This is a genomic window from Microbacterium gilvum (genome assembly GCF_039543865.1).
GTDB classification, from domain to species: domain Bacteria; phylum Actinomycetota; class Actinomycetes; order Actinomycetales; family Microbacteriaceae; genus Microbacterium; species Microbacterium gilvum.
The window spans coordinates 340,460-687,306 of the sequence record NZ_BAABKO010000002.1; the positions used below are offsets into that span (position 1 = coordinate 340,460).

333 protein-coding genes, 3 tRNA genes and 1 riboswitch (1 of these 337 cut by a window edge) are annotated in these 346,847 nt (G+C 72.1%); of the genes, 164 read left to right on the forward strand and 172 right to left on the reverse strand.

Annotated elements, in window-relative coordinates; genetic code table 11:
• The 4 genes in view from ABD998_RS07405 to ABD998_RS07420 are tightly spaced (at most 41 nt apart) and all read left to right on the forward strand, a layout consistent with a single transcriptional unit that may run on beyond the window.
• Nucleotides 1-21, forward strand: the 3' end of a protein-coding gene (locus ABD998_RS07405; protein ID WP_345437579.1) for a hypothetical protein. Its footprint begins 336 nt before the window's first position; only the last 21 of its 357 coding nucleotides appear in the window; the start codon falls outside the window, past its left edge; it ends in the stop codon at nucleotides 19-21.
• Nucleotides 22-62: 41 nt separating this feature from the next.
• Nucleotides 63-716: a ThuA domain-containing protein gene (locus tag ABD998_RS07410; RefSeq protein WP_345437581.1), complete on the forward strand. Its 654-nt coding sequence runs from the start codon at nucleotides 63-65 to the stop codon at nucleotides 714-716.
• A 40-nt stretch (nucleotides 717-756) separates the two neighbouring features.
• On the forward strand, nucleotides 757-1,290 hold the full coding sequence (locus ABD998_RS07415; RefSeq protein ID WP_345437583.1) for an RNA polymerase sigma factor: 534 nt from the start codon (nucleotides 757-759) through the stop codon (nucleotides 1,288-1,290).
• A gap of 10 nt (nucleotides 1,291-1,300) precedes the next feature.
• Nucleotides 1,301-1,843: a hypothetical protein gene (locus ABD998_RS07420; protein ID WP_345437585.1), complete on the forward strand. Its 543-nt coding sequence runs from the start codon at nucleotides 1,301-1,303 to the stop codon at nucleotides 1,841-1,843.
• 12 nt (nucleotides 1,844-1,855) lie between these two features.
• Here the strand turns inward: ABD998_RS07420 and add are convergent, their stop codons facing one another.
• Entirely contained in the window at nucleotides 1,856-2,908 is a 1,053-nt protein-coding gene (gene add / locus ABD998_RS07425; protein WP_345437588.1) for an adenosine deaminase, read from the reverse strand.
• 91 nt (nucleotides 2,909-2,999) lie between these two features.
• Between add and ABD998_RS07430 the strand changes: the two genes are divergently transcribed.
• Together ABD998_RS07430 and ABD998_RS07435 are read left to right on the forward strand one after the other, a co-directional pair.
• Nucleotides 3,000-3,485 carry a nucleoside deaminase gene (locus ABD998_RS07430; protein ID WP_345437590.1) on the forward strand — a complete coding sequence of 162 codons (486 nt, stop codon included), beginning with the start codon at nucleotides 3,000-3,002 and terminating at the stop codon, nucleotides 3,483-3,485.
• A gap of 35 nt (nucleotides 3,486-3,520) precedes the next feature.
• Nucleotides 3,521-5,215, forward strand: a complete 1,695-nt coding sequence (locus ABD998_RS07435) for a long-chain-fatty-acid--CoA ligase (RefSeq protein ID WP_345437592.1) — start codon at nucleotides 3,521-3,523, stop codon at nucleotides 5,213-5,215.
• A 176-nt stretch (nucleotides 5,216-5,391) separates the two neighbouring features.
• Here ABD998_RS07435 and ABD998_RS07440 read toward each other — a convergent pair whose 3' ends face one another.
• The 5 genes from ABD998_RS07440 to ABD998_RS07460 all read right to left on the reverse strand — a co-directional run bounded on the left by ABD998_RS07440 (nucleotide 5,392) and on the right by ABD998_RS07460 (nucleotide 14,536).
• Nucleotides 5,392-7,359, reverse strand: a complete 1,968-nt coding sequence (locus ABD998_RS07440; protein ID WP_345437594.1) for a BCCT family transporter — start codon at nucleotides 7,357-7,359, stop codon at nucleotides 5,392-5,394.
• A gap of 72 nt (nucleotides 7,360-7,431) precedes the next feature.
• Nucleotides 7,432-10,239: a hypothetical protein gene (locus ABD998_RS07445; protein ID WP_345437596.1), complete on the reverse strand. Its 2,808-nt coding sequence runs from the start codon at nucleotides 10,237-10,239 to the stop codon at nucleotides 7,432-7,434.
• Nucleotides 10,236-12,095: an HSP90 family protein gene (locus tag ABD998_RS07450; RefSeq protein WP_345437598.1), complete on the reverse strand. Its 1,860-nt coding sequence runs from the start codon at nucleotides 12,093-12,095 to the stop codon at nucleotides 10,236-10,238. The genes ABD998_RS07445 and ABD998_RS07450 overlap by 4 nt, the downstream gene beginning before the upstream one ends.
• 23 nt (nucleotides 12,096-12,118) lie before the next feature.
• Nucleotides 12,119-14,086 carry a M13 family metallopeptidase gene (locus ABD998_RS07455; RefSeq protein WP_345437600.1) on the reverse strand — a complete coding sequence of 656 codons (1,968 nt, stop codon included), beginning with the start codon at nucleotides 14,084-14,086 and terminating at the stop codon, nucleotides 12,119-12,121.
• A 48-nt stretch (nucleotides 14,087-14,134) separates the two neighbouring features.
• On the reverse strand, nucleotides 14,135-14,536 hold the full coding sequence (locus ABD998_RS07460; RefSeq protein ID WP_345437602.1) for a DUF4190 domain-containing protein: 402 nt from the start codon (nucleotides 14,534-14,536) through the stop codon (nucleotides 14,135-14,137).
• 154 nt (nucleotides 14,537-14,690) lie between these two features.
• Here ABD998_RS07460 and ABD998_RS07465 point away from each other — a divergent pair, with 154 nt between their 5' ends.
• Nucleotides 14,691-16,013: an MATE family efflux transporter gene (locus ABD998_RS07465; protein WP_345437605.1), complete on the forward strand. Its 1,323-nt coding sequence runs from the start codon at nucleotides 14,691-14,693 to the stop codon at nucleotides 16,011-16,013.
• 17 nt (nucleotides 16,014-16,030) lie between these two features.
• On the opposite strand, the gene ABD998_RS07470 is transcribed toward ABD998_RS07465, so the two are convergent.
• Together ABD998_RS07470 and ABD998_RS07475 are read right to left on the reverse strand one after the other, a co-directional pair.
• The gene (locus ABD998_RS07470; protein WP_345437607.1) at nucleotides 16,031-16,504 is read right to left on the reverse strand and encodes a VOC family protein; all 474 of its coding nucleotides are present in this window, start codon (nucleotides 16,502-16,504) and stop codon (nucleotides 16,031-16,033) included.
• Between the two features lie 32 nt (nucleotides 16,505-16,536).
• On the reverse strand, nucleotides 16,537-17,175 hold the full coding sequence (locus tag ABD998_RS07475) for a TrmH family RNA methyltransferase (protein ID WP_345437609.1): 639 nt from the start codon (nucleotides 17,173-17,175) through the stop codon (nucleotides 16,537-16,539).
• 130 nt (nucleotides 17,176-17,305) lie between these two features.
• Here ABD998_RS07475 and ABD998_RS07480 point away from each other — a divergent pair, with 130 nt between their 5' ends.
• From ABD998_RS07480 to ABD998_RS07500, 5 genes are read left to right on the forward strand one after another with little or no spacing between them, the layout of a single operon-like run.
• Complete coding sequence (locus tag ABD998_RS07480) at nucleotides 17,306-18,193, forward strand: transketolase (protein WP_345437611.1); 888 nt, start codon at nucleotides 17,306-17,308, stop codon at nucleotides 18,191-18,193.
• Nucleotides 18,190-19,122: a transketolase family protein gene (locus tag ABD998_RS07485; RefSeq protein ID WP_345437613.1), complete on the forward strand. Its 933-nt coding sequence runs from the start codon at nucleotides 18,190-18,192 to the stop codon at nucleotides 19,120-19,122. The genes ABD998_RS07480 and ABD998_RS07485 overlap by 4 nt, the downstream gene beginning before the upstream one ends.
• Nucleotides 19,123-19,125: 3 nt before the next feature.
• The gene (locus ABD998_RS07490; protein WP_345437615.1) at nucleotides 19,126-20,148 is read left to right on the forward strand and encodes a 1-phosphofructokinase family hexose kinase; all 1,023 of its coding nucleotides are present in this window, start codon (nucleotides 19,126-19,128) and stop codon (nucleotides 20,146-20,148) included.
• 58 nt (nucleotides 20,149-20,206) lie between these two features.
• Entirely contained in the window at nucleotides 20,207-20,959 is a 753-nt protein-coding gene (locus ABD998_RS07495; RefSeq protein WP_345437617.1) for an IclR family transcriptional regulator, read from the forward strand.
• Complete coding sequence (locus tag ABD998_RS07500; RefSeq protein ID WP_345437619.1) at nucleotides 20,956-21,711, forward strand: IclR family transcriptional regulator; 756 nt, start codon at nucleotides 20,956-20,958, stop codon at nucleotides 21,709-21,711. The genes ABD998_RS07495 and ABD998_RS07500 overlap by 4 nt, the downstream gene beginning before the upstream one ends.
• Nucleotides 21,712-21,777: 66 nt before the next feature.
• On the opposite strand, the gene ABD998_RS07505 is transcribed toward ABD998_RS07500, so the two are convergent.
• Both ABD998_RS07505 and ABD998_RS07510 read right to left on the reverse strand, forming a co-directional pair.
• Nucleotides 21,778-23,106 (reverse strand): MFS transporter, encoded by a 1,329-nt coding sequence (locus ABD998_RS07505; RefSeq protein ID WP_345437621.1) that lies wholly within the window; start codon nucleotides 23,104-23,106, stop codon nucleotides 21,778-21,780.
• A gap of 61 nt (nucleotides 23,107-23,167) precedes the next feature.
• Nucleotides 23,168-23,965, reverse strand: a complete 798-nt coding sequence (locus tag ABD998_RS07510; protein WP_345437623.1) for an SDR family oxidoreductase — start codon at nucleotides 23,963-23,965, stop codon at nucleotides 23,168-23,170.
• A 161-nt stretch (nucleotides 23,966-24,126) separates the two neighbouring features.
• Here ABD998_RS07510 and ABD998_RS07515 point away from each other — a divergent pair, with 161 nt between their 5' ends.
• Nucleotides 24,127-25,260 (forward strand): mandelate racemase/muconate lactonizing enzyme family protein, encoded by a 1,134-nt coding sequence (locus ABD998_RS07515; RefSeq protein WP_345437625.1) that lies wholly within the window; start codon nucleotides 24,127-24,129, stop codon nucleotides 25,258-25,260.
• Nucleotides 25,257-25,571, forward strand: coding sequence for a putative quinol monooxygenase (locus tag ABD998_RS07520; RefSeq protein ID WP_345437627.1), 315 nt, complete (start codon nucleotides 25,257-25,259; stop codon nucleotides 25,569-25,571). Before ABD998_RS07515 ends, ABD998_RS07520 begins: the two co-directional genes overlap by 4 nt.
• A 47-nt stretch (nucleotides 25,572-25,618) precedes the next feature.
• Here ABD998_RS07520 and ABD998_RS07525 read toward each other — a convergent pair whose 3' ends face one another.
• The 3 genes from ABD998_RS07525 to ABD998_RS07535 all read right to left on the reverse strand — a co-directional run bounded on the left by ABD998_RS07525 (nucleotide 25,619) and on the right by ABD998_RS07535 (nucleotide 28,739).
• On the reverse strand, nucleotides 25,619-26,383 hold the full coding sequence (locus ABD998_RS07525) for an SDR family NAD(P)-dependent oxidoreductase (RefSeq protein WP_345437629.1): 765 nt from the start codon (nucleotides 26,381-26,383) through the stop codon (nucleotides 25,619-25,621).
• Between the two features lie 77 nt (nucleotides 26,384-26,460).
• Nucleotides 26,461-27,654 (reverse strand): Gfo/Idh/MocA family protein, encoded by a 1,194-nt coding sequence (locus tag ABD998_RS07530; protein ID WP_345437631.1) that lies wholly within the window; start codon nucleotides 27,652-27,654, stop codon nucleotides 26,461-26,463.
• Between the two features lie 83 nt (nucleotides 27,655-27,737).
• Nucleotides 27,738-28,739 carry a LacI family DNA-binding transcriptional regulator gene (locus tag ABD998_RS07535; protein WP_345437633.1) on the reverse strand — a complete coding sequence of 334 codons (1,002 nt, stop codon included), beginning with the start codon at nucleotides 28,737-28,739 and terminating at the stop codon, nucleotides 27,738-27,740.
• A gap of 53 nt (nucleotides 28,740-28,792) precedes the next feature.
• Here ABD998_RS07535 and ABD998_RS07540 point away from each other — a divergent pair, with 53 nt between their 5' ends.
• From ABD998_RS07540 to ABD998_RS07560, 5 genes are all read left to right on the forward strand, one after another.
• Nucleotides 28,793-29,425 (forward strand): metal-dependent transcriptional regulator, encoded by a 633-nt coding sequence (locus ABD998_RS07540; RefSeq protein WP_345437636.1) that lies wholly within the window; start codon nucleotides 28,793-28,795, stop codon nucleotides 29,423-29,425.
• Between the two features lie 81 nt (nucleotides 29,426-29,506).
• On the forward strand, nucleotides 29,507-30,427 hold the full coding sequence (locus ABD998_RS07545) for an ABC transporter ATP-binding protein (protein WP_345437638.1): 921 nt from the start codon (nucleotides 29,507-29,509) through the stop codon (nucleotides 30,425-30,427).
• An 11-nt stretch (nucleotides 30,428-30,438) separates the two neighbouring features.
• Nucleotides 30,439-31,263, forward strand: coding sequence for a hypothetical protein (locus ABD998_RS07550; RefSeq protein WP_345437641.1), 825 nt, complete (start codon nucleotides 30,439-30,441; stop codon nucleotides 31,261-31,263).
• A gap of 202 nt (nucleotides 31,264-31,465) precedes the next feature.
• Nucleotides 31,466-32,710, forward strand: a complete 1,245-nt coding sequence (locus tag ABD998_RS07555) for a sensor histidine kinase (RefSeq protein WP_345437643.1) — start codon at nucleotides 31,466-31,468, stop codon at nucleotides 32,708-32,710.
• Nucleotides 32,707-33,360, forward strand: coding sequence for a response regulator transcription factor (locus ABD998_RS07560; RefSeq protein ID WP_345437645.1), 654 nt, complete (start codon nucleotides 32,707-32,709; stop codon nucleotides 33,358-33,360). The genes ABD998_RS07555 and ABD998_RS07560 overlap by 4 nt, the downstream gene beginning before the upstream one ends.
• A 3-nt stretch (nucleotides 33,361-33,363) precedes the next feature.
• On the opposite strand, the gene ABD998_RS07565 is transcribed toward ABD998_RS07560, so the two are convergent.
• The gene (locus ABD998_RS07565; protein ID WP_345437647.1) at nucleotides 33,364-34,104 is read right to left on the reverse strand and encodes an SRPBCC domain-containing protein; all 741 of its coding nucleotides are present in this window, start codon (nucleotides 34,102-34,104) and stop codon (nucleotides 33,364-33,366) included.
• Nucleotides 34,101-34,412, reverse strand: coding sequence for an ArsR/SmtB family transcription factor (locus tag ABD998_RS07570; RefSeq protein WP_345437649.1), 312 nt, complete (start codon nucleotides 34,410-34,412; stop codon nucleotides 34,101-34,103). Before ABD998_RS07570 ends, ABD998_RS07565 begins: the two co-directional genes overlap by 4 nt.
• Before the next feature lie 95 nt (nucleotides 34,413-34,507).
• On the opposite strand from ABD998_RS07570, the gene ABD998_RS07575 reads away from it, so the two are divergent.
• Nucleotides 34,508-34,666 carry a hypothetical protein gene (locus tag ABD998_RS07575; RefSeq protein ID WP_345437651.1) on the forward strand — a complete coding sequence of 53 codons (159 nt, stop codon included), beginning with the start codon at nucleotides 34,508-34,510 and terminating at the stop codon, nucleotides 34,664-34,666.
• Here the strand turns inward: ABD998_RS07575 and ABD998_RS07580 are convergent, their stop codons facing one another.
• The gene (locus ABD998_RS07580) at nucleotides 34,667-35,656 is read right to left on the reverse strand and encodes an SDR family NAD(P)-dependent oxidoreductase (RefSeq protein ID WP_345437653.1); all 990 of its coding nucleotides are present in this window, start codon (nucleotides 35,654-35,656) and stop codon (nucleotides 34,667-34,669) included.
• Nucleotides 35,657-35,740: 84 nt separating this feature from the next.
• On the opposite strand from ABD998_RS07580, the gene ABD998_RS07585 reads away from it, so the two are divergent.
• The gene (locus ABD998_RS07585) at nucleotides 35,741-36,559 is read left to right on the forward strand and encodes an HAD-IIA family hydrolase (RefSeq protein WP_345437655.1); all 819 of its coding nucleotides are present in this window, start codon (nucleotides 35,741-35,743) and stop codon (nucleotides 36,557-36,559) included.
• 169 nt (nucleotides 36,560-36,728) lie between these two features.
• Here ABD998_RS07585 and ABD998_RS07590 read toward each other — a convergent pair whose 3' ends face one another.
• The 6 genes from ABD998_RS07590 to ABD998_RS07615 form a co-directional block, all read right to left on the reverse strand.
• Nucleotides 36,729-38,324 carry an ABC transporter ATP-binding protein gene (locus ABD998_RS07590; RefSeq protein WP_345437657.1) on the reverse strand — a complete coding sequence of 532 codons (1,596 nt, stop codon included), beginning with the start codon at nucleotides 38,322-38,324 and terminating at the stop codon, nucleotides 36,729-36,731.
• Nucleotides 38,321-39,133 carry an ABC transporter permease gene (locus tag ABD998_RS07595; protein WP_345437659.1) on the reverse strand — a complete coding sequence of 271 codons (813 nt, stop codon included), beginning with the start codon at nucleotides 39,131-39,133 and terminating at the stop codon, nucleotides 38,321-38,323. Before ABD998_RS07595 ends, ABD998_RS07590 begins: the two co-directional genes overlap by 4 nt.
• Nucleotides 39,130-40,194: an ABC transporter permease gene (locus ABD998_RS07600; RefSeq protein ID WP_345437661.1), complete on the reverse strand. Its 1,065-nt coding sequence runs from the start codon at nucleotides 40,192-40,194 to the stop codon at nucleotides 39,130-39,132. The genes ABD998_RS07595 and ABD998_RS07600 overlap by 4 nt, the downstream gene beginning before the upstream one ends.
• Before the next feature lies 1 nt (nucleotide 40,195).
• Nucleotides 40,196-41,791 (reverse strand): ABC transporter substrate-binding protein, encoded by a 1,596-nt coding sequence (locus tag ABD998_RS07605; protein ID WP_345437663.1) that lies wholly within the window; start codon nucleotides 41,789-41,791, stop codon nucleotides 40,196-40,198.
• 53 nt (nucleotides 41,792-41,844) lie between these two features.
• On the reverse strand, nucleotides 41,845-43,047 hold the full coding sequence (locus tag ABD998_RS07610) for a metal-dependent hydrolase family protein (protein WP_345437665.1): 1,203 nt from the start codon (nucleotides 43,045-43,047) through the stop codon (nucleotides 41,845-41,847).
• Nucleotides 43,048-43,171: 124 nt separating this feature from the next.
• Nucleotides 43,172-43,777, reverse strand: coding sequence for a helix-turn-helix domain-containing protein (locus ABD998_RS07615; RefSeq protein ID WP_345437667.1), 606 nt, complete (start codon nucleotides 43,775-43,777; stop codon nucleotides 43,172-43,174).
• An 86-nt stretch (nucleotides 43,778-43,863) separates the two neighbouring features.
• Between ABD998_RS07615 and ABD998_RS07620 the strand changes: the two genes are divergently transcribed.
• Nucleotides 43,864-44,343 carry a hypothetical protein gene (locus ABD998_RS07620; RefSeq protein WP_345437669.1) on the forward strand — a complete coding sequence of 160 codons (480 nt, stop codon included), beginning with the start codon at nucleotides 43,864-43,866 and terminating at the stop codon, nucleotides 44,341-44,343.
• An 18-nt stretch (nucleotides 44,344-44,361) separates the two neighbouring features.
• On the opposite strand, the gene ABD998_RS07625 is transcribed toward ABD998_RS07620, so the two are convergent.
• The 3 genes from ABD998_RS07625 to ABD998_RS07635 form a co-directional block, all read right to left on the reverse strand.
• Nucleotides 44,362-45,267 (reverse strand): ROK family protein, encoded by a 906-nt coding sequence (locus ABD998_RS07625; RefSeq protein WP_345437670.1) that lies wholly within the window; start codon nucleotides 45,265-45,267, stop codon nucleotides 44,362-44,364.
• A 374-nt stretch (nucleotides 45,268-45,641) separates the two neighbouring features.
• Nucleotides 45,642-46,220, reverse strand: a complete 579-nt coding sequence (gene pyrE, locus ABD998_RS07630) for an orotate phosphoribosyltransferase (RefSeq protein WP_345437672.1) — start codon at nucleotides 46,218-46,220, stop codon at nucleotides 45,642-45,644.
• 10 nt (nucleotides 46,221-46,230) lie between these two features.
• Complete coding sequence (locus ABD998_RS07635) at nucleotides 46,231-47,709, reverse strand: carboxylesterase/lipase family protein (RefSeq protein ID WP_345437674.1); 1,479 nt, start codon at nucleotides 47,707-47,709, stop codon at nucleotides 46,231-46,233.
• A gap of 55 nt (nucleotides 47,710-47,764) precedes the next feature.
• Here ABD998_RS07635 and ABD998_RS07640 point away from each other — a divergent pair, with 55 nt between their 5' ends.
• The gene (locus tag ABD998_RS07640; protein ID WP_345437676.1) at nucleotides 47,765-48,610 is read left to right on the forward strand and encodes an exodeoxyribonuclease III; all 846 of its coding nucleotides are present in this window, start codon (nucleotides 47,765-47,767) and stop codon (nucleotides 48,608-48,610) included.
• Nucleotides 48,611-48,619: 9 nt separating this feature from the next.
• Here ABD998_RS07640 and ABD998_RS07645 read toward each other — a convergent pair whose 3' ends face one another.
• Genes ABD998_RS07645 through ABD998_RS07655 form a run of 3 tightly spaced genes read right to left on the reverse strand, consistent with a single transcriptional unit; the run spans nucleotide 48,620 to nucleotide 50,421 of the window.
• Nucleotides 48,620-49,261, reverse strand: coding sequence for a dihydrofolate reductase family protein (locus ABD998_RS07645; RefSeq protein ID WP_345437678.1), 642 nt, complete (start codon nucleotides 49,259-49,261; stop codon nucleotides 48,620-48,622).
• A 16-nt stretch (nucleotides 49,262-49,277) separates the two neighbouring features.
• Nucleotides 49,278-49,979: a winged helix-turn-helix transcriptional regulator gene (locus tag ABD998_RS07650; protein ID WP_345437680.1), complete on the reverse strand. Its 702-nt coding sequence runs from the start codon at nucleotides 49,977-49,979 to the stop codon at nucleotides 49,278-49,280.
• A 4-nt stretch (nucleotides 49,980-49,983) separates the two neighbouring features.
• Nucleotides 49,984-50,421, reverse strand: a complete 438-nt coding sequence (locus tag ABD998_RS07655; protein WP_345437682.1) for a VOC family protein — start codon at nucleotides 50,419-50,421, stop codon at nucleotides 49,984-49,986.
• Between the two features lie 140 nt (nucleotides 50,422-50,561).
• Between ABD998_RS07655 and ABD998_RS07660 the strand changes: the two genes are divergently transcribed.
• Entirely contained in the window at nucleotides 50,562-51,875 is a 1,314-nt protein-coding gene (locus ABD998_RS07660; protein ID WP_345437685.1) for a sensor histidine kinase, read from the forward strand.
• A complete protein-coding gene (locus ABD998_RS07665; RefSeq protein ID WP_345437687.1) occupies nucleotides 51,872-52,525 on the forward strand; it encodes a response regulator transcription factor in 654 nt (217 codons plus the stop codon). The genes ABD998_RS07660 and ABD998_RS07665 overlap by 4 nt, the downstream gene beginning before the upstream one ends.
• A gap of 15 nt (nucleotides 52,526-52,540) precedes the next feature.
• On the opposite strand, the gene ABD998_RS07670 is transcribed toward ABD998_RS07665, so the two are convergent.
• On the reverse strand, nucleotides 52,541-53,098 hold the full coding sequence (locus ABD998_RS07670) for an NADPH-dependent FMN reductase (protein WP_345437689.1): 558 nt from the start codon (nucleotides 53,096-53,098) through the stop codon (nucleotides 52,541-52,543).
• Between the two features lie 250 nt (nucleotides 53,099-53,348).
• Here ABD998_RS07670 and ABD998_RS07675 point away from each other — a divergent pair, with 250 nt between their 5' ends.
• The 5 genes from ABD998_RS07675 (at nucleotide 53,349) to ABD998_RS07695 (ending at nucleotide 57,527) form a co-directional block, all read left to right on the forward strand.
• Nucleotides 53,349-54,233, forward strand: a complete 885-nt coding sequence (locus ABD998_RS07675) for an ABC transporter ATP-binding protein (protein WP_345437691.1) — start codon at nucleotides 53,349-53,351, stop codon at nucleotides 54,231-54,233.
• A complete protein-coding gene (locus tag ABD998_RS07680) occupies nucleotides 54,230-55,327 on the forward strand; it encodes an ABC transporter permease (protein ID WP_345437693.1) in 1,098 nt (365 codons plus the stop codon). The genes ABD998_RS07675 and ABD998_RS07680 overlap by 4 nt, the downstream gene beginning before the upstream one ends.
• Before the next feature lie 132 nt (nucleotides 55,328-55,459).
• Nucleotides 55,460-56,110 carry a GntR family transcriptional regulator gene (locus ABD998_RS07685; protein WP_345437695.1) on the forward strand — a complete coding sequence of 217 codons (651 nt, stop codon included), beginning with the start codon at nucleotides 55,460-55,462 and terminating at the stop codon, nucleotides 56,108-56,110.
• Between the two features lie 157 nt (nucleotides 56,111-56,267).
• Nucleotides 56,268-56,855 carry a nitroreductase family protein gene (locus tag ABD998_RS07690; protein ID WP_345437697.1) on the forward strand — a complete coding sequence of 196 codons (588 nt, stop codon included), beginning with the start codon at nucleotides 56,268-56,270 and terminating at the stop codon, nucleotides 56,853-56,855.
• Between the two features lie 105 nt (nucleotides 56,856-56,960).
• Nucleotides 56,961-57,527: a hypothetical protein gene (locus ABD998_RS07695; RefSeq protein ID WP_345437699.1), complete on the forward strand. Its 567-nt coding sequence runs from the start codon at nucleotides 56,961-56,963 to the stop codon at nucleotides 57,525-57,527.
• A 153-nt stretch (nucleotides 57,528-57,680) separates the two neighbouring features.
• Here the strand turns inward: ABD998_RS07695 and ABD998_RS07700 are convergent, their stop codons facing one another.
• The 6 genes from ABD998_RS07700 to ABD998_RS07725 all read right to left on the reverse strand — a co-directional run bounded on the left by ABD998_RS07700 (nucleotide 57,681) and on the right by ABD998_RS07725 (nucleotide 65,045).
• On the reverse strand, nucleotides 57,681-59,615 hold the full coding sequence (locus ABD998_RS07700; protein WP_345437701.1) for an HNH endonuclease signature motif containing protein: 1,935 nt from the start codon (nucleotides 59,613-59,615) through the stop codon (nucleotides 57,681-57,683).
• Between the two features lie 114 nt (nucleotides 59,616-59,729).
• Nucleotides 59,730-60,692 carry a bile acid:sodium symporter gene (locus tag ABD998_RS07705; protein WP_345437703.1) on the reverse strand — a complete coding sequence of 321 codons (963 nt, stop codon included), beginning with the start codon at nucleotides 60,690-60,692 and terminating at the stop codon, nucleotides 59,730-59,732.
• 43 nt (nucleotides 60,693-60,735) lie between these two features.
• Nucleotides 60,736-60,993, reverse strand: a complete 258-nt coding sequence (locus tag ABD998_RS07710; RefSeq protein WP_345437705.1) for a helix-turn-helix domain-containing protein — start codon at nucleotides 60,991-60,993, stop codon at nucleotides 60,736-60,738.
• A 68-nt stretch (nucleotides 60,994-61,061) separates the two neighbouring features.
• Nucleotides 61,062-63,209 (reverse strand): ATP-dependent Clp protease ATP-binding subunit, encoded by a 2,148-nt coding sequence (locus tag ABD998_RS07715; protein WP_345437707.1) that lies wholly within the window; start codon nucleotides 63,207-63,209, stop codon nucleotides 61,062-61,064.
• 67 nt (nucleotides 63,210-63,276) lie between these two features.
• Nucleotides 63,277-63,879, reverse strand: coding sequence for a response regulator transcription factor (locus tag ABD998_RS07720; protein WP_345437709.1), 603 nt, complete (start codon nucleotides 63,877-63,879; stop codon nucleotides 63,277-63,279).
• Nucleotides 63,876-65,045 carry a sensor histidine kinase gene (locus tag ABD998_RS07725; protein ID WP_345437711.1) on the reverse strand — a complete coding sequence of 390 codons (1,170 nt, stop codon included), beginning with the start codon at nucleotides 65,043-65,045 and terminating at the stop codon, nucleotides 63,876-63,878. Before ABD998_RS07725 ends, ABD998_RS07720 begins: the two co-directional genes overlap by 4 nt.
• Before the next feature lie 155 nt (nucleotides 65,046-65,200).
• Here ABD998_RS07725 and ABD998_RS07730 point away from each other — a divergent pair, with 155 nt between their 5' ends.
• Nucleotides 65,201-65,716 carry a small multidrug efflux protein gene (locus tag ABD998_RS07730; protein WP_345437713.1) on the forward strand — a complete coding sequence of 172 codons (516 nt, stop codon included), beginning with the start codon at nucleotides 65,201-65,203 and terminating at the stop codon, nucleotides 65,714-65,716.
• 17 nt (nucleotides 65,717-65,733) lie between these two features.
• Here the strand turns inward: ABD998_RS07730 and ABD998_RS07735 are convergent, their stop codons facing one another.
• The 6 genes from ABD998_RS07735 to ABD998_RS07760 all read right to left on the reverse strand — a co-directional run bounded on the left by ABD998_RS07735 (nucleotide 65,734) and on the right by ABD998_RS07760 (nucleotide 74,357).
• Nucleotides 65,734-67,941 carry a zinc-dependent metalloprotease gene (locus ABD998_RS07735; protein WP_345437715.1) on the reverse strand — a complete coding sequence of 736 codons (2,208 nt, stop codon included), beginning with the start codon at nucleotides 67,939-67,941 and terminating at the stop codon, nucleotides 65,734-65,736.
• Nucleotides 67,938-69,638, reverse strand: coding sequence for an ABC transporter ATP-binding protein (locus ABD998_RS07740; protein ID WP_345437717.1), 1,701 nt, complete (start codon nucleotides 69,636-69,638; stop codon nucleotides 67,938-67,940). The genes ABD998_RS07735 and ABD998_RS07740 overlap by 4 nt, the downstream gene beginning before the upstream one ends.
• Nucleotides 69,635-70,489, reverse strand: coding sequence for an ABC transporter permease (locus ABD998_RS07745; RefSeq protein ID WP_345437719.1), 855 nt, complete (start codon nucleotides 70,487-70,489; stop codon nucleotides 69,635-69,637). The genes ABD998_RS07740 and ABD998_RS07745 overlap by 4 nt, the downstream gene beginning before the upstream one ends.
• Nucleotides 70,486-71,511, reverse strand: coding sequence for an ABC transporter permease (locus ABD998_RS07750; RefSeq protein ID WP_345437721.1), 1,026 nt, complete (start codon nucleotides 71,509-71,511; stop codon nucleotides 70,486-70,488). The genes ABD998_RS07745 and ABD998_RS07750 overlap by 4 nt, the downstream gene beginning before the upstream one ends.
• 67 nt (nucleotides 71,512-71,578) lie before the next feature.
• Nucleotides 71,579-73,225: an ABC transporter substrate-binding protein gene (locus ABD998_RS07755; RefSeq protein ID WP_345437723.1), complete on the reverse strand. Its 1,647-nt coding sequence runs from the start codon at nucleotides 73,223-73,225 to the stop codon at nucleotides 71,579-71,581.
• Nucleotides 73,226-73,382: 157 nt separating this feature from the next.
• Nucleotides 73,383-74,357: a GlxA family transcriptional regulator gene (locus ABD998_RS07760; RefSeq protein ID WP_345437725.1), complete on the reverse strand. Its 975-nt coding sequence runs from the start codon at nucleotides 74,355-74,357 to the stop codon at nucleotides 73,383-73,385.
• A gap of 86 nt (nucleotides 74,358-74,443) precedes the next feature.
• Between ABD998_RS07760 and ABD998_RS07765 the strand changes: the two genes are divergently transcribed.
• Nucleotides 74,444-74,623 carry a hypothetical protein gene (locus tag ABD998_RS07765; protein WP_345437727.1) on the forward strand — a complete coding sequence of 60 codons (180 nt, stop codon included), beginning with the start codon at nucleotides 74,444-74,446 and terminating at the stop codon, nucleotides 74,621-74,623.
• 11 nt (nucleotides 74,624-74,634) lie between these two features.
• On the opposite strand, the gene ABD998_RS07770 is transcribed toward ABD998_RS07765, so the two are convergent.
• The 7 genes from ABD998_RS07770 to galT form a co-directional block, all read right to left on the reverse strand.
• Entirely contained in the window at nucleotides 74,635-75,852 is a 1,218-nt protein-coding gene (locus tag ABD998_RS07770; RefSeq protein ID WP_345437729.1) for a glycosyltransferase, read from the reverse strand.
• A 4-nt stretch (nucleotides 75,853-75,856) separates the two neighbouring features.
• Nucleotides 75,857-77,044, reverse strand: a complete 1,188-nt coding sequence (locus tag ABD998_RS07775; protein WP_345437731.1) for a glycosyltransferase — start codon at nucleotides 77,042-77,044, stop codon at nucleotides 75,857-75,859.
• A gap of 83 nt (nucleotides 77,045-77,127) precedes the next feature.
• Complete coding sequence (locus ABD998_RS07780) at nucleotides 77,128-78,573, reverse strand: CCA tRNA nucleotidyltransferase (RefSeq protein WP_345437733.1); 1,446 nt, start codon at nucleotides 78,571-78,573, stop codon at nucleotides 77,128-77,130.
• 53 nt (nucleotides 78,574-78,626) lie between these two features.
• The gene (locus ABD998_RS07785) at nucleotides 78,627-79,673 is read right to left on the reverse strand and encodes an NAD(P)-dependent alcohol dehydrogenase (protein ID WP_345437735.1); all 1,047 of its coding nucleotides are present in this window, start codon (nucleotides 79,671-79,673) and stop codon (nucleotides 78,627-78,629) included.
• 68 nt (nucleotides 79,674-79,741) lie between these two features.
• Nucleotides 79,742-81,262 (reverse strand): class I SAM-dependent methyltransferase, encoded by a 1,521-nt coding sequence (locus tag ABD998_RS07790; protein ID WP_345438254.1) that lies wholly within the window; start codon nucleotides 81,260-81,262, stop codon nucleotides 79,742-79,744.
• A gap of 228 nt (nucleotides 81,263-81,490) precedes the next feature.
• Nucleotides 81,491-82,693 carry a galactokinase gene (galK, locus tag ABD998_RS07795; RefSeq protein ID WP_345437737.1) on the reverse strand — a complete coding sequence of 401 codons (1,203 nt, stop codon included), beginning with the start codon at nucleotides 82,691-82,693 and terminating at the stop codon, nucleotides 81,491-81,493.
• Nucleotides 82,690-83,838: a galactose-1-phosphate uridylyltransferase gene (gene galT / locus ABD998_RS07800; protein ID WP_345437739.1), complete on the reverse strand. Its 1,149-nt coding sequence runs from the start codon at nucleotides 83,836-83,838 to the stop codon at nucleotides 82,690-82,692. The genes galK and galT overlap by 4 nt, the downstream gene beginning before the upstream one ends.
• An 87-nt stretch (nucleotides 83,839-83,925) precedes the next feature.
• On the opposite strand from galT, the gene ABD998_RS07805 reads away from it, so the two are divergent.
• The 3 genes from ABD998_RS07805 to murJ all read left to right on the forward strand — a co-directional run bounded on the left by ABD998_RS07805 (nucleotide 83,926) and on the right by murJ (nucleotide 88,809).
• Nucleotides 83,926-84,900, forward strand: coding sequence for a LacI family DNA-binding transcriptional regulator (locus ABD998_RS07805; protein ID WP_345437741.1), 975 nt, complete (start codon nucleotides 83,926-83,928; stop codon nucleotides 84,898-84,900).
• A gap of 92 nt (nucleotides 84,901-84,992) precedes the next feature.
• Nucleotides 84,993-87,185 (forward strand): DUF6049 family protein, encoded by a 2,193-nt coding sequence (locus tag ABD998_RS07810; RefSeq protein WP_345437743.1) that lies wholly within the window; start codon nucleotides 84,993-84,995, stop codon nucleotides 87,183-87,185.
• Entirely contained in the window at nucleotides 87,178-88,809 is a 1,632-nt protein-coding gene (gene murJ, locus ABD998_RS07815; protein WP_345437745.1) for a murein biosynthesis integral membrane protein MurJ, read from the forward strand. Before ABD998_RS07810 ends, murJ begins: the two co-directional genes overlap by 8 nt.
• 224 nt (nucleotides 88,810-89,033) lie before the next feature.
• On the opposite strand, the gene ABD998_RS07820 is transcribed toward murJ, so the two are convergent.
• The 4 genes from ABD998_RS07820 to ABD998_RS07835 are packed head-to-tail and all read right to left on the reverse strand — an operon-like array spanning nucleotide 89,034 to nucleotide 94,544.
• Nucleotides 89,034-91,349: an FAD-dependent oxidoreductase gene (locus ABD998_RS07820; RefSeq protein ID WP_345437747.1), complete on the reverse strand. Its 2,316-nt coding sequence runs from the start codon at nucleotides 91,347-91,349 to the stop codon at nucleotides 89,034-89,036.
• Between the two features lie 37 nt (nucleotides 91,350-91,386).
• Nucleotides 91,387-92,685: a sugar ABC transporter substrate-binding protein gene (locus tag ABD998_RS07825; RefSeq protein WP_345437749.1), complete on the reverse strand. Its 1,299-nt coding sequence runs from the start codon at nucleotides 92,683-92,685 to the stop codon at nucleotides 91,387-91,389.
• A 27-nt stretch (nucleotides 92,686-92,712) separates the two neighbouring features.
• Entirely contained in the window at nucleotides 92,713-93,618 is a 906-nt protein-coding gene (locus ABD998_RS07830; protein ID WP_345437751.1) for a carbohydrate ABC transporter permease, read from the reverse strand.
• Nucleotides 93,615-94,544 carry a carbohydrate ABC transporter permease gene (locus tag ABD998_RS07835; protein ID WP_345437753.1) on the reverse strand — a complete coding sequence of 310 codons (930 nt, stop codon included), beginning with the start codon at nucleotides 94,542-94,544 and terminating at the stop codon, nucleotides 93,615-93,617. Before ABD998_RS07835 ends, ABD998_RS07830 begins: the two co-directional genes overlap by 4 nt.
• Before the next feature lie 161 nt (nucleotides 94,545-94,705).
• On the opposite strand from ABD998_RS07835, the gene ABD998_RS07840 reads away from it, so the two are divergent.
• Nucleotides 94,706-95,482, forward strand: coding sequence for an IclR family transcriptional regulator (locus ABD998_RS07840; protein ID WP_345437755.1), 777 nt, complete (start codon nucleotides 94,706-94,708; stop codon nucleotides 95,480-95,482).
• A gap of 18 nt (nucleotides 95,483-95,500) precedes the next feature.
• Here ABD998_RS07840 and ABD998_RS07845 read toward each other — a convergent pair whose 3' ends face one another.
• The 4 genes from ABD998_RS07845 to ABD998_RS07860 all read right to left on the reverse strand — a co-directional run bounded on the left by ABD998_RS07845 (nucleotide 95,501) and on the right by ABD998_RS07860 (nucleotide 100,800).
• Nucleotides 95,501-97,507: a beta-galactosidase gene (locus ABD998_RS07845; protein WP_345437757.1), complete on the reverse strand. Its 2,007-nt coding sequence runs from the start codon at nucleotides 97,505-97,507 to the stop codon at nucleotides 95,501-95,503.
• A 92-nt stretch (nucleotides 97,508-97,599) separates the two neighbouring features.
• Nucleotides 97,600-98,922 carry an ABC transporter substrate-binding protein gene (locus ABD998_RS07850; RefSeq protein ID WP_345437759.1) on the reverse strand — a complete coding sequence of 441 codons (1,323 nt, stop codon included), beginning with the start codon at nucleotides 98,920-98,922 and terminating at the stop codon, nucleotides 97,600-97,602.
• A 32-nt stretch (nucleotides 98,923-98,954) separates the two neighbouring features.
• Nucleotides 98,955-99,866: a carbohydrate ABC transporter permease gene (locus ABD998_RS07855; RefSeq protein WP_345437761.1), complete on the reverse strand. Its 912-nt coding sequence runs from the start codon at nucleotides 99,864-99,866 to the stop codon at nucleotides 98,955-98,957.
• A gap of 1 nt (nucleotide 99,867) precedes the next feature.
• Nucleotides 99,868-100,800, reverse strand: a complete 933-nt coding sequence (locus ABD998_RS07860) for a carbohydrate ABC transporter permease (RefSeq protein WP_345437763.1) — start codon at nucleotides 100,798-100,800, stop codon at nucleotides 99,868-99,870.
• Nucleotides 100,801-100,916: 116 nt separating this feature from the next.
• Between ABD998_RS07860 and ABD998_RS07865 the strand changes: the two genes are divergently transcribed.
• Nucleotides 100,917-101,975 carry a LacI family DNA-binding transcriptional regulator gene (locus ABD998_RS07865; protein ID WP_345437765.1) on the forward strand — a complete coding sequence of 353 codons (1,059 nt, stop codon included), beginning with the start codon at nucleotides 100,917-100,919 and terminating at the stop codon, nucleotides 101,973-101,975.
• A gap of 53 nt (nucleotides 101,976-102,028) precedes the next feature.
• Here ABD998_RS07865 and ABD998_RS07870 read toward each other — a convergent pair whose 3' ends face one another.
• Entirely contained in the window at nucleotides 102,029-103,009 is a 981-nt protein-coding gene (locus tag ABD998_RS07870; RefSeq protein WP_345437767.1) for an Lrp/AsnC family transcriptional regulator, read from the reverse strand.
• Between the two features lie 115 nt (nucleotides 103,010-103,124).
• Between ABD998_RS07870 and ABD998_RS07875 the strand changes: the two genes are divergently transcribed.
• The 4 genes from ABD998_RS07875 (at nucleotide 103,125) to trxA (ending at nucleotide 107,242) form a co-directional block, all read left to right on the forward strand.
• Nucleotides 103,125-104,363: an amidohydrolase gene (locus tag ABD998_RS07875; protein ID WP_345437769.1), complete on the forward strand. Its 1,239-nt coding sequence runs from the start codon at nucleotides 103,125-103,127 to the stop codon at nucleotides 104,361-104,363.
• Nucleotides 104,364-104,416: 53 nt separating this feature from the next.
• Nucleotides 104,417-105,766, forward strand: coding sequence for a DUF3100 domain-containing protein (locus ABD998_RS07880; protein WP_345437772.1), 1,350 nt, complete (start codon nucleotides 104,417-104,419; stop codon nucleotides 105,764-105,766).
• A 118-nt stretch (nucleotides 105,767-105,884) separates the two neighbouring features.
• Entirely contained in the window at nucleotides 105,885-106,853 is a 969-nt protein-coding gene (gene trxB, locus ABD998_RS07885) for a thioredoxin-disulfide reductase (RefSeq protein WP_345437774.1), read from the forward strand.
• A gap of 62 nt (nucleotides 106,854-106,915) precedes the next feature.
• Nucleotides 106,916-107,242, forward strand: a complete 327-nt coding sequence (gene trxA / locus ABD998_RS07890) for a thioredoxin (protein ID WP_345437776.1) — start codon at nucleotides 106,916-106,918, stop codon at nucleotides 107,240-107,242.
• Nucleotides 107,243-107,299: 57 nt separating this feature from the next.
• Here the strand turns inward: trxA and ABD998_RS07895 are convergent, their stop codons facing one another.
• The 6 genes from ABD998_RS07895 to ABD998_RS07920 form a co-directional block, all read right to left on the reverse strand.
• Nucleotides 107,300-107,653: a tryptophan synthase subunit alpha gene (locus tag ABD998_RS07895; RefSeq protein WP_345437778.1), complete on the reverse strand. Its 354-nt coding sequence runs from the start codon at nucleotides 107,651-107,653 to the stop codon at nucleotides 107,300-107,302.
• A 61-nt stretch (nucleotides 107,654-107,714) separates the two neighbouring features.
• The gene (locus ABD998_RS07900; RefSeq protein ID WP_345437780.1) at nucleotides 107,715-107,972 is read right to left on the reverse strand and encodes a Rho termination factor N-terminal domain-containing protein; all 258 of its coding nucleotides are present in this window, start codon (nucleotides 107,970-107,972) and stop codon (nucleotides 107,715-107,717) included.
• A gap of 11 nt (nucleotides 107,973-107,983) precedes the next feature.
• Nucleotides 107,984-108,910: an SDR family oxidoreductase gene (locus tag ABD998_RS07905; protein WP_345437782.1), complete on the reverse strand. Its 927-nt coding sequence runs from the start codon at nucleotides 108,908-108,910 to the stop codon at nucleotides 107,984-107,986.
• A gap of 163 nt (nucleotides 108,911-109,073) precedes the next feature.
• A complete protein-coding gene (locus tag ABD998_RS07910) occupies nucleotides 109,074-109,472 on the reverse strand; it encodes a VOC family protein (protein WP_345437784.1) in 399 nt (132 codons plus the stop codon).
• Nucleotides 109,473-109,497: 25 nt separating this feature from the next.
• On the reverse strand, nucleotides 109,498-110,478 hold the full coding sequence (locus ABD998_RS07915) for a ParB/RepB/Spo0J family partition protein (RefSeq protein ID WP_345437786.1): 981 nt from the start codon (nucleotides 110,476-110,478) through the stop codon (nucleotides 109,498-109,500).
• A complete protein-coding gene (locus ABD998_RS07920) occupies nucleotides 110,478-111,395 on the reverse strand; it encodes a ParA family protein (RefSeq protein WP_425562954.1) in 918 nt (305 codons plus the stop codon). Before ABD998_RS07920 ends, ABD998_RS07915 begins: the two co-directional genes overlap by 1 nt.
• Before the next feature lie 3,225 nt (nucleotides 111,396-114,620).
• Here ABD998_RS07920 and ABD998_RS07925 point away from each other — a divergent pair.
• Nucleotides 114,621-115,070, forward strand: a complete 450-nt coding sequence (locus ABD998_RS07925; RefSeq protein ID WP_345437790.1) for a GNAT family N-acetyltransferase — start codon at nucleotides 114,621-114,623, stop codon at nucleotides 115,068-115,070.
• 22 nt (nucleotides 115,071-115,092) lie between these two features.
• On the opposite strand, the gene rsmG is transcribed toward ABD998_RS07925, so the two are convergent.
• Genes rsmG through rpmH form a run of 6 tightly spaced genes read right to left on the reverse strand, consistent with a single transcriptional unit; the run spans nucleotide 115,093 to nucleotide 118,135 of the window.
• Complete coding sequence (rsmG, locus tag ABD998_RS07930) at nucleotides 115,093-115,731, reverse strand: 16S rRNA (guanine(527)-N(7))-methyltransferase RsmG (protein WP_345437792.1); 639 nt, start codon at nucleotides 115,729-115,731, stop codon at nucleotides 115,093-115,095.
• A complete protein-coding gene (locus ABD998_RS07935) occupies nucleotides 115,731-116,219 on the reverse strand; it encodes a Jag family protein (RefSeq protein ID WP_345437794.1) in 489 nt (162 codons plus the stop codon). Before ABD998_RS07935 ends, rsmG begins: the two co-directional genes overlap by 1 nt.
• Before the next feature lie 32 nt (nucleotides 116,220-116,251).
• On the reverse strand, nucleotides 116,252-117,289 hold the full coding sequence (gene yidC, locus ABD998_RS07940) for a membrane protein insertase YidC (RefSeq protein ID WP_345437796.1): 1,038 nt from the start codon (nucleotides 117,287-117,289) through the stop codon (nucleotides 116,252-116,254).
• A 5-nt stretch (nucleotides 117,290-117,294) separates the two neighbouring features.
• Nucleotides 117,295-117,645: a membrane protein insertion efficiency factor YidD gene (yidD, locus tag ABD998_RS07945; RefSeq protein ID WP_345437798.1), complete on the reverse strand. Its 351-nt coding sequence runs from the start codon at nucleotides 117,643-117,645 to the stop codon at nucleotides 117,295-117,297.
• Nucleotides 117,642-117,980 carry a ribonuclease P protein component gene (rnpA, locus tag ABD998_RS07950; protein WP_345437800.1) on the reverse strand — a complete coding sequence of 113 codons (339 nt, stop codon included), beginning with the start codon at nucleotides 117,978-117,980 and terminating at the stop codon, nucleotides 117,642-117,644. The genes yidD and rnpA overlap by 4 nt, the downstream gene beginning before the upstream one ends.
• Nucleotides 117,981-117,997: 17 nt before the next feature.
• Nucleotides 117,998-118,135: a 50S ribosomal protein L34 gene (gene rpmH, locus ABD998_RS07955; protein ID WP_043595303.1), complete on the reverse strand. Its 138-nt coding sequence runs from the start codon at nucleotides 118,133-118,135 to the stop codon at nucleotides 117,998-118,000.
• Between the two features lie 258 nt (nucleotides 118,136-118,393).
• On the opposite strand from rpmH, the gene dnaA reads away from it, so the two are divergent.
• From dnaA to ABD998_RS07990, 7 genes are all read left to right on the forward strand, one after another.
• The gene (gene dnaA, locus ABD998_RS07960) at nucleotides 118,394-119,785 is read left to right on the forward strand and encodes a chromosomal replication initiator protein DnaA (RefSeq protein ID WP_345437802.1); all 1,392 of its coding nucleotides are present in this window, start codon (nucleotides 118,394-118,396) and stop codon (nucleotides 119,783-119,785) included.
• A 472-nt stretch (nucleotides 119,786-120,257) separates the two neighbouring features.
• Nucleotides 120,258-121,403: a DNA polymerase III subunit beta gene (gene dnaN / locus ABD998_RS07965; RefSeq protein WP_345437804.1), complete on the forward strand. Its 1,146-nt coding sequence runs from the start codon at nucleotides 120,258-120,260 to the stop codon at nucleotides 121,401-121,403.
• Nucleotides 121,404-121,460: 57 nt separating this feature from the next.
• Entirely contained in the window at nucleotides 121,461-122,639 is a 1,179-nt protein-coding gene (gene recF, locus ABD998_RS07970; protein WP_345437806.1) for a DNA replication/repair protein RecF, read from the forward strand.
• Complete coding sequence (locus ABD998_RS07975; RefSeq protein WP_345437808.1) at nucleotides 122,632-123,117, forward strand: DciA family protein; 486 nt, start codon at nucleotides 122,632-122,634, stop codon at nucleotides 123,115-123,117. Before recF ends, ABD998_RS07975 begins: the two co-directional genes overlap by 8 nt.
• Nucleotides 123,118-123,237: 120 nt before the next feature.
• On the forward strand, nucleotides 123,238-125,310 hold the full coding sequence (gyrB, locus tag ABD998_RS07980) for a DNA topoisomerase (ATP-hydrolyzing) subunit B (protein ID WP_345437810.1): 2,073 nt from the start codon (nucleotides 123,238-123,240) through the stop codon (nucleotides 125,308-125,310).
• 94 nt (nucleotides 125,311-125,404) lie between these two features.
• On the forward strand, nucleotides 125,405-127,948 hold the full coding sequence (gene gyrA, locus ABD998_RS07985; protein WP_345437812.1) for a DNA gyrase subunit A: 2,544 nt from the start codon (nucleotides 125,405-125,407) through the stop codon (nucleotides 127,946-127,948).
• Nucleotides 127,945-128,349 carry a DUF3566 domain-containing protein gene (locus ABD998_RS07990; RefSeq protein ID WP_345437814.1) on the forward strand — a complete coding sequence of 135 codons (405 nt, stop codon included), beginning with the start codon at nucleotides 127,945-127,947 and terminating at the stop codon, nucleotides 128,347-128,349. Before gyrA ends, ABD998_RS07990 begins: the two co-directional genes overlap by 4 nt.
• 63 nt (nucleotides 128,350-128,412) lie before the next feature.
• On the opposite strand, the gene aztA is transcribed toward ABD998_RS07990, so the two are convergent.
• Nucleotides 128,413-129,036: a zinc ABC transporter ATP-binding protein AztA gene (aztA, locus tag ABD998_RS07995; protein WP_345437817.1), complete on the reverse strand. Its 624-nt coding sequence runs from the start codon at nucleotides 129,034-129,036 to the stop codon at nucleotides 128,413-128,415.
• 55 nt (nucleotides 129,037-129,091) lie between these two features.
• On the opposite strand from aztA, the gene aztB reads away from it, so the two are divergent.
• The 9 genes from aztB (at nucleotide 129,092) to ABD998_RS08040 (ending at nucleotide 136,429) form a co-directional block, all read left to right on the forward strand.
• On the forward strand, nucleotides 129,092-130,018 hold the full coding sequence (gene aztB / locus ABD998_RS08000) for a zinc ABC transporter permease AztB (RefSeq protein WP_345437819.1): 927 nt from the start codon (nucleotides 129,092-129,094) through the stop codon (nucleotides 130,016-130,018).
• A gap of 14 nt (nucleotides 130,019-130,032) precedes the next feature.
• Nucleotides 130,033-131,238, forward strand: coding sequence for an ABC transporter (locus tag ABD998_RS08005; RefSeq protein WP_345437821.1), 1,206 nt, complete (start codon nucleotides 130,033-130,035; stop codon nucleotides 131,236-131,238).
• Entirely contained in the window at nucleotides 131,235-132,155 is a 921-nt protein-coding gene (gene aztC, locus ABD998_RS08010) for a zinc ABC transporter substrate-binding protein AztC (protein WP_345437824.1), read from the forward strand. The genes ABD998_RS08005 and aztC overlap by 4 nt, the downstream gene beginning before the upstream one ends.
• A 24-nt stretch (nucleotides 132,156-132,179) precedes the next feature.
• Entirely contained in the window at nucleotides 132,180-133,397 is a 1,218-nt protein-coding gene (gene aztD, locus ABD998_RS08015; RefSeq protein ID WP_345437826.1) for a zinc metallochaperone AztD, read from the forward strand.
• A gap of 96 nt (nucleotides 133,398-133,493) precedes the next feature.
• A tRNA-Ile gene (locus tag ABD998_RS08020) sits at nucleotides 133,494-133,567 on the forward strand.
• Nucleotides 133,568-133,580: 13 nt separating this feature from the next.
• Nucleotides 133,581-133,653: transfer RNA gene (locus ABD998_RS08025), tRNA-Ala, on the forward strand.
• A 624-nt stretch (nucleotides 133,654-134,277) separates the two neighbouring features.
• Complete coding sequence (locus ABD998_RS08030) at nucleotides 134,278-135,117, forward strand: hypothetical protein (RefSeq protein WP_345437828.1); 840 nt, start codon at nucleotides 134,278-134,280, stop codon at nucleotides 135,115-135,117.
• Nucleotides 135,118-135,226: 109 nt separating this feature from the next.
• Nucleotides 135,227-135,688 carry a hypothetical protein gene (locus ABD998_RS08035; protein ID WP_345437830.1) on the forward strand — a complete coding sequence of 154 codons (462 nt, stop codon included), beginning with the start codon at nucleotides 135,227-135,229 and terminating at the stop codon, nucleotides 135,686-135,688.
• A gap of 267 nt (nucleotides 135,689-135,955) precedes the next feature.
• Nucleotides 135,956-136,429: a hypothetical protein gene (locus ABD998_RS08040; protein WP_345437832.1), complete on the forward strand. Its 474-nt coding sequence runs from the start codon at nucleotides 135,956-135,958 to the stop codon at nucleotides 136,427-136,429.
• An 86-nt stretch (nucleotides 136,430-136,515) separates the two neighbouring features.
• Here the strand turns inward: ABD998_RS08040 and ABD998_RS08045 are convergent, their stop codons facing one another.
• The 3 genes from ABD998_RS08045 to ABD998_RS08055 all read right to left on the reverse strand — a co-directional run bounded on the left by ABD998_RS08045 (nucleotide 136,516) and on the right by ABD998_RS08055 (nucleotide 138,190).
• Entirely contained in the window at nucleotides 136,516-136,773 is a 258-nt protein-coding gene (locus ABD998_RS08045) for a hypothetical protein (RefSeq protein WP_345437834.1), read from the reverse strand.
• 117 nt (nucleotides 136,774-136,890) lie between these two features.
• Nucleotides 136,891-137,184 (reverse strand): hypothetical protein, encoded by a 294-nt coding sequence (locus ABD998_RS08050; protein WP_345437836.1) that lies wholly within the window; start codon nucleotides 137,182-137,184, stop codon nucleotides 136,891-136,893.
• Between the two features lie 34 nt (nucleotides 137,185-137,218).
• On the reverse strand, nucleotides 137,219-138,190 hold the full coding sequence (locus ABD998_RS08055; protein ID WP_345437838.1) for a LacI family DNA-binding transcriptional regulator: 972 nt from the start codon (nucleotides 138,188-138,190) through the stop codon (nucleotides 137,219-137,221).
• 109 nt (nucleotides 138,191-138,299) lie between these two features.
• Here ABD998_RS08055 and ABD998_RS08060 point away from each other — a divergent pair, with 109 nt between their 5' ends.
• Together ABD998_RS08060 and ABD998_RS08065 are read left to right on the forward strand one after the other, a co-directional pair.
• On the forward strand, nucleotides 138,300-139,499 hold the full coding sequence (locus ABD998_RS08060; RefSeq protein WP_345437840.1) for a Gfo/Idh/MocA family protein: 1,200 nt from the start codon (nucleotides 138,300-138,302) through the stop codon (nucleotides 139,497-139,499).
• Nucleotides 139,496-140,509: a sugar phosphate isomerase/epimerase family protein gene (locus tag ABD998_RS08065; protein ID WP_345437842.1), complete on the forward strand. Its 1,014-nt coding sequence runs from the start codon at nucleotides 139,496-139,498 to the stop codon at nucleotides 140,507-140,509. The genes ABD998_RS08060 and ABD998_RS08065 overlap by 4 nt, the downstream gene beginning before the upstream one ends.
• Before the next feature lie 49 nt (nucleotides 140,510-140,558).
• Here the strand turns inward: ABD998_RS08065 and ABD998_RS08070 are convergent, their stop codons facing one another.
• Entirely contained in the window at nucleotides 140,559-141,116 is a 558-nt protein-coding gene (locus ABD998_RS08070; RefSeq protein ID WP_345437844.1) for an NUDIX hydrolase, read from the reverse strand.
• Between the two features lie 186 nt (nucleotides 141,117-141,302).
• Between ABD998_RS08070 and ABD998_RS08075 the strand changes: the two genes are divergently transcribed.
• The 15 genes from ABD998_RS08075 (at nucleotide 141,303) to aroQ (ending at nucleotide 154,900) form a co-directional block, all read left to right on the forward strand.
• On the forward strand, nucleotides 141,303-142,052 hold the full coding sequence (locus ABD998_RS08075; RefSeq protein WP_345437846.1) for a Rossmann-like and DUF2520 domain-containing protein: 750 nt from the start codon (nucleotides 141,303-141,305) through the stop codon (nucleotides 142,050-142,052).
• Complete coding sequence (gene panC, locus ABD998_RS08080) at nucleotides 142,049-142,900, forward strand: pantoate--beta-alanine ligase (protein ID WP_345437848.1); 852 nt, start codon at nucleotides 142,049-142,051, stop codon at nucleotides 142,898-142,900. The genes ABD998_RS08075 and panC overlap by 4 nt, the downstream gene beginning before the upstream one ends.
• Nucleotides 142,900-143,289 (forward strand): aspartate 1-decarboxylase, encoded by a 390-nt coding sequence (gene panD, locus ABD998_RS08085; RefSeq protein ID WP_345438256.1) that lies wholly within the window; start codon nucleotides 142,900-142,902, stop codon nucleotides 143,287-143,289. The genes panC and panD overlap by 1 nt, the downstream gene beginning before the upstream one ends.
• A complete protein-coding gene (panB, locus tag ABD998_RS08090; protein ID WP_425562955.1) occupies nucleotides 143,286-144,158 on the forward strand; it encodes a 3-methyl-2-oxobutanoate hydroxymethyltransferase in 873 nt (290 codons plus the stop codon). Before panD ends, panB begins: the two co-directional genes overlap by 4 nt.
• Before the next feature lie 49 nt (nucleotides 144,159-144,207).
• Nucleotides 144,208-144,315, forward strand: a riboswitch (TPP riboswitch).
• A complete protein-coding gene (thiC, locus tag ABD998_RS08095; protein WP_345437850.1) occupies nucleotides 144,314-146,044 on the forward strand; it encodes a phosphomethylpyrimidine synthase ThiC in 1,731 nt (576 codons plus the stop codon). It overlaps the preceding riboswitch by 2 nt.
• A 4-nt stretch (nucleotides 146,045-146,048) precedes the next feature.
• Nucleotides 146,049-147,314 carry a glycine oxidase ThiO gene (gene thiO, locus ABD998_RS08100; RefSeq protein ID WP_345437852.1) on the forward strand — a complete coding sequence of 422 codons (1,266 nt, stop codon included), beginning with the start codon at nucleotides 146,049-146,051 and terminating at the stop codon, nucleotides 147,312-147,314.
• Nucleotides 147,311-147,550 carry a sulfur carrier protein ThiS gene (gene thiS, locus ABD998_RS08105; RefSeq protein WP_345437854.1) on the forward strand — a complete coding sequence of 80 codons (240 nt, stop codon included), beginning with the start codon at nucleotides 147,311-147,313 and terminating at the stop codon, nucleotides 147,548-147,550. Before thiO ends, thiS begins: the two co-directional genes overlap by 4 nt.
• A 1-nt stretch (nucleotide 147,551) precedes the next feature.
• Nucleotides 147,552-148,343 (forward strand): thiazole synthase, encoded by a 792-nt coding sequence (locus ABD998_RS08110; protein ID WP_345437856.1) that lies wholly within the window; start codon nucleotides 147,552-147,554, stop codon nucleotides 148,341-148,343.
• A gap of 148 nt (nucleotides 148,344-148,491) precedes the next feature.
• The gene (locus tag ABD998_RS08115; RefSeq protein ID WP_345437858.1) at nucleotides 148,492-149,601 is read left to right on the forward strand and encodes a ThiF family adenylyltransferase; all 1,110 of its coding nucleotides are present in this window, start codon (nucleotides 148,492-148,494) and stop codon (nucleotides 149,599-149,601) included.
• Nucleotides 149,602-149,664: 63 nt separating this feature from the next.
• Nucleotides 149,665-150,927, forward strand: a complete 1,263-nt coding sequence (locus tag ABD998_RS08120) for a sensor histidine kinase (protein WP_345437860.1) — start codon at nucleotides 149,665-149,667, stop codon at nucleotides 150,925-150,927.
• Nucleotides 150,915-151,592 (forward strand): response regulator transcription factor, encoded by a 678-nt coding sequence (locus ABD998_RS08125; protein WP_345437862.1) that lies wholly within the window; start codon nucleotides 150,915-150,917, stop codon nucleotides 151,590-151,592. The genes ABD998_RS08120 and ABD998_RS08125 overlap by 13 nt, the downstream gene beginning before the upstream one ends.
• Nucleotides 151,589-152,476: a hypothetical protein gene (locus ABD998_RS08130; RefSeq protein WP_345437864.1), complete on the forward strand. Its 888-nt coding sequence runs from the start codon at nucleotides 151,589-151,591 to the stop codon at nucleotides 152,474-152,476. The genes ABD998_RS08125 and ABD998_RS08130 overlap by 4 nt, the downstream gene beginning before the upstream one ends.
• 70 nt (nucleotides 152,477-152,546) lie before the next feature.
• Nucleotides 152,547-154,016, forward strand: a complete 1,470-nt coding sequence (locus ABD998_RS08135) for a threonine/serine exporter family protein (RefSeq protein ID WP_345437866.1) — start codon at nucleotides 152,547-152,549, stop codon at nucleotides 154,014-154,016.
• Nucleotides 154,017-154,025: 9 nt separating this feature from the next.
• The gene (locus tag ABD998_RS08140) at nucleotides 154,026-154,445 is read left to right on the forward strand and encodes an NUDIX hydrolase (protein ID WP_345437868.1); all 420 of its coding nucleotides are present in this window, start codon (nucleotides 154,026-154,028) and stop codon (nucleotides 154,443-154,445) included.
• Nucleotides 154,442-154,900 carry a type II 3-dehydroquinate dehydratase gene (gene aroQ, locus ABD998_RS08145; protein WP_345437870.1) on the forward strand — a complete coding sequence of 153 codons (459 nt, stop codon included), beginning with the start codon at nucleotides 154,442-154,444 and terminating at the stop codon, nucleotides 154,898-154,900. The genes ABD998_RS08140 and aroQ overlap by 4 nt, the downstream gene beginning before the upstream one ends.
• Nucleotides 154,901-154,952: 52 nt before the next feature.
• Here aroQ and ABD998_RS08150 read toward each other — a convergent pair whose 3' ends face one another.
• Nucleotides 154,953-155,456, reverse strand: coding sequence for an aminoacyl-tRNA deacylase (locus tag ABD998_RS08150; protein ID WP_345437872.1), 504 nt, complete (start codon nucleotides 155,454-155,456; stop codon nucleotides 154,953-154,955).
• Nucleotides 155,457-155,582: 126 nt separating this feature from the next.
• Nucleotides 155,583-156,113: a DNA helicase gene (locus tag ABD998_RS08155; protein WP_345437874.1), complete on the reverse strand. Its 531-nt coding sequence runs from the start codon at nucleotides 156,111-156,113 to the stop codon at nucleotides 155,583-155,585.
• Nucleotides 156,114-156,210: 97 nt separating this feature from the next.
• Between ABD998_RS08155 and ABD998_RS08160 the strand changes: the two genes are divergently transcribed.
• From ABD998_RS08160 to ABD998_RS08170, 3 genes are all read left to right on the forward strand, one after another.
• Nucleotides 156,211-156,768 (forward strand): peptidylprolyl isomerase, encoded by a 558-nt coding sequence (locus tag ABD998_RS08160; protein ID WP_345437876.1) that lies wholly within the window; start codon nucleotides 156,211-156,213, stop codon nucleotides 156,766-156,768.
• A 13-nt stretch (nucleotides 156,769-156,781) separates the two neighbouring features.
• Nucleotides 156,782-157,678 carry a rhomboid family intramembrane serine protease gene (locus ABD998_RS08165; RefSeq protein WP_345437878.1) on the forward strand — a complete coding sequence of 299 codons (897 nt, stop codon included), beginning with the start codon at nucleotides 156,782-156,784 and terminating at the stop codon, nucleotides 157,676-157,678.
• 336 nt (nucleotides 157,679-158,014) lie between these two features.
• Entirely contained in the window at nucleotides 158,015-158,656 is a 642-nt protein-coding gene (locus ABD998_RS08170; RefSeq protein WP_345437880.1) for a hypothetical protein, read from the forward strand.
• A 63-nt stretch (nucleotides 158,657-158,719) separates the two neighbouring features.
• Here the strand turns inward: ABD998_RS08170 and ABD998_RS08175 are convergent, their stop codons facing one another.
• From ABD998_RS08175 to ABD998_RS08210, 8 genes are read right to left on the reverse strand one after another with little or no spacing between them, the layout of a single operon-like run.
• Nucleotides 158,720-158,956: a cell division protein CrgA gene (locus ABD998_RS08175; protein WP_345437882.1), complete on the reverse strand. Its 237-nt coding sequence runs from the start codon at nucleotides 158,954-158,956 to the stop codon at nucleotides 158,720-158,722.
• Nucleotides 158,957-158,998: 42 nt separating this feature from the next.
• Nucleotides 158,999-160,774, reverse strand: coding sequence for a Stk1 family PASTA domain-containing Ser/Thr kinase (gene pknB, locus ABD998_RS08180; protein ID WP_345437884.1), 1,776 nt, complete (start codon nucleotides 160,772-160,774; stop codon nucleotides 158,999-159,001).
• 51 nt (nucleotides 160,775-160,825) lie between these two features.
• Complete coding sequence (locus ABD998_RS08185) at nucleotides 160,826-162,661, reverse strand: serine/threonine protein kinase (protein WP_345437886.1); 1,836 nt, start codon at nucleotides 162,659-162,661, stop codon at nucleotides 160,826-160,828.
• Nucleotides 162,658-164,124: a peptidoglycan D,D-transpeptidase FtsI family protein gene (locus ABD998_RS08190; RefSeq protein WP_345437888.1), complete on the reverse strand. Its 1,467-nt coding sequence runs from the start codon at nucleotides 164,122-164,124 to the stop codon at nucleotides 162,658-162,660. Before ABD998_RS08190 ends, ABD998_RS08185 begins: the two co-directional genes overlap by 4 nt.
• Nucleotides 164,121-165,494, reverse strand: coding sequence for an FtsW/RodA/SpoVE family cell cycle protein (locus ABD998_RS08195; RefSeq protein WP_345437890.1), 1,374 nt, complete (start codon nucleotides 165,492-165,494; stop codon nucleotides 164,121-164,123). Before ABD998_RS08195 ends, ABD998_RS08190 begins: the two co-directional genes overlap by 4 nt.
• Nucleotides 165,491-166,840: a PP2C family protein-serine/threonine phosphatase gene (locus ABD998_RS08200; RefSeq protein ID WP_345437892.1), complete on the reverse strand. Its 1,350-nt coding sequence runs from the start codon at nucleotides 166,838-166,840 to the stop codon at nucleotides 165,491-165,493. Before ABD998_RS08200 ends, ABD998_RS08195 begins: the two co-directional genes overlap by 4 nt.
• 10 nt (nucleotides 166,841-166,850) lie before the next feature.
• A complete protein-coding gene (locus tag ABD998_RS08205) occupies nucleotides 166,851-167,351 on the reverse strand; it encodes an FHA domain-containing protein FhaB/FipA (protein ID WP_345437894.1) in 501 nt (166 codons plus the stop codon).
• Complete coding sequence (locus tag ABD998_RS08210) at nucleotides 167,348-168,082, reverse strand: DUF3662 and FHA domain-containing protein (protein WP_345437896.1); 735 nt, start codon at nucleotides 168,080-168,082, stop codon at nucleotides 167,348-167,350. The genes ABD998_RS08205 and ABD998_RS08210 overlap by 4 nt, the downstream gene beginning before the upstream one ends.
• Before the next feature lie 213 nt (nucleotides 168,083-168,295).
• Between ABD998_RS08210 and ABD998_RS08215 the strand changes: the two genes are divergently transcribed.
• From ABD998_RS08215 to ABD998_RS08225, 3 genes are all read left to right on the forward strand, one after another.
• Nucleotides 168,296-168,379, forward strand: a tRNA-Leu gene (locus ABD998_RS08215).
• Between the two features lie 93 nt (nucleotides 168,380-168,472).
• Nucleotides 168,473-168,805, forward strand: coding sequence for a DUF6804 family protein (locus ABD998_RS08220; RefSeq protein ID WP_345437898.1), 333 nt, complete (start codon nucleotides 168,473-168,475; stop codon nucleotides 168,803-168,805).
• A gap of 55 nt (nucleotides 168,806-168,860) precedes the next feature.
• Nucleotides 168,861-169,151, forward strand: coding sequence for a DUF4287 domain-containing protein (locus ABD998_RS08225; RefSeq protein ID WP_345437900.1), 291 nt, complete (start codon nucleotides 168,861-168,863; stop codon nucleotides 169,149-169,151).
• A 51-nt stretch (nucleotides 169,152-169,202) separates the two neighbouring features.
• Here ABD998_RS08225 and ABD998_RS08230 read toward each other — a convergent pair whose 3' ends face one another.
• The gene (locus ABD998_RS08230) at nucleotides 169,203-170,552 is read right to left on the reverse strand and encodes a protealysin inhibitor emfourin (protein ID WP_345437902.1); all 1,350 of its coding nucleotides are present in this window, start codon (nucleotides 170,550-170,552) and stop codon (nucleotides 169,203-169,205) included.
• Between the two features lie 430 nt (nucleotides 170,553-170,982).
• Between ABD998_RS08230 and ABD998_RS08235 the strand changes: the two genes are divergently transcribed.
• The 5 genes from ABD998_RS08235 to ABD998_RS08255 all read left to right on the forward strand — a co-directional run bounded on the left by ABD998_RS08235 (nucleotide 170,983) and on the right by ABD998_RS08255 (nucleotide 176,609).
• Nucleotides 170,983-171,975, forward strand: a complete 993-nt coding sequence (locus ABD998_RS08235; protein ID WP_345437904.1) for a LacI family DNA-binding transcriptional regulator — start codon at nucleotides 170,983-170,985, stop codon at nucleotides 171,973-171,975.
• Nucleotides 171,976-172,247: 272 nt separating this feature from the next.
• Complete coding sequence (locus ABD998_RS08240; RefSeq protein ID WP_345437906.1) at nucleotides 172,248-173,846, forward strand: xylulokinase; 1,599 nt, start codon at nucleotides 172,248-172,250, stop codon at nucleotides 173,844-173,846.
• A gap of 7 nt (nucleotides 173,847-173,853) precedes the next feature.
• Entirely contained in the window at nucleotides 173,854-174,567 is a 714-nt protein-coding gene (locus tag ABD998_RS08245; RefSeq protein WP_345437908.1) for an L-ribulose-5-phosphate 4-epimerase, read from the forward strand.
• Nucleotides 174,564-176,084, forward strand: a complete 1,521-nt coding sequence (araA, locus tag ABD998_RS08250; protein WP_345437910.1) for an L-arabinose isomerase — start codon at nucleotides 174,564-174,566, stop codon at nucleotides 176,082-176,084. The genes ABD998_RS08245 and araA overlap by 4 nt, the downstream gene beginning before the upstream one ends.
• A 318-nt stretch (nucleotides 176,085-176,402) precedes the next feature.
• On the forward strand, nucleotides 176,403-176,609 hold the full coding sequence (locus tag ABD998_RS08255; RefSeq protein ID WP_156242614.1) for a cold-shock protein: 207 nt from the start codon (nucleotides 176,403-176,405) through the stop codon (nucleotides 176,607-176,609).
• Between the two features lie 65 nt (nucleotides 176,610-176,674).
• Here ABD998_RS08255 and ABD998_RS08260 read toward each other — a convergent pair whose 3' ends face one another.
• From ABD998_RS08260 to ABD998_RS08270, 3 genes are read right to left on the reverse strand one after another with little or no spacing between them, the layout of a single operon-like run.
• Nucleotides 176,675-177,943, reverse strand: coding sequence for a hypothetical protein (locus ABD998_RS08260; protein ID WP_345437913.1), 1,269 nt, complete (start codon nucleotides 177,941-177,943; stop codon nucleotides 176,675-176,677).
• Nucleotides 177,940-178,626: an HAD hydrolase-like protein gene (locus tag ABD998_RS08265; protein WP_345437915.1), complete on the reverse strand. Its 687-nt coding sequence runs from the start codon at nucleotides 178,624-178,626 to the stop codon at nucleotides 177,940-177,942. Before ABD998_RS08265 ends, ABD998_RS08260 begins: the two co-directional genes overlap by 4 nt.
• Before the next feature lie 44 nt (nucleotides 178,627-178,670).
• Nucleotides 178,671-179,903: an ROK family transcriptional regulator gene (locus tag ABD998_RS08270; RefSeq protein ID WP_345437917.1), complete on the reverse strand. Its 1,233-nt coding sequence runs from the start codon at nucleotides 179,901-179,903 to the stop codon at nucleotides 178,671-178,673.
• Between the two features lie 120 nt (nucleotides 179,904-180,023).
• On the opposite strand from ABD998_RS08270, the gene ABD998_RS08275 reads away from it, so the two are divergent.
• Genes ABD998_RS08275 through ABD998_RS08290 form a run of 4 tightly spaced genes read left to right on the forward strand, consistent with a single transcriptional unit; the run spans nucleotide 180,024 to nucleotide 186,261 of the window.
• Nucleotides 180,024-181,370: an extracellular solute-binding protein gene (locus ABD998_RS08275; protein WP_345438260.1), complete on the forward strand. Its 1,347-nt coding sequence runs from the start codon at nucleotides 180,024-180,026 to the stop codon at nucleotides 181,368-181,370.
• A complete protein-coding gene (locus tag ABD998_RS08280) occupies nucleotides 181,363-182,319 on the forward strand; it encodes a carbohydrate ABC transporter permease (RefSeq protein ID WP_345437919.1) in 957 nt (318 codons plus the stop codon). Before ABD998_RS08275 ends, ABD998_RS08280 begins: the two co-directional genes overlap by 8 nt.
• Nucleotides 182,316-183,158 (forward strand): carbohydrate ABC transporter permease, encoded by an 843-nt coding sequence (locus ABD998_RS08285; RefSeq protein ID WP_345437922.1) that lies wholly within the window; start codon nucleotides 182,316-182,318, stop codon nucleotides 183,156-183,158. Before ABD998_RS08280 ends, ABD998_RS08285 begins: the two co-directional genes overlap by 4 nt.
• A 25-nt stretch (nucleotides 183,159-183,183) precedes the next feature.
• On the forward strand, nucleotides 183,184-186,261 hold the full coding sequence (locus tag ABD998_RS08290) for an alpha-mannosidase (RefSeq protein WP_345437924.1): 3,078 nt from the start codon (nucleotides 183,184-183,186) through the stop codon (nucleotides 186,259-186,261).
• Nucleotides 186,262-186,665: 404 nt separating this feature from the next.
• On the opposite strand, the gene nucS is transcribed toward ABD998_RS08290, so the two are convergent.
• The gene (gene nucS, locus ABD998_RS08295) at nucleotides 186,666-187,361 is read right to left on the reverse strand and encodes an endonuclease NucS (protein ID WP_345437926.1); all 696 of its coding nucleotides are present in this window, start codon (nucleotides 187,359-187,361) and stop codon (nucleotides 186,666-186,668) included.
• A gap of 148 nt (nucleotides 187,362-187,509) precedes the next feature.
• On the opposite strand from nucS, the gene ABD998_RS08300 reads away from it, so the two are divergent.
• Genes ABD998_RS08300 through mnhG form a run of 6 tightly spaced genes read left to right on the forward strand, consistent with a single transcriptional unit; the run spans nucleotide 187,510 to nucleotide 193,726 of the window.
• Nucleotides 187,510-190,440, forward strand: coding sequence for a Na+/H+ antiporter subunit A (locus ABD998_RS08300; protein WP_345437928.1), 2,931 nt, complete (start codon nucleotides 187,510-187,512; stop codon nucleotides 190,438-190,440).
• Nucleotides 190,437-190,979, forward strand: a complete 543-nt coding sequence (locus tag ABD998_RS08305; RefSeq protein WP_345437930.1) for a Na(+)/H(+) antiporter subunit C — start codon at nucleotides 190,437-190,439, stop codon at nucleotides 190,977-190,979. The genes ABD998_RS08300 and ABD998_RS08305 overlap by 4 nt, the downstream gene beginning before the upstream one ends.
• Nucleotides 190,976-192,532: a Na+/H+ antiporter subunit D gene (locus tag ABD998_RS08310; protein WP_345437932.1), complete on the forward strand. Its 1,557-nt coding sequence runs from the start codon at nucleotides 190,976-190,978 to the stop codon at nucleotides 192,530-192,532. Before ABD998_RS08305 ends, ABD998_RS08310 begins: the two co-directional genes overlap by 4 nt.
• Nucleotides 192,529-193,122, forward strand: a complete 594-nt coding sequence (locus ABD998_RS08315; RefSeq protein WP_345437934.1) for a Na+/H+ antiporter subunit E — start codon at nucleotides 192,529-192,531, stop codon at nucleotides 193,120-193,122. Before ABD998_RS08310 ends, ABD998_RS08315 begins: the two co-directional genes overlap by 4 nt.
• Nucleotides 193,119-193,385, forward strand: coding sequence for a monovalent cation/H+ antiporter complex subunit F (locus ABD998_RS08320; RefSeq protein ID WP_345437936.1), 267 nt, complete (start codon nucleotides 193,119-193,121; stop codon nucleotides 193,383-193,385). The genes ABD998_RS08315 and ABD998_RS08320 overlap by 4 nt, the downstream gene beginning before the upstream one ends.
• A complete protein-coding gene (mnhG, locus tag ABD998_RS08325) occupies nucleotides 193,382-193,726 on the forward strand; it encodes a monovalent cation/H(+) antiporter subunit G (RefSeq protein WP_345437938.1) in 345 nt (114 codons plus the stop codon). The genes ABD998_RS08320 and mnhG overlap by 4 nt, the downstream gene beginning before the upstream one ends.
• 12 nt (nucleotides 193,727-193,738) lie before the next feature.
• On the opposite strand, the gene ABD998_RS08330 is transcribed toward mnhG, so the two are convergent.
• Genes ABD998_RS08330 through ABD998_RS08340 form a run of 3 tightly spaced genes read right to left on the reverse strand, consistent with a single transcriptional unit; the run spans nucleotide 193,739 to nucleotide 197,790 of the window.
• Nucleotides 193,739-194,260 (reverse strand): hypothetical protein, encoded by a 522-nt coding sequence (locus ABD998_RS08330; RefSeq protein ID WP_345437940.1) that lies wholly within the window; start codon nucleotides 194,258-194,260, stop codon nucleotides 193,739-193,741.
• A gap of 4 nt (nucleotides 194,261-194,264) precedes the next feature.
• Nucleotides 194,265-196,286: a primary-amine oxidase gene (locus tag ABD998_RS08335; RefSeq protein ID WP_345437941.1), complete on the reverse strand. Its 2,022-nt coding sequence runs from the start codon at nucleotides 196,284-196,286 to the stop codon at nucleotides 194,265-194,267.
• Nucleotides 196,287-196,308: 22 nt separating this feature from the next.
• The gene (locus ABD998_RS08340) at nucleotides 196,309-197,790 is read right to left on the reverse strand and encodes an APC family permease (protein ID WP_345437943.1); all 1,482 of its coding nucleotides are present in this window, start codon (nucleotides 197,788-197,790) and stop codon (nucleotides 196,309-196,311) included.
• A gap of 178 nt (nucleotides 197,791-197,968) precedes the next feature.
• Between ABD998_RS08340 and ABD998_RS08345 the strand changes: the two genes are divergently transcribed.
• Nucleotides 197,969-199,450: an APC family permease gene (locus tag ABD998_RS08345; protein WP_345437945.1), complete on the forward strand. Its 1,482-nt coding sequence runs from the start codon at nucleotides 197,969-197,971 to the stop codon at nucleotides 199,448-199,450.
• A 23-nt stretch (nucleotides 199,451-199,473) separates the two neighbouring features.
• The gene (locus tag ABD998_RS08350) at nucleotides 199,474-200,139 is read left to right on the forward strand and encodes a helix-turn-helix domain-containing protein (protein WP_345437947.1); all 666 of its coding nucleotides are present in this window, start codon (nucleotides 199,474-199,476) and stop codon (nucleotides 200,137-200,139) included.
• A gap of 15 nt (nucleotides 200,140-200,154) precedes the next feature.
• Here ABD998_RS08350 and ald read toward each other — a convergent pair whose 3' ends face one another.
• Nucleotides 200,155-201,252, reverse strand: coding sequence for an alanine dehydrogenase (ald, locus tag ABD998_RS08355; protein ID WP_345437949.1), 1,098 nt, complete (start codon nucleotides 201,250-201,252; stop codon nucleotides 200,155-200,157).
• 128 nt (nucleotides 201,253-201,380) lie between these two features.
• On the opposite strand from ald, the gene ABD998_RS08360 reads away from it, so the two are divergent.
• Nucleotides 201,381-201,890 (forward strand): Lrp/AsnC family transcriptional regulator, encoded by a 510-nt coding sequence (locus ABD998_RS08360; protein ID WP_345437951.1) that lies wholly within the window; start codon nucleotides 201,381-201,383, stop codon nucleotides 201,888-201,890.
• Nucleotides 201,891-202,037: 147 nt separating this feature from the next.
• Here ABD998_RS08360 and ABD998_RS08365 read toward each other — a convergent pair whose 3' ends face one another.
• Entirely contained in the window at nucleotides 202,038-203,519 is a 1,482-nt protein-coding gene (locus ABD998_RS08365) for an HNH endonuclease (RefSeq protein ID WP_345437954.1), read from the reverse strand.
• Between the two features lie 408 nt (nucleotides 203,520-203,927).
• Between ABD998_RS08365 and ABD998_RS08370 the strand changes: the two genes are divergently transcribed.
• The 5 genes from ABD998_RS08370 to codB all read left to right on the forward strand — a co-directional run bounded on the left by ABD998_RS08370 (nucleotide 203,928) and on the right by codB (nucleotide 208,380).
• Nucleotides 203,928-204,818 (forward strand): MetQ/NlpA family ABC transporter substrate-binding protein, encoded by an 891-nt coding sequence (locus ABD998_RS08370; protein WP_345437956.1) that lies wholly within the window; start codon nucleotides 203,928-203,930, stop codon nucleotides 204,816-204,818.
• 83 nt (nucleotides 204,819-204,901) lie between these two features.
• A complete protein-coding gene (locus ABD998_RS08375; protein ID WP_345437958.1) occupies nucleotides 204,902-205,933 on the forward strand; it encodes a methionine ABC transporter ATP-binding protein in 1,032 nt (343 codons plus the stop codon).
• Nucleotides 205,930-206,601 carry a methionine ABC transporter permease gene (locus ABD998_RS08380; RefSeq protein WP_345437960.1) on the forward strand — a complete coding sequence of 224 codons (672 nt, stop codon included), beginning with the start codon at nucleotides 205,930-205,932 and terminating at the stop codon, nucleotides 206,599-206,601. The genes ABD998_RS08375 and ABD998_RS08380 overlap by 4 nt, the downstream gene beginning before the upstream one ends.
• Before the next feature lie 58 nt (nucleotides 206,602-206,659).
• Nucleotides 206,660-207,121, forward strand: a complete 462-nt coding sequence (locus tag ABD998_RS08385) for a nucleoside deaminase (protein WP_345437963.1) — start codon at nucleotides 206,660-206,662, stop codon at nucleotides 207,119-207,121.
• Nucleotides 207,118-208,380 carry a cytosine permease gene (gene codB, locus ABD998_RS08390; protein ID WP_345437965.1) on the forward strand — a complete coding sequence of 421 codons (1,263 nt, stop codon included), beginning with the start codon at nucleotides 207,118-207,120 and terminating at the stop codon, nucleotides 208,378-208,380. Before ABD998_RS08385 ends, codB begins: the two co-directional genes overlap by 4 nt.
• Nucleotides 208,381-208,416: 36 nt before the next feature.
• Here codB and ABD998_RS08395 read toward each other — a convergent pair whose 3' ends face one another.
• The 4 genes from ABD998_RS08395 to ABD998_RS08410 all read right to left on the reverse strand — a co-directional run bounded on the left by ABD998_RS08395 (nucleotide 208,417) and on the right by ABD998_RS08410 (nucleotide 212,627).
• Nucleotides 208,417-208,830 carry a VOC family protein gene (locus ABD998_RS08395; RefSeq protein ID WP_345437967.1) on the reverse strand — a complete coding sequence of 138 codons (414 nt, stop codon included), beginning with the start codon at nucleotides 208,828-208,830 and terminating at the stop codon, nucleotides 208,417-208,419.
• Between the two features lie 141 nt (nucleotides 208,831-208,971).
• Entirely contained in the window at nucleotides 208,972-210,390 is a 1,419-nt protein-coding gene (gene argG, locus ABD998_RS08400; protein ID WP_345437969.1) for an argininosuccinate synthase, read from the reverse strand.
• Between the two features lie 61 nt (nucleotides 210,391-210,451).
• Nucleotides 210,452-211,171 (reverse strand): Pr6Pr family membrane protein, encoded by a 720-nt coding sequence (locus ABD998_RS08405; RefSeq protein ID WP_345437971.1) that lies wholly within the window; start codon nucleotides 211,169-211,171, stop codon nucleotides 210,452-210,454.
• A gap of 46 nt (nucleotides 211,172-211,217) precedes the next feature.
• Complete coding sequence (locus tag ABD998_RS08410) at nucleotides 211,218-212,627, reverse strand: MFS transporter (protein ID WP_345437973.1); 1,410 nt, start codon at nucleotides 212,625-212,627, stop codon at nucleotides 211,218-211,220.
• Nucleotides 212,628-212,795: 168 nt separating this feature from the next.
• Here ABD998_RS08410 and ABD998_RS08415 point away from each other — a divergent pair, with 168 nt between their 5' ends.
• Nucleotides 212,796-214,112 carry a M20/M25/M40 family metallo-hydrolase gene (locus ABD998_RS08415; RefSeq protein ID WP_345437975.1) on the forward strand — a complete coding sequence of 439 codons (1,317 nt, stop codon included), beginning with the start codon at nucleotides 212,796-212,798 and terminating at the stop codon, nucleotides 214,110-214,112.
• A gap of 24 nt (nucleotides 214,113-214,136) precedes the next feature.
• Here the strand turns inward: ABD998_RS08415 and ABD998_RS08420 are convergent, their stop codons facing one another.
• The 3 genes from ABD998_RS08420 to ABD998_RS08430 all read right to left on the reverse strand — a co-directional run bounded on the left by ABD998_RS08420 (nucleotide 214,137) and on the right by ABD998_RS08430 (nucleotide 216,823).
• On the reverse strand, nucleotides 214,137-215,162 hold the full coding sequence (locus tag ABD998_RS08420) for a PLP-dependent cysteine synthase family protein (protein ID WP_345437977.1): 1,026 nt from the start codon (nucleotides 215,160-215,162) through the stop codon (nucleotides 214,137-214,139).
• Nucleotides 215,163-215,232: 70 nt separating this feature from the next.
• The gene (locus tag ABD998_RS08425; protein ID WP_345437979.1) at nucleotides 215,233-216,288 is read right to left on the reverse strand and encodes a D-cysteine desulfhydrase family protein; all 1,056 of its coding nucleotides are present in this window, start codon (nucleotides 216,286-216,288) and stop codon (nucleotides 215,233-215,235) included.
• Between the two features lie 4 nt (nucleotides 216,289-216,292).
• Nucleotides 216,293-216,823, reverse strand: coding sequence for a GNAT family N-acetyltransferase (locus tag ABD998_RS08430; protein ID WP_345437981.1), 531 nt, complete (start codon nucleotides 216,821-216,823; stop codon nucleotides 216,293-216,295).
• Nucleotides 216,824-216,976: 153 nt separating this feature from the next.
• Here ABD998_RS08430 and ABD998_RS08435 point away from each other — a divergent pair, with 153 nt between their 5' ends.
• Together ABD998_RS08435 and ABD998_RS08440 are read left to right on the forward strand one after the other, a co-directional pair.
• Nucleotides 216,977-218,059, forward strand: a complete 1,083-nt coding sequence (locus tag ABD998_RS08435; protein WP_345437983.1) for an LLM class flavin-dependent oxidoreductase — start codon at nucleotides 216,977-216,979, stop codon at nucleotides 218,057-218,059.
• On the forward strand, nucleotides 218,056-219,366 hold the full coding sequence (locus ABD998_RS08440) for an LLM class flavin-dependent oxidoreductase (RefSeq protein ID WP_345437985.1): 1,311 nt from the start codon (nucleotides 218,056-218,058) through the stop codon (nucleotides 219,364-219,366). The genes ABD998_RS08435 and ABD998_RS08440 overlap by 4 nt, the downstream gene beginning before the upstream one ends.
• Before the next feature lie 790 nt (nucleotides 219,367-220,156).
• Here ABD998_RS08440 and ABD998_RS08445 read toward each other — a convergent pair.
• The gene (locus tag ABD998_RS08445) at nucleotides 220,157-221,203 is read right to left on the reverse strand and encodes an aldo/keto reductase (RefSeq protein ID WP_345437987.1); all 1,047 of its coding nucleotides are present in this window, start codon (nucleotides 221,201-221,203) and stop codon (nucleotides 220,157-220,159) included.
• 154 nt (nucleotides 221,204-221,357) lie between these two features.
• On the opposite strand from ABD998_RS08445, the gene ABD998_RS08450 reads away from it, so the two are divergent.
• The 5 genes from ABD998_RS08450 to ABD998_RS08470 all read left to right on the forward strand — a co-directional run bounded on the left by ABD998_RS08450 (nucleotide 221,358) and on the right by ABD998_RS08470 (nucleotide 226,513).
• The gene (locus ABD998_RS08450) at nucleotides 221,358-222,431 is read left to right on the forward strand and encodes an amino acid ABC transporter permease (protein WP_345437988.1); all 1,074 of its coding nucleotides are present in this window, start codon (nucleotides 221,358-221,360) and stop codon (nucleotides 222,429-222,431) included.
• On the forward strand, nucleotides 222,428-223,213 hold the full coding sequence (locus ABD998_RS08455) for an amino acid ABC transporter ATP-binding protein (RefSeq protein WP_345437989.1): 786 nt from the start codon (nucleotides 222,428-222,430) through the stop codon (nucleotides 223,211-223,213). Before ABD998_RS08450 ends, ABD998_RS08455 begins: the two co-directional genes overlap by 4 nt.
• A gap of 44 nt (nucleotides 223,214-223,257) precedes the next feature.
• The gene (locus ABD998_RS08460) at nucleotides 223,258-224,256 is read left to right on the forward strand and encodes a transporter substrate-binding domain-containing protein (protein ID WP_345437990.1); all 999 of its coding nucleotides are present in this window, start codon (nucleotides 223,258-223,260) and stop codon (nucleotides 224,254-224,256) included.
• Between the two features lie 65 nt (nucleotides 224,257-224,321).
• Nucleotides 224,322-225,461: an LLM class flavin-dependent oxidoreductase gene (locus tag ABD998_RS08465; RefSeq protein ID WP_345437991.1), complete on the forward strand. Its 1,140-nt coding sequence runs from the start codon at nucleotides 224,322-224,324 to the stop codon at nucleotides 225,459-225,461.
• Complete coding sequence (locus tag ABD998_RS08470; RefSeq protein ID WP_345437993.1) at nucleotides 225,458-226,513, forward strand: GNAT family N-acetyltransferase; 1,056 nt, start codon at nucleotides 225,458-225,460, stop codon at nucleotides 226,511-226,513. Before ABD998_RS08465 ends, ABD998_RS08470 begins: the two co-directional genes overlap by 4 nt.
• A 211-nt stretch (nucleotides 226,514-226,724) precedes the next feature.
• On the opposite strand, the gene ABD998_RS08475 is transcribed toward ABD998_RS08470, so the two are convergent.
• The 18 genes from ABD998_RS08475 to ABD998_RS08560 all read right to left on the reverse strand — a co-directional run bounded on the left by ABD998_RS08475 (nucleotide 226,725) and on the right by ABD998_RS08560 (nucleotide 249,009).
• A complete protein-coding gene (locus tag ABD998_RS08475; protein WP_345437995.1) occupies nucleotides 226,725-227,813 on the reverse strand; it encodes an LLM class flavin-dependent oxidoreductase in 1,089 nt (362 codons plus the stop codon).
• Nucleotides 227,810-228,673, reverse strand: a complete 864-nt coding sequence (locus ABD998_RS08480) for a DUF1684 domain-containing protein (RefSeq protein WP_345437997.1) — start codon at nucleotides 228,671-228,673, stop codon at nucleotides 227,810-227,812. Before ABD998_RS08480 ends, ABD998_RS08475 begins: the two co-directional genes overlap by 4 nt.
• 12 nt (nucleotides 228,674-228,685) lie before the next feature.
• Nucleotides 228,686-230,047: an NtaA/DmoA family FMN-dependent monooxygenase gene (locus ABD998_RS08485; protein ID WP_345437999.1), complete on the reverse strand. Its 1,362-nt coding sequence runs from the start codon at nucleotides 230,045-230,047 to the stop codon at nucleotides 228,686-228,688.
• Between the two features lie 13 nt (nucleotides 230,048-230,060).
• Complete coding sequence (locus ABD998_RS08490) at nucleotides 230,061-231,254, reverse strand: LLM class flavin-dependent oxidoreductase (protein ID WP_345438001.1); 1,194 nt, start codon at nucleotides 231,252-231,254, stop codon at nucleotides 230,061-230,063.
• 136 nt (nucleotides 231,255-231,390) lie between these two features.
• Entirely contained in the window at nucleotides 231,391-232,119 is a 729-nt protein-coding gene (locus ABD998_RS08495; protein WP_345438003.1) for an amino acid ABC transporter ATP-binding protein, read from the reverse strand.
• Complete coding sequence (locus ABD998_RS08500; protein WP_345438005.1) at nucleotides 232,116-233,582, reverse strand: amino acid ABC transporter substrate-binding protein/permease; 1,467 nt, start codon at nucleotides 233,580-233,582, stop codon at nucleotides 232,116-232,118. Before ABD998_RS08500 ends, ABD998_RS08495 begins: the two co-directional genes overlap by 4 nt.
• Nucleotides 233,583-233,678: 96 nt before the next feature.
• Nucleotides 233,679-234,008, reverse strand: a complete 330-nt coding sequence (locus ABD998_RS08505) for a hypothetical protein (protein WP_345438007.1) — start codon at nucleotides 234,006-234,008, stop codon at nucleotides 233,679-233,681.
• 135 nt (nucleotides 234,009-234,143) lie between these two features.
• Nucleotides 234,144-235,526, reverse strand: coding sequence for a M20/M25/M40 family metallo-hydrolase (locus tag ABD998_RS08510; RefSeq protein ID WP_345438009.1), 1,383 nt, complete (start codon nucleotides 235,524-235,526; stop codon nucleotides 234,144-234,146).
• A 71-nt stretch (nucleotides 235,527-235,597) separates the two neighbouring features.
• Nucleotides 235,598-236,605, reverse strand: coding sequence for an LLM class flavin-dependent oxidoreductase (locus ABD998_RS08515; protein ID WP_345438011.1), 1,008 nt, complete (start codon nucleotides 236,603-236,605; stop codon nucleotides 235,598-235,600).
• Nucleotides 236,602-238,221: an ABC transporter substrate-binding protein gene (locus tag ABD998_RS08520; RefSeq protein ID WP_345438014.1), complete on the reverse strand. Its 1,620-nt coding sequence runs from the start codon at nucleotides 238,219-238,221 to the stop codon at nucleotides 236,602-236,604. Before ABD998_RS08520 ends, ABD998_RS08515 begins: the two co-directional genes overlap by 4 nt.
• A gap of 10 nt (nucleotides 238,222-238,231) precedes the next feature.
• Nucleotides 238,232-239,875 carry an ABC transporter ATP-binding protein gene (locus ABD998_RS08525; RefSeq protein WP_345438016.1) on the reverse strand — a complete coding sequence of 548 codons (1,644 nt, stop codon included), beginning with the start codon at nucleotides 239,873-239,875 and terminating at the stop codon, nucleotides 238,232-238,234.
• Nucleotides 239,872-240,807 carry an ABC transporter permease gene (locus tag ABD998_RS08530; RefSeq protein WP_345438018.1) on the reverse strand — a complete coding sequence of 312 codons (936 nt, stop codon included), beginning with the start codon at nucleotides 240,805-240,807 and terminating at the stop codon, nucleotides 239,872-239,874. Before ABD998_RS08530 ends, ABD998_RS08525 begins: the two co-directional genes overlap by 4 nt.
• A complete protein-coding gene (locus ABD998_RS08535; RefSeq protein ID WP_345438020.1) occupies nucleotides 240,804-241,808 on the reverse strand; it encodes an ABC transporter permease in 1,005 nt (334 codons plus the stop codon). The genes ABD998_RS08530 and ABD998_RS08535 overlap by 4 nt, the downstream gene beginning before the upstream one ends.
• 130 nt (nucleotides 241,809-241,938) lie before the next feature.
• Nucleotides 241,939-243,324, reverse strand: coding sequence for an NtaA/DmoA family FMN-dependent monooxygenase (locus ABD998_RS08540; protein ID WP_345438022.1), 1,386 nt, complete (start codon nucleotides 243,322-243,324; stop codon nucleotides 241,939-241,941).
• Nucleotides 243,321-244,460 carry an LLM class oxidoreductase gene (locus ABD998_RS08545; RefSeq protein WP_345438024.1) on the reverse strand — a complete coding sequence of 380 codons (1,140 nt, stop codon included), beginning with the start codon at nucleotides 244,458-244,460 and terminating at the stop codon, nucleotides 243,321-243,323. The genes ABD998_RS08540 and ABD998_RS08545 overlap by 4 nt, the downstream gene beginning before the upstream one ends.
• Nucleotides 244,461-244,577: 117 nt before the next feature.
• Nucleotides 244,578-246,476 carry an FAD/NAD(P)-binding protein gene (locus ABD998_RS08550; RefSeq protein WP_345438026.1) on the reverse strand — a complete coding sequence of 633 codons (1,899 nt, stop codon included), beginning with the start codon at nucleotides 246,474-246,476 and terminating at the stop codon, nucleotides 244,578-244,580.
• Nucleotides 246,473-247,828, reverse strand: a complete 1,356-nt coding sequence (locus ABD998_RS08555) for an NtaA/DmoA family FMN-dependent monooxygenase (RefSeq protein WP_345438028.1) — start codon at nucleotides 247,826-247,828, stop codon at nucleotides 246,473-246,475. The genes ABD998_RS08550 and ABD998_RS08555 overlap by 4 nt, the downstream gene beginning before the upstream one ends.
• On the reverse strand, nucleotides 247,825-249,009 hold the full coding sequence (locus ABD998_RS08560) for an LLM class flavin-dependent oxidoreductase (protein ID WP_345438030.1): 1,185 nt from the start codon (nucleotides 249,007-249,009) through the stop codon (nucleotides 247,825-247,827). The genes ABD998_RS08555 and ABD998_RS08560 overlap by 4 nt, the downstream gene beginning before the upstream one ends.
• Nucleotides 249,010-249,162: 153 nt before the next feature.
• Here ABD998_RS08560 and ABD998_RS08565 point away from each other — a divergent pair, with 153 nt between their 5' ends.
• From ABD998_RS08565 to ABD998_RS08575, 3 genes are all read left to right on the forward strand, one after another.
• Nucleotides 249,163-250,017 carry a sulfurtransferase gene (locus ABD998_RS08565; RefSeq protein WP_345438033.1) on the forward strand — a complete coding sequence of 285 codons (855 nt, stop codon included), beginning with the start codon at nucleotides 249,163-249,165 and terminating at the stop codon, nucleotides 250,015-250,017.
• Between the two features lie 105 nt (nucleotides 250,018-250,122).
• On the forward strand, nucleotides 250,123-251,406 hold the full coding sequence (locus ABD998_RS08570; RefSeq protein WP_345438037.1) for an adenylosuccinate synthase: 1,284 nt from the start codon (nucleotides 250,123-250,125) through the stop codon (nucleotides 251,404-251,406).
• A 304-nt stretch (nucleotides 251,407-251,710) separates the two neighbouring features.
• The gene (locus ABD998_RS08575; protein WP_345438039.1) at nucleotides 251,711-252,550 is read left to right on the forward strand and encodes an SMP-30/gluconolactonase/LRE family protein; all 840 of its coding nucleotides are present in this window, start codon (nucleotides 251,711-251,713) and stop codon (nucleotides 252,548-252,550) included.
• Between the two features lie 147 nt (nucleotides 252,551-252,697).
• Here ABD998_RS08575 and ABD998_RS08580 read toward each other — a convergent pair whose 3' ends face one another.
• The 6 genes from ABD998_RS08580 to ABD998_RS08605 all read right to left on the reverse strand — a co-directional run bounded on the left by ABD998_RS08580 (nucleotide 252,698) and on the right by ABD998_RS08605 (nucleotide 258,346).
• Nucleotides 252,698-253,456, reverse strand: a complete 759-nt coding sequence (locus ABD998_RS08580; RefSeq protein ID WP_425562959.1) for an ABC transporter ATP-binding protein — start codon at nucleotides 253,454-253,456, stop codon at nucleotides 252,698-252,700.
• Nucleotides 253,450-254,241: an ABC transporter ATP-binding protein gene (locus tag ABD998_RS08585; protein ID WP_345438043.1), complete on the reverse strand. Its 792-nt coding sequence runs from the start codon at nucleotides 254,239-254,241 to the stop codon at nucleotides 253,450-253,452. The genes ABD998_RS08580 and ABD998_RS08585 overlap by 7 nt, the downstream gene beginning before the upstream one ends.
• Nucleotides 254,238-255,098 (reverse strand): ABC transporter permease, encoded by an 861-nt coding sequence (locus tag ABD998_RS08590; RefSeq protein ID WP_345438045.1) that lies wholly within the window; start codon nucleotides 255,096-255,098, stop codon nucleotides 254,238-254,240. The genes ABD998_RS08585 and ABD998_RS08590 overlap by 4 nt, the downstream gene beginning before the upstream one ends.
• Entirely contained in the window at nucleotides 255,095-256,057 is a 963-nt protein-coding gene (locus ABD998_RS08595; RefSeq protein WP_345438047.1) for an ABC transporter permease, read from the reverse strand. Before ABD998_RS08595 ends, ABD998_RS08590 begins: the two co-directional genes overlap by 4 nt.
• Before the next feature lie 68 nt (nucleotides 256,058-256,125).
• Complete coding sequence (locus ABD998_RS08600; RefSeq protein WP_345438049.1) at nucleotides 256,126-257,622, reverse strand: ABC transporter substrate-binding protein; 1,497 nt, start codon at nucleotides 257,620-257,622, stop codon at nucleotides 256,126-256,128.
• Nucleotides 257,623-257,650: 28 nt separating this feature from the next.
• Nucleotides 257,651-258,346 carry a DUF1684 domain-containing protein gene (locus ABD998_RS08605; protein WP_345438051.1) on the reverse strand — a complete coding sequence of 232 codons (696 nt, stop codon included), beginning with the start codon at nucleotides 258,344-258,346 and terminating at the stop codon, nucleotides 257,651-257,653.
• 177 nt (nucleotides 258,347-258,523) lie between these two features.
• Between ABD998_RS08605 and ABD998_RS08610 the strand changes: the two genes are divergently transcribed.
• The gene (locus ABD998_RS08610) at nucleotides 258,524-259,897 is read left to right on the forward strand and encodes a lactonase family protein (protein WP_345438053.1); all 1,374 of its coding nucleotides are present in this window, start codon (nucleotides 258,524-258,526) and stop codon (nucleotides 259,895-259,897) included.
• An 87-nt stretch (nucleotides 259,898-259,984) separates the two neighbouring features.
• Here ABD998_RS08610 and ABD998_RS08615 read toward each other — a convergent pair whose 3' ends face one another.
• Nucleotides 259,985-260,335, reverse strand: coding sequence for a heavy-metal-associated domain-containing protein (locus ABD998_RS08615; RefSeq protein WP_345438055.1), 351 nt, complete (start codon nucleotides 260,333-260,335; stop codon nucleotides 259,985-259,987).
• 28 nt (nucleotides 260,336-260,363) lie between these two features.
• On the reverse strand, nucleotides 260,364-261,695 hold the full coding sequence (locus tag ABD998_RS08620; protein WP_345438057.1) for an amidohydrolase family protein: 1,332 nt from the start codon (nucleotides 261,693-261,695) through the stop codon (nucleotides 260,364-260,366).
• A gap of 181 nt (nucleotides 261,696-261,876) precedes the next feature.
• Between ABD998_RS08620 and ABD998_RS08625 the strand changes: the two genes are divergently transcribed.
• Together ABD998_RS08625 and ABD998_RS08630 are read left to right on the forward strand one after the other, a co-directional pair.
• The gene (locus ABD998_RS08625) at nucleotides 261,877-262,878 is read left to right on the forward strand and encodes an isopenicillin N synthase family dioxygenase (protein WP_345438059.1); all 1,002 of its coding nucleotides are present in this window, start codon (nucleotides 261,877-261,879) and stop codon (nucleotides 262,876-262,878) included.
• 79 nt (nucleotides 262,879-262,957) lie between these two features.
• A complete protein-coding gene (locus ABD998_RS08630) occupies nucleotides 262,958-263,611 on the forward strand; it encodes a GntR family transcriptional regulator (protein WP_345438061.1) in 654 nt (217 codons plus the stop codon).
• Here ABD998_RS08630 and ABD998_RS08635 read toward each other — a convergent pair.
• From ABD998_RS08635 to ABD998_RS08645, 3 genes are all read right to left on the reverse strand, one after another.
• Nucleotides 263,608-265,224: an MFS transporter gene (locus ABD998_RS08635; RefSeq protein WP_345438063.1), complete on the reverse strand. Its 1,617-nt coding sequence runs from the start codon at nucleotides 265,222-265,224 to the stop codon at nucleotides 263,608-263,610. The genes ABD998_RS08630 and ABD998_RS08635 overlap by 4 nt on opposite strands.
• On the reverse strand, nucleotides 265,221-266,240 hold the full coding sequence (gene glsA, locus ABD998_RS08640; RefSeq protein WP_345438065.1) for a glutaminase A: 1,020 nt from the start codon (nucleotides 266,238-266,240) through the stop codon (nucleotides 265,221-265,223). The genes ABD998_RS08635 and glsA overlap by 4 nt, the downstream gene beginning before the upstream one ends.
• A gap of 67 nt (nucleotides 266,241-266,307) precedes the next feature.
• The gene (locus ABD998_RS08645) at nucleotides 266,308-267,405 is read right to left on the reverse strand and encodes an AI-2E family transporter (RefSeq protein WP_345438067.1); all 1,098 of its coding nucleotides are present in this window, start codon (nucleotides 267,403-267,405) and stop codon (nucleotides 266,308-266,310) included.
• A gap of 55 nt (nucleotides 267,406-267,460) precedes the next feature.
• Between ABD998_RS08645 and ABD998_RS08650 the strand changes: the two genes are divergently transcribed.
• Entirely contained in the window at nucleotides 267,461-267,763 is a 303-nt protein-coding gene (locus ABD998_RS08650; RefSeq protein WP_345438262.1) for a chorismate mutase, read from the forward strand.
• Between the two features lie 46 nt (nucleotides 267,764-267,809).
• Here ABD998_RS08650 and ABD998_RS08655 read toward each other — a convergent pair whose 3' ends face one another.
• The 4 genes from ABD998_RS08655 to ABD998_RS08670 form a co-directional block, all read right to left on the reverse strand.
• Nucleotides 267,810-268,544, reverse strand: coding sequence for a hypothetical protein (locus tag ABD998_RS08655; RefSeq protein WP_345438069.1), 735 nt, complete (start codon nucleotides 268,542-268,544; stop codon nucleotides 267,810-267,812).
• Nucleotides 268,541-269,452, reverse strand: a complete 912-nt coding sequence (locus tag ABD998_RS08660) for an ABC transporter ATP-binding protein (RefSeq protein ID WP_345438072.1) — start codon at nucleotides 269,450-269,452, stop codon at nucleotides 268,541-268,543. The genes ABD998_RS08655 and ABD998_RS08660 overlap by 4 nt, the downstream gene beginning before the upstream one ends.
• Nucleotides 269,453-269,468: 16 nt before the next feature.
• On the reverse strand, nucleotides 269,469-269,834 hold the full coding sequence (locus tag ABD998_RS08665; protein ID WP_345438074.1) for a GntR family transcriptional regulator: 366 nt from the start codon (nucleotides 269,832-269,834) through the stop codon (nucleotides 269,469-269,471).
• 271 nt (nucleotides 269,835-270,105) lie between these two features.
• Nucleotides 270,106-271,365 carry an MFS transporter gene (locus tag ABD998_RS08670; protein ID WP_345438076.1) on the reverse strand — a complete coding sequence of 420 codons (1,260 nt, stop codon included), beginning with the start codon at nucleotides 271,363-271,365 and terminating at the stop codon, nucleotides 270,106-270,108.
• An 80-nt stretch (nucleotides 271,366-271,445) separates the two neighbouring features.
• Between ABD998_RS08670 and ABD998_RS08675 the strand changes: the two genes are divergently transcribed.
• On the forward strand, nucleotides 271,446-272,027 hold the full coding sequence (locus ABD998_RS08675) for a winged helix-turn-helix domain-containing protein (RefSeq protein WP_345438078.1): 582 nt from the start codon (nucleotides 271,446-271,448) through the stop codon (nucleotides 272,025-272,027).
• Nucleotides 272,028-272,224: 197 nt separating this feature from the next.
• On the opposite strand, the gene ABD998_RS08680 is transcribed toward ABD998_RS08675, so the two are convergent.
• Nucleotides 272,225-273,238, reverse strand: a complete 1,014-nt coding sequence (locus tag ABD998_RS08680; RefSeq protein ID WP_345438080.1) for a LacI family DNA-binding transcriptional regulator — start codon at nucleotides 273,236-273,238, stop codon at nucleotides 272,225-272,227.
• A gap of 77 nt (nucleotides 273,239-273,315) precedes the next feature.
• Here ABD998_RS08680 and ABD998_RS08685 point away from each other — a divergent pair, with 77 nt between their 5' ends.
• Nucleotides 273,316-274,092: a ThuA domain-containing protein gene (locus ABD998_RS08685; protein WP_345438082.1), complete on the forward strand. Its 777-nt coding sequence runs from the start codon at nucleotides 273,316-273,318 to the stop codon at nucleotides 274,090-274,092.
• Nucleotides 274,089-275,144 carry a Gfo/Idh/MocA family protein gene (locus tag ABD998_RS08690; RefSeq protein WP_345438084.1) on the forward strand — a complete coding sequence of 352 codons (1,056 nt, stop codon included), beginning with the start codon at nucleotides 274,089-274,091 and terminating at the stop codon, nucleotides 275,142-275,144. The genes ABD998_RS08685 and ABD998_RS08690 overlap by 4 nt, the downstream gene beginning before the upstream one ends.
• A gap of 14 nt (nucleotides 275,145-275,158) precedes the next feature.
• On the opposite strand, the gene ABD998_RS08695 is transcribed toward ABD998_RS08690, so the two are convergent.
• The 3 genes from ABD998_RS08695 to ABD998_RS08705 form a co-directional block, all read right to left on the reverse strand.
• Complete coding sequence (locus ABD998_RS08695; protein ID WP_345438086.1) at nucleotides 275,159-275,944, reverse strand: hypothetical protein; 786 nt, start codon at nucleotides 275,942-275,944, stop codon at nucleotides 275,159-275,161.
• A 70-nt stretch (nucleotides 275,945-276,014) separates the two neighbouring features.
• Nucleotides 276,015-276,803, reverse strand: a complete 789-nt coding sequence (locus tag ABD998_RS08700; protein ID WP_345438088.1) for an ABC transporter permease subunit — start codon at nucleotides 276,801-276,803, stop codon at nucleotides 276,015-276,017.
• The gene (locus ABD998_RS08705; protein ID WP_345438090.1) at nucleotides 276,800-278,539 is read right to left on the reverse strand and encodes an ABC transporter ATP-binding protein; all 1,740 of its coding nucleotides are present in this window, start codon (nucleotides 278,537-278,539) and stop codon (nucleotides 276,800-276,802) included. Before ABD998_RS08705 ends, ABD998_RS08700 begins: the two co-directional genes overlap by 4 nt.
• 138 nt (nucleotides 278,540-278,677) lie before the next feature.
• On the opposite strand from ABD998_RS08705, the gene ABD998_RS08710 reads away from it, so the two are divergent.
• On the forward strand, nucleotides 278,678-279,151 hold the full coding sequence (locus ABD998_RS08710) for a hypothetical protein (protein WP_345438092.1): 474 nt from the start codon (nucleotides 278,678-278,680) through the stop codon (nucleotides 279,149-279,151).
• A 24-nt stretch (nucleotides 279,152-279,175) separates the two neighbouring features.
• Here ABD998_RS08710 and ABD998_RS08715 read toward each other — a convergent pair whose 3' ends face one another.
• From ABD998_RS08715 to ABD998_RS08745, 7 genes are all read right to left on the reverse strand, one after another.
• Nucleotides 279,176-279,940, reverse strand: coding sequence for a hypothetical protein (locus ABD998_RS08715; RefSeq protein WP_345438094.1), 765 nt, complete (start codon nucleotides 279,938-279,940; stop codon nucleotides 279,176-279,178).
• 63 nt (nucleotides 279,941-280,003) lie between these two features.
• A complete protein-coding gene (locus ABD998_RS08720) occupies nucleotides 280,004-280,177 on the reverse strand; it encodes a CsbD family protein (RefSeq protein WP_345438096.1) in 174 nt (57 codons plus the stop codon).
• Between the two features lie 32 nt (nucleotides 280,178-280,209).
• Nucleotides 280,210-280,824: a hypothetical protein gene (locus ABD998_RS08725; protein WP_345438098.1), complete on the reverse strand. Its 615-nt coding sequence runs from the start codon at nucleotides 280,822-280,824 to the stop codon at nucleotides 280,210-280,212.
• Complete coding sequence (locus tag ABD998_RS08730) at nucleotides 280,821-281,402, reverse strand: DUF6286 domain-containing protein (protein ID WP_345438100.1); 582 nt, start codon at nucleotides 281,400-281,402, stop codon at nucleotides 280,821-280,823. Before ABD998_RS08730 ends, ABD998_RS08725 begins: the two co-directional genes overlap by 4 nt.
• Nucleotides 281,399-281,779 carry a hypothetical protein gene (locus ABD998_RS08735; RefSeq protein WP_345438102.1) on the reverse strand — a complete coding sequence of 127 codons (381 nt, stop codon included), beginning with the start codon at nucleotides 281,777-281,779 and terminating at the stop codon, nucleotides 281,399-281,401. Before ABD998_RS08735 ends, ABD998_RS08730 begins: the two co-directional genes overlap by 4 nt.
• A complete protein-coding gene (locus ABD998_RS08740; RefSeq protein WP_345438104.1) occupies nucleotides 281,779-281,967 on the reverse strand; it encodes a DUF2273 domain-containing protein in 189 nt (62 codons plus the stop codon). The genes ABD998_RS08735 and ABD998_RS08740 overlap by 1 nt, the downstream gene beginning before the upstream one ends.
• Nucleotides 281,964-282,440: an Asp23/Gls24 family envelope stress response protein gene (locus ABD998_RS08745; RefSeq protein WP_345438106.1), complete on the reverse strand. Its 477-nt coding sequence runs from the start codon at nucleotides 282,438-282,440 to the stop codon at nucleotides 281,964-281,966. Before ABD998_RS08745 ends, ABD998_RS08740 begins: the two co-directional genes overlap by 4 nt.
• A 139-nt stretch (nucleotides 282,441-282,579) precedes the next feature.
• On the opposite strand from ABD998_RS08745, the gene ABD998_RS08750 reads away from it, so the two are divergent.
• From ABD998_RS08750 to ABD998_RS08760, 3 genes are read left to right on the forward strand one after another with little or no spacing between them, the layout of a single operon-like run.
• Nucleotides 282,580-283,143 (forward strand): RNA polymerase sigma factor, encoded by a 564-nt coding sequence (locus tag ABD998_RS08750; protein WP_345438108.1) that lies wholly within the window; start codon nucleotides 282,580-282,582, stop codon nucleotides 283,141-283,143.
• Nucleotides 283,140-283,721, forward strand: a complete 582-nt coding sequence (locus ABD998_RS08755; protein ID WP_345438110.1) for an Asp23/Gls24 family envelope stress response protein — start codon at nucleotides 283,140-283,142, stop codon at nucleotides 283,719-283,721. The genes ABD998_RS08750 and ABD998_RS08755 overlap by 4 nt, the downstream gene beginning before the upstream one ends.
• Nucleotides 283,718-284,002 carry a hypothetical protein gene (locus tag ABD998_RS08760; RefSeq protein WP_345438111.1) on the forward strand — a complete coding sequence of 95 codons (285 nt, stop codon included), beginning with the start codon at nucleotides 283,718-283,720 and terminating at the stop codon, nucleotides 284,000-284,002. The genes ABD998_RS08755 and ABD998_RS08760 overlap by 4 nt, the downstream gene beginning before the upstream one ends.
• A 9-nt stretch (nucleotides 284,003-284,011) precedes the next feature.
• Here ABD998_RS08760 and ABD998_RS08765 read toward each other — a convergent pair whose 3' ends face one another.
• The 3 genes from ABD998_RS08765 to ABD998_RS08775 all read right to left on the reverse strand — a co-directional run bounded on the left by ABD998_RS08765 (nucleotide 284,012) and on the right by ABD998_RS08775 (nucleotide 286,927).
• Nucleotides 284,012-284,878, reverse strand: coding sequence for a serine hydrolase domain-containing protein (locus ABD998_RS08765; RefSeq protein WP_345438112.1), 867 nt, complete (start codon nucleotides 284,876-284,878; stop codon nucleotides 284,012-284,014).
• A 28-nt stretch (nucleotides 284,879-284,906) separates the two neighbouring features.
• On the reverse strand, nucleotides 284,907-285,767 hold the full coding sequence (locus ABD998_RS08770) for a serine hydrolase domain-containing protein (protein ID WP_345438113.1): 861 nt from the start codon (nucleotides 285,765-285,767) through the stop codon (nucleotides 284,907-284,909).
• A gap of 314 nt (nucleotides 285,768-286,081) precedes the next feature.
• Complete coding sequence (locus ABD998_RS08775; protein WP_345438114.1) at nucleotides 286,082-286,927, reverse strand: helix-turn-helix transcriptional regulator; 846 nt, start codon at nucleotides 286,925-286,927, stop codon at nucleotides 286,082-286,084.
• A 115-nt stretch (nucleotides 286,928-287,042) separates the two neighbouring features.
• Between ABD998_RS08775 and ABD998_RS08780 the strand changes: the two genes are divergently transcribed.
• Nucleotides 287,043-287,969, forward strand: a complete 927-nt coding sequence (locus ABD998_RS08780; RefSeq protein ID WP_345438116.1) for an SDR family oxidoreductase — start codon at nucleotides 287,043-287,045, stop codon at nucleotides 287,967-287,969.
• A gap of 383 nt (nucleotides 287,970-288,352) precedes the next feature.
• Here ABD998_RS08780 and ABD998_RS08785 read toward each other — a convergent pair whose 3' ends face one another.
• The 4 genes from ABD998_RS08785 to purL all read right to left on the reverse strand — a co-directional run bounded on the left by ABD998_RS08785 (nucleotide 288,353) and on the right by purL (nucleotide 292,277).
• A complete protein-coding gene (locus ABD998_RS08785; protein ID WP_345438117.1) occupies nucleotides 288,353-289,171 on the reverse strand; it encodes a cation-transporting ATPase in 819 nt (272 codons plus the stop codon).
• A 212-nt stretch (nucleotides 289,172-289,383) separates the two neighbouring features.
• The gene (locus ABD998_RS08790; RefSeq protein ID WP_345438119.1) at nucleotides 289,384-289,665 is read right to left on the reverse strand and encodes a hypothetical protein; all 282 of its coding nucleotides are present in this window, start codon (nucleotides 289,663-289,665) and stop codon (nucleotides 289,384-289,386) included.
• A gap of 138 nt (nucleotides 289,666-289,803) precedes the next feature.
• Entirely contained in the window at nucleotides 289,804-289,944 is a 141-nt protein-coding gene (locus tag ABD998_RS08795; protein ID WP_345438121.1) for a hypothetical protein, read from the reverse strand.
• Complete coding sequence (gene purL / locus ABD998_RS08800) at nucleotides 289,944-292,277, reverse strand: phosphoribosylformylglycinamidine synthase subunit PurL (protein WP_345438123.1); 2,334 nt, start codon at nucleotides 292,275-292,277, stop codon at nucleotides 289,944-289,946. Before purL ends, ABD998_RS08795 begins: the two co-directional genes overlap by 1 nt.
• 116 nt (nucleotides 292,278-292,393) lie before the next feature.
• On the opposite strand from purL, the gene ABD998_RS08805 reads away from it, so the two are divergent.
• Both ABD998_RS08805 and ABD998_RS08810 read left to right on the forward strand, forming a co-directional pair.
• The gene (locus ABD998_RS08805) at nucleotides 292,394-292,714 is read left to right on the forward strand and encodes a nucleotide pyrophosphohydrolase (protein WP_345438125.1); all 321 of its coding nucleotides are present in this window, start codon (nucleotides 292,394-292,396) and stop codon (nucleotides 292,712-292,714) included.
• Complete coding sequence (locus tag ABD998_RS08810; RefSeq protein WP_345438127.1) at nucleotides 292,701-294,449, forward strand: DNA/RNA helicase domain-containing protein; 1,749 nt, start codon at nucleotides 292,701-292,703, stop codon at nucleotides 294,447-294,449. The genes ABD998_RS08805 and ABD998_RS08810 overlap by 14 nt, the downstream gene beginning before the upstream one ends.
• Before the next feature lie 14 nt (nucleotides 294,450-294,463).
• Here the strand turns inward: ABD998_RS08810 and ABD998_RS08815 are convergent, their stop codons facing one another.
• Nucleotides 294,464-294,685, reverse strand: a complete 222-nt coding sequence (locus ABD998_RS08815) for an ImmA/IrrE family metallo-endopeptidase (RefSeq protein ID WP_345438129.1) — start codon at nucleotides 294,683-294,685, stop codon at nucleotides 294,464-294,466.
• A gap of 373 nt (nucleotides 294,686-295,058) precedes the next feature.
• Between ABD998_RS08815 and ABD998_RS08820 the strand changes: the two genes are divergently transcribed.
• Together ABD998_RS08820 and ABD998_RS08825 are read left to right on the forward strand one after the other, a co-directional pair.
• Nucleotides 295,059-295,553, forward strand: a complete 495-nt coding sequence (locus ABD998_RS08820) for a hypothetical protein (RefSeq protein ID WP_345438131.1) — start codon at nucleotides 295,059-295,061, stop codon at nucleotides 295,551-295,553.
• 41 nt (nucleotides 295,554-295,594) lie between these two features.
• Entirely contained in the window at nucleotides 295,595-296,896 is a 1,302-nt protein-coding gene (locus ABD998_RS08825) for a hypothetical protein (protein ID WP_345438133.1), read from the forward strand.
• A gap of 90 nt (nucleotides 296,897-296,986) precedes the next feature.
• Here the strand turns inward: ABD998_RS08825 and ABD998_RS08830 are convergent, their stop codons facing one another.
• The 4 genes from ABD998_RS08830 to ABD998_RS08845 form a co-directional block, all read right to left on the reverse strand.
• A complete protein-coding gene (locus ABD998_RS08830) occupies nucleotides 296,987-298,432 on the reverse strand; it encodes an FAD-dependent monooxygenase (RefSeq protein ID WP_345438135.1) in 1,446 nt (481 codons plus the stop codon).
• A gap of 70 nt (nucleotides 298,433-298,502) precedes the next feature.
• Nucleotides 298,503-299,330, reverse strand: coding sequence for a G5 domain-containing protein (locus tag ABD998_RS08835; RefSeq protein ID WP_345438137.1), 828 nt, complete (start codon nucleotides 299,328-299,330; stop codon nucleotides 298,503-298,505).
• A 72-nt stretch (nucleotides 299,331-299,402) separates the two neighbouring features.
• Nucleotides 299,403-300,746, reverse strand: a complete 1,344-nt coding sequence (locus ABD998_RS08840; protein WP_345438139.1) for an APC family permease — start codon at nucleotides 300,744-300,746, stop codon at nucleotides 299,403-299,405.
• Nucleotides 300,747-300,808: 62 nt separating this feature from the next.
• Complete coding sequence (locus ABD998_RS08845; protein ID WP_345438141.1) at nucleotides 300,809-301,072, reverse strand: cytochrome c-type biogenesis protein; 264 nt, start codon at nucleotides 301,070-301,072, stop codon at nucleotides 300,809-300,811.
• 198 nt (nucleotides 301,073-301,270) lie between these two features.
• Between ABD998_RS08845 and ABD998_RS08850 the strand changes: the two genes are divergently transcribed.
• The gene (locus ABD998_RS08850; protein ID WP_345438143.1) at nucleotides 301,271-303,094 is read left to right on the forward strand and encodes a phosphatase PAP2 family protein; all 1,824 of its coding nucleotides are present in this window, start codon (nucleotides 301,271-301,273) and stop codon (nucleotides 303,092-303,094) included.
• 386 nt (nucleotides 303,095-303,480) lie between these two features.
• Here the strand turns inward: ABD998_RS08850 and ABD998_RS08855 are convergent, their stop codons facing one another.
• The gene (locus ABD998_RS08855; RefSeq protein WP_345438145.1) at nucleotides 303,481-304,158 is read right to left on the reverse strand and encodes a lysoplasmalogenase family protein; all 678 of its coding nucleotides are present in this window, start codon (nucleotides 304,156-304,158) and stop codon (nucleotides 303,481-303,483) included.
• A gap of 27 nt (nucleotides 304,159-304,185) precedes the next feature.
• A complete protein-coding gene (locus ABD998_RS08860; protein ID WP_345438147.1) occupies nucleotides 304,186-305,547 on the reverse strand; it encodes a plasmid pRiA4b ORF-3 family protein in 1,362 nt (453 codons plus the stop codon).
• Between the two features lie 63 nt (nucleotides 305,548-305,610).
• Here ABD998_RS08860 and ABD998_RS08865 point away from each other — a divergent pair, with 63 nt between their 5' ends.
• Complete coding sequence (locus ABD998_RS08865; protein WP_345438149.1) at nucleotides 305,611-306,150, forward strand: RBBP9/YdeN family alpha/beta hydrolase; 540 nt, start codon at nucleotides 305,611-305,613, stop codon at nucleotides 306,148-306,150.
• A gap of 32 nt (nucleotides 306,151-306,182) precedes the next feature.
• Here the strand turns inward: ABD998_RS08865 and ABD998_RS08870 are convergent, their stop codons facing one another.
• Nucleotides 306,183-306,692 (reverse strand): ATP-dependent endonuclease, encoded by a 510-nt coding sequence (locus tag ABD998_RS08870; protein WP_345438151.1) that lies wholly within the window; start codon nucleotides 306,690-306,692, stop codon nucleotides 306,183-306,185.
• A gap of 138 nt (nucleotides 306,693-306,830) precedes the next feature.
• On the opposite strand from ABD998_RS08870, the gene ABD998_RS08875 reads away from it, so the two are divergent.
• The 4 genes from ABD998_RS08875 (at nucleotide 306,831) to ABD998_RS08890 (ending at nucleotide 310,921) form a co-directional block, all read left to right on the forward strand.
• Nucleotides 306,831-307,535 (forward strand): GNAT family N-acetyltransferase, encoded by a 705-nt coding sequence (locus ABD998_RS08875; protein WP_345438153.1) that lies wholly within the window; start codon nucleotides 306,831-306,833, stop codon nucleotides 307,533-307,535.
• Between the two features lie 49 nt (nucleotides 307,536-307,584).
• The gene (locus tag ABD998_RS08880; RefSeq protein WP_345438155.1) at nucleotides 307,585-308,889 is read left to right on the forward strand and encodes a GAF domain-containing protein; all 1,305 of its coding nucleotides are present in this window, start codon (nucleotides 307,585-307,587) and stop codon (nucleotides 308,887-308,889) included.
• Between the two features lie 95 nt (nucleotides 308,890-308,984).
• Complete coding sequence (gene exaC / locus ABD998_RS08885; RefSeq protein WP_345438157.1) at nucleotides 308,985-310,532, forward strand: acetaldehyde dehydrogenase ExaC; 1,548 nt, start codon at nucleotides 308,985-308,987, stop codon at nucleotides 310,530-310,532.
• Nucleotides 310,532-310,921: a DUF779 domain-containing protein gene (locus tag ABD998_RS08890; RefSeq protein ID WP_345438159.1), complete on the forward strand. Its 390-nt coding sequence runs from the start codon at nucleotides 310,532-310,534 to the stop codon at nucleotides 310,919-310,921. Before exaC ends, ABD998_RS08890 begins: the two co-directional genes overlap by 1 nt.
• Nucleotides 310,922-310,960: 39 nt before the next feature.
• Here ABD998_RS08890 and ABD998_RS08895 read toward each other — a convergent pair whose 3' ends face one another.
• From ABD998_RS08895 to ABD998_RS08905, 3 genes are all read right to left on the reverse strand, one after another.
• Nucleotides 310,961-311,380 carry an Hsp20/alpha crystallin family protein gene (locus tag ABD998_RS08895; protein ID WP_345438161.1) on the reverse strand — a complete coding sequence of 140 codons (420 nt, stop codon included), beginning with the start codon at nucleotides 311,378-311,380 and terminating at the stop codon, nucleotides 310,961-310,963.
• A gap of 218 nt (nucleotides 311,381-311,598) precedes the next feature.
• Nucleotides 311,599-312,717: a hypothetical protein gene (locus ABD998_RS08900; RefSeq protein ID WP_345438164.1), complete on the reverse strand. Its 1,119-nt coding sequence runs from the start codon at nucleotides 312,715-312,717 to the stop codon at nucleotides 311,599-311,601.
• A gap of 9 nt (nucleotides 312,718-312,726) precedes the next feature.
• The gene (locus tag ABD998_RS08905) at nucleotides 312,727-313,452 is read right to left on the reverse strand and encodes a hypothetical protein (RefSeq protein ID WP_345438166.1); all 726 of its coding nucleotides are present in this window, start codon (nucleotides 313,450-313,452) and stop codon (nucleotides 312,727-312,729) included.
• A 166-nt stretch (nucleotides 313,453-313,618) separates the two neighbouring features.
• Between ABD998_RS08905 and phnD the strand changes: the two genes are divergently transcribed.
• From phnD to dnaB, 11 genes are all read left to right on the forward strand, one after another.
• Nucleotides 313,619-314,533, forward strand: a complete 915-nt coding sequence (phnD, locus tag ABD998_RS08910) for a phosphate/phosphite/phosphonate ABC transporter substrate-binding protein (RefSeq protein ID WP_345438168.1) — start codon at nucleotides 313,619-313,621, stop codon at nucleotides 314,531-314,533.
• Nucleotides 314,533-315,363 (forward strand): phosphonate ABC transporter ATP-binding protein, encoded by an 831-nt coding sequence (locus ABD998_RS08915; protein ID WP_345438170.1) that lies wholly within the window; start codon nucleotides 314,533-314,535, stop codon nucleotides 315,361-315,363. Before phnD ends, ABD998_RS08915 begins: the two co-directional genes overlap by 1 nt.
• The gene (phnE, locus tag ABD998_RS08920) at nucleotides 315,344-316,210 is read left to right on the forward strand and encodes a phosphonate ABC transporter, permease protein PhnE (protein ID WP_345438172.1); all 867 of its coding nucleotides are present in this window, start codon (nucleotides 315,344-315,346) and stop codon (nucleotides 316,208-316,210) included. Before ABD998_RS08915 ends, phnE begins: the two co-directional genes overlap by 20 nt.
• A complete protein-coding gene (locus ABD998_RS08925) occupies nucleotides 316,207-316,965 on the forward strand; it encodes a tyrosine-protein phosphatase (protein WP_345438174.1) in 759 nt (252 codons plus the stop codon). Before phnE ends, ABD998_RS08925 begins: the two co-directional genes overlap by 4 nt.
• Entirely contained in the window at nucleotides 316,962-317,630 is a 669-nt protein-coding gene (locus ABD998_RS08930) for a TetR/AcrR family transcriptional regulator (protein ID WP_345438176.1), read from the forward strand. The genes ABD998_RS08925 and ABD998_RS08930 overlap by 4 nt, the downstream gene beginning before the upstream one ends.
• Nucleotides 317,627-318,352 carry a tyrosine-protein phosphatase gene (locus tag ABD998_RS08935; protein WP_345438178.1) on the forward strand — a complete coding sequence of 242 codons (726 nt, stop codon included), beginning with the start codon at nucleotides 317,627-317,629 and terminating at the stop codon, nucleotides 318,350-318,352. Before ABD998_RS08930 ends, ABD998_RS08935 begins: the two co-directional genes overlap by 4 nt.
• A 164-nt stretch (nucleotides 318,353-318,516) precedes the next feature.
• Nucleotides 318,517-318,879 carry a 30S ribosomal protein S6 gene (gene rpsF, locus ABD998_RS08940; RefSeq protein ID WP_345438180.1) on the forward strand — a complete coding sequence of 121 codons (363 nt, stop codon included), beginning with the start codon at nucleotides 318,517-318,519 and terminating at the stop codon, nucleotides 318,877-318,879.
• 5 nt (nucleotides 318,880-318,884) lie between these two features.
• Nucleotides 318,885-319,427, forward strand: a complete 543-nt coding sequence (locus ABD998_RS08945) for a single-stranded DNA-binding protein (RefSeq protein ID WP_345438182.1) — start codon at nucleotides 318,885-318,887, stop codon at nucleotides 319,425-319,427.
• Nucleotides 319,428-319,454: 27 nt separating this feature from the next.
• Nucleotides 319,455-319,709 carry a 30S ribosomal protein S18 gene (gene rpsR, locus ABD998_RS08950; protein WP_029146075.1) on the forward strand — a complete coding sequence of 85 codons (255 nt, stop codon included), beginning with the start codon at nucleotides 319,455-319,457 and terminating at the stop codon, nucleotides 319,707-319,709.
• Between the two features lie 9 nt (nucleotides 319,710-319,718).
• Nucleotides 319,719-320,174, forward strand: coding sequence for a 50S ribosomal protein L9 (gene rplI, locus ABD998_RS08955; RefSeq protein WP_345438185.1), 456 nt, complete (start codon nucleotides 319,719-319,721; stop codon nucleotides 320,172-320,174).
• Nucleotides 320,175-320,599: 425 nt separating this feature from the next.
• Nucleotides 320,600-321,982 carry a replicative DNA helicase gene (gene dnaB, locus ABD998_RS08960; protein ID WP_345438187.1) on the forward strand — a complete coding sequence of 461 codons (1,383 nt, stop codon included), beginning with the start codon at nucleotides 320,600-320,602 and terminating at the stop codon, nucleotides 321,980-321,982.
• 241 nt (nucleotides 321,983-322,223) lie between these two features.
• Here dnaB and ABD998_RS08965 read toward each other — a convergent pair whose 3' ends face one another.
• The 3 genes from ABD998_RS08965 to ABD998_RS08975 all read right to left on the reverse strand — a co-directional run bounded on the left by ABD998_RS08965 (nucleotide 322,224) and on the right by ABD998_RS08975 (nucleotide 324,950).
• Nucleotides 322,224-323,117 (reverse strand): J domain-containing protein, encoded by an 894-nt coding sequence (locus ABD998_RS08965; protein ID WP_345438189.1) that lies wholly within the window; start codon nucleotides 323,115-323,117, stop codon nucleotides 322,224-322,226.
• Between the two features lie 246 nt (nucleotides 323,118-323,363).
• Nucleotides 323,364-323,891, reverse strand: coding sequence for a hypothetical protein (locus ABD998_RS08970; RefSeq protein ID WP_345438191.1), 528 nt, complete (start codon nucleotides 323,889-323,891; stop codon nucleotides 323,364-323,366).
• A gap of 141 nt (nucleotides 323,892-324,032) precedes the next feature.
• Nucleotides 324,033-324,950, reverse strand: a complete 918-nt coding sequence (locus ABD998_RS08975) for a DUF808 domain-containing protein (protein ID WP_345438193.1) — start codon at nucleotides 324,948-324,950, stop codon at nucleotides 324,033-324,035.
• A gap of 151 nt (nucleotides 324,951-325,101) precedes the next feature.
• Here ABD998_RS08975 and ABD998_RS08980 point away from each other — a divergent pair, with 151 nt between their 5' ends.
• Nucleotides 325,102-325,233, forward strand: coding sequence for a hypothetical protein (locus tag ABD998_RS08980; RefSeq protein WP_345438195.1), 132 nt, complete (start codon nucleotides 325,102-325,104; stop codon nucleotides 325,231-325,233).
• Between the two features lie 38 nt (nucleotides 325,234-325,271).
• Here the strand turns inward: ABD998_RS08980 and ABD998_RS08985 are convergent, their stop codons facing one another.
• Complete coding sequence (locus ABD998_RS08985) at nucleotides 325,272-325,721, reverse strand: SRPBCC family protein (RefSeq protein WP_345438197.1); 450 nt, start codon at nucleotides 325,719-325,721, stop codon at nucleotides 325,272-325,274.
• A 206-nt stretch (nucleotides 325,722-325,927) separates the two neighbouring features.
• Between ABD998_RS08985 and ABD998_RS08990 the strand changes: the two genes are divergently transcribed.
• From ABD998_RS08990 to ABD998_RS09020, 7 genes are all read left to right on the forward strand, one after another.
• Nucleotides 325,928-327,037: a Gfo/Idh/MocA family protein gene (locus ABD998_RS08990; RefSeq protein ID WP_345438199.1), complete on the forward strand. Its 1,110-nt coding sequence runs from the start codon at nucleotides 325,928-325,930 to the stop codon at nucleotides 327,035-327,037.
• Nucleotides 327,034-327,765, forward strand: coding sequence for a ThuA domain-containing protein (locus tag ABD998_RS08995; RefSeq protein ID WP_345438202.1), 732 nt, complete (start codon nucleotides 327,034-327,036; stop codon nucleotides 327,763-327,765). Before ABD998_RS08990 ends, ABD998_RS08995 begins: the two co-directional genes overlap by 4 nt.
• A 76-nt stretch (nucleotides 327,766-327,841) precedes the next feature.
• Nucleotides 327,842-329,029 (forward strand): glycosyltransferase family protein, encoded by a 1,188-nt coding sequence (locus ABD998_RS09000; RefSeq protein ID WP_345438204.1) that lies wholly within the window; start codon nucleotides 327,842-327,844, stop codon nucleotides 329,027-329,029.
• A complete protein-coding gene (locus ABD998_RS09005) occupies nucleotides 329,019-330,227 on the forward strand; it encodes a glycosyltransferase (RefSeq protein WP_345438206.1) in 1,209 nt (402 codons plus the stop codon). Before ABD998_RS09000 ends, ABD998_RS09005 begins: the two co-directional genes overlap by 11 nt.
• The gene (locus ABD998_RS09010) at nucleotides 330,227-331,411 is read left to right on the forward strand and encodes a glycosyltransferase family 4 protein (protein WP_345438264.1); all 1,185 of its coding nucleotides are present in this window, start codon (nucleotides 330,227-330,229) and stop codon (nucleotides 331,409-331,411) included. The genes ABD998_RS09005 and ABD998_RS09010 overlap by 1 nt, the downstream gene beginning before the upstream one ends.
• A complete protein-coding gene (locus tag ABD998_RS09015) occupies nucleotides 331,408-333,183 on the forward strand; it encodes an ABC transporter ATP-binding protein (protein WP_345438208.1) in 1,776 nt (591 codons plus the stop codon). Before ABD998_RS09010 ends, ABD998_RS09015 begins: the two co-directional genes overlap by 4 nt.
• A complete protein-coding gene (locus tag ABD998_RS09020; protein WP_345438210.1) occupies nucleotides 333,176-335,170 on the forward strand; it encodes a phosphotransferase in 1,995 nt (664 codons plus the stop codon). The genes ABD998_RS09015 and ABD998_RS09020 overlap by 8 nt, the downstream gene beginning before the upstream one ends.
• A 6-nt stretch (nucleotides 335,171-335,176) precedes the next feature.
• On the opposite strand, the gene ABD998_RS09025 is transcribed toward ABD998_RS09020, so the two are convergent.
• On the reverse strand, nucleotides 335,177-335,557 hold the full coding sequence (locus ABD998_RS09025; RefSeq protein ID WP_345438212.1) for a hypothetical protein: 381 nt from the start codon (nucleotides 335,555-335,557) through the stop codon (nucleotides 335,177-335,179).
• A 123-nt stretch (nucleotides 335,558-335,680) separates the two neighbouring features.
• On the opposite strand from ABD998_RS09025, the gene ABD998_RS09030 reads away from it, so the two are divergent.
• The 3 genes from ABD998_RS09030 to ABD998_RS09040 all read left to right on the forward strand — a co-directional run bounded on the left by ABD998_RS09030 (nucleotide 335,681) and on the right by ABD998_RS09040 (nucleotide 338,605).
• Entirely contained in the window at nucleotides 335,681-337,177 is a 1,497-nt protein-coding gene (locus tag ABD998_RS09030; RefSeq protein ID WP_345438214.1) for a sensor histidine kinase, read from the forward strand.
• Entirely contained in the window at nucleotides 337,152-337,817 is a 666-nt protein-coding gene (locus ABD998_RS09035; protein ID WP_345438216.1) for a response regulator transcription factor, read from the forward strand. The genes ABD998_RS09030 and ABD998_RS09035 overlap by 26 nt, the downstream gene beginning before the upstream one ends.
• Before the next feature lie 86 nt (nucleotides 337,818-337,903).
• Complete coding sequence (locus ABD998_RS09040; RefSeq protein ID WP_345438218.1) at nucleotides 337,904-338,605, forward strand: hypothetical protein; 702 nt, start codon at nucleotides 337,904-337,906, stop codon at nucleotides 338,603-338,605.
• 34 nt (nucleotides 338,606-338,639) lie between these two features.
• On the opposite strand, the gene ABD998_RS09045 is transcribed toward ABD998_RS09040, so the two are convergent.
• Nucleotides 338,640-339,659, reverse strand: coding sequence for a YeiH family protein (locus tag ABD998_RS09045; RefSeq protein WP_345438220.1), 1,020 nt, complete (start codon nucleotides 339,657-339,659; stop codon nucleotides 338,640-338,642).
• Nucleotides 339,660-339,738: 79 nt separating this feature from the next.
• On the opposite strand from ABD998_RS09045, the gene ABD998_RS09050 reads away from it, so the two are divergent.
• Entirely contained in the window at nucleotides 339,739-340,650 is a 912-nt protein-coding gene (locus ABD998_RS09050) for a LysR family transcriptional regulator (RefSeq protein ID WP_345438222.1), read from the forward strand.
• Nucleotides 340,651-340,691: 41 nt separating this feature from the next.
• On the opposite strand, the gene ABD998_RS09055 is transcribed toward ABD998_RS09050, so the two are convergent.
• Nucleotides 340,692-341,564, reverse strand: coding sequence for a helix-turn-helix transcriptional regulator (locus ABD998_RS09055; RefSeq protein WP_345438224.1), 873 nt, complete (start codon nucleotides 341,562-341,564; stop codon nucleotides 340,692-340,694).
• Nucleotides 341,565-341,683: 119 nt separating this feature from the next.
• On the opposite strand from ABD998_RS09055, the gene ABD998_RS09060 reads away from it, so the two are divergent.
• Together ABD998_RS09060 and ABD998_RS09065 are read left to right on the forward strand one after the other, a co-directional pair.
• On the forward strand, nucleotides 341,684-342,706 hold the full coding sequence (locus tag ABD998_RS09060) for a zinc-dependent alcohol dehydrogenase family protein (protein ID WP_345438226.1): 1,023 nt from the start codon (nucleotides 341,684-341,686) through the stop codon (nucleotides 342,704-342,706).
• 145 nt (nucleotides 342,707-342,851) lie between these two features.
• On the forward strand, nucleotides 342,852-344,138 hold the full coding sequence (locus tag ABD998_RS09065; RefSeq protein ID WP_345438228.1) for a hemolysin family protein: 1,287 nt from the start codon (nucleotides 342,852-342,854) through the stop codon (nucleotides 344,136-344,138).
• A 191-nt stretch (nucleotides 344,139-344,329) separates the two neighbouring features.
• Here the strand turns inward: ABD998_RS09065 and ABD998_RS09070 are convergent, their stop codons facing one another.
• Complete coding sequence (locus ABD998_RS09070; protein ID WP_345438230.1) at nucleotides 344,330-344,944, reverse strand: HD domain-containing protein; 615 nt, start codon at nucleotides 344,942-344,944, stop codon at nucleotides 344,330-344,332.
• Nucleotides 344,945-345,073: 129 nt separating this feature from the next.
• Between ABD998_RS09070 and ABD998_RS09075 the strand changes: the two genes are divergently transcribed.
• Both ABD998_RS09075 and ABD998_RS09080 read left to right on the forward strand, forming a co-directional pair.
• A complete protein-coding gene (locus tag ABD998_RS09075) occupies nucleotides 345,074-346,027 on the forward strand; it encodes a hypothetical protein (protein WP_345438232.1) in 954 nt (317 codons plus the stop codon).
• 35 nt (nucleotides 346,028-346,062) lie between these two features.
• Nucleotides 346,063-346,392, forward strand: coding sequence for a GntR family transcriptional regulator (locus ABD998_RS09080; RefSeq protein WP_345438234.1), 330 nt, complete (start codon nucleotides 346,063-346,065; stop codon nucleotides 346,390-346,392).
• Nucleotides 346,393-346,847: the final 455 nt, after the last annotated feature.

The following is a 346,847-nucleotide window of genomic DNA, read 5'->3' on the forward strand; positions in this document are numbered from 1 at the left end:
GCCGGCGAAGCCTGCTCCTGAGCCCCCGCACGGCGCGGCCATCCGTCGGTAGCATCGGACCCATGCGCGCGCTCATCGCAACCGGGACCGGCCGGTACGCCGATCCCTGGCACCCGTACTCGACGACCAGCCCGCTGATCGCGGATCTGCTCCGGGAGGACGGGTACGACGTCGAGATCGACGAGGACGTCGACCACGCGATGGCCTCGCTCGATGGGATCGACCTGCTCGTCGTCAACGCGGGCGACTCCTGGCGGTCGGAGACGACGCGGCCGGTCCCTGTCCTGGCGCTCGACGGGCTCCACGATGCGCTCGCCCGGGGGATCGGCGTGATCGGCGTTCACGCGGCGCTCTCGTCGCTGCGCGACTACCCCGACTGGCCCGTCGCGCTCGGCGGCATGTGGGTTCCGGGGCTGTCGTGGCACCCGCCGCTCGACACGATCTCGGTCGAGGGCGGCAGCCTGCCCGACGGTACGGTGGTGGCCGACTTCACCGTCGACGACGAGCGGTACACGCGCCTGCAGGCCTTCGGCGAGCGCACGGTCGTCGCCCGGCACGAGGCGGACGGCGAGATCGTTCCGACGGCGTGGGTGCGCGAGCACGGTCCGTCGCGCATCGCGCTCGACGCGCTCGGTCACGATGAGCGGTCATGGGCATCGGATGGCCACCGCGCCCTGTTCGCACAGCTCGCCCGCTGGGTCACCGCCGCCCGCTGACAGTCGCGAACGCTTTCGCGTCGAGCGGACATGACAGAGTGTGGGCAACTCCGAGCAGGACAACTGGGCGCGAGCGCTCGACGGCGATCCGTCCGCACTGGGCAGGATCTTCGACGCCCATCACGATCAGCTGTTCCGCGCGGCGTACCGCCTCCTGAGCGATAGGGAGGACGCGGGTGATGCCGTCACCGTCGCCCTATGGGAGCTATGGCGCAAGCGGCACGTGGTCCGTCTCGTCGACGGCTCCCCGTTGCCCTGGCTGCTCACGACCGTCCAGCACTCGGCACGGAATATCGAGCGGAGCAGACGCCGCTACCGTGCCCTGCTCCGACGGCTCCCCGTCGAGGAGAGCGTCGGCCCCTCCCCGCTCCCCGATGAGTCCGGCGTCATCGACGCGATGACTCGACTCCCCGACGGGGAGCGTGCCGTCATGCAGCTTTCGGTGATCGACGGGCACTCGACGAGCGAGGTGTCCGACATGCTGGCGATCCCGGTGGGCACTGTGCGGTCTCGTCTGTTCCGAGCGAAGGCGCGGCTGCGGGCCGTATACGAAAGTGAGGCGCGTGATGGATGAGCCCGTGTCGATGTCAGTGACCGAACGGGCGGCGGTGCGAGCCAGGGTGCTACGGGGGACCGCCATCCTCGATCACGCAGCCCGGACGCGCCGTCGTCTCGTCACCGCGTCGGCGACCGTCGTCGTCGCCGGGATTGTCTGCCTGACCGCGTTGCTCGGGACCACGGCCACGTCGAATGAGGCCGCCGATGAGAACGGTCCGCACGCGGTTCAGCGCGCGGGCCACTCGGTGCTGTGGGCGGCTCCCCGGGCGGCCACTGCAGACACGTTCCACGGCTCGGCCGTCGTGTCGGGGACCCTGACGCGGACGGCATCGGGATGTCTCGGACTGGAGAATGCGGGCGAGGTCGAGGTGCTCCGGTTCCCGTACGGCAGCGTGCTCGCCGACGACGGGGAGTCGGTCGAGATCCCGGGGCACGGAGTCTTCTCCCTCGGCGACACGGTGCACGGAGGCGGCGTACATCTCGCGGACGAGGGTGCGGATGCTCTCGACGCTCCCGCCGAATGCACGGGGTACCGCGTGGCCTCGCTCAACGACGCGGGTACGGGATAGACGCGCTCCTCTTCACTCCCCCGCGAGGCCCTCCAGCGCGAGGCCCTCCAGCGCGAGCGCCGCGGCGCGGAGGTCGGCGAGCAGCCGGTCGCGCTGGGCGCCGTCGCACCACGCGGCCTCGAATCCGGTCCGGGCGATGCCGACGGCATCCGCGAAGCCGAACCCCATCGCCGGGAGCGCCTCCGCGTACTCCCGGCCGATGTCGGTCCGGAAGAACACCGCGTCGTCCGTGGCGAGCGCGACGGGGAGCCCCGCCCTGACCATCCGCGCGATCCGGTGACCCGGCTCGAACTCCCACCCCGACAGCATCCGCGTCGAGACGGGGGTGCACACGAACGGCACCCCGCTCTCCGCCGCGGTCGCGAGCGCCGCGGGATCGTCGACGACCCGGTAGCCGTGGTCGACGCGATCCACGCCCAGCTCCGCGATCGCATCGACGACGTTCCGCGGCGAGGCCGCCGTCGTCTCGCCCACGTGCGCGGTGCGGCGCAGCCCGTGGCGCGCCGCGAGCGCGTACGCCTCTCGGAACCGCAGCGGATCCTCCGTGCCCTCGGGGGTGAGGTCATCCATCCCGATGCCGACGACCACGTCGCGCGGATGGCCGGCGACCGTCTCGACGAGGTCGACGGCCGCCTCCGCGGGCAGCGCCCTGTTGACCGCGGCGACGATGCGGAACCCGACACCGAAGTCGCGCTCTGCCTGCACGAGGCCATCCGTCATCGCGTCGACGAGACTCGTGTACCCGATGCCGACGCCGCGGAAGTTGTCGGGGTTGACGAAGTACTCGCGATACCGCAGGTTGCCCGCGCGCACCGCGTCCTCGACGCCCTCGTACGCGACGCGGGCGATCTCGTCTCCCGTCGTGAGCACGGCGTGCGCCGCGTTGAACACGTCGAGGAAGTCGGGGAGTCCCTCGTAGGCGAACAGCGCGTCGAGGTCGTCGGTGCGCAGCCCCACCCCGTGCCGTCGCGCGAGCTCGACGAGCGTCGACGCCCGCATGGTCGAGACGAAGTGGCAGTGCAGCTCGGCCTTCGGGAGGAGGCGGAGCGCGTCGTGCAGGGTCATGCCGCGACCCTACGGAGCCCGCGTTAAGACCTCGTTTCGTGCGGCGAGTCGGCTCGTCGCACGCCCGGCGCGCGCCGCAGACTGGGCTCCCGTGACCGATCTCTCCCCCGACGACCTCGCGCATCTGCGCGCCTCCATCGCCCTCGCGTCGCGCACGCGCGAGGAGGGCGCCCATCCGTTCGCGGCCCTCGTCGTCGACGCGTCGGGAGACGTCGTCGCGGCGTTCGGCAACAACTCGCTGCCGCCCGACGGCGACCCCACCCAGCACGCCGAGCTGCGTGCGGTCGCCGCCGCCGCCCGCGCGCTCGGACCCGACGGGATGGCCGGCTCCACCCTCTTCACGAGCGCCGAGCCGTGCGCCATGTGCGCGGGCGCGGCGTACTGGACGGGCATCGACCGCGTCGTCTACGCCCTCTCGGAGCACCGGCTGCTGGAGCTGACGGGCGACCATCCCGAGAACCCCACGTTCTCGCTGCCGTGCCGCGAGGTGTTCGCGCGCGGCCAGCGCGCGATCGAGGTCGTCGGCCCCCTTCTCGAGGACGAGGCAGCCGCGCCCCACATCGGCTTCTGGACCTGAGAGACGCCCATAGCCGTCGCCGGTAGCGTGTCGGCATGACGTCGCCGTACGCCGACCGCCCCTGGCTCGCCGCCTACCCCGACGGGGTTCCCGCCGACATCGACGAGGTCGACGAGACGCTCGTCGACATGCTCGATGCGAGCGTGCGCCGCTTCGGACGCCGCCCTGCGCTCGAGTTCTTCGGCGCGACGACGACCTACCGCGAGCTCGGCGAGCAGGTCGCCCGCGCCGCGAACGGTCTCCGCCGGATGGGCGTGCGCAGCGGCGACCGCGTCGCGCTGGTGCTGCCGAACTGCCCACAGCACGTCGTGGCGTTCTACGCGGCGCTCCGTCTCGGTGCGATCGTCGTGGAGCACAACCCGCTCTACACGCCGCGCGAGCTGCGCCACCAGTTCGAGGACCACGGTGCGCAGTTCGCCGTCGTGTGGGACGCCGTCCACGACACGGTGGCGGGGCTCCCTTCCGACGTCCGCCCCGAGGGCATCGTGAGCGTAGACCTCACGCGCGCCATGCCCTTCGCTCAGCGGATGGCCCTGCGCCTGCCGATCGCGAAGGCCCGCGACGCGCGCGCCAAGCTCACGCGTCGGCCATCCGCCCGCCGGGTGACGACGTTCGAGAAGCTCTGCGGCACGCGCCCGCTCAGCAGGCGCACCGCACGGCCGACGCTCGACGACACGGCGCTGCTGCAGTACACGAGCGGCACGACGGGCTCTCCGAAGGGCGCGATGCTCACGCATCGCAACCTGCGGGCCAACGCCATGCAGGGCCGCGCCTGGGTCGCGGGGCTGCGCGAGGGCGACGAGGTCTTCTACGGGGTGCTGCCGCTGTTCCACGCCTACGGTCTGACGCTGTGCCTCACGACGGCGCTCAGCATCGGCGCCCAGGTCGTGCTCTTCCCGACGTTCGACGTCACGCTCGTGACGAAGGCCGCGAAGCGCACACCGCCCACCTTCCTGCCCGCGGTGCCACCGATCTACGACCAGCTCGCACGCGCCGCCAAGCAGGGCTCGATCGATCTCGGCACGGTGCGATTCGCCATCTCGGGCGCCATGAGCCTGCCCGTCCCCACCGTCACGCGCTGGGAGGAGGCGAGCGGGGGCCTCCTCGTCGAGGGCTACGGGATGACCGAGGCGTCGCCGATCGCCCTCGGCAACCCGATGGGCCCGACGCGCCGCCCCGGGACGGTCGGCGTGCCGTTCCCGAGCACGGCCATCCGCGTCGTCGACCCGGATGACCCGACCTCGGATCTCGGCGCCGGCGAATCGGGCGAACTCCTCGTCCGCGGACCGCAGGTGTTCTCCGGCTACTGGAACCGGCCGCAGGAGACGGCGGACACGCTGCTCCCCGGGGGATGGCTCCGCACCGGCGACATCGCGACGGTGTCGCCCGACGGATTCGTCACGATCGTCGACCGGCTGAAGGAGCTCATCATCACGGGCGGCTTCAACGTGTCGCCGACCGAGGTCGAGGAGGTGCTCGTCACGCACCCCGACGTCGACCAGGCCGCCGTGGTGGCGCTGCCACGCGGCCAGGGAGGCGAGCAGGTGGCCGCGGCCGTCGTGCTGAGAGAAGGGGCCGCGGTCTCGCCCGACGCCCTCCGCGACTACTGCGGCGCGCACCTCGCGTCGTACAAGGTTCCGCGCCGCATCGTCGTCGTGGACGAGCTGCCGCGCTCGCTCGTCGGCAAGGTGCTGCGCCGCGAGGTGAGAGAGCGGCTCATCGGGGGCTGAGACGGGCCACCGCGCGGCTTCGCCAGTGCGGATGTCGGTGCCCCGACCGTTCACCGGTGCGGATGTCGGCGCCCGGGGGCCAAAAGGCCTACATCCGCACTGGCGAAGGCGAGGCACACGCCTCAGCGCACGGCGCACACGCCTCAGCACGGCGCACACCCCTCAGCGCGCGGCGCTCACGTCACCGGGGGCTTCGCCCCCGCGCCGTCGGTGAAGCGGTCCTCGTCGGGGATGCGGTCGCCGCCGGGAGCGGCCGAGCCGCCGAGATCGGGATCGGTGTCCGGCGCGATCTGCTGGATGGGGATCTGCTCGGTCTTCGCGTAGAGCTCCGTGAACTCCTCGTCGACGACCGGCTCGACCCACGCCAGGTCGTCGGACGAGTGGTCGTAGGGCGCCGGCACGAGCGCGAAGTCGTCGCCGTACTCCTCGAGTCCGGTGCGCACGCTGTGCCGCACGGCGCGCTCGGCATACTCGTCGCGGAGGATGAGCGGATCGCGTCGCAGATCCTTCATGAACGACACCATCATGAGCGCCATGATGACGGCGAACGGCAGCGCGGCGATGATCGTGACGTTCTGCAACGCCGTGAGACCGCTGCCCTCGTCGCCGCCCGCGACGAGCAGCACGGCGGCGATCACGCCCACGAGCGTTCCCCACACCACCGTGACCCAGCGCGTCGGCTCCGGGTTGCCGCGCTGCGACAGCGTGCCCATGACGAGCGAGGCCGAGTCGGCACCCGTCACGAAGAAGATCGCCACGAGCACGGCGAGGATGACCGTCGTCACGGCGGGGAGCGGGAGGTTGTCGAGCACGCCGAAGAGCACGCTCTCCGGCGGGTCGACCTCGAGCCCCGCGCCGTTCATCTGCTGGTCGATGGCGGTCGTGCCGAAGATCGCGAACCACAGGAACGAGATGACCGACGGCACGAGCACGACGACCGACACGAACTCGCGGAGCGTGCGGCCGCGCGAGATCTTCGCGATGAACATGCCCACGAAGGGCGACCACGAGATCCACCACGCCCAGTAGAAGATCGTCCAGCTCGACAGGAACGCCTGCACGTCGGGGCCCTGTGATCCCGAGCGCGCGGCCATCGTGAGGAACTCCGACAGGAACTGCGCCGCGACCGACGGCACGACGTTGACGATGAGCATCGTCGGCCCGACGAAGAAGACGAAGAAGGCGAGGAGCAGGGCGACGACGGCGTTGATGTTCGACAGAGCCCGGATGCCCCGCGAGACCCCCGACACGGCCGACGCGATGAACGCGGCCGTCAGCACGGCGATGACGCCGATGAGAAGGCCGTTGCCGACGCTTCCGAGGCCCGTGATGATCTCGACGCCGTGCCCGATCTGCAGGGCGCCGAGGCCGAGCGACGCCGCCGTGCCGAACAGCGTGACGATGATGGCGAAGATGTCGATCGTGCGCCCGATCGCCCCCTGCGTGCGCTTCTCGCCGAGGAGCGGCGCGAAGATCGAGGAGATGAGCGGCGTGCGTCCGCGCCGGTACGCGCCGTAGGCGATGGCGCCGCCCACGAGCGCGTAGAACGCCCACGCCTGCGGGCCCCAGTGGTAGAGCACCTGGGTGAGCGCCGTGTGCATGGCCTCGACGGTGTCGGCCTCGACCGTGTTCGGCGGCGGCGACTCGAAGAACGTGAGCGGCTCGGCCGCGCCCCAGAAGACGAGGCCGATGCCCATTCCTGCCGCGAACAGCATGGAGATCCAGCTGAACACCGAGAACTCGGGCGTCTCGTCGTCGCGGCCGAGGCGGATGCGCCCGAACCGGCTGAACCCGACGTAGAGCATGAAACCCAGCACGACCGTCGCGATGACGGTGAAGAAGACCCCGAGGTACTCGATCACCCACGCCAGCACGTCTCCCGCGGTGCCCGCGAGGTTGTCGCCCGCGAACACGCCCCAGGCGATGAACGCGACGACGAACACGGCGGCCACGCCGAAGACGAGCCGGTCGGTGCGGAAATCACGCCCCGTCTGCTCGACGCCGATGCCCGGGATGAGCGCGGGATGCACGCCATGCGGGGCGGGGTCGGCGATGTCACGGACGATTCTCTTCGCCGCGTCGGCGGCCCCCGATGGCTTCGAGGGCTCGCTCTGCCTGCGGCGGTCCTTCTCAGTTCCGCTCATTCGTGCCATCCTGCGCCGATTCGCATGGCCCGTCAAACCTCGCAAGCGACTTGACGGGCCGCGCGGGATGTGTCAGGCGACGGCGTCGCGCAGCGCGGCGGCGTCGCCCTGGCGACCCAGTCCGTCGAGCAAATCGGCGAGCTCGAGCGTGATCCCGGTGTGCGGAGAGGTCCCGACGGGCACCCGGTCGCGGGCGCTCTGGAGGATGGCGACGGCCTCCTCCGCGCGCCCCGCGGCGGCGAGGCCCCTGGCCGCGTAGACCTCGCCGCTCACCGCCGTCATGACGTCGCCCTCCGCGGCGAGCGCGTCGGCCGCGCCGAGCAGCGTTCCCACGCCCTCGTCGATCCGGCCGAGGTCGACGAGGAAGCGGCCCTTCGTGTCGAGCACGTTCGCCGCGTACCACGTCGCCTCCTGCGCGGTCGCGAGCTCGCGCGCCCGGTCGAGGTCGGCCATCCCCGCGTCGTCCCCGCCCATGAGCCGCGCCCGCCCGATGCCGTGGAGCAGCACCGGCACGGACGCGTAGCCGTCCGCGCGCCCGGCGTGGTCGAGCGCGCGCTGCAGCACCTCGAGCGCGTCGGAGTCGCCGAACTGCAGCAGCAGCTCGCCGAGCTGCGAGCCGGCGTCGGCCGCGAGTGCGAACGCCTCCCCCTGTTCCGCGAGCTCCACGGCCTCGCTCCATGCCCGGTAGGCCATGCCCGCCTCGTCGGCCGCCCTGGCGGCGTGGCCGAGGTGCAGCGCCGTCTCGGCGAGCGAGGACGGCGCCGTGCCCGCGGCCTTCTCGTCGAGGTAGACCGTCTCGAAGTTCTCCAGCGCGGCCGTCGCATGGCCGGCATCGAGCTGCAGGCGCGCGAGCGAGAACCGCAGCCCGACCGTGGGCTGCTCGGCGCGCTCGGCGTGCCGCAGCGCGAACTCGAGGCGGGCCGCCGCCTCGTCGTGCCGCCCGAGGTCGGCGAGGATCATGGCGGTGAGCTGCGCCGACTGCGCGATGACGAGCGAGACGTCGATCGCGACCGACTCGGCGAGCAGGCGCTCGGCGACGGCGAGCGCCTCGTCGAACGCCTCGGCCTGCGCGAGGAGCTGCGCGCGCAGGCGCAGCTCGGTGAACAGCGGCCATCCGGCGTTGCGCGGGTCGTCGGTCGCGACGGCGGCGAGCTCCGCCGCTTCCTCGAGGCGGCCGACGCGGGCGAGTGCCTGCAGCCGCAGCGCCGTGAGCGAGAAGCGCAGCAGCTGCGGGTCGTCGTCCGGCAGAATGGCCGACGCCTCGTCGAGGAGCGGCATCGCGTCGTCCGGCCGGTCGGCGTCGAGGTGCAGCGCCGCGATCGTCACGAGCAGATCGGCGACGACGCCCGGCTCGGCGCCGGCGACGCGAGCCGCCTCGAGCGCCTCGGAGAGGGCGGGGATGTCGTCGGACGAGCCGTGGCCGAGGAGCGCGAGGCCCACGCGCTCCTCGAGGCCGGCCTGCGCGTGCGCGCCGACCCGGCGGAGCGCCTCGATGCGGGCGGCGGCGTGGACGCCGGCCTCCGCAGGGTCGCCGTTCTGCAGGCTCAGCCAGACGAGGGTCTTGTGCAGCTCGGGGTCGACGGCGGCATCCGAGAGCGCGAGCCCGCGGGCGACGGCGTCGCGCACGCCCTCCGCGTCGGCCGCGAACAGCCGCATGCGGGCGCGCGCGACCCAGCCGAGGGCGTCAGCGGGCTCGGCGGGGGCGGCGACGGCCGGAGCGAAGGTCTCGCCTCCGAACGGCACGTCGTACCGCACCGACGCGAGGGCGCGCCGCGCGGCGAGCCGCCGCGCGAACCAGCCGTTGCCGTTGCGCGCGTCGAACCGGCGGGCGATCTCCTCGGCCGCCGCCCAGGCGGCGTCGCGCAGCTGCGTCGCGGTGCGCGGGGAGTCGGCGGCTCCCAGGAGCGGCTCGAGCGTGGGATGGTCGGAGCCGCGCACGGGCGTCCCGCCCTCCCCCGCCTCGACGACGGCGTCGAGCAGCACGCCCACCGCCGCGAGCCCGGAGAAGTGGCTGGCCTCGTGGTACGGGTCGTGCGCGAGCTGGGGGATGTGCCGTTCGAGCAGCTGCAGTCCGCGCGCGAGGTTGCCGGTGACGGCGCAGAAGACGAGGTGGTTCTCGATGATGGGGAAGCCGTCGGGGTTGGTGCGCGCGAAGCGGTAGCTGCGCGCGTGCGCGGCGAGCGCGTCGTCGAACCGGCCAGCGCGCAGCAGGGGGAGCAGGATCTCCGACTCCGCGGCCTCCGGCTCCTCGCCGCACGACAGGTTCTGCTCGAGGATCTCCTCCCACAGCCGGATGGCCTCGGCGTCGTCCCCCTGCAGCTGCGCGAAGCTCGCGTCGCTCGAGCGCACGCACGCCTCGCAGTGGGAGTACTCGTCGCGCTCGAGCGTGTCGCGCTCTGCGACGAAGCGGCCGGCGGCCTCCACGTCTCCGAGGAGCAGGGCGACGTCGTGCTTCGACTGCAGCACGCCCGTCTGCCCGACGCCCGACTCGCGGTAGCGCCGCTCCATGTCGTCGTGGATGGCCGCGACCCGCTCCCTCGGGAAGCGGCTGTTGCTCGCGAGACGCGAGGCCATCCACTTGTACTGGAAGAGGAGGTCGACGTGCACGCCGGGGTCGACGGGGAAGCGCACGGGGTCGGCGTCGTGCTTGCCGACGCACCATCCGAACGAGGCGAGCATGGCGTCGGTGTCTCCGGCCATGTGGGCCGACGGCGTGAGCAGCATGCGGGCCCGGTAGGCGAGCTCCTCCTCGCCCGCCTCGTCGGCGAGGCGCACGGCCTCGTCGAGGAGCGCGCGCTCCTCGGGGCCGACGGGCAGCCCCTCCGCCTCGTCGAGCAGCTGCTCGATCCTCCGCCCCTTCCGGCTCGCGAACTGGCTCACCGCTCCTCCTCCGTGATCCCGACGCTCAGCGTCACCATGTCTGTCATGGCGGATGTCAGCATCCGCCGGTCGGCCGCCGCCAGCGGGCGATGCGAGGCGAGCAGGGCCTGCACGTACAGCAGCTTCGCCGTGCGGTCGAAGACGAGGTCGTCCGCGAGACCCGCGAGCCGCTGGACGAGCGGGCTCGCCCAGTTCACGCACAGCCGCACGGATGCGGCCTCCCGCCCCTCGTCGCGACGACGCGCCTCGATGAGCGCGCTCACGTCGCCCAGCACGTCGCCCCAGATGCCCTCGGACGCCTGCTCTCGCGCGACGTCGCGCTCGATGCGGCGCACGACCTCGGGGTCGACGACGCAGAGCGCCGGGAGCTCGGCGGGAGAGAACCCCCTCGCCGACACGGTGCAGCCGACCTCGGCGAGAGCCGCGGTCGCGCGCTCCTCGAGAGCCACGGCCCGCGCCCTGTCGGCGAGCGGAGGCGGCGTCAGCTCGTCGAGGAGCTCCGACACCGTCACGCGCGCGACGGGGACGTCGAGCAGATCGGGCAGGCGCCGCAGGAGCGCAGCGTCGTACGAGTACCCGGCGTTCACGACGGGGGCGTCTGCCGGCACGACCGCGGCGATCTGGCGGAACTCGTCGACGGTCTCGGCGTAGCGCACGGCGTCGTAGCGGCGCGTCAGCTCGGAGACGCGCAGGTCGCCCGCCGACGTCTCGACCGTCAGCCAGGGGATCACGATGCGGGCGAGCTCGTCGTCGTGCACGGCCATCGCCTTGAGGGCGAGCTGGTGCACCGAGAGGAACTCCTGGAACCGCCACGGGCGCGTGGTCGCCTGCGTGAGGATCCACGAGCGGATGGCCGCGCCGAGCTGCTCGCGAGTGTGCTCGAGCGCGGAGTCCTCGACGAACCCCTCGCGCGATGCGGTGGGCGACAGGCCCGTCGTGTCGATGACGCAGCGCACGAAGAACGCCCAGTCCGGGAGCATCCCATCGAGGTGCTCCCCGACGAGCATGCGCCCGAGATGCACCGTGCTCGCCTGCCGGGCGCCGGGCGGGGGCGCGAACGGGAGCACGAAGGCCACGCCCTCCGTGCCCGTGCCGGGGACCGACAGCGGGATGACGTCGAGGGGCCGCCGGCCGAGCAGCCCCGTGCCGAGCGCGACGACGGAGTCGGAGGGGTCGGCGGCGTCGACGCCGAGGAAGGCGGGCGCCTCGGTCAGGGTGTCGCGCGTGCCGTCGGCGTTCACGACGGCGACCGCGACCGGCAGGTAGCGCCCGAAGCGCGTCGCGAGGGCGCGGACGCGGTCGGCCGAGAGCAGGGCGGCGTCGTCGGGGCGCGGCTCCAGCGCGATCTCCGTGCCCACGGCCATCCGGTTCGTCTCGTCGGCGTCGAGCTCGCGGATCGCGAACGACCCCGACGCGTCGCCGACCCATTCGATGGCGGGCGCGGCCGTCGCCGAGCGGCTGCGCACGACGATGCGGTCGGACACCATGAAGCAGCTGAGCAGTCCGATGCCGAACTGGCCCAGGTAGTCGGAGCGCCGCGTCTGCAGGAGGTCGTCGCGCTTCGACGAGCGCCCCACGGTGGAGAGCAGCTCGGCCGCCTGCACGGCCGTGAGGCCGATGCCGTCGTCGCGGAAGCGGAAGGGGCGGCCGGGCGCCGCCGGCTCGATCTCGAGGAGCCCCGCCGGCGCCAAGGGATCGGCCGCCCGGCGGGCGCGGATGGCGTCGCGTCCGTTCTGCAGCAGCTCGCGCAGGAACACCTGCGGGCTGGAGTAGATGTGGCGGCTGAGCAGGTCGACGACGCCCCGCAGATCCACCTGGAACGGCCGCACGTCGGGGATGTCCGATTCGAACCTCACCCGTCCAGCCTACGGATCCCCGCTCACCAGATCGTGACGCGCTCCTCCTCCGGCAGCCACAGGCGGTCTCCCGGCTGCACGCCGAACGCGGTGTAGAACGCGTCGACGTTGCGGACGATCTGGTTGCAGCGGAACTCGTTCGGCGAGTGCGGGTCGATCGTGAGCAGGCGGATGGTCTCGGCCTCGCGCGACTTCTGCTGCCACACCTGGCCCCACGAGAGCAGCAGGCGCTGCACGCCCGTGAGGCCGTCGACGACGGGCGCCTCCGCGCCGCCCAGCGACAGCTCGTACGCCTTCAGCGCGATGCCGAGGCCGCCGAGGTCGCCGATGTTCTCGCCGATCGTGAGGGCCCCGTTGACGGTGTGCGATCCGTCGAGCCCCTCGGGGACGAGCGCGTCGTACTGCGCGATGAGCGACGCCGTGCGCTGCTCGAACGCGGCCCGGTCGTCCTCCGTCCACCAGTCGTTGAGGGCGCCCGTGCCGTCGTAGCGGCTGCCCTGGTCGTCGAAGCCATGGCCGATCTCGTGGCCGATGACGGCCCCGATGCCGCCGTAGTTGGCTGCGGGGTCGCGGTCGGCGTCGAAGAACGGGTACTGCAGGATGGCCGCAGGGAACACGATCTCGTTCATGAGCGGGTTGTAGTACGCGTTGACCGTCATGGGCGACATGAACCACTCGTCGCGGTCGATCGGCTTCCCCACCTTGCCGAGCTGGCGGTCGTGCTCGGCGATGCTGGTGCGGCGCACGTTGCCGACGAGGTCGGCCGCGTCGATCTCGATGGCGGAGTAGTCCTTCCACGTGACCGGGTATCCGATCTTGGGCGTGAAGGCGTCGAGCTTCGCGAGCGCCTTCTCGCGCGTCTCGGCGCTCATCCACGGCAGCGACGAGATGCTCTGCCGGTACGCCTCGACGAGGTTCGCGACGAGCTCGTCCATCGCGGTCTTCGCCGCCGGCGGGAAGTGGCGCTCGACGTAGACGCGTCCGATGGCGTCGCCGAGCGCCCCCTCGGCGAGCGAGACGCCGCGCTTCCAGCGGTCGCGGATGGTCGGAACACCCGTCAACTCGGTGCCGTAGAACGCGAAGTTCTCGTCGACGAAGGCGTCGGACAGGTAGGGGGCGAGCGCGTGCACGACCTGGAAGCGCAGCCAGGCGCGCCAGTCGTCGATCCGCTCGGCGGCGAGCAGCGAGCCGAGGCCCTCCAGGGCGGACGGCTGGTAGACGACGGCCTCGGCGAACGTCTCGGGCCGGCCGGGGGCGACGGCGTCGCGCCAGGGCGCGAGGTCGACGCCGGCGAGGGCGACGATCTCGTCCCACGTCTTGAGGTTGTAGGTCGCGACGGCGTCGCGGCTGCGCACGTTGTCCCAGTGGTGCGCGGCGATGTCGCGCTGCAGCGCGTACACCCGCTCGGCCTGGTCGGCGGGGTCCGCGACGCCCGCGAGGTCGAGGAGGCGCTCGATGTGGCCGCGGAACGCCGCGCGCGTCGCCTCGAAGTTCTCGAGGCGGAAGTAGCTCTCGTCGGGCAGGGAGATGCCCGACTGGACGAGGAAGGGGACGTAGCGGGCGGGGTCGCCCGGGTCGGGCTCGACGAAGACGCCGATGGGCGACCCCAGCCCCTCGCGGTCGAACTCGCCCGCTGTGCGAAGCAGCGACGGCACGTCGGAGACCGCGTCGACGCGGGCGAGCAGCGGGGCGAGCGGCGCCGCGCCGAGCGCGTCGATGCGCGCCGTGTCCATGAAGCTCGCGAAGACGTCGCCGACCTTGCGCGTCTCGGTTCCCGGCTCGGCGGCCTGGGATTCCTCGACGATGACGCGGACGTCCTTCTCCGCCTGCTCGGCGAGCTGGTGGAACGAGCCCCAGCGCGCCTTGTCGCCGGGGATCTCGGTCCTGTCGATCCATGCTCCGTTGACATGGCGGTAGAGGTCGTCCTGCGGACGGATCCCCTCGCTCAGCTCGTCGATCGCGATTCCGGAGGTCAGGGGCTCAGCCGTCATGGTGACCATCGTAGGGTCGGGTGCCGACCCCGGCGCCGGATCCGGGCGTCAGTCGGAGGGGAACGTCGTCTCGTAGATGCTCGGGTCGATCGTGCCGAGGTACGCGAGCGAGCCGAAGAAGAAGATCGCCCCGAGGATGCCGCCGATGATCGTCAGGCCCAGCAGGATGTAGCCCGCGACGACGGCCGTGAGGGCGATGCCGCGCCCGCCCTCGCCCGTCCTCTTGATCTGCGACAGGGCGATGTGGCCGAGGATGATGCCGAGGAGCGACACGAACCACACGACGATGATCGAGACGATCGCCATCGTGTTGGTCTGCGCGGGCGCCGGCGAGCCGTAGCCCGCGGCAGGATAGGCGGGCGGCTCGCCCGGAGTGCCGTACGAGGAGGGGCTCCCGTATCCGGAGGGCTGCTGCGGGTCGGGGCCAGGCGGGTAGTTCGGCGTGGACATGGCTTCCTCTCGACGGATGCGGCTGCCCGGCAGGGCCCTCCCGCGCAGTCACCGGCGATGGTACAGACGGCGGCGCGCCCAGTCCAGCCGCAGGCGAACCGCAGTCCAGCCGCCTGCTCGCGCCGCCGTCGGCGGCCCGCTCTAGGCTCGGAGGGTGACCGACCGCCGCACGCTCAACCGCGACATCCTGCGGCTCGCGCTGCCGGCCCTCGGCGCCCTCGTGGCGGAGCCGCTATTCCTCGCGGTCGACGCGGCGATGATCGGCCACCTCGGCGTGTCCGAGCTCGCGGGCCTCGGCATCGCCTCGGCCGTGCTGACGACGATCGTCGGCCTGATGGTGTTCCTCGCGTACTCGACGACGCCGGCCGTCGCCCGCCGGTTCGGAGCGGGAGACGTGCAGGGCGGCGTCTCGGTCGGCATCGACGGCATGTGGCTCGCGCTCGCCATCGGGGCGGTGCTCGCCGTGGCGGGGTCGTTCGCGACGCCCGCCGTGGTGGGCGCGTTCTCGCCCGCGCCCGACGTGGCCGCGGCGGCCGAGGCGTACCTCGGCATCTCGATGTGGGGCCTGCCGGCGATGCTCATCGTGTTCGCGGCGACGGGCCTCCTGCGGGGCCTCCAGAACACGGTCGTCCCGCTGTGGATCGCGGGGGCCGGCTTCACGGTGAACGCCCTCGTGAACTGGCTCTTCATCTACGGGTTCGGATGGGGCGTCGCGGGGTCGGCGGCGGGCACCGTGCTCGTGCAGTGGGGGATGGTCGCGGCCTACGTCGTCGTCGTGGGGCGTCTCGCGCGCCTCCACCGGGCATCCGTGCGTCCGCAGCGCGAGGGCGTGCGCGGCTCCGCCCGATCGGGCGGGTGGATGTTCCTGCGCACCGTGAGCCTGCGCATCGCGACGCTCGCGACGGTGGCGGTGGCGACGGCCCTCGGCACCGAGGAGCTCGCGGGCTGGCAGGTCGTCTTCACGATCTTCTCGACGACGGCGTTCGCGCTCGACGCCCTCGCGATCGCGGCGCAGGCGCTCGTCGGCAAGGCGCTCGGCGAGCGCGACCCGCATCAGGTGCGTGCCGTGCTCGGCCGCACGGTGTCATGGGGTGTCTGGGCGGGCGTGGCCTTCGGCGTCGTCATCGCCGCGTTGTCGGGCGTCATCGGCCTCGTGTTCACGGGCGACCCCGCGGTCGCCGCGTTCATCCAGCCGGCGCTCCTCGTGCTCGCTCTCTCGCAGCCCGTCGCCGCCTTCGTCTTCGTGCTCGACGGCGTGCTCATGGGCGCGGACGACGCCCGCTATCTCGCCGCCGCCGGCGGCGTGAATCTCGTGCCCTACCTGCCGGCGCTCGCCCTGCTGGCGTGGCTCGCGCCATCCGGGCCTGCCGCGCTCGCGTGGCTCGCCGCCGCCTACTACGGCGTGTACCTGCTCGTGCGCGGCGTCACGCTCGGCGCCCGCATCCGCGGGACCGCCTGGATGCACCACGACGCCTGAGGCGACGCCCAGAGGCGCTACCGGCCGGCGGCCTCGAGCTCCGCGATGATGATCTTCTTCTGCCGCATCATGACCTGGATCACGGCGGGCCCGCTCAGGAGCTCCGCCATGCGGCGCGGCACGATCTGCCAGCTGAGTCCGAACCGGTCCTTGCACCAGCCGCACTGCTCCGCCTCCGGCACGTGCGAGAGCGCCGCCCAGTAGCGATCGATCTCGTCCTGGTCGCCGCACGTGACGACGAACGAGATCGCCTCGGTGAACCGGAACAGCGGGCCGCCGTCGAGGCAGACGAAGTCGACGCCGTCGAGGGTGAACGACCCGTTCAGCACCTTGCCGCGCATCCCGGCGAAATGCGGGTCGATGGCCTCGTCGGGGTACTCCTCGATCGATCTGATGGCGGAGTCCGGGAAGACGCCGACGTAGTACTCCATCGCCTCGCGCGCATCGCCGTCGAACCACAGGCAGGGCTGGATGGGTGCGAGATGGGCCATGACTCCTCCTCGAATCGTCCCCCGCGGTCAGGCTACGCCGAGGGCGCCCAGCGGCGCACCCACTCGTACATGACGACGGCGCCCGCGGCCGAGGCGTTGATCGAGCGCGTCGACCCGTACTGCGTGATCTCGATGTGCGCCGAGGCAGCGGCGAGGGCCTCGGCGCTGAGCCCCGGGCCCTCCTGGCCGAAGAGCAGGATGCAGCGCTCCGGCAGCTCGGCCCTGTCGACGGGCACGGCGTCGCCGACGTTGTCGACGGCGACGATCGGCAGGCCTTCCCCCGCCGCCCAGGCTGCGAACGACGCCACGTCGGGGTGGTGCACGACGTGCTGGTAGCGGTCGGTCACCATGGCGCCGCGCTTGTTCCAGCGCCGCCGCCCGATGATGTGCACGGTGTCGGCGAGGAAGGCGTTGGCGCTGCGCACGATCGAGCCGATGTTCATGTCGTGCTGCCAGTTCTCGATCGCCACATGGAACGCGTGCCGCCGCGCGTCCAGGTCCGCGACGATCGCCTCCATCCGCCAGTAGCGATACCGGTCGACGACGTTGCGGGAGTCGCCGTGCGCGAGCAGCTCGGGGTCGTACTCGTCGCCGTCCGGCCATTCGCCCGGCCACGGCCCGACGCCGTGCGTCGACAGCTCGCGGCTGGGCTCGGGCTGCGGGTCGGTCACCCGTCGAGGGTAGCCGGAGTCATCGCACCTAGCGGCGTGCGTTGACGAACAACAACGCAATCTCGTTTAATGGACACTGCGTTCGTTGTACGATAAGAATGAGGGATCACGTCGTTCCAAGGGAGGAACCATGACCACTGCCGCCCCGCGGGCCTCCACCGAGGAGCTCGCCGCCATCGCTCGACAGGCGCGTTGGAAGATCATCGAGACGGTCGCCTCGAGCCGAGCGGGCCACATCGGCGGGCCGCTCTCGGCGACCGACCTCCTCGTCGCGCTCTATTTCGCCCAGCTCGACGTCGACCCCTCCGATCCCCGCGCGGCGGGCCGCGACCGCTTCATCCTGTCGAAGGGCCACTCGGCGATCGGTCTCTACGCGGTGCTCGCACTGCGAGGCTTCTTCCCCGTGGATGAGCTGGCCACGTTCGACCACGGCGACTCGCGACTCCAGGGCCACCCCGACATGCTCCTCACTCCCGGCGTGGACGCGTCGACGGGCTCGCTGGGGCAGGGGCTCTCGGCGGGCGCCGGCATGGCTCTCGGGGCCAAGAGGCTCGGGCACGGCTTCCACACCTGGGTCATGGTCGGCGACGGCGAGCTCGAGGAGGGGATGATCTGGGAGACGGTGCTGTCGGCGCCTCGGTTCGGCCTGGACAACCTCACGCTCATCATCGATCTCAACGGACTCCAGCAGTACGGATGGCCGGCAGAGGACTCGGATCGCTTCGACCGCAGCGAGCCTGTCGGACACGTGGATCTGGAACGCGTCTTCACGGGCTTCGGCTGGAACGCCCTCACGATCGACGGCCACGACTTCGACGAGATCCTCGGCGCCTTCGACCGGGTGGTCTCCTCCAGGGAGCGGGCGGGACGGCCGACGGTCATCATCGCCCGCACGGCGAAGGGACGCGGCGTCTCGTTCACGGAGGGCACCTACAGATGGCACAACGGCGTGGCCACGGAGGAACAGCTCGAGACAGCCCGCGCGGAGCTGCTCGGAACGACGGGAGCGGGGCGATGAGGGCGCAGCGGGTGGTGTGGGGAGAGACGATCGCGGACCTCGCCGCGGAGGATGCGCGGGTCGTCGTCCTCGACGGGGACCTCGCGACATCCACGCGAGCGGACATCGTCGCGGAGAGGACGCCGGACGCGTTCATCCAGGTCGGCATCGCCGAGCAGAACATGGTCGGGATGGCCTTCGGGCTCTCGACGCTCGGGTACCGGCCCTGGCTCTCGACGTTCGGCGTGTTCCTCACCCATCGCGCCATCGACCAGATCCGCATGCTCGTGTCCCAGACGAAGGCGCCGGTGCGCATCGCGGCCGCCTACAGCGGCCTGCTGAACGGCTCGAGCGGGAAGACACACCAGGACATCGAGGACCTGGCCATCATGCGCGCGATGCCGCACATGACCGTCGTCGCCCCCGCCGACGAGCACGAGGCCGAGGCCGTGTTCCGCTGGGCGGCCGACTTCGACGGGCCGCTCTACGTGCGCGTGGCACGCGACGCCGTCGCCCCCGTCTTCGACGCGGGCGACACGTTCCAGCTCGGGAGGCCGCGTCTCCTGGTCGAGGGCGACGACGTGGTCGTGGTCTCCACGGGCGTGCAGACGTCCCGCACGCGCGACGCCGTCGACCTCCTCGCCGCGAGCGGCGTCCGCGCGCGGCTCATCCACGTGCCGACGATCAAGCCCCTCGATGCGGCCGCCTTGAGCGAGCTCATCGGCGACGCCCCCCTCGTCGTGACGGTGGAGGAGCACAGCCGCATCGGCGGCCTCGGCGGTCTCGTCAGCGAGCTCCTCGCCGAGCAGGGCGCCGCACGGGTCGTGCGCATCGGCCTCGAGGACCGCTGGTCGGAGTCGGCGCCGAACGACTTCCTGCTCGACAAGTACGGTCTCTCACCCGAACGCGTCGCCGAGAGCATCCTGCCGCTCGTCGCCGCGCGGGTCTGAGCGATGACGACGACGATGACGACGTCGGGCCTTCCTGCGGCAGAGCGCAGCGGCTCCCTGCGGGCGAGCGTCGTCACGATGACGCCTTCCCCCGCTGTGGACCGCGTGTACCTCGTCGACACGATGCGCTCCGGTGAGGTCAACCGCGCGTCCCGCGTCCACTCGTTCCTCTCCGGCAAGGGCATCAACGTCGCGAAGAACCTGCGGAACGCAGGGGGGACGGCTGTCGCCGTGACCATGCTGGCCGACGGCGACCGACACCTCGTGGGCGATGACGACCTCTTCCGCGTCGTCCCGGCGCCGACCCCCGCGCGCGTCAACACCGTCGTCGTCTCCTGCGACGGCGCCACGACGAACGTCAACGAGCGCCCCCGCCCGCTCTCCGAAGAAAGCTGGGCGGTCCTCTGCGCGGCGACAGCCGCGGCGATCCGCGAGCGGAGCGCGGACTGGCTCGTCGTCGCGGGGAGCATCCCGTCGGCGATGGGTCGTCCCGGCGCCCTCCGCCCCGCGCAGCTCGCGCGGGACGCGGCGGACAACGGGACGCGCCTGTGCCTCGACTCCGGCGGAGCGGTCCTGCGGGAATGGCTGTCGCAGGGGTTCGTGCCGGACCTCGTGAAGCCCAACCTCGCGGAGCTCGGCGCCGCCGTCGGCCGCGAGCTGCACACCATGGCCGACGCCGTCGCGGCCTCGCGGTCGCTGATCGACCGCGGGACCGGAGCCGTGCTCGCGAGCCTGGGTGGCGACGGCGCCCTGCTCGTGACGCCCGCGCACGAGCTGTGGGCTCGCCCGCCGCGGGTCGACGTCGTCAACACGACGGGTGCCGGCGACGCGGCGCTCGCGGGCTTCGTCGCCGATCTCGTCGGCGGCGGGAGCGACGACCGCCTCGAGGCGTCGCTCCGACGAGCGGTCGCGTGGGGCTCCCATGCGGTGCGCGAGATCGAAGCCGTCCCGCGTTCTCATCCTGACCTGCTCGGAATCGACGTGGACGAGCCTCCGCTCGCGCTGCGCCTCGACATCCGGAGCTGATCCCTTCCACGATCGCCCACGCTGAGGCGTCGTGTCCGGCTCATGAGAAGATCGGGCCATGGCTGCCGATGCGACCGGACTCGAGATGCTCGAGAAGGCGTCCGCCGTCGTGCGCGCGCTCGATCGTGCGGGCGAGCTCACGGCGGCGCAGATCGCCGATGAGACGGGCGAGCCGGTGAGCTCGACGTATCGTCTGCTTGCGAACCTCACCCTCATCGGATGGGTCGACAACGCTCCCCGGCGCGGGCGCTTCCGCCTCGGCGTCGGCCTCGTGCGCATCGCCGGCATGATCGAGGACCGCCTCGACGTGCGCGAGGCCAGCATGCCCGGGCTGAGGGCGCTGCGTGCGAGCCTCGGCCTCACGAGCTACCTGTGCGTCAGACGGGGCGACGTCGCCGTCTGCATCGAGCGACTCGACGGCCGGGACGTGCGCTCGCTCGCCATGCGCGTCGGCGACTTCCTGCCGCTCACGACAGGAGCAGCGCCCCGTGCGCTGCTCGCCTACCTCCCGGAGGGAGAGCGCGAGCTCGTTCTCCAGTCGATCCCCGACCCGCACGCGCGCCGCGCCGCCGCAGCGGATGTCGCGGAGACGCGAGCCCGCGGATACAGCATCTCGGACAACGACGTGACGACCGGGATCGCATCCATCGGCGCACCGGTCTTCAATCACAGGGGCGAGCTGGAGGGAGCCGTCTCCGCCGGCGGGGTCCGCGCCCTCGTGCTCGATCGCGAGGCGGCCGTGGCCTCCGCCGTCGTCGGTGCGGCTGAGGCCGCCAGCCGCGCTCTGGGCCACGAGAAGGGCGACGCATGAGCGCGCGCAGGCCGATCAGGGTGCTCCAGAACGCCGCAGCGGTGGTCGAGCTCCTCGCCGAGGAGGGCGCGCTCGGTCCGGCAGAGTTGGCCGAGCAGCTGGGAATCCCCCGCCCCAGCGTCTACCGGCTGCTCGACGGCCTGGCGGCCATCGGCTTCACGGAGCCCACCGCAGACGCGGGCGCGAGGCTGGATCGCTCGCTGATGCGACTCGCCGACAGCGCCCGCGCCGCCATGACGGAGTGGAGGGGCGGCCATGAGGTGCTCGTCGACGTCGTGGGGCGCACCCGCCAGACCGCCTACCTCACGGTACGGCGTGGCGACGACGCGGTGTGCATCGACTGGGAGCAGGGCAGGGGCGTCGGCGTGCTGATGCTGAAGCCCGGCCGGGCGCTCCCGCTCAACGCGGGCGCCGCTGGCCGTGCGTTCCTCGCGTTCGAGCCGGATGGCGATGCCTGGGCGGGCCGAGCAGGGCACGTCTCCTACACGCCGCAGACGCTGACCGATCCCGCCGATCTCCGCGCCGACGCCGCGGCGACGCGGGAGCGCGGGTACGCGCTCTCCGACGAGGACGTCACGATCGGAATCGGAGCGATCGCCGCCCCGATCTTCGGCGCAGGGGGGCAGCTGGTCGGCTGCCTGTCGCTCGCCGGAGTCGCCGAGGAGTTCCGCACGAGGCGGCATGAACTCGCGGACGAGGTGCGCGCGGCGGCCGCGGCGCTCGGGGAGCGCCACCGGAGCGCAGCAGGCTGAATCCGATCGGCCGGATGCGGCCGGGGCGGAGCGAGCGGAGAGCCGCTCGCTCCGCCCCGCCGGGTGTCAGATCGCGTCTTCGTCGACGGTGAGGTTGCGGCCCCGCACCTCGGGGCTGATGATCGCCGCCACGAGGCCGATCCCCGCGAGCACCGCGATGTACGCCCCGATGACCCACCAGTGACCGACCGCCGCGAGCACGGCGGCGATCACGAGCGGGGCGATGCCGGCGCCTGCCAGGCCGCCGAGCTCCTTCGACGCCGTCACGCCCGTGAGCCGGTGCCGGAGCCCGAACATCTCGACCATGTAGGCCGACTCCGTCGCATACAGACCCTGCACGCAGATGCCGGAGGCGATCAGGAAGGCGACGATGATGGCGGCGGGGTTGCCCGTGGAGATCAGCATGACGCCCGGGAACGCGAACAGGAGCTGGATCGTCGCGAGGATGATGAACACGCGCCGTCGACCGACCTTGTCGGACAGGATCCCGATCAGCGGGATGGTGACGAGGCCGAAGACCGAGGCGATCAGGAGCGCCGTCGGGCCCATCGAGCCGGACTGCCCCGGAAGCGTGGCGATGTAGCCGACGAGGAAGACCTGGTAGAGCGCGCTCGTGCCGCCCTCGCCGATGCGCAGGCCGAAGCAGATGAGGAACGCGCGCCATCCCGAGGTGAAGAAGTTCCGGTAGACCTGGCTCATCTTCACCGAGCGCTGGCGCTCGGCCACCGATTCGAAGACGTGGCTCTCCCTGACCCCGCGCCGGATCCACAGGCCAAGGAAGGTGAGGACGATCGATCCGACGAACGGCAGACGCCATCCCCAGCTGAGCAGCTGCTCCTCCGGCAGCATGGAGATCAGCAACCAGACGCACGTGGCGAGCAGATTGCCGGTGTTCGTGCCGAACGAGACGAACGAGCCGACGAACCCCCGGTGCGCACGCGGCGCCGACTCGACCATGAGCGACGAAGAGCTCGCGAGCTCCGCCCCCGTCGCGAAGCCCTGCAGCAGGCGGCAGACGATCAGCAGGATCGGCGCGAGCACACCGACCTGCTCGTACGTCGGCAGCAGCCCGATCGCGAACGTCGCGATGCCCATCAGGACGATCGTGAGCACCATGATGATCTTGCGCCCGATCCGGTCGCCGATCGCCCCGAGGATGATGCCGCCGATCGGACGGACGATGAACCCGACCGCGTAGGTCGCGAATCCGGCGATGAACCCCATCGCCGGAGGCAGGTTCGAGAAGAACAGCTGGTTGAAGATCAGGGCGGTCGCGAGACCGTAGATGACGTAGTCGTAGTACTCGAGCGTCGTGCCGAGCGTTCCCGCGATCGTCGTGCGCATGATCTGCGGCCGTGTCGGCGCCGTGATGTTCTCGGTGGAAGTGTCGACCATGAGACCTCTCCTTTGAGGCGGTGGGTGCGCCCCCGTCCGAGGGGGCGCGGTGGAAGGTGTGTCAGACGAGGCCGTCGGGGAGGACGGGGGTGGCCTGCTGGGTGTTGCCGATCGACTGCAGGCGGGTCGCCGTCAGCGTGATCTCCGACACCGTCGTGCGCCCGGGGATCGTGATCGCCGCGAGGGTGGCCTGCGCGACGTCGTCCGGCTGGATGAACCATCGGCGCATCTCCGCGGGCGGCGGAACGGGGCGCTTGTCCAGGATGGGCGTGTTCACGACGCCGGGGAGGATGCTCGTGATCCGCACCCCCGCGGCGTGCTCATCGCGGGCGGCGCCGCGTGCGAGGCCGATCATGCCGGCCTTCGACGCCTGATAGGCCGCACCGGAGTGATCGGGCCACAGGGCCGCGACGCTCGAGATGAGCACGGCGTCGCCCGCGTTCGCCCGCAGCTGGGGCAGGGCTCCGCGGAGGAAGTAGAACGCGCCGTTGAGGTTGACGTCGATCAGATCGTCCCATGCGTCGAGGGACACGTCGCCGAAGGTCCGCGGGTTGATGTTGCGGCCCGCGGCGATCACAAGCGTGTCGATCGGGTCGCTGTCGGCGAGCCGATCGAGGAGATCCTGCACGGCGTCGCGATCGGAGACGTCGAGCGTGTGCGGCACGAAGCGGCCGGAGGCGACGTGCTCCCCGCCGACGGAGCGGAGCTCCTCCTCGCGGCGCGCGACGGCATGGACACGAGCCCCCTTGCTCACGAGCATCTGCGCGATGGCGGCTCCCATGCCGCTCGACGCGCCCGTCACGAGCGCCGTGCGGCCCTCGACGTTCCCGAGTTCGCGGTGATGCGAATCCAACTTCATATCCACGTCCTTTGATTGAGCGACCGTCGCTGCCTGCCTCTCGAGACCGTCGCGAGAGGCGAGTCAGTCCCGAGACAGGAGAGATATTTGCACACAATGGACGTCTTGTGCAATAGGTGATAATTTCTGCTCACGTTCGCAAACACACGAGGGAGTGCCGGATGGCGACGATCGCCGAGATGACGACATGGTGGAGCCGCGTGCCGCTCGACCACCCGATCCGCTTCAAGTGGAACACCATCACGCACCGTGACTGCGTCGTCGTGCGGCTGACGACCGACGACGGCATCAGCGGCAGCGCGATCGGTCTCAGCAGGGGCGCCCCGCTCGACGTCGTGGCGCAGGAGATGCTCGGCCCGAGCATCCTCGGCTTCGACGCGATGGATGTCGCGGGCTTCCAGACCCGCTCGCGCGGCGCGCACGCCTTCGCCGACCAGACCGGCATGCTCGCGCAGGCCCGCTCGCTCGTCGACCTCGCCCTGTGGGACATCAGGGGGAGGCGACTCGGTGCGCCGCTGTGGCAGCTGCTCGGCGGGGGGCCGGAGACGGCCCCCGTCCTCCTTGTCGAGGGCTACGAGCTCCCGGGCGAGAGCGATCGCGGGTTCGCCGATCGCCTCCTCGCCCGCGCCGAGGAGGGATACACCGCGATCAAGCTCGAGGCGGCGGGCTACGCCGATCCCCGGCAGCTGTTCGAACGGCTGAGGCTCATCCGAGAGGGACAGCGCGGTCCTCTCGAGCTCGTGGTCGACGTCAACGGCTCGTGGCACGAGCTGCGCAGCGCCCAGCGGATGGCGAGACACCTCGCGGAGTTCGACCTCGCCTGGCTCGAGGATCCCTTCCCCCACGACAGGCTCGATCTCCTCGGTCCGCTCACGGAGTCATCCCCCGTTCCGATCGGATCAGGCGACGACGTGACGGACCCGCAGGCGCTGCTCGCCCTCATTCGAGAGCGCGCCGTGGACGTCCTGCGCATCGACGCGACGACGCTCGGCGGCCTCCAGCCCGCGTTGGACGTCATCGGAGCCGCGCGCCAGGCCGGCATCCCCGTCTCCGGCCACGCGCACCCGTATGTGCATCAGCACCTCAGCTACGCCTCCGACGCTGTCCCCTACGTCGAGGCGTTCCCCGAGGATCGTCCGTTCGAGACCTCGTTCAAGCTGACCACCGGCTCGGTCTTCCGAGACGTCGAGGACGGCGTGCTCGCGCGCCCCACCGCGCCAGGGCTCGCGTTCGAGCTCGACCTGGAGCGCGTCGACGGCTGGGCGGCGCGGACGCAGACGAGGCGCGCCCAGTGACGGTGACGACCCTCGCCTCCTACGACTGCGCCCCGGGCGATCGCGACGCCGTACTCGAGATCCTCGAGCCCGCCCGCGTGGCGACGATCGCGGAGGAGGGCTGCGAGTACTTCATCGTGCTCGCACCCCAGGACGCCCCCGACCGCGTCGTGCTCATCGAGGGCTGGCGCTCTCCCGGGCACCTGGCCGCCCACCGCGAGACGGCGCACTTCGCCGGGATCATCCTCGAGCGCCTCGTTCCGCGGCTCGCCCGTCGCGCCGTCGCCGTGTGCGACGAGATCGCCAGGTCGGTGGCCCGACCCGCCGCATGACCCACGAGGGGCGCGGCCTTCGGGCCGCGCCCCTCGTGGGCCCACACCTACTTCGGAAGCGGGAACTGGATGGTCATCCCGCCGTCCACCGCGATCGACTGGCCCGTGATGTAGGACGCGGCGGGCGAGAGCAGGAACGCGATCACGCGTCCGATCTCATCGGGCTCGGCGAAGCGGGCCATCGGCGTGCGCGCCTCGACGGGTGCGGGATCGAGGAAGCCCGAGTCGATCAGCCCGGCGATCGCGGGCGTGCGCACCCAGGCGGGCGCGACGGCGTTGACCCGGATGCCCGCGCCCGCCCACTCCACGGCCAGCGTGCGCACCATGCCCTCGACGCCGGTCTTCGCGACGTTGTAGCCGAGGCGCTCCGCGACCCCGAGGCGCGCCCCCATCGACGACAGGCAGACGATCGCACCGCGCTCGGACTCCACCAGAGCGGGGTGAGCCGCCCGCGCCATCCGGATCGCGCCCATCAGGTGGATGTCGATGAGGCGCTGCAGGCTCTCGTCGCTCGCCGTCGCGGAGGGGGCGGGATCGACGATCCCCGCTGCGGCGACGACGCCGTCGAGCCGCCCCGCGCGCTCGCCGATCGCGGCGAACGCGGCCTCGACGGACGGGGTGGAGGTGACGTCCGTCCCGATGCCGATATGGCCGCGGCCCGGCAGGGCCGCCGCCGCGGCCGCGCTCTTGTCTCCGTCGAGGTCCAGCACCGCGACGCGATCGCCCTGCGCGGCGAGGAGTCTCGCCGTGGCCAGGCCGATCCCGCTCGCTCCGCCGGAGATGGCGATCACGGGGGCAGTGGAGTCGGACATGGATCATCCTCGATTCTCGTCTCGTTTCACACAACAGACACTGTGTCTACTACATGATACGGAGAATCGGCCCCGCGTCATCGCACGTGGGCGGTGTGCCCTTCCACGACGGGCGTCGCCACCCAAAGGCCCGATGCCGCGGACTCCTCGGCGGCCGTGAGCACCTGCGCCGATGCGAGCGCGTCGTGGATGGTCGAGGTACCGGAGGCGGATCCCGTCGCGGCGAGCAGGAATCCGCGCGCCTCGATGACCTTGAGATCGTCGTAGCCCATCGAGGTGCCGGGGCCGGGCTGGAAGCGCGAGAACTCCGGGAACGACGCGTCGGCCATGAGCCGCGCGTAGCCGACGCTCTCGCCGGGACGGCGGATCGCCACCTCCAGCTCGTTGAGGCGCTCGAAGTCCCAGCGCAGCGAGCCCTCGGTGCCGAAGATCTCGATGGCGTACTCGGCCTGCGGGCCGACGGCGATCCACGACGCGTCGAGGGTGCCGAGTGCACCGGCGGCGAACGCCGAGTCGTCGAAGCGCAGCAGCATGTTGGCGTAGTCGTCGTTCTCGACGGGCAGCATCCGGCCGGCGTCGGGAGACCCCGGCAGCCCCGGCCGCTCGGTGATGAACGTGCCCGTCGTCGCGGTGACCGAGCCGATGGGGCCGAGCAGGAAGTGCACGAGGTCGACGAGGTGGCCCATGAGGTCGCCCAGCACGCCCGACCCGCTCGTCTCGCGGACGAAGCGCCAGGCCCTCGGCGACTGCGGGTCGGAGCTGAAGCCGCCGAAGAAGCGCCCGCGCACGTTGGTGATGCGCCCCAGAGCGCCCTCGGCGATGAGCTGCCGCGCCTTGCGGATGGCCGGCGGCTGGCGGTAGTTGAAGCCGATCGTCGTCGCGACCCCCGCGGCGATCGCCGCGTCCCGGATGGCCGCGGTCTCGTGGGCTCCACGGCCGACCGGCTTCTCGATCCAGAAGTGCTTGCCCGCGCGGGCGGCGGCGATGCCGACCTCGGCGTGCAGGAAGTTGGGGGCGCAGATCGAGACGACGTCCACGTCGGGGTCGGCGAGCACCTCGCGGTAGTCGGCCGTCGCCCCCTCGTAGCCGAGCACGTCGGTCGCGTACGCACGACCCGCCTCCGCGGTGTCGGCGGCGCGCACGAGGCGGGGCCGCAGCCCGAGCTCGGGATAGACGTGCGGGAGCCGCGTGTAGGCGCGGCTGTGCAGCTGGCCCATCCAGCCGACGCTGACGAGGCCGACGCCGATCTCTCGGGCGGGGGAAGCGGTCATGACGGACCTCCGTGGTCTCCGGATCCTTCTCTGGACCGGTCCAGACTAGGAGCGCTCTCCCCCTTTGTCAAGACATGGCTCCCTCACGCCGGCGGCGTCGTGCTCCTCACGACGAGCCGGGGCGCCACGAGCGTCTCGGCGGGCGGCTCCGTGCCGGCCTCCACCGCGAGGATCCGCTCCGCGGCCGCCGCGCCGATCTCGGCGTTGCGCGGGTCGACGCTCGTGAGCGATACCTGCGGCAGCCGTGCGATCCGCGAGTCGTCGTACCCCGTGACGGCGAGGGCGGCGCCCGTCGCAGTCGCCGCGGCGAGCGCCCCCACGGCGGCGAGGTCATTGGCCGCGACGACGGCTGTCGGCGCCTGCCGACCCTCGGCCAGGAGCGACCGTGCGGCGGCGTGCCCGCCCTCCTCCGTGAAGTCGGACGGCGCGACCTGCGCCTCCAGGCCGTGCGCGGAGAGGGCGGCGGCGAAGGCCTCCGCCCGCCGCGTCGCGACCGCGCCGCCGCGGCCCCCGATGTGGGCGATGCGGCGATGCCCGCGCGAGACGAGGTGGTCCACGGCCATCCGGATGCCCGCGACGTCGTCGGAGCGGACTGTCGCCGCGACGTCGGCCCCCTCCGAGGCCGCGCTCGCCACGACGATCGGCGTGCCGGAAACGAGCCCGGCGAGGGCCGCGAGGTCGGGGATCGAGCCGACGACGAGCACGCTCCGCGGCCGCAGGTCGCCGAAGATCGCGAGCGCGCGCTCGTCGAGACGGGGCACGCCGTCGGCGTCGGGCAGCATCGCCGAGGTGAGCAGCGCCGCGCGTCCGGAGCGGGCGAGGGCGGCGCGGGCGGCGTCGACGACCTCCGCGAAGACGGAGTGCCCGAGGTCTGCGACGAGCACTCCCGTGAATCCGCCGTCGGAGGCGGACAGCGCGCGCGCCGTGAGGTTCGGGCGGAAGCCGAGCCGCTCCGCCGCCTCGACGATGCGCGCCCTGCGCTCCTCGCTCACCCCTCCCCCGGAGTAATGCAGCGAGACGAGCGACTTCGACACGCCGGCGGCCGCCGCGACGTCGCGGATCGTGGGGCGTCTCGCCTCTGCCATCCGCCCATTGTGCCCCGGACCGGTCCAGCCACGCCGCCGCGTAGGGTGGGGGCGTGGCCTCCCCCGCAGCCGACGACTACCTGAAGACGGTCTACTCGCACACCGAGTGGCAGGACGACCCGATCACGCCGTCGGTGCTCGCCGGCAAGCTCGGCGTCGCGCCGTCGAGTGTGACCGAGATGGTCAAGAAGCTCGCCGCGGCAGGACTCGTCTCGCACGTGCCGTACGGCGCCGTGCGGCTCACCGACGAGGGGCGCCGCCGCGCTGTGGGCATCGTCCGCCGCCACCGGCTCATCGAGACGTGGCTCGTGCGCGAGATGGGCTACGGATGGCACGAGGTGCACGACGAGGCGGAGGTGCTCGAGCACGCCCTGAGCGACCGGCTGCTCGAGCGCATCGACGACCACCTGGGCCGGCCGTCGCACGACCCGCACGGCGACCGGATCCCCGACGCCGACGGCCGTGCGGAGCGCGAGCCGTTCGTGTTGCTCGCCGACGCGCCCGCGGGGCACGCGGGCCGAGTGCTGCGCGTGCGCGACCGCGACCCCGACCTCCTGTGCGCCATCGAGGAGGCCGGTGTCGACGTGGGCCGCACGCTCGCCGTCACGGCCGACGGCATCCTGCTCGACGGCGCGCCCGTCGTCCTCCCCGATGGCGCGGACGAGGTCATCTGGCTGACGGCGTAGTACCGCGGCACGACATCCACCCCCGAGGATCAGCCTCGACGCCGACGCGGGCACGGCCGTCCGCTCGGTAGCGTCGGAGACATGATCACGGCAGAGAACCTCACGAAGCGCTTCGGCGCCAAGACGGCGGTCGACGGCATCACCTTCGAGGTGCGCCCCGGCCGCGTCACGGGCTTCCTCGGCCCCAACGGCGCCGGAAAGTCCACCACGATGCGGATGGTCGTCGGCCTCGACCGGCCGGACGCGGGCACGGTCACGGTGAACGGCCGTCCGTTCGCGGAGCACTCCGCGCCGCTCACGGAGGTCGGGGCGCTCCTGGATGCGAAGGCCGTCCATCCCGGCCGCACCGCCGAGGCGCATCTGCGCCTGCTCGCCGCGACGCACGGCATCGGCCGAGCGCGCGTCGACGAGGTCATGGAGCTCACGGGCATCACGGGCGTCGCCCGCAAGCGCGTCGGCGGCTTCTCGCTCGGCATGCACCAGAGGCTCGGCATCGCCGCGACGATGCTCGGCGACCCGCACACGCTCATCCTCGACGAACCCGTCAACGGCCTCGACCCCGAGGGGGTGCACTGGGTGCGCGGATTCGTGCGCTCTCTCGCCGCCGAAGGGCGTGCTGTGTTCCTCTCCTCGCATCTCATGAGCGAGATGGCGCAGACCGCCGACCACATCATCGTGCTCGGCAAGGGGCGCATCCTCGCCGACGCCCCCGTCGGCGACTTCCTGCAGGGCTCGGGTCGCGAGCGCACGCGCGTGCGGGCATCGGACGCCCGGCACCTCGGCTCCCTGCTCGCCGGCGACGGCGTGACGCTCACGCAGACGTCGTCGGACACCCTCGAGGTCGAGGGGCTCCCGGCCGCGCGCATCACGCGCGTCGCGGTCGGCGCCGACATCGACGTGCACGAGCTCGTCCCCCTCCGCGGCTCGCTCGAGGACGCCTACCTCGCCCTCACGGGCGACGCCGTCGAGTACCGCAGCGACCCGGCCGCCGTCGCGGCCTGAACGGAGAACCCATGTCCACCGCCACCGCGGCCCCGCGCCGCCTCGCGCCCTCCGTGGGCGCTCCCCGCCTCACCTTCGCGCACCTCGTCCGCGCCGAGTGGATCGCCCTTTCGAGCCTCCGCGGCAGCATCGTCACCCTCATCGTCGGCTCGGCGCTCGTCGTCCTCGCCTCCGTCGGGCTCACCGCGATGATGCTCGCGCTCACCGATGCGGCGGAGGGGATGGCGCCTCCCGCCCTCACGATGACTCTCAACGGCGCGGCCGTCGCCCAGATCGTCGCCGTGCTGGTCGGGGTGAGCGTGTTCGCCAAGGAGCACGCGACCGGATCGCTGCGCACCCAGCTCGCCGCCGCGCCGCGGCGCGCCGCCACCATCGGCGCGAAGGCCGTCGTCGTGGGCGTCGCGTCGTTCGCCTGGTCGCTCGCGGCACTCGCGGTCTCGTTCGCGGGCGTCGTCGCGGTCTCGGCCGCCGCGGGCGCCGAGGTGCCCTTCGACGATGCGCTGACGCAGATCGCGCTGCCGATCGCGGGCGCCGCCTTCTTCGTGGCCCTCGTCGGGGTGTTCTCGCTCGGAATGGCCGTGCTGCTGAGGTCGGAGACCTGGTCGGTGACGCTCGTGCTCGTCTTCCTCCTCATGATCCCGACGGTGCTCCTCACCCTCCCCTTCGAGTGGGCGCCGACCGTGGCGGAGTACCTGCTGGGCTCGGCCGGCGAGGTGTTCTCCACCGCCCACGCCGAGATCACGGGCGAGGTCGTGCGCGATGCGGTCGTCGCGATCGCCTGGCCGGCCGCGGCGCTCGTCGCGGGCATGGCCGTGCTCAGCCGTCGCGACGCGTGACGCGGCCCTCATCCGCCTGCCCCCGACCCCGGAGACGTCTCTCGGGGGTCGGGGGCCTCCCGCGTAGGCTCGCACCCATGCCCCGAGCACATCGCAGGAGATCCTCGCCGGATCGGGCCCTGAACCCGCTTCCGCTCCGGGTGGGCCGCGTGATCTCCTGCGCTGTGCACAGCCTCCGAGCCGAGCACATCGGGAGCGGAGGATGAGCGACCCCGATCTCGCGCTTCCCCGCGCGCCGGGCATCGTGCGGCGATGGCTCGAGGGGCACCCGCGCCTCGTCGACGCCGCGGTCGTCTTCGCCTGCCAGATCGCGCCGGCCGCACTCATCCTGCTGCTCGCGGCGGCCATCCCCGAGGACTACGCGCTCGAGCCGTGGACCGTCGCGGGGACGGCGGGATGCCTCGCCGTCGGCACCGTCATGCTGCTCCTGAGGAGGCGCCGGCCGCTCCTCGCCGCCGTCGTCTGCGGTGCGCTCGCCGTGCTGCCGATGCCCTTCGCGATGGGCGGCGGCGTCGCGGTCTTCGTCGCGCTGTACGCGCTCGGCGTGCACAGCACGACCCGGCGCACGTGGCTCGGCTTCGCGGCCGCGACGGCCGCCACGGTGGTCGCCTCCGGCGTCGCGACGGTCGTGTCGCTCGTCGAGGGCACGATCGCGAGCGAGCTGTGGGGCGACGCATCCGCGCCGCTGCCGAACGCCGTCATGTACCTCGTCCCGACGCTGCTCGGCCTCTCGGTCGGCAACCGCCGACGGTACATCGACGCCCTCGTCGCGCGTGCGGCCGACCTCGCCCGCGAACGCGACCAGCGCGCGCAGCTCGCCGTGGCCGACGAGCGGGCACGGATCGCGCGCGAGATGCACGACATCGTCTCGCACAGCCTCACGGTCATGATCACCCTGTCGGAGGGTGCCGCGGCGCAGGCCGAGGCGGGGCGGCCGTCGCCGGACGCCATGCGCACGGTGGCCGAGACCGGCCGCTCGTCGCTCGCCGAGATGCGGCGGCTGCTCGCCGTGCTGCGCTCGCCCGACGACGGGGCGGAGCTCGCGCCGCAGCCGGGCGACGCCGACCTGGATGTGCTCGCCGAGCGGTTCCGCGAGGCGGGGCTGCCCGTGCGCCTCACCCGATCCGGACCCGCGATCGCGGACGGGGCGCTCGCCCTCACGGTCTTCCGCATCATGCAGGAGGGGCTCACGAACGTGCTCCGGCACGCGCCCGGTGCGCGGCGCGTCGAGACCTCGGTGTTCCGCGGGGGAGGTCGCGTCGTCGTGGAGGTGGCCAACAGCGCGGGCGGGCGCCCCACGGCGGCACCCGCCGGGCGCGGCACGGGCATCGTCGGCCTGCGGGAGCGGGCGGCGCTGTACGCGGGCGCCGTCGAGGCGGGAGCGACAGCGGAGGGCGGATGGCTGCTGCGGGCCGAGCTCGCGGACATGGGAGAGGACGGCGCATGACCGACAGGATCAGGGTCGGCATCGCCGACGACCAGCAGCTCGTGCGGCTGGGGCTGCGGATGGTCCTGGATGCGCAGGACGACGTCGAGGTGGTCGGGGAGGCCGACGACGGGGCGGGGGCGATCGCGCTCGTCGCGCGCGGCGACGTCGACGTGCTGCTCATGGACGTGCGGATGCCGAACATCGACGGCATCGCGGCCACCGAGCGCATCGCCGCGGTCGGCGAGCGGCCGCGCGTGCTCGTGCTGACGACGTTCGACCTCGACGAGTACGCGCTCGCGGCCATCCGGGCGGGGGCGAGCGGGTTCCTGCTGAAGGACGCCCTCCCCGCCGACCTGCTCGCGGCCATCCGCGCCGTGCACGCGGGCGACGCGGCGCTCGCCCCGAGCACGACGCGGCGCATGCTCGAGCGGTTCGCGGCCGCATCCGAGCCGCGGCCATCCGGCGACGCCCTCGACGCGCTCACCCCGCGCGAGCGCGAGGTCTTCGTCGCGATCGCCGAGGGGCTGACGAACGACGAGCTCGCCGAGCGCTTCTTCCTCGCCCCGTCGACGGTGAAGACGCACGTCGGGCGGCTGCTGCAGAAGCTCGGCGCACGCGACCGCGTGCAGCTCGTCATCCTCGCCTACGAGACGGGCGTCGTGCGCTGAGACTCAGGCGCCCGTCATCGCGACGCGCCACGGCCGGACGCGCACGTCGAGGAGGCCCGCCCGCACCGCGCCGTCATCGACCTGCGCGGCCCGCGCGACGCGCGCCGCCTGTGCGATGTCCATCGCCCGGACGACGGTCATTCCCGATCCGGGATCGTCGGGGAGCGGACCGCCCGCCACGAGCGCGCGGTCCGCGGCGAGCGCACGCAGGAAGTCGAGGTGCTTCGGGAAATCGGGCGACGCGAACACGCCGCCGGCGGGAGCAGCCGGCCCCGCCGTGTGCTCCAGCACGAGCCAGACGGGCCCTGTGCCCGCAGCCTCCCCCGCCGCCTCCGCGTAGTGGCCGAGCACGGCCATCCAGCCGACGGCGTACTCGGCGCGCGCGGCGACGGGATCGGCATGCGCCTCCCACCCGGTGTGCACGAGGGTCACGAGGGTGCCGTCGCCGCACGACGTGAACTCCACGAGGACGGCCGACGCCTTCTCGGGGCCGCGGCCCGGATGCCAGGTGAACGCGATGCGCTCGGGTCGGCGCTCCTCCGTGATGGTGCCCCACACGGCCCGCTCGCCGGTCGGCGAGGTCTCGACGAGCTGCCCGCCCGCGCGCGCGAGTGAGGCGTCCGCTCCGAAGCAGCCGTGCGAGGCGAGCGGCCACCAGCGGCCGATGTCGTCGACGAAGAGACGCCAGGCGTCGTCGGGCGGAGCGGCCACGACGATCTGGCGACGCAGCGGAGGGATGCTCATGAGGACGGACGCTCCTTCTCGACGTGCGCGGCGAAGGCGCCGAGCACGTCGTCCCACTGATCGACGAGCCACCGCTGCGCGAGGGCGAGCCCCTCGGGCGCGACGGCATAGAGGTTCCGCGTGCCGACGGAGCGATGGGTCACGAGGCCCGCTCCCTCCAGCACGCGGAGGTGCTTGCTGACGGCGGGCCGGCCGACCGGCAGGGCATCGGAGAGGGCGCCGACGGGGAGCGCGCCGGCACGCAGGACCTCGAGGATCCGGCGTCGCGTGGCATCGCCCAGCGCGTCGAAGACGGGATCGGCATCCATGATGGTCACGCTATAGCAACCGTTGCCCGTCAGCAACGGCGAGTACCGGAAACACGGCGGCGCTACACTCTGCGCACCGATGCAGGGAGGTCGACATGAGCCAGCCCGAGGCCCACAAGCACGCCGAACGCGCGGAGACGCTCGCCCGCATGGCGAAGAACCAGGCGCAGGATCCCGCGCTGCGGGATCTCGCCCATGCCGTGCAGGAGCTGTCCGCCGCCCTCAAGGAGCTGACGGCGCGGCCGATCCGCTGATCAGCGGCCGGCCATCCGGGCGGCGCGCTGCAGCGGCCACTCCATGCCCGAGAGGATCTCGCAGGTCTCCCAGATGCGGCGGCGCACGGCGGGGTCGGACGATGTGCGCGACGGCTGCTGCCGGACGGGCAGGCCGCGCGTGAGGTGACGCGGGCCCCAGTACTCGCCTCCCGAGATCTCCGGATCGATGAGCGCGCGCACGAGGGATGCGGCACCGCGCTCCTTCGACTGCGCGACGGGCGCCTGCAGGCCGCCCTTGAGGCGTTTCCACGCGCTCGGCTCGTTCACGCCCGAGACGCGCGGCGTGCGGCCGCCGATCGAGTAGCCGGGGTGCGCGACGACGCTCTCCACGGGGACGCCCGCGTCGCGCAGCCGCAGGTCCGCCTCGATGCCGAGCGCCTGCACGACGACCTTCGACTGCACGTAGGCCTTCCAGGCCGCGTAGCCGCGCTCGAGCTGGATGTCGACGGGGTCGTAGGCGCCCATGCGCGTCGACATGCTCCCGAGCCAGACCATCCGCGGCGTCCAGGTGCGGCTCGCCGACTTCGACATCGTCGTGAGCAGCTCGGCCGCGAGCACGAAGTGGCCGAGCGCGTTCGTCACGAGCACGAGCTCGCGGCCGTCGCGGGTCGTCTCGCGCTGACGGGGCGTGTGGACGATGCCCGCGTTGAGGAGGACGCCGTCGAGCCGCTGACGCTTGAAGAGCCCTCCGCGCACGCTCGCCGCGGCGGCACGGATCGACCCGACGTTGCTGACGTCGAGGAGCAGCGTCTGCACGGACGCGTCCGGCACGCGCGCCTCGAGGGCGTCGTGCGCGGCGGCGAGCTTGTTCGGATTGCGGCCCGACAGGATGACGTGGGCACCCGCGCGGGCGAGCTGCTCGCTCGCGAAGTAGCCGAGACCCGCGTTGGCGCCCGTGATGAGGAACGTGCGTCCCGTCTGATCGGGCAGACGGTCGGGGTCCCAGACGGCGGGCGCGGGATCGGTCACGAGACGAAGATACGCCTGCGGACATGCCTCGCGCCGCATCGACTCCCGCCGCGGGCGGATGCGCCGGCGATCTAGGCTGAGAGCATGGCGCGACGCGATGAGATCGAGTGCTGGTTGACCGACATGGACGGCGTCCTCGTGCACGAGGAGCGGCCCATCCCCGGTGCCAGCGAGCTGCTGGCGCAGTGGCGCGACACGGGCACGCCGTTCCTCGTGCTGACGAACAACTCGATCTTCACGCCGCGCGACCTCTCGGCGCGGCTGCGGGCATCCGGCATCGAGGTGCCGGAGGAGAACATCTGGACGAGCGCGCTCGCGACGGCGGCGTTCCTCAAGCAGCAGAGCCCGGGCGGGTCCGCGTTCGTCATCGGAGAGGCGGGCATCCTCACGGCCATGCACGAGGCCGGCTTCATCATGACCGAGACCGACCCCGACTACGTCGTCATCGGCGAGACGCGCAACTACTCGTTCGAGGCGCTCACGAAGGCCGTGCGGCTCATCAACAACGGCGCGCGGTTCATCTCGACGAACCCCGACGCGACGGGCCCGAGCGCGCAGGGCGTGCTGCCGGCCACGGGCGCCATCAACGCGCTCATCACGAAGGCCACCGGCAAGGAGCCGTACATCGTCGGCAAGCCGAACCCCATGATGTTCCGCTCGGCGCTCAACCGCATCGGCGCGCACAGCGAGAACACGGGCATGATCGGCGACCGCATGGACACCGACATCGTCGCCGGCATCGAGGCGGGTCTGCACACCGTGCTCGTCATGACGGGCATCTCGTCGCGCGCGTCGATCGAGCAGTACCCGTTCCGGCCCGACGAGATCGTGTCGTCGGTCGCCGAGCTGCTGAGTCCCGCGGTCGAGGGCGAGGGCGGCGGGGAGCTCGCCGCCGGGGTCTGACATGAGCGAGCGCGACCTGCTGATGGCCGTGAGCATCCTCGTGACGGCGGGAACCCTCGTCGCGGTGGTGTGGGGCGGGCTGCGGCGCCGCAAGGACGACGACCGGGACGCGTAGGCCGGGACGAGGCGAGCGCCGACGCGACGGTCCCGGTCCCGGTCCCGGTCCCGCCTACAGCGTTCCCGGCACCGCCTCGAGCAGCTCGCGGGCGTAGTCCGACCCGGGGGCCGTGAGCATGCGCGATGCGGGGCCTTGCTCGACCACCCTCCCCGACCGCATCACGACGACGTGGTCGGCGATCTGCCGGACGACGCCGAAGTCGTGCGTGATGAAGAGGTACCCGAGGCCGAGCTGCGCCTGCAGGTCGACGAGCACCTGCAGGATCTGTGTCTGCACCGACACGTCGAGGGCCGACACCGGCTCGTCGAGCACGAGCAGCGTGGGCTGCAGCGCGAGCGCGCGGGCGATCGCGACGCGCTGCCGCTGGCCGCCGGAGAGCTCGGCGGGCAGCCGCTCGGAGACGGCGGCCGGCAGCCGCACCGACTCGAGCAGGTCGCGCACGCGCCTGGCCTGCTCCGCGCGGCCGCCGATGCCGAAGGCGCGCAGCGGCTCGGAGACGATCCGCTCGATGCTCATGCGCGGGTCGAGGCTGCCGAACGGGTTCTGGTAGACGACCTGCACCTGGCGGCGCCACTCGCGCAGCCCCGCCCCGCGCAGCGCCGTGACGTCGTCGCCGCGGAAGAGGATGCGCCCGCCGTCGGCGTCGACGATGCGCGCGGCCATCCGCGCCGTCGTCGTCTTGCCCGAGCCCGACTCGCCGACGAGCGCGACCGTCTGCCCCGCGGGCACGGCGAACGAGACGCCGTCGGCCGCGACGACGTCGCCGAACGCCTTCTGCAGTCCCTCCACCTCGAGGAGCGGCGGCCCGTCGGGAGCGGGCAGCGAGTCGCCCTCGATCGTCGGCTCCAGACGCCGGCTCGTGAGACCCGGTGCCGCCGAGACGAGCTCGCGTGTGTAGTCCGTGCGCGGGGCGCCGAGCACCTCGCGTGTCGTCCCCTCGTCGACGACGAGCCCCTGCTGCATGACGACGACGCGGCTCGCGCGGTCCTTCGCCACTCCGAGGTCGTGCGTGACGAGCAGCACGGCGGTGCCGCGCGACGCCGCGAGCTCCTCGATCTGGTCGAGCACGCGCCGCTGCACGGTGACGTCGAGGGCGCTCGTCGGCTCGTCGGCGATGACGAGCTGCGGGTCGCAGCTCCACGCCATGCCGATGAGCACGCGCTGCTTCATTCCGCCCGACAGCTCGTGCGGGTACTGGCGCGCCCGCAGCTCGGGGCGCGAGAGCCCCACCTCGCCGAGGATCTCGACGGCGCGCGCGGCGGCATCCGCCCGCGACATGCGCGCGTGCAGGCGCAGCCCCTCGGCGATCTGCTCGCCGATGCGCAGGACGGGGTTGAGCGACGCGTTCGGGTCCTGCGGCACGAAGCCGACGCGCCCTCCGCGGATGCGCCGCAGCTCGCGCTCGCGCACCCTGGCGAGGTCGAGTCCGTCGAAGCGCACCGAGCCGCCCGCGATCCGGCCGTTCTCGGGCAGGCGGCGCACGAGCGCCTGCGAGACGCTGCTCTTACCCGAGCCCGATTCGCCCACGAGCGCGACGATGCCTCCGCGCGGCACGCGCAGGTCGACGCCGCGCACGGCCTCCACCTCGCGCCGTCCGGTGCGGTACGCGACCTGGAGCCCTTCGACCGCGAGGATGTCGTCGCTCATCGTTCCACTCCGATCACGCGCGCGATGCGGGTGACGGCGAGCACCACGCAGACGATGACGGCGCCGGGGAGCACCGTGAGCCACCATGCGGTGGCGATGTAGTCGCGGCCGTCGCTGACGAGCGCGCCCCACTCGGGGGAGGGCGGCTGCGCCCCGAATCCGAGGAAGCTGATGGTCGACACCGAGAGGATGGCCGTGCCGAGCTCGAGCGCGGCCATCGCGAGCACGGGGCGCATCGCGTTCGGCAGGATGTGCCGGCCGAGCACGGCGAGCGGGCGCACGCCCAGCGTCGCGGCCGCCTCGACGTACTCCTCGCCGCGCACGCGCAGCACCTGCGCGCGCATGACGCGGGCGAAGCTGCCAGCGGCGCCGAGGCCGACGCCGAGCGCGATGCTCCACGGCCCGAATCCGAGCGTCGCGACGACGATGAGGGCGAGGAGGATCCCGGGCACCGCGATCAGCACGTCGACGAATCGCATGACGACGAAGTCGACGATGCGCCCGGCGCGTCCGCGCAGCGCGCCGCAGACCAGGCCGACCGCTCCCCCGACGAGTCCTCCCACGAGCACGGCGGCCGTCGCGGCCGCGAGCGAGAGGAAGGCGCCGTGTACGACGCGCGTGTACACGTCGCGCCCGAGCGCATCGGTGCCGAACAGGTGGCCGGCGCCGGGGGCGAGCAGGCGGTCGGAGGGCTCGCCCGCGAGCGGGTCGCCGGGGGCGATCAGCTGCGGCGCGAGGGCCATGATCGCGGCGAGCGCGACGATCGCGAGGGACAGGAGCGTCGTCGGACGCAGCAGGCGGGCCCTCATCGGAGCTCCTCCTTCCGGGGGGAGGCATCCACGGCGACGGCCCCCGTGGCGGTCGGGGGCGTCGGCTCGGAGAGCACGCTGCGCGCGGGGTCGCGCGGGCGCAGCCGCGGATCGAGCAGCGGGTACGACAGGTCGACGAGCAGCGCGGCGAGCGCGTACACGACCGCGACGACGATGATGACGCCCTGGATGACGTTGACGTCGCGCGCCTGCACGGCCGCGACGACGACCCGGCCGATGCCGTCGCGCGAGAACACCGTCTCGACGACGGCCGTGCCCCCGGCGAGGAAGCCGATGAGCAGGCCGATGCTCGTGACGGACGGCAGCAGGGCGTTGCGGAGGATGTGCCGCCCGAAGACGGCGAGGCGGGAGAGGCCCTTCACGTCGGCCGTGAAGACGTAGGCGCTCGACTCGGCCTCGCGGACGGCGGCGGAGAAGACCTGGAAGAAGATGGCGCCGACGGGGAACGCGAGGGTGACGGCCGGCAGGACGACGCTCAGCGGCGAGCGCGCGCCGGAGGCGGGCAGCCAGCCGAGCCCGAACGAGAACACGCTGATGAGCACGAGCCCCGTGACGAAGGCGGGCACGGCGACGCCCAGGGGCGGCAGCTGCACGAGGGTCTCACGCAGCCAGCGCCACGGCGAGAGGTAGGCGAGGAAGCCGATGAGCAGCGACATCGCGACACCGATGACGAGCGCGAGTCCGGCGACGGCGAGCGTGCCGGGCACGACGTCGGCGATCATCTGCGCGACCGGCCGCCCGGTCGCGAGCGAGGTGCCGAGGTCTCCTGTGAAGAGACCGCCGAGCTGGGCGAGGTACTGCTCGAGGAGGCCGCCCGCGAGGCCGGCCTCCTCCCGCAGCGCCGCGAGCTGCGCGGGGTCCACGGTCGTCGCGTCGCCCGACTGCACGGCGAGAGCGGCGAGCACGGGGTCGCCCGGCAGCACGCGGATGAGCAGGAACGTCACGGTGTAGGTCGCCCAGACCACGAAGACGAACTGGAGAAGGGGGGCGCCGATCCGCCTGAGGAGGCCGGCGGCCCGTGACGTTCCTGCCGCGGTCATGTCAGCCGAGCTCCACGTCGTAGAGGTGGAAGCGCGACGCCGAGTCGAACGCGAAGCCCGTCACCTCGGGCTGCGACGCGTGCAGCTGGTAGACCTCGAGGATCGGGAAGAGGTAGCCCTCGTCGATCACGGTCGCCTGGATGTCGTCGAGGATGGCCTGGCGCGCGGCCTCGTCGCTCGTCGCGGCCTGCTCGGCGAGCATCGCCTCCAGGTCGGCGTCGTCGACGACGGCCCAGTGCGAGGGCGCGGCCTGCTCGAACATCACGGCGAGCGCGTCGGGGCCGGTGCGCGTGAGCGCGGCGAACAGCACGTCGTAGCTGCGCTCGGCGATGGCCCCGAAGAACCCGCCCGCATCGGTGAAGTCGATCTGCATGTCGACGCCGATCTCGGCGAGCTGCAGCTGGATGAGCTCCATCATCTGCTGCTCGTAGAAGCCCGTCGCCGTGAAGGTGAGGCGCTGGCCGTCCTTCTCGCGGATGCCGTCCGCTCCCTCGGTCCAGCCGGACGCCTCGAGCGCCGCCACGGCGGCGTCGGGGTCGTAGGCGAGGGCATCCGCCTGGCTCGTGTAGCCGGAGGTGCCGCTGGAGAGCGCACTGGTCGGCACGTCGCCGCTCGCGTAGCCGAGCGTCTCGGTGATCTCGGCGCGGTCGATGCCGAGCTGGATGGCCTGGCGCACGGCGTCGTCGGCGAGGACGGGGTTCTCGAGGTTGGGGATGAGGCTCGTCGGGATGCCCGGATTCGCCTTCGCGTAGATCGAGTAGCCCTCCTCCGCGATGCGCGGCTCGTCGGCGTAGGGCAGCTCGCCCACGATGTCGAACTCGCCGGACTGCAGCCCTCCGACGCGCACGCTGTCCTCCGTGACGACGGCGAACTCGATGCGGTCGAGGTACGCGTCGCCCTCGTGGCCGCGCAGCTCGGATGCCCACGCGTACCCCTCGCGGCGATCCATCGACACCTCGCTGTTGGGCGCGTAGGAGTCGTACACGAACGGCCCCGTTCCGATGACGCCGTCCTGGCAGCGCGCCTCCGGCGTCTCCTCGGTGCTCGCGAGCGACACGATGCCGAGGCTCATGGTGCTCGCCCCCTGAAGGAACGCGGCGTTCGGCGCGTCGAACGACACGGTGAACGTCTGCTCGTCGGCGATCTCGGTGCCGGCGTAGCCCGAGAGGTACTGGCCGGCGAGCGTGGCCGTCGAGCCGTCGGCCGACATCTCGACGATGCTGTCGAAGTTGGCCTTCACGACGTCGCTCGTGAGCGCCGTGCCGTCGCTGAAGGTGACGTCGTCGCGCAGCGTGAAGGTGAACGACGTCATGTCGGCGGCGGACTCGTACGACTCCGCGAGCCACGGCACGATGTCGCCCGTCTCGGGGTCTTGGTCGACGAGCGAGTCGACCACCTGGCGCCCGATGTAGAGCGCCTGGGTCACGGTGGGCTGCTGCGGGTCGATGCAGCTCGGGTCGGTCTCGACGGCGAAGACGAGCGTGCCGCCGCCTTCGGACTCCGCGTCGCCGCCCGCGGCGCAGCCGGCGAGGAGCGCGCCCAGGGCGAGGGCGGCGCCGGCGGCGAGTGCCGCGCGGCGCTTCGGGGATGTGGTCACGATGGATCCTCTCGGGGGGAGGTGGTGCAGGGCCGGGTTGACGAGGGCGGGGTTCAGGAGGGCAGGGAGCCGGACACGAGGCGCCCGCGGGAGACGACGGCGACGACGCGGTCGGCGTCGATGTGCGAGACGTCCTCCCACGGGCGGCCGTCGAGGACGACGAAGTCGGCACCGAGACCGGGGCGCAGGCGGCCGATGCGGTCGCCCATCCCGATCGCATCGGCCGCGTCGCTCGTGGCCGAGACGAGGGCGCGCTCGGCCGACCAGCCGAACATGCGCGCCATGAGCCGCACCTCGGCATGCTGCTCGCCGAAGCGCACCATGACGCCGTTCGCGTCGGTGCCCAGCACGAAGCGCACGCCGGCCTGCGCGGCCCCGGCGAAGTTCGCGTCGCGCTCCGCGACGACGGCCGCCGCCTTCTCCCGGGCCTCCGCGCTCACCGGCACCGTGCCGTCCGCGAGCCGGTCGTTGATGAGCAGCGTCGGGGCGACGGGGACGTCGCGCGCCGTGGCGAGGGGCCACAGCTCCGGCACGAGGCCCGTGCCGTGCTCGATGGAGTCGACGCCCGCCTCGAGGGCGCGGCGCGCGCTCGAGGCGTCGTGGCTGTGCGCCGCGACGGGCATCGCGAGCGCGTGGGCCTCGTCGATGACGGTGCGGATCTCCTCGTCGGTCTGGTTGCGCCATCCGACCCGGTCGCCCATCGACAGCACGCCGCCCGACGCGTAGATCTTGATGCCGTGCGCGCCCTGCCGCGCCCACTGGCGCACGAGCTTGCGGCACTCGTCTGGGCTGTCGGCGACGGGATCGCGGTGCGGGTAGTGCGGCGGGATGAAGAGGTCGCCGTGTCCCGCGGTCATGCCCACCTGGCCGTGCACGCGCACGCGCGGGCCGATCTGCACGCCGTCGTCGAAGACGCGGCTGACGGCGAGCTGCAGGGCGTCTCCGGCGAGGTCGCGCACGGTCGTCACGCCGGCGCGCATGGCGCGCTGCGCCTGCGCCGCGATGTGGAAGACCTTCTCCGCGTCGGGCGTGACGAGCGACCAGGGCGAGCCCCAGGGCTGCTCTCCGGGGCCCGCGTAGCCGCCCAGGTGGACGTGCGTGTCGATGAGGCCGGGGATGACGGCGTAGCGCGGGGTCTCCCCCGCCGCATCCGCCTCGACGGCGGTGATCTCGTCGCCGTTCCACGACAGGCGGCCGGCGCCGAGGGCGCGGGCGCCGTCCCAGATGGCGACGCGGGACAGGGTGCTTTCGGGCACGGGTGCTCCAGAGGACGATCGGGTCGTCGTCGGACGGGGTGGGTCCGGCGCGTGCGCGTGTGCCGTCTTGCGGCCAACGCAACTAATTTACCGACAGTAAAACCTCTGGTGTTACACGCGCATGTCAGGCTCCTGCCGGATTGACCGACAGGAAGCGCGCGGGGCCCGCCGTCACAGCGGTCGGGCCGTGCGGCGTCTCCGCGTCGAGGAGGATCGAGTCGCCGGCCTCGAGCACGTGCTCGTCGTCGCCGTGGCGGAAGAGGATGGCCCCCTCGAGCATGTAGAGGAACTCGATGCCGGCGTGCTCGTAGAGCGGGAACTCGGCGGCGTCGGCGTTGAGGGTCACGATGACGGGCTCGAGCGAGGGGCCGCTCGTCGACAGCAGGTTGCCGAGGCTCGCATAGCGATGGCCCTGCCTGCTGCCCGCGCGGACGGAGTCGGTGCCGGCGCCGGCCTTGACCACCACGGCGGCGCGGGGTGCGTCCGCTCCGCGGAAGAGCGACGCCACGGGGACGTCGAGCGCCCGCGCGACGCGGTGGATGGTCGTGAGGCTCGCCGACGTCGTGGCCGACTCGATGCGCGAGATCATCGCGGGCGAGAGCCCCGCCCGCGCCGCGAGATCGCTCGCCGTGAGACCCGCCACGAGGCGGTGGTGCCGCACGCGGTTGCCGACCGTCTTCTCCAGACGGTGGTCGGCTGCCTCTGGCTCGCTGGCGTGCGGGTCGCTCATGCTCCACAGACTAGGCGGAGGGCAGGAGCCTCGATGTCGAGGGGCCTTCCGGCGGCCCCGGTCGCGCGCCGGGTACGATTCTCGGCGTGAGTCTCGACGAGGTGCTGCTGCGCGTCGACCGCCTCGCCGCGGGGCGCCAGCGCGATGTGCGCATCCCCGCCGACCGCCTCGACTCCCCCGCCCTGCACCGCGACTGGCTCGTCGTGCGCGTGCTGCTCGGCGTCGCGATCATGCTCGGCGTGAGCGCCGTCGGCATCGCGTTCTGGCTCACCCTGCAGGGCGTGCCGGAGCCCGTGCTCGTCTGGTTCCGCAGCGTCGTCGTGCTGGGGCTCACGGGCGGTCTCGGCTACTTCTCGTTCCGCGCCGAGCAGGGGTGGCTCTGGGCCTACTCGCGCATGCGCCTGTTCTCGTTCGTCTTCCCCGCCGTCACGCTCGTGATCGCCGCCGTCCCCGGTCTGTACCCGTTCTGGATGACGGTCGAGCAGGTGGCCTTCGCGGCGATCATGCTGACCGTCGGCGCGATCCTGTCGACGCGCCGCATGCGCACGGCCTACCGGCGCGACTGAGGCACCGGGGCCCCGCACTCAGCCCTGGAGGACGAGCGCGGCCGCTCCGATGATGGGGCCGTCGCCGCCGAGGGCGCTGCGGACGACGCGCGTGGCACGCGCGTACGGCAGGTCGGCCCAGTCGGCGAGCGCGGCCGCGACGAGGTCGACGTAGTCGTCGGCGACGTTCGAGAAGCCGCCGGAGATCGCGACCACCTCGAGGTCGAGGAGCGTCGACGCGTCGGCGAGGGCCTGCCCGACGGCGCGTGCCGACCGCTCGATCGCGGCGCGCGCGATGCGGTCGCCTCCGCGCGCCGCGCGCGCGAGGTCCTCCCCCGTCTCGCCCCGCCATCCCTGCAGCTGCGCCCACTGCACGCTCGGCGGCCCTGCCGCGATCTCCTCGACCGTGAGCTCGCCGATGTGCACCTGCCCGAGGTGGCCGGAGTTGCCCGACGCGCCGCCGACGGGCCGGCCGTCCATGACGATACCTCCCCCGACGCCCGTCGACACGACGATCGACAGCGACGCGCGGGTTCCCGCCGCGGCGCCGATCCACGACTCCGCGAGCGCGAGGCAGCCGCCGTCGTGGCGCAGGCGCACGACGGGATCGAACTCGCCGGTCGAGGCGATGACGGCGTCGCGCACCGCCTCGACGAGGCCGAACCCGTGCACCCCGCGCATGTTCACCGGGTGGATGGCCCCGGCCGCCTGGTCGATGGGGCCGGCGCTGCCGATGCCTGCTCCCGCGAACTCGGCTCCCTCGGGGAGGTGCGCGAGCGCGTGCGACACGACGCCGGCGACCGCCGCTCGCAGCTCGTCCGGCGTGATGGCGCGGCCCGTCGGGCGTCGGTTCCGGCCGTCGGGCAGCACGGAGCCGTTCCCGTCGACGAGGGCGGCGTCAATCTTCGTGCCGCCGAGATCGACGGCGAGGGCGATGCGGGTCATGGGTGCTCCTCGAGGTGGCCCGCCTTCGGGCCCGCCCAGCCTAGCGGCGCGGGGCCCCTCGGCGCTCGGACGGGTCTCGTGCGCGGCCGCGGCGCGGCGGCCGCACGGTGGGCGCTTCGCGGTGGGGCTTCGCCCGTGCGGATGTGGGTCCACCGGCGCTTCGCCAGTGCGGATGTGCGGCCTAAAGGGGTTCTGGGTCTATATCCGCACTGGCGAGGCGCCGCCCCGCACTTCGGGTGCCACGACGGCTTTCGCCAGCTTCGCCCGTGCGAATGTGGGCTCCGGTGCGCTTCGCCAGTGCGGATGTGCCGCTTGAGGGCGCTCTGGGTCTACATCCGCACTGGCGAACCCCGAGGAGATCCGAGGCGCGCCGGCTACTGCGCGTCGAGCCCGAGGTCGTCGAGGTCGACGGCGGCGAGCCACTGCAGGCCCTCGGCCTCGATGCGCTCCTGTGCTCCCGTCTTGCGATCGACGATCGTCGCGACCGCGACCACCTCGGCCCCGGCCTTGCGCAGCACCTCGACCGCCTTGAGTGGCGACCCGCCCGTGGTCACCGTGTCGTCGAGCACGACGACGCGCCTGCCCTCGACCTCGGCTCCCTCGATCTGGCGCCCGCGACCGTGGTCCTTCGGCTCCTTGCGGACCACGAAGGCGTCGACGGGCGTGCCTGCCGCCACCGACGCGTGCACGACCGCGTTGGCGATGGGGTCGGCGCCGAGCGTGAGCCCGCCGACCGCCGAGACTCCGTCGATGTCCCGGATGAGATCGAGCATGATGCGGCCGATCGCGGGTGCGGCTCGGTGATCGAGCGTGAGCTTGCGCATGTCGACGTAGTAGGTGGCCTTCTTGCCGCTCGAGAGCGTGAAGTCGCCGTGGAAGACCGCGTCCTCCGTGATGAGACGGATGAGCTCCTGGCGGTCGGCTTCGAGTTCGGGCGTGGATGCGATGGCCATGCGCACCAGCTTAGAGACGCGCGGCGAGATCCGACTCGAGCCCGTACGCGCGAGCTCCGTATGCCGAATCAGGCATGTCGTACACGAACGCCCCGGATGGCGCGTCGTCGACGGGAGCCCAGTCGGCACATCCCTCGCGCACGAAGCGCACCCAGTCGCCGTGCATCCGGTCGGCGAGGGGCTGAGGCGGCTCCTCGCCCAGAACGGCCGTCACGCCCTCCTGCGCCAGCCCGTCCCACGTGAACGGCAGGTCGTGACAGTGGCCTGCGGTGCGCGAGACGGGCGAGTGGTGGCGGAAGTCATAGAGCCACGTCGTCGCACCCCACGCCGTGGCCGCCGCCTGCGTCGCGAACCGGGCCACGGGCATCCGGAACATCGCCTCACTCAGCAGCTGACCCTGCAGGAAAGCCGCGCCGAGGCCGTCGAGCTCGGCGCGGAAGGCGGCGAGCGCATCGTCGCGTGCGCCCGCGGCGCCGAGAGCGGCCATCACGCCGTCGAGGTCGCCGGGTTCCGCAGGGAAGCCGAACTCGTTCGCCGTCGTCCCGATGAGGAGGGGCACGGGCGGTGTCGCGACGACGTCGGCGACGGGCGCGAGCACCTCCCCGTCGATGATGGGGACGAAGGCGAGCGGCATGGCGTCGCGGCCGGCTCCGAGGAGATCGATCCCGTGGGCGGGCTCCAGGCCCAGCGCCGCCCCCGCGTCGACGCGCGAGGAGGCGTCGAGGATCGCCTCCTCGTCGAGGGCGAGGAAGCCGTCGGCGCCGATGCCGTCGATCCCGAGCTCGCGGGCGAGTGCGCGGGAGACGGCGGCCCCGTCGGCGGAGGTGCGGTGCGTCCAGGAGGGCGACTGCGCGATGGCGCCGTGGAAGAGCCCGCGGGCGCCGGGCGCCGCGAGCAGGTACATCACGCTGCCGCCGCCCGCGGACTGCCCGGCGATCGTGACACGGGCGGGATCACCGCCGAACGCGCGGATGTTGTCGCGCACCCACTCCAATGCAGCGATCTGATCGAGGATGCCGCGGTTGGCCGGCATGCCGTCGATCCATCCGAAGCCGTCGAAGCCGAGCCGGTACGAGATCGTCACGGTGACGACGCCGTCGCGGTTGAAGGCGGCGCCGTCGTACCACGGGCTCGCGGGAGATCCTGCGAGGAATCCGCCCCCATGGATCCACACGAGCACGGGCAGACAGGCGCCGCGATCGCCCGGAGCGGGCGTGAAGACGTTGACGTTCAGCGTCGCCTCCCCCGGGACGGAGGGCTCGGGGATGGTCGTGACCGCACCGAACGGACGCCGCTGCGGCGTCGCACCGTAGACGGTCGCGTCGCGGACGCCCTCCCAGGGCTCCGGCGGCACGGGCGCCCGGAAGCGGAGCGCGCCGACGGGCGGCTGCGCGAAGGGGATGCCGAGGAAGGCGGCGGACCCGCCGCGGTCGATCCCGCGCACCTCCCCCGCCGTCGTCGTGACGAGAGGGGCGGCTGCGCTGTCCATGCGAGAACGCTATCGGCTGGATCGCGCTGTCGGACGCGCGAAATAGGCTTGTCGCATGCGCCTCGCCACCTGGAACGTGAACTCGATCCGTGCCCGCGTCGACCGCATCGTGTCGTTCGCCGAGCGCGAGCACATCGATGTGCTGGCGATGCAGGAGATCAAGTGCAAGCCCGAGCAGTTCCCCTACGCGGCCTTCGAGGCGGCCGGCTACCATGTCGAGGCGCACGGACTCAACCAGTGGAACGGCGTCGCGATCGCGAGCCGCGAACCGCTCGCCGACGTGCAGCATTCCTTCGACGGCATGCCCGGGTTCAAGAAGGGATACGACGGCGACGACGCGCCGCATGAGGCGCGGGCGATCTCGGCGCTCGTGAGCGGCGTGCGGGTGTGGAGCCTGTACGTGCCCAACGGCCGCTCGCTCGACGACCCGCACTACGCCTACAAGCTCCGCTGGCTCGAGGCGCTGCGCGTCGCGACCGAGGCGCAGCTCCGTGCCGAGCCCGATCTGCCGCTCGCCCTCGTCGGCGACTTCAACATCATCCCGTTCGACGCGGACAACGGCGATCCCGAGATCGTCCCCGGGCTGTCGACGCACGTCTCCCCTGCCGAGCGCGACGCGTTCTTCGCCCTCGAGGCCGCCGGAGTGACCGATGTCGTGCGTCCGCTCATCCCCACCGGGTACACGTACTGGGACTACCAGCGCCTCAAGTTCCCCCGCGATCAGGGCATCCGCATCGACTTCGTGCTCGGCTCGCGCGCGTTCGCCGATGCCGTCGCGGGGGCGTCGATCGCGCGCGACGAGCGGAAGGGCGACTCCCCGAGCGACCACGTCCCCGTCGTCGTCGACATCGATCTCCCCTCGGAGACCGAGGACGACGACGTGCCGATGATCTTCGGCTGACACCCGTCCTCAGTCGCCCATCGTCCCTGTCTGGGGAGCCAGGTCGACCGGGGTGTAGCGCAGCAGCACGGCGCCGCTCGGCCCCGCGAGGGGTGGCGCGATGAGCCTCAGATTCGCGGGCTGGGCGCCGTCGGGGAAGACCTTCTTGCCCTGGCCCAGGACGACGGGGTACACCCACAGCAGCAGCTCGTCGAACAGCTGCCGCGCCAGGAGGGTCTGAACGAGGTCGACACTGCCGATCACGGCCGTGAGGCGGTGCCGTGCGCGGATGGCCGCGATCTCCGTGTCGAGATCGCGGCCGATGCGCGTGCTCCCCTGCCAGGTGAGGTCGGGCTCGCCGCGTGAGGCCACGTACTTCGGCACGGCGTCGAACTTCCGCCCGATCGAGCCCGCGGGACCGGTCGTATGGTGCGGCCAGTATCCGGCGAAGATGTCGTACGTGCGTCGGCCGAGCAGCAGGGCGTCGAGCGCGTCGATGCCGGCTCCGATCTCGCGTCCGACGGTCTCGTCGGCGAAGGGCGCCTGCCATCCGCCGTAGGGGAAGGCGCCGGAGACATCCTCCTCGGGGCCGCCCGGAGCCTGCGCGACGCCGTCGAGCGTGGTGAACAGGTCGATGCGGATGCGTCCGCGGGTCGTGCCGTCCTCGTGCATGGTGTTCTCCTGCCGGTCAGGCGGCGATCTCCGCGGGTCCGGGATCGATGTGGAAGACGCGGGCGAAGCGCTCGAACAGCGCGGGGTCGCCCTGGAGGACGTGGGCCAGGCCCTGCTCGACCGCGTCGGCCGGCGAGAGCTCGCCGGAGATGACCGAGCGGATGGCCGGCCCGGCCGCGAGCACGACGTCCGGGTCGCCTTCGGGCGGGCGGCCGCCTACGGGCGGCAAGGCCGGAGCGAGCTGCGCGACGGCGAGCTCCCCGCGGCGCACGTCGGCGCGCAGCACGATGTCGCCGACATGCAGCTCGTATGCCGTGTCGGGCATGCTCGCGGCGACTCCGACCTGGAACGCCGTGCGAAGCGCAATGGTGAGCGAGTCCGGCGTGACGACGTCGCCCTCCCGAGGGTCTCCCATCCGCGTGAACCCCCACCGGCCGAGGGCGACCACGATCGGCTCGAGCTCGCGTCCGTAGGGCGTCAGCTCGTAGACGAGCCCGCACCGGGCGATCGGCACGCGCCGCACCACTCCCCCGGCCTGGAGATCCTTGAGCCGGGTGCTGAGGATGTTCGTCGGGATGCGCGGGAGCCCCGCCTTGAGATCGGTGTAGCGCCGCGGGCCGACGAGCAGATCGCGCACGATGAGCAGCGCCCACCGTTCGCCGATCAGCTCCACGGCGGTCGCGACTCCGCAGTACTGACCGTAGCCGCGCGCCGCCACCCGATCAGGCCTCCTGCTCGGCGAAGAACGCCTCGGGGCCCTTCTCAGCCGCGATGGGGTCCATCCACATGAACTCGATGATGTTGCCGTCGGGGTCGGCCATGCTGATGGAGTACATGAAGCCGTAGTCCTGCGGCTCCTTGTTCTCGGTGCCGCCCGCCGCGAGGACGGCTGCGCGGACGGCGTCCACGTCGTCGCGCGACTCGCGGCTCAGGGCCGTGATGACCTGAGCGCCCTCGGAGCCGAGCACGACGCTCTTCGACGTGAACGTCGAGAAGTACTCCTTCGTGAGCACCATGAAGAAGACGTTGTCGTCCCACTTGACGCAGGCGGCGTTCTCGTCGGTGAACTCCGGGACGATGGTCGTTCCCAGCGCCTCATAGAACCGCTTGGCGCGGTCGAGGTCGGTGACGGGCAGATTGACGAAGACGTTCGTGGCCATGGCGTGCTCCTTGCGGCGTCGGAGGGTTGCGACCGCGTCGGTGCGCCCGCACGGAAATGCTTGCAAAAAGCAAGTTCGGCGTCAAGGGCTCCCTCGTGCGGGGGAGGCCCGCGCGCCGGGCTGCCCCTAGCGTGGAGGGCATGACCGTGCTCTCCGACCCCGCCGCCGTGGAGGACGACGCCGACGCGACGCCGCTCGATCGGCCGGTCACGCGGCGCGATCTCCGCAACGACGCGCTGCTCGGCGCCGGGCTCTTCGGCGCGGCCGTCATCAGCATCGGGCTCGCCACCGTCGCCGGGGCGTTCTTCTCCGAGCCGGGCAACGCCGGATGGTCCCTGCTCGCGAGCGCGCTCATGACGCTGCCCCTCGCCCTGCGCAGGCGCCTTCCCGTGACGGTCGCCGTCGTCGTCAGCGCGTCGTACTTCGTCGCCGCGTCGCTCCAGTTCACGGAGCTCTACGTCAGCCAGGTCGCCATCTTCATCGCGATGTTCACGATCGGGGCATGGGTCGACGACCGCCGTCGAGCCGCGGTCTCCCGCATCGTCATCATCATCGGGATGGCGCTGTGGCTCCTCGTCTCGACGTTCCTCGGGGCGACCGACACCGAGAGCCTCGACGAGTACTTCGCCGGATCGCTCTCCCCGTACGTCGCGTACATGCTGCTGATGTGGCTCATCAACGCCGCGTACTTCGGCGGGGCGTACTACATGGGCAATCGGGCATATGCGGCCGCGCGGGACAGGGCCATCCTGCAGCGGCGCACGCGCGAGCTCGAGGAGGAGCGCGAGATCACCGCGGCGCAGGCCGTCGCGCTCGACCGTGTGCGGATCGCGCGCGAGCTGCACGACGTGGTCGCGCACCACGTCTCCGCCATGGGGGTGCAGGCGGGCGCCGCGCGCACCGTGATCGACGCGGACCCCGCCGTCGCGAAGCGGGCGCTGTCGGTCGTGGAGGAGTCCGCGCGGTCGGCCATCGCCGAGCTTCATCACCTGCTCGACACGCTGCGCTCACCCGATGGCGACCCCGACTTCGCCGCGGGGGCGCCGTCGACGCTCTCGCTCGAGAGCCTCGCCGACCTCGCGGAGGTGATGACCGCATCCGGCACCCCGACGGCGCACGTCGTCGTCGGCGAGCGCCGCCCGGTGCCCGACGTCGTGCAGGTCAACCTGCACCGCATCGCCCAGGAGGCGCTCACCAATGCCCGCCGGCACGGCGGACCGGATGCGACCGCGGAGATCAGGGTGCGCTACACCGACGCGGCCGTCGAACTGGAGATCGTCAACTCCGGGCGCCTCGCGCTCGATGCGCGACCGGGGCTCGGGCAGCTGGGCATGCGCGAGCGCGCGATCGCGTCGGGTGGCTCCCTCGAGCTGCGTCCGCGCGACCGGGGCGGCTACCTCGTGCGCGTCGCCGTCCCCCTCGATGCCGCACCCCAGGAACGGGAGACCCCATGACCATCCGCGTGCTGCTCGTCGACGACCATGCCACGATGCGTGCGGGGTTCCGCATGATCCTCGAGGCATCGGGCATCGAGGTCGCAGGGGAGGCCGGCACGGGCAGGGAGGCCGTGTCGCGCGCCGCCGAGCTGCAGCCGGACGTGGTCTGCATGGACGTGCAGATGCCCGACATGGACGGGATCGAGGCCACGCGGCGCATCGTCGAGGCCGGCACGGCTGCGCAGGTCGTCATCGTGACGACCTTCGACCGCGACGACTACCTGTTCTCCGCGCTCGACGCCGGCGCGAGCGGGTTCCTGCTGAAGAACGCGGGACCGGAGGAGCTCGTGAACGCGGTGCGCGTGGTCGCCGCGGGAGACGCCCTGCTCGCACCCGAGGTCACGCGGCGCGTCATCGAGCGCCACACGCCGGCGCCGACGACGGGCGTCGAGCACGAATCCGATCAGGACGGCGACGCGGGGCTCACAGAACGCGAGAGAGACGTGCTGCGGCTGCTCGCGCAGGCCATGAGCAATGCGGAGATCGCGCGCGCGCTCTTCATCGGCGAGGCGACCGTCAAGACGCACGTGTCGAACGTGCTGCTGAAGCTCGGCGCACGCGACCGCGTCGCGGCGGTCGTCTACGCCCACCGGCACGGCTTGACGTAGACGACCGCCGGCGACTCAGGCGTTCGCCTTGCGGACGCGCTCGATGAGGCCGACGAAGGCCTGCAGGTAGCCCGCGAGGAACTCCTTCGTGCCGTCGTTCGCGATGTCGCGCTCGTCGGTGATGAGCCCGGGCGCGTACTGGATCATGCCCTCGGGCTGACCCATCACGATGGCGTTGAAGTGGCCCATGATGGCCCGCAGGTGCTGCTGCGCGGCGGCGGTGGAGATGGGGCCGCCGGATGCGCCGATGATGGCGACGGGCTTGCCGCTGAACGACATGTCGCCGTACGGGCGGGTCGACCAGTCGAACGCGTTCTTCAGCACGCCGGGGATCGAGCGGCTGTACTCGGGAGTGGCGATGAGGACGCCGTCGACGTCGACGATGGCCTGCTTGAAGTCCTTTGCGACCTGGGGGAAGTCGGCTTCGCGGTCCTGCGAGTAGAACGGCAGGCCGGCGATCGGGATCTCGACGAGCTCGACGCCCTCCGGCGCGAGCTTCGCGATCGCCTCGACGAGGGCGCGGTTGATCGACGTGCTCGAGAGGCTTCCGATGATGTAGCCGATTGTCGTCACAGATTTCTCCTCAGATGGGTGGGGATGGCCGCGGAACGCGTCCATTCAGATGAAAGCATCCTGCCGACCCACCCTATTCCGCGGCTGGGTGTCCGCCCTGCGGATGACCCGGGCACGGCCATCCGCCGGAGGGGGCATCCGCCGCAGGGGCATCCGCCGCAGGGGGGAGGGCCGCGTTCACTCCGGCGGGGGAGGCGGGCGGCGCAGGCGGTTCGTAGCGTGGGAGCCACATCGAAGAGAGGGGACGAGGATGCTGCGACTGCGCGGGATCTCGAAGCGGTACGGCGAGCGCCAGGTACTGGACGACGTGTCGTTCGACGTCGCACCGGGTCGGCTGACGGGGTTCGTCGGCGGCAACGGCGCCGGCAAGACGACGACCATGCGGATCGTGCTCGGCCTGCTTGCGGACGACGGGGGAGAGGTCGCGCTCGACGGCGCGCCCATCACGCCCGCGGTGCGGCGAGGCTTCGGCTACATGCCGGAGGAGCGCGGACTCTACCCCAAGATGAAGGTGCTCGAGCACATCGTGTACCTCGCGCGTCTGCACGGCTTCGACAAGGGCGAGGCGACGCGCCGTGCGACGGAGCTGCTGGAGCGGCTCGGCCTGGGCGAGCGGCTGGGCGACAACATCGAGTCCCTGTCGCTCGGAAACCAGCAGCGCGCCCAGATCGCGGCCTCGCTCGTGCACGACCCTTCGGTGCTCATCCTCGACGAGCCGTTCTCGGGTCTCGACCCGCTCGCCGTCGAGACGGTCGTCGGCGTCCTGCAGCAGCGCGCCGCGGATGGCGCGGCCGTGCTGTTCTCCTCCCACCAGCTCGACGTCGTCGAGCGCCTGTGCGACGACCTCGTCATCATCGCGGGCGGGACCATCCGTGCGGCCGGGCCGCGCGATGTGCTGCGCGCCCAGCACTCCTCGAACCGGTACGAGCTCGTCTCGGATGGCGACGCCGGCTGGCTGCGCGCCGAGCCGGGCGTGCAGGTGGTCGAGTTCGAGGGCGGCTACGCCCTCTTCGACGTCGACACGGACGAGACGGCGCAGCGCGTGCTGCGCCGTGCGGTCGACCTCGGGGCGGTCGCGAGCTTCGCGCCGCAGCATCCCTCGCTCTCCCAGATCTTCAAGGAGGTCATCCAGTGAGCACCGCAGCACCCTCCGTGTCGACGTCGCAGGGCGTCTGGCTCGTCGCCGAGCGAGAGCTCGGCTCGAAGCTCCGCAGCAAGTCCTTCCTCATCTCCACGGCGATCCTCATCATCGGGGCGCTCGCGGGTGTGCTGTGGATGGGCTTCTCCGCGGGCACCAGCAGCACGACCCCGATCGCCGCGACGGCGGGCGTGGCCGCCCAGCTCGACGCCGTCGACGGGTACGAGGTCACCGAGGTCGCCGATCGCGCGGCGGCCGAGGAGCTCGTGGAGGAGGGCGAGGTCGACGCCGCCGTGATCGACGACGCGGCGTCGCCGACGGGGCTCGCCGTCCTCGCACTGGAGGAGGCCCCTCCGGGACTCGTCTCGGCGCTCTCCGTGTCGCCCGTCGTCGAGCTGCTCGACCCTGCGGCGGGGGAGGACGGCCCCCTGCGCTACATCCTGGGCCTCGTCTTCGGACTCGTGTTCTTCATGGCGGCGATGAGCTTCGGCACGCCGATCACGACGAGCGTCGTGGAGGAGAAGCAGACGCGCGTCGTCGAGATCCTCATCGCGGCCATCCCGGCGCGCGTGCTGCTCGCGGGCAAGGTGCTCGGCAACACGATCCTCGCGATCGCGCAGATCGTGGTGCTCATCGCCGTCGCCGTCGTCGGCCTCGTCGTGACGGGCCAGACGGCGTTCCTGCAGGGCCTCGGCGCCCCCATGGTGTGGTTCGCCGTGTTCTTCCTGTTCGGGTTCGTGCTGCTCGCGGGGATGTTCGCGGCTGCCGGCTCGATGGTGTCGCGTCAGGAGGACACCGGCCCGACTCTCACGCCGCTCATCTACCTGACGATGATCCCGTACTTCCTCGTCATCTTCCTCGGCGACAACCCGGTCGTGATGGCGATCCTGTCGTACGTGCCGTTCTCGGCCGCGGTGGGCATGCCGCTGCGCCTGTTCTTCAACGAGGCGCAGTGGTGGGAGCCGCTGGTCTCGCTGGGGATCCTGCTGGCGACGTGCGTCGTCGTCATCGGGCTCGGCGCGAAGATCTACGAGAACTCGCTGCTGCGCATGGGCGCGCGCGTGAAGCTCAAGGACGCGCTCAGGGCCTGACCGCCCTCCTGCCTCGGCGCCCGCCATCCGACCGGATGGCGGGCGCCGTCTCGTGCCCGCCATCCGCGTAACGAAACGGCCGACCCCGCGTCTCATATACAGGGATGCCGATCGTGTCGAGGAGGACGCACCATGGAGAGGACCGAATTGAGGACGCCGCGCACGCGACTCTCGGACGGCATCCGCGCGGCGTTGGGCGAGAGCATCGTGTCGGGACGGCTGCCACCGGGGACGCGCCTTCGCGATGTGGAGATCGCGTCGCGTTTCCGGGTGTCGCGGATGCCGGTCCGCGAGGCGCTGCTGCGCCTGGAGGTCGAGGGTCTCGTCACGATCGACGCGAGCCGCTCGACGGTGGTGACGCCTGCGTCCTCGACAGCGCTCGCCGATGCGCTCGACGTGCTCGTCGGGCAGGCGGGCGCCGTCGGAGCGCTGACGCTCGCCCGCGGCATCGCACTCGAGACCGCCGCGCGCCGTGCGACGGCGGGCTTGAGCAAGACCGACACCGCTGCGGCGGCGATCGCCTGGGATGTCGTGCGGGAGCTCGCCAGCGCCTCCGGGAACGCGTTGGCTGCCGATGCACTCGCGCAGGTGGATCTGCGGCTTCAGCGGGCTCTGCGTCCCCTCGCGCACGCCGGCGAGAGGGCGCTCGGCGCTCTCCGGGAGCTGGACGCGGCGGCTCGCGCGGGCGACGGGCGCGGTGCGGATGACGCGCTGCGTGGGTTCGTGGACGCCGCCGTCGCGGAGGCGCTCGCCGGCCATCCGAGGATGGCGATGCCGGCGTGAGCGCTGCCGTGCGAGCGTTGCGGCGTGTTGCGCGGCGTCATCCGCTTGGAACATGCGCGGGAATAGGATCGCGCGTGCGCGGTTTCATCCCGCATGCGGGCGATGGCGCCCGGTCCGAATCGCATCATCCGTTCCGAATCGCACAGGGAGAGCCATCATGGGCGCCACCATCCTCGACCGCACCGCGGCCACCGATCATCCCGTCCTCGACGTCCTCGCCGATCGGTGGAGCCCGCGCGCGTATGCCGGCACGTCGGCGGTCGACGAGGCGAAGCTGTCGAGCGCTCTCGAGGCCGCGCGCTGGAGCCCGTCGGCCTACAACGGCCAGCCGTGGCGCTTCATCGTCGCACGTCGCGGCTCGGAGGCGCACGCAGGGGTCGTCTCGGCGCTCGTGGAGTTCAACCAGCTGTGGGCCTCCCACGCGCCCGTGCTCGTCGTCGCGGTCGCCGAGGTGGAGAACGCCGAAGGACGTGCGAACTCGCACGCCGTCTACGACCTGGGTCAGGCCGTCGCCCACCTGTCGATCCAGGCGCACCACGATGGTCTTCTCGTACACCAGATGAGCGGGTTCGACGCCGACGCGGTGCGCGCGCGCTTCGGGCTCGAGGAGCGGTTCGCGCCGACGACCGTCATCGCTCTCGGCGAGCTCGGCGATGTCGACGCGCTCCCGGAGGCGCTGCGCGAGCGGGAGACGGCTCCGCGTGAGCGTCGTCCTCTCGCGGAGACGGTCATCGTCAACGACTGACGCGCGCCTCGTCGAGAGCCGGTCCCGGATGCCCGGGGCCGGCTCTTCGCGTGTCGGGCGCCGGGTTGCGGGTCTGGTTGACTCGGTAGCGACCGAGGGGGGCTCGTGGAACCGGGAACGTGGGCAGAGTGGGTGGGGAGCATCGCGTCGATCGCGGCCGCTGTGGTCTCGATCTTCGCGCTGATCGTCGCGATGAAGGCGAACGCGCATGCGAAGGAGGCGAACGAGACGAGCCAGTCGACGCTGGCCGTGAGCAATCGGATGCGCACCGACGCGCTCGAGAGCTCCGAGCGGAGACGACGGCTGGAGACGGCGAGCGAGCTGCAGGCGTGGTGGGCGGCAACTCCCGACGGCAGACGGTGGGGCGTGGTCATCGTCAACGGCTCGCGCGGCGCCGGAGTCTTCCGAGACATCACGCTGACGTCCCGCGACACGAGTGCGACGTACGTGACGCCGATCCCGATGCTCCCGCCGGGCACGTTCGTGCTCCTGCCGGAGGAGAACGGCAAGGGCATCCCACAGCCCGTGGATCCGTCGGATCAGTGGCATCCTCTGACGCGTTCACGCAAGCACGTCGTCGTCTCGATCGACTTCACCGATCCGGTGGGAACCGCATGGCGATGGGATGCCGGGAACGGGCTCCGTCCGTCGCCTGAGCCGACCGCGGCCTGAGCGGCACGGACTGAGGGGCGCAGACCTGAGCGGCGGTAGCGCCGTCGCGCATCCGCTCCGGCGGATGCGTCGTTCCTGCCTCAGGCTCTGAGGATCCCCGCGTCGTCGATACCGGTCTTCCCCGGGCCGACTTCGACCTGGGATCGTGGGCGCTCAGCGAATGCTGTCTCCTTCCGCGGGCCCGCCGACGGCAACGGCTGCGGGTCCGGGGTCGGGGTGCCATCCGGGTGGGGCCTGGTCGGTGAGGCCGTTCTCGTACTCCCATCTCCACTGGTCGTCGAGGTCGGCCTGGGTGACGGGCGCGTATTCCCACTCGGGTATGCAGGGGCCGGGTGGGTTCGGTGCATGCATTGCCGTGTGCGCGGCTTGCGGGGGTGGCTGCGTGGCGTAGTCGTGTCCGAGGGGGCTGGTCCAGATGATGACGCCGGGTTGGGGTTGTTGGATGTGCCAGGGGGTGTGGTGTCGGAGCTTGTGGTGTGCCGTGCAGAGGGCGGAGAGGTTGCCGGCGCAGGTGGGGCCTCCTCGTTCCCATTCCCGGGTGTGGTCCTTCTCGCACCGTGACGCGGGCCTCAGGCAGCCGGGGGCGCGGCAGGTCCCGTCGCGCAGCTCGATCAGCCGGCGGATCGCGGTGGTGGGGGTGTAGTGGTCGACGGTGTGGAGGGCACCGGTGTCGGGGTCCTGGAAGAGGCGTTCCCATCCGGGGGCGTCTTGCGCGAAACGGCGGGCGACATCTGGGGGGAGGGGTCCGTATCCGGCGAGGAGGGCGGGGTGGTCGTCGAGGCCGGCGAGGGTGGTCGCGGCGATCGTGACCGCCACGGTGCCGCGGATCGCGGCGACCTTCTCGATCGACCCGTCGATCGTGTGGGAGGTGGGGGCGCCGGTGAGGAGGAGGTCGGTGGCGAGGTCCGCGCGGATGTGATCCCTCGTGCGGGCATCCCGCCCCCGTTCCACCGCCGCCGCGACCTGCTCCTCCGTAGGCCTCAACGGGAGGGCGGGGTCGTGGGGGTACCAGGTGCCGTCGTGGAACACCTCGACGTGCTCCCGCATCATCGAGCACCCCGGGAGGGTGGACCGGACCGTCCGCCGGTCACCGTTCCGGGGACCATCGGCGTCGGGGGCGTGAGGGCCGGCGCCGTCGGGGCCGTGCGCGCCGGGGTCCTGCGCGCCGGAGCTGCGGGGGCCGCCGGGGCGGTGGGGGTCGGCATCGGGGTGGGTGGCGTACCCGTTCGCGTCGACCGCGACACCGTCGGCGTTGACCCGCATCCCGAACGCATTCCGGCTCACAGGACCAGTCGTCGCTGCAGAACCGGCCATACCTGCCCGCTTCTTCTCCTCCGCGGCGAGCCGCTGCTCCTCCGCGTCGCGCCGCTTCTGCTCTTCGGCCGCGAGCCGCTTCTCCTCCGCGGCGAGTCGCCTTTCCTCTGCCGCGAGGGGTTTCGCGATGGTGGTGAGGCGGTCCTGGATCGCGGTGATCTTCGCGGCGTCGTCGGTCAGGACGAACTCTGCCAGCCCGTCGTCGAGGGCCCGCACCCTCGTGCCTCGCCGGTCGAGCGCGCGCCGGTGCCGTTCGGGGAGGGGTGCCGGGTCGAGTTCCGCGGCGAGACCCTTCGCGAACACCCGCACCTGCCCCGGTGTCGCATCCTCCGCATACGTCACCGCACGCTTCGAGTACTCCTCCACCATGTCGGCGGGGAGTCGTTCCCCGTGTTCGCGGATGATGTCCGCCTGACGACGCGTGATCACCTGACGACACAACGCATCTGCCACGACCGGGAACCGGTCGGTCAGGGCGAGATCCTGCCGGAGCCGGGCTTCGACCTCACCCGGCGACAGATGCAACGCCGCCGCGAGCTCGAGCGCGATGGACCGCCACGGGAACCCGTATGCGGACGCGTCCTCGCACCGCGCGGTCTGCGCCTGCGCGACCCGCGCGGCCGCGGCGAACGCCCCCGCCTCCAGACCATCGAGCCGGGCCCGATCGGCACGCACCTCCAGGATCAGGTCGCGCACGTTCCCGATCGTGCGCACCTCACCCGCCGTCGCCTCCCACGACGACCCTGCTGCGAACCTCGGCTTCCGCCCTGACATACACCCATCATCCAAGGCACCACCGACATTCGAACGAACGAACGAGATCATCCCGACCCTATGGAGGTCACAGGATGGTCACGAAACGGACCGGGCGGGAGCCGCGTCCCTCGGCTACCGCTCGCGGATGAGCCGGGGGAGAAGGCGCACCAGGACCACCATCACGAGCAGCTCGACGAGCGTCTGCGTGACGACGACGAGCGGCGCCAACGCGAACGCGGCGGGCAGGGCGAGCACCAGCGGCAGGACGACGAGGGAGTTGCGCGTCACCCCGCTGAACACGACCGCGCGGCGCGCGGGCGCGTCGAGTCCGGCGACCCTCCCCGCGATCGTGCCGACGCCGACCATGACGACCGCGAACAGCGCGAACACGGGCACCACGAGCAGCAGTGCGCCGATCCTCTGGCCGACCGACGCGATCTGCGAGGCGACGACCGCGGCGAGCGCGAGGATCATGAGCGGGACCATCGCCGCGAGGCCGGCATCGCGCACGACCGCTCCCGCGCGCGTACGCGCCGCCGCGAGCTGGGTGAGCCACGCGGCCCCGAGCGGCAGCGCGATGAGCAGAAGGAACGCCTCGACGAACGGTGCGGGGTCGACCGCCTCGACGAACTCCGCCCCGACGAGGAGCCGCAGGTGCACCGGCAGGAGGAGCATCTGCGTGAGCATGAGCAGCGGTGTCGCCGCCAGCAGCCGCGCGGCCGAGCCCCCCGCGATGCCGGTGAACACGATCACGTAGTCCACGCACGGCGTCAGCAGCACGAAGAGCACGCCGACGAGGAGTACCCGGTCGTGCGCGACCATCCGTGAGAGGACGAGTACGACGATCGGGACGAGGACGAAGTTCACGACGAGGATGGTCGCGAGGAACCGGCCGTCATGGAGCGCCCGCAGCATCCGCGCGAACGGGACGCCGAGGAACGTCGCCCAGAGGAGCACCCCGAGGAGGGGCATGACCGCGGACTGCGTCGCCCCCGCGGATCCCGGAGCGAGCAGCCCGATCGCCGCGCCGACCGCGAGCGCGAGCAGGTAGAGCGCGACCTGGTGCCGCTCCATCCATTCGACACCCGCGCGCATGATCACATCGTGGCAGGCGCGCGGGCGTGGCCGTCCGACGGCGTCAGAGATCGGCGAGCTCGAGCAGTTCCGACGGCTGCAGCCCCAGGACGTCGGCGAGCCCCGTAAGCGTCGACAGGCGGGGGTTCGACGGCCCGGCGGCCTCCACGCGGCCCGACGAGCGCCCCGCCTCGATGAGCTGCACCTGGTTCTTCGTCACGCCGGCGCGGAACGCGAGCGCTTCCTGCGAGAGCCCCTTCTCCTCACGGCGCGCGCGCAGCGCGGCGCCGAACCTCTTGGCGCGCGTCTCATCCCAGACCATCCGACAATCCTGCCGAGCAGGGCCCTGTTGAGTCCACCCGCTGTACACGGCCAGCTATAGCGTGACGGCTACTGCCCCTGGCTCGAGAGCGCGAGGCGGTCGCCCGACGAGTCGACGTCGACCTTCACGGTGTCGCCGTCGCGCACGCCGCCCGACAGGATGGCCATGGCGAGCCGGTCCTGCACCTCCTTCTGGATGAGGCGGCGCAGCGGACGGGCGCCGTACACCGGGTCGTAGCCGCGCTCGGCGAGCCATGCCCGCGCATCCGGGGTGACCGCGAGCGTGAGCCTCCGGTCGGCGAGCCGCTTCTGCAGCGCGTCCACCTGCAGCTCGACGATCTGCGCGAGGTCGTCCTGACCGAGGGCCTGGAACATGACGATGTCGTCGAGCCGGTTCACGAACTCGGGCTTGAACGCCTGACGCACGAGCATCATGACCTGCTCGCGCTTCGCGTCGGGCGAGATCGTCGGATCGATGAGGATCGGCGAGCCGATGTTCGACGTGAGGATGAGGATGACGTTCGTGAAGTCGACCGTCCGGCCCTGACCGTCGGTGAGGCGCCCGTCGTCCATGACCTGCAGGAGCACGTCGAACACCTCGGGATGGGCCTTCTCGACCTCGTCGAGCAGCACGACGCCGTAAGGGCGCCGCCGCACGGCCTCGGTGAGCTGCCCGCCCTGCTCGTAGCCGACGTACCCCGGAGGGGCGCCGACGAGCCTCGACACCGAGTGCTTCTCGCCGTACTCGGACATGTCGATGCGCACCATGGCGTGCTCGTCGTCGAAGAGGAACTCGGCGAGCGCCTTCGCGAGCTCCGTCTTGCCGACGCCCGTCGGGCCGAGGAAGAGGAAAGAGCCGGTCGGGCGGTTCGGGTCGCTGATGCCCGCACGCGAGCGGCGCACGGCATCCGACACGGCCGAGACGGCCTCCCTCTGCCCGATCAGACGTCGACCGAGCTCTGCCTCGAGGTGCAGCAGCTTCTCGGTCTCGCCCTGCAGCAGGCGCCCCACGGGGATGCCCGTCCACGCCGCGATGACGGAGGCGATGTCCTCCTCCGTGACCTGGTCGCCGACCATCCGCTCGGTCGCGCCGTCCGACGTCTCGGCGCGCTCGGCCTCCGCGAGCTCGCGCTCGAGACCCGGGATCTCGCCGTAGAGCAGGCGCGACGCGCGTTCGAGGTTGCCCTCGCGCTGCGCGCGCTCCGCCTCGCCGCGCGCCGCGTCGAGCCGCGTCTTCAGGTCGCCGACGCGGTTGAGCGACGAGCGCTCCGCCTCCCAGCGCGCCTGCAGCTCCTGCAGCCGCGCCTCCTCGCCGCGCAGCGTCTCGCGCAGCGCCGCCAGGCGCTCCTTCGAGGCGGGGTCCTTCTCCTTCTTGAGCGCGAGCTCCTCGAGCTTGAGGCGGTCGACATGACGGCGCAGCTCGTCGATCTCGAGCGGCGCAGAGTCGATCTCCATGCGCAGGCGCGACGCCGCCTCGTCGATGAGGTCGATGGCCTTGTCGGGCAGCTGGCGGCTCGGGATGTACCGGTGAGAGAGCGCCGCGGCCGCGACAAGGGCGCCGTCCGCGATGGCGACCTTGTGGTGCGCCTCGTAGCGCTCCTTGAGCCCGCGCAGGATGGCGATGGTGTCCTCGACCGTCGGCTCACCGACGTAGACCTGCTGGAAGCGGCGCTCGAGCGCCGCATCCTTCTCGATGAACTCGCGGTACTCGTTGAGCGTCGTCGCGCCGATCAGGCGCAGCTCGCCGCGGGCGAGCATGGGCTTGAGCATGTTCGCGGCCGCGACCGACCCCTCGCCGCCACCCGCGCCCATGAGCACGTGCAGCTCGTCGATGAAGGTGATGACCCGGCCATCGGACTCGGTGATCTCCTGCAGCACCTTCTTGAGGCGCTCCTCGAACTGGCCGCGGTACATGGCGCCGGCCACGAGGGCGGAGATGTCGAGCGCGATGAGCTCCTTGCCCTTGAGGCTCTCGGCGACATCGCCCGCGACGATGCGCTGGGCGAGCCCCTCCACGACAGCCGTCTTGCCGACGCCGGGCTCGCCGATGAGCACGGGGTTGTTCTTCGTGCGGCGGGTCAGCACCTGGCTCACCCGCCGGATCTCGCCGTCGCGGCCGATCACCGGGTCGAGCTTGCCCTGCTTCGCCCGCTCGGTGAGGTTGATGCCGAACTGCTCGAGGGCGCTCTTCTCTTCGTCGTTGCCGGGGGTGCTCATCCTGTCCTCCGTGGAGTCTCCTTCAAACTTGAGTAGGTTCGGCTCAAGTTTAGCAGGATGATGGCGGTCAGATCCAGCCGTTCTCTTCGGCGATGAGCACGGCCTGCTGACGCGTCTGCACCCCCAGCTTGCCGAGGATGACCGAGACGTGGTTGCGCACCGTCCCCGGCGCGAGCGACAGCGCCCGCGCGATCTGGCCCGTCGTCTCGCCGCGGCGGCCGACCCGCAGCACGTCGAGCTCGCGCGGAGTGAGCGGGCACCTCTCGTCGGCGAGCGCGTCGGCGGCGATCTCGGGATCGACGTACCGCTCGCCGGCCGCCACCCTGCGGACGACCCGCGCCACCTCGTCGGCTCCGCGCGACTTCGGGAGGAACCCGGCCACCCCCGACGACAGCGCCCGACGCAGCACGCCGGGCCGCGCGTGGCGCGTCACGACGACCGAGCGCGTCGCGATCCGCCTGCTGAGGAGCGCCGCCACCTCGACGCCGTCGAGCCCCGGCATCTCGAGATCGAGCACGCACACGTCGGGCTGGAGCCGGAGCGCCTCCGCGACCGCCTCGGTGCCGTCCGCGCACTCGGCGACGACCTCGATATCCTCCTCGAGGCGCAGGAGCGCGGCGAGCGCCGACCGGATCATGGCCTCGTCATCGGCGAGCAGCACGCGGATCACGGGGCACTCTCCTGCGGGATCGTGACGACGACGGCGAACTCGTGGGCGTCTCGCCGCACGTCGAGCACGCCGCCCGCCTCCTCGACGCGGCGCGCGATCCCCTGCAGGCCCGCGCCGTCGCCATCCGCCGCCCCGGGCGCACGGTCGTTGACGATCTCATAGCGCCAGCCGCCCGCCGATCGCTCGAGGGCGAGGCGCGCACGCCGGCCGCCTCCGTGACGCAGCACATTCGTCGTCGTCTCGCGGATGACGGGGCCGAGCACGTCGGCGGGTGCACGGTCGGCGTCGGACGCGGCCGTCGACGACGCGGCGACGCCTGCCGCGACCAGCAGGTCGCGCGCGTTGGCGAGCTCGTCGACGAGAGGCACGGCGCGGAAGTGCGTCGCGAGATCGCGCGTGCCCTGGGTCGCCTCGGCGACGCTCACGCGCGCGGCGCGCACCTGCGCGAGCGCGCCATCCGGATCGCGGCCCATGAGCTTCTCGGCGAGCTCGAGCTGCAGCGCGATCACCTGCAGGTGGTGGCCCTGCAGATCGTGCACGTCGGTGGCCACCCGCAGCCGCTCCTGAGTCGCGGCCAGCCGCGACTCGGTCACGCGCGCCCGGTCGAACGCGAGGAGCACGTCCCACCACCACAGCGATGTCACGGTCATGACCGGCAGCAACGCGGCGAACGTCGCGCCCACGGGCCAGACGTCCGACTCCGTGAGCAGGGCGGCCGTGCGCGCATCGACGACGCCCAGCACGACGAGCAGCAGCGTGAGCCCTACCGTGACCCGCAGTCGCACACCGCGCTGCCAGTTGAGCAGCGCGAGCGACTGGGCGACGAGGCCGACCGCGGCGATCCAGCTGCCGGTCGCTGCGAACATCACGCCGGCGCAGACGAGCGGCACGACGAGTACCGGCACGAGGCGGGCGGGCAGCAGGGCGCCCCCCGCGTCGCGGTGACGGTAGGCGAGCAGCAGCATGATCGTGCAGGCGAACCACACGGCGGCGGAGATCGCCACCGCCGCGAACGAGGCCGCCGTGCCGGCGACCGCCGCCCAGGTCGTCCACGAGAGCACGGCGAACAGCTCGAAGAAGACGATGGCCGACGCGGTGTACCACCAGGTCGCGGCGATGCCGCGCGTGAGCTCGAACGAGCCTCGGGCGCCGGGTGGTCTCGTCACGGCCCCCAGCGTAGGGGCATGACAGATGTCACGGGCGCGGCGTGATGAGCGCACCCGCATCGATGACAGGCCGCCACTGCCGCGATCGGGCCCGAGCGGATGGACTGGGGTCATCCGCTGCGGGACCGACCCGCGGCACCGGACAGGAGCACCCCATGAATCTCGTCGAAGCCTTCCAGGATCTCGTCGCCCGCGTTCCCGAGCTCGTCCAGCCGCTCATCGTCGCGCTCGCCGGCGCCGTGCCCTTCGTCGAAGGCGAAGGCGCCGCCGCGATCGGCATCATCGGCGGCATCCACCCCGTCATCGCCGGCGTCGCCGCCGCGATCGGCAACTTCGTCTGCGTCGCGGCGCTCGTTCTCCTCGGCGCCGGCACCCGCCGCGCGATCGTCGAGCGCCGCCGGATCGCCGTGACGGCCGGCGGCGGACCCGCCCCGGCTCCCGAGCCGGTCTCGCCCCGCAAGGAGAAGTTCCAGCGCGCCCTCGTGCGGTACGGCGTCCCGGGCGTCAGCCTCCTCGGCCCGCTTCTCCTCCCGACGCAGTTCACGGCGACGATGCTCGCCGCCGCGGGGGTGGGCCGCGCCCGCATCCTGTTCTGGCAGGGCCTCGCGATCGCTGCATGGACGACCCTCATCACGCTCGTCATCACGGGCGTCATCTCCGTCGCCGGCTGACGAGCCTCCCAAGCGCGTTACAGCGGCGCCCCCGCGGGCACGACGGGAACCTCGTAGCGCCGGGCCGCAGTGGGATCCCGCTCGACGGCATCGCGTCCGGACACCGCGTGCGCGGCGAGGCGCGCGTCGGGCCAGGAGCCCAGGATGTCACGCAGCGCGGCTCGCGCGCCGGCATGCAGCCGGTCGGAGGCGAAAGCCTCAATGGCCGCATGGAGCACGGCGTACCCTCCGGCATCGCCGGTCGCGGGAGCATCCGCCGCGGCGGATGCGAGAGCCGACAGGACCTCCTCCAGGTCGGGGAGCTCGGGGTCCTGCACGTTCTGCAGCCAGATGCGGTTGACGCGCTCGGGCACGAGGACCGGGAGCACCACGACGGCGGCTGCGGCCCCGCTCAGCGAGACGGGATCGAACAGGCGCCCGAGGCGTGAGGGCGTCGCGCCCTGTCCCTCCGCGTACCGATCGGCCGATGGAGCGAGCAGGGTTGCGACCTCTCGGGGCACGGTGATCGCATCGGCCCTCAGCAGGTCGGCCGCCGCGGCGAGCGCGCGCCGTTGGAGCGCGGCGTCGGCGACCTCCACCGTTCTGCGACGGAGGTCGTCCACCGTGCCGTACGCGTAGTCCGCTCCGCCGATGAGGCCCGTGACCTCGTCGGCCTGGAAGCGGTGCAGCAGGAACAGCCGGGCGAACCGCTCGCGGAGCTCACCTTGCTGGAGGTGCCCCGGCGCCGCCGCCGGGCCGAAGGAGGCGATCGCCCTCTCGCGCACCCGGAGCAGGTGCGCAAGCGCCTCGAACGGATCGGCGCTCCCTCGATGCGCGACCCACGGTGCGGCGCCCGTCGAGTGAGCGGACTCGCCCTCGGTCAGCGTCGCGAGCGAATCCGGCGCCGGAACCGCGGCGTACGCGTGCCGCAGGAGCGCGGAGTCCCACTCGCCGAGCCCGTCACGGTACGCGTCGAGGAGGGTCGGCCTGCCCGTCTCGTCGAGGCCGATCGCGGGGAACGGATAGTCGAGCACCGACGGCGACGTCTGCACGTGCGTGGCGAAGTTGTGAGAGAAGCCGAGCGAATGGCCGACCTCATGCGCGGCGAGCTGGCGGAGCCGGCCGATGAGCGTCTCCTCGATCCTCGCGAGGCGTTCGGCCTCGTCGGGGGCGCCGAACGGCTGCAGGACGGTCTCGAACAGCTGCCTCAGCTGCAGGATGCGCTCACTGCCCAGTCGCACGGTGCCCCGGAGGCTCTCGCCCGTGAAAGGCATGGTCTGCGAGCCTCCGAGCGACCATCCACGCCCCGTGCGATGCACCCAGACGACGATGTTCGTCCGCGCACCCCAGAACTCCTCCTCGTCGCGAGGAAGTCGCGCGCGGAAGTCGATGCCGTGTTCGGCGAACGGCCCCCGCCACCAGTTCAGGCCGTCGAGCACTGCCGCGCGGTATGGCTCCGGGATGCCGGGGTCGACGAGGTACTCCACGGGCTCGCCGCGGCGGAAGCGCGGCTGCACAGGCGTCTCCGCGCGGTCCGACCGGCGGAAGTCGTGCCAGCGGATGGGCGATCCGCCCGAACGCGGGTGGTGGGGGAGCGGGTCGGCGCCGGTGACGATCGGGACGAGCCACACGCGCAGCCGGAGGCCCACGCCGTCGGTCGCGAGCAGGGGCTCCGCCGGAGCATCCGTCCCGGTCACCGCCCCCGGGAGCCGCACCTCGTCAACGGCGGGCAGCTCGCGGCCACGGCGGTACACGAGCTCCGCCGTGAGGGCGTCCGACCCCGCTGCTTGCACCCCCGACCGGCTCGCGTCGACGGAGTACTCCGCGCGCGGACGCCCGCCCCACGGTGCCGCGGAGAGGCTGTCGGCGAGCCGGAAGGGATCGACCAGCAGCAGGTCGCGCGGGTCGATCGCCGGCACGTCGTCCTCCTGCACGAGGGGCGTGCGTGCGATGACCGCCGTCGCGAACGAGTCGTCGACCGCCACGTCCGCGGCCCGACCCGTCGCGTCGACGCCCGCGACGAGGTCCCGGCCCACCCCGAGCCCGTGCGGCAAGGACTCCCACACGACGATGTCGCCTGAGATGCGCCACCGCACGAGGAGCACGGGGGTCGGGAACCCGCGGTCGAGCGGCAGCCGGCTCGAGCCGAGTCCGCGCTCGAGCGCGCCGTAGAGGAGCGTGTGCCCCGCCTCCCCCGGGAGGACGAGGAGGTCGCGGTCGCGGTGCTGTCGTGTGCGGAACGTCATCGGATTCCTTCGAGCGTCGGGACGGCTTCGAGCAGTCTCTGCGTGTACGGGTGCTGCGGACGGAAGAACACGTCGTCGACCGGCCCGGTCTCGACGATCGCCCCATCGGTCATGACGGCGATCCTGTCGCTGAGGTGGTGGACGACGCCGAGATCGTGCGAGATGAAGAGCATCGCGAGGCCGGTCCGCCGCCGGAGGTCCACGAGCAGGTCGAGAACCTGCGCCTGCGTGAGCACGTCGAGCGCGGACACCGGCTCATCGGCGATGATCAGGTCCGGCGAGCTCGCGAGCGCCTGGGCGATCGCGACGCGCTGACGCTGGCCGCCCGACAGCCGCTGCGGGCGCTGGTCGAGGACCGTGGCGTCGAGCCCCACGAGGCCGAGGAGCCGCAGCGCCTCCTGCCTGCGCTCCTCGCGGCCCAGCGTCGTCCACAGCCGCAGCGGCTGGTCGAGGAGGCGCGCGACGGCGAGTCGGGGGTCGAACGTGCCCAGCGGGTCCTGGGAGATCGTCTGGATCCGGCGACGGTGCGGTCGCCTGCGCTTCTCGGGCAGTGCGCTCCACTCCTCGCCGAACAGGTCGATGCGCCCGCCGTCGAGGCCCTGAAGGCCCAGGATGGCACGCCCGAGCGTGCTCTTCCCCGACCCTGACTCGCCGACGATCCCGAGCGTCTCGCCTGGGTGGAGCTCGAGGCCCACACGGTCCAGTGCGACGCGGCGACCGCGGCGCCTCGCCCGGAACGTCACCGATGCGTCGCTCACGCGGAGGAGCGGGACCGCTCGCCGCAGCGTCGCCGCCAGGGGGTCGATGGGGTCCCGGCGTTTCCCGGCCTCATCGCGCTCGCCCGGCAGCAGCCGATCGCCGCGCGTGTGCACGGAGGGGATCGCACGGAGCAGCCTCTTCGTGTAGTCCTCCTTCGGGGTGCGCAGGACGTCGCGCGCGCTGCCCGACTCGATGATCCGCCCTCTGTGCATCACGTGGACACGGTCGGCGAGCTGCGCGACGACGGCGAGGTCATGAGTGATGAGCAGGATGCCGCGCCCGCTGTCCGCGAGTCCGCGGAGGAGGTCGAGGATGCGCTGCTGCACCGTCACGTCGAGCGCCGTCGTGGGCTCGTCGGCGATGACGAATGGCGGGTCGTCCACGATCGCCGAGGCGATGAGCGCCCGCTGGCGGAGGCCTCCCGAGAGCTGATGCGGGTACTGCGCGGCGCGCTCCTCGGGGTCGGGGACGCCCGCCTCGACGAGCGCCGCGTGCGTGCGCTCGTCCCGCACCGCGCGATCCCGCTCGCGCAGCGCCTCGCCGACCTCGCGGCCGACCGTCCGCAAGGGGTCGAGCGACGTGAGGGCGTCCTGCAGCACGAAGCCCACGCGTGCGCCCCGGACGGCGCGCCACTGCGCCTCGTCGGCCTGCGCGAGGTCCTCGCCCTCGATGCGGAGCGTGTCGACCGACACGCGCGAGCCCTCGCCGGCGAGCCCGATGAGCGATCGCGCCGTCACGGACTTGCCCGATCCCGACTGACCGACGAGGGCGACGACCCGGCCGCGCGGCACGTCGAATGAGACGTCGTCGACGACGGGCGTCTCCGAGACGCCGGGGAACGCGACCGTCAGTCCCCGAACGCTGAGCACCGCCTCCTGGGCGACGCGCTTCGCCAGGACCTCGCCCCGCGCCGACGACCGGGTCTCCGACGTGGTCATGAGCGGACTCCCCCGGTGAGACGCGCCTGCAGCGCTCGACCGAGGACCGTGATGCCGATGACCGTCACCGCCACGATCGTCGCAGGAAGGAGGCTCGTCCAGGGGGCGATGCTCAGCTGGCTGCGGCCCTCCGAGAGGATGGCGCCCCATTCCGGCGTCGGGGGCGTGACGCCGAGCCCGAGGAAGCTCAGCGCGGAGGCGGAGAGGATGGCCGAGCCGACGCTGAGCGTCGCGACGACGGTGAGAGGGCGGGCGATGTTCGGCAGGACGTGCCGGAGCACGACCGCGAACGGACGCTCGCCGAGGACCTTCGCCTGCTCGGCATAGCCCGACAGCCGTGCGCCGAGCACCTGCGAGCGCACGAGGCGCGCGTACGTGGCGAGACCCGAGACCCCCACGGCGACGAGGGTGTTGACCGGCCCCCGGCCGAGCACCGCGATGACGAGGAGCGCCAGCAGCAGCTCGGGGAAGGCGAGGAGGATGTCGATGCCGCGCTGGACGAGACGGTCGAGCCCGAACGGCAGGTAGACCGCGAGCAGCCCTGCCACCACGCCGAGCGCGAGCGAGAGCGTCGCGGCCCCGAGCCCGATGATCAGCGAGTACTGCGCGCCGTGGACCACACGGGCGAGCACATCCCGGCCCAGCTGGTCGGTACCGAACGGGTGCGCGAGCGAGGGGGCGAGGAAGACCGATTCGAGCGCAGCCTCCTCGGGGTCGTAGGACGTCAGGAGCTGCGGCCAGAGCGCGGCGACAGCGACGGCGCTCACGACGAGCGCCGCGAGGAGCGTCCCCACGGGGACCGAGCCGCGCCGGACCCGTCGGGCGTGAAGGAGCGCGTCGACCGTCGTCACACCGCCACCTCATCCCTGACGCGCGGATCGACGATCCGGTACCCGAGGTCGATCACGAGATTGACGATCGAGTACACGAGCGCCGAGAGCACGACGAGGCCCAGGATGAGCGGCATGTCGCGCGAGCCGATGCCCAGCAGGGTCACCTGCCCGATGCCGGGCCGGCCGAACACCGTCTCAGTGAGGATGGAGCCGCCGAGGAGTCCTCCCAGGACGTTTCCCGAGACGGTGGAGGCGGCCAGGAGCGCATGCCGCAGCGCGTGACGTGCCCTCAGCGCCCCCTCGCCGACTCCGCGCGAGCGGACCGTCAGGGCGAACGGCTGTGCGAGCGCCGTCTCCAAGCCGTCGCGGAGCACCTGCGACAGCACGGCCGCGATCGGCAGGGCGAGGGCGATCGCCGGGAGCACAAGCGAGACCGGCCCGTCCGCGCCGGCGACGGGAAACCATCCGAGCCCGAAGCTGAACACCACGAGCAGGACGATGCCGACCCAGTACACGGGGGTGCTGAGCAGGAGCAGCTCGGCCCCGGACGCGAGCCACCGGAGGATGGGGCGCCGCGCCGAGGTGAACAGCGCCGCCGCGAGGGCGAGGGAGACGCCGAGGACGAATGCGGATCCAGCGAGCTGCAGGGTCGGTGCCGCGGCCTTCCCGATCACCTCGAGCACGGGGGCGCGGAACACGTAGCTGTCGCCGAAGTCGCCGACGAGCGCACGCCCCAGGTAGGTCGCGTACTGCACGAGGATCGGCCGGTCGAGTCCGTACTGCGCCGTGATGAGTGCGCGCTGCTCGGCGTCGACGATGTTCTCGCCGCCGCTGATGATGTCGACGGGGTCTCCCGGTATCGACTTCACGGCGATGAACGTGATCGTCGCCGCACCCCACAACACGAGGACGATCTCCAGCAGTCTTCGCCCGGTCACCCGCGCGAGCGAGGGTCGGCGGGCCGCGGAGGCTCGGGGCGCCGCGCGTCCGCGCTGCGCGGTGTCGGGCGACGCGGAGGGCTGCGTCTGGGTGTCGGTCATGCATCTCTCCTCGGGCGCCTCGTACACGATGTCCGGGGGAGCCCTCAGGCGGCCTCCCCCGGACGGGTCACTCGCCGGAATCGAGCCAGGCGTTGTAGAAGAGCGGCTTCGCGTTGGTCGCCCATCGGACGCCCTGCAGCTCGTCCGCGTGGCCCAGGTGGTACGCCGGGATGTAGAGCGGCACCGAGTAGGCCTCGTCGATCACCGTCTGCTGCACCTCCGCATACAGCTCGGCCCTGCGGTCGGCGTCCGCACCGACCGCCTCGTTCAGCTGCGCGTCGAGGGAGTCGACGCGCGAGCCGTTCCCGCTGCCGATGCTCGCCGAGCCGTAGACGGTGCGCAGGATATCGGCCTCTGCGCGCACGAAGTAGTACGAGGTGGTGTCGTAGTCGCCCGAGCTCGTGCGAGCGGAGTAGGTCCCGGAGTCGACGGGATCGAGCACGAGCTCGATGCCGATCTCGCGGTACGCCGACTGCAGCGCCTGGACGAGGTTGACGTTGTCCTCACCGCTCGTCGACTCGTCGTAGGTCCACGCCACGGACAGACGCTCCCCGTCCTTCACGCGGTAGCCGTCGTCGTCGGTCTCGGTCCATCCGGCCTCGTCGAGAAGCGCCTCAGCCCTCTCGGGATCGTTCTTCCACGATCCGTCGATCGCCTCGTCGACGTACTCGGTCTGCGGGCCGAGAATGCCCTGCGCCGGCTCCACCGTGTCGAACAGTGTCGCCGTCACCGCCGTGTCGATGTCGACGCCGGTCTGGAACGCCTGGCGGACGAGCACATCGTCGAACGGGGCTCGCGTCGTGTTCAGCTGGAAGGCGTAGACGACCCCGGGGTTCTCGTAGGTGTCGACCACGACGCCGTCGGTGGACGTCACGCTCTCGTAGTTCGCCGGCGGGATCGCGTCGATCGCATCGACCTGACCGCTCGTGAGGGCGCCGAGGCGCGTCGAGGCCTCGGGCAGGTAGCTGTACTCGATGCCGTCGAGGTAGGCGGCGCCCGTGTGCGCGAAGCTGTCGGATCCCCACGCGTAGTCGTCGCGCTTCGACAGCGTCGAGCCCTGGCCCTGCGCCCAGGAATCGAGGACGAACGGGCCGGACCCGACGACGTCGCCGGCGAGGTCGCCGCCGCTCTGCAGGTACGCAGGGGACTGGATGCCCAGGTACGGAAGGCTCAGCGCCTGCAGCAGTGGCGCGAACGGCTCGTCGTACCGGATGACCACGGTGTGCTCGTCCGTCGCCTCGATCTCGCTCACCGCGCCCAGAAGCGAGCGCGCATACGTGGAGTTGTTCGCGGGGTCGAGGATGAAGTCGAAGTTGATCTTCACGGCTTCGGCGGTGAGCGGCTCGCCGTCCGAGAACGTCACGTCGTCGCGGAGGTGGAAGGTGTACTCGGTGTTGTCCTCGGAGACCTCCCAGTCCTCGGCGAGCCAGGGGTGGAACGAATTGTCCTCGGACTGGGCCACGAGGGAGTCGACGACGTCGCGCGTGATGGTCGCGGTGATCGAGCTGCCGGTCAGGTGGGGGTTGATGATCGACGCGTCGCTCCCGAGCGCGACCCGGAGCACGCCGCCCTCGACAGGACCGGACGAGGTCTCCGGAGCCGTGCCGGGAGACGCCGCCGAGCAGGCAGACAGGGCGAGCGCCCCGACGGCGATGACGGCGGCGATCGACGCCCGCCTCGCGCGCCTCGACGGCAATGGGAATGGTCTGGTCATGTGGGCCCCCTCTTTCCGCGTCCCCGCCGAATCCTCTGCGGGAACGCGCCCGGACGATGGATCCTCATTGAACAACGGGGATCCGCTTGCGTCTCAGCGCTGTTTCGCCCCGAGTCCGGGCATTTCGAGAGGTTTCGCGAGAAGGCGTGCGCCCGGGTCAGGCGACCGCCATCTCCTCGTCGTCGACGCACGTGAAGCGCGCGCGGTACCCGGCGGGCGAGAGTCCGAGCACGCGGGAGAAGTTCTGCCGGAGCACGGCGGCGGAGCCGAAGCCGCACTCCGCGGCGATGCGGTCGAGCCCCCAGTCGGTGCGCTCCAGGAGTCGCTGCGCCTGGATGACGCGCTGCCGGGAGAGCCACGCGGCGGGGGTCGTGCCGAAGTCGGCCTTGAAGCGACGGGCGAACGTCCGGGGCGACATGTGAGCGCGCTGCGCGAGCTCCTCGACGGGAAGCTCGCGGTGCAGGTTCTCCACGGCCCAGTCGGCGACGGGCGCGAGGGAGAGGTTCGCCTGCTCCGGGAGGGGGTTGAGGATGAACTGCGCCTGGCCGCCGTCCCGCTGCGGGGGGACGACCATCCGACGGGCGATCTGATTCGTCAGCTCCGCGCCGATCTCCTGACGGAGGAGATGCAGGCAGGCGTCGAGACCGGCGGCCGTGCCGGCGCTCGTGATGATGCGGTCCTCCTGCACGAACAGCACGTCGGCGTCGACCTCGATGCGGGGGTACATGCGGCGCATGGTGTCGGCGTACTTCCAGTGCGTCGTCGCCCGCCGCCCGTCGAGCACGCCCGAGGCGGCGACGACGAAGGCGCCGCTGCACACCGTGAGCACCCACGCCCCGCGCGCCACGGCCCGGCGGATGACCTCGCACACGCGCTCGTCGATCGCCCCCCAGGAGGCGCGGGGGACGGGCGTCACCACGACGAGATCGGCCTCGTCGGCGAAGGCGAGGTCGTTGTCGACCGTGATCGAGAAGGCCATGTTCGACGGCACGAGACCAGGGGTCGGGGACACGAGGCGGAAGTCGAAGGACGGCACGCCGTCGTCGCTCCGGTCGAGTCCGAAGGCCTCGCACGCGAGTCCGAACTCGAACGGGGCGAACCCCTCCTGCACGATGCACGCGACGGTCTTCACGGGCCTCCCGGTGTTGGCAGAAAAAGCGCGACGTGTGACCATCCTGCCACTCGTGGCGGAAATCACGCAACCGTAGCGTTTCTGCCATGATCCTCCTCGTCATCCTCGTCGTCCTCGCGATCCTCGCCATCGCGGCCACGGTCTCCGCCGTCCTCTCCGACGGATACGGGCAGCGCCCCACCGACTGGGAGCGCGTGCCCGACCGCGACACCGTGCGGGCAGCAGGAGCCGCGCACACGCCGGGCGTCATCCCCCGCCAGGGCTGAGGCCTGGACCCTCAGCGGTTCAGGACGCGCTCGTACACGCCGATCATCGCGGCCGTGCGCGACGACTGCCGGAACTCGCGCGACACCCGCTCCGACGGCTCGGGCGCCCGTCCTGCCGCGATGTCGTCGACCGCGATGCGGATGGCCGCGGCGAGCGCCGCGACCCGCCCCGGCTCGTCGGCGGGCGCGGCGGCCGTCCAGATGCCGCCGTCGAACTCGCCCGCGATGTCGGGGTCGCTGATGATCGAGGGCGTGCCGAGCGTCGCGGCCTCGAACGGGGTCATCCCCTGCGTCTCGAACCCGATGGACGTCTGCACGACGGCGTCGGCCGCCGCGATCCGCGACAGCGTCGCCTCGTAGGGGAGCCGCCCCGCGAAGCGCACGCGGCCGTCCAGTCCGCGCCGGACGACGAAGCGCCGCGCCGCCGCGAGGTCGCCTCCGCCCCCGACGACCTCGAGGTCGGCGTCGACCCCGGCGTCCGCGAAGGCCGCGAGCGCGGGCAGCAGGCGCTTCTCGGGCGACATCCGGCCGAGCCAGATGAGGCGGGGGCGTCCGGGCGCCCGCTCCGCGGGGACGGCCGCGAGCACCCGCTCGCGCACGTCGTCGTCGATGCCGTTCCAGATGACGTCGACGGGTGAGAACACGCCGTGCCTCTCCAGGCGGCGCGCGAAGTGCCCGGATGGCGCCGTGACGGCCGCCGCTCCCGTTGCGAGACCGCGCAGGTACGACCATCCGTCGTCGCCGGGGCCCGACCCCGGGAGTGCACGCCGCCGCCACGCGTTGAGTGCGCGCAGCACGAGCCGGGGGAAGGGCGCCGTCGCCTCGATGCCGACGTCGACGCGGTTGTGCATGGTGTGGACGACGGGCACGCGCAGCCGCTGCGCGAGGCGGTATCCGAGGAACGCGCCCCAGAAGTCGGCCTGCACGTGGACGAGGTCGGGGAGCGGGGCTCCCTTCGCGACGCGCCGCGTGAGCGCGCGGTCGATCGCGGCGTCGGCCGCACGGCCCGGCCACGTGAACGAGTACTCCCGGTCGGCCGTCACGGGAAGGGAGGGCAGGTCGAGGTACGCGGGATCGTCGGCATTCGCGGGATGCCGCGTCCACCGCCGCGGGGCGATGACGGTCACGGTGTGGCCGGCGCGCTCGAGGTACGCGCGCTGCAGGCGGGTGGACACCTGCGCCCCGCCCAGCGTCTCGATGTGCTGGTCGCCGAGGAAGACGATGTGCACGGTGTCAGGCGGGGAGCGCGTCGCCCCGGTAGAGCGCCTCGAACGTGTCGAGCGTGCGCGTGATGTCGTGCGCCTCGACCATCCGCAGCGAGGCGCGCTGCATGCGCTCGCGCTCGGCGGCGTCGGCGGTGAGCACGTCGGCGAGACGCGCGGCGAGCGCGTCGACGTCGCCCGGGGCGAAGAGGTGCCCGTTCTCGCCCTCGTGGACGAGGTGGGGGAGGGCGACCGCGTCGGCGGCGACGATGGGCAGCCCCGACGCCATCGCCTCCATGGTGGCGATGGACTGCAGCTCGGCGATCGACGCGATGGCGAACACGGATGCCCCGGTGAGGGCCCCGCGCAGGACCTCGTCGGTCGTGTGCCCGTGGAACGTGACGCGCGAGCGGATCCCGAGCTCGTCGGCGAGCGCCTCGAGCGCGGGGCGCTGGTCGCCGTCGCCGACGAGGTCGACCTTCGTCTCGAGCGCGGGGTCGAGCTTCGCGACGGCGCGGAGGATGATGTCGACCTGCTTCTCGCTCGTGAGACGGCCGACGAAGACCACCCGGTTCTCCGTGCGCGGCGAGAGGTCGGCGGTGTACTGCGACTGGTCGATGCCGCAGCTGATCGGCACGACCCCCGCGATGTCGATCGTGCTCTCGAGGAAGTCGGCCGCCTTACGCGTGGGCGTGGTGACGGCGGCGGTCAGTCCGAAGGTGCGCTTCGCGTCGGCCCAGGCGAGCTTCACGAGGACGCGGTTGAGCGACGCGGGGAGGCGCGTGAAGTCGAGGATGTTCTCCGGCATGACGTGGTTCGTCGCGATGACGGGGATGCCGCGCTTGCGCGCCTCGCGCGCGAGGCCGCGGCCGATGACGATGTGCGACTGGATGTGCACGACATCCGGGCGCACCTCGTCGAGCACGGCGCGCGCCCAGTGCTTCGACCGCCACGGCCAGACGAAGCGCAGCCACTCGTGCCAGGCGAGGCGCATCGACGGCAGCCTGTGCATCGTGACGGGCTCGCCCTCGATGACCTCGGTGCGTGCAGGCGCCTTCCGCCATGCCGTGTTGGGCGCGCTCACGTGCACGTCGTGGCCGCGCTTGACGAGGCCGGCGGCGAGTCGCTCGGCGAACCGTGCGGCGCCGTTGATGTCGGGCGAGAACGTGTCGCAGCCGAGCAGGATGGTCAGCCGGTCGTCGGACGCGGGAGATGTCACGGATACCTCGCAGAGGGTCGCGGCGGCGCCATGCGGCCTGGAGAAGTCCCCCCGACTCTATGCCACGAGGCCGCGAGCGCGCCTCAGGCGTGCCGCGGGGGCTGGTCCTGCGCCTCCCACCAGGCGCGCAGTCGCCTCTCGGCCTCCCCCTCGCCGAGCGCGCCCTCGTCGAGGCGCAGATCGAGGAGGAAGCGGTACGCCCTGCCCACCTCGGGGCCGGGGGCGATGCCGAGGATCCGCTGGATGGCGTTGCCGTCGAGGTCGGGGCGGATGGCGTCGAGCTCCTCCTGCTCGCGCAGCTCCGCGATGCGGTTCTCGATGTCGTCGTACGCGCTCGCGAGGCGGGCGGCCTTGCGGCGGTTGCGCGTCGTCACGTCGGCGCGCGTGAGGATGTGCAGGCGCTCGAGCTCGTCGCCCGCGTCGCGCACGTAGCGGCGCACGGCGGAGTCGGTCCACGCGCCCTCCGCGTAGCCGAAGAAGCGGAGATGCAGCTCGATGAGGGTCGACACGGAGCCGATCGTGTCGCCGTCGTACCGGAGCGCCTGCAGGCGCTTGCGGGCCATCCGCGCCCCCACGAGATCGTGGTGGTGGAACGAGACCGCGCCGCCCGGCTCGAGCTTGCGCGTGCGGGGCTTGCCGATGTCGTGCAGCAGCGCCGCGAGGCGCAGGGCGACGTCGGGCTCGGCATCCGGATGGCGGCGCCGCTCATGGTCGATCGCCTGCGCGAGCACCGTGAGCGAGTGCTCGTAGACGTCCTTGTGGTGGTGGTGCTCGTCGACCTCGAGTCGGAGCGCCGGGATCTCGGGCAGGAAGCGCTCGATGAGCCCCGTGTCGACGAGGACGCGGAGACCCGCGACGGGGTCGTCCGTCTGCAGCAGGCGCGTCAGCTCCCCCTGCACGCGCTCGGGGCTGACGATGTCGAGGCTCTCGCACAGCTGCGCGACGGCGTCGCGCGTGCCCTGCTCGATGGAGAATCCGAGCTGGGAGGAGAACCGGGCGGCGCGGAGCATGCGCAGCGGGTCGTCGCCGAAGCTCACGGCGGGCTCGATCGGCGTGCGCAGCACGCCCGCGACGAGGTCCTCGATGCCGCCCGTCGGGTCGACGAGCTTCACATCCGGAACCCGCAGCGCCATCGCGTTGACCGTGAAGTCCCGGCGCGTGAGGTCGGTCTCGAGGCTGTCGCCGAACGCGACGACGGGCTTGCGGGTGGTGCCGTCGTAGCTGTCGGCGCGGTAGGTCGTGATCTCGACCTGCTCGCCCTGCACGCGCGCGCCGATCGTGCCGAACGCCCGGCCGATGTCCCACTGGGCCGTCGAGATCGGCGTGACGATCCGGAGGATGTCGTCGGGTCGGGCGTCCGTCGTGAAGTCGAGGTCGTGCGTCGGGCGACCGAGGAGGGCGTCGCGCACAGGGCCGCCCACGACGGCGAGATCGTGCCCCGCGGTGGCGAACGCCTCAGCCAGCGTGCGCACGACGGGCGACGCCGCGAGGTCGCCCAGGCGCGCGAGACCGTCGGCCATGTTGAGCATGCTCTCCAGGGTAGTCGGCGGCCCCGCGCGCACCGTACGTCAGACGGCGGGCATCAGACGGCGTGCGGCACGACGACGGCGCGGCCCGACAGCTGCCCCGATTCGAGGCGGCGGTAGGCCTCGAGCGCGTCGTCCATGCCGTAGCGCTCGACGTCGGGACGGATCTGTCCCTTGCGGTACATCGCCACGACCTCGTGCAGGTCCTCGATCGTGCCCCAGTAGGTGTTCGTGATGGTCGACTCGTAGGGGGTCGTGAAGAACGACCACTCCGTCACGCCGCCGGCGATCCCCACGACGGTGAGCCGGCCCATCTGCGCCATCGACGCCTGTGCCGTCTTGATCGTGGGGGTCGCTCCGACGAAGTCGAACGCGGCGTCCACGCCGCGGCCGCCCGTGATCTCGCGGATGCGCTCGACCTGGCCCTCGCCGCCGGGGACGACGACGGCGCCGTTGGCCTCGGCGCGTGCCATCGCGTCCTCCTTCATGTCGGTCGCGATGACGGTCGCGCCCGTGAGCGCCGTGAGGATCTGCACGGCGATCTGCCCGAGGCCGCCGAGGCCGATGACGAGGGCGAAGCGGCCGCCGCCCGCGAGGTTCGGGAGCGACGCCTTGATGGCGTGGTACGGCGTGAGGCCCGCGTCGCTGAGCGGCGCGGCGTCGACGGGGTCGGCGTCTCCGAGGGGCACGAGGTTGCGGGCCGGCACGACGACGTACTCGGCCATCCCGCCGTTGCGGCCGATGCCCGTCGCGAGGTAGGGCATCGTCGCCGCGTTCTCGCAGTACGTGTCCTGGCCGCGCGAGCAGGCCTTGCAGTGACCGCAGCCGATGGGGCCGTAGACGAGATAGGCGTCGCCCTTCTCGAAGCCCTCGACACCGGGGCCCGTCGCCTCGATCCAGCCCGACACCTCGTGTCCGAGGACGAAGGGCGGGTTCTGCGCGCCGGGGGCGCCGGCGGAGAACTCCTTGTAGATCGCCACGTCGGAGTGGCAGGCGCCCGAGCCGGCGACCTTCAGGAGCACCTCTCCGGGGCCGGGCGTCGGGGTGTCGACCTCGGTGAGGGTGGGGAACGTGTGGAACTTCTCGAAGACGACAGCGCGCATACCCCCAGGCTACGCCTGTCGAACAGCGCCGGTGGGGGGATTCTTTCGCGGCGTCGAGATCCGGAGTGTTACGCGGGGGCGACGAAGCCGTCGAGCACGAGCTCGCGGACGGCGGGGAGCAGCCCGCCCCGCAGCGCGGCCTCGTCGACGTCGAGGAGCTGCGCGAGGGCCGCGACGATCTGTCCGAGCGACAGATCGCCGTCGCACGCGCCGACAAGCGCCGCCAGCGCCGGATCGGCCTGCACCGAGCGGCCGAAGCCGCCACCCTGGCGCAGCTCGATGACGCTGGGCTCCTCCGCGCCTGGAAGGTGATGACGCGAGTCGGTGACGTCGGCGGCGACGCGCAGGTGCAGCGCGAGCAGCGCCTCGTCGTCGAGGCCGGCGACGCGGTCGTGTGCGGCGATGACCTGCGCGAGGTGGGCGCCGAGACCGCCCTCCGAGGGGATGGGCTGGCCCACCCGCTCGTACCGCGCGAGGGTCGGCCTTCCCTCGGCACGCCGCAGCAGCACGTAGCCGAAGCCGACGGCCGTGACGCCGCGCTCGGCGAAGTCGTCGAGCCACGCGTCGAGCAGCCGATCATGCGCGGGCGTGCCGGGCGCCGTGCCGCCGTCGCGGATCCACATCTCGGCGTAGGCGATCGGATCGAGCTCCTCGCGCTCGACGACCCACGCGTCCAGCGGCACGTCCGATGCCTCGACCCAGGCGCGCACCCTGTCGAGGCCGGCCGCGCCGTTCTTCGTCTCCCAGTTGCCGAGGAACTGCGCCACGCCGCCGGGCTCGAGGTGCGCGCCGACACCCGCGACGACCTCCTGCACGAGCGCGTCGCCGACGAGCCCGCCGTCGCGGTACTCGTACTCCGGCACGCCCGTGGCACGCGGCGTGATGACGAACGGCGGGTTCGACACGATGCGGTCGAACCTCTCGCCCGCGACCGGCGCGAAGAGCGATCCCTCGCGCGTCTCGATCGAGTCGGCCGCGTCGAGCGCCGCGTTCAGCTCGGCGAAGCGCAGGGCGCGCGCCGAGATGTCCGTCGCGACGACGCGCTCGGCGTAGCGCCGGGCGCGCAGCGCCTGCACGCCGCATCCGGTGCCGAGATCGAGCACCGACCGAACGGGGGTCGGGAGCTGCAGCCCCGCGAGCGTGAGCGATGCGCCGCCCGCTCCGAGCACGTGGTCCTCGGCGAGGGCTCCGCCGCCGACGGCGAGCTCGTCGAGATCGCTCGCGAGGAGCCATTCACCCGGACCGCGCTCGTCATGGAACGACTGCGGGCGCAGGACGGCACGGGGCACGACGGCGTCGCCATCCGCCTCGACGAGGCCGAGCGCCTCGAGGCCGGCAGCGCCCGAGCGGGGGAGAGCGGCGTCGACGGCGACGCGTGGCTGCGCGACGCCGAAGATCAGCAGGCGGGCGAGCGTCGCCAGCGTGTCGTCGCGATCGCGGATGGCGCGCAGCGCCGGCGCGCGGAGGCTGCGGCCGATCGCGTCGTCGGCGTCGACCCCCCACATCGCCCGCAGCGCCTCCGAGCGGAAGCGCGCGGCGGACAGGTCGGCGGCGAGGGCACGGCACAGGTCGGCGTCAGGCGTCGGCATCACCCGTCCATTCTCGCGCGGGGCGGGAGCGGGGCGGGAGCGGCGTGCGGTCGGCCCTGCGGCGCCCGCCCGTGCGGGTGCAGGCACCCCGCCGCTTCATCAGTGCGGATGTAGGCCACCCCCGCACTCGCCAGTGCGGATGTCCGTCAAAGCGGTCGATCTGACCTACATCCGCACTGGCGAAGCCCCGCGGAGCGCCCCAGCACCCGATGCTGCAACCCCGGCGCATCACGCGTCGCGGCGTGCGCCCTCCGAGGGGGTGACGGTGAAGGTGTTCGGCGCACGGAATCCCGCGGCGGCGAAGGCGTCGCGGGCGGCCTGCGCCACGACGTCGACGCGGTCGGCGTCGACGAGGGCGATCGCGGCGCCGCCGAATCCCCCGCCCGTCATGCGCGCGCCGACGGCGCCGGCGGCGAGCGCCGCCTCGACCGCCGTGTCGAGCTCGGCGACCGAGATCTCGAAGTCGTCGCGCATCGACGCATGCGACGCGACGAGCAGGTCGCCGATCGCCCGCGGGCCCGACGCCCGCAGCGTCGCGACGGTGTCGAGCACGCGCTGGTTCTCCGTGACGATGTGCCGCACGCGGCGGAACGTCACATCGTCGAGCTGCTCCTGCGCGCGCACCAGGTCGTCGGTGGAGAGGTCGCGCAGCGACGGCACGCCGAGCTCGGCGGCCCCCTTCTCGCACGATTCGCGGCGCTCGCGGTAGCCGCCCGTGGAGTGCGCGTGCTTCACCTGCGTGTCGATGACGAGCAGGGCGAGCCCCTCGCGGGCGAGACCGAGGTCGACCGACTCGGTCGCGAGCGTGCGGCAGTCGAGGAAGGTCGCGGCGTCCTCCCGGCCGAGCGTCGACGAGACCTGGTCCATGATCCCCGTCGGCGCTCCCACGGCCTCGTTCTCGGCGGTGCGGCCGAGCTTCGCGATCTCGAGGCCGTCGAGCCCGAGCCGCCACAGGTCGTTCAGCGCAGACGCGGTCGCCCCCTCGATGGCGGCCGACGACGACAGCCCGGCGCCGACGGGCACATCCGATGCGATGGCGATGTCGAGGCCCGTCACGTCCGACGCTGCGTGGCCCGTCGCGGCGAGCGCCGCCCACGCGATCCCGAGCGGGTACGCGGCCCATTCCGGCACGGCCCCCGACGTCACAGCACGCCCCGACGGGCCGTCGAAGGTCGCGGCGAGGTCGGCGACGGGAAGCGAGAACGGCTGGCGGTCGAGCGTCGACACGACGCGCAGCACGCCGTCCTGGCGCATTCCGACGGCGGCATACGTCCGGTGCTCGATCGCGAAGGGCAGCACGAACCCCTCGTTGTAGTCGGTGTGCTCGCCGATGAGATTGGCGCGGCCGGGCGCCGACCACACCCCGGCGGGCTCTGAGCCGGAGAGCGATGCGAGAAGGGCGGCGGCCTGGGTGCGCCCGTCCGCGCTCACGCCTCCACCGCCTCTCGCAGACGTGCAGCGGACTGTTCGGGCGGGACGTCTCCGATCCACGCTCCCATGGCGGCCTCCGATCCGGCGAGGTACTTGAGCTTGTCGGCCGCACGACGCGGCGAGGTGAGCTGCAGATGCAGCCGGGCGGTGTCGCGGGCGACGTCGACGGGCGCCTGATGCCACGCCGCGATGTACGGCGTCGGCGTGTCGTAGAGCCGGTCGACGCCCCGCAGCAGGCGCAGGTACACGGGCGCGAGCTCGTCGCGCTCCGCGTCGGTGAGCTCCGTGAAGTCGGCGGCGTGACGCCGCGGCGCGAGGTGCACCTCGATGGGCCAGCGCGCCGCGAACGGCACGTACGCGATCCAGTGCTCGGCCTCGAGCACGACGCGCGGGCCGGCGGACTCGAACGCGATGATGCGCTCGAACAGGTCGGCGCCCTCGCGCTCGATCGCCTGCAGCAGCAGCTTCGTGCGCGGCGTGATGTACGGGTACGAGTAGATCTGGCCGTGCGGATGGTGCAGGGTCACGCCGATCTGCTCGCCGCGGTTCTCGAACGGGAAGACCTGGCGGATCCCGGGGAGGGCGGAGAGGGCGGCCGTCCGGTCGGCCCATGCCTCGATGACGGTGCGGGCGCGCGTCACCGACTGCGTCCCGAACGATCCCTCGCGCTCGGGGCTGAAGCAGACGACCTCGCAGCGGCCCACGGATGTCCGCGTGCGGCCGAGCCCCGGGGCGTCGAGGTCGTCGAGACCGCGGGCGGGGTCGACCGCCGCCGGCGCATCGCCCGTCGCGACGTCGAGCGCGGGGCCGAACGACGGCGACTTGTTCTCGAACACGGCGACGTCGTAGAGGCTCGGCACCTCCGAGGGGTTCGCAGGGGTCTGCGGCGCGAGCGGATCGAGCTCGGCGGGCGGCAGGAACGCGCGGTTCTGCCGCCCGGCGGCGACGGATATCCAGTCGCCCGTCAGCACGTCGCGCCGCATCGTGGCGGTGTCGGGGCGCGGTCCGAGCTCCCGCTCGTCGATGCGCCGCTCGGCCGGGAGCGCCGTGCCCGCATCGTCGAAGTAGATGAGCTCGCGCCCGTCGGCGAGACGCGAGACGCGCTTGACGACGCCGGCGCCCAGGGTCGTGGCCGATGCCTGCATCGTTCCTCCGTTTCGTGCGCGATGTCGCGCGTGTTGACGTCAACATGGATGCTAGTGCAAAGTTGTTCGAACGAGAAGGGAGCCGTCATGGCGCAGGTGTCCGCCGCGGACGTCGCCCGACTCGCCGGCGTGTCCGGACAGACCGTCTCGCGGGTCGCGAACGGCTCGCCGCGCGTCGATCCCGCAACCCGCACGCGCGTCGAGGCGGCCATGGCGGAGCTCGGCTACCGCCCGAACCGCACGGCGCGCGCCCTCCGCACAGGACGCACCCGCACGATCGGCGTCGTCGTGCGCACCCTCGCCTCGGTCGGGAACACCCGCATGCTCGAGGCGCTCACGGCCGCGGCGTCCGCGCACGATCACGCGGTGCTCGTCGTGACGCTCTCCGACGCCGACGAGGGGGCGGATGGCGCGCTCGGCGCGCTCGCCGACCACGGCGTCGACGGGGCCGTGGTCCTCAACGAGGCGACCCCCTCGCTGCGGGGAGCCGCCGACCCCGGGTTCCCCGTCGTCGCCGTCGACGCGGCGGGGAGCGACCGGTTCACCGTCATCTCCTCCGACCACGCGGGCGGCGCGCGGGCGGCGACGACGCATCTGCTGGGGCTCGGCCATCGCGTCGTGCACCACGTCGCGGGCCCCGCGACGTCGTACGCCGCGTCCGAGCGCGAGAGCGGATGGCGCGCGGCGCTCGCGCAGGCGGGTGCCGCGACTCCGGCACCCGCGCGCGGCGACTGGACGGCGCGCACCGCGACGCGGGTGGCGCGCGAGCTGCTGGCCGACCGCGCCGTGACGGCCGTCTTCGCCGCCAACGACCAGACCGCGCTCGGCGTCCTGCACGCCGCGCACGCGCTCGGCCGCGACGACGTCGAGGTGGTGGGCTTCGACGACGTCGTCGACGCGGCCGACTACTGGCCTCCGCTCACCACCGTCGCGCAGGAGTTCGACGAGCTCGGCACGACGGCCGTCGAGCTCCTCCTCGCGCTCCTCGCGGGCGAGCCGGTCGCTGAGCGCACGCTCGTGCCGACCCGGCTCGTCGTGCGCGCCAGCGCGCCCCGGGCCTGACCGTCCGCGCGCCCTCGCAGGGCTCGCCCAGCCGCGTTCGTAGGATTGACGGGTGCGCCGCCCGTGCGCGCGACCCGACGAGCAGGATCCCCATGACGCGACGGACGGCCCACACGACGTGCCTTCTCCGCCTCGTCGCGCCCTCCGTCGCCCTCGTCGCCGTGCTCGCGTCGGCCTCACCGGCCGCCGCGTCGACGGCTCCCGAGGAGGATCCGCCCGCCCGCCTGCTCGCGACGTCCGAGAAGGAGGCGTCTGGTGCCGTGGCCGGGGTCCCGGCCGAGATCGACGACACGGCGCAGGGCACCTCACCCGCCCTCTCGCTCCTCCCCTCCGACGACGGCGTGCTCGCGGCCGGCGGCACGCTCACCGCCTCCGCCGTGGTCGACAACGCCGCCGTCGACGAGCTCGCGGCCGGCACCCTCGAGCTCGCGATCGGCGCGGACGCGCTCGCCGACGACGACGCGCTGACGTCCTGGCTCGAGGGCGGTGCCGACGCGGCGCTCACGACCCTGCAGTCCGCGCCCGTCGAGGCGGTCGGCGGGGGCGCCGTCCACGAGCAGACGCTGTCGGTGGCCGCCTCCGTCGAGGGGCTCGACGGCGTGACGACGGGCGTCCATCCCCTCGTGGCGACATACACGTCGGGCGCCACCGTGCTCGAGGCGCGATCGGTCGTCGTCGTCTCCGACCGCAGGGCCCCCGTCGGCATCGTCGTGCCGGTGACGGCGCCGCCGAGCGCCGCGGGCGTCCTCGACGCGGACGCGCTCGCCCGCCTCACGGGACCGGGCGGAGCGCTCGCGCAGACCCTCGAGGCCGTCACGGGGACGGGCGCCGTGCTCGCGGTCGACCCGGCCATCCCCGCGGCCATCCGCGCCCTCGGGTCGTCGGCGCCTGCTCCCGCCGTCGAGTGGCTCGCGACGCTCGAATCGCTGCCGAACGAGCGCTTCTCCCTCCAGTACGGCGACGCCGACGTGGCCGCGCAGCTGCAGGCGGGGCTCGGAGAGCCGCTCGCGCCGACGAGCCTGCGCGCGTTCGAGAGCGGAGAGGACTTCGCGGCGACCCCCGAGCCGTCCGCCTCGCCCGAGGTCGACGACGCGCAGGACGCGCAGCCCGAGTACCCGACCCTCGACGAGCTGCTCTCCATCGGCGAGGAGACCGCCGAGGTCGTCTGGCCGGCCGAGGGTGCGGCCGGGGCCGACGTCGTCGCGGCCCTCTCGACGGAGTCGGTCGCGCTGATCGCCTCGACGTCGACCGCGCAGGGGGCGGACGGCGACGCCGTCGCCGCGCACGGGGACGGCGTGCTCGTGTACGACGACGCCGTGTCCGACGCGCTGAGCGCCGCCGCGCTCGCGTCGGACGACCATGCCGAGGCGCTCGTCGAGGCGTCGGCACTGCTCTGGTTCGCGTCGAGCGGCGACGAGCCGACGCTCATCGCGCTCGACCGCGCGACGTTCGACGACACCGGGGAGACGGGTCGCACGGCGCAGACTCTCCGCGACGCGATCGAGCGGGTGACGCGCAGCGCCGCCGTCGACACGCAGTCGCTCACCGACCTGCTCGCCGCCGACACGCAGCCCGTCGACGTCGTCGACATCGCGCCCGACGCCGAGCGCACGGCCGCCGTCTCCGCCTTCACCGCGGCCGAGCCCGACCTGGCCCGCGTGGCCACCGCGCTCGATGAGCCGGAGCTCCTCACGGGGCAGGCGAGGGCCGAGGCCCTGCAGCTGCTCGCGGTGGGATGGCTGTCCGAGCCCGACGCGTGGCGCGAGGCGGTCGCCGCGCACGCCGAGACGACGGCGCAGCGCGTCGACGGGATCGAGATCCGCGTCTCCGACCAGGTGCAGCTGCTCAGCGCCGAGGCGCCGCTGCCCGTGTGGGTGCGCAACAGCCTCGCATGGCCCATCACGGTCGTCATCGAATCGCAGCCCGACAGCGTCGTGCTGGAGGTGCGCGAGAGCATCGAGGTCGAGGTGCCGGCCGGCAGCAACCCTCGCGTCGAGATCCCCGTCGAGGCGCGGGTCGGAAGCGGCGAGGTCGGCCTCGCCGTGACGCTGCGGACGCAGGGCGGCGAGCAGATCGGCGACACGCGCAGCATGGCCGTCACGGTGCGCGCCGAGTGGGAGCGCGTGGGCGTCGGAGTGCTCGTGGGCATCGTCGTCCTGCTCGTCATCGGCGGGGTCATCCGCACGGTGCTGAAGCGCCGGCGCGCGCGACAGCCGCACACGGGCGACGACGCGGATGGCGCGGACGACGTGGACACCGGGGAGAAGGTCGCATCGGATGAGTAGTCTCGGCCGCTCCAGCGCGCTCATCGCGGCCGGGACGCTCGCCTCGCGCGTCACGGGGCTGCTCCGCTCCGTCGTGCTCGTCTCCGTCATCGGCGGGGCGTACACGGCCGCGGGCGACGCGTTCACGAACGCGAACCAGCTGCCGAACAACATCTACATGGTGATCTCCACGGGCATCCTCACGGCCGTGCTCGTGCCGCAGATCGTGAAGTGGTCGGCGCGCGACGACGGCGGCGGATCGCACATATCGAAGCTCATGACGCTCGGCGCCGTGCTGCTCGTCGGCGTGACGCTCGTCGCGATGGCGCTCGCCTGGCCGCTGCTGTGGATCTACTCGAGCCGCTTCACGCCCGATCAGCTCGCGCTCGGCGTGCTGTTCGCGTACTGGTGCCTCCCGCAGATCTTCTTCTACGGGATGTTCGCCCTGCTGGGCGAGACCCTCAACGCGCGCGGCGTTTACGGGCCGTACGCGTGGGCGCCGATCGTCAACAACGTCGTGTCGATCGCCGGGTTCCTCGTGCTGCTCGGCCTCGCGGGCGGCGACCAGGTGCACGTCGCCGACTGGCAGCTCGCCGACGGCGCATGGAACCTCCCCAAGATCGCCGCGCTGGGCGGTGTCGCGACGCTCGGCATCGTCGCCCAGACGGCCGTGCTCGTCGTCTTCTGGCGGCGCACGGGCCTCAGCATCCGGCCCGACTTCCGTTGGCGCGGCATCGGCCTGCGCGCGGTCGGCAGGCTCGCCGGATGGACCTTCCTCATGATGCTCGTCGGGCAGGTGCTGTCGGCCTACCAGCAGACCCTGCTGTCGACGGCGTCGGGCTCCGGGCCCGCCTCCACGAGCTGGTTCAACGCGTGGCTCGTCTTCATGCTCCCGTACTCCGTCATCGTGCTCTCGATCGGGACGCCGTACTTCACACGTCTCAGCGGCCACGCCGCTGCGGGCCGCGACGACGACGTCCGCGCCGACATCGGCCGCGCCGTCCGCACGCTCGGCGTGCTGTGCGTGCTCGCCGCGGCCGCCGTGATCGTGGCCGCCGAGCCCGCCGCACGCATCTTCAACAACAGCCGCGAGGATGCGCTGTCGGTCGCGCCCGTCCTCATCGGGTTCCTCGTCGGGCTCGTGCCCCTCGCCGTGCAGTTCGTCGTGCAGCGCACGTTCTACGCCTACGGCGACACGCGCACGCCGTTCTGGTTCACCGTGTTCCAGGCCGTCGTCGCCGCGGCGCTCGCGACGCTGTCGGCGCTCGTGTTCTCGAGCGACGAGCTGCTCCCGTACCTCGCCGCGGCGATCGCCCTCGGGCAGTCGCTGTCGAGCCTGGCGCAGGTGGTCCTCGCGTCGTGGCTGCTGCGCCGGCGTCTCGGCCCGGTCGGCATGGGCGCGTCGATGGCGGCGCTCGCGCGCTTCGCGCTCGCGGCGCTGCCGGCGGCGGCGGCGGGATACGGCGTGTACCTGCTGAGCGGGGGAGCGGCGGGCTGGATGCTCGCGGAGAAGATCCCCGCCGTCCTGGGATGCCTCGTGATCGGCGCCGTGGTGGCCGTCGTCTACGTGATCGCCCTGGCCGTGCTGCGCGCACCGGAGCTGAAGGCGATCACGCAGCTCGTCCGGGGGCGGCTCCGCGGCTGACGGGACCCCGCGAGACCGGGACCCTGCGGCGGGCGCGACCCGAACGCGCCCGCCGCAGGACGGAGCACCCGGAGCGTTCTGGAGACGCCGCACGGGTCCGCTGCCGCGAAGCTGGGGAGCATCCGCGGAGCACCCCGATCGAGGGGGCATCTCGACGCTAGCCAACCGGCCGTCGCCGACGCGCCGGAGCGCGGCGATCCCGCACTGGGCACCCCGGGCAGGGGTCAGATCACCACTCGGTGCGGATAGGCGCGCAGTGCGACCACCCTGGCGTCGCGCGCGCCGTTGGTCGCGCGGATCGCGAGACGCAGCGCGTCCGCGTCGACGGGAGCATCGAGGTCGTGGACGCGATGCCGGCGGCGGTTGCCGTCGACCGCGACGACCTCGCGCCACGCGCCCTCGACCCGCGCCTCGACCGCGTAGGCGCGGACGAGCTCGGGGAACACGGGCTCCGGCGTGCGGTGGTGATGCAGCGTGTTGAGCTCGACATCCACATCGTCGTCGAAGACGACCCTCACCTGCGCGATGCGGCGGGGAGCGTCCCATTCGAGGAGGAGGTGCTCGTCGAGCGTCTGCGCGGGCGGCTGCTCGGCCAGCGCCGATGGCGCCCCCGGTCGACCCGACGCCGCAGACACCCACATCTGCGGCCCCCCGTAGTAGCGCTGGTAGCCGCCGACGGCGCGCTCGGGCGAGTAGGCGAGGGTCTCGGGATGGAGGCGGACGCGCATCGTGCGGCCTCTCAACGGGATGGCCGGCCACGCCACGACCGCCTCAGACTCGTCGACCGCGACGTTCTCCCCGCCGTCGGCCTGGGCGCGACGCATGAGCGTGAGGACGCCGGGCACCTGCTCCGCACGGAGCCGCACCGCGACATCCGGGTTCTCCTCCAGGACGATCACGACGCTCTCGGGTGAGGCGGGCGACCAGTCGAACGGCAGCCGCACCCACTGCGGAGCGTCCGACACGGCGAGCTCGACGGAGACGGAGAGCTCGCGCCGCACCGGCACGGCGTTCTGGCGGCGCCCCGTCGTCCACAGCGCGGCCCGCAGCGTCGTCTCGCGCGTGACGTCGACGAGGACGTCGACGCCCTCGAGGCGGGGGTCGACGGGGACGAGCACGCCCGTGTCGTGCGCAAGCGGGAACCGCTCGCCCTCACCCCCGTCGCTGTCGTCGTCGATGCCGCGGCGCCAGGAGCTGGCGGTGACCGCGGCCGTTCGCGCGAGGTCGTCCGGGTCCTCGTCGCGGACGCCGAACACCGGAGCGTCCTGACGGAGCAGCACCTGTCGCAGCAGGTCCGCGTGCTCCTGTGCGATCGCGCGCGGGTGCACGCCGAGCCGGGCGGCGAGCGCCGCGCCGGTTCCCGCCCCCTCGCCCACCGCCCCGCAGGTCGCCATGACGCGGGTCGATCCGAAGGCGACGTGGGTGGCCGAGATGTCGCGTCCGGCCATGAGCAGGTTGACGACGTCCCGCGAGTAGAGGCTGCGGAAGGGGATCCCGTAGATGCCGTTCGAGAACCGCTGGTGCGCGCCCGGCTTCGCGGCGTACATCCCCTCCACGGGGTGCAGATCGATCGACCACCCGCCGAACGCGACCGCATCGGGGAAGTCGACCTGGTCGAGGATGTCGTTCTGCGTCAGCACGTGGTCGCCGAGGAAGCGGCGGTACTCGCGCTTGCCGGGGAGCGATCCGACCCATTCCAGATCGAGGTTCTCGGCGTCGAACCGCCCGGAGTTCTTGATGTGGTCCCAGATCCCGAAGATGACCGACTTCAGCTCATCGCGGATGCGCTCGTTGTCGTGGACCGTGTCGAGCTCGCCGCCCCATTCGATCCACCAGTAGTGCGTTCCCGTGTCCCCCGAGCGCAGGATGCGCGACTCGAGGATCGACGTCTCGCGGATGTCCTTCGTCGAGCGCGGCGCGACGAACCGCACGGGATGGCCGACATCCTTCGTGTGGAAGAGGATCGTCGATCCGAGGAGCTGACGGTCGGCCTCCTCGGGCGCCCACGACTCGTCGAACTCGCGCCTCGCCTCGCGTCCGATGCGGTGCGCGGCGCCCGCGAGCGCGCCCACCAGGCCGTCGCCCGTGCAGTCGATGAAGAGTCCGCCGCGGAAGTGCGTCCACGTCTCCGAGCCCATCGTCCATCCACGCACGCCCGTGACGACGCGGCCGTCGGCCTCCTCCGCCGTGTCGACCTCGCGCACGTCGGTGTTGAGGAACAGCCGGATGTTCGGCTCGGCGCGGACCGCGTCGAGCACGACCTCGTCCCACAGGATGGGGTTGCCCTCGGGGTTGCGGTACTGGTTCTCGACGTACAGCTCGCCCACGATGCCGGATTCGCGGGCGAACCGCTGCACGCCGTGCGCCGTGGCGCCGCACACCCACACGCGCACCTCGCTCGAGGAGTTGCCGCCCAGCACGGGCCGGTTGCCGACGAGGGCGACTGTGCGCCCCAGGCGCGCGGCGGCGATGGCCGCGCACACCCCGGCGAGCCCTCCTCCGACGACGGTGATGTCGGATTCGACGGTCTGCGAGCGCATGATCCCCTTCTGATGGATGTGGTCGGGCGACGGCCGGTCAGCCGATGAGCCCCTGGACGGTCGTCTTCGCCTGGGCGAGCGCGTCGGCGGCGCCGACCTGGCCGATGAGCACGGACTGCACGGCCTCGGCGATGGCGGTGTCCATCTGCCCGTAGTTCACGTAGCCCCACAGCGGGTTCGACGTCGCGGTCGCGGTGATGCGCTCCGCGAAGGCGACGTTGAACGGGTCGGCGGCGAGCGCGTCGGACGAGAGCCCTTCCTCGGTCGCCGGCGGGAGCCCGCGCTCCTCGAAGTACGACGCGACCTGGTCGGGATCGCTCGTGATCCACTGCGCGAACTCCGCCGCCGTGCCCTCGCCCTCACCCTGGACGACGCAGATCGCGCCGCCCCAGAACACCGCGACGGGATCGTCGCCCGCCGCGAGCGTGGGGCGGGGCATGGGCGTCATCTTGTCGGCGATCGACGGATCGCTCGCGGCGTCGATGACGGACGACTTCCCGACGGGCGCATCGTCGTAGAGCGCGCACGTCTCCTGCGCGAAGAGGTTGCGTGCGGCGAAGCGGTCGACGTCGGGCGCGATGAGCCCCTCGTCGTACAGCTTCTTGTACCACTCCACGGCCTTCACCGACGCCTCGTCCCCGAGCGTCACGACGTCGTCCTCGACGACCGTGCCGCCGAACGTCTCGATCCACATGAGGATGTCCTTGAGCTGCGCGGCGTCGGTGGACGCCGCGTATGGGATGACCCCGATCCCCTTGAGGGCGCGGAGCCCCTCCTCGAACTCCTCGATCGTCTGGGGCTCGGTGGAGGCCCCGGCCTTCTCGAACAGCTCGGAGTTGGCGATGAGGCCGATCGCGCCGATGTTCCAGGGGAGCGCGTACTGCACCCCGTCGAAGCTCGACGCGTCGAGGGCCGCCGTCGTGTAGCCCCGCCCCTCCGCGTATCCGCCCAGGTCGGCGAGCTTCCCGAGCGCGACGAACGCCGAGAGCCAGGCGAGGTCGACGTGGGCGGCTCCCGTGAACTGGCCGCCGCGCACCTGCAGCGTCAACTGATTGAGGTAGTCGTTGTAGGGATAGGTCACGGGCGACACGTCGACACCCCTGTCGCCCCCGAACGCGGCGAGCGCGGCGTCGAGCGAGGGCTTCGCGGCCTCCTCCGACAGGCTCCACGAGGCGAAGGAGAAGTCGGTCGGCGTGCCGGCCGTGGCGGGCGCCTGCGCCGCGCCGCCGGGGCTCGGGGACCCCGGTGCGCAGCCGGCGATCGCGAACAGCGACGCCGAGCCGAGGCCGAGCGCAGAGACGCGCAGCAGGTCGCGTCGGGACAGGGTGAGGGTCATGATTCTCCTTCGAATGATGAGGACGGGTCAGCCCTTGACCGCGCCGGCGGTGATGCCGCCCACGAGGAAGCGCTGCAGGAGCATGAAGGCGACGGCGACGGGCACCGACACGAGCAGCGACGCCGCCATGAGCTCGGGCCACGCCGTGCTCGCCTCGCTGATGTAGGTGTTGACGAGCCCGGGCGGCAGGGTCTGCTTGTCGGGGCCCGCGAGAGTGAGCGCGAAGATGAAGTCGTTCCAGCCGCGCACGAAGGCGAACAGGCCCGATGCCACGAGGCCGGGGGCGGCGAGCGGCATGATGACCGAGTGGAAGATGCGCCACGGCCCCGCGCCGTCGATGCGCGCCGCCTCGATGAGGTCGTCGGGGAGGTTGTCGAAGAACCCCTTCAGCATCCACACGCACAGCGGCAGGGTGAAGGTCGTGAACGAGACGATGAGCGCGAGGTAGCTGTTGAGCAGCCCGAACTGCGCGAACACGAGGTAGAGCGTGACGAGCAGGAGGGCCTGCGGGAACATCTGGCTCGACAGCACGAAGTACATGAGCGAGGTGCGGCCGCGGAAGCGGTACTTCGAGAACGCGTAGCCCATGTACATGGAGACGACGACCGAGAGGACGGCGGTGACGAGCGAGACGATCACGCTGTTGCGGAGGTAGCCGAAGAGCTCGGGGCGGCCGAACACGTCGAGGTAGTGCTCGAAGGTGATCTCGGTCGGGAAGAGCGCCGGCGGGAACCGGAAGACCAGGCGGTCGGGGGTCAGCGAGGTGACGAGAAGCCAGTAGACGGGGGCGAACGCGAAGACGACGACGATCGCGAGCGTGATCCACGTGCCCCAGCGCGGGCGCCCTCGCGGACGGCGACGGGGCGGGCGGTCGTCGCCCGTGAGGATGGCGCGCGTCGTGTCGATCCGCGGCTCCGGGATGGTCGTGGTCATCGCTCCGCCTTCCGCGCGTCGCGCTCGGAGAAGGTCACGTAGACCACCACGAGCACCGTGAGCAGCAGCATCCAGAGCAGGCCGATCGCGCCGGCCTGCCCGAGGTCGTATCCCTTGAAGGCGGTGTCGTAGACCGCCGTGGCGAACGTGCTCGTCGTGCCGGCGGGGCCGCCGCCGGTCATGACGAAGATCGTGTCGAAGTGCTGGAAGTTCCAGATGAACTCGAGGAGGAGGACGAGGCCGGCGACGCCGCTGATGTGCGGCCAGGTGACGGCGAAGAACCGCCGCACGGTGCCCGCCCCGTCGATCGCGGCTGCCTCGTGCAGCTCCTGCGGGACAGTCTGGAGGCCCGCGAGGAGCATGACCATGACCCACGGGAAGGAGTTCCACGTCTTCGCGACGATGAGCGCTCCGCGGGCGGCGTCGGTGTCGAAGAGCCAGGCGACGGGCGAGTCGATGAGCCCGAGGTTCAGGAGCAGCCCGTTGACGACGCCGTAGTTGCCGTCGAAGATCCAGGCCCACAGGAACGACACGACGACGCCGGGGATGAGCCACGGGATGAGGAAGGCCCCGCGCAGGAACCTCTGGCCGGGGAAGGCCTGGTTGAGCACGAGTGCGAGGGCCAGGCCCACGGCGAACGGCCCGACGGTCGCTCCCACGGTGAAGACGAGCGTCTGCCACACCAGGCGCGCGAAATCGTTCGCGACGGCGTGCGCGATGTTGTCGAATCCGACGAACGTCTGGCCCGGGTAGAGCAGGCTCTCGTCGAAGAACGCCGAGGCGAGCGAGCGGATGAGCGGATACAGCACGACCGCGCACAGGAGCACGAGGCCGGGCAGCAGCAGGAACGTGAGGAAAGAGCGCTCGCTGAGGGGCATGCCTCGTCGGCGGCGCTGCGCGAGTTCTGGGGCGAGCTGAGCGGTCATCTTCGTCCTTCGGCGGGTGCGGCGTCGTCTTCGGCGCCGCGGCACCCGGGGTGCCGAAGACCATCGTGCACGAGCATTCATCATGTTGCAATGCCCATGCACTATGTGCATGATGGAGGGATCCAGGGCACGGGCCCCCGACATCGGTCAGCGAGGATGATGTGGCAGCGGACAAGGGATCCAACCAGAGCGTCGAGAAGGCGGTGGCGCTCCTCGAGGCCTTCCGCGACGGCGAGCCGCGTCGCGTGGGCGACATCGCGCGCGAGACGGGCATAGGGCAGTCCACGGCATCGCGCCTGCTCGCCACCCTGGAGGCGGCGGGGCTCGTCGAACGCGACCCCGTCACGAGCCTCTACTTCCTCGGCACGGAGCTGCTCACCCTCGCGGGCGTCGCGGTGAACCGCATCCCCGTGCACCGTACGAGCCGCATGGTCGCCCAGACGCTCGCCGCGGAGCTCGGGCTCGGCGTGAACGTGGGGATCCGGCAGGGCTCGGAGCTCGTCTACGTCTGCCACTTCGAGGGGGCGCAGTCGCCCAAGTCGCACACGCTCCTCGGCGAGAGGGTGCCGCTGCATGCGACGAGCATCGGCAAGGCGGTGCTCTCGGGGCTGACGGCGGCCGACCGCGACGCCGTGCTGTCCCGCGGTCTCCCCGCGTACACGCAGCGCACGCACACCCAGCGCGCGATGCTCGATCGCGAGCTCGCCGTCGTCGCCCGCCGCGGCTACGCGACCGAGATCGAGGAGTTCGTGCTCGGCCGCGCGTCGGTGGCAGCACCCGTCGTCGACCGCTCGGGCGCCACGATCGCGGCCGTGTCGATCTCGGGGCCGCTGTCGGCGATCGCCCTCGAGACCCGCGAACCGGAGCTCGCGCGCGTCGCCGTGGAGACCGCCGACCGCATCAGCTCCGCGCTCGGGTTCCACGGCCCGGGCTACTGACCCGGGCCGTGCCCGCCGCTAGCGGGAGAAGACCGCGACCCCGCGCGGCGCCAGCGTGCCGCCGCCGATGAGCGCGACCCCCTCGACGTCGTCGAGGGGGAGCTCGTCGTCGGTGCGGTTGATGACGAACGCGAACGTCTCGTCGCCCGCTCCGCGCAGCGTGAGCGAGGCCGCTCCCCGGATGGCCTCCGGCAGCTCCGAGACGACGCCCGCCCCCGCGAGCAGCGTCGGAACGATGGAGCCGAGGCCCTCCGCGCCGAGCCGGGTCGAGACGTACGACGCGGATCCTTCGCCGACGGCCCGCCGCGTCACGGCGGCGCCGCCGTCGAGGTCGGATCCGGCGTAGCGCGCGATGACCTCGACGGCGGGGTCGACGACGTCGACCGGCTCGCTCCACAACGTCGCGTCGACGCCCGAGTCGAGGGCGATCGCCTCACCCTCGTAGAGCGGGCGGAACTCCTCCACGCGCACCCCCAGCAGGTCGCGGAAGGCGCCGGGGTAGCCGCCCAGCCACGCACGGTCGTCCTCGTTCACGACGCCCGAGAAGTAGGTCGCGACGAGGTGGCCGCCCGCCTCGACGTACGCCGTCAGCGACTCGGCGAGCGCGGCCGGCACGGCGTAGAGCACGGGCGCGACGACCATCCGGTAGCCGTCGAGCGGCACGTCGGCCGGCACGACGTCGACGCGCACGCCGGCGTCGTGCAGCGCCGTGAACCAGTCGAGCGCCTCCTGCCGGTAGCGCAGCAGATCGGTCGGGTGGGAGTCGAGCTCGCTGCCCCACCACGCGTCCCAGTCGAAGAGGATGGCGACGGGCGCCTGAACGGCGTGCGATCCGGCGACGGCGTCGAGGCGGCGCAGCAGGCCGCCGAGCTCCACGACGGAGCGGAAGACACGGCTGTCGGCGCCCGCATGCGGCACCATCGCGGAGTGGAACTTCTCGGCACCCGCGGCCGACTGCCGCCACTGGAAGTAGCAGACGGCGTCGGCTCCGTGGGCGACGTGCGTGAGGGAGTCGCGCACGAGCTCGCCGTCGCGCTTGGGACGGTTGACGGGCTGCCAGTTGACCGCGCTCGTCGAGTGCTCCATGAGGAACCACGGGCGGCGGTGCGCGATGCCCGAGACGAGCGCGGCCGAGAAGGCGAGCTCGTCGTAGGACTGCGCGCCCGGATGGCGGTAGTGGTCGTTCGAGACGAAGTCGAGCTCGTGCGCCCAGTCGGCGTAGTCGGCGTGCTGCGTCTCGCCCATGACCATGAAGTTCGTCGTCACGGGGATGTCGGGGGTGATCCTCCGCAGGATCTCGCGCTCCGCGACGAAGTACTCCTTGAGGGCGTCGGAGGAGAAGCGCTTGAAGTCGAGCTGCTGCGTGGGATTGGGGTGCGAGTCGACCTCGCGCGGCGGCAGGATCTCGTGGAACGCGCCGTACTGCTGCGACCAGAAGGCGGTGCCCCATGCGTGGTTCAGCCGGTCGATCGTGCCGTAGCGCGCCTCGAGCCAGACGCGGAAGGCGCGTGCGGCGTCGTCGGAGTAGTCCCACGCGTTGTGGCAGCCGAGCTCGTTGTTGACGTGCCAGGCGACGATCGCGGGGTGGTCGCGGTAGCGATCGGCCATCGTCTCGACGAGGCGCAGGGCGTAGTCGCGGAAGACCGGCGAGGTGGGCCGCCAGTGCTGGCGTGCACCGGGCGAGAGGATGTGGCCGTGATGCGTGACGGGCAGCACCTCGGGGTGCTTGATCGTGAGCCACGGGGGCGGCGACGCGGTGGCCGTGGCGAGATCGACGCCGATGCCGTTGGCGTGGAGCAGGTCGATGACCTCGTCGAGCCACGCGAAGTCCCACACGTCCTCGGCCGGCTGCAGCTTGGCCCAGGAGAAGATGCCCACGGAGACGACGTCGACGCCCGCCTCGCGCATGAGCCGCACGTCCTCGTCCCACACGTCGCGCGGCCACTGCTCGGGGTTGTAGTCGGCGCCGTACGAGATGCGCGGCGCGGTGCCGTCGGGGGTGCGCAGCCAGCGGTGCGTCTGCATGGGGGTCCTTCCGGGTCGTGCGGGCCCGGGGGATGGCCCGGGCAGGGGAGCGGGGTGCGCCGCCGTCGGCTGCGCACCCCGCGAGGTCGTGGCTACTCGATCGTGAAGCCCTGGTCGGCGCCGTACGTCTCGAGCGTCGACTGCCAGTCCTCGAGGCCGTCGGAGACGGAGGCGGAGCCGAGGAAAGCCTGGCCGACGGAGTCGCCGAAGACAGTGTTCGCGTACACCTGGAACGGCAGGTACTGCCATCCCTCGACGACCGAGGCCGACGACGCGGCGAAGACCTCGTTCGCCTTCTGACCGCCGAAGTAGTCGAACTCCGTGCTCAGGAACTCCTCCGACTCGAGGTCGGCGACGGTCGCGGGGAACGCGCCGCCGTCGATGCGGGTCTGCACGCCGTCGCCCGCGTTGGCGTACTCGATGAACGCGTACGCGAGCTCCTTGTTCTCGGCCGCGGCCGGGATGGCGAGCGAGCTGCCGCCGTTCTCGGACGACGTGCTCACGCCCTCCTCCCACTGCGGCATCTCGGCCACGCGCCACGCGCCCGCGCCGTCGGGAGCGCTGCCCTCGAGATTGGCGGGCATCCACGCGCCGGTCGTCAGCGTCGCGAGGGTGCCGTCGGCGAGGGCGGAGAACCACTCGTCGCTCCAGCTGGAGATGTCGGAGATGAGTCCCTCGTCGAGCAGCGTCTGCCATACCTCGGCGTAGCGCTGCGCGCCCTCGTCGCCGGCGAGGTCGAGCGCCACGGTGGAGCCGTCGACGGTCCACGGCGTGCCGCCGGCCTGCCACATGATGGAGGCCGCAAGACCCGCGTCGCCCGCGTCGTTGGCGATGTAGAGGTCGGGGTTCGCCTCATGCAGAGCGCGCGCGGCCTCGATGTACTCGTCCCAGGTCGTCGGCACCGCGACGCCGTACTCGTCGAAGACGTCCTTGTTGTAGTACATCGCCATGGGGCCCGAGTCCATCGGCAGGCCGATGACGGCGTCTCCCGAGGTGACCGACGACCACGGGCCCGGAGCGTAGTCCCCGTCGAGGTCCGAGGCGCCGTAGGGGCCGAGGTCTTCGAGCGAGTCCTGCAGGGCGAACTGGGGCAGCGCGTAGTACTCGACCTGCGCCACGTCGGGGAGGCCGGTGCCGGCCGTGATGGCGTTCTGCAGGGCCGTGTACGAGTCGATGCCGGTGCCGACGTTGACGAGGTCGACGGTGACGCCGGGGTTCTCCTCTTCGAAGTCGGCGGCGACCTGCTCGAGCGTGGGCTCCCAGGCCCAGACGGTGATCGTGCCGCCCTCCTCGACGGCGGCGTCGGTGTCGACCTCCTCTGCGGAGCCGGAGCAGCCGGCGAGGACGAGGGCGGCGGCGCCCGCGAGGGCGGTGCCGGCGAGGACGCGACGGCCCAGGCGGATGGTGGTGGTCATGCGGTGTGCACTCCTTCGTGTGGGTGTGGGGGTCATTCCTTGACGGATCCGGCCGAGAGGCCCGACTGCCAGAACCGCTGCAGGAAGAGGAAGGCGATGATGAGCGGCACGATCGTGAGGAGCGAGCCGGTCAGCACCAGGTCGAAGATGGCGGTCCCGCCGGCGGTCGACGCCTGGGCGTTCCACTGGTTGAGACCGATGATGAGCGGGTACCAGTCGGGGTCGCGCAGCATGATGAGCGGCAGGAAGTAGTTGTTCCAGGTCGCGACCATCGTGAACAGCAGCACCGTGACCATCCCGGGTGCCAGCAGGCGCAGCGAGACCTGCCAGAAGATGCGGAACTCGCTCGCGCCGTCGATGCGCGCCGCCTCCATGAGCTCGGTCGGGATGGCCTCGGACGCGAACGTCCACATGAGGTAGAGCCCGAACGGCGAGATGAGCGACGGGATGATGACGGACCACGGGGTGTTCGTCAGACCCATCGAGCTGAACATGAGGAACGTCGGCACCGCGAGCGCCGTGCCGGGCACGGCCACGGCGCCGATGATGACGGCGAAGACGGCCTTCCTGCCCGGGAACTCGTACTTGGCGAGCGCGTACCCGCCGAGGACCGCGAGGAGGGTCGCCCCTCCCGCCCCGACGATGACGTAGAGCAGCGTGTTGGCGAACCAGCGCAGGAAGATGCCGTCGTCGTACGTCAGGGCTCGGCCGATGTTGTCGAAGAGCGCGAACTCCCCTCCGAACCACAGGCCGAAGGTCGAGAACAGGTCGCTCTGGGTCTTGGTCGCGTTGATGAGCAGCCAGACGAGGGGGATGAGCGAGTAGACGAGGATGATGCCGGCGAGGATCGTCAGCAGGATGCTGCGGCGCGGCTTGTCGATCGTGCCGATGCGCGAGCGCGTGCGGGCGCCGGGGCGCACGGTGACGAGGCGGGTCGTGGTCATGTCAGTCGGCCTTCCGCATCCCGCGCAGCTGCACGACGTAGGCGATGATCATCGTGATGACGCCCATGATGATCGCGACGGTCGCGGAGTAGTTGAGCTGCTGCCCCGCGAACGCGAGGTTGTAGGCGTAGAGGTTGGGCGTGAACGACGTGGTGATCGCGTTGGGCGCGAGCGACGACATGATGCTCGGCTCGTTGAAGAGCTGGAAGCTGCCGATGATCGAGAAGATCGTCGCGACGACGAGCGAGCCGCGGATGGCGGGGATCTTGATCGCGCGGATGATCCGGAACTGACTCGCGCCGTCGATCGCGGCGGCCTCGTACAGCGAGCTCGGGACGACCCGGAGGGCCGAGTAGAAGATGAGCATGTTGTAGCCCACGAACTCCCACGTCACGATGTTGCCGATCGAGGCGAGCACGAGCTCGGGCGAGAGCAGGTCGGGCAGCTGCACGCCGAACGCGTCCTCGATGTTGCCGACGAGGCCGAACCTGTCGCCGTACATGAAGCCCCACATGAACGCGGCGACGACGGCGGGAACGGCGTACGGCAGGAAGATGCCGATGCGGAAGAAGTCGCGGCCGTAGAGGCGGCCGCTGTCGATCGCGAGGGCCGCCACGAGCGAGATGCCCAGCATGATCGGCACCTGCACGACGAGGAACAGGACGACGCGGCCGAGTCCCTGCCAGAAGCTCTCGTCGCCGAACGCCCGCAGGTAGTTGTCGAGCCCCACGAAGACGGTGCCGCCGACGAGCTGCGAGCGGAACAGGCTCAGGTAGATCGAGTAGACGATCGGCGCGAGGAACACGAGCGCGAACACGATCATGAACGGCGCGAGGAAGCCCCATCCGGTCCATCGGCCGCGCGCGTGGCGCGCCGCCCTGGTCTGCGTCCGACCCGGTGGCATCACCGGGACGGCAGGCGACGTTGTTGTCATCCTGAGGTCCTCCGCTGCATCGACAGGAGTGGGTGGAACAGCTATGTTTGCGTAAACATCCTACGCGCCGCGGATGACCGCGCAACTCGGGTCGGTCACGATACGGTTTCAAGACGATGGACGACCTCGCTTCCCCCCGCCCCCCGCGGCGTCGCGCCGACACCGGCGGACGCCGGGTGTCGATGGCCGACGTCGCACAGCGCGCCGGCGTGTCGGCGCAGACCGTGTCGCGCGTGGCGAACGGGTTCGGCGGGGTCCTGGAGGAGACCCGCGAGGTCGTCATCGCCGCGATGGACGAGCTCGGCTACCGCCCGAACAGCGCAGCGCGGGCCCTCAAGCTCGGATCGTTCCACACCATCGGCGTCATCTCGAACACGCTGTCGACCATCGGCGACATCCGCACGATCGAGGCGATCGCCCACTCGGCGGCCGTCGAGGGGTACACCACGACACTCATCCCGCTGCGGGCGCAGTCGGAGGGCGCCGGGCGCGTGTACTCCCGCCTCCAGGAGCTCGCCGTCGACGCTCTCATCCTCAACATCGAGACGCAGCTGCTCGAGCGCGCCGAGGTGCTGCTGCCTCCCGGTGTGCCCGTGGTGCTCATGGACACCGGCGCGGATGACGCGCACGTCGTGGTCGACACGGATCAGTTCGACGGCGCCCGCCAGGCGACCCGGCACCTGCTCTCGCTCGGTCACGACACGGTCTGGCACCTCGCGGGACCGGAGGGCTCCCACCCCGCGCAGCGCCGCGCGGAGGGATGGCGTCAGACGCTCGCGGAATCGGGCCGCGACATCCCTCCCGTGCTGCGCGGCGACTGGACCGCGCAGTCGGGCTATGCGCTCGGACGGCGCGCCGCGGCGGACCCGGGCTGCACGGCGGTGTTCTGCGCCAACGACCAGATGGCTCTGGGTCTGTACCGCGCGCTCCGCGAGGCTGGCCGGTCCATCCCCGACGACGTGAGCGTCGTCGGCTTCGACGACACCGAGGACGCCGGCGCCTACGACCCGCCGTTGACGTCGGTGCACCAGGACTTCGCCGACGCCGGCCGGCGCGCCGTCGCGGCCGCGCTCGCGCAGGTGCGCGGCGCGAGCGGCTCCCCGCGCATGGACGTCGTCCCCACGACGCTCGTCGTCCGCGAGAGCACGGCCCCGCCCCCATCACCCGGCCGCTGAGCGAGCAGAGCGAGACGAAGCGCCGCGACGTCCCTCGGAAGGTCGCGCCCCCGCTAGGGTCGCGGAGACATCGAGACGATCCGCCCCGTCGCCTGGCCGCGGTCGTCGAGAGCGTGGCCCAGATGCTTCGCGATGCCGGAGACGACGGAGCGATCGGCGATGCGCGCGCCCGGGGCCGCGCGCTCCAGCGCGACCTCGAAGCCCGAGATGTCGGCGAGCGAGCGCAGCCACACCGCGAGGATGAGGTTGTAGCGCGTCGCGCACTCGACGGCGAGCCGTACCTCCGGCACCTTGCCGAGGGCCGTGCGGAGCGGGGCGAGCAGAGACGCTGGAACCTCGACGAAGTACCACGCGTAGACCGGCCACGACGAGAGCCGTCGCGCCACGTCGGTGCGCAGCCGCAGCTCGCCCGATGCGCGCAGGGTGGCGATCGCGTCGACCACGCGCTGCGGTGAGACGCCGTGGCGGTCGGCGATGGCCGCCGCCGACGCGCGCCCGTCGAGTCCGAGCTCGTACCCGACGACGGCCCGCAGCTCGGGGGCGACGACCCGCGCCGCTCGCGGGCGAGGCGCCGCGGCGGGAGGGATGCGCGTCGCCTCCCCCGCGGTGAGCTCGCGGAAACGCCATGCGCCGCCCTCGACGATGTAGTCCACGACGAGATGCGTGCGCGCCGAGCGGATGCCGGGCAGATGGCTGAGCTTCTCGGTCGTGAAGCGCGCCGCCAGGTCGGGGTCGCTGCCGATGAGCGTGAGGAAGAGGTCGCGCGTGCCGACGGTGCGGTCGACCGTCGCGACCTGCGGGTCGTCGACGAGGGCGTCCGTCACCGCGGCGAGCGCGGCGGGCTCGCACTCCACCTCGACGAGCGCTCCGCTGTCCCATCCGAGGATGCCCGTGCTCCAGGCGAGCCCCTCGTCGGCGATGCGCTGCCAGCGACGGGAGAGCGTCGCGGCGTCCGCCCCGACGACGGGAGCGAGCGCGGTCCACGCCGCGCGCGGCTCGATCTGCAGCGCATGCAGGAGACGCCTGTCGAGCACATCGAGACCGGATTCCTGCAATCGCCATCCCTTCTCCGCGGGTTCCGTGCAACTTTACAGATCGGAATCACGGCTCTCCCACACTGATCCGCACACCGGACCCCGAAGGAGAGCCATGACCGACGCCGTCGCCACGACCCAGGATGCCGATACCGCCGCCCTCAAGGACGAGATCGCCTCGGCGCTCGAAGCGAGCCGCGCGACCCTGCTGGCGCTCAGCCACGAGATCCACGACGATCCGGAGCTCAGCTGGCAGGAGCACCGCGCCGCTCTGCGCGTGGCCGGCACGCTGCGCGACGCGGGCTTCGCCGTGACGACGGCGGCCTACGGCGTCGAGACGGCCGTGGAGGCCGTCTACGGCGACGGCGACCTCTCCGTCGTCATCTGCGCCGAGTACGACGCCCTGCCCGGCGTCGGGCATGCGTGCGGGCACAACATCATCGCCGCCGCCGGCGTCGGCGCGGCGATCGCCCTCCTGCCCGTCGCCGACCGGGCCGGCCTGCGCGTCACCCTCCTCGGCACGCCGGCCGAGGAGCACGGCGGCGGCAAGGTGTCGCTCCTGCAGGCGGGGGCGTGGGAGGACGCCGACTTCTCGCTCATGGTGCACGGCGCCGCGGGGGAGGACCGGGGTGCGTCGTCGTTCGTCTCGACGGCCGTCGACCGCTTCGCCGTGGAGTTCCACGGAGTCACCGCGCATGCCGCCGGAGCCCCCGAGAAGGGCGTCAACGCCGCATCGGCGGCAGCGCTCTCGCTCAATGCGATCGCCTTCCTCCGCCAGCATCTGCCGTCGACGACCAACCTCAACGCGTTCATCTCGCTCGGCGGCGAGGCGACCAACATCATCCCCGACCGCGCCGTCGTGCAGGTCGAGGTGCGCGCCTACGAGATCGACGCCTGGCGCGACCTGAAGAAGCGGGTGCTCGCATGCTTCGAGGGCGCCGCCATCGCGACGGGCACGACCTGGAGCTGGGAGCAGACCGAGCACCCGTACGCCCCCCTGGAGCACGACGCCGGGCTCGCACCGCTCTGGGACGCGAACATGGCGCTGCGCGGCCGCGAGCTCGCCGAGGGCTCGCTGCTCGGAGGCGGCTCGACCGACATGGGCAACGTGTCCCAGGTCGTGCCGAGCCTCCACGGCATGATCGCCGTCCTCGGGTCCGAGGCGGTGCCCCACAACCCCGCGTTCACGGCCGACGCGGCGTCTCCCGCCGCCGACGACGCCGTCATCGACGGTGCAGCCGTCATCGCCTTCACGGCGCTCGACGCGGCCCTCGATCCCGCCGTGCGCGCCTCCCTGAAGGCACGGAAGGCCGCACGACCCGCCGGAGCGACCCGGATCACCCTGGAAGCCTGACCCGCTCCCGACCCCCGAAGCCCGACCCCGACCCCGACCCTGAGGAAACCGACATGTCCGAATCGACCAGCGCCGCGCGCACCCGGATCGCCGACGCCGCATCGGCCATCCGCTACACGGCCCGCAGTCCGAAGCTCTGGGTCCTCGCGGCCCTCCTTCTCGTCATCGCGGGCATCGCCCAGTTCGCCGGCGCTCTCGTGATCCCGCTCGGGATCGCCTCCCTCACCATCCTCCCCATGGTGTGGGGCATCATCGGCGGCGGCTTCGCCTCCGCGCAGCCGTGGAAGCGGATGCCGCTCGACATGCAGCACGCCGCGGGCGTCCTCATGGGCGTCGCCGTCATGGTCCTGTGCGCGCGCCTGTCGTTCACGCTCGGTCCGAACATCTCCATCCTCTTCACGGCGGGTCCCGCGCTCCTGCTGCAGGAGGTCGGACACCTGTTCGGCACCATCCTGCTCGCGCTGCCGCTCGCCGTGCTGCTGCGGATGGGGCCGGCGACCGTCGGCGCGACGTTCTCGATCGACCGGGAGGGCTCCTTCGCGATGGTGAGCGAGCGGTACGGCGCCGACTCTCCGCAGTACCGCGGAGTGCTGTCGATGTACGTGTTCGGCACCCTGTTCGGCGCGATCCTCGTGAGCCTCATCGCCTCCCTCGCGACGTCGACGGGCGTCTTCGACCCGCTCGCGCTGGCGATGGGAGCAGGCGTCGGATCGGGGTCGATGATGGCCGCGGCCGCCGCCGTGGTGCAGCAGGCGCATCCCGAGATGGGCGACCAGGTGCTGGCCGTCGCGACCGCCTCGAACCTCATCACGGGCATCCTCGGCGTCTACGTCGGCATCTTCGTCGCGCTGCCCCTCGCCGACCGGCTCTACCGTCTGCTCGCGCGCGGCCGGTTCGCGGTCGCGGCGGCCGAGCCGGCGCCCGTGCAGCGCGCGAGGATGGAGCAGGCGGCGACCCCGCCCGCCGTGACGCTCTCGTCGTGGCTCGCCGTCGCCGTGCTCGCCGTCGTCGGCGTGGTGGTCGCGTCGATCGCGCACAGGGGCTTCGACGTCACGATCGTGCTCGGCTGGGTGCTCATGGCGCTCCTGGCGATGGCGGGCTTCGGCCTGTCGCGGCTCACGCGGGGGAGGGTGCCTGCGATCGCGTGGGTCATCTCGATCGGCGCCCTCGCGACGACGCCCGTGTCGCCCGTCGCCGACGCGGTGCTCGCGAGCGTCGCGTCGATCGACTTCCTGTCGGTCTGCACGGTGGTGCTCACCATCGCCGGACTCAGTCTCGGGAAGGACCTGCCGCTGCTCAAGAGCATCGGCTGGAAGATCATCCCGGTCGGCATCGTGTCCATCGCCGCGTCGTACCTCGTGTCCGTCGTCATCGCGGAGTTCGCGCTCGGACTCTGGGGATGACAGGCGGGGGATGGCCCTGGCCGCGTGCCGGGGCCATCCCCCCGTCCGCGCGCACAGCCCGCGCGGAATAGCCCGGCCGTACCATGGGTTGGAGCATCCAGACACCCAGGAGGCGCGCGTGCGACAGCTCATCATCATCGGTTCCGGCCCCGCAGGCTTCACGGCCGCGATCTATGCGGCGCGTGCGAACCTGCAGCCGCTCGTCGTCGCCAGCTCCGTGGAGGTCGGCGGCGAGCTCATGAACACGACGGAGGTCGAGAACTTCCCTGGCTTCCCCGAGGGCGTCATGGGCCCCGACCTCATGCAGAAGATGCAGGAGCAGGCGGAGAAGTTCGGGGCCGAGATCCGCTACGACGACGTCACCGAGCTCGACCTGGCAGGCGACGTCAAGCGCGTCGTGCTCGGCAGCGGAGCCGTCGAGGAGGCGCAGGCCGTCATCTTCGCAACCGGCTCGGCGTACCGCAGGCTCGGGCTCCCCGGCGAGGACCGCCTCTCGGGCCACGGCGTCTCGTGGTGCGCGACGTGCGACGGGTTCTTCTTCCGCGAGAAGGAGATCGCGGTCGTCGGCGGCGGCGACTCGGCGATGGAGGAGGCGACCTTCCTCACGAAGTTCGCCTCGAAGGTGTACGTCGTCCACCGCAGGGACACGCTCAAGGCGTCCAAGATCATGCAGGAGCGGGCGCTCGCGAACGAGAAGATCGAGTTCGTGTGGAACGCCGAGGTCGCCGACGTGCTCGGCGACTCCGCCGTCGAGGGAATCACGCTTCGCGACACCGTCACGGGCGATACACGCGATCTCGCGATCGAGGGACTCTTCGTCGCGATCGGCAACGATCCCCGCACGCACCTCGTGCACGGCCAGGTCGATCTCGCCCCCGAGGGCACCATCGCGGTCGACGGGCGCTCGTCGCGCACCTCGGTGCGCGGCGTCTTCGCCGCCGGTGACGTGATCGATCCCTCGTACCGCCAGGCCGTCACGGCCGCCGCGTCGGGAACGGTCGCGGCACTCGACGCGGAGCACTTCCTCGCATCGCTCGGCGACGCCGGCGAGCCGGAGCCCGCCGAGGACCAGCTCGTCGAGGCGTGACCCGGGAACATCCCGCGTCGTCGCGGCGTTCCCACCGATAGATCTGAGAACAAGGAGAACCCATGAGCAACGTCAAGGCCACGACTTCGGCCACTTTCGAGCAGGATGTGCTCCAGGCCGACGGCCCGGTGCTCGTCGACTTCTGGGCGGCCTGGTGCGGCCCCTGTCGGATGGTCGCCCCGGTCCTGGACGAGATCCAGGCCGAGAACCCCGACAAGATCACGATCCTGAAGCTCAACGTCGACGAGAACCCCGACCTCGCGATGAAGTACCAGATCACGTCGATCCCCGCGATGAAGGTCTTCCAGAACGGCGAGGTGGCGTCGACCATCATCGGCGCCAAGCCGAAGTTCGCGCTCGAGCAGGACCTCGCGCCGTACCTCGGCTGACAGACTCACGTGGAGAAGGGGCCGGTCTGCGTCGCAGGCCGGCCCCTTCTCTGCGTCTCAGCGCCCGTCGACGACGCGCACGACGGCATCCCAGCGTCTGTGCGTGTTCTCCTGGCCGATGAGGCGCCAGACGGCCTTGGTGAGCTCGGGATACTCCGCCGCGATCTGGCGGAGGAGGCGCTGGTTCCGCGCGTGGGTGGGTCGCAGGCCGCCGTCGGCCTCGATGTGCTCCGCGCGCAGCGTGAACACGACGAGCTCGTCGATGGTGGGCAGGTCCTCCATGAACTCCCAGGGATCCTCGCCCTCGCGGAGCCGCTCGTGGATGAGAGCAGCGAGCTCGTCGGCGGCCTCGGCGCGCAGCACCTCGACGCTTGCGCGTCGGCGGGGGAGCGATTCGGCTGGCAGGTCCACTCGTCCAGCGTAGACGTGTGCGGCGGGCCGGGGTCCGCCGCACACGATCCCCTCACGGATCTCAGTGGTTGCGGAGGCGCTCGATGAGCTCGCCCTTCCGCAGTCGGGAGTACCCCGTGATGCCGAGCTCCCTGGCCCGGTCGCGCAGCTCGTTCACCGTGCGCTCCTCGTAGTCCTCAGCCTGCCCGCCCCGCTTCCCGACGGTCCTCCGACCGTCGCGCGCGGCGGCGTTCGCGATGCGCGCGGCCTTCTCCTTCGACGCGCCGTCCTCGCGGAGCTCCTCGTACAGCTCCTCGTCCTTGATGCTCGGATTCGGCATGACGACTCCTCTCAGAAGGGCCGGCCGCCCGTGACGGGGATCACCGCGCCGGTCACGTACGACGACTCGTCGCTCGCGAGGTAGACGTAGGCGCCCGCGAGCTCCGCGGGCTGCCCGGCGCGGCCGAGCGGCGTGTCCTGGCCGAACTCGGCCACCTTGTCGGCGGGGAATCCGGTCGCCGGGATGAGCGGCGTCCAGATGGGGCCGGGTGCCACGGCGTTGACGCGGATGCCCTTCTCCGCCAGGTCCTGGGCGAGCGCCTGCGCGAACGCGACGAGAGCCGCCTTCGTCATGGCGTAGTCCAGGAGGCCGGGCGACGGCTCCGAAGCCTGGATGGATGTCGTGACGATGATGGACGAGCCGGGAGGCATGTGGGGGACGGCCTCGCGGGCGAGCACGATGGTCGAGACGAGGTTGGTGTGGAACACCCGTTCGACCTCTGCGACCTCCATGTTCTCGATGCCGTCGCGCTGGCGCTGGTATGCGGCGTTGGGGATGAGGATGTCCAAGCCGCCGAGCGCCTCGCGCGCGGCGGCGACGAGCTCGACGGTGGCCTGCTCGTCCGTGAGGTCGACCGCGAAGGTCGCCGCGGTTCGGCCCTCCGCCTCGACGAGGCGCCGCGTCTCGTCGGCGTCGTCCTGCTCCTCGGCGAGGTGCGCGATCGCGACGTCGGCGCCTTCCCGCGCGTAGGCGATCGCGATGGCCCGCCCGATGCCGGAGTCGCCGCCCGTGATGAGCGCCTTGCGGCCGGTGAGGCGGTGGCGCCTGACCCACGACTCCTCGCCATGGTCGGGGGTCGGCGTCATCTCGCCGGTGAGTCCGGGCTGGTCCGGCTGCTCCTGGGTGGGGAACGGACCCTCCGGCCCGGCCGAGCGCGGATCGACCCCTCCGGGGGCCTGCGTCACGGTGTCGGCGGGAGCGGTGTCGTGGTGCGTCATGGGCGTCGTCCTCTCGTCTGGGGTCTCGACAGGTCGTGCTCCACCCCACGTTAGGAAGCGCGCGCCACGGCACCCACCCCCTTGACGCTCTCGACGCGCTGCCGTATCGCGGCGGCGATCCCCTCGTCCACCGCGGATGGCGCAGGAGGCCCGCAGGAGGCCCTCAGTCGCCCTGGAAGCCGATGAGCCACTTCAGGCCATGCGCATCGACCACGACGCCGTCCCAGTCTCCCCAGGGACGCTTCTCGAGCGCGGAGACCACGGTGCCGTCGATCGAGAGCTCGTCGAACCAGCGACGCAGCACCACGGCCTCGTCGTGGCCGAGGAGCGACAGCATCACCCCCGTCAGCGCGACGGCGTCCTCATCCGCCCCCGCGTCGGCCGCCTGCAACGTGACGGGCCCGCGCAGCTCGCCGTGGGCGATGTCGTCGCCGGGACCGTCCGTGCGGGAGAAGTCGCGGTAGGTGTGCAGGGTCAGTTCGCCGCCGAAGACCCGTTGGTAGTCCTCGAGTGCGGCGCGACAGGTCCCGGGGAACAGCAGGTACGGCGTGGGGGCGGTCATCCCGCCAGGGTAGTCCTCCGCCGACTCATTCGCCGTAGGCGGTCTCGCCGAGCTCCTCGAGCATCCGGTTCAGGTCCTGAATCGATGCGAAATCAATTGTGACCTGGCCTTTTCTCGCCGTCAGCTTGATCTTGACCTTGGTGCTCAGGCGGTCGCCCAGCCGTGTGGCGACGTCATCGAGGTAGGCGCGGCGTGCGCCGCCCTGCGACCGCGTCGTCCGCGGGCCGGGTGCTGCGGCCCCTGCCTCCGCCAGCCGCTTGGCGGCGGCCTCGGCGGCGCGCACCGAGAGGTCTTCGTTCACGATCTTGTCCGCGAGCTGCTGCATCTGCGCCTCGGTCTCCAGCGACAGCACCGCGCGCGCGTGACCCGCGCTCAGCACGCCGGCCGCGACCCGCTGCTGCACGTCGACAGGGAGGCGGAGGAGGCGGATGGTGTTGCTGATGCGCGGACGCGAGCGGCCGATCCGCTCGGCCAGCTGCTCCTGAGTGATGCCGAAGTCCTCGAGGAGCTGCTGGTAGGCGGATGCCTCTTCGAGGGGGTTCAGCTGGGCGCGGTGGAGGTTCTCGAGGAGGGCGTCGCGGAGGAGGTCCTCGTCGGCCGTGTCGCGGACGATCGCGGGGATCTCGGCGAGTCCGGCCTCGCGCGAGGCGCGCGTGCGCCGCTCGCCCATGATGAGCTCGTAGGTGCCGTCGCCCTTGTCGCGGACGACGACCGGCTGGAGGACGCCGACCTCCTTGACGCTCTGCACGAGCTCGGAGAGCTCGTCCGGGTCGAAGTGGGTGCGCGGCTGACGTGGATTAGGCACGATCGACGTCGGCGCGATGTGCACGAGGCGCGCCCCGGGGACCGCTACGAGCTCTTCGGCCTCCGCGTGCTCGCCGGACGCCTTCTTCGCCGGCTTCGTGTTCGAAGCGGGGAAGAAGACGTCGACCGGCCGCTCGTCGGTGAGTTCCGAGGTGGGGATGAGCGCTCCGATGCCGCGTCCCAGTCCCGTACGCTTCGCCATCAGTGCTGTCCTTCCTCTGCGTCGGCGGTGCCGCGACGCACGATCTCCAGAGCCGCCTCGCGGTATGCGATGGCGCCGGCCGAGTTCCCGTCATACGAGATCACCGTCTGTCCGAAGCTCGGGGCCTCGGACACCCGGACGGAGCGGGGGATGAAGGTCTCCAGGACCTCGGTCGTGAAGTGGCTGCGCACCTCATCTGCGACCTGCTGCGACAGTCGGGTGCGCGCGTCGAACATCGTCAACAGGATGGTCGTGAGCTGAAGCTGCGGGTTCAGGTGCTTCTGGATCATCTTCACATTGCCCAGCAACTGGCTCAGTCCCTCGAGGGCGTAGTACTCGCACTGGATCGGCAGGAACACCTCCGTCGCCGCCGTGAACGCGTTGATCGTGAGGAGTCCGAGCGACGGCGGGCAGTCGATGAGGATGAAGTGGAGCTGCTCGTCGAGGCCGTCGAGGTACTCGCCGACGGCGGTCTTGAGCCGCTGCTCGCGTGCCACCTGCGTGACGAGCTCGATCTCCGCACCCGCCAGGTGGATGTTGCTGGGCGCGCAGAGCAGGTTTTCGGACTCGGGGCTGGTGCGCACCACGTCCGCAAGGGGAGTGTCGTCGATGAGGACGTCGTAGATGCTCGGAAGCTCGGCGTTATGGGGTACGCCGAGAGCCGTCGACGCATTGCCCTGCGGATCCAGATCGATCACGAGCACGCGACCACCGAGAGACGCGATGGCCGCCGCGATGTTCACCGTGGTGGTCGTCTTGCCGACTCCACCCTTCTGGTTGGAGATCGTCATGATCCGCGTCGGCCCGGAGAAGCTGACGCTCACCCCCTCGAGGGCGCGGCGACGGGCCGAGATGTCCGCGAGTTCACGGGCGATCGGGCTGTCGTCGGGTTCGGTGATGTTCCCGGACTGTTTCACGTGAAACACTCATCCCTTCGCCACGAGCAGACATCTCCCACTCTAACGGGGGATCGCGCGCCACGCCCGTCGAGGAGGTCGCGCGCCCCGTGGTTCGTGCACATGTTTCACGTGAAACGTGCGCGCCGACCATCCCTCCCCGTTTGCCGATCACGCGGCGTGCGACGTGCGACGTGCGACGAAGCACGCACCCGCCGATCAGCGCTCTTCGTACTGACGAGCGCGCGTCCGTATCGGACGCATCCGGCCGCCTCTGCGCGCACAGCGAGACCACCGTCCCCCGCTCGCTTTCCTCTGCGCGGAGACGGCACCGCCCCGATCGCGACAGGTCACCGTCGCTGTTCGTACCCGCTCTGGTCATCGAGCGAGCGAGCCGATACGCGCCGGTCCGCCCTCGGATGACGGCGCAACTCACCCAGTGGCTCCACGACCTTCGCGGCGACCGCCACGTTCCCTGGTCAGTGAGACAGCGAAGCGAAACGGAACGCCCCGACCAAGCCCACGCCCCGGCCGCCAGGAGCGCGCAGCTCTGCGGTGCCCGCATGCATCCGGCACCCCATCGCCCACAGCCTTGACAGCATCGCCCCCGCCCCTGCAGACCCGCATCGCTGCACGGAGTCCGGTCCCCGTCTGACATGTCATCGACCGCATACCCACGGACCAGCCCGGCCGTTGAGCGGATAGGCGAAACGGGCGCCCACCCGCCATCCTTCCCACCGGTGTGCGCGCAGCCTTGCCAGACTCACATGCATCCAGCCCTCCATCACCCACCTCTACCCCCGTAGGCGCCACTCGAGCGCCCCGCACCGACACGTCTCACAGCGCCCACCCGACACGTGCCATCGACCCCAGCACACACGCATTCGTCCCGGTCATGCGCTGGCCGACCGAGACAGTACGCCCGGCGCCTATCGCCGGGCACTGCCGAGCACGCACGAGGGCGGCATTCGCATTCGGGCACTCCCGCAACCCCGCCCACGCGGGCACACCGCTGCGAGAACGTTCCAGCTTTCCCGCGGCTCGCGTCACGCGCCCTCCCACGACTCGCGGTGGTGGGCTCAGCGAAGCGAGACGGAGAGCCCGCACGCGCTGGCGCCCTCCGTACGTGATCACGGGGTCGATGCGTGGAGCTGGAGCCGTGGGGTCGCCGGTGGCATGCATGTGTCTCCGGAGAGGTCCCACGGCAAGCTCTCCCCCACGGCTCCAGCTCCACGCATCGACGAATCGACGAATCGACGACTCATGCTCAGGCGCACCCGCCAGTCGGCCATCACCGTCCATGCCACCACACGCGTCGACGACAGTGCACCAGGCTTCTGTCGCGGGCGGGCCCGATCGCGACCATCGTGCTTGTCGTGGCAACCGAACGGGTCTGGTCTCCGGCGACTCTGTTCGCACCGATCGCCACGGACCATGGCGCGCGGATCGCGCGCTGCGAGCTTGGGTTGCTCGCTCACGTGACTTCACGTGGGCGCATTGTTTCACGTGAAACGCCACGATCCGCGCGGCGCTCTGCAGGCACGCTCCCCTGCTGCAACCCTCGAATGCGGAGCGCGCGCGGATGGGGAAGCCTTCCATTGACCTGCCGCCGCCGACGCTCACACACAGGGCGCCCCGCGCCATGTGGCGCGCCATCGCGACGCAACCGCTCGCTGGTCGCCGCACCGGCTCATGGGGAGTGTCTCGAAGCGCCCCCTCGGCCCGCGCGGGAGCACACACTCACAGATGACGATGCGGCACGCGGGCGGCCGGTACTCCGACCTTCGTCGGCGACGCTTGGCCGGCGCCGGCGATGAGCGAGGACTGTGAGCCCCACAACGACGTCGCTCAACGCATCTCCGCTCAAGCGGGATGTCCACACGGTGGAGCCGCACCGCGCCTCTTTCCACCCCCCTTGCCGAGCGGTACCGGTGCAAAGCGATCAGATGGGCACTCGGCTTGTCAGACGGTCCCGTCACCCACGACTTATCCGGTGGCATCATCACCATGTGGATCGGGACGTTTCACGTGGAACACTCGAGTGCCCCCACCGCGCGGACTGCACGCGCAGTTTTCGAGATGCATTGACTCCCGCAATGCGGAGGGTTCGAACGCCGAGGATCTGTGACCGGGGAGGGGAGTGCGCCGAGTCCCGGGTCCAAATCTCGCCGACACCACGTGTCCCGCTGCTCTCCTCTCAACTGTCCACCGCGGATCGATTGGAAAGCGGCGCTCCGGCGTCACGTGCGCCGCTTCAGGCAATGACGCAGTCCGTTTCACGTGAAACATCTGAGCCGACCTGAGTCCGCATCTCACCGATCCTCGGAGTGCGAGCGATCCGCCCGCTCGGCGGCGCCACCCCGTGCTCAACAGAGAGTACGGCGACCGTCGCATGAAGGCGCCGATCCGCACAAGCGCGACCGATCCGCTCGACTCGCTCCGCACGCCAAAGTGTTTCACGTGAAACAGCGCCCACATCTGGCGGTCAGCCGAGAGCGGGCGGTGGCGTACGGCAGCATTGATCCGCCCAGTTCGTCGACGCCGACGCCGCACCACCGAGAGCCCGCGCGCACGGGAGGAGGCTGCGACGCTTCGACTTGCTCCGCCCGTTCGAAGACCGGCGTCGGACAGACCGACCGACGTAAGGCGACAGAGAGCAGGGGAGGGGCGCGGCAACCGGACAAGGATGCGCCGACCAGAGTCGGAGAGCCGGCCGACTAATGGCCGCACGTGCAACGAACCTGGACGGGACATGCACCACGCGAACGCAACAGCGCGGAAAGTGCGGGTCAAGGACACGCACGTCGACCGGGGTGCTCACGCGGCGACCGCGGCCCGACACACGACAGCCGACGCCGGATGATGTCGTGGCCAAGGGGAAGCGCACGCGGAGGCCAGGGGAGAAACGCGCACGTCGAGCAAGGCGCCCTCACGTGTCGAGCGCTGCCGACACCCTGCAGCCGAGCGCCACATACTCGACGACCGAGGCCGCATACACGGCAACCGAGGGCCGAGGCGCGGCGACCGAGGGCGGGACACGCACGGCGCGCCACGTACGGAAGCCGTGATCAGGACACGCGCGTCAAGCCACGTTCGCTCGCACCGCGATCAAGGCTGAACATGCGGCAATCGAAGTCGGAACACACAGGTCAAGGGCCGGGACATACACCACGAGCGAGGTGCTCTCACGTGATGACCGCGGCCGACGCCGCCTTCGGTCGGCAGCGATGATGTCAGGATGGAGACATGATGCTCGACATCCGGAAGGCCGGCGCGGACGACCTCGACAGCGCGACACGCCTCTTCCTGGGGTACCTCGCGTTCTACGGCAAGGATCACAGCGAGGACGCCGCCCGCAGGTTCCTCGCCGAGCGCGTCGAACATGCGGAGAGCGTGATCCTGCTCGGCCGCCGCGAGGGTGCCGACATCGCCTTCGCGCAGATCTATCCGACGTTCTCCTCCACGCGGCTGCGACGCACGTGGGTGCTGAACGATCTCTTCGTCGCCGAGCCGGCGCGCGGCCAGGGTGTCGGGCGAGAGCTCCTCCGCGATGTCGTCGCACGGGCTCGCGCGGCCGACGCCGCGCTCGTCAGCCTCCAGACCGCTGAGGACAACGTCGTGGCCCAGGCGCTCTACGAGTCCGAGGGGTTCGCGCACGGGACGGCATTCCGCTCGTACACGCGGATGATCCAGTAAATCCCAGATCAGGAACGTAAAATTAACGAACCGTCGCGCGGATGACCCTGGTCGGCTCCGCGACGACGCCCTCTCCGAGGATCTGGACGCGCACATCGGACAGCCGGTGCTTGCGGATCACCTTGGCAGCCGCCTCGATCTCCGCCGGCGCCCCCTGCCCCTTGAGGAGGATGAGCTCGCCGCCGTCCCGCGCGAGGGGCGCCGTCCACGGGATGAGCGTTCGCAGGGCAGACACAGCCCGTGCCGTCACCGCATCCAACGCGCCCTCCCAGCGGCCCGCCTCCTCCGCGCGTGCACGCTCCACGACGACGTTGTCGAGACCGAGCGCCGCCACCTGCTCCGACAGCCACACCGTGCGGCGTTCCATCGGCTCGATGAGGATCCATTGGACGTCGGGGCGCGCGATCGCGAGCACGATGCCCGGCAGACCCGCTCCGGAGCCCACGTCTCCGACACGGCCGGCAGCGGGGAACAGGGGAGCGGCCACGGCGGAGTTGAGGATGTGCCGGGACCACAGCCGCGGCACCTCGAGCGGACCGATGAGCCCTCGCTCCTCGCCGTGCTCGGCCAGCGCCGACGTGTACGCCCGCGCCAGTTCGATGCGGTCGCCGAAGAGCTCCCGCGCGACGACGGGCTCCTGCTCGAGGTCCGATGGGGCCATCAGGCGCGACGGATGACGGTGTGCCGGTCGGGGCCTTCGCCGTACGACTCGGACACGAGGCCGCGTTCAGCGGTGATGTCGTGGACGAGCTTGCGCTCGTAAGACGACATCGCCGGCAGCGAAGCCTGCGATGCACCGTCGTCGAGCTTCGCCGATGCCGCGTCGACGAGCTTCTCGAGCTGTCGACGACGGACGTCGCGGGACCCGCCGATGTCGAGGATCAGCCGCGAGAACGCCCCCGTCTCGCTCTGAACGGCGAGTCTCGTCAGCTCCTGCAGCGCCTGCACCGTGTCCGGGTGCGAGATCGACTCCAGCGAGGCGTCGTCCGACTCCACCGACACGTACGCACGACCCTGCCGCACGTCGAGCGTCAGGTCGCCGTCGATGTCGGCGATGTCGAGCAGGCCCTCGATGAAGTCGGCGGCGATGTCTCCCTCGCGCTCGAGATCGATCTCCGCGGGCGCGTCGGATGCGGGCGTCGTCGTCATGGGTTTCTCCGTGGTCGCGGTCGGTCGACGGGTCAGCTGGAGGCGGCGTCGTCGGGACGCGGCTGCTGCTTCTTCGCGCGCTTGGCGCTCATCGGCTGCTGGCGCTTGGGGGCCTTGGCGCGCTCCGCCTCCGCCTTGCGCAGGATCTCCTGCTGCTCTGCCTCGTACTCCGCGAGCGGGACGACCTTGCCCTTGCTGTTGATGGCCTTGCCCTTCCGGGCGAGGCGCTCGGCACGCGCCTTGTCGGCATCCGATCCGGGCGTGGGCATCTCGCGGATGACGAGGAACTGCTGGCACATCGTCCAGAGGTTGTTGAAGAACCAGTACGAGACGACGCCGAGCGGGAAGAAGACGCCCGAGAAGATCATCGCGAACGGGATGATGTAGAGCATGATGCGCTGCATCTGGTAGGCCTGGCCGGTCTTCGCCTCGGGGGAGAGGTTCTTCGACACGATCTGCAGCTGCGTGAAGAACTGCGTCCCGATCATGAGCGCGACCATGATGACGAGGATGACCGTCGTCGCGACCCAGCCCTCCGGCTGGTTCTGGATGGCGTCGACGAGAGTCTCGCTGAGCGGCGCCACGCCGAAGAGCTTGGCGTTGTTGAACTGCTGCGTGAGCTCGGCGCTGAGCAGACCCACGCCGCCGATGCCCTGAGCGGCGTGGTTCTTGATGTCGTAGAGGGTGTAGTACAGCGAGAAGAACACGGGCATCTGCACGAGCAGCGGCAGGCAGCTCGAGACCGGCGTCGTGCCGTGCTTCTTGTACAGCGCCATGGTCTCGCGGCTCATCGCCTCACGCGAGAGCTGATCGCGCTTGCCGCGGTATTTGTCCTGGATCTTCTTCATCTCCGGCGCGATTTCCATCATCTTGCGCTGGCTCTTGATCTGCTTCACGAAGAGCGGGATCAGCGCGGAGCGCACGATGACGACGACGCCGGCGATGGACAGGACCCAGGTGAGTCCGCCGTCGACCTGCATGCCGAGGAAGGTGAGGACGGCGTGCCAGCCGACGAGGATCATTTCGATGACCCAGCGGATGGGCCAGAGGATGATTCCGAGGAAGTCCACGGAGGTCAGTCCTTTCGTAGCGGCACGACGAAGCCGTGACGGGTGAGGTCGTAGCGGAAGCGCGGGTGGGGCGTCACGTCGTCGACACCGCCGACAGCCCAGGGATGGCAGCGGGCGAGGCGCAGGGCCGCCAGGCCCGATCCTTTCACGAGCCCGTGCTGCTGGACGGCCGTGACGGCGTACGCCGAACACGACGGGTAGTACTTGCAGACGTCGCCGTAGAGGTGCGAGATCGTCGCACGGTAGCCGTGCAGCAGCGCGAGGCCGGTGTTGCGCGGAGCGAGCGGGACGGCGCGCACGACGTCGGATACGCGAAACCGCGCCGACCCCAGGGCCGACGCGGGAAGGGCGCTCACGCCGCCGCCTTCCGGGCGAGGCAGCGCGTCACCTCGGAGCGGAGCTCCTGATAGCTCGCCGTCGCGGAGGACGGCATCGCACGGATGACGACGTCGGCGCCCGGTCGCACATCGGGCAGGGCCGACGCGCACACGGCCTTCAGCCGCCGACGCACCGTGTTCCGGGTGACGGCGTTGCCGACCGCCTTGCTCACGATGAAGCCGAAGCGGGGGTCCCGCTCCTCGCCCGTGTGCACGACGTGCGTCACCGTGGACGCACCGGCGCATCGAGACCCCCGGCGCACGACCATCCGATAGTCGAGGCCGAGGGTCAGGCGATGCTTCCGCGCGAGCACGGAACGTCTCGGGGCGGTTACGCCGAGAGCTCGGTGCGGCCCTTGCCGCGACGCGCCGCGAGGATGGCGCGCCCCGCACGGGTGCGCATGCGGGCGCGGAAGCCGTGCTTCTTGGCGCGGCGACGGTTGTTGGGCTGGAACGTGCGCTTGCTCATGGAATCACTCCGGATGGACGGTCACCGGAATCACTGCGACCGGAGACGAGAGTTGTGGAGCCCGGAACGGGCATAGGTCAACCGACTTAGAGTACGCCGAGCCGGTCGCTTCTCGCAAATGAGGCGAGAACCTGACAGTATCCCCACAGGCGGGCGCTCCCGGTGGCAGGGACACGCCACCCGGCGTCAACGCGGAGTTTGCCGTTGGCCTTCCATCCACTAGCGTGTCACGAAGTTATCCACAGGCTAGGGGAGGCCATGAGCGCGCACGACATCCCGGATGTCCCGATCTGGCGCACCGTGCTGACGGAGCTCGCCGTCGACGACCGGATCACGCCGTTGCTCGAGGGCTACCTCAGCCTCGCGGTCCCGCAGGGCGTCATGGGCGGCACGCTCTACATCGACGTGCCGAACGACCTCACCGCGGCGCAGATCAACAAGCGCATGAGGGAGCCCATCATGGACGCCCTCGAACGCATCGGGGGAGACGCGAAGAGCTTCCGCGTGTCGGTGAACCCCGACCTCACCGAGACCGCCTTCGACGCCCCGCCCCCTCCTGTCGCGGTCGAGGCCGCCCAGCGGCCCGTGGCGCCGTCGAGCCCGCCGCCTGCCCCCTCCCGTGATGACACGCGCCTCAACCCCAAGTACACGTTCGACAACTTCGTCATCGGACAGTCGAACCGGTTCGCGCACGCGGCCGCCGTCGCCGTCGCCGAAGCGCCCGCGAAGGCCTACAACCCGCTGTTCATCTACGGCGACTCCGGCCTCGGGAAGACCCACCTCCTCCACGCGATCGGCGACTACGCGCTCAACCTCTATCCCGGGGTGCGCGTGCGCTATGTCTCGAGCGAGGAGTTCACCAACGACTTCATCAACTCGATCGCCAACAACCGCGGCGCCGCCTTCAACGCACGCTACCGCGAGGTCGACATCCTGCTGATCGACGACATCCAGTTCCTGCAGGGCAAGGCCGAGACGCAGGAGACGTTCTTCCACACGTTCAACACGCTGCACGACCACGACAAGCAGGTCGTCATCACGAGCGACGTGGCGCCCAAGCTCCTCACGGGCTTCGAGGACCGCATGCGCAGCCGTTTCGAGTGGGGCCTCATCACCGACGTCCAGGCACCCGACCTCGAGACGCGCGTGGCCATCCTGCGGAAGAAGGGGCAGGCCGAGCGCCTCGACATCCCCGACGACGTCGTGGAGTACATCGCCTCGAACGTCTCGACCAACATCCGCGAGCTCGAGGGCGCCCTCATCCGCGTCTCCGCCTTCGCGAGCCTCAACCGGTCTCCCGTGTCGCTCGAACTCGCCCAGACGGTGCTCCGCGACATCGTCGACCAGGCCGAGGACACCGTCGTCTCGCCGAACGACATCATCAGCGTCACGGCCGGCTACTTCAAGCTCACGGCCGACGACCTGCACGGCTCCAGCAGGGCGCAGTCGGTCGCACAGGCGCGGCAGATCGCGATGTACCTCTGCCGGGAGCGCACGAGCCTCTCCCTCCCGAAGATCGGGCAGCTCTTCGGCGGGCGCGACCACACGACGGTCATGTATGCCTACCGGAAGATCAACGAGCTCATGAAGGAGAAGCGCTCGATCTACAACCAGGTGCAGGAGATCACGACTCAGCTCGGACGCCGCTGACACGGTCGCGACACCGCCGCAAGGGCCCGGAGATGAACATCTCCGGGCCCTTGCGCGTCATCCCGGCGTCATATGCCCGAACGCGCGCTTGACGCGATGCCCGCCGACCCTCTATAACGAGTTCTCCCCATGTGAAAACTCCTGTGGATAACTGGGGAGACACGCCTGTCGCCCTGTGGGGGACACGCCACGCAGGTGTGGAGCGGCCTGTGATGGCGCGATCGGGGCCCCGACGCCCCTCCACGGGTCGTCCGCAGCCCGTCCACAACTCACACACATGTCGTTCCCTACTCCCGACTCGCCTCCACAGAGTTATCCACACTGTCCACAGCGGTTAACACGGTTAAGAGATCTCTCTTTCTCAGAGGGCCTCCGATGACCTTCTCGATCGAACGCGACGGACCAGGGCACTAGCATGGGAAACCCGCGGGGCACGACCCCGCCCGAAGTTGTGATCCGAGGGGAGCGACACGTGAAGTTCCACGTGAACCGCGACGTCTTCAGCGAGGCCGTCTCATTCGTCGTCAAGCTGCTGCCGCAGCGCAACCCCCAGCCGATCCTCGCCGGAGTCCTCATCGAGGCGGACGCCGACGGCACGCTCGCCCTGTCGGCCTTCGACTACGAGGCCTCGGCGCGCACGACGATCGACGCCACCGTCGACGAACCCGGCACGATCCTCGTCCACGGCCGTCTCCTCTCCGACATCGCGAGCCGGCTGCCGAACCAGCCGATCCAGATCTCCACCGAAGACGACGGCAACATCTCGCTGACGTGCGGATCGGCGAGCTTCGCGCTCGCCTCGATGCCCGTCGAGGAATACCCGGCGATCCCGGAGGTCACCGGAGAGTCCGGCCTCGTCCCGGGTGACGACTTCGCGACGGCGATCTCGCAGGTCGCCTTCGCCGCATCGCGCGACGACGTCACCCCCGTTCTGACGGGCGTGCAGCTCGAGGTCTCCGGGACGGGTCTCAGCCTCGTCGCCACCGACCGCTACCGCGTGGCCGTCCGCGACATCCCCTGGGACGGCAGCGAGCAGCAGGCGACGGCGCTCGTCCCCGCGCGCACGCTCCAGGAGGTCGGCAAGACCTTCTCGCACGGCGGCAACATCTCGATCGCGTTCTCCGGCGCCGGCGACCGCGAGATCATCGCCTTCACAGCCGGCAACAAGACCGTGACGTCGCTGCTCATCAAGGGCAACTTCCCGCCCGTGCGCCGGCTGTTCCCTGCGCAGACCGAGCACTACGCGGTCGTCAGCACGGCGGACCTCGCCGAGGCCGTCCGCCGCGTGTCGCTCGTGCTCGACCGCTCCGCCCCGCTCCGCTTCACGTTCTCGACCTCGCAGGTCACGATGGACGCCTCGGGCGGAGACCAGGCGAGGGCGTCGGAGTCGGTCGACGCGCACCTCGGGGGCGGCGACGAGGTCACGCTGGGACTCAACCCGCAGTACCTCCTGGAGGCGCTCGGCGCGGTGAAGAGCGAGTTCGTCCGCGTGACGTTCACCTCGAGCGACAACGCCAACAAGCTCAGCCCCATCCTCATCACGAGCCAGACGTCGGTCGATCAGGCCGGCCAGGACTCGTTCAAGTACCTGCTGCAGCCCAACCTGCTGCTGAGGTGACGCCGCGCGAGCGAAGCGAGCCGCTGAGAGGTCGTTGACCGGAAGGAGGCCGAGACCATGATCGTGGAGCATCTCAGCCTCGTCGACTTCCGCAACTACGCGCAGGCTGAGCTCGCGCTCGAGCCCGGTCCCAATGTGCTCGTCGGGCGGAACGGGCAGGGGAAGACCAACCTCGCCGAGGCCATCGCGTACCTCGCGACTCTCGGATCGCACCGGGTGTCGGCGGATGCGCCGCTCGTCCGCGACGGCAAGGATGCCGCCTTCGTGCGAGCGCGTCTGGCGCACGGCCAGCGCCGGGTCACGCTCGAACTCCAGATCAACAAGCAGGGCGCGAACCGTGCGCGGGTGAGCGGATCGCCCGTGCGCGCGTCCGAGCTGCCGCGCTACGCGCAGGTCGTGCTGTTCGCGCCGGAGGATCTGCAGATCGTGCGCGGGGATCCGTCCCAGCGTCGGCGCTTCGCCGATCAGCTCCTCGTGCAGCGCACGCCGCGGATGGCCGGGGTCATCGCCGACTACGAGCGCACGCTCCGGCAGCGCACGGCGCTCCTGAAGTCGGCACGCGCCCGCCGGATCACCGGCACGCAGCTGTCGACGCTCGACGTCTGGGACGACAAGCTCGTCGCCCTCGGATCCGAGCTCATCGACGCCCGCACACGACTTGCACAGGATCTCGCCGAACCCGTGGCGGCCGCCTACGCCGGTGTCGCCGGCGAAGACCATCGGCCCCGCCTCGCCTGGGCCCTCTCCGTACGCGGAGGAGATCCCGAGGAGGGCGACGCGCACGAGGACGAGGCCGCCGGCACGACGGCCGAGCTGTTCCGCGCGGCCCTCGCCGCCCGCCGTCCACAGGAGCTCGAGCGCGGGCTGACCCTGGTCGGCCCCCATCGCGACGACCTGCTCCTCACCGTCCGAGGTCTCCCCGTCAAGGGATACGCATCCCACGGCGAATCGTGGTCGGTCGCGCTCTCGCTGCGGCTCGCGTCGGCGGAGCTCCTGCGCGGAGAGTCCCAGGGCGGCGACCCCGTGCTCATCCTCGACGACGTTTTCGCCGAGCTCGACGCCCATCGACGCCGGCGTCTCGCGGGCGTGGTCGCCGGCTTCGAGCAGGTCGTCGTCACCGCCGCGGTGGCGGCCGACGTGCCGGAGCCGCTGCGTGCGAACGCCGTCCGCATCGAGGCGGGAGCCGTCCTCGGCCCGCTCGCCGACCATCCGATCGGGCCTTCGTCCGATGAGTGAGCCGGACATCCCCGAGACCATCGCCACCTACCTGCGGCTGCGCGGCCTCGAGCCGAGCAAGCGGTATCGGAAGAAGCGGCGGGTCGTCGACGACGACGACAAGGACGCCCCGTTCGCCCCGGGGCGCGATCCGAAGCCGCTCGGCGAGGCGCTCGACGTGCTGACGCGCTCGAGCGGCTGGGAGCCGAACCTGCAGCGCGAGGACCTCGCGCTCAACTGGGAGGAGATCGCCGGGCCCGAGAACGCCGCGCACTCCCACATCGAGACGTTCTCCAACGGCGTCGTGGTCGTGCGCTGCGACTCCACACCCCGCAGCAAGCAGATGCATCTCATGCGCGCCCAGTTCCTCACACGCGTCATCCAGGTGTATCCCGAGGCGGGGGTCACCGACATCCGCTTCTTCGGGCCGGACGTGCCCTCGTGGAATCACGGCATCAGACGCGTTCCAGGCCGGGGCCCGCGCGATACCTACGGGTAGGACGGGTGGGATCGTGGACCGGGTCTTTTTCTCGCGTCAGGCGGGCTGTGAACGCCGTTCTCCCGGCATCCGCGCGGTAGACTGGGAGGGCTGCCGAACAGATCTGGAGCACGACTTCCTATGACGAGCGATACCCCTCACGACGAGTCCGCGCCCATCGACGACGGTCGGGCAGACGAGAGGGGCGACGCCGCATCCGGCCCCCGCAGGGTCGAGAACGAGTACGGTGCCGACGCCATCCAGGTGCTCGAGGGCCTCGAGGCCGTGCGCAAGCGCCCCGGCATGTACATCGGATCCACGGGGCCACGGGGCCTGCACCACCTCGTCTACGAGATCGTCGACAACTCCGTCGACGAGGCCCTCGCCGGATACTGCGACACGATCTCCGTCACCCTTCTCGCGGACGGCGGCGTGCGCGTCGTCGACAACGGCCGCGGCATCCCCGTCGCGATGCACAAGACCGAGGGCAAGTCGACGCTCGAGGTCGTGCTCACGGTGCTGCACGCCGGCGGCAAGTTCGGCGGCGGCGGCTACGCCGTCTCCGGCGGCCTCCACGGCGTCGGCTCGTCGGTCGTGAACGCGCTCTCGACCCGTCTCGACGCGGTCGTCAAGCGCGACGGCTTCGTGTGGCGGCAGTCGTTCGCGGGCGGCGGCGTCCCTCTCGCGCCCATCGAGCAGGGCGAGGCGACGGAGGAGACCGGGACCACCATCACGTTCTGGCCCGACGCCGAGATCTTCACCGACACGGTCGAGTTCGACTACGAGACCCTCCGCACGCGCTTCCAGCAGACGGCGTTCCTCAACAAGGGGCTGCGCATCGAGCTGCTCGACGAGCGCGAGTCGTCCGCCGAGGAGGTCGAGAAGGAGGACGGCTCGACCGAGATGGTCCAGCGCCACAACGTCTTCCACTACGAGCGCGGCCTCGTCGACTACGTCGAGTACCTCAACAAGGTGCGCAAGGCCGAGCGCGTCAACGAGGACATCGTCGTGCTCGAGAGCGAGCAGGGCGACGGCCGGATGGCCGTCGAGATCGCGATGCAGTGGACGACGAGCTACACCGAGAACGTCTTCACGTACGCCAACATGATCAACACGCACGAGGGCGGGACGCACGAAGAGGGCTTCCGCGCGGCGCTCACCTCGCTCGTCAACCGCTACGCGCGCGCCAACGCCATCCTCAAGGAGAAGGACGACAACCTCACGGGCGACGACGTCCGCGAGGGCCTCACGGCCGTCATCTCCGTCAAGCTCTCCGAGCCGCAGTTCGAGGGGCAGACGAAGACGAAGCTCGGGAACACCGAGGCGAAGGCGTTCGTGCAGAAGGTCGTGAACGACCAGCTCAGCGACTGGTTCGAGCGCAACCCCGCCCAGGCGAAGAACGTCATCCGCAAGGCCATCGACGCCGCCACCGCCCGGATGGCCGCGCGCAAGGCCCGCGAGACGGCGCGCCGCAAGAGCGTGTTCGAGTCGGCCGCGATGCCCGACAAGCTGAAGGACTGCACGTCGAAGGACCCCTCCATCAGCGAGGTCTTCCTCGTCGAGGGCGACTCGGCCGGCGGCTCGGCCGTGGGCGGACGAGACCCGCACACCCAGGCCATCCTCGCCCTGCGCGGCAAGATCCTGAACGTCGAGCGCGCGCGCATCGACAAGGCGCTGGGCAACAAGGAGGTCCAGGCGATGATCCAGGCCTTCGGCACGGGCATCGGGCCGGAGTTCGACATCGAGAAGGCGCGTTACCACAAGATCGTCCTGATGACCGATGCCGACGTCGACGGCCAGCACATCACGACGCTGCTGCTGACGCTCCTCTTCCGGTACATGCGCGGACTCATCGAGGCGGGCTTCGTCTACCTCGCGATGCCGCCGCTCTACCGGCTGAAGTGGACGAACGCCCCGCACGAGTACGTCTACAGCGACCGCGAGCGCGACGCCCTCCTCAAGGACGGCGCGGCCGCGGGCAAGCGCATCCCCAAGGAGGCGGGTATCCAGCGCTACAAGGGCCTCGGCGAGATGAACGACTCCGAGCTCTGGGACACGACCATGAACCCCGAGACGCGCACGCTGCGGCAGGTGACGATCGACGACGCCGCCGCGGCGGACGAGATCTTCTCCGTGCTCATGGGAGAGGATGTCGAGTCGCGCCGCAGCTTCATCCAGCGCAACGCCAAGGACGTCCGGTTCCTGGACATCTAGCTCTCCGCGAGCGCAGCGAGCCGCCCCCGGTCGTTGAGCGAGCGAAGCGAGTCGACACGTCGCGAGCCGCTCTCGAGAACAGAAGCGAAAGACCATGACTGACGAAGAACGCCCCGACGCGAACGCGGGCCACAACCACGGCCACATCGACCAGGTCGACCTGCAGTCGGAGATGCAGCGCAGCTATCTCGACTACGCGATGAGCGTCATCGTGGGGCGCGCGCTGCCCCGCGTGGAGGACGGCCTCAAGCCCGTGCACCGCCGCGTGATCTACGCGATGTACGACGGCGGGTACCGGCCGGACAAGAAGTTCTCGAAGTGCGCCCGCGTCGTCGGCGAGGTGATGGGCCAGTACCACCCGCACGGCGACTCGGCGATCTACGACGCCCTCGTCCGCCTCGTCCAGCCGTGGTCGCTGCGCTACCCCCTGGCCCTCGGGCAGGGCAACTTCGGCTCCCCCGGCAACCAGGGCGCTGCGGCACCCCGGTACACCGAGACGAAGATGGCGGCGCTCGCGCTCGAGATGGTGCGCGACATCGAGCAGGAGACCGTCGACTTCCAGGACAACTACGACGGCGAGACGCAGGAGCCCGAGGTCCTGCCGGCGCGGTTCCCGAACCTGCTCGTCAACGGCTCGGTCGGCATCGCCGTCGGCATGGCCACGAACATCCCCCCGCACAACCTGCGCGAGGTCTCGGACGGCGCGCTGTTCGCCCTCGAGAACCCGCAGCTGCCGCGCGAGGAGCTGCTCGAGGGCCTCATGCGGCGCATTCCGGGGCCCGACTTCCCGACCGGTGCGCAGATCCTCGGCACGAAGGGCATCCACGAGGCGTACCGCACGGGGCGCGGGTCGATCACGATGCGCGCCGTCGTGGAGATCGAGGAGATCCAGGGCCGCACCTGCCTCGTCATCACGGAGCTGCCGTACCAGGTCAACCCCGACAACCTCGCCGTGAAGATCGGCGAGCTCGCCCGCGAGGGCAAGGTGACGGGCATCGCCGACATCCGCGACGAGACCTCGGGCCGCACGGGCCAGCGTCTCGTCGTCGTGCTCAAGCGCGACGCCGTCGCCAAGGTCGTGCTCAACAACCTCTACAAGCACACCGAGCTCCAGACGAACTTCGGCGCGAACATGCTCGCCATCGTCGACGGCGTGCCCCGCACGCTGCCGCTCGACGGCTTCATCCAGTACTGGATCGCCCACCAGCTCGACGTCATCGTGCGCCGCACGCAGTTCCGCCTGCGCAAGGCGGAGGAGCGCATGCACATCCTGCGCGGCTACCTCAAGGCGCTCGACGCGCTCGACGAGGTCATCGCGCTCATCCGCCGCTCGCCCACGGTCGACGAGGCGCGGGAGGGGCTGAAGGCCCTCCTCGAGATCGACGACATCCAGGCCGACGCCATCCTCTCGATGCAGCTGCGCCGCCTGGCGGCGCTCGAGCGCCAGAAGATCATCGACGAGGCGGCCGACCTCGAGGCGCAGATCGAGGACTTCAAGGCGATCATCGCCGACGAGCTGCGCCAGCGGGCCATCGTGCGCGACGAGCTCACCGAGATCGTCGACCGCTTCGGCGACGAGCGGCGCACGCACATCCTCCACGGCTTCGACGGCGACGTGTCCATCGAGGACCTCATCGCCGAGGAGGAGATGGTCGTCACCATCACCCGCGAGGGCTACATCAAGCGCACGCGGAGCGACAACTACCGCTCGCAGCACCGCGGCGGCAAGGGCGTCAAGGGCGCCCAGCTGCGGGCGGACGACGTGGTCGAGCACTTCTTCGTCACGACGACGCACCACTGGCTGCTGTTCTTCACGACGAAGGGCCGCGTCTACCGCACCAAGACGTACGAGGTGCCGGAGGCCGGTCGCGACGCGAAGGGACTGCACGTGGCGAACCTGCTCGCGCTGCAGCCCGACGAGCAGATCGCGCAGGTGATCGAGTTGAAGTCGTACGACGACGCCGAGCACCTCGTGCTCGCCACGCGCTCGGGGCTCGTCAAGAAGACGCGCCTGTCGGAGTACGACTCCAACCGCCAGGGCGGCATCATCGCGATCAACCTGCGCGACGGCGACGAGCTCGTCAGCGCGCTCACGGTCGACGCGACGGACGACATCCTCCTCATCAGCCACCACGGCATGTCGCTGCGGTTCTCGGCCACCGACGAGGCGCTGCGCCCCATGGGCCGGTCGACGAGCGGCGTGAAGGGCATGTCGTTCCGCGAGGGCGACGATCTGCTGTCCGCCTCGGTCGCGGCGCCCGGCAGCTTCGTGTTCGTCGTGACGGACGGCGGGTACGCCAAGCGCACCGCCGTCGAGGAGTACCGTGTGCAGGGCCGCGGCGGCCTCGGCATCAAGGTCGCCAAGCTCAACGACGACCGCGGCGTCCTCGCCGGCGGCCTCATCGTCCAGGAGGACGACGAGGTGCTCGTGGTTCTCGAGAAGGGCAAGGTGGTACGCTCTGCCGTGGCCGAGGTGCCGGCCAAGGGCCGCGACACCATGGGCGTCGTCTTCGCCCGGCCCGACAAGAACGACCGCATCCTCGCGATCGCGCGCAACAGCGAACGCGGACTCGCCGAGGATGACGCCGATGACGCCGACTCGGGAACCGAGACCTCCGAAGGAGCCACTGACGCATGAGCACGGTAGCCGACAAGCTCGCCCAGAAGCAGGCGCACAAGACCAGCGCCAAGCAGGTGCGGCTGCGCCTCGTCTACGTCGACTTCTGGTCGGCCGTGAAGCTGTCGTTCCTCGCGGCCGTCGCACTCGCGGTCGTCACGATCGTGGCGTTCTTCCTCATCTACATGGTCGTTCAGACGACGGGTCTCATCGCGCAGGCCGACGAGTTCATCTCGCTCTTCTCGGATGGCGAGATCACCCTGTCGCAGTTCGTCGGGCTGCCCCAGGTGATGGCCTTCGCCGCCGTTGTCGCGATCCTGAACCTCATCGTCGTCACCGTGCTGGGCGCGGTCGTCGCCGGCATCTACAACCTGGCCGTGAAGATCACGGGCGGCCTCCTCGTCGGCTTCACCTCGAACTGAGAGCCGCGACAGCACAGAGCCGGCCCCGGGACCCGTTCCCGGGGCCGGCTCTCTGCATCCCCGCTACGCGACCAGGCGGCCGCTTTCGAGCCGGATGACGCGGTCGGCGGCGGCGATGGACGCCTCGTCGTGCGTGACGCACGCGACGGCGGCGCCTCGTGCCGCCTCCTCCGCGAGGATCTCGCGCGTGCGCTCCCGGCTGCGCGCGTCGAGTCCGGCCGCTGGCTCGTCGAGGAGCAGGATGGCGGGCCGCCGCACGATGCCCTGGGCCAGCAGCGTGCGCTGCCGCTGACCGCCGGAGAGCTCCGCGAACGGGCGGCGCTCGAGCCCGGACAGCTCCACCCGCGAGATCGCGTCGGCGACCGCCGCGCGTCGCGCGCCCGCGGCCATCCGCCCGGCCCACGTGCCCATCGTGACGACGTCGGCGACCGTGAGCGGCAGGCCATCAGGGGCCTCGGGTCGCTGCACGACGAGTGCCAGATCGCCGTCGCGTGCGACGCTCCCGCTGCGCGGACGGCGCACCCCCGCGAGCAGCTCGACGAGCGTCGACTTGCCCGATCCGTTCGCGCCGGCGACCGCCGCGACGGCACCGCGATCCAGGTGCATGGAGACGTCGTGCAGCACGTCGGAGCCGTCGTAGGCGTAGCAGAGCGAGCGGGCGAGGACGGCGGGCCGGTGGGAGCGCATCCGCATCACTATAGCAATTGATAATCGTTCTCATTTTCGGCTAGAGTCGGCGATCGTGTCCTGGCTCCTCGATCCCCTCCGCGCCGACTTCGTGCTGCGGGCGCTCCTCGGCGGCGCGCTCGTGGCCGTGATCTGCGGCATCGTCGGAACGTGGGTGGTCATCCGCGGGATGGCCTTCCTCGGCGAGGCGATCGGGCACGGCATGCTGCCCGGCGTCGCTCTCGCGACCGTGGTGGGCGCCCCCGTGCTCGTCGGGGCCGCGGTCTCGGCCGCCATCATGAGCGGCGCCATCGGACTGCTGCAGAGGCGCGGCCGGCTGTCGTACGACACGAGCATCGGCCTGCTGTTCGTGGGGATGCTCTCGCTCGGCGTCATCATCGTGTCGCACTCGCGCAGCTTCGCCACCGATGCGACGGCGATGCTCTTCGGCGACGTGCTCGCGGTCGACGACGGCGACATCGTCGTGCTGGCGGGCGCGCTCGTCGTGACGATCGCGGTCGCCGTGTCGTTCCATCGCGCGTTCGTCGCGACCGCGTTCGACCGCCGCATCGCCCGGACGCTGGGGCTCCGCCCGCAGGCGGCGCACGTCGCGCTCGTCGGGCTCGTGACCCTCGCCGTCGTCGCGTCGTACCAGGCGGTCGGATCGCTCCTCGTCGTGGGGCTGCTGCTCGCTCCTGCTGTGGCCGCGCGCCCGTGGACGACGCGGATCGCCGCCACCATGGCGCTCGCGTCGGCGGTCGGCGTGCTCGCCGTCGCCACGGGGCTGGTCGTGTCGTGGAACGCCGGGACGGCGGCGGGCGCGTCGATCGCGTGCGCGGCCATCCTCTTCGCCGGACTGTCCGGCGTGCTCCGCGGGGCGCTCGACTCCGTGCGCCGCCGGCCTCACGGCACACAGCTGGGGGGAACCGACCGCCTCCCCGCCGTCGAGCCGGCCGGAACCACCCACCAGCGAGCTGTCGCGCCGTCGGCGGTGTCGCGATGACCCGAAAGGAATCCATGACCCCGTTCCGCTCGTCCGTCCTCCTGCTCGCCGCGGGTGCTGCAGCCGCGCTTCTCACGGGATGCGCCGCCGCGACGCCGGGCACGGTCGCGTCGACTCCGACGTCGGCTGCGGAGGGCGACGGCCACGGCGCGATCTCGGGAGCCTCCGAGGTTCCGGAGCCCCCTCTGCAGCTCGTCGCGGTCGACGACGCCGGCACCGTGGGCATCCTCGACCTGCTCGACGGGACGACCGCGCAGCTCGATTCGATCGGAACGCCTCACGCGGTCGCCACCGACGGCCGGTACGTGTTCGCGACGACCGACGCGGGCGTCGAGATCGTCGACAGCGGCGTGTGGACGTGGGACCACGTCGACCACTTCCACTACTACCGGGCGACGCCGGCGGTGCTCGGCGCCGTGGAGGGGGCCGGCCCCGCCGTCGTCGCCACGGGCCCGCTCTCGACCGCGGGGTCGACGGGCGTCTTCTTCTCCGGCTCGGGCGAGGCGGTCCTCCTCGACAACGCCGCCCTCGCCGACGGCGCGATCGTCGAGCGGTTCCGGCTCGAGACGGGCGCCGCATCGGGCGTCGTCGCGCCGATCGGCGACGGGGCGGTCGTCGCGACGGCTGACCGCGTCCGCGTCGTGACGGGGGACGGCGCGGAGACGGGTGCCGAGACGGCGTGCCCCGACCCGTCCGGCAGCATCACGACGCGGGTGGGCCTCGTGATCGGATGCGCCGACGGCGCCGTGCTCGCGACAGAGGCGGATGGCGAGGTCGTGTTCGAGGACATCCCCCTGCCCGAGGGCGTCGAGCGGCCGACCTCGTTCGACGGCCGGAAGGGCCGGCCGACGGTGGCGGGGCTCCTCCCCGGAACGGGCTACGCCCTCCTCGACACCCGCGAGCGCACGTGGCAGGTCGTCGAGACCGAAGCCGACCTCGTGCGGGTGAGCGCCGTCGACGACGCGGACGGGCACGTCGTCGCGCTCGACGCGACGGGTCGCGTCAGGGTCTACGTCGACGGTGCCGAGATCGCCGCGACCGAGCCGCTCGTGGACGCCGTCGACGAGGGGGTCTCGCTCACGGTCGACGCGCAGCGCGCCTACGTCAACGACCCCGGCGCGGGCGTCGTCCTCGAGATCGCCTACGCCGACGGCGCGCGCGTCGCGCGCTCGCTCGAGACGCCCGTCGCCCCCGACTTCGTGGCGGAGGTCGGGCGATGAAGCGGATGGCGATGGTCGCGACGGCGGTGCTCCTCGCGCTCACGGGATGCGCGACCGACGCCGCGGTGGACGGGACGCCGCACGTCGTGGTGACGACGAACATCCTCGGCGACGTCGTGCACGAGGTGGCGGGTGACGCGGCGGAGGTGACGACGCTCATGAAGCCCAACGCCGACCCGCACTCGTTCGAGATCTCCGCGCAGGAGGCGGCCCTCCTCCAGGAGGCCGACCTCGTCGTGTCGAACGGCCTCGGTCTCGAGGAGGGGCTTCAGCAGCACCTCGACCGTGCCGCGTCGGCGGGGGCGGACATGCTCGTCGCGGGCGACGAGATCGACGCGCTCGCCTACTCGGAGGAGACGGCCGGAGGGGCGCCCGACCCGCACTTCTGGACGGACCCCGCGCGCATGGTCGACGTCGTCGACGCGCTCGAGGCCGCGCTCGTCGAGATCGACGGCATCGACGTCGGCGCCGTGCGCGACGGCACCGACGCCTACCGTGCGGAGCTCGCCGGGCTCGACGCGGAGATGACCGACGCATTCGCGGCCATCCCCGCCGCCCAGCGTGCGCTGGTGACGAACCACCACGTGTTCGGCTACCTCGCCGACCGCTTCGACTTCCGGGTCGTGGGCGCCGTCATCCCGGGCGGGACGACGCTCGCGGCGCCGAGCGCGGCCGACCTGCGCGATCTCGCCGACGCGATCGACGACGCCGGCGTCGCCACGATCTTCGCGGAGTCGTCGCAGCCCGACCGCCTCGTGCAGGTGCTCGCGAGCGAGGTCGGCATCGACGTCGACGTCGTCGAGCTCTTCACGGAATCGCTCACGGAGCCCGGAGAGGGCGCCGACACCTACCTCGCGATGATGCGCGCGAACACCGAGCGCATCGCCCAGGGACTGACACCGGACCTCACGCACTGAGGGCCATCCATGGAAAGGGAAACGATGACACGACACACGCGCATCACGGCAGCAGCAGCCGCGCTCGCGGGGATCTCGCTCCTCGCGACGGCGTGCGCGAGCACGGCAGGCGAGGCGGCGCCCGAGGACGCCGCGGCCGCGGAGGTCACGGCGACGACGTCGCCGGAGGCCGCGACGGGCCGCGTCGCGGTGGCCTACGAGAACGGCATCGCCGTGCTCGACCCCGAGACCCTCGAGGTGGTCGCGGAGTTCGACTCCGAGGAGTTCACGCGCCTCAACCCGTTCGGCGACGGCCGCACCGTGGCCGTCACGACCTCGTCGGGCTTCCAGGTGCTCGACACCGCAGAGCCCGCGCTCACCGACCTCGTCTTCGACGCGACGACCCCAGGGCACGTCGTCATGCACCACGGCAAGACGGTGCTCTTCGACGACGGCACCGGCACCACGACCATCCTCGACACCGACGTGTTCGCGGACGGCTACGGCGCGCTGCCCGAGGGCGAGACGTACACGGCGGAGGCCGCGCACCACGGCGTCTCGATCGTGCTGGAGGACGGCACTCTGCTGACCACGGTGGGCGACGAGACCGGCCGGACGGGTGCCGTCGCGCTGCACGCGCACGACGACCACTGGGACGAGGCCGCGTCGAGCGCCCAGTGCCCCGGCATCCACGGCGAGGGCACGGCGCAGGACGAGGCGGTCGTGTTCGGCTGCGAGGACGGCGCCCTGCTGTACCAGGACGGCGCCTTCACGAAGCTCACGGCCCCCGACGCGTACGGCCGCATGGGCAACGCGTTCGTCTCGGACACGAGCCCCATCGTCGTCGGCGACTACAAGAACGACCCCGACGCGGAGGGGTACCTGCTGAACGCCGTCACACTCATCGACACGGCGGCGGCCACCTACGAGGTCGTCGACCTGCCGGACGAGGTGCAGTACACGTTCCGCGACGTCGCGCGCGGCCCCGGCGACCTCGCGTACATCCTCGCGACGGACGGACAGATCCACGTGCTCGACCCGGAGACGGGCGAGCTGACCGACGCCTTCCCCGTCGTCGAGGCGTGGGAGGGCCCCGCCGAGTGGCAGGACGCGCACCCCGCGATCAAGGTCGACGGCGACATCGCCTACGTGACCGAGCCCGCCGCGAACACCGTGCACGCCGTCGACCTGACGACGGGCGAGACCGTGGCGAGCGTCGAGCTCGACCACACCCCGAACGAGCTCGCGGTCGCCCTGGACTGACCCGGCGGCGACGCGCCCGGTGGGCCGGCGCCGATTGGCGTCGGCCCACCGGTTCGGGTATGCTCTTGCAGGTTGAGAACTTCGGTTCTCGCAGACGGGGCTATAGCTCAGGCGGTTAGAGCGCTTCACTGATAATGAAGAGGTCCCAGGTTCAAGTCCTGGTAGCCCCACTCTCCTCTTCTCGGGGCCTTAGCTCAGTTGGTAGAGCGCCTGCTTTGCAAGCAGGATGTCAGGAGTTCGAATCTCCTAGGCTCCACACTAAAAGCCAGGTCAGAGACGTTTTCTGACCTGGCTTTCTCGTTGTCGCCTCGCGCGGCGTCACGCTCGAGACCTCGCCCGCGTGAATTTACTTGAGCGCTGGCGTGCGCCCGGCAGTAGCGAGCGCGCTGGCTAGGTGTGGAGATGAGCGTCCGCCACGCCGACGGCTCGTACTCTGTCCTCTCGCGCAAGAGCACCTCAAAGAGTTGCTGGCACAGTTCGAGACCGCGCGGGCTGCATTCGAGGCTGGGAGGAACGCCCGGCGCGACGAGGGCTCAGGGCAATGAATGTCCGGCGACCCGCCTGCCGGGCCTCGGGAGGAGCAAGTTCGTCAATAAGTACGCGCCATATGCCGGTAGCTTGGATGAAGTCTCCAGTCACCCCGGGCAGTAGAGGAACCGAAATGACCGACCCAGCGCAGCCAGCTCAGCCGCAGCATCGCCCGGGGGACATCGTCAATGGATGGCTGCTCACAGAGAGCGGACAGTGGGTCCCCGCGACGCCCCCGCCGGCGCATACCGGAGGCGCTCAGCCCCTGCACGGTTCAGCCGTGCAACCGCCGGCATTCGGCAATGTGCCGGCAGCCCCACCAGTCAAGCGTCGGCGAAAGTGGCCATGGATTGTGGCGGCTGTCGTGGTTGGTGCGCTGATCGTGGGGAACGTCGCCGATCAGCTGATCTCGTCGGCGATCACCACCGCTCGCGAGGAGGCCTCGAGCGATGAAGGCTCCGCCTCGTCGGGCGGCACCGCCTCGAGTGGGGAGGGAACTGCGGAGTCTGAGCAGGACGAGTCCGCGGTCGTCGAGGAAGAGCCCGCCGAGTTCGCGATCGACCTGTCCGACTTCTCGGAGATCGATGCGGCCACATGGGATGCGATCGCAGCGGATGGCGAAAGCCATGTGGGCGAGTACGCGATCGTGTATGCGGAGGTGACCCAGTTCGATTCCAACACAGGTGACCAGGCTGTGCGCGCGAGTGTGGGCAGCAGTCAGCCCGGCGGCGAGTACGAGCTCGAGACGAACACGATCGTGAACGCGGAGGCCGATCTGCTCGATGGCGTGGTCGTCGGCGACGTCCTCAAAGTGCACGCGATCGTCGACGGAACGCTCGAGTACGACTCGACTTTCGGCGGCACGAACGTGGTGCCGTCGCTCACGGCCGTGGTGATCGAACGCGTGGGGTACAAGGACCTGTCAGCCGATGTCGTGCTCGGGGCGGCTGTTTGGAGCGGCTATGGCGGCGTCGATGTGCCCGTGACCATCACCAACTCGTCCACCGCCGCCATGGGCTACTCCGTCGAAATCGTTGCGGAGAGCCCAGACGGCGGTGTTCAGTATGACTCCAGCTACGCGTACGCCGATCATCTTCAGCCCGGCCAGGCGAGCACCAATGAGGCATCGTTCTACGACATCCCCGGAGACGCTGTATTCCGCGTCGTGGAAGTCACCCGCAACGCGGAGTAGCGTCGCTGACGTCCGGGGCGTCCTCGCGCATCCGCGGCACCGACATTCGCCGGACCCGCCGGTGAGCTCGTTCTCGGCGCGCGTCGGCGGTGGCCGTTACGCTCACGGCATGACCCTGCCCGACCCGGTTTCCGCCGTCGATCATCCGTCAGATTCGAAGGCGCAGCGAGACGCTGAGGTGGTGATCCTCGCCTCTCTCAGCGAGCAGATCGCTGTCCCTCTGTCGAAGGCGTCCATCCCGACCGGGAACGGCGGCCGCGTCGAGATCGATGGAGCAAGCGACGACCTCAGCGTGCTCGTGGAGGTCTACGCGCGGCAAGGAACGCTCGCCGGCGCGCAGCCGAAGAAGCTCGCGACCGATGCACTCAAGCTCACGTGGATTGGCGCGCAGGTTGGGGCGAAGCGCCTCATCCTCGCCGTGGCCGACGCGCGCGTCGAGGCATACTTGCGCAGGCCGACCGCCTGGCTGACGCAGGCCCTGGTCGATCTGGGTGTCGAGGTCATCCGAGTCGAGGTCGATGAGGCGACGGCCGAGACACTCCACCGTGCGCAGCAGACCCAGTACCGCTGATTCAGCCCAGTCGACTCTGCGCCGACGCATGGTGGATTCTCTCGGCGCCAGGAAGAGCGCAGCCGTCGAGCCGAGGCGTGGCATTCGGTCTACCCAGGTAATCGGTCCCAACGGCATCAGCCTTCGAGCGCGGCTGAACACTGTCCGCGCAGTACGGACAGGCGGTGGTGACCCCGCTTGCAAGCTCGGTCACGCAACGACGATGCCCGGCCGCCGTCCGGAGACGATGACGACTGCCCCCGACTTCGTAGAGAGCACACTCAACATATGACCAGCGCACGCGAGCAGTGGGGACGCCTGCTCGAAGAGATCGCGAACGTCGAACGAGCAAGCGCCGAGCAGCCCATCGTTCAGGCGATCGACCTGACTCACGAGATGCCGAAGTTGAGGCTGTTCGACGGCCGAACCATCGACGTCACGCCCTCCGCGTCGCGGGACGAGATCGCCCACGCGATAAGCGGGTCCCTGGTCGCCAATGCAGATGACGCGTTCGCGCCCGTTCACTACGCGGTGAACCTCTGGTGGGCGGAGCTGCTGTACGACCTCGGTGGCTTCGCCGACAACCTCGCAGGGATGGTCGCCGACGCGCACGTCGAGCGAGTCGAGCGCGCTGGCAAGCGAGCGGTCATCCATGGCCGCGGACCTGCGGGCACCGCGGCGCTCGAAGTCCGCCTGGACACCCGGCACCCGCCGACCGATCTCGCAACAGATCTCGCACCGCTCTTCGCGAAGCGCGCCTGAACGCCGCCGCGCCGTCACGCTCGTCACGGCGTCGAAAGCGAGCGGGATGTAGGGCTCGCCCCGCCCGCGGAAGGGTTCCGCCCGCGTCAGCTCCAGCGGGCGAGGACGGTCCAGCGGCCGCGCTCGTCGACGGCGAGGTCCATGACCTCGCAGCTGCCGTCCTCCCGCCGAGCGGTCAACCGCCATCCCTCGCCGCCCGGGCGCCCGTCGACGCGCGGCGCCGTGCCGAGTCGTGTCGGACGATCGGCGACGCGGTACCGCTCGCCGCCGAGCACGAGCCGCAGCGGGCGGCCATCCTCCGCGCACCAGACGACGGCCGGGACGGGTGCGGGTGCGGTGCGCATGAGACCTCCTCGAGAGAACGGATATTCGCCAGAGTAGGAGCAGCCACGGACATTCCTTGGTTTGTATGTTCTCCCGAGCTGAGGTCTGGCGCACCCGTCAGGACGGTGCCATCCCGCTCAGCAGCTCGAAAAGAACTCGGCGACATCAGGATCGATCGCCGGCTTCCCGCGAAGGTCGACGACAGGCTCGTACCAGCGCGAGACCGCGAAGGAGTTGAGCCGACCGAGCGCCACCTGGTCTTCGAGCGTCAGAGGGTCACCGGCGATGAGTGCGCCGAGCGCATCGCGCGATCGCGAGATGCCGACGGTCGCGAGGGCGTCGACCTTCACGACGGGTGTCGCGCCCAGCCAGGAGCGCAGCGGCTCACCGGGGCGGTCGTTCGAAGACTCGATCCACTCGCTGTCGGCCATGGAAGCATCCGACCACATCCGGCGCGGAAACGCGTCACACCGCCCGCGTCGTCCCCCGGTCGATCAGCGCAGGCTGTACGAGGACATGCTGCGGCGCCGACTGCGGGTCGTCGATGCGGGCGAGCACGGCGCGCGCCGTCGCCTCGCCGACCTCGCGGCTGCGATCGTCGATCGTGGTGAACGACAGATAACGGCTGTTCGCGAGCGGCGAGTCGTCGTAGCCCACGACCGAGACGTCGTCGCGCACGCGCAGGCCGCGATCGCGGAGCGCCGCGGCCGCGCCGAGCGCCATGATGTCGTTGGAGGCGAACACCGCCGTCACATCGGGATGCCGCTCGAGCAGCTCGTGCGCGGCGCGAAAGCCGCCCTCCTCGGTCGTCTCGACGTCGCGACCGGCGACGATGGGCTCGAGCCCGCCCTCCCGCATCTCATCGGCATAGGCGTCGCGACGCAACATCGCCGATCCCCCGAGGCCCGTCAGGTGCCCGATCCGCCGGTGCCCGAGGTCCCTCAGGTGTCGCGTCGCCATCCGCGCCCCCGCCGCGTCGTCGTTCGCGATCGTGTCGGCGCCGGGGATGGACGACGCCCGGCCCCCGACGAGCGCCGTCGGAACCGGGATGCTCCGGGCGGCGTCGCCGGGCTCCGCCGCGACGACGATCGCCTCGGCGTGCGTCGCGATGAACCCATCGACGGCGTGCGCATCGCGGCGCAGATCGGCGACCGACACCTGATAGCCGCGCTCGTCCAGGACGTCACGGAGCCCGTCGAGCAGGTCGACGAACCACAGGTTGCGGAAGTCGTCGATGACCAGCCCCACGCTGCGCGTGCGCACCCCCGCGAGCGCCGTCGCCGCGCGACTCGGGCGGTAGTCGAGCTCGCGGATGGCCGCCTCGATCGCCGCGCGGCTCTCGGCCCCCACCTTGGGCGAGCCGCGCAGCACGAGCGATACGAGCGACTTCGAGACGCCGGCGCGCTGCGCGACGTCGTAGATGGTGGGCCTCGCCACAGAGATCCTCCTCGACGACCTTTGACAGGAGATATGCTCCTGCCCTATCGTACCTGTTGTAGCGCTCCAACGCTCATCGTCCCCACCCCGTCTCGAAGGAGAGAGCCCGATGCCCGCATCACTCGGAGTCGCCGTCATCGGCGCCGGAATGGCGGGGCGCGCCCACGCCGCCGCCTACCGCACCGCCCCCACCGTCTACGCGTCGACGCTGCCCGACATCCGTCTCGTCTCGATCGGCGACGTCAGCCCCGAGTTCGGCTCGCTCGCCGCCCGCCGCTTCGGCTACGAGCGCAACGACACCTCGTGGCAGGCCATCGCCGAGGCCGACGACATCGACGTCGTGAGCGTCGTCGTCGCCAACCACCTCCACCGCGAGATCGTCGAGGGGCTCCTCGCCGCCGGCAAGCACGTGCTGTGCGAGAAGCCGCTCAGCGACGGCATCGACGACGCCATCGCCATGGCCGACGCCGCGCGCGCCGCCACGAGCATCGCGCGCGTCGGGTTCACCTACCGCCGTTCGCCCGGCATCGCCTACATCCGCGACCTCGTGCGCTCCGGCGTGCTCGGGCGGGTGCTGCACGTGAGCGGACGCTACTGGACCGACTACGCCGCCGATCCGCACATCCCGATCAGCTGGCGCTTCAAGGGCGCGCCGGGATCGGGCGCTCTCGCCGACGTCGGCAGCCACCTCGCCTACATCGCCGAGTTCATCGGCGGCGACATCGCCGAGGTGTCGGGCGGGCGCTTCGCCACCGTCATCCCCGAGCGCCCGAAGCCGCTCGGCGCCGTCATCGGCCACGAGCACGGCGCCGTCTCCGACGAGATCGACTCGGTGGAGAACGACGACTACGCGGCGTTCTCGTTCTCCTTCGCGGATGGCGGCGCCGGTGCCATCGAGGTCTCGCGCGTCGCCTCGGGGCACGCGAACTCGCTCATCATCGAGGTGTTCGGCGAGAAGGGGTCGGCGACCTTCGACTTCCGCACGCCCACCGAGATCGGCCTCACCCTCAACGAGGGCCCCGCCGCGCAGCGCGGCTTCCGCCGCGTGCTCCTCGGCCCCGACCACCCCTACATCCGCGGCGGCCTCGCGATGGACGCGACCACGGTCGGCTTCGGCCAGAACGAGGGCTTCGTCTACCAAGCGCGCGCGTTCCTCGAGGAGGTCGCCAGGTTGCCCGAGGAGACCTCGCTGCCGCGTTGCGCCTCCTTCGACGAGGGCGTCCACAACATGCGTCTCCTCGGTGCCGTCGCCGAATCGGCCGCGCGCGGCGGCGCATCCGTCTCGATCCGTCAGGAGGTCTCGGCATGAAGCTCGGCGTCTACAACGCGATCCTCCACGACCGCACCCTCCCCGAGGCCATCCGCGTCGTCGCCGATCTCGGCCTCACCGGCATCGAGCTGAACTCGGGCGGCTTCCTGCCCGCCGCCCACATCCCGACATTCGACGACATCCTCGTCTCGGATGCCGCCCGGGACGACTTCCTCGGCCAGTTCGAGGGCACGGGCGTCGAGATCGCCGGGCTCAACGCCAACGGCAACCCGCTCCATGCCAAGGCCGGCATCCGCGAGAAGCACGCCGAGGACATCCGCCGGTCCATCCGCCTCGCCGCCCGCCTCGGCCAGACGCGGCTCGTCACGATGTCGGGCCTGCCGGGCTCGGACGCGACGGCGAAGTACCCGAACTGGATCGTGAACGCCTGGAACTCGGCGCACCTCGACGTGCTCGACTACCAATGGGGCGTTGCGGCCGACTTCTGGCGCGAGACCGACCGCCTCGCCGCCGACCACGGCGTGAAGGTCGCCCTCGAGCTGCACCCGCAGAACGTCGTCTTCAACACGCGCGACGTCCGCCGCCTCATCGAGCTCACGCGCGCGACCCACGTGGGCGTCGAGCTCGACGCGTCGCACCTCTTCTGGCAGCAGATGGATCCCGTGGCCGTCGTGCGCGAGCTCGGCGACCTCGTCTTCCACGCCGCCGCCAAGGATGTGCGCGTGAACCCCGAGACGGCCAAGCTGCACGGCGTGCTCGACAACGGGTTCCGCCGCCTCGACCCCTCCGAGCCGCGCACGAGCCTGGGCGGCGACGAGTGGGTGAACGAGTGGCCGAAGGCGGCAGCGTGGGACTTCGTCGCGCTCGGGAGGGGCCACGACACCGCGTACTGGACCGAGTTCCTCCGGGCGCTGCACGAGGTCGACCCCGACATGCGCGTCAACATCGAGCACGAGGACGTCGAGCTCGGGCGCATCGAGGGGCTGGAGGTCGCCGCGCACGTGCTGCTCGACGCCGACCGCGCCCTGCAGGAGTCGCTCGCGGCCTGACACGCGCTCCGGCCCCGGATGGCGGGGTCGTCGTCGACGGGCGGCGGCGTCAGCCCCGGGGCCGGTACGCCGCGCGCACGCGCGCGAGCCGCTCCTCGAACGCGCGGGGAAGCGGCGACGGGAGCGCATCGAGTCGCCACCAGCGCAGGTCGTCGGACTCGTCGCTGATCCGCAGCTCCGCACCCTCGCGGGAGATCGTCCCGGCCAGGCCCACGTCGAGGTGCGAGGCGCAGCGGCCGAAGCGGGCGCTCAGCGCGTGGTGGTCGAGATCGACCACCCTCAGGTCGTCGACGAGGTCGTCCCCGATTCCGGTCTCCTCGGCGAGCTCCCGCAGGGCGGCGCCGGCGATCGACGCGTCACCCGCCTCGAGGTGGCCGCCCGGCTGCACCCAGAAGCGTCCCTTGCCGTGCAGGCAGAGCAGGATGTGCGAGGCGTCGCGGTCGAAGAGGAAGAGGCTCGCGGTCAGGTGGCTCGGGGGGCCGCCGCGTTCGAGGGCGGCCCGGCCGTGCTCGGCGAGCGCCGCGACGAAGTCGGCGTGATCGGGGGACGACGCGCCCGCCGTCGCGACGGCGTCATGAGCGGAGGCGAGGAGGGCATCGGCAGTCACCCTCCGAGGGTCTCACGTCACCCGCGTCGACAGGTGATGACGAAATCAGAATGATCAATTCGGTTCGTCGAACTCGGATGAAACGCACAATCAGGCGCCCCCGATGGCGTGCACATTGGCACCTGATTTTGCCGACGATGTCCGGAAGGCGGATACTCATGACGCGCTCGACCGCGCACCCCCGCCATGAGCACCCTCCGCGCCCCCGCCCATCCCCCCGCGTCCGTCGCCGTCGTCGGCCGCGGACGCCTCGGTGTCGTCCTCGCGCGCGCGCTCCGCGAAGCGGGGATCGAGGTGCTCGGCCCGACCGGGCGCGGCGAGCCGGTCGGCGACGCGGACGTCGTGCTGCTGTGCGTTCCGGACAGCGCGATCGCCTCCGCCGCCCGGAACCTGAGCGGGCACCGCGGTCTCATCGGCCACACCTCGGGAGCGACGCCGCTCGACGACGTCGACCTCGGCGTGCATCCGCTGCAGACCTTCACGGGCTCCGAGGAGCCCTCGGTGTTCCACGGCATCGCCTGCGCTGTCGCCGGCCGCGACGACGACGCCCTCGCCGTCGCCGCGCGCATCGCGGAGCTCCTCGGGGCGCGACCCGTCGCGATCGACGACGCACGGCGCGCCGGGTACCACGCGGCAGCGTCCATCGCCTCGAACTTCCTCGTCACGCTGCAGGACACGGCCGAGCGCGTCGCCGTCTCCTCCGGGATCGACGCCCCCACGGCGCGCGCGATGCTCGCCCCGCTCGTCCGGCAGACGATCGAGAACTGGGCGGCGCTCGGCCCCGCCGCGGCGCTCACGGGCCCCGTCGCGCGGGGCGACTCCGATACCGTCGCACGTCAGCGCCAGGCCGTGGCCGAGGTCCCCGAGCTGCTGCCGCTCTTCGACGAGCTGTGCGCGCGCACAGCCGATCTGTCCCAGAGGAAGGACGTCGCATGATCATCCTGCGCACGATTGCGGAGGTGAGGGATGCCGTCGCCCGCGCCAGGGAGGACGGCCGCAGCATCGGCCTCGTGCCCACGATGGGGGCATTCCATGAAGGGCATCTGTCGCTCATGCGCCGTGCGCGCGCGGTCGACGGCTTCGTCGTCGTCTCGCTCTTCGTCAACCCGACGCAGTTCGGCGCGAACGAGGACCTCGGCGCGTACCCCCGCGACGAGGCCCGAGACGCCGCGCTCGCGGAGGCCGAGGGCGTCGACGTGCTCTTCGCACCGCCCGTCGCGGAGGTGTATCCCGACGGCTTCGCCACGACCATCCATGTGGAGGGCATCACCGATGTGCTGTGCGGCGCCTCACGCGGGCCGCACCACTTCGACGGCGTCGCGACCGTCGTCGCGAAGCTCTTCGGCATCGTCGCACCCGACACGGCGTACTTCGGGCAGAAGGACGCCCAGCAGGTGCTCGTGGTGCGGCGCCTCGTGCGCGACCTCGACATCCCCGTGCGCATCGAGGCGTGCCCCATCGTGCGGGAGGACGACGGGCTCGCCCTCAGCTCGCGGAACGTCTACCTCGACGCCGAGTCGCGCGCGCGGGCCACGGCGCTGAGCCGCGCGCTCGCAGCGGCGGACGACGCCGCACGACGCGGCGAGCGGGATGCAGGCGCGCTCATCGCGACGGCCCTCGCCGTGCTCGGCGACGCGGGGATCGTGCCCGAGTACCTCGAGCTGCGCGATGCCGTCGACCTGCGCCCGCTCGACGCCCTCGAGGGCGACGCGCTGCTCGCCGTCGCCGCCCGGGTCGGCGCCGCGCGCCTCATCGACAACCGCATCCTGAGGGGAGGCGCATGATGCGCCGCACCATGCTGAAGTCCAAGATCCACCGCGCCACCATCACGGCCAGCGATCTGCACTACGTCGGCTCCATCACGGTCGACCCCGACCTGCTCGAAGCGGCCGACATCCTCGAGCACGAGCAGGTGCACGTCGTCGACGTCGACAACGGCGCCCGCTTCGAGACCTACACGATCGCGGGGGAGCGCGGCTCCGGTGTCATGCAGGTCAACGGCGCCGCCGCGCGGCTCGTCCACACGGGTGACACGATCATCGTCATCTCGTACGGCGAGTACGACGAGGCCGACCTCGAGGTCTACGAGCCCGTCGTCGTCCACGTCGACCGCGGCAACGGCATCATCGCCGTGGACGACGCCGTCGCGCGTCTGCTCACGGAGGCGGTGTGAGCGCGCGCCCCGATCAGGCGCGCCGCCGCACGGGCATCGGCGACCTCACGGCGAAGAAGGCCGACGGCGAGCCGATCGTCATGGTCACGGCCTACGACCATCCGAGCGCCCAGGTCGCAGACGCCGCAGGCGTCGACGTCGTGCTCGTGGGCGACTCCGCGGCGATGACGGTGCTCGGCTACGACAGCACGGTGCCCGTGACGGTCGACGAGATGATCATGCTCGCGCGTGCCGTCCGCCGGGGGCTCGACGGGCCGCTGCTGGTCGTCGACCTGCCGTTCGGGTCGTACGAGGGCTCCGACGAGGCGGCCGTGGCGACGGCGTTGCGGTTCGTGAAGGAGACCGGATGCGACGCCGTCAAGATAGAGCGCGGCGGCAGCTCGGTCGACAGGGCGCGCGCCATCGTGCGTGCGGGCGTCCCCGTCATGGGCCACGTCGGGCTGACCCCGCAGACGGCCACGGCGCTCGGCGGCTACCGTGCCCAGGGACGCACGGCGGAGGAGGCGCTGGCCGTGTGCGAGAGCGCGCTCGCGCTGCAGGAGGCCGGCTGCTTCTCGATCGTCTTCGAGGCGATCCCGAGCGACGTCGCCGCGGCGATCATGCCGCGCGTGCACGTGCCGGTCATCGGCATCGGCGCAGGGCCCGCGGTCGACGGGCAGGTGCTCGTCTTCCATGATCTTCTCGGAATATATGGAGGGCGCGCCGCCCGCTTCGTCAAGCGCTACGACGATCTCCGAGAGCGGATGATCGCGGGCGTCGCCGCCTACGCGGACGATGTCCGGTCGTCCGGATACCCCGCACCTGAGCACGGCTACTCAATTCCCGAGGCGGAATATGCGCGGTTGCGCACCCTCCTCGACGCCCTCTGATCCGCTTCCGGCGTCCGACTTGCGCCCGATCGCGCCCCTGCTACTCTGATCCGGTCCACACGGGAGTCCCAGCAGGGGCTGAGAACGGGCTGACGCTGCCCGCGACCGTCGAACCTGTACGGGTCATGCCGGCGTAGGAAGTAGGAGCAGCTCTTTTGCGCACCCTGGAAGCGACGCACTCGCTCGCGTATCTGCACGACGACGAGCACGGGATCCGGGTGCCAGTCACCCGCATCGCCCTCGGGCCGTCCCCGAACGGCCAGGTCAACGCACCGTTCACGGCCTACCGGACGCAGGGACCCGGGGGCGACCCGGTCCGCGGCATCCCGCGCCTGCGCGAGCGGTGGATCGCGCGGCGTGGCGACACCGAGACGTACGACGGACGCCCTCGCGATCTGCAGGACGACGGCCGATCGGCCGCGCGCAGGGGATCGGCGTCCGAGGAATGGCGAGGCGACGCGCACCGGCCCCGTCGCGCACTCCCCGGGCGCACCGTGACCCAGATGCACTACGCGCGCCGCGGGATCGTCACCGACGAGATGCGCTTCGTCGCCCTGCGGGAGGGATGCGACGTCGAGCTCGTGCGCTCGGAGCTCGCGGCGGGGCGCGCGATCATCCCGCTCAACGTCAACCATCCCGAGGCCGAGCCGATGATCATCGGCCGTGCGTTCCTCGTGAAGATCAACGCCAACATCGGCAACTCCGCGGTCACGAGCTCGATCGCGGAGGAGGTCGAGAAGCTCTCCTGGGCGACGACGTGGGGCGCCGACACCGTCATGGACCTGTCGACGGGCGACGACATCCACACGACGCGCGAGTGGATCATCCGCAACGCTCCCGTCCCCATCGGCACCGTGCCGATCTACCAGGCGCTCGAGAAGGTCGACGGGCAGGCGCACCGGCTCACCTGGGAGGTCTTCCGCGACACCGTGATCGAGCAGTGCGAACAGGGCGTCGACTACATGACGATCCACGCCGGCGTCCTGCTGCGCTACGTGCCGCTCACGGCCGATCGCGTCACGGGCATCGTCTCGCGCGGCGGCTCGATCATGGCCGGGTGGTGTCTCGCACACCACGAGGAGAACTTCCTCTACACGCACTTCGACGAGCTGTGCGAGATCTTCGCCCGCTACGACGTCGCGTTCTCCCTGGGCGACGGGCTGCGGCCCGGCTCGACCGCCGACGCCAACGACGCAGCGCAGTTCGCAGAGCTCGACACGCTCGCCGAGCTCACGCACCGCGCGTGGGAGCACGATGTGCAGGTGATGGTGGAGGGCCCGGGCCACGTGCCGCTGCACCTCGTACGCGAGAACGTGGAGCGGCAGCAGGAGCTCTGCTCCGGCGCGCCGTTCTACACGCTCGGCCCTCTCGTGACCGACGTCGCCCCCGGATACGACCACATCACGTCGGCCATCGGAGCGACCGAGATCGCGCGGTGGGGGACGGCGATGCTCTGCTACGTCACGCCCAAGGAGCACCTCGGCCTGCCCGACCGCAACGACGTGAAGACGGGCGTCATCACCTACAAGATCGCCGCACACGCCGCCGACCTCGCGAAGGGCCACCCGGGCGCGCACGAGCGCGACGACGCGCTCTCGAAGGCGCGATTCGAGTTCCGCTGGCGCGATCAGTTCGCGCTGTCGCTCGACCCCGACACGGCGGAGGAGTTCCACGACGAGACGCTCCCCGCGGAGCCCGCGAAGACCGCGCACTTCTGCTCCATGTGCGGTCCGAAGTTCTGCTCCATGCGCATCTCGCAGGACATCCGCGATCGCTTCGGAGGAGCGGAGGAGCAGCAGGCGATCGCCGCGATGCGCCGCAAGTCTCAGGAGTTCGCGGCGGCCGGGTCGACGGTGTACCTCGCCGAGCCCCGTGTGCGCGGCTGACTCCGTGTGCGCGGCTGATTCCCGGGCTGGCGCCTGGGGGGAGGACGCGAGGGCGGACGATGCCGGCTCGGTCGTCGACGTGATCGTCGTCGGCGCGGGCGTCGTCGGCACCGCCATCGCGACGGAGTGCGTCCGCTCCGGGCGCTCCGTGCGGCTCGTCGACCCGGATCCGGGCACCGGCGCGACGTATGCCGCTGCCGGCATGCTGAGCCCCGTGGGCGAGTTCGAGCCGAGCGAGCCGGCCACCCTGCCGTTGCTGATCGAGGCCGCCCGGCGGTATCCCGCCTTCGTCGACGCGCAGCCCGGCGGGGCCGCGGCGTGCGGGTACGAGCGGCACGCGACGCTGCTCGTCGGGGTCGATGCCGCCGACCGCGCACGCCTGTCGGCGCTGCTCGCGTCGCCGGCGGCCGCGCCTTTGCGCGCCGAGCGGATGGCCGTGCACGCGGCCCGTCGGGTCGAACCCCTGCTGGCACCCGGCATCGCGTGCGCCTACACGGCACCCGACGACCATCGCGTCGATCCGCGCGCGTTCACGTCCGCGCTGCGCGCAGCGCTGCCGGCGGGCACGGTCATCCGGCGCGCGGTGCGGGCGCTGCGCCGCGGCCGCACGGGCGCCGCCTGCGGAGTCGTGCTCGACGACGGCACCGCCCTCGAGGCCGCCGAGGTGGTGCTGGCGACGGGGCTCGACATGACGGGTCTCCTCCCATCCGGCATCGTCCCGTCCGGCACCATCCGACCGGTGCACGGCGACATCCTGCGTCTGCGGGCGGCGGGGCGCGGGGCCGTGGCGCAGACCATCCGCGCGTCTGTGCGCGGCCGGTCGGTCTACCTCGTGCCGCGAGCAGATGGCGGTCTCGTGGTGGGGGCGACACAGCGCGAAGACGGCGACGACGACGTGTCGGCGGGAGGGGTCCTCTCCCTGCTGCGCGACGCGGCGGAGGTCGTCCCCGCGATCGAGGACCACCGCTTCGTCGAGGCGGTCGCCCGTGCGAGGCCGGCGACCCCCGATCATCTGCCGCTGGTCGGGCGGATCGACGACGGCCTCGTCGTCGCGTCGGGCACCTACCGGAACGGCGTGCTGCTCGCCCCGCTCATCGCGGCGCTCGTCCGGGATGAGCTCGACGGCGCGCGTGCGCACCCCTTCGCAGCGCTGCTCGACCCAGGCCGCTTCGCCCGAGGCCGCTTCGCCCGAGGCAGCTTCTCCCCCGCGCGCGTCAGCCGTGAGCGCCGCGCCTCCGTCCCCCTCCCGCTCGAAGGAGCACCTGCATGATCGAGATCACCGCCAACGGCAGTCCCGTGCGCGTCGCGTCGGGCTCGGCCGTCGACGCCGTCGTCGAGGCGCTCACGGGCCGCCGGCTCGACGCGGACGGCGCGCCCCTCGACGGCGCCCCTCTCGGCGTCGCTGTCGCCGTCGACGGAGTCGTCGTGCCCCGCGCGGCATGGTCGTCCCGCCTCCTCGGCGCCGGCGCACGCGTCGAGGTGCTGACCGCGGCGCAGGGAGGCTGACATGGATGCGCTCGTCGTCGACGGCGTCGCCCTCGGCTCCCGGCTCATCCTCGGCACCGGAGGGGCGCCGAGCCTCGAGGTGCTGGGCGACGCGCTCGATGCCTCGGGCACAGAGCTCACCACGGTCGCCGTGCGCCGGTACGGCGCGTCCGGCGCCGACGCGGGCGGCTCCCTGTACGCGATGCTGCGGGAGCGCGGCATCCGGCTGCTGCCGAACACGGCCGGATGCCGCACGGCGCGCGAGGCCGTCCTCACGGCCGAGCTCGCGCGCGAGGCGTTCGGCACGCACTGGATCAAGCTCGAGGTCGTCGCGGACGACGAGACGCTGCTGCCCGATCCCGTCGAGCTGCTGGACGCGGCGGAACGGCTCGTCGCCGAGGGGTTCGCCGTGTTCGCGTACACGGGCGACGACCCCGTGACGGCCCTGCGGCTCGAGCAGCTCGGGGTCGCCGCGGTGATGCCGCTCGGCGCGCCCATCGGCACGGGGCTCGGCATCCTCAACCCCCACAGCATCGAGCTCATCGTCGACCGCGCATCGGTGCCGGTGGTCCTCGATGCCGGCATCGGCACGGCCTCCGACGCGGCGTTCGCGATGGAGCTGGGGTGCGACGCCGTGCTGCTCGCGACGGCCGTCACACGCGCGCACGACCCCGTGCGGATGGCCGCGGCCTTCCGGCACGCCGTCGTCGCCGGACGGCTCGCGGCCGGCGCGGGGCGCATCCCCCGCCGTCGGCTCGCGCGCGCGTCGTCGGACGCGGCGGGGATGCCCGAGCTCGCGGCGGCCCGGGCGTGAGCACATCCGAGTGCCGAACGGCCATCCGTTCTCGCGCGATCCGGTGTCCTCTCGGCAAACGGATATCCCTTTGCCGAGAGGACAGGGGAATGGCCGCAATTAGGTGCGCGCTGGGCGATCGGATGGCCTTTCGAGAGGAGGAGGCGGCATGAGCCTGCCCGCTCTCGTCGCACCCGGTCCGCCGCTCACCGCGGCGCAGCGCGAACGCTATGCCCGGCAGACGATGCTGCCGGGGATGGGCGAGGTGGCGCAGCGGCGGCTCCTCGCCGCGCGCGTGCTCGTCGTGGGGGCGGGCGGCCTCGGCGCCCCTGCCCTCCTCGGCCTCGCGGCCGCCGGCGTCGGCACGCTCGGTGTCATCGACGCCGACACCGTGGAGGTGTCGAACCTGCAGCGCCAGCTTCTCCACGGCGTCCGAGACGTCGGCCGTCGCAAGGTCGACTCGGCGCGCGAGGCGATCCAGGCGATCGACCCCTCCGTCGTCGTCGAGACGCACCCGGAGCGGTTCACCGCGGCGAATGCCGCCGCGATGCTCGCCCGCTACGACCTCGTCGTCGACGGATCCGACAACTTCGCCACGCGACTCCTCGTGGACGACGAGGCGGAGCGTGCGGGGATCCCCGTCGTCTGGGGATCCGTGATCCGGTACGAGGGGCAGGTGAGCGTGTTCTGGGCTGCCCGCGGCGTGCGGTTCCGCGACCTCTACCCGGATGTGCCCGACGACGCGCCGGACTGCGCGACGGCCGGCGTGCTCGGCCCGCTCTGCGCGCTCGTGGGCGCGCAGCTCGCCGCCGAGGCGATCAAGCTCGTCACGGGAGTCGGGCGGACCCTGCTCGGGAGGGTCGTCGTGATCGACGCGCTCACGGCGGGATGGCGGGAGGTCTCCCTGCGCGCGGAGGAGCCGGCGCCTTCTCCCGCGCTCGTCACCGCCGCCGCATTGCGCGCTGCGCTCGATTCCGCCCGCCCGCCCCTCGTGATCGACGTACGCGCGCCCTCCGAACCGGGAGCCGTGCCGACAGCGGTGCGCTGGGAGCTCGACGCGATCGAGGCGGGGCAGGACGAGCCGTCCGCCGTCGCGGACGCGCTCGCCGCGGAGCGCGAGATCGTCGTCCACTGCGCGGCGGGCATCCGCTCGGCGACGGCCGCCGGCATCCTCGCCCGCCGGCACCCCGGCCATCCGGTCGGCTCGCTCGCGGGGGGCATCGCGGCGTGGAACGCGCTGCACGACGCCTCGAGGTCGGTGTGCGCGGTTTCGGGATAACCCGAACCACGCCTCCGGAATCCCCCGCTGTCCGGTGGACGCCCCCGCCCTAGCGTGGAGGACATGACCGCACAGCTCACCGCGCCGACGCCCGTCCGGACGTCGTCGCCGCTCCGCGTCGCCGGGGCCGTCGTCCATCTCGCGGCGCTCGGCTTCCTCGGCGCCCTCGCCTTCTCGGCCCTCACCGGCCTCCTCGGCTTCGGCGTCGGGCTGCTCTTCTTCCTCGGGTTCGGCCTCGTCCTGCTCGTCGGCTTCGTCTACGCGCTGTTCGGCGTCGCGTGGCTCGAGACGGCCCGCGTCGAGGGCCTGTACGGGTTCGGGATCCCGCCGCTGCGCTGGCGCGAGCGCGTCGCCCCCGGCTTCGGCGGATGGCTCCGCACGCTCCTGCGGCAGGTGGTCGACGGCCGTCAGTGGCGCGCGATCGCGAACCTCGCGATCGCGACCCTCCTCGGCGCCATCGTCATCGCGCTCTTCCGCGCCGCCGTCTGGAGCGTCGTGCTCGCGTTCGCGCCGCTCTTCGCCGACGACACCGTGCGCGGCTTCCTCGGGCTCGAGATCGCCGTCGCCTGGGCGCCCGTCGCCGGCGTCGTCGGCCTCATCGTGTCGCTCGCCGGCATCGTCGGTCTCGCGCTCCTGCACGGCGTGCTGAGCCGCGCCATCGTCGTGCCGTCCCGCGAAGAGCAGCTGGTCGCGCAGGTGCGCACATCCGACGCGCAGCGCGCCGGCGCCGTGCGGGCATCCGAGGTGGAGCGCACGCGCATCGAGCGCGACCTCCACGACGGCGTGCAGCCCCGCCTCGTGTCGGTGGGCATGACGCTCGGCCTCGCGCAGCAGAAGATCGACAGCGATCCTGCCGCGGCGAAGGCGCTCGTCGCGGAGGCGCACACCTCCACGAAGGCCGCGATCACCGAGCTCCGCCAGCTGGCCCGCGGCATCCACGCGTCGGTCCTCGACGACCGCGGTCTCGACGCCGCCCTGTCGGCCCTCGCCGGTCGCTCCCACATCCCCGTGCACCTCGACGTGCGCATCGACGGCCGGTGCAGCCGGGAGGCGGAGGCCGCCGTGTACTTCGCCATCGCGGAGTCGCTCACGAACGCCGCGAAGCACTCGCGCGCGGCGGAGTGCCGGGTCGTCGTCCGTCGGCGCGACGACGGCAGCCTCTGGGCGCGCGTCGAGGACAACGGCGTCGGCGGCGCCCGCGTCATCCCCGGCGGCGGCCTCGACGGCATCTCCAACCGCATCCTGTCGGCGGGCGGGACCGTCCGCCTCGACAGCCCGAACGGCGGCCCGACCGCCCTGGAGGTGAGCGTCCCGTGCGCATCCTGATCTGCGAGGACTCCGTCCTCCTCCGCGAGGGCCTCGTGCGCCTCCTCGAGGACGCCGGGCACGAGATCGCCGCGGCGCTCCCCGATGCCGGCGAGCTCGCCGAGACGGTCGCGGCGGCGTCTCCCGACCTGTGTATCCTCGACGTGCGCCTCCCTCCCACCTTCACCGACGAGGGCATCCGCGCCGCGCTCGACCTGCGCCGCACGCACCCCGAGCTCGCGGTGCTCGTGCTCTCGCAGTACGTCGAGGAGCGCTACGCGAGCGACCTCATCGCCGCGCAGGGCGCCGCGCTCGGCTACCTGCTGAAGGACCGCGTCGCGGACGTGGCCGACTTCCTCGAGTCGGTCGATCGCATCGCCCAGGGCGCGACGGTGCTCGACCCCGAGGTCGTCGCGCAGCTCCTCAGCCGGCGCATCCGCGACGAGCGCATGACGCGGCTCACCGAGCGCGAGCGCCAGACGCTCGCGCTCATCGCGGAGGGCAAGTCGAACCACGCGATCGCCGCGGTGCTGTTCGTCTCCGAGGCGAGCGTCGAGAAGTACGTCACCGCCATCTTCCAGAAGCTCGGCCTCGAGCCGGACGAATCGGGCAACCGCCGCGTGCTCGCGGCCCTCGCCCACATCGAGAACGCCGGCGGCTCGCCGCAGACAGGAACGACACGATGAGCACTCCCACCCCGCAGAACATCCCTCCCCGTCTGCCGGCACCGGAGCAGCCCGCGCCGCAGCAGTCCGCGCCGCAGGCCGCATCGTCGGCGCCGAAGGCCGTCGCGATCGTCACGGCCGTCGTCGGCGGCCTCGCCCTCCTGGGGACCGCCGCCGGCATCGGCGTCTCGGCGATCGTGGGAGGATCCGCCTCCGACGACGTGCAGACCGCCGACGTCTCCGGCGTCACCGCTCTCGAGATCGACTCGACGGCCTCGTCGTTCTCGATCGTCTACGGCGACGTCGACGACGCCGTGCTCGAGGTCGCCGATTCCCAGGGCGGATGGCGCCTCGCGCGCGACGAGGACGAGCTGCGCGTCGAGCGCCGCGACTTCGGAGGGTGGTGGCTCGGCGGCGACTGGTTCGACGGCGACGTCTTCGAGTCGGACGAGACGGTCGTGCTCACGCTGCCCGAGCGGCTGCGCGACGCGGGCCTCGACGCCGACCTGCGGCTGTCGAGCGGGTCCCTCTCCGCAGATGGCGTGTTCGGCGAGGTCGACGTCGAGGTGGCGGCCGGCTTCCTCAGCCTGCAGGGCGCGGCGCGCGCCGTCGACGTCGACCTGAGCGCCGGGCGGGCAGAGGTGGCGCTCGCCGATGTGCGCGAGGCCGACCTCCGCGTCGCCGCCGGTCGTCTCGACGCCGAGCTGACCGGCGAGGCCCCGTCGGAGGTGTCGGTCGAGGTGAGCGCCGGCCATCTCGACCTCGTGCTCCCCGCTGCCTCGTACGCGGTCGAGTCGGAGGTCACCGCCGGCACGTTCGACAACGGCCTCGAGGAGTCGTCCTCCTCGCCCCGCGAGGTGTCGGTCGCCGTCACCGCCGGCGAGGCGCGCCTGCGCAGCGAGTAGCGCCGACGGAGGACGGGCTCCGGGCGGGTGCCGCACCCACCCGGAGCCCGCCATCGGCGAGGATGGATCCATGGTGCAGGACCGGAGACGGCGGGTGATCGAGAGCGTCCGGCGGGCGGTGTGGTCGGATCCCGCCACGGCGGCGCCGACCGAGCTGCTCGCTGTCGTCGACGACGCCATGGCGGTGCGCATCATCGACCTCGCCATGCGCATCGCGGAGGTCATGCTCTCGGTCGGCGCCTCCGCGAAGGAGGTCGTCCTCGCGGCGCTGCGCATCACGCGTGCGTACGGCCTGAAGAGCGTGCACGTGGACGTGACGTACAACTCGGTGACGGTGTCCGACCACCGCGGAGGGGACGACCGGCCCATCACGCTCATGCAGGTGGTGCGGTCGGCCGTGCCCGACCATGCGAAGCTGCAGCGGCTGCAGGCACTCGTCACCGAGATCGAGGAGGGCCTCGAGCTCTCCGACGCCCGCGCCCGGTTCCGGGCCATCCGCCGCACGCCGTTCCTCTACCAGCCCAGCGTCGTCGTGTTCGTCCAGGCGATGCTCGCGGTCGGCGTCGGCCTCATGTTCGGCGCGTCCTGGACCATCCTCGCCGTGACGTTCGTCGCCGCGCTCGGAGTGGCGGGCGCGCAGCTCGGGCTCGCACGGCTGCGGGTCCCCATGTTCTTCAGCCAGATCGTCGGGGCGTTCGTGCTCACGGCGATCACGGTCGCGACGGCGCTCCTCGGACGCATCGGCGTGCAGGCCTTCGCCGATGTGCGCCCCACCATCGTCGTCTCCTCCGGCATCGTCCTCATGCTCGCGGGGCTCGCCGTCGTGGGCGCCGCGCAGGACGCGATCGACGGCTTCGCCCTCACGGCAGGAGGGCGCATCCTCGAGCTCACCCTGCAGACGCTCGGCGTCGTGCTCGGCATCGTCGTCGGCCTGCAGCTCTCGACGGCGCTGGGCGTGGGGATGGACCTGCCGAGCGAGGCGCTCCCGTTCGGCACGCTCGCGGGGCAGATCTCCGGCGCGGTCATCGTCGCCGTGACGGTCGCCGTCATGAACGGGGCGGGGCTGCGGATCGTCCTCGTGAGCGCCGGCCTCGGCTTCATCGCGTGGATCGGCTACGCCGTGCCGGCGCAGGCCGGGGTCGACGCCGCCTCCGCGAGCTTCGTGGGGGCGTTCGCCGCGAGCCTCGTGGGCGGTCTCATCGCGCAGCCGCTGCGGGTGCCGTCCGTCGCCGTCACGACCGCCGCGATCGTGCCGCTCGTGCCGGGGTCGGCGCTCTTCCGGGGGCTCCTGGGGATGGTGGAGGCGGGAGGCGACACGGGCGAGCTCATCATCGCGACGCAGGGCCTCGTGTCGGCGGCCATGATCGGCGTCGCGCTCGCCGCGGGCGCGACCCTCGGCCTCTTCGTCGGCTCCCCGCTGCGCACGACGCTCGGCGGCGTGCGGATGCGCGTGCGCACGACGGCGCGCCCGCGCGCGGCGGCGGGCACGGGGGTGCTCGTGCCGGTGCCGCCCCGTGGCGACGACGGCTCCGGTCACTAGGCTGACGTCATGGACCTGCGAGTCGCCGCCTACGCCGTCATCGTCGACGACGACGAGCGCGTGCTGCTGTCGCGCTGGATCGAGGGCGCGAAGCCTGCCTGGACGCTCCCGGGCGGCGGCATGGATCCGGGGGAGCACCCCGAGCGCACGTGCCGGCGCGAGGTGAAGGAGGAGACCGGCTACGACGTCGCGGTCGGCGAGATCCTCGGCGTCGACTCGATCGTCATCCCGGCGCGCCGCCGCCTCTCGGGAACGGGCGACCAGCAGGGGCTCCGCATCGTGTACCGCGCCGAGATCACGGGCGGCTCGCTCGCCTACGAGATCGACGGCTCCACCGACATGGCCGAATGGATCCCCCTCTCCCGGGTGCGATCGATCGAGCGGGTCTCGCTCGTCGACGTCGGGCTGCGGATGGCGGGGCTCGTATGACCGGAAGGACCGCCGTGAACGACCGCCTCCTGCTCGTCAACGGACCGAACCTCAACCTGCTCGGCACGCGCGAGCCCGAGATCTACGGCTCCGACACCCTCGACGACGTCGTGGCGCTCGTCGAGGGCGCGGCGGCCGCCCGCGGGTTCGCCGTGCGCGCCGTGCAGAGCAATCACGAGGGCGTGCTCATCGACGCCATCCACGCCGCACGGGCCGACTGCGACGCCGTCGTCATCAACCCGGGGGCGTTCACGCACACCTCCGTCGCGCTTCGCGACGCCCTCACGGGCGTGCAGCTGCCGTTCGCCGAGGTGCACATCTCGAACGTGCACGCGCGCGAGCCGTTCCGGCACCACTCGTACCTGTCCGATGTCGCGAGCTGCGTCATCGTGGGCGCGGGGGTGCAGGGATACGGCTTCGCGGTCGACCGCCTGGCGACGATCCTCGGGCGCTGATCCCGGCGCGGGTTCCCAGCCGGCCGTCCGGGCTTCAGCGGGCCGTCCGGGGTCAGCGGATGGCGTCGATCGGCTCCGTGATGTCGGCGACGGTCGCCCCGTAGGCGGCGACGAGCGCCTCCGCCTCGACGTAGAGCGTGTACCCGTGCGCGCCGGCTCCCATCGAGACGCGCCTGCCGAGGATGCGCTCGTCGGCGTACACCGGCCAGTCGGTCGTCGAGCCGAGCGGCACGATCGTGCCCCGCTCGTATCCCGTCGCCGCGAGGGCGAGCGGCGCTTCCGGCAGGCGCAGCTTGTTGACGCCCACGACGCTCCGCAGCTTGCCCCACGAGATCGACCGGTCGCCCGGGACGAGGGCGAAGTAGTACTGCTCGCCCTTGCCCTTCACGACGAGCGTCTTCACGATGTCGGATGGCTCGATGCCGCGCAGCGCCGCCGCCTCCTCCAGGGAGGACGCCCGCGGCGACGCCTGCACGTCGATCTCGAGTCCGCGCTCGGCCGCCGCCTCCCGCACGCGCCTGGTCGCCTCCGCCGTGCTGCCGCCGCTGTCCGTCATCCGCTCATCCTCTCCGACGGGTCCCCTGAACGCGCAAAAGGACATCCGTTCATCGAAACCGCATCGGATATCGTGCAATTCCCTGCGGTCTCGACGAACGGATGTCCGTTGGCCGAGAAGGGACGGTCAGGCGTCGGGCGCCGCGAGCGGGTCGTCGGCCACCCACAGCTCGTCGTCGGCGCGCAGGGTCTGCCACGCGGCGTAGAGCACGCCGGCGGCGGCCGCGATGCCGAGGATGAGCGCGATGACGGGGCCGGCGCTCGACGACTTCTTGGGAGCGACGGCGGGGAGGCCGGCGCGCGAGCGCGCGAGCTTGAGGCGCGTCTCGTTGGCGACGTCCCAGGCGGAGAGGGCCTTGCCGACGACGGCGCCCGCGACGGGGACGACCGAGCTGTCGACGAACTTCCTCGACGCCTTCACGCCCTTGTCGACGTACGGCCGCGCCTTGTCGACGTACGGCTCGACGTACTCGTGGTAGCCGCCCTCGACGGCGGGCGCGACCTGCTTGCGGCCGAAGACCTCGAGCTGGCGCCCGGCCTCTCGCGCGACGTCGGCTGCGCCATGGGCGACGACCTGCTGCGCCTCCCAGAGCTGCGCCGCGGACTGCTGGAGCTTCTTGAGCTCCTTCTTCTGCTTCCTGCTGAGATCGAGGCTCACGTGTGCCCTCCCGCGTCGATGGGGTCTGCTTTCGACCATCCTGCCAGATCGACTTCGCGATCAGCCCGGGTCTTGCGGACTCTGAGAGAATGTGCCCATGACTCAGCACACCGCCGTCGCGACCATCCACACGAACCACGGCGACATCGTCGTCAACCTCTTCGGCGACCACGCACCCAAGACGGTGCAGAACTTCATCGGCCTGGCAGACGGCTCGGCCGACTGGACCGACCCGCGCACGGGTGCGGCGGGCGAGGGCCCGCTCTACAAGGACGTCATCTTCCACCGCATCATCGGCAACTTCATGATCCAGGGCGGCGACCCGCTCGGGCAGGGCGTCGGCGGCCCCGGCTACACGTTCGACGACGAGATCCACCCCGAGCTCGCCTTCGGCACCCCCTACCTCCTCGCCATGGCGAACGCCGGCAAGCGCCCCAACGCGATCACGGGCCAGCTGAGCGGCACCAACGGCTCGCAGTTCTTCATCACGACTGTTCCCACCCCGCACCTCAACGGCAAGCACACGATCTTCGGAGAGGTCGCCGACGATGCGTCGAAGGCCGTCGTCGACGCCATCGAGGGTGTGCCCACCGGGCGCGGCGACCGCCCCGTCGACGACGTCGTCATCACGTCGATCGACGTCGTCGCCGTCTGACACCGCCGACAGCGTGACGACGGCCGACCGCCCCCGCAACGCCGACGACTACTGCTACCGGCACCCGTCGCGGCAGAGCTTCGTGCTCTGCCAGCGATGCCTGCGCACGATCTGCGCCGAGTGCCAGACGCAGGGCCCCGTCGGCGTCATCTGCCCGGAGTGCATGAAGGAGCAGCGCAAGAACCGCACGACGGCGCAGAAGCGCGCCGAGCGGCGCTGGCGCGGGGGCGGGGCGGTCGCCGTCGCGGGCGGCCGCCCGCGCGTCATGGGATGGATCGCGGGCCTCACGGCGGCCGTCTTCCTCCTGCAGATGGTCCAGCGGTACGCGCTGCCCGCGTTCGACGTCACGGGCTCGCTCATGTTCTTCGCGCCGTACCTGTACCCGCAGTTCGGCGCCTTCGAGCCGTGGCGCATCGTCACGGTCGCGCTCGTCCACGGGCAGATCTGGCACATCGGCCTCAACCTGCTGTCGCTGTGGATGATCGCGCGCGTCCTCGAGCCCGTCGTCGGCAGCTGGCGATTCCTCGCCCTCTACGTGCTGTCGACCATCGGCGGGTCCGCGGCCGTGGCCGTCCTCGCGTTCGACAGCGCGGTCGTGGGCGCGTCGGGTGCGCTCTTCGGACTCCTCGGCGCCCTGCTCGTCATCGGCCGCCGTCTCGGGGGCGACATCCGGGGCATCCTCGTCGTGCTCGGCATCAACCTGGTGCTCGGGTTCGTCCCCGGCTTCAACGTCTCCTGGCAGGCGCACGTGGGCGGTCTCGTCACCGGTCTCGTCGTGGGGCTCGTGCTCGCGCGGACGAGCGGGCGCGACCAGCGGGGTCTCCAGATCGGCCTGCTCGTCCTCGTGCTCGTCGGCCTCCTCGCACTCTTCGCCGTGCCGCCGCTGCTGGGGTTCCCCGTCTTCACTTGACCCGTCTTCACCTGACCCGTTCTCAACGGAGTCGGGTTCCGGGTTATCCACAATCCCTCCACAGGGTGGGAGGGTTTGTCCACGGTTAACCTCCCGTTCTCCACCGGCCGTCCACGGCGTTCTCCACCGCGAAACGGCACTTCTCCACCGGGTTATCCACAGGCTTATCCACATTGGGGATGAATTACACGACTGTTATTCACAGGTGTGGGTCGTCCTGGGGATGAATCACACGGGTGTCATTCGACCGCCGTCCGCGGCGGCGCGGCGGTTCACCCCCTGATGGCGTCCATATGCGTGGCGTATGCTCGGCCTCGAATCGTGAAAGGACCCGCGATGACCGACGACATCCAGCGGCTGATGGCCGAGCCGGAGCCCGAGCGGCCGGCCTCGCGCCGTGATCGCTCCGGCCGTCGCGGCGCGGCCAAGCGGCGGCGCGGCGCATGGAACGCCGTCATCACCGTGTTCGGTGTGCTCCTGCTCGCGGGCGGTGTCGCGCTCGGCGCCGGCACCCTGTTCGCGCCGCAGGCGGTGGAGCAGGCGTACGGGACGATCAAGGTCGGCTTCGCCGAGAAGGTGCAGCAGGTCCAGGAGCAGGTCTTCGAGGAGCTTCCGACCGTGAAGCTCGGCGTCTCGGGCGGGCAGACCGAACTCGACTACTGCGATGGCACCTTCACCGAGATGCTGTCGTACGAGCGCGAGGGCGTCCCGCCCGTGTGGGCCGCCCACAACAACTGCGGCGGCGATGTCATCCTGCCGTGGGAGATCGGGCAGCGGATCCAGGTCGAGGGCGACGACACGGTGTACGAGATCGTCGACATCCGGTACACCTCGAAGATCTGGTCGTCGACGGCCGACCTCGTCGGCCTCGGCGGCGATCTCGCGCTGCAGTCGTGCTTCTACGGCGAGGACCGCATGAAGTTCATCGGGCTCGAGGCCGTCGACGACCAGGGGTCGACGACCGCCTCCGACCGCTGACCCGCCGCGACACGACGAAGCCCGCCTCCTCGGAGGCGGGCTTCGTCGTGAACGGGAGCGGCGTCAGCGCCACTGCGTGGTCATGAGGAATCCGATGAAGGCGATCCCGAACCCGATGACGAGGTTCCACGCGCCGATGTCCGGGATGGGGAAGGCCATGCCGGAGAGGTAGAAGACGAGGATCCACACCAGGCCGATGAGCATGAACGCCACCATGACCGGCTTGAACCAGACGGGGTTCGGACCCTTCGTGCTCTCGCTGCGCTCGACGGGTTCGTCGCCCTGGGATGCTCGTGCCATGTCCGCGATTCTACAGGGGCGCCGCGGGCGCTCCGAACCGGGTCAGTTCGCCTCGGTCGACACGGTCGTCGTCGGGCTCGGGGTGGGCGACGGCGTCGCCTCCTCGCCCGTGCACACGCGCAGCGAGATCGTCGACGAGATCGGGACCGATCCGATCGCCGACTGCGAGATGACGCCCGGCTGCGTGCAGTTCGGGTCCTCGACGACCTTGGGGGTGAGCCCCAGGCTCTCCACGGCGCTCTGGGCGGCGGTGAGCGAGAACCCGGTGAGGTCGTCGAGCTTCACCCGGCCCGTCGCCACCTCGAGGTCGACGGCGGTGCCGGCCGGCAGCTCGTCTCCCTCGTCGAGCTCGTCGGTGCCCGCGTGCGCGGCGAGGACGGTGTCCTCCGCGCTCTCGGCGTCGTCCACCGGCAGGATGGCGCCCAGCGCGAGCCCGGCGTCGGAGAGGGCGGCACGCGCCTCCGACTCGGTGAGACCCACGAGCGCCGGCACGGAGGCGACCTCGGGTCCCTCCGACACGTGCACCTCGATCTCCTGATCCGGGGTCACCGCGACGCCGTCGGCGGGATCGGTGTCGACCACGACGCCCTCCTCGACCTCGGCGTTCGGCACGTCGACGCGCACCGGGACGAGGTCGTCGGCCTCGAGCTCCTGCACGGCGCGCTCCCACGTCATGCCCGCCACGTCGGGGACGACGCGCGCGTCCGCCGGGACGATGTTCCACGGCTGGATCCGTGCGACCCAGAACACGAGGGCGATGAGGAGGACGGCGATGAGGGCGACCGCCGACCAGATCCAGACGACGGGCGGGCCCGACTGCGTGCGCGACATCGTCGTGTCGCTCGCGAGCTGCTCGAGGGTGCGCGCGGTCTCCTGAGCCTGCCGGGGCGACGGGCCGAAGAGCTCGTTCGTCAGGGTGTCGAGCTGGCGCTTGGTCGGCGCCGGGCCGTCGAGCGCCGCGTCGAGCGCCTCGCGGAACCGCGCGGCGTCGGGGTAGCGCTGCTCGGGGTCCTTCGCGAGCGCGCGCAGCACGACGAGGTCGAGGCTGCGGGGAAGCGCGGGGTTCGCCGCCGTGGGGGGCGCCGGCGTCTCGCTGACGTGCTGGTAGGCGACGGCGACGGGGGAGTCCCCGCGGAACGGAGGGCGGCCCGTCAGCAGCTCGTACAGCACGATCCCCGCAGAGTAGAGGTCGGCGCGCGCGTCGACGGGGTCGCCCTTCGCCTGCTCGGGGGAGAAGTACGCGGCCGTGCCGAGGATGGCCGTCGTCTGCGCGACGGTCGACGAGGAGTCGGACACGGCGCGCGCGATGCCGAAGTCCATGACCTTGACCTGACCGGAGTCGGTCACCATGACGTTGCCCGGCTTGATGTCGCGGTGGATGACGCCCGCCCGGTGCGAGTACTCGAGCGCCTCGAGGATGCCGTCGACGTAGCGCACGGCCTCCTTCGGAGGCACCGGGCCGCGCGCCGCGATGTCCTTCAGGAGCGTTCCGGTGACGAGCTCCATGACGATGAACGGGACGGGGCGGGTGCCGCCGACGGAGTCGGTCTCGGAGTCCTCGCCGGCGTCGAAGACGCGCACGATCGAGGAGTGCGCCATCCGCGAGGCCGCCTGCGCCTCGAGCCGGAAGCGGGTGCGGAACGTGCTGTCGCTCGCGAGGTCCTTCTCGAGGACCTTGATGGCGACCTCTCGGCCGAGCTTCTCGTCGTATCCGCGGTAGACGCTCGCCATCCCGCCGCGGCCGATGAGATCGTCGACGCGATAGCGCTCGTTGAGCACGCGCTTCTCGTCCTGCACGGATGTCCCCCCTGATGACACGGACAGGTCAGCCTAGCCCGCGCCCCTGAACGTCGAGTCGCGAGCCAGGGCTCACTCCCCGGATGCTCCGTCCGACGACGAGGAGCCGTTGGCGGAGTTCCCGGAGTTCCCCGACGGCGTCTCGGTGGGCTCGGGGGTCTCCGGCGTCGACGACACGATCTGCGCCGTGGTGAGCGCCGACGGATCGGAGTCGCGCACGGTGCCGTCCTCGCCCTCGCACTGCGCGATGTAGCTCGCGCTGATGTAGCTTCCGAGACCGCCCGTCACGGTGAGGGCGGCGTCGGTCTCGCCGGGGAGGAAGTCGCGCGTCGTGCTGCCGTTGTCGGCGAACTGCGCGTTCTCGAGGGTGACCGAGTAGCCCGCGAGGCTCCCCGTCCCGCTCGGGCACGTGAAGGGCGGCCACGTGATCGTGAACGACGCGCCCTCGGGGATCTCGGTGGCGTTGGTCGTCGCGCCGTAGACGAACGTCGGCGAGCTGGGGGCGCCGACGGGCGTGACGGCGTCGTACACCGTGAGCGCGATGGCGGTGCCGACCGTCTGGTTGCCCTGCGGGCTCACCTCGTAGACGACGCCGACCTGATCGTCGGACGAGGCGGCGTTGCCGGGGGTGCAGCTGGGGACGAGGCCGGCTTCCGACAGGGTCGCCGTCGCCTGGTCGCACGTCTGGCCCACGAGCCCCAGCGCGCTGACGTCGACGGTCGTCGGCGTGGTCTGCGTCGGAGTCTGCGACGGCGAGGGCTCGCTCGACGGCGTCGACGCACTCGAGGTCGTCTCGACGGGGTCCGGCTCGTCCTGGTTGAGGAGCAGCGCGGCGACGGTTCCGCCGAGCACGAGCACGAGCAGCACGATGAGCGCGATGAGCGGCCACGTCCACGGGCTCTGCTTCTTCTTCTTCGGCGGCTCGCTCTCGGCGTCGTCGATGCCGTCGGCGCCGAACGGGATGGGGCGCGTCGCGTTCAGCAGCCGCGTCGTCTGGTCGTCGCCCGAACCCAGCAGCTGCGTGAACGCGTCGTCGGCGAGCGCGGCGCCCGCGGCGACAGCCGGCACGGCGGCGGCCGCCGCCGCGACATCGCCGCGGCGCAGGGCGTTGGCGGCGCGCGCGACGGCGGCCGACGACGCAGGCCGGTCATCCGGCTTCTTCGCGATCATCGCCATGACGAGGTTCTGCACCGGCTGGGGGATATCGGAGGGGAGCGGAGGCGGCTGCTCGTTGATCTGCGCCATCGCGATCGCGACCTGCGACTCCCCTGTGAACGGGCGCTTCCCGGCCAGGCACTCGTATGCGACGATGCCGAGCGAGTAGGTGTCGGTCGCGGGGCTCGCGGGATGGCCGGACGCCTGCTCGGGCGACAGGTACTGCACGGTGCCCATGACCTGCCCGGTCGCCGTGAGCGGCACCTGGTCGGCGATGCGGGCGATGCCGAAGTCGGTGATCTTCACGCGCCCGTCGGGTGTGATGAGCAGGTTGCCCGGCTTGATGTCGCGGTGCACGAGTCCCGCCGCGTGGGCGGCCTGCAGCGCGGCGGCCGTCTGAGCGGTGATGTCGAGCGTCCGCTCGGGCGGCAGGGCCCCCTCGCGCTCGAGGATGGTCGAGAGCGCCTCGCCCGGGACGAGCTCCATGACGAGGAAGGCCGAGCCGTTCTCCTCGCCGTAGTCGAACACGCTCGCGATGCCCTCGTGGTTGACGAGCGCGGCGTGGCGGGCCTCGGCGCGGAAGCGCTCGAGGAACCCGGGGTCGCCCATGTACTCGTCCTTGAGGATCTTGATCGCGACCGATCGTCCGATGACGTGGTCGGTCGCCTCCCACACCTCGCCCATGCCGCCGATGGCGATGCGCGAGTTCAGCTCGTAACGGCCCCCGAAGGAAACACCCCGTGTCGGTCTCATCGTCCCAGCACCGCCTCCATGACTTCCTTCGCGATGGGAGCCGCGATCGTGTTCCCGCTTCCCGACTGCCCCTGCCCGCCGCCGTCCTCGACGACGACGGCGACCGCGATCTGCGGGTCGTCCGCCGGCGCGAAGCCGGTGAACCAGAGCGTGTAGGGCTCGTCGGCGTCGCCTTCGGCGGTGCCGGTCTTCCCGGCCACGTCGACACCGTCAATTCTTGCATTGGTGGCGGCGCCATCCTGGACGCTCGCCGTCATCGCCTCGGTGAGGGCATCCGCGAGATCCGCGTCGAGCGCCGTGCCGAACTGCGTGGGGTCGTAGGTCTGCTGCACCGACAGGTCGGAGCCGATGACGTCGTCGACCATCCACGGGTTCATGACGACGCCGTCGTTCGCGATGCCCGCCGCCACCATCGCGATCTGCAGCGGCGTCGCGGTCACCTGCCCCTGTCCGAAGCCCGTGAGCCCCGTCTGCGCGTCGTCGCCGCCGAGACTCGGGTACGACGACGCCGTCGAGACGAGCGGCGTCTCGAAGCTCGTGTTGAACCCGTACTTCTCGGCCTCCTCGCGGATGGCGCCCTCGCCGAGCTCCACGGCCAGCTCGGCCATCGGCACGTTGCACGACAGCCGGATGGCGTCGTGCAGGGTGACCTCGTCGCCCGACCCGCACGTGCCGCCCGAGGCGTTGCTCACGACGTGCGTGGAGCCGGGGAGCGTGTAGGAGGCGACGTTGTCGAACGTGGAGTCCATCGTGTAGTCGCCCGACGCGATGGCGGCCGATGCCACGACGAGCTTGAACGTCGACCCGGGCGCGTACAGGTCGCCGGCGATGGCCCGGTTCTGCAGCGGCGACGGATCGGCCTGCAGGAAACCGTCGTAGCTCGTGTTCACCGCGTCGGAGTCGTGGCTCGCGAGCTGGTTCGTGTCGTAGCCGGGCGTCGAGACCATCGCGAGGATGCGCCCCGTGGACGGCTCGATCGCGACGACCGCGCCCGTGTACCCGCGGCTCGTGAGCCCGTCGTATGCGGCCTGCTGCACGGCGGCGTCGAGGCTCAGCTCGATGCTCGACCCGCGCGGGTCCTGCCCCGAGATGATCTGGTCGAGGCGCTGGAAGAACGCCGAGGCCGACTGGCCGGAGAGCTCCTGGTTCATGGCCTGCTCGAGGCCTGTCGCCGACTGCAGGACGGGGTTGATGTAGCCCGTGATCGTCGACCAGACGTCGGGGTTCTCGTACTGCCGCTGCCACGCGTAGATGTCGTCGCTCGCCGTCGACGTGGCGATCTCCGTGCCGTCGGCGATGATCGACCCGCGCTGCACCTCGAAGCTGTCGTACAGCGTGCGCCTGTTGAGCGGGTTCTCGTTGAGCTCGGGCGCCGAGACGACCTGGATCCAGCTCGTCGCGACGAACAGCGAGAGGAACATGAACAGCACCATGATGCCGAGCCTGCGCAGCTCCTTGGTCATCCGATCACCGCCCTGGGCTGCTGGCGCACCGCGTCGCTGATGCGCAGGATGAGGGCGACGATGAGCCAGTTCGACACGAGCGACGAACCTCCCGCCGCGAGGAAGGGGGTGGTGAGGCCCGTGAGCGGGATGACCCGCGTGACGCCGCCCACCATGATGAACACCTGCAGGGCGAGCGTGAACGACAGCGCCGTCGCGAGCAGCTTGCCGAAGTCGTCCTGCCCGAGCACGCCGATCCGCAGACCGCGGGCGGTGAAGACGAGGTAGAGGCAGAGGATGGCGAACAGGCCGACGAGGCCGATCTCCTCGCCGAGGCTCGGGAAGATGTAGTCGCTCTGCGAGACGGGCGTGAGGTAGGGGCGGCCCTGCCCGAGGCCGGTGCCGAACAGACCGCCGTGGGCGAGGCCGAAGATGCCGTTGACGAGCTGGAAGCTGCCGCCGTCGGTCGCGTCATAGAGCGACTCGTCGAAGGCGTTGAGCCAGGTGTCGAAGCGGTTCTGCACGTACGAGAGCACGAACGAGGCGCCCACGGCGCCGCCGACGGCGAGCACGACGCCCGTGAGCATCCATCCCGTCTTGCCCGTCGCGACGTACAGCGTCGTCGTGAACATGCCGAAGATGAGCAGGCCCGTCCCGAGGTCGCGCTGCAGCACGATGATCGCCATGGAGATGAGCCACACGACGATGAGCGGGCCGAACTCCCGTGCGCGGGGGAAGGTGAAGCCGAGGATCTTCGTGCCCGTCGACGCGAGGCTCTCGCGCGTGCGGACGAGGTAGCCGGCGAAGAAGATCGCGAGGCAGATCTTCGCGAGCTCGCCGGGCTGGAAGTTGAACCCGAACACGTTGATCCACACGACCGCGTTCCCGCCGCCGTTGAGGAACGGGACGAACGGCAGCACGAGGAGCAGGATGCCCGTGAAGCCGAAGACGTAGGTGTAGCGGAAGAGCACGCGGTAGTTCGCGAGCGACCAGACGAGCACGATGGCGAGAGCGATGGAGATCGCCGAGTAGGCGATCTGGCTCGGCGCCGCGATGCCGCGATCGACGGTCTCGTTGTACAGGTCGATCCGGTGGATCATGGCGATCCCGAGCCCCGACAGCAGGGTGGCGATCGGCAGCACGAAGGGATCGGCCTGCGATGCGCGGATCCGCAGCACGACGTGCAGCGCGAGCGCGAGCGTCGCGACCACGGCCATCCCCCCGAGGATGCCCGGACGCAGCTCGTCGACGGCGCCGAACTGCACGAGGACCACGGCCCCGGCGGAGAGCGCGAAGGCGAACAGCAGGAGCAGCAGCTCGCGGTTGCGCAGCGGCTGCGGCCGTCGGACCCGGCGGAGCGCCTTCTGGATCTGGGTGTCGGCGGCGGTCATCCCTCGCCCTCCGGGGTCGCGGTGGGGCTCGGGGTCGGAGTCGTCGTGGGCGCGGGCGTCGAGAGGTCCTCCGCCTCGTCCTCGGCGTCGTCGAGCGTCTCATCGACCTCGCCCGGCTCGAGCTGGTACGAACGCAGCCGCTCCACGATCGCCTCGGCGTCGGCGAGCGAGCGGGCCGAGATCGTGCGCTCGACCTGGGTGCGGTAGGCCTGCGGCAGGTCCGCGAGCAGCACGTCGGTGTCGTCGTGCACCTCGGAGAGCGAGATCGGGCCGAGCGACTGCTGGATGCCCTGGTAGATGACCACCGAGTCCTCGTCGGCGCCGACGTAGTAGCGCGTCTGCGTCCAGTTGAAGAAGAGGGCGAGACCCCCTGCCACGGCCGCGATGAGGAGGAGCAGCCCCCCGATGGCGCCGAGACGGCGTCGTCGGCGACGTCGCCTGTCCTCCGCGATGAGCTCCTGCAGGTACTCCGGCTCCGGCTCGAAGTGCGATGGCTCGTTCGCGGCGGCGCGGTTCGGGTGGAACCAGCTCGTGGGCAGCACGCTCCGGGCGGCCGGCACCTCGACGCCGCCCGTCGACGCCGACCCCACGATCGTGGGCGTGCCCGTGTAGAGCGGGTGCTGGCCGCCGACGTCGACGATGACGATCGTGACGTTGTCGGGTGCCCCGCCGTCGAGCGCGTTCTTCAGCAGGATGTCGGCGGTGCGGCCGGGCGCGTATCCCTGCCGCATGGCCTTCTCGATGTGCGCCTCGTCGACGACGCCGGAGAGGCCGTCCGAGCAGAGCAGCCAGCGGTCGCCCTCGTGGGTCGGCATGATGAACGAGTCGACCTCGGGATGGGCGTCCATGTCGCCCAGCACGCGCATGAGGACGGAGCGCCGCGGATGGTACCGGGCCTCCTCCGGCGTGATCCGCCCGGAGTCGACGAGCCGCTGCACGAAGGTGTGGTCGGTCGTGATCTGCGTGAGCTCGTCGTCGCGGAACAGGTAGATGCGCGAGTCGCCGATGTGCGCGATGACGGCGTAGTCGTCGACCATGACGATCGACGAGACGGTCGTGCCGAGGCCCGCGAGCTCGGGGCGCTTGGAGGCGATCTGGATGAGGTCGCCCGCCGTCGACGAGATCGTCGAGGTGAGGGCCCTTTCCGCCTCGGCGGGCGAGTCGTACACCTGGTCGAGCGGCGCGATCTTCTGGATGGCGACGGCCGAGGCGACGTCGCCGCCGGCGTGCCCGCCCATCCCGTCGGCGACGACGAACAGGTTCGACCCGGAGTAGCCGGAGTCCTGGTTGTTCGAGCGCACCTTCCCGGTGTGGGAGATGGCGGCGCTGGAGCCCGTGAAGACCATCGGCCGGGGGTTACTTCCGCAGCTCGAAGGTCGTGGCGCCGACCTTGACCGGGACGCCGAACGGAACGGGGACGGGGGTGTTCGGCGAGACGCGCTGGCCGTCGAGGAACGTGCCGTTGGTCGACTCGAGGTCCTGCAGGACCCACTGTTCGCCGCGCAGGAGGAGCCGCGCGTGATGGCTCGACGTGTAGTCGTCGCGGATGACGAGCCCCGACTCGCTCGAGCGGCCGATCGTGAGCGCGTCGCGGCCGAGCGGGAGCTCGAGGCCCGCCTTCGGGCCCGAGGTGATGACGATGCGCGTGCCCGGCGAGGCGGCGGCGACCGGCGGTGAGGGACGCGGGGGAGTCGACGGCGCGCTCGCCGCGGGCGGGGCGGCGGCAGCCGACTGCGGGAGCTTCCGCACGCGGACGCCGAAGATGTCTGCCCGCAGCGAGAACACGACGGCGAAGACGAAGAGCCACAGCACGAGGAGGAACGCGTACTGGAGCAGCAGCTGGGTGAGCTCGTTCATCGATCCCCTCCACGGAAGTCGTACAGCTCCGTGACCGCCTCGTGGCGGGCCACGCGCTGCTCGGGGGCAGTGAGGGGGACGAGTCGGAAGACGATGTCGGTGCGTCCGATCGTGATGACCTGCCCGTTCTCGAGGGGGGCCTGCTTCACGGTGCGGCCGTCGAGCTTCGATCCGTTCGTGGAGCCGAGGTCGCGCACCATGGCGCGCTCGCCGTCCCACAGCACCTCGACGTGCCGCCGGCTCGTGCCGGGGTCGGGGATCGTGATGTCGGCGTCGCTGCCTCGCCCGATGACCGTGCGTGCCCGGGCGAGCGGATGGCGGCGGCCCGAGATCTCGACGACGGCGCGCCAGTCGACGCGGCCCTCGGCCGTGACGGAGTCGACGCCGAGCGTCCCCGTCGACACCTGGGGGTCGGTGCGCAGTGTGATCGAGACGGGACCGGGGAGGCTGTAGCCCTGTTTCGAGGCGTGCGCCCGCACGATCTCGTCGAGCTCGGTGGTGAGCGCGGAGCCGAGCGCGGCCATCCGCTGGGCGTCGGCGGGGCTGAGGCTGACGGTGAACGAGTTGGGAGCGAGCACGCGGTCGCGGGTGACGATGGCGGCCTTCTTGTCGAGCTCGCTCCGCAGCGCGGACGCGATCTCGACGGGCTGGAGCCCGCTGCGGAAGGTCTTCGCGAACGCGCCGTTGACGACGCGCTCGAGTCCCTTCTCGAAGCTGTCAAGTAGTCCCACGGGGCTCCTCTGGCAGGCCGACTGGTCAGGGTCATGTTAGCCAGGTCGCCTGGAAGCGCGGTGCCGTGCGGCGTCGGATGGCGACGCGAGGCGGATGAGGATCATCCTCGCGGGGGACATCGGGGCGTCGACGCGCCCGCCGTGGCCCGGTTTCGCGGGTGCTCGCGGCCCGTGATATCCTCGGGAAGTTGGGTCCGGAGCGATTCGGACTCTGCGCGAGTGGCGGAATTGGCAGACGCGCTGGCTTCAGGTGCCAGTGCCTTCACGGGCGTGTGGGTTCAAGTCCCACCTCGCGCACAGGCAGAGCCCCGGTCTTCGGACCGGGGCTCTTCTCGTCTGCGGCGCCTACCATCGAGGGATGCGCGCTCACGACTCCCGGCCGGCCATCCGATGAGCGGGAAGAAGGAGCCGGCGCCGCAGCGCAACGCGTTCGCCCCCGGCCTCATCGGCGCCGCGGCGCTGTTCGTCGGGCCGGCGCTGCTGGAGTCGGACGTGTACCTCGTCATCCGGTTCGTCGTCGCGATCCTCGCCGCGATCGTCGCGTGGTTCGCGTTCTCTGCCGGTCAGTGGTGGTGGGGCGTCGTCTTCGTCGCGGTCGTCGTGCTGTGGAACCCGGCGTATCCGATCGACCTGCCGAACGAGGCGTGGGCGCCGCTGCACATCGCCGGGGCGGTGTGCTTCATCGTCGCGGGGGCGCTCGTGAAGACGCCGGCGCGGGAGTAGCCCTCCGCGGCCCTGCCCGCCATGCTGATGGTGTCCGCACACCGATCGGAGACCTATGTCGTTCCAGGCGTACCTCGACAACATCGAGACGAAGACGGGGCTGACCCCGCGGCAGTTCATCGACCTCGCAGCAGAGCACGGGTTCGGCCCGGGGACGAAGGCGACGCCCATCCTGGAATGGCTGAAGGACGAGCACGGCCTCGGCCGGGGCCATGGGATGGCCCTCGTGCACGTCATCACGAAGGGCGCCGCGATCGACGCGAAGCACGTCGGGTCGGGCGGCGCGCACGCCGACGCCTCCGACACGCTGTGGCTCGACGGGATCGCGACGAAGCCGACGGAATGACGGCGAGCCGCGCGCGCATGCGGCGCTCGGCGGGCGCGGCCGCGCGGCCGGTCAGCGGCGGCTGTCGCCGCGGTCGAGGATGCTCCGGAGCAGCGAGAGGACGTCGTCGGGGAGCTCGCCCTCGCCGACCGTGATGTCGATGCGCTGCGAGATCTCGATCCGCCACGTGTAGGCGTCGGGCTTCGGCGGGGCGTCGGGCAGATCGGCGAGCGCGCCCGAGTCGACGAGCTCCTCGAGGCGCTCGCGCTCGGGGTCGGGGAGCGCCGACTCCGGCACCTCCGCGACGTGGACCCGGCCGAGGAGGCCGCCCGACCGCTCGACGCGCACCGTCTCGTCGTCCACGGCCGGGTCGGCCGCCGTCGACGCGTCGTCGAGGCCGACGCCGACCTTCGCCCAGGCGTCGGCCACCGCCGCGCGCTCGCGCGAGTCCGCGCCGAACCGGGCGGCGGCCGCGGCGACGGTGGCGGACGCGAACGCCGCGAAGTCGGCGTCGGGCGCCACGGCGCGCTGCTCGAGCACGTCCATCCACACGCGGCCCGCGCCTTCCCACGCGGGGCCGCCGATCGCGGTCGCGGCGAGGAAGAACGCATGGTTCGGGATGCCGGAGTTGATGTGCACGCCGCCGTTGTCGCTCGACGTGACGACGTAGCCGGCCATCGTGGCGGGCTGCGGGTCCTTCCCGAGCACGTCGTCGTCGTACGCCGTGCCCGGGGCCGCCATCGAGCGCAGGGCGACGCCCTCCACCCGGTCGGTGAAGAGTCCGGCGCCGATGAGCCAGTCGGCCTCCTCGGCCGTCTGCGCCAGGAGGTGCTGCTTGACGAGGCTGCCGACGGCATCCGCGATCGACTCGTTGAGGGCGCCGGACTGCCCCTGGTAGACGAGGTCGACGGTCGCCTGCACGAGGCCGTGGGCGAGCTCGTGCCCCACGACGTCGACCGCGGCCGTGAACGAGCCGAAGATCTCGCCGTCGCCGTCGCCGAACACCATCCGCTCGCCATCCCAGAAGGCGTTGTCGTAGCGCTCGCCGTAGTGCACCGTGGCGAGGAGCGGACGGCCCGCGCCGTCGAGCGAATCGCGCCCGAACGCGGCGTGCAGCAGCTGCCAGGTCGCGCCGAGGGCGTCGTACGCCTCGTCGACGGAGCGGTCGCCCGTCGCCGGATCGCCCTCGCGCCGCGCCGTGCGGCCGGGGAGGGCCGTGGATCCGCCCGCGTCGGAGATCGTGCGCTGCGGACCCGCTCCCGCGGTCGCCGTCGTCGCGAACGTCGGCCGGGGCGCCGATGCCGATCGGCGGGTGCGCAGCGAGCCGTCGACGGCGAGCGTCTGCTGCGCGCAGCTCGCGACGGCCGGCTCGGCGTGGTCGGCGAGGCGCTCGAGCAGGAAGGGCGGCACGATTCCGTTCATGCCGCGACCCTACGGCGAGGCGCCGACATCCGGGCGGCGGGACTCGGGCGGCACGGGCGACGGGAGTCGGGCGGCGGGAGTCGGGCGGGGGAGCCGGGCGGCGGGGCGGGTCGGGCGCGCCGGGATTCGGATGCGTGGGGCGGGGGACGGGTGTGCGCGGCGTCCGAACGGAGCGGGCCGGGATTCGGATCGACGCGGCGGGTGTGGGCGTGTCGGGTGACAGGGGTGGGCTTCTGCATCACGGGCCCGACGGGCGGCACGGGCGACGATGTCACCGGCGGGCGTGCTGAGGAGGCAGGGGCTTCCGGGCGGGCGTCGAGACGACAGGTGCGTCCTGATGGCGGACGGCCCGCATGGCGGATGGCCCGGAGGGCCGGGAGTGCGGCGCGCGTGCCACGGCCCGCTACCGTGGTCGGGACGGGAGGGCCGGATGGCGCAGCAGCGGCGGGTGCCGAGCATCTACGACGTGGCGGAGCGCGCGGGCGTCTCGCATCAGACCGTGTCGCGCGTGCTCAATGACTACGAGGGCATCCGTCCGGCCACGCGCGAGAAGGTGCGCGAGGCCATCCGAGAGCTCGGCTATCGCCGGAGCGTCGCCGCGCGCACGCTCGCGACGAACCGGACGGGATCGATCGGCGTGCTCGCGCCGGCCACCGCGGCGTACGGCGCCGTGAGCACGCTGCTCGCCGTCGAGCACGCCGTGCGCGACGCCGGATACCGTCCGCTCGTGACGAGCGTCGTGCCCGAGTCGGACGCCGCCCGCGCGGGGATCGAGTTCCTCCTCGACCACTCCGTCGAGGCGCTCGTGGCGATCGCGCCCTACCGCTCCATGCTGGCCGAGCTGGAGGGAGCGGGTCTGCCCGTGCTCGCCCTGCAGGCGGGAGGCGAAGGCCCCGACGCGGTGGCCGTCGATCAGCGCGCGGGGGTCGACGCCCTGCTCGACCACCTCGTCGCGCTCGGGCATACGGCCATCCAGCACGTGGCAGGACCGAGCGGCTACATCGAGGCCGACCTGCGGAGGGACGCGTTCGAGACGGCCGTCGCCGACCGCGGGCTGCTGGCTCTCCCGGTGCTCGCGGGCGACTGGACGGCCGACGCCGGGTACGCGCTCGCCGCGGATCTCGCGCCGGAGGCGACCGCGGTGCTCGCCGGGAACGACCAGATGGCGCTGGGGATCGTGCACGGACTCGCCGATCGCGACGTCACGGTGCCGCGCGATGTCAGCGTGACGGGGTTCGACGACATCCCGGAGGCGGCGCACAGCCTGCCCCCGCTCACGACCGCCCATCAGGACTTTGCCGAGATCGGGCGGCTGGCGGTCGCGAGGCTCGTCGCGCGGCTCGACGGCGCGGACGGCCCGGTGTCGGACTCCGTCGCGCCGCGGCTCGTCGTGCGCGGCTCGACGGCCCCTCCGCGCCGCTAGCCCGCTGCTGCCGTCCGGGTGGCGGTTGGGGTCCGTTTCGGGGGGTTTGGGGCCGGGAAGTGCGACCTGGGCGGGTGGGTGCTGCCGGGAGGGGATGGCCGGGGCCGACGGGCCGACGGGCCGACAGGCCGACAGGCGGACAGGCCGGCGCGGCTCGCGCGGCCGTGCCGCTGCGGTCGTCGGGGCGTCGGCGCGATTGCACGGGATGCCGACGGCGGGTACGCTGGGACGCGCGCTGATGTGAGCGCTCACATGTATGTCGAGGAGGACGGATGGCGGAGGCGATCGCGCAGGCGGCGCTCGGGATCGAGTTGGGATCCACGCGGATCAAGGCGTGCCTCGTCGCGCCGGACGGCACGACGCTCGCCTCGGGCGGGTACACGTGGGAGAACCGGCTCGTCGACGGCCTGTGGACCTACGGCCTCGACGAGGTCCGCGCGGGCATCCGCGCCGCCTACGCCGAGCTCGCCGCGGAGGTCGAGCGCAGCCACGGCGTGCGCCCCTCGGAGGTCGCCGCGATCGGCGTCTCGGCGATGATGCACGGCTACCTCGCCTTCGACGAGGCGGGTGAGCTGCTCGTGCCGTTCCGCACGTGGCGCAACACGAACACGGGACCGGCGGCGGCCGAGCTGAGCGACGCGCTCGACTTCGCCATCCCGCTGCGGTGGTCTGCTGCGCATCTCTATCAGGCCGTCCTCGACGGCGAGGCGCACGTCGCCCGCGTCGCGCACGTGACGACGCTCGCCGGCTACGTGCACGAGCTGCTCACGGGCCGGCGCGTGCTCGGGGTGGGCGACGCGTCCGGCATGTTCCCGATCGACACGGCCGCCGGCGGATACGACGCAGCCAAGCTCGCCGTCTTCGACGAGCGGGCCGGCGCTCACGGCTTCGCGCGACCCCTCGCCGATCTCCTCCCCGCCGTGCTGAGCGCGGGCGACGACGCGGGCTCGCTCACGGCGGATGGCGCCGCCCTCCTCGACGAGACCGGCTCGCTCCGGGCGGGCGCTCCGCTCTGCCCTCCCGAGGGAGATGCCGGAACCGGCATGGTGGCGACTGGTGCCGTCGCCCCGCGCACCGGCAACGTGAGCGCGGGCACGAGCATCTTCGCCATGGTCGTGCTGGAGCGCGCACCCGGCGCGCCCCACGACGAGATCGACATCGTCACGACCCCCGCCGGCGACGCGGTCGCCATGGTGCACTGCAACAACGGCGCGAGCGAGCTCGACGCGTGGGCCGGCCTCTTCGGCGAGTTCGCCGCGGCCCTCGGCCATCCCGTCGCCCCCGACGCCGTGTTCGGAGCCCTCCTGGGCGGCGCGCTCGACGCCGACGCGGACGGCCTCATCGCCTACAACCTGCTGTCGGGAGAGCCGATCGCGGGCCTCGACGAGGGGCGTCCGCTGATCGTGCGCGCGCCCGGCGCGGCGCTCACGCTCGGCGGCTTCGCCCGCGCGCAGCTGCAGGGGGCCTTCGCCGCGCTGAGCGTCGGCATGCGCACCCTCGCCGACGAGGGCGTCGCGATCGACGAGCTGCGCGCCCACGGCGGCGTTTTCCGCACGAAGGGCGTCGCGCAGCGCATCCTCGCCGCAGCCCTGGATGCCCCGGTGTCGGTCTCCGAGACGGCGTCGGAGGGCGGTGCCTGGGGGGCCGCGGTGCTCGCGCACTACCGTCGCGCCCGCCTCGACGGCGAGCGGGCGGGGCTCGCCGCCTGGCTCGACGCCGGCATCCTCTCGGACGCGGCGTCGGAGACCATCCGCCCCGAGCCCGCCGAGGTCGCCGCGTTCGACGCGTACCGCGACCGCTGGGTCGCGGGGCTCGCCATCGAGCACGCCGCGGTCGCGGCCGTCCCCGTCACGACCCCCGAAACCGAGTGAGGACAGAATGACCGACTTCAGCCCCGAGGTGCAGAGCGCGATCGAGCGCGTCCGCGCCGACGTCGCCGCCCTCCACGCCGAGCTCGTGCGCTACCAGCTCGTCGTCTGGACCGGCGGCAACGTGTCGGGCCGCGTGCCCGGCGCCGACCTCTTCGTCATCAAGCCGTCTGGCGTGGGCTACGACGACCTGGCCCCCGAGAACATGATCCTGTGCGACCTCGACGGCGCCGTGATCCCCGGCACGCCCGGATCCGACCGCAGCCCGTCGAGCGACACCGCCGCGCACGCATACGTGTACCGGAATATGCCGGAGGTCGGCGGCGTCGTGCACACGCACTCCACCTACGCCGTGGCCTGGGCGGCACGCGCCGAGCCCATCCCGTGCGTCATCACGGGGATGGCCGACGAGTTCGGCGGCGAGATCCCCATCGGCCCCTTCGCGGTGATCGGCGACGACTCCATCGGACGCGGCATCGTCGAGACGCTGCGCGGGCACCGCTCGCGCGCCGTCCTCATGCAGAACCACGGCCCGTTCACGATCGGCAAGGACGCGAAGGACGCCGTGAAGGCCGCCGTCATGGTCGAGGACTCCGCCCGCAGCATCCACATCTCCCGGCAGCTCGGCGAGCCCGTCGCCATCCCGCAGGAGAAGATCGACCACCTCTACAACCGCTACCAGAACGTGTACGGCCAGACGCCCCAGGGAGGCATGAACCGATGAGCCGCAGCATCATCCCCGATCTCGCACAGCACGAGGTGTGGTTCCTCACGGGGAGCCAGCACCTCTACGGCGAGGAGACTCTCCGACAGGTCGCCGAGCAGTCGCAGCAGGTCGCGCAGGGTCTCGTCGACTCCCCGGATGTCCCGGTGCGCGTCGTGTGGAAGCCCGTGCTGACGGGCTCGGACGAGATCCGCCGCGTCGTGCTCGAGGCCAACGCCGACGACAACGTCATCGGCCTCATCGCCTGGATGCACACCTTCAGCCCCGCGAAGATGTGGATCGCGGGCCTCAACGCGCTGCAGAAGCCGCTCCTCCACCTGCACACGCAGGTCAACGTCGAGCTGCCCTACGCCGACATCGACTTCGACTTCATGAACCTCAACCAGGCCGCCCACGGCGACCGCGAGTTCGGGTACATCGAGACGCGCCTCGGCATCCCTCGCACGACCGTCGTCGGCCACGTCAGCGACCCCGCCGTCACGGCGCGGGTCGGCGTGTGGACGCGGGCCGCGGCGGGCCGCGCGGCCTCGCAGGGGCTCAAGCTCGCGCGCTTCGGCGACAACATGCGCTACGTCGCCGTGACGGAGGGCGACAAGACGGAGGCGGAGATCCGCCTCGGCGTCCAGGTCAACACGTGGGGTGTGAACGACCTCGTCGAGGCCGTGGACGCCGCGAGCGAGGCGGACGTCGACGCGCTCGTCGCGGAGTACCTCGACCTCTACGACGTCGCCGACGAGCTGAAGCCGGGTGGCGAGCGCGCGGAGTCGCTGCGCTACGGCGCCAAGGTCGAGATCGGCCTGCGCTCGTTCCTCGAGGCCGGCGGCTTCAGCGCCTTCACGACGTCGTTCGAGGACCTGGGCGGGCTGCGCCAGCTGCCCGGTCTCGCGGTGCAGCGCCTCATGGCCGACGGCTACGGCTTCGGCGCGGAGGGCGACTGGAAGACGGCCGTCCTCGTGCGCCTGGCGGCTGTGATGGGGGCGGGTCTCCCGGGCGGCGCGAGCCTCATGGAGGACTACACGTACCATCTCGAGCCGGGCAACGAGCTCATCCTCGGCGCCCACATGCTCGAGGTCAGCCCGAGCCTCACGACCTCGAAGCCGCGCCTCGAGGTGCACCCGCTCGGCATCGGCGACCGCGAGGACCCGGTGCGACTCGTCTTCACGGCCGAAGCCGGCCCCGCCGTCGTCGTCGCGATGAGCGATCTGCGCGACCGGTTCCGCCTCGTGGCGAACGTCGTCGAGAACGTCGACCTGCCCGCCCCGATGCCCAAGCTCCCGGTGGGCCACGCGCTCTGGAAGCCCGCCCCCGACTTCCACACCTCGGCCGCCGCGTGGCTCGCCGCGGGCGCCGCCCACCACACCGTCATGTCGACGCAGGTGGGCGTGGAGGTGTTCCGCGACTTCGCGAAGATCTCCGGGATCGAGCTCGTCACGATCGACGACGCGACGACGCTCGACGCGTTCGACCGCGAGCTGCGCTGGAACGCCGTGTACTACCGCGTGGCGCAGGGGCTCTGACCCCCGCGGAGGGCCTCCCGCCCGGGCGGGAGGCCCTCCGCAGACGCAACTTATGAATCCGCTCCGTGTCCCCCATTTGGGGGACACGTGCGCTACACTCGTACGCAGACGTCCCTCTCGGTCGTCCAGCCCTCATCGCTATCCCCCCTAGTCGATGAGGGCTGATTCTTTTTCCGCCGGGTACGACGCGCGGCGCCACGAGGCGACGCGCCGCGTCATCTGCGGGAAAGCCCCCTATCATTTCCGGCCGCACTCCCGTAGCGTTGACGATGTCGGCGCGAGATCTGCGTCGGCACCCAACAACAAGAACGGCAGTACATGAGCACGCAGGGCACCGTCAAGTGGTTCAACTCGGAGAAGGGCTTCGGCTTCATCGCTCCGGACGAGGGCGGCTCTGACGTCTTCGCGCACTACACCGCAATCACCGCGAGCGGCTACCGCTCGCTCGAGGAGAACCAGCGCGTCGAGTTCGAGATCGCGCAGGGTCCCAAGGGACTTCAGGCGGAGAACATCCGCCCGCTGTAAACCACAGCGACACAGAAGGGCCCGTGCGATCGCTCGCACGGGCCCTTCTTCGTGCGCGGGAGCGCTCAGACGCGCAGGGGCGTCGCGAGCGCCTGCGCGTCCTCGGCGTGGCGGATCGCGCGGCGGGCGTCGTCGAGCGCCGCCACCGGGTCGTGCGCCTGGCGGGCGCGGGCGAGCTCGTCCCGCGCCGCATCGAGGCGCACGCGCGCCTCGAGCGAGGCACCGGGCTGGACCGCCGCCTCGGCGCGCGCGAGGGCGCTGCGTGCCGCGGCGAGCGTTCCCGGCAGCGCTCCTCGCGCGCCGAGCAGGCGCTGCTGCACGGTGCGCGCGTCGGCGAGAGCGCGATCGAGCCGGTCGCGCAGGCGGGCGATCTCCTCGTTCACATGCACCGGCCGGGCCTGCGCCTGCGCGCGCAGCTCGTCGAGCCGACGCGCGGCCGCGTCGATCTCGCGGCCGAGGCGGTCGGCGTCGGCGGGCGGGAGCGCGGCGCGGATGCCCGTGGCCGAGCGGATGGCGCCGGCCGCGCCCGTGAGCTCGCCCGCGACGGCCTGCGCCGACTGCACGACGATGCGGTGGCGCTCCTCGAGGACCCGGAACCCGCGTTCGGCGGACCGCAGCGCGCGCTCCGCGGCCGCGAGGTCGGCGAGCGCGGACGCGGACGGATCGGCCGCCTTGTCCGCTGCGGAGCGCAGGCTCTCGTCGGCCGCCTCGATCTCGCGGCCGGCCCGGTCGGCTGCCGCCTCGGCATCCGCCCACTCCGAGCGATCCGCGCGCTCGGCGAGCTCGGCGAGGAGCGCGGTCGGGTCGCCCGTGCGCGACCTCAGCGCGGCGAGCCGCCCGCGTGCCGCCGCGACCTGATCGGCGGCCGCGGCATGCGTGCGGGTCCACTCCCGATGGTCGTCGCGCGCCGTCGCCACGCGCTGGGCCGCGGCGTCCACGCGCGCGCGCAGCGTTCGCGCATCGCGTCGCACATGAGCCGGGAGGCGGTCGTCCTCACGGAGCGCGCGGTACGTCGAGAACGCGTCGTCGCGTGTGTGCTGGGCGCTCATGCGCGCACGGCGCAGGCTCGCGGGCGGGTCGCCGTCGTACAGGGCGCCCGAGAGAGCGATCTCCAGCTCGAGCTCGTCGAGGTCGTCGTCGAGGGCGACGAGGGCCGCGCCGACCTCGTCGAGCGCGGTCGCCGCCTTCGAGCGGGCGCGTCTGCCCCGACGGACGCGCTTCGTCGACCAGACGATGAGGACCAGGGCCGCTGCCGCCCCGCCGAACACGACCGCGGCGGGCAGCAGCCAGGCGAGGAGCGTCGCGGGGTCGATCTCGAGACGGGGCACGGTCATCCGCCTGGCGAGGCGAGGAGCAGCGCCCGCAGCTGGTCGATGTCGTCGACGACCGCGGCGGCGCCCTCCTCCTCTCCGGGTGTGCCGAACCCCCATCGCACGTGGATGACGGGGATGCCGTGCTCGGCCGCGCCGTCGACGTCGTGGTGCCGGTCGCCGATGAGCACGGGCCGCGACACGTCGACACCGGCCGCGGCCATCCGCTCGATCGCCTTGGCGATGACGGTCGACTTCGTGTCGAGCGCATCGGCGGCGGGCGACGCCCCCGTCATGGTGACGAAGCAGTCGTCGACGCCGTAGTGCTCGAGGATCCCCGCGACCTGGTTCTCGGGCTTCGAGCTCGCGGTGGCCTGCGGCACGCCCGCTTCGTGCACCTCCCGTAGCAGCTCCGGCACGCCGGGATAGAGGACGACGGACGACGCGAAGCCCTCGCGCGTCGCGAGCGCGCGGTAGCGTTCGACGGCGTCGACCGCCTCATCCGGGCTCAGCATGGCGTGCACCTGGAACGACTCCAGGATGGGCGGGCCGATCCAGGCGGAGAGGTCCTCGGGTCCCGGCGGGGTGCGGCCGAGGTCCTCCAGCACCCGGACGATCCGGGGGAGGATGCCTGCGGAGGCATCGGCGATCGTGCCGTCGACGTCCCAGAGGATGCAGGACCAGGGGGAGATGCCGGGCGACGCCATGCTCCCACCCTACCGACGCACCCGTCCGCGGCAGCGGAGGCGGATCAGGCGGATGCGGGGCGGAGCAACGGTGTCGACGACGGCGCGAACACGGCGCTCAGGACCTGGCACCCGGCGCCCACCGCGGTGGCGTCGGCTCCGACCACGGAGGTGCCCACGCGCAGCGGATGCGGCAGCACGTACGCCTTCGACGCGTCCACCCGGCGGCGGATCTCGGTGAGCGCGACGGGCGCGAGGTGGTTCCAGAAGGCGCCGCTCACCACGACGTCGGCGAGGTCGAGGAGGTTCGCGACGAGCACCACGGCGGTCGCGATGTCGCCGGCGATGCCGTCGACGATCGTCCGGACGCGCGCGTCGTCGTCGGCCGCGGCGCACGCCTCGGCGTAGGCGGCCGCCACGGCGTCGTGGTCGTCGAGCGAGACGGGCGCGATCGCGCCCGCCTCCGCCGCCTCGCGCACGAGCCGCGCCGGCGCGATGTTCTCGCCGAGGCAGCCGCGGTTGCCGCACGCGCACAGCGGGCCGTCGTGCGAGACGCGCAGATGGCCGATGTCGCCGAGGTTCGACGTCGCCCCGCGGCGTACGCTGCGGTCGAGCGCGATGCCGAGGCCCACGCCCGTTCCGATGTAGAGCACGGCGAAGTCGTCGCGGTCGGGATCGCCGGCCGACCAGAGCTCGCCGATCGTGGCCGCGGTGACGTCCTTCTCGAGCGTCACCGGCATCCCGAGCGCGTCGCCCAGCGCGTCGCGCAGCGGCACGCCGTCCCACCCCGGAAGGAGGGGCGGGTTGTCCACGGTGCCCCGCTCGAGGTCGAGGGGGCCGGGTGCGGCGATGCCGATGCCGAGGAGCCGATCGCGGTCGATGTGCGCCTCCGCGACGAGCGCCTCGACAGAGCCGACCATGCTGTCGACGACATCGGCGGGCGAGAGCACGCGCGGCGTCGGCGTCACGGCGCGGGCCACGACCGCGCCGGCGAGATCGACGACGGTGTACGTGATGAACGACGGATCGAGGTGGATGCCGATCGCCGAGCGCGCCTCCGGGACGAGGTGCAGCGCCGTCCGCGGCTTTCCCGGGCCGGTCGCGGTGCGCTCGCCCTCGCGGATGAGCCCTGCGGCGAGCAGACGTCGCGTCGCGTTCGTCGCGGTCTGCGACGACAGCCCCGTCTGGGCGGCGATCTCGACCCTGCTCACGCCGCCCGGGGCCATCCGGATGACGTCGAGCACGACCGACTGGTTGAACTCGCCGATCGACGGCAGATTCGCACCGCGTCGCGACATCGGGCACCTCCGAGACCAGTATCGACCCCTCGACCTCTTGACTTTAGTAAACCAAGACGATTTATTAATTCGGGACGGCCGCGCATCGGGGCGCCGGCCCGACGACAGAGGAGTCTCATGATGCGCAGGACGATGACGTCGCTGGCACTGCTGGGCGGAGGGGCGCTGCTGCTCTCCGGCTGCGGCGGAGGCGCGGGCGGCGACGCGGACACGATCCGCGTGGCGTACCAGAAGTTCGGCACGTTCACGCAGCTCGACGATCTGCTCCAGGAGGTGAAGAGCGATTTCGAGGCGACGCACGAGGGCATCACCGTCGAGCTCGTGCCGATCGAGGCGCAGCAGAACGACTACTTCACGAAGCTGGCGCTCATGAACCAGTCGCCCTCGACGGCACCCGACGTCATGTACGAGGACACCTTCATGATCAAGTCGGATGTCGACGCCGGCTATCTCGCCCCGCTCGACGACTACGTCGCCGACTGGGACGAGTGGGACTCCTTCTTCGACAACGCCAAGCAGGCGGGGCTCGGCGACGACGGCGGCGTCTACGGCATCCCCATGGGCACCGACACCCGCGCGCTCTGGTACAACACCGAGCTCTTCGCGCAGGCGGGCCTCCCCGTGCCGTGGGAGCCCGCGACGTGGCAGGACGTGCTCGACGCGGCGGAGGCCATCCGCGCCGAGATGCCCGACGTCATCCCGCTCAACGTCTACTCGGGCAAGCCGCAGGGCGAGGCGGCGGCGATGCAGGGGTTCGAGATGCTGCTCTACGGGACCGGCGACACCCTCTACGACACCGGGACGTCGAAGTGGGTCACGGGCTCGCAGGGCTTCGTCGACTCGCTGCAGTTCATCGCCGACGTCTACCAGGGCGAGCTCGGTCCGACACCGCAGCAGGCGCTCGACACCAACGTCGGCACGTCGGTCGCCGCGGAATGGCTGCCGGCGGGCGAGCTCGCGATCGCCCTCGACGGCTCGTGGCTGAGCGGCACGTGGCTCGAGACCGGCACGGCGCCCTGGCCGGAGTGGGAGGAGGTCATGGCGCAGGCGCCCATGCCGACGCAGGACGGCCAGGATCCGGGTGCCGTGAGCATGTCGGGCGGATGGACCCTCGCGATGGGCTCCGACTCCGACAACCCGGACGCGGCGTGGGACTTCATCGCCCTCGCGCTCGACAAGGACAACTCGCAGGCGTACGACATCGCCGCGAGCCAGATCGCGGTGCGCTCGGACGTGGCGGAGGACCCCGACTACATCGCCGCGAACCCCTCGTTCGAGTTCTTCTCGTCGCTCGTTCCCGTCACGAACTACCGGCCGGCGACGAGCGACTACGCGCAGATCTCCAACGAGATCACGGTCGCCATGGAGGCCGTCATGACCGGCCAGCAGACCCCGGAGGAGGCGGCTGCGGCGTACGACGAGGCCGTCGTCGGCATCGTCGGCGAGGAGAACACGCAGGATGGCTGACGTCGCCTCCGAGACCGCCCTCGTCGTCGGCGTCGATCCGCGCCGACGGCGGGGCGGGCCGCGTCCGCGCGGCGGAGCGCTCCGTCGCGACGCGGTGCGCGCGCTCCCGCTGCTGCCCGCCGTCGTCCTGCTCGCCGTGTTCCTGCTCGGGCCGGTCATCAGCTCGTTCTACGGCGCGTTCACCAACGCGGCGCTGCGCGGGGCGGCCGCGCGGGAGGCCGAGTTCGTCGGCTTCCAGAACTACATCGACCTGTTCTCCGACCCCGACTTCCCGAAGTCCGTCTGGCTCACCCTGGTCTTCCTCGTCGGCTCGGCCATCCTCGGCCAGAACGTCCTCGGGATGCTCCTCGCCGTCGCGATGCGCTCGTCGGCACGGCCCGTGCGCGCCGTCGTCTCGACCATCGTGGTCGGCGCCTGGGTGCTCCCGGAGATCGTCGCGTCGTTCGCCGCCTACGCCTTCTTCGCGCAGGACGGCACCCTGAACGCGATCCTGGCCGGCGTGGGGATCGAAGGGCCGTCGTGGCTCTACGACGCCCCCATGCTGTCGGTCATCCTCGCGAACATCTGGCGCGGCACGGCGTTCTCGATGCTCGTGTACTCGGCCGCCCTGTACGAGGTGCCGCCCGAGATCACCGAGTCGGCGGAGGTCGACGGCGCACGGGGATGGCAGCGGTTCCTCTGGATCACCCTGCCGATGATCCGCCGCAGCATCTCGACGAACCTCATGCTCACCACGCTGCAGACGCTGTCGGTGTTCACCCTCATCTACGTCATGACGGGAGGCGGCCCCGGCACCGACTCGTCGACGCTGCCCGTCCTCGCCTACCAGGAGGCCTTCAAGTTCTCCGAGCTGGGCTTCGGAACCGCGATCGCGACCATCCTGCTCGTCGTCGGCGGCATCTTCTCCGTCGTCTACATCCGCGCCCTCCGACCCGAGGAGGACCGATGACGCTCGCCCTCACCTCGCCGCGCGGCCGCGGGCTGCGCGTCGCCGCGAACCTCGTGCTCGTGCTCATCGGGCTGGCGTTCCTGCTGCCGATCGTCTGGCTCGTGCTGGCCTCCCTCGACCGCAGGGCGACGCTCTCGGTCGCGCTCCCGCAGGAGTGGACCCTCGACAACTTCGCCGCCGTCCTCACCCCCGACCTCGCCTTCGAGCCGCTGTGGAACAGCGTCGTGCTCTCGGGCGGATGCGCCATCGTGACCGTGGCGGTGGCGGTGCTGGCGGCCTACCCGCTCTCGCGGTACCGCCTCCGCATCAACAAGCCCTTCCTCTACGGCGTGCTCTTCGGCACGTGCCTGCCGATCACCGCCATGATGGTGCCCGTCTACATGCTGTTCGTGTGGTTCGACCTCATCGACTCCGTGCCGGGGACGATCCTGTTCCTCGCCGCGACGTCGCTGCCGATGGCGATCTGGATGACGAAGAACTTCATGGACGGCGTGCCCATCTCACTCGAGGAGGCCGCGTGGGTGGACGGGGCGTCGATGCTGACGACCCTGACCCGGGTCGTCATGCCCCTCATGCGCTCGGGGATCGGGGTCGTGTTCATCTTCGTGTTCATGCAGGCGTGGGGGAACTTCTTCGTCCCCTTCGTGCTGCTCCTGAGCCCCGACCGCCAGCCGGCCGCCGTCAGCATCTTCGCCTTCTTCGGGCAGTACGGGGCCGTCGCCTACGGACAGCTCGCCGCCTTCTCGCTCATCTACTCCGTCCCCGTCCTCGCGCTCTACGTGCTCGTCACGCGGCTCTCGGGCGGCTCGTTCGCCCTCGCCGGCGCCGTCAAGGGCTGATCGCCCGCCGAAAGGAACACCCGTCATGCACGACGACTCCGTCCTCGTCTCGAGGAGGATCACCCGCACCTTCCGCGACCGCATCGCGCCGGCCGTCCGCGCCGAGCGGATGCCCGTCGACATCGTCGCGTGGGAGGCGCCGGGGGAGCCGGTGCCGTTCGCCGAGGCGCGGGACGCCGCGTACGCGCCGCTCGCCGCTGGCACGCCCTGGGGCCGCCCGTGGGGCACGACCTGGATGCGGGTGCGCGGCGAGGTGCCGGCCGCCTGGCGTGCGCTCGCGGCAGCGGGCACGCACGCGGTCGAGCTCGTCGTCGACCTCGGGTTCACGGGCGGGCAGCCCGGCTTCCAGGCCGAGGCGCTCGTGCGCACGCCCGACGGGCGCATCGTGAAGGGCATCGAGCCGCTCAACGACTGGGTCGCCGTCGACGGCGACGCGTTCGACCTCTTCATCGAGGCGGCCTCCAACCCCGACGTCGGATCGGACTGGTCGTTCCGCCCGACCCCGCTCGGCGACCCCGCGACGGCGGGGGACGCGCCGATCTACGTCCTGCGCGGCGTCTGGCTCGCGCTGCGCGACCTCGCCGCGGCCGCCCTCGAACGCGACTGGTCCGTGCTCGAGGGGCTGCTCGCGGTCCTGCCGGAGCGCTCGCCCCGGCGAGCGGGCATCCTGCGCGCGCTGGAGCGGGCATCCGACGTGCTCGACCCCGACGACGTCGCCGGGTCCGCGCAGGCGGCGCGCGACGCGCTCGCGCCCGCGCTCGCGGTGTCCGCGTCGGGGTCGGCGCACCGCGTCGCCGCCGTCGGGCATGCGCACATCGACTCGGCCTGGCTCTGGCCCGTGCGCGAGACCATCCGCAAGTGCGCCCGCACGTTCTCGAACGTGCTCGACCTCATGGACCGCCATCCCGACTTCGTCTTCGCCGCCTCGTCGGCGCAGCAGTACGCGTGGATGAAGGAGCACTATCCCGACGTGTTCGCCCGCATCCGCGAGCGCGTCGCCGAGGGCCGCTGGGCGCCCGTGGGCGGCATGTGGGTGGAGTCGGATACGAACATGCCGGGCGGGGAGGCCCTCGCGCGGCAGTTCGTCGCGGGCAAGGGCTTCTTCCTGCGCGAGCTCGGCGTCGAGACGACGGAGGTGTGGCTGCCCGACTCGTTCGGGTACTCGGGTGCGCTTCCGCAGATCGTCGCGGCATCGGCGTCGGAGAACTTCCTCACGCAGAAGATCTCGTGGAACGAGACGAACGTCATGCCGCACCACACCTTCCACTGGGAGGGGATCGACGGCACGCGCGTGTTCACGCACTTCCCGCCCGTCGACACCTACAACTCCGACCTCGGCGCGGAGGACCTCGCCCGCGCCGAGCGCCAGAACGCCGAGCGCGGGCTCAGCGACCTGTCGCTCGTGCCCTTCGGATTCGGCGACGGCGGCGGCGGCCCGACGCGCGAGATGATCGAGACCGCGCATCGCAAGGCCGACCTCGACGGGTCGCCGCGCGTCGAGCTGACCCGCCCCGACGCCTTCTTCGCCCAGGTGCGCGCCGAGCACCCGTCGCCCGCGACGTGGTCGGGTGAGCTCTACCTCGAGTTCCACCGCGGCACCTACACCTCGCAGGCCGGCACGAAGGCCGGCAACAGGCGCAGCGAGCACCTGCTCCGCGAGGCGGAGCTGTGGGCCGCGACCGCGGCCGTCCGCACGGGCGCGCCCTACCCGGCAGAGGCCATCCGCTCGGCGTGGGAGACGGTGCTGCTGCTGCAGTTCCACGACATTCTTCCCGGCTCGTCGATCGCATGGGTGCACCAGCAGGCCGAAGAGAGCCACGCCCGTGTGGCGCGCGAGCTCGAGGGGATCATCGCGGCCGCCCTCGACGCGCTTGCGGGCGACGGCGGCGACGACGTCGTGTTCAACGCGGCACCCGTCGCGCTCGGCGGGGCGCCGGCGCTCGGGGCGGGGCCGGCTGCGGGTCGCGCCGCCTCCCGGGTCGCGACGGCGGGCGCGGGCGAGGGCTCGACGCAGGCTGCGGGGGGCTCGGCGGGGGGCTCGGCGGTGGGCTCGACGGTGGGCTCGGCAGAGGTCTCGGCGGGGGCGGACGGCGCGGTGATCGAGGGCGAGCACGTGCGCGTCGTCGTCGACGAGCGGGGCGAGATCGTCTCGTTCGCGGCCGACGGGCGGGAGATCGTGCCGCCGGGCGGGCGAGGCAACGTGCTGCAGCTGTTCCGCGACACCCCGACGCAGTGGGACGCGTGGGACATCGACCACCACTTCAACCGCACGCCCCTGCCCGCGGCGCGGGTGGAGTCGCTCCGGATCGAGGGCGACGCCGTGGTGGTGGTGCGCTCCGTGGGCGACTCGTCCGTGACGCAGCGGCTCGCGCTCTCCCCGGATGGCCGCGCGCTCGACATCGAGACGACGGTCGACTGGCGGGAGCGGCAGAAGCTCCTGAAACTCGCCTTCGACGTCGACGTGCTCGCCGACACCGCGGCCTCGGAGATCCAGTTCGGGCACATCCGCCGCCCGGTGGCCGCGAACACGTCGTGGGACGCCGCGCGCTTCGAGACCGTCGCGCACCGCTGGCTGCACGTCGACGAGCCGGGGTTCGGGGTCACGATCGCCAACGACCGCGTCTACGGGCACGATGTCACGCGCATCGCCCGGCAGGGCGGCGGCGCCGCGACCCGGGTGAGGGAGTCGCTGCTGCGCGCGCCCGTCTTCCCCGATCCCGCGGCCGACGTGGGTGTGCACGTGTTCCGCCACTCGCTGTCGGCGGGCGGCGTGCTGGACGCGGCGGGCGAGGGATACCGCCTCAACCTGCCGGGGCGCGTGCGGCGCGGAGGCCCGGTCGAACCCCTCGTGCGCGTGGAGGGGTCGCCGTCGGTGCTCGTCGAGGCCGTCAAGCTCGCCGAGGACGGCTCGGGGGATGTCGTCGTGCGGCTCTACGAGGCACGAGGCGGGCGCGCATCCGCCCGCCTCGAGACGGGGTTCGCCGCAGCGGGCGCGGTGCGCACCGACCTGCTGGAGCGCGCGCTCGGCGCGCAGCCGGCCGACGCGCTCGCGCTCGACCTGCGGCCCTTCGAGCTCGTGACGGTGCGGATCGCTCGGGCGTAGCCCGCCCTCACGCGGCGTCGGCTCCGGCGGCTCCGGCGGCTCTCGGGGGCGCGGCCGGCGCGGCGTCTCGGTGTCTCGTCCGGGTGGCGGTTTCGGTCTTGAGGTGGCTGTTTGGGGCCTCGGACTGCGACCTGGGCGAGGTGGTGTCTCGTCCGGGTGGCGGTTTCGGTCTTGAGGTGGCTGTTTGGGGCCGCGGACTGCGACCTGGGCGAGGTGGTGTCTCGTCCGGGTGGCGGTTTCGGTCCTGAGGTGGCCGTTTGGGGCCGGGAAGTGCGACCTGGGCGCGAGGGGCGACTCGGGCGGGACCCGGGCGGGACCCAGGCGGGACCCGGGCGGGACCCGGGCGGGACCCGGGCGAGAGGGGAGGAGAGGAGAGGACGACGGAGCCGGGACCCCGGGGCGGCTCAGAACAGCCGCGGGACGCCCGACTCGATGCCCTTCATCTCGTCGTAGTCGAGAGTGAGGCAGCGAATGCCGCGGTCCTCGGCGAGCACGCGCGCCTGCGGCTTGATCTCCTGTGCGGCGAACACGCCCTGCACGGGAGCGAGGTGCGGGTCGCGCCCGAGCAGCTCGAGGTAGCGCGTGAGCTGCTCGACGCCGTCGATGTCGCCGCGGCGCTTCACCTCGACGGCGATCGCGATGCCGTCGGCGTCGCGCACGAGCAGGTCGACGGGGCCGATCGCCGTGGGGAACTCGCGGCGCACGAGCGTCGCGCCCTCCGAGATGAGCTCGACCTGCTCCGCGAGGAGGCGCTGCAGGTCGGCCTCGACGCCGTCCTTGATGAGCCCGGGGTCGACCCCGAGGTCGTGCCGCGCATCGCTCAGCACCTCGTGGATGCGGACGGTGAGCGCGTCGCCCGTCTTCTGATGCGTCACCTTCCACACCTCCACGACGCCGGCCGCGACGAGCTCGTCGTCGGGTGCGACGACGTCGAGGCGGCAGGGCGGGCTCATCCAGTTGAGGGGCTTGTACGAGCCGCCGTCCGAGTGGATGAGCAGGCTGCCGTCTCCCTTGTGCATGAGCACGCGGGTCGCGAGCGGCAGATGGGCGTTGAGGCGGCCCGTGTAGTCCACGGAGCAGCGGGCGATGACGAGGCGCACCGGACGAGCCTAGCCGCGACGACGGTCCGCGCTCCTATGCCGCCGGAGGCATCCTCGGGCGATCCGGGCCTTCACAGGAAGTGCACGGGTAGGATGGGGACACCGCCGCAACCTGACCCGCCGTCTCGACGAGCCAGAGGAGATGCCCATGATCGTTCTCCTCGCGCTGTTCGCGGTCGGAGCGCTTCTCCTCCCCGTCCTCGCACGGTGGCTGGGAGCCCGCGTCTTCTGGGTCTCGGCGCTCTTCCCGATCGCCGCGCTCGTGCACGCGCTCGCCGTCTCGCCCGACGTCGTCGACGGGGTCATTCCCTTCGAGACATACACCTGGATCGATCCCCTCGGCATCGAGCTGTCGATGCGGATGGACACGCTCAGCTGGGTGATGACGCTCGTCGTCACCGGCGTCGGCGCCCTCGTCATGCTGTACTGCCGGGTCTACTTCCGCGGGAAGACCGCAGGACTCGGCCGGTTCTCGGCCGTCCTCCTCGCGTTCGCGGGAGCGATGTACGGCCTCGTGCTGACCGACGACGCCGTCATGCTCGTCATGTTCTGGGAGGTGACGAGCATCCTCTCGTACCTCCTCATCGGGCACTACCACACGCGTGCCGCGAGCCGACGTGCCGCCCTGCAGGCGCTGCTCGTCACGACCCTCGGCGGTCTCGTGATGTTCGTCGGCGTCGTCATGCTCGTCGTGACGGCCGGGACGACGAGCATCGCGGCCATCCTCGCCGCTCCGCCGACCGGCGTCGTCGTCGACGTCGCGCTGGTGCTGCTGCTCGTCGGGGCCATCAGCAAGTCGGCGCTGTTCCCCTTCCACTTCTGGCTGCCCGGCGCCATGGCCGCGCCGACGCCGGTGAGCGCGTACCTGCACGCCGCCGCCATGGTGAAGGCGGGCATCTACCTGCTCGCGCGGTTCTCCCCCGCCTTCGCGGAGGCGGGGCCGTGGCGTCCCGTGATCGTCACCCTGGGCATCCTCACGATGCTGCTCGGCGGCTACCAGGCGCTGCGCGAGACGGACCTGAAGCGCATCCTCGCCTTCGGGACGGTGAGCCAGCTCGGGTTCATCTCCGTCGTCATCGCGTACGGGACGCGCGACATGGCGCTCGCCGGGATCGCGCTGCTCCTCAGCCACGCGCTGTTCAAGTCGGCGCTCTTCCTCGTCGTCGGCGTCATCGACCGCCAGCTGTCCACGCGCGACATCCGCGATCTGTCCGGGGTCGGCCGGCAGGCTCCCACGATGGCCGCGCTGTCGATGGTCGCCATTGCGACGATGGCCGGCCTGCCGCCCACGCTCGGCTTCGTCGCGAAGGAGGCGGCGTTCACGGCGCTCCTCGACCTCGTGGGCGAGGGCGACGGATGGGCCCTCGCGGCCCTCGTGGGCATCGTCGCGGGGTCGGCGCTCACGCTCGCCTACGGCCTGCGGTTCGTCTGGGGCGCGTTCTGGACAAAGCGCGACGCCGCAGGGGAGCGGCGCGAGCCGACGTACTGGCCCGATCCGCCGATCGGCTTCCTGTCGGCGCCGCTCGTGCTCGCCTCGCTCGCTCTCGCGGGGGGCATCGTGTCGCCGCTGCTCGACTCGGTGCTGGCGGGCTACGCCGACACGGCTCCCGGCGAGGGCCACTACCACCTGGCGCTCTGGCACGGCCTCGAGCCCGCGCTGCTCCTGTCGCTGCTGACGATCGTCGGCGGGGTGGGCGTGTTCTGGCTCGTCCGGGCGACGGGATGGGACCTCACCGGCCGCATCCTCCGGTTCCAGGCCGGAGACGTCTACTACCTTGTGACGCGCGGCATCGACCGGCTGTCGGTCTCCGTCACGTCGCTCACCCAGCGGGGCTCGCTGCCCGTCTACGTCGGCACGATCTTCGTCGTGTTCGTCGCGGCCGAGGGCTCGGTCCTCCTCGCGAGCCCCGACTGGCGCATCGCGCTCGACGCGTGGCAGCACCCGGTGCAGCTCGCGATGGCTCCGCTCATGATCGCCGCGGGCATCCTCGCGGTGCGCGCGCGCAAGCGGTACACGGGTGTCGTGCTCGTCTCGGTGACGGGCCTCGGGATGATCGTGCTGTTCGCCGTCGAGGGCGCACCCGACCTCGCGCTCACGCAGGTGCTCGTGGAGTCGGTGACGCTCATCGCGTTCGCGCTCGTGCTGCGGCGGCTGCCGTCGCGCATGGGCAGCCACAACGAGTCGGTCGCCCCTGTCGCCCGCGCCGTGCTCGCCATCGCCGTGGGCGTGACGATGGCGTTCGTCGCCGTCGTCGCCTCGAGCGCGCGCATCCACGAGCCGGTGTCGGTCGCGTGGGCCGAGCTCGCCTACGAGATCGGGCACGGCCGCAACATCGTCAACGTCGCGCTCGTCGACCTGCGCGGATGGGACACGATGGGTGAGCTGTCGGTCCTCGTGCTCGCCGCCACGGGAGTCGCCTCGCTCGTCTTCGTCACGCACCGGTCCGACAACACGCTCGAGCGCATGACGAAGCGGCTGCCGAAGGCCGCCCGCCGCGCCGCGCGCCGCAGGCCGCTCGTCGAGACGACCGAGGGCATCCGCCTGCAGACCGCCGAGAACCGCGACCGCCCCCGCGCGTGGCTCGTGGGAGGCCAGAAGATGAGCCGAGAGTCGCGGTCGATCCTCCTCGAGGTGATCGTCCGCATCCTCTTCCACACGATCATCGTCGTCTCGCTGTACCTGCTCTTCGCGGGCCACAACCTGCCGGGCGGCGGGTTCGCGGGCGGCCTCGTCGCCGGGATGGCCCTGGTCATGCGGTACATCGCGGGCGGACGCTACGAGCTGGGCGCCGCCGCGCCGCGCGACGCAGGGCAGCTGCTCGGCGCGGGCCTCGTGCTCGCGGTCGGCACGGCCGTCGTGCCGCTGCTCTTCGGCGTCGACCCGCTGACCCGCGGCATCTGGGAGGCGGAGCTGCCCCTCGTCGGCCACGTCGAGTTCGTCACGTCGACGATCTTCGACGTCGGCGTCTACCTCGTCGTCATCGGCCTCGTGCTCGACGTGCTGCGCAGCCTCGGCGCCGAGGTCGACCGCCAGCTGCGCGAGGAGAAGGACTCGGCGGAGAGGAGGGCCGTGCGGTGACCGTCTCGACCACCCTCATCGTCATCATGGCCGCGCTGTACGCGGCCGGCGTCTACGCCATGCTCGAGCGCAGCCTGACCCGCGTGCTCATCGGCTTCCTGCTGCTCGGCAACGCCACGAACCTGCTGCTCCTCACGGTCATGGGCTACCCGGGCGTCTCGCCGTTCTACGGTGACGACGGGCGGCAGAGCGATCCGCTGCCGCAGGCCCTCATGCTCACGGCCATCGTCATCACGTTCGCCGTGAGCGCGTTCCTGCTCGCGCTCATCTACCGCTCCTGGCAGCTGGGCCGCGCCGACACGGTCGAGGACGACGAGGAGGACCGGTCGCTGCGCGAGCGGGCCATCGAGACCGAGGACGTGCTCGAGGACGAGGAGGAGGACGCCGAGACGGGCGACGAGTCGGTCACCGACTTCGTGGGCGTCGCCGCGTCGCCCATCACCCTGCTCCACGCGGCGGATGCGCCCGGGTTGCGGGACGACGCCCCCGTGGACATGCCGACCGGAGAATACGACGACGAGGGAGGGGACAGCCGATGAGCAACCTCGTGCCCCTCCTCGTCGCGATGCCGCTTCTGGGCGCCGCCGTGACGCTCATCTTCAGCCGCCGTCGTCGCGCGCAGGTCGCCGTGTCGATCGCGACCCTCAGCCTGACGTTCGTGCTGGCGGCGTTCCTGCTCGTGGTCGTCGACCAGGGCACGCCGCTCGCGGTCTCGGTGGGCGGATGGCCGCTGCCGTTCGGCATCGTCCTGTACGTCGATCGTCTGGCCGCGCTGCTCGTCGCCGTGTCGAGCGTCGTGCTGCTCGCGGTGCTGCTCTTCTCGGTCGGCCAGGGGGCCGCCGACGGCGACGACGAGACGCCGGTGTCGATCTTCCACCCGTCGTACCTGATCCTCGCGGCGGGCATCTTCAACGCGTTCATCGCGGGCGACCTCTTCAACCTCTACGTCGGGTTCGAGATCCTGCTCGTGGCGTCGTACGTGCTCATCACGCTCGGCGGCACGAAGGCGCGCATCCGCTCGGGCGTCGTCTACATCGTCGTGTCGCTCGTGTCGTCGATCCTGTTCCTCTCCGCGATCGCGGTGCTCTACGGCGCGCTCGGAACGGTCAACATGGCGCAGATCGCCGAGCGGATGGTCGAGCTGCCGTCGGAGGTGCAGCTCGTGCTGCACGTGCTGCTCGTGCTCGCGTTCGCCATCAAGGCGGCCGTCTTCCCGCTGTCGTTCTGGCTGCCCGACTCGTACCCGACCGCGCCGGCTCCCGTCACGGCGGTGTTCGCGGGTCTGCTGACGAAGGTGGGCGTCTACGCGCTCATCCGCACCGAGACGCAGCTGTTCGCCGACTCCGACATCAACATGCTGCTGCTGATCGTGTCGATCGCGACGATGGTGGTGGGCATCCTGGGCGCCGTCGCGCAGGCCGAGCTGAAGCGCATCCTGTCGTTCACGCTCGTGAGCCACGTCGGGTACATGATCTTCGGCCTCGCGATCGCGACCGAGGCCGCGATCGGCGCGACGATCTACTACATGGTCCACCACATCGTCGTGCAGACGACGCTGTTCCTCGCGGTGGGCCTCATCGAGCGGCGCGCGGGCTCTACGTCGATCCTCAAGGTCAAGGGCCTGTTCGCGGCGGCTCCGCTGCTCGCCGCGCTGTACTTCATCCCCGCCCTCAACCTCGGCGGCCTGCCGCCCTTCTCGGGCTTCATCGGCAAGTTCGCGCTCTTCGAGGCGGCCGCGCAGGTGGGCACGCCCATCATGTACGCCGCGATCGCGGCGGGCATCATCACGTCGCTCCTCACGCTCTACGCGCTCATGCGCGCGTGGAACCTCGCGTTCTGGCGCGAGGAGGAGGACTCCTCCGAGACGGAGGCGCGCATCTCGCACCTCGCCGACGCGCCCGCTGCGGGCGAGCAGTCGGGGCGGCGGGTCATCCCCCGCATCATGACGACGGCGACGGTGGGGATGGTCGCGGTCACCGTGGGTCTCACGGTGTTCGCCGGCCCGCTCTACGCCGTGTGCGAGAGCATCGGGCAGTCGCTGCTGCAGCCCGTGCACCTCGTCGAGCTCGAGACCGCGGAGGAGACGTCATGAGCCCTGACACGCGCCGCGGCGCCCTCCGCCGGGTCTGGGTGCAGCTGCCCTTCTTCGTGTGGCTCGTCGTGCTGTGGATGCTCCTGTGGGGGCAGTTCACGGTGCTCGCGGCGGTGACGGGCATCGTCATGGCCGTCTTCGTCACGAGCGTCTTCCGCCTCCCGGCCGCGGAGCTGTCGGGTCGTGTGAACCTCTGGTACGGGCTCGTGTTCGTCGCGATCTTCCTCGTCGAGCTCGTGCGCGGTGCGCTCACGGTGGCGTGGCAGACGGTGTCTCCCGGCCTGCCCGGAACCGCGATCATCCGCGTGCCGCTGCGTGTCGACGACGACCTCGTCATGACGCACACCGCCGTCGCGGCGTCGCTCATCCCCGGATCGCTCGTCGTGGAGGCCGATCGGGAGAACCGGGTGCTCTACCTCCACGTCATCGGGGTGCGCGACACCGCCGACGTCGATCGCCAGCGGCGCAGTGTGCAGCGGTGGGAGGAGCGCGCCGTGCGCGCGGTCGGCTCGCGGGCCGCGCTCGCGCTCATCCGCTCGGGTGCCGCGCCGTACGCCGAGCGGCAGACGCAGGAAGGGGGAGGACGGTGAACATCCTCGTCATCGCCATCATCGCGGTGTTCGCGGTCGCCGCGGCGCTCACGATCATCCGGATGGTCACGGGCCCGTCGATCCTGGATCGGGCCGTCGCGAGCGACGTGTTGCTCACGATGGTGCTGTGCGCGCTCGGCGCGGAGGCCGTCGTCAACCACCACACGCGCACGCTGCCGATCATGCTCATCATCGCGGCGGTCGGCGTGTTCGGGTCGATCGCGGTCGCCCGGTTCGTCGCACGGAAGGAGCAGGACCGATGACGATCGATGAGACGCTCGACGCCGTCGCGCTCGTTCTCGTGCTGATCGGCGCGCTGCTGTGCCTCACGGCCGGCATCGGCCTGCTGCGGTTCCACGACGTGACGACGCGCCTGCACGCCGCGACGAAGCCTCAGGTGCTCGGCCTGCTGCTCATCGCCGTCGCGGTGGCGCTGTCGCTGCGGTCGTGGTCGGCGTTCGCGACCCTCGTGCCGATCGTCGTCATCCAGATGGCGACGGCGCCGCTGTCGGCGCACATGGTGGGTCGCCAGGCCTATCGGAACGGCACGGTCGACACCGACGAGCTCGTCGTCGACGAGCTCGCGGAGGACGGCGAACGGTAGGGGCGTTCCCCTTCACCCCGCCATCCCCATCCCCGCCATCCCGATCATCCCCGCGGTCATGACGGCCATCGCGGCGCGCTCGAGCGTGTGCCGCCGCGGCGCGCGGGTCAGGCCGCGCGCCGTCTGCACGACGAGCGCGACGCCGTAGACGAGCGCGATCACGACGGCCGCGGCGGACGCCGATGCGCCGCCGTGTGCATGGCCATCCCCCACGGCACCCGAGCCCGCCGCGTCACCCGCCCCTGCCGACGTCGCCAGCAGCAGCGCCATGACGACGAGCCCGACGGGGCGGTGCAGGTCCACCGCACGGCCGCGCCCCCGCCGCACCCGTGTCGCGACGGCGGCCGCGAGCGCGAGAACGACGAGAGCGACGGCCCAGGCGAACGGCGCCGCGCCCGCGGCCATCCCGACCATGGCGGCGAGCATCGCGAGCGAGGCGATCACCGCCGAGACCGACGCCCGGGGGCGGGCGGTGGCCGCGCAGGCCACGCACACCGCCCCCGGGACGATCATCGCGAGATGGGCGAGCAGCATCTCGTCAGTGCCCGCAGGTGCAGGCGCCCTGGCCCGTCGTGCAGTGCGGGCACGGCGCGGATGAAGCGCCCGTCGCCGGCCCTCCCGTCGCGCAGTGCGCCGACGCCGACACGGGTGCGTTCAGCGCGGGGTTGCGGTCGAAGAACCCGACCGGCTTGAGCGTGAACCCGGTGCGGTCGACGGGCATGACGGGCCAGTCCTCGATGCGCGGGAAGTGCGTCAGCCCGAACGTGTGCCAGAGCACGATGTCTTCGCCGTCGAGCGGACGATCGGCCGCGACGTAGGACGGGAGCCCCGACGGCGCCCCCGTCGACGGGCTCTGGTTCACGATCTCGCCCGTCGGCCACCGCTCCTCCGCCGCGTACTGCGTCACCCACAGGTGCTTCGTGGCGTACGCGCCGCGATGAGCGATCGCGCTCGACGGATCGGCCAGCAGCACGGGCTTGCCCTCGGGATACAGCGCGTACCCCGTCGGCCGGCCGAGCCGGTTCTCGGCCTCGGTGCTCGTGACGATCCAGTGCCGGTCGACGAGGTTGTCGGCCATCCGCTGCGCCTGCGACTCCGACGCGAGCCGCGTCTTCCGCTGCGCGAACGCGTTGCCGAAGACGTTGTCGGGCCCGACCGGCACCCGAACGACGTCGACCTCGTCGACGGCGTTCGCCTGGCCGTCCACCGCCATGTCGAGCCGCGCCGAGAACAGGTGCTGGTGCACGGGGGCGCCGAGGCCCGGCGCCATCTCCGTCGCGTAGGGGTACTCGCCGCCGGGATACGCCGACGTGAAGACGATGCCCGTCGCCTTCGCCTCCAGCCGGATCGTGCCGTCGAGCGACAGGTGCCAGTAGAACCCGTAGTCGTAGTTGCCGATCGTCACGAAGAACGAGATGACGAGCCGCCGCCCGCGCCGCGTCTCGGTCATGCCGTTGAAGAGGTCGGCGTTGTGCTTCCACAGCACGCCGTCGTCCTCCTCGTGCAGGCAGATCGCGTTCGGGATGACCCGGGGCCGCCCGAGCTCGTCGGCCACCGTGACGTCGAAGTACGTGATCTCGCCGAGGCAGTCGCACCCCAGCTCGAGCGAGTTCGCGTACCGCCCGAAGATGTACTCGGCGGCGTCGAAGTAGTTGATCCAGCGCCGCGCCGGCTGCGGGTCGCCGTACGGCACGAGCATGTCGGCGACCGACGCCCTGTGCACGATGGGCCGCAGCCGCTCGCCGTCGCGGAACCCGAGCTGATGCAGCACCAGGCCCTCGCGCGGATCGAAGCCGAACCGGAACTCCCAGTCGGCCCACGTGATGCGGTTGCCGTCGACCTGGAACGACGGCCCGTCGGGCTGCGTGATCTCGATCGCGGTGAGGTCGGTGCGCGCGACGCCGTCGCCGTGCGGCGCCGCATCCCACTCCGACCGCTCCATCGGCACGGCGTACTCCTCGTGGTCGACGACCTCGAACACCTCGTGCGTGATGAGGTCGACGTGCGCCACGAGCCCGTCGATCGGATGGCCCCACGCGAGATCCTGAGGATCGAGCTGCAGGAACCCGATGACGCGCGCCATCCGCCGCGACGACTCCTCCGGGCGTCCGAAGTTGCCGGGCGAGAGGGGGCCCGCGCGCACGGCCGAGGGGTCGATGCCGCGCCGCTCGAGAGCCGCGCACCACTCGGCGCTTTCGAGCAGCCATCCCTCGATCTCTGCGAACTCCTCGTCGAGGATGGCCGCCTGCCCCTCGGTCTCGGGGTCGATCGTGCGCGACGCGACGACCTCGCCGGCGGTCACGTCGACCGTCGCGACCGTGCCCTCGCCCGTCGCCCGGTCGACGAGCATGGCGGTCACGCGGCGGGTGATCGCCTCGCCGGGCGCCCAGGCGAGGAGCTCGGCCTTGGGAGCCTCCTCGAGCGTGACGTGGGCGAACCGGGTCGTGACGGTCACGAGCCCCGCGTCGCGCAGGATCTCACGTGTCGCGTCGATCTCCGACGCGTCGAGCAGGGCGAGCGGATGGTCGACGACGGTCGCGGTGGTGATGTCGAGTGTCATGGTGGTTCCTTCGGGAGAGGGGTCAGGCGCCTTCGGCGATGGTGTCGATCACGAGCTCGTAGCGCTCCGGCCGCCGCGCGCGCAGCACGGCGGCCTGCACGTACCCGAACAGCGGGAAGAGCACGACGAGGGCGAGGAGGAAGACGCTCACGGCGCCGAAGACGGGGGCGCCCGCGGCGTCGACGTCGCCGACGAGCAGGGGGAAGTACGCGACGATCGCGACGCCGCACAGCACGAGCCCGACGAAGCCGAGCGCGGGGGCGACGATCGCGCTCCACGCGCCGACGGCGGAGCGCGTGCGGCGGAAGTGCACGATCACGGCGATCGACGTCACAGCCATGAGCACGACGATCGCGAGGGTCGCGACGCCCGCGAACCACGTGAAGACGTGCAGCACGGGGTCGAGTCCGAGCACGGCGAACAGCACGACGAGCACGCCGGCCGTCGCGGTCTGCGCGAGCGACGACACGAACGGCGAGCCGTGCCGCACGTGCACGCGCGCGAGCGAGTCGGGCAGGAGCCCCGCCGTCGCCATGGAGTGCTGGTAGCGGGTGAGCACGTTGTGGAACGACAGGATGCACGCGAAGATGCTCGTGATCAGCAGCACGTTCATGATCGCCTCGCCCACGGGGCCGAGGTACTGCGCCGTCGTCAGGATGACGACGTTCGCGTAGTCGGCCGCGACGGCGTCGACGGCGCCGCTCGGCCCCCACGCCATGATGAGGGCCCACGAGGCGACGGTGTAAAAGACGCCGACGCCGATCACGGCGATGTACGTCGCGCGCGGGACGGTGCGGTCGGGGTCCTTCGCCTCGCTGCGGAACACGGCCGTCGACTCGAACCCGATGAACGCCGCGATGGCGAACATGAGCCCCACGCCGGGGGCGCCCGAGAACACGTTGGCGGGCTCGAAGGGCGCGAGCGAGAGCCCCTCCGCCCCGCCCGTCGCGACGACGGCCACGACGAGCGCGACGACGATCGCGACCTCGCCGAGCAGCAGCACGCCGAGCACGCGCGCGCTCAGCTCGATGTGGGTGTACCCCAGCACGCCCGTGATCGCGACGATCGCGAGGCTGTAGAGCCACCACGGCAGGTCGGGTCCGCCGAGACCCGCGATCGTGCCCGAGAGCACGGCGCCGATGTAGCCGTAGACGCACGCCTGGATGGCCGTGTACGTGAGGATGGCGAGCCATGCGGCCGCGACGCCCGACGGGCGGCCGAGGCCGTGCCCGATGTACGTGAAGAAGGCGCCGGGCTTCGGGATGGCCTTCGACATCGCCGAGAGGCCGACGGTGAACAGCACGAGCACGAGGGCGGAGAAGGCGTACATGGCCGGGTAGCCGACGCCGTTGCCGAAGAGGACGCCGAGCGGGGCGGCCCCTCCGACGACCGTGAGCGGGGAGGCGGCCGCGACGACCATGAGCACGATCGCTCCGGTGCCGAGGCTGCCCGTGAGGGCGCGGGCCGGCGTCGCGGGGGCGACGGCCCGTTCAGTGGTCGACATGAGGACCTCCGGGGTGGGGGATGCGGGTGACCCCACGTTCTCCGACCGCCGTGACCCGGTCGTTGCCCCGCCGTGAAGAGCTGAGCCGGGCAAACGAGAACGGCCGTCTCATTTGCCCCGCACGCCCGCGTCATCCGCCCGACACACGCCGGCGATAGCCTCGGCGCACGATGTCGGCATGACGAGAGGCACCCGGATGGAGGCGCTGGAACGCGCCATCGCGCGACCCGACCCGGTCCCGGGCGTCGGGGCGAACTCGCCCGTGTCGGGTCTCGCCCGCCGCTCGGTGGGCTTCTTCGACGTGCTCGGCCAGTCGGTGGCGGCCATCGCCCCGTCGGCCGCCGCCACCACCATCCCCATCCTCGCCGTCGCCACGGCCGGCGCGGGATCGGTCATCGCCATCGCGATCGCCGCGGTCATCGCGCTCGCCGTCGCGGCCAGCGTGAGCGTCTTCGCGCGCCGCGTGGCGGCGGCAGGGGGCATCTACACCTTCGTCTCGCTCGGGCTCGGCCCCCGCGCCTCGCTCGTCGCCGGCGCCGCGATGCTCGTCGGCTACGCGTTCGTCGCCATGAGCGAGCTGTTCTCGGCCGGCCACTTCCTCGTCATCGCGTTCGCCCCATCCGGCGTGCCGACCGTCGTCGGATGCCTCGTGCTCGTCGCGATCGGCGCCGCCTTCATCGCCGTGCTGCTGGGCGGCATCCGCCTTTCGACTCGCCTCACCCTGCTCATCGAGGTCGCCACCGTCACGGCCCTGCTCGTGGTGGTCGTCGTGCTGCTCACCGTCGTGCCGATCGACCCCGCCGCCTACGTGCCCCGCCCCGACCATCCGCAGGGGCTCGTCGTCGCCGTCGTCATCGCGATGACGGCGTTCGTGGGCTTCGAGAGCTCGGCGTCGCTCGGCGTCGAGGCGAAGCGCCCGTTCGCGACCATCCCGCGCGTGCTGACGTGGACCGTGCTCGCCGCCGGAGCGCTCTTCGTGCTCGTCTCGATCGCCGAGGTGGCCGCTTTCGATCTGCTCGGCCTCGACCTTGCCGCCTCCGGGACGCCCATGGACGACATCGCCCGCGGGTTCGGCGTCGGATGGGCGGCCGTCGCGCTCGACGTGCTCGTCGCGTTCTCGTTCTTCGCCGCCGCGGTCGCGGCGACCACGGCGGGCGTGCGCATCCTCTTCTCCATGGCGCGCGAAGGGCTGCTGCCCGTCGGCCTCGGACGCACCTCCGAGAGGACCGGGGTGCCGGTGCGCGCCGTCGCGCTGCTCGTGCCCGTCATCGTCGTCGTGCCGGTCATCCTGCGGCTGGCCGACTTCGACATGATCTCGGTCATGGAGATCGTGCTCGTCGCATCCGGCACGGGCTTCCTGCTCGGCTACGTTCTCGTCTGCGCGGCCGTGCCGCCCTTCCTCCGTCGCATCGGCGAGGCGACGCTGTGGCCCGTCGTCCGCGCCGTCGCGGCGGCCGTCGTGCTGGCCGCAGGGCTGGTGGTGTTCCTCACCATGACGGGCGACGTCGTCAGCGTGTGGTCGGTCGTGCTCTTCGCGGGCGCGCTCGTCGGCGCCGTCGTCGTGCTCGCCGTGTTCCGCGCGCGAGCGGGTGCCGCACCGCGTGCCGTGCGCGACGTGCCGCTCGCCTCGGACGTTCTGGGCGGGGACGCGCGGAGGTGACCGCGGCGTGGACGGGGCCGGCGGTGGATGAGGATCGGGACCTCCATCCCAAGCAGCCGCGCGCCATCCACTCGGCCCTCGTCGTGCTCGAGGAGGTCGCCAAGGCGGGGCCGGGCGTGACCGTGCGCGAGCTCGTCGACCGCCTCGCGCTGCCCCGCGCGACCGTCTACCGCCTCGTCAACCTGCTCGTGCAGGAGGAGTACCTCGTGCGCCTCGCCGACATCTCGGGGCTCGCCCTCGGGCGCAAGGTCGCCGAGCTCGCGGGCCCCCGCCCCTCGGCGGGCATGCGCCTGTCGCGCGCGGCCCGCGAGCGCCTCGCCGAGGTGCGCGCCCGCATGTCGCCGCTCGCCGTGCACCTCGTCGCCTACGAGGATGACGGACCGCGACCCCTCGACGCCGACCCCGTCGTGCCGCTGCACGACGCCGCGGCTCTCGCGCGCGACCCGCAGCGCTCGGCGGCCGGGCGGCTGTGGCTCGCCGATCGCCGCGACGGAGGCGCCGGGCTCGCCGTGCAGTCCGACGCGCTCGCCGCGGGATGGGCGTGCGCGGCCATCCCGCTGCGCGCGGAGGACGGCGCGCTCGTCGCCGCGCTGTGCGTCGCCGGCCCGAGCGACCGGATGGAGGCGCTGCTGGGCGCGGCGCAGGCGCTGCGCGGCGACGCCGAACGGCTTGCGGCGCTGCTGACGTGAGCCGATGGAGGCCGGTCAGCTCGCGAGCACGTAGCCGAACGCGGCGGCGACGCCCGCGTTCGTCACGGCACCTCCGCGCACGTTGAGACCGCGCGCGAGCGCCGCGTCGGCGGCGGCCGCACCGTCCCATCCGCGCTCGGCGATGGCCGCGACGTACGGCAGCGTCGCGTTCGTTAGCGCGCGCGTGGAGGTCTCGGGCACCGCGCCGGGCATGTTCGCGACGCAGTAGTACAGGGCGTCGTGCACGCGGAACGTCGGGTCGTCATGGGTCGTCGGCCGCGACCCCTCGAAGCACCCGCCCTGGTCGATCGCGATGTCGACGAGCACGGCGCCCGGCTTCATCTCCGCGACCATCTCATCCGTGACGAGCTTGGGGGCCGCCGCCCCGGGGATGAGCACGGACCCGATGACGAGGTCGCCCGTCCGCACGGCCTCGGCGATCGCGTACCGCGTGGAGTGCCGCGTCTGCAGCGCGCCGCCGTACCGCTGCTCCAGCTCGCGCAGGCGCGGCAGGTTCACGTCGATCACGGTCACCTGCGCACCGAGGCCCAGTGCGTTCGCGGCGGCATGCTCGCCTGCGACGCCGCCTCCGATGACGACGACCTGCGCGCGCGGCGCGCCGGCGACGCCGCCGAGCAGCATGCCGCGACCGCCCTGGGGGCGCATGAGCTGGAAGGCGCCGACGCCGATCGACAGCCGCCCCGCCACCTCGCTCATCGGCGTGAGGAGCGGCAGCGAGCGGTCGGCGAGCTGCACGGTCTCGTACGCGACGGCCGTCGTCCCCGACGCGACGAGGGCATCCGTGAGCGGACGGTCGGCCGCGAGATGCAGGTAGGCGAAGAGCGTGAGGTCGTCGCGCAGGCGCCCGTACTCCTCCGCGACGGGTTCCTTCACCTTGACGAGCAGCTCGGCGTCGCCCCACACGGCGTCGGCGGTGGCGACGATCCGCGCGCCCGCCGCGGCGTACTCGGCATCGGAGAAGTGCGAGCCCGTGCCCGCCCCGGCCTGCACGAGCACCTCGTGCCCGCGGTGCACGAGGGCGTCGGCGCCGGCCGGCGTGAGGGCGACGCGGTTCTCGTTGTTCTTGATCTCGGTGGGGATGCCGATGCGCATGGTGTGCTCCCGGTCGGCGGCGACGAGGGGCGGGATGGCCCTGCGTCGAGCGTCGCAGAACCTTCGATCGGATGGCAGGGCAGCCGATGATCCTTCGGAAGAATCCGTTCGGGCGGTACATTCGGCGCATGCCCACCGCTCCGCGCCGCCCCCTCGCGAAGGATGTTCGCCCCGTCGAGCTCGACGACCTCGACGCGCGCATCGTCGCCATCCTCGAACGCGAGGGGCGCATCACGAACGCCGACCTCGCGGCCGCCCTCGATGTCGCCCCGTCGACCGCCCACGCCCGTGTCAGGGCGCTCGTCGATCGCGGCGTCGTCGCGGGATTCCACGCGAGCGTCGACCAGGCGCGCCTCGGCAAGGGGCTGCAGGCGATGATCGGCGTCACGCTGCGCCCCGGCGCGCGACATGACAGCATCGTCGCCTTCGCCGACGAGGTGCGCCGTCTGCCGCAGGTGCTGCAGCTGTTCTTCCTCGGCGGCACCGACGACTTCCTCGTGCACATCGCCGTGGAAGGGGCGTCCGACGTGCGCGAGTTCGTCGTCGAGCACCTCTCGGCGCAGCAGTCGGTCGCGACGACGCGCACGAGCATCATCTTCGAGTACCACCGCAACGGCATCGCCGCCCCGTTCCGCTGACGGCGCCGTGTCACCCTGATCGACTCGGCCCGCTCGCGAGGCGACCGGAAGGCGACCTGCTCTGCGCGAGGGGCGACCCCACCGGGTGCGCGCGAAGTTCCGCTCCCCCCGAGTACGAGGGATGGCGGGGTCGTGCCGCCCCGCGGCTCAGAAGGGTGGTGGGTCGGTGTCGGGGGTGAAGCGGATGGCGGGTGCGGGGCGGTCGGAGTAGGTGCGTCCGACAGGAGATGTCCACTCGAGGATGCCGCCGGGTTTCTGGTGCACGGTCCAGGCGGAGTGGTGTTTGAGGGTGTGGTGGCCTTCGCAGAGGTAGGCGAGGTTGCAGATGCACGTGGGCCCGCCGTGGTGGTGGTCGCGGGTGTGGTCGGCGTCGCTGGTGCGTGTGCGGATGGGGCTGCGGCAGCCGGGGAAGCGGCAGTGCTCGTCGCGGGCTTTGAGGTAGCGGCGTTGCGCGGCCGTGGGGAATCTCTGGTCGGCGGTGAGGAGGGCGCCGGTGTCGGCGTCGTGGAAGAGGCGCTCCCAGACGGGGGCCCGGGCGGCGAGGCCGACGGCCTGCACGATCGGGATGACGCCGTGCCCGCACAGCCAGGCCCCGTCAGGGGCGCGGGTGCCGAGGCGGGTGCCGGTGCCGGTGTGTACGCCGGGTGGCGGGTGCGGGCCGTTCTCGGTGTGCGCGGCCGTCCATGCGGTGTCGCCGAGCCCGGGGATGACGTCGTGACCGGCGGCTTCGCCGGTGCGGGTTCCTGTCGCGGTGCCCTCCTCGTCGGCGCGGGTTCGGGTGGCGCAGGTGAAGGCGTGGGCGGGGATGGTGATCTGCACGCTCGCGCGGATGCCGGCGAGTCCGGTCGGGATGCCGTCGGGGCCCGCGGTCGGTGCCCCGGCGAGCAGCAGATCGGCCAGCACGTCCGCCTGCCGCTGCGCCGCGGTCCGCTCATCCCGCACGGCCTCGATCGACGCCGGCTCCGGGGCCGCCGCTGACGTCGCCGCCATGGGGGCGAGGCCGAACGCCGCCCCGCGGGGCGCAGCCTCGCCGGCCGCGGCAGTGCCGGTGGTGGTGGCGAGTTCGGCGGCGAGGGTGCGGATGCGTTCGATGGCGGCTTCGCCGACGAGAGCGGGCAGGTACGCGTGCAGCCATCCCATCCCATCGCGATCGCGCTGGAACGACACCCTGCGGCGGGCGTGCGCGGCCTCGTGCCGCTCCTGCAGGGTCTCGGGGTTCACGTCCTCGGCGATCTTCTCGCACACCGCCCCGAGCCGGGCGGTGTTCATCGGGCCCTCCGCCAGACGGGCGAGGACGCGCTCCTCGTACACGCCCCGCGCGTCATGGTCGAGAGTGTCGCCGTGGCGGAGGATGACCCGCGCCTGCGCGGCGGACACGTGACCGGCCTGCATGCCCGTGAGGGTGCCGGGGTAGTCATTCACCAGCGCGACCGAGTCGCCCATCTTCGCCTGCGCGGTCTGCCGCGAGCAGCCCAGCACCCCCGCGATCTCCTCCGCCAGCGACCGGAACGCCCACCCCCGGTCCTCCTCCCCTGGGCGCGCGGCACGAAGCTCCCGGTCGTATTGGACGCACGCGACCTGCACGAGATGCGCGATCAGCAGCACCTGCGCCGCCTCCAGAGTCGCCATCGACCTCGCCCCGAGATCCATCGCGTCCACCAGGACACCCATCCGCGCGGTCTCATCGTCTGTCGGGAACCATCCCGACAGACCCCGACCGCTCGCATCTTCGTCCACATGAAGATCATCCCACGCCCGCACGACATTCGCAAGGATATTCGAGAACTTTTCCGATCTGATTTCCAGCCCGGACCAGCACAAAGCACCCTACCCGGAACCACCGACGTCCACCGGAGCGGGCGAACCGGCAGGCCGAGGCTGCCCGAGGTGCAGCCCGCAGACGGGGACACTCCCACGACGACCTCGCCGATGGATTCGGACTGAGCGGGCGGCGCATTGCGGTGTGTGTCGCGCGGGTTCGCGCGGCGACCCGGGGTCTGCCTACCGTGGAACCCCTTCACCCGAGGAGCAGCACCCATGGCATTCCGCATCCGCACCATCGCGCCCATCGCGGCGATCAGCATCCTGGCCCTCGCGGGCTGCGCGTCCGGAGGCGACGCAGAGGCCGAGCTCGGCACCGAGGAGAACCCGGTCCAGCTCGGCGTCGTCGGCGCGAGCGACGAGTACTGGAGCGTCTACGAGGAGGCCGTCGAGGCCGAGGGCATCTCGCTCGAGATCGTCGACTTCACGGAGTACACGCAGCCGAACCCCGCGCTCAGCGAGGGCGAGCTCGACATCAACCAGTTCCAGCACATCCAGTACCTCGCCGACTACAACGTCAGCGCAGGCGACGACCTCCAGCCCATCGGCGCGACGGCGATCTACCCGCTCGGCCTCTACTCCGAGAAGTACGATTCGGTCGACGACATCCCCGACGGCGAGACCGTCGTCGTCCCCAACGACACCGTGAACCAGGCTCGCGGGCTGCTCGTGCTGCAGTCGGCCGGCCTCATCACTCTTCAGGACGGCGGCAACTCGTCGTCGACCCTCGAGGACGTCGTCGAGGACGAGTCGCGCGTGGTCGTCGAGTCGGCGGATGCCGCCCTCACCGTCACGTCGCTCCCCGACGTCGCCGCGGCGATCGTCAACAACGACTTCCTCGGCAACGCCGGTCTCACGTCGGCCGACGCGATCGCGGCCGACGACCCCTCCGACCCGACCGCGCTGCCGTACGTGAACATCTTCGCCGTGCGCGCCGACGACGTCGACAACGAGGTCCTCAACCGGCTCGTCGAGATCTACCAGGGCGACCAGGAGGTGCTCGACGGCGTGCAGGAGACGGCAGGCGGCACCGCCGTCTTCGCGACCACGCCCGCCGAGGACCTGCAGGCGTCGCTCGCCGACGTCGAGGCGTCGCTGCAGGGCTGAGCCGCCTGCGAGAATCGTCCGTGCGCGGCGCCCCCCGGGGCGCCGCGCACGACCGCTGTCCAGGCCCCGACCAGAGGACATCCATGGCGCACATCACGTTGACCGGCGTCTCGAAGACGTACCCGCCCGCCAAGAGGGGCGGCTCGCCCGTCTCGGCGGTCGACGACGTCACCCTCGCTATCGAGAAGGGCGACATCTTCGGCGTCATCGGATACTCCGGTGCCGGCAAGTCGACCCTCGTCCGTCTCGTCAACGGGCTCGAGCCCGTGACGGCGGGATCGATCGACATCGACGGAACCGACATCACGCGCCTCTCCGAGGGCGGGCTGCGGCAGGTGCGCCAGCGCATCGGGATGATCTTCCAGCGATTCAATCTGCTGCGCTCGCGATCGATCCGCCGCAACGTCGCCTACCCGCTCGAGGTGGCGGGCGTCCCCCGCGCCGAGCGCGCCAGGCGGGTGACCGAACTGCTCGAGTTCGTCGGCCTCGCCGACAAGGCCGACGCCTATCCCGAGCAGCTGTCGGGAGGCCAGCAGCAGCGTGTCGGCATCGCGCGCGCCCTCGCCGTCGACCCCGAGATCCTGCTTGCCGACGAGGCGACGAGCGCGCTCGATCCCGAGACGACCGACGAGGTGCTCGAGCTGCTCGCCCGCGTGAACCGCGAGCTGGGGGTCACCATCGTCGTCATCACCCACGAGATGGACGTCATCGCCCGGATCGCCAACAAGGTCGCCGTCATGGAGGCAGGCCGCGTCGTCGAGCACGGGGCCACCTACGACGTCTTCACCCGTCCCCAGACCGACACGGCCCGGCGGTTCGTGCGCACGGTCGTCCGCGCCCTGCCCGAGGGCGACGCGCTCGTCGCGCTGCGCGCCCAGCATGAGGGCCGCTTCTTCACGATCTCGTTCACCGACGAGGGCGCATCGGAGGCGCGCGTCTTCGGAGCGCTCGCAAGGGCGGGCGTCGACTTCAACCTCGTCCACGGCGGCGTCGACGACATCCAGGGCCGCGTCTACGGACTGCTGACGATCGCCGTGCGAGGCGACGCGGAGCGCGTGCAGGAGGCCATCGACGGCATCGGCGCGGGCGTGACCATCACGGAGGTGGCGGCATGAACGACCTCATCGCGGAGATCGCCGATCTCGCCCCCGCCCTCCTCGAGCAGACGGGCACGACGCTCTGGCTCGTCGCGGCCTCGCTCGTCTTCGGCGGCATCGGCGGCCTCATCGTCGGCACGGCCATCACGGTCACGCGTCGCGGGGGAGTGCTCCAGCAGCCGGTCGTGTTCTGGGTGCTGAACATCCTCGTCAACACCTTCCGGCCCATCCCGTTCATCATCTTCCTCGTCGCGATGCAGCCCATCGCGCGCCTCCTCATCGGCACGGGGTTCGGCAACGAGATGATCATCTTCTCCATCTCCGCGGCCGCGACCTTCGGAATCGCGCGCATCGTGGAGCAGAACCTCGTCACGGTCGACCCGGGTGTCATCGAGGCGGCGCGCGCGATGGGCGCGGGACCGTGGCGCATCATCCTCACCGTGATCCTGCCCGAGGGGCTCGGGCCGCTCATCCTCGGGTACACGTTCGCGACCGTCGCCATCATCGACATGTCCGCGGTCGCGGGCCTCGTCGGCGGCGACGGCCTCGGCAACTACGCGCTCTCGTACGGCTTCCGTCAGTTCAACCCCGTCGTGACGTGGTCGGCGCTCGTCATCATCATCGTCATCACGCAGATCGTGCAGGCGCTCGGCAACGGGCTCGCACGGCGCATCCTGCGACGGTAGCGTCGCCGCCCGTCTGAGACGATGGGATGCTGACACCCCATCGAGACGAGGAGCGCCCGTGCCGCTGACCGACGACGACCGCAGATACCTGGACCTGGCCATCGAGCAGGCGCAGATCGGATGGGACGAGGGCGGCATCCCCATCGGCGCCGCACTCGTCCACAGGGGAGAGGTGCTCGCCGTCGGACGCAACCGGCGCGTCCAGATGGGCAGCGTCATCCGCCACGGCGAGACCGACTGCCTGGAGAACGCCGGCAGGCTGCCCGCGAGCGTCTACCGCGAGAGCGTGCTCTACACGACGCTCTCGCCCTGCTACATGTGCGCGGGGACCGCCACGCTGTACGAGATCCCGCGCATCGTCATCGGCGAGAACCGCAGCTTCCAGGAGTCGGAGGCGTGGCTCGCGTCGAACGGCAAGGAGCTCGTCGTCGCCGACGACGCGACCTGCATCGCCCTCATGGACCGGATGATGACCGAGCGGCCCGCCCTGTGGGCGGAGGACATCGGGGTCGACGCGTGAGCGTCGAGACCGACACCGCCGTCGACGCCGACTACCCCGTCACCCCCGTTCCCGCGCACGCGCGGAAGTCGTTCTTCTCGCTCGTCGTCGTGCTGCTGGGCTTCACCGTCTTCACTCCGACGATGCTCGCGGGCGCCGAGCTCGGCACCGCCTTCGGGCTGCGCGACCTGCTCCTGGTCATCCTCATCGGGTCGCTCGTGCTGGGCGCCTACGTCGCGACGCTCGGATGGATCGGCGCGCGCACGGGGCTCACGACCGTCGTCATGGCGCGGTACACGCTCGGCACCCGCGGCTCGAAGCTCGCCTCCGTGCTGCTCGGCGGCACGCAGATCGGCTGGTACGGCGTCGTCATCGGCACGATCGGCGACCTCACGGCGCAGGCGTTCGGCTGGGAGGGTTACGGCCCCCGCGCCGCCGTCATGATCGCCGTGAGCGCGCTCATGTGCGTCACCGCCTGCTACGGCTACCGCGGCATGTACTGGGTGTCGCTCGTGTCGACGCCGCTCATCCTCATCCTCGCCGTGTGGGTCGTGTTCCGCTCCCTCGACGAGGTCGGCGGATGGGCGGGGCTCGCCGCCGTGGAGCCGGCGGGATCCATGACGCTCGCGGTCGCGGTCACGACCGTCGTCGGCACCTTCGTCTCCGCGGGCACGCAGGCGCCGAACTGGACGCGCTTCGGCCGCACCGGCAGGCAGGCGGTGTGGGCGTGCGTCATCGGGTTCCTCGTCGGCAACGGCCTCATGATCTTCTTCGGCGCGATCGGCGCGATCACGTTCGGCGAGGGCGACTTCGTGCTCGTCCTCTACGAGCTCGGCCTCATCGGCTGGGGGCTGTTCCTGCTGTTCGGCAACCTGTGGAAGTCGAACGCCGACACCGCCTACGCGTTCGGCGTCGCAGGAGCCGAGATGTTCGAGAGGCCGAGCAAGATCCCCTTCGTCATCGGGGGATCGATCATCGGCACCGTGCTCGCCCTCGTCGGCGTCAACGAGCACCTGCCGCAGTACCTGTCGCTGCTCGGGGTCTTCATCCCGCCGCTCGGCGGCGTCATCATCGGCGACTACCTCGCGCGCTGGCGCCGCACGCAGATGCCCGAGGGCGAGGCGCTCCCGCGCGTCGACGGGGCCAACCTCGCGGTGTACGCCGTCGCCAGCCTCCTCGCGTGGGGGTCGGGAGCGCTCGGCATCGGCATCCCTCCCGTCATCGGCATCGTCGCGGCCATCCTGCTCGCGATGCTCACCGGGCGCCTGCGGCGTCGATGACGACGGATGGCCGGGGCCGCGGCCCCGGCCATCCGCTCAGTTCGCGGAGCTGTTGATCATCCAGAACACGCCGAACGGGTCGACGAGCATGCCGAACCAGTCGCCCCAGGGCGCCTGGGCGAACGGCTCGACCACCGTGCCGCCGTTCGAGAGCGCCTCGAAGTAGCCGCGCAACTCGTCGGCGTCGTCGCCGAAGATCGTGACCGACACGTTCGCGCCCTCGTCGCGCGGCATGCCCGTCGGGGTGTCGGACGCCATGATGACGAAGCCGTTCTCGAGGTCGAGCTGGCCGTGCATCACCTTGTCCTTGTCGGACTCGACGAGCTCGGGGTTGGGGATGTCGCCCATCCGCATGATCGACAGCGAGCCGCCGAGCACGTCGCGGTAGAACTCCAGCGCATCCTGCGCGCCGTCGAGGAACGAGATGTACGGCGAGACCTTGTAGCCCATGGCGGACCCTCTCTTCGCCGGGCCGGGCGCCCGGGTTCGAGATGAGGATGGCACGGGTCGGCGACATCCGGAAGGTCGGAACCTGAACGCCGCGTCCGCCCAGAGCGGGCGGACGCGGCGTTCAGGCGATCGCCGTCGCGGTCAGTCGGTGCCGGCGTCGAACGCGGCCGACTCGCCGACGGCGTCGAGCGCCTCGTCGGCCTCGGTGCCGGTCGTGATCTCCTCGGCCTCGCCCTTCTCGAGCGCGCCGATGAGCTCGCCCGTCGTGCCGCCGATGAGGCCGCGCGAGACGTAGCCCTCGAGTCGCGAGCGCGAGTCGGCGATGTCGAGGTTGCGCATCGTGAGCTGGCCGATGCGGTCGACGGGGCCGAACGCGGCATCGCCGACCCGCTCCATGGAGAGCTTCTCGGGCGCGTACGACAGGCCGGGGCCCTCGGTCGCGAGGATCGTGTAGTCCTCGCCGCGGCGCAGGCGCAGCGTCACGCTGCCCGTGATGGTCGAGCCGACCCACTTCTGGATGGCCTCGCGCAGCATGAGCGACTGCGGCTCGAGCCAGCGGCCCTCGTACATGAGGCGGCCGAGACGGCGGCCCTGCTCGTGGTACGTCGCGAGGGTGTCCTCGTTGAGGATGCCGTTGACGAGCCGCTCGTAGGCGGTGAAGAGCAGCGCCATGCCGGGCGCCTCGTAGATGCCGCGCGACTTCGCCTCGATGATGCGGTTCTCGATCTGGTCGCTCATGCCGAGGCCGTGCCGGCCGCCGATGCGGTTCGCCTCGAACACGAGCGCCACCGGGTCGCTGTACTCGACGCCGCCCAGGGCGACCGGGCGTCCGGCGTCGAACGTCACCGTGACGTCCTCCGTCTCGATCTCGACGGACGGGTCCCAGAACCGCACGCCCATGATCGGGTCGACGGTCTCGAGCGACACGTCGAGCTCTTCGAGGGTCTTGGCCTCGTGCGTCGCGCCCCAGATGTTGGCATCGGTCGAGTACGCCTTCTCCGCCGAGTCGCGGTAGGGGTAGCCGTGCGCGACGAGCCACTCGCTCATCTCGGTGCGGCCGCCCAGCTCCGACACGAACGTCGCGTCGAGCCACGGCTTGTAGATGCGCAGGCGGGGGTTCGCGAGCAGGCCGTAGCGGTAGAACCGCTCGATGTCGTTGCCCTTGTAGGTGGAGCCGTCGCCCCAGATGTCGACGCCGTCCTCCTTCATGGCGCGCACGAGCAGCGTGCCCGTGACGGCGCGCCCGATGGGCGTCGTGTTGAAGTACGTGCGTCCGCCCGAGCGGATGTGGAACGCGCCGCACGCGAGGGCCGACAGGCCCTCCTCGACGAGCAGCGGCTTGCAGTCGATGAGGCGCGACGCCTCCGCGCCGTACTGCAGCGCGCGTCCGGGGATCGACTCGATGTCGTCCTCGTCGGGCTGGCCGAGGTCGCCCGTGTAGGTGTGCGGGACGGCGCCCTTGTCGCGCATCCACGCGACCGCGACGGAGGTGTCGAGACCCCCGGAGAAGGCGATGCCGACGCGCTCGCCGACGGGGAGGGATTCCAGGACCTTCGACATGGCCTCCAGTCTAGAGCCGTGCAGGGGTCCGCCCGATCCGGGGGCGCCGCGACGTCCGCGGTCAGCCGCGCGCCCGCAGCCGCGACACCCCGACGACGCCCGAGCCGACGAGGGCCATGGCGGCGGCGATGCCGACGATGTAGAGCGCGACGCCGCCGTAGCCGCCCTGCAGGTGCGGATCGAGGAAGGGATACGGATACCACCACGGATTGCCTGTTCCGGGGCTCGTGATGGCGTTCGCGCGGAGCAGGGTGTACACCGCCCAGACGACGGGGAACGACACGATGGCCCACACGGCTGTCCAGGGGAGCGCCCGGCGACGAGGGGCGAGCAGCACGTCGGCGAGGAGGAACAGCGGCCCGACGACGTGCAGTACCTCGTTCGACCAGGGGACGACCGACGCCGTGCTCTCGATGCCGCGCAGCAGGGAGTTGTAGACGATGCCGGTGATGATCATGTAGGTCGACACGCAGGCGAGCAGGACGTCGATCCAGGGCGCCTCACGGCCGCGCCAGAACGCGACCGCCGACAGCACGAGCACGACAGCGCTGGAGATGTTGGAGTCGATCGTGAAGAAGCTGAAGAAGTTCGCGACCACCGTCGGGAGGTGCGCCGCGTACGGCTCCGTCGCCTGCTGCGCCTCGCGGTACGAGTCGGCGAACTGCGCCACCACGGCGGCGAGTAGGAGGACGGCCGCCAGCACCCGGAGCAGCTGCCAGACGCCGGCCCACGCCCCGGCCATCCGAGCGGGGGAGTCGTCAGCGCGCGCCGGTGCGGTCATGCCCGAGACGATACCGGGCCGCGCCGACGTCCCGCCGCCGTGCGCCTCACCCGCGCGGCGGAGCCGCCCGCCGGAACTCCGGCGAGAACGACACCGCGAAGGCGACGGCCGACGGCACGGCGCAGGCGACGAGCGAGGCGCTCACGCTCGCGGGGGTGCCCGTGCCCGTCGCACCGAGCAGGATGCCCGTGGCCAGGGCGACGAGGTAGGTCGCGGCGAGCCGCTGGGTGAGCTGCAGGAACGACGCCGCGACGCCGTGCAGCCCCGGCGGCGCGAACGAGAGCGTCATGACCCGCAGCGGCGGCTCCACGATGCCGCCAGAGACGCCGAGGCCGACCTGCGCGGCCACGACGGCGGCGAACAGCGCGTCGTCGTCGAGCGACGGCGCCGTGCTCGCGAGCGCCGTGATGAGGGCGACCTGCAGTGCGAGGCCCAGCGGCACCGTCGCGCCGCCGAGCCGTGCCGCGATGCGCTGGCTGAAGAGCGACACGACGAGCCGCGCGACAGCTCCCGGGGCGAAGAAGAGCGCGATCGCGAGCGGCGAGAGGCCGGGGCGCTGCAGCAGGTGCACCGTCACGGCGGAGCCTGCGGCGAGCGTCGCGCCGAACCACGCCATCGCCACGACGTTGCCCTGCACGAAGCCCCGTGACCGCATGAGCGCGGGGGCGAAGAGCGGGAGGCCGCCTCGCCGTGCGTAACGGCGCTCCCACACGACGAGGGCCGCGGCGGCCAGGCCGCACGCGGTCACGAGCACGACGACGAGCGCGGGCGGCAGACCCGGCTCGACGACGGGCAGGGTCACGGCCGCGACGATCCCGCCGAGCAGCAGGATGGCCGGAAGATCGAGCGACACCCGCGCCGTCGCCGCCGACCCGGGAGCGAGCCCGCGCCATCCGAGCACGAGCGCGACGACGGCGAACGGCAGCGGAAGGGCGAGCACGACGCGCCAGGCGACTCCCTCGGGGGCGGACCCCAGCGCGATCGCCGAGGCGACCGGCCCGGCGAGCCCGGCCAGCGCCCCCGCCGCGGTGTAGGCCCCGAGCGCGCGCAGCCGCGCGGCTCCGACGAAGAGGTCCTGGATGGCGCCGAGCACCTGCGCGCTGATGACCCCCGCGCCCAGACCCTGAACGAGTCGCGCGGCGATGAGCACGACGATGTCGCCCGCGCTCGCGGCCAGCAGGCCGCCGATCGCGAAGGTGCCGAGGCCCACGGCGAACAGCCCGCGCCGGCCGTAGGCGTCGCCCAGCCGGCCGCCGGGCACGAGCCCGAGGCCGAACGTCAGGGAGAACGAGGCGAGGAGCCACTGCACGCCCGCCGTGCCGCCGCCGAGCGTGGCTCCCACGGCGGGCACCGTGTAGGTGATCGCCGTGGCGTCGAACAGCGTGGCGAATCCCGCCGCCAGACACGCCCACAGCGCCGCCCGCGGAGACGGAGCGGGACGGGCGGAACGGGGCACGCGTCCGACCGTAGGGAGGGAACGCGTCCGCCGCGCTCTCGTGTCCTGCCGCGACCGCGTGTGACGGCGTGCGACGGGGCGCCGCCGTGCGCCGCCGTGCGCCGCATACCCTCGCGGTGGACCGGACGGCCCCTCGCGGTGGGCGGCGGGCGGACGAGAGGAGACCGCGTGACGACCCTGCTGGAGGACGAGGCCCTGGAGCTCGCCCGCGAGCTCATCCGCATCGAGAGCGTCAACACCGGCGTCGCGGCCGAGATCGGCGACGGAGAGACGCGGGCCGCGCGGTACGTACAGGAGCGTCTCGCCGAGGTCGGGATCGCGTCGGAGCTCGTCGAGGCACGGCAGGGCCGCGGCTCGGTCGTCGCGCGGCTGCGCGGCAGCGACCGGTCGGCGGGCGCGCTTCTCGTGCACGCGCATCTCGACGTCGTGCCGGTCGAGGAGGCCGACTGGAGCCATCCGCCGTTCGGGGCCGAGATCCACGACGGCTACCTGTACGGGCGCGGCGCGGTCGACATGAAGAACTACGCCGGCACCATCCTCGCCGTCGCGCGGCACTACGTGCGCGAGGGGATCGTGCCGCGACGCGACATCGTGCTCGCGTTCCTCGCCGACGAGGAGACGGGCGGAGTGTGGGGAGCGAGCTGGCTCGTCGACAACCGGCCCGACCTGTTCCAGGGCGTCACCGAGGCGCTCAGCGAGGTGGGCGGGTTCTCCGTGCCGCTCACGGGACGCGACGACAGGCGCGCGTACCTCGTCGCGACCGCCGAGAAGGGCGTCGCCTGGGCGACCCTGACGGCACGCGGGCACGCCGCGCACGGCTCGCGGCCGACCGACGACAACGCCGTCGTGCGCCTCGCGCAGGCGGTCGCCGAGATCGGCGGGCACCGCTTCCCCGTGCACCGCACGGCGGCGCTGCAGCGGTTCCTCGACGTCTTCGGAGAGGCGCGCGGGCTGGCGTTCTCCGACGAGACGCTCGCGGACGACATCGCGAGCCTCGGCTTTGTCTCGTCGCTCGTCGACGCATCGACCCGCAACACCGTCACCCCGACCGTGCTGGGAGGCGGGCACAAGACGAACATCATCCCCGCCGAGGCCTTCACGCGCGTCGACATCCGCATCCTGCCCGGTCAGGACGAGGCGGTCCGGCAGCATCTGCGCGACGTCGCGCGCGACGACGTGGCCATCCGCGAAGGGCGCTGGTGGTCGGCGACGGAGGCGTCCGTCGATGCGCCGATCATCGACGTCTTCCAGGAGGCGATCACCGCCTTCGACCCCGACGGCGTCGTCGTGCCGTACCTGCTGCAGGCGTCGACCGACAACAAGCACTTCGCCCGCCTCGGCATCAGGGGCTACGGGTTCGTGCCGCTGCGGGTCGCGCCCGACTTCGACGTGTTCGGCCAGTTCCACGCCGCCGACGAGCGCATCGCCGTCGACGCGCTGCACTTCTCCGCCCGGGTGACGGAGCAGATCCTCCGCACGGCCTGAGGGGCCGCCGCGGCGGCGCCCGGGTCAGGCGTACCGGTCGGCGATGTGTCCGAGGTCGTTGGCCCGCAGCCAGTCGGCGTCGTACTCGCGCGCGAGGTAGTCGCGACCGCTGTCGGCCGAGAACACGACGAACACGGAGCCTGCGGGCGCGCTCGCCGCGGCGTCGAGGGCGACGCGCAGGCTCAGCACCGAGCTCAGCCCGAGGACGAGTCCCTCGGTGCGCGCGACGTGCCATCCGAAGTCGATCACGTCCGCCTTCCTGCGCGCCTCGAAGCGGTCGAGCACGTCGCCGTCGACGTTCGCCGTCCAGTCCTTCTCGAGGTCCTTCTCACCCGCCACGTAGCGCGCGAGGTTGTTCTCGCCCTTGCCGTTGGGCGTCTCGGCGAACGCCGTCCCGATCACCTGGACGGCCGGGTTGCGGCCCTTGAGGTACCGTCCTGTCCCGCTCGCCGTCCCTCCCGTCGCGAGCGCCGCGACGAAGTGCGTGACACGGCCATCCGTCTGGTGCCAGATCTCCGGCCCCGTCGACAGCACATGCGCGGCCGGGTTCGGCGACGTCGACTCCTGCCGCGCCCACCACGTGCTCGGATCCTCATCCTCATAGCGCTGCGCGATGACGGCCCAGTGCTCGGGGTCGTCGCGCTCGACGTCGGGCCGTCCGGGGATGATGTCGACGCCCAGCAGCTTCAGCAGCGCGACCTTCTGCGGCGCGATGTCGGGCCCGACGACCGCCGTCACCGGGTGGCCCGTCGCGATGCCGGCGAGGGCGTAGCCGATCGCCGTGTTGCCGGCGCCGAAGTCGATGATGCGGTCGCCCGGCTTCAGGTCGCCCGCGGCGATCGCCTCGCGCACGATGTTGACGCCGATGCGGTCCTTCGACGAGCCGCCGAGATTGTGGTGGTCGAGCTTCACCCAGACCTCGGCGTCGAAGCCCTCCGTCAGCACGTTCACGCGCACGAGCGGCGTCGCACCGACCAGGCCGAAGGCGTCGTCGACGACGCGGGCGAGCGCGGGATCGGGGAAGGCGTGCGACAGGCGATCAGCGGTCATGCGGGAACGCTACGCCTCCGCTGCCCGCCCCGGCAGGGCCATCCGTCATCTCGGGAAACCGAGGGGAGCGTCAGCCGGCGAACGCCTCGCCGAGGGCCGGCGCGTGCGCGAACAGTGCGGGGGAGCCCCCCGTGTGCACGAACAGCACGTCGTCGTCCTCGCCGTAGGCCCCGGAGCGCACTCCGGCGATGAGCGCTGCGGCCGCCTTGCCCGTGTAGACCGGGTCGAGGAGGATGCCCTCGGTCCGGGCGAACAGGCGGATGGCCTCCACGCCTCCCTCCGTGAGCGCGCCGTACGCGGCGCCGACGTGGGCGCCGTCGACCCATGCGTCATCCGCCGGCCCGCGCCCGAAGAAGGCGAGCGTGCCGGCCGAGATCGTGTCGACGGCCTCGGCGAGCTCGGCGACATCCGGCGAGACGGCGACGCCGTGGATGCGCGCGTCGCCTCCCAGGAGCGCCTGCGCGGCGACGAGCCCCGCCTGCGTGCCGGCGCTGCCGGTCGCCACGACGATCTCGGTGAACCGCTGCTCCGACGCGGCGATCTCGGCGTACGACTCGAGGTAGCCGAGGGCGCCGACGGGCGTCGACCCGCCGCTCGGGATCAGGTACGGGCGCAGCCCGTCCGCCCGAAGCTGCGCGACGACGGCATCGGCGGCCGCGCGCTCGGGGTGCGGGTCGTCGGACGTCTCCTCGACGAGCACGACCTGCGCGCCGAGGATGCGGTCGAGCAGCACGTTGCCCGACCCCGTGTACTCGGGCGTCGACCCCGGCGGCACCCGCAGCACGAGCACCGCCTCGAGTCCGGCCTTCGCGGCGGCGGCCGCGGTCTGCCGTGCATGGTTGGACTGGGCGGCCCCCACCGTCACGAGCACGTCGGCCCGCTGCGCACGCGCGTCGGCGAGCAGGTACTCCAGCTTGCGGGCCTTGTTGCCGCCGAGGGCGAGCCCGGTCAGATCGTCGCGCTTGACCCACAGGCGGGGCCCGCCGCCCAGCTCCGCCCGCAGCCGGTCGAGCGGCTGCAGCGGGGTCGGCGCCGTCACGAGATCCTCGCGCAGCGTGCGCAGATCGCGCACTGCCGGGTCGACGGCGTCGAGGAAGAGCGGGTCGAGCAGCGCGTCTGCGGACATGCCGTCAGCCTAGAGGCAGCCGGTACACCGCGAGCATGCCGCCGCGCGACGACGGGATGGTCTCGCGCTCCGGCATGCGCACGAAGCCGAGCCGCCGGTAGAGCCGCTGCGACCTCTCGTTCCAGGGCCCGGTGTCGAGCACGAGCGCAGGAGCGCCCCACTCGCGGGAGCGCGCGATCGCGACGCGCATGAGGGCGTCGCCGACGCCGTGACGCCGCACCTCGGGCAGCACGGCCAGCAGCCGCAGCTCGGCTTCGCCGTCGCGCGACTGGCGGGCGAGGGGCGAGTCGGCCCTGAGCAGGCTCGCCGTGCCGACGATGCGCCGATCCGGCGTCGCCGCGACGAGAAGCTCACCGGCGTCGGCGCGCGCGCTCGCGTCGTGCAGGAGCCGCAGGCGGGCGGCATCGGGCTGCGGGGCGCCAGGCTCTCCATGCCCGAATCCCCGGTAGGTCACCTCGCCCACCTCGGCGAACTCCGCCGGGCGGGCCGTGCGGATGGCGAAGGCGAGGGAGTGGCGCTCGTCGACCGTGGTCATCCCGCCGAGGATAGGCCGCCGACGACCGCCGCGGGCCGCGGGCATCGCGCATCGTCACACGCCGTCGCACGCGGTAACACGGGGCGGATGGCCGCGCCGGCGTTCCTAGATTCGGGGGAGCCGTCCCGCGCGGGGCGGGGGAGAGGATCCGACATGACGCACGCGCCCTTCGCGGTGGCCGTCGAGCTGGACGGCGGGGGAGCCCATCCCGCCGCCGCATCGGCGTTCGACCGGGTGACCGAGCCGTGGCTGGAGCCGCGCCGCGTGGCCGAGGTCGTCGCGCGCGCCGAGCGGTTCGGCTTCACGGCCGCGACGTTCCAGGACGCGCCCCTCGGGCCGTCCGCGCGTCTCGACGCCGTGCAGCGCGCCGCGTTCGCCGCGCCGCTCACGAGCGGCATCGGCCTGCTGCCCGTCGTGTCGACCGCATACTCGGAGCCGTTCCACGTCGCCACGCAGCTCGCGAGCCTCGACTGGGCGTCGTCGGGTCGTGCCGGCTGGATCGTGCGTGCCGACGCCCTTGGCGACGAGGCGGCGGCGTACGGCCGCCCCCCGCTCGACGACGCATCGGCCGCCCGAGAGGCCGCCGACGCCGTCGAGGTCGCCCGCCGACTGTGGGACTCGTGGCAGGACGACGCCGTCATCCGCGACGTCGCGACCGGTCGCTACCTCGACGCCGACCGGCTCCACTACGCTGACTTCGTCGGAGAGACCTACGCCGTCAAGGGGCCGTCGATCGTGCCGCGGCCCCCGCAGGGTCAGCTCGTCGTGGCGTCGGATCGCGTCGCCGACGCCGAGATCGCCCTCGTCTCCGCACGCGACGAGGGCGCCGTCGTCGCGCGCGCCGCCGAGCTGCGCGCCGAGGGAAGAGCCCGCGTCGTCGTCGAGCTCGACGTCGTCCTCGATGCCCGCGGCGTCTCGGCGGAGCGTCGTCTCGCCGCTCTCGGCGGCTGGCCCGACGGCGGCTCCGCGGGTGGTGGCTCTGCGGACGGTGGCCGGCTGCGCTGGGCGGGAGACGCGCACGGCTTGGCGGCCCTCGTCGCGCGCCTCGCGGAGGTCTCCGACGGCGTGCGCCTGCATCCGGCTGTGCTCGACGTCGACCTCGAGGAGCTCGGCCGGCTCGTGCTCCCCGCGCTCCGTCGCACCATCGGCTTCCGCTCGCCCGTCGCCGGAGCGACGCTGCGCGAGACGCTCGGGCTCGCGAAGCCCGCGAACCGCTTCGAGAGGACCGCCGCATGACCACCCAGCCGGCCCGCGCCATCCAGTTCGGCGTCTTCTTCCAGGGCGTCAACTTCGGCACCATCTGGTCGAGCGCGCAGAGCGGCTCGCAGCACGACTTCGAGTCGTTCCGCCGGATCGCCCAGACCGCGGAGCGCGGCCTCTTCTCGGCGTTCTTCCTGGGGGAGGGGCTGCGCCTGCGCGAGCACCTCGGCCGCGTGCACGAGCTCGACGTCGCCGGACGGCCCGACGCGCAGACGCAGCTCGCGGCCCTCGCCGCCGTGACCGAGCGCATCGGGCTCGTCGCGACGCAGAACGCGACGTACAACGACCCGCACGACCTCGCCCGCAGGCTCGCCTCGCTCGACCTGCTGAGCGACGGCCGCGCCGGATGGAACGTCGTGACGACCGACAACGCGTGGACGGGCGCGAACTTCCGCCGCGGCGGCTGGCTCGACCACGCCGACCGGTACCGCCGCGCGGCCGAGTTCGTCACGGCGGCCAAGCGCATCTGGGCGGCGGAGCCGGGCGAGCGCGTCGAGGCGCCGGACGACCTCATCCCGTTCGCGACCACCTCGACTCTGCCGCGCAGCCGACAGCAGCGTCCCGTCGTATTCCAGGCCGGAGACTCCGACACGGGCAGGGAGTTCGCCGCGCAGCACGCCGACGTCATCTTCTCGGCCCACGGCAAGCTCGACGACGCGATCGCGTTCGCGTCCGATGTGCGCCGGCGGCTGCCCGCCTACGGTCGCGGAGCTGACGAGCTGAAGTTCTTCCCCGGCCAGGAGTTCATCCTCGCCGAGACCGACGCCGAGGCCCGCGAGAAGGCCGACTGGGTCACGCACGCGCAGGTGTCGCCACAGACGGCGCTGGCGTACCTCGAGCAGGTGTGGGGGCGGAGCCTCTCGGAGTACGACCCCGACGGCCCGCTGCCCGACGTCGACCCCGTGCAGGACGAGGCCGACGGCACACGCGGGTCGATGTTCTCGGGCCTGCGCGCGAAGCAGACGGCCGACCAGTGGCGCGCGCTCGCCGCTGAGAAGGGGCTGTCGATCCGCGAGTTCGTCATCGCGCAGACGACGCGGCGCTCGATCGTCGGCGGGTACGGGTCGGTCGCCGACCTGCTCGTCCGCTACGTCGAATCCGGCGCCGTCGACGGCTTCAACGTCTCGCCGTACCTCGTGCCGACGGGCCTCGACGACATCGTCGACGGCCTCATCCCCGAGCTGCAGGAGCGCGGCGTCTACCCGACGGAGTACGCCGGGACGACGCTGCGCGAGAACCTCGGACTCCCCGCCGTGCGCGAGCCGGAGGCCGTGCGCGCGTAGACCGGCCCGGCCTACGGTGCCCCTTCTTCGCCCAACGGATATCCGCTTGTGAGGGAACCGCTTTCTGCCGCGCGATCCGATGTCGGCTCGGCAAACGGGTATCCGTTGGGCGAGGTCGGGGCCACGTGATCGCGCGGCCTGGCCATCCCCGCTGCACGGAGCTCCTGCGGTACGCCCCGGCATAGCCGACGCACAGCCTGCTGCCGAGCACGCGACAGGAAGCCCGCAGGCGGCTCCTATGCCGGCCAGGGGCCGCGCATGGACGCGGACGGTTCTCTGGAGACCTGGATGCGCAGGGCATCCGGGGAGGAGGCCATCATGGAAGCGATCCTGCAGGCGCTCGTCGCGCTGCCGCTCATCGCCGTCGTCGCGGCGCTCGCGCTGGAGCCGCTCGTCGGCGATCCGGCCTGAGGGGGTCTCGCACCCGCTCCCCGCCCGGCCGGTGTCGCGCCCGCTCCGCGCCGCACCGGCCGGGCTCACCCGCTCCGCGACGGCTCATCCACAGGGGCGGGCCATCCGCGCAGCCACGGCCATCCGAAGCGCACCGAAGTCAGGCGCGCGGGTCGGAACTCACGCGGCGACCAGTTCATCGACGGGACGGTCTCAACTGCCGGCGTCGACCCGACCCACTTCTCCGCCAACGGATATCCGCTGGTGAGGGAACCGCTTTCTGCGGCGCGATCGGATGTCCGCGGCGCACACGGATATCCGTTGGACGAGAGAGAGTGGAGCGGGAACGCGGCGGCGCGAGCCGAGCCGCGAGGCAGCGCGCGGGCCGTCCGCGGCGGGGTCAGACGGCGGGGCGGGGGTTCTGCGGCGAGCCGGGCTGCTCGCGCCCGTCCGACACCCACAGCGGGTCGAACGAGCGGTGCGCCGTGATGCGCGCGGCGATGCCGTCGAGCCGGGCGACGATCTCCCGGTCGAGAACCACGCCGATCGCGGCGAGGTTCTCGTCGACGCGCGAGGCGTGCCGCGTGCCGGGGATCGGCACGACGGGCAGACCCAGCGCCTCGCCCTTGTCGTAGAGCCAGGCGAGCGACAGCTGCGCGGCGGTGAGACCCGCGTCGGCCGCGATCGCGAGCACCTCGGCGAGCTCGGGAGCGTTCGCCGAGAGCGCCTCGGGGGCGAAGCGCGGGAACTTCGGCCGGCCGTCGCCGTCGCCGAGCGCCGCCGCGTCGAACGCCCCCGTGAGCCACTGCCTGCTGAGCGGCGAATACGGCACGAAGCCCACGCCGAGCTCGCGGGCAGCCGGCACGACGTGCGCCTCGACATCGCGGCTGACGATGCTCCACTCGCTCTGCACCGCGGCGATCGGGTGCACCGACGCCGCACGGCGCAGTTCGTCGCCCGTCGGCTCCGACAGTCCGATGTGCCGGACCTTGCCCTCCTGGACGAGCTCCGCGAGCGCGCCGACGGTGTCCTCGATCGGCACGGCCGGATCGACGCGGTGCTGGTAGTAGAGGTCGACGTGGTCGGTGCCGAGGCGTCCGAGGCTGAGCTCGATCTGCTCGCGGATGTGCGCCCGGTCTCCGCGCACCGACCGCTCGCCGATGCGCCCTCCCGGCACGATGCCGAACTTCGTCGCGAGCTGCACCTCGTCGCGCCGCGTCGCCAGCAGACGCGAGATGATGCGCTCGCTGCGACCCTCGCCGTAGATGTTCGCGGTGTCGACGAACGTCGCGCCCGCATCGACGGCGTGCGTGAGGGTGCGCAGCGCCTCGTCGTCGGAGATCGGCCCGTAGACGTCGGTGAGCGACATGCCGCCGTATCCCTGCGCGGGCACGCGGAGGCCGTCTCCGAGGTGGACGAGGTCGGGGGTCTGCAGCGTCTCGGTCACGATGACCGAGACTATCCGCCGCGCCCGTGCGTGTTACGCCCCGTATCGATTCGTTGCCGCGTGTTGTGCAGCGCCGAGCGGACACCGCGCACCTCGCCTACGGTCCTGGAAGCGGCGACCGGCGTCGTCGCCTCCACCCGATCCGAGGAGCCCCATGACCGACACCGTCACGCGCCGCGCCGGCGCCGCGCCCGCGCCGGACGCCCCGGCGCGCGAGCGCATCGACGTCGCGAGCGCCAGGGTCGTGCCCACGCGCCACTGGTGGCGCTGGACGATCGGCGCCGTCATCGTCTTCGTCGTGGCCCAGTTCGCGTGGTCGCTCGTCACGAACGAGAACTACGAGTGGGATGTCTTCGCCCACTACTTCTTCTCGGAGCCGGTGCTGCGCGGCATCGTCATCACCCTGTGGCTCACGCTGCTGTCGACCGTCATCGGGTTCACGCTCGGAACGCTGCTGGCGCTCGCCCGCCTCTCGAAGTCGCCGCTGCTCAACTCGGCGGCATGGTCGTACGTCTGGTTCTTCCGCTCGGTGCCGCTCGTCGTCCAGCTCGTCGTCTGGTACAACCTCGGGTACCTCTACCCGACGCTCGGGCTCGGATGGCCGTTCACGGACGACTTCTGGATCGTCGAGTTCTCGACGACGACGCTCATCAGCCAGTGGGCCGCGGCCATCCTCGGTCTCGGACTGCACCAGGCCGCCTACTCGGCCGAGATCATCCGGGCGGGTCTGCTCTCGGTCGATCAGGGCCAGCTCGAGGCGGCCCACGCGCTCGGCATCCCCGCGCGCCGCCGGCTGTTCCGCATCATCCTGCCCCAGGCGATGCGCTCCATCGTGCCGAACGCGACCAACGAGGTCATCGGCCTCGTCAAGGGCGCATCGGTCGTCTTCGTCATCGCGCTGCCCGAGCTCTTCTACGCCGTGCAGGTCATCTACAACCGCAACAGCCGCGTGATCCCCCTGCTGCTCGTCGCGGTGGTCTGGTACACGATCATCACGACGCTGCTGAGCATCGCCCAGTTCTACATCGAGCGCCACTACGCCAGGGGGGCGGTGCGCACGCTGCCGCCGACCCCGCTGCAACGGGCGCGGCACTGGATCCGGACGCAGTGGGCGCGGCTCGGCGATGACCCCGCGCCCCCGCCCTCGCTCGCGGGATCCGACGCTCCGCCGCTTCCGGGCGCGCACCGCTCGAACGGGAACGACGCACAGTACGGAGGGGCGCGATGACCGCCACGCAGGAGGCCACCCGCGGGCTCGTCGAGATCCACGACGTCCACAAGAGCTACGGCGGGCACGAGGTGCTGCGCGGCATCGACCTCACGATCCAGCCGGGCGAGGTCGTCGCCGTCCTCGGTCCCAGCGGATCGGGGAAGTCGACGCTGCTGCGCACCATCAACCACCTCGAGGGGATCGACCGCGGCTCGGTGACGGTCGACGGCCAGCTCATCGGGTACGAGCTGCGCGGCGGACGCCTCCACGAGCTGCGCGAGCGCGAGATCCTCCGGCGGCGCACGCAGATCGGCATCGTCTTCCAGAACTTCAACCTCTTCCCGCACCTCACGGCGCTGGAGAACGTGACGGAGGCGCCGATCGCGACGGGCGCCCTGTCGAAGGAGGATGCGCACGAGCTCGCGTTGGGGCTGCTCGCCCGTGTGGGCCTCGCCGAGAAGGCCGATCAGTACCCGCGACAGCTCTCGGGCGGCCAGCAGCAGCGTGTCGCCATCGCGCGCGCCCTCGCGCTGAAGCCGAAGGTGATCCTCTTCGACGAGCCGACCAGCGCGCTCGACCCCGAGCTCGTGGGCGAGGTGCTCGACGTCATCCGCGATCTCGCGCAGCTCGGCACGACCCTCGTGATCGTCACGCACGAGATCGGCTTCGCCCGCGAGGTCGCCGACCGCGTCGTCTTCGTCGACGGCGGCGTGATCGTCGAGCAGGGCCCTCCGTCGCAGGTGCTCGTCGCCCCCGAGCACCCCCGCACCCGCGAGTTCCTCGCCAAGGTGCTGGGCTGACCGACCCGAACCCGGATACCCGAACCAGAGAGAACCACCGCATCATGGCCATCAGCAAGAAGCAGGGCATCGCGATCGGCGCCGCCGTCGCTGCCGTCGTCGTCGTCGCAGGCGGCATCACCGCGGCCGTCCTCCTCAACCAGGACGACGACGCCGCAGAGGCGGCAGCGGCCGAGGAGACGACCGAGGCGAACGTCACGACAGACGAGATCGAATGGGTGCGTCTCGACGAGCCCGTCGAGGAGGCCGTCGCCGCCCTCGAGGCGAGCGGCTTCGAGCCCGTGGAGGACGGAAAGCTCACGGTCGCCCACTCGTCGTACCTGCCGCCGCTCGGCTACATCCCCGAGGGCGAGACCCTGCCGGCCGGCACCGAGCCCAACATCGGCGCCCTCATCGCCGACGCCCTCGGACTCGAGTACAACCCCGTCGAGGTCGCCTGGGCGGACTGGCCGCTCGGCATCCAGTCGGGCAAGTACGACCTCATCACCTCGAACGTGACGGTCACCGAGGAGCGCAAGGAGCTCTACGACTTCGCCTCGTACCGCGTCGACCTCCTCGGTTTCGCCGTGCAGGCCGACAGCGAGATCGACTCGATCGAGGAGGCCGCCGACGTCTCCGGCCTGAAGATCCAGGTCGGTTCCGGCACCAACCAGGAGCAGGTGCTCCTCGCCTGGAACGAGGAGCTCGAGGAGGCCGGCGAGGAGCCGGCGGAGCTCGTCTACTACGACGACAACGCCGCCGCGACGCTCGCCCTGCAGTCGGGCCGTATCGACGCGACCTTCGGCCCGAACGCGACGGCGGCGTGGTCGGCCGCCGAGACGGGCGACACGAAGATCGTCGGCCTCATCCCCGGCGGATGGCCGCTCACGGCCAACATCGCCGCGGCCACCGCGAAGGACAACGGCCTGATCGAGCCCGTGCAGATCGCCCTGCAGGCGATCATCGACGGCGGCGAGTACGCCGAGGTGCTCGACTTCTGGGGCCTCGAGTCGGAGGCCGTGACGGAGAGCGTCGTCAACCCCGAGGGGCTCCCGAAGTCCTGATCCACCCGGTCCGCCCGCGCCCGACCGGCGCGGGCGGGCCATCCGCTCCGACAGCGAGGAAAGCCATGCCCGCGCGCGTCCCCCTCTCCATCCTCGAGCTGTCGGCGTTCGGCTCCGGCCGGACGCCGGCCGACGGGCTGCGCGCGAGCATCGACCTCGCCCGACGCGCCGAGCAGCTGGGCTACGCCCGCTTCTGGCTCGCCGAGCACCATCTGAACCCCGGCATCTCGGGGGCGGCCCCGCACGTCCTGCTCCCGCTCATCGCACAGGCGACCGACAGCATCCGCATCGGCACGGCGGCGACGATCATCGGCAACTACGCCCCGCTGCAGGTCGTCGAGGCCGCCGGGGTCGTGTCGGCGCTGCACCCTGGACGCTTCGACCTCGGCATCGGACGCTCCGGCTCGGGGAGGACGCCGCCGGAGGGGCCGGCCCCGGTCGCGCGCACGGTCGACGGTCTCCTGCTCCCCGTGCCGTGGCCGTTCCCCGTCGATTCCGACCGGTTCGTCGCGCAGGCGCGGCTGCTCCGGCGCACCGCGGGCGACGCCGACCGCTTCGAGCAGGACGTCCACGACGTGCTGGCCCTCATCGCGGGCGACTACCGCGCGCCGGAGGGCGTGCCGGTCCACGCGACCCCCGCCGAGGGTCAGGACATCGACGTCTGGATCCACGGCACGAGCGCCGGACCCAGTGCGCGGCTCGCGGGTGAGCTCGGCCTGCCGTTCGGCGCGAGCTACCACGTCGCGCCGGGGACCGTGCTCGACGCCGTGGCCGAGTACCGCCGCGCCTTCCGACCCGGGCGCCGCGACGCGCCGTACGTCACGGTGTCTGTCGACGTCGTCGTCGGCGAGACCGACGACGAGGCCCGCCGCCTCGCCTCCGGCTACGGTCGATGGGTGCACAGCATCCGCGCCGGGCTCGGCGCCGTCCCGTTCCCCGCGCCCGACGAGGCGATCGCCCATCCGCTCACCGCCGACGAGCAGCGCATCGTGCAGGACCGCCTCGACACGCAGTTCGTCGGGTCGCCGGCGACCGTGGCGGAGCGCCTCGAGACGCTCCAGCGCGTCACGGGCGCCGACGAGCTGCTCGTCACGACCCTCACGCACGACACCGCCGACCGCATCCGCTCGTTCGAGCTGCTCGCCGAGGTCTGGGGGCTGGATGGCGCGGGCCGCGTCGTCGAGACCGCGGGAGCGCGCGCATGAGCGCGGTCGAGACCGTCGTGCCTCAACCCTCCCAGCGGGGCTTCGTCATCCGCCTCGTGCGCGACGAGGAGCATGAGGAGACGGGCAGCGTCACGGCGCTCGCCTATCGCGAGAGCTACGGGTTCATCTCGGATGACTACGAGGCGTCGCTGCGCGACGTCGCGGGGCGCACGGTGCTGGGCGAGGTGTGGGTGGCCGTCGACGACGACGGAGCGATCCTCGGCAGCGTGTGGGTCGCGCGCCCGAACCGGCGGCTCGCCGAGGTGGCGGAGCCCGGCGAGACCGATTTCCGCCAGCTCGCCGTCGCGCCGGCCGCGCGCGGGAGGGGCGTCGGCGCCGCGCTCACGCGGCATGTCATCGAGCTCGCGCGACGACGCGGATCGCATCGCGTCGTCATGAACAGCGGCGGCTACATGACCGGAGCGCACCGGCTCTACGAGAAGCTCGGCTTCCGCCGCCTGCCCGAGCGCGAGGGACTCAAGGAGGTCGAGCCCGGTCGCTTCGTCGAGCTGCTCGCGTTCGGCTACGACCTCGGAGAGCCGGCAGCGGCCATCCCGCGATCGGTGTCCGTGGAGCGCACGACCTGGGACGACCCCCGCGCCGTGGCGCTGCGTGCCGAGATGGACGAGGAGATCGGCCCGCGGTACGCCGATCGCTGGCCGGCCGACGATCCGGAGGCGCTCGCGCGCTCGCAGCGGACGTTCTCGGTCGATCCCGCGGACATCGTCGCTGTCGTCCTCGCCGTCGATACGGACGGCCGTGCGGTCGGTCATGCGGCGCTGCGCGACCTCGCGCACGACGGCACACGCGACCTCGAGGTGAAGCGGGTGTTCGTGCAGCAGTCGGGGCGCGGAACGGGCGCCTCGCGCGCGCTGCTCGCCGAGCTCGAGCACATCGCCGTCGAACGCGGGGCGCCGCGGCTGATCCTGCAGACCGGCGACCGCCAGCACGACGCCGTCGCGCTCTACGAGAAGCTCGGGTACACGCCCATCCCGATCTACGAGCCCTACACCGAGCACCTGTTCTCGCGGACCTTCGAGAAGCGGGTCTGACGGGCGCGCTCTCGCGCGAGTGGGCGGTTTCGCCCGGATTGCTCGCGCGAGTGGGCGGTTTCGCCCCGTTCGGGCGCGGGAAAGCGGGCGTTTCCACCCACTGGCGGACGGGCCACGGGTCGAAGCCCACGGGCCCGACCGGAACCCCGCTCCACCCGTCCCACACGACGAAGCGGCCCGGAGTCTCCTCACTCCGGGCCGCTTCGGGCGGTCAGCGCGCGAGCGCGGCGTCCGCCCTCCGGTTCCCCACCGGGTCTGCGTCCGTCCAGAGCGTCGTCGGCAGCCGGCGTCGCAGAACGGGCGCCACCTCCGTCGCGAAGCGCTCGAGGATCTCGAGCTGCCGCTCGAACGGGACGGTCGTGGGCAGGCTCACCGACTGCAGCGCATGCCCGAGCCTGTCGTGGAAGCGGATGATCTTCTCGATCACCTGCTCGGCCGTGCCGACGAGCGCGGGGCCCTCGGCGACGGCATGCCGGATGTCGCGGAACGGCGTGTTGTTCCCCGGCACGTTCGTGGCCGCCACGATCGCATCGTAGGTGGGGCCGTAGTCGCGCACGGCCTCCTCGGCCGTGTCGGCGATGAACAGCGCCCCCGCGCCCGCGGCCGTGTAGTCGAGACCCTCAGGATGGCCGTGACGCGCGTACTCGGCGCGATAGTGGTCGACGAGCACGCCGTAGTTCTCGAGCGGCTGGATGGCGTTGGCGCTGAAGAGCGGATCGCCGTGCCGCGCGGCGAGGGCGGCCGACGCGAGTGTCGTCGCCGAGCCGTGCCAGACGCGGGGAACGCCCGCGAACGGGCGCGGCTGCGTCGTGACCCCCACGAGCTCCCGCGTGAACGGCCCCGCCGGCCACGAGACGTCCTCCGACGACCACAGCGCGCGCAGCTGCGCGTACTTCTCCGCCAGCAGATCCCACTGGTCGTCGATGTCGAGCCCGAACAGAGGGTACTGCGCGACCTCGTTGCCCTTGCCGATCGTCAGCTCGAGCCGCCCGCCCGAGAGCTGGTCGATCGTCGCATAGTCCTCGGCGGCACGCACGGGGTCGAGGAGCGACAGCACGGTGACTCCCGTGTTGAGGCGGATCGCTGTGGTGCGCGCCGCGACGGCGGCGAGCAGGACGGAGGGCGAGGACGACAGGAACGGGCCGGCGTGGCGCTCGCCGATCGCGACGGCGTCGAAGCCGAGCTCCTCGGCGCGGACCGCCTGCCGGAGCGTCTGCTCGAGCCGCTCCGACGGCGGCACCTGGCGTCCCGTGATCGGATCGGGGCGGTACGGGACGATGTCGAGCAGCTGGAACCTCACGCCGGCACCGCCACGGCGGCGTCCGCCTGCACGCGTGCGAGTGGCGTCTTCTCCCCGGCCTCGATGCCGACGGGGAGCCGGTTTCCTGCGGGCGGCAGCGGGCACGTGGCGAAGTCGGTGTACGCGCACGGCAGGTTGACGGCGCGGTTGAAGTCGATGACGGTCGCGCCGTCCTCGTCGGGCGCGGGCACGGTCAGCGTGCGGTTCGCGGCGTACGTCGTGAGACCGCTCGTGGCATCCGTGAAGAGCACCGTGAGCGTGCCGGGCGCGTGACCGGGGAACACCGTGAGCGAGAACGTCTCGCCCTGCAGGTCGAACTCGATCCGGCCGGGGGCGTCGTAGACGTGGAGCAGGCCGTCGACCGCCGAGCCGACCTCGGTCGGAACGGGCGCGTCGAACGGGATGTACCGCGCGGCGGCGCGCCACCGCGCGTTCGGCACGTACGTCGGCGTGCCCGCGTACGCGGCGAGGAAGGGATGGTCGGCGCGGCGGGGGCGGACGATGTCGAAGCCGCCGCGGCGCGCGACCTCGATCGCCCCCTCGACCTCGCCGTCCCGGAACGCGAGCGTGAGGCCTCCGCGCTCGGCGAGGGGGCCGAACGCGTGGCGTCCGGTGATCGTCTCGCCGCCGAGGCGCAGCTCCTCACCCGCGTCGAGCTGGACGACGGGGCCGTCGGCGCCCGTCGTCCAGCGTCCGGGGGCGTCCGGGAGGTCGACCGGCTCTGCCGAGAGCCAGTGCAGGCCCGTGATGGCGAGGAACCCGAGGGGGTCGGCGCGGCGCTCCTCGTGCGCGCGGTGCCACTCCTCCCAGTCGCGCCCGTACTGTGCGCGGTCGAGCGTGGCGTTCACTGCTGCGGTCATGGTGTCCTTCTCTCAGACGGCGGGGATGAGGCCGGCGTCGCGCGCGGGCACGGGCAGACCGAGGTTGTCGCGGAGGGTCGAGCCCTCGTAGTCGGTGCGCAGCGATCCGCGCTCCTGGAGCAGCGGCACGACCTCGTCGACGAACTGGTCGATGCCGCCCGGGGTGACGTGCCCGCCGAGCACGACGCCGTCGGCTCCGTCCTGCTGCACGAACGCGTCGAGCTGGTCGGCGACCTGCGCTGCGGTGCCGATGAGGTCGCTGCGCCCGATCGTCTCGTGCGCGACCTGGCGGAACGTGAGACCGCGCTCCTCGGCCAGCGCGCGCCATCCGCGCACCGTCTCGAAGCGGTCCTGGTAGGTGAACGCACGCCCCTGGATGATCGGCGCCGCGTCCGGGTCGGGGTCGATGTCGGGCAGCGGGCCGTCGAGGTCGTAGCCCGACAAGTCGAGGTTCCACAGCTGCTCGAAGCGCACGCGGATGGCCTTGTCCGAGAGCTGCTGCTCGAGGACCCACTGCGCCTTGTCGCGCGCCTCCGCCTCGGTGTCGCCGATGACGTACCCGACGCTCGGGAGGATCTTGAGGCTGCCGGGGTCGCGCCCTGCGGCGGCCGCGCGTGCCTTCACGTCGGTGTAGAACGCCTGCGCCTCGGCGAGGCGGTGGTACGGGGAGAAGATGACGTCGGCGTTGGCGGCGGCGAAGTCGCGCCCCTGCGGCGAGACCCCCGCCTGCACGATGACGGGCCGGCCCTGCGGGCTGCGCGGCACCGTGAACCGCCCGGAGATGTCGAACTGGCGGCCTTCCCGTCGGAAGGCTCCGGCCTCCGCGTCCGCGAGGAAGACCCCCGACTCCTTGTCGGCGGCGATGGCGTCGTCCGGCCAGGAGTCCCACAGGGCCCGCACGGCGTTCACGAACTCCTCCGCACGCTCGTAGCGCTGCTCGCGCGGCAGGAAGCCGCCGCGCCGGAAGTTCGCGCCCGTGAACGCGTCGAAGCTCGTCACGACGTTCCACCCCGCACGGCCGCCCGAGAGGTGGTCGAGCGACAGCAGCTGCCGGGCGAGCTCGTAGGGCTCGTTGAAGGTGGCGTTGATCGTGCCGACGAGGCCGATGTGCTCCGTCACGGCCGCGAGGGCTGCGAGCACGGGCAGCGTGTCGGGGCGGCCCGCCACGTCGTGGTCGAAGACGCGCCCCGCGCGCTCGCGCAGGGCGAGCCCCTCGGCGAGGAAGAAGTAGTCGAAGCGGCCGCGCTCGGCGGTCTGCGCGACCTGCCGGAACGTCGAGAACGCGATCTGGCTGCCCGCGTCGGGGTGCTCCCAGAGGGTGTGCTCGTTGACGCCGCCGACGTACGCGGCGAGGATGATCTGCTTGCGTGGCATCGGATGCTCCTGTTCAGGCGGCCGTGGATCGGTTGCGCGCGTAGCGGTTCGGGACGTCGGTGGCGAGGCCCAGGTGCCCGCGCAGGGTCTCGGTCTCGTAGACGTGATGGAAGAGGCCGCGCCGCTGCAGCTCGGGGACGAGGTCGGCGGCGATGCGGGGGAGGTCGTCCGTCGTCACGGCGGGGCGCAGGCGCACGCCGTCGAAGCCGGAAGCGCCGAGCTCCTCGATCGCGTCGGCGACGGCGGCCGCGGAGCCCGCGACGACCCGTGCGTCGGAGGCGAGCGGACGGCCGAGCGCGTCGAGCCGGGCGAGGCGGTCGGCGGCGCTCTCGTCTGCGCCGTCGAGCAGCACGACGAGGTCGGCGTGCACGCGCAACGGGTCGCCGGAGCGGCCGATGGCGCGCTCGGCGTCGCGCACCTCGGAGAGCACGGCCGCGGCGTCGTCGTGCGGGGTCGTGAACACGACGTCGGCGCCGGCCGCCGCGAACCGGTAGGCGACGGGGGCATGCGCGAGCGCCGCGACGACGGGCTGACCCTGCGGGGGCCTCGGCACGATGGCCGGCCCGCGCACGGAGAACCAGCGCCCCTCGAAGTCGATGCGGTGCACCTTCTCGGCGTCGAGGAAGCGGTCCGTCGCGACGTCGCGGATCTCGGCGTCGTCCTCCCAGCTGTCCCAGAGGCGCCGTGCGACCTCCACGGCGTCGGCGGCCTCGGCGAAGAGGTCGTCGATCGCGGCGGCCGTCGTCTCGTCGACGCGGTCGATGCCGACCTCGCGGCGGCCGACGTGGCCGGCCTCGTCGCGTCGGGGCGAGGTGCGCGGCTGCCAGCCGGCGCGCCCTTCGCTCACGAAGTCGAGCGTGGCGATGGCCTTCGACACGTGGAACGGCTCGGTGTGCGTCACGGTCGCGACCGGCACGATCCCGACGCGCGTCGTGACGGGCGCGATGCGGGAGGCGACCAGCACGGCGTCGAGGCGTCCGCGCACCTCGTCGGCGCGGCCATCCGGCTCGAACGGCAGGCTCGACTGGAGGGACAGGCTGTCGTCGATCGTGAGGTAGTCGAGCAGCGCCGCCTCGGCGAGCTGCGCCTGCTCGACCCAGTAGCCGGGCTCGAACAGCTCCGCAGGGCGGGCCGAGGGCTCGCGCCACGCGGAGGGGTGCCAGCCGGCGCCGTCGAGGGCTACCCCGAGGCGGATGCGTTGCGTCATGACGGTGCTCCTGTCCGGCGACGGGCGTCGCCGGGACCAGGCTCCCCCGTGCAGCGGGGGTCGCCGCCGGGGAGCGTCAAACGCGGTCACGCCCCTTCACACGCCGTAACGGCGGGAAGGGGCGCGACGGGGTCGGTCAGAGGACCTTCGAGAGGAAGTCCTGCAGGCGCGCGTTCTTCGGCGCCCCGAACAGCTCGGCGGGCGGCGCCGACTCGACGACGACGCCGCCGTCCATGAACACCGTGCGCGAGGAGACCTCGCGCGCGAAGCCCATCTCGTGCGTGACGAGCACCATGGTCATCCCGCCGGCTGCCAGGTCGCGGATCACCTGCAGCACCTCGCCCACCATCTCGGGGTCGAGGGCGCTCGTCGCCTCGTCGAACAGCATGATCTCGGGATCCATCGCGAGGGCGCGCGCGATCGCGACGCGCTGCTTCTGGCCGCCCGAGAGCGAGGCCGGCTTCGCGTCGGCCTTCTCGGCGAGGCCGACGCGGTCGAGCAGCGCGAGCGCGCGCTCCTTCGCCTGCGCCTTCGTCATCCGCCCCAGCTCGACGGGCGCGAGCGTGATGTTCTCGAGCACCGTCATGTGAGGGAAGAGGTTGAAGTGCTGGAACACCATGCCGATGCGCTGGCGCACCTCGTCGAGCCTCACGCTGCGGTCGGTGAGGTCGACGCCGTCGACGATCACCTGGCCCGACGTCGGCTCCTCGAGCTTGTTGAGGCAGCGCAGCAGGGTCGACTTGCCCGACCCCGACGGGCCGATGACGGCGACGACCTCGCCCTCGCCGACGGCGAGGTCGATGCCCTTGAGCACCTCGTTGTGGCCGAACGACTTGTGCAGGTCGCGGACCTCGATCTTGCTCATGCGGTGAAGGTCCTCTCCAGGCGGTTCGCGAGCAGCGTCAGCAACGTGATGACGACGAAGTAGATGACGGCGACGATCGTGAGCACCTGCGCCGACAGGTACGTCGAGGCGATGATCTGACGCGACTGGAACGTCAGCTCCGCCAGGCCGATGACGCTGATGAGCGACGTGTCCTTCAGGGTGATGATGCCCTGGTTGACGAACGACGGGATCATGATGCGGAACGCCTGCGGCAGCACGACCTTGCGCATCGTCCTCCAGTGGCCGAGGCCCAGTGAGCGCGACGCCTCGGCCTGACCGGGGTCGACGGCCTGGATGCCGCCGCGGATGATCTCGGTCATGTACGCGCCCGTGTTGAGCGACAGCGTGATGGCGCCCGCGACGAACGGATTGAACTGCAGGCCGGGGAAGAGCTGAGGGACGGCGAAGAACACGAAGAACGCTTGCACGAGGATGGGCGTGCCGCGGAAGACGTACACGTACGCCGTGGCGATCCACCGGAACAGGAAGAAGCGCGCCAGCCGTCCGAAGCCGAACACGATGCCGAGGACGAACGATGCGACGAGCGCGACGAGCGTCGAGAGGATCGTCAGCCACAGACCCTGCATGAGCGCGGGCCAGTACTCGATCGCGACCGAGACGATGTCGGCGGGGGCGGCCGCGGCGTCGTCGGCGCTCAGGTAGCGGTCGACGATCTCGTCGTACTCGCCGGAGGCCTGCAGGTTCGCGAGGCCCTCGTCGAACATCGCCAGCAGCTCGGCGTTCTCGCCCTTGTTGACGGCGAATCCGTACTCGCCGCCGAGCTCGGGATCGCCCACGAGGCGGAAGCCCGACCCCTGCTGGATGCCGTAGGCGAGCACGGGGAAGTCCTCGAAGTACCCGACCGCCTGGTTCGCCTTGACGGCGTCGACCATGTCGGTCGTGTCGGAGTAGGGGGTGACGGTGAAGCCGTACGCGTCCTTGTTCTCCTCGGCGAACGTCTGCCCCTGGGTGCCCGTCTTGACCGCGACGGTCTGGCCGTCGAGGTCGTCGAGCGACTGGATGGCGCTGTTCTCGAGCACGCCGAGCTGGATGCCCGAGGTGAAGTACGGATCGCTGAAGTCGAAGACCTCGCGGCGCTCGTCGGTGATCGACATGCCCGCGATGACCCCGTCGACCTGATCGGCCTGGAGTGCCTGCAGGGCCGCGTCGAAGCCGAGCTGGCGGATCTCGACCTGGAAGCCCTGGTCCTCGGCGATCGCACGGAGGAGGTCCATGTCGATGCCGACGAGGTCGCCGTCGGCGTTCGTGAACTCGAACGGGGCGAAGGTCGTGTCGGTGCCGATGACGTAGGTCTCGCCCTCGTCGGCGGCCGAGGCGGCGGATGCGCCGCCCACGACGGCCGCGACGGCGATCGCGGTCGCGACGAGCGCGCCTCCTGCGCGCCGCGCGGTGACGCGCAGTCGGTCGGTGAAGTGGTGCACGATGCGGGTTCTCCTGGATGGCGACGCGCCCGACCGGCCGGTGGGCGACCATCCACCCTAACCGGCGGCGCGCCGTCGCGAGGAGAGCGGCGGCGCCTACTCGCCCATGACCCGGCGCGTGAGCGCCGCGACGTCGCGGTCGAGGTGGTCGATGCGCGTGCCGACGGCGTCGAAGCGGGCGTTCATCTCCGTGCGCAGCCCGCCGAGCTCGGTGCGCACCGAGCCGATCTCGGTTCGGAGCTCCGAGCGGACCGAGCCGATCTCGGTGCGCAGCTCCGAGCGGACGGCGTCGACGGACGACTCCACCCGGCCGATCTCGGCGCGCAGCGTGCGCGTGAAGCTCGAGGAGATGATGCCGAGGGTCGTGAACGCGAACGTCGCGAACAGCCCCATGAACACCCATACCTGCGGTTCGGTCATCTCCATGCCCTCCAGTGTGCGCCGTCGGGGTCGACGATGCCAGAGCGTGCGGTCGCCGGATGGCGCAGGCGCTCGCTCCGTGGACGGCAGCCAGGCTCGGACCGCCTGTGCACGGGACGATGCCAGAGCGCCCTCCGCCGGTCAGCGCGGGAGACGCACGCCGTGGTCGCGGCCGAGGAACTCGCGCACGGTGAAGTCGAGCGCGTCGGCCGTGAGCGCGATCGAGTCGAGGTCGATGCGCTCGTTGTGGCCGTGGAAGAGGGTGCGGAACGTGCCGTAGTCCCAGCGGTCGCTCAGCACGCCGAAGCCGTAGGCGGGGATGCCGCGGGCGCGGTAGAAGCGGCCGTCGGTCCCGCCGGCGGCGAGCATGGGGAGCAGCTCGGCGGCGGGCCGCGCGCGGCGCACGGCGGAGCGGAGCACGTCGAACAGCGGCGTCTCGACGGGCGACACGGTCGAGGGCACGATGAGGTCGCCCTCGATGCGGATGTGCTCGAGCAGGTCGCCGAGCGCCTCGCGGATGTATCCCTCGATCTCGGCGGCGTCGACGTCGGGCAGCACGCGGATGTCGAGCCGGATCGTCGCCTCGCCCGGGATGACGTTGTGCTTCTCGCCCGCGTGGACGACGTTGGGCGAGATGGTCGTGTGGGTCGACGCGTGCGCGAAGCCCTGCAGGCGGCCCGTCGCGGGGAGCCCCTCGTACAGCCGCTCCGGGCTCTGCAGCGCCGCGGTGACGTCGGCGCCGAGCTCGAGCGCCGCGGCGTACGCGTGCCACTGCGGCGTGATGACGGTGGGGGTGCGGAAGCGCGAGATGCGCGAGATCGCCTCCGCCGCGATGACGGCGGCGTTGCGCGAGCCCCAGGGCGCCGAACCGTGGCCGGGGACGCCCGTCACGCGCAGCGTGCGGGGCGCCTGGCCCTTCTCGCCGATCATGACGCCGATCGCCGGCCGGCTGCCCGCAGGGGCGCCGCCCGATTCGGTGAGGACGTAGTCGGCGTCGATGAGCTCGAGGCGGTGCTCCGTGAGCCATCCGGCACCGTAGTGCCCGCCGTTCTCCTCGTCGGCCACGGCCGCGAAGACGAGGTCGCCGCGCGGGCGGAAGCCGCTGCGCGCGATCTGCCGCGTGACGACGGCGTACGCGGCCGTCAGGTCGAGCATGTCGATGGCACCGCGGCCCCACAGCACGTCGTCGACGATCTCGGCGCCGAACGGGTCGCGCTCCCAGCCTGCGGGCTCCACGGGCACGACGTCGGTGTGGCCGAGGAGCGCGAGCGACGGCGCGTGCGGATCGGTCCCGGGGATGCGGATGACGAGGTTGCCGCGCCCGGGGTGCGGCTCGACGACGACGCCCTCGAGCCCCGAGCCCTCGAAGAAGGCCTGCAGGGTCCGCACCTGGCGGATCTCGTGACCGGAGTCGGGGCTGCCGTCGTTGACGGCGGCATTGCGGATGAGCTGCTGGAGGAGCTCCGTCGTCTGACGACCGAGCGACGCGCTCGCGTCGGCGACGTCGTTCCCCCGGATGGCCATCCCTCGACGGTATCCGACATGGCGACGGAACCAGAAGGCCGATGACGCCGTACGGCGTCATCGGCCTCCGATCAGGCGGCCGAGGGGGCCCATCCCAGTCGCGGGAGCACCGCGTGCCGGATGTCGGAGAGGATCTGGCGGTAGTCCTCCTCGGCGAACGCGTAGGGCAGCGCGACCCGCAGCTCGGTGCGTCCGTCGAACGTCGGGTCGGCCGCGAGCCGCTCGACGATCTCGTCGGACGTCCCGTGGAGATCGCGCTGGAACACCACTCGGCGTCCGCCCAGGTCGACCGGCCGCCGCGTGCGCTCCGCCCGGGCCGCGGCGTACTCGGCGTAGTGCGCGCGCTGCGCCGCCGTCGCGGAGTCGGTGGGGATGATCACGCGTTCGACGCCGACGCGCGCCCCGGCGTCCGACGACTCGCCGCGGTAGACGCCGATGTGGATGGCCTGCGCCTCCTCGAACGTGTCGGCCGCGTCGCCGTCGCCGACGTTCCCGAGCAGGAGGTGGAGGCCGCGCTCGGCGGCCCATCGCACGGATCGGAGGGAGCCGCCGCCGATCCACACGCGCTCCCGGAGCCCCGGGACATGCGGCTCGATGCGCGGCTCCTGCTCTCCGTAGGGGGTGCGGATGGGCTCGTCCGCGAGCACGCGCCCCGCGAGGGCCTCGAGGAAGCGCGCGATGAGGACGTAGGGGTCGGTCGCGGGATCGAGGTCGGGGCGCGAGAGGCCCGCCAGCAGCGCCGCGTGCGGCGCCGACGAGCTCACCCCGACGTTCACGCGCCCGCCCGACAGCGCGTCGACGGTGGCGAAGTCCTCGGCGAGGCGGAACGGGTTCTCGTATCCGAGCGGGACGACGTCGGTCTCGAGAGCGATCGAGCGGGTGCGCTGCGTCGCCGACGCAAGGAACGGCAGCGCCGCCGAGACGCCGCGTTCGAGGTGCCGCTGGCGGATGCCGGCGACGTCGTAGCCGAGCTCCTCCCCGAGCGCGAACAGGCGCAGGGTCTCCTCCAGGCCGCTGGCCGGGTCGCCGGCGGGATGGCTTCCCGCGAGGATGAACCCGGCGGCCGGGATGGTCGTCACTCGGCGTCCTTCCACACGGCCACGAGCGAGTCCAGACGGGAGTCGGCGCCCAGCGACAGCCCGTGGACGGCATCCTGCGTGCCGAGGATCGACGTGAGCTCGTGCACCGGCACCTGGTAGTACTGGCTCGCGATCCGCTCCTGGGCCTGGGCGAGCAGGTCGTCGCGCGTCGCGGCGTCGGCCGCGGCGAGCTGTGCCTGGAGGAGGTCCTCGAGCTCGGGGTCGTCGACGGCGAAGCGCGTGGTCGCGGCGGAGAACGAGGTGCGCAGGATGTCGCCGTCGGCGCGGGACGAGTTGCCCCAGGCGATGTCGAAATCGCCGGCGTCCTGTCGGGCGACGAAGTCGGGCACGGTGCTGCCCGACAGCTCGACCTCGATGCCGACCTCCTTGAGCTGCTGCTGGATGAGCTCGAGGGACGTCTGGTTCGGGCCGAAGTTGGTGATCCACACGAGATCGAGCGAGAGGCGCTCGCCGTCCTTCTCGCGGATGCCGTCGGAGCCCTCCTCCCACCCCGCGTCCTCGAGCAGCTCTTCGGCGTGCTCGGGGTCGTAGGAGAAGTACGCGCTCTGGTCGGCGAACGAGGGAGTGTTCGTCGCGAGCGCGCTCGTCGCGACGGCGAACAGGTCGTTGAGAGACGTGTCGCGCACCGTCTCGGCGTCGACCGCGGAGGCGACGGCCTCCCGGACGGCGATGTCGGCAACGACGGGATGCGCCAGGTTGAACGACAGGCCGAAGGTGACACCGGGGTTGGCCCGCGACACGAGCGGCAGCCCCGCGCCCTCCACGATCGAGACGTCGTTCGGCTGCACGCCGCCGATGACGTCGAACTCACCCGACTCGAGCCCGCCCGTGCGCACGCTGGCCTCGGGCACGACGCGGAACGTGACCGAGTCGAGGTGCGCCGCGCCCGCGTTGCCGAGGGCGTCGGGCGCCCACGTGTAGTCGTCGCGCGCTGTGAGCACCGTCTCGACGTCCTTCGTGTAGTCCTCCAGCGTGAACGGGCCCGTCCCCACGAGCGCCGAGCCGTCGCCGCGCTCGTCGTAGGGCACCTCTCGAGTCGCGGCTCCGACGATGCCGAGGCCGACCGACGCCGTCGCGTTCGGGAATGCGGCGTTGGGAGTGGTGAAGCGCACCTCGACGGTGTGCTCGTCGACGACGACCGTCTCGTCGTACCCGACGAACGAGGAGACCGCCTGGCTCGACGCGCCTGCCGCGACGATGTCGTCGAAGGTGCCCTTGACGTCCTCCGCCGTGAACGGGCTGCCGTCGGAGAAGGTGACGTCGTCGCGCAGGGTGAAGGTGAACGCCGTCGCGTCGCCGTTCGCCTCGTAGCCCGTCGCGAGCCAGGGCTCCAGCTCGAGCGTGTCGGGGTTCTGGTAGAGCAGGGAGTCGACGAGCTGGCGTGTCACGTACAGGGTGTCGTTGCCCGACCCCGTGCCGGAGGGGTTGAGCGAGATGGGGTCGTTCGCGATCGCGAAGGCGAGCCCGCCGCCGTCCACGGGGCCGCTCGAGCCCGCCGTCTCGGCGGCGGGATCGGTCGAGCCCGCGCAACCGGCGAGCAGGAGCGATGCGGTGACGAGCACGGTCGCGGTGGGGAGCAGGGATCGGGTCGGCATGGTGGTTCCTCTATCGGGTCGGAGCGGACGGCGCGGCTGCGCGTCTGCCGGGGATGGCGTCGAGCAGGGCGCGCGTGTACGCGTGCCCCGGCCGGTCGAAGACGTCGTCGATCGCGCCGGACTCGACGATGCGCCCGCGTCGCATGACGACGACCTCGTGGGCGATGCGGCGGACGACGGCGAGGTCGTGCGAGATGAACAGGTAGCTCAGCCCGAGCTCGCGCTGGAGGTCCGACAGCAGCGTGAGGATCTGGTGCTGCACCGACACGTCGAGCGCGGACACGGGCTCGTCGAGGACGACGACCTCGGGTGCGGGCGCGAGCGCACGGGCGATCGCGACGCGCTGGCGCTGTCCCCCGGAGAGCTCGGCCGGTCGACGGGCGAGGAGGCCGGAGGGGAGCGCGACGAGGTCGACGAGCTCCTCGACGCGTCGTCGCCGCTGCGCGCGCGAGCCGATCCCGAGGGCGTGCAGCGGATCGGCGACGAGCTCTTCGACGCTCAGCCGCGGGTTGAGCGCCGCGTACGGGTTCTGCTGGACGAGCTGCACGCGACGGCGGAGCTCCCGCAGGCGCGCGCCGCTCGCGGAGGTCAGGTCCTCGCCGTCCAGGGCGACGGAGCCCTCGGTCGGGTCGACGAGCCGCAGGGCGAGACGCGCCGTCGTGGTCTTGCCCGAACCCGACTCCCCGACCACGGCGAGCGTGCGGGCGCGGCCGAGCGAGAACGACACGTCGTCGACCGCGCGCTGCCGCCGTCCGCCGGGCAGCGCGAAGTCCTTCACGAGCCCCGCGACCGAGAGCACGGGCTCCGCGGCGCCGGTGGGGCGCTCGGCGGTGCGGCGCGCGTCGATGTACACCCCGCGCGCCCCGAGGCTCGGCGCCGCTGCGATGAGCTCCTGCGTGTAGGGGTCCGACGGCGCGCCGAGCACGGCGTCCGGCGTGCCCTCCTCGACCACGCGTCCTCCGCGCATGACGACGATGCGATCGGCGCGGTCGCCCGCGACGCCGAGGTCGTGGGTGATGAGGAGGATGCTCGTGCCCCGCTCCGCGCGCAGGGCGTCGAGCTGGTCCAGGATGCGCCGCTGCACCGTGACGTCCAGGGCGCTCGTCGGCTCGTCCGCGATCAGGAGGGCGGGTTTCGCGATCGTCGCGATCGCGATCAGCACGCGCTGCCGCATCCCGCCGGACAGCTCGTGCGGGTACTGGCGAGCCCGCACGGCGGGCTGCGGCACCCCCGCGGCGCCGAGCGCGTCCACGGCGAGCCGGTGCGCGTCGGCGGGCGCCGCGAACCGGTGGATGCGCAGCACCTCGGCCACCTGGTCGCCGATGCGGGTCACGGGGTTGAGGCTCACGGTCGGGTCCTGCGGAACGAGGCCGACGGCCCGGCCGCGCAGCCGGCGCAGGTCGCGCTCACCCGCTCGGACGAGATCGGCGCCCCCGACGATCACGCGCCCTGCGACGATCTGCGCGGCAGGCGGCAGCAGGCGCACGACGGCATGGGCGGTCGTCGACTTGCCCGACCCGGACTCTCCGACGAGCGCCACGGTCTCGCCGGAGGCTACGTTCAGGCTGACGCCGCGCACGGCGTCGACGGCCCCTCGGCGGGTGCGGTAGCGGACGGCGAGGTCCTCGACGCTCAGCACGTGCTCGGCGCTCATCGGCGGCCCCCTCGGGTGTCGAGGGCGCGCGAGACTCGCCCCGTGGCGAGCACCGTGAGGATGATCGCGATGCCGGGCAGCGTGGTCAGCCACCACGCGTTCCTCAGATAGTCGCGGCCCCCGGAGACGAGCGACCCCCACTCGGCCGCGGGCGGCGCCGCGCCGTACCCGAGGAAGCTCAGAGCGGAGACGGCGAGGATGGCCCCTCCCAGCTCCAGGACGGCGAGCACGATGACGGGTCCGGCGGAGTTGGGCAGCACGTGGCGCCAGAGCACACGCAGCTCGCGGTTGCCGGACGCGCGGGCCGCCTCGACGTAGGGCGAGCTGCGCACGCGCAGCACCTCCGAGCGCATGATGCGGGCGACCGAGGCGATGCTCGCGGCGCCGACGGCGATCGCGACGTTCACGGTGCCGAACCCGAGGGCCGTGATGATCGCGAGGGAGAGGAGGAGACCGGGGATCGCGAGCAGCACGTCGGCGGCGCGCATGACGAGCGCGTCGACGCGTCCGCCGGCGAATCCCGCGAGGAGCCCGAGCGCGGAGCCCGCGACGATGCCCACGAGGACGGCGAGGATCGCCGCCGAGAGGGTGAGGGAGGTGCCGTGGACCACCCGTGTGAAGAGGTCCCGGCCGATTTGATCTGTGCCGAACCAGTGCACGGCGGACGGCGCCTGCAGCTTGTCGGCCGGCACGCCGGCGAACGGGTCTCCGGGGGCGATGACGGACGGGGCGACCGCGGCGACGGCGAGCACGAGGAGCCACAGCACCGAGAGCACGACGGCGGGGCGGCGCAGGGCGGCGAGCGCGGACGGCAGTCCGCGGCGGCCGGAGCGCTCCTGCACGGCGTCGTCGAAGCGGTCGGCGGCCGTGCCGGCGAAGCCTCCGGATCGCCCGGCGGGGGCGTCGGGCAGCAGGGTGGGGGTGTCGGTCACGGCTTCGCTCCGATCGGGTCGAGGGCGTCGTCGGCATCCTCGGCGTGCTCCTCGTCGGGCGCGGGCGCGCCGCCGGCGAGCACGATCCGGGGGTCGAGGAGGGGGTAGACGAGATCGACGACGAGGTTGACGATCACGAACACGGCGGCGGCGAACAGGACGACGCCCTGCACGACGGCGATGTCCTGCGTCTGCACGGCGGAGGCGGTGACGCGGCCGATACCGGGACGCGAGAACACGGTCTCGGTGACGACGGTGCCCGAGAGCAGCTGCCCGACGACGAGGCCCGTCATCGTGAGCGCGGGGAGCGCGGCGTTGCGCAGCGCGTGGGCGAGGTGGACCCGTGCGCGCCCCGCCCCCTTCGCACGGGCGGTGTCGATGTAGGGCTCGTCGAGCGTCTGCTCGAGACTCCTGGCGAGCAGCTGCGCGATCGTCGCGCCGGTGGGCAGCGCGAGGGTGAGCGCGGGGAGGACGAGCGACAGGGGACCGGAGTCGCCGACGGCGGGGAAGAGGTGCAGGCCGAACGCGAGCCACTGGATGAGGAGGAGCCCGAACCAGAAGCCCGGCACGGCCACGCCGAGCGGGGGCAGACCGAGGAGGAACGCCGCCAGGCGGCGGCTGCGTGTGAAGGTCGCCCACACGGCGAGTGCGCCGCCGAGGAGGACGGCGAGAACGAGACCGGCCAGCGCGATCTGCACGGTCGGCCCGACGGCCTCCCCGACGATGTCGGCGACGGGGCGTCCCGACTGCAGCGATGACCCCAGGTCGCCGCGCAAGACGCGCCACAGCTGGGTCAGGTACTGCACGATGAGCGGCTGGTCGAACCCGTGCTCGGCGCGGAGCGCGTCGAGCTGCTCGCCCGTGACGTCGGTGGCCTCGCTGCCGGCGAGGAGCCGGATGGGATCGGACGGCAGGGCGTACAGCACGAGGAACGAGACCGTGTAGGCGGCCCAGAGCACGCCGAAGGCCTGCAGAAGGCGCGTGAGCACATAGCGGAGCACGGGGGTCCTCTCGGAGCGGGTGGGGGCGGTCCGGAACGGCCAGCGTCGCACCGGGGCGGTGGAGGGGCGCCGCCGCCCCGTCACCGCCCTTCACGGACGGCAACGGGCCGACACTCGCCGACACGCGACGTCACACGACGCGGGCCGAGACGCGTCGGAGCGCCGTGCTCTCCGGCAGCCCGAGATGATCGCGCAGCGTGCGTCCCTCGTACGCCGCGGGATACACCCCGCGCTCCTGCAGCTCGGGGACGAGCAGATCCACGATGTCGCGCAGGCCGTCGGGGAACGCGTCGGGTGAGACGTTCAACCCGTCGAACGCGTCGGAGCGCACCAGGTGCGCGAGCTCGTCTGCGACCTCGCCGGGAGTGCCCACGAACCGGCGCTGAGCGGACAGATGGTGCACGAGCTGCCGCACGGTGAAGCCGCGCTCCTCGGCGAGCGCCCGCCATGCGCGTGCCCTGACGTCGGGCTCGTTCCCCGTGTGCACGATGCCGTGCGAGCGGCTCTGGCGCACTCCCGACGGGTCGTCCGCCGGCAGCGGGCCGTCGAGGTCGAGGTCGGAGAGGTCGACCTGCCACACCTCCTCGACCGCCTGGCGGACGCGCCGATCGCTCAGGCCGAGCTCCTGGACGAATCGGGCGCGCTCTTCCGCCTCGCTCCGGGTGCGGGCGACGACGATCTGCGCGCCGGGGAAGATCTTCAGGTCGTCGCCGGGGCGCCCGGCACGGCGGGCGCGACGACGCATGTCCGCCGTGAACGCCACGGCCTCGTCGAAGCCCACGTGATGGGTGAAGACGCCCTCGGCCCACCGTGCGGCGAAGTCGCGCCCCTCGTCGGAGTCGCCCGCCTGGAAGTACACCGGCTGCCCCTGCGGGCTCGGCGGCACCTGCGGGACGATCCGCGCGCGGATCCGATCGCCGTCGCGCACGACGGGGAGGATGCTCCCCTCGCGCGCCCACCCGTCGGCCGCACGCGTGTGCTCCGCCGCGTCGCGCGGGAACCCCTCCCACACCGCCTGCACGGCGCTCACGTGCTCCTCCGCGTAGCGGTAGCGCTCGCTGTTGGCGAGGAACCCCCCGCGGCGGAAGTTCTCACCCGTCCACCCGTTGTCGGTGGTGACGATGTTCCACCCCGCCCGCCCCTCGCTCAGGAGGTCCACCGTCGCGATGCGCCGCGCGAGGTCGACGGGATCCGTGTAGGTGGTGTTGAGCGTCGCGACGAGGCCGATCCGGCTCGTGTGCGCCGCGAGGTGCGCGAACAGCACGAGCGCATCGGGGCGCCCCGTGACGGCGATGTCGTTGAGCCGGCCGAGGTGCTCGCGCAGGCGCAGGCTCTCCCCGAGGAACAGAGCCGTGAAGAGCCCGCGCTCGGCATCGCGGACGAGCTCGACATACGATTCGAACGCGTAGAAGTCGAGCGGATCCGGCGTGCGCGACCAGTCGTAGACGGGCCCGAACGGCTGGAAGACGTTGAGGTGCAGCCGCGCGTCGGGGCGCGGGTACTCGCGGGCGCTCATGCGGGGCTCCCCGCGGTCGACAGGACGGCCGGAGCCGGATGCGCGTCCCCGCGCACCGCGAAGGCGTTCGCAGGGCGCTCGAGCCCCAAGGCCTCTCGGAGCGTCTCGCCCGAGAGGGGGATGCGCAGCGGCACCGTCTCGGAGAGGATCTCCCTCACCTCCCCCGCGATCGCGGCCGCGTCCTCGTCGATGACGGCGGGCCGCGCGAGCACGCCGTCGACGTGGCGGAGGACGTCCGCCAGCCCCGATGCGACCTCGGACGGCGTCCCGAGGAGCCGCGCGTCCCGGCCCGCGCGCCACACGGCGCGGGCGTCGAGCGCGTGCAGCCGAGCGGCAGCCGATGCGAGCCGGGTGTCGACGAGCACCTCCACGGCGGCGACGACGCGGGGGATGCCGCGGTCGCGGGCCGCATCGGCGGCTCGCGCGATCGCATCGGCGTCGACGCCGTGCACGACCGCGACGTCGACGAGCGGAGCAAGGCGCGGGGAGAGCGCGTGCTCGTCGGCCCAGACGACGAGCTGGCCCTGGGGCGGTCGCGGGAGCAGCCCGGGGCCGCGGACGGAGAAGGTCTCGCCGACGAAGTCGGCGTGGTGCCAGCGGTCGACGTCGACGAACCGCTGCTGCGCGATGTCGGCGACCAGGGCGTCGTCCTCCCAGGTGTCCCAGAGCAGGCGCACCGCCCGGATGACATCGGCGGCCTCCCCGACGAGCGCGTCGTCGGACGTCGCGCGCGCCCTGCCGTATGCGCCGGAGAGGGCGTCGTCGTCGACGACGCGGGCGATCCATCCTGCCCGGCCGTGCGAGCCGAGGTCGAGGCTCGACAGCTGGTTCGCGAGGTGGAACGGCTCCGCGTGCCGGATGCCCGCGACGGGCACGAGGCCGATGCGGGAGGTGACGGCGCCCGCGAACGCGGCGAGCTCGATCGCGTCGAGCCGCGCCTGCACGCCCGGCGCGGGGTCGCCCGGTCCGTCGGGCAGCACCGCGAAGGCGTAGCCCGCGCGCTCCACCGCCTGCAGCCGGGCGCGCAGCCGTGCCGGCGCGAGCGCGGCGGCCGGTTCGTGGCGCGCGGCGCGCCACGCCGCCGGATGGGCGCCCTCGCCCGAGAGGTCGATGCCGATGAGCCGGGGGATGGCCATGTCCGCTCCCTTGGTCGGGGCCGGCGCGTGCGGCGTCGGCTGTGCCCCGAATCTAGGAAGCGCCGTCGCGCGGGGAGACCGCGAGCGTCACCGCTGGTCGCACGCGGTCACGCGGCGTCACACCCGCGCGACGGCCGTGTCCCGATGCCGCGCGGCGGCGACCGCGGACGCGACGGCACCGGCCACGCGGTCGGTCTGCCGCAATGAGAGCGAGTCGGCCTCCGGGCGCGTGAAGGCCCCGCCCTCGGGCGCCGAGGTGAACGGTCCGATGCCGAAGAGCGTCTCGTGCGTCGAGCCGTCGCCGCGCACGACGCGCCCGTCGGCGTCGACGACGATGCGACCCAGAGCGCCCGTGTACTCCCCGTCCGTCACCGACAGTTCAGTGCCGTGCACGTGTGCGAGCTCGCGCAGGGCGGCGTCGTCGCTGTCGGCCGCGCTCGCCGCGGGCAGCCAGGCGTCGACGAGGGAGCGCGCCGCGACATCGCCCGGCACACGGCGGCTCGACGCGACGAACCCGCGTTCCGCGTCGACGCGCACATCGATCTCGGGCCCGAGGAAGCGCACGATCCCGGCATCCGCGAGCGCGAGCAGCTCGTCAAGCCGGTGCGCGGGAGGGCCGCTCGCGACGTAGCTGAAGAACGTGTGCCAGCGCGTCGGCAGCGACACGGCGCGCGAGCGGGCGTTCCACCGCTCTGCCGGCACCTCGGCGAGGGCCATGAACGACAGCAGTACGGCGAGCCAGACACCCTGCGATGCGCTCCGGTCGGGCGAGGTGCGCGCATCGAGGTCGTCGCGGATGTGCGCGAGGAGGCGCTCGTGCACGGCGTCCGCCGAAGCGAAGTCCTCTCCGGCCAGCGGGGTGTCGAGGCTCTGCACGTCGAAGCGGTCGCGCGGATCGGGGACGACCTCGGCGATGCGGTCGCGCAGCGCGGGGTCGTCCCAGCGGTGCGCCCGCAGCACCGACCGGAAAGCCGGCCACGTGCCGGCGACCCGCTCGGGGTGCCCCGTGAACAGCTCGCGGTAGTGGCCGTGCAGCAGCTCCGCCGCGATGAGCGGCCACGCGTCGCGCTCGAAGTCGAGGGGCTCCGGTCGCGCGACGAGCTCGGCGATCGCGCGCGGCGTGAGCACCTCGCGGACCGGCGTCTCTCCGCGGATGGCGGAGGAGACCTTCGACCGGTACGGCACGCCGCGCCGCGACCCGAGGTGAAGACGCGGCTCGCGGCCGGACGGGGCGTAGACGAGCCCGTCCGGGCCATCCGAGAACCGCCCGCCCCGCCCCTGGGTGAGGAGCACGACGAGGTCGACGGCGGCGAGCCCCATCCCGCGCACGATGACGTCGGCACCCGGGGTGAGGGCCGACAGGTCGGCGTCGGCCGTGAAGGCGGGCGGCACGTACACGAGTCCGTGCGCGGACGCGGCGTCCGCGAGCGCGCGGGAGGGGGCATCCGGTCGTCGGCTGCTGTGCCCGAGCGCGTACACGACGACGTCGGCGTCGAGCTCGCGCCCGTCGGACAGGGCGACGACTCGCCCGTCGCCCGCCTCGCGCACCCCGGCGACGACGGCGCGCTCCACCGTGATCGAGACGCCGGCGGGGGCCGAGGCGATCGTGGTGCGCGCGAACCAGTCGAGGTAGTGGCTGTGCAGCCGCCGGGTCGGGAAGCCGTCGCCTGCCAGCGTGAGGGCCTCGTCCCGCACGGACTCGTCGATCTCGACGTCGGGCAGGTCGCCCTCCCGCCAGCGCTCGAGCCATCCGATGAGCGACGGTCCCGGGCGGACGGGGCCCTCGATCGTGCACGAGGAGTCGGTGAACACCGTGACGTCGCGCGCCATCGAGTTGAGCTTGAGGAGCGGCGACTGCGCACGCCGCCAGATGCGCCCGGCGCCGACCGGGTGCGGGTCGACGAGGACGATCTCGATCGGGGCATCCGGGTGAGTCGACCCCTCGAGCCGCGCGAGCAGGCGCTCGAGGAGCATGACAGCCCGAGGCCCGCCGCCCGCGAGGACGAGGCGCGTCACCGGGCCCCCGCGAGGGCGGGGACGGGGGCCGGCAGCCCGAGCAGGTCGCGCAGGGTCGCACCGTCTTCGTACCCCGCGCGGTACGAGCCGCGCTCCTGCAGCAGCGGCACGACGCGCTCGGCGAACTCGTCGAGGCCGTGCGGCGTGAGATGGCCGACGATCGTGAAGCCGTCGGTCGCGCGCTCCTGCACGTACCGGTCGATCTCCGCCGCGATGCGGGAGGGCGTTCCGACGAACGTGTGCTGCGCCGTGAGGCGGATGACCGTCTCGCGGATCGACAGGCCCTCCGCCGCCGCGGTCTCGCGCAGCTTCGCGATGCGCGCGCGGATGGCCGCGTGGCGGTTCGCGAAGCCCTGCGCCGATTCGGAGCCGGCGTCGGGCTCGATGTCGGGGAGCGGTCCCTCCGGGTCGTAGCCCGAGAGGTCCCGGTTCCAGATCTGCTCGATGTAGGTGAGCGCCGTCTCGGGGCGCACCTGCTGCAGCGCGATCTCGCGCGAGCGCTCGCGGGCCTCGTCGTCCGTGTCGCCGATCGCGAACGTCGCCGCGGGCAGGATCTTGAGCGACTCCTCCTCGCGTCCCCACGCGGCGAGTCGGCCCTTGACGTCGCGGTAGAAGTCCTGCGCCGCGGCGAACTCCGTGTGCAGCGAGAAGATCACCTCCGCGTGCTCCGCGCCGAAGTCGCGGCCGTCGGGCGAGTCGCCGGCCTGCACGATGACGGGACGGCCCTGCGGGGACCGCGGCACGTCGAAGACGGCGTCGACATCGAACTGCGCGCCGGCATGGCGCACGCGGGCGGGCGCTCCGTCCGGGAGGAAGACGCCCGTCCCGGCATCGGCGACGGGGCCCTCCTCGGGCCAGGAGTCCCACAGCCGCTTGGCGAGGGCGGCGAACTCCTTGGCGCGCTCGTAGCGGTCGGCGTGCGCGAGGTAGCCGCCGCGGCGGAAGTTCGCACCGTGGAAGGCGTCCGAGCTCGTCACGGCGTTCCAGCCGGCGCGGCCGGCCGACAGGTGGTCGAGCGTCGCGAGCTGCCGGGCGAGCTCGTAGGGCTCGTTGAAGGTCGTCGACAGCGTGCCGACGAGTCCGACGTGCTCCGTGATGCCGGCCAGCGCCGCGAGCACCGCGAGCGTGTTCGGGCGGCCGAGCACGTCGCGCTCGTGGATGCGGCCGCGGTGCTCGCGCAGGCGCAGCCCCTCGGCGAGGAGCACGTAGTCGAAGAATCCGCGCTCGGCGGTCCGCGCGAAGTGCTCGAACGACGAGAAGTCGATCTGGCTGCCGGCGGAGGGATCGGTCCACACCGTGGTGTTGTTGACCCCGGGGAAATGCGCCGCCAGGTGGATCTGCCGGACGGTCATGCGGCCTCCTCCGCTCGGACGCGGCGATCCGCGGGGCGCGGGAGCCCGAGCCGATCGCGCAGCGTGACGGCCGATCCGTCGTCGTCGGCGAGCGCCCCCGCTGAGCGCAGCCGCGGGACCACGTCGTCGGCGATCCGGTGGAGGTCGCGGGGCAGCCGGGCCGGGCGCAGGCGGACGCCGTCGGCCCCGGCGACGGCGAGGGCGCGGATCTCGTCCACGATGTCGTCGGCCGTGCCTGCCACGATGCGGGCGTCCGAGGCGAGCGGCTCCCCTGCGAGGTCGTCGAGCCGCGCAAGCGCGTCGCGCGCCGCGGCACGGGTGTCCTCGACGAGGACGAGGAGGTCGGCGAAGACGCGCGGGACGCCGCCCGCGGCGTCGAGCTCGGCGCGGATGGCGCCCAGCCCGTCAGCGGTCGCGGGCGTCGTGAAGACGATGTCGGCGCGTGCCGCCGCGAACCGGAACGGGACCGTCTGATGTGCGAGCGCCGTCACGACGGGGCGGCCCTGCGGCGACCGCGGTACGATGGACGCCCCCGCGACGGAGACGAACTCGCCCTCGAAGGACGCGGGATGGATGCGGTCGGCGTCGACGAAGCGGCCGCTCTCGATGTCGCGGATGATGGCGTCGTCCTGCCACGAGTCCCACAGCCGCTCCAGCACCTCGGCGAACTCGTCGGCCTCGCGGAAGGCGGCGAGCGCCTCGGGGGAGTCCTCCACGCGACCGGAGGCGGGCAGGGAGGACAGGACGGTGCGCCCGCGGCCGAAGTTCGCCGCCTCGGCGGGAGAGGCGCCCGCGACGAGCCGGACGCCCGCGCGTCCGCGGCTCGCGAAGTCGAGCGTCTGCGTGCCCGTGGCGACGTGGAACGGCTCGGTGTGCGTCGTCGTCACGGTCGGCACGAGGCCGATGCGCCGCGTCAGAGGGCCCGCGAACGACGCGATGAGCACGGCGTCGAGACGCCCCCGGGCGCGCCCCGGCTGCGGCTCCTGCTCGAACCGGCCGGTGAACGACAGCGCGTCCTCGATCGTCGCGAGCAGGACGCCGGCATCGTCTGCCGTGCGCAGCAGGTCGCGCCAGTAGGCGGGCGAGACGAGATCTCGGGGGCGGGCGGCATCGTCGCGCCACGCGGCCGGATGCCATCCCGCACCCTCGAGGGCGACGGCGACGTGCACCTGATCGGGCATGGGGGTCCTCCTGGCGTGCGGTGGGGTGCCGACCACTGTCGCGGTCGTCGCCGGCGTGCGCAACGCCGGTCGTCACGCGGCGACTCGGACCGTCATGAGACGCATTGCGTCACAATCCCTACTCCCGCGATAGGGATTGCGCAGGATGGGGGGATGTCCCCGCTCCTCACCGTGGAAGACCTGCACGCGCGCCTCTCGGCGGGGCGCCCCGTGACCCTTCTCGACGTGCGATGGCGGCTCGACCTGCCGGAGGGCCGGCCCGAGTACGTCGCGGGCCATCTGCCCGGCGCGGTGTACGTCGACCTCGAGTCGGAGCTCGCCCGGCGCGGCCATCCGGAAGCCGGTCGTCATCCGCTGCCGCTTCACGCCGACCTGCAGCGCGCGGCGACGCGATGGGGCGTGAACCGGGGCGACCTCGTCGTCGTGTACGACGACAACGACTCGGTGGCGGCCGCGCGCGCATGGCTGCTGCTGCGCCGTACAGGCGTCGACGTGCGCGTGCTCGACGGCGGCCTGCGCGCCTGGATCGCCGCGGGCCTCCCTCTCGCCTCGGGCGACGTGGCGCCCCAGCCCGGTGACGTCGTGCTGGACGATCCCGGTCGCGGCGACCTCTCGATCGAGGAGGTCGCGGCGTTCCCGTCGCACGGCGTGCTCGTCGACGTCCGCACTCCCGAGCGCTATCGCGGCACCGCGACGGGCTACGACCCGACCGCGGGGCACATCCCCGGCGCCGTGAACGTGCCGACCGTGACGCACATCCTCGCCGACGGGCGGCTGCGCTCCGCCGACGAGATCCTCCTCGCCTTCGCACGCGTCGGCGCGACGCCGGGAACAGACATCGCGCTCTACTGCGCCTCCGGCATCGCCGCCGCGCACAGCGCCCTCGCCCTCGCCGTGGCGGGGGTCGAGGCGCAGGTGTTCGTCGGCTCGTGGAGCCAGTGGACGCAGAGCGCCGGACGGCCCGTGGCGATCGGGTCGAGCCCCGCGGAGCGCGTCTTCGGCCACTGATCGGGCCCCCGGTAGGATGGCGGGGGAGTGCGCCGCGCACCGCGCGCGACTCCTCCGGGGCCGCTCTGCGCACCCGGGCACACCGACCCATCCAGGGGGTACTCCATGCCGGGAATCGTGATCGTGGGCGTCCAGTGGGGCGACGAGGGCAAGGGCAAGGCGACCGATCTGCTCGGCGAGCGGACCGACTGGGTCGTCAAGTTCAACGGCGGCAACAACGCCGGCCACACCGTCGTCATCGGCGATGAGAAGTACGCGCTGCACCTGCTGCCGTCGGGCATCCTCAGCCCCGGCGTGACCCCCGTCATCGGCAACGGCGTCGTCATCGACCTCGAGGTGCTCTTCGCGGAGCTCGACGCGCTGTCGGCTCGCGGCATCGACGTGTCGAAGCTGCGGGTGAGCGCGAACGCGCACATCATCACGTCGTACCACCGCACGCTCGACAAGGTCACCGAGCGCTTCCTCGGCAAGCGCCAGATCGGCACGACGGGTCGCGGCATCGGGCCCGCGTACGCCGACAAGATCAACCGCGTGGGCATCCGCGTGCAGGACCTCTTCGACGAGAGCATCCTCCGCCAGAAGGTCGAGGGCGCCCTCGACCAGAAGAACCACCTGCTCGTGAAGGTCTTCAACCGCCGCGGGATGGCCGTGGACGAGATCGTCGACGACCTGCTGTCGTACGCGGAGCGGCTGCGCCCCATGGTGTGCGACACGGGCCTCCTCCTCAACCGCGCGCTCGACGCGGGCGAGGTCGTGGTGTTCGAGGGCGGTCAGGCGACCATGCTCGACATCGACCACGGCACGTACCCGTTCGTGACGTCGTCGTCGGCGACGGCCGGCGGCGCGGCCACGGGGTCGGGGGTCGGCCCTGGCCGACTCGACCGGATCGTCGGCATCGTGAAGGCGTACACGACGCGCGTCGGATCGGGCCCCTTCCCGACCGAGCTCTTCGACGAGCAGGGCGACTGGCTGCGCGCCGCCGGGTTCGAGTTCGGCACGACGACGGGGCGCCCGCGCCGTGTCGGGTGGTACGACGCCCCGATCACGCGCTACGCGACGCGGATCAACGGCATCACCGACCTCGTGCTGACGAAGCTCGACATCCTCACGGGGCTCGAGCAGGTGCCCGTCTGCGTCGCGTACGACGTGGGCGGCGAGCGCTTCGACGAGGTGCCCGTGAACCAGAGCGACTTCCACCACGCGACGCCGGTCCTGGAGTACTTCCCGGGCTGGAGCGAGGACATCTCGACCGCGCGCACGTTCGAGGAGCTGCCGAAGAACGCGCAGGACTACGTGCTGGCGCTCGAGGCCATCAGCGGCACGCGCATCTCGGTCATCGGCGTCGGCCCCGGCCGCGACCAGGTGATCGTGCGGCACGACCTCGTCTGAGGGGCGTCGCCGGCGCGCGGGCGGCTTCGCCCGAGCGCTGGCGGGCGGGCTGGCTTCGCCCGAGCGCTGGCGGGCGGCTTCGCCAGTGCGGATGTGCGGCTGACAGGGTCTGCGCGCGCTTCGCCAGTGCGGATGTGCGGCTGAGAGGGTCTGCGCGCGCTTCGCCAGTGCGGATGTGCGCCTGAGACCGCCCTCAGGTCTACATCCGCACTGCCGAATCGCCGGAGGGTCTACATCCGCACTGGCGAAGCGTCGCCGCGCCCGCCCCGCGCCGCCGCGCCTGCGCGCCTGCGAGGATGGCGGAATGACCGAGCTCATCCTCAGCCCCGCCGAACACCTCTGGACGGGGGCCGTCTGGAGCGAGGGGCCGCTCTGGATGCCGGCCGAGAACGCCGTGCGGTGGAGCGACATCCCCGGCGATCGCATCCTGCGGTGGGATGCCGCCACGGGAGAGACCACCGAGCACCGCGCCGGCGTCGAGTTCACGAACGGCCGCGCCCTCGATCGCGACGGCACCGTCGTGCAGTGCTCGCACGGCCGTCGGCGGCTCGAGCGAGAGGGGGCGGATGGCGCGCTCGCCTCGATCGCCGACGCCTACGCCGGTGTGCGCCTCAACTCTCCGAACGACGTCGCCGTCGCGCCCGACGGGGCGTACTGGTTCACCGATCCCGACTACGGGATCACGCAGCCCCGCGAGGGCCATCCGGGTGAGCGCGAGTACGGCGCGTGCGGGGTGTTCCGCGTGCGCGACGGCGAGGAGCCCCTCGCCGTGATCCTCGACCTCGACCGGCCGAACGGCATCGCCTTCTCCCCCGACGGGCGGACCCTGTACGTGACCGACACGGGTGCCGAGCCGGCTATCCACGCCTACGATGTCGTCGGCGAGGGCGTCGCAAACGGGCGGTTCTTCGCCGCGCCGGGCGAGGGCGTGCCCGACGGCATCGCGGTCGACGTCGAGGGGCGCGTGTGGTCGTCGGCGGGCGACGGCGTCCACGTGTACGCCCCGGATGGCGGGGAGGTCGCGTTCGCGCCGGTCCCGGAGGTCGTCGCGAACGTCTGCTTCGGCGGCACCGGCGGCGACGAGCTCTTCATCGCCGCGACGACGAGCCTGTACCGCGTCCGGACGGCGACGCGGGGCCTCTGACTCGCCGCCCTCTCTCGCGCCCACCTTCTTTCTCGCGCCAACGGATATCCGTTTGCCGAGAGCGCACCGGATAACGCGGAATCGCATGTGCGTGACGGCAACGGATATCCGTTGGGCAAGAGGAGGTGCAGCGGGTCCGAGCGCCTCTCAGCGCGGCAGGCGCGGCACGGCGCCGACGAGCGCCTGCGCGTAGGCGGTGCGCGGCGCGTCGAGGAGCGCCCGGGTCGGCCCCTCCTCGACGACGCGACCTCCCTGCAGCACGACCGTGCGGTCGCATGCCGAGGCGACGGCGGCGAGGTCGTGCGACACCATCACGAGCGCGAGCCCGTGCTCGCGCCGCAGCTCGTCGAGCAGCGCGAGCACCTGGACGCGCGTCGTCACGTCGAGGGCGCTCACCGGCTCATCCGCCAGCAGCACGCGGGGGCGCGAGACGACGGCCCGGGCGATCGCGATGCGCTGCCGCTGGCCGCCGGAGAACTCGTGCGGGTACCGCCGCGCGGTGTCGGCCGGCAGGCCGACCGCCCCGAGCGCCTCGGCGATGCGCCGATCGGCGTCCGCGCCGCGGGCGAGGCGCAGCGAGCGCAGCGGCTCGCCCACGATCCGGTCGATGCGCTGCCGGGGATCGAGTGACGAGTACGGGTCCTGGAACACCGGCTGCACGCTCGCGCGGAAGCGGCGCATGAGCGCGCGATCGCGCCGCTCGAGCAGGGCGCCGTCGAACAGGGCCTCGCCGGGCTGCGGTGCCGCGAGGCCCAGCAGCAGACGCAGGATGGTCGACTTGCCCGCCCCCGACTCGCCGACGAGACCGACCGTCTCGCCGGCGCCGACGGAGATCGACACGTCGTCGAGCACGCGCTGCCTGCCGTAGGAGAAGCCGGCCGACCGCAGCTCCAGCACCGTCACGATCCCGCTCCGTCCAGCACGTCGTCGAGGGCGCGGGCGCTCGCGACGAGCGCCCGCGTATAGGGATGGCCGGGCGCCGCGAGCACGCGCGCGACCGGCCCCTCCTCGACGACCGACCCGTTCTGCAGGACGACGAGTCGCTCGGCCATCCGCGAGACGACCGCGAGGTCGTGGCTGATGAAGAGCAGCGCCATCCCGCGTACGGCGACGAGGCGCTCGAGAAGCGACAGCACGCCGTGCTGCACGGTGACGTCGAGGGCCGTCGTGGGCTCGTCGGCGATGAGCAGCCGCGGCCGTGCCGCGAGCGCGATGGCGATCGCGATCCGCTGCCGCTGTCCGCCCGACAGCTCGTGCGGGAACGCCCGTGCGATCCGGGGATCGGGCAGCGCCACCTCGTCGAGCGCTGCGGCGACGGCGTCGCGCAGCGCGCCGCCGCGCAGACCGAGATGGCGCCGCATCGGCTCGGCGATCTGCCGGCCGACGCGCATGAGGGGGTCGAGCGCCGTGAGGGGCTCCTGGAACACGATCTGCACGACCGGTCCCCGCAGCGGCCGCAGCACGGCGTCGCGGGCGCCGACGACCTCGCGCCCGTCGAGCAGGATCGAGCCGGACGGCGTCAGCGACGACGGCAGCAGGCCCGTCGCGGCGAGCGAGGTGAGCGACTTCCCCGACCCCGACTCGCCGATGACGCCGAGCCGTTCGCCGGCGTCGACGGCGAACGACACGTCGCGCACGGGCGCCGCCGACGCCGACCGGATCGTGAGGCCCGACACCTCGAGCAGGCTCATCGCGCCCTCCGTCTGGTCGGATCGGCGAGGTCGCGCAGGCCGTCGGCGAGGAAGTTCACGCCGAGCACGAGCGCGACGACGGCGAGACCCGGCGCGATGGCGCCGACGGGCGCGGTGAGGACGGTGCCCTGCGCCTCCTGCAGCATGCGTCCCCATGAGGCGTTCGGCGGCGGGGCGCCGAGGCCGAGGTACGACAGGCTCGCCTCGGCCAGCACGGCGCCGCCGAACTGCAGGGCCAGGCTGACGGCGAGCGTCGGCGCGATGTTCGGGAGCACGTGCCGGAACACGACGCCGAGGAGGGAGGTCCCGCTCGTGCGAGCCGCGGTGACGAACTGCTCCTGGAGCACACGGCGCGCGAGGATGCGCGTGAGCCGCGCGACGACGGCCGACATCGCGAGCCCGACCGCGAGGATGGCCGACCACAGCGACGCGCCCTGCACCGCGACCACGAGCATGGCGAGCAGCAGGACGGGGAAGGCGATGACGACGTCGAGCGTCGCCGACACCGTGTCGTCGATCCACGGCCGCGCGAACGCCGCGACGAGGCCGACGGCGATGCCGATGAGGGCCGCCAGGGCGACGGAGCCCGTTCCCACCGCGAGCGCGATGCGCGCGCCCGCCATGAGCTGCGAGAGAAGGTCGCGGCCGAGGCGGTCGGTGCCGAGCGGATGGAGCGGGCCCGGCCCTTCGAGGCGCCCTCCGCTCGTGTCCGCGAGCGGATACGGCAGCCAGACGAGCGAGACGACGGCGGTCAGGACGACGAGCCCCGTGAGCACGGCGCCCACGACGAGCGTCGCCTTCGGCCGGCGGCGCGTCGGCACCGATCCGGTGATCTGCTGGATGGCGACCTGGCTCATCGGTTCCCCGAGACGCTCGTGCGCAGGCGCGGGTCGACGAGGCGCTGGACGATGTCGGCCGCGAAGCCGATAACCAGCACGAACAGGGTGCTGACGACGAGCACGCCCTGGATCACCTGGAAGTCGTGCTGCTCGATCGCCTGCAGCAGCATGCTGCCGAGGCCGGGCAGGGTGAAGACGCTCTCGACGACGACGGCGCCGAGGAGGGTCGTCGACAGCTCGATGCCGAGCACGGCGATGACGGGCACGGCGCCGTTGCGCACGCCGTGGCGCAGCAGGGCCTCCGTCGTCGACGCGCCGCCCGCCCGCGCGGTGCGCAGGTAGTCGCTGCCGAGCACGTCGAGCGTGGCCGACCGCACGTAGCGGCTGAGCGAGGCGCTCATGACGACCACGATCGCGATGACCGGCAGGGTGAGCGACCGCAGCGCATCGGCCGGGTCCTCCCAGTCGTCGCGCGGGAAGCCCCCGGAGGGCAGGAGGCCGAGCCCGAGCGCGAACACCCAGACGAGGACGACTCCGACCCAGAAGACCGGGACGGCGACGCCGAGCTGGGCGAAGCCCGACAGCGCGATGCCGTACCAGCGGTCGGCCTTCACCGCGGCGGTGATGCCGATCGCGAGGGAGACGAGCAGGGCGACGGCGAACGCGATGAGGGTGAGCGGGATGGTCACCGCGAGGCGATCGGCGATGTCGGGGCCGATGGGGCGGGAGCTCAGGAACGACTCGCCGAGGTCGAGTCGCAGCAGCTGACCGGCCCACGTCGCGAACTGCTGCAGGAGGGGCTGGTCGGAACCGACCTGCGCCCGGGCGGCGGCGATCTGCTCGGGCGTCGCGTCGACCGACAGCAGGGCGTTGGCGGGATCGCCCGGCAGCAGCCGCAGCAGCACGAACACCGCGATCATGGCGACGACGAGCGACACCGCGAGGAACGCGGATCGGCGCAGCAGGTAGGCGATCATGTGTTCTCAGGAGGGGCCTGTGTTGTCAGACGGCGACGGGGCGCCGACAGGCGGCGCCCCGTCGCGTGTCAGGACTTGACGATGTCGTAGGCGAAGAACTGCGAGTTCAGGCCGTTGACGGGGTACCCGCTGAGGTCGCTCGAGGCGACGACGATCTGCGGGTAGAGGTACAGCCAGACGCTCGCCGCGTCCTCGGCGATCTTCTCGTTGACCTGCGTCAGCAGGGCGGTCTGCTCGTCGGTCGTCTCGGCCTGCTCGGCCTCGGCGACCCACTGCTGCACGTCGGCGTCGTCGTAGCCCCAGTAGAAGTCGGGGTTGCCGTACCAGACGACATCACGGTCGTTCACGTGCTCCTGCAGGGTGGCTTCGAAGTCCTGCTCCTGGAAGACCTTCGTGTACCACTCGTCGGCGCTGATCGTGTTGATCTCGACCGTGATGCCGACCTCGGCGAGCTGCGACTGCAGGAACTCCGCGACGACGGGGTGCGGGTCGTAGCTCGGGGTGTCGAGCGTGAACGTGAAGCCGTCGGCGTATCCCGCCTCGGCGAGCAGCTCGCGCGAGAGGTCGGGGTCGTAGGGGTTGACGCCCGTGAGGTCCTCGTACCAGGGGTCGGTCGGCGGAACCATGGAGCCGATGAGCGTGCCGTAGTCGCCCCAGATCGATTCGAGCAGCTGCGAGGTGTCGATCGCCGAGTACACGGCCTTGCGCACGAGCGCGTCGTCGAACGGCGCGACGCGGTCATTGAACGCGAGCAGCTCCTTCGTCGTCGACGTCCCCTCGCTCACGACGTACTCGTCGTCGCCCTCGAACTGCGCGAGGGCATCCGGGCTCTGGATGGTCGTGATGACGTCGATCTCCCCCGAGAGCAGGGCGTTGTTCTGCGCCGTCGCGTCGGTGAAGTAGGTGTAGACGGCCTCGGCGTTCTTCGCCGGCTCGCCCCAGTAGTCGTCCCAGCGCGCGAGGGCGAGGGTCGAGCCCTTCTGCCACTCGTCGAGCGTGTAGGGGCCGGTGCCGTCCTCGCTGTCGGTGATGTCGCCGGCGGCGTCGTTCACGATCCAGACGTAGCTGAGGTTGTAGAGGAACGAGATCGAGCGCTCCGACAGCGTGAAGACGACCGTCCGGTCGTCGGGCGTCGCGATGTCGGAGATGACCTCGAAGCTCGACTTGCGGGCCGAGACGGAGTCGTCGGCCGTGACGGCCTCGACGCTCGAGCGCACATCCGCGGACGTCAGCGGGTCGCCGGAGTGGAAGGTGACGCCCTCGCGGAGGGTGATCGTGTAGGTGAGGCCGTCATCCGAGACCTCGGCGTCCTCCGCGAGGAGCGGCTCGATCTCGCCGTCGTCGGCGAGGCGGTAGAGGCCCTCGTAGACGTTGCCCGTGAGGGCCTCCGTGACGCCCTGGCCGCCGCCCTGCGTGTTGCTGAGGTTGGTGGGCTCGTACAGCGAGCCGATGAAGATGGTCTCGTCCTCGCTGGCGGTGTCGTCGGACGCGCCGCCGGCGCAGCCCGCGACGAGCGCGAGCGACAGGGTGAGGCCCGCGGACAGGGCGATGCGGGATGTTCTCATGGGTACTCCAGGGTGAGAGCGCGCGGCCTCAGGCCGCGTAGATGTCGAAGCCGTCGCGGAAGACGACGTTCTTCTCGCCTGCTCGGATGGGCAGCGGGAACCGGTTGGATACGGGCGGCAGCGGGCAGTTGTACTGCGCCGAGAAGCCGCACGGGGGCACGAACGCCCTGTTGAAGTCGAGGACGACCGACCCCGCGTCGTCGCGCAGCCGGACGAAGAGGAACCGGCCGGACCCGTAGGTCTCGGCGCCGTTCGTCTCGTCGGCGAACACGAGCAGCAGCGTGCCGCCGTCATCGAAAGCGGCGAGCGTGTACTCGCGGCCGTCCAGCTCGAGGCGGATGTCGCCGGGGACGACGAGGTCGCGCGTGCCGCCGTTGTCGCGGATGTGCTCGAACGGCACCGTCCGGTCGCCGTCGACGGGCGTGAACCGGCCCTCGAGCACCCACGCGGGGTCGTATGCGTAGGTGTCGATGCGGTCGAAGGCCCGGATGGCGGGGGAGTCGGCATCCCAGAAGCGCAGCCCGTGCTCGGGCTCGCCCGTGTCGAGGTCGGTCCGCTGCACGCGGGTGACCTGCACGGTCGCCGGCGGGGCTGCCCGCTCGGCTTCGAGGTCGGGCAGCGCGCCCGTCCAGCGGGTCTCGACGAGGGCGAGGTTCCCCGTCGCCGAGGTGACGGCGTCGCGGCGCTCGGCCTGCCAGCGGGTGTGCTCTTCGAATCCGGACATCGCCATCCATTCTCGCGCATGCGGTGGCCAAGGGGACTCTCGCCCAACGGATATCCGATTGTCGAGAGCACAGCGGATGACGCGCAATCAGGTGTCCGCATGGCCAACGGGTATCCGTTGGACGAGAAGAAGAGCGGCGGCGAGCGGGGGGGGGGAGCGAGGGGGGAGGATGGACGGGTGAGGTTCTGGATCGGCGGTTGGGGGCCCGCGCAGGGCGCGGAGTCGGAGGGCATCTCGCTCGTCACGGCGGGCGAGGCGGGCTCGCCCCTGTCGGGCGGCATGCTCGCCGACCGGGGGCTCGCGGCGCAGGCGGAGTCGGCGTCGTGGCTGGCGGCGCACCCGTCGCGCGACATCGTGTACGCGGCGCTCGAGGCGGATGGCCGGATCGCGGCGTTCCGCAGGACGGGGGAGGCCTCTCTCGCCCCGCTCGGCGAGAGCGTCGAGGCGGGCGCCGCGGTGTGCCACATCCAGGTCGCCGCCGACGGCACGCATCTCGTCGCCTCGTGCTGGGGCGACGGCCGCGTCGTGCACGTGCCGCTCCGCTCCGACGGCTCGCTCGGCGCGCCGACGACCGGCGCCGCGGCCGCCGACCCCTACGCGGTCGCGCGCGAGCCCGACCTCGCCGACGTGCGGGACGGCGAGGGCACCGTCGACGCGGGCGAGCTGCTCGCGCAGGGCGCGACGCCGGGCGACATCGCATCGCTCCTGACGGAGCGCGCGCCCGACTGGTCGGGCGCCATGGACCTCCGCGCGCTCGTCGACGGGGACGCCGACCCGAGCCGCATCGCATCGCTCCTCGCGGGCGGCGAGGCCGACGACGGGCTCGCCGGCCTTCTCGCGGCGCTCGGGCAGGCCGATGCCGACCCCTTCGACGACCCGGCCGTGCGCGGCATCCTCGCCGCCGTGCGCGAGCGCGACATGCTCGTCGACGCGGCGCCGGCATCGTCCGAGCCGCGCCCGTCTCGCGCGCACTGCGCCGTCGCGCTGCCCGGCGGCCGCGTCGCGACGACCGATCTCGGCTTCGACCTCGTGCGCATCTGGCGCACGTCGCCACGCGGCCTCGTGCTCGATCACGAGGTGGTGCTGCCGTTCGGGGTGGGGCCGCGCCACCTGCTGCACCACCCGAGCGGGCACCTGCACGTCGTCACGGAGTTCTCGTGCGAGGTCTTCACCCTCGCGCAGGGACCGGATGGCCGCTGGGCTCTGCGCGGGGGCATCGCCGCGTCGCCCGACGTGCGAGGCGGAGACACCGCGGCTGAGCTCGCCCGCTCGCGCGACGGCGAGGTGCTGTACGCGGGCATCCGCGGCTCCGACGCGATCGCGGTGCTGCGGGTGCGGGGCGCGGGCGAGACGCTCGAGCGGGTCGCGCTCGTCGAGGCCGGCGTCGCGATCCCCCGGCATCACGTGGTCGGCCGCGACGCCCTGCTCATCGCCGGCCAGGGATCGAGCGAGATCGTGTCGCTTCCGCTGGATGCCCGCACGGGCGTCCCCGGGCGGGTGCGGCACCGGCTGCCGCTCGCGAGCCCGACCGTGCTGCTGCCGACGCGGTAGGCCGGCGGCCAACCGACAGGCCGCCGCCCCGGCTCAGCCGGCGCTGCGCACGGCGTAGCCCGTCTCAGCGGCACCGGCCGCCCCGCCTCAGTGCACGACGGCGTAGCCCGCCTCGGCGACGGCGGCGTCCACAGCCGCCGGATCGAGCGAGGCCGCGGTGCGCACGGTGACGCGCGACGTGCCGCCGGCGTTCAGCTCGACGTCGACGCCCGCCACGCCCGGCAGCGCCGACAGCTCCTCCGTGACGGCCGACACGCAGTGCCCGCACGTCATGCCGTCGACGAGCACGACCTCCGCGGACTCGGGGCGCGCGGCCCCGGGGCTGGAGGCCCCAGCGTTCGCGGCGTCCGCGCTCGCGTCGGAGGGTGCGGCGCAGCAGGCGCAGCCTCCTGCGCTCGCGTCGGAGAGGCCGAGGTCGATGCGTCCGTCGATGCTCATACGCGCCAGGGTACCCCCAGGGGGTATGTCAGGCAAGCCGCGCGAGGGCCGTCGCGAGTGCTTCCTCGTCGATGCGGGTCGAACGTCCGTCGTCCACCACGACCTCGCCGCCGACCATCACGGTGTCGACGATCCGCGGCGTCCCCGTCGTCAGCAGCGATGCCGCCGCATCCGTCACCGGCAGGCAGGCGAAGTCGCGGTCGAACCGGATGACGGTCAGGTCCGCTCGTGTGCCCGCGGCGATGCCCGGCGTCCCTCCGAGCCCGTGCGTCGCCATCCCGATCATGTCGGCGGCGTCGAGCAGGTCGGCCCTGCCGTGAGCGGCGCGCTGCGTGTACGCGGCCGTCCGGATGGTCTCCAGCATGTCCTGCCGGTCGTTCGATCCGGCGCCGTCGACGCCGACCGACACGGCGACCCCGGCCTCGCGCATCGCGAGCACGGGCGCGAACCCCGATCCGAGCCGCAGGTTCGAGACGGGGTTCCAGGAGACCCCGACGCCGTGGGCGGCGAACAGGTCCATGGCCTCGCGCGAGAGCTGCACGGCGTGCACCGCGAGCAGCCGCTCCCAGACGAAACCGGCGTCGTGCAGATACGCCACGGCGTCCATCCCCGTATGCGCACGGCACTGCTCGTCGTCGGTCGTCGTCTCGAGCAGGTGGATCATGACGGGCATGTCGCGCGCGTCGGCGAAGGCGCGGACGACGCGCATGCCCTCCGGCGTGAGCGTGCGCGGGTTCGGCACCGCGAGGCCGATCGTCACCCGCGAGCCCGCGGCGGCCGCACGCAGACGGTCGACGTCGGCGAGTGCGTCGTCGAGCGGCTGCATGAGACGGGGGTCGAATCCCCAGCGGCGGCCGGCATCCGCGCGGTCGGCGACGCCGCGGCCCAGTACGGCGCGCACGCCGACGTCACGCAGCCCGCGCAGCACGGCATCGTGCACCTCGGGGGAGGGGTGCGGCCACATATGCTCGACGAGCGTCGTCGATCCGCTCCGGAGCCCCTCGAGCGCGCCGGCGACGGCGGCGAGGTACGCCCGCTCGGGTGCGACGTCGGCCATGTGCTCGCCGACGGTCAGCAGCCACGAGAGCAGCGGCTGCCCCTCTCCGACGCCGCGGCAGGTCGACTGCTGCAGGTGCGTGTGCGTGTTCGCGAACCCCGGCAGCACATGGGAGCCGCGTCCGTCGATCGCATCGGCCCCGGACCATCCGCGATCGTCGTGCGCGCGCACCTCGACGATCGCGCCGTCCTCGATCAGCACGTCCCGGTGCGCGACGAACTCCTCGCCGTTCCACACGGAGGAGTCGAGGATGGCCGACGGCCGTCGCGTCGGCGTGGCGCGAAGGAGCGGGGAAGGGGTCATGACCTCAGCGTGGGGGCGAGGCGACTGCGGCCGCAAACCGCGACAGTGTATGTAACTCAGAGTTTACAAACGGCATTATGGACAAGATCGCATGCAATCATGCACAGTGGACCCACTGCCCAGGCGATCGGCGTCCCGGGGCACCCTGGCCACGGGATGTGGCCGAGAGAGCAGGATCACCATGACCGCGAACCCCTCGTACGACCTCGCCGAGCTCGAGAAGGAAGCCCGCATGGGCGGCCTCGGCGGGCTGCGCACCGACGTCGAGGTCCCCCGCATCGACGTGTCCGACTTCGAGAACCGCCGGGAGGAGATCACCGAGCAGCTGTGGCGTGCGGCGACGGAGATCGGCTTCTTCCAGCTGGTGAACCACCCCATCCCGCAGGAGATGGTCGACGAGGCGTTCGCCCGTTCCGCGGCGTTCTTCGACCTCCCGCGCGGAAGCAAGGAGAAGCTGCCCCTCGTCAAGGCCGACAACGCCGGCTGGGAGCACACGAGCCAGGTGCGCCCCTCGGTGAGCACCCCCGATCAGAAGGAGTCGTACCAGATCACGCGTCCGCACATGGCCGCTCTCTGGCCGGACGAGGAGGAGCTGCCGGGCTTCCGCTCGTTCATGCTCGACTTCGAGTCGCAGTGCTGGGCGCTCGCGATGCAGGTGCTGTCGTGCTTCGCCGATCGCCTCGGGTTCGCGCGCGACTTCTTCGCGGAGGCGCACGACCCGTCGAGCGACGCCTACCAGTCGACGCTCCGGCTCATCCACTACTACGCGCTCCCGGAGGAGCTGCGCGATCAGCCCGGTGTGTGGCGCGCGGGCGCCCACACCGACTTCGACTGCCTCACGCTCCTGTTCCAGCGCACGGGCCAGGGCGGGCTGCAGGTCTGCCCCGGCCGCGATGTCGACGCCCCCGAATGGACGCCCGTCGTGCCGAGCGACGACGCGATCACGTGCAACATCGGCGACATGCTCATGCGCTGGAGCGACGACCAGCTGCTGTCGAACTTCCACCGCGTGCGCGTGCCTGGCGCCGGCGAGTACACGGGCGCGCGTTACAGCATCCCGTTCTTCGCGCAGGCGAACCGCGACGTCGTCATCGAGCCGCCGCAGGGCACGTACCCTCCCCTCACCGCCCGCGACTACCTCGACCAGCGGGTGGCGGCGAACTATGCGCGGGGCCGCGGATAATCTGCTGAGCAGAGCGAGCGGGGCGGGTGCCGATCGCGGCACCCGCCCCGTGCCGCGCCCGACGTTGGGGAGGAGAGGGATGGCAGCCAGGGAGCATGAGGGTCTGCTGGGCGACGCCGTCTACGCCGATCTCGTCGACCGCATCTTCCGCGGCGAGCTGCGATCGGGCATGCCGCTCAGCGTGCCGGCCCTCGCCGCGCAGCTGAACGTCAGCCGCAGCCCCGTGCGCGACTCCGTGCAGCGGCTCATCGCCGACGGCCTCGCCGTGCACACGCCCCACGCGGGCGCCAGGGTGGCGACCCTCACGGAGGCCGACGTCGTCCAGGTGATGACGGTGCGCGAGCCGCTCGACGGCCTCGCCGCCCGAGAGGCCGTCGCGCACGCGCGCGCCGACGACATCGCCGAGCTGCGGGCGCTGCTGCGGGCGCAGGAGGAGGGCCTCGCGGAGGAGGATCCGACGGCCGACGCACGCCGCGACCTCGCCTTCCACACGGCCATCCGCGATCTCGCGCGCAACCGCGTGCTAAGCGACGCGCTCCATCGGCTCGATTCGATCGCGCACCTGCACGACGCGGGGCTGTGGTCGGATGCCAGCGGGCGCGCGGCCGCGCTCGCCGAGCACACGGCGATCGTCGACGCCATCGAGCGCGGCGACGTCGTCGGCGCGGAGGCGTCGGCGCGGGCGCATGTCGCGTCGCTGCTCGTGCGGATGCGGCGGAGGGCGCTCGGCTAACGCGGCGACGGGTCGGGGATCTCCTCCGGCGTGTACCGCGGCAGCCTCGACGCCGGGAGGATGGCGAGCGCGCTGACGCCCGCGAGCACGAGCAGCCCGAGACGCAGGGTCGCCAGCCGCGACTCCTCGTTGACGGCGACGGCCGCCTCGATCTGGGCGTCGGTCGCGTCGGTGCCGTCGAGGACGGCCCGCAGCTCGTCGTTGCTCACGAAGTTCACGTCGTCGAGGTTCACCTGCGCGACGAGCTCGGGCGGCAGCTCGGGATGCTCGGCGACCGCGCGACCTACGCTCACCCCCAGCAGGGAGACGAGCAGCGCCCCCGCGACGGCGGTGCCGACGGCGGAGGCGAGATTCTGCGTCGTGCCGCGCAGCGAGCCGACATCGCCGGCCCGCTCGGGAGGCGCCGCTGTCACGAGCACGTTGAAGACGAGCGTCACGAGGGCTCCCTGCCCGACGCCGAAGACGACGAGTCCGAGGATGGTCGGGATCGTCTCCCAGTTGTTCGTCACGACGAACGAGAGCCAGACGAGGGCCGCCGTCGTCAGCACGAAGCCGAAGACGCCGATCGTCCGCGGCGGATACCGCCGGTAGAAGCGCACGACCAGCGTCGCCGTGAGGAAGACCGTCAGGTTGAACGGCATCATCGCGAGCGAGGTGTCGAACGGCGTGCGCCCCTGCACGATCTGGATGTACAGGGGGATGGTGAAGTTGACGCACGCTTCCAGCGCCACGACGACGAACATGGCGTAGACGGCGGCCCGCTCGCGGGGGGAGTCGATGATCGACAGGTCGATGAGCGGCACGCGCCCGGCGCGCATGCGGCGCCGGGTCCAGAGGAAGAACGCCTGGCCGAGGACGATCCCCCCGACGATGAGGAGCGGGGCGGGCGACAGCCCGCCGACGGCGAACGGCGCCGCGTCGGTCGCGCGCAGCGCACCCCATCCGTTCAGGTTGTTGAAGCCGAGCGTGAGCGCGACGATCGCCGCGCCGATGAGCCCCGACGCGACGAGGTCGATCCGGATGCCCGGGTCGCCGCGGTCGCCGCGCAGGGTGAAGCTGAAGGCGAACACGAGCACCGCGAACGCGAGCACGATGACGAAGACCGGGCGCCATCCCACGAGCGTGCCCAGGGTGCCGCCGATGAGGAACGCGCTCACTCCCGAGATCGCGCGCGCCGATCCGATCGCGCCGATCGCCGTCGCCTGCTGTGAGCCGCGGTAGTTCTCCGCGATGAGGGCGACGATGGCGGGCACGATGATCGCCGCTGCGGCGCCCGCGACGGCCTGGCCGGCGATCGCCCAGCCCACGGTCGGCGCGAGGATCATGAGGACGGACGATCCCGCGAACAGCACGATGACGATACGGAAGATGAGCACCCATCCGACCCTCTGGCCGAGCTTCGCGCCCGTCATGACGAGGGCGGCCACCGCGAGGCCGTAGACGACGATCGTGGAGCTGGCGACGGTGGGCGGCACGCCGAAGTCGTCGACCATGCCTCCGAGCGAGATGGGCAGGGCCGCGACGTTGAACGACATCAGCACCTGGGCGAGGAAGAGCGACACGAGTGGCATCCACGACGCCCTCCCGTCGGTCGCGTCCGGGGATCGGGTCATGCGCGCTCCTCTCGGCGGTGCGCGACGGCGGGCGCCGACGCGAACAGATTCAGGCCCAGGGCCCGGGAGAGATGGCGGATGGCGCGTCGTGCGCGGACCGAGTTGCCGGCGGCGTCGAGTCGGGGCGAGAACGCGCCGATCGCGCCCTTCCCGGGGGCGATCGCGACGATGCCCCCGGAGACCCCCGACTTCGCGGGGAGGCCGATCTCGAAGAGCCATTCGCCGCTTCGCTCGTAGAGGCCGGACGCGGCGACCACCGCGAGCGTGTCGCGGCAGACGTCGGCGGACACCACGCGCTCGCCGGTGACCGGGTTGACGCCGCCGTCGGCGAGAGTGGCGCCCATGACGGCGAGGTCGTGCGCGTCGACGTCGAGGGCGCACTGCCGCGTGTAGACGTCGACGACGTCGTCGGGATCGCCGTCGAGACGGCCGTAGCTGCGCAGCAGCCGCCCGATCGCCCGGTTGCGGTCGTTCGTGTCGGCCTCCGACCGGTACACCTCGCCGTTCAGGCGCAGCTGCCGCCCCGCGAAGGCCGACAGCCCCTCGCGCACCCGCTCCCAGCGCTCGGCGGTCGACGCGGCGCGGACGAGCGCGGTGGTCGCGATCGCGCCCGCATTGACCATCGGGTTCATGGGATGGCCGTCGTTGAGCTCGATCGCGACGACCGAGTTGAACGCGAGCCCCGTGTTGTTCACGCCGACACGGTCGCGCACGACGTCGTGACCGAGCTCGTCGACGACGAGTGCGTACACGAACAGCTTCGAGATCGACTGGATCGTGAAGAGCCGGTGCGCGTCGCCCGCATCGTGCACGGCTCCTGCGGCCTCGACGACGGCGAGCCCGAAGAGCTCAGGGTCGGCCTGCGCGAGCGCGGGGATGTAGTCGGCGACGGTGCCGTCGTCGTCGTCCACGTACCGGCGATGAGCCTCGTGGACGAGTTCATCGACGCGCGGCGGGTCGGGGAGCGCGCCGGTCGCGACCTGCTGGTCGACATCGTCGGTCGGCTCCTCGGACATCCGGCCCCCCGCCGTCGTGTCGGTTGCTCACACCCTAGGTCGCGGCGGTATTCCGGTCAATGGACGATCACGCCTTGCGGTCCTGGCGGGGGATGATCACCTGCTTCACGATGAGCAGGATCGACGCCGTCACGGGGATCGCCACGAGCGCGCCCAGCAGCCCGAGCAGCGTGCCGCCGACGAGCGCTCCGATGACGACGAGCGAGCCGGGAACCGAGATCGTCCGGCTCATGACGCGAGGGGTGAGGAGGTACGCCTCGAGCTGCATGTAGACGAGGTAGACGATCGCGAACACGAGCGCTGTGACGGGGCTCGTGAAGAGGGCGAGGGCCGACGCGATCGCCCAGAACAGCACCGATCCGACGAGCGGGATGAGCGTGATGCAGAACGCGGTGACCGCCATGAGCTGCGGGAACGGCAGCCCGAGCACGAGGTGCACGACGAAGACGAACGCCGCGTTGACGAGCGCGAGCACGACCATCCCGCCGAGATAGCTGCCGACGGACGCCGTGATCTCGTCGGCGAGCCCGCCCACGCGAGCGCGGCTGCGCGCGGGGGCGAGCTGGATGAGCGACACCTTCATCGTGGGCAGCGACGCCAGGAAGTACAGGCTCAGCACGATGACGATCACCACCCCCGACGCGGCCGTCGCGACGGTCGTCCCCACCTGGAGCACGCCGCCGCCGATCGCGGCGATGTTCGACGGGGTCGTGAGGAACGCCTGCACCTCGGCGAGCACGGCTCCCACCTGATCGCCGAACGACTCCTCCAGCCACACGTACACCTCGGAGCCCTGGAAATCGGAGATGAGGGAGGGGATGGACCGGATGAACTGGGCGATCTGGTCGACGACGGTGGGGATGATGAGCAGGAGGATGCCGACGAGCACGGCGCCGAAGCCCGCGCAGACGATGGCGATGCCGACCGCGCGGGAGAGCCCACGTGCCGAGATCGCCCGCACGAGGGGATCGAGTCCCAGGGCGATGAAGAGCGCGAAGGCGATGTAGACGAGCACGGTCGACAGGTTCGACAGCGCGATGCCGAGGGCGATCGCGACGAGTCCTCCCAGCGTCAGGAGGAAGCCGGCGCCGAACGGCTGGCGCAGGAACGCCCAGAACGTGCGCGACGGGGGCGGCTCGGAGACGTCGTGCTCTTCGGCGGTCATGCCTGCCACTGTAGGGGCGGCGCCGCGCGTGGCCGGTACCCTCGACATCATGAGCATGACGAACGAGGAAGCCCGCGCCGAGCTGCTGCGCCTTCGGGCCAGCATCGACAACATCGACGCCGCCCTCGTCTACATGCTGGCCGAGCGATTCCGCTGCACGCAGCAGGTCGGGCAGCTCAAGGCCGAGCACGAGCTGCCCGCGTCCGACCCGCAGCGCGAGGAGCAGCAGGTCGCGCGGCTGCGCGCGCTCGCGGAGGCCGCTCACCTCGACCCCGAGTTCGCCGAGAAGTGGTTCAACTTCGTCGTGGCCGAGGTGATCCGCCACCACGAGGCGGCCGCCGAGCAGCGCCAGGGCTGACGCGACGAGCGCGCCTTCCGAGGGGAAGGCGCGCTCGACGCGCGGCTCAGGCGGGCATCCGCCGCAGCGTGGCGTAGGAGCCGGCCGCGAGGACGACCGCGAGCAGCGCGCCCCAGAACGCGAGCCCCAGGGCGCCGGTGTCGAGGATCCACGTCCACACGCCGGGCCATGCCTCGTTGAGGGTGACGACCGCGACGAAGCCGAGGAGCACGAGCGCGATCGCCAGCAGCGCGGTCGTGACCGCGGCGGTCCCCCAGCGCTTGTAGATGGTCGCGCACCAGAACCCGAGGATGAAGAAGAGCAGGCTGGCGACGAAGTAGATGAACCAGGCGGCGAGGGGGCCGGCCACCCATACCCAGTCGAGGTAGGCGAACCATCCGTTCACGCCGTATCCGTCCGTGGCCTGCTCGAGCAGGCCGAGCAGGACGAAGACGAGGGCCATCCCCGCTGCGCTCACGCTCGCGGCCGCGAGCGAGCCGAGGGAGAACTCGCGGCGGGTGAGGCTCATCGCCTGCGAGAAGGGGAACGACATCGTCATGGCCTGGATGCCGATGGCGAGGAAGTACCACAGCGGCGCCTGCGATCCGCCTCCGAACATGGGGCCCGCCGCGCCATCGGATGCGGCGTTGATGATCCAGTAGATCGCCATCGTGATGAGCCACGAGCCGCCGAGCACGAGAGCCGGCACCCAGACGAACGTCTGGGTGTTGATGAACTGCAGGCGCACGACGTTGAGGATGCGACTGCTCGGCGTCGCGGCGGGGAGGTCGATCGCGGTCATCGGAGTGCTCCTTCCTGAGGGAGGCCGGCGGGCCGGGCGCCCGCGTGCTGGGTGCGGCGGACGATGAGCTGCTGCAGGGAGACGGGTGCGAGCTCGAGGCCCGCGTCGAGGAGGCGAGCGCGTTCGGCAGCGTCGATTCGGCCGATGAAGGTGACCGAGGCGACGCGCCCGAGGTTCTCGCGGTGGATGACCTCGCGGCCGGCGACGGCGGCCTCCACGGTCGCCGCATCGCCCACGACGTTCGTCGCCTGCGCGCGGGCGTCCTCCGTCGTCTCGTCCATGATGATCCGTCCGTCGTCGATCACGAGCACGCGATCGATGAGGTCGGCGACCTCGTCGATCAGGTGACTCGACAGCAGGACGGTCCGCGGGTGCTCGGCGTAGTCGGCGAGCAGCCGGTCGTAGAAGATCTGCCGCGCGACGGCGTCGAGGCCGAGGTACGGCTCGTCGAAGAACGTGATCTCGGCACGCGACGCGAGACCGATCACGACGCCGACCGCCGACAGCTGACCGCGGGAGAGCTTCTTGATCGTGCGCTTGAGGGGCAGCTGGAAGTCGTCGACGAGGCGGTCGGCGAGGCCCTGGTCCCAGCGGGGGAAGAACAGGCGTGCCGCGGCGAACGCGTGCCGCGGGGTCGCGTCGTCGGGGTACTTCTGGCTCTCGCGCACGAAGCACATGCGGCTGAGGACGCGGGGATTCTCGTACGGGTTCTCGCCGAACACGCGCACCTCGCCGCTCGTGGCGATGTTCTGCGCGGTGAGGATGGACATGGCGGTCGTCTTGCCGGCGCCGTTGCGGCCGAGGAAGCCGTAGACGACATCCTTCTCGATGTCGAAGCTCACGCCGTCGAGGGCGACCTTGTCCTTGTATCGCTTGGTGAGGTCTCTGACCTCGATCACGGGGTTCATCCTGTGTCCTTCGGTCCTACGGTGCGGTCCGCGCGGCGCCCGCGCGGATGAGGTCGGCGACGTCGTCGGGTTCGAGCCCGAGCTTTCGCGCCTCGGCGAGAAGCGGCTGCACGTAGCGATCGGCGAAGGCCGACCTGCGCTCCGCGCGGAGCAGCTCCTGCGCGCCGGGGGCGACGAACATGCCGATCCCGCGGCGCTTGTACAGCACTCCCTTGTCCACGAGCATGTTCACTCCCTTGGCGGCGGTGGCCGGATTGATGCGGTAGAAGGCAGCGAGCTCGTTCGTCGACGGGGCCTGCGCCTCCTCGGCGAGGCTGCCGTCGACGATCGAGTCCTCGACCTGCTCGGCGATCTGCACGAACAGGGGGCGGCCGTCGTCCATCGCATCCTCCGGTGTGTCGGTTAGTTACTCGACTAAGTAACCATGGAACCTTAGGCGGTGTCAAGGGCGGGTGCGCGGGCGGGGGCTTCAGGGCTGCGGGGCTTCAGGGCTGGAGGGCTTCGCGGGCTGGGCTTCGCCAGTGCGGATGTAGGCCTGTCGCGCTCTCGCCAGTGCGGATGTAGGTCTCGAGTCGCCTTTCGGGCAACATCCGCACTGGCGAAGCGCGCCGTCGTCTACATCCGCACTGGTGAGACCGCGGCGTCTCGGGCGGTCACCGCATCGCCGCGGCGTGCGCGGCCCACCCGGCCTCGGCGGGGAGCGACCGCAGGTTGCGGTCCGCCATCGCGACGAGGGCTGCGGCGACGCACAGCCCCGAGGCCAGGGCGAGGGTGCCCGTGCGGCCGGCGAAGGCGAGGCCGAAGCCGGCGACGAGGGGCGCGAGCGGCATCGCTCCCATCGAGAGCACCTGCAGTGCGCTGTTCGCCCGGCCGAGCAGCCGGCTCGGCGTCGCGACCGTGAAGTAGCCGAGCAGCGCCGCGTTGAGGGCGGGGATCGCGACGACGGCGGCCGCGAGGACGCCGGCGATCGCGAGCGGCTCGTGCACGAAGGGGAGCGCGATGATGCCGAGGCCTGCGAGGAGCAGCCCGACGACGATGAGCGTTCCGGCGCGCACCCGCGCGACGAGTGCGGGGCTCGCGACGGCGCCCGCGAGCATCGCCGCGCTCGCCGCGGCCATGGTCCATCCCAGGGTCGTCGTCGTCGCGCCGTCCTGCTGCATCGCGTAGAGCGCCGTCGTCAGGCCCGCGTTGAAGCCGAGGTTGACGATGGTCGACACGACGAGCACGCCTCGCAGGTCACGTCGAGCCAGCAGCCATCCCATCCCCTCGCGGATGTCCGCGAACGGCGATCGGGACGGTGCGGCGGCCGGCGGCTCACCCGCATCGGAGCCCCCGCGGCCGAGTGCCCATGCGGTCGCCGCGGCGACGACCTGGCAGGCCGTCATCGCGGCGCCGACGAACCATCCGCCGGCGGCGAGCAGCATGCCCCCGAGTGGCGAGCCGAGCAGCGACAGTGCGGCGTCTCGCCCCTGATTCGCCGCCTGCGCGCGGCCCATCGCCTCGTCGGGCACGAGCTCCTTCAGGGCCGACTCGCCGGCGACGCCGAAGAGCCCTGTGCGCACCGCGAGCGCCGTGCTGATCGCGAGCAGCGCGGAGAAGGTCAGCGAGCCGGAGGCGGCCAGAGCCGTGAAGGCGGCGGCGAGGGAGAGGCCGATCACGGCGCCGGCGCGCATGAGCGGGATGCGACGGCGTCGATCCGCCAGCACCCCGCCGGCGACCGTCGCGATGAGCCGTGCCGCGAAAGCCACGGCGCCGACGATGCCGGCCTGCGCCGGGTCGCCCGTCGACGCCAGGGCGATGAGCGGGATGGCGAAGCCCGAGAGGGCGTTCGAGAGCCCGGATGCCGTGTCGCTTGCGAGCCAGAGGACGTAGCGGCGATCGCGGGTGAGTCGATAGGGCGCGAGATCGGTCATGGGGGCGAGCGTAGATGCGCAACTAAAGTTGCGCAAGCAGTCGTGCGCAACTTTCTGCGCGGGATCCGTACGATGGGGGCATGCCGAATCCCCCCGGGACCTCCCGCGCCGAGACCGTGTCGGCGCGGAAGCTGCGCGCCATGGCGCATCCGGTGCGGTTGCGCCTCGAGGAGGCGCTCGGTCGTCGAGGATTCGCCCGAGCCGCCGACCTCGCGGCCGATCTGGACCTGCCCGCGAACCAGGTGAGCTTCCACCTGCGGGTCCTGGCCGATGCGGGCCTCATCGAGGAGGCGCCCGAGAAGGCCCGCGACCGCAGGGATCGGGTCTGGACGCGGGCGAAGCAGACGTGGGAGCTCGGCAGCCCTGAGCATCCGATGGAAGACGAGCAGGCGGGGACCGCGGTCATCCGTGCGCTCGCCGCGCAGCATCACGACCTCGTCCAGCGCATCATCGCGTGGGCGCCGGAGTATTCGAGCGGCCGGGCGGCGGGCGTCCACGGGACCTTCAACCAGTACGCGCTGTGGCTCGACGAGGAGCAGTTCACCCGGATGCTGGAGCGCATCGGGTCGGTGGTCGAGGAGTTCCGCGACCTCAACGAGCCCGGAGCCGCGGGTGCGCGCCGGTGGCGCATGGACCTCATCGCGGCCGACGACGAGATCTGAGCGCTGCCGCGCCGGTTCGCCCGTGCGGATGTCGGTCTCTCGCCTCCCGTTCGCCCGTGCGGATGTCGGTCGTGCAGGGCTTCGAGGTCGACATCCGCACCGGCGAAGAGCGCCTGTCCCTCCATCCGCACTGGCGAAGAGCACCAAGCTCCGAGCCCGCCGGCGCCACCGGAGCCCGCCGGCGCCCCGGACCCTGCCTACCCCGCCGGCCGAGGCGCCGGGCCGAGCGAGTCGCCCTCGGGCGGCCCGCACGGGATGAGCGTCTGCGGCAGGGGACGGTCGGGGTTCTCGATGCGGTCGATGACGGCGTCGACGCCGAGGCGGCCGAGCTCCGCGCCGGGTGACGGCATGCGCGCGAGCGCGGGGTCAGCGGCTCCCGGCGACGTGCCGATCGACAGCACGGACAGGTCTGCGGGGATCGTCCTCCCGCGCTGTGCGAGCTCCGCGAGGATGCCGGGGGCCGCGTGCTCGTTGACGACGACGAGCGCGGTCGCATCCGAGCCCTCGTCGACGAGCCGGCTGGCGAGCGAGCGGCCGGCGCCCGCATCGCCGGCGCAGGCGAGAAGCCGTGGGGCGAAGCCGTGGCGGGCGGCTGCCGCGAGGTAGGCGGCGTGGGCCCGCGCGGCGCCTCCGTGCGGGGAGGAGCGGCCGTCCGGCTCGCCCTCGACGTAGGCGATGGCCCGATGCCCGAGCGCGACGAGTCGATCGACGGCGTCGTCGACGGTCGCCTCGAAGTCGATGTCGACCCATGCCGTGCCCGAGGGGTCGGCGGTGCGGCCGATGAGCGCGAACGGCGTCGTCGACGCTCGCAGCAGGTCCACGCGGGGGTCGTCGAGCTGCACCTCCATGAGCACGACGCCGTCCACGAGCCCCGTCGCGGTGAGCTCGGCGATCTCCCCGGCGTCGTTGCGCGCGGGCCACAGCACGAGGGTGTAGCCGCGCTCGCGTGCGCGCTCGGCGGCGCCCGTGAAGAACTGCACCCCCGAGCCGCTCAGATCGCTCTCGAGGGCCGGATACAGCAGGGCGAGGATGTTCGTGCGACCGCGCGCGAGCGCGCTCGCCGCGTGATGGCGCGCGTAGCCGAGGTCGCGCATGGCGGCCTCGACGCGCGCGCGGGTCTCGTCCGTCACGTGCTTCGTTCCGTTGACCACGAACGACACCGTCGCGATGGAGACGCCGGCACGCTCCGCGACCTGCTGCATGGTGGCCATCAGCCCATCCTCCCGCTTGACGAGGCGGCGAGGGGGCCGCATACTCCATTTAAGCGCTTTACCAATGAAGGTGAGACATGACACAGAGTGAGACGATCCGCGTCGTCGTCTGGGGCGAGAACCGCCACGAGCAGGTGCAGCAGAACGTCAGGGACATCTATCCCGACGGCATGCACACGACCATCCGCGAGGGCATCGAGGAGAACCTCGGCGACCGCGTCGCCGTGCGCACGGTCACGCTCGACGACCCAGAGCACGGCCTCACCGAGCACCTGCTGCGCGAGACCGACGTGCTCGTGTGGTGGGGGCACGCCGCCCACCACGAGGTCGCCGACGAGGTCGTCGACCGCGTGCACCGGCACGTCGTCGCGGGGATGGGGCTCCTCGTCCTGCACTCCGGCCACTGGTCGAAGATCTTCGGGCGGCTCATGGGCACGACGTGCACGCTGCGCTGGCGCTCGAAAGACGACCGCGAGATCGTCTGGACGGTCGACCCGACCCATCCGATCGCCCAGGGCGTGCCGCACCCCTTCCTCATCCCCGCGCAGGAGATGTACGGCGAGTTCTTCGACGTGCCGGCCCCCGACGAGCTGATCTTCCTCTCCACCTTCTCGGGCGGCGAGGTCTTCCGCAGCGGGATGACCTACCGTCGCGGGTACGGCAAGATCTTCTACTTCAGCCCCGGCGACCAGGACTACCCCGTCTACCACCAGGCCGAAGTGCGCCGCGTCATCGCGAACGGCGTCGAGTGGGCTCGCACGCTGCGACCCGAGCGGACGGAGCCCGTGCTGCTCCGATACGAGACGGAGGACTTCTACAACGGCCGCGGCTACGAGGGGGCGATGGAGCCGTGAGCGCGCTCCGGGTCGTGCAGGTCGGCGCGGGCGGGATGGGCCGCGCCTGGATCGGGGCGATCTCGCGCCACGACGATACGGAGCTCGTCGGGCTCGTCGACCTCGACCTCGGCACGGCGCGCGCGGCGCTCGACGATGCCGGGCTCGCGGGCGTCGCGGTCGGCACGTCGGCGTCCGAGGTGGCGGCCGCCGTGTCGGCCGATGCGGTCGTGAACGTCACGGTGCCCGGCGCGCACCTGCCCGTCAACGTCGAGGCGCTCGCCGCCGGGTATCCGGTGCTTTGCGAGAAGCCGGCGGCTCCCACCGTGGCCGACGCGCTGCGGCAGGCCGCTGCCGCGCAGGTGCACGGGAGGCTGCTCATGATCAGCCAGTCGCGCCGGTACTTCGACGGCTTCGCGGCGCTTCGAGCCCAGACGGCACGGCTCGGCGCGCTCGGCGCCGTCGCGACGGAGTTCTTCAAGGCGCCGCGCTTCGGCGGGTTCCGCGACGAGATGGACCACGTGCTCCTCGTGGACATGGCCATCCACTCGTTCGACGCGGCGCGGGCGCTCATCGGCAGCGACCCGGTCGCCGTCTACGCCGAGGAGTACAACCCGTCGTGGAGCTGGTACCGCGGCGCCTCGAACGCCGTCGCGGTGTTCGAGTTCGCCGACGGCGTGCGGTACACGTACACCGGAAGCTGGTGCGCGCCCGGGCTCGAGACCTCGTGGAACGGGCGCTGGCGCGTGAGCGGCGCCGACGGCAGCGCGGAGTGGGACGGCGACGGCGCACCGGTGTCGTCACTCGACGCGCCCGCCGCCGGCGACCCGGCACCGGAGCAGATCGACGGATCCCTCGCCGAGTTCGTCGCGGCCGTGCGGACGGGCTTGCGTCCGACGACGGATGCCCGCGCCAACGTCGCGAGTCTGGCGATGGTCGAGGGCGCCGTGCAGTCGGCGACGACCGGCCGGCGTGTGCGGATCTCCGACGTGCTGGACGCCGCGTCGGCGCGTGCGATCGAGGTCGAGTCGGATGACGCGGTGCGTGCGGTCCTGGAGACCTGGCGGGGCTGATCCGCTCTGCGGCCTCAGCCCGCGACGGGCGGGGTGATCTCGACGGGCTCGCCCAGATCCTCGAACGTCTGCGTGAGGGTGCCGTCCACGCCGTGCACCGTGAGCGACAGCTCCGCGCCGACGGGTGCGAGGCCCGGCGCGAGCTCGACCGCGAGCTCCGCGATGCGCGTCCCCTCCCAGTCGAAGGGCTCGCTCGCGGTCACCCGGAACCCGCCGTCCTCCGTCTGCTCGTCGTCGACGAGCCATTCGGGTCCGGCCGCGAGGATGTCCGCCACGGCCCGCGGATCGGCGAACGCCCGGTAGTACTCCGCCGTCTGGGCGGCCATCCGCTCCTGCTCGTCGGGCGATGCCGGGTCGGCGGCGACGGGGCCGGCTCCCTGGTCCACCCAGAACGCGCCGTCGACGTACCAGAGGTCGAACGCCCCGGCCAGGTGGAAGGCGTACGCGGGGGAGTACGCGAAGTCGACAGCGCCCTGCGCGAGCGTACCGCCGAGGGTCATCCGTCCGGAGCCGGCAGCCGCGAGTCCGTCGGCGATGCAGGCTCCCAGGGCGGCGCCGTCCACGCTCGCGCCGACCGCGATGCCGGCGTCGAGGCAGGTCTGCGGCGTCGCGAGCGACTCCGCGGTGGGCGTCGGCGCGGGGGCCGTGGGAACGGATGGCGTCGACTCGGACGGGGGCGTCGTCGCGACCGGCTCCGACGCCGTCGGGGAGCTCTCGGCGGCGGGCTCCGGCTGTGCGGAGCATCCCGCCGCGAGCAGGGCGACAGCGGCGACGGCGGCGGCGGCCGAGACGAACCTCATGTCCGGCAGACTATCCCGCCCGTCCGCGCGGCTCCCCGGCCGCGGTGCTCCCGCGCAGCGCGGGCGGCGATCAGCCCCGCAGGTCGCGCCGGGTCAGCGCGACGACGGCGCCCGCGAGGAGCACCGTCACGCCGGCCCAGAGGGGGAGGAGGCCCTCCGTCCATCCGTTCGTCAAGGGGGCGTCGTGGTACGCCCACGAATACGGCGAGAAGGCCCGCAGGACGTCGAAGTCGTCGTTCTGGTTCGCGACGCCGTTGAAGAGGAATCCCGCGGCGGCGACGAGCGCCCCCGCGCCCACCGCGGCCGCGCGGCGGCCCGTGAGGGAGCCGACGCACAGCGCCGTCGCGCCGCCGAACAGCCACAGCCCGAGGGCGGCGGTCGCCTGGGGAACGATGTTCGCCGCGTCCAGCTCGAGCTCGAACGGGCCGCTCACGAGGAGCATCAGGAGACCCGTGTACGCCGCGAGCCACGCGAGCCTGGTGAGGAGCGCGACCGCCTGACCCGTGACGTAGCCGGCGCGCGAGACGGCGTGGGCGAGGTCGAGCTCGAGGCGCCCCTGCTCCTCCGCCCCCGCGACGGCACCCGCGCCCCAGCCGATGGCCGCGACGGTCGGCAGCACGAAGCCGAGGAGCCCGTAGAACGTCGCCTGCGCGTAGCCCGCGCCCGTCGCGATCTGGTCGAACCCGAGCGTGTTCACGAGCGATGACGGCAGCGTCGACAGCAGGTCGGCCATCTGCCCGTCGAGCCCGATGCTCGGATACAGCGACAGGTACAGCATCATCACCGCCGTCAGGGCGAGCGTCCACACGAGCACGCCGCGCCATGTCTCCGCCAGGGCGCGGCCCAGCACGGCGATCATCGCGCGGCTCCCGGCTCGTGCTGCACGCCGCCGGCGACCGGGAGGACGCCCGTCGGCGGCCGCCCGCGCAGATCCCGCCGAAGCAGCGGCCTCGACGGCTCGGGCTCGGACGGCGCAGGCTCGGACGGCTCGGGTTCGGACGCCGCAGGCTCCGCGAGCCGTCGCCCGTCCTCCCGAGCATCCTCCCCGCCGGCCCTGTCGCCCGGGCGACGGACCTCGGCCGTCTTGAGGTCGATGGCAGCCCCCGAGCGCGGCGACGCCGCGCTCACCGGCGTGAACGTCCCGCGCGCGTGCGCCGGACGCGTGCTCGGCACGACGGGCGCGGCAAGGAGATCCTCGGGGTCCGGCGGCCATTCCGGCGCGGCGGCCTCGTCTCGATCCGCCTCCTCCGCAGGGGTGCCCCGCTCATCGTCCGCCCGCACGGAATCGGGAAGCGTGCCGTCCGTCGGCGACTCCTCCGGCGGCGTCGGCGTTCCCGCCTCGGCCTCCACGGCGACGGACGGCGTCTCGGCATCGACCTGCGGCGCAGGCGGGTCGACGAAGTTCGATCGGAACGCGCGCGGCGTCTGCGCATCGGCGGCGGCGCCCGTCGGCGGCTCGTCGTGGACGTCGCCTGCCCTCGACACGTTCGCCTCGTCTGCGTGCGCCTCGTCTGCCTGCCCTGTGCTCGCCTCGTCCGCGTCCGCCTCGTCCGCGTCCGCCTCGTCCGCGTCCGCCTCGTCCGCGTCCGCCTCGTCCGCGTCCGCCGCGCCGGCGTCGTCCGCAACGGCAGCGGCATCCGCCTCGTCCGTGCGCGCGGTGCTGTCGTCCGCGGCATCGTCCGCGTGGTGCCGCTCGGCGCCGTAGAGCCGCAGCACCGATTCCTCCAGATCGGGCTCCTCGACGGTCAGATCGACGAGAGGGAATCCCGCGAGCACCTTCACGACGGCGTCGATCTCGCCCTCGGCGGTGGCGGAGACCCGCACCTGGTCCGTGCCGCCCGCGACGTCGAGATCGTGCAGGCGCAGCGCGCGGAGCGCGGTGGCGACATCCTCGGCTGAGGTGTCGGCGATGCCGGCGCGGATGCGCCGCACGGCACCCAGACGCAGCGATGCCACATCGCCGGAAGCCACGACGCGTCCCTCGCTCAGGACCGCGACCTCGTCGGCGGTCTGCTGGATCTCGCTCAGCACGTGCGAGCTCAGCAGCACGGTCTGCCCGCGATCCCTGGCCTCCCGCACGAGCTCGATGAAGGTGCGCTGGACGAGCGGGTCGAGACCGCTCGTCGGCTCGTCGAGGATGAGCAGCTCGGGTTCATGCAGGAACGCCTGGACGAGCCCGAGCTTCTGCTTGTTGCCCTTCGACAGCGTGCGCACACGGCGGGACAGATCGAGGCCGAGGCGGTCCGCGAGCTCGTCTGCGCGGCCCTTCGGGGAGGGGCCGGACACGCGGGCGTAGAAGTCGAGCAGACCTCGTCCGGTCGTGCGGGAGTCGAGGCGCAGCTCGCCGGGAACGTAGCCGATCCGCTTGCGCAGCGCCGGCCCTCCTCGACGTGGGTCCTCGCCCAGCACGCGGACCTCGCCGCCGGATGGGCGGATGACGTCGAGGAGGATGCGCAGCGTCGTCGTCTTCCCCGCGCCGTTCGGTCCGATGAGGCCGAAGACAGTGCCCGGTCGGACTGCGAGGTCGAGGGCGTGCAGCGCGGTGCGCCGCCCGTATCGCTTCTGCAGGCCGTGCGTCTCGATCGCCGCCGTCATGGCGCTCACGGTAGTCGCGCGGAGTCGATGCCGGTAGAGGCATGGACGAAACCGCCCCGCAGCGTGCTCGACCGGCCGAGACCGCGCACTCGCGCACGCCGTAGCGGCCCCCGCTCCCGCGTGGCAGACTCGGGCACCATGCGACGCAGGAGTGCAGGGACCACGGGCGCGATCCTGGCGGCCACGCTCGCGACTCTGACGGCGGGGGCGCTCGCCGGGTGCGCACAGGGGGCGACGACCGCGCCCACCGGGGTGCCGACGCCCTCGCCCGAGAGCATCGCCGACGAGGTGATCACAGGCGGGCCGGACGGCGTGGCGCTCCCGGTCGAGACGATGGGCGGCCCCCTCGCGTATGCGATGGACGACGGCAGCGTGCAGATCGTGACGTGGGGGAGCTCCTCCTGTCCGCCGCGCGCGACGGAGTTCGACAACGACGGCTCGATCATCATGGTGGTCTTCGTGCGATCGTCGGCCGAGGTCTGCACGGCCGACTACGCGCCGACGACGCACGTCTTCGGTGAGGACGCCGTGGGCGGAGCCGTGCCAGACGAGGCGTCGATCACGATCGAGGACGCCGAGCCCGTGACCGTGGAGATCCAGCGGCCGTCCTGAGGACGGGTGCCGCAGTGCGCCCGGTCAGCTCGGCGGCAGCGGGTCGCGTCGAGGCTCGATCGCGCGCGCGACCTGCTTCTCGAGCACTTCGATGGCGTCATCGGACAGTGAGATGAGGCCGTCGAGCTCCTCCCGCACGCGCCGGTAGGCGACCTGGCGCTCGGCAGCCGTGGCCGACTGGTCGACCGCGGTGCGCAGCAGCTGCTGCGCACGGTCGAGGCGCTTGCGCTCCGTCTCGCTGAAGCCGCTGTCGCGCACGCGTCGGGCGTCCTGCTCGGCGATGTCGAACGCGACCTCGAAATCGTTCACCGCCGTGCGGTACTCGGCGAGCTCCTCGGCCGAGACCGCGACGTCCGCGCCGGCGGGGCGCAGGCCATCCGCCGCCTTCTTCGCGCGCAGGAACGCCGCCGTCAACGGCTGGCGTCCGTCGCTCATGGTCGGGAACGCGATGAGCTTCGCGACGTCGAGCTCGTAGTCGAGCCAGCGGCGGACGACGTCGTCGTGGGTGTCGAGCAGGCGCGTCAGGCGCGCCCGCCGGTTCGCGGCGTCCTCAGCCGCGACGTCGTCGGGGTCGGCGGTCGTCTTCGCGGCCTTGAGCTGCGCGCGCGCCTGCAGCTCGATCGACCGCGCCTCGGTCTTCGCCTGCAGCAGCTCGAGCCGGCGCTTGTGGCGGGCCTTCGACTCCTTCGACCACCAGGTCGCCGTCGATCCCGCGACAGCGGCGATGCCGCCGCCGAGGGGGAACACCAGCCACCAGTAGCCCTCGATGAAATCGAAGAGGGGTTGCATGCGCCCATCGTACGCACGCGTGTGCGCGAGACGGATGGCTCCGCCCCGCGCACACGCGGCCGATCACTTCGTGAAGGCGTCCTTGACGTCCTCGCCCGCCTTCTTGACGTCGGCCTTCACCTGGTCGGCCTTGCCCTCGGCCTCGAGCTTCTCGTTGCCTGTGACCTTGCCTGCCGCCTCCTTCGCCTTGCCGGCGAGGTCCTCTGCGGCGTTCTTGATCTTGTCGTCGAGTCCCATGGGGGTCTCCCTTCTCTTTTCGGTGGTCTGGTTCAGTCGACGCGGCCCTGATCGGCCGCGAAGCGCGCCCGCAGCGACGAGCGCAGGGTGACGACCGCGGGCATCCGCTCGCCCGTGAGCGTCGCGAGGTTGGCGAGCAGCCTGTCCGTCGCCGAGGCGAGATCGGCGGGCGACGCGCTGCGCCGCGGCGTGACGTCCACGTGCAGCACCTCGATGCCGCGCGCGCGGCGGATGGCCACGCGCGACGACAGCACGTCGGGGCGCCGGTCGAGCGACTGGCGCAGGGCGTCGGAGGCGAAGGACTCCGCGACGACGATGCGCCCGAGGTCGGTGCGCTCGGCGATGCCGCCGTCGTGCACGTGCGAGCGGCGCGCGAGCGCCCGGATCGGGACGGCGGCCAGCACGATCGCCACGACGGCGAGCGCGGCGACGATGCCGATCCCCAGCCAGCTCGCCGCGGTCCCGTCGATGCGGGTGGCCGCCGCGCCGTCCGTCGCCGCGACGCGCGCCGCCGTGAAGACGTCATGCCACACGTCGGCGGCAGCGGTCCATGTCGTCGCGGCGATCACGGCGCCGCCGAGGCCGACGAGCGCGAGGCCGACGAGCGCGAGCACGGCGCGGTTGAGCGCGCGGTTGGTGCCGTTCATGCGGCGCTCCTCTCCCGGGCGCGGGCGACCCGCACCCGCGTGGTCAGCGGTGGCGTGACGGACGCCCTCTCGAGTTCGGCACGGGCGGCCTCGCGGACGGCATCCACATCGACGGGGAGGCCCGTCTCGGGGCGGACCATCACGTCGACGGCCCTGTGGCCGACGCCGACGACGACCGAGTCGGGTCGCAGCCCTGCCTCCTCGGCGATGCGCCGGGCGACGGCCGACGCGAGCACGCCGTTGTCGACGACGACGGCATGGGTGTCGGACGCGAGCTCCTGGCGGGCACGGCGACCGGGCGCGAACGCGATCACGAGCAGCACCAGGCCGAGCACGGCCACCCCCGCCGATCCGGCGATGACGGCGCCCCGTGGCTCGGCGGCAGGGAGCGCCCCGGCCCACGCGAGCATCTCGGCGGGCGACGCCAGCCAAGGGGAGAGCCCCGCGAGCTGGCGCGCGGTCTCCACGGCGACCCACACCAGGGCCGCGACGGCGACGAGCACGACGATCGTCACGGCAGCGGTGCGCGGCGAGTGCGTCTCGCGGCGCACGATGCGGCGCAGAGCGGGATCGCTCATCGCACCCTCCTTCTCGTCTCGACGACCGCGCCCGCGATCGTGATGTCGACCAGGGCGACCTCGCGCCCGAGCAGGGCCGTGATGCGCCCCCGGATGTCGTCCTGCAGCCCGCGTGCCCGTTCGAGCAGCGGGACGGCAGCGGCGACGGCGGCGTCGTCGTCGAGGTCCGGCATGGGGAGCGGTGCGCGCAGGCGCACCGCCAGCCCGCGGCCGACGTCGGAGACGTGCGCCGAGATCGTGTCGGCGGGAACGCCGATGGCCTCCGCGGATGCGGCACGGGCGACCTTCGCCAGCACGCGGTCGCGCACGTCGATGCGGCCGGCGGGCTCCCCGTCGTGCGCCGCGACGACGGGGAGCGCTTCCGCGAGCGCGCTCATCAGGAGGTGCGCCGTCCCGTGAAGACGCCGGCGAGCGCCCGCAGATCGAGCTGGCCGCTCACGACGCGTCCGACGACGGCCCCCACCCCGGCGAGCACGGCCACGAGGAGGAAGCCCCAGAAGCCGAACGCGAGGGCGGCGAAGGCGAGGATCGCCCCGATGAGGGCGCCCGTTGCGGTGGCGCTCACGAGACGCGCGACTCGGCGGCGGACTCGTCGTCGTCGGCCGACGGCAGGTGCACGTCGTCGACGGCGACGTTGACCTCGACGACGTCGAGGCCGACGAGCTGGGTGATCGCCCGCGTGACGGCTGCGCGCACCTCGCCGGCGACCTGCTGGATGGGCGTCGGGTACTCGACGACGATCGTCACGTCGGCGGCGGCCTGCGTCTCCCCGACCTCGACCTTCACACCCTGCGTGAGGTCGGTGGCGTTGATGGCGTCGCGGATGGCGCCCAGCGTGCGGGCGCCGCCGCCTCCGAGGGCGTAGACGCCGGCGACCTCGCGGGCCGCGATCCCGGCGACCTTGGCGACGACGTGGTCGGCGATCGTCGTGCGACCGGCCTGCTCGCCCGGTGCGGCCGGTGCGACGGCGCGGTCGACGCGCGGTGCGGCGGGGGTCGCGGGAGTGGCGGGGGTCGTCTTCGTGTCCTGCTCGGCCATGATCGGCTCCTTCTATCTCGGTCAGCGGCCGGATGCAAGCACTTCAGGAGCTTCATCCGGGAGCGTTACGGTCGCTCATGTCTGAGAGGCGCGGCCTCCCGGATTCGTCACAAAAAAGTTCCTGGGGAGGGCGTGACGCATGGGAAGGACCCGGGGAGAGCCGGTGCGGGAGGCGAGCGACGCCATCCTCGTGGCCCGCTCGCTCGATCAGGACGAGCACGCGTTCGCGGAGATCGTGCGCCGGCATGCGCCGCTCATGCGGGCGTACACGGCCCGGATGGTCGGCTCGGTCTCCGAGGCCGACGACGTCGTGCAGAACGCGTTCATCCTGGCGTGGCGCAAGCTCGACACGCTGCGCGACCCGTCGGCGCTGAAGGCATGGCTCATGCGGGTCGCCACGCACGAGGCGACGGCGTACCTGCGCCGACGACCCTCGCCTGTGCCGCTCGAAGCCGTCGAGCAGGTGCTCGCGGCGGAGGCGCGACCCGATACGGTCGTCGTGCGGGACGCGCAGATGGCGGCGCTCTCGAAGGCGCTCGACACCCTGCCCGACGCGCAGCGCCAGTGCTGGCTGCTGCGCGAGGTCGCGGGGCTCAGCTACACCGAGATCGCGGAGGAGCTCGACCTCCCCGCGAGCACCGTGCGGGGCAATCTCGCCCGCGCACGCACGAGCATCACCGTCCGGATGGAGGAGTGGCGATGAGCACGGACGAGCCGCGGCTGGACTGCGGCAGAACGCTCGAGGAGCTCAGCGACTACCTCGAGTCCGGGCGCTCTCCGCGCGACGCGCACATCGAGTCGTGCCCCGAGTGCCTCAACGCGCTCGACACGCTCGAGGGGGCGGGGCGGCTGTCCCGTGCGCTGGTCGCGGTCGACGCATCCACGCTGCCCGAGCCGCCGGAGAGCTGGTTCCAGGGGATCCTCGGCGCTATCGCGCTGGAGCTGCGGGCGGGAAGGGACCTGCCGCTGCACCATCCCGATCCGCGCGTCGACCTGTCGATCACGGAGGGCGCCGTGCATGCGCTGCTGCGGACGGCGGGCGACGGTGTCGACGGCGTCTTCATCGGGCGGACCGCGATCGACGGCGACGCCGAGACGCCGGGGGCGCCCGTCACGGTGCGGCTGACGGCGAGCATCGCCTGGCCGCTCGATGTCGCGGCCGTGAGCGAGGAGCTCCGTGCACGCGCGTTCGCGGCGCTCCGCCAGCACACCGAGCTCAACGTCACGGCCGTCGACATCCGCGTCGACGACATCCACGGATACGAAGGAGGCCGATCATGAGCGTTCCGGAGGGCGCGCTGCGCGCCGCCGCAGTGCGCGGGGTCGCAGGTGTCGTCGACGTCTATGCGGCGGAGGGCGCGCTCATCGCATCGGTCGCCGCACTGCTCGGGCACGAGTCGTCCGACGATCCCGTCGTCGACCGCGACGATCGGGTGAGCGCGCGGATCGGCACCGCGATGTCGGCGTCGACGCCGGATGTCGCGCGTCGTGTCGCCGACGTGCTGCGGGATGGCGCCCCTCCCCAGGCGCGCATCGCCGTGCGGATCGCGCGGGTCAGCTGACCGGACGCGTCAGCCGGCCACCGCCTCGACCGCGAGCTCGGCGAGGCGGTGGCTGCGTTCCTCCTCGTGCGCGGTGATCGTGACGACCGCGTCATGCGCCTCGTCGACGACGACGTACTGTCCGTAGAGGCCGTCGAGCCGCCAGGCGCCGCCCGGGCCGTCCCACACCGCGAGTCCGTAGCGCGAGTACGGCGCGGAGCCCGTCTCGACCCAGTCCGCGTGCATCGCGTCGACCCATCCGCCGGAAACGAGCTGCCGGCCATCCCACCGCCCCCGATCGCGGAGCAGGCGGCCGATGCGCGACAGCTCCTCGGTGCGCAGCTCGAGCCCGCTGCCTCCCACGATCCACCCCCGAGGGCAGCGGTGCCACTGGGGGTTGTGGATGTCGAGCGGCTCGAACAGGCGCGGCATCAGCCAGTCGCGCACGTCGCCGACGTGGGCGCCGAGCACGCGCATCGCCGTGTAGGTGCTCGCGTCGGAGTACTGGAACACGCGGCCGCGTGACGGACGGCGCAGCATCTCCTGCGCGAGATCGGGCCAGGGCACCTGCTCGGAGCCGAACCACGCGAAGTCGATGCCGCTCGTCATCGTGAGCAGGTGGCGCAGCGTGACGGCGTCGGATCCCTGGCCGTACGCCATCCCGGGGAGAGACGTGCGGATCGGCTCGTCGAGGGCGACGACGCCCTCGACGACCGCGATCCCGACGGCGAGCGCCGAGACGCCCTTCGACACCGAGTACACGTTGACGCGGTCGTCGCTGCGCCAGCGGTGCTCGGAGGCATCGTCGCCGATGCGGACGTGCACGCCGTACGCGCCGAGGCCCTCCGACTCCACGGCGCGGACGAATCGGTCGAGGGCGGCGGCAGAGGAGGTCACGCTGCGAGGCTAGCGGGGGCCTGCGACATCACGCCGTGAGCGCCTCGACCGCGCGCGCGGCGACGCGGTCTGCGGTGAAGTGGTCGTCGGCCGTGAGCGTGACGACGGCATCGCCGCGGAAGATGAGCAGCTGCCCGTAGGCGCCGTGCAGCCGCCAGGCGTCGCCCGGGCCGTCCCACCCCGCGAGTGCGTAGCGACGGTACTGCGGCTCCGGGTCCTCTCCGCGGTCGAACCAGTCGCCGTGCATGGCGTCGATCCATCCCGGCGAGACGAGGGCGCGGCCATCCCACACCCCGCGGTCGCGGATGAGCAGGCCGAGCCGCGAGAGCTCGTCGGCGTCGAGGTGCAGGCCGCCGCCGGCGACGATGTGGCCGTTCGGGCAGCGGTCCCAGGTGGGCGCGGCGATGCCGAGCGGGGCGAAGAGTCGCGGCTCGAGCCACTCCGCGACGTCGCCGACGACCGTGGCGAGCGCGCGCATCGCGGTATAGGTGCTCGCGTTGGCGTACTGGAACGCACGGCCCCGCGTCGGCCGGCTGAGGAACTCGACGGCGAGGTCGGGCCAGTCCGTCATGAGCGTCTCGGACCAGGGGAGGTCGATGCCGCTCGTCATGCCCAGGAGATGGCGGGTCGTGACGTCGGAGTCGTCTCGCGCGAACGGCAGGTACGTCGCTACGGAGGCGTCGACGTCGAAGAGCCCCTCATCCGAGGCCATGCCCGCCGCGAGGACGCAGACGCCCTTCGCGACCGAGTGGATGTCGCGGCGCACATCGTCGCTCCAGCGGTGCTCTGCGGTGTCGTCGCCGATGCGCACGTGCGCGCTGTGGGCGGCGAAACCCTCCTCGTCACTGGCGCGGACGATGCGGTCGAGGACGGTCTGCGCGCGGGTCACGCGCTCCAGTCTCCCAGGCCGTCGCTGCGGCGGGGCGCGGAGGGGGTGCTGCGGCGCGTGCGTGGGGTGCCGCGGCGCGGGCGTGGGGTGCCGCGGCGCGCTCGCCAGTGCGGATGTTGGCCCTGCGTCGCTTCGCCAGTGCGGATGTGCGGGTGTGAGCGCTCTCACGTTGACATCCGCACTGGCGAAGCGCCGGCGGCGCGGGCCGAGAGCGCATCTGGGCCGACATCCGCACTGGTGAAGCGCCGGCGGCGTGGGCCGAGAGCGTATCTGGGCCGACATCCGCACTGGCGAAGCACCGGCGGCGAAGCGCCCTACGCCAGCGACTGCGCGCCGATGACCGACAGCAGGCGGAGCTTCTCGGCGCTCTCCGACCCGGGCGTCGCGGTGTAGACCAGCAGCAGGTGCGACTGCTCGGGGTCGACGAGGCGCTGGCACTGGAGCTCGAGCGCGCCGACCTCGGGGTGCACGAACCGCTTGACATCGCGCGGGCGGATGCCGATCTCGTGCCGCTCCCACACCTCGCGGAACTCGGCGCTCTCGGCGAGCAGCAGGTCGGCGTACCGTGCCGCCCGCGATGACGGACCGCGCAGGGCCGCCATCTCGCGCAGGCCCGACGCGTACATGCGCGACAGGAAGTCGTGCTCCTCCGGGGCGTAGAGCGCGCGGCCCTCCGGGGCGGCGAACCAGCGGTAGCCGATGCTGCGGAAGGGCCCCGCGTGCGCGGTGAGGTCGCCCGTCAGCGCGACGCCGGTCGGCGTCTGGCGAAGCGTCTCGCCGAGTTCGGTGACGATCTCCGCGGGGGTGTCGGTCAGCCGGTCGAGGATGCGCACGAGGCCCGGACTGACGTGTTCGCTCGAGCCGCCGCGTTCCGGCGCCTGCTGGCCGGCGAGGCGGAAGAGGTGATCGCGCTCGTCGAGCGTGAGCCGCAGCCCCTGTGCGATCGCCGCGAGCATCGACGGGGATGGCTGCGGCCCCCGCTCCTGCTCGAGCCGCGCGTAGTAGTCGGTCGACATGTGGCAGAGCGCGGCGACCTCCTCGCGGCGCAGGCCGCTCGTGCGACGCCGTGGGCCGCGGGTCAGGCCGACGTCCTCCGGCTGCAGCGCCTCGCGCCGGATGCGGAGGAATTCCGCCAGCGCGCCGCGGTCGATCGTCGTCATGCCCCCATCTCACACGACCCGGCGGCGTCGTGCCACGGATCAGGAGTCCCTGGATGAGCGGCCGCCATCCGGCGAAGCTCTACGGAGACACGACAGCCGAGCAGAGGAGTACGCCATGACACGCCGACCGATCGACATCACCGTGCCCGACCTGACCGGCCGCCGCGCCGTCGTCACGGGCGCGAGCGACGGGATGGGCCTGCGCATCGCCGAGCGCCTCGCGGCGGCGGGAGCCGAGGTCGTCATGCCCGTGCGCAACCCGGCGAAGGGTGAGGCCGCGACCGAGGCCATCCGCTCGCGCCACCCCGAGGCGCGCGTATCGCTGCGCACGCTCGACCTGTCGTCGCTCGCGTCGGTCGCGGCGCTCGGCGCGGCGCTCCGTGCGGAGGGCGACCCCGTGCACATCCTCGTCAACAACGCGGGCGTCATGACGCCCCCGAACCGGCAGACGACGACGGACGGCTTCGAGCTGCAGTTCGGCACGAACCACCTCGGGCACGTCGCGCTCGTCGCGCAGCTGCTTCCGCTGCTGAAGGATGGCCGGGGCCATGTCACGTCGCAGGTGAGCGTCGCGGCGCGTCGCGGCGCGATCAACTGGGATGACCTGCAGTGGGAACGGGCGTACGACGGCCAGCGGGCCTACTCGCAGTCGAAGATCGCCCTGGGTCTCTTCGGGCTCGAGCTCGACCGCCGCAGCAGCGCGGCCGGATGGGGCGTCACCAGCAACCTGTCGCACCCCGGCGTCGCGCCGACGAACCTCCTCGCGGCGCGCCCGGAGATCGGGCGCAGCGGCGACACGGTCGGCGTGCGGATCATCCGGGCGCTGTCGGCCAGGGGAATCCTGCTCGGCACCGTCGAGAGCGCAGGGCTGCCGGCGCTTCTCGCGGCGACGTCGCGCGGCGAGTTCTACGGCCCGAGCGGCCCGGGGCACCTCGGCGGGGCTCCGGCCGAGCAGGAGCTTTACCGTCCGCTCCGCAGCGAGACCGAGGCCGCCCGCGTCTGGGACGTCTCGGCGCAGCTCGCCGGGGCCTCCTTCAGCTGAGGTCGTCGGGCGGGCTTTCCTCCAGGGACGGCTTTCCCTCTCGGAGGGCTTCGCCTCCCCGGGAGGGCTTCGCCCCCCCCCCCCCCCCCCCGGGGTGGCAGTTTCCGTCCTGTATTGGCGGCTACGGGCCGCGAACTGCGACCCGAGCGGGAGGTTCCCTCCTCGGGGTGGCAGTTTCCGTCCTGAAATGGCCGTTTGGGGCCGCGAACTGCGACCCGGGCGGGAGGTCCTTCCCTCGGGGTGGCAGTTTCCGTCCTGAAATGGCCGTTTGGGGCCGCGAATTGCGACCCGGGCGGGAGGTCCCCTCCCCGGGGTGGCAGTTTCCGTCCTGAAATGGCCGGTACGGGCCGGGAACTGCCACCCGGGCGGTTGACGCACCGGAGTCAGCGGCCGAAGAGGTCGCCGAGGCCGAAGTCCGACGCGATGTCTCCGAGCCCCTGAGTGAACTCACCGGCCTCCGACGCGAGCCCGCTCGCACCCTCGGCGAGTCCGCCGGCTCCCTCCGCGATCGACGACACGTCGATGCCCTCCGCGAGCGCCTCGAAGTCGACGCCCGCGCCGAGGGCGCTGCCGATGATCTCGGAGCCGATGCTCGTGAGGATGGCCCCGCCAGCGACGGCCGCGAGCACGCCTCCGACCGCGGCTCCGCCGGCGAGCAGACCGCCCGCTGCTCCGACACCGCGCGTGCGAGCAAGCAGCCCGCGCAGCCGTCCGGGCTGTGCGGCCTCGGTGCGGGCGGCGACGCGGGCGAGCTCGGGGGCGTCGTACGAGCGCGGCTGCTCGTAGGGCGGCAGCTCGGTGCGCATCCGCTCGGCGATCTGCGCGCGCTGCTCGGGCGAGAGGCGCGCGAACGCGTCGCGGTGCACCTGCTCGATCTGGTCGGGGCGCGCCGTCTGAAGGAGGTAGTCGTAGCGGGCGATCGCGGCGCGATCCTCGGCCGAGCCGGACGCGGCGCGAGAGGGATGGCCGTTGGCCGGCGGAGGAGTGAGCCCCGTCGGACGCGGCGTCGTCTGCGCGGATCCGGGCTGGGCGTAGCCCTGCTGCCCGTTGGTGCGCTGGTCGTCGCCGAGGAGCGACTCGACGGCGCCGCGCGCCTTGGCCATCCAGTCGTTCTGCGACGTTCCACGCGACGACGAGGAGGACGAAGACGACGAGTCCATCGCCTTCTTCGCGAGGTTGATGATCGAGTTGAGCTTGCCCATGACGGCACCCTTCGGAAGGGTCGGCGAGGCCGACGGTTCCAAAGTCTCCTTCACTCCGAATCGGAGCCGGCGGCCCGGAACTCGATGACGAGTCCGTATTGACGGGCCGGCCGCTGCGGAAGTACTCCCTCTGTGGGCCCGAATCTAGCGGCGGAGTCTATGCGCGAGCCGAGAGCGGATGGCCGCCCCCGGCCCGCGCAGTCACGGCTGGTTCAGCGGGAGATCTTCATCGTCGACCACTCGAAGCCGCCGATGTAGTCGTCGCCGAAGAGGTTCCAGAGGTAGTAGCAGCCCTGGATGTCGGTGACCTGGCGGCCTGCAGCGCGCGCCGCGGTCATCTGGGACTGCAGGCGTTCGGCGCACTGGTTCACCGTCGCTCCCGACACCTGGGTGAATCCTGTCGCGGCGGAGGCGGCGGGGGCGACGGCGACACCGCCTCCGAGAAGGAGCAGGGTGGCGGCGGCGACGGAGCCGATCCTCGTTCCGGTCTTCATCTTCTCGTCTCCCTTCGGCGGCAGATCCTGCCGCGTGGGTTCGACGCTAGGCCGGTCATCCCGGCGACGTGAACGGGTTGAGGTACCCATGCCGATGTGGCAGGGGCCGACCGGGCTCGCGTTCGCCGGGACCGTCCCCTACCGGACGAGCAGCGAGAAGATGGCGGCGCCGCCGCCCGTCGCGATGAGCGCGATGAGCGCCACCCACGCCGTGATGCGCACGCGCTGGGCGCGACGGCTCGAGTAGATCTCGAGGTCGTCGTCGTCCGAGGCGGTCATCAGGCGACGGGCTCCGCGATCGTCGCGCCGAAGCGGGCGGGGAGCGTCGAGGTCGACAGCTCGCGCAGCTCCGAGACGGGGATCGTGAAGACGTCCTGCACTTCGAGGGCCGGCTCGGTGTCGGTGACGCCGATGCGGGCGACCGTGTAGCCGCGCCCCTCGCAGAGGCCGCGGAACTTCACGTCCTCCTCGCGGGGCACGGTGACGAGCACGCGGCCGGTCGACTCGCTGAAGAGGGCCGTCGCGGCGTCGACGCCGTCGCGCTCGATGATCTCCGACAGCCACACGCGGGCGCCGACGCCGAAGCGCAGCACGCCCTCGGCGAGGGCCTGGCCGAGGCCGCCCTCCGACAGGTCGTGGGCCGATGAGATGAGCCACTCGTCGCGGGCGGCGGCGATGAGGCCGGCGAGGCGCTTCTCGCCCTCGAGGTCGACCGCCGGGGGGCGGCCGCCGAGGTGGCTGTGCACGACCTCGGCCCATGCGGAGCCCGAGAGCTCCTCCTTCGTGACGCCGAGGAGGTAGATGTTCTCGCCCGCGTCCTGCCATCCGCTCGGGATGCGGCGCGCGACGTCGTCGACGATGCCCAGCACGCCCACGACGGGGGTCGGGTGGATGGGGGTGTCGCCGGTCTGGTTGTAGAACGAGACGTTGCCGCCCGTGACAGGCACGCCGAGCGCGAGGCAGGCATCCGACAGGCCGTCGACGGCCTGCGAGAACTGCCACATGACCTCGGGGTTCTCGGGGCTGCCGAAGTTGAGGCAGTCGGTGACGGCGGTCGGCGTCGCGCCGGTGACGGCGACGTTGCGGTACGCCTCGGCGAGGGCGAGCTGCGCACCCGCGTAGGGGTCGAGCTGGCAGTAGCGGCCGTTGGCGTCGGTGGCGATGGAGAAGCCGAGGCCCGACTCCTCGTCGACGCGGATCATGCCGGCGTCGTCGGGGAAGGACAGGGCCGTGTTGCCGAGCACGTAGTAGTCGTACTGGTTGGTGATCCATGAGGTGTCGGCGAGGTTGGGGCTCGCGACGAGCTGCGTGAACTGCTCGCGGATGGCCGCGGGCTCGGTCGGGCGGGGGAGGGCCTCCGCGGCGTCGGCCTGCAGGGCGTCGATCCACGTCGGGTAGGCGACGGGGCGCTCGTAGACGGGGCCGTCGACGGCGACGGTCGAGGGGTCGACGTCGACGATCGTCTCGCCGTCCCACGTGATGACGAGTCGGCCATCCCCCGTGACCTCGCCGAGGACGCTCGTCTCGACATCCCACTTGGAGGTGACGGCGAGGAACGCGTCGAGCTTCTCGGGCGCGACGATCGCCATCATGCGCTCCTGCGACTCGCTCATGAGGATCTCCTCGGCGGTGAGCGAGGGGTCGCGCAGCAGGACGTTCGTCAGCTCGACCTTCATGCCCGATCCGCCGTTGGCGGCGAGCTCGCTCGTCGCGCACGAGATGCCGGCGGCGCCGAGATCCTGGATGGCCTCGACGAGGTCGCCCGAGTACAGCTCGAGGCAGCACTCGATGAGCACCTTCTCGGCGAAGGGGTCGCCCACCTGCACGGCGGGGCGCTTGGTGGGGCCGCCGTCGGCGAAGGTGTCGGAGGCGAGGATGGAGGCGCCGCCGATTCCGTCGCCACCCGTGCGGGCGCCGAAGAGCACGACCTTGTTGCCGGGGCCGGTGGCGTTGGCGAGCCGGATGTCCTCGTGGCGCAGCACGCCGACGGCGAGCGCGTTGACGAGCGGGTTGGCCTGGTAGACGGAGTCGAACACCGTCTCGCCGCCGATGTTCGGCAGGCCCAGGCAGTTGCCGTAGGAGGAGATGCCGGAGACGACGCCGTGCACGACGCGAGCCGTGTCGGGGTGGTCGATGGCGCCGAACCGCAGCTGGTCCATGACGGCGACGGGGCGCGCGCCCATGGAGATGATGTCGCGGACGATGCCGCCGACGCCCGTCGCCGCACCCTGGAAGGGCTCGATGTACGAGGGGTGGTTGTGCGACTCGACCTTGAAGGTGACGGCCCAGCCCTCGCCCACGTCGACGACGCCCGCGTTCTGGCCCATGCCGACCATGAGGCGCTCGCGCATCTCGTCGGACACCTTCTGGCCGAAGCGCTTGAGGTAGATCTTCGAGCTCTTGTAGGAGCAGTGCTCGCTCCACATCACGGAGTACATGGCGAGCTCGCCCGACGTGGGGCGGCGGCCGAGGATGGCCTTGATCTGCTCGTACTCGTCGGGCTTCAGACCCAGCGCGGGGTACGGCTGCTCCTTCTCGGGCGTGGCCACGGCGTTCTCGACGGTGTCGGCGACGTGGGCGTGCGGGGCAGCGGATGATGCGGGCGTGGTCACGCGGAAGCTCCTGAGGGGCGAGGGGGAGCGGACGAGGAGAGTCTACCGGGCGCGGGGTGGCGGGGCTGAGGGGGCGAGCTCGCCGCGCTCCCCCGCCCGCCTGCTACGTTCGCCCCATGCCCACCGCCGCCACACTCGAGGCCCTCCGCGCCTTCGTGCGCGAGCGCGACTGGGCGCAGTTCCACACCCCCGAGAACCTCGCGAAGAGCATCTCGATCGAGGCGGCCGAGCTGCTCGAGTGCTTCCAGTGGGATGCCGACGGCGACCCCGCAAGCGTCCGCGACGAGCTCGCCGATGTCCTGACCTACTGCCTCCTGCTCGCCGACCGCCTCGGCCTCGACGCGGACGGGATCGTGCTCGACAAGCTCGCGAAGACGCGCGAGAAGTACCCCGTCGACCGGGCGAAGGGGCGGAGCACGAAGTATGACGCCCTCTAGGATCGAGCGCCTCCCGTTCGCGCAGGACGAGATCCGCGACTGGTCGCGCCGTGACCGCGCCCACACCGACTGGCCCGTCGTCTACGTTCTCGACGGCGACCGAAGTCAGACGAAGCCGGCGGTGTACGTCGGCGAGACACTCAACGCCGCCGCCCGCATGCGCCAGCACCTCGCCAACGCGAGCAAGCGCGCGACCGGGCTCGAGACCATCCGGGTCGTCGTCGACGACCGCTTCAACAAGTCGGTGTGCCTCGATCTCGAATCGCACCTCATCCGCTGGCTCGCGGGAGACGGTCGCTTCACCGTCCTCAACGGCAACGAGGGCATCACCGACGCGTCGTACTACGACCGCGACGTCTACCGGGAGTCGTTCCGCGACGTCTTCGAGCAGCTGCGTGCCGACGGCGTCTTCGAGCGCACCATCCCCCAGATCGAGAACGGCGACCTCTTCAAGCTGTCGCCCTTCAAGGCGCTGACAAACGATCAGGCGGCCGCGGTCGAGGACATCCTCGAGGGGATCTTCGCCGACCTCGCGACCGGCGCCGAATCGACCGCCGTCGTGCAGGGCCATCCGGGAACCGGCAAGACGATCGTCGCGATCTTCCTCATGAAGCTGCTCGCCGACATCCGCGACCACGACGCCGACGACGAGGTGCAGCCCGACTCGGTCTTCGCCGACCTCTTCGTCCCCGAGCACCGCGCGCTCCTGCAGGGATTCCGGATGGCGCTCGTCGTCCCCCAGCAGTCGCTGCGGCTGTCGATCCAGCGCGTCTTCGCCAAGACGCCGAAGCTCCACCCGTCGATGGTCGTCTCGCCGTGGGACGTCGGCAGGTCGGCCGAGTCCTACGACCTGCTCGTCGTCGACGAGACCCACCGGCTCAACCAGCGCGCCAACCAGTCGTCGGGCGTGCTCAACCGCGACTTCGCGCGGATCAATGAGCGCCTCTTCGGCGCCGACGACCCGTCGAAGACCCAGCTCGACTGGATCACCGCGCGCAGCGCTCACCGCGTGCTGCTCGTCGACGGCGAGCAGAGCGTGCGTCCAGCCGACCTCCCCGCGACGATGCTCGCGGCGGAGGTGCGCGCCGCCGCCGCGCTCGGCCGCCGCTATCCGCTGCTCACCCAGATGCGCGTGAACGCCGGCACCGACTACGTCGACGCCATCCGCGGGATCCTGCGGGGCGAGGATGGCGCGCGCCTGACCGCGGACGCGCTCGGGGAGTACGAACTCCGGTTCTTCCAGGACCTCGGCGACATGCGCGAGGCCATCCGCCGCCGCGACGACGAGCACGGCCTGGCCCGTCTCGTCGCGGGGTACGCCTGGGACTGGCGCAGCCGCCGCGATCCTGCCGCGCATGACATCGAGCTCGACGGCGTGGCGCTGCGGTGGAACAGGACCGACAAGGACTGGATCAACGCGCCCGGCTCCCTCGACGAGGTCGGCTCCATCCACACCGTGCAGGGGTACGACCTCAACTACGCCGGCGTGATCATCGGGCCCGATCTCCGTCTCGACCCGGCGAGCGGACGGCTGCGCGTCGACCGCGATTCGTATCGCGACAAGAAGGGCAAGGAGAACAACCCCGCCCTCGGCATCGTCTACAGCGATGACGACCTGCTCCAGTACATCCGCAACATCTACGGCGTGCTCCTCACCCGGGGCATCCGCGGGACCTTCGTCTACGTCTGCGATCCCGCCCTGCGGGAGTGGATGCGGGAGAGGCTGACCGGCTGAGGCGTGGCGAGGTTTCACCATCGCTCGGCGCCGGCCGTCTCCGCGCGCAGGTCGGGGATGTCGAGCGCGGTCTCCCCTCGGAGGAGATGGGCGAGCTCATGGAAGAACGTGAAGAACTGACCCGCAAGGGAATCGTCGTGGGTGTTGACGAAGACGAGCGGCGCCATGGCATCGTGCAGCGCGAACCCGCGGAACTCGCTCCGCGCAAGCGGCCGGTGAGTGTTGTTGCCGACCATGCTCGCCCGAGCCCGGGATCGCGGGCATCGTCAACCGCGCGCAGGCCGATGCGGTGTCGGGCGCGCAGCCCCGCCCCGCACCCGCGGGCATGAGCTACGTCGTGCTGCAGGTCGTGCTCAAGGAGAAGTTCTCACAGAGCTCGAGCAGGTCATCAATCGGCAGGCCGCCCTGGGCTACCGCCTGCACACCATCACGACGTCGTCGGGAGGGAGCACCGGCTTCGGCGGCGGCGGCCGCATCCAGGCGACGATGGTGTTCGAGCGCCTCACCTGACGCCCGTCATCTCAACGTTCTGGTAACGACCGTGATGTACCGTGACATGAGCGCACGGCGGTTCGCGTGCGCGCGTGATCCCGGTGAAGGAGACCAGCAGTGGCAGAGGCAGCGCCCGCCCGCAAGGTGCAGTTCACCGTGCCGCCCGCCGACGTCACGGTGAACGAGTGGCTCGACTTCCAGTACTCGCCCTCGGAGTCGCTCCGCCGGCTCATCCGCGAGGCCGTCGCCCGAGAGGGCTTCGTCGACGTCGCGAACCGTCCCGTCCGTCCGCCCCGGAACCCCGTCTACGTCGCGCAGGACTTCCCGCCGGACAACGCGCTCACCGCCCCGCCCGTCTACGACGACGAGCCGGAGCCGGAGCCGGAGCTCGAGCCGGAGCCGGAGCCCGCTCCGACGGCGACGCGACGCTCGTCGACACGGTCGTCGGAGGCGAAGCCCGCGGCATCCTCGTCGTCGAAGCCCGCGGCCGCGAAGCCCTCCGCCTCGAAGCCATCGTCTCCGAAGACGCCGTCGGCGAAGCCGAAGGCCGCTGCGCCCTCCTCCGACGCGACATCGGCGTCGGCGACGATCGACGACATCCTCGGTCTCTGACCACCCCCGGAAACACCCCGACACGAAACGAAAGGCTCCCTATGAGCTCGGACACCATCCACCTCACCGGCGGCATCGATGTCGGCAACGGCTACGTCAAGGGCATGATCCTCAACACCGACACGGACGTGCGGGACCGGATCGACCTGCCCAGCGCGATCGTCGCCACGCCGCGCCAGTCGCCCAAGGTGCCGATCGAGGACGACGAGGCCGTCCAGGTGATGGACGACGCCGAGCAGGACTTCTACAACCGCCTTGACGCCTCCCTCTCGTCCCCGCTGGTGTCCGACAGCGACCGCCGCATCTTCGGCCGCTCGGCGCTCAGCGTGCGCGGATCGGTGTTCAGCGAGTTCGAGGTGCACGACGGCCACGCGAGCAAGGCCGACCAGCAGCTGAGCAAGATCCTCGTGCTCGGCGTCTTCGCCGCCAAGGCGCTGCGCGACTACGTGCGCGAGCACGGCTCCCTCCCCGACCACGAGCTGCGCGTGGAGGTCCGCGCCGGCCTCGCCCTCCCGATCAGCGAGTTCGTCGGCCGTCGCTACGGCTACGCGAGCGAGTACATCGGCTCGCAGGGCTCGGCCGTCCACCTCGTGACGATCAAGAACTTCAACACCCCCGTCAGCGTGCGCCTCGAGTTCGTCGACGTGCAGGTCGTCGCCGAGGGCGCCTCCGCGCAGTACGCGATCACAGAGAAGGGCGAGCCGCTCGCGAACGCGCTGCTCACCGACCTCCGATCGCGCGAGCAGGGCATCCTCCCCGACATCACGGGAGCCGACCTCGTCGCGGCCCAGAACACCGTCGGCGTGGACGTGGGCGAGGGCACCGTCAACTTCCCCGTCTTCACGGCCGGCCGGTTCAATGCCGAGGCCGCCTCGACGCTCGACATGGGCTACGGCACCATTCTCGAGAACGCCCTCGACCGCCAGGACGAGGCCGACCTGCGCTTCACGAGCCGCAAGCAGCTCGCCGACTTCCTGCAGACGAAGCCGACGGCGCTCCAGCGCGGGCGCCACCAGCGCGCGCACCGCCTGGTCGAGCCCGACGTCAAGCACCTCGTCGAGCAGATCCGCCGCGCGTTCGACGAGACGCTCAGCCAGTCGGGCGAGTCGACCGAGGTCGTGTACGTCTACGGCGGCGGCTCCGGCCCGATCAAGGACGAGCTCTACCCCGAGCTCATCAAGACCGCGGGCGACGTGCCCGTGCTCTACCTCGACGCCCGCTACTCGCGCCACCTCAACCGCGAGGGCCTCTTCCTCGCGGCCCGTGCCGCCGAGGAGGCCGCGAAGAACGCGGACAGCGACGACACGTCGAGCCGCAAGTCGCGCAAGCGCGCCAGCGTCTGACACCGCGTCGCCGGATCGACCGTCGGCCCCCGGATCCCCGATCCGGGGGCCGAAGGCGTCGGGGCCGGCGTTTCGTCTTGCGTCGCTCGCTCAACGGCCGGATGGGGACGGCTCGCGGCTGAGCCACCGCCCGAGCACGCCATCCGCCTCCTCCTGGTCCCCGCCCGCCCACGCCACGTGGCCGTCCGGGCGCAGCAGCACGGCGGGCGCGTCGATCTCGACGGACGGATCGGCGACGAGGTCGACCTCGGGCCATCCGGCGGTCGTGAGCCCCGCCGAGCGATCGAGCATCAGCCAGCGGCCAGCGTGCATCCGCTCGTAGAGTCGACCGTGTGACAACGGGAGGTCGCGCAGGCGCCGTCCGACGAGCGGATCGTCTGATCCGAAGTCGTAGCGGATGCCGATCGAGGTCACGCGCTCGGCGAGCAGCCGGCTGACGTCGTCGAACGCCATCAGCTCGGCGAACAGCCGACGCACCGCCTGAGGCCCCGGCTCGGGTGAGATGAGCACGCTCTGCGCGCGCGTGAGCGTCAGCACGCCCTCCGCGACCGGTCGCCGCTCGGCTCCGTAGGTGTCGAGGAGGCCGTCCGACGCGACGCCGCGGACGACCGCCGCGAGCTTCCAGCCGAGGTTGAACGCGTCCTGCATCCCGAGGTTCAGCCCCTGCCCGCCGAGGGGCGGGTGGATGTGCGCGGCGTCTCCCGCGAGCAGTGCGCGCCCGACGCGGTAGTGCTCCACGAGCCGCGTCGCATCCGTGAACCGCGTGAGCGAGATCGGCGAGTGCGCGCCGAAGTCGGTTCCCGCGACCTCGCGGAGCCGCGCGCGGAACTCGTCGAACGACGGCGCGATCGAGCGGTCCTCGGCGACGGATGCCGCGGGCACGACCGCGCGGACGTGCCCTTCGGGCGTCGGGCCGATCCCGAACCCGCGCTGCGTCGTCCGCACCTCCTCCGAGATACGGGCGACCTCGTCGGCCGGCGTCGTCACGTGGAGCTCGCCGAGCAGCCACTCCGTCGTCGCGGCGTCCCCCGGGAAGCCGACGCCCAGCGTGCGCCGCACGAAGCTCCGGCCGCCGTCGCAGCCGACGAGCCAGCCCGCCTCGAGACGCGAGCCGTCGGACAGCGCGACGGCGACGCCATCCGCCCCGTGCTCGACGCCGACCACCTCGACGCCGCGTCGGATGTCGGCGCCGAGCTCGGCGGCGCGCTCGGCGAGCAGGCGGTCGGTGACGGGCTGCGGGATGCCGAGGATGAACCCGTGCGCCGTGTCGAGCTCGATCGGCGAGCCCGGGATGCCGGCGAACGCGCCCGCGCCCGGATACCTCGTGCCGTGCGACAGGAAGCGCTCGAGCAGGCCGCGCTGATCGAGGATCTCGCTGCTGCGCGCATGGAGGCCGAGCGATCGCACGAGACGGGTCGGCTCGGCATCGCGCTCGAGCACGACGACCCGCACGTCGTGGAGCCGCAGCTCGGCCGCCAGCATCATCCCGGTCGGCCCGCCGCCGACGACGATCACATCGAAGAGATTCCCTGTCACGGCGGTCATTCTGGACCCGGTCGGGGGCCTTGCCGCAAGCCCCGGGGCGGGCGCTAGCCTGGAGAGGGGGTCAGTTCTGGCACGCGATCCCGTCGCCGTCGCGATCGAGGTCGTAGATGTCGGCGCCCACCACCGTCGCGGTCCCCTCGAAGTACGCGGGCCCGTCTCCGCTGCCGCCCGCGCAGTCCACATCCGCGGCGATGGGGACGCACCCGTCGGCGTAGTTGGGGTCGCAGCCCGTGGCGGCTTCCACGGGGGCTGGTTCAGGAGGCGCGACGTAGGTGCCGACGGTTGTGACCTCGGGTTGAGGCTCCACGGTGACTGCCTCGGAGAGGAGCTCCCGGCCCACCTCCTGACCGTCGACCTCGGTTATCCGATAGGTGAGACTGCGTTCGCCCGGCCGGCCGACGGCGGTCACGGAGGACTCCCCGTGGGGCCGCGTGCCATCCTCGACGGTCACCCGGTCGAAGGCGATCTCTTCCGTCACGATCTCCTCGCGCGTGATCGTGACCGGGGTCGGCGTCGCCTCGGGAGACGGGGAAGGAGTCTCCGGCGAGGGCGCTGCCGCATCGTCGGCCGCGCCGTCGTCGGCATTGCTCACGACCGTGGCCTCGACGGGCGGTCGGTCGGCCGCGCTCACACTGCCTCCGACGATGAGAGCTGCCGCAGCGAGCGTCGTGGCGACTGCGGCCGTCTTCCGCGACCGGAACGGCCGCGCTCTCGGCGTCGCTTTCGCGAGGGCGAGGATGCCCAGGATCAGGACCGCGACGGCCGCGAGGAGGAAGATCGGCCTCAGAGCGACCAGCGCGACGATCGCTCCGACGGTCGCGATCATCCACAGCACCGGTCGCGGTGTGCGTCCGAAGACAGGTCGTCTCTCGCGGCGCGGATGGTCCATGGGGCTCCTCCAGGGGGATGGCTCCCGCGCGAACTGCCCGGGTCGACCTGGGCAGTCTAACCGGAATAACGCTCACTGCTGCCGCAGCGCGGCCCGCTCCTTCCTCCGGCCGAACCGCGCGATGAAGAACAGGACGGTGCCGATGACGACGTAGGCGGCTGTCCCGAGCCAGACGACGCCGGTCTGCTGCGTGAGCAGCACGATGCTCGCGATGATCGCGAGCACGGGCACGATGCGGGGCACCGAGAAGTGGCGGTGCGCGACGCGGTCCTTCTTGAGGACGAGCACGCTGACGTTCGCGGAGAGGAAGACGAGCAGGAGCAGCAGCACTGTCGTGGAGGCCAGGGTGCCGATGTCGCCGACCATCGTGAGCGCCATCGTCGCACCCGCGACGACGAGGATCGACACCCACGGCGTGCGGCGCTTCGGCAGCACGCGGCCGAAGGCGCGCGGCAGCAGACCCGACTCGGCGAGCCCGTAGCCGACGCGGCTCGCCATCACCATGAACAGGAGCGCGCCGTTCGCGATCGCGACGAGCGCGATGAGGCTGAACAGCCATCCGGGCACGGCCAGCCCGCTCGCCGTGACGACCTCGAGCAGCGGGCCCGTCGAGGTCGCGAGCTCGGCGGGCGGCACGACGACGACAGCGCCGAGGGCGATGAGCAGGTAGATCACCGCCGCGGTCGCGATCGCGCCGAACAGGGCGCGCGGGTACGAGCGCGACGGGTCCTTCACCTCCTCTGCCATGTTCGCCGCCGCCTCGAACCCGAGGAATGAGAAGAACGCGACGATCGACGCGGCGAACGCGCCTTCGAGGGGAGGCACATCCGGCGCGAACTCGAAGATGCGCGAGGGATCGCCCTCGCCTCGCCCGAACACGATCGCGGCGAGCACGATGACGATGACGAGACCCGTCACCTCGATGACCGATGCGACGAGGTTGGCGCTCAGAGACTCCTTCACCCCGCGCAGGTTGATGAGGGTGAGGATGGCGATGAACGCGAGCGCCACCGGGATCGGGGGCACGTCCCACAGGGCGGCGAGGTAGTCGCCGGCGAAGGCGTTCGCGAGCGCCGCCGCGGTCGTGATGCCCGACGCCATCATGAGGAAGCCGACGAGGAACGACAGGTACGGGATGCCGAACGCGCGATCCACGTAGCGAGCCGCGCCGCCCGCGTGCGGGTACTTCGTGATGAGCTCGGCGTAGGTCCCGGCCGTCAGCAGCGCCACGACGAGCGCGATGACGAGCGGGAGCCAGATCACCCCGCCGACGTCGGTCGCCATCGTGCCGACGAGCGTGTAGATGCCGGCGCCGAGGGTGTCGCCGACGATGAACGCGAAGAGGAGCGGCGTGCCGAGGACGCGCTTGAGGCCCGGCCCGGCGGCGGTCTGCGGCGCTGCGAGATCGTTCGTCATCGCCCCACTCCACCGGCGGATGGCCGATCCGGGAATCCCCTGGCGCCCGCGCGGGATGTGTGTCAGGGCGCGGGGCGGCGCCCGTGCATGCGCGCCATCCCCCATCCCGCGCCGATCACCGCGAGGAAGGGGATGAGCCAGAGGAACAGATTCGACGGGATGCCGACGAGCGAGACGAGATCGGTGCGGCAGAAGGACTCGCCGTAGCCGGACGCCGCGTCGACGCACGTTCCCACGGTGCCCATCGGCGCGAGCACGATCGTGACGACAACGAGGGCGGCGATCGTCGTGAGGACGATCGCGCGGCGAGAGCGGATGGCAGCCAAGTCGGTCCCCTTCGTCCTGGATGCCCACGGTAGCGGTTCGCGGCCGGTCCCGACAGGAACCCGGGTACCGCCGGTTCGGTTCGCCGTCCGTTCGCCGCCCGTTCACCCGGCTCGGCCAGCCTGCTCGAGGCCCTGTGCGCGGTCCCAGCCGCGCCGTTCGATCGAGCCCGGAACCCGCCGGGCCGGGAAGGAACCCCCATGCCCTCCGTCCTCCGCCCCCGCGCGCTCGCGTGCGCCGCCCTCGTGCCGCTGCTGGCCATCCCTGCTGTCGCGACGCCGGCGGCGGCCGCCGGCAAGCCGGGCGACGACCTCGTCGACCGCTCGGCGATCGAGCCGCGCACGGCCGCCTACGGCACGTACGTCGACACCTACCGGCAGAACACGACCGACTACGCGACACCCGAGACGAACCCGGCGATCGGCGTGCTCTCCGAGATGCTCGACTACTTCACGCCAGGGCTCAGCTGGAACGACGGCACGATCCTCAACGCGCAGCTCCACGGCGCGAACATCGACACGGTCGTCTCGATCACGCAGAACCGCACCGCCGAGGAGGCAGACGCCGCCTACCTCGCCGATCGCCGCCACCAGAGCTACTCGATCATCGCGGGCCTCGGCGCGGACGCCGAGACGTTCGCCGCGCTCGCGAACGCGGGCACGACCATCCCCGACGAGGTACCCGCCGATGCGACGACGGTCGCGTACAGCGACGGCGGCAACGAGAACGGCGCCTGGGCCGACACGACGTCGGAGCTCGGCAGCGTGGTCCAGCTCGTCAACACCGTGCGCGGCAACTGGGCGACGTCGAACCGGGCCAAGGAGTACTACCAGTACATGCGCCCGTTCCGCTGGAGCGACGACGTGTCGATCGTTCCCGCCCTGCTGCCCGTGAAGAAGCCCGATACGCAGGCGCTGTCGGACGGCGGCTTCCCGAGCGGGCACACGAACGCCGCGTTCCTCGCGGGCATCGGGATGGCCGCGGCCGTTCCCGAGCACTACGACGACCTCATCCTGCAGGCCGCCGACCTCGGCTACAGCCGGGTCGAGGCCGGGATGCACTCGCCGCTCGACGTCATCGGCGGGCGCATCCTCGCCACCGCGATCGCGGCTGCGACGCTCGCAGACGACGAGAACGCCGCCCTCGTCGCCCAGGCGACGGCCGACGCCGACGCGCTGCTCGGGGCCGAGGTCGACCTCGACGCCGACCGCGATGCGTATCAGGCACGTCTGGCCGAGTACCTCGCGCAGACGACGTTCGGCCTTGAGCCCGTGGGCGACACGACGCTCGCTCCCGTCGTGCCCGAGGGGGCTGAAGCGCTCATCGAGGGTCGCTATCCCTACCTCTCCGACGAGCAGCTGCGCTGGGTGCTCTACTCGACCGAGCTCGAGTCGGGTCTGCCGGTCGTCGACGATGCCGAGGGCTGGGGCCGTCTCAACCTCTTCGCCGCCGCGAACGGCTTCGGCGCCTTCGACCGCGACGTCGAGGTCTCCCTCGACGGCTCGGCCGATGGCTACGGTGCGCAGGATGTGTGGCGCAACGACATCGACGGAAACGGATCGCTGACGCTGACGGGCAGCGGCTCGCTCACCCTCGCGGGCGAGAACGCGTTCACGGGCGGCGTTCGCGTGAAGGGCGGCGAGCTCGTCGCGACGACGGCCTCGGCTCTCGGCACGGCAGACGTCGAGCTGCAGGGGGGAACGCTCAGCGAGCAGGTCGACGGCACCCTCGCGATCGGCGCCGAGCTCTCGCTCAAGAAAGGTGCGACGCTCGAGCTGACCGTCGACGACCCTTCGGCTCCGGCCGTGACGGTCGACGAGAAGGCCAAGCTGCGCGGTGCGCTCGCGGTCGACCTCTCGGCGCTCGACGAGATCCCGTCGCGGCTGCCGCTCATCGAGGCGGCCAGCTTCCCGGGTGCGCTGCCCGCGCTCGAGGTCACGGGGCTCGAGCCCGGCCAGACGGCATCGCTGCGGGTGGACGGCGACGTGCTCACGCTCGTCGTCTCGGAGCGCAGCGGGCGCTGACGGCCTCGACGGCCGGGGGCGCTGCGTGCGCTCTCGGCCGTCAGGTGCTGCACCGTCGCGGGTGCGGGCCGCTGGCGGCGAGCCGTCTGTCGGATGGGTGGGGCGGGTGTGCGCGTGTCGTGCGCAGGCGGCGACATCCGCCCCATTGGTCGGGTTCGCGGCATGGACGGATGGCGTTGGTCGGTCGGCATCCCACGGCCGGGCCGGGCAGGAACTCGGATGGGTGGGGCGGGTGTGCGCGTGTCGTGCTCAGGAGGCGTCGCGTACACCACGGGTCCGATTCCCGGCACGGATCAGGCGGCGGGCACGGCACGGCGACGGACGGCGGGCGGGGTCCGAGCGCGCAGGCCTCAGAGCCCGGTGCCAGAGCGCCCAGGATCGGCGTTTCAGAGCCGGGTGCCGCCCGCTCGAACGACGTCGGCGGCCCCCGCCTGCCCGTGGACGGCGAGGCCTCGCAGCGCCCCGGCGACGAGCAGACCCTGGCCGATCGCGTATGCCGTCATGACGACGGGGTCGCTCCATGGCGGCAGCGCGTCGGGCAGGAAGAACCTTACGGCGAGCACCGAGTCGGTGAGCAGGAAGAACGCGCCGCCCACCGCCGCGACGGCGCCGCCGCGGGCAGACAGCACGGCCGTGCCGGCGAGCACGAGGCCGTACGCGGCGACCGCCGTCAGCATGCCCGCCGTATAGGGGCCGAGCACGACCATCATGCCGATCCACCACGCGAAGTAGACGAGGGTCCACAGCGGGATCCGCCCGCCGCGCGTCGCGAAGAGCACGATGTAGGCGACATGCGCGGCGCCGAAGAACGCGAGCATGAGCGGCAGCTCGGGCACCTGGGAGAACACGACCCCGACACCGTCGCCGAGCCACGAGAACGCGATCGCGGCCAGCAAGACGACCGTGACGAGCGCGTCTCGCCGTGCGACGGCCACGGGCACCGCCAGCAACGGCATGAGCAGCAGCTTGGTCGCGGGCGCGAACGGGCTGTCCAGCGCGAGCGCCGCGACGTGCACGACCGAGACGACGGCATAGGGCGCGAACGCCCAGGCGACCCTCCCCATGTGACGACCCTACGGCGCGATGACCCCCTACCGCAGCGCCTCCCGCGCGAACAGGCGCAAGTCGTCCGTCGCGGGCGCGTCCATCCGCACCCGCCATCCGAACAGGATGCCGAGCAGGTCCTCCGTCTGCCCCGCGACGCTCGTGATGTCGGCGCGGCTGAAGTCGCCGTCGGGGTGCCGCCATCCCACCATCTCGAGCCCGAACGCGATCGACCGCCACCGCTGCGCGGGCATCGTGCCGTCGGCGAAGGCGAGCAGCAGCAGCACGGCGGCGTCGACCTCGGCATCCTGCAGCTTGCGGTAGAGCCCTCGTGCCACGAGCCGCAGCACCCGTCGAGGATCGCCGACGGCCTTCTTCGCCTCCGCGGCCAGCCGCAGCCGCCCCTTCTGCACGCGGACGATGCCCATCCGCGTCGCCGTCTGCCGGAGGTTCGCCATCGGCGGCGTGAGATCCTCGCGGTTGCCCTTCCCGATCCAGCCCTCCAGCCAGCCGAGCTCCGTCATCCCCTCGAGCACCATCTGCGGCGGCAGCCAGCCCGCCGATGTCAGGTCGACGCCGTCGGTCCCGACCCGGTCGACGAGCCACGCGAACGGCCGCACGATGCGCGCCGCCGTCTCGGGCGACATCCCCGTCGGCGCGAGCACGCCCGTGCGGTGCAGGTGCTGGCGCAGCTCCATCCGCACGGGCGGCGGCAGCTCGCCCGCGTAGGCGACGAGCGGCGAGTCGAGCGCGACGTCGTCGGGCCCCCGCAGCGCGTCGACCGTCACGAGCCCCGACATGTCGGCGGGATGCGCCCCCGACCCGCCGGGATTGAACAGCAGGTTCAGCTCCGACTGCACCCCGAGGGGATCGAACGCCGCGGGGTCGACGGGGCTCCACGGGCCCACCGTCTCCTCCACCCACTCGCGGATCGACGCGTGATCGGGATGGCCGGGGTCGGCGAGCGCGGCACGGTTCGCGTCGTATCCGTGCGGACCGCCGCTGTCCTCCCACGGGGCGCGGTTCGCGCCGTCGCGCAGCAGAACGGGCGGATCGCCGGCGCCGGAGACCTCGCCCGGCACGATCTCGACACGGTGCTCCCACCCGTCCCCGAAGTCGTAGCGGTAGAGCAGGGGCGACTCCTCGATCGCACCCACGATCGTCCACGCGTCCTCGTCCAGGACATCGGGGTCGTCTCCCGTCGGGCGACCCCAGCGCAGGGGCTCCTTTCCCGCACCCGACTCCTCGCGCACGTCGTGCAGATGCGACTCGCGCCACCCCATGACGATCTGCAGGGCGCGGTGCAGCTGCCCGACGCTCAGCTGGCCGTCGATCTCGAACGTCCGCCACACCTCCGGCTCGACGTCGAGCAGGCTGACACGCAGGAGCAGGCGCTCGTCGGAGTCCATGACCTCGATCGTACGGACCCCCGCCGACTCGGGCCGGAAACGCGGCACCGCTAGCGTGAGGCCATGCGCACCATCGTCGTCCCCGGGATCGGCGGCTCCGGCCCCGACCACTGGCAGAGCCACTGGGAGCGCTCGCGCCCCGACCTCGTCCGCTTCGCCCCGACGTCGTGGGACGAGCCCGACCTCGACGACTGGCTGCTCGCCCTCGACCGCGCGTCGGACGGCAACGCCTCGCTGCTCATCGCCCACAGCCTCGGATGCCTCGCCGCCGTCGCGTGGGCACGGCGCCACCGCACGCTCGCCGCCGGACTCCTCCTCGTCGCGCCGCCCGACCCGGAGGGGCCGGCTTTCCCCGACGCCGCCGCATCGTTCCGCGCCATCGATCTGGACGGCTCGCTGCAGACCCCCACGCTCGTCGTCGCGAGCACCGACGACCCGTACGCGTCGCCCGCACGGTCGGCCTCGTTCGCCGCGGCGATCGGCGCGGGCTGGATCGACGTCGGCCCCCACGGGCACCTCAACGCGGAGAGCGGCCTCGGTGCATGGTCGCACGGTCGCGAGCTGCTGGAGGCGTTCAGCGCCGGCGCCCGGCTCCCGGGGTGACCTCCCCGCGCGCCGGTGTCGTCGCGCCGGTGTCAGCGCGCCGCCGCGAGGGCGTCGACGAGCGGGCGGGGGATCGCCCCTGGCCGCAGCGCCTCGACGAGGGCCCGCGCGTACCGGAGCTTGCGTCCGCCGATCGACCCCATGAAGCGGTGCAGCACCTCGTCGACGGGTCGTCCGCGGTGGAACGGCTGGCCGCGCAGCGCCCGCCATGCGGGCAGGTCGCCCTCCGCCGCGATCACGGCCAGCACCCCATCCGCCCCGAGCGCGCGGATCAGCTCGTCCTCGAGGTCGCGCTCACACGCGATCGCGGCGATCGGCGTCGTCGGCGCCCGTTCGATCGCGCGTGCGACGCGCGCCCGCTCGTCGCCGTCGAACAGCACGACGACCCGGTCGCCGGCGTGCGCCGCGAGGGCCTTCGCGAGGTTCGTGATGCCGTGCAGCACCTCGATGCGCGCGGGCGGCTCCTCGCCGCGGCGCGCCGCCGCCGCATGCAGGGCGGCGCGGTCGCTCTCGCCCTCCACGAGGATGACCGTGCGCCGCATGCGGGCACGCTAGCAGGGCGGTTGGCGCCCGTCACGGGACGGCACGTTCCGTCACGCGGCGACACGCGGGGCGGGAAGAACCGGCGCCCGCCTAGCGTTGCCTCCGAGGTCCTGCAGAACCCGAGACGGAAGGCGCCCATGACCACGGCCATCCCCGGCACCACGACCGACCCCGTCCTCGACAACCCGGCGTGGTCGTCGCTCACGGGCGCTCATGCGCGCTTCGCGATCGGGAACGACCTCGTCAAGCGGTACCCCGACGACGTCTCGCCCTTCACCGGCGTGCGCTCATGGGACGACCCCGACGTGTGGGACGCCGTCATCGAGGTGTTCGGCCACGGCGCCGAGGTCCCGATCTCGAACGCAGACCCCGCGCTGCCCGACGGATGGGTCGAGGTGCGTCGCGGCGCGGGCGTGCAGCTCGTCGAGACCGACCGCCTCGCGCCCGAGCCGTTCGACGAGGCCGTCGAGCTCGGCGCCGACGACGTCGAGGCGATGCTCGCGATCGTGTCGCGCAACCAGCCGGGTCCGTTCCTGCCGCGCACGCACGAGCTCGGCCGCTACGTCGGCGTCGTCCGCGACGGGCGCCTCGTCGCGATGGCCGGCGAGCGCCTGCACCCCGCAGGGTGGACCGAGATCAGCGCCGTCTCGACCGACGAGGCGTACCGCCGGCAGGGGCTCGCCTCGCGTCTCGTCCTCGACGTCGCCTTCCACATCCGCGAGCGCGGAGACCGCGCGCTCATGCACGCGTCCGCGGGCAACGTCAATGCCATCCGCGCCTACGAGAAGCTCGGGTTCCTCGTCCGCAAGGAGACGGCGTTCTTCGGGGTGCGCACGCCCTGACCGCGGCCTAGGATGACACCATCCGCTCCCTCGACGAGGAAGGAGCGCCATGTCGTCTCCGTGGCTCCGCAGCGAGAGCGCCCGGGTCTCGCGCCTGCTCGTCGAGCGCGCACACGACGAGCTCCTCGCGGGCAACGCCGCAGACCCGCGGCTCGCGCAGGTCCGTCCGCTCGTGCGGGAGTCGTGGCGTCGCTCGGTCGGCAGCCGCGTGCGCGCGGAGGCGCTGCCCGCCCTCGATCTGCGCGGCGACGCGCTCGACGCCTACCGTCGCGGCCATCCGCTCGCGGGAGCCCTCGAGTTGATCCGCGGTCTGCTGCTGCCCGGCGGAGGCGACGACTCCGGCGTGCTCGTCGCGGTGGGGGATGCCGCCGGCCGCCTCATGTGGGTCGAGGGCGACCGGGCCCTCCGCTCGCGGGCGGGCGACATGGGCTTCGCCGAGGGGGCGAACTGGGCCGAGGACCGCGTCGGCACGGCGGCTCCCGGAACGGCCCTCGCCCTCGGGCGATCGGTGCAGGTGCACGGCGCCGAGCATTTCAACCGGCTCGTCCAGCCGTGGTCGTGCACGGCGGCGCCCGTGCGCGATCCCGAGTCGGGACGGCTGCTCGGCGTCATCGACGTCACGGGAGGCGACGAGGCGGCCAGCCCGCAGGCGCAGCTGCTCGTCGACGCGACGGCGCGGGCCGTCGAGGGCGAGCTCCTCGTCGCACGGCTGCGCTCCCGCCAGGAGCCCGCGCACCGGAGCCGCAGGCCCGTGCCGCCGGCGACCCGCGCCATCCTCTCCGTGCTCGGGCGCGATCGCGCGCTGCTCGCGCTCGCGGGCGACGGCGGCGAGCGAGTCGTCGAGCTCGGCATGCGCCACGCCGAGATCGTCCTCATGCTCGCGACCCACCGTCAGGGGCTCGCCGCCGACCGCCTCGCCGAGCTCGTCTACGGCGACGCCGCGGCGGTCGGCACGCTCCGCCCGGAGATGGTGCGGTTGAGGCGCCTGCTCGAGAGGTCGGCGCCCGCACTCGTCCCCGACTCCCGCCCGTACCGGATGGCCGCGGTCGAGACCGACGTGCAGCAGGTGCAGTCGCTCCTCGACCGGGGAGCGCATCGCGTCGCGCTCGCCGCCTACCGCGGCGACGCGCTGCCCGACTCGACGGCGCCCGGCGTCGCGGAGCTGCGCGAGACCATCCGCACCTCGCTGCGCGAGGCCCTGCTCGCCGAGGCCGGAGTCGACGTTCTGCTCGCCTACGTCGACACCGACACAGGGGCCGACGACGTCGAGGCGCTGCGGCAGGTGCTGCGGATGCTCCCGCGCCGGTCGCCGCGTCGGGCGGGCGTCGTCGCGCGCCTCGATCGCCTCGCGTAGCGCGCAACCCGATGCAACCTGCCGCGACGTAGCGTGACGGCACACCGCGCGGGGCGCCCCGCCCCGCCTACGTCGCGCAGTCGAAGGAGACAGCAATGACCATCGTGGAAGAGGGCGTGTCGAGCGTCTACGCCGCACCGGGCCAGAAGGGGTCGGTCGCGACCTACCGCCCGCGATACGGGCACTACATCGGCGGCGAATTCGTCGAGCCCGTGAAGGGCGGCTACTTCGAGGACATCACCCCCGTGACCGGCAAGCCCTTCACGGAGGTGGGCCGCGGCACCGCAGAGGACATCGACCGCGCCGTCGAGGCAGCCTGGAAGGCGTTCGCCTCCTGGCGGCACACGAGCCCCGCCGAGCGCAGCGTCATCCTGAACCGCATAGCCGACCGCATCGAGCAGAACCTCGAGATGATCGCCGTCGCCGAGACGTGGGAGAACGGCAAGCCGGTGCGCGAGACGCTCGCCGCCGACATCCCCCTCGCCGTCGACCACTTCCGCTACTTCGCCGGCGTCCTGCGCGCGCAGGAGGGCGGCATCAGCCAGCTCGACGAGAACACCGTGGCCTACCACTTCCACGAGCCGCTCGGCGTCGTCGGCCAGATCATCCCGTGGAACTTCCCCATCCTCATGGCGGTGTGGAAGCTCGCCCCCGCTCTCGCGGCGGGCAACTGCGTCGTGCTGAAGCCGGCCGAGCAGACGCCGGCGTCGATCCTGCTGCTGTTCGACCTCATCGGCGACCTGCTCCCGGCCGGAGTCGTCAACATCGTGAACGGCTTCGGCATCGAGGCGGGTGCGCCGCTCGCGTCGCACCCGCGCATCCGCAAGGTCGCGTTCACGGGCGAGACGACGACGGGGCGTCTCATCATGCAGTACGCGTCGCAGAACCTCATCCCCGTCACGCTCGAACTCGGAGGCAAGAGCCCGAACATCTTCTTCGAGGACGTCGCCGCCGCGCAGGACCCTTTCTATGAGAAGGCGAAGGAGGGCTTCGCGATGTTCGCCCTCAATCAGGGCGAGGTGTGCACGTGTCCGTCGCGTGCGCTCATCCAGCGGTCGATCTACGACTCCTTCCTCGCCGACGGGCTCGACCGCGTGGGCCGCATCCGTCAGGGCAACCCGCTCGACCCCGAGACGACGATCGGAGCGCAGGCGTCGAACGACCAGCTCGAGAAGATCCTGTCCTACATCCGGATCGGCAGGGACGAGGGCGCGACCGTGCTCACGGGCGGCGAGCGCGTGGACCTCGGCGGCGATCTGAGCGAGGGCTACTACGTCGCCCCGACGGTGTTCGAAGGCGACAACAGCATGCGCATCTTCCAGGAGGAGATCTTCGGCCCCGTCGTCTCCGTGACGTCGTTCGCGACGTACGACGACGCCATCGCCACGGCCAACGACACGCTGTACGGCCTCGGCGCCGGCGTGTGGAGCCGTAGCGCCGACCTCTGCTACCGGGCGGGCCGCGCCATCGAGGCCGGCCGGGTGTGGACGAACACCTATCACCAGTACCCGGCGCACGCCGCGTTCGGCGGCTACAAGCAGTCGGGCATCGGGCGCGAGAACCACCTGCGCATGCTCGACCACTACCAGCAGACGAAGAACCTCCTCGTCTCGTACGCCGAAGGGCCCATGGGGTTCTTCTGATGTCGACGGAGCTCAGCAGGGTCGCGGTGACGGATGACGCCGCCGCGCTCCTGCGCACGCTCACGGCGCAGCACGGCCCGCTCATGTTCCACCAGTCGGGAGGGTGCTGCGACGGGTCGTCGCCCATGTGCTATCCCGTGGGGATGTTCCTCACGGGGCCGGGTGACGTCCTGCTGGGCGCTGTGGACGCGGGCCTCGACGACGCGATCGAGGTGTACATGTCGGCGGCCCAGTTCGAGTACTGGAAGCACACGCACCTCACCATCGACGTCGTGCCGGGCCGTGGGGGAGGGTTCAGCGTCGAGGCGCCCACGGGCATGCGCTTCCTCATCCGCTCGCGTCTGCTCACCCGGGAGGAGGCGGTGCGCTTCGGGCTCACGGCCCGGTGAGGCGGGGGTCGGCGTGGCCGCCGACCCCCGCCGGCGCGCTCAGGACGTCAGAGCCGGCGCGTCGCTGCCGTGCGTCACGGCCACCTTGCGCGGCTTGGCCTTCTCGCTGATGGGGATGATCACACTGAGCACCCCGTTCTCGTAACGGGCGGAGATCGCCTCGGTGTCGATCCCCTGACCGAGGTTGAGCTGCCGCAGGAACGAGCCGGACGCGCGCTCGTGCGTGATCCAGGAGACGCCCTCGTCGCCGCGGACGGTGCGCTCGGCGCGGATCGTGAGCACCTGGCCGTCCACGTCGATGTCGACGCTGCCGGGGTCGATGCCCGGCAGATCGGCGTTCAGGACGTAGTGGTCGCCGTCGCGGTAGAGGTCCATCGGCATGAGCCGCGGACCCTGACGGTCGAGCATCTGCTGGGCCACCCGGTCCAGCTCGCGGAACGGATCGAAGAACATCGCCATGATCGTCCTCCTTCTGTGTGGCGTTGTTCACCTACAGAACTTGAGCCTCATCGACTCAAGGAGAGATTAGCACTCGACAGCGGAGAGTGCCAAGAGGTGCCGAGCCCCTGCCATGCGGGCAGTGCTCCCCGTGGGATGCCCAGGCTCGCGCCGTTATCCTCGAGGGGTTCGGGAGGATGCGCCGCGGCGGACGGGGGATGGCCGCCGCGGTGCCCCGGTCAATCGCCCGTCAGGAGCGGCAGGAACCATCCGACGACGGCGAGGACGAGGAAGACCAGGCCGAGCCACGAGAAGCGGCGACGCAGGCGACGGCCCTCGCTCGCGACGCCGCGCGGAGGCGCCGTCGCGGCGGGCACCGAGAACGGCAGCGGCCCGGCGGCGGGCGAGCCCGGCGCCCAGCCGGCGGGGGATGCGGCCAGGCGCTCGTCGCGCCATCTGCCCCACTGGTCGAGCTTGCCGATGAGCGCGCCCACGACCGAGAACATCCACTGCCAGGTCGCCGGATCGAGCGTCGACACCTGCCGCCGCGTGTACAGGAACATCCAGTCGTCGACGATCTCGACGTCGAGCCGGCCGACGTTGTCGAGGAAGCGCGCCATGACGTCGGGCGTGAAGAGGTACAGCGCGTCGGCCTCGTACCCCTCCGGGCAGTAGAGGGCGAAGTGCTCGTCGAAGTCGCCCTCGAGCGAGAGCCGCTGGTCGGTGCGGAACCCGACGGGCAGGTTCGACCCGAACACGGTGTTGTTGCCGAGCGCGTCGAGCACGATGTGCGGCAGCGGCGCGTCCAGGCGGATGGCCACGTACCCCCAGCGGTGGGTGCTCCTGTTCTTGCCGGAGCCGGTCGTGTACTGGTAGTTGCCGAACTCGACGAACCGAGGCGTCGTGCCCCGCACGATGTCGTCGGAACGACGGCTGCCGCCGATCCCGAAGACCATTCCGGGCAGCGGGGGATCGGCGTGCGTCGGGATGTAGGCCATCCCGTTCGCGCGGGCGAACCGGTCGAGCCGCCAGCGCCGTTCCTTCATGCGGCGAGACGAGACGACGACGCCCACGACGACGACCGCGGCGACGCCTCCGAAGAAGAGCAGCGGGAGGAAGCCGACGAGCCCTGGTCCGCCGTCCCCCGCCGACAAACCCGTCGCGACGGCCAGCAGCACGGCGCCGCCGCCGATGACGACGATCATGATGCCGATGACCACGGCGAAGGCGATCGCGGCGACGAAGGCGACCGTCGCGCCCGTCGAACGCGGATAGCGCGTGTCGATCTCCTGCGCGAACCGCTTCACCGCTGCGCGGTCGACGGGCTCCGTGAGGGCGCGGGCGTCGAACGAGGGCACTCCTTGACGCTACAAGACGCCGTCGCGGGCTGCGCCCCCGTCGAGGAGGCGCGCGACGAACGCGTCGGGCGTCAGCCCCGCGTCGGCGGCCGCCCGCTCGATCGCGTCGGCTGCGGCGGGCGAGAGCGTCGCAGGAGACGCGACCGGGCGCCCGCGGACGAGAAGCGACAGCACGATCATCGTCACGGAGCCGAGGGCGACGAGGATCCACACGACCCCCCGGATGCGAGGCATGGCGTCGTCGTCGTATGCGGCGTCGACCCAGATCGCGACGAGCTCGAGAACGACTCCGACGCCAAGGGCGGCGAGCGTGGCCGCCCTCCCGATCCGGATCGCCTGGCGCCCGCCGGCGTCGATCGCGAGGAGCAGCGCGGCGAGCGCGCTCGCCGCCGACGCGATGACGAGCGTCCACAGCAGGCGCCAGAACGCGTCCCACGGCGCCCCGTCGGCCCAGACCATCCCGATCGTCAGCGCGGCCGCGACCACCGTGACGACGGCGCCCCCGTATCCGAACGCCTGTGCGGGGCGGCCGATGAGGGCCGCGTTGCAGAGCACTCCGACGCTGAACGCGCCCACGAGCGCCGTCGTCGCGAGCACGCGCCATCCGGTTCCGCCCGGATCGCCGCCGAGCAGCACGAAGATGCCGCCGGCGGCCGCGAGCGCGAAGGCGCCGATGACCACAATCACGACGATGCGGCGGATGGCGCCTCCTGGGCGCTGCGGTGTCCCGTCCATATCTCCCCCTCCCCCCCACGCTAGCGGCGGACGCCCCGCGACACCGGATGTTCACGTCGGGTTCCCTTCCGAGTACGGCGGTCTCGCAATTGCGCGTCACCCGGAGGCGGTTGCCTTTCCGATATCGCCCGTCGCGATATCTCCTCCCGAAAGGAACCCGCCCGTCATGCGCGCCCGCGTCCTCCCCGCCCTCGCCCTCGTCGCCCTCGGCGGCGTCGCCCTCGCCGGCTGCTCCGCCGCCTCCGCCGACGCATCCGCGGCGTCCGACCCCGACGCCCCCATCACCTTCGCCACCACGCCGCTCGGCGACGATCCGACCGCCGAGAACCCGATCGAGGCGTTCGCCTCGCTCGTCGAGGAGGAGACCGGCCGTGCCGTCGAGATCGTCGACGTGCCCGACTACACGGCCGTCGTCGAGGCCATCCGAAACCACCACGTCGACATCGGCTTCATGAGCGGGTTCCCGTCGGCGCTCGCCGTCAACACGGGCGAGGTCGATGCGCTCGTCGCCTGGCCCGGCAACGACGAGCCGGTCTCGACCTGCCTCGTGCTCGACGGGTCGCCGCTCCAGTCGCTCGAGGACATCACGCCCGACACGGTCGTCGCGTTCGCCGACCCCGCATCGAGCTCCGGGTACTTCATGCCCGTCTCGATGCTCGACGGCGCGGGCCTCGAGAAGGACGTCGACTACACGTCGATGTTCTCGGGCGGCCACGACATGAGCTTCATCGCGCTCAAGGAGGGTCAGGTCGACGTCGCCTGCACGTCGACGATCTTCCCGACGATGGTCGGCACCGACATGTTCCCCTTCGCGGAGGGCGAGACGCGCTCGATCGGAGAGAGCGACTCGATGCCCGTCGCCGTGTCGGTGCTCGCCGATCAGCAGATCGCCGACGACAAGCGCGAGCTGCTGCTGGAGGCGCTGCCCGCGGTGTTCACGGAGGAGAACGCCGAGGCGCTGGGCGCGATGTTCGAGGCGATGCAGGGCACCGATCCGGTCCTCGAGCCGGCCGCCGACATCTTCCAGCCGTTCGTCGACATCGCCGCGATCGCCGACGTCGACATCTCGGATCTCGGCTGATGACGACCACGCAGCAGGCGGACGCGTCCGCTCCCACGACGGCGGAGCTGCGTCAGCGGCTCCCCCTCGTCTCCGTGCGCGGCCTGAAGGTCGCGTACGGAGAGGGGCCGCTCGTGCTCGACGGCGTCGACCTCGACCTCTTCCCCGGAGAGATGGTGGCCCTGCTCGGGTCGTCGGGCTCGGGCAAGTCGACGCTCATGAAGAGCCTCACGGGCTTCGCCCCCATCGCGGACGGCGCGGTGCGCGTGGGCGGGTACGACCTCGCGAACCTGCGTCGCGGCCAGCTCCGCGACGTGCGCGCGTCGGTCGGTCAGGTCTTCCAGCAGTTCAACCTCGTCGGCCGCCTCAGCGTGCTGACGAACGTGCTCACGGGCGGGCTCCACGATGCCGGCGCGCTCAACCTCGTCGGCGGATTCCGGTCCGCGCAGCGCCGGCGCGCCCTCGAGCTGCTCGACCGCGTCGGCATCGCCCACAAGGCGGCAGAGCCGGCCCGGTCGCTCTCGGGCGGGCAGCAGCAGCGCGTCGCGATCGCGCGCGCCCTCATGCAGAGCCCGAAGCTCATCCTCGCCGACGAGCCCGTGGCATCCCTCGACCCGCGCATGTCGCACCAGGTGCTGACGCTGCTGCACGACATCGCCCGCGACGACGGCATCCCCGTGCTCGTGAGCCTGCACGTCATGCCCCTCGCCCTCGAGCACTCCGACCGCATCGTGGGACTGCGCCACGGCGAGCTCGTGGTCTCGGCCCCCACCGCCCAGCTCGACGCGACCGCGCTCGAGCCCGTGTACGCCCATGACGAGGAGGACGACGATGTCGACGACATCGCCTGAGCGCGCCATCCGGCGCGGTGCCGAGCGCGCGAAGGCGCCCCGCGCCCCGCAGCTCGACCCGCGCGAGCGCGAGCGCCTCGAACGCGCCTTCTCGGTGCCGCGCGCCCGCTTCCTGCTCGGCCTGCCCGTGGCGGCCGTGCTGCTCGTGTGGTCGTTCGTCGGCGCCGGGTTCGATTTCGCGAAGCTCGGCGAGGGCGCCGTCAACATGGGCGAATTCCTCGGGCGGCTCTTCCCTCCCACCTGGGACAAGTTCGGCACGATCGTCGCCCTCCTCGTCGAGACGCTGCAGATGGCGATCGTCGGGTCGGTGCTCGGCGCCGTGCTGTCGCTCGTCGTCGCGTTCGGCGCCGCCTCCAACATCGCCCCGCGGTGGCTGTACTACCCGACGCGCTGGATCATGAACGTCATCCGGTCGCTGCCCGACCTCGTCTTCGCGCTCATGTTCGTCTCGGCCGTCGGCCTCGGACCCTTCGCGGGCATCCTCGCCATGACGGTCGGCTCGATCGGCTCGATCGGCAAGGTCTTCGCGGAGGCCATGGAGTCGGTCGACCGGGGACCCGTCACCGCCATGCAGGCCGTGGGCGCCTCACCGCGCCAGGTCGTGCAATACGGCATCCTGCCGCAGTCGGCGCCCCTCCTCGTCTCGTACACGCTGCTTCTCTTCGAGGGCAACGTCCGCGGCGCGACCATCCTCGGCATGGTCGGCGCGGGCGGCATCGGCCTCGAGCTCACCACCGCCATGAAGATGTACGACTACGGGCACCTGTCCGCGATCGTCATCTGCATCATCGTGCTCGTCACGGTCATCGACCAGGCGAGCGCCATCATCCGAAGGAGGATCACATGACCCTCGTCGACGCCCTCCCGCTCTCCGCCCCCGTCAACCTCCGCGACCTCGGCGGCATCCCCGTCGCGGGCGGTGCCGTGCGCGAAGGCTTCGCGATCCGCGCCGACGACCTCGCCCTCGTCACAGAGGACGTCGCCGACGTGCTCGTCGCCGACGGACTGCGCGCCGTGATCGACCTGCGCTCGGCCGACGAGGTCGCGATCACGGGCCGCGGACCGCTCGCCGCGCACGCCGGCGTGACGTACCACCACGTGCCCCTGATGGCGTCCATCGGCGACGCCGGAGACGACCTCCCCGTCGACCAGTCGTCGTTCGCGTCGATGTACGTGCGGATGGCCGAGACGGCGGCCGCGCAGATCGTCACGGCGCTCGCGATCATCGCGCACGCCCCCGGCGCCGTCGCGTTCCACTGCGCGGCGGGGCAGGACCGCACCGGCGTGCTGGCCGCGTCGCTGCTGCTCGCGCTCGGCGCCGACCACGACGACATCGTCGCCGACTACGCCCGCACGGGAGACAACTCGGCCGCCATCATGCAGCGCATCGCGCCCGTCATGCAGCCGCTCATGGAGCGGTACGGGTTCGATCTCGACGCCGCGGCGCGTGCCGCGGTGCGGACGGAGTTCTCGCCCGCGCCCATGCGCGGGCTCCTCGCCGGCCTCGCGGAGCGCCACGGCGACCCCCTCGCGCCGCTGCGCGCAGCAGGCCTCGACGACGCGCTCATCGCACGCCTGCGTGAGCGCGCGCTCGCCGCATGACGGCGACGGCCCCCTCGGCCGAGGCGGCCGTCCGCCCCGACGGGGTCGCGCCTGCGCGGCGCGGCCCCGGTCGTCCGCGCGCCGAGGGGCACGATGAGCGCATCCTCGACGCGGCGGTCGCGCTGCTCGACCGCGGAGAGGAGGTCACGGTCGGCCGCGTCGTCGAGCTGAGCGGCGTGAGCCGTGCCGCGCTCTATCGCCGTTGGCCGAGCATGACCGACCTGCTCGCAGCCGCCCTCGACGTGGGGCGCGAGGTGCCGACCGTGCCGGTCGGCGACGACCTGCTCGCCTCCCTGCTCGACGGCTACACGCTGCCCGGCGCGGCGGGCGCGGGCTACAGCGACGAGCGCTTCCGCCTGCGCATCCGGCTCGCCATGACCGACCGCAAGCTCGCCCGGGCGTACTGGCGCTCGCACGTCGCGCGCCGCCGCGGGGCGATCTCCGACGTGCTCGCCGAGGGCATCCGCCGCGGCGAGCTGCGCGACGACATCGACATCGACGCGTGCATCGACCTCATGAACGGCGTCTTCTACTACCAGTACGTCGTCCGCGGCGTATCCTTCGACGATCCCGGTGTCGTCGACCGCTGCCGTCAGGCACTCCTGGTCGCCTGGCGGGGGATGGCCGTCGATCCGTCGCACGCACACCCCATGGAGGACGAATGAGCATCACGGAGACCCCGCGGGAGCTCGCGAACCTGCGCGACGCCGGCTCGGCGAGCCCCGTCCTGCGCGAGGGCGCGCTGCTGCGCAGCGACGCCCCGCATTCGGGCGACGCCGTGCCCGACGGCGTGCCGTGGCCGCCCGCTGTCGTGCTCGATCTGCGCGACGATGCCGAGAAGAGCGAGGCGCACCCGTTCCTCGGCGAGAGCCGTGTCGTCGATCTGCCGCTCATGGGCGGCCGCGCCCGGCTCGACTTCTCGGAGGACGAGCTGGCGGCATTCGTGCGCGCGGGGCTCGGCGGCATGTACGCCTCGATGCTCGAGGGCGAGGCGGGCGCGCTGCTCGTGCGCGCGATCGAGGAGATCGCCGGGGCCCCCGGCCCCGTGCTCGTGCACTGCACGGCAGGCAAGGACCGCACGGGCGTCACGGTCGCGATCGCCCTCGCCCTCGTCGGCGTCGACCGCGACGCGATCGTCGCCGACTACGTGCGGACGGCTGCGAACATGCCGGGCGTCCACGCGCGCTCGCGGCGCACGGTCGCCGCCCGCACGGCGGGCGCGCAGCTCTCGATCGACATCCCCGAGGAGATCCTCACGGCGCCCGCGACGGCGATGGAGGGGTTCCTCGACGAGCTCGAGAGGCGCGGCGGCGCGGCGGCCTGGTTCGCGGCGGCGGGCGGCGCGCCCGCGACCGTCGACGCGCTGCGGGAGCGTCTGCGGGCCTGACCCCGCGGGCGGATCGGCCGGGTTGGGCTCGGCCTCTCGGATCGGGTACGATATGAAGGTTGTGCGGCCGCGGCTGAGTCCGTGGACGAGCGCACGACATGCAACACACCCTCCTGATGCCGGGAAATGCCCGGCATCCGTTCGAGTCCGAAGGAGGTGGGTAAGTGACGCACCAGTACGAACTCATGGTCATCATTCAGCCTGAGGTCGACGAGCGCCAGGTCCCCACGCACCTCGACAAGTTCCTGACGGTCATCACGCAGAGTGGTGGCTCGATCGACAACGTCGACATCTGGGGCAAGCGCCGTCTGGCATACGAGATCCAGAAGAAGAACGAGGGCATCTACGCCGTCGTCAACTTCACCGCCACGAGCGAGGCGACGGTCGAGCTCGACCGCCAGCTCAAGCTCAGCGAGCTGATCATGCGCACCAAGGTGCTGCGTGCCGAGGAGGCCATCGCACTGGTGGCCGCCGAGGCGAAGCGCGCCGAGGAGAAGGCTGCGCGCAAGACGGCGGCGAAGGCCTAAGCACCATGGCAGGCGAGACCATCATCACCGTCGTGGGGAACCTCACGGCCGATCCCGAGCTGCGCTACACGCAGAACGGCCTGCCGGTGGCGAACTTCACGATCGCCTCGACGCCGCGCAACTTCGATCGCGCGTCGGGCGAATGGAAGGATGGCGAAGCCCTGTTCCTCCGTGCCAGCGTGTGGCGCGAGTTCGCCGAGCACGTCGCCGGATCGCTGACGAAGGGCATGCGCGTCATCGCGCAGGGCCGTCTGCGTCAGCGCTCCTACGAGACGAAGGAGGGCGAACGCCGCACCTCCATCGAGCTCGAGGTCGACGAGATCGGCCCCTCGCTGCGCTACGCGACCGCGCAGGTGACCCGCGCCGCCGGTGGCGGCGGCCAGGGGAGCTACGGCGGCGGCAACGCCGTCGGCGGCGGCAACGCGGGCGGCTACGGGCAGCGCCCGCAGCAGCAGGCCGCGTCGGAGGAGCCCTGGGCGACACCCGGCCAGTCCGGCGCCGACGCATGGAGCACCCCGGGGTCGTTCTCGGACGACACCCCGTTCTGATTCAGAACTCATCTCAAAGGACCTGAAATGGCTGGAAAGTCGAGCGGCGACCGCCGCAAGCCGCGGAAGGGCGCGAAGAACGCCGCTCCCGCGAAGTCGATCCGGGTCGGCGTCATTGACTACAAGGACGTCGCGACCCTTCGCAAGTTCATCTCGGAGCGCGGCAAGATCCGCGCCCGCCGCATCACCGGTGTCTCGGTGCAGGAGCAGCGCCTCATCGCGCGCGCGATCAAGAACGCGCGCGAGATGGCTCTCCTGCCCTACGCCGGCGCAGGCCGCTAAGGAGCACCCATGTCGAAGCTGATTCTCACGAACGAGGTCGACGGCCTGGGCAGCGCCGGAGACGTGGTCGAGGTCAAGGACGGCTACGCCCGTAACTACCTCATCCCCCAGGGCTTCGCTGTGGCGTGGAGCCGCGGCGGCGAGAAGCAGGTCGCGGCCATCCGCGCGGCCCGCGAGGCTCGCGCCATCGCGTCGCACGACGACGCGGTCGCCCTGAAGAACACCATCGAGAACGCCCGTGTGCGTCTGGCCGTCAAGGCCGGCGCCGAGGGCCGTCTCTTCGGCTCGGTCAAGCCGGCCGACGTCGCCGCCGCGGTGTCGGAGGCCGGTCTCGGCGAGCTGGACAAGCGCAAGGTCTCGATCCCCTCGGCCATCAAGGTCGTGGGCGACCACGAGGCGCTCGTGCGTCTGCACGACGAGGTGACCGCGGTCATCTCGCTGCAGGTCGTCGCGCTCAAGAAGTAAGTCCCCAGGGACTTCCGAAGCGGCGCGGAACCTCGGTTCCGCGCCGCTTCGTCGTGCCTGGGGAACGCTCTCCGGGCAGCGCCATCCGGCGTCATATCGGGCTAAGGGTCTTGACGCCGTCCACAGCCTGAGGCAGCTACCACAAACCTTCAAGCGATCCTTTAATCACACATCCATCCACAGGGTGTGAGTTGAAGAAAAGCCTGATCAGTAGGTGATGCAGGGCATGCGAATCCCGGGCGAGTCTTTTCTCTCCACAGGGTGATTCCACATCATCCACGGCGTTTTGCGCAGGCTGTCCACAGAGTTGTCCACAGGCGTTTTTGAAGCAGGGGATGGCCCCGCCTACGGTGTTCGGGGGCGGTGTCCGAGGTCGGTGCTGGGATGGGCCGATCGGTCGCCGGGGATGAGAAGAGGAGAGCGCGTTGTCGATCGCTGAAATCGGGGAGAGCCGAGCAGGAGGTCCGCGCGACCACGAGCGCACGCCGCCGCACGACCTCATCGCGGAGCAGTCGACGCTCGGCGGCATGCTGCTGTCGAAGGACGCCGTCGCCGACGTCATCGAGGCGCTGCGCGGAGCCGACTTCTACGTGCCCAAGCACGAGGTCATCTTCGAGGCCATCCTGTCGCTCTACTCGCACGGCGAGCCGACCGACGTCGTCGCCGTCACCGACGAGCTCATCAAGACGGGCGACCTTCAGCGCGCGGGCGGCGCCGACTACCTCCACACGCTGACCTCGATCGTGCCGACGGCGGCGAACGCCGGCTACTACGCGAGCATCGTGTCGGAGCGCGCCCTGCTGCGGCGCCTCGTCGACGCCGGAACGAAGATCGCGCAGATGGGCTACAAGGGCGAGGGTGAGGCCGTCGAGCTCGTCAACGCCGCCCAGGCGGAGATCTACAACGTCACAGGCACCGAGCAGACCGAGGACTACGTGCCGCTCACGGTCGCGGTGGACGCGGCCGTCGAGGAGATCGAGCTCGCGCGCGGCCGCGACGGGCAGATGACGGGCATCCCGACGGGGTTCACCGAGCTCGACACGCTCACGAACGGCCTGCACGGCGGGCAGATGATCATCATCGCGGCGCGACCCGCGATGGGAAAGTCGACGCTCGCGCTCGACTTCGCGCGTGCCGCGGCGATCAAGGCGAACATGCCCACGATCTTCTTCTCGCTCGAGATGGGGCGCAGCGAGATCGCGATGCGCCTGCTCAGCGCGGAAGGGGCCATCCCGCTGCAGTCGATGCGCAAGGGGTCGCTCGACTCGCGCGACTGGACGACGGTCGCCGCGACCCGGGGGCGCATCAACGACGCCCCGCTGTACATCGACGACAGCCCGAACATGACGCTCGTGGAGATCCGCGCGAAGTGCCGGCGGCTCAAGCAGCGCGCCGGGCTGAAGATGGTCATCATCGACTACCTGCAGCTCATGACGAGCGGCAAGAAGGTCGAGTCGCGTCAGCAGGAGGTGTCGGAGTTCTCGCGCGCGCTCAAGCTGCTCGCGAAGGAGATCCAGGTGCCGGTCATCGCGCTGTCGCAGCTGAACCGAGGCCCCGAGCAGCGCCAGGACAAGCGGCCCCAGGTGAGCGACCTGCGCGAGTCGGGGTCGATCGAGCAGGACGCCGACATGGTCATGCTGCTGCACCGCCCGTCGGTGTACGACAAGAACGACAACCCCGGCGGCGCCGAGATCATCGTCGCGAAGCACCGAAACGGCCCGACCGCGAACATCGAGGTCGCCTTCCAGGGCCACTACTCGCGCTTCGCCGACATGGCGCCCGTGAGCGAGTTCGGCGGGGGCGACTGAGGCGGCGCCGTCCGCGCGGCAGCCGGGACATCCCTGGCAGCATCCTGGGAGAGCGTGACGGATCGGCCTCTCCGAGGCTCTCATCTTCGGGAGCTCTCTGGGGGAGCCCCATCAGGCGGGGCCAGGCGCTGGGGCGCCGGCCCCGCCGTCTCAGCCTGTGTGCTCCTCGTCGTCGAGCATCGGGTGCTGCTCCGAAAGCCACGTGCTCGAGGCCTTCACAGCGGCCGTCCCCGGGGAGGCCTCACACGAAGCGGATGGCCGCGTTCAGCCGCGTGCGCACGTCGAACAGCACATGGCCGCCCACGATGCCGGCGCCGGGGATGCCCGCGCGCAGCACGGCCCGCAGCGCGCTTCGGCGGACGGCCGCCACGGGCAGCCCCTTGACCGCACCGAGCGCCGTGATCGGCTCGCCGAGGTCGTCGTCGGGCAGGACGAAGATCGCCCCGCCGAAGCGCACGCGCGCGGCCTTCGACACGGAGCGGATGCGGGCGAGCAGATCGGCCACGGGCGTCGCCTCGCCGATCACCTCTCCGCCGCGGAATCCCACCGGCCGCCCGAAGTCCTCGCTCGTCAGGCCATACAGCCCCGTCGGGCTCAGGACGACGTGGTCGAGCTTGTCGTCGGCGTCAGGCCCCGTCGCGACGTCGTGCCACACCGTGAACCCCATGCCGAGGTCGTCGATCGTGCGGGCCGTGTCCTCCTCGGCGAGCGCGTCCGCGAGCATCCGCCGCAGCTCCCACGGCGCCTGGCGCACGAAAGCGGTCGCATAGGGGTCGTCGACGTTCTCTCCGGCCCACTCCCGGACCAGCTCGAGGTAGCGACTGCGGCGCCAGGCTCCCGCTGTGCCGCGCGAGCGCGCCCGCGGGCGCGTGTCGCGCCATCCTGACGGGCCCCGGCCATCCCACCGGAGCGTCTCGCGCTCCGCATCCCCGCGGTCGAACGCGGCGCGCAGCTCGGCTGTGCCGACGAGCTCCCACGCGCGCTGCACCTGGATGAACGCGGCCGCGTCGCCTCCCGTGTCGGGATGCGTGCGCCGCAGCTGCAGCCGGTATGCGCGCCGCAGCTCGTCGTCGTCGACGGATGAGGCGACGCCGAGCACCTCGTAGGGCGACGCCGAGAGCGGGCTGGTGAACATCGTCGCCCAGGCTATCCCGCCGATCGGCCGAAGCCGCCGTCGGGTTCTCCGTGCGGGAGCGGCGCGGGGTTGTGCGGGGCGCGGGTTCGCCAGTGCGGATGTAGGGTGGCGCGCGCTTCGCCAGTGCGGATGTAGGCCTGAAGGGGCCGAAACGTCGACATCCGCACTGGCGAATGCGGCGCGGGTCGACATCCGCACTGATGAGGGCCGCCGCGACAGCACCCGTGTGCGACCGGCCGCGACCCCTCAGCGCCGCAGGGCCGACGGACGCGGCAGGCCGATGTCCTCGAGCAGATCTCCGAGCGCGCGGTCGAGCTCGGCGCCGGCCTGCGTGATCTTGTTGACGCCGTAGCCCGCGAGCACGGTGCTCGGCACCTCGAAGCTCAGCACCGTGCCCGGGGTGCGCGTCGTGTGCGCCTCGACGCGCAGCGGCAGGTGCAGCATCGTGCCCGGATCATGCCGGAACAGCCGTGCCGTGATCGCGTGGTGTGCGAGATGCCACACGACGCTGCGGGCATCGGCGCCGGCATGGGCGAGGAGCGCGGCCGGGTGGGACGTCGCCGTCCGCACGAAGCCGCTCGGCGACTCCCACTGCACGCCGCGCACGAACCCCGCCCAGTCGCCCGCGCGCAGCTCGGCGAGCGCCGCCTCGTCGGAGAGCTCGGGCACCGCCTGCTCGAAGGCACCGGCGAGCGCATCGAACTGCGCGTTCGTGCGCAGGACGACGCGGCGCCCGACGTGCTCGGATGTCGCCTCGTCGGCCTGATAGCTCACGTGTGCACCCTCCACCCGGGATTCGCCAGTGCGGATGTGCGTCCCAGGACGGTCGGAAGCCTACATCCGCACTGGCGAAGCGCAGAAAGGCCTACATCCGCACTGGCGAAGCGCAAGCGCAAGCGCAAGCGCGAGCGCACCTCACACGTGCACGTCGGCGGGCGACTCCTCGCCCTCGTGGAAGCTCGGACGTCGGCCGGCCATCCGGGCGACGAGCAGCACGACGCCCACGATGACGAGCCCCGCGGCGAGACCCGCCACGGCGGAGACGGCCGTGTCTCCCAGCCACACGACGACGGCGCCCGCCGGCTCGAGCGCGTGCTCGACGGCGTGGATGAGGTCGGAGAAGAACGTCAGACCCACCTCGCCGAGGTTCGCGAGCAGCAGGTGCCCGCCGACCCACAGCATCGCGACGGTCCCGATGATGCTGATCGTGCGGAACACGACGGGCATCGACCGGACGATGCGCGTCCCCGTGTGCCGCACGCGCTGCACGGGGTTCTTCGCCATCTTCAGGCCGATGTCGTCGATCTTCACGAGCAGCGCGACCGCGCCGTAGACGACCACCGTCATGAGGAGGCCGATGACCGCGAGCACGCCCAGCGTCATCCAGATGCTCATCCCTCCGTCGAGGCTCGCGAGCGAGATGAGCATGATCTCGGTCGAGAGGATGAGGTCGGTGCGCACGGCGCCGAGAACGAGCTTGCGCTCGTCGCGCGCCCCCTCATCGGCGTGCCCGTGGCCCAGGCCGAACCACTCCAGCACCTTCTCCGCCCCCTCGAAGCAGAGGTAGGCGCCGCCCAGGATGAGCAGATACGGCAGGACCCAGGGGGCGAACGCCGTGAGCAGCAGGGCGATCGGGATGATGATGACGAACTTGTTGACGAGCGAGCCGAGCGCGATCTTCCCCACCACGGGCAGCTCCCGCGCGGGCGTGATCCCCTGGACGTACTGTGGCGTCACGGCCGCATCGTCGATCACGACTCCCGCCGTCTTCGCCGACGCCTTCATCGCGGCACTCAGGATGTCGTCGACGACCGCGAGCAGACCAACCGACATGCGACTCTCCCCCAGGTTCCGCGCCGGACACGGCGCCGGGACGACAGACTACCGTCGCCGCGGGTCGCCGACATGTCAAGGGGATGGCCGGAGGGGCGCCTGGTGCGCGACGATCGTGCGCGACGATCGCCGCACGACGCGAGGAGGACCCATGTCACGAGAGCAGAATCCCGATCGAGAGGGCGAGTACACCGACGTCGAGCAGGAGGACGGCGACCGCGCACCCGAACGACGGGTCGACGAGCCGGGGGCGTACACCGACGTCGACGCGGAGGACGACTGACACGGGTGCCGTCGGCGCGAGCCGACGGCACCCGTTTCTCATGCCTCCGCGGTCGCCAGCGGCGCTGGCGGCGCGTCTCGCGAGGAGAACTCATCGCGGAAGCGGCGCAGGTCCCGTTCCAGTTCTGCGGGATCCGCCGGCCGCTCGCCCGCCACGTCGTCGAGCTCCGAGCCGAGCTCCCACTGGAGCCGGACGTGCACGCGCGTGCCGCCGTCGACGGGGGCGAGCGTCACCTCGCCCGCATGGACGCGGCCGTCCGTGCTCTGCCAGGAGATGCGGTGCGGCGGATCGGCGTCGACGAGATCGACGTAGAACTCGTCGACCATGCCGCCCATCCGCACGGTCCAGCGACTCCGGTACTCGTCGATGGGGCGCACGCGCTCGACGGGGCCGAGCAGCTGACTCAATGCGGTCACATCCGACCAGCGACGGTAGACCTCGTCGACCGTGGCCGCGACCACGACGTCGGATTCCAGGAGATCGTTCACCGGTTGCCTCCTCATTCTCTTCGTCTGTCGTATAACACGACAGGCTAACAAGGCGACTGTGCGCGCGGAACGGGTTGACAGGCCTTCCCCGGGAAGCGGCAGGATGGCGTTGACGCCCGCGTGCGCCTGCCGTAGCGTTGCTCACGTCCATTAGATTTGGAACCTGAATTAAACGCCTCGACGAGGTGGCGGAGGAGCAGAGCAGCATGCCAGACAGCGGAACGATCCGAGCCGGCGTCGTCGGCCTGGGGTGGGCCGGACAGCAGCACATGGCGGCATTCCACGAGGCGGAGGGGGTGGAGCTCGTCGCCATCGCCGGCAAGGAGGACGACGTGCGCGCCGAGCTCTCGGCGCAGTACGACGTCGAGGCGGGATACGCCGACTGGGAAGAGCTCGTCGCGCGCGGCGACCTCGACGTCATCAGCGTCGCGGTGCCGACCTTCCTGCACGCGCCGATCAGCGTCGCCGCCCTCCGAGCCGGAGCGCACGTGCTGTGCGAGAAGCCGATCGCCCGCACTGCCGCGGAGGGCATGGCGATGGTCGAGGCCGCCCGCGAGTCGGGCCGCATCCTCGAGGTGACGTTCAACCACCGCCGCCGCGGCGACATCGAGGCCATCCGCGCGGCCGTCGTCGACGGGACCATCGGCCGCCCTTACCACGCGCGCGCGATGTGGCTGCGGCGTTCGGGCATCCCCGCCCTCGGCAGCTGGTTCACCAACGCGGAGATGTCGGGTGGCGGCCCCCTCGTCGACCTCGGCGTGCACGTCCTCGACTGGACGCTGCACCTCATGGGCGAGCCCCGCGTCACCGCGGTCTCGGCCGTCACCCACGCCGAGCTCGGTCCCCGCGGGCTCGGCGGCTCGGGCGGCGTGAAGCACGGCACCGGCTCCGCCTACGAGGTCGAGGACCTCGCCACCGTCCTGCTGCGCCTCGAAGGCGGCGGATCGATCGTGCTGGAGACGAGCTGGGCCTCGCACCGCGCGACCCCCGACGAGTTCGGCATCACCCTCTACGGCACGGATGGCGGAGCCGACCTCTCCGTCATCGACTACGCGCCGGCCGGCGAGCTCACGATCTTCACGGGAGACGGCGAGGAGCGCCTCGACACCCCCGTCACGGCGCTTCCCGGACGCGGCCACTCCGCCGTGGTCGACACCTTCCTCGAGCACGTGCGCGACCCCGCGTCGTGGCGCGAGCACGACGGCACGATCGGGCTCAGCCGCGCCAAGCTCGTCGACGCGGCATACGCGTCGGCGGCCGCCGGCCGCGAGCTCCCGCTCGACGAGAACCTCGACATCACGGGAGGTGCCGCATGACCATCCGCGCACTCGTCTGGAACGAGAACGTGCACGAGACCACGCAGGACGACATCCGCGCGATCTACCCCGACGGGATCCACGGCGCCATCGCCGCGGGCCTCGAGGAGCTGCTCGGCGACGACGTCGAGGTGCGCACGGCGACGCTCGCCGACCCCGAGCACGGTCTGTCCGAGGCGGCACTCGACGAGACCGACGTGCTGCTGTGGTGGGGGCACATCGCCCACGACCAGGTCGACGACGAGGTCGTCGCGCGCGTGCAGCGCCGCGTGCTCGGCGGCATGGGCCTCATCGTGCTGCACTCGGGGCACTTCTCGAAGATCTTCATCCGCCTCATGGGCACGACCTGCTCGCTCGCCTGGCGCAACGAGGGCGAGCGGGAGATCGTCTGGACGACGGCCCCCGGACATCCCATCGCCGAGGGCGTCGAGCAGCCGTTCGTCATCGACCGCCAGGAGATGTACGGCGAGCACTTCGACATCCCGAACCCCGACGACCAGGTCTTCATCAGCTCGTTCGCGGGCGGCGAGGTGTTCCGCTCCGGAGTGACGTTCACGCGCGGGCGCGGGCGCGTCTTCTACTTCAGCCCCGGCGACCAGGAGTACCCCGTGTACTTCCACCCCCAGGTGCGCCGCGTGCTGGCCAACGGCGTGCGCTGGGCCGCGCCGACGCCGGGGGAGCGGCGCACGCCCGAGGTGTCGAACCCCGCCCGCCGCGACTGGAGCTGATCTGACCCGCGCCGTCTAAGACGCTCCTCACGAACGCGTCACGGCCGTCTCATGGCGGCCCGCGATCGTGGGGGACGTGACTGAGACGGCGAACACCCCCCGGCGCCTGCGCGTCGCGCTCTACTCGCACGACGCGCAGGGGCTGGGGCACATCCGGCGCAATCTCGCGATCGCGCATGCGCTGAGCGGCGGCGACGCGGCCCCCGACCTCCTCCTGCTCACGAGCGCGCCCGACGTCGCCCACGCCGGACGCCCGGCGGGGTGCGACATCGTGTCGCTGCCCGCTCTCGCGAAGGACGCCGACGGCACCTACGGGGCGCGGCACCTCTCCGTCAGCCCCGGCCACCTCGTCTCGCTGCGCTCCGCCATCCTTCACGCCGCCGTCTCCGGCTTCCAGCCCGACGTGCTCATCGTCGACAAGCACCCCCGCGGATTCCGCGGGGAGCTCCAGCCGGCGCTCGATGCGGTCCGCGCCGCGGGCGGTCGGATCGTCCTCGGCATCCGCGACGTGCTCGACGACGCCGAGACCGCGGCGCGGGAGTGGAAGTCGGCGCGCGCCGCGAAGGCGCTGAAGACCTGGTACGACGCCGTCTGGGTGTACGGCGATCCGCACGTGCACGATCCGCTCGACGCGCTCAAGGTACCCTCGCGCGTCGCCGTGCGCACGACCGGCTACCTCGCCCGGGGCCGCCCGGCGGGTCGCGCCCGCACGCGCGTGGAGCGCCCATACGTGCTCGCGATGGTCGGGGCGGGGCAGGACGGCGCCCACGTCGCCCGCGCCTTCGCCCGCTCGACCATGCCGGAGGGGCATACGGGCATCCTCGTGACGGGACCGCACATGCCCGACGAGGCGGTCGCGGAGGTGCGCGCGATCGCAGCCGCCCGCGACGACCTGCGCGTGCACCGCGCGGTGCCGGACGCCGCGCGCCTCGTCGCCGAGGCGGCGGCCGTCGTGGGGATGGGCGGCTACAACACGGTCTGCGAGGCGCTCGCAGCCGACGCTCCGCTCCTCGTCGTCCCACGGGTCGCGCCCCGACGCGAGCAGCTCATCCGCGCCGAGGCGCTCGTCCGCCGCGGAGCGGTCGACCTGCTGCTGCCGGATGAGCTCTCTCCCGGACGCATCGCGGAGTGGACGGCCGCGGCCGTCAGCCGGCGCCCTCGCCTCACGGCCCCCGTCGATCTCGACGGGCTCTCCCGCATCCCCGCCCTCGTCGCCGAGCTCGTCGGCGACGCCGCCCCCACGGAGGACCGCCATGTCGCCTGACCGCATCGGCTACGTCGTCAAGATGTACCCCCGCTTCTCCGAGACGTTCATCGTGTCGGAGCTCGTCGCGCGAGAGCGGAGGGGCGCCGACATCCGCGTCTTCTCGCTGCGCCCGACGGCCGACACGCGGTTCCACGACACGCTCTCGCTCGTCGCGGCGCCCGTGGAGCAGGTGCCGCGGGCCTCGCGAGCGAGCGAGCTGTGGGAGCTGCTGCGGAGGGCGGAGAAGGAGCTCCCGCTCCTCGACGGCGCGCTCGGCGAGCTGCTCGCCGCCGACCACGACGATGCGGGCCAGGCGATCGAGCTCGCCCTCGCCATCCGCCGCAACGGCATCACGCGCCTGCACGCCCACTTCGCGAGCCTCGCGACGACCGTCGCCCGCCTCGCAAGCCTCCTCACGGGCGTCCCGTACTCCTTCACGGCGCACGCGAAGGATCTCTTCCACGAGAGCGTCGACCCGGGAGACGTCGAGCGCAAGATCGCCGACGCGGCGCATGTCGTCACGGTGTCCGACTACAACGTGCGCCATCTGCGCGGGCGCTACGAGGCCGCCGCCCGCACCCCCGTGCATCGCGTCTACAACGGGATCGACCTCGAGCGGTTCGCCTTCGAGCCGGCGCGCGACTGCGCACCGGCGATCCTCGCGGTGGGCCGCCTCGTCGAGAAGAAGGGCTTCGACGACCTCATCGCCGCCGTCGCGCTGCTGCGCGACGCGGGCCGGGCCGTGCCGTGCCGCATCGTTGGCGCGGGGGAGCGCGATGGGGAGCTCCGAGAGCTCGTCGCGCACCTCGACGTCGCGGACCTCGTGACGTTCACGGGCCCTCTGCCGCAGCGCGATGTGCGCGCCGAACTCGCGCGGGCGCACGTGTTCGCCGCGCCGTGCGTCGTGGGGGCCGACGGCAACGCCGACGGCCTGCCGACCGTGCTGCTGGAGGCGATGGCGCTCGGCACGCCGTGCGTCTCGACCGACGTGACCGGCATCGTCGAGGCCGTGCGCGACGGCGAGACGGGCCTCGTCGTCGCCCAGCGCTCGCCGCGCGCGCTCGCCGCGGCCCTCGCCCGCCTGCTCGACGATCCCGCCCTCGCACGCCGCCTGGCCGGGGCCGCCCGTGCGCTCGTCGAGGCCGAGTTCGACGTGCGACGGCAGGCCGCAGCGCTCGACGCCCTGGACGCCCCCGCTCTCGAGGCGGTGGCGTGATGCGCGTCGCGTACGTCTGCGGCGACCCCGGCATCCCCGTCTTCGGTGCCAAGGGCGCGTCGGTGCACGTGCAGGAGGTCGTGCGCGTGCTGCTCGCCGACGGCCACCGCGTCGACCTGCACTGCCGCCGCACGGGCGGGGAGCCCGCCGGCGACCTCGCCGCGGCCGTCGAGGGCGGGCGGCTGCGCGTGCACGCGCTCCCCGTCGCCGACGGAGAGGGGCCGGCCGAGCGCGAGCGGATGCTCATGGCGCAGGAGGAGGCGACGCGACGCGCACTCGCCGCCGTCCACGCGCGCGAACCCTACGACCTCGTCTACGAGCGCTACGCGCTGTTCGCGATCGCCGGGACGTCCTTCGCCCGCGAGGCGGCCATCCCGTCGGTGCTCGAGGTCAACGCGCCGCTGCCGATCGAGCAGGCACGGCACCGTACCCTCGTGCACGCCGACACGGCCGACGCCCTCGCGCGTCGCGTCATCTCCGACGCGGCGCTCGCCGTCTGCGTGTCGGAGCCGGTCGCCGACTGGGCGCGCGCGCAGGCGCCCGGCGCGCGGATCGCGGTCGAGCCCAACGGCGTCGACGTCGTCCGCTTCGACGACAGGCGCCGCGAGGAGGGCGCCTTCACGGTGGGGTTCGTCGGCACCCTCAAGCCGTGGCACGGCACCGCGACGCTCGTCGACGCGTTCCCGCTGCTCGCCGCCGAGCGCCCGGACGCGCGTCTCGTCATCGTGGGCGACGGACCGGAGCGCCCGGCCCTGGAACGCCGGGCGGCCGAGCGGGGCATCGCCGACCGCACCCTCTTCGCGGGAGCCGTCGCACCGGCCGAGGTGCCGGGATGGCTGCGGATGATGGACGTCGCGACGGCTCCGTACCCGGCCGCGGGCGATCCCTACTTCTCGCCGCTCAAGGTGCTCGAGTACCTCGCGGCGGGCGCCGCGGTGGTCGCCTCGCGCGTCGGCCAGCTGCCGGCGCTCGTCGACGACGGGCGCACGGGCCTCCTCGTGCCGCCGTCCGACGCCGTCGCCCTCGGCCACGCCCTCGCGCGGCTCGCGCACGACCCCGCCCTGCGTCGGCGGATGGCCGCGGCGGGCCGGGCCGACGTGGAGCGCACGCGCACCTGGCGGCACGTGGTGGAGCGCACCCTCGCGCGCGTCGCCGTGCGCCTCGACGGAAGCGCGGCGGCATGACCGCGCGCGGTCGCGAGCGCCGGGGCCGCCGCCTGGTGTCGTTCCTCGCCCCCTACCTCCGCCCGGAGCGGCCCCTCATCGCGGGCGGCTTCGCCGCCATGCTCGCCGAGGTCGCGTTCCGGCTGCTCGAGCCGTGGCCGCTCAAATTCGTCATCGACGCCGTCATCGCGCCCGGCGCCGCCGCCGATCCCGGCATCCCCGCCCTGCTCGTCGTCTGCGCGCTCGGCGTCGTCGCTGCGGCCGCGCTGCGGGCGCTGTCGTCGTACCTCATGACCGTCTGCTTCTCGCTCGCGGGCACGCGCGCGATGAACGCCGTGCGCGGCGACGTCTACGCGCACACGCTGCGCCTGCCGCTGCGCTTCCACACCGGCACGCGGTCGGGCGATCTCATCAACCGGCTCGTCTCCGACATCGGCAAGCTGCGCGACGTCGCGGTGACGGCCGCCATGCCGCTCATCGGCAACGTCGTCACGCTCGTCGCCATGCTCGTCGTCATGCTCGTGCTCGACTGGCGGCTGGGGCTCGTCGTCGCCGCCGCCCTGCCCGTCTTCCTCCTGCACTCGCGCCGCGCGTCGCGACGCATCACGGACGCCGCCCGCGTGCAGCGTGCCCGCGAGGGCGAGCTCGCGGGTGCCGCCGGCGAGTCGTTCGGCGCCATCAAGGTCGTGCAGGCGTACACCCTCGAATCGGAGCTCGAGCGCGACTTCGCCCGCTCGAACGAGCGCGAGTTGACGGAGGGCGTGCGCGCGACGCGGCTCGCCGCCGGCCTCGAGCGCTGGACGGACGTGCTCGTGGGGGTCGCGACGGGCGCCGTGCTGCTCGTCGGCGGCTGGAGCGTGCTCGAGGGCCACCTGACGCCCGGCGAGCTCGTGGTGTTCGTGCAGTACCTCAAGGGCGCGTTCAAGCCCATGCGCGATCTCGCGAAGTACACGGGGCGCATCGCGAAGGCGGCCGCGTCAGGCGAGCGCATCGTCGACCTCGTCGGCACCCGCAGCGAGCTGGGCGACCTGCCGGGCGCGCACCGGATGGGCCGGGTCGAGGGCGCGCTGTCGTTCCGCCGCGTCTCGGCGGCGTACGGCGAGGGCGAGCCCGCGCTGCACGAGATCGACCTCGAGATCGCCCCGGGCGAGCGGGTCGCACTCGTCGGCCAATCTGGGTCGGGCAAGTCGACGCTCGCGGCTCTCCTGCTGCGGCTGCACGACCCGGTGGCGGGATCCGTGCGGATCGACGGACGAGACCTGCGCGCGTACACGCTCGCCTCGCTGCGCGCGGGGATCGCGATCGTGCTGCAGGAGTCGGTGCTCTTCACGGGGACGATCCGCGACAACATCCGGATGGGCCGCCCCGACGCGACCGACGAGCACGTGGAGTGGGCCGCTCGCGTCGCCAACGTCGACGAGTTCGCGGGGCGTCTGCCCGGCGGGCTCGACGCGGTCGTCGGAGAGCGCGGCGACACTCTCTCGGGCGGGCAGCGCCAGCGGATCGCGATCGCGCGGGCCGTGCTGCGCGACGCGCGCATCGTCATCCTCGACGAGGCGACGACGGGCCTCGACGCCGCGAGCGGCGCAGCCGTGCGCGAGGCCCTCGACCGACTGAGCGCGGGTCGCACGACGCTCGTCGTGACGCATGCCCTCGACGACGCCCTCGCGTGCGACCGCGTCGTCGTGCTCGACCGCGGGCGCGTCGTCGAGCAGGGGGCGCCCGACGAGCTGCTCGCGCGCCCCGGGTCGCGCCTGTCGATCCTCAACCGCCGGGAGGACGCCCGTGCGTGACGGCGACGCCGCCCTCGTCGCCCGCGACGAGGCCCTCCCGGCGCTCGCCGACGTGCTCGACGCCGGGCGACTGCGGCGGGTGCTCGCCGCGCGCCGCGTCGAGATCGGGTACCTGCGCTACAAGCCCGCCACGTCGGCCGTCGCCGGCATCCGCGTCGACGGGCGCGCAGCTCAGGCCGTCGCCTACCCGGTCGGCGTGCACGGGAAGCTCGCGCGGCTCGCGACCGAGACGGGCGACGACCTCCTGCTCCTCGACGACGCGCGCGGCCTCGCGGTCGTCGCGGCGCCCGGCGATCGCGCGCTGCCCGGCATCCGCACCGCCCTCGCGCGGCATCCGCGTGCCGAGACCCTCGTGTACAAGCCGGGCCGGCGCTGGGTGGGCCGGTGCGTCGAGTGCGGTGTCATCGCGAAGGCGCATGCGGCCTCCCGTGCCGCGCGCGCCCTTCGCGGCCACGACGCCGTCGCCGCGTTCCTGCCGACCGCGCCGATCACGCATCGCGGCGTCGACGGGCTCGTCGAGTACCGGCTGCTGCCGGGGACGGCGCTCCTGCACCTCGCGAGCGGTGCCGTCGCTGTCGAGGCGGCGCGCGCGACAGGGGCCGTCCTCGCCCGCCTGCACGCGTCTCCCGCCCCCGACGGCGCGCCGTCCGTCGCCGGCGAGCCGATCGCAGCGGGCGCGGGCGACGTGCTTCCCGGACTCTCGACGCGGATGGCGCGCCTGTCGGCCGAGACGGCGACGCTGCTCGCAGGACGTGCGGTCACGGCCCCCGCGCACGGCGACTTCTCGGCCGACCAGGTCATCGTCGGGGCCGGCGGCGTGCACGTCATCGACCTCGACCGCGCGGGCGTCGGCGACCCCATGGCCGACCTCGGATCGTGGACGGCCGACGAGATCGCGCGCGGCATCCCGCGGTCCGCCGCGGGCACCGCGCTCCGGGAGGGCTACGAGGCGGCGGGAGGCCGCATCGACGGCACCGCCCTGATCGCGCACACGGCGGCGGCGCTGCTGCGGCGCTCGGTCGAGCCGTTCCGCCAGCGCGCGGTCGACTGGCCGTCGCGGTGCGCCGCGCTCGCCGACGAGGCCGAGGCGTTCCTCGCGCTCGCCCGCGTCCGCCGCGACGATGCGCTGCCGGGACGGGGACGAGCCGACGCGGACACGTCCGTCGTCGCCCATCGGCCGGGCCGGCGGGCCGTGATTCGCACCTCCGACGGCTACGTCAAGCTCGTGCGCCCGTCGCGGTTCGCCGGGGTCGCCGACCGGGCGGAGCGCGTCTCGGGGCTGCGGTCCTTGGAGGCCCCGACCGTGCTCGAGCGGGACGACGACACCGCGACGCTGCGGCTCTCGGGCGTCGGCGACCGCACCCTTCTCGACGCCGGGCCGGCGCTCCCGATGCCCGTCGTCCGCGAGGTCTGGCGCCGTGTGGGGCGAGGCCTCGCCGAGCTGCACGATCTCGATCCCGCGGGGCTGCCGCGTCACGGGGCGGATGACGAGCTCGCCGCCATCCGCCGCGCCGTCGACCCGGCCGTCGCGGCCGGACTCCTCGACACCGCGCGCGTCGCGGCGGCCCTCGCCGCGGCGGAGGACGGGCTGCGGGCGGCGCCCGGCCCCCTCGGCGTGCTGCACCGCGACCTGCACGACAAGCAGCTGCTGCTCCCCGCCGGGCGCGTCACGGCCGCCGGGGTGGCCGCAGGGCGCGAGCGCGTCGGCGTCATCGACGTCGACACGATGGCGGTCGGCGAACGCGCCCTCGACATCGCCAACCTGCTGGTGCACCTCGACCTGAGGGTCGCTCAGGGGCTGCTCGACACCGGACGTGCGGGCGAGGCCGGCCAGGCGCTGCGCGACGGCGTGGGCGAGGGGCCCGTGTGGGGCCGGGTCCCCGCGTACGCGGCGGCGACCCGCCTGCGGCTCGCCGGCGTCTACGCCGTGCGCGACGGCTGGCGCGGTGTCGCCGAGGCGATGCTCGCCGCCGTGGCGGACGGCTGACCGGGCTCAGTCGTCCTCGTCGTCTCCGTCGTCGTCGTCCTCGATGTCGTCGTCGAGATCGTCCGAGTCGTCGTAGAGATCGTCGACTTCGACGGGGGCCGCGGGGGGAACCGACTCGGGACCGCTCGCGGGAGGCGCCGCGGGGGGAGCGGGCTCGGTGGACGGCTCGGTCGTCGGGGTGGGGGTGGGCTCCGGCGTCGCCGATACGGCGCCGAGCATGCGGCCGATCTCGCCGCCCGCGTATGCTCCCGTGACGGCCCCGCCGCCGAGGATCTGGCCGCCGTCGGTGCGCTGCTCGAGCGCCGCGGCCGTCGCGGCGGCGCCGCCGAGGAGTGCGGCCAGCGAGAGGCCGCCGATGATCGTATAGGTCACTGCTCTGCGTGGCATGGGGGTCCTCCTCGCGTCCAGGATGACCGGGGCCGGTAAGTGGCGGGGCAGCGGTCGATGAGACAACTCTTATGGTCGCGCGATCGGCCGGTGGGCGGGGTGCCGCGCGGCGATACTGGGAGCGTGGCGGGGACGAGCGGGGCACGACGGCGGCGCATGCCCGTCGTCTCCATGCCCGTCGTGTCCGTGCGCGTGCGCCTCGTCGCCGTCATCACGCTCGTCGCGGCCATCGGGATGGCGGCCGTCGGCGCGTCGGTGTACATCGTCGAGCAGGCGTCGATCCTCGGCCAGATCGACGACCGGCTGCGGGCGAACCTCGACTCTGCGCGCTTCATCGTCGCGGGGACCGACGAGCAGCCGCAGGCCTGGGGATCGTCTCGCGAGGCGGTCGAGGACATCGTGCGGCGGATGAGCCCCGACGACAACACGGGCGTCGTCGGCGTTGTCGACGGCGAGACGGCCTACATCCCCGGTGTCGCGCTCGACGTCGACCTGCGCAGCGCGCCGGGCTTCGTGCCGTTCGCCGCGCAGACCGCGGCGGGCGGCGATCCCGTGCTCGGCACGTACGCCGAGGAGGGGGTCGTGTGGCGTTTTCTCGCGACTCCCGTCGACGTGCCGGGGGCGCCCGAGACCGAGAGCGTGCTGTTCGTCATGGCGTACGACATCGACGCCGAGCTCTCGGAGATCAACGGCCCCGCCCGTGTCTTCCTCCTCGCGGGCGGCGTCGTCATCGTGATCATCTCGGGCGTCGCGACGATCGCCGCCGGCCGGCTGCTGCGGCCGCTGCGCCGCATGCGCGAGACCGCGGAGCGCGTGTCGGCGCAGTCGCTCTCGGAGCGCCTCCCCATCGAGGGGCGCGACGACGTCTCGGAGCTGGCCGCGACGATGAACGCCATGCTCGACCGGCTCGACGGCGCGCTCGACTCGCAGCGCCAGCTGCTGAGCGACGTCGGGCACGAGCTGAAGACGCCGCTCACGATCGTGCGCGGCCACGTCGAGCTCATGGACCCGGCCGATCCCGACGACGTGCGCGACACCCGCGCGCTCGCGGTCGACGAGCTCGACCGGATGAGCCGGCTCGTCCAGGACCTCTCGTCGGCGGCCTCTCTGCACGGCCCGGCCCCCGTCGCGCCCGTGCCGACCGATGCGGCCGACCTCGTCGCGCAGATCGTGCGAAAGGCCGAGGCGATCGAGGGCGCCGACGTCGCCGCGGGGCCCGTCGCCGAGGTCGTCGTCTCGCTGGACGCCGCCCGCATCACGCAGGCGATGCTGCAGCTCGCGCAGAACGCGGTCACCCACGGCGGGGGGCGCTTCGTCATCGGCAGCGACGTCGACGCGCACCGGCTCGCGCTGTGGGTGCGCGACTACGGCCCCGGCGTGCCGGACGGCGAGAGGAGGGCCGTCTTCGAGCGCTTCCACCGGGGCTCGGACGGCACGGCGGGCAGCGGTCTCGGGCTCAACATCGTGCAGGTCATCGCTCGCGCCCACGGCGGAGCGGCGCGCGTGACGGACGCACCCGGCGGCGGAGCCGTGTTCGCGATCACCGTGCCGCTCGATGGCGCGAACGACGAGGCGACGACAGGAAGGGGCGGACGTGGCGTCGATCCTCATAGCCGATGACGAGCAGCGGATCGCGGGATTCATCGAGAAGGGCCTGCGCGCCGCCGGCTTCGCCACGCGCGTGGCGTCCGACGGCGACGAGGCGCTCGCGCTCGCGCAGACCGACGAGTTCGACCTGCTCGTCCTCGACGTGAACATGCCGGGGATGGACGGCTTCGCCGTGCTGGAGCACCTGCGCGGTTCCGGCTCGCGCATGCCGATCATCATGCTCACCGCGCGCACCGACGTCGGCGACACCGTCGCGGGGCTGGAAGGCGGCGCCGACGACTACCTCGGCAAGCCGTTCCGGTTCGACGAGCTGCTGGCCCGCATCCGCCTGCGCATGCGTCGGGAGGACGAGCCGGCCGCGCCGGCCGGTGTGCTCCGCCACAGGGACCTGACGCTCGACGTGCGCACCCGGCGGGCGGTCGTCGACGGCGGCGCGGCCGTGGACCTCTCGGCGCGCGAGTTCGCGCTCGCCGAGGAGCTCATCCGGCACGCGGGCCAGGTGCTCAGTCGCGAGCAGCTCCTCAGCCGCGTGTGGGGCTTCGACTTCGACCCCGGCTCGAACGTCGCCGACGTCTACATCGGGTACCTGCGTCAGAAGCTCGGCGCCGACCGCATCGAGACGGTGCGCGGGGCGGGCTACCGGCTCGTCTGAGCGGTTCTCCACAGGCTCGGCGTGTCGCCGTCCACAGATCGTCGGAAGGCCGCGTCGCGCGGCCATCCGACGATCAGGATGGCGGGATGAGCAGCCAGATGGACATCGACTACGGCGGACGAATCCCCCTTCCTCGCGTCAGGGCCGACGCTCGGGCCGCCGTCCTGGACGAGATCGTCGGCATCCAGCTCGACTTCGAAGCGGGCGCGTCGTTGGAGCACCCGGCGTCGGATGCGCCCGGCCACCTCGCGTCGCTGTCGCTCGTGTCGATCGTCGCCGAGGAGCTGGTGGACGGCGACGTGACGACGGCGCTGCAGGCGCAGGTGACGTGGATGGCCCTCTGGCCCGGCATCCCCGAGATGCTCGCGATCGGCATCGCGTTCGGTGGGGCTGCCGCGGATCGCAACCGGCTCGACATGCTGCGTCTCGACGCCCGGGCACAGGCACGCGGGCTCTCGCTCGACGAGTACATCGCGCGTCTCCGCGAAGCCGATGCGATGCCCCGGTCGCCCTTCGTGCGCATGTTCCGGGGTGAGACGCGGCGGGCGCCGTCGGAGGAGCGCATCGAACGCGGCCTGACGGTTCTCGACGAGACGCTCGCGCTCGTCCCGACGCTGCAGCGGCCGCCGCTGCTGTGCACGTCGGCGTGGCTGCACTGGGCGCGCGGGCGGTGGGGTGAGGCCATGCTGCATCTCGCCGAGGCCGCGCGCATCGAGCCCCGCCACGAGCTCGCCTACGGGCTGTCGATCCGGCTCTCGGAGCTCACGCCGGCCTGGCTCGCCGAGTGACGGCGACAGTCGGAGCGAGCGTGCGTGACCGGCTCTACATCGCCCCCGTCGCGGCCATCGCCGCGAGCGTCGTGACCGTGACGAGTGCGGAGAGGATGCTGCCGAGCGCGAGCGGCCGCCATCCCGCCCGCCGGATGGCGCCGAGGTCGGTCGACAGCCCGATGCCCGCGAGCGCGGCGGCGATGAGGAAGCCGCTCGCCTGACCTGCCGCGTCCTGCACGACGCCGGGCAGCCATCCCGCCCACCGTGCGAGCGCGACGAGCACGAACCCGACGAGGAACCACGGCACGAGCCGCACGACGCGCCGCGACGTCATCCGGGCGGCGTCGGCGCGTCGGGCCTCGACGACCGAGAGCGTGGCGGCGACGGGCACGATCGCGAGCATGCGCACGAGCTTCACCGCGACGGCCGCACCGAGCGCGCCGCCGCCGAAGACGCCAGCGGCCGCGACGACCGAGCTGGTGTCGTTCACGGCCGTGCCGGCGAGCAGCGCGAACGCGTGCGCGTCGAGCCCGAGTGCGTGCCCGAGCAGCGGGAAGGCGCCGACGGCCGCGACGTTGAACGCGAAGATGGTCGACAGCGCATATGCCACCTCGGCCCCCGTCGCGCCGATGACGGGCGCGATCGTCGCGATGGCCGAGGCGCCGCAGATGCCTGTGCCGGCCGTGATGAGCAGCCGCAGTCGCCGGCTCACTCCGAGCAGGCGGCCGACGAGCGGCGCAGAGGCGAAGCAGACGACGAGCGACGAGAGCATGACGGGCAGGGCGGCCGTGCCGGCACGGGCGATCGCGTCGAGCGGCAGCTGCGTGCCCAGCAGCACGATCGCGACCCGCAGCAGCGGGCCGCTCGCTGCGGCACCTCCGGCTCGAAACGCGGCAGCACTCCCGATACGCGACCTGGAGGGCCACGCGACGCCGACGGCGAGGCCGAGCACGATGGCCGGCACGGCGCTGCCGGCCACGGGGGCGATCGCGCCGATCGCCGTCGCGGCGACGGCGATCGCGATGCTCGCGGCGAGACCGGGGGCGATGTCGGGGTGCGGCGAGCGGAACACCCCTCCACGGTGCCCCCGCGCGCCGCGCGGCGGTATCCGCTTGTCGTGCGTGGGGATACAGGGCGAGACTGTGGGGACGATGCGACATGTCCCCCCGATCGACGCCCTCGAGCTGCTCCGTGCCGTCGCGCGCCTCGGCTCCGTGTCGGCCGCCGCCCGCGAGACGGGGTGCACGCAGCAGTCGGGGTCGGCGCGGCTGCGCTCGATCGAGCGCACGCTCGACCTCGAGCTCCTCACACGCTCTCCGCGGGGCGTGGCGCTCACGGACGCCGGAGAGCTCGTGGTCGCATGGGCCGACGACGTGCTGGCCGCCGCCGAGCGCTTCGCGGCCGGCGTCGAGACGCTCCGCGGCGAGAGCAGCCGCGAGCTCTCCGTCGCCGCCAGCCAGACCGTCGCCGGCCACCTGCTGCCGCGCTGGCTGCTCGCCTTCCGCGCCCGCCAGCTCGCCGACGGCCGCACGCCGACGGAGGTCCGGCTGGTCACCGCGAACAGCGAGCAGACGGCCGACCTCGTGCGCGCGGGCGCCGTCGACCTCGGCATCGTCGAGAGCCCCGACATCCCCGAAGACCTCTCGTCGACGACGGTGGCCGACGACGTGCTCGTGCTCGTGACGACGCCCGACGGCCCGTGGGCCGCGCGCACGTCCGTGACGCTCGAGGAGGTGGCCGCGACGCCGCTCATCGCGCGCGAGGACGGCAGCGGCACGCGCCGCGCGTGGGAGTCGACTGTTCGCAAGCGGCTCGGCGGCACTCCCGTCGAGCCGGCACTGGTGCTGTCGACGTCGGCGGCCATCCGATCCGCCGTCGCCTCGGGGCTCGCGCCCGCCGTGCTGAGCGCGCACGTCGTCGCCGACGACCTCGCGCTCGGCAGGCTGCGCCGCATCGCGATCGACGGCCCCGCGATCTCGCGCCCCGTCTCGGCGCTCTGGCGCGGCACTCCGCGCGATCTGCGGCCGACGAGCCGCGAGCTGCTGGAGGCCGCGACGGCGTGAGGATTCCGTCAGCGTGGAGGCGTTCGCGCAGCTGCGGTGACCTACGGCCGGAGGGCGTCGGCGTGTTCGGCGGCCCAGCTCGCGAGGAGCGCGAGCCGGTCGGCGGACGGCGACCCCGGCTCGGCGGTGTACACCATGAGGATGGCCCCCGGCTCGGCCGTGACCGCCAGCTCCTCGTAGGCGAGCGTCACCTCGCCGACGACGGGATGGCGGAAGCGCTTCGTGCCCGCACCGTGTGTCCGCACGTCGTGTGCGCCCCACAGTCGGCGGAACAGGTCGCTCTGCGTGGACAGCTCGCCGACGAGATCCTGCAGCGCGCGGTCGTGCGGATCGCGCCCCGCCTCCGCGCGCATGATCGCGACGCACATCTCGGCGAACAGCTCCCAGTCGGGGTAGAAGTCGCGTGCGGCGGGGTCGAGGAACTGGAATCGCGCGAGGTTGGGCGTGCGGCCGCCGTCGCCGATGAGAGGCGAGTAGAAGGCGCGGCCGAGGGCGTTCGTGGCGAGGATGTCCTGGCGCGGGTCCCGGACGAACGCGACGGCGCCCGTCAGCGCCTCGAGCGCCCACTGCAGGCTGGGGCGACCGGCCCCCTGAGTCGTCGCACGCCGCCGCGGGCGACCCGACGCCGGGATGCCGTCGGACGCCCGGGCGAGATCGAACAGATGCGCGCGCTCGGTGTCGTCGAGCTGCAGCGCCCGCGCGACGGCCTCCAGCACCGACGCCGACGCCCCCGCGATCGTGCCGCGCTCGAGCCGCGCGTAGTACTCCACGCTCACGCCGGCGATCATCGCGACCTCCGCCCGCCGCAGGCCGGGAACGCGCCGATTGGGCCCGGCGGGAAGCCCCGCGGCCTCGGGAGACACCTTCGCCCGTCGCGACATGAGGAACTCGCGCACCTCGGCCTTGTTGTCCATTCCCCCAGGCTAGGGCGGCTTCCCGCGCGAAGAGGTGCCCTGTCGGTACACGTCTCGCAAGGGACTCCCCCGCTCGGCGCGCCACGGCTTGGATGAGGTCAGACACGAAGGAGCACACCATGCGCGGAGTCATCATGCACGCCCCCGGCGACGTCCGGGTCGAAGAGCGCCCCAACCCGACCATCCTCGAGCCCACCGACGCGATCATCCGCGCCGCCGCGGTCTGCATCTGCGGTTCCGACCTCTGGCCGTACCGGGGCATCGAGGAGCTGCACGGGCCGACGCCGATGGGCCACGAGTACGTCGGCGTCGTCGAGGAGATCGGACCCGACGTGCGGAACGTGAAGGTCGGCGACTTCGTCGTCGGGTCGTTCGTCGCCTCCGACAACACGTGCGAGATCTGCCAGGCCGGCTACCCGTCGCGCTGCGTCCACAACGTCATGATGGGCTCGGTCGGCACCCAGGCGGAGCTCATCCGCATCCCCCTCGCCGACGGCACCCTCGTGGCGACCCCCGGCGTGCCCGACGCCGACCTCATCCCGTCTCTTCTCGCCGCTTCCGACGTGCTCGGCACGGGATGGTTCGCCGCGGTGGCGGCCGAGGCCGGTCCCGGGAAGACCGTCGCGGTCGTGGGCGACGGGGCCGTCGGCCTCTCGGCCATCCTCGCCGCGAAGCAGCTCGGCGCCGACCGCATCATCGCGATGTCGCGCCACGCCGACAGGCAGGCGCTCGCGCGCGAGTTCGGGGCCACCGACATCGTGGAGGAGCGCGGCGATGCGGGCATCGCGCGCATCAAGGAGCTCACGAACGGGCTCGGCGCGCACTCCGTCGTCGAGGCGGTCGGCACGCAGGAGTCCATGGAGCAGGCGATCGGCGCGACGCGTCCGGGAGGCCACATCGGCTATGTCGGCGTCACCCACGGGGTGACGCTCGACGGGCTCGGGCTGTTCTTCGCCGAGGTGCACCTCTTCGGCGGTCCGGCCCCCGTGCGCCGCTTCCTCCCCGAGCTCATCCAGTTGATCTGGGACCGCAGGATCGATCCCGGCAGGGTGTTCGACCTCACGCTCCCGCTCGACGAGGCGGCGGAGGGCTACCGCGCCATGGACGAACGGCGCGCGACCAAGGTGCTGCTCACGGTCTGACAAACGGGCAGGGGGCGTCTCCCGGGCATCCTCCGAGGGATGCTCCCTATGCTCGAACCATGAGACGCTCTGCAGACTCCGACTGCCATAGTCCCAGCGCCCGGGTGACCCCGGGCGCGCCCGCCTGCACGAAGGAGGTCCGCCGATGAACGGCGACCTCCTTCTCAATATCGCCCTCGTGATCGTGTTCGTGCTCATCGGCGGCGTCTTCGCCGCGACCGAGATGGCGCTCGTCACCCTCCGCGAGAGTCAGATCAACGCGATCGGCCAGCGCGGCAAGCGCGGGCGGAAGATCGCCGATCTGGCACGGAACCCCAACACGTTCCTCTCCGCCGTGCAGATCGGCGTCACCGTGGCCGGCTTCGCGTCGGCAGCGTACGGCGCCTCGTCGATCGCGCCGTCCGTCGCGCCGCTGCTCGTGTCGTGGGGGATGGCCGAGGGTCCCGCGTCGACGACGGCGACGATCATCCTCACGCTGCTCATCGCGTACCTGTCGCTCGTGCTGGGCGAGCTCGTGCCGAAGCGGCTCGCCATCCAGCGCAACGCCCAGTTCGCGTACGCCGTCGCGCCCGTGCTGAACGGGTTCGCGAAGCTCATGCGGCCCGTCATCTGGCTGCTCTCGGTCTCGACGAACGTGCTCGTGCGCCTGCTCGGCGGAGACCCAGACAAGTCGGGGGAGGAGCTCTCCGACGAGGAGCTGCGCGACATCGTCACGAGCCACGAGGGGCTGCCCGAGGACGAGCGCCGCATGCTCGACGACGTGCTGTCGCTGCGCGACCGTCAGGTGAGCGAGGTCATGCGCCCCCGCCCCGAGGTCGTCGCGCTCGGCGCCGACGAGACGACCGCCGACGCCATCTCCAAGGTGCGGGACCTGCCGTACTCGCGCTACCCCGTCGTCGACCAGTCGATCGACGACATCGTCGGATTCGTGCACGTGCGCGACCTGTACGAGGCGGGCGCGTCGACATCGCCCGTGCAGACCGTCGTGCGGTCCATCCCGTACCTGCCGTCCACGGCGGGCGTCCTGCCCACGCTCACGGCCATGCGCGCGGCGGGCGACCAGATCGCCGTCGTCGTCGACGAGTACGGCGGCACGGACGGCATCGTCACCCTCGAGGACCTCGTCGAGGAGGTCGTGGGCGAGATCTTCGACGAGTACGACACCGAGACCGCGCCGCAGACCCTGAAGGAGGAGGGCGGCGTCGTCGACGGCCGCCTGAACTTCCAGGACTTCGAGGAGGCGACGGGCATCGAGCTTACGCGCGGCGCCTCCGACACCGTCGCCGGTTTCGTCGTCGAGCGGCTGGGGCGGCTCGCGACGGTGGGCGACATCGTCGAGGTCGACGGCGGCACCCTTCAGGTCGCGGCAATGGACCGCCGCCGCATCGCCGAGATCCTCGTCACGCCGCGAGAGATCCTCGAGGAGGACTGAGGTCGCGCGCCCGGCCCGTGTTCAGCGGGTCGGGCGCTCGGCGGCGGGTGCGGTGGTCGGCGTCTCGATCGCGACCGACTGCGTCGGCGGCAGCAGGAGGGCGGCGGGGTCGATCTCGGGAAGGCGCATCGTTCGCTCCAGTCGTCGGCGGTCTTCACTAGGGATGTGTCGCGAGACGCCGATTCCTGACATCAGGTCGACGGATCGGCGATGCCGCGCCAGGTCTCGGCGCCCGCGGGAATGCGCCCCGATGCGTCGAGCCGCGCCGACGTCGAGGCAGGCTTCCGCGCCGCCTGGTCGTGGATGAGCCGGGCGAACGCCTCGGAGAATGCGCCCCGCGGCAGCCGGGTGGTCACCGCCTGCAGGAGTGCGCCATCCCATCGCTCGGGTGCGGCGCCCGCGACGTCGAGGCTCGTCGCGACCTCGAGGAGGTGGCCCTCGGCGTCCTCCTCGGGGTCGACCTCGGTCCACATGTGCCGTTCGATGATCTCCCGCACCCGCGTCCGGCGCTGCTCCGGCCATCCCGCCCCCGCCGCGAACACCCATCCGACCGCGCCGCCCGCGTCCTCGAAGGGGATGGCATGCGCGTCGAACGCCGGTGTCACGCCGAGATCGTGCAGCATCGTCGCGACGAAGAGAAGCTCGCGGTCGTAGGTGAGACCGAGCTCGTCGCCCAGTGTCGACGCCCACGCCCAGGAGCGCAGACAGTGGTTCGCGAGGTCGGGCGTCGACCACGCCTGCACGGTCTCGAGCGCGAGGCGCGCGGTGGGCGTCGGGGGTGAGAGGAGGGCGTCGACGTCGATCATGGCCCGACTCTCGCGCCTGCGACGTCCGCGCGCGAGGGCGCGAGCCGCCAGCGGGGGGCGGATTCCGGCCACTTGTGTCATTCTGTTGATACAAGCGCCGTTTGTCGGAGAGCGGCCGGGAGGACGTGCATGGATCGAATCGACGGACTCAGCATCGTCGACCTGCTCCGCGGTGCGCTGTCGTTGCCCATCGTCTCGGTCGTGCTCGCGGCCATCGTCGCCGGTCTCTTCCTCGTGCTCCGGCCGGGCGCCCCCGTTCGTGAGCGCGACCTCGCCGAACGACGCGTGCTCGGCTACGGGGCGCTCACGGTCGTGATCGTCACTGCGGCGGAGACGACGCTTCGCGATCATGTGCTTCCGCTCGCCGACGTCGCCGCGTGGTGGCACTATCCCGTTCCGCTCGTCACGTCAGCGCTCGTTCTCGTCGCCACCCTCATCGTCATGCGGTCGGCACCCGCACCGTCCATGCCTGCGGGCCCGTCGGCGCGCCGTGCGTGGACGTCTTTCGGCTCGAGGGCCCTGTTCGTGTCGGGCGGTGTCTTCACGGGCGTGCTGCTCGCGACGACGCTCGCCGCAGGGCTCGTGTCGACGTCGGATGATCGGGGCCGATACGTGCTGCTGGACCTGCCGTTCGCGAACACGCGGCAGGAGCCGCTGCGACCGTGGTTCTTCGGATGGACGTACGGCATCCCCGTGCTCATCGGGATGGCGTTGCTCGCGCTCGCGGTCTGGCTCGCGTTGCGCGAGAACGCGCTCCGGCCGTTCGCGGCCGTCGACATCGGCGGACAGAGAGCGCAGCGCGCGCAGATCGGCACGGCGATGGGGCTGCTTGCGACGGGGGCGGTGCTCGTCGTGCTTGGCGGCGCATGGCGCTTCATCGGCGAGAGCGGTGGCCCTGCGACGCTCACGGTGGGTGACGATCCCGTGGTCTACGAGACGACGTGGCGTTGGAGCGAGTACGCGGTCATCGCAGGTGGGATCGCCCCCATGCTCGAGATCATCGGCTTCGTCCTGCTGCTCCTCACGATGCGGGTGCTGCCGGCGGCGTCGCGTGTCGAGAAGCGCGCGACGGTGCCGGCGTGAGCGAGGGCGCGTCGGGAGCATCCAGTGTTCCTCCCGTGTCGGCTGACGAGATCCATCGCCGATTCCGGGGGCTGATCCGGTCGGGACTCCTCGGGGTCGGCGAGCGGCTGCCGACCGTGCGGCAGACGGCGGGCGATTTCGGGGTCGCGCCGGGCACCGCCGCTCGCGCGTACCGGAGGCTGGAGGAGGAGGGGCTCGTCGTGACGCGTACGGCCGCCGGCACCAGGGTCGCTGCGACAGCGGGCGCGCTCCCTGCGCCCGTCGTCCGCCGCATTCGCCAGCTCGTCGACGATGCCCGGTCAGCGCGGGTCGACCTGGACGAGCTCGTCGACGTGCTCCGACTCACCTGGAGCCGCGTCGTCTGAGCGGAGCCCCGCGCTGCGGCTGGTGATCGTGGCGCAGGCCAAGCGAGCCGCGGCGAGGCGACCCGTCTCTTCCTCGCCACCCCTCGCGGTCGTCGAGCGAGCGGAGCGAGTCGGAACGTCGCGGGGTTCTCGCCCGCGCCCCCTGCTCCGGGTCGTTGAGCGGGCGGAGCGAGTCGAGACGTGGCGGGGTTCTCCGCCCGCATTCCTTTCCGGTCGTCGAGCGAGCGGAGCGAGCCGAACGCGGTGATGTTCCCCCTCCGGCCCGTTTCGTGACCTTTCCGTGACCTCCGTGGGGTCGGGATGGTCTCGTTCGGGTGTTCGAATGTCGGTGGTGCCTTGGATGATGGGTGTATGTCAGGGCGGAAGCCGAGGTTCGCAGGAGGGCCGTCGTGGGAGGCGACCCCGGGCGAGGTGCGCACGATCGGGAACGTGCGCGACCTGATCCTGGAGCTGCG

Excerpts from the sequence above, each read along its gene's own strand:
- aztD (WP_345437826.1), top strand. The coding sequence starts at position 132,180 with ATGACACGACACACGCGCATCACGGCAGCAGCAGCCGCGCTCGCGGGG.
- ABD998_RS08050 (WP_345437836.1), bottom strand. The coding sequence starts at position 137,184 with ATGGCCGACAGCGAGTGGATCGAGTCTTCGAACGACCGCCCCGGTGAG.
- ABD998_RS07625 (WP_345437670.1), bottom strand. The coding sequence starts at position 45,267 with ATGACCCGCATCGCCCTCGCCGTCGATCTCGGCGGCACGAAGATTGAC.
- ABD998_RS07410 (WP_345437581.1), top strand. The coding sequence starts at position 63 with ATGCGCGCGCTCATCGCAACCGGGACCGGCCGGTACGCCGATCCCTGG.
- ABD998_RS07565 (WP_345437647.1), bottom strand. The coding sequence starts at position 34,104 with ATGAGCATCCCTCCGCTGCGTCGCCAGATCGTCGTGGCCGCTCCGCCC.
- ABD998_RS08120 (WP_345437860.1), top strand. The coding sequence starts at position 149,665 with ATGACCGCACAGCTCACCGCGCCGACGCCCGTCCGGACGTCGTCGCCG.
- ABD998_RS07935 (WP_345437794.1), bottom strand. The coding sequence starts at position 116,219 with ATGACGACGACGCCCGCATCCGACGCGCCCGCGGAGATCGATCTCGAG.
- ABD998_RS08450 (WP_345437988.1), top strand. The coding sequence starts at position 221,358 with ATGACCGACACCGTCACGCGCCGCGCCGGCGCCGCGCCCGCGCCGGAC.
- ABD998_RS07515 (WP_345437625.1), top strand. The coding sequence starts at position 24,127 with ATGGCGACGATCGCCGAGATGACGACATGGTGGAGCCGCGTGCCGCTC.
- ABD998_RS08285 (WP_345437922.1), top strand. The coding sequence starts at position 182,316 with ATGACGCTCGCCCTCACCTCGCCGCGCGGCCGCGGGCTGCGCGTCGCC.
- ABD998_RS08240 (WP_345437906.1), top strand. The coding sequence starts at position 172,248 with ATGGCGGAGGCGATCGCGCAGGCGGCGCTCGGGATCGAGTTGGGATCC.
- ABD998_RS08935 (WP_345438178.1), top strand. The coding sequence starts at position 317,627 with ATGAGCATCACGGAGACCCCGCGGGAGCTCGCGAACCTGCGCGACGCC.
- ABD998_RS07830 (WP_345437751.1), bottom strand. The coding sequence starts at position 93,618 with ATGACCACGACCATCCCGGAGCCGCGGATCGACACGACGCGCGCCATC.
- ABD998_RS08855 (WP_345438145.1), bottom strand. The coding sequence starts at position 304,158 with ATGGGGAGGGTCGCCTGGGCGTTCGCGCCCTATGCCGTCGTCTCGGTC.
- ABD998_RS08255 (WP_156242614.1), top strand. The coding sequence starts at position 176,403 with ATGAGCACGCAGGGCACCGTCAAGTGGTTCAACTCGGAGAAGGGCTTC.
- ABD998_RS08555 (WP_345438028.1), bottom strand. The coding sequence starts at position 247,828 with ATGACCGTCCGGCAGATCCACCTGGCGGCGCATTTCCCCGGGGTCAAC.
- ABD998_RS07455 (WP_345437600.1), bottom strand. The coding sequence starts at position 14,086 with ATGACGGCTGAGCCCCTGACCTCCGGAATCGCGATCGACGAGCTGAGC.
- ABD998_RS08185 (WP_345437886.1), bottom strand. The coding sequence starts at position 162,661 with ATGAGACCGACACGGGGTGTTTCCTTCGGGGGCCGTTACGAGCTGAAC.
- ABD998_RS08655 (WP_345438069.1), bottom strand. The coding sequence starts at position 268,544 with ATGACCGCGATCGACCTCCCCGCCGCGACGCCGAGCAGTCGCATCCTC.
- ABD998_RS09015 (WP_345438208.1), top strand. The coding sequence starts at position 331,408 with ATGACCGCGCGCGGTCGCGAGCGCCGGGGCCGCCGCCTGGTGTCGTTC.
- ABD998_RS07490 (WP_345437615.1), top strand. The coding sequence starts at position 19,126 with ATGACGACGACGATGACGACGTCGGGCCTTCCTGCGGCAGAGCGCAGC.
- ABD998_RS07900 (WP_345437780.1), bottom strand. The coding sequence starts at position 107,972 with ATGCCGAATCCGAGCATCAAGGACGAGGAGCTGTACGAGGAGCTCCGC.
- ABD998_RS08435 (WP_345437983.1), top strand. The coding sequence starts at position 216,977 with ATGACGCACGCGCCCTTCGCGGTGGCCGTCGAGCTGGACGGCGGGGGA.
- ABD998_RS08160 (WP_345437876.1), top strand. The coding sequence starts at position 156,211 with ATGACTCAGCACACCGCCGTCGCGACCATCCACACGAACCACGGCGAC.
- ABD998_RS08570 (WP_345438037.1), top strand. The coding sequence starts at position 250,123 with ATGCCGGGAATCGTGATCGTGGGCGTCCAGTGGGGCGACGAGGGCAAG.
- ABD998_RS07660 (WP_345437685.1), top strand. The coding sequence starts at position 50,562 with ATGACCGTGCTCTCCGACCCCGCCGCCGTGGAGGACGACGCCGACGCG.
- ABD998_RS08875 (WP_345438153.1), top strand. The coding sequence starts at position 306,831 with ATGACCACGGCCATCCCCGGCACCACGACCGACCCCGTCCTCGACAAC.
- ABD998_RS08625 (WP_345438059.1), top strand. The coding sequence starts at position 261,877 with ATGACCGCGAACCCCTCGTACGACCTCGCCGAGCTCGAGAAGGAAGCC.
- ABD998_RS07595 (WP_345437659.1), bottom strand. The coding sequence starts at position 39,133 with ATGAGGGCCCGCCTGCTGCGTCCGACGACGCTCCTGTCCCTCGCGATC.
- ABD998_RS08700 (WP_345438088.1), bottom strand. The coding sequence starts at position 276,803 with ATGATCGCCGTGCTGGGCCGCGCCCTGGCGGAGACATGGCGCGGCGTG.
- ABD998_RS07705 (WP_345437703.1), bottom strand. The coding sequence starts at position 60,692 with ATGCGCGCGGGTGTCGAATGGATGGAGCGGCACCAGGTCGCGCTCTAC.
- exaC (WP_345438157.1), top strand. The coding sequence starts at position 308,985 with ATGACCATCGTGGAAGAGGGCGTGTCGAGCGTCTACGCCGCACCGGGC.
- ABD998_RS07655 (WP_345437682.1), bottom strand. The coding sequence starts at position 50,421 with ATGGCCACGAACGTCTTCGTCAATCTGCCCGTCACCGACCTCGACCGC.
- gyrA (WP_345437812.1), top strand. The coding sequence starts at position 125,405 with ATGACTGACGAAGAACGCCCCGACGCGAACGCGGGCCACAACCACGGC.
- ABD998_RS07685 (WP_345437695.1), top strand. The coding sequence starts at position 55,460 with ATGGAGAGGACCGAATTGAGGACGCCGCGCACGCGACTCTCGGACGGC.
- ABD998_RS08005 (WP_345437821.1), top strand. The coding sequence starts at position 130,033 with ATGACCCCGTTCCGCTCGTCCGTCCTCCTGCTCGCCGCGGGTGCTGCA.
- argG (WP_345437969.1), bottom strand. The coding sequence starts at position 210,390 with ATGTCGAAGGTCCTGGAATCCCTCCCCGTCGGCGAGCGCGTCGGCATC.
- ABD998_RS07790 (WP_345438254.1), bottom strand. The coding sequence starts at position 81,262 with ATGCCGACGCCTGACGCCGACCTGTGCCGTGCCCTCGCCGCCGACCTG.
- murJ (WP_345437745.1), top strand. The coding sequence starts at position 87,178 with ATGAGTAGTCTCGGCCGCTCCAGCGCGCTCATCGCGGCCGGGACGCTC.
- rplI (WP_345438185.1), top strand. The coding sequence starts at position 319,719 with ATGTCGAAGCTGATTCTCACGAACGAGGTCGACGGCCTGGGCAGCGCC.
- ABD998_RS07640 (WP_345437676.1), top strand. The coding sequence starts at position 47,765 with ATGCGCCTCGCCACCTGGAACGTGAACTCGATCCGTGCCCGCGTCGAC.
- ABD998_RS09060 (WP_345438226.1), top strand. The coding sequence starts at position 341,684 with ATGCGCGGAGTCATCATGCACGCCCCCGGCGACGTCCGGGTCGAAGAG.
- ABD998_RS08795 (WP_345438121.1), bottom strand. The coding sequence starts at position 289,944 with ATGACCGCCTCGGACGACGACGACCTCGAGATCTACTCGAGCCGTCGC.
- ABD998_RS07690 (WP_345437697.1), top strand. The coding sequence starts at position 56,268 with ATGGGCGCCACCATCCTCGACCGCACCGCGGCCACCGATCATCCCGTC.
- ABD998_RS08340 (WP_345437943.1), bottom strand. The coding sequence starts at position 197,790 with ATGTCGACCACTGAACGGGCCGTCGCCCCCGCGACGCCGGCCCGCGCC.
- ABD998_RS07485 (WP_345437613.1), top strand. The coding sequence starts at position 18,190 with ATGAGGGCGCAGCGGGTGGTGTGGGGAGAGACGATCGCGGACCTCGCC.
- ABD998_RS08870 (WP_345438151.1), bottom strand. The coding sequence starts at position 306,692 with ATGCGGCGCACGGTCATCCTCGTGGAGGGCGAGAGCGACCGCGCCGCC.
- phnE (WP_345438172.1), top strand. The coding sequence starts at position 315,344 with ATGTCGACGACATCGCCTGAGCGCGCCATCCGGCGCGGTGCCGAGCGC.
- ABD998_RS07495 (WP_345437617.1), top strand. The coding sequence starts at position 20,207 with ATGGCTGCCGATGCGACCGGACTCGAGATGCTCGAGAAGGCGTCCGCC.
- ABD998_RS08405 (WP_345437971.1), bottom strand. The coding sequence starts at position 211,171 with ATGACCGCACCGGCGCGCGCTGACGACTCCCCCGCTCGGATGGCCGGG.
- ABD998_RS07615 (WP_345437667.1), bottom strand. The coding sequence starts at position 43,777 with ATGAGCGACCCGCACGCCAGCGAGCCAGAGGCAGCCGACCACCGTCTG.
- ABD998_RS07915 (WP_345437786.1), bottom strand. The coding sequence starts at position 110,478 with ATGGCGAAGCGTACGGGACTGGGACGCGGCATCGGAGCGCTCATCCCC.
- ABD998_RS08335 (WP_345437941.1), bottom strand. The coding sequence starts at position 196,286 with ATGACACTCGACATCACCACCGCGACCGTCGTCGACCATCCGCTCGCC.
- ABD998_RS08975 (WP_345438193.1), bottom strand. The coding sequence starts at position 324,950 with ATGTCGGTTGGTCTGCTCGCGGTCGTCGACGACATCCTGAGTGCCGCG.
- rsmG (WP_345437792.1), bottom strand. The coding sequence starts at position 115,731 with ATGGCCCCATCGGACCTCGAGCAGGAGCCCGTCGTCGCGCGGGAGCTC.
- ABD998_RS08840 (WP_345438139.1), bottom strand. The coding sequence starts at position 300,746 with ATGACGAACGATCTCGCAGCGCCGCAGACCGCCGCCGGGCCGGGCCTC.
- ABD998_RS08720 (WP_345438096.1), bottom strand. The coding sequence starts at position 280,177 with ATGGGACTCGACGACAAGATCAAGAACGCCGCAGAGGACCTCGCCGGC.
- ABD998_RS08930 (WP_345438176.1), top strand. The coding sequence starts at position 316,962 with ATGACGGCGACGGCCCCCTCGGCCGAGGCGGCCGTCCGCCCCGACGGG.
- ABD998_RS08675 (WP_345438078.1), top strand. The coding sequence starts at position 271,446 with ATGCCGAATCCCCCCGGGACCTCCCGCGCCGAGACCGTGTCGGCGCGG.
- ABD998_RS08660 (WP_345438072.1), bottom strand. The coding sequence starts at position 269,452 with ATGAACCCCGTGATCGAGGTCAGAGACCTCACCAAGCGATACAAGGAC.
- ABD998_RS07730 (WP_345437713.1), top strand. The coding sequence starts at position 65,201 with ATGAATCTCGTCGAAGCCTTCCAGGATCTCGTCGCCCGCGTTCCCGAG.
- ABD998_RS08495 (WP_345438003.1), bottom strand. The coding sequence starts at position 232,119 with ATGAGCAAGATCGAGGTCCGCGACCTGCACAAGTCGTTCGGCCACAAC.
- ABD998_RS09025 (WP_345438212.1), bottom strand. The coding sequence starts at position 335,557 with ATGCCACGCAGAGCAGTGACCTATACGATCATCGGCGGCCTCTCGCTG.
- ABD998_RS08230 (WP_345437902.1), bottom strand. The coding sequence starts at position 170,552 with ATGAACGGAATCGTGCCGCCCTTCCTGCTCGAGCGCCTCGCCGACCAC.
- ABD998_RS08695 (WP_345438086.1), bottom strand. The coding sequence starts at position 275,944 with ATGAGGTTCGTCTCGGCCGCCGCCGCCGTCGCCGCTGTCGCCCTGCTC.
- ABD998_RS08420 (WP_345437977.1), bottom strand. The coding sequence starts at position 215,162 with ATGACCGCTGATCGCCTGTCGCACGCCTTCCCCGATCCCGCGCTCGCC.
- ABD998_RS08065 (WP_345437842.1), top strand. The coding sequence starts at position 139,496 with ATGAAGCTCGGCGTCTACAACGCGATCCTCCACGACCGCACCCTCCCC.
- ABD998_RS07550 (WP_345437641.1), top strand. The coding sequence starts at position 30,439 with ATGTCCACCGCCACCGCGGCCCCGCGCCGCCTCGCGCCCTCCGTGGGC.
- ABD998_RS07505 (WP_345437621.1), bottom strand. The coding sequence starts at position 23,106 with ATGGTCGACACTTCCACCGAGAACATCACGGCGCCGACACGGCCGCAG.
- ABD998_RS08150 (WP_345437872.1), bottom strand. The coding sequence starts at position 155,456 with ATGACGGACAGCGGCGGCAGCACGGCGGAGGCGACCAGGCGCGTGCGG.
- glsA (WP_345438065.1), bottom strand. The coding sequence starts at position 266,240 with ATGTCCGAGGAGCCGACCGACGATGTCGACCAGCAGGTCGCGACCGGC.
- ABD998_RS07875 (WP_345437769.1), top strand. The coding sequence starts at position 103,125 with ATGACCGACGCCGTCGCCACGACCCAGGATGCCGATACCGCCGCCCTC.
- aroQ (WP_345437870.1), top strand. The coding sequence starts at position 154,442 with ATGACCGGAAGGACCGCCGTGAACGACCGCCTCCTGCTCGTCAACGGA.
- ABD998_RS08895 (WP_345438161.1), bottom strand. The coding sequence starts at position 311,380 with ATGGCGATGTTCTTCGATCCGTTCCGCGAGCTGGACCGGGTGGCCCAG.
- ABD998_RS09055 (WP_345438224.1), bottom strand. The coding sequence starts at position 341,564 with ATGGACAACAAGGCCGAGGTGCGCGAGTTCCTCATGTCGCGACGGGCG.
- ABD998_RS07560 (WP_345437645.1), top strand. The coding sequence starts at position 32,707 with ATGACCGACAGGATCAGGGTCGGCATCGCCGACGACCAGCAGCTCGTG.
- ABD998_RS08850 (WP_345438143.1), top strand. The coding sequence starts at position 301,271 with ATGCCCTCCGTCCTCCGCCCCCGCGCGCTCGCGTGCGCCGCCCTCGTG.
- ABD998_RS08265 (WP_345437915.1), bottom strand. The coding sequence starts at position 178,626 with ATGGCGTCGCCCGGCATCTCCCCCTGGTCCTGCATCCTCTGGGACGTC.
- ABD998_RS08425 (WP_345437979.1), bottom strand. The coding sequence starts at position 216,288 with ATGTCCGCAGACGCGCTGCTCGACCCGCTCTTCCTCGACGCCGTCGAC.
- ABD998_RS08755 (WP_345438110.1), top strand. The coding sequence starts at position 283,140 with ATGAGCACGGACGAGCCGCGGCTGGACTGCGGCAGAACGCTCGAGGAG.
- ABD998_RS07500 (WP_345437619.1), top strand. The coding sequence starts at position 20,956 with ATGAGCGCGCGCAGGCCGATCAGGGTGCTCCAGAACGCCGCAGCGGTG.
- ABD998_RS07835 (WP_345437753.1), bottom strand. The coding sequence starts at position 94,544 with ATGACCGCTCAGCTCGCCCCAGAACTCGCGCAGCGCCGCCGACGAGGC.
- ABD998_RS08380 (WP_345437960.1), top strand. The coding sequence starts at position 205,930 with ATGAACGACCTCATCGCGGAGATCGCCGATCTCGCCCCCGCCCTCCTC.
- ABD998_RS08750 (WP_345438108.1), top strand. The coding sequence starts at position 282,580 with ATGGGAAGGACCCGGGGAGAGCCGGTGCGGGAGGCGAGCGACGCCATC.
- ABD998_RS08590 (WP_345438045.1), bottom strand. The coding sequence starts at position 255,098 with ATGAGCCAGGTCGCCATCCAGCAGATCACCGGATCGGTGCCGACGCGC.
- ABD998_RS07575 (WP_345437651.1), top strand. The coding sequence starts at position 34,508 with ATGAGCCAGCCCGAGGCCCACAAGCACGCCGAACGCGCGGAGACGCTC.
- ABD998_RS09070 (WP_345438230.1), bottom strand. The coding sequence starts at position 344,944 with ATGATCGACGTCGACGCCCTCCTCTCACCCCCGACGCCCACCGCGCGC.
- ABD998_RS08565 (WP_345438033.1), top strand. The coding sequence starts at position 249,163 with ATGTCCCCGCTCCTCACCGTGGAAGACCTGCACGCGCGCCTCTCGGCG.
- panC (WP_345437848.1), top strand. The coding sequence starts at position 142,049 with ATGATCATCCTGCGCACGATTGCGGAGGTGAGGGATGCCGTCGCCCGC.
- ABD998_RS08275 (WP_345438260.1), top strand. The coding sequence starts at position 180,024 with ATGCGCAGGACGATGACGTCGCTGGCACTGCTGGGCGGAGGGGCGCTG.
- ABD998_RS08735 (WP_345438102.1), bottom strand. The coding sequence starts at position 281,779 with ATGAGCGCGCTCGCGGAAGCGCTCCCCGTCGTCGCGGCGCACGACGGG.
- ABD998_RS07810 (WP_345437743.1), top strand. The coding sequence starts at position 84,993 with ATGACGCGACGGACGGCCCACACGACGTGCCTTCTCCGCCTCGTCGCG.
- ABD998_RS08615 (WP_345438055.1), bottom strand. The coding sequence starts at position 260,335 with ATGAGCATCGACGGACGCATCGACCTCGGCCTCTCCGACGCGAGCGCA.
- ABD998_RS08785 (WP_345438117.1), bottom strand. The coding sequence starts at position 289,171 with ATGGGCAAGCTCAACTCGATCATCAACCTCGCGAAGAAGGCGATGGAC.
- ABD998_RS07765 (WP_345437727.1), top strand. The coding sequence starts at position 74,444 with ATGATCCTCCTCGTCATCCTCGTCGTCCTCGCGATCCTCGCCATCGCG.
- ABD998_RS08480 (WP_345437997.1), bottom strand. The coding sequence starts at position 228,673 with ATGACCGCAGCAGTGAACGCCACGCTCGACCGCGCACAGTACGGGCGC.
- ABD998_RS08245 (WP_345437908.1), top strand. The coding sequence starts at position 173,854 with ATGACCGACTTCAGCCCCGAGGTGCAGAGCGCGATCGAGCGCGTCCGC.
- ABD998_RS08235 (WP_345437904.1), top strand. The coding sequence starts at position 170,983 with ATGGCGCAGCAGCGGCGGGTGCCGAGCATCTACGACGTGGCGGAGCGC.
- ABD998_RS08455 (WP_345437989.1), top strand. The coding sequence starts at position 222,428 with ATGACCGCCACGCAGGAGGCCACCCGCGGGCTCGTCGAGATCCACGAC.
- ABD998_RS07555 (WP_345437643.1), top strand. The coding sequence starts at position 31,466 with ATGAGCGACCCCGATCTCGCGCTTCCCCGCGCGCCGGGCATCGTGCGG.
- ABD998_RS08365 (WP_345437954.1), bottom strand. The coding sequence starts at position 203,519 with ATGGCGACTCTGGAGGCGGCGCAGGTGCTGCTGATCGCGCATCTCGTG.
- ABD998_RS09040 (WP_345438218.1), top strand. The coding sequence starts at position 337,904 with ATGAGCAGCCAGATGGACATCGACTACGGCGGACGAATCCCCCTTCCT.
- ABD998_RS08280 (WP_345437919.1), top strand. The coding sequence starts at position 181,363 with ATGGCTGACGTCGCCTCCGAGACCGCCCTCGTCGTCGGCGTCGATCCG.
- phnD (WP_345438168.1), top strand. The coding sequence starts at position 313,619 with ATGCGCGCCCGCGTCCTCCCCGCCCTCGCCCTCGTCGCCCTCGGCGGC.
- ABD998_RS09010 (WP_345438264.1), top strand. The coding sequence starts at position 330,227 with ATGCGCGTCGCGTACGTCTGCGGCGACCCCGGCATCCCCGTCTTCGGT.
- ABD998_RS08560 (WP_345438030.1), bottom strand. The coding sequence starts at position 249,009 with ATGCCCGATCAGGTGCACGTCGCCGTCGCCCTCGAGGGTGCGGGATGG.
- ABD998_RS07460 (WP_345437602.1), bottom strand. The coding sequence starts at position 14,536 with ATGTCCACGCCGAACTACCCGCCTGGCCCCGACCCGCAGCAGCCCTCC.
- ABD998_RS07585 (WP_345437655.1), top strand. The coding sequence starts at position 35,741 with ATGGCGCGACGCGATGAGATCGAGTGCTGGTTGACCGACATGGACGGC.
- ABD998_RS09050 (WP_345438222.1), top strand. The coding sequence starts at position 339,739 with ATGCGACATGTCCCCCCGATCGACGCCCTCGAGCTGCTCCGTGCCGTC.
- ABD998_RS08980 (WP_345438195.1), top strand. The coding sequence starts at position 325,102 with ATGTCACGAGAGCAGAATCCCGATCGAGAGGGCGAGTACACCGACGTC.
- ABD998_RS07805 (WP_345437741.1), top strand. The coding sequence starts at position 83,926 with ATGGCGCAGGTGTCCGCCGCGGACGTCGCCCGACTCGCCGGCGTGTCC.
- panD (WP_345438256.1), top strand. The coding sequence starts at position 142,900 with ATGCGCCGCACCATGCTGAAGTCCAAGATCCACCGCGCCACCATCACG.
- ABD998_RS08945 (WP_345438182.1), top strand. The coding sequence starts at position 318,885 with ATGGCAGGCGAGACCATCATCACCGTCGTGGGGAACCTCACGGCCGAT.
- ABD998_RS07780 (WP_345437733.1), bottom strand. The coding sequence starts at position 78,573 with ATGCTCAACATGGCCGACGGTCTCGCGCGCCTGGGCGACCTCGCGGCG.
- ABD998_RS07785 (WP_345437735.1), bottom strand. The coding sequence starts at position 79,673 with ATGCGCGCTGTCGTCTTCGAGAAGTTCCACACGTTCCCCACCCTCACC.
- rpsR (WP_029146075.1), top strand. The coding sequence starts at position 319,455 with ATGGCTGGAAAGTCGAGCGGCGACCGCCGCAAGCCGCGGAAGGGCGCG.
- ABD998_RS07645 (WP_345437678.1), bottom strand. The coding sequence starts at position 49,261 with ATGCACGAGGACGGCACGACCCGCGGACGCATCCGCATCGACCTGTTC.
- ABD998_RS08505 (WP_345438007.1), bottom strand. The coding sequence starts at position 234,008 with ATGGAGATGACCGAACCGCAGGTATGGGTGTTCATGGGGCTGTTCGCG.
- ABD998_RS08525 (WP_345438016.1), bottom strand. The coding sequence starts at position 239,875 with ATGAGCGCCGAGCACGTGCTGAGCGTCGAGGACCTCGCCGTCCGCTAC.
- ABD998_RS08645 (WP_345438067.1), bottom strand. The coding sequence starts at position 267,405 with ATGACCGCCGAAGAGCACGACGTCTCCGAGCCGCCCCCGTCGCGCACG.
- ABD998_RS07435 (WP_345437592.1), top strand. The coding sequence starts at position 3,521 with ATGACGTCGCCGTACGCCGACCGCCCCTGGCTCGCCGCCTACCCCGAC.
- ABD998_RS08060 (WP_345437840.1), top strand. The coding sequence starts at position 138,300 with ATGCCCGCATCACTCGGAGTCGCCGTCATCGGCGCCGGAATGGCGGGG.
- gyrB (WP_345437810.1), top strand. The coding sequence starts at position 123,238 with ATGACGAGCGATACCCCTCACGACGAGTCCGCGCCCATCGACGACGGT.
- ABD998_RS07735 (WP_345437715.1), bottom strand. The coding sequence starts at position 67,941 with ATGACGTTCCGCACACGACAGCACCGCGACCGCGACCTCCTCGTCCTC.
- ABD998_RS08710 (WP_345438092.1), top strand. The coding sequence starts at position 278,678 with ATGCGACGCAGGAGTGCAGGGACCACGGGCGCGATCCTGGCGGCCACG.
- ABD998_RS08225 (WP_345437900.1), top strand. The coding sequence starts at position 168,861 with ATGTCGTTCCAGGCGTACCTCGACAACATCGAGACGAAGACGGGGCTG.
- ABD998_RS08630 (WP_345438061.1), top strand. The coding sequence starts at position 262,958 with ATGGCAGCCAGGGAGCATGAGGGTCTGCTGGGCGACGCCGTCTACGCC.
- ABD998_RS07590 (WP_345437657.1), bottom strand. The coding sequence starts at position 38,324 with ATGAGCGACGACATCCTCGCGGTCGAAGGGCTCCAGGTCGCGTACCGC.
- rpmH (WP_043595303.1), bottom strand. The coding sequence starts at position 118,135 with ATGAGCAAGCGCACGTTCCAGCCCAACAACCGTCGCCGCGCCAAGAAG.
- ABD998_RS08135 (WP_345437866.1), top strand. The coding sequence starts at position 152,547 with ATGGTGCAGGACCGGAGACGGCGGGTGATCGAGAGCGTCCGGCGGGCG.
- ABD998_RS08780 (WP_345438116.1), top strand. The coding sequence starts at position 287,043 with ATGACACGCCGACCGATCGACATCACCGTGCCCGACCTGACCGGCCGC.
- ABD998_RS08170 (WP_345437880.1), top strand. The coding sequence starts at position 158,015 with ATGACCGACGACATCCAGCGGCTGATGGCCGAGCCGGAGCCCGAGCGG.
- ABD998_RS07910 (WP_345437784.1), bottom strand. The coding sequence starts at position 109,472 with ATGACCGCCCCCACGCCGTACCTGCTGTTCCCCGGGACCTGTCGCGCC.
- ABD998_RS08310 (WP_345437932.1), top strand. The coding sequence starts at position 190,976 with ATGAGCAACCTCGTGCCCCTCCTCGTCGCGATGCCGCTTCTGGGCGCC.
- ABD998_RS08465 (WP_345437991.1), top strand. The coding sequence starts at position 224,322 with ATGCCCGCGCGCGTCCCCCTCTCCATCCTCGAGCTGTCGGCGTTCGGC.
- ABD998_RS08705 (WP_345438090.1), bottom strand. The coding sequence starts at position 278,539 with ATGACGGCGGCGATCGAGACGCACGGCCTGCAGAAGCGATACGGGCGG.
- ABD998_RS08370 (WP_345437956.1), top strand. The coding sequence starts at position 203,928 with ATGGCATTCCGCATCCGCACCATCGCGCCCATCGCGGCGATCAGCATC.
- ABD998_RS07420 (WP_345437585.1), top strand. The coding sequence starts at position 1,301 with ATGTCAGTGACCGAACGGGCGGCGGTGCGAGCCAGGGTGCTACGGGGG.
- ABD998_RS08330 (WP_345437940.1), bottom strand. The coding sequence starts at position 194,260 with ATGCTGCTCGCCCATCTCGCGATGATCGTCCCGGGGGCGGTGTGCGTG.
- ABD998_RS08810 (WP_345438127.1), top strand. The coding sequence starts at position 292,701 with ATGACGCCCTCTAGGATCGAGCGCCTCCCGTTCGCGCAGGACGAGATC.
- ABD998_RS07470 (WP_345437607.1), bottom strand. The coding sequence starts at position 16,504 with ATGGCCCATCTCGCACCCATCCAGCCCTGCCTGTGGTTCGACGGCGAT.
- ABD998_RS08540 (WP_345438022.1), bottom strand. The coding sequence starts at position 243,324 with ATGAGCGCCCGCGAGTACCCGCGCCCCGACGCGCGGCTGCACCTCAAC.
- ABD998_RS07845 (WP_345437757.1), bottom strand. The coding sequence starts at position 97,507 with ATGCAGACGCACCGCTGGCTGCGCACCCCCGACGGCACCGCGCCGCGC.
- ABD998_RS08860 (WP_345438147.1), bottom strand. The coding sequence starts at position 305,547 with ATGGACTCCGACGAGCGCCTGCTCCTGCGTGTCAGCCTGCTCGACGTC.
- ABD998_RS08220 (WP_345437898.1), top strand. The coding sequence starts at position 168,473 with ATGAGCGGGAAGAAGGAGCCGGCGCCGCAGCGCAACGCGTTCGCCCCC.
- add (WP_345437588.1), bottom strand. The coding sequence starts at position 2,908 with ATGACCCTGCACGACGCGCTCCGCCTCCTCCCGAAGGCCGAGCTGCAC.
- ABD998_RS07700 (WP_345437701.1), bottom strand. The coding sequence starts at position 59,615 with ATGTCAGGGCGGAAGCCGAGGTTCGCAGCAGGGTCGTCGTGGGAGGCG.
- ABD998_RS07820 (WP_345437747.1), bottom strand. The coding sequence starts at position 91,349 with ATGCGCTCGCAGACCGTCGAATCCGACATCACCGTCGTCGGAGGAGGG.
- araA (WP_345437910.1), top strand. The coding sequence starts at position 174,564 with ATGAGCCGCAGCATCATCCCCGATCTCGCACAGCACGAGGTGTGGTTC.
- ABD998_RS07975 (WP_345437808.1), top strand. The coding sequence starts at position 122,632 with ATGAGTGAGCCGGACATCCCCGAGACCATCGCCACCTACCTGCGGCTG.
- ABD998_RS08345 (WP_345437945.1), top strand. The coding sequence starts at position 197,969 with ATGACGAGAGGCACCCGGATGGAGGCGCTGGAACGCGCCATCGCGCGA.
- ABD998_RS08440 (WP_345437985.1), top strand. The coding sequence starts at position 218,056 with ATGACCACCCAGCCGGCCCGCGCCATCCAGTTCGGCGTCTTCTTCCAG.
- thiS (WP_345437854.1), top strand. The coding sequence starts at position 147,311 with ATGATCGAGATCACCGCCAACGGCAGTCCCGTGCGCGTCGCGTCGGGC.
- ABD998_RS08300 (WP_345437928.1), top strand. The coding sequence starts at position 187,510 with ATGATCGTTCTCCTCGCGCTGTTCGCGGTCGGAGCGCTTCTCCTCCCC.
- ABD998_RS07905 (WP_345437782.1), bottom strand. The coding sequence starts at position 108,910 with ATGACGCACCACGACACCGCTCCCGCCGACACCGTGACGCAGGCCCCC.
- ABD998_RS08595 (WP_345438047.1), bottom strand. The coding sequence starts at position 256,057 with ATGATCGCCTACCTGCTGCGCCGATCCGCGTTCCTCGCGGTGTCGCTC.
- ABD998_RS07855 (WP_345437761.1), bottom strand. The coding sequence starts at position 99,866 with ATGACCACGACCCGCCTCGTCACCGTGCGCCCCGGCGCCCGCACGCGC.
- ABD998_RS07480 (WP_345437611.1), top strand. The coding sequence starts at position 17,306 with ATGACCACTGCCGCCCCGCGGGCCTCCACCGAGGAGCTCGCCGCCATC.
- ABD998_RS08585 (WP_345438043.1), bottom strand. The coding sequence starts at position 254,241 with ATGAGCCTGCTCGAGGTGTCGGGCCTCACGATCCGGTCGGCGTCGGCG.
- ABD998_RS08130 (WP_345437864.1), top strand. The coding sequence starts at position 151,589 with ATGAGCACTCCCACCCCGCAGAACATCCCTCCCCGTCTGCCGGCACCG.
- aztC (WP_345437824.1), top strand. The coding sequence starts at position 131,235 with ATGAAGCGGATGGCGATGGTCGCGACGGCGGTGCTCCTCGCGCTCACG.
- ABD998_RS08485 (WP_345437999.1), bottom strand. The coding sequence starts at position 230,047 with ATGCCACGCAAGCAGATCATCCTCGCCGCGTACGTCGGCGGCGTCAAC.
- ABD998_RS08775 (WP_345438114.1), bottom strand. The coding sequence starts at position 286,927 with ATGACGACGATCGACCGCGGCGCGCTGGCGGAATTCCTCCGCATCCGG.
- ABD998_RS08835 (WP_345438137.1), bottom strand. The coding sequence starts at position 299,330 with ATGGACCATCCGCGCCGCGAGAGACGACCTGTCTTCGGACGCACACCG.
- ald (WP_345437949.1), bottom strand. The coding sequence starts at position 201,252 with ATGCGCATCGGCATCCCCACCGAGATCAAGAACAACGAGAACCGCGTC.
- mnhG (WP_345437938.1), top strand. The coding sequence starts at position 193,382 with ATGACGATCGATGAGACGCTCGACGCCGTCGCGCTCGTTCTCGTGCTG.
- ABD998_RS08605 (WP_345438051.1), bottom strand. The coding sequence starts at position 258,346 with ATGTCCGGATTCGAAGAGCACACCCGCTGGCAGGCCGAGCGCCGCGAC.
- ABD998_RS08730 (WP_345438100.1), bottom strand. The coding sequence starts at position 281,402 with ATGAGCGATCCCGCTCTGCGCCGCATCGTGCGCCGCGAGACGCACTCG.
- ABD998_RS08360 (WP_345437951.1), top strand. The coding sequence starts at position 201,381 with ATGCCCACCGCTCCGCGCCGCCCCCTCGCGAAGGATGTTCGCCCCGTC.
- galT (WP_345437739.1), bottom strand. The coding sequence starts at position 83,838 with ATGCAGGCATCGGCCACGACCCTGGGCGCCGGCGTCGTCAAGCGCGTC.
- ABD998_RS08260 (WP_345437913.1), bottom strand. The coding sequence starts at position 177,943 with ATGACCGTGCCCCGTCTCGAGATCGACCCCGCGACGCTCCTCGCCTGG.
- ABD998_RS07865 (WP_345437765.1), top strand. The coding sequence starts at position 100,917 with ATGGACGACCTCGCTTCCCCCCGCCCCCCGCGGCGTCGCGCCGACACC.
- ABD998_RS08925 (WP_345438174.1), top strand. The coding sequence starts at position 316,207 with ATGACCCTCGTCGACGCCCTCCCGCTCTCCGCCCCCGTCAACCTCCGC.
- aztA (WP_345437817.1), bottom strand. The coding sequence starts at position 129,036 with ATGCGCTCCCACCGGCCCGCCGTCCTCGCCCGCTCGCTCTGCTACGCC.
- ABD998_RS07925 (WP_345437790.1), top strand. The coding sequence starts at position 114,621 with ATGATGCTCGACATCCGGAAGGCCGGCGCGGACGACCTCGACAGCGCG.
- ABD998_RS07710 (WP_345437705.1), bottom strand. The coding sequence starts at position 60,993 with ATGGTCTGGGATGAGACGCGCGCCAAGAGGTTCGGCGCCGCGCTGCGC.
- ABD998_RS08865 (WP_345438149.1), top strand. The coding sequence starts at position 305,611 with ATGCGCACCATCGTCGTCCCCGGGATCGGCGGCTCCGGCCCCGACCAC.
- ABD998_RS08190 (WP_345437888.1), bottom strand. The coding sequence starts at position 164,124 with ATGACCAAGGAGCTGCGCAGGCTCGGCATCATGGTGCTGTTCATGTTC.
- ABD998_RS08195 (WP_345437890.1), bottom strand. The coding sequence starts at position 165,494 with ATGACCGCCGCCGACACCCAGATCCAGAAGGCGCTCCGCCGGGTCCGA.
- ABD998_RS08270 (WP_345437917.1), bottom strand. The coding sequence starts at position 179,903 with ATGTCGCGACGCGGTGCGAATCTGCCGTCGATCGGCGAGTTCAACCAG.
- ABD998_RS08290 (WP_345437924.1), top strand. The coding sequence starts at position 183,184 with ATGCACGACGACTCCGTCCTCGTCTCGAGGAGGATCACCCGCACCTTC.
- ABD998_RS08685 (WP_345438082.1), top strand. The coding sequence starts at position 273,316 with ATGACACAGAGTGAGACGATCCGCGTCGTCGTCTGGGGCGAGAACCGC.
- ABD998_RS07635 (WP_345437674.1), bottom strand. The coding sequence starts at position 47,709 with ATGGACAGCGCAGCCGCCCCTCTCGTCACGACGACGGCGGGGGAGGTG.
- pyrE (WP_345437672.1), bottom strand. The coding sequence starts at position 46,220 with ATGGCCATCGCATCCACGCCCGAACTCGAAGCCGACCGCCAGGAGCTC.
- ABD998_RS07740 (WP_345437717.1), bottom strand. The coding sequence starts at position 69,638 with ATGACCACGTCGGAGACCCGGTCGTCGGCGCGGGGCGAGGTCCTGGCG.
- ABD998_RS08725 (WP_345438098.1), bottom strand. The coding sequence starts at position 280,824 with ATGAACGGCACCAACCGCGCGCTCAACCGCGCCGTGCTCGCGCTCGTC.
- ABD998_RS08825 (WP_345438133.1), top strand. The coding sequence starts at position 295,595 with ATGAGCTCGGACACCATCCACCTCACCGGCGGCATCGATGTCGGCAAC.
- ABD998_RS08205 (WP_345437894.1), bottom strand. The coding sequence starts at position 167,351 with ATGAACGAGCTCACCCAGCTGCTGCTCCAGTACGCGTTCCTCCTCGTG.
- ABD998_RS08470 (WP_345437993.1), top strand. The coding sequence starts at position 225,458 with ATGAGCGCGGTCGAGACCGTCGTGCCTCAACCCTCCCAGCGGGGCTTC.
- ABD998_RS08490 (WP_345438001.1), bottom strand. The coding sequence starts at position 231,254 with ATGACGCAACGCATCCGCCTCGGGGTAGCCCTCGACGGCGCCGGCTGG.
- ABD998_RS07535 (WP_345437633.1), bottom strand. The coding sequence starts at position 28,739 with ATGGCAGAGGCGAGACGCCCCACGATCCGCGACGTCGCGGCGGCCGCC.
- ABD998_RS08110 (WP_345437856.1), top strand. The coding sequence starts at position 147,552 with ATGGATGCGCTCGTCGTCGACGGCGTCGCCCTCGGCTCCCGGCTCATC.
- ABD998_RS08790 (WP_345438119.1), bottom strand. The coding sequence starts at position 289,665 with ATGAAGACCGGAACGAGGATCGGCTCCGTCGCCGCCGCCACCCTGCTC.
- ABD998_RS08600 (WP_345438049.1), bottom strand. The coding sequence starts at position 257,622 with ATGAGAACATCCCGCATCGCCCTGTCCGCGGGCCTCACCCTGTCGCTC.
- ABD998_RS07665 (WP_345437687.1), top strand. The coding sequence starts at position 51,872 with ATGACCATCCGCGTGCTGCTCGTCGACGACCATGCCACGATGCGTGCG.
- ABD998_RS07675 (WP_345437691.1), top strand. The coding sequence starts at position 53,349 with ATGCTGCGACTGCGCGGGATCTCGAAGCGGTACGGCGAGCGCCAGGTA.
- ABD998_RS07990 (WP_345437814.1), top strand. The coding sequence starts at position 127,945 with ATGAGCACGGTAGCCGACAAGCTCGCCCAGAAGCAGGCGCACAAGACC.
- ABD998_RS07825 (WP_345437749.1), bottom strand. The coding sequence starts at position 92,685 with ATGACCCTCACCCTGTCCCGACGCGACCTGCTGCGCGTCTCTGCGCTC.
- dnaA (WP_345437802.1), top strand. The coding sequence starts at position 118,394 with ATGAGCGCGCACGACATCCCGGATGTCCCGATCTGGCGCACCGTGCTG.
- ABD998_RS08545 (WP_345438024.1), bottom strand. The coding sequence starts at position 244,460 with ATGGCCATCCCCCGGCTCATCGGCATCGACCTCTCGGGCGAGGGCGCC.
- ABD998_RS08510 (WP_345438009.1), bottom strand. The coding sequence starts at position 235,526 with ATGGCCATCCGGGGGAACGACGTCGCCGACGCGAGCGCGTCGCTCGGT.
- ABD998_RS07545 (WP_345437638.1), top strand. The coding sequence starts at position 29,507 with ATGATCACGGCAGAGAACCTCACGAAGCGCTTCGGCGCCAAGACGGCG.
- ABD998_RS08990 (WP_345438199.1), top strand. The coding sequence starts at position 325,928 with ATGCCAGACAGCGGAACGATCCGAGCCGGCGTCGTCGGCCTGGGGTGG.
- ABD998_RS08315 (WP_345437934.1), top strand. The coding sequence starts at position 192,529 with ATGAGCCCTGACACGCGCCGCGGCGCCCTCCGCCGGGTCTGGGTGCAG.
- ABD998_RS08995 (WP_345438202.1), top strand. The coding sequence starts at position 327,034 with ATGACCATCCGCGCACTCGTCTGGAACGAGAACGTGCACGAGACCACG.
- ABD998_RS08635 (WP_345438063.1), bottom strand. The coding sequence starts at position 265,224 with ATGACCCGATCCCCGGACGCGACCGACGGGAGGGCGTCGTGGATGCCA.
- ABD998_RS08375 (WP_345437958.1), top strand. The coding sequence starts at position 204,902 with ATGGCGCACATCACGTTGACCGGCGTCTCGAAGACGTACCCGCCCGCC.
- ABD998_RS08200 (WP_345437892.1), bottom strand. The coding sequence starts at position 166,840 with ATGGTCTTCACGGGCTCCAGCGCCGCCATCTCCCACACCGGGAAGGTG.
- recF (WP_345437806.1), top strand. The coding sequence starts at position 121,461 with ATGATCGTGGAGCATCTCAGCCTCGTCGACTTCCGCAACTACGCGCAG.
- ABD998_RS08880 (WP_345438155.1), top strand. The coding sequence starts at position 307,585 with ATGTCGTCTCCGTGGCTCCGCAGCGAGAGCGCCCGGGTCTCGCGCCTG.
- ABD998_RS07880 (WP_345437772.1), top strand. The coding sequence starts at position 104,417 with ATGTCCGAATCGACCAGCGCCGCGCGCACCCGGATCGCCGACGCCGCA.
- ABD998_RS07600 (WP_345437661.1), bottom strand. The coding sequence starts at position 40,194 with ATGACCGCGGCAGGAACGTCACGGGCCGCCGGCCTCCTCAGGCGGATC.
- ABD998_RS07715 (WP_345437707.1), bottom strand. The coding sequence starts at position 63,209 with ATGAGCACCCCCGGCAACGACGAAGAGAAGAGCGCCCTCGAGCAGTTC.
- ABD998_RS09065 (WP_345438228.1), top strand. The coding sequence starts at position 342,852 with ATGAACGGCGACCTCCTTCTCAATATCGCCCTCGTGATCGTGTTCGTG.
- ABD998_RS08715 (WP_345438094.1), bottom strand. The coding sequence starts at position 279,940 with ATGCAACCCCTCTTCGATTTCATCGAGGGCTACTGGTGGCTGGTGTTC.
- trxA (WP_345437776.1), top strand. The coding sequence starts at position 106,916 with ATGAGCAACGTCAAGGCCACGACTTCGGCCACTTTCGAGCAGGATGTG.
- ABD998_RS08665 (WP_345438074.1), bottom strand. The coding sequence starts at position 269,834 with ATGGACGACGGCCGCCCCCTGTTCGTGCAGATCGCCGAGCAGGTCGAG.
- ABD998_RS07510 (WP_345437623.1), bottom strand. The coding sequence starts at position 23,965 with ATGAAGTTGGATTCGCATCACCGCGAACTCGGGAACGTCGAGGGCCGC.
- ABD998_RS07570 (WP_345437649.1), bottom strand. The coding sequence starts at position 34,412 with ATGGATGCCGATCCCGTCTTCGACGCGCTGGGCGATGCCACGCGACGC.
- ABD998_RS07860 (WP_345437763.1), bottom strand. The coding sequence starts at position 100,800 with ATGACAACAACGTCGCCTGCCGTCCCGGTGATGCCACCGGGTCGGACG.
- ABD998_RS08045 (WP_345437834.1), bottom strand. The coding sequence starts at position 136,773 with ATGCGCACCGCACCCGCACCCGTCCCGGCCGTCGTCTGGTGCGCGGAG.
- ABD998_RS07530 (WP_345437631.1), bottom strand. The coding sequence starts at position 27,654 with ATGACCGCTTCCCCCGCCCGAGAGATCGGCGTCGGCCTCGTCAGCGTC.
- ABD998_RS08575 (WP_345438039.1), top strand. The coding sequence starts at position 251,711 with ATGACCGAGCTCATCCTCAGCCCCGCCGAACACCTCTGGACGGGGGCC.
- ABD998_RS08395 (WP_345437967.1), bottom strand. The coding sequence starts at position 208,830 with ATGGGCTACAAGGTCTCGCCGTACATCTCGTTCCTCGACGGCGCGCAG.
- ABD998_RS07755 (WP_345437723.1), bottom strand. The coding sequence starts at position 73,225 with ATGACCAGACCATTCCCATTGCCGTCGAGGCGCGCGAGGCGGGCGTCG.
- ABD998_RS08520 (WP_345438014.1), bottom strand. The coding sequence starts at position 238,221 with ATGCCGACCCGATCCCTGCTCCCCACCGCGACCGTGCTCGTCACCGCA.
- ABD998_RS08890 (WP_345438159.1), top strand. The coding sequence starts at position 310,532 with ATGTCGACGGAGCTCAGCAGGGTCGCGGTGACGGATGACGCCGCCGCG.
- ABD998_RS08745 (WP_345438106.1), bottom strand. The coding sequence starts at position 282,440 with ATGGCCGAGCAGGACACGAAGACGACCCCCGCCACTCCCGCGACCCCC.
- ABD998_RS08815 (WP_345438129.1), bottom strand. The coding sequence starts at position 294,685 with ATGGTCGGCAACAACACTCACCGGCCGCTTGCGCGGAGCGAGTTCCGC.
- ABD998_RS08175 (WP_345437882.1), bottom strand. The coding sequence starts at position 158,956 with ATGGCACGAGCATCCCAGGGCGACGAACCCGTCGAGCGCAGCGAGAGC.
- ABD998_RS08805 (WP_345438125.1), top strand. The coding sequence starts at position 292,394 with ATGCCCACCGCCGCCACACTCGAGGCCCTCCGCGCCTTCGTGCGCGAG.
- ABD998_RS07440 (WP_345437594.1), bottom strand. The coding sequence starts at position 7,359 with ATGAGCGGAACTGAGAAGGACCGCCGCAGGCAGAGCGAGCCCTCGAAG.
- ABD998_RS08965 (WP_345438189.1), bottom strand. The coding sequence starts at position 323,117 with ATGTTCACCAGCCCGCTCTCGGCGTCGCCCTACGAGGTGCTCGGCGTC.
- ABD998_RS09005 (WP_345438206.1), top strand. The coding sequence starts at position 329,019 with ATGTCGCCTGACCGCATCGGCTACGTCGTCAAGATGTACCCCCGCTTC.
- ABD998_RS08680 (WP_345438080.1), bottom strand. The coding sequence starts at position 273,238 with ATGGCCACCATGCAGCAGGTCGCGGAGCGTGCCGGCGTCTCCATCGCG.
- ABD998_RS08140 (WP_345437868.1), top strand. The coding sequence starts at position 154,026 with ATGGACCTGCGAGTCGCCGCCTACGCCGTCATCGTCGACGACGACGAG.
- ABD998_RS08115 (WP_345437858.1), top strand. The coding sequence starts at position 148,492 with ATGAGCCTGCCCGCTCTCGTCGCACCCGGTCCGCCGCTCACCGCGGCG.
- ABD998_RS08915 (WP_345438170.1), top strand. The coding sequence starts at position 314,533 with ATGACGACCACGCAGCAGGCGGACGCGTCCGCTCCCACGACGGCGGAG.
- ABD998_RS08430 (WP_345437981.1), bottom strand. The coding sequence starts at position 216,823 with ATGACCACGGTCGACGAGCGCCACTCCCTCGCCTTCGCCATCCGCACG.
- ABD998_RS08075 (WP_345437846.1), top strand. The coding sequence starts at position 141,303 with ATGAGCACCCTCCGCGCCCCCGCCCATCCCCCCGCGTCCGTCGCCGTC.
- ABD998_RS08460 (WP_345437990.1), top strand. The coding sequence starts at position 223,258 with ATGGCCATCAGCAAGAAGCAGGGCATCGCGATCGGCGCCGCCGTCGCT.
- ABD998_RS08670 (WP_345438076.1), bottom strand. The coding sequence starts at position 271,365 with ATGACCGATCTCGCGCCCTATCGACTCACCCGCGATCGCCGCTACGTC.
- ABD998_RS08650 (WP_345438262.1), top strand. The coding sequence starts at position 267,461 with ATGACGAACGAGGAAGCCCGCGCCGAGCTGCTGCGCCTTCGGGCCAGC.
- ABD998_RS08040 (WP_345437832.1), top strand. The coding sequence starts at position 135,956 with ATGACCAGCGCACGCGAGCAGTGGGGACGCCTGCTCGAAGAGATCGCG.
- ABD998_RS07525 (WP_345437629.1), bottom strand. The coding sequence starts at position 26,383 with ATGTCCGACTCCACTGCCCCCGTGATCGCCATCTCCGGCGGAGCGAGC.
- ABD998_RS07850 (WP_345437759.1), bottom strand. The coding sequence starts at position 98,922 with ATGACCACCACCATCCGCCTGGGCCGTCGCGTCCTCGCCGGCACCGCC.
- ABD998_RS08760 (WP_345438111.1), top strand. The coding sequence starts at position 283,718 with ATGAGCGTTCCGGAGGGCGCGCTGCGCGCCGCCGCAGTGCGCGGGGTC.
- ABD998_RS08035 (WP_345437830.1), top strand. The coding sequence starts at position 135,227 with ATGACCCTGCCCGACCCGGTTTCCGCCGTCGATCATCCGTCAGATTCG.
- ABD998_RS07750 (WP_345437721.1), bottom strand. The coding sequence starts at position 71,511 with ATGACCGACACCCAGACGCAGCCCTCCGCGTCGCCCGACACCGCGCAG.
- ABD998_RS08620 (WP_345438057.1), bottom strand. The coding sequence starts at position 261,695 with ATGACCCCTTCCCCGCTCCTTCGCGCCACGCCGACGCGACGGCCGTCG.
- ABD998_RS08905 (WP_345438166.1), bottom strand. The coding sequence starts at position 313,452 with ATGGACGGGACACCGCAGCGCCCAGGAGGCGCCATCCGCCGCATCGTC.
- ABD998_RS09075 (WP_345438232.1), top strand. The coding sequence starts at position 345,074 with ATGGATCGAATCGACGGACTCAGCATCGTCGACCTGCTCCGCGGTGCG.